Origin of the sequence: Pontixanthobacter rizhaonensis (assembly GCF_012972675.1) — a bacterium.
Lineage (GTDB): Bacteria > Pseudomonadota > Alphaproteobacteria > Sphingomonadales > Sphingomonadaceae > Pontixanthobacter > Pontixanthobacter rizhaonensis.
The window spans coordinates 516,753-978,125 of the sequence record NZ_JABCRE010000002.1; the positions used below are offsets into that span (position 1 = coordinate 516,753).

The following is a 461,373-nucleotide window of genomic DNA, read 5'->3' on the forward strand; positions in this document are numbered from 1 at the left end:
GATGTGCTGAAAGAGAAGGGCGTTGAGGTCAAATACGCTATCCATCCAGTGGCAGGCCGGATGCCGGGGCATATGAATGTGCTGCTGGCCGAGGCGAACGTCCCCTATGATGAAGTGTTTGAGCTGGAAGACATCAATAGCGAATTTGCTCAGGCCGATGTTGCCTTCATCATCGGCGCAAACGATGTGGTGAACCCGGCGGCCAAGACAGACAAGACCAGCCCGATTTACGGGATGCCCGTGTTTGACGTCGACAAGGCCAAGCAGGTATTCTTCATCAAACGCAGCATGGGCGGCGCCGGATATGCCGGTGTCGACAATGAAGTGTTCTATATGGATCAAACCATGATGCTGCTGTCTGATGCGAAGAAGATGGTCGAAGAGATCGTCAAAAACCTCGATTAGAAAGAGCGCGACGTGCGGAAAATCCTGTTTGGTATTGTCATACTCGCCTTGTTGGTGCTGATCGCGGTACAAACAGGTGCCGCGAAACCAGTGATCAAGTGGCGGGTAGAGAGCGCCCTTCTGGAAGCTGGCCTTTCTGAAAACCGGGCGGAGTGTATGTCGGCCCGGATGGTTGGCCGCCTGTCAGTGTGGCAGCTGTATAAATTGCAGCAAGGCATGGCCCCTCAAGAAGGGGAGCCGGAAAAAGTTGGCGGCATTGGTGAATTGGTCAAACGCGCCCGGCGGGTAGACGATGCTGAGGCGGTGGCTGTCACCGCCAGCAGCGCCGGTCTGTGCGCGATCGGGATTGGTTAAACGCAGCTAGGCTTTAGTGAAAGTCGCCGTGCGGCAGAATACCACAACGCAGCCTTTAACCTTCAGCTTGTTACCTTCACGCCAAACCTGCGCGTTGAAATTACGGCCATCTTCAGGGCTGTAACCATTGCCTTTGAACTTTGTACCGCTGGCTTTCAAATTCCAGAAAATCCGCAAGCCAAGCAATCGCTGATTGCGCTTTGCCTTATTGGGATTTTCAGTATCCCGGGCACCGCCCGCTGGCTCTGGTACCAGAAACTTGGAAATCTTGCCGCACATTGATGTGCCGCATTTGTAAAACTGGATGATCGATTTCCCGTCGTCAGTTTTCCAATTGCCCGTGATGGATGCCGGCGCAGCCTGTGCGGGCGCTGCGAATAATAATGGAGCAGCAGCACAAAGCGCCAGTCTTACAAAAGTCATTTATCGTTTCCTCTAGGATATCCCCATGCGGTTATTCGTAGGAAAGGGGCACTTGGTTTCATTGTAATTTTAGGACAGAGTGTTTTTCGAGAGGGAGAAATATGATGTCCAAGCTGAATATGGCGTGTCTGGTAAGTTCTATCGCCTTACTGGCAGCGCAGCCCGCCTATGCCGAAGTCATTACTGTCGAGGCAGGTGAAGGCGAGCAGGAGCGGCTGCAAGAAGCGTTGATTTTGGCTGAGCCGGGCGATGAGGTGGTATTGGGCGAGGGCGTATTTACCCTGACCGATGGCCTGTCGCTGGATGTCGATGGCGTGACTGTGCGCGGTGCAGGTATGGATAAGACCATACTGGATTTTTCAGAACAGCAGGATGCCGGTGAAGGTCTGCTGGTCACTTCCGATAATGTCACTTTGCGCGATTTCGGTGTCGAAAATACGCGTGGTGACGGGATAAAGTCCAAAGGTGCGGACGATATCGTCTATTACAATTTGCGGGTCGAATGGACTGGCGGGCCGCTGGAAACCAATGGTGCCTACGCCGTATATCCCGTTGAAAGCAGTAATGTCCTGATCGACAGCGTAGTGGTTCGCGGTGCTTCTGATGCAGGTATTTACGTCGGGCAGAGCAAAAACATCATCGTGCGCAATTCGGTGGCGGAATATAACGTTGCCGGGATCGAGATAGAAAATAGCCGCGAAGCCCGTGTTACCGGCAATTATGTGTCCCATAATACCGGCGGTATTTTGGTGTTTGATCTGCCGAACCTGCCCGTGATGGGCGGCGGAGACGTGCTGGTTGATCACAATATCGTCATCAATAATGACGTCCCCAATTTTGCGCCAGCGGGCAATATCGTGGCCGGTGTGCCAATGGGGTCCGGCATAATGGTGATGGCTAACGAGAATGTCAGTCTCGAACATAATGTGGTGGACGGAAATGCCACGGCCGCAGTCATCGTGGTGGCATATACGCAGAGCTATGAAGATGATCGGTACAATCCGTTTCCGCGCAATGTCTTTGTTTCCAACAGCAACCAGTTTGGTCATAATGGTTATGCGCCGGATTTGCCGGGCGGCGGGATGCTGGCCGTAGCCGTTGGTGGCGCGATCCCGACAATTATGTGGGATGGTCTGGGCGAGAATGCCGTAGTGACCAATGGCGGCGTTGCGGCGTTATCGCTTGGTTATACCAAGCAAGGGCAGGGACCTGAAAGCGCCGCACCCGATATCGTAACAGATACGCTTCCGGTCGCCGCAGCGGCAACCGGCGCGACAATTCCCATGCAGCACAGCGCCGAAATGGAAGCACGCGCGCGTCCATGATTGCCACGAAAATAATCGGTAGGGGCGTTTTGGCAGCGGCTGTACTGGCGCTATCGAGCGCCACGCTCGTTCCCAGTCCTGCCCCTCAAGCAGCTCAGACAATTGCCGTAAATGACACGGCCGTTCTGGAACAAAGGCTGCCGCGTAAACTGTCGGATTTTGGCTTTTTCCAGAACGGGGTGCAGCAAGTGCCGGCAGCCAATGTTGTTCCTTATCGGCTTAATATCCCGCTATATTCCGACGGTGCAGAGAAATTACGGTTTATGTATTTACCCGCAGGATTGCAGGCGATTGGGGGCGGTGAAGGTTTGCTGGAACTGCCGGTCGGTGCCGCGTTGATCAAAACCTTCGCTTTTGGTGAGGGTGATGACCGGCAATTGATTGAAACACGGGTTTTGCTCCGCCGTGCGGATGGTTGGTTGGCACTGCCATATAAATGGAACGACGAACAAACCGATGCACGGCTGGCGATTGCTGGCGCCCGCGTTGATCTGACCACTCCAGCAGGTGAAGATATCAGCTACCGCGTGCCGAATAAGAACCAGTGCAAGGAATGCCACGGCGTGGATGGCGAGGTAGTTCCGATTGGGCCCAAAGCTCGCAACCTGTCCGCTGACTGGTTGGAAGATTTAGCTGGCGCTGGAAAGCTGAACGCAGTGCCCGATGGGCATGATCAATTGCCTTTATGGGAAAACCGCGAAACCGCTGATGTAACGGCCACCGCGCGCGGATATCTGGATGTGAATTGCGCCCATTGTCACCGGCCCGGCGCGACGGCGTCAAATTCTGGTTTGGATTTGCGGTGGGAGCAAGACGATCCCCACGCGTTGGGTGTCAATAAACGGCCAGTGGCTGCGGGCCGCGGATCGGGTGGCCATTTGTTTGATATTGTACCCGGCGATGCGGACAGTTCTATCATGACATTCCGGATGCGCAGCGACGAGGCCGGTGTCGCGATGCCGGAACTGGGCAAGACAACCATTGATCAGGACGGTGCGGACATTGTGACGCGCTGGATTGAGGAGATGCAATAAGTGAAAACTCTCGGCAAATTTCTGCTCGGCCTTTTGGTGCTGGTGGGCGCGATATTTCTGTTCTTCCGGACACCGGACACTGACCCGGTAGAGATGCGGGCCAAATATGCGGGGGAGCCGTCCCAATTTGTTGAGCTTCCCAACGGGCTGAACGTCCATTTGCGCGACGAGGGCCCGCGAGATGCCCAGCCGATCATATTACTTCATGGTTCCAATGCTGATTTGCTGACGTGGAACCCGTGGGTTGAGCGGCTGGCCGATCAATACCGGATCATCCGGTACGATTCAGCCGGGCACGGGCTGACCGGTGCGACGCCTGACGGGACGTATGACTTGCCCACTTATGTGGAGACAGTGGATCAGGTCGCCGACGCCCTTGGGCTCGAACAGTTTATTCTGGGCGGGAATTCGATGGGTGGCGGGCATTCGCTAGCCTATGCTCTGGCGCATCCTGAGCGGGTGCAGGGCTTAATTCTGGTGGATGCTGGCGGGCCACCACGTCTGAAGAAACCAGAGGACGATGAAGGCGGGAATATTGGCTTCACCATTGCGCAAACGCCCGGCATTCGCGAACTGATGAAGCATATCACACCTCGTAGTCTGGTGGAGAAAAGCTTTCGGCAAAGCGTCTCGAACGAGGCGATTGTGACGGAAGAAGCCATTGATCGTTATTGGGAGATGCTGCGCCATCCCGGTAACCGGGCCGCGACCATCGCCCGGTTCGGCCAAACGCGGGAGCCCTTCACAGAGGAGCAGATGGCGGGCCTGACCATGCCGTCACTGATTATATGGGGAGATCAGGATGCGCTGATCCCCTTGGCTGCTGGCGAATGGCTCGATACATACTTGCCCAACAGTCAGTTAGTAGTGTTTGAAAATATTGGACATTTGCCGATGGAAGAGGCTCCGGATGACAGTGTCAATGCCGTCACTACCTGGATGAATGAAGCCGGTTTGGGCGAAGCATCGGTAGACGAAGCCACATCTGCCGAATAAGGGCTGAACCGAGTTTAGAAGGAACGTCTGTTGCGCAAACTGGGTATTATTGGCGGTATGAGCTGGGCCTCTACTGCGATCTATTATGAGCGGATAAACAAGCGCATACAAAAGCGCATGACGGCGATGACAAGCGCGCCGTTACTGATCGAAAGCCTCGATTTTTGCGAGCTTTACGGTCTGACTACATCTGAAGACTGGGACCGCGCAGCGGAGGTGATTTCCGCATCTGCCAAGCGGTTAGAAGCCGCCGGTGCGACAGCAATTGTGATCGCTGCCAATTCTATGCACAAAGTCTATGATCAGGTCTCCGCACAAGTGGATATACCGATCATCCACATTGCCGAAGCATTGGGTGCAAAGATGCAGGCTGACGGCGCAACCCACGCTGCATTGTTGGGCACCAAAAATGTCATGACCGAGAGTTTCTTTCGGCAGCGGCTGGTATCCCACGGGGTTGATCTGACCGCGCCCGATATGACCAATGTCGAAATTCTCGATGCGATAATCTATGACGAATTGATGGTTGGCAAAGCTACCCGTGATGCACAGCGCGCCTTAAAAACAATTATCACCCGCAAGGAACAAGACGGTGTGAAAGCGATCATCTTGGCCTGTACGGAGCTGAATATGATTGTTGATGTTGATGCCAATGTGCTGCCCATTTACGATTCCACCCGGATCCATTGCGAGGCTGCAGTGGATTGGATCATGGAAGAGGGCTGAACAGGCCGATAAGCACGCTTTGCTGACCGTGTTGCCAGATTGTTCCCGTTGTCGGGTGTAAACTGGTCGCTTAAGCAGCAGTGCTATGACACGCGCCCCTTATGCTGCTGATCCTGCTACGTCCCGCGGGCGCGAGTTTCCGGAAAACCGTGAGGGGACGCGCGGCCCGCGCAGTGAATTTCAGCGGGATCGTGACCGGATCATCCACTCTATTGCGTTCCGCCGCCTGCGCAGCAAAACGCAGGTGTTCGTGGCGCCAGATGGTGATCATTACCGGACCCGGCTGACCCACAGTCTGGAAGTTGCCCAGATCGGCAGAGTGATCGCCCGTACTCTTGGTTTGGATGAAGACCTTACCGAAGCCCTATGTCTCGCGCATGATATCGGACATCCGCCATTTGGCCATGCGGGGGAGAAAGCCCTGTCCGCTGCGATGGAGGCGCATGGCGGGTTTGATCACAATGCCCAATCGCTGCGCACGTTGATGCGGCTGGAAAGCCCCTATTGCGAACATGACGGCCTCAATCTGACATGGGAATTGCTGGAAGGTTTGGCCAAGCATAATGGGCCGGTTGCCAATCCGGGCTGGGCGCTTTCGGAACTTGATAGCGACTATCCGTTAGACCTTGGCCGCTATGCCTCGCTCGAAGCGCAAGTCGCTGCGGTTGCCGATGATATCGCGTATGATAATCACGATATTGATGACGGCTTGCGTGCGGGCTTTCTGGATCTGGACGAGCTGCTGGCACTCGATTTTGTAGCGGATGGTTGGCGCAAGGTGGAAAAACGCTTTCCCAACACCCCGCGCGACCGCCAATTGCGCGAATTGATCCGCAGCCAGATTGGCGTGATGGTGAATGATGTTCTGGATCATACACGGCGGAATATTGCGGGGCTGGAAACGGTCGAGCAAGTCCGGTCAGCGGGCCGGACGTTGGCTGGTTTTTCACCGGCGATGGCCGCAGAAGAACGGCGGTTGAAGAATTTCATGTATGAAAAGCTCTATTACCATCCAGAGCAGTTGGCGACGGCAGAGAAAGCAAGCGATGTGGTCGCCCGGCTGTATCAAGCTTATGACAGCGATCCGGGGCAATTATCCGATGGGTGGCGCGATACGTTGCCGGGCTCCCAGCCGCAGCGCAGCCGCCATATTGCCGATTATATTGCGGGTATGACGGATAAGTTTGCAATGGATCAAGTAACCCGGATTTATGGCAATCGGCCAGAGGGGCTGAGCAATGTCTAGCCCGCTGCGGATTGCCATTGTGGGTGCGACTGGCCTGATCGGGCGCACTCTGATCGAACGCAGCGTTGGCCGTGAGGATATCCGGATTCTGGCAATAGCCCGGCGGGAAATGAAATTACCGGTCGGCGCGAAAATGGAGATGATCCTTGCCGATCCTGCGGCATGGGAAGCGGTTCTGGCGCAAGCCAAGCCGGACGTGTTGGTCAGCGCGCTGGGCACTACTTGGGCCAAGGCCGGTAAAGACGAGGCGGCCTTTCGCGCAGTTGATCAAGAATTGGTCATGAACACAGCGCGGGCAGCGCGGGAGCATGGCGTGAATCGGATGATCGCAGTGAGTTCGGTAGGCGCCGATACCGCGTCAAAAAACTTCTATCTGAGAGTGAAGGGCGAGGTAGAGCGTGATTTGCTGAAAGTTGGTTTTGACCGGCTGGATATATTGCGACCCGGCTTGCTGCGAGGGGCCCGCGAGAATGATCGCCGGGTTGGCGAACGATTAGGGATTGCGCTTAGCCCTCTGCTCGATCTGGCCTTGCATGGGAAATACCGAAAGTACCGTTCGGTTTCCGCGACATTGATGGCCGATTGCATATTGGCGTTGGCGCAACGCAAACCGGCGGGCAAGTTCGTTCATGATGGAGACGGAATTGCGAGAGCGGCGCACGGGCTGCCGCAAATCATGCGAGACAAGGAATAGACCACATGTGGGATTTCATTTTCAATGCATCAAACGGTTTGGCGATTCTGGCATGGATTGTCCTCATCCTGTTGCCGCGAAAGCCGTTGGCTCTAAGCGCGATCATGTATTGCGGTGTGGGCCTGCTCTGCTGTGTTTATACTGCATCTATGATATCTACCATGGCCGGATGGGCGGACCCGGTTGGCCCCAGTGGCGGCGTTGATTTTACAACGATCGAAGGGGTACGCGCGGTTTTTGGTTCCGATGGCGGCGTAACGATCGGCTGGGTGCATTATTTAGCGTTTGATCTGTTTGTTGGTTTGTGGATCGCCCGCGATGCCGATGCCAAACAGTTCTCGCGTATTTTGCAGGCTCCGATATTGCTGGCGACGTTCCTTGCCGGTCCGATTGGCCTGCTAGTTTGGCTTGCGGTGCGCGAGCGTGCTGCTCGTAAACTTGGCCGGATGAAATAGATGAAACGTCATGCACCAGCAACGGCGCGCAACAGCGCCGCGATAGCTAAGGTGCTGCATGAAGAACTCCCGAATACGGGCGCCGTGCTGGAGGTCGCCAGCGGCTCAGGCGAGCACGCGATCTATCTGGCGCGCGAGTTTCCCGCGCTGACCTGGCAGCCGACCGATGTGGAGCCAGAGGCCTTAGGATCGATTGCAGCATGGGCGCAGGATGCCGGCCTTCCCAATATCGCGCCTCCGCTACAGCTGGATGCCGCAGCACATCCGTGGCCGGTGGGATCAGTAGATGCCATCTTCTGTTGCAACATGATCCATATCAGCCCGTGGGCAGCAACGCAGGGGTTGTTCCGCGGGGCAGCCGATGCGCTGACAGATGGGCCGCTAATATTGTATGGCCCGTTTAAGGAAACAGACGTCGAGACTGCGCCATCCAATTTGGCATTCCACCAAAGTTTGCAGTCACGCAATCCTCAGTGGGGGCTTCGCTTAAGCGCCGATTTGGACGTATTGGCCGCAAATGTCGGGTTACAGCGAACCGCTCGTTACGCGATGCCCGCCAATAATCTGATTTTGGTATATCGGCGGGCAGGTTAGTCTAGCTGGTTGTGACCGGTGGTTTTTTGGACAAAACCCGTTCCCGCCATGCCACGAGCAGACCTGAAGCGATGATCAGCGGGGCACCGATAGCCAGTGTCGTCGGGGGAAGACGATCAAACAGATAATATCCAAAGGCGGTAGCCCAGATTAGCGATGTGTAATCCATGATAATGATGGTTGCAGCAGACCCGTAGCGTAGGCTGGAGGTAAGCAACATTTGCGCGGTTGCCCCGCTGAGGGCCATCGCAAATATCAATTGCCACGTTACCGCATCATGCGTGGTCCAAACAAAGGGCAGGGCGAGCGCGGCCACCGGCCACGTCATTGCCGTAAACCAGAAGACAATGCTCCACGGGCTTTCGGTCTTGTTCAGATCTTGAATTTGGATGGAGATCACGGCGACCAGAAATGCTGCGACCAAACCAACACATACACCGAACAGGCTGACGGCGCCGCTATTTCCCGGCTGGACCACAATGAGCACTCCGGTGAAGCCCAAAGCGATTGCAGCGGCCCGATATTTGCCAATCTTCTCTCTGAATAACAGCATAGAAAGCAACACTGCGAACATCGGGGTGGTGAAGCTGATCGCGGTCGCTTCAGCCAGCGGCAACAGCACGACAGCGCCGTACACAAAGACCATTCCCGTGATGCCATAGACGGACCGATAGACGTGCGACTTGATCCGTTTGGTCTTCACACTCGCCAGCTTCCCAACCAGCAATAAAAACCCGCCAATGAGCAGGAAGGTCAATGCTTGACGCCAAAATATCAATTCCAGCAAATGGGCGCCGCGCTGTTCAGCCAGTTTCAGTAACGCGCCCATAGTCGCAAGCGACAGCGCCGTAATCAGGCGCAGGCCCAACGCCAACATCGGGCGCGGCCGGGCAATGCTTCCATCCATGCTGCGCGCCATACGGGGTTGGTGACAGCGCGCAAGTGTAGCGCTGTAGATTGCCTAGGTTGAATGCACGCCCGGTTGCACCCATATGCTCGCCGCGATGGATATCGAACGCTTTATTACTTTCGCCAGCGAAGCGGAGCTGGTCGGCCTGTGGGGGCTTGGCTTTATTGCCCTAGCGATTGTTGCGTTGCTCGCAGAAAAGCGCCGGAACAAGCATGCGCGCCTGGACCGGATTGGCTGGGTTCCGTGGACGGCGATATTTATGGTCTGCGCAATGATTGGCGGCGGGCTTATCGCGCTCGCCGCCAAAGGCATTGCCGCGGGTTAGGCTGCTGCCCGGATTACAGGCAGGCTTCCAGATAGGCTTGGTCGAAACCGAACATACGCGCTTTTTCAAGCGTGTATGGACGCAGACCAGAGGCGCGATATTCGCCAACGATCTTGCCGTCTTCGCTTTCGTCGAGATATTCAAACTTGAACAGCTCTTGCGTCACAATCACATCACCTTCCATCCCGATAACTTCGGTGATGTTGGTGGTACGGCGTGAACCGTCGCGCAGACGTTTAACCTGAACGATAAGGTCAACAGATTCTGCAATCTGACGTGAAATCGCTTCCTTCGGAATCTTGATGTCGCCCATCAAAATCATGTTTTCCATCCGGCCCAGACATTCGCGCGGGCTGTTGGCGTGAAGTGTACACATAGAGCCATCGTGGCCGGTGTTCATCGCGGCGAGAAGATCGAAACATTCCGCGCCACGAATCTCACCCAGGATGATCCGGTCAGGACGCATACGCAGGGCGTTTTTCACAAGGTCACCGATGGTAATCGCGCCTTGCCCTTCAAGGTTCGGCGGGCGGGTTTCCAGTGGCAGCCAGTGCGGTTGTTGCAAGCGAAGTTCCGCAGCATCCTCAATCGTCAGCACGCGCTCACCCGGATCGATCATTTTCGACAGTGCGTTGAGCATGGTTGTTTTACCAGAACCCGTACCGCCTGAAATAACGACATTGAAACGGCACGCACCTGCAATTTTAAGGGCAGTTGCCATTTGATCGCTCATCGAACCGAAGCCTTTGAGCATATCGATGGTAATCGGTTTTTCGGAGAACTTACGAATGGAAATCGCAGTTCCTTTGAGGGACAGCGGCGGAACGATGACGTTCACACGCGAGCCGTCTTTCAAACGAGCATCAGCAAGCGGGGTTGTTTGGTCAACGCGGCGGCCAACCTGGTTCACGATACGCTGGGCGATCTGGAACAAATGCTGTTCGTCACGGAAGCGGATTGGCGCAATGACCAACTTACCGCCTTTTTCAATATAGGTCTGATCAGGACCGTTGACCATGATGTCCGAGATTTCGGGATCGTTCAGTAGCTCTTCGAGCGGTCCGAACCCGAGCAATTCGTCGATCAGAACTTTCTCAAGCGCAAATTGTTCACGGCGGTTCAGCGTAACTTTAAGTTCCGCCAATACTTCCATGATAATCGGGCGAAATTCTTCCGACAGTTCTTCTTTGCTAAGCGTTGAAGCGGCTTCGGGATCGACCCGTTCCAGCAAGCGCGGCAGAACTTGTTCTTTAATCTTATGGACGCTGGCTTCAAAGCCGCCAATTTCAGCAGTCCCTTCCATGACCGCATTTGCGCGGTCAGTCAGGCGGGTCATTGCATCATCTTTGTTGGGCTTTGACTGCGCAGGAGCAGCGGCTGCATCTTCGCCTGGAAGCGGAGGGAATTGTTCACCACCCGGCGGTGGAACGTCCTTGGCCGGTTTGCCGTCGCCGCCTTTCATAGGGCGAGCCACGCCGAACGATGGCCGCGCACCCGGCGCCATGCCGCTTGGTCCGTTTTTCCGTCCGAATGCACTCATCTGTGATCCCCTTCGCGGCGCGTGCCACGTTATTCCAATGTGGTACTGGGCGTGTCTGCCCAATCAGTTCTCAATAGAAATGGTGAATAAGTCGGAAACCTTATTTTTTCCTAAATGCCGGGATGTAAGTTTTACACGGCAGGCAAGTGCCATCGCGTAGCTGCGGAACCGGCTATGCCCAAAAGTGCGGATGGAGCCATGCCGCTTGCTTGACGCAGCGGCGGAACACTGTTTCGGTCTGCTCTCAATAATATTTGGCTCTAAGGGGCGGTGAGACAACTCTCATGGATACTGGATTGGGTGAAAGAGAATTGACTCAGGGACTGCTTCACGGCGGAGGCGCGCGCGCCGTTTGGCCGCTTCCATCGATCGGCGCTTATGTCGCGCTTGCCATTGGCCTCTTGGTTAGTCTCCAGCTGTTTTACAGTACTATCTATTCGGTCCATACCGATTTGGCCGGGGCAGCATTGTCGGGCCGTTTGGCTGTCACATTGGGTGACAGTTTCAGCAATTACAGCCTCTATTTCCCGCCCGCAGAACGCGCCTGGTTCAGCCTGTCTGTCTGGTTGAGCGACCTCACCGGAATGCAGCTTGATCTGACCGTCATAATGATGGCTGGCGTAGCGGTGATATTCTCTGTCGGGTTGGCTTTTCATATCCGCCAACAGACTGTTGGAGCATCGCCGCTTTTCATCGTGGTATCGTTGGCGTTGTTGGTGATTATACCGGTGCTGTACAAGAACGTGTTCGGGTTGCGCGAACATATGGTGGTTCTTGGTCTCTGGCCGTATATTGTCCTGCGGATATCAGACCCGGATAACAGCGTGATCGGGCCGAAAACCCGCGTGTTGTTGGGTGTGTGGCTGGGTGTCACCTTGCTGTTTAAATATCTCTACAGCCTGGTGGTGCTGTTGGTTGAGATCGCGGATGCTGCGGTAAGGCGGCGGCCCAGCGCGCTCTTCCGGATAGAGAACCTGATTTCTGGCGGTATAGTTGCGCTCTATCTGTTCCTATGGCTCGTCATTGACCCCGCCCAGCGCGAAGCGATTGGAGCAGTGGTGAGCGCAATCGACGCCAATTTGACCAGCTGGCAGACCAACCTTTACCAATCCGCTTTGCATCTGGCGCTGTCATTTTTCTTCATCGCGCTGACTGTGATTTATAAGTTGTCTGTCAGGGAGGCCGCCATCGCGTTGGCGATGGTGGTGGCTGCCATCGCTGCGTCGTGGATTCAATCGCGGTGGTATAGTCATCACCTGTTCCCGATTTTCATGGCGTACCTTGCATGGCTGTGGATCGTTCACCGGCACATCAAACTGTTATGGATCGTCGCCGTCGCAGTTGTGATGGCGCGTCCGGTCGTGGGTGAGTTTCGCAACTCGGCTATCTATCAAGTGACCTTTGACGAGGTTGAGGCCGCGATGGACCGGCCCGATCTTTCGATAGCGGGCAAGCGGGTTGGGGTGCTCACCATGCATCCTTCGCCATTCAATCAATACCTTGCGACGCAGGGCGCGATCCGGTGGAATGCAAGCATGAACAATTCTTACGTCGCCGCGGAATTGAAGCCGCTCGACCGGCCTGAAAATGCGGATATGGTTCTACCGCCAGTCACTCTCGACGACCCCGGCCGGCAAATGTTGCATGATGATATGCTGCGCCTGTGGGAGGATATGCCGCCGGAAATATTGATCCTGGATCAAAGCACCAGTTGGCCACTGGAATTCATCAGCGTCGAGTGGAAGACAGCCTTCGCCAATGATGACCGGTTCCAAGCGATTTTGGCGCAATATAAGCCTGTGTTTGAGCACAAAGGCGAACGGCTTGAGTTTACCTATTACGTTCGCATTGATGCAGAACAGTAGCCGCCTTTAGCGCAGCGAAGCCCAAGCCAAGGGATCGCCGCGCTTAAGATCAGTGGCGGCTTTCCGGCCCAACACTTCGGGCAGATGTTTGGGCGCCAGACCATGGCCGGGGCGGATTGAGCGGACATTTTCGCGGGTGAGTTCTTCGCCTGCTGCAACATCTTTCACGATATAGAGCGACCGGCGGAACTGGATTGATCCGCTTTCGCATCCCTGCAGATCGTAAGTTGCCTTGCCCATTGAACGCCAGGCGCGCTTGCAATCCTCAACCAGCCCGGTGAATTCTTCTGGTTCCAAGCTGAACGCGGAGTCCGGTCCGCCATCAGCGCGGCGGAAGGTGAAGTGTTTTTCCACCACGCAGCCGCCAAGAGCGATAGATGCGACCGCAACCGCCGATCCGAAAGTGTGATCGGACAGGCCTGAAACAGTACCGAAACGTTCGCCCAAATCGGGCACGGTGCGGACATTGGATTGCTCATCCAAGGCCGGGTATGAACTGACGCAGTGGAGCAGCACGATCTCGTCGCACCCATTGTCCCGGGCGGTCTGCACAACGTCTTCAATTTCTTGCAGGTTCGCCATCCCGGTGGAAATGATCAGCGGTTTTCCCTTCGACGCGGCGTAGGCGACCAGCGGCAAATCAACCGCTTCAAACGAAGCAATCTTATAGGCCGGGGTGCCAAGCTCCTCCAGCAAGTCTACGGCAGTTTCATCAAACGGGGAGGAAAACAGCGTTACGCCCAATTCGCGTGCCCGCCGAAACAGTGGCTCATGCCATTCAAAGGGGGTCTGCGCTTCGCCGTAAAGATCATATAATGTCCGGCCATCCCACAATCCGCCTTCCACCCGGAATTCGGGGCCGTCATGATCAATCGTGATGGTGTCAGCAGTGTAGCTTTGGATCTTGATAGCGTCAGCGCCAGTGGCCGCTGCGGCTTCGAGCAACTGGATCGCCCGTTCAAGGCTACCATTGTGGTTTCCGGACAGTTCGCAGATCACATAGGGTTCGTGATCCGGCCCAATGCGCCTGCCAGCAATACTGATTTCGGGGCTGTTTTTCGCAGCTTTTGTCATGCCAGTTGTTCCTTCAGCTGGGCACTGGTGAGCATGGGCCTACGCCCTGATCGGATGATGTCCAAGGCCTGCGCATAACCGCAATTCATCAGCAGATCGACAATGCTCATATGGCTAATGAATCCATCATTCAGTTGCGGATATTCTGGGTGCGCGAAATTGTGATACAGCAGCTCTACCCCCGAACCAGCAAAGGCGCCGCTTTCCTGATCGCGTTCAATATAGGCTGCGCTGCCTTGCGCGGCGAGATAGCGGTCTGCGCCCATTGCTTTGCAGATAGCGAGCAGCCGGTCATCCTTGCGGCCATCAACGCCTTTCAAAGCGGACGTTTTGTGCAGAGGGGTGGTGATGCCCATGAGGGCAGCAGTCGTGCTGATAAAGTCGATATTGAAGGCGCCGATGGTGGTATGACCCGCAGACATCAGCGTTTCCAATTGCGGGAACACCTCTGCGAAATACGGCGCCTTACCATAAGCATGCCTGATGGTAGTCAGATGGGTTTTGCGCCATTTATCGCCGCTATCAATCGCGGTGCCAACGAAGGTGGATGTGCTCGATTGACTGTGGCCGGACAGAGGCACTGTCAGGAACGTCTCACCGTTTTGGCTGACAATTCGGTTACGCACGCCCCAGCTGCGTTTCAAGACTTGTGCGTCATCCAGAAAGGCAAACTCGTCCACCAGATCGATGAGGTCGAAATAGCCTATCCACGGCAGATAGGTCGGCTGCATAATCGCGGTGATCATGATGCCTTCGCCAGTTCCGGCATTTGAAACGCCTTATTCAAATCGGCTTCCACTTCTGCAAACTTCTCACCCTTGGCGTATGCTTCCCACGCGCCCGTCACGAAACTATCACCTCTGCGGGCTTTCAGCGCGGTGCGTAATTCGCCCAATCTGTCTATCGTATCGACGGAATGGTACAACCAGCGCGGCTTGATGGTGCGGAACACTACATCACCCAAGGCAAGCTTGCCTTCAAAACCCTCTAGCATCTGGTGAATGTCACGCGTTAGGTCTGATTGGCTTGTCTCTGCAACGCACTCTGCCGTCAGCAAGACTGTGCCTTGGCTTTCATAAATATAGACCCGAAAACAGCTGCCTTCCGCAGTGAAATTCTGGACATAGAATGGCACTGGTCCGGCCCATTCAGCTGCGAACGTATAGGTTGCGAATTTTTTCGCCGGGGCTGCCGGGGTGTCCACACCAACGGCTTTGAATAATGGCATTGGGCTGGCGGCCCATATGATGATGTCACCCGAAGTTTCCGCGCTTAGCATCCGTTTGGGGGTCGCTAGACTGCGCTCATGAATCCGCACACCGATGGTTTCCAACGCGGTGCGGCATTGCTGGAACAAGGCTGCAAATCCGCCAACAGGAAGACTGGCCTGAACGTTGGAAGAATAGTTCCATAGGGACCGCGGAATACCGAATAATTCGTTGGCAAGCGGGTCTGTCTTCTTTTGTTCGGCCAGCGCATCGATGGAAACGCCGGTGGGGAAAATACGGTTGATAGCCAGCGGTACTGCCGCATTGGCGTGCAGTTCCGCTGGATCGCATCCGACGTGCCATTTGACATATCGGGCGAGGGGCGCTGCCAATGACGCGCTGTAGCATGATAGGCGGTCGGCAAGGCTGTCGCCAGAGGGCTGGGTTAAGTCGGTCGTGCCTGCCGCCAATGCCGGGCCGCCAAAATCATCAATATTGACCGGGCCGCTTGGGCTCGGACCTACCGATCCGAAGCGATTGTCGAATTCCTCAAACCGGGCGCCATGCGTTTCGAGCAGGCTGCGGATCGGATCGCCTTTCGGACCGAAATAGATGCACCCTTCGCGCATCTCTTTCCCATCGTGCAATTCTGGCAGTGCGACGCCGCCAAGCCGGTCTAAACGCTCATAAAGATCAATCTGCCGCGCCCCCAAGCGGTGCGCTTGAAAAGCTGCGAGAATACCCGTGAGGCCGCCCCCGACAATTCGGACGCGCTTCATGATCTGATCTCGCCAGAACATCCGAAGATGATCGGATCAGGGACGCTAGGAATGGCTGTGTCGGCACGCATGGCGAACGGGTTAAGGCGAAGGTGTAGACAATTCGTTAACTATGTTTGCCCGCCGAAAACCTGTCGTATCTAGCCGGGGATATTGAGCGGGCGCGGCTCTGTATCGGCGCGGTGGACATAGAGCGTAAATTCAAACGGTATAGCGCCTGGCCGGACCGAATAATCGTGGCGCAAAGTCACAAGCGGCGACAAGTTTTCCTTGCAAAACCGGAAGGCGTGCAGCGGATCTTCATAATAGAGACCTTCATCGAAATAATCGACAAACCGGCTCAGCATATTGAATGCATATCCAGTTTTCGCCTGTGCCATCAACCGGCGGGAGACCGCTTCAAAAAAGCCGCGATTATCTGCCATCAAATTGTTGAAGACACCGCTTAGCAGGACGTAATCGAAGGTTTCTTCACTGGGGTTATCCAGAATGTCACGCACTTCAAACCGACCCTCTGGATGGGCAGTGCGGGCAAATTCAATGGCTTCTGGTGAAATGTCATAGCCGACATATTCGCCGTCAAAACCGATAGTGCGTTGCAACAGGCTGAGCATCTGGCCCGTACCGCATCCGAAATCGAGTATTTTGCTATCTTTGGTAACACCGATTTCGCACAGCACTTCCATCCGCCGCTCCTGCGTTTCGCGGTCGGCATATTGCGCGCTCTCAGCGGCATCCCCGTGTTGTTTGACAAGTTCACCATAGTGCTTCGCCAAAGCGTCGATATCATCTTTAAAATTATTGCTCATTTCAGCGCCTCAAGGCCTCCAGAATTGCATTGGCCGCGTGTGCGGTCGGGTCTGCCACGAAAGTTTCGCGCATACGCGATCCCATCGCGTGGCGCAGGTCAAAACCTGCGATAAAAATATCCAACGCGCTCGCCAATTCTTCATCGGTCACACCATCCGCAGGCCCCAGATCGAACACCAGACCAGCCTTTGACAAGACCTTGGTTTCGCTATCTTGGCCCTCATTTTGCGCGATGGTGGCGGCAGGCACGCCCATGAAGGCGCTTTCGTATTTAATCAGGCCGCCGCCGGTAATAATAGCATCTGCCCATAGCAATTGCTGCGATAAATCAGGTTGCCGCGGTACGATGGCGCTGCCCGGGGCAAAGTTGCCCAACATATCCGCAAGCGGCGCATCGGGCTGCGCAATGGCGTGGATGCACAGGTGCGAATGATGCTTCTGTAATATTTGCACAAGGCGCGTAGCAATATTCTTGGGGTCAGCCCCGCCAATAGCGATCAGCAGATTACCAATTGGTCCCCCGCGATCTCGCTCAATACTGCGAGCGCGCATATCCACCAGTCGGCGGCGGGCAGGGAGGTAGGCCGGACCGAGCAGCTTTGTGGGCCCTTCTGGATAGGCGAACGAACTGGCTTCCCAAGTGAAGTTTAGGACAACATCGCAGGGGTATTCTTCCAACGCGCAGAAATCATCAATCACGACCGTGGCTTGGCCCAGTGACTTGAGACTGGCGAGGTAATGATGGTCGGCGCGGTAGCTGTCGATCACCACAAAGTCTGCCGATTGACTGCCGGTGATGGCGGGATGTTCTTGATCTGCCGTGTCGGTATTTACCGGTTGGCCGAGATTGGCGAACTCAAAACCGGCGGCAGTGATGTGTTCCTGTGCAGCTTCGTTGAACTGCCCTGCAAAAATGCTGATGACGCCGGATAGGCGCAGTGCCTCCGCCAAGGCGATACAGCGGCTTAAGTGCCCGAAGCCGATCGTGTCCGCCGCATCGCAGCGGAACAACGCGTTCACTGATCGCCTTTCAAATTGGCAGCGAATATTCGTTCTGCCATTGTCCAGTCTTCGGGCCGGTCGATATCCAGCGCGCGCCATTCCGGCAGCTCGATAAAGCGCGTGCGCGGACCGAAGAAGGGGCGTTGTTCCAGCCACGCCTCGCGTGTTCCCCAATAAAATTGTCCGGAATCGTGAAAGACTGGCGGCAAGTCCTGCGTGCGGGTCGTTTCATGTTCCGGCTGAAGGAATTCGGGACTACCGTCAGGCGCGCTGACAAAACCGCGCTGCGGGGGATGCCCATAGCGCACCGCCGGAAAGGCAAAGTCGCAATCCTCAGAAAGCAACCCGGCAGATTCTGATATATCCCCTGCCGACACAAATGCTGCGGTGGCATAGATGCAGCACGCGGCCTCAACCGGCCAACCCGCATCGATCGCCCATGACAGGGCGTGGGTTACCACGTCCGTGGTTCCGGCATAGTCATCAGCGAGCTTTGCGGGCCGCATAAAGGGTGTCTCGGCGCCGGCCTGCCGTGCGACTTCAGCGATTTCATCATCGTCGGTGGATACTATGACGTGATCAAACACGCCGGATGCTGATGCAGCGGCAATAGGCCACGCAATCATTGGCTTGCCGCAAAACTCCCGCACGTTTTTGCGCGGGATGCGTTTGCTGCCGCCCCGTGCCGGAATGATTGCAATCCTCATTCGGCAGCTCTGCCTATTGACGCTCCGCAAACTGCTTTATGCACCTCCTCAATGACTTTATGCTGCTGCTCAGCAGTCATTGTGGGGTACATTGGCAGGCTGATGGCTTCCGAATAATACGCTTCCGCATTGGGGCACAGCCCGGGTTTGAAGCCCAGATCCCGATAATATGGCTGAAGATAAACTGGGATATAATGCAGGTTCACACCAATCCCTGCACCGCGCAATTGGTCAAACACAGCCCGATGATTTTGGGCAGCATTCTGCTGGTCAATCCGGATAACATAAAGATGCCAGGCCGACGCGCTGTCTGTATGCTGATGAGGCGTCGTCACCGGTAAATCGGCAAAGGCGCGGTCATAGATCGCAGCAATCTCCCGGCGGCGATCAATAAATTCGGGCAGCCTGTCCAACTGGCTGAGGCCAAGCGCTGCATTGATGTCGGTCATGCGGTAATTGAAGCCGAGGCGGTGCTGTTCATAATACCACGGCCCGGCGTTTTCCTGCTCCAGCATATCAGCGTCACGGGTCACCCCATGACTTCTGTCGAGCCGCATTAACCGGGCGAGTTCCGGATCGTTAGTCATCGCCATACCGCCTTCACCAGTGGTCACGATTTTAACCGGATGAAAGCTGAAAACGGTAATATCGCTATACTTGCAATTACCGACCGGCTGGGAGCGATAGGATCCGCCAATCGCATGTGATGCGTCCTCTATGATGCGCACACCATGCTTGCTGGCATGCGCATGGATCGCGCCCATGTCGCAGGATTGGCCGGTCAGATGGACCGGGATGATCACTTTTGGCAATGTGCCAGCGGCGGCAGCGCGGTCCAGTTTTTCCCCCAGGCGGACTGGGCACATATTGTAGGTGCGTTCGTCAATCTCGACAAAGTCCACATCTGCACCGCAGTATAAGGCAGCATTCGAACTGGCAACAAAGGTCAATGGACTGGTCCAGACGCTATCCCCGGGTCCCACACCAAGCGCCATGCAGGCGATGTGTAAAGCGCTGGTGGCACTGTTGGCGGCTATTCCGTATTGGGCGCCGCAACGTGCCGCCACTGCTTCCTCAAAAGCTGGAACAACCGGGCCCTGTGTCAGAAAATCAGACTTCAGCACATCGACAACGGCTGCAATATCAGCCTCAGTTACCGACTGGCGTCCATAGGGTATGAAGTCTGTCATTACACCGTGTGCGTCGGATCGACATGGTCGCGGATAGACTGGCGGATTTGCTCAACCGTCAGGAAGTCAGGATTGGTCCCGCTATTGTAAGAGAAACCCGGTTCCACCCGTGTCCCGCCGCGCTTTGCCAAAAGATCATCAGCCATATTTTCTGCTGTGGTCGGCAGGATCGCGTAATAGGGGCCAAGATCAATGGTGTTGAGGCTGTCACTGGTGGTAATCATTTCCTCATGGATTTTCTCACCGGGACGGATACCGACAATTTCCTGTTTGCATTCAGGCGCAATGGCTTCTGCAAGGTCAGTGATCAAATAGCTGGCGATCTTTGGGACAAAGATTTCACCGCCTTGTGCATTCTCCAATGCCCAAAGCACCATATCTACGCCTTCTTGAAGCGAGATATTGAACCGGGTCATGGTGGGGTCGGTAATTGGGATTACGCCGCTTTCGCGCTGGCCCAGGAAGAATGGAACAACCGATCCTCTACTGCCAATGACGTTGCCGTAACGGACTACCGACAGGCGCAGGTCCCGGCTACCCTTGATGTTGTTTGCAGCGGTGAACAGCTTGTCTGAGCATAGCTTGGTCGCGCCGTACAAATTGATCGGTGCGGCCGCTTTATCGGTTGATAGAGCCACAACATCGGTCACGTTGCTGTCAAAACAGGCTTCGATAACATTCTGTGCGCCCAGCACATTGGTCTTGATGCATTCAAACGGATTATATTCCGCAGCCGGCACTTGTTTGAGAGCAGCGGCATGAACAACAATATCAATCCCTTCCATCGCGCGGCGCAATCTGTCCTGATCACGGATATCGCCGATAAAATACCGCAATGCGGGATATTCTTGCGGCGAGAATTCCTGGCTCATTTCATATTGTTTCAGCTCGTCACGCGAATAGATTACCAGACGGCGGACACCCGGATATTTTGCGAGGACTGTCCGGACGAATGACCGTCCGAATGAACCGGTACCACCGGTCACAAGAATGCTCTTATTATCCAACAACGGATTTTGCTCCCTTTCGCAAATTTACATATTGGGTGACGATAAGCGCCCCGCTTATAAGGAATGCCGCCCCGAATGAAACCACTGTGGCCAGCATGATACCCCGAATTCCCATGACCGGCGCCCATAGGATACTGAGCCAGATATTAAGGCCGACAGTCAGGGCGCTGCACAGCGACATCAGCTCGATCCGTTTGCTGAAGTGGAGGAATTTCATATTGTGCATGAAATAGCCCTGCAAAACGATCGCGATCATCACATATTGCAATAGCGGGATCGCGCTGTGAAACGCCTCACCCAGCAGTATCGGTGCGAACAGAACCGCAAAGAAGTAAAAGCTCACCGCAGCAATTGCGGCCAGTATGAAGTATAGGGCCGAGACAGAAATGACTTCTTGCAAACCGTCTTCGGCGGCAACTTTCAATTTGCGGAACAGCCACGGCGTCCACGCCATCACGAAGCTGTAATTGACCATCCAGAACGCGGAAGCGAACAAGGCCGCTACGCCGTACATCGCGCTCGCTTCAACGCCCAGATAGTGGGCGGCGATCACCTTGTCTGCGGTTGCCATGGCCATCACGACCGCCCCAGCTGGCCAATAGACCACACCAAACGAGGCGATGTTACGATAAAAAGATCGTTCGGGAATTTGCAACAGAGAGGAGAAGGTAAAGCCGAGCGAGTGGAGCGAAAACAATGTCGCAATTCCCATGCTCATCATCCGGCCAAGAACAACGCCGCGCCAGTCCCAGCCAGCCATCAGGAAGCCGACGATAAAGGTCATGCTGAGAACGGCTTGGATTACTTGAGTGGCGAGAAATGCACGCCGCCTGTTATGGAATTGTTGAAGCGTCAGAACAGTGTAGAATACTTCGTACAGAAACGCGGCCACAACCACGGCGACGAGCCAAGCTTGCGGGAATTTTGTGGCAGAAGCCAGTAATTCGCCAAACACCAATGTCACCGCAGACACAAATGCTGCCATCGCCAACATCACGAATAATGCCGTGTGGGTGAACTGGTCCAATTGCTTCTGGCTGAAATCGTAGAACCGCATCCGGATGGCATCTTGGGTAGTCAGACCGACAACCGGGCGCAGGAAGGTCGCGTAGGTAATGAACAACACCCAGATGCCATAGCCTGTCGGGTCCAGCATCCGTGTGAGGATCGGTGCCAGCAGAAACGGCACCAGTGCCTCGATGCTGTTGGCAAAAGCATAGAACAGGGATTGAACCGCCAGAAACTTCTTGGCGTTTAACGTGAATGCTTTCCGGATCATCAAACTATCATATGCCTTTGCGCTCAAAAACACCTGCCGCAGCCAGTGCTTGATAGTTTGTAAACCTAAATTGTTAACGATTACCTGAGATAACGCTGCTCAATCCTGATCGGTGACACCGGGCAGGCTTGCGATGATTGGTTGTCTTGAGGAAAATCGGCGTGATTCACAAAGCGGTTAATGTCCAACCTGTGTTCGATGAGGAATTAGGCGGACGGGCACCGGTAACTGAGAGTGTAGCCAAGCAGGATCGTTACGACCTTGCGACTGCACTAGCTATTGTGCGCGAGATGGAAACATCTGCGGGGCGCAGCGCCGTGTTTGAGGAAATCAAGAACAAGAACACGATCTATCGTTTGGTCGATGCGCTTTACACAGCGTCCGGCAGACGCTTTTTTCAGCCGCTGGTGCTGTTTGCTTATATGATCAAATGCGTCATTTCTCTCGATCCTTTCGGGGGCGTAAACGCACAGGCTGTCTCGATTTCCCACTTCGACAATGAACATAAGACGGTGGACCGGGTGGCCGCATTGGCGCCCGAAGTGCCGCTTCTTAGGTTGTCGGTGGAACGCAAAAACTTGATCGGGCGCGGGCAATTGGCGGCAACCCTTAGGATGCTGGGTTCAGCCAAACGAGTTTGGTCTTTCTTGCGGCTGCTGGTTCGCACCCACAGCTTCATGCCATCCGCCCGGATCGCCAGCACTTTGGCGTTTTATATGCGGTTTTCGCAATTGTTTGCGGAACGCCCCGCGCTCAAGGCGGCAATCATTGCCAGTAATTACAGCCCCGAAGCGGTCGGTATGGCTGCTGCTGCGCACCACCATGGCAAGCGGGTAATCTATGCCAATCATGCCCCCGTACCCGCTAATGGGCCGGTTGTGCCGCCGGTGTTGGCGGATTGCGGAATGTTTTATGGTGATATGACAACCAAGACTTACCAGCAGCGTAGCTGCTGCACAGCAGAGATCGGCTTGATCGGCCAGCCCGGCAGGGCGCGCCCGATGGAGTGGCGTGATGAAGTAAAGAGCATCGGTATTTTCCTGACATCAGGCACAAAGGTTGACGTTCTAAAGAGCTTGATAGCGACAATTCGGGTCGATTTACCCGCGGCGCATATTATTATCCGGCAGCATCCCGTTACGCTGCTGAAGACTGATTTTTCCGATCTTGCTTTGGATGATGCCAATATCGAATTGACCATTGGCAATCCGCTTGATGACGAAATCGCGGCTTGCGACTTGGTGATCTGCGGCAATAGCGGGGTCGCCATGAACGTGTTGAGCGGAGGACGGCCGGTAGCCTACTTGTCGAGCCTGGACGGGATACTGTTTGACTCCAATGGATTTGTGGCCAGCCGGCTGGTGTATTCTATGCCATGGTGGAGCGACGATATTTACGACCGGTTGAAGGGGTTTTATCAAGCGCCCGGCTGGGAAGGTGTGATGCGCAGCTATGATGCGTCTTACGGCGTGGATCTTGCAGTGATGCGGCAGAATGCAACTGAAGTCCTGATGCGATACCTCAATCCTCAACCACGAAAAACTCAACCTGAATGGGTGAGGGGCACGCCTGAAATGGCCGCCTGAGCTCGGTTGTCGGTTTGGTGCCCTAACAACACTAAGCTGGTAATTGGTAACCGCACATCATAGGGGCCTCCTTCACTGAAGAGAGGCTGATGGCAGAACACAATAACCGCGCTGGATTGCTGCTCGCATTATGCGGGTTTGCCATACTGTCTGTCGGTGATGCAGTTGTAAAAACGATGGCAGATGATTGGTCGCCCATCGCTGTTGCCGCATTGCGCTTCACCATCGGGGCAACAGTCCTGGCGGGTTTTCTACGCAGCAAAGAAGGGGCTGAGGCATTTCGTCCCGCGAAACTTTGGCTGCAAGCGGCACGCGGCTTCTGCTTGGCCGGGGCCACACTATGTTTCTTTTCGGCCATTTTCGTTATGCCCCTGGCTGATGCGACGGCGATCGGTTTCGTCGCGCCGTTTTTAGTCGCGATACTCAGTGGCCCGTTGCTGAAAGAGAAAGTGGCACCGGTCACGTGGTTTGCCGCGTCGTTGGCTTTTGTGGGCGTGCTGATGATACTTCGGCCCAACGTGGCTGAGCTCGGCGTGGCGGCGTTACTGCCGCTGGGCGGGGCAACTTTCTTCAGTCTGATGGTGATTGGTAATCGTGCGGCCGCAGGTACTGGATCGGTTTTGTCGATGCAGTTTTTCATCGCTGCCTTCGCTGCTCCGGTGTTAGTCGGGTCCGCAATCATCGGCAAATATAGCGGGATACCGCTTCTATCGGTCGGTATGCCCGACTGGACTGTAGTCGCGAGGTGCGCGCTTGTCGCACTGACAGCTACGACCGCCCATTGGCTGGTATATCTCGGCACGACCAAGGCAGGTGCGGCAACCATCGCGCCGATGACGTATGTTCAGCTATTGGTTGCGGTTATTTTGGGTTGGGTGTGGTTTGACCATGTACCAGATGTCACTGCGATGGCCGGTGCCTGCATCATCATCGCTTCGGGGCTGATATTGTGGTCGGCTGGTAAGCCCAAAGTCCGGTAGCTTTCCTCATAAGTTTTCGCTGAAAAATTTACAGGATTGGCAACTCTTTTACGCTAAGGCGCAAATTTAGAATCAGCATCTTATACATAAAGGCATCCCCTATGTGCGGCATCATCGGCATTGTTGGAAAAGAGCAAGTGGCAGACCGGTTGGTCGATGGCCTGCGCCGGATGGAATATCGCGGCTATGATAGTGCCGGTGTATGTACAATTGACCAAGGGGCACTGGTACGCCGTAGAGCGCAGGGTAAGCTCAAAAATCTGGTCACTGAACTCGCGCAGAATTCTGCCCCCGGTTTGATCGGTATCGCTCACACTCGCTGGGCCACTCACGGTGCACCGACAACACACAACGCACACCCTCATGCGACTGATGATGTGGCATTGGTCCACAACGGCATTATCGAAAACTACAAGCCCTTCCGTGACGGCCTGATTGCCGATGGACGAAGCCTTGAAAGCGACACTGACAGCGAAGTTGTGGCGCATTTGATTTCGCAACAGGTTGAAAATGGTGCGTCGCCGGAAGATGCGATCAAGGCAGTGCTGCCGCAATTGCGCGGCGCTTTCGCGCTGGCGATCGCCTTCAAAGAATTTCCCGATATGCTGATTGGCGCGCGGCTCGGTTCGCCGTTGGTTGTCGGCTATGGTGAAGGGGAGATGTTCCTTGGGTCCGATGCCCTTGCCTTGGCTCCTTTGACGCAGAAAATCACCTATTTGGAAGAGGGCGATTGGGTCGTACTTACGCGGGACAGTGCGATCATCTACGACTCGGAAAACCAGCGAGTAGAGCGCGACATTACGACCTCTGGCGCATCCGCCGCCGCTGTAGAGAAGGGCAATTATCGCCACTTCATGCAGAAAGAGATATTCGAACAACCTACCGTAGTGGCGCAAACACTGGCCAGCTATGTCCACCGCGCTGATGAGGTTGTGGCATTGCCGCAGATTGATTTTGATCTTTCTGCGATAAAGCGGATCACAATCGTCGCGTGCGGAACATCCTATTATGCAGGTTTGGTCGCAAAATACTGGTTTGAACAGTTTGCGCGCGTTCCGGTCGACATCGATGTGGCTAGCGAATTCCGGTACCGCGAGCCTGTACTGGAAGATGGCGGTCTAGCACTTTTCATCTCACAATCTGGAGAGACGGCGGATACTCTGGCTGCGCTAAGGCATTGTAAAGAAGCAGGGCAGACCATTGGCGTGGTGGTCAATGTTCCGACCAGCTCTATGGCACGTGAAGCCGATTTGTTGCTGCCGACACATGCCGGCCCTGAAATAGGCGTTGCTTCAACCAAAGCATTCACTTGCCAGCTGGCGGTCTTGGCTGCCTTGGCGGCACATCTGGCGGTCAAGAAAGGCCGGATGGACCGGGCCGAAGAACAGGAAGTAGTAAAGCATCTGCTTGAGGCACCGGCGTGTTTGAACGCTGCTTTGGCGCATGATGATGACATCGCCGCGATGGCCCATTTGATCGCACCCGCGCGCGACGTGTTATATTTGGGCCGTGGATCAGACTTCCCGCTCGCGATGGAGGGGGCATTAAAGCTCAAAGAAATCAGTTATATACACGCAGAAGGTTACGCCTCGGGTGAAATGAAACATGGGCCGATTGCATTGATCGATGATAAAGTCCCAGTGATCGTGTTGGCGCCTTCTGGTTCACTGTTCGAGAAAACAGTTTCGAACATGCAAGAAGTCAGCGCGCGTGGTGGCCAGATCGTCCTGATTTCCGATAAGGAAGGGATTGAGGCAGCGGGTGAGGGCTGTATCGCGACCATCGAAATGCCGAAGGTTCACCCGCTTATCGCGCCGCTTGTATATGCGGTTCCAGTGCAGCTTCTGGCTTACCATGTTGCATGCGCCAAGGGCACAGATGTTGATCAGCCCCGCAATCTCGCCAAATCAGTGACTGTTGAATAAACCCGGCGAGGGCGTACAACGCTGAAAAATTTGGAGTATTGATGTTCGGCGGTTGACGTGCAGAAACAAAACGCCGCGATAAATTTTTGCGGCAATTTCAGGGTGTTTTCATCGTATACTTTACCCGGCGCTAACCTTTTTTCTCTAACGGGAGATTGTGAGCGAGAACCCAACCAATCTTCCTGCATTGCCGGAACGTTTGCCAGCGATGGCGGTACTGGGCCTGACCAATCCCGGTCAGGACGATTGGGCGCGGTTGCGCGGGTTGCAATATGCCACGCTCGCAGACAATTCGCTGAAACGGGCTGCGTTGCATGTTCTGTCTGCGATGCTTACCGCTTGGTTGTATTTTGGGTTGGTGAACATTTGGCTGTTGGCTGGCTGGGCGATCACTCTGGCAGCGGCGCTTTTCTTTGCGTCACGATCAGATCAGAGCCTCTCCGATTCTGACACACGCAGCATTTCAAACGAAGAGTTCCGCAAACAAAACCTATCTGTTTTGATGTTGGCGCTGATCTGGTGCGTACCGTTCGTGCTATTTAGCAGCTACGGAACCATAGTTGAATTGTTGATTTTATGGACCGTGGCATTGTCCATGATTGTTTCAACGTCGCTGATGCGGGCATCGGCTCCACTTGGGTCAGTTATTTTTAGCACCGTCACCAGTGTCGGAGCGATTATCGGCGCATTGCTGCTTGGTAACTATACGGCGGCAGGGTGCATTGTTTTTGTGTTACTGGCGGCGATCCTTGGGACGATTGAATGCAGTAAAACGTATCTTATCGCACGGATCGCAGAAGCGGGTATGGAAGAGAAAAGCGAAGTGGTGTCTATGCTGCTTCGCGAATTTGAAGAAAATCAAGCAGACTGGCTTTGGCAGGTCGATACCGGACGGCGCATTCGTAGCGCGTCACCGCGCTTCTCTTTTGCTTTGGGCCAAACACCGGCCGATGTTGAGGGTAAGCCATTTCTGCAGATGATTGCGGGGGATTCATGGGAATCGGGGCAGTTTGCTCCCAGCCTGCATGAGCTCGCCGAAAAGCTGAAAAGCCGTGAGAACTTTTCCAACCTGATCGTGCGGGTCAGCATTGATGGCCAGAGCCGTTGGTGGGAAATCTCGGGCACTCCCATTCTGGACGAGCAACAGAACTTCATGGGCTTCCGCGGAGTTGGTTCCGACGTGACGGAGCAGCGCGAGTCGAGCGAAAAAATCGCCTATCTCGCACGCTATGACACGCTGACCGGTATGCCCAACCGCTTGATGCTGAACGAGGCGCTGCGCGACGCAATTGCTTACGCGAAAAAGTGGCGCACGCGCTGTGCGTTTCTGATGCTGGACTTAGATCGTTTCAAGGCCATCAACGATTCATTGGGGCATATGGTCGGCGATGAACTGCTCGCAGAAGTCAGCGGCCGCCTCAAAGAACTTATGGATGACAACACAATGTGTGGCCGCTTGGGCGGGGACGAATTTGCCATTGTGATCCGTGATGCTTCCGAAAAAGGTACTGTCGATCGGCTGGCAAGGCGCATTATCCGCTCATTGTCGCGCCCCTATAACATCAGCAATAACACGCTGTATGTCGGGGCCAGCGTCGGGTCTGCGATTGGTCCGCGTGACGGCAAAACGGTAGAAGAAATCATGCGTAATGCTGACCTTGCGCTGTACCGCGCAAAAGATGAAGGTGGCGGGGAACACCGGCCATATGAGTCGACCTTGCATGCCAATGCAGAAGAGCGCCGCCAGCTAGAAGGCTCTTTGCGTAAAGCGCTCGAAAACAACGAACTTCTGTTGAACTATCAACCGGTGGTCGATGCGAATAGAGAAAACGTAGTGAGCTTCGAAGCGTTGCTGCGATGGAATAGTAAAGAGCATGGGTTTGTGCGCCCAGACAAGTTTATCGCACTGGCAGAAGACACCCGCCTGATTGTACCGATTGGTGCATGGGTGCTGCAAGAGGCATGCCGCGAAGCGCTTAACTGGCCGCGTAATATCCGTGTTGCGGTCAACGTATCAGGCGAGCAATTGATCGAACCGGATTTTGCGACGACCGTGGTCCATGCATTGTCCAATAGCGGGCTGGAACCTCAACGGCTTGAGATCGAGGTCACAGAGAGCATCTTCTTACGTGATCCGAATATTGCCCGGGCTGCGCTGGAACAAGTGATTGCGCTGGGCTGTACCGTTGCGCTGGATGACTTTGGCACCGGATATTCATCGCTTGGTTATCTGCGCAAACTGAGCTTCTCAACCATCAAGATTGATCGCAGTTTTGTGCAAGGCGCAGCGCAAGGTAGCGCTGAAAGCATCGCCATCATTCGTGCTGTTGTGGCGATGGCTGACAGTTTGGAAATGGCCACGACCGCGGAAGGTGTCGAGAATCCCGAAGAGGCTGAAATGATCCGCAATATGGGATGTACCAAGATCCAAGGGTACTATTTCGGTCGGCCGATGGGTGCTGCGGATGCACGGCATCTATTTGCGCGGCAGGGGCAAATCCGCGCTTAACCCGTCTGTTTCTAGCGAACTAGGCGCGCACCAGCCCATTGATGGCGCTTTCAAACAGCGCGCGCCCATCGCTTCCGCCATGCGCATCTTCAATGGCGCGTTCGGGATGCGGCATCATGCCCAGAACGTTACCCGCGGCGTTAAGGATACCGGCAATATCCCTGCGTGACCCGTTGCAGGGCTCCGCATATCGGAATGCTACCTGGCCGTCGCCTTCAAGCGTATCGAGAGTGTGCTCATCAGCGAAGTAATTACCGTCATGATGGGCGACCGGGATATGAATGGTTTCATCACCCGTATATCCGTTAGTAAATAGCGACCGGGTGTTCTCGACCTTGAGCGGTACGGTGCGGCAGACAAAGGTCTGCGCGGCGTTGCGCATCAGCGCGCCGGGCAATAATCCACTTTCTGTAAGAACCTGGAAACCGTTACAGACACCCAATACCGGGACGCCGCGTTCTGCCGCAGCTACCACTGCTTTCATAATCGGGCTGCGTGCAGCCATCGCGCCGGAACGGAGATAGTCACCATAGGAAAACCCGCCTGGCAAAGCGATAAAGTCCAGATCGCCGGGCAGATCGGCGTCGCCGTGCCAAATGCGGCTCGGCGTGGTACCGGATATCTGTTCCAAAGCGACGGCCATATCGCGGTCGCAATTGGACCCCGGAAATGTGATGACTGCAGAACGGAACGCCATCAGGCTGCCTCCTGCTCCAACTTCTCAATCCGGTAATTCTCGATCACCATGTTGGCCAAGAGTTTCCGGCACATTTGGTCCAAATCCTCGTCAGAGGTGTCATCTGAAACGTCGAGTTCGATCAGCTTACCAGCCCGCACATCATTCACGCCGCCGAAGCCCAGTGCCTCTAACTCGTGATGGATCGCGCGGCCTTGCGGATCAAGAACACCAGCTTTGAGCGAAACGTGGATTTGCACTTTCATCGGAGTAATTCCTGTGAAGAAGACTCGGTTTTGAACCGGTTTGAACGCGTTCTAGCCTATGGCTTGATGCCTATCGTAGGGCAAGGTTTGTGAGAACAGAAACTGTCGGAAACCATCCGATATCCGCTGCTTATCTTTCAGATGTGGCCATCTGTTCAGCTAGGGCACGCGGGACCACACGAAATTCTACTGCCTCCTCCAGTGCAAGATATTGCCGGGCCAGAGCCAATATTTCCGCACCCGTCACCGCCGTGTAGCGCTCGCGAGCGGTTCGAAAACGTTCGACATCTTCCGTCTCGCTTTGCGCGCGATCAACCAAGCTCATCCAGCTGCGATTGCTTTTCAACCGGTTGTCGATGGCTTCCAGCAGTGGCTGCCGCGCGCGTTGCATCAAATCTTCGTCGGGCGCTTCACTTCGCAGCTCGGTGAGCACATCCATTAACGCGGCTTTTGTTGCATCCAGCTGGGTCACATCCACGGCAGCCCCCATTGCGAACGTTCCATAATCCCGGAAAACCCGTGACTGGTTGTCGCTGACGGATGGCGAGTAGGTTTGCCCCAGCTCCTCGCGCAGTTTTTCGGTCAACATCAGGCGGGTTATTCGGGCAAGAACCGTAAATGCGGTGGCCTGTTTAACGTCCTCGGCATCATCGGTCGGCCACACCATCCGCAGCAATGCCTGATCGGCTTCGCCATCATGCGGAATGATTTTTAGACCGCGATTATCTGTGAAGCTACGATCACGGCGCTCATCGTCATAAGGTCTAAACTCAGCTTCGCGCTGCGGAAGCGCACCGATTGTTTCGGCCAGCACCGCAATCACCGCGTCTTCTTCAAAATCGCCAACGATGGAAACTTCAATCGCGCCGTTCTGCAGCCGGTCGCTGATCGTGGTTCTGAGCCGTTCATAGTTCAGCGCACGGTATTGCTCTATTGCGGGCCGGGTAAAGCGGGGATCACCGTCGGATAATATCCGGTTGGACGCTTCGCTATATGCCGATCCAGGCGTTTTGCCCAACCGGCCAAAGAAATCATCGAGCCCATTATACCAAGATCCCAACCCTTCCGGCCGGTATCCCGGATCAGCGAGGAAGGCGGTGAGCAGCTGCATTTGCAGTCTGAAATCTTTAGGGGTTGTGGTTGCTGAACTGAGGAAAGTTTCGGCACTATCGCCAAAATTTCCGCGCACGGACTTACCGGCCAAAATGGACTGTAGTTCATCTGTACTGTGCTTCCCCAAGCCGCCACGCGTCAACAAGCTGGCGATGGTGACCGCTTGTGGGTCCTCCGCTGTTCTGAGCATTCTGCCGCCGTCAACATGCATCCGGATGGATACCACATTATCTTGCAGATCGGTGGGCTTCAGGTTGACTCGAACCCCATTGGCGAAGCGCAATGTACGAATGCCGAAGTCTTGAATCTTGCCGTCTTCGACCACGGTGCCTGGTGTCCCGAAATCAGTATAGGCAAATTCAGCAATGCCGTTGTCTTCCGGCGGCGTAACATCACGGGCAAAGGCGGCCTCTACAGCAGCACGCAGAGCGTCTGATCCGCCCTCTGGTGCCGACTTTCCGGTAAACCTGATTAATGGTTTTTCCAGATCGACCACGTTTTCACGCAGGGCCGACAGCACTGCTTGGGGTGAAGCTATTTCAGCGACGGCGTTAAACCGGGCCAGCCCAGCCTCGGGGCTGTCTGGTACCAGATCACCGTTTGCGATGGTGAACGCGCGGGACGTGAAAGTGGCGTTACTGCGGGTGCCTTTATTGGCAATTGCGTTTTCTAGTGAGGTCCGGCCATTACTGATCTGCTCGGCGATTTCCGCTTCGGTGAAACCGTAAATCAGAGCGCGGCGATATTCATCAATCGCTGCATCGAGTCCGCGTTGCCATTGGCCTTCGACCGTGCTCACCGAAACCTGGGTGGATCGGGCTTCCTCGAAGAAGTTTGAAGTCGATACGTTTACTCCGCGAAACGGAGGGTCTTCGCTGCGCTGCAGCCGTTGCAGGCGGCGATTGATGATGCTTTGCCCGATACGCCGTAATGTACCCTGCCGGCGCTCGGCAACGGTGTCTGGGCGGTCAATATACGCACCATGCCGGATAAGAGTAATCGATTCAGTCAGGGCAGGGTCCAGATAGATATCAGTCTGGCCTTTTTGGGTAAGATCAACCGGTCCATGATCTGGTTGATCCACCGATACTTTGCTTCGCCAATCCGCAAAGCGAGCCTGAATTTTCTGTTCTACCAAAGCGGGCTGAAAGTCACCTACAACGATCAGAACGGTGTCTTGCGGCACATATTCGCGTTCCCAGAAGCCGCGCAGCCCCTCTGCTGTTGCGCCTTCCAGTGTTTCCAATATTCCGATCGGTAGGCGTTTGGAAATGCGCGCATCCGGATATGCGAATTTCAGGCCATCGATAGTGTTTTTGAATGCGTAGCCGTTGCGGACCCGCCGTTCCGACAAAATAACACCGCGTTCGCGTGCGACGGCTTCTGGCGTGATCGTCAGCTCGCTCACTGTTTCACGCATCAACATCAACGCAGTGTCCAACAAGGCTTCATCATTGCGGGGCAAATCGAGCTTATACTGAGTTTCATCAAACCCGGTTGAAGCGTTGGTGTCAGCGCCAAAGGCAAGGCCTTCGCGTTCCAACAACTTGATCATCTCGCCTTCAGGTATGTTGGTGGAACCGTTAAACGCCATGTGTTCAACGTAATGGGCGAAGCCCTGTTCATCATCTTGTTCATCAATGGATCCAGCGCCAATCACCATTCTGACCAAGGCGGTGCCTTCTGGACGATTGTTCGGGCGGATGATGTACCGCACACCATTATCAAGCTTGCCGAAATACCAGCCCGCTTCCGGAGTGAACTCGCTATCTTCCAAGTCCCAGTCCGCAGGGTTCCAATTAACCGGTCCCGCTACGTCGTCAGCAGAAACCTTGGGGCCCGGTTCGGGCGTTTCTTGCGCCAGAGCAGGTGGGGTAAAGGCGGTTGTTAAAGCGAGTGATAGCGCAGCATGCGCAGCAGTCCGTAATGTCATCCAACCTTCATGCAGAAGGCAAGATGAACCCGCAACAACTCTATGGAACCATTCTATTTTTTAGGTGGTGCGCCGCGCAGTTTGCCGCGATGGGCATTGAGGTCGAATACTTCACCCGGGCTGTTATCCTCATTACCAAGGATACCCAGCCTGCGTGCGACTTCTTGATAGGCTTCCTCTTCGCCGCCCAAATCACGGCGGAAACGGTCCTTATCAAGCTTCTCGTTGGTTTCCATATCCCACAACCGGCAGCCGTCAGGGCTGATTTCATCCGCCAGAATAACCCGGCTGAAATCGCCCTCATACATCCGGCCGAATTCCAATTTGAAATCCACCAAACGGATATTGATTGCGGCAAACATCCCGCACAGAAAGTCGTTAACGCGGATCGCCATAGAGGAAATGTCCTGCATTTCGTCTTGGCTGGCCCAGTTGAAACAGGCGATATGTTCTTCAGCGACGAGCGGGTCGCCCAGGGCATCATCCTTGTAACAATACTCGATCAAAGTGTGTGGCAGCGGCTCACCTTCTTCAAGGCCGAGGCGTTTGCAGATTGATCCGGCAGCGACATTGCGCACAATCACTTCGATCGGCACAATCTCTACCTGCCGAACAAGTTGTTCGCGCATATTCAAGCGGCGGATAAAGTGAGTCGGGATTCCGATATGGCTGAGCCGGGTAAAGACATATTCGCTAATGCGATTATTGATCACGCCTTTACCGTTGATCGTGCCCTTTTTTTCCGCGTTGAACGCGGTCGCATCGTCTTTAAAATACTGAATGATCGTACCCGGCTCTGGACCTTCATAGAGGATCTTGGCCTTGCCTTCGTAAATTTGGCGACGACGGGTCATGCACGGTTCCTTGAAATAACAGCGCCCCGGCTGGCGAGACAACAGCGTCTGCGCGTCCGGGGCGTGGGGCCTATTTACCGTGCTGGGCAGAAAAGTGCAATCGGCGGATGTGCAAGGCTGTGGTCATCCGTAGATCGTGCATCGCGATTGCCAATCCTAGGCATTGGTCAACGTATGGGCCCAAGGCGGTGGCCCTAGGTATGGGCCCAAGCTGTTGATGGGGAACTGCCTTGCCTTTGGGGGATTGGTCCAGCAGGGATAGCCGACAATAGATCGGTAAAGGGAGAAATCTGGCAATGCGTGACGGTGTAATCGAAGTGGCTCCGGGCCGGTACCGTGAAACTTTTGGCCGCTATTACGAGGATTTTTCGGTTGGTGATGTCTATGAACATCGCCCCGGCAGAACCATTTCCGAGCAAGATAATACGTGGTTCACTCTGCTGACCATGAACACTCATCCACTGCATTTTGACCATGAATTCGCGGCCAAAACGGAATTTGGCAAGCCGCTTATCTGCTCGCCGCTAACCGTTGCCATTATGACCGGCCAAAGCGTGTCTGATGTTAGCCAGAAGGCTGTCGCCAATTTGGGTTGGGACAATATCAAATTGCCCAAGCCGCTATTTGCTGGTGACACCCTATATTCTGAAAGCGAAGTTCTGGAGAAGCGGGAATCGGAAAAACGCCCCACACAGGGAATCGTGAAAATTCACACGCTTGGCCGTAACCAGCACGGCGATGTGGTCTGTAGTTTTGACCGTAAGATGTTGGTGTGGAAACGGGGCCACGGTCCGGCGGATGGCTGACCGCAATTGAGTATTCGATATAAGAGGGATGGGCAGACCGGCTATTTGCTGATTGATCGGCCAGATCGGCGCAATGCCCTGTCGCTTGAGATGTGGCAGGCAATCCCCGATCTGCTTGATCAGGCGATGCAAGAGAATGGGCTGCGGGTGCTGGTGGTTAAGGCTGCCGCAGGGGGAAGCTTTTGCGCTGGCGCTGATATCCGCGAGATGGTGGACCATAAAGATGATCCGGAATGGCTGAAGGCCAATCAAGACGCCATCTTTGCGGCGCAACACAGGCTGACACGATTTCCCGTGCCAACACTCGCGTTTGTTGAAGGCGATTGTATTGGCGGCGGGTGCGGATTGGCTCTCGCCTGCGATATCCGTGTCGCCGCACCAACGGCCCGTTTCGGAATAACGCCTGCAAAGCTGGGGTTAGTCTACCCGTTTCATGACATAAAACTGTTGGTCGATTTGGTTGGCCCCGGACAGGCTAAGCGCTTGCTATATACCGGCGATCTCATTGATGCTGCAGAAGCTCACCGGATCGGTTTGACGGAATTGCTGGCTGACGATGTCGAGAGTTTACGCTCCGCCATTGCAGCAGCGTCGGCCTCTTCCAACAAGGAAATGAAGCAGTTTGTGCGGCAGGTTCTGGATGGCCAGACCGATGATGACGCTGCCACCAAGACGGTTTTCGCCGCCGCATTTGCAGGCGCTGATTTTGCGGAAGGCACATCGGCCTTTGTCGAAAAGCGCAGGCCTGAATTCAAAGACTAACGCGCGCAACGCGCAGAGAGGCTCCCTATGGATATTGCAAAACTGATGTACCGCGACGGATTAATGGACGGAGCTCGGATTCTGGTAACAGGTGGGGGCACCGGCCTTGGCCGTGAAATGTCAGAGGCATTTTTGAAACTTGGCGCGACGGTGCATATTTGTGGTCGCCGGCAGAATAGACTGGATGAAACAGCGGGGGAATTGATGGCTGCGCATGGCGGCACAGTGGTTGGCCATGCCTGTGATATCCGCGATGCTGATGCGATCAAAGCTATGGTCGACGCCATTTGGGAAGAAGGCGGTGCGCTGACCGGCGTGGTGAATAACGCAGCGGGCAATTTCATCAGCCGGACAGAGGACCTGTCGACCAACGGTTTCAATGCTATCTCTGACATCGTCTTTCGCGGGACGTTCTATGTCACGCATGAAATCGGCAAACGGCTGATTGATGAAGGCAAATCCGCCAGCTTCCTGTCGATCCTTACAACATGGGTTTGGAATGGCGGGCCGTTTGTGGTGCCGTCTGCGATGTCGAAATCGGCAATCAACACGATGACTCAAAGTCTGGCGGTGGAATGGGGCCGATATGGGTTGCGCTTCAATGCGATTGCGCCGGGGCTTTTCCCGACCGACGGGATGAGCGCGCGCCTGTCGCCCGGTGGACGGGGCGATAATTCCAATGACCGGATGAACCCGATGGGCCGCCACGGGGAAATGCATGAGCTCGCCAATCTGGCGGTGTTCCTGATGGGGCCGGGCGCGGAATGGGTGAACGGCCAGACTATCGCCATTGACGGTGCAGGATATCAGGCAACCGGCGGCAATTTCTACCAAATGCTCAGCCCGCTAGGGGATGAGGAATGGGATCAAATGCGCGCTATGATCAAAGGCACGAATGCCAAGGATAAGGAGGACCGTGCAAGCTAGCCAATCGCAGCATCAGCCAAGGCTTGTGCTGCTTTATAATCAGGCTTGCCATTGTTGAGGCGGAGCGATTGCTCGGTAAACACGTATAGGCGGGGTATTTTATATCCCGCCAATGCAGCGCGAACGGTTGCATCCAGCTCAGCTTCAACCGCGTCTGCGCCCTGTATGACAGCTGTGATTTTGCGGCCAAAGCGCGGGTCGGGAATACCGACAACACGGACATCTTGAACGCCCTCGCATCCCTGCAGCACGGCTTCGACTTCTTCGGGGAAGACTTTTTCACCGCCCGTATTGATGCACATATTGTCCCGGCCTTGAAACTCGATGCTGCCATCTGCGCGGTATCGGGCTGTGTCGCCTGTCATCAGCCAGCGTCTTCCGCCAATTTCAGGGAAGGTTTGCGCGTTCTTTTCGTCTTCACCCAGATAGCCAAGGGGCAGGGGGCCTGATCTTGCCAATATGCCAAAATCGTCTGATCCGGGTTGTACTTCTTGATGATTGCCCGATACATCTACAGCGAAGATTTTCGTATCCCGCCCGGGCATCGGGGCAAAGTTGCCGCCGCCGCTGGTGCCCGCCGCGCTGGTAATTGTGACAGCCGTTCCCGCACTTTCGCTCGACCCCAAAGCGTCGATGATGACCATTTCTGGGTTGGCCGCGATAAGCCGGTCTTTGACGGATTGGCTGAAGACAGCGCCCGATGATGTCACCAGACGCAGGCTTTTTATTGCATCCTTTCCATCGGTGCGATTTTCCAGGGCGTCCGCCAAAGGCATTGCGAAAGCATCACCCACAAAGGCCAGTGAACGTGCCTTACGCTGCTTCACGGCATCGATAGCTTGATTTGCATCTAAGCGTGATGCCGGCACAGTAGCCAATGTGCCGCCGCGCATCAGATGGATCATCGCAGCAAATTGCCCGGCGCCATGCATTAGCGGGCTAAGCAGCAGCAGCGGGGCAGGGCTATCAGGCCCATCAGGGGCGATTTTGGCGGCAATTGCGCAGTGCTCGGCCAATGATGCTGCAATATGAGGCGGCTGGCCAAGGCCCGTCGGCCATTGCGAAATCTGAAATGCGTCCCATGCTTCCTCAAATGGCCACATGACCGCTTTCGGCATACCCGTCGTCCCGCCAGTGGCAGTAAAGAACAGTGCCTGCGCGTCTTGGTGCGGTACAAAGTCTTCCGAACCATCGGCTTGAAGCATATCTCGCCAATTGGCATTAGCGGGATCGGCAATGATGATGTGATCTAAGCCCGGAGTATCTGTTGCCTCGGCCGCGGCGGCGAATTCCTGCTCCACAAACAGAGCCTTCAAACCAAAGCGCGTAAAGATATCGCGCAGCTCACCCTGTTTATAGTGATAGTTCACATTGACCGGCGTGATACCGGCTTTGACGCATCCGAAATAGGCCAGGATGTAGTCCGGTGAATTGCGCAGCATTTGTCCGGCGACATCACCCGGTTTCAAGCCCTGTCTGATAAGTGATGCCGCGATCGCATCAGTTTGGCGGTCCAGCTCCTGCCACGTGACCATCCTATCGCCATGCAGCAAAGCGGGCCGGCCGTGTTCAACAGTGTTCGCAATGGCTTTAACAGCCACACCAAAATTCTCGCCTCTCCAAATCATATCAGAAGGCTAGCAGTCAAATGACGCGCTGACGAGGACAGGTTTTGTTGGGGGGCTCCCCAATTCGGGAAATGGTGCCCAGAGGCAGATTCGAACTGCCGACACCACGATTTTCAATCGTGTGCTCTACCAACTGAGCTATCCGGGCACTCGGCGCTGAATCAAACGTGTTCAACGCGGGTTGGAAGCGGCGCTATGGCGAAGCTACGCGCGCTTGGCAAGCGCTAATCAGTGTTGCCAGAGCGCTTTCTTGCATGCGCGATCAATCTTGTTTGTCCCATTCTTGTGTTGCCAGTTCTTCTGGAGCTGCTGGACGACCGGGAACGGCATATCCATCAGTGAACCATTGGTTCAAATCACGGTCACGGCAACCTCTGGAACAGAATGGATGAAATTCCTGATTGCGGGGCTTTTTGCAGATTGGGCAGGGCTTCGATGCGGTAGTCATAATGGCACCGATTGGGCGAAACTGCCTTCTGGCGCAAGGGATGGGCGAGTCTCTATCCTCACCTGACGCCCGCTCCGGCGAGCCAGTTCTTCCACCCATGTGGTTTTCAATTGCGCGGAAATTGCAGGGTGAGCGGTCAACATAATCGCGCCGGGCTGTGTGATGTGTTCTGCCTGTCTCAGCAAATTCCGAACCACCACCCCGCTGCGTGATATTGCTGCCCGGTGAAACAAAGACGGGCGTTCCAATCGGGAAACCAACTGCACAAAGCCAAAACCGTTCATAGCCGTCCGTTCGTGCGGCCAATCATCCAGCGCCCGTTCCAGCGCCATGTCGACCAGGCGCCGGTCCGCTTTGGAAGGCAGGGTCGGGAAATCAATCCCGACCATCCCCCCAATATCCATTTGCCGTAGCGTGGCTGCAATCGCAGGAACCGCAGCAAGCGCTAGCTCGCGGGGCGGCAGCGTTCCATCAATATCGACCACCAGCATTGCAGCTGTCGGGGCGATCAATAATGATCCGCCATTGAAGTCGATTGATTGCGACAAGCTATCACTCACCAGATCGGACCAACCCGGAACGGAGAAGCGCCGAACTTCGCGAATGGGGCAGGGTGTTTGCGCCAAACTATCCGTCAGGGATAAAGTCCTGACTGCATCGGTGCTGGGCCGTGCATGGGCTAATTTCATGCGACCTTTCTCACTAATCGCTGAACGCATGATCGTAAGGTTCAGCATGGCGCCTTCTCGCGCATCTTTATCTAGCCGATCAACGAGAAGGTCTGTCCCATCGTCAAGCCGGGCTGTACCGCGCGCGGCCCCGCTGGGCTTTGAAATCAGCTTTGCCTCAACCACCGAACCTGCAATCAGTTCACCATCCCAGTGATGTCGAGTGCGCATTATCTGGTCGTTATTGACCAGAATGGCGCGAGTTTCCCCGATGCCGCGTTCGACCTGCCACTCAGCCAATGGCAAACCCCGCCGATTTCAGTAGGGCGCGTGTTTCAAACAGGGGTAAGCCGACAACACCTGAATGGCTCCCCTGTATCCATGCGATCAGCCCTTCGGCGCTGCCTTGGATGGCGTAGCCACCGGCTTTGCCGTCCCATTCACCACCAGCGATGTAGGCATCAATTTCGGCTTGGCTCAGCCGTTTGAAGCGAACGATGGTTTCGCTCAGCTTTTCGCGCAGGGTACCGTCAGGATATTTTAGAGCGATTGCCGATAATACACGGTGCCGCCGCCCGGACAGAAGCTGTAAACATTGGCGCGCGGATTGTTCGTCCTCAGTCTTAGGCAGAATACGCCGCCCGGCAGCGACAACCGTATCGCCCGATAGAATGAAATAGCCATCGCTGGGTACTGCAAGCGCTTTTTCCCGGGCCATGCGCCGGGCATAGTCTCGCGGAATTTCAGCGCTATGCGGTGTTTCGTCAATATCGGCCGGAGATATGCCTACGGGCTCAATACCCAGCCTCGCGATCAGCTCACGCCGGCGCGGGCTGGCAGAGGCCAGAATCAACGAAGGATGGGAAACGGATGCGGTCATGCCCGCAACATATTATTGAGGGCCAGGGCCTTGTCCCGGGCCGCCACGGCCGGGCATAAAGCGGTATGTGATACGCGCCTTGGTCAAGTCATAGGGCGTCAGTTCACATAGAACTTCGTCACCCACCAGCACACGAATGCGGTTTTTGCGCATCTTGCCAGCAGTGTGGCCCAGTACTTCATGACCATTTTCAAGCTCTACTCGGAACATCGCATTGGGTAGCAATTCTACCACCTTGCCGCGCATTTCGAGGAGTTCTTCTTTCGCCATAAGTTCTGTCTATCCGTGTCGTTTGTCGATTGGTGTGGCGCGCACATAGCGCCGAGCGGGATAAAAGGGAAGCCTCGCGCGTATGAGTAGGGAATCAGCAGCCATTTCATGGGTCTGCGACAATTCGATACCTTAAAGCGGGTTGCCCCTTTGCCCGCTCATCTCAACAAGGCGAAACGTATGATCGCTCGCACACTTCTTGGTTCCTGCGCTGTTTTGGCGCTCACGGTGCCGTTTTCTGTATCTGCGCAGGGTGCAGAAGGGGATCCGCCCACAGCAGACACATCGTCCAACGGAGAAATTGTCGTGCGGGCCGATCGTTTGCGCGGACAAGTCAACACGGCGCAAGCTCCAGTTTTGGAATTGAACGAGGAAGACATTGCAGCCTACGGCGCATCGTCGGTTGCCGATCTTGTGGCAGCTATTGAGCCGCAGACTGGTTCAACCCGGGGAAGGGGCGGCGGCAGGCCCGTATTTCTGGTCAATGGCATCCGGGTCGCCAGTTTTCGTGAGTTCCGATCCTACCCCTCGGAAGCTATCCGCAAAGTAGAGGTTCTGCCCGAAGAAACCGCGCAATTGTTCGGCTTCCCACCGGACCGGCGTGTGTTGAACTTCATCCTGAAAGACAATTTTTCCGCAGTCACCGCGGAAGTGGAATATGAGCAACCTGATCGCGGTGGCTATTCAGTCAATGAGCAAGAACTGACCCTGCTGCGTATATCCAAGGCGGGGCGGCTCAACCTCAATGCGGAAGTGCGCGATGTCACCTTGCTAACAGAAGAAGAGCGCGAGATCATCCAGACGCCTGATAGTCTGCCTGATGTTGCAACCGATCCAAACCCCGCGGCATTTCGCAGTTTGGTATCCGACAGTGCCCAAAAGGAAGTTACTGCCAACTGGGCCAAGGCATTTCTCGATACCGGTTCGTCCATCAGTCTTAACGCCACCTATGAGCGCAGTGATTCGCGCAGCCTGTCGGGTCTCGACAGTGTCCTGCTGACTGATGGCGCTGGTAATCAAGCGCTGCGAACTTTCGGGGCTGATAATCCGCTGGAAAGACGAATTGCGTCAGACACATTCTCTAGCGCTTTTTCCTTCTCAAAACCGCTCGGATCGTTTCAGTTCACCGCCACGGCTGATGCCAATTACTCGGCCAGTCGGACTGAAATAGACAGACGAGCCGATGTAACCGCTCTGATCGCTGATGCCGCAGCCGGCACTTTGGCGATTGATGGCGCTTTACCCGCTTTAGAGGACGCCGGTTTCGATGTGGCTGATGTGGGTACTTATTCGGCTGACACCAAACTGACAGTACGGGGCAGCCCGTTTTTCGTACCCGCAGGTGATGTCCAAACGACGGTCGATCTTGGCTATGGATGGAACCGGATCGATAGCGAGGATTCTCGCGCTGGATCCGATGTACAACTGACGCGGGGTGCTATCTCCGGCGGTTTCAATATTGCGGTTCCTATAACCAGCACGCGCGATGATTTCCTTGCCGCGATCGGTTCTATTACTTTGAACGGGCAGGTAGGTTTCACCGATCTGTCGGATTTCGGAACCCTGTATACTTGGAATGCAGGATTGAATTGGGAACCGGTTGACGGGCTTAATTTGCAAGCGACCTATGTGTTTCGGGAAGCCGCGCCGTCTTTGGCCCAATTGGGTAACCCGCAGATCACGACGCTGAACGTTCCGTTTTTTGATCTGGCGACGGGCGATACTGCGCTGGTTGAATTAACCACGGGCGGCAATCCCAATCTACAAACAGAGACGCAGTCTGATTGGAATTTTTCTGCCAATTGGGACGTGCCGTTTGTGGATGGTGCGCGGCTGAGGATCGATTACGTCAAAAACCGTTCGGACGATGTGTCATCTTCTTTCCCATTCCTGTCACCAGAGCTTGAGGCAGCATTCCCCGCGCGGGTGACCCGCGATGCGGCTGGGTCGTTGCTGGCGGTTGACCAACGGCCGATAGACTTCTTTGAAAGCCGAACAGAGCGTTTGTCCTTTGGCTTAACGATGCGCGGCCGGATTGGTGGCGGAGATGCACGCGGCGGCGGCCGAGGAGGGCCGCCTGCTGGTGTTACTGGTGGCCGCCGGCCCAATGCCCGACCCGATACCCCGGCTACCGATCAACGTGCTGGCGGGGGTGCCAGAGAGGGAGCCAGAGACGGAGGCGAAGAAAGAGGCGGGCCCAACCGGTCCAGACGCGGTCCCCCTCTGGCGAATATGAGCGAGGAACAGCGCGAACAATTTCAGGCGTTCCGGCAGCGGTTATGTGCGGATGATGGCGAGGCGTTTATAACAGGCTTGGCGCAGACCCTTGCGAGAGGAGAAACACCTGAGGGCATGGAGGGTTTCGATAGTGAGCGAACCCAACGTATGCTCGCGCGGTTTTCCAATGAAGACGGCACTCTCAACACAGAGCGCCTAAGCCGCTTCCGCGAACGTATGTGTGCAGGTAGTGGGCCTGATGGTCCCGCGAGCGCTGGTGCGCAGTCCGGTAGACCCAATGCGGCGACTGGTGGGCAGCCGCGAGGCGCAGGCGGAATCCCTGGTTTTGGCGGCGAGAATAGCATCCGTTACTTCTTGAATTTGACGCATACTGTGGAGCTGGACCGGCAGATTTTGATCGCTCAAAACGGGCCATTGCTTGACCTGCTGGACGGTGATGCGCTGACGGCCTTTGGTACACCGACAAACACCTCACGGCTTGAAGCGGGCATATTCGGGCAGGGGCTGGGTATGCGGCTGTCAGGCCGATATACTGGCAGCGCACGGGTCAATGGAAGCGGGGCGCCAGGCAGCACGGATCTGTTCGTTGATGACCTGCTGACAATGGATGTGCGCTTATTTGCTGATCTGGGTCGGTTGCTGAAAAAAGACAGCGGCATACTGAAAGGGATGAGAGCGTCGTTCAGGTTCGACAACGTGTTTGATGGGCGCCGTATTGTGCGGGATAACAATGGCGATATCCCGATCGGCTTTCAGCCTCTGTTGGTGGACCCCACAGGCCGGTATTTGGGTATGGAACTCCGCAAGCTATTTTGATGCCTGCGGAGTTTTCCGACATCCTATCAATGCAGGCTGGATTGCGGGAATAGCAGCCCGGTTAATCCGCGCGGTTCGAATGGTTGCCATTCGCCTTCATTCTGCGCCAACCGGTCGGCAATAGCGAACATGACCGTCGGGTTGACACCAAGGCCGATATGGCTGGCCATGACCTCAATATTTTCCGTCTGCCCCTTTGTATCGGGATGCGGGTGCTGCACTGAGCCGCGCCAATGGACGACACCGTCACCTTTGGTCAGGATAGAGGTCGTCGGTACGGGCGGTGCCTGGTCCAAGCCAGTGAAGTGGCCAGCCTCCATCGGTTCAGGGTTTTTGCCATTGAGCCATTCAAATAATTTGGCCGCATTGGTGTGATCGCGGTCATCGCTGATCGGGCTGCCAAGTGAAATTACCATGCGGACCTTGTCCGGCATCATCTTGGCCAGCTCCCGTGCGAACACACCGCCAAGGCTCCAACCGACAATTGAAATCTTGCCGCCTGTTTCCTTATACAGATCGTCAACCCTCTGCTTCATCGCATCTACGCGGGCATTGTCGATCCGGACATTGCGGCCAAGTTCCCACCCTACGGTATGGTAGCCCAAACTATCCAGCAAGGAGCGCATCGGGCGGGTCGAGCGGTCGCTGGCCATGAAGCCGGGTAATACGAGCACACCGTGGCCATCACCCTTGGGCAGGTGCCGCATCGCAGGGCGTAGAGCAACGAAACTGGCAAATTCAGCCATCGCGCGGCCCGGCTCCGTCAATGTGTAAAAACGGCTTGGGGGACGAGCGCTGGTGGCTTCTGCCGATTGGGTTGCTGTCATGTTTTTGGCTTCCTCTTGCTTGCACCTTTTGCCGGAATCTTACGCCCCGTTTTTGCTGGTGCTTTTTTCGTACTGCTTGTCCGGCTTTTCGCCGCCGCAGTGGGTTTGGTTGCAGCCCGCTTTTTGGTGGGCGCTTTTTTTGCTGGTGTTTTTTGAGCGGCGGCCTTTTTTGCAGAAGCATTCTTGGTGGGTGCTGCATTTAGTTTGGCAGCTAAATCACGATATTCTTCAAAACTGTCTTGTATGCACTGTGCGTAGAAGTCCGGATCGGGCATCAATTTGCGGCAGGCGGTGAAGGAAATTGTTGCTTCGCTACAGTACGATTGCACGACATGACCAAGGCCGAGGCCATCGGTCAGGCAAAGCAGCCCCATCATACTTTCAAGCTGCGCGCCCGATGAGTAAATCGGCACCGGCGGACCCGGCACATTGGTGACCACCGTTGAGAATGGAGGGCCCATACGATTGGCCAGGCCAAGGCGTGTGTAGAGCTGCGCGCCCAATGCCATGAACAGGGCCGGGCTGACTTTGCTCATTTCGGTCATATTGCGCGCACCAACCGCGTCGCTCATGGCCTTGGAATTGGTGGTGCGGGAATATACGAAATCCAACCGCTCTGTCAGATCTTCCAAATGTGTGCCCAAAGGCGCGATCATCGCAGCCACTTGGTTGCCCATATCGCCCTTCTCCTCGCCGGAGCGGACGGAAATAGGCGCCATCGCCGTGAGTGTTTTTGCGGGCAGGTCGCTCTTGTCCAGCAAATAACGCCGCATGGCGCCGCCGATAATGGCGAGGAACACATCGTTGACTTTGCAACCGGGTGACAGCGCCCGAATGGATTTGATATCGGCCAAAGGCACGCTGCGCCCTTCGACAACGCGCGCGGTCGAAATCACCTTGTTAAAGCGGCAGCGCGGTGCGACCATTTCGGTGCTGACTTTGAAGTCTTTCACCGCCAAGCCTTTGATGGCGTTGGCAAGACCGGGCGCTGCCTTTGCGGCAACTTCCAACTGCTTCAACGGGTTGGTGAGCGCGCTGATATAGGATTTGCCGAGTAGCTCTATTGGATTGGGAACTTTCTCCGGCTTCCAATTATCGGGTTTGTCTGGCGCTGGCGCATCCGGAACCAGCGTATGCAGCGCTTCCATCAAATCCACGCCGCTCATACCATCGATGGCTGCATGATGGACCTTTGTGATCATTGCATAGCCGCCGGGCGCGACCCCGGGAATGTTATCCAGCCCCTCTACAACTGTGAATTCCCAAGGGGGGCGGCTCAAATCCAGCGGACGGGCGAAAATCCGCGCTGCCTGAATGCACAGCTGACGCCAATCACCCGGTTTGGGCAATGCAACATGGCGCACATGATATTCCAGATCGAAATCCGGGTCTTCAATCCAATAGGGATAATCGAGATCAAAAGGGACTTTGACCAAGCGCTGTCGCATCGTTTTCGACAGTTGCATCCTGCTTTCAAAAAAAGACAGGATGTCTTTGAAGCGGACAAAACCGCCGGGCGCAGTCGCAGGATTGTAGATCAACAAAGACCCGATATGCATCGGTGAGTTGCGCGTTTCCAGCGCGACGAATGACGCATCCATGCCTTGTAACTGTCGCAAATCCGCTCCTGCTCAATCGCCGGCCTGCGCCGGATAGATGCCAGAGGGGTAACACAGCAGGAGGCGGCGTCAACGTCCTTGCGCAATATGACAACTATCGATGCAGATTATGCAATAAAGCTGTCGCGGTCGGTTAGACTGTTTCGCGGGATTTGATTGCCGAACCGACATGACGTTGTAGCGTCTGACGGTACCGCTTCATCGAAGGTGCGGGCATCCGCTGTTTGCGGGGGACTGCATTGGCGGTTGGCGATGCTGGTGTTTTTAGGTCCAATTCGCCAACAAACTTGATGATCTCATCCGAATTGCGGACGGTCATATTCGTCATTCCCGGTAGATCGCCACAATCTGCGTGGGTCAGCCCGAACATGAACAATTCGCGATAGGCAACCCGTTCCGTCAAGCCGGATAGAAGCCTTACCCCAAGGTGGGCTGGCAATTGGTCCAATGCACTGTCAAAACGTTTTAGTTGCAGCTTCTCAGCCCATCTGACGCGGTTCTTCACCAGCATCCAATCAGTGCCCGGCAGCCCGCGCTCACAGCGTTCAGCCCGCAGCTCCGCCACAGTTTCTGCGAACCGGCCCAGACGTGCAAAGCGCATGGTGGCAGCGTTGAAATGGGCAACCGAGTCCAAATCAATAAAGGTCGGGTTGACTGGTGTAATCAGCTTATCTGCCATCGCGATCGCGCGGCGCGCAATCGGCGAATCGTGTCCCGCCACATCAATAACGATATGCGTAGCACCAGCACCGACACGGGCGATTTCTTGCGCCAGCATCGCGCCAGTTTGATGTTCCAGCACAATCGGCTGCGGGCTGGGTAGGTCGATCCCCAAGCTACGAGAGGTCGCTTCGCGGTTCTCTAACGCACGGGAAAACGATTGCTGTCTGCGATCGAGGTCAATAGCGAGTACTTTGCTACCTGAACGCGCCAAAGCGATGCTGGTGTGGAATGCCAGCGTTGATTTGCCGACGCCGCCTTTTTCATTGGCGAAAACGATGATCTGGGCTTTGATCTCGGGGCGACGACAAATATCGGCCAAAACGACCGAAGGATGCTCTCCGTTAGAGTGCTCAAAATCCATCAAAACCCCCAAAGTTTAGATCCAGTCGATTCGCGAATCGGCCAGCTGCGAGAGTGTCTAGGTTTTAGGAGTTATCCACAAGTAAAAAGTCGAATAATGTCGTGCTATCGGCCGATTGAAGTTCGGTTCGTACTCGCCTGAAGCCAAACGAAAACTTCCAATCTGGGCGGGCGAGTCTATTGGTGGGGGATGTCTCGAACAGGTTCGCCCACCTCGGCCGGAGCGCCGCATGATCCGCGCGGTGCGGAACGCTTCAACGAGGAGAAGGCGACCTATACTGTCGCGTCCGCGCAACCCAACCTTCAGGCCGGGTTGGAAGCGATCAAAGAAACCGTCAAAACGCTGAAACCTATTCCCGGGGTTTACCGAATGCTCGATACGCGCGGAGACGTTTTGTATGTTGGCAAGGCGAGAGCGCTCAAAAACCGGGTTGCCAATTATACGCAGCAAAACAACCTGACCCAGCGCTTGCTCAGAATGGTGAGCCAAACCCGCCGGATGGAGATTGTCACTACCAATAGTGAAGCGGAAGCGCTGCTGTTGGAAGCGCAGTTCATCAAGCGTTTCAGGCCGCCATTTAACGTGTTGCTGCGCGACGACAAAAGCTTCCCTTTTATCTTGCTTCGGTCCGATCACGGTTATCCGCGGATCATGAAGCATCGCGGCGCGCGCCGGGCGAAGGGCAATTATTACGGGCCTTTTGCCAGCGCGGGAAGTGTCAACACGACCATCAATGCCTTGCAAAAGCTGTTTCTTTTGCGGTCCTGTACGGACAGTTTCTTTAGCCGCCGTGACCGGCCGTGTTTGTTGTATCAGATCAAACGATGCAGCGCCCCTTGCGTTGGCCGGATTGACGAGGCCGGTTATGCCGAACTGGTCAAGCAGGCGCAGGATTTTTTGGGCGGCAAAAGTTCCGCTGTGCAGTCGGGCCTTGAAAAACAAATGGCCAAAGCGGCTCAGGATTTGGATTTTGAGACCGCAGCGATTTTGCGGGACCGGCTGCGTGCGGCGACTTTTATTCAAGGCAGTCAGGCGATCAATGCCAGCGGTGTAGGCGATGCAGACGTGTTCGCTTTATCCAGCAAAGGCGGGCAAATTGCTGTGCAGGCCTTTTTCATTCGCGGCGGTCAAAATTGGGGGCACCGCGCCTTTTTCCCGCGCCACACGAAGGATGTGGAGGAAGGCCAAGTGCTAGCCAATGTGCTGGCGCAGTTTTATGAGGAAGTGCCCCCGCCAAAAACTATTTTGGTGGACCGTGAATTGCCCGAACAAAAGCTGATTGAAGAAGCGTTTGGCGCAAGTGCGGGAAGTAAGGTTGATATCTCTGTTCCGCAGCGCGGTGACCGGCGCAAACTGATGCAACAGGCGCAGCGTAACGCTGTTGAGGCTCTCGAACGGCGTCTTGCGGAAAGCGGCACCAAAGCCAAAACCTTGCGCGAGATGACGGAGTTTCTTGAACTGGCGGACATTCCCCAGCGGATCGAAGTGTATGACAACAGTCATATTCAAGGCGCGAAAGCCGTTGGCGGTATGATCGTTGCGGGGCCTGAGGGCTTTCTGAAGAACCAGTACCGTAAATTTAATATCAAGACTGCGCAGACCAACGATGACTTCGGCATGATGCGTGAAGTGATGCATCGCCGTTTCAGCCGTGCGATGAAAGATGATCCCGACCGTGAAACCAGCGGTGAGAAGGCAGTGTGGCCCGATCTGGTCCTGATCGATGGCGGTAAAGGCCAGATGAGCGCTGTAAGGGATACGTTGGAAGAGCTAGGGATCGAAGATGTCCCGCTTATCGCGATCGCCAAGGGCCCGGATCATGGCAGGGAAGGGCGCGAAGTGTTCCACTTCCCAGACGGGCGCGAGAAGACCCTGCCAACCAATTCCCCCGTGCTGTTCTATTTGCAGACCCTGCGCGATGAAGTGCACCGCTATGCCATCGGCGCGCACCGGGCCAAGCGCAGCCGTGCGATCACTGCATCACCGCTGGACGAAATACCGGGCATTGGTCCGGCGAGAAAGCGGGCGCTGCTGCTGCATTTCGGCACCGCCGGCAAAGTGCGTGCAGCATCGTTGGAGGATCTGCAGCGGGCACCAGGCGTCAGTGAAACGGTGGCTCAGACGATTTATGATTTTTATCATGCAGGTGGTTAGAAGTTAGCACTTTATCCCGCCGCACCTTATCCCGCCGCACCTTATCCCGCCCCAAGGCGCAGCCGTCGGGCCCGTTTTTACTCAGCTTTTGCACGGCGCTTGCGGATCATGCCCTCTTGCGCCACGCTGGCTACCAATGTCCCGTCCCGGCTAAAAATACGGCCCCGGTTAAACCCCCGTCCGCTACCGCTCCACGGGCTGTCAGTGACATATAGCAGCCACTCATCCGCGCGAGCAGGGCGATGAAACCAGATCGCGTGATCAAGACTGGCCCCGGTTAGCTCATTGCGCATCCAGCTGAGCCCGTGCGGCAAAACGCTGGTCCCGAGCAAGGTGAAATCGCTGGCATAGGCGATGACTGCCCGGTGGATCTCTGGATCATCAGGCAAAGTCGCAGCCGCGCGAAACCAAGTGTGAGCGAGGGGGGCTTTCGGCTCGCTATTCATCCAATGCAGCCTGTCAATCGTGCGCATCTCGATCGGGCGCGGACGCAGCATAAGGCGGCGCTGTGTGTCACTTATTTCCGGTAAGGCATCAATGAAGTGCTTACGCTGCTCCATGTCTGATTTGAGGTCTTCTGGCGGGGCGACATCAGGCATCACGCAATCCTGATGTTCCAACCCGTCTTCCGATATCTGGAAGGATGCAGTCAGGTTGAGGATCGGTTTTTCTGTGCCATCATCATTTTGACTGGCCACGACCCGGCGGTTGGCGAAACTGCGCCCGTCGAAATCACGGGCAATCGTGTAGTTAATCGGTGGGCCTTCTTTCCCGCCGCGCAGGAAATACGCATGGATTGAATGCGCCACTTTCTCGTCTGGCACGGAGCGCTGTGCTGCCATCAATGCCTGGGCGATAACTTGGCCGCCGAAAACTCTGCCAACGCCCCCTTTTTGCGGATTGCCGGTGAAGTGATCTTCTGAGTTCTTAGTGACAGACAAAAGGCTGACAAGGTCATTGACGAGATCTTGGGGTGTTTTGGAAGTGCTCATAATGCGGCTTTGCGAAGCCTGCTTCCGTTCGTCAATGAAGTTATCTCAAACTCCTGTCAGACGCAGCTTTCGCAGCACCCGGTAGGCATAGGCTTTGGAGGCATTGGAACCGGGCCAGCGTGCGGGCGCGGCCGGTGTGATCCCTGCCTTCCGGATGATCCTGTTAAATCCGCGCGCATCTGCTTCTTCAAAGCTCCAATCGCTCCGCCAAGTAATCGACAGGGAAATCGAGCTTTCGGGGCCATTGCGGACAAAATGGGGCGCCATCACCGGGACGAATAAGGCTTCACCGGCGGCAATGGCAATTGCGGTTCCTTGGTCTGCGAATTTCTCTTGCCATGTCAGCTCGCGCGCGCCGCCAGAGTGGTAGCTTTCATGCACGGTGTCCGCAGCGAAAACAGGATCGCCAGCGGGGAATTGCGTCATCACTTTTGACCCCTTCAATTGCAGCAGGATATTGTGCTCAGGGTCAAAGTGATACGGCGTAACCGCGTGAGGAGAAGAGATAAAAATGAAACCTTGCGGCCGCAACATAGCGCCCGTCTTGGCTTCGATCTCAGGCTGAATCTCGGACAGCAGAGATGCCAACAACGCTTGGTAGGCTGGAACTTGCTCGATATTTTTGAGAACCGCCCAGCTATTGCTGGTGGCGATGTGGCGAATAGTATCCTGGATAGACATACCCGTCGCACCCGGCTTCCCGTCGACGCCGATTGGCAGATCGCCGCGGTTATATTCGATGGAGCTTTCCTGCATGATCCCGGCGAGATCTGCCAAAGCATCCAGTGTCAGCAAATGGTGCGTGTGGAGCTGGTGCGGCAGGCTATGCGGTGTTTCTGGGTAATTCGCAGCGAATGCGGCGCGCGCAGCGTCATTGAAGACTGTGCCGTCTTCCTCCAACACACTGTCTGCAGTGTCCGTTCCGCGAAAATCTTGGATGTTATCCATCATGCTGCTCCGATTGCTCCGGCACTATTTCCTTGCGCAGTATTTGACGAAACAGTGCTTTTCTAAATGCGCCGCCAAGGCCGATATTCACGCCCACCATGCTGCGTTTTTGCCGCCAGATTCGTTCGATCATCGGGTGGTCAGCTGCGGCACAGCTATCAGCCCATTCAATGTGGGGATTGGCGAGCAGATCGAGGTTTTCTTTTTGCAACAAGACACCCGGAGAAAATCGCGCATAGTTCTCATCGAAGGTGGTCTTGAAGGAAAAAGCCCCGGGCGGGGTAAGGAAATTGGCCAGCATCGCAATAGGGCGGCTGTCTAATGACAGTGACAAGCGCTCCAGCTTTCCGGCGTTGCCGGCTCCGGTCAATGTGGCGCGAAAGAACCGCTCATTGGGCACATTGTCAGAAAGGGCGGTTTTCTCCCGGCCCTTCCAACCAGCGGCTTCGAGTGTAAGAAAATCGTCGATCCATGTGGCCAGTCCGGCATCTGATGTGGTTCGATCAAACCGGATGTCACCATGTTCACTCAGGCGGTTAAGCTGCCTGCGTAATTCTTTGCGTTTCTTGCCAGACATGGCGGCGGCGAAGTATTCTTCGGGCGATTGATCGGATTGCAGCATCGCCCGCGCTTCCCGGTGGACAATGCCCGCCTCAATATGGTTGTTGGATGCGAAATGCCTGAGCGCCGCGTGAAATGGTCCATGCTCCGGCAGGTGGTTAAAGTGGAGAAATAACCCGGTGTTTGTACGCGCATCCGCCCAGTGATGGACAGCCTCCGCAAAGCCATACTCGCTGCCAGCGAGAGTAAGCGGAGCACCGCAAAAGGCATTGTCATGCGACCATGCCGATAGATGGGGTATGGGATATCCATAATAGGATATTGCACGCTTGACCGGCATGACACCGGTCAGTTGCTTCGCCTCGTAATAGGCGAGCAGGGTTACTGTTTCGGGTTCAGCAAACTCGTTTAGTGCCGGAAGCAGTGCCCACGGTTCAAAAAACGGGTTTGGATCAGAAGAGCTGTCGGCCAGTGCTTGCCAGTCTTTCAAAAACTGATTGTCTGGGTCGGTCCAGTTTTGAACGATGATCTGCGAGGCGCGCGCGGGTTCGACTGCGGAATTATCACGCAGGTCACCGGCTCGTTTTTCTACTGGCACACTCGCCACGTATTAACCTTTGCATCACGCGGCTTTGGCAGCCGTGACGGGGCCGTAACAGGCGAAGACTGACAAGGTTTTAACGACGATCAGATTTTACAGTGTGGCAGGGGCGCAGGGCAGGGGCCAAGCCGCAAATGTGCGGTGAACAGGCCCAAATGAAAACCCCGCCGGAATTGCTTCCGGCGGGGCTCATATAGCCAACGCTATTGGATCAGATCAGTGTGCCAGTGCTGCAAGCAGCAAAAGCGCAACGATATTAGTGATCTTGATCATCGGGTTCACAGCAGGGCCAGCGGTATCTTTGTACGGGTCACCCACAGTATCGCCAGTTACAGCAGCTTTGTGAGCTTCTGAACCTTTGCCGCCGTGGTTACCGTCTTCGATATATTTCTTGGCGTTATCCCACGCACCGCCGCCAGCGGTCATGGAAAGCGCCACGAAGACACCCGAAACGATCACACCCAGCAACAGAGCACCAAGAGCAGCAAAGCCGTTTGCCTGGCCAGCCACCATAGTGATCGCGAAGTAGACGGCGATCGGTGCGAGCAACGGCAGCAGCGAAGGAACAATCATTTCCTTAATCGCAGCTTTCGTCACCAGATCGACGGTACGAGCATAGTTTGGACGGCTGGTGCCATCCATAATGCCCGGGTCCGCAGCGAACTGCGCACGGACATCCACCACAACGTCACCAGCAGCACGGCCAACAGCGGTCATGCCCATCGCACCAAACAGGTACGGGAGCAGCGCGCCAAGCAGCAGACCGACGATGACATACGGGTTTTCAAGGCTGAAGCTGACTTCGAGATCTGGGAAGAACTCTTTGAGGTCAGCGGTGTAGGCCGAAAACAGCACCAGAGCGGCAAGACCGGCAGAGCCGATTGCGTACCCCTTAGTGACAGCTTTCGTAGTGTTGCCAACGGCGTCCAGCGCATCGGTTTTTTCCCGGACGCTTTCTTCCATTTCAGCCATTTCAGCGATGCCGCCAGCGTTATCAGTCACAGGACCATACGCATCCAGCGCCACAACCATACCAGCCAGCGCCAGCATAGATGTCGCAGCGAAGGCAATGCCCATCAAACCAGCAAGCTGATAGGTGACGATAATACCAACCACGATGACCAGCGTTGGCAATGCAGTCGATTCAAGGCTGATAGCCAGACCTTGAATAACGTTGGTGCCGTGACCGGTTTCAGATGATTTCGCGATAGAGCGGACCGGACGATATTCGGTGCCAGTGTAATATTCGGTGATCCAGATGATCAGGCCAGTAACCGCCAGACCAACCATCATCGACCAGAACAGTGACATACCGGTGAAGGTTTGATCACCTAGCGTGAACGATGTGTCCATGCCTACCGCATAGTCAGTCGCCCACCAGATCGCTGGGATCGACAGAACAGTGGTTGTGATGAAGCCTTTATACAAAGCGCCCATAATGTTATTCGAGCTGCCGAGACGAACCATGTATGTCCCGATGATCGAAGTCACGATGCACACACCGCCAATAAGAAGCGGCAGGCTCATCAAGGCGAACAGGTCAGCAGCTGCGAGACCGGCGAACAACAAAGCCGTCAGAACCATCGTCGCACCAACGGTAACGACATATGTCTCGAACAGATCGGCAGCCATACCAGCGCAGTCACCTACGTTGTCACCAACGTTATCAGCGATGGTGGCAGGGTTGCGTGGATCGTCTTCCGGGATACCCGCTTCCACTTTACCGACGAGATCAGCACCGACGTCAGCAGCTTTGGTAAAGATACCGCCGCCCAGACGGGCGAAGATGGAAATGAGCGATGCACCGAACGCAAGGCCAACGAGAGCGTCGATAATCTCACGCTTATCGGCCAGAACCGTCAGGTCTTTGCCCAACGGGCCGACCAGCACGTAGAAGAAGCCTGCAATCGCCAGAAGCGCAAGGCCAGCAACCAGCATACCGGTTACCGCGCCTGCGCGGAATGCAACGGTGAGGCCTTCTTGAAGACCTGTTTCAGCAGCAGCAGCCGTTCGCACGTTGGCACGGACGGATATGTTCATGCCGATAAAGCCGGCCACACCCGATAGCACAGCGCCGATAACGAACCCGATGGCAGAAATCCCGCCAAGGAATACGAAGACCAAAATGGCCACGATCACACCGACGATACTGATCGCGGTATATTGACGTTTCAGATAGGCTTGAGCGCCTTCCTGAACTGCGCCAGCGATTTCTTGCATTCTTTCATTGCCGGCGGCAGCGCCGAGCACTTGGCGGCTGGTAATCAGGCCGTATAGAACGGCCAGCAATCCCAGTCCGATTGCTATATAAACTAGTTGCACGTTTATCCCCTCATGCGAATTGCATTGAATTTGGCCCGCTTATACGGGTCCAAAAGATCATTAAGGTATAAGGGGGCGGGAATGGCGCGCAAGCCCAAACCGTTAGAAATGCACGGTTCACCGCATTCTTCGCGGCGTTAGTGCTGGTACCCGAGGCCGATCGAGCTATCCAAAACTGCGTCATCAAGCTGCAACAGCCCGTGCTGAGCCTCGATCACTGTACCGATCCTGGTCGCGGGAACTGGCAAACTGGCAGTCGGCGCGCAGGTGAACAGCAGCTCGTAATCCTCTCCCCATCTGATGCATTCGTCCAAGCGGTTCGGGTCTGCCACGGGAATGGTTGCGCGGTCGAGTTGGAAGGTCAGGTCATTATGTGCTTGTGCCATGCGCCAACAATCGAGCAACAACCCATCAGATATATCCATCATAGTGTGGGTAAAGGGGGCCAATGCGCGCCCTTCGGCAAGGCGAGGGTGAGGGCGATTGAACGCGGCCAGATAATCCGGCTGCCCTTCAAATCCGAGCATCGCCCGACCAAGCGGACCTGTGACGTAAATGGCATCGCCGACCACGGCACCTGCCCGGTGCGGAACGGGGGTATATGTCGCCCGGCCAATGGCGGTCATTCCAAATGTGGGCGGGCCATCAGCGGCGATTGTATCGCCCCCCAATATCGGCACGGCAAATTTGGTGAGAGCTTCGTCTAATCCCTTAAGAAAACGCGCATCATCCGTGCCCAGTGTGTAGCTGAGCAAAACGCCCACCGGTTCGGCGCCCTTGGCGGCCAAGTCAGACAGGTTACTGGCGACCAATTTCCAAGCCACGTCTGCCATATCGGCATTGGCGCGAAAATGTGTTCCTGCGGCCATGCTATCATGGGTCAGGATCAGCGTTTCGCCGCCAACTTCCAATTGCGCTACATCGTCATGCAGTCCGCGCGCCCCTGCGTGCAGAGGCAATGTGCGCAAGGCTGCGATGAATGCGGCTTCGTCTATGGTCTGAAATCTTTTGCTGCGGCGTCCAAAACACCGTTCACGAATTTTGCTTCGCGATCATCGAAAAACGCTTTTGCCACATCGACATATTCGTTGATGATAACAGCCTTGGTGATATCGGCCCGCGCCATCAGTTCGTACGATCCAGCGCGCAAGATTTGCAGCATGGTCTTGTCCAGACGGGCAACAGTCCAGCCATCTGCCAGTTTTTCGGTCAGTTTTTCATCAATTTCATCACGGCGGGCATCAACGCCGCTGACGATATCATCAAAGAAATCTACATCGGCATCCGCATATTGATCATCTTCGATCTCGCGGCCCAGACGGTGCTGGTGGAATTCATCAAGCAGCTTGGCGAGCTTTGTTTGCTCCATCTGTTTTTGATAGAGAGCTTGCACAGCGGCAAGGCGGGCCGCTGATCTGGCAAGGCCGCGAGAGGATGATTTGGAACTGCTCATTTCAGGCGGCTTTCGATGGATATGGCGTGGGCCGGTAGGCCTTCTGCATGGGCGAGCGTGGCTGCGGCGGGGCCAATAGCCTTCAGCGCGGCTTCGTCTAATTCGATGAAGCTGGAACGCTTCATAAAGTCCAGCACGGATAAACCGCTGGCAAAACGGGCGCGGCGGCCAGTAGGCAATACGTGGTTCGGCCCGGCAACATAATCGCCAACCGCTTCGGGTGCATAACGGCCAATGAAAATGCTGCCAGCATGACGGATACCGTCAAACAAGGGCTGCGGATTATCGACTGCCAGTTCCACATGCTCTGCCGCCAGATCATTGGCCAGATCGATCGATTGGGCGATGTCATCTACTTGAATGATGACGCCGTGATCCTGCCAGCTTTTCTGCGCGACATTCTTGGTTGCGAGCATGGCAGACTGCACATCAACCTGATCTTCAACCTGCCGGGCAAAGCCCGCATCGTCAGTGATTAAAATCGATTGGGCATTGGGGTCATGTTCCGCCTGACTCAACAGATCAGCAGCGATCCATTCCGGATTATTCTGCCCATCGGCGATCACCAGAATTTCGCTCGGTCCCGCCACCATATCAATGCCGACAACCCCGTATAATTGGCGTTTTGCCTCTGCCACCCAAGCATTGCCGGGGCCTGTAATCACGTCGACGCGCTTGATACGCTCCGTCCCATAGGCCAGCGCGCCCACAGCTTGCGCGCCGCCAACCCGCCATATTTCAGATATGCCGGCCAAATGTGCAGCAGCCAAGACCAGGGGGTTGACCACGCCTTTGGGTGTCGGTGTCACAACGGCTAAGCGTTTAACACCGGCAACTTTCGCCGGGATGGCATTCATCAGCAGTGATGAGGGATAGGCTGCGCGTCCACCGGGAACGTACAGACCTGCTGCATCCACCGGATGCCACCGAGCGCCCAAGCGCACACCGTCTGCATCGGTGTAATCACGATCTTCCGGCAATTGCGCTTCGTGATATGTGCGAATGCGTGTGGCGGCGAGGGTGAGCGCATCGCGCAAATCCGCATCCAGCCCGTCAAACGCTGCTTTGCATTCCTCGGCCGAAATCGCCCAATCCGTGTCGGATGACAGGGTGTGATTGTCAAACCGGGCGGTCAGTTCAGACAATGCCGCATCACCGCGAGCGCGTACATCGCTGAGTATCGTGTCGACTTGGCGAGTGACGTTGGCATCACCATCGCGGCGATCATTCACGATTTTCCGGAAAGCGCCTTCAAAGCCCGCATCATTGATATTGAGCCACTGCATCAGGCTGCAACCCGTTCGGCATTGGCGCGGAATGTTTCAACCAATTGCGCCACGCGCGGATCGGTTTTCAGCGCAGCGCGATTAACAATCAACCGGGCAGAGATGTCGATGATCTTGTCGGTTTCCACCAGACCGTTCTGTTTCAACGTCGCACCGGTGGAGACCAGATCGACAATCCGCCCAGCAAGGCCAAGGGTCGGCGCGAGTTCCATCGCGCCGTTGAGCTTGACGCATTCGGCCTGAATGCCGTGCGCTTCAAAGTGGCGTCGGGTGATATTGGGGTATTTTGTCGCAACCCGCAGGTGGCTTGCACCGTCAGTCTCGCCCGCCCCATCTTTGGGCTCTGCGACCGAAAGGTGGCAGCGCCCGATTTCCAGATCTACCGGGGCATAAAGGTCTGAATAATCAAACTCTTCAATCACGTCTGAACCAACGATTCCCATTTGTGCCGCACCATGTGCTACAAAGGTAGCGACATCGAATGCGCGGACGCGGATAAGCCGCATATCTTCGCGGGTTGTGGCAAAGCTAAGTGACCGGTCTTTCTTGTCGTGAAAGGCATCGGCTGGAACAATTCCGGCGCGCTCCATCACGGGCAAAGCCTCGTCAAGGATGCGGCCTTTGGGAATGGCAAAGGTTAGCGGAGCAGAGTTCACAGCAGTCATAGCGTGGCGGCAAATAGAGATCCCGCACGCAAAGGGCAATGAATAGGACAGGAAAAGGCGAATTTATGGCTGCAAATGGGATTATGAACATTGTCGACGTTCCGGAAGCCATCGCTTGGCAAGCGACTCATTGTGATGAAGCGGGGGCAACCAACACAGCCCGGGTTGTTCGCGCATTGCTGGCTGTTCTTGGAACAGATACGGCGGTTGGGCGGCGTATGGCCAATTGGCAGGGGCTCAGTTTGCAGGATGCGATGCCGCTACGGATCAATGGCGGATTGCACAATTTGCTGCTGACCGGAGCTGATCCGCGGCTGGGACCGGTCTATGCTGGCCTGACAACCGACCAATCCACGATTGACGCGATTGTGGCCGATTTGGTCCAAACTTTCGATGCGCAATTGCTACCATGGCTTGATGGGCCGCCGCAAACCAATGAAGCCGGGCGGTCATGGGGATTTATGAGCGCGCTTATGTGGCTGTCCAAGCGGGTCGGCCCCAAGTTTGAAATTAACGAGCTGGGCGCAAGCGCCGGGGTCAACACAATGATGGACCGGTATCATTTTGATCTGGGCGGGGTGACAGTTGGGCCGCCGAAATCTCCTATGCAGATCAAACCCGAATGGCGGGGGCCACCGCCGCCTGATGCACCGGTAGAGATCGCGGAAATTCGCGGGTGCGATCAAGCCCCGGTTGATCTATCCGATCCAGCGGCTGCGCTGCGGCTGAAAAGCTATGTCTGGCCAGAAGCGACAGCACGTATGGGCCGGATCGAAGCCGCCATCGCGCTTGCGAGTGAGCAAACCCCGGATTTGATCAAGCAAGATGCGGGTGATTTTGTCGCGGCTATGATGGATCGGCCCCAAGAATCCGGCGTTACGCGGGTGCTTAGTCATTCAATCGTCTGGCAGTACATTCCCGAAGCAACCCGTGCATCTATCGAGGCGGCGATGGCAGCAGCAGCGGAGCGGGCGAGCGCTGAAAAGCCGCTCGCGTGGGTGGCGCTGGAAACCAATCGCGAAACCTTCCGGCACGAACTCCATGTCCGATATTGGCCGGCCGGAGGTGAAGAAACTCTGCTGGGATGCGGCCATCCGCATGGGGCGTGGGCAGAATGGTTTGATACGCCATAAGGTGACCTAGGCGAGAAAACTTTCCAGCGCGGCATTGAACGCGGCGGGCGCTTCCCATGTCACAAAGTGCCCGCAATCAGGGACTTGGACCAGTGTGAGATCATCAACCAGATCGTCCAAGCCTTCCAGATTGGCATCGGGCAGGGCGAGATCATTCATCCCCCACACGATCAATGTCGGCACCGCGACATTGGGCAAAGGCGGCGTCGCATAATCGGCAGGTAGCTCAAACGGGGCGTCCATTGGCGGTACATCTGACAGGCCTGCACGATACCAATTGATCATCGCGACCGCTGTATCGGGGTTAGACCACTCTTTCAGCAAGCGATCCCTCTCCGCAGGCTCCATATTGGCGGATCCTTGAAAATCGAGAGCTTTGACAAGTAGGGGCAACAGCCCTTTTTGACGGAGCAGAGCGTCATTTTCCCGATCCCGAAACATACGCACATATTGGCTCGCCGCCCGCTGATCTGGATTGATGTGTAACAGCTTGGAGAAGACGAAGGGGTGGGGCGCGTTGGCAATCACCAGCCGCTCAATCCGGTCTTTCATTACACCGGTAAGGGCAATGGCCCATGCAACCACGCCGCCCAGATCATGGCCCACCAGCGTGAATTTACCGACATCCAAAGCATCCGCCAGCTGAGCAATATCGCCCATCAGTTTCTCGATAGTGTATTCACTGGCATCTTGCGGGTTGGATGATCCCGCATAGCCGCGCTGATCGGGCGCAATGCAGCGATAGCGGTCAGAGAACGCCGCGATCTGATGCCGCCATGTACGGTGCGATTCGGGAAAGCCGTGTAAAAAGATCAGCGTTTCCCCATCTCTGGGGCCCATTTTTGGGGGTCCGGTATCAAGCACATCCAGCTCAATCCCGCTTGGCAGTTTTACGCGGATCATATCGTCATTCATGATCAGCCTTCAGCTTCCATTTTTTCAATATAACCCGCCGCAACCATCGCTGCCACTTGATCAAATAGCTGATCGGGTGTGCGCCGCATTTCGCCCATCGCTTCTTCCATACCTTGGGCAACGATGATCTCTCGCTGACCCTCTCCAATGGCATCAACGATGGTTTTCGCAGCATCTGCGGCTGGGATACCATTGTCGATCACCCCATCGCTCTTGCCCCGCTTGGTGCCGTCAGATGTCAATGCGTTCCGCGAAACATTCGTTGCGACTGATCCGGGCGCAATTACGTGCACATCAACCCCGCGATTGGACATTTCAGCACGCAGCGCGTCAGCATAGCCGATCAGGCCAAACTTCGCCGCGCAATAGGCGGTACGCATCGGCACACCGACCTTTCCGGCGATGGAGGATATAAATACCAGCTTGCCTGACCCGCGCTCTGCCATGTGCGGGAGCAGGGCTTGTGAGGCAGCAATCTGCGCGGTCAGGTCGATATCGATAATGTCACGGTAGACCTGCATCTGAGTTTTGAGCGCCTGACTACGCTGTGAAACACCGGCATTGGCCACGAACACATCGACATTACCCGTCCACGCGATGGCTTTCTCAGTCGCGGCCAGCATCGCTGCCTCATCGCGCACGTCGAAAGGCAGCGTTAGCGTCTGCGTGTCCAGCGCTTCTGCCACTGCGCTCAATCGCGCCTCGTCACGCCCGGACAGAATGAGATTTGCGCCCTGTTTGGCCCATTCGGCCGCAAGCGCTGCACCGATGCCCGATGATCCACCGGTGATCCAAACGGTCTGGGTCATGCATTGTCTCCTGCTGCGGTCGCTTTAATAGCCAATGCATGGACCCGGTCGCCGGGAATATTGCCCAGAGCTTTATTGACCATCCGCTGGCGCTGAAGCCTTGAGACACCATCAAAGGCGGCACTTTCTATCACAATGGTGAAATGCGACTCGCCGCTGCCATCATCACCGGAATGTCCGGAATGGCTTGCGCTATCGTTGATGATATCGAGAACCGTCGGGGCCAGAGCCTCCGTCAAAAGCGCTCTCATTTCGTCAGCGACACCCATCAGCATATTCTCCTATTTGCAATTCGCTCATCACACCCCATCCTTAGAGATGATGCGTAAAGACAAGTTCCATGGGCGGTTTGAGGATGTAGGGCAAGAATGCCAAGCGCCGGATTGCCAACAGCCGGGCGAATTTCGCGCACCGGGCATTCGCGGCAACAGCTTTGACGGGCCAGGGATGTGGCGCTGGTTCTGCCTTGAACACATACGGGAATTCAATGCCGGTTATGATTGGTTTGAAGGCATGAATGCGGATGAAATTCTCGCGGCCCAATCTCCGGCGGCGGGGTGGGCGAGTGAAACGCGCGCCTTCAAGCCTGATGCCGGTGTTGATGGTACCCCGCGCTGGGCAGATTTTGCCGACCCACTTGATGCGATTGGCGGGCGCGCGGCGGACATCAAAGCGCGGGCTTCAGGCAACGCAGCCGTCTATTCCAAGTTCACTCCGCGCGAGCAGCAGGCGCTTACCGAGATGGGTCTTGATGTCGATACAGACCGGCCCGCATTGCGGCGGCGCTATTCTGATTTGGTCCGGCGGTATCACCCTGATCGCAATGGTGGTGATCGCAGTCATGAGGCGCGCCTCGGCCGAGTGGTGGAAGCCTATCAGCTGCTCAAACAGAGTGCCGCGTTTAGTTAATCGCGATGCAACGCGCGGTTCGCCAATTCAGGCTCTGCGACACCTATTGTTTGAACGCCCAGCGCAGGGTTTTTCCAACCACTCCGGCGGCAGCCTTGGCGGGGATGATGGCCAATCCCGGATCTTCCAGTTCAAGCATTGTCCGCGCATATCGGGGCAGCAGGTCGACCGCCGCAGTGCCCAGCATTTTCTGTACCGCAATCGGCGCGCCCTTGGGCCGCTGGGTAAGCACCAGCCGGGCAATTTCTTTGGCTTCTTTAGTAGCTCTTAACTCAGGCTGGAATTCCCGCATCAATGCGTCTGCTTCGCGTTTGGTTTTTGGAATCGGGTCTGCGCCCAGCATCTGCGCAACCTGCGCGAACTGTCGGAAATATTCATCTTGATCTGCCAGCGGCATGGCTGGCTTCACATAGTGAATATACGCTTCCAGAAAACTGACAGCCTCTGCCACGTGCACCCATGCCAAGGTACGGGGGTCTGTGGCTGAATAAGGCGTGCCATCGGGCAAAGTACCGTTCACTTGGGTATGAATATGATTGACGCGGTCACAGATTTTAGCGGCCTCGTCACGGTGGCCGAAAGTCGTGATGGCAATGAAACGAGCGGTTCGGCGCAGCCGCCCATGCATATCTTCGCGGAAGTTGGAATGGTCCAGCACCCCTTGCAAAGGGTGCGGATGCAGCATTTGCAGCAAAAGGCTGCGAATTCCGCCGATCATCATCGACACAGCATCGGCATGAACCATCCGTATAGGGGTGTCTTTGGCGAATAAGGCATCATCTGATGGCGGGACCGGCTGTTGGCCGTTTTCCACGTCATTAAACACCGCGCGAACGCGACCGATGACTTGCTGGCGAACAAACTCTGATGGGCGGCTGGGGGTCATTTAGTGAACATGGCGGTTTATTCTCGCAGGACCAAGCCCATATATCGGGCAGACAGAAAAACTGGCCAGGAAGCATCATGGAAATTCATGCCGATTTCGAACAAAGGGTCGTCGTACATAGCGAGCAAGTCGATTGGGTTCCGTCGCCGATGAAAGGCGTCGACCGAAGGATGCTTGACCGGATCGGTGCGGAAGTCGCGCGGGCAACTTCGATTGTCCGCTATGCCGAAGGCAGCAGTTTTCCTGAGCACACCCACGGCGGCGGTGAAGAATTTATCGTATTGGAAGGTGTGTTTCAGGATGAACATGGGGATTATCCTGCCGGTACGTATGTTCGCAATCCGCCCACCACACATCATGTTCCGCGATCCGATGATGGATGCACCATCTTTGTAAAGCTGTGGCAATTTGATGCCGAGGATCGCAACCAGTTCTCGCTCGACATCAATGCCGCCCAGTATTGCGCAGGGGATGTCGACGCCATCTCCGCCGCAATTCTGCACGAAGATCAGTACGAAACGGTGACCGTAGAGCGATGGAATGCGGGTGCTGGCCGCGAATTGGTGGTGAGTGGCGGATTGGAGCTGTTGGTGCTTGAGGGGGCGCTGACGGCTGGTTCCGAACAGCTAACGCGTCATAATTGGCTACGTATGCCAGATGGCGACAGGTTGCGTGCCGAGGCCGGTGCAGATGGCGCGCAAATCTGGATTAAGACAGGACATCTCAGCCACATCTCGGCACCCCGCGAAGGGTAAAACGGCAATTCTACTTCGCTGATGGTATTGCAGGGACCCAATCGCGCCGCTAGGCGTTGCGCCCATATGACAGACAAGACTTTTGACCCGACATCCAAAACATCGCTAGCCGCGCCTGACACAACTGTCAGCGTGCGTGACACTTTCGGCATTGATATGGACTGGCAAGTGCCCGCTTTCAGTGAAGCGGATGAGCGCGTGCCGGACCTCGATCCGACCTATGTGTTCGATGCGGATACAACCTTGGCGATTTTGGCCGGTTTCGCGCATAACCGCCGGGTCATGGTGCAGGGGTATCACGGCACTGGTAAGTCAACTCATATTGAGCAAGTCGCCGCGCGTCTCAACTGGCCGTGTATCCGGATCAATCTGGATGCGCATATCAGCCGGATCGATCTTGTTGGCCGTGATGCCATTGTGCTGCGTGACGGGCTGCAAGTGACGGAATTCCGCGAAGGTCTGCTGCCATGGGCGTTGCAGCATCCGGTGGCTTTGGTCTTTGATGAATATGATGCGGGCCGTCCGGACGTGATGTTCGTTATCCAGCGCGTGTTGGAAGCAGAAGGTAAACTGACGCTGCTGGACCAAAACCGCGTGATCCGGCCCGATGCGGGCTTCCGCTTGTTTGCCACGGCCAACACAGTTGGTTTGGGCGACACCAGCGGCCTGTATCACGGAACACAAGCGATCAACCAAGGTCAAATGGACCGCTGGAACATCGTAACCGCGCTCAATTATCTGCCCGCTGATGTCGAACAAACCATCGTGACGGCGAAAAACCCTGAATCCGATCCCAAACAAATCGCGGATATGATCAAGGTTGCTGATCTCACTCGTCAAGGGTTCATGAATGGCGATATTTCGACTGTGATGAGTCCGCGCACGGTCATCACTTGGGCGCAAAACGCCGCAATTTTCAAAGATGTCGGCTTTGCTTTCCGTCTGAGCTTCCTCAACAAATGTGACGAGGCAGAACGGATGATGGTGGCTGAATATTACCAGCGTGTGTTTGGTGTCGAGCTTCCTGAAAGTGTTGTGAAGGCATAATTCACTCTCGCCAAGGCTGTGTTGTTAATGTAATACAGCCCTATGTTTCGCCGGTTGTTTCAAAAATTGCGTGCCAATCGGCCGCCTGATGAATCCTCGGCCGGCGGCAATTATTACGCGTTGCAAGAGCCATATGGGCAGAGCTGGGACGATGATGATGATGACGATGTCGTCTATCAATCCGGTACCCGGGCCCCGGATTTTGACCGGTGGGATTCGCAGCTTGGATCGATCGATCAAGGCGTTGATAAAACCCTTGAGGCGGAAAAGCGCCGCCGACAGCGTTGGTGGCAGCCGACTTTCTGGCGGGGGCGCCGCAAATTATGGTGGGCCGCCCGCATAACGTCCTTCGGGCTTGCGCTGTTCATTCTGATCATTGCGTGGCTCGCGATTACGACCCCGCTTTCCAAATCCTTAGAACCTATTGCCGATCCACAGATTACGCTGCTGGCGGCAGATGGCACCCCGATTGCGCGGAACGGGGCAATAACGGACGAGCCGGTCGACGTATCGGCCTTGCCAGATCACGTGGTGGAGGCTTTCCTCGCGATTGAGGACCGGCGGTTTTATTCGCATTGGGGCGTTGATCCGCGCGGGTTGGCGCGGGCTGCGTGGTCCAATGTCACCACAGGCCGGACCCAAGGTGGCAGCACGATCACGCAACAGCTGGCCAAGTTCACATTCCTTACGCCAGAGCAAACCTATACCCGCAAGGCGCGCGAAATGCTGATCGCATTTTGGCTCGAATCCTGGCTGACGAAGGAAGAAATCCTCGAACGGTACCTGTCCAACGCGTATTTCGGTGACAATGTGTATGGGCTGCGCGCCGCATCGCTGCACTTCTTTTTCCGTAAGCCGGAAAATTTGAAGCCGGAACAAGCTGCGATGCTGGCGGGCTTGGTGCAAGCGCCATCACGTTTCAATCCAGCCAGGCATTTCGACCGGGCTGAGAAGCGCCGCCTGATGGTGGTCGATGCCATGGTGGCCGCAGAATTTCTGACGCAAGCAGAGGCTGACGCGATGCCGGTTCCCCAGATCGACATGCGTGCGAAAAACGATCTGCCGACCGGAACATATTTTGCCGACTGGGCTTTGCCTGCCGCGCGGGAATTGACCGAAACAGGATATGCCCAGCAAACTCTCACGACGACACTTGATTCGCGCTTGCAAGGTATCGCCCGCCGCGTGATCGGCCGTGCGCCCTTGGGTGATGCACAAGTCGCGCTGGTGGCAATGCGCCCTGACGGGGAAGTTGTCGCGATGATCGGGGGAAAGGACTACCGCGAATCCCCCTTTAACCGTGCGACTCAGGCAAAACGGCAACCGGGTTCCACGTTTAAATTGTTCGTATGGTTGGCTGCTTTGGACGCGGGGATGGCCCCCGATGATCTGATCGATAACAGCGCCATCGAAGCGGGCAGCTACCGCCCGAAGAATGCAGGTGAGCGCTATTCCGAAACGATTACATTGGGCGATGCGTTTGCCCAATCCAGCAATGTTGCGGCTGTGCGCCTGTTCAATCAGTTGGGGGATGAGGCGATTGTTAAGAAGGCACTGGATTACGGGATCACATCGCCGCTGCCCTATGGCGATCCCAGCCTTGCGCTTGGCACATCATCCGTCACCCTGCTGGAACTGACCGCTGCCTATGCCGGTGTCGCCGCCAATGAGCATCCGATTGTCCCCCATGCTTTCCCCCAAGAGGAGGAGGGGTGGTTTGATTGGTTGTGGAACGGTGAAGACAGCATGTCCGGCGCTGACCACGAAGATATGGAACAAATGCTGCGCGATACGGTGAATAAAGGAACCGGACGGGCAGCGATGCTCTCCATCCCGAATTTCGGTAAAACCGGCACCAGTCAGGGCAACAGAGATGCTCTGTTCATTGGCTATGCCGGGGATGGAGAGAGCGATCTGGTTGTGGGTGTATGGGTTGGCAATGACGATAACACCCCGCTCGACGGCGTATCGGGCGGCGGATTGCCCGCCCGGATCTGGCGTGATTTTATGCGTCAGGCGAGCGGCAAAACGGCGGCAAAACCAGCGCCGAAGGCAGATCCAGAAGGTCCCGTTCAACCGCTTGATGTGCCGGAACCGGAAGATATTCCGATTGGCGACAGCGGTTCTGTCCTGCGCGTGCGGGAGGGGGAGGGGCTAACCCTCTCAACCGAAATAGAAGGGTTTCCGGTAGACGTGACGCTGGATGAAAACGGCATCAATGTTGAGCCGGGTGCGCCGGAAGAAAACTAGTCTTCTGGCTCGGCCATCATGATATTCATGATCGCTGTGGCAATTGGCCGGTCGCGGTCATCCTGCCACGCTTCGACCGAGATATTGGCATTGCGCCGGCCCAGCTTGGTAATCCTGCCTTTGGCGTATGTTGTCCGCTGCTTTCCTGCGGACAAGAACTGCACCGTTATGTTGATCGGTTTTAGCCGGTGGGTGCGGTCCAATCTGCTGAGTTCGCGGCGTAGCAATGCATAGCCCGCTGTTTCGAGCAGGCCGCTTGTCGCGCCGCCATGCAAATGCTGCGGGCGGCCCTCAACATCGCCGGTAAATTCAAACGCCAGAACGGGGGCGCCGTCCTCGTCCCCTTCATGGCGAATGCCAATCGTCCGCGCATAGGGTGTCAGCGTGTCACTGTCCGACATTGCGATTGGCCCCCTCGATTGACATGAACACGCCGGACATGGTGGCGACTGTATCGCTGGGATCACCATCATGGGCAATGCCGCGGACAAAGGCAGCGGATTTTGTCAGCTTGTAGCACTCCACATGGGCGATAACGGCGCTGCGCGGCCGGGCGGGGCGTTGATAATCGACCCGCAGATCCAATGTCGCGATGGCCACGAAGGAGCCGTGGCTGGTCCAGATAGAAAGGCCAGAGGCCATATCGAGCAAGCTTATGATGGGTCCAGACGCCAGTATTTCACGGTCGATCTCGCCGACCAAATCCTCCCGCCAGGGAAGCTCCAGATCCACCCAGTTTTTGCCGTGATCGCGGTAAGTGAGACCCAATTTGGCAGTATGCCCATGCCTGAGTAAGAACTTGGCGGCCTTACTGGGGTCAAATGGATCTTGTTGCGTCGACATACTGATGCTGTGGAAGCCTCACCGCGTCATTTCAACGTCTAAATCCAGACTATTTACAGAATACCGCCAGCAAGCCGGTCAATCGCGCCTTGCAAAATCACCGCTGCTGCATGGCTGTCGATCTTCTCTGCGCGCTTTTTACGGCTCATATCCTGCCCGATCATCGCGCGTTCTGCGCTGGTGGTGGACCAACGCTCGTCCCACAGCAAAATTGGCAATGCAAAAGCAGCAGCTAAATTTCTGGCATAGGCCCGGCTGGCCTGCGCGCGCGGCCCTTCGCTGCCATCCATATTGCGGGGCAGCCCGATAACGATGGCTTTGATGCTGCGTTGGCGGATAATTTCGGAGAGCCGGTCACGGTCACGGCCAAACTTGCCGCGTTCCAGCGTCGATCCCGCTGTGGCAAATTGCCACCCGGCATCGCAAGTCGCGATACCTATTGTCTTGGTCCCCAGATCAAGCGCCATCAGCGCGCCGCCATCAGGCAGTACATCGCCAAGCTCGTTCGCGCTATCGGTGATCAAGGCTGTGTCCTTGCTCAGGGCCGGGCACTCAAGCTATTCACACGCGTCACGACATCGTTTTGCAAATTCTTCCAGAACAGCGGGATATCATAGACGTGATAATTGTTGCCGGGCAGAACATAGCTGCCCATTTCGGGCGGATCACCGATCAGCAGCAAACCGCGTTCATCGCAGCGCGCTGGCACTTCATTTGGCACCAATTCGCCGCTGGTAAAGCCTTCTTCTGGCACGAGTGTACCCCGGTTCAGCGCCTTTTCCGCAGCGCCGCCAATGCCGCCTGTCAGCGGGTTGGTGCATAATATCCGGCTGTTGCCGCGGGGCTTGCCATCAAACGCGATGGACGTTTGGTACGCTTCCAACACTTGGGAGGGATCGGCGGGTTCTGCAAAGCTGGACCAACTGATCAAACAGCCCGATTGCTTCGCTGTGGCGCAGGCCGGAATACCCAAAGCGGGCAAATCCTGCGCGACAGAGATAGGCCACCCAATCGCATAGACCGCCACCAGCCGGTCGGTGACGGGTGATCCATTCACATGGTCTTTCAGCAGCCTGAGCAAGTGTACGCTGCCTTGGCTATGGCCGGCCAAAACCACAGGTGTATTGTCATCAATCGATGAGAGGAAAAAGTCGTAAGCCTGCTTCACATCATGATAGGCGGCATTGAGGGCGTTTTGTGAATCCTCGCTATCGGTGAGGAAAGCGCCGAATGTCGCCTGCCGGTAACGGGGTGCCCAAATTTCACTTGATTGGTTGAACGGGCTCGCCATGCCGCGGACATAAATCCGGGCGATCCGTTGCGATTCCGCATCATCCAGCGGCGCATTCCAATTGCTGCGATCAAGATAGCTGGTCGGGTGGACAAAGAAGACTGCGAAATCCTGCGCAGCTTGGCTGGGGTCGGCAGGGGCCGGGAGCAGGCTGCGTTCTTCGCGCATGGCGGGCTGCCACCGTGCCGGATCGCTTGTGCCGATACCAGGGCGGGAGAACCACATCGCCGGGTCTTGATAGGCATTCTCTTCGAGCGGTTGTTGCTCAACAAATTCCCCGCCGGGGACCATTGCCAGCTCGGTCAGTTCCTTGGACCATATGGCCAGCACCAACGCGCCGACAAAGACCAGCACGATGATGGCAGCGATGAAATATAGAAATTTACGAGCCACTTTCGGCCTCCAACAATTTGTCATCTGCTGCCTGATGGCGCGCTGCACGGCGTTCCAAAGCAACCTTCAGCATTGCAAGCATAGGATCGGCCAGGAACAGCCCGATCACGCCAAATAGAATGCCCATGATCAATTGCCCCGTCAGCACTACTGCCGGGGCCAGATCCACGGTTTTCTTGGCAATAAGCGGGATGAGCACATAGCCGTCAAATGTTTGCACCAGGAAGTATACGAAGATTGTATAGAGTCCCATCTCCGTGCCGCCTGAAAAGCCGACCAAAACCATCAGTGATCCAGCGATCAACGCGCCAAGGTTGGGCACGAAAGCCAGCAAGCCTGTTAATATCCCCAACAGTGCAGCCATCGGCACACCGTACCAAGCGAGGAGCACCCAGGTGAACAGCCCTTCAAACACCATGCCGATCAACCGGCCCGCCATAAGGCGCCGCATCGTGTAAGCCATCTGGGATGCTGTCGAGTAGAACTCCGCCCGCCGATGGCGAGGGAACAGCCAAGCGACGCCGCGCTCATACAATTGCGGTTCCATAGCCAGATATATGCCGATGATGGTGATCAATAGCAGCGTTGTCAGCCCGCCAAAAATCCCGCCCAATGCCCGGGTAAGAGTACCAACGCCGCTGAGTAAATTGCCGGCAATGTTCTGGATATCATTGATATCAACCGCAAAGCCTTGCGCTTGCAGCCATGCAAATGTGATTCCAATCTGGCGTTCTACGATACTGGGGAGCTGGGCGGCTTCGCGCGATATTTGCGACCCGGCGAACAGCACCAGCCAATAGAAAAATGCACCTGCAAGTGCGAGCACCGCGACGACCCGCCAGGTGCGTCCGATAGGCAGAACACGGCCCAAAAGCCGCGCACCACCATCTATCATTGCAGCAAATACCATCGCGCCAAAAATGACGAGCAGCGATTGGGATATATAAATGGCCAGTCCGATGGCACCGATAACGAAAGCCCAAACAAACGCGCGTTGTGCTTCAAATCTGAGTTCCGGGCTGGAGATCCGCGAAGGGCTGCTGCCGAGCGCACTGCCGCCAGATTTGTCGCTGCTGCTGTTTTTGCGTTTCGCCTTGCTCATTCAGCCGGTGCTTCTTCGGCTAGAGGAGGGCGGAGCGTCGACCATGCACGCTCGCCCCGCAGGGAAGAAAGCCACGTTGCCGGGTTCCAGCCAGTGGTCCCATCAAGCGAGAAGGTGATAAATTCTGCGCGGCCGCCAACATTGGCGATCGGCACTGGGCCGCCAAGCCCTTGGGCTGCTGCGGGCGCCCGGCTGTCTGCCGAATGGTCGCGATTGTCGCCCATCATGAAAATATGGCCAGCCGGAATGGTAATTTCAGCAAAATTATCGAGCGGATCATCATCTTCGTGATCAATCACCAAATAGCTCGCGCCATTGGGTAGAGTTTCCCGATAGGCGGGGACTTCATACACTTGCTGACCGTTCTCGAGCGTAATGAGATACGGGCTGAAATCACGCAAACAGGTCAGCCCGCCGCACAATTGGTCCGGGTCATAGGGAAGCCTGATCGGTGGTTCGATGGTGCGGGGAACTTGCTGTCCGTTCAGAATGATCCTGCCATTCTTCACTTCCAGCGTATCACCGGGCAAGCCAACGACGCGTTTGATATAATCCTCGTCGCGCACGGGCGGCACTGCGATAACAATGTCGCCATATTCCGGGTCAGAGCCCCATATGCGGGTCTCGCTCCGCGGTAACACGTGAAAGGACGCCGATACCCACGACCAGCCATACGGGTATTTGGTCACGACCAACCGGTCACCCACCATCAGATTGGGCAGCATTGACGTGCTGGGGATATAGAATGGTTTGGCCACGATGCTGTGGAACGCCAGCACGGCCAACAGCATCAGGAACAGCCCGCGAAATTCCGCGAACCAGTTTATGGTATCCGAAGTCGGGCCAGTGGGAGTGGTCACAGTGTCGATGTCAAAACTCTTTGCGTATTAGTTGCGAAGGGGAATCGCCTCGATAATCACGAAGGCTTGCGCCCATGGATGATCATCGGTGAGGGTAAGATGAATGACGGCCTCATGGCCCGCCGGGGTCAATTCGGCAAGCCGCGCGGCCGCGCCATTGGTCAGCGCCAGCGTGGGCGCGCCGGACTTCGCGTTCACAACGCCAATGTCTTTCATATAGACGCCGCGATAAAACCCTGTGCCCACCGCTTTGGAAAACGCTTCCTTTGCGGCAAACCGCTTCGCGTAGGTTCCGGCGCGGGTGTATGGCCGTTTCGCTGCTTTGGCGCGCTCAATTTCGGTGAAGCTGCGTTGTTCAAACCGCTCCCCGTGGCGGTCGAGCACACCTTGGATCCGTTCGATATTGCACAAATCTGATCCGAGGCCGATGATCATAACGCTTTCACCAAGATCGAACCGAGCAGCGCCAATACCAGATAGTTGAGCATAATTTGCGATATAACGAGAGGGTGCGTGATTGCCCCCTTCGCCATTTTCAAAGTCATCGTATACCCAAACAGCTGAAGCACCGGCCAACCAATTGCAAATGGCAGGAAGCTTTGCTGTTTGACGGCGAGACCAAGCAATAAAATGCTGAGCAGAAATGGAATGGTGCCCGCCAAAAGACACAGCTTTTCACGGCCGGTGAAATCATGTTTTTGGGCGGGATCGTTACTCACCGTGCTTGATCCATCAGTTCGCGCATTTTGCGGACAGCATTTTCCAACCCGCCAAAGACGGCTTCACCGATCAGATAGTGGCCAATATTGAGTTCCGCCAATTGCGGGATCGCGGCGATTGGCTGCACATTCTCATAAGTAAGGCCATGGCCAGCGTGAGGCTCAATCCCGTTTTTGACTGCCAGAGCGGACATATCAGCGATGCGTTTGAGTTCCGTTGCCCGCGCTTCTCCCGTCGCGTGAGCGTATTCGCCAGTGTGAAATTCGACGATATCTGCGCCGAGCCGCATTGCTGCTTCCAATTGGCGTGCATCTGCTTCGATAAACAGGCTCACCTTTATATCGGCGTCTTTCAGACGGGACACGATCGGGGCGAGCCGGTTGTGCTGCCCGGCAGCGTCAAGGCCGCCTTCCGTGGTACGTTCTTCGCGGTTTTCTGGAACGATACACGCAGCATTTGGCAAATGCCGTAATGCGATGGCCAGCATTTCATCGGTCGCCGCCATCTCCAGATTGAGCGGCAAGTCAGTCGCATCCTGAATACGTTTCAGATCATCATCGCGAATATGGCGGCGGTCTTCCCGCAGATGGGCAGTAATGCCGTCGCCGCCAACTGCGGCAACGATCTGCGCGGCGCGCACCGGATCAGGATGCTCACCACCGCGCGCATTGCGGATGGTGGCCACATGATCAATATTCACCCCAAGACGGAGGGCGTGAGGGGTATGGGCGTTCGTCAATTTACTTCCGGCTCCCCGGTTTTGTTACTGGCACCGCTGCGAGCTCAGCGGGTATCGCGTCTTCTGCATAGGTCGGGAAGTTGATTTCCACCAAAGCGAAATACGGCACGTCAAACGTTACGTCTCCGCCTGTTCTGTTCACAACAGAAACCAGGGCAAGCACCTCGCCGCCGGCTGCCTCAACCGCTTTCATCGCCTCGCGAGAGGAAAGGCCGGTTGTGACCACATCTTCCACCAAAATTACTTTGGCGCCTTGCGTAATCCCAAACCCGCGGCGGAACTCAAAGGTTCCCTCCGGTCGTTCAAGGAACATCGCTTCTTTGCCAATCGCGCGGCCCATTTCGTGACCGATAATGATGCCGCCCATCGCGGGCGATACGACTGTGTCGATTTGGCTACGCAGCTCGCGCGGCATTTTGGCTGCCAGCCCGGCGGCAAGGCGGCTGGCGCGCATCGGATCCATCAGCACACGGGCGCATTGTAGATAGTGCCCGCTATGGCGGCCGGAAGACAACTTAAAGTGCCCTTCAAGCAGTGCCTCACTTGCGCGAAATTCGGTCAGTACGTCTTCTTCTGTCATAGTGATCTGCTGATAAATCCGTTGAAACTTGTCCATAAGACAACATGCGTTGCGGATTTTTCTCCTAGAACTGCTTGAGGGAGCGGGCAAGCGTGCGTATAGGCCGACCCAGAAGAATCCCGGCAACGGGGCAATAGGGGTGCGCTACAGGTTGCACCGCAATGAATGGAAAGTGTCTTAATAATGGCTCTTGGTAACTGGTCCAAAGCGACTGTACGATTTGCAACACTGCTGTGGGCTGCTGCCCTTATGACACTGGCTCCTGCCGCTGCGCAGGCTCAGGATGCTGTGCCGGTTGCTGGTTTGGAAACGGTGGAAGCGGAAGCTCCGGAGTCCGACTCGACGTATGAGCCGCTGGGTCCGGAATGGATCAAGGGTCAGCCGACTTCTTTTGAAGATGATGCGGTCGCATCCATGACGTTCCAAGAACAGTTTTCTTCCAATGGTGATTACGCGCTGTGGATGCACGATGCGATCCTGCTGCCTGTGATTACAATCATCAGCCTGTTTGTGTTGGGATTATTGCTGTGGGTTGTTGCCCGCTATCGCAAGGCAGCCAATCCAAACCCTTCCAAGACAACGCACAACACTTTCATCGAAGTCGTGTGGACGTTGGTACCCGTATTGGTACTGGTCGGTATTGCTATCCCATCCATCACTCTTCTCGCGCGCCAGTATGAAACACCGCCAGCGGACGCGGTCACGATTAAGGCGACCGGTTATCAGTGGTATTGGGGTTACAACTACCCGGACAATGGCGATTTCGAAGTTATTTCCAACATGCTGTCGAATGATGATGCGATTGCAAACGGGGAACCGGCATTGCTGGCGGTGGATAACCGGATGGTTGTTCCAGCGAATACGCCGCTGCGTATCCAGACAACCGCTGCGGATGTCATTCACGCTTTCTCTATTCCATCACTCTGGTTCAAGATTGACGCAGTACCTGGCCGCTTGAACGAGCGGATGCTGACAATTGACGAGCCTGGCATTTATTACGGTCAGTGCTCGGAGCTGTGCGGTGTGAAGCATGGCTTCATGCCAATCGCGGTTGAGGCCTTGCCACGCGATAAGTGGGAAGCATGGGTCCGGTCGCAAGGCGGCACGGTCGCTGGTGATGAACCAGAAACTGAAGAAGCACCAGCTGAAGAGGCTGCTACTGAAGAAGCTCCGGCAGAAGAAGCGGAAGTCGCTGCTGCTGCTGGCGCTGCTCCGGCAGCTTGATAGAAATTACGAAACTACGCTCGAACGCAAGTAAGGTTTGAAAGATCATGGCAACAACAGCCGAAACATTCCCAGCTCATAGCGACGATCACGCGCATGATGCTGATCATAAGCCGGGCTTCTTCGCCCGCTGGTTTATGTCCACGAACCACAAAGATATCGGTACGCTGTACCTGATCTTTGCGATTCTCGCGGGTATCATTGGCGGCGCGATTTCTGGCGTTATGCGGATGGAGCTTGCTGAACCTGGTATCCAGCATTTGGGCGCTGTTGTTTCGATGATGGGCGGCGAAGCCTCGATCGATCAAAACTACCATATGTGGAATGTTCTGATCACAGCACACGGCCTGATCATGGTGTTCTTCATGGTTATGCCAGCCATGATTGGCGGCTTTGGTAACTGGTTCGTTCCGCTGATGATCGGTGCGCCTGATATGGCATTCCCACGGATGAACAATGTGTCGTTCTGGCTAACCGTTGCCGGTTTTGCCAGCTTGATGTTCTCTATGTTCGTGCCGGGCGGTGTTGGTAACGGTGCCGGTGTTGGGTGGACGGTATATGCGCCGCTCTCAACCTCTGGATCCACTGGACCGGCGGTTGATTTCGCGATCTTCTCGCTTCACTTGGCGGGTGCCGGTTCGATCTTGGGTGCGACTAACTTTATTACCACCATCTTCAATATGCGTGCGCCGGGCATGACCCTGCACAAAATGCCGCTGTTCGTATGGTCGGTTTTGGTCACAGCATTCCTGCTGCTTCTGGCTCTGCCGGTTCTCGCAGCGGCTATTACCATGCTGCTGACAGACCGTAACTTCGGTACAACTTTCTTTGATCCTGCTGGCGGCGGTGATCCGGTACTGTACCAGCACTTGTTCTGGTTCTTCGGTCACCCTGAAGTGTACATCATGATCCTGCCGGGCTTTGGTATGGTCAGCCAGATCATCGCAACCTTTAGCCGTAAGCCGATCTTCGGTTACCTCGGCATGGCCTATGCGATGGTGGCGATTGGCGTGGTCGGCTTCATCGTTTGGGCGCACCACATGTACACCGTGGGTCTCGACGTGAATACGAAGATGTACTTCACTGCGGCGACAATGGTCATCGCGGTGCCGACCGGTGTGAAAATCTTCAGCTGGATCGCCACAATGTGGGGCGGCTCGCTTGAATTCAAATCACCTATGGTTTGGTCGCTCGGCTTCATCTTCCTGTTCACCGTTGGCGGTGTGACGGGTGTGGTGCTGGCCAATGGCGGCATCGATGATAACCTTCACGACACATATTACGTTGTGGCACACTTCCACTACGTTCTGTCGATGGGTGCGGTGTTCTCTCTCTTCGCGGGCTTCTATTACTGGTTCCCGAAAATGAGCGGGCGGATGCACAGCGAATTCCTCGCGCATCTGCACTTCTGGGTGTTCTTCATCGGCGTGAACATCATCTTCTTCCCGCAGCACTTCCTGGGCATGAACGGAATGCCGCGCCGTATTCCGGACTACAACGAAGCGTTCGCTTATTGGAATGAGATCTCATCTTACGGCTATGTCGTAATGGCTGCGTCGGTTGTGATCTTCTTCGCGAACCTTGTGTACGCCTTCACTGCCGGCAAGAAAGCTGCCGACAACCCATGGGGCGAAGGTGCAACCACGCTGGAGTGGACATTGTCTTCACCTCCGCCGTTCCACCAGTTTGAAACTCTTCCGGTGATCACCGATAAGAACGATTATCACGATCACCGTCCGGCAACCGCGTAAGCAACTGCCGGAGCTTCCCGAAACGGAAGCACAGAACATGGACTAGGGGAGGGGCGCATCGGAAACGGTGCGCCCCCCTTTTTAAAGATCTTAGGCTGAAAGGGCGCGACCGCCTCAAATGACTGTTACAACCACCTCCTCCGGGCATACATTGCCGGCTGATTGGCGCGACTATTACGCGCTGACCAAGCCGCGCGTGATGAGCCTCGTGATCTTCACCGGCATTTGCGGGTTGCTGGCTGCACCGGGGTCGATCAACCCAGTGCTCGGGTTCACGGCCATATTATGCATTGCGCTGGGTGCAGGGGGCGCTGCGGCGCTCAACCAATGGTGGGAAGCGGATATAGATGCGGGGATGAAGCGGACATCGCAGCGCCCGCTTCCGGCAGGCCGGATGGACCCTGTAAATGCGCGGGATTTCGGGATCGGTATTTCTGCCGGTTCGGTCGGGCTGATGGGGCTGGCGATTGGTTGGTTGGCCGCTGGTATTTTGGCTTTTTCGATTTTCTATTACGCGGTGATTTATACGATTTGGCTCAAGCCGCGTACCCCGCAGAACATTGTGATCGGCGGCGGTGCTGGCGCATTTCCGCCAATGATTGGCTGGGTCGCTGTGACCGGTGACATCACGCTGATGCCGGTATTGCTATTCGCCATCATCTTTATGTGGACGCCGCCACATTTTTGGGCGCTGGCTCTGTTTGTGCAGAGTGACTACGCAAAAGTGGGCATTCCCATGATGCCGGTTGTGAAGGGCGAGGCTTCCACCCGTAAGCAAATTTTCGCCTACAGCATTTTGCTTGTTCCGCTCGCTGCCACCCCGTGGTTCATCGGCGGGACCGGGGCACTCTACGGAATAACGGCTCTGGTATTGTCGCTGGCATTTCTGGCGTTGTCCGTGCCTGTGTCGTTTCGCCGGTCGGTACCGGACGACACCATGAAGCCGGAAAAGCGCCTGTTTGCATTCAGTATAATCTACCTGTTCGCCCTGTTCGGGGCGATCGTTTTGGACCGCGTGGCTGACTATCAAAATTGGCCCATTCCAGGAGTAACCGCATGACCCCCGAAGAAGATGCCGAATATCGTCGCCGTCAGAAAAGCCGCAACGTCGTGGTTGGCGGCGTGTTGTTGTTCTTCGTTGTTTTGTTTTATTTCATTACCATTGCGCGGATCGGAGATTGAGCTGTGACGACAGCAACGCTTGAAGAGAAGAATACCAGAACCGGCGCTTTTGCTTTTATTGGTGCGTTGGCCATGTTGGGCATGGGTTACGCCGCTGTGCCGCTCTATGACCTGTTTTGCCGTGTTACAGGATTTGGCGGAACAACTCAGAAGGCGACCGAATCTGACGCTGACATCGCAGCGCGTTTGGCGCAGAGCGGCGCTACACGGACCATGTCGATCCGGTTTGACGCATCGACCGCGCGTGATGTGCCGTGGTCGTTTAGTCCGGAACAAGTAACCGACACGGTCCAGATCGGACAACGCGATCTGGCGTTCTACACAGCCCGTAATGATAGCGGGGTGCCGATCACCGGTACTGCAACATTCAATGTAGAGCCCGAACAGACCGGTAAGTATTTCAACAAGATCCAGTGCTTCTGCTTCACCGAACAGACGCTGCAACCGGGCGAATCCATTCGGATGCCAGTACTGTATTATGTAGACCCGGCCATCTTGGATGACGAGAATGCCAAGGATGTTGAGCAAATTACGCTCAGTTACACCTTCCATAAAGCAACAAATGTTGCGGAAAATCCTACGCCGTAAGGCTAGACCAATCGCGCTTGGCCCAGTATGGAGCCGGGCAGGGCGAACATTTGATAATGTTCTGACAGGACGAGAGAATTCATGGCTGGTACGAAAAACCACGATTATCACATTCTAGCACCGGATATTTGGCCATTTATCGGCTCTGTATCGGCGCTGACTTTCACCACTGGAATGGTGCTGTTCATGCACGAAATGGCCAGTGCTAACCTGGTGCTCGGTCTGGGTATTGCCGGTCTGATCGCAACCTTCTTTAGCTGGTTTGCGAACATTGTACGCGAAGCGGAAGGCGGCGATCATACGCCGGTTGTCCAGCTTCACATGCGCTACGGCATGATCCTGTTTATCGCATCAGAAGTGATGTTCTTTGTGGGTTGGTTCTGGGCTTGGTTCGACTTTGCTCTGTTCCCTGCGCCACTGGAATTTGTCGACGGCGTGACCAACAGCTTGTTCCAGCAAGAAGGTGAAGCCGCTGCACGGACATTCCCGCCTGCGGGCTTGGAAGTTCTCGATCCGTTTGAGCTTCCACTGCTTAACACGCTGATTTTGCTGTGTTCTGGTACAACTGTAACCTGGGCACACCACTCGCTGATCCACGGTGACCGTGAAGGCCTTAAGCAAGGTCTCTGGGCAACGATTGCACTTGGCGTATTGTTCAGCGGCATCCAAGCCTACGAATATGGTCATGCGCTGAATGCTTATGGCTTTGGTGGAAACACCTACAGCTCCGGTTTCTACATGGCGACCGGCTTCCACGGCTTCCACGTTTTGATCGGCACGATCTTCCTCGCTGTATGTCTGTTCCGGACATATAAGGGCCACTTCACACCGCGTCAGCATTTCGGTTTTGAAGCTGCTGCGTGGTACTGGCACTTTGTCGACGTGGTATGGTTGTTCCTGTTCATTGCTGTCTATGTTTGGGGCGGTTGGGGTGCGACCATCCATTAAGGACGCACTGACTAATGTCGTCAGACACACCTGAAACGAAAGGGCAGCCCGGTTTCGCCGAGGCTGCCCTTTTCGGTCTGTGCCCGGAATGCGGTGCCAGAACGCTGTTTGACGGGGTCGCGCAATTCGCCCCAAAATGCAGTTCCTGCGGATTGGATTATTCCAAGTTCAATGTTGGTGATGGACCGGCAGGGTTCCTCACACTGATCATTGGCGGATTGATCGTGGGTTTGGCCCTGTGGTTGGAAGTAAGCCTGGCTCCGCCATTTTGGGTCCATGCGATGTTATGGATACCGCTGACGGCGGCGGCTGTATTGATCGGCTTGCGCGCCGCGAAAGCTGCATTGCTGTTCGCGGAATATAGCCGCAACGCCCGCGAAACCGGCAGTCAGGATCTATAATGCGCAATATACCGATTATCCCGACTGCCTTTGTATTGTTGTGCATGGCGATCATGATCGCGCTGGGTTTTTGGCAACTGGGCCGCGCAGATGAAAAAGATGCAATGTTGGCGTTGTACCAATCAATTGATGGGGACGCAGCGACCGTAGCCTATCCCGTGGACGAAACCGATTTGGAGCAAAAACTCTATCGGCAAACTGCGATTGAATGCCTCTCCGTCTCGGATATGCGCAGCACGGCGGGAACAAACGCTGTTGGCGTGAAGGGCTGGGCCCATGTCGCGCAGTGCGCCATTGAGAATGATCTCACGGCGGAAGTCGCGCTGGGCTGGTCGCGGGATCCAACTGCGCCAGCATGGTCCGGCGGTGTTGTGACAGGCGTGCTTGCCCCCGGGGGTAAGATCATTGCTGACCCCGCTTTGGCTGATCTTGGCCCGCTGGCGAAACCTGATCCGGCTGATTTACCGAACAACCATTTGGCCTATGCCGGTCAGTGGTTCCTGTTCGCGCTGACGGCGTTCATCATTTATATTATTGCGCTGCGTCGCCGCTCCAAATCGGGGTAGATATCCGGTCACTGTCAGCGGAACTTTGTGGCTGTAAAGCGCGGGTGGCTTGCCCCGCATCGCGCGCGGCGCTAACCGCGATGCATCATGCAATATATCTCTACGCGCGGCAAAGCGCCTATTCTGAATTTTGAAGGTGCCACATTGGCCGGGCTCGCCAGTGATGGCGGGCTGTATCTGCCGCAAGAATGGCCACGTTTTAGTGAGGCAGAAATCGCCGATATGGCGGGCCTTAGCTACGCCAAACTGGCGGCGCGGATCATGGCACCCTTCGTCGGTGACAGCCTGAGCCAAGACGAGCTGCAGTCGCTTTGTGATCGGGCATATGGCCGCTTTTCGCATGCTGCCGTGACGCCTCTCAAACAGTTTGACGAGCAGCAATGGTTGCTGGAACTGTTCCATGGCCCAACGCTGGCTTTCAAAGACGTCGCGCTGCAAATGCTGGGGCTTCTGTTTGAAACGTTTCTGGCGCGCAGCGGCGGTCATTTGACGATTGTTGGCGCCACGAGCGGCGACACAGGCTCTGCCGCGATCGATGCCGTGGCCGGCCGGGACGGTATCGACATCTTTATGCTGCATCCAAAGGGGCGGGTCAGCGACGTCCAACGCCGCCAAATGACCACTGTGCTGGCCCCCAATGTCTATAATCTGGCCATCGAAGGCAGCTTTGATGATGCGCAGGCAGCGGTCAAACGGATGTTTACCGATGACGCGATGAATGGCCGGTTCCGGATAAGCGCGGTCAATTCTATCAATTGGGCCCGGTTGATGGCGCAAGTCGTCTATTATTTTACCGCTGCTCTGCAATTGGGTGCGCCCAAGCGGAAGGCTGCATTCTCTGTCCCGACAGGCAATTTCGGTGATGTGTTTGCCGGCTATGTTGCGGCGCAGATGGGCTTGCCGATTGAACGGTTGATTGTGGCAACCAATGTGAACGACATCCTCCACCGGGCTTTGGCTGACGGTGATTATTCTGCCGGAACAGTTACCCCGACTGCTTCACCATCGATGGACATTCAGATCAGTTCCAACTTTGAACGCCTGCTGTTCGATGCAGGCGGGCGTGACGGGGCCGCAATGGCTGCTCAGATGCATGCATTCGAACAAAGCAAGGCAATGCAGCTGACCAATATGCAGCGCGAAGGCGCAGCGCAGCTATTTACTAGCGCGCGGGCGGATGCAGACGATATGGCCGACGCGATGCGCTGGGCCAATGATGCGTGCGGCGAAGTGATCGATCCGCACACTGCCATCGGATTGCACGCGGCACGGGCTGCTGGTCTGCCTGCCGATGTTCCAGTGGTGACGTTGGCAACTGCACATCCGGCTAAGTTCCCCGATGCGGTGGAGCGGGTAACCGGTATGCGGCCATCCTTGCCAGCGCGAGTGGGGGATTTGTTCAGCCGGGAAGAACGTTTTGACGAGGTCGAGGGCGATTACGCTGCATTAACCGACTACGTCTCCCAGCGTGCGACCGAGTCCCGCTGATGGCGCAGCTGCGCGAAGAACAGCAATTGCTCACCGGCACAGCATGGGACGATTACGGTCTTGTCGATAGCGGGGATGGGCGCAAGCTGGAACGTTATGGCAATTACCGGTTTATCCGGCCGGAACCGCAAGCGATGTGGCAACCGCGGCTTGGCAATTGGGACGCGCATGGCGAATTTGTGCCGGGATCTGACGATGATGGTGGCGGGCGCTGGCAGTATAACAAGCCTGTCCCGCAAGAGGGCTGGCCGCTGACATGGCGTGAAGTGGATTTTACCGCACAATGTACGCCCTTCCGTCACCTCGGCTTCTTCCCGGATATGGCACCTGTGTGGGATTGGATGCGTGGGCAGCTGGATGGCAAGACCGATGCCGAAACGCTTAATCTGTTTGGCTATACCGGCGTCGGCAGCTTGGCTCTGTCTGGCTGCGGCCGGGTGACCCATGTTGATGCCTCCAAAAAATCGGTCGCCCAAGCGCGCGAGAATGCTGAACTGGCGGGGATGGGAAATCGTCCGATCCGCTGGCTGGTCGATGATGCGGCGAAGTTCACGGCGCGCGAAGTCCGGCGGGGTCGCCGCTATGACGGGATTATCCTTGATCCGCCAAAATTTGGCCGGGGGCCGAAGGCAGAGACTTGGCGCTTGGAGCAAGGGTTGCCGGATCTGGTTTCCGATTGCCGCCAATTGCTTGATGCGGACAGCAAGTTTCTGTTTCTGACTGTGTACGCGGTGCGCATGTCCAGCTTGGCATTGGCCGGTTTGCTGGACGAGATGTTTGCCGATCTGCCAGGGGTGATTGAGCATGGCGATCTGTCCGTCCGCGAAGAAGCCGTGACCGATGGCGGCACGGGCCGTCTGCTTCCCACTGCAATTTTCGCGCGGTGGAGCAATCCATGAATAGGGCAGTGCGGGCCATGATCGCGCTGGTCGCTGCGGCATTTTCGCCGGTTGCCGGAAATGCCCAACAAGCAGACCAAGCACCTCAAGCCAATGGGGCGGCTGAATCCGCCAAGAAAGGCGTCTTCGTCGGTTCTTTGCAGCTCTGTGCGGATACGGTTGAGACAGCATCGGCGCGGCCTGAAGAATATACAGGGCAGATGGTTGTGTCGATCATCTTGCGGCCCGCTAGTACTCAGACATTTAGCGAAATGACCAATGAGTTTGTCGGCAAGCCACTGCCGATAACACTGGATGGGGAAGTCGTTATTTCTCCTACGGTGTACGAACCGATATTTGGCGGTGCCATCGCTATCAGCGGAGTGACTGTGGCGCAGCAAAGCAGGTTGGTTGCCGCTTTCACACAGCCCTGCTGATTGTCATGCAGCTCGCTTCACGGCATGAGTCGCATTCAAGATAGAACATTGATTGGAACTATGGCCGATTCGCTCATCCTAGAAGTTGCTGACCTTGAGCATGATGTCCTGACCGGCATCTATTCTGAGGAGACAGGCAAACCGCAGCCGCTGCGTATCACCATTCAAGCGAAAATCGCGATTGCTGACCGCTACGAGCCCGATACGCCGTTAGAGGCGAGCAAGAATTATATGGATCTGAAGGCTGCGGCGACAGACGCCTTGCCGCAGGGTGTGCATTTCAAGCTGATTGAAGCGCTGGCCGATCACATTTGCACCACCGTTATGGCTGATGATGACCGGATCGAAGCCGTCACAGTGAAGATTGTTAAGCTGGCAATTGCTGAAGCAAACGAGCAAATCGGCATCACGATGGTGCGGGAACGCCGCTGATCCTGATGCAGCATATTGTCTATATCGATGCTCTGCCAAAAAACGCGCTTGATGCTGCCAGCAAATTTTCTGCGAACTGGCTTCCTTCCATTCGCGAACAGATAAATGCAGGTGATAGCTATGTGTTGGTGCTGCCCGATGCAGCTTACGACCATGCGGATTGGCGGCGGGCTGCCATTCGTGACTTGGCCAGAACCTATGCACCCACGCGGCTGAACATGATCAGCGGCGGAGATGACGCTGCGATCACATCGACGCAGAACTATCTGAGCGATGCAGGCGGTGTCACTGGCCAATATTTGCCGCTTTCGCGGCGAGGTGACTCGTGAACGAGGTGGCAGCTCCCGCGCCGTTGGTGGATCAGTTTAACCGCCGGATCAGCTATCTGCGGCTTTCGGTTACGGATCGGTGCGATTTGCGCTGCACCTATTGTATGCCCGAGAAAATGCAGTTTTTGCCGCGCGCAGAAGTGCTGACTTTGGAAGAGCTCTACGATTTGTCCCGGGGTTTTATGGAGCGGGGGATTACCAAAATCCGTCTCACAGGCGGGGAACCTTTGGTCCGGCGCGACATGATGCAACTTGTCCGGGCAATTGGCCGGCATATTGGCGGTGAGCTGGAAGAGCTGACGTTGACGACCAACGGCACGCAGCTTGGCAAATATGCAGGCGAATTGGCGCAGGCCGGTGTTCGCCGCGTCAACATATCGCTTGATACTCTCGACCCGGCGGTGTTTGCCCGGCTCACCCGGCGGGACAGTTTGGCAGATGTTCTGGACGGGATCGAAGCGGCCCAGGCTGCCGGTCTTCACGTCAAAATCAACACAGTGGCGCTGCGAAACACGAACCAGGCAGATTTGCCGGCGGTCATAGAGTGGGCGCATGGGAAGGGCTGTGATGTCACGTTGATAGAGGCTATGCCGCTGGGCACCGTGGATGAGGATCGGATCGATCATTATTTGCCGCTGACCGAGGTGCAGGATGATCTTGAACAGCAATGGACCCTCCGCCCATCCAGCCACACAACTGGCGGGCCAGCGCGCTATTTCGACGTTGCCGAGACAGGCGGGCGGCTAGGGCTCATCACGCCGCTCACCAACAATTTCTGTGCCGGATGCAACCGCATCAGAGTAACAGCAACGGGGCAGCTATATCCGTGCCTCGGCGGCGGCGAACGGGTGGATTTGCGCGCAGCCTTGAGGTCGGATGATCCGGCAGGCAATCTCTCAATCGGGCTAGATCAAGCGATGCGGATTAAACCCGAAAAACATGACTTCCATATTGATCATGCAGGCCAAGAACCGGCTTTGCCGCGCCATATGTCGATGACCGGGGGATGATGTGACTGTCCGTGTTCTATTCCTTGGGCCGCTGTCTGATATCGCACCTGCTGCGGAAATGAATGTGGACGGGCCATTGGATTGGGCAGGGCTGTTAGACCTTGTCAGTCCAGAATGTGCCGACCAGATCAGAAGTGAGCGGGTGAAAATTGCCTGTGCGGGTAAGGTACTGCTCGACAAGGCAGACCTCCACGCGAAGGGCGGTGATGAAGTGGCAGTGCTGCCACCGGTAAGCGGCGGATAGACTGCCCATGATGCGCGATGTCCGATTGCTGACAGAACCGTTTGTTGCGGATCAATTGGTTGGTCCGTTCTCCGCTGCAAATCCGGGGCTGGGCGGTATCTGTACATTTATCGGTGAAGTGCGCGGCGGTGGCGGGGTGAAAGCGCTGGAACTGACGCATTACGAACCACTTACGCTTACCGGTATGCACGAAATTGCAGACGGTGCTCAATCGCGCTTTGATTTACTGGGATTGCTGATCGCGCACCGTGTGGGGAAATTTCGACCCGGCGAACCGATCGTATGTGTGTCCGCCGCCGCACATCACCGCCGCGCCGCAATCGACGCAGTTGATTACTGCATGGACCATTTGAAAAGCGCTGCATGGTTCTGGAAACGTGAACTGCGCAGCGATGGCTGGCACTGGATTGAACCGCGCTCAGACGATTACGCCAATCTTGAGCGTTGGCGCTAGATCAGCGCCGCTGACCGCCGCGAAGCTCCGCCAGAATAGCATCCTCGGCGCGCAGCATGGCTGTCACTTCGGCACGTACAGCATCGACATTCTCGGCTGAATTGAGCGCAATCGCTTGCTCGGCATAAAGCAGGTCCAAATCGCCCAGGGTAATGGCCGTTATGCTGCGTTTGGCGTCCAAATCTGACAGCGCGATCTGCGCGTCCCCCCAAGCATTGCTGGTGACGGCGGCTCTGGCACCGTTGGCAACTTTCCGCCGGGCGGCCGGTACGGCAGCCATAAAGGCTGCGTGTGCTGCTTTTGCCTGCGTTTCCAGCGCCGCCAAATCGCTTAAAGGGACCGCCGGAATAACTTGTGTCTCTGGGGTGCCGGAATCTGGTGTGCCAAGCGTGCCGGATTCCCGTTCAAAATCGCGGATTTCCAAGCTAGGGTAGGTTTGCGAGGAGCCGGCACAGGCCGCGGTCCCAATAATGAATGGCAACGCCAAGAATAGACGAATGGTGGAATGCATGGGCGGTGCCATACCATAATCATCCGCTTCTGCCAGCCAGACCGAGAACTTCTGTTGGCAGCCGTCAAAAAACCGGTCTGCAATACGTTGACTTGGACACACCTTTCGCTTATCGGCACGTTCTTTCCGGAAGGCTGCCTCTGAGGCGGCTAATCGGGTACGCCGTTTTTTGTAATGAAGATGGCACAGCTATTAGATTGAAAGTGATACAACCATGTTCGCAGTAGTGCGCACTGGCGGCAAACAATACCGCGTTGCAGCCGGAGATAAAATCGCAGTTGAAAAACTGGCTGGTGAAGCCGGTGATACTGTAACGTTGGGCGATGTTCTGCTCGCTGGCGAAGGTGATTCGATTGCTGATGCGTCGAAAGTTTCGGTTTCGGCTGAAATCATTGCACAGGCCAAGAGCGAAAAGGTTGTCGTTTTCAAGAAGCGTCGCCGTCACAACTATCGCCGTAAAGCCGGTCACCGTCAGCAAATGACGCTGCTGCGCATTACAGACGTTGGTGCTGGTGCGAAAAAAGCTCCTGCGAAGAAGGCTGCTGCTCCTAAAAAAGAAGTGGCACCTGCAACTGAAGAGAAGAAGGCTCCTGCGAAGAAGGCGGCTCCTAAAGCTGCTGCAGAAAAGAAGCCTGCTGCAAAGAAACCCGCTGCCAAGAAGGCACCCGCTAAAAAAGCGGACTAAGACAGTTTCGAAAGAGTAAGAGACAATGGCACATAAAAAAGCAGGTGGTTCATCCAATAACGGTCGCGACTCAGCAGGTCGCCGCCTTGGTGTGAAAAAATTCGGCAGCCAAGAAGTGGTTCCGGGCAACATTATCGTGCGTCAGCGCGGCACCAAATTCTATCCAGGTACCAATGTCGGTATTGGCAAGGATCACACCCTATTCGCCCTATCCGGCGGCCGAGTGCGATTCCACGGTGGAAAACAGGGCCGCAAATACGTGTCCGTGGACATGATGGCGGAAGCCGCCGAATAATCGGATGATTCATTGACAGGATCATCCCGCAGGATGGTCCAGCCGGATAAAACCGGCTCTCAAGAGGGAGACAGGGCCAACCTGCCTCCCTCTTGTCGTTTCTCCCTCACAGATCACCGGAAAACGGGTTTCTGGTGCAATGGAATTGTCACGCGGCACTCCTAAAGGCCCAATCATTGGATTGCCTGAGGGAACAGCGCGACTTGAGGAGAAAGTACATGTTCCACCGCAGCGAACGGTTGTTTTTGCGGCCCGCATGGCCCGAAGACTGGGAAGCCATTTATTCTGGAATCGCGGATGAGAGTATTGTGCGTAATTTGGCGCGGGCCCCGTGGCCCTACACGCCGCAAGATGCGCAACATTTTGCCAATCTGCCGCATGATCCGTCAAACCCGCGCTTTATGATCACCGCATTGCATGGCGGTGTGGTCACATTGATCGGCTGCATTGGCCTCGATGAGTGCAATGGCCAGTTAGACATGGGCTATTGGATTGGCCGGAAATTTTGGGGACATGGCTATGCAACAGAGGCGGGCAAGGCCGCTGTAGAGATGGCCCGGATGCTTGGTCACGAACGCCTGTCTGCCAGCCACTTCGTCGATAACCCGGCATCCGGCCGGGTCTTGCGTAAAATCGGGTTCCGGCCAACGGGTATGACCCGCAAACATGGCTGCCTGGCGCGGGGTGAAGCGGTAGATGCGGTTACCTACGAAATTGACTTGGCAGCGGCGCATTATCCCCCGCAGCAAGCCGCCTAGAATCAGAAAGGCCCCGCACATCTCTGTTGCGGGGCCTTAAAATTGCCGGAAGCGGGTTATTCTGCGGGCAATAATGCGTCGCTGAATTCACCTTCATACTTACCGATCAATTCTCGATCATCATGGTCCCACGGGTGGAAGCTAGGCTTGAAGTATGACAGCCAAGCGGGGAATATCCGGCGGACAACCCCGGGCGACACGGTTAGATATTTGAACAGTCCCCAACGCGCTTTCCAGCCGGTGATGCCATCTTGCGCGAGGAGGTTCAGTGCGTCCGTCCAGCGGTTTTTGAAGAAACGGCCGGTCACGATCAGCATCATGATGGAACGCAGTTTCCATTTGCGCCAAGCGGTCCAGTCTTGGGTTGCGTGAAGCCAGGTGTCGAATGCGACACCCTTATGTTCGACTTCTTCGACCGCGTGCCAGCGCCACATATCGCGCACTTCCGGATCGGCATTTTCAAAATGTTTCGGATTGGCGAGGAACTCGTGTGCCATCATCGCCGTGTAGTGCTCCAGCGCCATCGTTACAGCAAGGTTGAGGATCGGCGGGCGGCCTTTGGTCAATGCCAGCATTTCTTCCACACGCTTGTCGATGGCGGCAATGTCATAGCCGGCATCAGCCGCAAGGCGGTTAAACGCGATATGTTCCCGCGTGTGATTGATTTCCTGCTTTACAAAAGCGCGGATTTCTTCGGCCAGTTTCGGATTGGCGCCTTCACGGTGCGCTTTCACAGCTTCGATGAAGAAGGCTTCGCCGCGCGGGAACGTCGCGGACAGCGCATTATGCCATGCTGTCCCGAAGGCATCGCCAGCCCACCAACGGCTTGGTGACGTACCGCGATTAAACCGTTCGTCGCGCACAACAATTTCAAGATCGGTAGGCGTCGGGTCAGCTGAATTCTGGTCGACGGAAATGGTAGTAGGGGCGTTCACGAGCAGCTCCGATAGCTATTAACATAGATGTCAATAGCATTACTGACACTAATGTCAATAGCAGTGCTGGGCAAAGAGCGCGAAGCCCTTATTCAGCGGGCAACACTGCATCCGCATAGGGGCTGTCGGGCTTGTTGATCAGTGCCCGATCATCCAAATTCCACGGGTGGTACCCCGGCATCAGGATTTTGGACCATTCCCAAAACATCCGGCGCATCATTCCCGGTTTCCACCAGAGGAATGCGTAGAGTTTCCGCTTAGCTTGGCCGCGCGTAAAGCCGTCTTGTTCAAGCAGCCCGATCGCATCACGAATCCGGTTGCCGAAATATTTCTTGGTAATCAGCATCGCGATCAGCGTTTTAACGCGGTAGCGTTTGAACCGGCTCCAATCCTTTGTCGCGTGGAGCCATACATCATATGTGATGCCTTTATGTTCAATCTCTTCCGTCGCGTGCCAACGCCAGATATCTGCTGCAACCGGATCTGCCCCTTCAAGATAGCGGGGGTCGGCCAACAGGTGATGGCTGATCATCGCGGCGAAATGTTCCAGCGCGATTGTGATTGCCAAGTTGAATTCTTTCGGGCGACCTTCGGTCAGGGCGAGCATGGATTGGATGCCCTGATCAATGCTCTCCACATTGTAACCATGGTCGGAAACCAGACGGTTAAACGCCACATGCTCCCGCGTGTGGTTGATTTCTTGCGTGGTGAAAGCCTTCATTTCTGCGGCAATCTTTGGCGGAACCTGGTCCCGGAACTGGCGCATTGTATCGATGAAGAATGCTTCACCGCGGGGTAAGCTGGCGGAAACAGAGTTGTACCATGCCGTGGCGACCGGGTCGCCTGAATGCCACCAGCGGGGGGTCTTGTGGTTCCGGTCAAACCGCTGATCACGAACAATCAATTCATGTTCTGCCGGCGTCGCTGTACTAATGGCGGTGATGGCCTCCGCATCCGGGTTGCCCAGAGCTTCTGCCCGTTCTACGTCGATGGAGGTCTGTTTATTCATGGTTCACAACCTATTGAGCGATTTGGTTAATGGCAACACGTAAAAGATTAACTCCTGAAGAGTCCCGTAGTTCCGCATTAGAAGCCGCGCGGGCGTTACTTATTGAAACCGGCCCACAATCAGTAACACTAAAAGCAGTGTCTGCGCGAGTAGGCAGAACCCATGCAAATCTACTGCACCATTTTGGGTCAGCTTCTGGATTGCAGAAAGCGCTGGCGCAGCATCTTGCTGAAACCGTGTGTGAAACCATCAAAGTGGCTATCCGTGCGACCCGCGCTGGTGAAGGTAGCCCGCGCGAAGTCGTCGATCTGGCCTTCGACGCTTTCGATAAAGAAGGGGCTGGCGGCTTAGCCAGCTGGATGCTGCTGACCGGGAACGAGGATGCTCTCGATCCGATTATCGAAACCATCCACGAACTGGTTGATGAACTGGCACCCGAAGAGGCTGACGGCCATTCCGGCGTGATGGCAATGCATGAGAATACGCTTACGCTGGTGCTGTTGGCACTGGGTGATGCGCTTATCGGTAAGGCATTGGCCCGGTCACTGTCTTTGCCGGATAGCGCGGCGCGCGACCGTGCAGAGCGTATCCTGATTGAGGCGCTGGATCTTGAGAACACCCAGGAGTGCTGCGATTAAGCGTCGTCCGTACCGCTGAGCGACATCCAGCTTGGTGCAAGCTCAGGCGTGATATCGGCAACCCGCAAATGGTCGACCGCAAAGCCGAGATCGGGATAGGCGATTTTCCGGCGTTTTTCGTCAGAGCCGCTCAGCGGAACAACAACCAGCCGCCGATTGACCTTTTGCCGCCAATTCATGCGGGCGGTGTTTTCTTGTCCGATATAGCAGCCTTTTTCGAAACTGACGCCGTTTAGATCGACCGCGTTGGTTTCCAGCCACAATATGTCGTTGAGCTCTGCCGCGCCTTCGGGCACGCCCAAGCCAAGCCGGTGTGCGTGCCACGCGGTATCGGCCGCTTCATCGGTGTCACAACTTCGCATGATCCAGCGATAGCCTAGCGCGATCAAGCGAGGGTCGGCACTTGCGCGGGCATCCTCCGCCACCTGCCAGTAGACGCCCAATTCATCGTCCCGCACAATCTCGATTTTCCGACGGAGCCGGTAGAGCGACAATCGTTTGACCAGTGCATCCGCGGCGCTCGCTTCACAATCGATCAGCAAACTGCCCGCATCACCGGACCAGACCAGAAAATCGAACATCGCCTTACCCTGGGCGCTCAGCAGCGCGGCCCATACGGGGAGGGCGGCGGTAACATCATTGGTCACCAGACCTTGAAGGAAGTCAGCCACATCTTCGCTGTCATCCAGCGGTGACAGGCGAATGATGGCGCGATCGAAAAGACGGGACTGGGACATAACCTTAAAGTGGCGTGTCTGAGGGACAAATCAAGATGCTTCGCTTGGCGCAACTGGTACTGTCCTAAGGCGCTGAAATATGCCAATGGTGCGCTGCACGCGGGCTAACGGATCGCAGATAGTTTTCTGCCACAACACTGTCCCATGTGTGTCATTGATACAGGAAAGCATCGCATACTATGAACGAACTCACCATTCGCCGCCCTGATGATTGGCATGTCCATTTGCGCGATGGCGATGTGATGCGCGGTGTCGTGCCGCATACAGCGCGGCAATTCGCGCGGGCAATTGTGATGCCTAACCTTTCCCCTCCGGTCACTGACGTCGCCTCTGCGGAGGCCTATCGCGAGCGGATAGTTGCGGCGATCCCTGCGGGGATGAGCTTCACCCCTTTGATGACCTGTTATCTGACGGATCAAACCGATCCTGACGAGATTGAGCGCGGCTTTGCATCGGGCGTGTTTACCGCAGCCAAATTATATCCAGCGAATGCTACGACCAATTCTGCGCATGGTGTCAGCGATATTGCGGCATTGGATGATGTGCTTGCGCGGATGCAGTCAATCGGAATGCCGCTGCTGATTCATGGCGAAGTGACCGACCATGACATTGACATTTTCGACCGGGAGAAAGTGTTTATCGAACGCAGTTTGAAGCGGGTGGTGGGCAAGTTCCCGGATTTGAAAGTTGTGTTTGAACACATCACCACTGAAGATGCCGTGCATTTTGTGGAGCAGGCGGGCCCCAGTGTCGCGGCGACGGTTACTCCGCAGCATTTGCATATTAACCGCAACGCCATGCTGGTGGGCGGGATGCGTCCGCACGCCTATTGCTTACCCGTTGCCAAGCGGGAAAAACACCGTCTGGCGCTGCGCAAGGCAGTCACATCGGGATCGGCCAAGTTCTTTTTGGGAACTGACAGCGCCCCCCATGCCAAAGGCGATAAGGAAAGCGCGTGCGGCTGCGCGGGTATTTACAACGCTCCGTTCGCTCTCGAAAGCTATCTCGCTGTGTTTGAGGAAGAGGGAGCAATCGAGCATTTTGAGGCGTTTGCGTCGCTCAATGGGCCGCGATTCTATGATCTGCCGGTGAATGAGGACACGGTTACCCTTCGCCGTCGTGGTGCCGACATTCCCGCATCGCTTGATATTAACGGGACGGAGATCGTACCGTTTCACGCTGGTGACCGTTTGGAATGGCAATTCGCCTGAGGGATTAGGCGATGTCGGGTTTCTTCCGGCGAGACCATAAATCCCAGACGAAAATCGACAGCGCCGTCCAGATCAGCAGGAAGCAAATGAGCTGGGCTGTCTGTAATTCTTCTTTGAAGACGAACAGTCCGAGCAAGAAGACGATTGTCGGCGCGAGGAACTGGATAAAGCCCAACGTCGAATAATCCATCCGCCTGGCTGCGACTGCGAATAGAAGCAACGGTACAGCGGTAAATACGCCGCCGAGCATAATATAGAAGCTGAGCTGGATATCGCCGCCAAACGCGCTGCCTTGCGGCAGCCCCGCATAATACAAGGCAATGAGGCTGGCCGGAATCAGCAATATTGCTGATTCGATGGTCAAACCGGGCAGTGAACCCACCGCCACTTGTTTGCGCAGCAGCCCGTATGTGCCGAAACTGAAAGCAAGTGTCAGACTGATCCACAAGGTCGTCAGTGCGCCCGATGCCAAGATCGCGACACCGGTTGCGGCCAAAGCCACCGCCAACCATTGTTTGCGGTTCAGTCTTTCGCCCAAGACAATCGTGCCTAATACCACATTGAGAAGCGGATTTATGTAATAACCCAAACTGGCGGCATAGACATTGCCGTTCTGGATCGCCCAAACATAGACCAGCCAGTTAATCCCGATCAATGTGGCACTCGCGGTCAGGATCAGCAGGCTGCGCTTGTCTTTCAGCGCGGCGATCAGGTCTTGTCCCTGTTTTCTAAGAAAGACGATCAGCAGGCAAAAGGGCAGCGTCCAGATGATCCGCCAGCCGACAAATTCAAACGGGGGCACAGATTGCACTAAAATCAGATAAAGCGGCAGAAACCCCCACATCACATAGGCTGCGAGAGCGGGAGGCAGCCCAGATTTGGGTGTTTCTAAATTGGAATCGGCTTGAGGCACCCGCTGCCCTTAGGCCGGGCATTATAGACCGGCAAGCGGCAGCTAGTTGGCTGGTTGATCAAAAACTTTCCTACCGGATGCGATCCTGACGCTCCTGTTGCAGTCTATTCATAAAAAGCACTCTATATATGAACATCAAATAGCGCTGGGAATTACAGTGAGGCGCATATCTTCGGCTGTTCCCACCGACAGCCAAGGCGCGGCCCCTATGGGTTGTGGAAGGGGCTTGGTTGTCAATGTTTGGCAATCAGCCCCTTTAACGCACCCTTACAGCGCGGGGCTTTTCCAAAATTACCAAGTTAAGTTTTGGCTTGTTTCCTTCCCTAATCGGGACATCCAAAATCTTAACTCTACCGTGCAATATGTCGTTAACTCTGCAGAGTGATGCAGGGATATCAATTACCGGAGTTCCCCATGATCAAGCGTTCATCACTCTTCTTAGCGATCAGTCCAATTACCCTTTTGGCAGCGTGCAGCAGCGGCGCTGAGGAAGAGGTTGTGGGCGAAATGGATCCGGCGGCGGAGCAGGCGCTGAATGACCAGATTATGGTTGATCCAGATCTGGCCAACCAGAACGAGGCCAACGCGGTTCTCACCGGCGGGACGGATCAATCTATCCCGGCGGAGAATATGACGCCGGAGGCGATCAATGCTGCACGCGAAGCTGCCTTTGCGTTGGTTGGCGGAAGCGACGGGTTCAAGGAACTGCCTGCGGCCAAGGAGCTAGGTCAGACAATTCCTGAAGAATCAACATTGACTGCAGCAGCGCGGGCGGCAGCCACACCGGGCGGTGCAAACTGCGCCGAGCAGGCAGAGTATTCCGCAGCGTGGGCCGCGAAGTTACCAGCCGATTTTCCTGTGTATCCGCGCGGAACCACCAAAGAAGCTGCAGGAACCGATGCGGGTGACTGTTCGCTCCGCGTGGTCAATTACTTGACGCCGGTACCGCTTGATGATGTGCTGACTTTCTATCACAGCCGGGCGCTGTCTGCGGGCTATTCTTCCGAACATGTCTCATATGATGGTGACCGCATTGTCAGCGGCACCAAAGGGCGCGGTAGCTATGTTGTATATGGCCGCCAGTTGCCTTCTGGTGTGACCGAGATCGATCTGATCACCAGCGGCAATTAAGCGCAGGAATTAAGACTGTTTCATGCCAACGCCGATAGTGGCACGTGGCTGGTCCATTTCCGTGCTTGCCACCGGATAAGCGCAATAATCCGCTGCATAAAACGCGGCCGGACGGTGATTGCCTGATAATCCAATTCCGCCAAATGGTGCGTTGGAGGACGCGCCGTTGGTGGGCCGGTTCCAATTGATGATACCGGCACGAATATTAGCCCAGAACCGGTTATAATCTTGCGGACTGCCGCCAATCAGCGATGCTGACAAACCAAACCGTGTGCGATTGGCTTCGATGATGGCTTGATCAAAATCGTCTACTTTGATGACCTGCAACAGCGGCCCGAACAATTCCACATCCGGACGGTCTGGCATTGCTGTGGTGTCGATAATGCCCGGTGATATGAAGGGTAAATTATCGTTGGGGCGCTGCATATGACGGATGGCTTTGCCGCCATTTGACAACAGATACAGGAAGCTTTCGACCAGTTGGTCTGCAGAGGCGTTGTCAATCACCGGCCCCATAAACGGCGCGGGATCAGCAAAGGGCTCACCCACGATCAACCTGCCGACTGTGGCCTTCAGTTCTTCAATCACTGGATCGTACATGTCGGCTGTAATGATCAACCGCCGTGCGGCTGTGCAGCGCTGGCCGGCACTGGTGAAAGCTGATTGGACGATCAGTGTAACAGCGTCGCTGATCTTGGGCGTATCGATGACCACGATAGGGTTGTTGCCGCCCATTTCCAAAGCCACAATTTTGCCAGGATTGGTCGCCAGCTTTTTATTGATCGCAATGCCCGCCTGCGCAGACCCTGTGAATAGTACGCCATCAACACCGCGATGGGCGACTAGCGCTTTGCCTTCTTCCGGCCCGCCGACAAAGAATTGGGCGACAGCAGCGGAGATGCCCGCCTTGCTTAGGCATTCCATCAGCAATTGTCCCACCGCCGGAGTTTTCTCGCTCGGCTTGAAGATCACGACATTGCCAGCAATCAAGGCAGGAATAATATGGCCGTTGGGTAGATGCGCGGGGAAGTTATACGGGCCCAGAACAACCATTACGCCGTGCGGCTTGTGGCGGACCGCGGCAGTCCCTTGCAGGGCACTGTTCAGTTTTTTCTGGCCAGTCCGCTCCGCAAAAGCTGTCACGGAAATATCGACCTTATTGATGACCGATTCAACTTCTGTCCGGGCTTCCCAAAGCGGCTTTCCGGTTTCTTTGGCGATTAATTCTGCAAGATTATCGGATTCCTTGCGCACTTCGTTGGCGAAGCGGCGGCACAGTTCAATCCGCGTCGCAAGCGGCTTGGCTGCCCATTCCGGCCAAGCACGGCGAGCACGATCAACTGCTGCGTCAACATCGCCCACTTTGCCACGCCACAGCTCTTCACCGGTCGCGGGTTCGAAAGAGATGATTTCTGTCTGCGCCACGGTGATATTCTCTCTCAGTGTCATGGGGGCCTGGATCATCTAGGTCCTAGACCCGGATCATACGACCAAAAATCATTGTTTCAAAGGCTTCTAGTGTCCCTTCCGCCAAGGTCAATTGCTGCGATCATCACCTGTGATATGGCCGCGCGGGGTTGGGGGAGTGCCATGCGCTTCGCCCATACGGCGCAGGGCTGCAATCTTGTCATTTAGCGGCCCCCAATCATCGCGTTCCGCAATAGCATCCCACAGGGTTTCAACTTCGTCGATCAACATCGTTTCTGGTGCGTTGTCAGTCCAATAGGGATGCGGATCATCCACAGCTTTGTAATTCCGGAACGCCTCTGCCAGCGCCCCCCGGGCATTTTGACCGCCCCGATGAGTGTAAAAGAAGCTGTCCGGCTGCTCTCCGCTGCTGCGCATGGCCTGTTCACAGACTGCAACCAGCTGCGCGTCTGTTTCAGCATCTTGTGAATGTACGCCCATCCGCCAACACCAGCGGCGCGCGATTGCCTCCATATAGAGGGGGCCAAAGCGCTCTAACGCAGCAATCAGTGGAGGGGCGTCTGCCAGCAATCTCAGCGCGACCGCAAATTGCCCGCAATTCCAATGGATAGCCTCCGGCTGGCGGCCAAATGCGTATAGGCCGGAGCTATCAAAATATGCGGCGGTGAAGCTTTGATCCCACTTTGGCAGCCAGCGCCACGGGCCATAATCGAAACTTTCGCCGGTAATATTCATATTATCGGTATTGAGAACACCGTGGACAAAGCCGGCGACCATATAGCTGGCGGCCAAATCTGCCATTCGTTCAACCAATTGGTGCATCAGCTGGACGGCGGGCTCATCACGGCCCGGCGCATCTTCAGGCGGCGGCGGCCCGGGGAAGTTTGCCAGGCAATAATCGACCAGCGCGGCCATATGATCTGGCTCTTCCAGCGCTAATAGCCGTTGAAAAGTCCCGATGCGAATATGACCATGACTGAGACGTACCATGACTGCGGAACGCGCAGGAGACGGTTCGTCGCCGCGGGTCAATTCTTCGCCGGTTTCGATAATAGACAGCGTTTTAGAGGTGTTTACGCCCAGCGTTTCCAACATTTCGGTGGCCAGAATTTCGCGGACGCCGCCTTTGAGCGTTAACCTGCCATCACCCGACCGGCTATGCGGTGTCCGGCCAGACCCCTTGGTACCCAGATCAAGCAAGCGGCCCTGTGCATCACGTAGTTGGGCGAACAAGAACCCGCGCCCGTCGCCGATCTCCGGATTATAGACCCGAAATTGATGGCCATGATATCGGAGCGCAAGAGGCTGCGGTAGATTCTGCGACAACGGCGCGAATCGCCCGAAATGTTCTTCCCACGCAGCAGCAGACAGATCCCCGAGGCCAACGCTGGCATCATGCAGATCATGACGAAAGCGCGTCTTGGTCATCGGAAAGTCTGCAGAAAGGACAGGATCACCCAACCAATCAGCCAATTCCAACAGTTTTGGGTCAGGCCTGTAGGCGGCGGCTTGCGGTTCGGCCTTCATGCAGCGATAATGGGGATAAGGATCGTTAGGCGCAAGGCAGCCAGCTAAGAGAAATAGGGACATCTCCGCCGCATGGACACATTATACACCAGCCGTTTTTGGGAAAGCCCGGACGGTCTCAAGCTACATTATCGCCATTATGAGGCACGCAGCGGCACCGGTGACACGTCACCGCCAATCATCTGTATGCACGGATTGACCCGCAATTCCCGGGATTTCGCGGTGCTGGCGCGGCACTTGTCAGAAAATCATACGGTGCTGGTTCCCGAAATGCGGGGCCGCGGGCAAAGTGAATACGCCAAGGATTTCGCGACCTATAATCCGCTCACTTATGTCAGTGATGTGGAGGCCTTGCTGGCCAAAGAGGGTATTGAACGTTTCATCGCGGTGGGCACGTCTTTGGGCGGTTTGATGACGATGTTGATGGCATTTGCCGATGCCAACCGGTTTGCCGGTGTTGTTCTGAACGATATTGGTCCGGAAATTGACCCCAAGGGGATTGAGCGCATCCGTGAATATGTCGGGCAGGGGCGCAGCTATCCTTCATGGATGCACGCAGCGCGCGCGTTGGAAGAGGAGCACGCATCCTCTTTTCCGGCATTTACCCTTGATGATTGGCTGGAAATGGCAAAGCGCGGCATGGTTGTTCAGCAAAACGGGCGCATCGCGTTCGATTATGACATGAATATCGCTGAACCGTTTCAGGATGATGATGGCGCCGCGCCGCCAAACCTATGGCCCGCGCTAGAGGCTTTGGCCGATACCCCGACATTGATTGTCCGCGGCGCATTTTCGGACCTGCTGACAGAAAAAACTATGGCCGAGATGTTGGCTCGCTTACCCAAAGCCACATCTGTGACAGTGCCTGATATTGGCCATGCACCATTGCTGGAAGAAGGCATCGCAATCGCTGCTATTGATGATCTGGTGGCCCAAGCAGTATGACTAAGATCCCGGCGGCCAAACCGCGTATTCTGCATCTCCATTCGACATTTTCGGCGGGCGGTAAAGAGGTCCGTTGCGCGCAATTGATCAATGCGTTTGGTGGTGCATTTAGCCATGCGATTGTGTCAGCAATGCCTGAACGAATGGCAGCTGCTCAGCTTATTTCTTCCGGCCTTTCAGTTACCTATCCGCAAAACTTCCCATCGCTTAGCGGCCGGCCAACACCCGGTAGGCTGCACAAATTGGCGAGCGCGATGCGGGGATATGATCTGGTTCTGACATATAATTGGGGGGCAATGGATGCCGTTATGGCGCATACATTGTTCAGCACCATGTTAGAGTTGCCGCCGCTTATCCATCATGAAGACGGGTTCAACGAGGACGAGCAGAAAAAGCTTAAAGCCTCGCGAAACCTTTATCGCAGGATCGCGCTGGGTAAATCATCAGGTTTGGTGGTCCCCTCCGAAGTGCTGGAAGAAGTGGCGTTGGACGTTTGGGATCAGCCGATGGGCCGTGTGAAACGTATTCCCAACGGCATTGATACCAAGAAATTTGCCAAGAAGCCCAAGCCTGACGCACTGCGCGGCATAGTGAAGCGGCCGGATGAATTCTGGGTGGGAACTCTGGCAGGGCTCCGGCCGGTTAAGAACTTGCGCAAATTGGTAAGATCCTTCGCTGGTCTACCAGCGGAATGGCAATTGGTCATCGTGGGCGAGGGCCCTGAAGAAGATGCGATCCGTGCGGAAGCTGACCGGCTTGAAATTGGTCACCGCGTCCACTTGCCCGGCTTTGCAGCCGATCCGGCACGGTTCATCGGTCTGTTCGATATTTTTGCGCTATCTTCAGATACGGAACAATTTCCACTATCCGTCCTGGAAGCGATGGCAGCGGCAATACCCGTCGTGTCGACCGACGTAGGCGATGTATCCGATATGGTGAGCGAACCTAACCGTCCGTTTGTGGTCAAAGAAAATGACGCTTCCAATCTGGCCAGCGCTTTGGAAGCCTTGGTGGCGGATAAAGCGCTCAGAAAATCTCTTGGTGAAGCCAACCGCGTCAAAGCGCTCGCGGAATTTGATGAAGCCCGAATGATAGATACCTATCGGCGGCTATACTCATCAGCAATGGGCGTCAGCGTTCGAAAATAGGGCGGCGTTTAGTTGGCTGCTTCACGTGATGTTCACGCTGCGGGGGACAGCAACGCAAACATGAATTGCATCGCTTGGCTCATAGTCTAAAGACGGTGCTCCGACATTAGCAGATAAATGGGGTGAGCCACCCGTGGCCCTAACACCGACGACACCAAATTCACCGAGCAATTCCCGCCAAGAGAAAAAAGCGGCGGAGGAAGACGTTTTGATGCGGGAGGTGGACGAAGCCGTTCGCCAGGATCAAATGTCAGAATTTGCCGAGAAATATGGCAAGCCGCTGATCGCCGCCATTATTTTGGGTTTGGCTGTATTTGGTGGTTATCTGTATTGGGATGGTCTGCAGCAAACCAAAATGGAAGAAAATTCCGAAGTGCTGACCAGTGCGCTGGATCAGCTGGAGGCTGGTAATCTGGAAACTGCGACTACAACGCTGGAGCCATTGATTGGCGAAAGCAACGGCGGTGCCAAAGCAGCGGCGCAATTGCTGCAAGGCGGCATTGCGCAAGAACAAGGCAAAGCTGAAGAGGCCGCACGGGTATTCGCCGCAGTCGCCGGCGATTCAGACGCCCCCGAAGTTCTGCGTGATTTGGCAACTATTCGTGAAATTTCCGCCACCTATGACACACGCGATCCGGCAGAAGTGATTGAGCGGCTGAAGCCGATGGCAGTTCCTGGTAACGCTTGGTTCGGCAGCGCGGGTGAAATGGTCGCGATGGCTTATTTGGAGCAGGGCAAGCGGGCAGAAGCTGGTACGTTGCTGGCTGAAATCGCCAAGAATGAAGATGTGCCTGAAAGCCTCCGTTCGCGCACTCGCCAGCTGGCTGGGTTGCTGGGCGTAGATGCAATCGAAGACGTCGATGAAGTTCTTGAAGAAATTGGCGCGAATGAAGCGGCAGCTCCGGCTGCACCAGCGCAATAAATTGCGCGGCATGGATAGGATGTTTCTTACACAATGATTGGTATTCATTTTGCTAGTTTTGGCCGCGCAGCTGCCGGCCTCGCGCTGATCGGCAGCTTGGCCGCGTGTAGTGGCGGTTTGTTCGGCGGTGGCGGAGACGAAAAAACCACACCGACTGTCGGTAATCGGGTTCCTGTCTTGTCGAGAATCGTCAATGGCGCTGCGGCTGACCCCGCACTTGCCGGTCTGTCGGTGGTGTTGCCGCCACCTACCGTAAATAGCGAATGGGCACAGGCAGGAGGCAATGCCGGGAAATCCAATGGCCATGTGGCGTTGGCAGAAAACCCCAAAATTGCCTGGACGGCCAATATTGCCGGCTCAACCAACCGCCGCCGGTTGGCGTCATCACCCGTAGTGGGTGGTGGTAAACTGTTCGCGGTTGATACCGGTGGTGTGGTCCATGCGTTTGACGCGCAAAGCGGCGCAAAAAGTTGGACGTACCGCATGACCGTGGGGGATGGTTTGGAATCATCCGCATTTGGCGGCGGGGCCAGCTATAATGGCGGGCGCATTTATGCGACCAATGGTGTCGGCGAAGTCGTCGCGCTGGACGCGTCTACCGGCACTGAAATTTGGAAAGCCAAACCGGCGGGTCCGTTGCGCGGTGCGCCAACTGTGGCATTCAATGCTGCATTCGTGATGACGCAGGACAATCAGATTGTTGCCCTCAGCACAACGGATGGAAGCAATCTTTGGTCTGAATCGGGATCAAGCACGCAAGCCGGCGTATTTGGTGTCGCAGCACCGTCCGCAGGGCAAGGTACCATCATTGCAGGGTATAGCTCGGGCGAACTCGCCGCATACCGTTACGAAAACGGCCGGACATTGTGGTCAGACGCTTTGGCGCGGACATCAATCTCCACCGAAGTGGGTGCGCTGACGGATATTGATGCTGATCCTATTATTGATCAGGGCCGTGTTTATGCTCTGGGTCAGGGCGGCCGCATGGCTGCTTATGAACTGGTTACCGGACAGCGGATTTGGGAAATTACTGTTGCTGGTATTTCCACACCGGCAATCGCGGGTGAATGGATTTTCGCTTTAACCGATGATGCGCGGATGCTTGCGATTGCGCGCGCTACCGGGAAGATCCGCTGGATCACTCAGATGGAGCGGTTCAAGGATGCGAAAGACAAAGAAGGTCCAATTTTTTGGACTGGACCCGTCTTGGCTGGCAATTCTCTTTGGGCAGCGAGTACAGAGGGTGAGCTCCACCGGATCAGCATTGGCGAAGGGTCGAGCAGCTTGTTTATGGATATGAAAGAGCCGATTTCATTGGCTCCAATCGCTGCAAACCAAACGCTGTATATTCTTGATGATAGCGGGCGCATTACTGCACTGCGGTAGATTGCCCGCATATCTGCACCCGTTACCGATGAATTAACCGTTTTTCGGTATGCGATGGGGCATGAGCCAGACTGAACCTGAAACACAAGCGGTCGCCGTTCCCCGGCCACCCCAGAGCGATGTGTCCGCAGCTGTCGGATTTGTTGGTCTATTCGGACTGATTGCGTGGATCATATTCTGCCGCAATTACGCACCGATTGCCGAGGCAATGAACCTGCCCGGACCGCGTGAGCCGCTGTCTGGTCCCTATGCCGCACTGGCAGCGCTGTTGTTCTCGGCTGGCCCCATGATTTTGTGGTCATTGCTGGTGGACAAGGTGCACCGGAACCCTTCCACCGGGATCGACTGGGATAACCCGCGTCCAGCGTCTGCAATCAAAAATATCACAACGACCAAAATCGCCGGCCTATGGGCAACATGGGCGATTATCGGCTTTTTGTACTGCGTCGGGCGGTGGTATTGGGACGGCCAATATCTGTTTGCGATGGAGGTGATCGGCGCTGCCGCTATCCCGCTATTCGTGCTGTCTGTTCCTTACGTCCTGTGGATCGACCGTGTGATGGTCAATCCGCGTGATCACTTGTGGCACTTCGGTGCGATGCTGCTCGCTCGTGAAGCATACGACATTGAGGAAGTGAAAAAGCACTGGCGCGCGTGGATTATCAAGGGCTTCTTCAGCGCTTTCATGATCTCCATTTTGCCGGGTGGTTTCGCTTATGCGGTAACTGTCGATATGACCGGGGTGATGAGTGATCCGGTGCGGTTTGGCGGGATGATGATTGCATTCCTGTTCCTGATCGACGTGCAGATCGGTACGGTTGGATATCTGGTCACGGTCAGGCCGCTGGATGCACACATCCGCAGCGGGAACCCGTTTTTGGCGGGCTGGGTTGCAGCGTTGCTGTGCTATCCGCCGATGGTGTTTGCCTTCATGGGCAATATTAACGGCCAGCTGGGCATGATTGCCTATGAGGTGAATACGCCGGGTTGGACCCATTGGTTCGCTGGCAATGGTGTGATGCTGTATGGCTGGGCTTTCTGGTTGATTTTCCTGACGGCAGCCTATGCTTGGGCGACCATCGCTTTCGGCCTTCGCTTTTCCAATCTGACCTATCGCGGGGTGCTGACCAACGGGCCATACCGTTTCACACGCCATCCCGCCTATTTGTCAAAAAACACATTCTGGTGGTGCGCAACCATGCCGTTCCTGGTGAACAGCCATTCCATGGTCGATGTCGTTCGTAACACCTTCTTCTTGGCGGTTGTCAGCGGGATTTATTACTGGCGCGCGAAAACAGAGGAAGCGCATCTGTTGCAGGAAGATCCGAAATACCGGGAATATCACGCATGGATGGAGGAGCACGGCGTTATCACCAGCCGCCTCGCCAAGTTGAAACGCGTGTTTCGCCCGCGTGGCCCGGTTATCCAGCAGCATCAACCGGCTGAGTAAATCCGGCGGGGCTCGTTAGAAGCTGTATTTATACACCCGCTCAATATCGCCAGCCCATTCGCCATTATACCGGTCCAGCAGACGCTGTGCGGGGGCCTTGCCGCTAGCGACAATTTCATCCAGCGTTTCCAGGAAACCTGTTTCATTGTCACCACTGCTATTCAGCCGGGCGCGTGCAGATAGGCCAGATCGGGCGATCTTGAGCACTTCCACACCCAGGTCACGCAGCGTGCCGCCGCCGGGCACGGGAGTGGCGAGGCCATGTTTGGGAACATCGTTCCGCAATGCCTCACGTTCTTCCATCGACCAGTCTTTGACCAGATCCCACGCGGCATCGAGCGCGCCCTGATCATACAGCAAGCCAACCCAGAATGCTGGCAGGGCGCAAATGCGGCTCCACGGGCCGCCATCCGCACCGCGCATTTCAAGAAAGCTTTTCAAGCGTACTTCGGGAAATGCGGTTGAAAGATGATCCCACCAATCGCCTTCACGCGGTTTTTCACCGGGCAGGGCGGGCAATTCACCCTTCAAGAAATCACGGAAGCTCTGGCCCGCAGCATCCACGTATTTTCCGTCGCGGAAAACAAAATACATCGGCACGTCGAGCATATAATCGACATAGCGTTCATAGCCGAAATCATCATCGAAAACGAAGGGTAGCATCCCGGTCCGGTGCGGGTCGGTGTCCGACCAAATATGGCTGCGATAGGAGAGGTAACCGTTCGGCTTGCCTTCGGTGAAGGGCGAATTGGCAAACAGCGCTGTCGCCAAGGGTTGCAGGGCCAAACCAACCCGGAATTTCTTCGCCATGTCGGCTTCGGATGAATAGTCCAAATTGACCTGAATGGTGCAAGTCCGCAGCATCATATCGAGGCCAAGATTACCAACCGTAGGCATATGCCGCAGCATAATACCATACCGCCCTTTGGGCATGATCGGCAATTCTTCACGGGTCTTGTCGGGCCACATACCAAGGCCGAGAAATCCGACGCCGCATTTCTCGCCAATGGCTTTCACCTGATCGAGATGACGGCCTGTTTCAGCGCAGGTTTCATGCAAATTATCAAGCGGTGCTCCAGACAGTTCCAGCTGGCCAGCGGGTTCGAGGCTCACCGTTCCATCGGGGCCGCGCATGGCAATAACTTCGCCATTTTCTTCGATGGGTTCCCAGCCAAACTGTTGCAGCGCGAGCAGCAGATCACGGATGCCGCATGGTTCACCATGAGACGGAGCGCGGAAGTCTGTTTTCTTATAAACCAGCTTCTCGTGCTCGGTACCGATCCGCCAATCACTGACCGGCTTTTCGCCCGCCTGCATGGGTGCAACCAATTGGTCGCGGCTTTCGATAATGGGGTCAGTTGTCCCGGACTCGTCGCGCGTGCTCATGCCAGTTGCGATAGGCAACGGAGGCCGCACTGGCCAGAGTTTTTCAATTGCCGGTGAATTTTTTGCAACCTGCTGGATGTCTTACCAATCACCGGCAACGCCCATCCATAACGAAATCGCAGCCAGTGTGGCGGTTTCACCGCGCAGGATCCGTGGGCCCAGCGTGATAGGTTTGACGCGGGGATGGGCAAGCAACATCTCTCTTTCAGCATCATCAAAGCCCCCTTCCGGCCCTGTGATAAGGGCTGCTGGACCGCTGATTGCACCAAATGTCTTGGCAGCAGGTGCGCCGCCATTTTCATCGGCGAAGAACAGCGTTCGATTGGTCGGCCAGTCTGCCAACAGGCTGGATAGTTTTGCGACCGGAGACATTTCCGGCAGCGCAGTGCGCGCGCATTGTTCGGCAGCTTCGGTGACAAGCGTTTTGGCACGGTCTGCGTTGAGCTTATCCGCTACGCATCGCCGCGTCACCACCGGTCGAATGTGGCTAACCCCTAACTCAGTTGCCTTTTCCAGCACGAGGTCAAAGCGGTCCTTCTTCAGCAGCGCAGGGCACAGCCAGAAATCGGGCACTGGCTCACGCCCGCGCAGATGCTGCGTCGCTGTCAAGGTTGCGTCGCGTTTGCCGACGGCGCTGGCGGTGGCAGCCCATTCGCCTGTTTGATTGTCGCACAGGATCACGATGTCGCCTTCGCGCACTCGCATCACTTTGATCAAATAGTGCGCTTGACCTGCGGCAAGGGTAATATGCGCGTCAGCAGATAGGGGCTGCTCAACAAACAGGCGGGGTGCGCTCTTGGGCGGCCAGGCGGGGGTAGCGGGCATGGATGAAGTGTTAGACGCAACCACGCCAAATCGCTAGATGAAGCCTATGACAGTGCGGGCAATACAATATCTGATTGGTTCGGTGTTCCTGATTTTGGGGGGATGGTGCCTGCTATTGCCGCAATCGGTGATTGATCTGACCATACAGCCGGAATTTCACAGCCAAGATTACATCGTAACATTCATGGTGGCGTGTTTTGGGGCTCAAGCGGTGTTGTTTGGCATTATCGCATTTACGGCGACCTTTACCCGGCGCACGTTTCTGGCTCTGGGTTTGGCGTTAATCCCGTTCTTGGTCTTCAACTATTACTTCTACATCGTGGTGCCGGTATTATCGTTTGTCGGCCTGATTGATTTGGTCGGAAATCTTACAATGCTGGGATTGTGTTATCTTGGCTACCGCAAGGCGCCAGCGTGACTGACAGTTCTGAAACCATTGTACCCGACACCCAGCATCGCGGGATTATCGCGCGATTGCCGCAATTGCCGCGTGATCTTGCGCAGTTGGCCCGGTTTGACCGGCCCATTGGTTGGTGGCTGTTATTCTGGCCGTGTGCGTGGGGATTGTGGCTGACGGGCACGGGTGTGCAATGGCAATTGCTGTTGCTATTTTTGCTTGGCAGCATCGCCATGCGCGGGGCGGGCTGCGTCTATAATGACATTATTGATGCGGAACTTGACCGCAAGGTTGCCAGAACCGCCGCTAGGCCGGTGGCCAGTGGGCGGGTGAGCAAAACGACCGCTTGGTTGTGGCTTGTCGCGCTGTGTTTGATCGGCTTGGCAGTATTGCTGCAATTGCGGTGGGAGGCTCAGCTGATTGCCTTGGCCAGCCTTGCGCTGGTTGCCGGGTACCCGTTCATGAAACGCATCACTTGGTGGCCGCAAGCGTGGCTGGGAATGGTCTTTACATGGGGCGCCTTGGTCGGCTGGTTTTCCATGCGTAGCGACCATTTGGATGCCTTGGCTGCGCTATACGCTGGTGCTGCGCTGTGGGTTATCGGGTTCGACACAATCTATGCATTGCAAGACCGGGAAGATGACGCCTTGGTCGGTATCCGTTCCAGCGCATTGCGATTGGGCGGTAAGGTTCGCAGCGGTGTGGCGGTGTTCTATCTTGGCGCGATCAGCCTGTGGATTTTGGCGTTTTGGCTGCTGCGACCAGATCCGGTTGCGCTGCTGGCATTGTTGCCGGTGTCTCTGCATTTGCTGTGGCAGGTTGCCACTCTCGATACAGAAGACGCTTCCAACCCGCTCGACCGGTTCCGCTCCAACCGGTTCGCCGGGGGATTGATGGCAGCGGCGTGCTTCGTGGTCGGCAATGCAGGCGCTTAGCGGGGCCTCGCTGCGCGGGTCAGCTCCGCGTCACGCTTTAGGTTAGTTGCCGTCAGGCCCCAATTCCGGATCAAGATCGCGGGGGCGTTTGAAATGTATCAAGCTGCCGCAATTGGACTTCAGGTCTGCCCAATCATCTATATCCAGCTCAAACACCGCCAACGTCGCAGTGGGATATTTTGTTGCCGCCGCGTCGAACAAGGCGTTTTCTTTAGCGGGCGGCACCAGCAGGAATAGCATTTCCTGCAAGCCGGGATTGTGGCCCGCGATCAGGACAGTGTCAGCATTCCCGGCATTTTCCTGGATCAGTTCAACAATGGTGTCCGTGCTGGCAAGGTATAGGCGCTTGTCGAAGGTCGGCTGTGCATCAGGCATCGCTGCCTCTAGCGTTCTCTGCACCCGTTCTGCCGAGCTCGCGAGGATTACATCCCATTTAGTGCCATATTCGCGGATATGCCGGCCGATCAGCTTTGCGCCTTTACGCCCACGATCATTGAGCCCGCGATCGAAATCGCGCGTTCCAATATCGTCCCAGTCAGATTTGGCGTGTCGTAGAAGTGCAAGCGTTTTCAAAACGGAATAGAATCCTCGTCAATGTCGATGGCGCCATAGGGCTGGGCGGTTTCCACAATATCCGAAACACCTTCTGCCACGCGTTGTAAAGCCTCCTCCAGCGTCAAACGTATAACGGGTGTCCCTTTTGGAAAGGCTGACAGCAGCCTACTGGGAAATGCGGAGGACAACACGACGAAATGCCCGCGGTCCTCTTTGGTGCGGATTAACCGGCCAAATGCCTGAGCAAGCCGCGCCCTGATCATGCGATCATCATAGGCGCTTCCACCGCCCGCGGCGCGGCGTGCGCGGTGCAGGATGCTGGGTTTGGGCCAGGGGACAGCTTCCATCACCACGCAGCGCAAAGATTCGCCCGGCACATCAACGCCGTCACGCAATGCATCGGTACCCAATAAAGACGCGCGCGCATCATCGCGAAAAATATCAACCAATGTGCCTGTATCAATCGGATCAACATGCTGCGCGAACAGGGGCAGGCCCGCGCGGGCCAGCCGGTCGGCGATCCGCCCGTGAACAACCCGCAACCGCCGGATGGCCGTGAACAAGCCCAGCACGCCGCCGCCCGCTGCCTCTATCAACCGGGCATAGGCACCGGCCAAACCGGCCAGATCGCCGCGCTTGATGTCAGTCACGATCAGCACTTCGGCGCGGTTGGCATAGTCGAACGGGCTTTCAGCCGCTGACAATTTGGGTTCGACATCCAGATGCGGCGTTCCGCTGCTGGCAATGGCGCTGTCCCACTGATCCCCGTCACGCAAGGTGGCAGAGGTCAGCATCACCCCGTGCGAGGGTTCCAACACCACTTTGGCAAAAGGTTTCATCGGGTCGAGCCAGCGGCGATGAATGCCGATGTCAAATTCTCTTGCATCGCCGCGATCAACCGCAAGCCAATCGATAAATTCAGGGTCGGCGGGGCCGCCCATCCGGCTCAGCAGCGATTCCCACGCAAGCAGCAAATCCACGCGCCAGCTCAGCGAATGCCGCGCCCCTTCAATTCGCGCCCGGCCTTGCTGGTCGAGCCAATCGGGCGCGTCTTCAATCACCGCTTCCAGCCGCAAGCCCAGCTTGACCAAGGGGTGACGGATGGCACCCAGGGCGGCTTGCGCCTTGCCAGCGACTTCAATGAATTCGCCCGGCAATTGTGCGACTTCTGTTTCGATGCCGTAACCCGCTTCCTGCCCGCCGCTTTCATCGCGCGCATAGGTCAGCGTGCGGACAGCCGCCAGCAGATGCTCTAACGGACCGGAGGCTTCGTTATCGTGGAGCCGCTGCAACCAACCATCAGAGGGCAGGGCTTGCGCCGCTTCGATGGCGGCCTCGATCGCTTCACCGCCATCGCCATCATAGCTGGCCACATCTGCCAACCGCGCGGCAAGGCCCCGCCGCCGGCCCTTCGATTTGCGTTCCGGCCCGATGATCCAGCGGCGCAGCTCGATTGCTTCCTGCCCGGTCAGAGTTGCTGCAAAAGTGGAATCAGCAGCCTGAAAAACATGATGGCCTTCGTCAAAAATGATCCGGGAAGGGCGCTGTGCATGGTCGCGGCCTCTTGCTGCGTTGACCATGACCAAGGCGTGATTGGCAATAACCAGATCTGCCTGAGCAGAGGCCCGGGCAGAGCGTTCGATAAAGCACTTCCGGTAATGCGGGCACCCGGCATAGACACATTCGCCGCGTTGATCGGTCAGGGCCGCAATTCCGCGTTTGCGAAACAAAGTGCCGAGCCAGCCGGGCAGATCACCACCGATCATATCCCCATCGCGGGAGAAACTGGCCCAGCGCGCCACCAGCTGTGCTAAAATCGCTGCCCGCCCGCCAAATCCGCCTTGCAGTGCATCTTCCAGATTGAGCAGACACAAATAGTTTTCCCGGCCCTTACGGATGACAACCGGACGCGTGCCATCAGAACGCTGTTCAGGCCATGCTTTCTGGCTTTCGGATTTCAATTGGCGCTGCAAGTTCTTGGTGAACGTACTAACCCACACAGTTCCGCGTGCAGTGGCCGCCCATAATGATGCAGGCGCCAGATAGCCCAGCGTCTTGCCGATACCCGTGCCCGCTTGGGCGAGGAGAATATGGGGCCGGTTTTGTCCGTCGCGCGGGGCAAAGACTTGCCCCACTGCCTTGGCATAATGGTGCTGTCCGTCGCGCCTTTCTGCGCCGACACCGGTTAGATGGTCCAGTTGGTTCGCCACCGCAGAATCATCGATTTGCACTTGGGCAGGTTGGGGGCGTTCGGGTGCTTCTTCCCACTCAGGCAGTTTGGTAAACAGCCATCGTTCTGCCTTTTCCGGCCGCGATATGTGCGATGCCAAAACAGCAGCCCATGGCCAGCGCATTTTGGTAAGCGATTGCAGTGATGACCACGCGCCATCGCGCTGCGCCCATGTGTCACTTTCGCAATGGGTCAGCATCGCCGCCGCTGCTGTCTGTAACAATGCCGGAATGGCATCATCGCTTTGCGGCTCTTCCAAATCCAATGCGGCAGCCAAGCCCTTGGGGGTGGGCACGCAAAACCGTGCAGGATAGATGAATGCAAACAATTCCAGCAAATCAAGGCCGGACAGATCGGGATAACCCAGCCGTGTGGCAACCAGCGGGGCATTCAATAGCAAGATCGGCGTGTCAGCCGCCGCCATGATTGCTTCCCCTTTGGATAGGCCGCGTGTGTTCCCAGACGCGTCACGCAGCCAGGTTCCAGCATGACTGGCGTGAAGGGCCGGCAGAGAGGGGAGCATGCTTGCCATCCAGCAGCTATGGAAACAGGGCGCTGTAAAGTAAACATGGAGAGCACCAGTGCTGCACAGCCGGTGCCTTGCCCGTCCGCCAACGGACCCAAACTGTCCTACTTCATGGCTGGCGGATATAGGCCGGTCCGATGATTGTACCCCCGAACCTGTTAGATGATGCGCCTTTCGGTATTTATGGTGTCGCAGCACCTCACCAAAGGTCACACATTTACCGCTGTAAAGGTCACAGTTTCGCTGTAAGATTGGCTGGCAATTGTCTGAAATATCGTCAAAAATACCCAAAGGTCACACATTCAAAAAATGCCGAATGTGTACCGGCCACGCTTCGTATGATTTTGCTGTTCGCGCTTGCAACATGACGCGAAGCGCGCAAAAGGCGTTGTCATGACTGACAGCACATTGATCGATACCGCAAAAGCATCCAAGGCATGGCCATTTCAGGAGGCTCAGCGCCTGTTGAAACGGTTTCCCAATGGAAAACCTGATGGGTCGCCTATGCTGTTTGAAACAGGTTATGGCCCCTCGGGTTTGCCGCATATCGGTACTTTTCAAGAGGTTCTGCGTACTACCTTCGTGCGCCGCGCATATGAAGCTTTGACCGGCGGTGCGCCGACCCGTCTCGTCGCATTTAGTGATGATATGGACGGTTTGCGCAAGGTGCCGGATAACCTACCCAATCAAGCCATGCTTACCGAAAATCTGGGTAAGCCGCTGAGCCGTATTCCTGACCCGTTTGAGAAGTATGAAAGCTTTGCCGCGCATAATAATGCGATGCTGCGGGCATTTCTTGACCGGTTCGGGTTTGAGTATGAATTTGTGGCCGGATCAGACCGGTATAATTCCGGCGCATTTGATGACGCGCTGAAGAATGTATTGCGCAATAATCAAGCCATCTTGGACATTATGTTGCCGACATTGCGTGCGGAACGCGCAGCGACCTATTCACCGATTATGCCGATCAGCCCGACCACCGGGGTGGTCTTGCAAGTGCCGGTAGAGGTTGTTGATGCTGATGCAGGCATGATCCAGTTTACCGATGAGGATGGATCGGTGATCGAGCAATCGGTATTGGGCGGCCAAGCTAAGCTGCAATGGAAAGTCGACTTTGCGATGCGCTGGGTGGCGCAGGGTGTCGATTATGAAATGTACGGCAAAGATCTGACCGATACGGGTATCCAGTCGGGCAAAATTGCCAAGGTACTGGGCGGCCGTAAGCCCGATGGGTTGATCTACGAATTATTCTTGGACGAGAATGGCGAGAAAATTTCAAAGTCGAAAGGCAACGGCCTGACGATTGATGAATGGTTGACCTATGGCAGCGAGGAATCGCTGGGCTTCTACATCTTCCCCAACCCGAAAAGCGCAAAGCAATTGCATGTCGGCGTCGTCCCGCGCGCGGTCGACGAATATTGGCAATTCCGGGAACGGCTCAAAGATCAACCGCTGGATAAGCAGCTGGGCAATCCAGCGTGGCATTTGCTGCGTGCGAATTCCAAGATTGACGGACCCGATGCGCCAGGTGCTGGCGACAAGTTGCCTGTCACATATGGCCTGTTGCTCAATCTGGTTGGTGTTTTGGGTGCAGAAGCCAGCCGCGACCAAGTTTGGTCGTATCTTGCCAATTATATCGAGGATGCTGACCCCGCCAAACACCCATCCGTCGATGTACTGGTGGAAAGCGCGCTAGCATATAACCGTGATTTCGTCGCACCTACGCTTAAGAAACGGCCACCTGTCGCCCATGAAGCAGCTGCTCTGCGGGCGCTTGATTCGGCTCTGTCTGAAGCTTCAGCGGATGCGGCGCCTGAAGATTTGCAAACCATGATCTATGAGATCGGCAAAGACGAAGAATTTGGTTTTGAAAATCTGCGAGATTGGTTCCGCGCGTTGTATGAAACACTTCTTGGTTCTGAACAGGGACCTAGAATGGGTAGCTTTATCGCGCTGTATGGAATTGAGAATTCGCGGCGATTGATTGCAGAGGCGCTGGCCTCACAATAGGCTCAGCCCCATTTACGCGTGCGGTACCATTTGGTGATGATGTATTTGGTGCCTTCCTCGACCGGAGTGCCAGCATGCAGTGTCTTTTCATTGGGCACACCCGATGGGTCGGCATTGTTCCACGCCAGCAATACACCAGGTTGGGGGGCGATGTTCATTTGCAGAGTGGTGAAATGGGTGGAGCCACCTTTTTCGACCGCGTTAAGAAAAATCATCGCGGTCCAACTGCGTTGGCCACCATTCTTCCGTTCCATTTTCCAATATTCTTGGTCGGTGTAAAACCAGTCATTATGCGCCTTGAACTCTTGTCCGGGCAGATAGCGTTGCCCTTGGATCGCTTCGCCGCATTCCGCCTTGATGCCAAGGAAGTCATCAATTCGGCGGCTGATACCGGCCACAAAGGGATCGTGCGGATCAAGGTTGCCGGAAAACGAGGTGCGAAAGCCGGTTGAATACGCCTGATCATAGAGTTCGCTGGGCTTGGCCACCACGTCGATCATCGTGACCAGTCGGGTGCATTCTGGTGCTGTCAGAAAACCGCCGATTGCATAAATCTCTGCCTCTTCCGTTGGTATTTTATAGGCCTTCGGATCGTCCTCTAATCGAGCTCTTACAGCGGCTCCTACACGTTTGAGGGCGTCACGGTCGGGAATTGTTGCTGTCTTGGCCATGGCGGGTTTTTAGCAGGACTGATTGCTGCATCAAGCGTGGGATTTGCAGCCACTAACGCAAAACGCCCCCGCCAATTAAGGCAAGGGCGTTTCATTTTTAGGAGTGACGAACTCAGTAGAAGAAGTCGTGAACCACATCCAGCACTTCGCCAGTGTAGATATTCACCAACACTACGTCGTCATAGTAGCGCACCCAGCGATAGGGGCCGTACACTTCTGGCAGGCGGTAGGTCCAAGGATCATTGACCCAATACCGGTTTCCGAAAAACACCGAGTCGAGGAAAAATCCAATATTCACTCGGCTATAACGGTGGCCGCGGAACGGTGCATAATAGCGACCAAGGCGGAATGTGTTGCGGTTATACCGGCGGTGGTTGTACCAGTTATACCGGCTGCTTTTACGCCATTGGTTACGGTTCCACCGGCGGTAATCGCGCCGTGTTTGGCTGCGATCCCTGCGGTAGTCGCGCCTGGCGTCTCTTCTATAGGTACCGCGAGCGTCTCTGCGTACATCCCGCCGAGTATCCCGTCTGGCATCGCGACGAGTGTTTCTGCGATCATTCCTCGCCGATTGTTCGCGCACACGGTTGATATTTGCGTTATTTGCACGGCGGTTTGTTTGTCGCTGCGCCCGCCGATCTTGACGATTGTCGACGCGGTTCTGCCGTCCATCCACCCTCCGCTCAACGCGGCGGTCACGGCGTTCAGTCGTCCGCTGTCTAACATTCTGGCGTTGAGCGTTGCGTTGGCCCGAATCTACACGGTTTTGGCGGCGCTCGGCCCGTTGGCGGCGCTCCGTAGGCACGACGGCATTGCCGCGCATGTTGCGTTGACCATCACGGGCAGCTTGACGGCCTTGTCGAATTCCTTGTCTTTGGCTGCGATTTTGTTGTCTAGCCTGCTGCCTCTGACTGCGATTCTGTTGTCTGGCTTGCTGGCGCTGGCCGCGATTGGCTTGGCGCGATTGCTGGCGATCACGATCGCCGCGTTCCGCGCGTTGGGTCTCAGCCGCAGCGGCATTCGCTGGGGCAGGGGCTGCGATCATTGCCATCGCCAGAGCGAGAGCTGAAGCGCTTCCTGCGGTAAGTAGTTCTTTAATAGTCATGCGGCTCTCCGGTTCGTTGCCGCGCCCACCTTGCGGCCCTGTTGATGACTGTCTTCTAGTTCATCTAAACTGACCTGAAACTGAACAAAGTGTAAATGCTTATGTTAATTTTGAGGGCAATTATTCTGAATGATTCGATTGCTCAGCGGCATCATTGACTCTTCGGTGTTTGCTCTATCAATGCAGAATTATGAACATGTCATTTGATACCGTTGTCCAAGATATACAGGACCGCTTGGGCGTTGCTGTGCGAAGCCGCAAGTCACCTATGCACACCCCCGTGATTGGAACGTCCGATGGTGATTTGAGGGTAATGGTGCTGCGCGAGTTTAATGCTGCCACCTATCAACTGCGCCTCCATACTGACGCACGAAGCCCAAAAATCGGTCGTATCGCAAACGATCCGGCGATGGCGGTTTTGGCATATGATGCAGAAGCGAAGGTCCAAATCCGGGTGCGCGGTGTTGGCGCTGTCAAAACGACAGGGGCGGATATTGATGCTATCTGGGACGAGGCGACAAATTTTGCGAAGCGGTGCTATCTCGCCGAACAAGGGCCGAGCAGCGTAAGCGCGCGGCAAACCTCTGGATTGCCCGGTTGGGCGGAAGGCATCAATCCAACGGCTGACCAAATCGCGCCAGCACGGCAGAACTTTGCCGTTCTTTATATAACCGTCACTGAATTTGATTGGCTGTACTTAGCCAATACCGGGCATCGTCGTGCCAGGATCACCATCTTGCCAGATCGGGCTGGATGGAAGGGGGAGTGGCTGGTCCCTTAAACCGATCGCTTTCGGAAGCTATGCGATTCAGGCAGCGCCGATATTCTCAAGCTTTGCCATCAAGCTGGCTTGATCGAACGGTTTGGTCACATATTCATCTGCGCCGACATTGATGCCCTTGTGAATTTCCATCGCGCCCGATTTCGTGGTGCAGAACACAACTTTGGGTTGCGAAGGCACATCCAAAGCGCGCAAGGCCGCAAGAAATTCAATGCCGGTCATCACGGGCATGTCCCAATCCAGAATGATCAGATCCGGCATCGCCATTTGGCACTTATGCAAGGCTTCTTGGCCATTTTCCGCTTCAGCAACTTGATACCCGCGCGCTTCGACGATCTGGCGTGCGACCTTGCGGATCATCCGCGAATCGTCGACCAGTAAGCAGTGGCGTTCAGGCCCTGCATAGGCAGCTGGACCAGCTGGCCGTGACGGTGAAGTCCGCCTGCCATAGTGCAGGGGCGGCTGCGGCGTTCCGGTGGATTGAGTGGCATTGTGCGTAGTATGGTTCGAGGCGCGGTTCTGCTCTGCTGCCGCCGGTGCCTTTAACGGCACTGCAACGGCTGGTGCTGCGTCCGGCTGCTGGGCGTCATTATCCGGTTGATCCGGCAGGCCATTACGTTTGATCAGATTGTGAATGGGACGACCTCCCCATGTTCTTTCACAGCGAGCGGCGAACCCGACAGTTCTTCCTCACCCTCTGTCTTGCGAACGTGCAGGAACGGTACCCAAACATCACCGTAATCAGCCTTCTGATACCACAGATCAAGCACATCATAAGACGCCCAGAAACCGTTTGGCCCTTGCAGGCGAACACCTTCCCCGATCCGGGGCACCACAGCGAACTTAAACCGCTCGTTGGTTTGGTGGGTTTCGTTCTGAATTTCGATGTCGATCACGACCGTCGTCCCTTTTTCTAATGATGGTAGAGATAGGGTAAAATGCTTGCCGAAAAGCAAACAAAGTCTTGCGCCGCCATTAACCTTAAATTGAGTATTTGGGTTGGTATGGCCCGGAATATCGGCCATTCATTCGGATGCCAGAACTGCTTGAGTTCCGGCGATGATATGGGCATTGGGGCGGCGTGAACCGGTTCCCCGCCTTGTTGGCCTGCTTGGCTATGATTGTGACCACTTTGGTCCCGTCTGGCTTTATGGCAGCACAAGCAGCGGATGGCACGATCACCATCCGCGTGTGTAACGCAGGGGCTGCAAACAGTCCGAAGATTACACCTGATAACCCGCTCTATGAAACGTATCTGATGCTTCAGCAATCTGAGCATGGCAGCAGTGATACCGATCCTGATGAAGAGCCATGCGATATGGGCACCGCCCCGATTGCAGACATGGCGGGTTTCGTACTGACGCTGAAACAACCGGATCACCACACACCGCAAAGCGCGCCTACGAATATTTTGACGGGGATTTTCCCGTCCGGTCTGCCGCCATCCACCGGGCCGCCTGCTTCCTGACACTTCGCATAATTCGGGCAGTTTGCCCGCCATTACGAATTTCAGGATTTTACCATGACACACAGTACCCGTTTTGCGAGCGCGCTTGCGCTTGCCACCACGCTTATTCCCTTCACCGCCGCACAGGCGCATGATGTCTACGCAGATGACCATGCCCCGATCGGCGTTATGGCCGACCATGCGCATAAGAAGGGCGAATTTATGCTGTCTTTCCGCGCGATGCATATGGAAATGGAAGGCAACCAGATCGGCACCAATGATGTTGATGCCGATACCATCGCCACCACCATTCCCAACCGGTTCTTCGGCGCGCCAGGCCAGCCGCCAACCTTGCGGATCGTGCCCACCGAAATGCGGACCGATATGTATATGCTCGGCGCGATGTATGCTCCGTCCGATGCGGTAACGCTGATGGTGATGGGCAATTATATCGAGAAGGAAATGGACCATATCACTTATCAAGGCGGTATGGGCACCACGCAGCTGGGCACCTTTACCACCAATCCCAAGGGCTTTGGTGATACGAAAGTCGCGGCGCTGTTTCCGCTGCTCGGCCATCCTGATGCCAAAGATGACACGCGCGACGAGCTGACCCTGAAAGCCGGTGTCAGCCTGCCGACCGGATCGATTGAAGAAACCGCACAGATACTGACTCCGATGGGGGCAACGCCCACTGTGCGTGTGCCCTATATGATGCAGCTTGGCACTGGCACTTGGGATGTGGAACCTGCGCTGACATATAAAGGCCGCCGCGGCAAAATGGGCTTTGGCGTGCAGGGCAGTGCATCGATCAAGCTGGGTACCAATGATGTAGGCTATAGCTTTGGTGATATTTACGAAGGCACCGCATGGGTCAGCTACCGGCCTGCACAATGGGTCAGCCTGTCTGGCCGGGTAAAGGCGCGCACGATGGGGCAAGTGGAGGGCATCGACCCCAGCATTGTGGGGCCTGTGCAAACCGCCAACCCCGATTTCCAAGGCGGCGAGCGGGTTGATCTGATTGCCGGTGTCAACTTCGTTGGCACACATGGCGGGTTGGCTGGCCACCGGCTGGGTGTGGAATTGGGCAAGGCTGTTTATCAAGACCTCAACGGCCCCCAAATGGCGGGCGATTGGATGCTGACTGTCGGCTGGCAGAAGGCGTTCTAATTCATGGTAAGGGCGGGGCGTTGCGTTAACCAATGTCCTGCCCGACACGTTAAGTGCTGTAGGGAAGGGACACATGGGACACAGTCTAAGGGATATTTATTCTTGTAACCTTAGAACGGGATAAAACGGCAACGTATCGATAAGAAAGAGCGATTTTGAGAGTAGCAACGGCGTTGATTGTAGGAAAATCACAGCGTTCTAGTGTCTAACAGCACAGCCATTGGCGCCAGCTTGCAAAAACGTGTTAGCGCTATCATACAGATCGTGATGTGTCGCTGACACTTCGATACGGGGAAGGGGATAGTTCGCGATGAGCCAAATTTTATTGCTGTCGGACAATGTCAGTAAAGATTATGTGGAACGTATTGTCACAGGGGCAGCTGGTCCGCTGGACCGTTCTCGATATTCGTTGGTCGCCCGCAATGTGTACGGTTCAGACGTTCAAGTTTCGGACTTGATTGACGATCAGCACGTATCTGGGGTTATTTTAACACCACCACTATCTGATTTGCGACCGCTGCTCAGTTTGCTGGAATCTCGAAAACTTCCATTTGTGCGTATTGCGCCTTTGCTGGATCTGGATCGTGGCTCATCAGTGACAATGGATGAATTCACTGCTGCAAACGCCATCGGGAAACATCTGATTGAGAATGGACATCGCAAAATTGGCTTTATCAGGGGGCCAAAAGAACATTTGGTCAGCATTCGTCGGTATAATGGCTTTGCAGGAGCCTTGGGCGGTGCCGGATTAAAACTGGATGAGAATTTAATGAAGGTCGGAGATTTTTCGCGGCAATCCGGCCGTGAATTGGCAAGTAGCTTTTTTCAATCCGACGCAACCGCTCTTTTTGCCAGTAATGACGATATGGCACTTGGTGTTATGGATGCCGCACAGGCGTCAGGGGTATCCATTCCACTGGATATGTCGATTGTCGGCTTCGACGATAATCGTGAAGCCGCACGGGCAAACCCCGGTTTGACGACAGTCCGTCAGCCATTAGGAGCGATGGGCGTACGCGCAGCAGAATTGATTATCGAACGATGCCAAGGCACCAATCTGTCAAATGTGGTTGAAGAAATTCCGTTTGAACTCGTCAAACGTGGATCTGTTGGCCAGGTCGAGAATTAAATCCAACGCCTGGCCCCACCTTTACCTACTCAACTTCTTATACGCCAACCGTGTAGGCCGATCCGCTGCGTCACCCAGACGGCGCCGCTTGTCTTCTTCATATTCGGCGAAGTTACCCTCGAACCATTCGACATGGCTGTCGCCTTCAAACGCCAGAATATGCGTCGCCAGACGGTCGAGGAAGAAGCGGTCGTGCGAGATAACCACGGCGCAGCCGGCGAAGTTTTCGACCGCGTCTTCCAATGCCCGCAATGTTTCCACATCCAGATCGTTGGTCGGCTCATCGAGCAGTAGCACGTTGCCGCCTTCTTTGAGCATCTTCGCCATATGCACGCGATTGCGTTCACCGCCCGATAGCTTGCCGACGACTTTTTGTTGGTCTGCGCCTTTGAAGTTAAACGCGCCGACATAGGCACGTGTGCTCATGTCGTGGCCGTTCACTTTCATATAGTCGAGCTCGTCGCTGACTTCCTGCCACACGTTGTTTTTCGGGTTCAGATCATCGCGGCTCTGGTCAACAAAACCCAGATGCACAGTCTCACCGATTTCGATGGTGCCGCTATCGGGTTGTTCCTGGCCGGTGATCATTTTGAACAGGGTCGATTTACCCGCGCCGTTGGGGCCGATCACGCCGACAATGCCGCCCGGTGGCAGCATGAAGGACAGGTCTTCAAACAGCAGCTTATCGCCGAATGCTTTGGAAATGCCCTTGGCTTCGATCACTTTGCTGCCGAGGCGTTCGGGCACTTGAATAACGATCTGTGCTTTGCCCGGTTTGCGGTCCTGCTGCGCTTCCTGCAATTGTTCAAATTTGCGGATACGCGCTTTCGATTTGGTCTGGCGGCCTTTGGTACCCTGACGGATCCATTCGAGTTCTTCTGACAAGGCTTTCTGGCGGCCGGAATCCTCGCGATCTTCCTGCGCCATCCGCTTGGATTTCTTGTCGAGATAGGTCGAGTAATTGCCCTCATACGGGTAATAGGAACCGCGATCGAGTTCCAAAATCCATTCCACCACATTGTCGAGGAAGTACCGATCGTGCGTGATCATCAGCACGGCACCGGCATATTCTTTCAAGTGGTTTTCCAGCCATTCAACGCTTTCCGCATCCAAGTGGTTGGTCGGTTCGTCAAGCAACAGGATGCTCGGTTTCTGGATCAACAAGCGGGTGAGGGCGACCCGGCGGCGTTCACCGCCCGACAGGTTCTCGACCGAGGAATCGGAAGGCGGGCAGCGCAGCGCCTCCATCGCGATCTCAAGCTGGTTGTCGAGCGTCCACCCGTCAACCGCGTCGATCTGCGTCTGTAATTCATTCATCTCATCGCCGAGCGCTTCGAAATCGGCATCAGGTTCCGCCATTTGCGCGGAAACAGCATTGAAACGATCAACCAGATCGGCAGTAGCCCGCGCGCCGTCTTTCACGTTTTCGAGAACGGTTTTGCTGTTATCCAGCTCCGGCTCCTGCGCCAGATAGCCGACAGTAATGTTCTCGCCTGCCCATGCTTCACCGGTAATATCGGTATCCAGGCCGGCCATGATCTTGATCAGCGTGGATTTACCCGCGCCGTTAGGGCCCACGATGCCGATTTTCGCGCCTTGATAGAATTGCAGATTGATGTTCGACAGAACCGGCTTTTTCGCACCGGGGAAAGTCTTGGTCATGTTCTTCATGACATATGCGTATTGCGCGGCCATCGTGTCGGTCCTTCGGGGTAGCAACTAATCTGTTTGAATATGCTGGCCAGATAGGGATTAAGCGCGCTGCGGGCAAGCACGACGTGTGGGCTAAGCCACAAGCAGGGCTTGGCTTTGCAGCGGGGCGGCATTAGCACCTGCCGCTATGACAAAAACACTCCTCGCGCTGAGCGCTGCCGCCCTTTGTTTCACCATGCCAGTTTTGGCCGCTGCGCAAGTTCCGGGGGGAGTGTATAAATACCCGGCGCAAGCCGAAGCAGATGCGGCGCTGGAATTTGATAGAGCGGCATGGGACTTTGTCGAAGGCGTCACGACCGAGGTCGGACCGCGTCAGGCCGGAACAGAGGCAGAGGCGCGCGGCCGCGACTGGGCGGTGAAATGGCTCAAGGCGCGGGGCTTCCAGAATGTTGCGGACGAGCCGTTCATGATGGACACGTGGGTACCCGGCGACACGCATAAGGCCGAAATCACCAGCCCGTTCCCGCAGCCTTTCGTAATCCAGCCACTGGGCGGTAGCGCTTCGACCGGACCTGACGGTATCGAAGCCGAAGTGGTGATGTTCAAAACGGTGGCTGATTTAAACGCGGCGCCTGCGGGAAGCCTAGAGGGCAAGATCGCCTATATCAGCCATTCAATGACACCAACGCAGGATGGCTCCCAATATGGCTTCGCCGGGCCGGCGCGCTGGGTCGGGGCGGGGATCGCCAAGAATAAGGGCGCGATTGCCACTGTGATCAAATCGGTCGGCACCGATTATCACCGCAACCCGCATACTGGCGGCACAACTTTCCGCAATGCTGATGGATCGACAGATGTCGGCCGTGTCGTCCCGACACCGGCGGGCGCTTTATCGCTGCCGGATGCCGCGAATCTTGAACGGATGTTTGAGCGTGCCGGTGATCGTCCCATCACGATGAAACTGGTGCTGACGCCGGAGCGGCTGGGCATGACGCAAAGCGGCAATGTCGTGGGTGAGATTGTTGGTACCAACCCTGATCTCCCACCGGTTCTGCTCGCCTGCCATCTTGATAGCTGGTGGAATTCGCCTGGTGCTTTTGACGATGGTGCCGGGTGCGGGATCGCTGCCGCTGCGGCGTTGAATGTCCAAAAGCACGGCCAGCCCTTACGCACGATTCGCGTGCTGTTTGCCGGGGCGGAGGAAGTCGGATTATTCGGCAGCACCGCTTATTCAGAAGCGCATATCGATGAGCCCATTGGTGTCGCCTATGAAAGTGATTTCGGGGCGGACCGGATCTGGCGTTTTGAAAGCAACTTCCGCGACACCAACCCTGACCTTCATGCAGAGCTTGCCGCCTCGGTAGCGCGCTTTGGCGTTGCGGATTCGACTATCGTCGCGCGGGGCGGGGCGGATATCAACATTGCCCGCGACCAGAAAACAGCGATCATCGATTTGCAGCAGGACGGCACCCGCTATTTCGACCTGCACCACACGCCGGATGATACTCTGGACAAGATTGATCCGGTGCAATTGCGCCAGAATGTAGCGGTATGGACCCAGATCACCGGTATCCTCGCCAATTATGAAGGGTCAATTCAGGGTGACTGACGCTGTTGAACACCTGCTTTAATTTGCGGGCAAATCCACCGGATAACAAAAGGCCAGCTTCTGTCTGAGAAGCTGGCCTTTTTCTGTGCTTAGTGAGAGGAACTCACTCGGCGATTATGGTGATACCGGCACGTCGTCATCATCATTTCCGCTAAGGGCAAATACGCCGCCTGCAATGGCAGCCAGACCGACGAGTATGGGCAACAGGTCAATTCCGCTACCGGCTTCTTCAACCACTGCTGGGGCGGCCTCTGCAACGGCGGGTGCTGTAGGCTGGGTAACAGGTGCAGTTGGTTGAACTGCCGGAGCGGGCGCTTTTAGAGGAAGCACGCATCCTTGCGCGCCAGAAACACAGGGGTTGCCCATCATCGTGCTTATTTGCAGAAGCGACGGTGATGTAGCTGCGAATGAATAGGCCGGAGCGGAACTTGTTACGGTGTTCGCTTGTGCAGCAACTGAACCAACAATCAAAAACGATGCCAATGCAGCGCTCGTTGCTTTCTTAAAAAACATAATAAAACCCTCAAAACACTTCAATAAAAATATCGACAGGTAATATGAACACTTGTTCATTTCAAATTTATCATCAAAATCGAGATGTGGCGTATCTTATAGAGTGATTCGTTGGGCTCAGTCCATATGCAGAAGTGTAAACAATTGTTTTAGCATTCGTGTAAGATGATGTATATTATCGCAAATAATTGAAAAATTACTTCTCTACAATTTGACAGACATCGTGCGCAGGAACATTCCAGTAAAACGTGTGGCACGTATTCGTAAGTCAGTTTCAGTGCCCTGCGCACGAATTTACGGCCCTCGGCCGGTTCATTATTAAGGAGCAAAATATGCGAAGTTTGATTGTTTTAACGGGATTGGTGGGCGCGAGTATCTCGCTTGCTGCACCAGCTGCAGCCCAAACAAACCTGTCTGGCGAGGAGCTGCGCGGGCAGACTGTTGACGTTCTGTTTTCCGACGGCACGCGCAATGCAGTCTTTTTTGGCGGAGACGGTAATGCTGTTATCGCGGCGCCGTCAGGCTTGCGCTCAAACGGTACATGGAGCGCATCTGGCGGTAAAATCTGTTTGAACGCAAGCGGCGCCAGCGAATGTTGGGGTTATGTCCGCCGGTTTACAGCCGGACAGGCTGTGACATTGAATAGCAGCTGCAACGAAACATCGCAGTGGACCGCACGGTCGGTCAATGCGCCGGTCCAGCAAGTCGCTCCTGCGATTACTCGCGGAGAGCGGGGCTAAGCATTGGTGAATACCCGTCTTGATACGCGTATGTGTACGCTATTGGCCTGCGGGTTGATGGCTTTGCAGGCGCCTGCGGTTTTGGCATCTGATGGAGCATCCCCTTCTCCGTCGGGTGCCATTGCCGCCAACATTTCCGCGACTGGAACGGGCAATGATACGGCCCCTCAGCAAGTGGAATGGCCAGAGGTCAAGTGGGTCGCGGAAACCGAGAATTTTCTGCAAGTTCGCTTCCGCAATGCTGCCGAAAACTTCACGGCGGAATGGGGCAACCTGCCGCAAGAGCGCGTATCGCAGGGTGCGGTGCTGCGCGAAGGCAGTGCCGGACCCAGAGTGGTGGCGGTCCGCCGCAGGCTGGGGCTGCCCGAAGCCGGTATTTTCGACGCCAATTTGGGGGACAGAATATCGACCTATCGCGCGGCCCATGATTTACCGGCGGGGCGGCATATTGATAATACGCTGATCCGCTCGTTCAATCTTGGCTTCGCGCATTACGCGCGGCTGATTGACCGCAATTTGCAGCGGCTGCGCCGATTGCCAGGGCGGTTGGGGAACCGCTTCGTATTGGTCGATAGCGCGGTACAGCAATTATCGATGTTTGACGGCCAGCAGATTGCCGGATCAATGAAAGTCGTGGTGGGTAAAGCCAGCGACCAAACACCATCATTGGTCGGGGAAATCGACCGTGTGGTGCTCAACCCTTATTGGAACGTCCCGCCCGACCTTACACAAAGCCGGTATGCGGCACGCGTGCTGGATGGCGGTAAGCGGTATTTGGATACACGCGGGTTCGAGGCGCTATCGGATTGGTCCGATACGGCCCGTGTTCTGGGGTATGACGAAGTGAACTGGCGATTTGTCGCGTCGGGTGAGCGAGAATTGCGTCTGCGGCAGCGCCCGGGCCCTGGTAACGGCATGGGTACGATCAAATTCATGTTCGCAAATGAGTATGGGGTCTATCTGCATGATACCCCAAGCAAAGCGTTGTTTGATAGGTCCAACCGCCTGTTTAGTGCTGGCTGTGTCCGGCTGGAAAAACCATGGCAATTGGCAGAATGGTTGTTCGGGTTTACCCCCACAACGCCAAGCTCAGATCCAGAGCAATCGGTCAATCTTCCCGAAACGGTGCCGATTTATATGGTCTATTTAACTGCCACACCCAGCGCCGACGGATTCGATTTCCGCAGCGATGTTTATGGGCGTGACATTCTATAATTCTGGCGGAATTGGGTCAGATATAAACTCCTCACCGCTTCTGCAGTGCGCCGGGGAAACAGGGTGCGCCCGGTTTACAGCCGTTCAGCCCCAAAAGATCTGCTGTTGCCCCTGCCAATACCGGTTCCAGAGAAACCGGTTCCGGAGAAGTCGCCGGCATGAGGTCGTGCCCCTTGATACGGCCCACGTGCGATAGGTCCGGCTAAGCCGCGATAGATATCATTGTGTTGTGAGGCCTAACGGCCAGAATGAAATGATGGTCGGGGAGACAAGATTCGAACTTGCGACCCCCTGTACCCAAAACAGGTGCGCTACCAGGCTGCGCCACTCCCCGACTCTATCATTTCATCAATTCCAATGAAGGAATTGAACCAGTTGGCATCTGGTGGGCCCGGAGGGATTCGAACCCCCGACCTAGCCGTTATGAGCGGCCAGCTCTAACCAACTGAGCTACAGGCCCATAAGATGCCGTACAGCGTGGCAGCGCCTAGCGGGGGTATTCGAGCTGCGCAAGCCCGGAAATGCATCGATCCGAACAAAGCTTACTTTTCTACGGAATTCAGGACCTCTTTTACGGTTGTCGGCCGCACTCCGCGCATATCGAGATAGGAATAGATACGCGTCCACCAATCATACAGCGAATCCAGATCGTCTGCATTGTGGACGTAAGGCGTGTTGCCCGGCACGATTGAGGGACTGTGGAAAGACAGCACCAGCAGCGGCAAGCCGTCATCAATCGCAATATCAATACCGCGCAATGCCTCATCTGCAGTAACCCCCTCAGGTGTGAGAGAGATTCGTTCCAGCAAGCCGAGCTTGGATGCCAGACCCGTGAGCTGAGGCACCTTGGACAATAAGGGGTACAGGGTGCGCCCTTGCTTGCGCAATATGCCGAAATACACCGTTGTCAGCGGCAGCTCGAGCAGCTGCTTGGCATCATCAACCCAATAGGGTTCAAGCGGAAAGCCGCTATAATCCCTACCGCCCGCGGCCCGATAATCGAAATTGGCGCGCACGGAGCTGTCGACGGCAACACCGGCTTCTTTGAGCATTTCCCCGGTTGATGGGCCAAGGCCATACCGCCCGGCGCGGTAGATTTGCGGCTCGACATTGAAATTCGCGCATATGGTATCGCGCAGGTTCAGGAATTTCTTCCGCTCAAGCTCGTGCGGCAGATTGCCAGCATAGCTATTATGCGCAGTCACTTCTTCGTCAAAAGGCGGGTTGACCCAAGGATGCAATTGTATGCCAACCTCCGCCTTGCCAGCAGCCAGTGGGCCAGCCAGTACGGCTTGCGCTTCTGTGGATGTCGCAATCGGCCAGTCGATGAGATATACTGGACAGACGCCAAGCCCTTCGCAAAATTCCTGAAAACGGGCGAGCTTGGCCACATGGCCAAGGCCGTGACCTTCCTTTTGAAAGGGCTTTTCCCAGTCAAATTCTTCTTCGGTATCAACCGTTAGCAGGGACCGTATGCCGAAATCCTGAGAGAATTTTGCTGCCGATCCAAGTTTGGGAGGTGTGGTTATCGGCCGGTCCAACTGCTTGTGATCCCCTAAGTATACGTATTGTTCGGCGTCATCCCACAGCGCCGTTGAGTTGCTTCGGGCTAGGAGCCGATCCGGAAACGGTCAATAGGGGAAGGGATAGCAACAGCCAATCATCCACACGCACCAGATCGCCGCCAGCGCTGCGTGCCTCTGCGCGGGCCAGACGAAGGGCGAACCCCGCGCCAAACATACCCGCGCTCAACGCACCGCTAGCGGGCTTCATTGTGGTAGCGAAAATATCCGGCTTGCCGCTGAGGGAGGCAGGCAGTTCGCAGCACAGCCGGAGCGCGCCTGCATTTTCTGCAAGTTCAACGTGGATATGTTCACCGGCACCAACATAGCTGGCCAGAGTGGCGAGCAGCCGCCATGCCAGCGCCTCTGCTTCGGATTGTGCCAAAGTGACGTCTGACGTGTCGATGATCCGCAGCGCGAATTCGGCGGTCTTGGGTTTCAGAACATTTTGCAGTTGTTCTATTTGTCCTGAAATAATCGCTGCAAAGTCGCAGCGGCCGACTTCTACATCGAGAGCGCCCGTTTCCAGCCGGGCAAGGCGGTCGAGTTCATCAAACCCGGCGAGCATCCGCGCACTGTCACCAGCGATACCAGCGGCCAGCGCGCGATATTCATGCGGGGTGGGGCCGAATAATTGTTGCTGGATGACTTCTGAAAAACCCTGGATCGCGTTGACCGGGGTGCGCAGCTCATGCAGCAATTGGCGCAGCCTGTCGGCCTCGCTTGAAACTTCATCTATGTCCGAAAGGTCGGCGGTTTCAGCGGCGCGGTAAAACCTTCCGGCATATCCGCGAAAATGCCCTTCTGGCTGTGCGAAGCGGGGCAAGGCATCCACGATCCAAGCACCAGTGATTGCCGGGGCGCCAACAAAATGCATCGGTTCTTTGCGGATCGGTTGGCGGAACCGTATCGCCATCTGCATGGGACCAGTGTTCAGGCGCGTACCGATAATCGACGGGGCAATGTTGGTATCGGCCCAATCAACGCGGCCCGCCGGATCGCAGGTGAACGAAAAGCCGGTAATCGCTGGCTTGCCGTCATCATTGGCGATTTCGCCTAGCGGTAGGCGCGGATCGGTTGTTTCCAGCGGTTGGTTGCTACGCGCCTTGCGAAATTGCTCAATCCGTTCGACAATTGCCCCGATCGTATCGTTGTCTCTGGCGGCAATCGGTGGTTCAATTGGCGGGTTGTCATTCTCTGGAAGCTCGACCGCTGGCAGCCCTGGCTCCGGGTCTGCGGTTTGGTCCGGTGCTCCGGCGGGGGCTGCTGTGACGGGCGTGTCAGGTTCCTGAGTCTCAAGCTCCTGAACTTCGGGTTCCTGTGTTTCAGGTTGAGGCAATCCGCGATCCAGAATGCCGAGCTTCGCCAAAATTGCGTTCGTGCTTGGCTCTAAATCTTTGCGCAGCCTTAGAAATCCGCGGGCGCGCACAGGCAAGCGCGGGATCAGGGCTTCCCAATCATCTTCGGTAAGATTGGCCCGGGCAAGGGCGGCTGCGGCAACTTCCGGTTCGTCTTCCGCCAAATGCGCGGCCAGTTCAGGGTTGCGGAATCGCAGGCCCGGATCGTTGATCATAGCGGCGCGATCAGCCGCTGGAATAGTCTCGCTTAGGGCTGCCAGCCGGAGCCACGCTGCGGCCAGCAGGCTCTGGTCGCGGCCACCCCTTTGACTGCCCAACAGGTCGAGCAATTGCCGGAACTGCGTACGAGCCGCACGTTCGCCCGCTGCGCGGTGGCGCAACACAGTGGCAAGGCGGTCATCGAAGTGCATATCGGTAAATGTGGCTCCATTGGGGCGGGCAGGAATATGGACCGGAGAACACCTCCGGTCGATGCGGGCGTATCAGTTTAATGTGGGTAAGGAACGCGCTCAGCCGGAAGCGTTGCAAAGCGGGACAATTGCTGGCAACAATAATAATATTATGCAGCGGAGCGCGATCAGGCAGCTTTCATTGCCCGTGATGCTGCGATTATGCGCTGAGAAGCGACAATAAATATACGGCGTTAGATACACAGGGACAATGACAGTGGCCAACCTAGACGAAATCGATCGTAGCTTGCTGGCAGAGCTGCAAGCCGAGGGCCGTGTTACCAATGTCGAGCTGGCGCAGCGTGTTGGCCTAACCGCGCCGCCATGCTTGCGCCGTGTGCGGGCGCTCGAAGATGAGGGCGTGATCAAAGGTTATCACGCTGATCTGGACGCGTCGCAGCTGGGCTTTGCAATTACCGTTTTCGCGATGGTCAGCCTGAAAAGCCAAGCCGAGAGTGCCTTGCGCGAATTTGAAGAGGCAATGCATGATCTGGCCGAAGTGCGCGAAGTGCATATGCTCAATGGAGAGATAGACTTTATCTTAAAAGTCGTCAGCCGCGATTTGCAGAGCTTTCAGGAATTTCTGACCAGCAAACTGACGCCAGCACCAAATGTGGAAAGTGTGAAAACGTCACTGACGATCCGGACCAGCAAACACGCCCCTGGTGTGCCGCTGGGTTGATCGGGTTTAGCAGGCTGGCCGAAGGTTTAGAGTAAGCTGCCGACATGGACTCGCCGTGCAACACAATATGCAAGATTGATGACCGCACTGGTTGGTGCATCGGTTGCGCACGGCATCTAGACGAGATCGCGGAATGGTCTTCCGCATCACACGCGCGCAAACAGCAAATTCTCGATAGCCTTCCGGCGCGGCTCGCTGTCCTTAACGGGCCAGAATCGTCCGACTAACCCTCGCGCTTGTCCAAATATTCTTCCAGCCATTTGATGGTGTAGTCACCGTTCAAAATGTCATCCTGTCTGATCAATTCCTGATGCAGCGGAATGGATGTTTTGACGCCCTCGACAACCATTTCTTCCAGCGCGCGGCGCAGGCGCATGATGCAGCCTTCGCGGTTGCGGCCATAGACGATCAGCTTGGCGATCATGGAATCGTAATAGGGCGGAATTTTATAGCCTGCATACAGCCCGCTATCGACGCGCACATGCATGCCGCCCGCTGCGTGGTAGGATGTGACTTGACCGGGTGAAGGCGCGAAGGTGAACGGATCTTCTGCGTTAATCCGGCACTCAATCGCATGGCCGTTAAATTCGATCTCTTCTTGCTTCACAGACAAGGGTTTGCCGTCAGCAATGCGGATTTGTTCGCGCACCAGGTCAACGCCGGTGATCATTTCTGTAACCGGGTGTTCAACCTGCAAACGGGTGTTCATTTCGATGAAATAGAACTCGCCATCTTCCCACAGAAATTCGATCGTACCTGCGCCGCGATAGCCCATATCAGCCATCGCATCAGCGCAGATTTTACCCATGCGGTTGCGTTCTTCGGTGGACAATACGGGCGAGGGGGCTTCTTCAAAAACCTTCTGGTGGCGGCGTTGCAAGGAACAATCGCGCTCACCCAAATGGATTGCGGCACCGTTGCCATCGCCAAATACTTGGAATTCAATATGGCGTGGATTGCCAAGATATTTTTCCAGATAGACGGTCGCATCGCCAAACGCTGCGGCTGCTTCTGTTCCCGCCGCCTGCATAAGCGGTCCCAATTGGTCTTCGCTTTCGCATACTTTCATGCCGCGACCACCGCCGCCTGATGCCGCCTTGATGATCACCGGATAGCCGATTTCTTTGGCTATCTTGGCGGCTTCTGCAGGGTCGCTGATCGCGCCGGCAGAACCTGGGACCAATGGCAGGCCGAGGTCACCAGCGGTCTTCTTAGCCATCACCTTATCGCCCATCGTCCGGATATGCTCCGGCTTGGGACCGATCCAGCGTATGTCATGCGCTTCCACGATTTCGGCAAATTTCTCGTTCTCGGACAAGAAACCGTAGCCGGGGTGGATCGCATCGCATTGGGCAATCTCTGCAGCAGAGATAATCGCAGCCGTGTTGAGATAGCTTTCCGTTGCAGCTGGCGGGCCAATACAAACGGCATGATCGGCCAGGCGGACATGCATCGCATCAGCATCAGCGGTGGAATGAACGGCAACCGTTTCGATGCCCATTTCATGGGCCGCACGGTGGATCCGCAGAGCAATCTCGCCGCGATTGGCAATCAGAATTCGGGAAATACCCATTAGCCGATCACTACCAATGGTTGGTCAAATTCAACCGGCTGGGCGTTCTCGACCAAGATGGCTTTGATGGTACCGGTTTTGTCAGCGGTAATCGGGTTCATCACCTTCATCGCTTCGACGATGACCAAAGTGTCACCTTCTTTGACGCTGGCACCGACACTGATGAAGTCTGGCGCGTTTGGCTCCGGGGCGAGATACACTGTACCGACCATCGGTGATTTCAGCGCATCGGCATGGTTTTCCGCCGCTGGCGCAGCTTCTGGTGCGGGTGCCTGCATGGCGGGCGCCGGTGCTGCGGCGGCTAGCGGGGCAGGCGCGGCCACGGCGGCAACACCGCCGGCGCGGGACACGCGCACTTTGCGGTCACCATCTTCCACTTCGATTTCGGTAAGGCCGGTTTCACCCAGCATATCAGCCAGTTCGCGAACCAGCTTTGTATCAACATTCATGCCGGACTTGCGTCCGCTTCCGCCTTTGGATTCGGCCATCTGCGCCTCATTATTGTTGTTGCCCCATGGTCAGGGCGATATCGTCAAATCACCATTGCCTATGCAAGGCATCGCAGTGAAGGGCAAGAGAAAGCGGCCTGTGAAGTTGTGATTATCTGCCGGAATTACAGCTTTGCCGCAGCGTCAAGCGCGACACTGTAAGACTGCGCGCCAAAACCCTGAACAGTCTCAATCGCAGCCATTCCAACATAGGACAGATGCCGAAATTCTTCGCGTGTACTCGGATCAGATAGATGCACTTCGATCACCGGTGTGCGGATCGCCCGGATCGCGTCGAGTAGTGCAATCGACGTATGGGTATAGGCACCGGCGTTAAGCAGAACCGCCTTCGCGCCCTCTGCCTGCGCCTCGTGCAGCCAATCAACCAAATGCCCTTCATGGTTGGATTGGCGTAGGTCGATATCCAACCCTAACTCGCGCCCGCGATCTTCCAGCATCCCGGCAATATCATCCAGCGTTTCGGACCCGTAAATATCCGGCTCTCTCATGCCTAGCAGGTTGAGATTGGGTCCATTGAGGACATAGACGGTATTGGTGATCGGTACGCTCATGATGCTGGCTTAGCGGTTCGGATGGGGGACGGGAAGACTACGCTTCCTGAAAAACCCTAAGCAGGAAACTGTGAACTGGGGTGCGCAGCTCACATTTTCGAAAAGACCGGTGCGGCTTGGATGATCACAGGCTTGTAAACCCAGCCGGTCATGCCCACTTTGGAGGTATCGAGGGGTCATCTACGTGCTCATCCTCGACTGAGAGACCACATCGCGCTCCCGCATTAGGGAGGAAGCACATTGGATCTCAATAAACTCTTTTATGATCATCAAGCGGCATTGATAAGAATTGCCTTTGGCAGAAATGCAATGGGCGCGGGCACGGGTGCGATGTATGCAGAGGCGCTCATCTGGAGGGCTCGGCAAAAGTTAGGTGTCGCACAGTACCCTCCAGCCCATTTGCGGGGCCCCGAAGCTCGAATTCCTGTTCAAGCGTTTGAAAGGGTTTTGTTATGACCGCAACTGTGGAGCGCCGCGCTACGCCTGATCGAGGTGAAGGTATTTTTGCCCTCCAGCCATTCAAACGCGGCGAAATTCTTTATGCAGGTGTGCTTGATGGCGCTCCGGTCGACAATCATTCTCACGCGTCGCAAATAAGCAAAACGAAGTTTGGTTTTCACACAGGGCTTGGATCGATACTCAATCATTCCTGCAACCCGAATTGCGGTATTATCATCAACGAATCTGGCGCACATAATATTGTCGCCATGGAAGGTCTCGCAGCAGGAGACGAAGCAACCTATGATTACGCCATGCGCAACTACCGTATCGACCACTTTCCTAGTCCGTGCTGTTGCGGGAACACGAATTGTCGCGGCACAATAACGGGTTGGATCGACTTACCCCAGCAACGCAAGGATGCCTATGCTGGTTTCGTGGCTCCTTATTTGCTCGAAATAGATCTAGAACAAGGGGTTGCTAGTCGCAAAGGGGTGGTTTCAAATCGTGTGCTGGCGGGTTTCAAAACCGCTATAGGACAATTGTAAGAGACATTCCCCTAGCCACCTATCATTCTCTTGACCCAGAACTGCTCAGGGAAGCTGCCTATTCAGAGCCAAGGATACCAGCGTCGCAATTAGGATAAGAGTGATAATGAGAGGTGGGTTGTTTAGGATTTTCTTCATGGGAAACGCTTTCGTGGACTGTGAAGTTACGGGTGTTAGGATTTGAAGGGGCACGGCTTTTCACCGTTATTTGCCCGGCCGGTTTGGTCTTGATTTGAGGTAGCAGAAAATCCCGACCCCTAGGCCGATGAGCATGGCTGCCAGCAGCGCTGTCAGGCCGTAAACAATAACATCTCTAATTTGCATCTTGGCTCTTCCCATCATTCGCCTCGGCAGCAAATTCACGCGCAATCTCGGCATCTTCTTCGCTCAAGGGGGCTGGCACCTTGGCTTCACGCTCTTCTGCGTGGTCCGCTTCCTTTCCCCAGGCTTCTGCTGCTGCGGCGGCAATATTGCGGCGGTTTGGCAGCGGCTCCGTCAGCGATAATTCTAATTGCCGCGCTTGTTCTGCGCGGCATATTGCTGCCGTCGGGCGGGACTGAGCGGTTACTTGCCGCGTCCGGTTTTCATGTGTTCCAGCCCCGGTATTACCCCAGCTTTCTGCGAAGGGTTCGAGGCATTGGTTTTGGCTGCTTTTTCCGCTTTTGGTTTGCGAATTTCACGCTTGGATTTTCTTTGTGATTTGGCCATCCGGGCATTCCTTAGGTGTTGCTTTCAGGAAGCCCAATTGAGCGGCGCCTGAGGGATCGCCCAGTTCGGTCTGTCGAACATCCGAACATGGCGATTGCTAATCCTGTCTCAGGAAAGCCAATCAGAAAAATTCTGATCGTGAAGAGACACCGTCAGACAGTGTTGCGGCTAACATGCCGTAACGACGTGGTAGTGATATGGGGACGCTTGGTAGTGATTGTAAGGCTGATTTCCTATTAGCGGCATTGCGGCAAACTTTTGGTCCGCAACGGCGGCACAAGCAGACATTTCTCTCTGCTGGCGGTGAGGCGCCCGCATTCTACCGATCTACACCCTTTACCTTGCCCCATTGGCGCGCCGCCGTGTAACCGAGATAGCCAGTGCCGAACAACGCATAGAGCGGCTCTGGCAAACCGCCGAGATAGGCGTTCATGCCCGATGCGATATCGGTTGCTGTGGTCGGGCTGAATGCTGCCAGAATGCCCATGGGTAGGGCGGTCAGCAGCAGCACATACATCACATAAAGGAAGCTGGGGCGGGCGCGGCTGGTCCACGGGTCTTTGGAATTGGCCTCTGCCACAATGGCGGAAAGGCGCGCTTCGATGGATTGCAGCTCATGCGTGCCTTCCAGTTTCAGCAATTCCAGCTTGGCTTTGGCGCGGGCATCTTTGTCAGGGATGATCTTGTCGATCAGCGATGCGATGGGGCCAATAAGGGATTCCAGTAATGCCATAGGGCGCGCTCCAGCGATATGATTCGCAGCGGTGCTAACCAAATGGGTTGGTGTAGGAAAATTATTTCACCAGTTAGGCGCTGGCAAGTAAGGCTTTCGCAAGATCGAGGTGAGGGCGGTCCAGCATTGCGCCATTTAGCCCGACTGTTCCGGCGCCGGAATCGGCATCAAATGCGGCAATGATGGCGCGCGCATGGGCGAGTTCTTCTTCGCTCGGCGTGAAGGCGTCGTTGATGACAGGCACTTGGGCAGGGTGGATGGCGAGCATTCCCCGATACCCTTGGCTGCGGACCATCAATGCGCGTTCTTTCAGCCCATCCAGATCGCGGAAGTCGGACTGGATCGTCTCGATCGGCGCGGCTCCGGCGGCGACGGCACCAACAAGGCACAGGCTGCGCGCCAATTCAAAGGTCGGCATATATTGGCCGCTTGCTTGAAACTGTACCCGCGCACCAAGGGCAGAGGACAAATCTTCCGCGCCCCAGCTCATCGCGACCAATCGCGGCGATCCGGCATATTCGCCGGTGGTAAACATCGCCTTGGGTGTTTCTGTGACCAAGGCAGCCACCTTGGTGCTGCCCGCTGCAATTCCGTGCTTGGCTTCAAGCTCGCTCAGCATCTGGTCGAGTGCTTCGACGTCTGCCTTACCTTCGGCCTTGGGTAGGAATATTCCGCCTGGCGCGGCCGGCATGATGGCTTCCAGATCGATCCGGGCATCCTCGCCCGATAGCGGGTTTATGCGGACCCATAGCCGGTGGCGATCGGCGCGCGATGCCAGAAAGGCATGAACCGTGACCCGCGCCGCAGACTTGCTTTCTGGCATCACCGAATCTTCTAGATCAAGCAGGACAATATCCGCTTCGCCATCTGCGGCTTTGCCCATCTTCTTTGCGCTATCGCCAGGGGCGAACAGCCACGATCGCGCTTTGATTAAAGAAGTTTCGGTCACATCAATCCTCTCAAACGGGCAGGATAGGATGGGTTGATGCAGCCCGCAACCATGTAGAGTGCTATGCGATGCAAGGCATCAGCCATCATTGCTGTGCATAAAGCTGTGTATTTTGCATGTTCTTACACGGGGGTAAGATGACGTTACATTTGATCCGGCGGAATTGATGTAATGGTCATTGTATTGGGGCGCTTGGTCCCCCGTTAGATGAGGTCTGCGAAATGGTAGATGTGCTGATGATGTTTGGCTTCACCGTGATTGGATTTTACTCAATTGCGGTCTTGAACCATTCAATCAAGCTTGGATGGCTACGGTACCGCGCTTTGCAGCGGATCGTGTTTGTCTCCGCAGACAATGCACCAAAGCAGTCAAATTCAGACCGCTTCGTCCAACAACCGCGTATTGATCATGTAAACGCGCCAGCAGTCATGCAACTACCAATTGTCAGAGATTCCGGATTGCGGCCGTCCGGCTATGGCATCGGTTCATCCCGATTGAGGCTACTGATTGCTAGATGAATTCCACTGGTCGGGACGATAGGATTCGAACCTACGGCCCCTACACCCCCAGTGTAGTGCGCTACCAGACTGCGCCACGTCCCGATCCGGTGGAGCGCGGCCTATAAGTCCGACATAGGATTAGCGCAACAATAATGGCGACAATTATTGCAAAGAAAGCCGATGCGGTGACTGCCCAAAAACAAGGGTGGGCCCAAAAACAGGGGTGGGCATGGATACACTTGGCGCGTTGCCCCCCTCTTGCATTGCTGCTAGGCGGCACCACTTAATTTCAGCGATGCACGCTGTGGGGCCGAAGAACCGGTCTGCACACAGCGTAAACAGAACTAATTAGGATACAGGCCAACCGATGCTTAATCTTCTTACAGCCGCAGCAGGTGCTGAAGCGCCTCCGGGATGGATCCAGTTTTTGCCGCTCGTCGGTATGGGGCTTATTTTCTGGTTCCTGATTATCCGGCCGCAAATGAAGCGGCAGAAAGAGCATCAGGAAAAAGTATCTTCGATGAAAAAAGGCGACAAGGTCGTCACCGCCGGTGGCCTTATCGGCAAGGTAATCAAAGTCGATGATGACTATGCCGACATCGAAATTGCACAGGGCGTTAAAGTGAAAGCCGTCAAAAACACCATTGGCGATATTATTCCGCCAGCGGGTAAAGCCGCAAACGACTGATTGACGCGGCAGGGCCAGGGACGGGATTGCGTAAAGATGCTTGAATTTCCAACGTGGAAAAAGGTTTGGCTTTGGGGGCTGACGCTGGCGATGATCGCAGCGGCGCTTCCTTCTATATTCAGCGCAGCGAATATTCGCTGGCCGGAAGCTTTACCCAATCCGACCGTCAATCTCGGTCTCGATCTCGCCGGCGGAAGCCACATTCTGTTGGAAGCCGACCCGACCCAAGTTGCGGCGCAACGGTTGGAAAATATGGAAGAGGGTGTTCGGGCTGTACTGCGTCAGGCAGAGCCGCGTATCCGCTTTGGTGATGTGTCAACGCGCGATGGGCAGTTGAGCCTGTTGTTGGACAATGCAGCCGATGTTGATCGTGCGCGCGAAGAGATTATGCCGCTCATGAATGGCACCGGGCTGATCCAGGAATGGACGCTGGAAGTCGTTGATGAAAGCCGCCTCGTACTGACCCAGACTGAAGATGGTGCCGATAATGCCGTCACTCAGGCGATGGACAGCGCGACCGAAGTCGTCCGGAAGCGGATTGACGCATTGGGTACGCGTGAGCCGACAATTATCCGCCAAGGCGATACGCGGATCGTGGTCCAGGTACCGGGTCTGCAAGATCCGGATGAGCTGAAGAAATTGCTCGGTCAGACGGCCAAGCTTGAATTCAAACTGGTTGATCAAACGGCCCTTCCAACTGATGTTGCCGCCGGCATTGCCCCTCCCGGAAGCCAGATTTTCCCGTTCGCTGAAGGCACGCCTGGCGAAGGTGCTTCTCTGGCGGTTCGCCGTTTGGGCGGCATTAAGGGCGACAATCTCACCAATGCGCAGCAATCGGTTGATCCGCAGAACAATGAAGCGGTTGTGTCGATCCAATTTGACCAGCAAGGCGGCGCAAAGTTCGCGCAGTTGACCGAACAGAACGTCAATAAGCCATTCGCCATTATTCTGGACGGGAAAGTGCTTTCCGCCCCGAATATCAACGAACCTATTCGCGGCGGTAGCGCCCAGATTTCCGGCAGTTTCACGACGGAATCGGCCAACCAATTGGCAATTTCTCTGCGCTCTGGCGCTTTGCCGGTCGATTTGACGGTGGTTGAAGAACGCACGGTCGGCCCGGATCTTGGTGCCGATTCGATCAAGCGCGGTATGATCGCGATGATGATCGGTTCGATTGCGGTTATTGCGCTGATGATTGCGAGCTATGGCCGGTTCGGCGTCTATGCGACGATTGCCCTGTTCTTCAACGTTTTGATGTTGCTTGGCATCATGGCGGTCGGCAACACCACGCTGACGCTGCCCGGGATCGCCGGCTTTGTCCTGACGATCGGCGCCGCAGTCGATGCGAACGTGTTGATCAACGAACGAATACGAGAAGAGCGTAAACGCGGAAGGCGTGTGATCGCTGCGGTGGAAACCGGCTATAAAGAAGCAAGTCGGGCGATTTACGACGCGAACATCACCAACTTTATTGCTGGTGTGCTGCTGTTCCTGTTCGGCTCTGGCCCGATCCGCGGGTTCGCGATCGTGCTGATCGTTGGGCTGTTCACCAGCGTATTCACCGCAGTGTTCCTGACCCGGATGTGGGTTGCCGGATGGCTTCGTAAAGCCCGTCCGCAAGATTTGAACGTTTAAGGGGAGAATGACAATGAAACTGCTCAAGCTCGTCCCTGAAGACACCAACATTAGATTTCTCAAACTGCGGGTTCCTTTCTACGTTGTCAGCGTTTTGCTGATGATCGGCAGCTGGGCACTCGTGGCGACACAGGGTCTGAATTACGGCGTAGACTTTGCTGGTGGACAGGAAATTCGCGCGACCTTCGTTGGCGAAGAAACCGCTCCCATTCCGGAATTGCGTGAAACGGTTGGCGCATTGGAAGAAGTGGAAGACCCGGTTATCCAGCGTTTTGGCGCGGAAAATCAGGTGTCTATCCGGGTGAAACTCCCTGCCGAAGCGGAAGGCGATGCCGGTTTTGCCAATGCCATGACGGAGCGTATCACGCTGGCAATGAAAGAAGGCCATCCGGACGTCCGCATTGACGGCGTGGATTCGGTATCAGGCAAAGTTTCCGGTGAATTCCGCAACGACGCGGCGTGGGCATTGCTTGCCGCGATGATGATGGTGGCGCTGTATATTTGGATCCGGTTTGAGTGGCAATTTGGCGTCGGCGCGTTGTTCGCGCTGGTCCATGACGTGTCACTGACGCTTGGCTTCTTTGCTTTGTTGCAGCTCGAATTCAGCTTGCAGATTATCGCCGCGATTTTGGCGATTATCGGCTATTCTCTCAATGACACGATCGTGGTCTATGACCGTATCCGCGAGAACCTGAAAAAGTACCGCAAGATGCCGCTGCCCGAATTGCTGGACTTGTCGGTCAATGAAACTCTGGCGCGTACGGTGATGACATCGTTGACCTTGCTGGTCGCGCTGGTGCCGCTGTTGATTTACGGCCCGACCAGCCTGTTTGGTCTGGTTGCGGCGATCACGCTCGGTCTGTTTATCGGTACGTATAGCTCGGTATATATGGCGGCGCCGATCCTGATTTGGCTCGGGGTGAACTCTGATAGCTTCGTTCCCGAAGAAACGGTGGCTGACAAACAGGAACGGCTGGCGCGCGGCGAAGCGTAAGGCGTATTAGCGGATGAGGCTGGAGTAATATTCAGCCAGTTTTTCGGCATGGCTGGACCAACTGAATTGGTCAGCCATTGCCGCCACCGCCGCGCGTTCTGGCGGATTGGCCAGAATCTCTTTCAGGCCAGCTGTCAAAGCGTCCAGATTACGGTCTACAATCAGCCCGGCATCGGGTGATGTTACCAGTTCGCGTGCGCCGCCCGCATCGTTGATAACGATAGGCGTGCCGCACGCCAGAGCTTCCACCCATGCGTTGGCCAGCCCTTCATTCGCAGAAGGCAGCACCATCGCATCCGCCGCAGACAGGACGACTGGCAGCAGATCGTGATCAAGCACGCCGAGGAAATGGACACGGTCGTCCACTCTCAGGTCGATGGCCAGATTGCGCAAATGTTTCTCATCAGGCCCTTTGCCGACCAATAACAGCTTCGCATCGGGAATGCTGGGCAGGGCACCAATCGCCAGTTCCTGGCCCTTGCGTTCAATCAAAGCACCGACTGAAACAAACAGCGGCTTTTTCTCCGGAATCGAGATGTTCAAAGTGTTGCCCAGCATGGTGCGCAACCCTTCATGTTCCAGCGGCCGAAAGCGGTCGCGGTCCAGCCCGGTATAATGGACGGAAATCTTATTCAGCGGCATTCCAGCCCGGTCCATGTCGCGCGCCAAAGCCTTGGAAACCGCCAGCAAGCTCGTCGCCCGCTCGGCCGCCTCCAGCATTTGGTCCAGCGCAAAATGCTTGTGACCCCACAAGGTGATATCAGATCCGCGCGCTTTGATCGAACAGGGCAGACCGAGCTTTTCCGCTATCCAAGCCGCAGCGGGTCCGTCGGGATAGAAGAACTGGGCGTCGATCAGGTCGAATGGCTCAGTGGCGTGTAATCTTTGCACCAGCGGCAATATCTTGCGGCCAATCACGCCGGGATTAATCCGGGCGCCGATATTGGGTATCAGTGTAAAGCGGGGGCGATGGACCTCGACGCCGTTTTCCATACCATCCACCGCTGCTGCAACCAGCGGTTTGTACCGGCCTAGGGCCAAGGGCGGAATGCCGATCGGGTTGATCAGCGTCACATCCCAGTCATCGCGGGCGGCCAATCCCTCCAGCGATCGGGCAACAAAAGTCCCAAATCGAGGGGTATGGCTGTTGGGATACAGCGTGGAGATCGACAGTAAGCGCTTCCGCCGGGTGAGTGAGCCGATCATAGCGGGCGCACCAGCATTTCGGCCACCGCAATCCACGGCGGATCATCCACCACTTGTTGTTTCTGGCCAATTCCCGGGGGAAGAAGACCGACTAAGCGACCCTGTCGGTCAATCAGCCGCCCAAACGCAAACCTGCCACCTTTTCGCGGGACCAGTACATCGCGATTGATTGCGGTATTGGCCTGTTCGGCGGGGAGTTGACGCATCCAGAGTTGATCACCTGATCTATACTCACCCGCGCTTGCATGGATCGTCAGAACCATCATTTTTGCGTCGCTGGTCAATTCGGCCGGAGCCAACGCGTCGCGCGGGGTCTTGAGCGCCTCTGGCCCGGTTTCGGTCAATTGCGCCACTATTTGTGCAGGTTCGCTATCTTCAGCGCGCACCAATGTTTGCGGATCGATCGCCAGCGCCGCTGCAATCCGGTCCATCCATTTTGTGGACAGGTTGCGCATCCCGGTTTCAAGGCGGCCGATCGTCTGCGCGGTGGTCGGTGGGTCGCAGGCCTCTGCCACGTCGGCCAAAGTCATGCCCTTGGCTTTGCGAATGTCACGAATGCGGTTGATCATTAGGCTCTCTTGCAAATAACCATATTGGTTTTTTCTTTCCTACAGCCATTCCGATTTGGCAAGTGCTGATTCGTTGTGTTGTGGGAGTTTCTTTATGCGCCGTGAGTTGATTGAACGTGAATTGACCAGTGAAGGACCCAAGCGAGAGGGTGGTCGCCGGTCCGGGCGGCGCAGCGTCTCGGTAAATTTGGCGGAATCGCCGCTATCCTGGTTGCACGCGCGCGGCCATATTGATGACCGGTTGTTCGATGCAGGTGAACGGCTGCGGGCGGATTACGAGCGGGCGCAACTTGGTGCCAGTGTCACCATGCGCTGGGACGTGGTCCGTATCAGGGGGCAGGGCAGCGATAGCGGATTATCGCCAACGGAACGGCAAATTGCTGCAAAGTCCCGTTTCGATGCTGCGCTGGCAGAAGCCGGATCGGGCTTGTCCGACATTCTCTGGCGGGTCGTTTGTGCGGGCGAGGGTTTGCCTGATGCTGAAAAGGCGCTGGCTTGGCCGGCGCGCAGTGGCAAGCTGGTTCTAAAGCTGGCGCTAGACCGCGTCGCTGGTTTTTACCGGATCAACTGAGTTTGGTTTGAGTTTTGCCGTAATCTCGGCCCTCAGCCGCGGCAGAACTATTTCCCCGAACCAAGGGTTCTTCTTGGCCCAAATGGCGCTCCGCCATGCGGGATGGGGAAGAGGCAACATATCAGGCAAAAAGCTGTCAAACTGCCGCACACGGTTGGTCAACGACATCGACCGTGTCGCGGGGAGATAATAAGCCTGAGCATAGCTGCCGACCAGCAAAGTGATGCGATCTGGCGGAAGCGTGGCCAATATTCGTTCGTGCCACTGCGGCGCGCATTCTTTGCGAGGCGGCTTGTCGCCGCCTGATGCCTTGCCGGGGTAGCAGAACCCCATTGGCATGATGGCGACTTTCGCAGGATCGTAAAGCTGCTCTCTGCTCAGGCCAGTCCATTCCCTTAGCCGGTTGCCGCTATCATCATCCCACGGGATACCGCTGGCATGGACTTTGGAACCGGGGGCTTGGCCGATAATCAGAACCCGCGCTGTGGCTGAGAATTGAACGACGGGGCGAACGCCGTGTGTAAGATGCGGCGCGCAAATCGTGCAGTCGCGGATTTCAGAGTGCAAGTCAGACAGCGGAGACGTCACCCTTCGACCATCTCTGCCAGTTCCAGCCAGCGCTCCTCAGCACTATCTTTCTCGGCTCGGGCGTTTTCCACGCCTTTGCTGATGGTTGCGAATTTTTGCGGGTCGCTGGTGTACAAATCAGGATCGGCGAGAATGGTTTCGCCCTTTTGAATTGCCGCTTCCAGCTCCTCAATACGGGCGGGCAGCAGCTCGTAATCGCGTTTGTCCTTGTAGCTCAGCTTGGTGCTTTTTGGGGCCGCCTGAGATGGCGTAGGGGCCTTTGTCTCTGGTTTTGCGGTACGGGCTTTTGTCGCGGAGGAACGATGCTGGCGCTTGCTCTCCCAGTCTTCATAACCGCCAGCCACAATATCGACGAAGCCGCTGCCGTCGAGGCCGAGCGTGAGTGTAACCGTGCGGTCCAGAAAATCGCGATCGTGGCTGACGATCAGAACCGTGCCATCATAATCGGCGATCACTTCTTGCAGCAGATCGAGCGTTTCCAGATCAAGATCGTTTGTCGGCTCGTCCAGCACCAGCAGGTTTGATTTCCGTGAAAATTCACGGGCGAGTAGCAAACGGGATCGTTCGCCGCCTGACATGGTGGAAACTTTGGTATCCACCAATCCTGGGTCAAACAGGAATTCCTTGAGATAACCCTGGACGTGTTTGCGCACGCCGCGAACGTCAATCCAGTCGCCGCCTTCGGCCAAGACATCGCGCACGGATTTGTCCGGCGTCAGCAGCGCGCGCTGCTGGTCGATCATCACGCCGGTCAGAGTTTTTGCGATGGTGACGGTGCCTGTATCCGGTTCAATTTCACCGGTGAGCAGTTTCAGCAACGTCGTTTTGCCGGCCCCGTTTGCGCCGACAACACCAATCCGGTCACCGCGCTGGATGCGCAGCGAGAAGTCACGAATGATGGTGCGGTCGCCATAGGATTTCGACACTTTGTCCGCGACCATGACCGCCTTGGATTTATTGCTGGAATCGCTTTCCAACCCCAATTTGGCAGGTCCGGTCGGGTTGATCATGGCCGCGCGCTGGGCGCGCATCTGCCAAAGTTTTTCAAGCCGCCCCTGGTTGCGTTTCCGGCGGGCTGTGACCCCGCGTTCCAGCCAATGCGCTTCCAGTTTGAGTTTCGCGTCCAACCGGTGGGCAGCGCGTGCCTCTTCTGCATAGACTTGTTCTTCCCAAGCCTCGTATCCGCCAAACCCGACATCTTTGCGCCGCAGCATTCCGCGTTCCAGCCAGATAGTCGCATTGGTCAAACGCTTGAGGAAAGTCCGGTCGTGACTGATGACTACAAACGCGCCCTTATATCTCTCCAACCAGCCTTCCAGCCAGTCAATCGCCGCAAGGTCGAGGTGGTTGGTCGGCTCGTCCATCAGCAACAGATCAGGGTCTTGGGCGAGGGCGCGGGCAATCGCTGCCCGCCGTTTCTCGCCGCCGCTGGCACCCTGTGCAGGGGTGGACATATCGATACCCAATTGGCCGGCAATGGCTTCGACTTCATATTCTTCCGGCGGAAATTCACCCGCCAGTGCGAAGTCCATCAGCGTGTCAAACGCTGCGACATCGGGTTCCTGTTCCAGAACAACAATTCGGGTGCCAGGTTTGACTTTACGTTCGCCCCGATCCGGCTCCAGCTGATCAAAGATCAGGCGGAACAAGGTGGTCTTACCCGCTCCATTGCGGCCAATCAGGGCCAAACGATCGCGCGGACCGATATGCAGATTCAGATCTTCAAACAGCCACCGGCCGCCTATTTGCAGACCGATATTTTCAAGACTGAGTACGGGGGGCTGGGCCATGCAGGCGCGCTTAGCGGCACGGCGCGGCACGGACAAGCGACTTGCCCTTTAAATACGGTCAGATAGGGTTGTACTTTAACGCAAGGTAGATGCCGTATTCACGGGATGTTCAACGGAATGACTTTAGGCAGGAACTTGATGATCCGCTTTTCGCTCCTTTTTGGCCTGTCCGTGATGCTGGCTGTTGGTACGCCAACTGACGTTGCCCACGCGCAAGAACGTGATGATCAAACCGAAGCGCGCAAAGAAATGCAGGCCGGTAACATCATGCGATCGCGCCAAATAGAGGCGCGCGTGCTGCCGATGATGCGGGATGCAGAATATCTCGGCTTCGCCTACGATTCGACCGCGATGGCTTACCGGCTGAAATTTATCCGGAGCGGGCGCGTCATTTTTGTCGATGTTGATGCACGCACCGGGCGGATATTGGGTCGCAGCCGTTGACGAATGGCTGTTTGAAGTACTCGATCAGTTGACGCATTTGGGACAAAAGACCACGTAACAAAGTGAAATTGATGTAAAGCGGCCTTTGGGGCAGCTTTCAGGGGACCTTAGAAATATGCGTATTCTAATTGTCGAGGATGAACCGACACTCGGCCAACAGTTGAAATCCACGCTGGAACAAAACGGTTATGCCGTTGACCTGTCGACCGACGGGGAAGACGGGCACTTCCTTGGTTCGACCGAAGATTATGACGCGGTTATTCTCGACCTCGGCTTGCCTGAAATTGACGGTCTGACCGTGCTGGGTATGTGGCGCAAAGAAGGCCGGACCTTCCCGGTACTGGTTCTTACGGCGCGTGACAGTTGGTCTGATAAGGTTGCCGGTCTGGATGCGGGCGCCGATGATTATTTGGCCAAGCCATTCCAAACTGAAGAGCTGATTGCACGCTTGCGGGCGCTTATTCGCCGCGCGTCTGGCAATACCTCGTCGGAATTGACCGCGGGTAATGTGCGTCTGGATACGCGCTCTGGCCGGGTAACTTTATCGGGCGAACCGGTGAAGCTAACGGCGCAAGAATATAAGCTGCTCAGCTATCTCATGCATCATAAAGGCAAAGTGGTCAGCCGTACGGAACTGATCGAGCATATTTACGATCAGGATTTTGACCGCGATTCCAACACTATTGAAGTGTTTGTTACGCGTATCCGTAAGAAGTTGGGTGCGGATGTGATCACGACCATACGCGGTCTGGGATATAGTCTTGACGATCCAGACGAAAAGCCACGAGCATCGTAAATGAACGCGCCTGAGACCAAACTGGTCCCGGAAGGGCGCGTTTCATCCCCTTTGAATGAAGGGTTCGCATCGCCAGATACTGGCAGCCTTTCGCGGCGGATGATGATCATTGCCGCCGGGTGGATTCTTGTTTTATTGCTCGCCGGCGGGTTTGCTCTAGACCGGGCGCTGACCAATCTGGTCGAACGCAACTTCGATGAGCAGCTCGAATATATGCTGACCGGCATGATCGCCTCGGCAGAGGTCGGGCCGGATGGCGAAGTGCTGTTTTATCGTACCTTGGGCGATCAAAAATTCCTGGAACCCAATAGCGGGCTTTATTGGCAAATTAGCGGTGTAGGGCATGAAGATTGGCCATCGCGCAGCCTATGGGATCGGTCGCTCAATCTGCAGAAAGATACTTTTGATGCAGAACCGCATTTCTATGATAGCGATCAGTTTCCCCGGGAACCGCTGCGGATTGTAGAGCGCAGCATTATATTGCCGGGCAGTGAAACCAATTGGACCTTCGCGGTTGCTTCTGCCCGGGAGGATATCGATTCCCAGATACAGCAGTTTCGGTCTATTTTGATTTGGTCGTTTGCTGTGTTGGGCCTTGGTCTGTTCGTTATGGCGGCCTTGCAAAGCTATTACGGATTACGCCCGTTGCGGCGTATCCGGATGGCGATCCAACGGATCCGAACGACAGGCACCAACCGCGTAACCGACCCTTTGCCGCATGAGGTTCAGCCGCTGGTCGAAGAACTGAACATGCTGCTGGAACATTCTGAAAAGCAAGCGGAAGAGGCCAGAACACACGCAGGCAATTTGGCGCATGCGCTGAAAACACCGCTAACGGTTGTGAACAATGCGGCCACTGCACGGGCGGCGGATTTGCCTGACACTGTTATTCGCGAAGCCACCACGATGCGGCGTCATGTGGATCACCATTTGGCGCGGGCGAGGGCAGTGGGCCGCCGCGCTGTTGGCCTGGCCAGAACGCCTGTCTGTGACAGTGCGGAGGCAGTGCGCCGCGCAATTGAACGATTATATCCGCAAGTGCGATTTGACATCGATGGCAAGCGCGATGCGGAAGTGTCTATCGAGCGGCAAGACCTTGACGAAATCCTCGGTAATCTGATCGAAAATGCAGCCAAATATGGCGGCGGAAGTGTCTTTGTTACTGTTGATGCAGAGGACACCGCCGATCAATGCGTCATTTGGGTAGAGGATGACGGGATGGGCATCCCCGAGGATAAACGCGTCGAGATATTTGATCGCGGCGCGCGGCTGGATACCGGAAAACCGGGGACCGGGCTTGGTCTGGCGATTGTCCGCGATGTGGCCGAAATTTACGGCGGCGGCGTAGAGCTTGATGAAAGCGAAGACTTGGGTGGCCTGCTGGTTAAGCTCAGCTTGCCGCGCCCGGTCTAATCCGTAACGCCCCGCGTCCGTCCGGTCGCCACACGTCTCGCCGGTCGTTTATGCGCGGTCGGCTGCCTGTTGATGGTGCCGGATGACTTCATCGATAATGAAGCGCAGGAATTTCTCGCTAAATTCGGGATCAAGATGTGCTTCTTCCGCCAATCCGCGCAAGCGTTCGATTTGGCGGGCTTCCCGATCCGGATCTGCGGGAGGCAGCGTGACACGCGCCTTATACTCGCCCACAGCTTGGGTAATGCGAAAGCGTTCGGCCAGCATATGAATTAAGGCTGCATCGATATTGTCGATGCTGCGGCGGAACGATGCGAGTTGATCATCGCTGGCGGAATTGTTGTTATCTGTGTTGTTCATCGCGCTGGGTTATATCACGCTATTTGCAACGTTTCTACGCTGCTAAACTCTTGCCAATAGGTATCTACACGGTCATGTGCTGCACTATCATGAGCGCAGACATTATTCCCTTGCCCAAAGCACGGCCCACGCTGGATCCGATGCTTGCATTAACCGCCCAGGATATGAATTCGGTCAATGCCGTGATTCTGGACCGGATGCAGAGCGAGATACCCTTGATCCCGGCTTTGGCAGGGCATCTGATTTCCGGCGGCGGCAAACGGCTTCGTCCGATGCTGACTTTGGCCGGAGCGGAATTGGTCGGGTACCACGGTAGCCGCCATCACAAGCTGGCTGCTTCCGTAGAATTTATTCACACGGCGACTCTGCTGCACGATGATGTGGTGGACGGGTCTGATTTGCGGCGCGGGAAAGCGGCCGCCAACATCATTTTCGGAAACCCCGCAACGGTTCTGGTTGGCGACTTTCTGTTCAGCAGAGCCTTTGAATTGATGGTTGAGGATGGCAGCTTGAAAGTGCTCAAAATCCTATCCGGTGCCAGTGCGATTATCGCTGAGGGTGAAGTCGATCAGCTTACCGCACAGCGCCAGATCGAAACCAGCGAAGAACGCTATCTGAACATTATCAGTGCAAAAACGGCTGCATTGTTCGCTGCGGCCAGCCGTATTTCTGCTGTTGTCGCAGAATGTGACGATGCGCAGGAACGCGCATTGGATGATTATGGGCGCAATCTGGGGGTAGCCTTCCAGCTGGTTGATGACGCGATTGATTACGATTCCGATGCGGCGGAAATGGGCAAGGATCAGGGCGACGATTTCCGCGAAGGCAAGATGACATTGCCCGTTATTCTGGCCTATTCGCGCGGCAATGCTGCGGACCGTAAGTTCTGGGAAGCAGCAATCGCCGGGCATCGGTCGTCTGACGATGATTTGGCCGAGGCAATCCACTTGATCGCAAAATATGACGCGGTTGAAGATACGCGCCAGCGTGCGCGCCATTATGCCCACCGCGCGATTGATGCGATTTCGATTTTCCCTGACAGTAAAGCCCGCCAAGCCATGGCGGAGGCAGCGCAATTCGCGGTGGCCCGCGGATACTGAGGGTCTGCCTACTTTGTTTGCGTTCTGTGCCGCGCTAGAGGGATAGCGTGGCTGATCTACCTATCAATGCTGTGTTGCCCGATCTGTTGGCCGCATTGGATGCGGGCGGAACCGCTACGCTCATCGCGCCCCCGGGGGCAGGCAAAACAACGGCTGTTGCGCCGGCTCTGCTTGGCCAAGAGTGGTGCAGCGGGCAGGTTATCCTTCTGAGCCCCCGGCGCGTCGCAGCGCGGGCTGCTGCGGAACGTATGGCAGAGCTGCAAGGCGAGAAGGTGGGCCAGACGATTGGGTATGTTACCCGGTTGGACAGTAAACAGTCTGCGGGCACCCGCGTGCTGGTGATGACCGAAGCGATTTTTGTAAGGCGCATTGTCGATGATCCCGAATTGCACGGGGTCAGTGCAGTCCTGTTTGATGAAGCGCATGAGCGCCATCTGGACAGCGATTTGGGGCTGGCACTTGCGCTCGAAAGCCGGGCGATCCTGCGCGATGATCTGCGCGTTTGCGTCATGTCCGCAACGATTGATGGTGAGCGGTTCGGGACGCTGTTGGGCGAACAATCAGCGATCATTGAAAGCGAAGGCAAAGCCTATCCGCTGCGGATTGAGTGGGTCGGCGCGCGTCCAGAAATTCCGGTTGAACAGCAGGTTTTTGAAGCCACGATTACCGCGTGGCGCGACAATGAAGGGGATGTGTTGGTCTTCCTTCCCGGTGTGCGGGAAATCGAGCGGCTGCGGGAACGATTGGAACAACGCTTTCCGGATACGCCGATACACGCCTTGCACGGGCAAGCAGACCCCGCCAGCCAGCGCGCAGCGTTGAAGCGAAACCCGGAAGGCCTGCGCCGGATCATACTGGCGACCGCGATAGCAGAAACTTCGCTTACCTTGGACGGGGTATCGGTCGTGGTCGATAGCGGCTTGTCCCGGCGGGCAGAATTTGACCGTGCAGCAGGGACGACCCATCTTGTCACTGTCCGGTCGAGCCAAGCGGCATCGGCGCAGCGTGCAGGGCGGGCCGCGCGCCAGGCGCCGGGCGTTGCCTATCGGTTGTGGACACAGGGCGGTCATGCTGGGCGCCCTCCCTATGACCCGCCTGAAATCGAAACCGCCGATTTGGCTCCGCTGGTTTTGTCGCTTGCGGAATGGGGAACGCAGGATGCCGGCTCTTTGGCATGGCTTGATGTTCCGCCCGATGCATCGATTACATCTGCGCAGGGCCGGTTAAAACAGCTCGGCGCAGTGACGGAAACGGGCGCGATCACCGATTGGGGCCGAAACATAGCCTCTTTGCCAATGGCTCCGGCACAGGCTGCAGCGGTTCTGCACGGTGCAGCGCAAGGGGATGCGGTTCAGGTGGCGCGGTTGGTCCTGTTGCTACAGGAACGCAATTTGGGCGGCCGGGGTGAAGACTTGCTGGGCCGGTTGTCACGGTGGAATGGGGACCGGTCCGCGCGTGCGGAGGCATCCAGAAAACTGGCAGATAATTGGACCAGAAAAGCGGAAAAACTGATTGATCGGGTATCGTCTGACGGGTGCGATCCGGCACTCAGCCTTGCTCATGCCATGCCGGACAATATCGCCAGGCCGCGCGACCCATCAGGTGAGAATTGGGTGTCGACCGGCGGGCGCGGTTATTGGCTAGACCCGGCATCACCCTTGTCCCGTGCGCAGTGGCTGGTCATCGGCGATGCGCAAGGTCATGCGAAGGGCGCGCGAATCACAGCCGCGGCGGAGCTGAGCGAAGCGGCGGTCGAGAGCCATCTCGGCCATTTGATGGAAACGCGTTCCGTGCTGAGCTGGAATGCGGCAGAGAGCCGGGCGGAGGCGAGGCTGGAACGGCGCATGGGCGCGATTACCTTGAAAAGCGGCCCTGACCCTGACCCTGACAGCGCCGCGATGACCGAATTGTTGGCGGTAAAGTTCTTCGAACAATTTGACCGGCTTATGCCGACCGGCTTGATGGCTAGAGCGCGTTTTGCGGGCATTGATGCGCTGTCCCGCGCGGCGCTTAAAGACACTGCCGCGCTGTGGTTGGAACCCTTGCTGGACGGTAAGCGAAAGCTTGACGTCAGCCCCGGCCAGATCGCGACAGCGCTTGTCAATATGCTGGGCTGGGATGACCGGCAACGGCTGGATACATTGGCACCGAAAGAGCTGGTTAGCCCGGCAGGCACGCATCATGTGATTGACTATGAAGGCGATAACGCCCCTTCAGTCGACATTCGTGTGCAAGCCTTGTTTGGTTTGGAGGCGCATCCGATGATCGGAAATGAGCCGCTTCTGCTGAACCTGACCAGCCCGGCAGGACGGCCAATACAAGCCACCCGCGACTTGCCTGCTTTCTGGAAGGGGAGTTGGGATGACGTTCGCAAAGATATGAAGGGGCGATACCCCAAGCATCGCTGGCCGGATGAACCGTGGCGTGAAGAACCCAGCCTGAAAACCAAGAATGCCTTTGCACGCAAGGATTCCTGACTTAAAGGACCAGCATTATGGCAGCACGCATTTACCAGATTCCGAAAAACGCTATGCAATCCGGCAAGGCCAAGGTTGATACTTGGATGCTGGAATTTGAACAGAGCGAGGCGCGTAAGCCGGACCCGCTAATGGGCTGGACCGGCAGCGGTGACACGCAGGCGCAAGTTCAGATCAAATTTCCTGATAAGGATGCCGCAAAAGCCTATGCGGAAAAACACGGGATAACCGCCCGCGTTTATGCCACACCGCCTAAATCGCTGAAGCTGCAAGCTTACGCTGATAATTTTCGGTAAGCACATCGTCTTTTGAAATAACGCCAAGATAACTTGATTATCGGCACTTGCTTCGCCATATGCGCGGCGGGAGTCGGGTGGACGTTTGCGTTCGCCAACCTGGTCAGGTCCGGAAGGAAGCAGCCACAACGATTTGCGGCGGGTCGCTCGGCTCCTATTTCATCCAGAATTATTCGGCGGCTTTCGCGTCGCTTGGTGCCAGTGTTTGGCGCGTGCGGGTACGATTAAGTGCTGCAATCACTTCATCGTAATCTCTCTTTTTGAGATCAGCGCGAACACAATAGAGTGATACGCTTTCCAAACCGCCATCTGTAAATAGCAACAGCCGTGTCGGCCCATCGCTGCTTTCCACATCTTTGCTCCATCTGCCGTGGTAACCAGCGGGCAAATCACTGCTTTGGGTGGACAATTGGTTCCAACCAGCGGCCTTGGCCATTGGCGCAAGCTGTTCAGCCAATGATGCAGCATTCAGAGTGTCGCTGGCGGGGGCCTCGTAACGCAGTGTATGAACGACCCGGCTTTGCTGTGTGAACCAAGTTTCGCTGTGAAGAAATGGTCCGATGGCGGGTGATAACGGGATGGATTTGTTCTCGTAACTGAGTGCAGCCTGAGCCGCGGTCTCGGCGGTGCCGAATATACCGGCATAGCCTCCTTCCGGGGTACAAAACTGTTCAAACACATGGTGATCCAGCGTTAGTCTGCCAGTTGCTTCCGCCTGAGCAGGTGCTGACAGTATGAAGGCCCCAGCCAACATTGAGAAAGCTGAGATCACCACAGATTGCGCGGCGTTTTGTCCAAGGTTGATTAAACGGCGCATAGCGATCTGTTCCCTTCGACAAGCACGGTAACTGCCCCTACATTAGCGGGCAATGACTGATTCTGAACATAATGGCGACAATCAGGAAGAGGTCGCATCTGCGGCTGAGCTCGAAGCAGCGGGGCAGGACTCGATGTTTGGCGGCGCGCCACCAGAGCAAGCTGCGGCGTCTGTCGTGCCGGCAGTGGGTGACGGGGGAAGTTCTGACGTTTCACCTGCGGAACCAAGCCAACCGTACCGTGTATTGGCACGTAAATACCGACCGCAAACTTTCAGCGAGCTGATCGGCCAAGAACCAATGGTGCAAACGCTCGCCAATGCGATTGAGCGTGACCGGTTGGCTCATGCCTTCTTGATGACCGGGGTTCGCGGAGTAGGTAAAACCTCGACTGCGCGCCTTATTGCCAAGGCGCTCAATTGTGTCGGTCCAGACGGGCAGGGCGGACCGACCATTGACCCGTGCGGCCAATGTGAGGCGTGTGTTGCGATTGCAGAAGGCCGCCATATCGATGTGATCGAGATGGACGCCGCCTCCCATACAGGGGTGGATGATGTCCGCGAGATTATTGAGGCAGTGCGCTATGCTGCTGTCAGTGCGCGATATAAAATCTACATTATCGATGAAGTTCATATGCTGTCGCGCAATGCTTTCAATGCGTTGTTGAAGACACTTGAAGAACCGCCAGCCCATGTGAAGTTCCTGTTTGCCACGACCGAGGTGGATAAGCTGCCGGTGACAGTGCTCAGCCGGACCCAGCGGTTTGATTTGCGGCGGATCACGACTGAATTGCTGCATCAGCATTTTGCCAAGATTTGCGGGCTTGAAGGCGTCGAGGCAGAAGCAGAGGCGCTGCATATGGTTGCTGGCGCGGCAGAGGGTTCTGTACGCGATGGCCTGTCGATTCTCGATCAAGCCATTGCCCATGCGGATTTGGGCGGCGAAGGCAAAGTTACTGCTGCGCGTGTTCAGGATATGCTCGGTCTGGCCGATAAAGGTGCGCAAAGACGGTTGCTGGCTCATCTATTTGAGGGCGATGCCAAGGCGCTGCTGTCATCCATGGATGATCAATATGCGCTGGGAGTAGAATCGCTGGCGCTGATGCGCGGCCTGATGGATTTGGTCCACCGGATCACTGTTAGTCAGGTAAGTGGCGGGGAGCCTGATGCCCCAACAGCTGAAGAGCGCGACGCGTTGAAAGACTGGGCAGGGCGCCTGTCTGCGTCTCAGCTCCATAGGTTGTGGCAATTATTGCTGAAGGGGCACGAGGAAGTCCGTCAATCTCCTGATCCGTTAGTCTCTGCCCAAATGGCATTGCTGCGGGCGTTGCACGCTTCGGATATGCCGGATCCGGGCAAGCTCGCGAAGAAAATCGAACATCTGGCCGCAAATGGCGTTGCTGCGCCGCAATCTGCGGGTGGGGGAACATCCGGTGGAACGACGGGGGCCACTGACTGGAAACAGTTGGTTGCTCAGGTCGAGAATAACGGAAATCACCTCGCTGCGAGCATTATGAGATTGCAAGTCAGGCCGGTGTTGGTTGAACCCGGTACGCTCAAATTTTCCCGTGCCGCCCAGTTTAAAGATGACATCGTTCCGCAGCTGCGTGACGCGTTGATGGGTGCTACAGGCGAGCGATGGACGGTCGAGCAACTGGCTGATGGCGGAGAGCCATCCTTGGTTGAAGAGGAGGAGGCGCAAAGAGTTTCCGATTTGGAGAAACTTCGTGCCCATCCATTGGTTCAGGCAACAATGAAAACCTTTCCCGAAGCGGAAATGGTGGAAGAAGACATCAATGGCGCGGGGCAGAGTTCCCGGGGCCAAAACAATTGGAGTAAACGCGCATGAAATCCATGGAAGAGATGATCCAAGCGGCGCAGAAAGCTGCTGAAACAATCCAGACGCAAATGAACGATGTTCAGGCGAAGCTGGATGCGATTGAAGTGACCGGTGAAGCTGGCGGCGGATTGGTGAAGGTGAAATGTTCGGCCAAGGGCCGCGTGCTCGGGGTGAATATCGATGACAGCCTGATGAAGCTTGAAGAGAAGCAAATGGTCGAGGATCTGGTGACCGCCGCATTCAACGATGCCCGGGGCAAAGCAGACCGCGTTTCTGAAGAAGAAATGAAGAACATTAAAAACGGTATGGGGCTGCCGCCAGGCTTCAACCTGCCCGGAATGGGATGAATGATGGTTACCACCGGGTTATCGGTGAGTTAATCCGAAGATAAGGCTTTCTGTTTAAATATCCCAGCTGATCAAAAACTGGGAAAATAGTGGGCGCACGTTTCATTCTTGGCATACTCGGCTGTTTAGCCGGGTTAGGCATTTCGGTGCCGGCTTCTGCCGATAGCGTTGATGCGTCTATGCCAGTGAGCGGCAGCGTGGTGAACCGTTGCGGGGTGCGCGCCACACCCATGACATTCGGCACTATCAATCCGCAAGGTGCAGGCCCGATTGACGCGACTGCCACTGTCACTTTGCGCTGCACCGTTTTTGAATTTGTCCGGATCACAATGGATAATGGCCAGAATGCCATTGGTAGCCAGCGCCGGATGGTCAATCAGAACGGTGAGTTTCTGGAATATCAGATATACGCCAATGCCGGCCGTACCCAGCGTTGGGGCCCCGGCGCCGGCGGTTTTCTGCTGCAAGGTTTTACATTGGGTGTGAACGATATTGATCTCACGGCATATGGCCGGATCCCCAATATCTCACCGACGCTAACCGGTACCTTCAGCGACGTAATTACCGTCACCGTCGAATTTTAAGCAAGACCGCAGTCTAAGCCGCCGGGTCTTGGCGATACCCGCCGTCCACAGCTCTGTCAGAATTTCCCATTGCAGGGCAGGGGCAGGGTACCCATATCAAACCTCCACCAGCGCACTATCGGGTTGCGCGGTATCAATACGGACTGGTTATGATCACTTATCCTCTTCTTCCCCTTCGCGATATTGTCGTTTTCCCCGGCATGGTAGTTCCGCTGTTTGTGGGACGAGACAAATCGGTGGCTGCTCTCGAAGTGGCTATGGAAGGCAGCAAGGACATCTTCTTGCTGGCACAGCTTGACCCGTCTTGCGACGATCCCGAACGTGACGATTTGTTCGATGTAGGTGTGGTTGCGCAGGTGCTGCAACTTCTCAAACTGCCGGACGGCACTGTCCGTGTATTGGTGGAAGGAACCAGCCGCGCAACGCTGAACAGCCTTAGCGATGTTGACGGCCATACCGTTGCTGATGTGACCGTGGTTGAACCTGTCACTGCTTCGGGGAGCGAAGTGACTGCCACCATGCGCTCTGTTGCGGAACAGTTCGGCGAATATGCAAAGCTGAATAAGAAACTTGGCGATGATGCCAGCGAAGAGTTGGGCGAAATTGATGATGCCGGCGCGCTTGCGGATGCGGTTGCTGCGGCAATCAACGCGAAAGTGTCGGACAAGCAAGGACTGCTGACGGAAACCGATCCTTTGAAGCGTCTTGAAATGGTTATGGCCTTCATGGAAGGCGAGCTGTCCGTCCTTCAAGTCGAACGCAAAATTCGCGGACGCGTAAAGCGCCAAATGGAAAAAACCCAGCGCGAATATTACCTTAACGAGCAGATGAAGGCTATTCAGAGCGAGCTTGGCGGCGAAGCCGAAGAAGCCAATGAAATGGCCGAACTGACCGAGAAAATCGAGAAGTTGAAGCTTTCCAAAGAAGCGAAAGCCAAAGCCAAGAGCGAAATGAAAAAGCTCAAAGGCATGCAGCCGATGAGCGCGGAAGCCACGGTCATCCGCAACTATCTGGACGTGTTGCTGGGGCTGCCTTGGGGTAAGAAGAGCAAGGTCAAGAAAGACATCGGCAAGGCGCAGGAAATCCTCGATGCAGACCATTACGCGCTGGAGAAAGTCAAAGACCGCATCATTGAGTATTTGGCGGTGCAGGCGCGGACCAACAAGTTGAAGGGACCGATCCTGTGTCTGGTGGGCCCGCCCGGCGTTGGCAAAACCAGCCTGGGTAAATCCATCGCGCGGGCAACCGGTCGCGAATTTGTGCGGCAATCATTGGGCGGTGTGCGTGATGAAGCAGAAATCCGCGGTCACCGGCGGACCTATATTGGTTCGTTGCCCGGCAAGATCGTGACAAATCTGAAGAAGGCGGGATCAAGCAACCCGCTGTTTCTTCTCGATGAGATTGACAAACTGGGCCAGGATTTCCGGGGCGATCCGGCATCAGCATTGCTTGAGGTTCTTGATCCGGAACAGAACTCAAAATTCCAGGATCATTATCTGGAACTCGATTTAGACCTGTCGGACATCATGTTTGTCACGACTGCCAACAGCCTCAATCTGCCGCAGCCTCTGCTCGACCGGATGGAGATCATCCGGCTGGAAGGGTATACGGAAGATGAGAAAGTCCAGATTGCGCAGCGGCACTTGATCGCGAAACAAATTGACGCGCACGGCCTGAAAGATGGCGAGTTTGAGCTGACCGAGGATGGCCTGCGTGACTTGATCCGTTTCTACACCCGCGAAGCGGGCGTTCGGACATTGGAGCGGGAAATTGCCCGTTTGGCCCGCAAAAGCTTGCGCAAGATTCTTGAGAAAGAAACTACCGGCGTTGTCATCACTCCGGACAATCTGGGTGAGTTCGCTGGTGTCCGTAAGTTCAAACACGGCATGTCCGATGACGAAGCGCAGATCGGCGCGGTTACGGGACTCGCTTGGACTGAAGTGGGCGGTGAACTGCTGACAATTGAAAGCGTAACCACACCCGGCAAAGGCGAGATCAAGACAACGGGTAAGCTGGGCGATGTGATGAACGAATCTGTCGCCGCGGCGTTCAGCTTCGTGAAGTCACGCGCGCCAGCCTATGGTATCAAACCGTCGATTTTCCAGCGCAAGAATATTCACATTCACTTGCCTGAAGGCGCCGTTCCAAAAGATGGCCCAAGCGCGGGTGTGGGCATGGTGACGTCAATCGTGTCTACGCTGGCTGGTGTGGCGGTTCGCCCTGATGTTGCCATGACGGGCGAAGTTACGCTTCGAGGCCGCGTGCTGGCGATCGGCGGATTGAAGGAAAAATTGCTCGCTGCTTTGCGGGGCGGCATCAAGACCGTGTGCATTCCGGAAGACAATGTGAAGGATCTGGCTGAGATTCCTGACAATGTGAAAGATGGTTTGGAAATTGTTCCAGTTGGCCATGTCGATCAGGTGCTGGAGGTTGCTTTGACCGCTATGCCGGCACCCATTGAATGGACCGAGGCAGACGATCTGGCATCGCAGCCCGGATCTGCGACGGGTGGCTTGCCTGCTCCAACTGCGCATTAAACAGCATTGGGGCGATTCGCGGCGCTTGCTGTCACGTAAAACGTCACAAACTGGTTCAGACTTGCCGTAAGGGAAAGTAAAAATACTGCAATTGAGCGTTTTTGTGACGCATTAGGGCGCTAAACCCATAATTGCCTTTGACAGAACGCAGGAAATTCCCTTCTAATCGCGCCTTTCGCAGCGCTGATTCACGGCTGCCGCGACCAACTTTTCCAAACGGGGGTTCCGGAATGAACAAAAATGATCTGATTGGTGCAGTCGCAGAAACAAGCGGCCTTTCAAAAAGCGATTCAGCAGCAGCAGTGGAAGGCGTGTTTGATTCTATCACCAAAGCGCTGTCGGGCGGCGACGAAGTTCGTCTGGTCGGTTTCGGCACGTTCTCTGTCGCAAAGCGTAAAGCGTCCACAGGCCGTAACCCGCGCACTGGTGAGCCGATGACGATCAAAGCGTCTAACCAACCAAAATTCAAAGCCGGTAAAGGCCTGAAAGACGCCGTTAATTAAACCGCTGATTATCCGGCTGTTGGCCCGGATACGAAAAGCCCCGCCTGGCAATCTGCCAAGCGGGGCTTTTGCTTTTCGGGGTGTACCGCTCAGCGACCCAGTTGGATCAACGCGGTTGGCGCGGCTTTGGTTCGGCTATCGATGTCCCAGCGCAATGCTTGCCCACCAGCGGCGGCTGCCGGACCTTCATCAGTGTTATTCGCCAATATCTGGCCATCAGTGACGATTGTGAATGTACCATCCATTTTCGGAAAGCCGGGATCAAAGGCTTCTCCGCCTTCTTCGGCAGCAGCAAGGGCAGCCATTCCTGTCATGCCGCCCATCATTCCCGTCATTCCCCCAGCATTGTCCTGTGCAGCGAAGCCGGGCGCTTCCACGCGGATTTGGTTGCCGTCGCGCAAGATCAGTTGAACAAATTGGGTGGGCAATGGGAAGCCTTCCATCATCGGGAACACGAAATCGTGGCTCAATTGGCCTCTGGTCGAAAACTCGACATTGAACACTCCATTGCCGACGTGCTCAACGGAATGCCAACCGCGCTGGCGTTCCAGCTTGGCAGCCATTTCGGCGCCGGCTTCTGGATCGCTCAGGTCGAGCCCACCCATTAGCGCCCCCATTTGCTCAATTTCTTTAGCCGATGAAGCTGCGCGGGCATCCGCATTGGCATCCCACTCCGCCTTTTGTTCGGCAGTTTCTTCGGCCGTGCAATCACGATCCTCGAACGTTTCCTCATCAAAGCAGTAGCCGCCTTCAAACTCGTCTGCATCGGATGCAGCGCCCATCTGGGCAAGCTGGCTTAGTCCTAAGAAGAATATCTCGCCGGTATAGGAAAACTCGAAGCTGTTATCCTGCTTAAGGGTCAATTCGGATGTGAATTTACCCGGAGTGAAAAAACACCCGCTGAGCAGCAATGAAAATGCTGCCAGCAATGCGGCACTGGAAAAGCGTTTAGTGTTCATGGTCATTCCCCTGCGGTATTACCGTGTTGCGATGGCGTATAATGCGATGGCCGCCGCATTTGAGACGTTCAAGCTTTCAATTGCGTTACTGATCGGCAGCTTGGCGAGCGCATCACAGTGCCCGGCAATGTTCTGCCGCATACCGTCCCCTTCAGCGCCCATGACCAAGGCAACCGGTCCTGCCGGCAATGCCTCGGCAAATGTTGTATCGGCTTCGCCAGCCATGCCGATCCGCCAATATCCTGCTTCAGCTACTTCATCCAGCGCACGTGCCAGATTGACAACGCGTATCCATGGCACAGTTTCAAGCGCGCCGGATGCAGATTTGGCTACAACGCCAGATTCCGGCGGCGCGTGCCGGTCTTGCGTAATGATTGCGCTGGCCCCGAATGCGGATGCAGAGCGCAATATTGCCCCGACATTATGCGGATCAGTAACTTGGTCCAAGATGACCAATGGACCCTCGGGACCCGCTGCCAAAACATCACCCAGATGCAAATCCTCCAGCGGAGCGCATTCCAATACCAGTCCCTGATGCGGTGCATCCCGGCTGACTAGCCGGGCTAGATCGGCGACTTCAGCATATTCGATAGGGAAATTTTCTGGCAGTTCACCGTCCAGTGTTTCGATGCCGTCGCGGGTAGCCCACAGTTTATGATGTTTGCGCTCCGGATTCTTCAATGCGGCTTCAACCGCGTGACGTCCCCACAGGCGGACTTGGCCTGTGCTGGCTCGGCCAGACCCGCGGCCGCCCTGCATGCGCCCGGCGCGCCCTCTGAGTGCGCGTTTGCGATCGCCCTTTGCCATGAAAACTCCTGTAGAAAATCAGCGAAAATCGGGATTGATTTAGCGGCTATCCCGCAACTTTCCGCTCCCATGCCAGTACCCCCATTGACAGGCAAGCGCGGCTTCGCCATTGGGGCGCCTCTCGGCAGGACGGTTTCAGTTTTTGAGATCACCAGCGCAGCGGGCTTAAACCCGCACCAAGCAAGCCAGTGGACAGGTGGCCGAGTGGTTAAAGGCAGCAGACTGTAAATCTGCCCGCGCAAGCGTACATAGGTTCGAATCCTATCCTGTCCACCACTTGCCTCCTCAGCCAGATATCCGCAGATTTTCAAAAAACGGATGTTACAATCCGGCAATTTTGTGCATACACCGTAACCATAACTGGTGCATTTTAGACACTAGGTCGTATTGTTGCGTAACAAAAGCGCTGCACATCATTGTATGTCGCTGCATAGCTATGCAATAATCCAAAATTACAGCTTCGGACCATCAAAAGACGGCTGAAGCAAAACCAAGTGCCACCAATAGGCACACGATATAAAGGGAAGAGGATGAAGAGAGCACTTCTGAGTTCAACAGCCGTACTGTTGGCATTTGGCTTGGCTGGTACAGCACAGGCGCAAGAATCAACTGATGCCGATGGTGCATCAAATCTGAATGACGAGGATATCATCATTGTTACGGCGACACGCCGGGCTGCTGATGTTCAGGATATTCCTATCGCGGTGACGGCGGTTACACCCGAACAGCTGGATAAGCAGGGCGTCGTGAACGTCCAAAACATATCTCAAGTATCGCCCAGTTTCTCTACATCCAACGCGCAAGTTGCATCGGGCACGGTCGTGTTGCGTATTCGCGGTGTTGGCACAACTTCCAACAATATCGGGTTCGAGTCAGCGGTCGGTATCTTTGTCGACGGTGCATATCAGTCCCGCCCAGGTATAGCTCTGTCCGAATTTGTTGACATTGAACGGGTCGAAGTTCTTCGTGGACCGCAAGGTACGTTGTTCGGCCGGAACACTTCGGCTGGTGCTCTCAATATCACTACTCGGAGCCCTGATCTTAGCGAGTTTGGCGGGTTTGTTAACGCGACCTACGGCAATTATGACCTCGTCAATGTTCAGGGCGCAGTTAATGTGCCAATTGTTCAGGACACTCTGGCCCTGCGGCTGACGGGTGCGTATCGCAACCAAGACGGTTTTGTTGACGTGATCGACGGGACGGGAGCTCAGATTGGCGAGTCGAACTCGATTGATCAGTTCTTGGTTCGTGGCCAGTTGGGATTTGAAAGTGATGGCGGTGCTAAAGCACGCTTGATTTTCGATTACACCGAAAGTGAAAACCAATGCTGTGCTGCGATTGAAGTTCGGGCAAACACGGCGTTTGAGAACACTGTAGAAAACCTTGGCGGTCCCAGCCGAGGCGGCATGGCGACGGTTCTTCCGGCGACCGATGCATTTGATGTTACCGCCGCGCAGAGGGCAATCGACAATCTCACAGCAACTGCAAGCCGTGTGCCGCTCGCTAACACTGATCAATGGGGTGTGACTGGCGAGTTTGAATTGCCAATCGGCGACAATGCTGACTTGATCTTCATTGGTTCTTACAGGGACTTCTCATCCAGCGAAAATTATGACTCGAGCTTCTCGGGTCTTGATGTGTTCGATGTGGATCGGTTGGATACCAATATTGAGACGTTCACCGCAGAACTGCGTTTGCAAGGAGACGCATTTGACGGTTCGTTAGACTGGATGATTGGTGGCTATTACTCAGACGAGCAAATTTCCTCCGAAACTGACTTTTCGCTTGGCGCTGATTATGACCTTCAAGTGGGCGCTCTATTTGGTGGACTGTTGGGTCCTGCGCCGCTGACGTTGCTCACGGATCTGATCAACGATCCACTAACACCGGGCAATGGCGTGAGCCCTAACGGGACGACTGCGACCAACGCGTATTCGCAAAGCAGTAAAAGCTGGTCGATCTTCACTCACAACACTCTTAGCATTACGGACAACCTTAGCCTGACGTTGGGCCTTCGGTATTCGGATGAGAGCAAAACTGGCGGATTCAATCAGTTGGCTTCCAACAATCCGACATGTTTGACGCTTCTGTCTGACACAGCGACGATTGCAAACACTGTTGGTGCTAACTTGGTCGGAAACGTCCTTGGAACAGGGTGTTTCGCTTTCACTGCACCGGCAATAGGGACGGATGCTATTCCATTCCCGCTACCGCGTGAATTCAATGTTCCATTCAAAGATGATGAGCTGATTTACACAGGTAAGTTAACTTACGAGTTCGATGCTCCGATTACAGCCTATGCTAGCTTTACGCATGGTTATAAATCGGGCGGTATCAATCTTGATATCACCGCTAATGCAGCTGGCGCTGACCCTACTTTCCGGTCGGAATTGGTCGACGCGTATGAAGTTGGTGTGAAGGCAAAGTTCCTTGATAATGCCGTGACGCTAAATATGGCTGCTTTCCACGAGGAGTTTTCTGACTTCCAAGTACTTGAATTCACGGGTGCGCAGTTCACGACCTTCAATGTGAATTCGGCCAAATCAACCGGGGTCGAGCTGGAATCAGTAATTCGTCCTGATGACAATCTGACTTTCAATCTTGGTCTGACATATACAAATGCGCGTTATCCCGGTGATTGTGATGGTGGCACGCCAAACGCCAACGTGACCACGCTTTGTGGTAATTCACTGACGAACGCTCCAGAGATTGTTGCGATTGCCGGCTTCAATTACGATAAAGACTTCGGCAATTATCTTCGGGGATTCTTCACCGGCCAAGCACGGATGGAAAGCGATCGGCGGACTTCAACGCAAGCACGCACAGTGCCGAGCGCCGCTCAGATCACAGCAGCGGGTAGCATCCAGGCAGCCGTTGATATGGCACCTTTGGTGGCGTTCGATGTTCAGGATGGCACCACCAAAATCAACTTGCGAGCCGGTATTGGCGCGCAGGATGAGAGCTGGACGCTGGAAGTTTGGGGCGTAAATGTCACCGATCAAGTGACTCGCGGTGTTACTTTCAACACAGTGCTTCGCGGTAACTCACGCTCTGCATTCGCACAGCAACCTGCGACTTACGGTGTGACAGTGCGGACCAAATTCTAAGCACTTAACACGATAACTAAGGGAAGGGCGCTCGCTGATTGCGGGCGCCCTTTTCTTTTGCCGGTGTCATGGGAGTGTATTGGCCTTGTAGTCGACAGCGACAAATCTTGCAGCAATGCTCACAGGGTATTAGTGGGGTGCTATGCAACACACATATTCCCCAGTGATCTCATCGACCGGCCTTTTCACCCCTGAAGAGAGTATTTCCAACGAAGAATTGGTCGAAAGTTTCAATACTTACGTCGCAAACTTCAACCAAGACCACGCTGAAGCGATTGCTGTGGGTGAAGTTGAGGCGCTCGCCCCCAGTTCGGTGGAGTTCATTGAAAAGGCCAGCGGTATCAAAGCGCGGCACGTTATGGCGAAGGCGCCTATCCTTGATACGGCGATTATGGAGCCGCGCTGGGAAGAGCGCAGCAATGATGAAATCTCGGTGCTTGCGGAAATCGGCGTGAAGGCAGCGGAACAAGCACTCTCGCGCGCTGGTCGTGATGTGAAAGATGTGGACGCAGTGCTATGCGCCGCGTCGAATATGCAGCGTCCGTACCCTGCGATGGCTATCGAAATTCAGCAAGCGCTGGGCATCGACGGTTTTGGTTTCGATATGAATGTTGCTTGCTCTTCTGCGACATTCGGTATCCAAACTGCTGCTGATTATGTGCGCGCTGGTAACGCCAAATCGGTGTTGGTCGTCAGCCCGGAAATTACCAGTGGGCATCTGAACTGGCGTGACCGGGACAGCCACTTTATTTTTGGCGATGTTGCGACAGCGGTTTTGGTCGAGGATGCGTCCATGGCTCCGGCTAAGCATTGGAACATTCTTGGTACCAAGCTGAAGACGGTTTTCTCCAACAACATCCGCAATAACTTCGGATATCTCAACAAAGCGACTCCGGAGACGGTCGACGCAGCGGACAAGCTGTTCATCCAAGAAGGTCGCAAGGTCTTTAAGGAAGTTGTCCCGATGGTCGCGCAAATGATCATCGATGAAGCTGAACGGCTGGAAATTGATCCCGCTGGCCTGCGCCGTTTGTGGTTGCATCAGGCGAATGCCGGTATGAACCGTTTGATCGCGCAGAAAGTGCTGGGTCATGAAGCCAATGCCGATGAAAGCCCGACCGTTCTCGATACGTATGGCAACACATCAAGCGCGGGCTCAATCATCGCGTTTCACTTGAATCACGATGATCTGGCGGCGGGTGACACCGGTCTGATTTGCAGCTTTGGCGCAGGTTATTCTGCCGGGACGGTGTTTGTACGGGCGGTCGGTTGAACTTTTGCTGACAGCACCTTGTCCCAAGCTGTGATGATCACCTGACTGAGTTTCCATAGGGCGGCCACGGCGATTACCGAGACCAGGCCATCTACGGCATAGTGATAGGCAAGGTGGACCGAGCTTATCCAAGTGATGGCAAAGAAAATACCGAATGCCATTCCCCACCTGCGGGAGTGCTGACGCACGGCGAGCCAGAACAGAAATGCGATTGCAACGTGCATGCTGGGCATCGCAGTAATCCCGCTGCCAAGGCCGTTTGCATCAGCAGAAAACCAATCAAGCAGCATCTCTTGAACCGTCAGGGTCATAATCGGGACCTGCTCGTTCGCCGCGTTCAAATACGCCATCTGCGCGTCAAACGTGGGTATGCCGAGAATGGGGGCAGCAAAACACGGCCCGACGGAGGCCAGCCAAGTGGCCATAGCACCACCAATGACAGTCCAGCTAAGTACATATGTTAAAAAGAACTGGCGGCGAAGCGTGGGGGCAATCCGGGCAAATGCGAAAAACAAACAGCCTGGATAGAGAAGCAGAAACCACACTTGATACAGAAAGGCCAAGGCGGCGGTGATGATGGGAAAGCCCAGTACAGGTTGTAGCACTTCCCACGCATCATACCCGCCGAACAGGGCGCGATCCCAAGCGATGAATGTTTCATCCCACGTATAGTTGTTGAACAATGGAATGGCCGCTTTCATCTTGGAAAAGAACGGCATGAGCAGGATCAAAATGGCAAGGCTGGGAATGCCGCCAAGCGCCAGCAGCTTGCTTTGCCTCGACACGTAGTGGGCTTTGAGAAAGGCCGCCGGGTCATCAGGACGCTGGCGGATCAGCACCGCGCCCATATCAATCGCGGCAATACCCAAGATACTCAGAAAATAGAGATGCGCATTGGCGGCAATTGGGGCAATGTCCGGATAAATTCCCCGGCTTGCCAACAGTCCGATGCACAGCGCAAACAGGCATAGCGCGACTGTATAGACGGGAACCTCACCCAGCCAGCGCGTTTTGAATGATCCGTTTGGCAGCATGATATATGCGGTAGGAAAATATGGTCAGCAAAAGGTTAATATGCCGGTTTTGTTGATATGGGGTTTTGCTGGATGGCTTGTTTGCGAACTGTCCAACGCCTAGGTGGGATATATGGCAGGCGACATAGTTGATAATCAGGGGCGCGGTGAAACAGATTGGCAATGGCCATCCATTCACCCGGAAGGACGGAAATACGGCGTTATTGCGGGCGGGTTGGCGCTGGTATTTCTGCTGCTGTTTGATCTGTCGTTCATCGGGTGGCCGCTGGTTGCTTTAACCGCCGGTATCTTGGCATTCTTTCGCGACCCGGAACGTATTATTCCGCAAGATGACCGTGCGATTGTGTCGCCAGCAGATGGCCATGTCTGCCAGATTGTGGAAGTCGAGCCGCCTGCGGAATTGGTCGGTGAAGATATTGCAGGGGTGGTGGGCTTACCCGCAGGACCGGTTACGCGCATTTCGATCTTCATGAGCGTGTTTGACGTTCATATTAACCGGTCACCGATCGGCGGAATGGTGCGGCGACTGGTCTATATGCCAGGCAAATTCATGAGCGCTGATCTGGATAAGGCCAGCGATGAAAATGAGCGCCAGCATATCCTGGTTGAACGGTCCGACGGGGTCTTAATCGGCTTTACGCAAATTGCAGGCTTGGTGGCCCGCCGGATTGTCCCATTTGTAAAGCCGGGTGATATGATTGCTGCGGGGCAGCGTGTCGGCCTTATCCGGTTCGGCAGCCGCGTCGATGTATATCTACCATCAGGTACGCAGTCCAAGGTCCTGCTTGGCCAAAAAATGGTCGCAGGCGAAACCGTATTGGCGGAATTGGGCGAGCAATTGCTGATCGAAGGGGTTAGCCAATGAGCGAGTTTGACGACCCGAGATTAGGCCCGAAGTCGGCGGAAGATGAAATCCCGGCGACAAAACGCAAAGGGAAGGGGCTTGCGCTTCGCGCAGTCGTTCCCAACGCCATCACAGCGGCTGCATTATGTTCTGGCCTGACAGGGATCAAATTCGCGATAGCAGGACAATGGTCCTTCGCTGTTCTCGCCATCGTGGTGGCTGGTGTGCTGGACGGAATTGATGGGCGTATCGCCCGGTTGCTGAATGCCCAATCCCGTTTCGGCGCCGAGCTGGATAGCTTGGCAGATTCGCTCTCCTTTGGGATGGCGCCTGCAATCATTTTCTATCTATGGACTTTGCAGGATTTGCCGCGGCTGGGCTGGATTGCGGCTTTGGCTTTTGCAATTTGCTGTGCGCTGCGTCTGGCGCGGTTCAATGCGCAAATTGACACTGACGATCAACCGCACAAATCGGCCGGATTTCTGACAGGTATCCCTGCGCCGGTTGCTGCCGGGCTTACCTTTCTGCCGTTCTATCTTTGGACAGCAACGGGAATCGAAGAATTCCGTCTGCCTTGGGTCAATGCCGGATGGATGATTATCATCGCATTCTGGATGATCTCGAATACAGCAACATTGAGCTGGGCTTCGCTTCGTCCGCGCCGCAATGTCCGGTTGGAATTTATCGCCGTCTTTGGATTGATTTTTGGCGGAGCGATCTGGATGGATCCGTGGTGGACACTCGCAGTGATCTCAATCGGCTACTTGGCTTTGATGCCATATGGCTGGATCCGATATGCGAAAATTAAGCGGCAGCGCCAAGCGGCGGCATAATTTCCAGGGCAGGGCTGCGGATCACTTTTGTAACAGCTGTCGGGCGTGAATACGCCTTGGGCCGCCGGCTGCCGTTGATCTGAACAGTAACAGTGCGTTGATGGCTATCCTGAGCGATAAGCTGTTGCAGTTCTATATAACGTGCTTTGCCGCGGATGAACCCGTCTATCAGAACGAGCGTCGCAGCAATTCCTGCAATGACAAATAGAGTAGTGGCAGCAAAACTAAGCATCGTACTATGTTCCTTCTTACCCCCTGATCCCCGTTGATAAGTCTGTTGACAAACTGTGAGTTCAGTGTGGATAACGTTTCATTCGGATCATTTGTTCCTGTGGTTACACTTGTTCCCTTTTTGTTCTCATCCGTCAAGCATTTTTGCGCCAAAAATCCCTTTTTTATCGATGAATTGAGTCTGGATTTCTGATCCGACTGCCGCTAAGGCGCGCCATCCGTTGATGATGCCGCCTATTCCGGGCTGCTGAATGAAGCGGAAAATCCACATGGAAAGCACACATACCGGTGCCGAAGAGAGCATTCTCAACGGTTCCAGCTTTTCAGAGGCATAACCGGAAGGAATTTACTTATGGCGGCACCTACCGTCTCAATGCAGCAATTGATCGAGGCCGGAGCGCATTTCGGCCACCAGACCCACCGCTGGAACCCGCGTATGAAGCCGTATATCTTCGGCGCACGCAATGGTGTTCACATTCTCGACCTGTCGCAAACCGTGCCATTGTTCGCACGTGCGCTTGATTTCGTGGAATCAACCGTGCGCGCGGGCGGCAAGGTTTTGTTCGTTGGCACCAAGCGTCAGGCGCAAGAGCCAATCGCCGAGGCAGCACGCCGCAGCGGCCAGCACTTTGTAAACCACCGCTGGCTTGGCGGGATGCTGACAAACTGGAAGACTATTTCCGGTTCGATCAAGCGCCTAAAAACTTTGGAAGAGCAGCTTTCGGGTGACAGCTCCGGCCTGACCAAGAAAGAAGTTCTTCAGCTGACGCGTGAGCGTGACAAGCTGGAACTGTCGCTTGGCGGTATTCGCGATATGGGCGGCATTCCGGACGTGATGTTCATTATCGATGCCAACAAGGAAGAACTCGCGATTAAGGAAGCCAACGTTCTGGGTATTCCAGTGATCGGCATCCTCGACACCAACGTCGATCCGTCGGGCATCGCTTTCCCTGTGCCAGCTAACGATGACGCAAGCCGTGCAGTGCGCATGTATTGCGACGCGATCGCTGATGCAGCTGCGGCAGGCAAGGGCGGCAAAGTCGCCGATTCTGGCGTTGATGTCGGCGCAATGGCTGAGCCACCGGTTGAAGCCTAATCACACTGTAACATTGCTGACATGCCAATCGGCAACAGCGATGTAATCTAGAGCGCCGGACTGACCCGACCCCATGATTTTCGGGGGCCGGCGCTGTATTTTTGAAAGGATAAAGCAATGGCTGCATTCTCAGTCGCTGACATAAAAGCCCTGCGTGAAAAAACTGGCGCGGGCATGATGGATGCCAAAAAGGCACTTACAGAAGCTGGCGGCGATATCGAAGCTGCGGTTGACGCGCTGCGCGCCAAAGGCCTCGCTACTGCACAGAAGAAGTCTAGCCGTACCGCGGCAGAGGGCCTTGTTGGTGTTGCTGTCGAGGGTACTCGCGGTGTTGCCGTCGAAGTAAACTCGGAAACAGACTTCGTAGCGAAGAACGACCAGTTCCAAGACTTCGTACGCCTGACAACAACTGCCGCGCTGGGCGTGGATGGTGATGATGTAGAAGCGCTGAAAGCGGCTGCATACCCAACCGGCGGAACGGTTGCTGACAAGCTGACCGACAACGTTGCGACCATCGGTGAAAACCAGCAGGTTCGCCGCCTCAAGACAGTTTCTGTGTCAAACGGCGTTGTCGTGCCTTACATGCACAATGCCGCGTCTGAAGGCCTCGGCAAAATCGGTGTTCTGGTTGCGCTGGAAAGCGAAGCCGGTGCGGATGTGCTGGAGCCTTTGGGCAAGCAACTGGCGATGCACATCGCCGCTGCATTCCCGCAAGCTTTGGATGCTGACAGTCTTGACGCTGATATGATCGCCCGTGAGCGCGCGATTGCATCTGAAAAAGCTGCTGAAAGCGGCAAGCCTGAAAACGTTCAGGAAAAGATGGTGGAAGGCGCAGTGAAGAAATTCGCCAAAGAAAACGCGCTTCTCAGCCAGCTATTCGTGATGGACAACAAAACGCCGATTGCTGACGTTGTTGCCAATGCTGGCAAAGAGGCCGGCAAAGAAATCGTTCTGAAGGACTATGTCCGCTTCCAACTCGGTGAAGGCATCGAGAAGAAAGAAGAAGATTTCGCGGCAGAAGTTGCTGCTGCTGTCGGCGGCTAAGCCTTCCGGCCATTGCGGTTGAAATCATTCGGCCGCCGGATCCATCTGGGTTCGGCGGCCGTTTTTATTAAGTTCTGCAATGGGCAGAGCATTCGGTAGGCTGAGAATCAGCCGTTCGTATCCGGTTCCTTCAAATACTTAGTGCGAAAGTGCTTCAATGAAGGTTTGGCGTCGGCTGTCATTGCCTCCCCGTAATTTAAGCGTGATCCGTGCCCCAGGGATCGTAATGCGGCCGGGCAAATCCAAAACCTAGATGAAGCGACCGCGCTGATGTCGTGTTGCAGATGTGAGGGTATCCTGCGGGCACGTATAGCAACTCGCCTTGCTTCAGTTCTTGGTCAAAAATGGGAACTGCTGCCGGGTCATTTCGGTCAGCATCGGCAGTCTCTCTTTCGTAGATCGTCCAGTGCTTCGATCCATCCATTTGCCAAATCAGATAACCGATCGGGTCCGAATGGATGCGAAGCGCCCCGCTTTGTCCCATGCTAGCGATCACACCGATTCGCATCGGTTGAGCCGTTTTATTCTGAAAATCGTGAACAACCTCTGCAAGGCGTTTGCTTCGTCCCTGAGCAGCCGGTTGTACGACACTGGCGCCGCGTGCGATCAAGCCGTCAATTTTTGCACGGTCTATTCTATCTTTAGTTCGGAAGAGTTCGCGCGGGATGCGATGACGGTTTATTGTAATCCGGTCTTGGCCTTCATCGAATTGATCGATCAAGCGCCAAAACTCTGGCCACCCAAAAAAATCTGTACAATCACGATCGCTCACGCCGTGTCTTACGCCCATTTCCGCGCGCAGCTCACCATCAAGAAATGGAGCAGGGTCCCACGGTTGCACTACTTCACTAATTGATGAGATCATCTTGGAGCCCTTTAGCGTTCGAGAATTTGCTACACTCCACTACCTTGTAAAGCCAAGTGGAAATGCCAGCTGACGGGCTCACTCGCCAAATGTCGGGCAGCAGAAGGTACTACTATCTATGCCTCAACTTCCACAGGCTTTCTCTTTGCGCGGGGCTAAGTGTCAGGCTAAGGATGCTGCCAGCTATCTCATTTACTGGATTCTTCTGACCTATGCCCGCAACGAACTATAAGCGCGTCTTGCTGAAACTCTCAGGCGAAGTGTTGATGGGGGAACAGGATTACGGGATTGATCCTGCTTATGTTGCGCGGCTTGCTGATGAAGTGAAAGCGGCCAAGGATACCGGACTTGAAATTTGCCTCGTCATTGGCGGCGGTAATATTTTCCGCGGTGTAGCCGGTGCTGCGCGCGGCCTGGACCGGACGACCGGCGACTATATGGGAATGCTCGCAACAGTGATGAACGCGCTCGCGATGCAAAATGCGCTGGAGCAAGCGGGCGTTCCCACCCGCGTTCAATCTGCCATTCCTATGTCTTCCGTCTGCGAGCCCTACATTCGCCGCCGTGCAGAACGCCATCTTGAAAAGGGGCGGATCGTGATTTTTGCTGCTGGTACCGGCAACCCGTTCTTCACCACAGACACTGGCGCCGCTTTGCGCGCTGCGGAGATGAACTGCGATGCCTTGCTGAAGGGGACAAGCGTTGACGGGGTGTATGATAGCGACCCGAAAACCAATCCCGATGCAACGCGCTTTGAGGAAATCACATACAGCCGTGTGCTGAATGACAATTTGAAAGTAATGGATGCCACCGCGATTGCGCTATGCCGCGAAAACAGCATTCCCATCGTGGTCTTCTCGATCCGCGAAAAGGGTAATGTCGCGCAGATCATCGATGGTACAGGCACCAAAACTATTGTGAGAGAGGACGCCTAAAATGGCCAAATTTGACAAAGCCGATATTGAACGCCGGATGGCGGGCGCTGTGGAATCGCTGAAAGGTGATCTGGGGGGGCTGCGGACTGGCCGTGCGAACGTGACACTGCTCGATCCCGTTGTTTGCGATGTCTATGGCGCGCATATGCCTCTTAATCAGGTGGCGACAGTGTCTGCGCCTGAACCGCGGATGTTGACCGTACAGGTATGGGATAAGGCAAATATGGCTGCGGTTGAGAAAGGCATTGCTTATGCCAATCTCGGCCTCAATCCGATGATCGATGGCCAGACCTTGCGCTTGCCGATGCCCGACCTCACCGAAGATCGCCGCAAAGAGCTGGCCAAGCTTGCTGGTAAATATGCAGAGAATGCGAAGATAGCGATCCGCAATGTTCGCCGCGACGGTATGGAAGCGCTGAAAGAAGACGAAAAGAAGAAGGAAATCGGTGAGGATGACCGGAAACGGTCAGAGGATGAAGTCCAGAAAATCACTGACAAGTTTGTCGCTGAATGTGACACCGCCGCAGAGGCCAAAGAAAAAGAAATCATGACTCAGTGACCGTGTGGGTTGGGGGTCTTTTTAATGGATAGCGAAAGCCCGCAGGCTAAGCATGTCGCCATTATCATGGACGGCAATGGCCGCTGGGCGAAACAGAAGATGCTGCCGCGTGTCATGGGGCACCGGCAAGGCGTCGAAGCAGTGCGCGAGCTGGTTCGCTCTATCGAACCGATGGGAATCGATTGCCTGACGCTGTACGCATTCTCTTCGGAGAATTGGAAGCGACCAGAGGATGAAGTTGGCGATCTGATGAATTTGCTGCGCAAGTTCATCAAATCTGATTTGCCAGAATTCATCGCGAACGATGTGCGCCTCAAAATCATTGGTGATTATAAGGGCCTAGCGCCGGACATTGTCGCTCAGCTTGAAGATGCGCTGGATAAAACCAGTAAAGGCTCCCGTATTCTCGCGGTGGCGCTCAACTATGGTTCCCAAGACGAAATCGTGCGTGCTGCAAACCTTGCTGCGAGCGGTGGAGAGATCACGGCGGAAACACTTGAGAAGCATTTAGACACCGCTGATATGCCACCCCTCGATCTTCTGATCCGGACCAGCGGTGAAGTGCGGCTGTCGAACTTCCTCCTGTGGCAATGCGCCTATGCAGAGATGGTGTTTGTCGATGTGCTATGGCCTGATTTCACGCCAGACCATTTGCAGCAGGCCTTGGATGACTTTTCCGATCGGGAGAGACGCTTTGGCGGACGGTGAGGCCATATCCTCCGCAGTCATGCTGAACTCGTTTCAGCATCCATTGTACCTTCAAGAACCGGCGGAGCGGGCTGACGAATGGACCCTGAAACAAGTTCAGGGTGACAAGTTAGGTGTGTCAGATGTCTGATACCAAACCCAAAAAGAACGCCGATCTGCCGGTCAGGTTGGCTTCTGCGATTGTGATGGTCGCAATTGCTGGAACGGCGCTGTGGCTGGGCGGTATCTGGTTTGATGGCTTTATTGCCTTGGTTGTGGGGGCTTGCCTGTTTGAATTTTGCCGTTTGATCCTGCGCGCCACACAGAATGCCGCGATCAGAGCAGTCGGCTGTATTCTGGCAATTCTCTATGTTGGAGCGGCGGGACTTTCGCTTGCGAATTTACCCGTTGCGGTTTTGCTTGGTGTGATCGCTGTCGTCATCGCAACGGATGTGGGTGCCTATTTTAGCGGCCGTGCCATTGGAGGGCCCAAGATTGCCCCGAAAATCAGCCCTTCAAAAACGTGGGCCGGATTGATCGGCGGTATGATTTTGGCTGGCTTGGTTTCGGGATCATTCTTCCTCTATAATGTGGGTGAAATCCGATTTTCACCAATGCTGTTTGTTGCAGTACTGATCGGTTCCGGTTTGGCGATACTCGCGCAATGCGGCGATTTCTTTGAAAGTTGGCTCAAACGCAAAGCAGGTTTGAAGGACTCTTCCAATCTAATACCGGGCCATGGCGGAGTGTTTGACCGGGTGGATGGTATGCTGCCCGTGGCTATCGCAGCATTACCCCTTTGGGCGCTACATCCGGCATGACCCGCTCCATAACGATTCTCGGCGCGACAGGTTCTGTTGGTGCTTCAACGCTCGATCTAATCCGGCGGGAGCGGGACAAGTGGCAAGTTGCCGCATTGACCGCACATCAGAGTGCAGCCGAACTCGCTAAGCTGGCGATTGAGTTTGATGCGCAAGTCGCTGTTGTCAGCGATGAAACTTGCCTGCCCGAACTGCGGGAGGCATTGTCCGGAACATCCATCGAAGCTGCTAGCGGGAAGCAAGCTTTGTGTGATGCCGCGTCCCGAAAAGTCGATATGACCGTTGCCGCCATTGTTGGCTGCGCCGGTTTGGCTCCTGTCATGGCAGCAATAGAGCAGGGCGGAACAATCGCGCTCGCCAATAAAGAGGCGCTCGTGTCCGCTGGTGACGTCATGACGGCTGCGGTCGCCAAGCACGGGGCAACTCTGCTGCCGGTAGATTCTGAGCATAATGCGATTTTCCAATGCCTGTCTGGCAATGATATTGACGAAGTCCGCTGGATCACATTGACTGCCAGTGGCGGCCCGTTCCGCGAATGGACACAGGCCCAGCTTGACGCTGCAACGCCCAAGCAAGCTGTGGCGCATCCCAATTGGGATATGGGCGCAAAGATCAGCGTCGATTCTGCGACGATGATGAATAAAGGCCTTGAATTTATTGAGGCACATCATTTGTTTCCCGTCGGTTTAGACCGGTTACGGATCGTGGTTCATCCGCAAAGCGTGATCCATTCGATGGTCGAATATCGCGATGGATCAACGCTGGCTCAGCTTGGGCCATCGGACATGAAAGTGCCCATTGCATCATGCCTGGCATGGCCAAAGCGCATGGAGACCGGTTGCGCGCCGCTCGACCTGCCAGCCATCGGTAATTTGAGCTTCTTCGCACCAAACGAAGCCCTGTTTCCGGCCACCAAGCTAGCGCGCGATGCTGTTCATGCTGGTGGTGCTGCACCCGCAACGCTCAATGCCGCTAACGAAGTGGCGGTTGCAGCGTTTTTGGCCGGTCAGATAGGGTTCACGCAAATTGCGGCAATAGTGGCGGAAACCCTAGAAAGCGGTATAGGGACCGCTCCGGCTTCGTTGGAAGAGGTACTCGCGGTAGATATCGCAGCTCGCCAGCGGGCAAAGACGATTTTGGAGACGCTGTAAAAGTGTTTGAAACTGTTCCTTTCTGGATGTGGCCCGTCGGCTTTTTGCTGGTGCTCGGGCCGTTGGTGACAGTTCACGAGCTTGGGCACTATCTGGTCGGCCGCTGGTTCGGTGTGAAGGCGGAAGCGTTTTCGGTTGGCTTCGGCAAGGAAATAGCCGGATTTACCGACAGGCACGGAACACGTTGGAAGCTGTCAGCTTTACCGCTCGGTGGATATGTCCAGTTTAAAGGTGATATGAACCCGGCGAGTATCCCCGATCCCGAGGCGCTCAAAAACCTTTCTGAAGAAGAACGGGATGGGAGCTTTCAGCAAGCGTCCTTGTGGAAGCGCGCTTTGATCGTTTTTGCCGGGCCTGCAACCAATATCATCGTCACCGTTGCGATCTTTGCCAGCTTTAACCTGATTTACGGCAAGCTGGAAACAAGCAACGCCATTGGCGCTTTTGCTGAAGTTTCCGCCGCGCGCGAAGCCGGCTTGAAAGTCGATGACAAAATCGTCGCCATCGATGGCGAGGCCATTAATGGTTTTGAAGATATCGCTGGCCGGGCGCTGATGTTTCCAGGTGAAACGCTTCAGATAGATGTTGAGCGCGGCGATGAACGCCTGAGCGTTCCGGTAACGTTGGCAGATGTCGTCGAAACAGATCAGTTCGGCAACGAGTCGCGCGTCGGCAGGCTTGGGATTGCCGCAAAACCGCCGGAACGTCTGTCTGTTGGCCCGGTGGAGGCTGTGACGCTGGCCGGGACGCAAAGCTGGAACTTGGTGACTATGATGGTCACCGGCATAAAACAGATATTGACCGGCGACCGTTCAGTTCGCGAATTGGGCGGGCCTATTAAGATCGCCAAATTTTCCGGTGAACAGCTCAGCTTGGGGTGGCCCACCTTCATTGCCTTCGCTGCAATGATCTCTCTTAATTTGGCATTCATCAACTTGCTGCCAATCCCGGCCCTCGATGGCGGTCACCTTGCCTTCTATGCTGCGGAAGCTATCCGGCGGAAACCGGTTGGCCCACAAGGCACAGAATGGGCATACCGGATCGGCGTGGGCATGGTGCTTGTGTTGATGGTGTTCGTGACAGTTAATGATGTTATTTCGCTCCCGTTTTTTGGTGGGTGAAGCGTACCGCAACGGCAACGTTGCAAAAGCCACTGGGGGCCAACGTTCTTACACTGCTTGATTGGGGGAACTGCTTCGGGCAAGGGCGTGTCACACGCTTGGGCTCAATCAGACGTCAGGCACTATGAAGAAATTGATTTTTGGACGGGATATCCGTGTCGATGAATGGACGTAAAATGCGCGGCGACAATATGACGACTACCGGCTCTGCAATTGCAGGCCGCCGTTTGGCGCTCGCTTTGATGGGCGGCACAATACTCGCGGGTATGCCTGCAGTTGCGGTGGCTCAGGATGCTGAAACCGCTACAGAAGCGCCAGCAGCCCCTGTTGTTGCCCAACCACAAATTATCCGATCCATCACGATTACTGGATCGCAGCGCTTGGAACCGAACACGATCCTGAGTTATATCCGCCTGCGGGCAGGGCAGGAATATTCGCAAGCCGCCGCCGATGCTGCGCTGAAGGACCTATACGCGACAGAGCTGTTTTCTAATGCGAGTGTTCGCAATGAAAATGGTAATGTGATCATCGAGGTGGATGAAAACCCTGTGATCAACCGGATCATTCTTGAGGGCAATAAGCGAATCAAGAACGATAAGATTCTGCCCGAGATCAAACTATCGCCGCGGCAGATCTTCACCCGATCCAAAGTTCGCGCAGATGTTGCCCGGATTATTGAGCTTTATAAACGTCAGGGGCGCTTTGCAGCGACGGTTGAACCTAAGATGGTTCAATTGAGCCAAAACCGTGTCGATATCGTTTTTGAGATCAGCGAAGGGCCCAAATCCAAAGTTCGCCAGATTAACATTATCGGCAACGAAGTGTTTTCCGACGGTAAATTGCGCGGCGAGATGGTGACAAAGCAAGCGCGCTTCACAACCTTCCTGAGCTCTAACACCAGCTACGATCCTGATCGTTTGGCATTTGACCAGCAAAAGCTACGTCAGTTCTATCTTACCGAAGGGTACGCCGATTTCCGTGTGGTATCCGCTGTTGCCGAACTGACGCCTGACAAAAAAGACTTTATCATCACCTATGTGGTTGAAGAGGGTGAGCGCTATAACTTCGGCAATGTAGAAGTCGACAGCCAGATCCGTGACTTTAACAGCGATGCGTTGGCGAGCAACTTGCCGATGGAATCCGGCGATCCCTACGATGCGAAACTGGTTGAAGACACGGTAGAACAGCTTTCCGAATTGGCGGGCTCTTTTGGTTACGCTTTTGCTGATGTTCAGCCACGTTTCGGGCGTAACAAAGAAGATCTGACGATGGACCTGACGTTCATCCTCAATGAAGCGCCGCGGGTTTATGTCGAACGGGTTGATGTGAACGGCAACACTCTGACCCAAGACAAAGTGCTACGCCGTGAGTTCCGTGTTTCGGAAGGCGATGCCTTCAGCACGATCGGTATTAACCGGACGACAAACCGCATCAAATCTCTCGGTTTCTTCCAAGAGAATTTTGAAGTCGAGCAGCGCGAGGGCAGCCAGCCCGATCGCATCATTCTCGAAGCGAATATTCAAGAACAACCAACGGGCGAGCTGCAGCTGTCGGCTGGCTTTTCGTCGATTGAGAGCTTTATTCTTTCGGCATCGATCCGTCAGCGGAATTTCCGCGGTAGAGGTCAAACAATTGGGGCCGGGATCAACTATTCCCGGTTCTCACGCTCTTTCAACGTAAGCTTTACCGAGCCGTATTTGTTCGACCGGAACATCTCTACCGGGATTGATATTTACCGCCGCGATTTCAACAATTTTGGCTTCAACAACAACAACCGGGTGAACAGTTACGAGCAGTCAACGACTGGCTTCTCTGTCCGCGTTGGTGTGCCATTATCAGAATTTATGTCGCTTGTCGGCAGTTATACGTTCAACATTGATGACGTTACCCTTGGGAACAGGTTTTTCCGGGACATTAATGGCGATGGGACACAAACGTGTGATCCAATTCAGGCAGGCCGGTTCCTGTGTGATGCTATTGGAAAACGGACTAGCTCCATCTTGGGTGCGACGTTGTCGTTTAACAATTTGAATAGCCGCTTCCGTCCAACACGCGGTGAAAGTGTTTCGCTGTCAGCAGAGGTTGCAGGGCTTGGCGGCTCGGTGAAATATGCTCGAATGCGGGCCAGTGCCGCCAAGTATTGGAATGTATTTGACAACTTCATCTTCTCTGTGACTGCTGAAGGTGGGTGGATCAAGGGGTATGGAGGGGACAACGTTCAGTTGACTGATCGGTTCTTCTTGGGTGAGCCGCAAATTCGCGGGTTTGATATCCGCGGAGTTGGTCCGCGTGTTTTCCGACAGCCAATTATATCGGATGGAAATGGCGGTTCAATCGCGTTGACAGACCGAGATCAGATTCAAGATGATGCGATTGGTGGTCGTTCGTTCTATCGCGGCCGGGCAGAGCTTGAAATTCCGCTGGGATCGGGAGCTCAAGAGCTGGGCCTGCGCCCATCAATATTTATGGATGTGGGGGCAGTCTTTAATGTTGAACGGCCTCAGTTGCTGTCGTCTCCGTTCCCGAATGGTACTTCCGTTCCCGTTCGCGACAATGACGGAAATGAGCTGTTCCGCCAGACTGTTACCAACGCAGATGGCTCGACTACTGTGACAAATGTAACCAGTCCGACTGCCCCAGATGGCAGTGCAAATACGGCTCTCACTCAAGTGATTGCCAGCCCGTTCCAAGAGGTGTTCCTCGGCGATTCGTCTAAGCCGCGTGTCACCATTGGTGTTGGTGTAAACTGGAATTCTCCTTTTGGTCCTTTCCGGATCGACTTCGCGCATGCGCTCTCCACCGTAGAGGGTGATGACACGAAGAAATTCTCCTTCAATGTAGGAACTCAATTCTAATGAAAACTCTCTTGAAACCGGTTTTTGCCGCCGGCCTGCTTCTCACTGCATCTGCAACTGCGATGATCGCCGCTCCGGCTGCCGCGCAACAGACTGCACCTGGCGTTGGCGTGGTTAGCCTGCCTGCAGTGATCGTAAACTCGGACGCGTACCGCGTTGCGGAACAACAGCGTCCAGTAACGTATAAGCCGCAAATTGATCAGGCCAATGCGCGCCGTCAGCAAATTGCGGCCCAATTGCAGCCGTTGTACACAAAGCTGCAGGCGGATCAGCAGGCGAATGTTGCGCAAGCTACATTGCAACAGCAAGCTATCGCGATCCAGCAGATCGAGCAGTCTGGCCAAGCTGAACTTCAGCAAATTACCGCGCCGATACAGCTCAGCCGCGCCTATGTGACTGAGCAGATCGAGGAAAAGCTGGACGAAGCTGTACAGGCAGCCGCTGCGAAGCGTGGTGTGTCGTTGATACTCGATGCGTCAACCGGTCAAGTGATCTATGCTGCGGCGTCATATAATATGACTCAAGACGTATTGAGTGAAATCAATACACTTCTGCCTACTGTGCAGCTTGTACCTCCGCAGGGCTGGCTGCCGCGTGAAATGCGTGAACGCCAGGCAGCATTGCAGGCAGCTCAAGCCGCTCAGCAAGGCGCTGCACCAGCAGCTGCACCGGCAACAACACCAGCGCAGCCAACTGGCCGCTAAGCAATCAACCAATCGGCAGAGTTCTTCGGGGCAGGGCAATGAGTACTGATAGTGGCGGCGATACCGCCTATGATATCCATAAGATACTGAAAGCCCTGCCGCATCGCTATCCGTTGCTGCTGGTCGATCGGGTAAAATCGATCGAGCTGGGGGAACGCATTCACGCTGTGAAGGCGGTGTCATTCAATGAAGAGTTCTTCCAAGGACACTTCCCGGGTGCTCCGATTATGCCGGGCGTTTTGCAAGTTGAGGCTATGGCGCAAGCTGCAGCCATTTTGGGCATTGAAACGCTCGAACTGGCGGGTACCGGTAAGCTGGTGTTTTTCATGGGTATCGAGAACGCCAAGTTTCGCGCCCCTGTAACGCCTGGTTGCTTGCTCGATATGGAAGTCGAATTCGTGCAAAAGCGCAGCCGGGTCTACAAATTCAAAGGCAAAGCCAGCGTTGAAGGCAAGGTGACCTGTCAGGCGGAATTCACCGCAATGATTGCAGACCCACCCGCCTAACGTATTGGCGAACGACTAAAGCTTGCCAAAACAACCAGCGCCGCCTATTGGCGCCGCTTCTCATTTCATTGCAGGGCCGGTCGGAACCGTTCCATATGCATAAAGGATATACGACATGAAGGCCGAAGGTCACCCAGACTACCACACCATCACAGTCAAAATGACCGATGGCACTGAGTTCCAAACCAAATCCACTTGGGGTAAAGAAGGCGATACGCTCGCACTCGAAATTGACCCGACAAGCCACCCGGCTTGGACTGGTGGTAAACAGCAGATCCAAGAAGGCGGCCGTGTCGCTCAGTTCAACAAGCGTTTCGGCGGGCTCAGCCTCAAGAAATAAGCTTTTTGAGCTTTACACAGTTAGAGAAGGGCGGTCCTGCGGGGCCGCCCTTTTTTGTTGTGACCAAGGGTGCATAAGTCGTGATCTATTATTGTGGGAGGGCAGGCGGGCGCTTTAACGTCGCAGATCAGGCAAGTACGTGTTCGATCAAGATACCTGCGCCCAGAGCGATCAGGACAATCCCGCCGATGATTTCAGCGACCTTACCCATATTGCCCGATGCCCGGGTCCCAAGCCAGTAGGCTGGAATGCACAACATGGCAGTCACCAAACCGATGATAAGACAGGCGATCCAGATAGAAGGACCCAGCAGCGGCAAAGTGATGCCAGCTGCGGCGGCGTCTATACTCGTGGCAACCGCTGCGATTATCAAACCTGTATAATGCGAGCGGGCCGTTCCCGGCGTGTCATCTTTCCCGTCCCGTGCTGCATCTACCAGCATCTTGGCCCCTAGAAAGCTGAGTAGGGCAAAGGCGATCCAATGGTCGATAGCTGCAATCGCATCAGAGATCACCACGCCGGCACCCCAACCAATAAGCGGCATAAATCCTTGCGCTGCGCCAAACACGGCACCTGTTTCAATTGCGCGAAAAACGCTGTGTTCACCCTTTGCGCCGCGCACCATGGCAACCGCAACGGCATCCATAGCGAGGCCGACAGAGAGAATGATCAAAGCAAACATGGCAGGCCGTATTAGTGTGACTGTCAAAACTAAGAAAGGCGCCAACTCAGCCTGAAGCCACCAAAAGGATTCGGTTGCGAGTAAGGAAACCGATGCCGGTTCCCGTCGCTCACTTTTTGACCACGTAACAATCTTGCGTAAATTTCGTTGTAACGCAGTTTTCGCTTTCAAAAACCGATAAGCTATGCAATTGGCGCAGCCCCGCATCGGAAGCGGCTTGACCCATGGCGAACGGGCCTTAACAGGCCCCGCTAGGCGGCATTTTCGATATGCGGGCCGGATGTGTGGCGACCGTAGCTCAGTTGGTTAGAGCGCCGGTTTGTGGTACCGGAGGTCGGGGATTCGAGCTCCCTCGGTCGCCCCATCATCCTTCCCTTCGATCATCGCCGCCTTATTGTGCGCGCTGCACCCGCCGCGCGAGAAAAAGGCTATGTGCGATGACTGCGTTCTGGACTGAACCCGATTTTGACGACCATGAGCAAGTACAGCTTGTGCGTGACCGTGCATCGGGCCTTACCGCAATTATTGCGCTGCATTCGACCCATCTTGGACCGGGTGCTGGCGGGACACGCTATTGGCATTACCCAGAGCCGAAGGATGCGATTCGCGACGCGTTGCGTCTAAGCCGCGGGATGAGCTATAAAAACGCGATGGCGGGCCTTCCGATGGGCGGCGGTAAAGCAGTTATTCTGGCCGACAAAAGTGGTGAGAAAACTCAGGCGTTGCTCGAAGCATTTGGCGATACTGTCAATGCATTGGGCGGCCGTTATGTGACGGCGGAAGATGTCGGTATCAGCGAAGCAGACATGGTCACTGTGTCTACACGTACCCGCTACGTATCCGGTTTGCCTGTATCGGGTGAGAATGCCGCAGGCGGCGATCCCGGCCCATTCACGGCGATGGGTATTTATCATGGTATTAAGGCAGCCGTGCAGCACAAGCTTGGCAAGAGCAGCATGGACGGCGTCCATATTGCCGTTCAAGGCACCGGCAGTGTCGGTAGCGGTTTAGCCCGCCTGTTGGCGCGTGATGGGGCCAAGCTTACTCTGGCTGACATTCACGCAGACCGCGCGGCAGGTCTAGCCCGCGAATTGGGTGGAGAGGCTGTCTCAACAGACACTATCATGGGCGTTCAATGCGACGTGTTCAGCCCCAATGCGCTGGGTGCTATCTTGGATGATGAGGGCATTGCGAGGTTGCAGGCACCGATTGTGGCGGGCGGGGCGAATAACCAGCTCGCGCGGCAAGGGCACGGCGCGAGAGTGGCTGAGCGCGGCATTCTTTACGCGCCAGATTATGTGATCAATGCAGGTGGGATCATCAGCGTTGCAATGGAATATCTGGCCAAGCGCCAAGGTGAGCCAAGCGACATCAATGAAGTACGCAAACGCATCGCCAAGATCCCGGAAAGACTGCAAGAAATCTGGCAACAAAGCGAGGAAACCGGGGTCTCATCAGACGCGGTTGCCGATGGAATGGCGCAAAAGCTGATCGGTCGCTGATTCTGACCCTTGATAGCGCTGGAAAGCCCTGCCAAGACTAGAACAGTTATTCGGGTGTTAGACCTTCCATGCACGGCTTTGCCAATCCCAAACGGTTTCTTTCCTTAGCGCGCTGGTTAACCCCGCTGCTGCTGGTCAGCGGGCTTGTGGTTACCGGGGCTGCATTGATTTGGGGCCTGTATTTTGTCCCGCCAGATCGGCTGATGGGCGAAACTGTCCGTATTTTATTCATCCATGTGCCTGCTGCTTGGCTGGGTATGGGCGGTTGGACAGCCATTGCGATCTCCAGTCTGGTGTTTCTGGTGTGGAAGCACCCGCTTGCCAGCTTGGCAGCGCGCGCTGCTGCTGTTCCCGGAATGGTCTTTACAGCGATCTGTCTGGTTACCGGTTCAATTTGGGGCCGCCCCACATGGGGCACATGGTGGGTGTGGGATGGCCGGCTCACTTCGATGCTCGTTCTGCTGTTCCTCTATTTTGGCTATATCGCGCTGTCACAAGCCGTCAGCCGTGAAGGCGGATCAAGTAAGATCCCAGCGATCTTTGGCCTTGTTGGAGCCATCAACATCCCGATTATCAATCGCTCTGTTGTATGGTGGAATTCGCTGCATCAGCCGCCCAGCATTACGATGGGCAAGAGCGCGATTGATGCAACATTTATGATCCCGCTCATGATCGCGGTGGTGGGGTTCTCGCTGATATTTGGCGGGATTGTCCTAGCGCGGATGCGCACGCTTCTGGCAGAGGTCCAGGCCGAGGCGCGGTTGCGCCGCAAGGCTTTGGGTTAGGGCTGGCTGGACGCAATGCGGGAAAATCTGGATCAGTGGGACTATGTCCTGGCATGTTATGTAATCGGTGTTCTTGCCACAGTGGCGACTATGGTATGGTCATGGGCAGCTATGCGGCGCGCAGAAAAACGCCGCGATGAGGTGAAACGAAAATGACAGGCAGCGGACAAACTGGTCTGAAAGCCAAACATCAAAGGTTGGTTCTGGTGGTGATTGCTTTGGTGGCGATCATCGGTGCAGGCCTTCTTGCGGCCTATGCGCTGCGCAATGAAGTGAACTATTTCTATTTGCCCAACCAGATGGCGGCAAATCCGCCTGAAGTGGGGCAAGCTGTTCGATTGGGCGGCATGGTGCAGGAAGGTTCACTAGAAACGCTGCAAGACGGCATTACCGTGGCCTTTGTCGTGACAGATCAAGAAAATGCGGTCGTCAATGTACGCTATTCGGGCATTTTGCCTGACCTGTTCGTTGAAGGTTCTGGCGTGGTTGCGGATGGACGCTTGGGCGCCGACGGGGTGTTCGTCGCGGATGAATTGCTCGCTAAACATGACGAGAATTATGTACCGCGCGAACTGCAAGAGCTGGAGCAGCACAAGGCCGCCGAAACTCTGGCAGCGACAGAGAGTTACTGATGGCGGCCGAGCTCGGCCTTGCCGCCTTATGGCTCGCTGCTGCTTTGTCGGTGTTGCAGCTGATTGGCGGCGCGCTGGCGCAGCGCGATACGAATAGTGATTTGGCGAAGCTGGTTCGCCCTGCCGCCGTTATGCAGGGATTGCTGGCCGGTTTTGCGTTTCTGGTGTTGCTCTATTTGTTTGCAGTTACCGACCTATCGGTAAAGCTGGTCGCAGCCAATTCGCATTCAGACAAGCCGATGATCTTCAAGCTGGCCGGGGCGTGGGGCAATCACGAAGGCTCAATGCTGCTGTGGATCACCGTTATGGCACTGGCAGGCGGTTTGATCGGCTTTGTTGAACGGCGTTTACCCGAACAGACGATGCAAGCGACATTGGCTGCACAGGCGTTTGTTGGGCTTGGTTTCTATGCCTTCTTGCTGCTGAGTTCCAACCCGTTTGAACGGCTGCCCGAACCGGCGATGGAAGGGATGGGGCTTAACCCCTTGTTGCAGGATATTGGTTTGGCGTTTCATCCGCCGACACTGTATTTTGGCTATGTCGGCCTGTCTGTGGCCTTTAGCTTTGCCGTGGGCGCGCTGCTTACCCGGCAAGTGAACCCGGATTTTGCCCGGGCGATGCGCCCTTGGGTACTGGGTGCGTGGATTTTCCTGACTCTGGGCATCACGGCGGGCAGCTATTGGGCCTATTACGAGCTCGGCTGGGGCGGCTGGTGGTTCTGGGACCCGGTTGAGAATGCTTCCCTCATGCCGTGGCTTGCAGCGACTGCATTGCTTCATTCGGTCAGCGTGCTTGCGGCCCGCGATGCTTTGCGGACATGGACTATCATGCTGGGCGTGGTGGCATTTTCGATGTCTATGCTGGGGACATTCCTGGTCCGGTCGGGCATTTTGACCAGCGTTCACGCTTTTGCTGCCGATCCGGAACGCGGGACTTTCATTCTTGGTCTGCTGATTTTGTATATTGGCGGTGCATTGCTGCTGTTCGGCCTTAGGGCCAGCAGCATTTCAGAAGGGGACCGGTTCTCCGTCACCAGCCGTGAGGGCGCGCTGGTATTTAATAATGTCATGTTGAGTGCGATTTTGGGCATTGTATTGCTGGGCACACTCTATCCGCTTTTAACCGAAGCGTTCGATGTGCGCGTTTCGGTTGGCCCACCATATTTTAATCCTGTTGGCGCGGTCTTTACGATCCCTATGCTGATGGTGATGGCGGTGGGGCCGTTGCTCCGCTGGCGGCAAGATTCGTTCACCCGCGTAAAATGGCCGATCATCATTTCGGCTGTGGTGATGGTGGCCGTGCTGGCGCTGGTCGTCATTCTGGGATCGTACAGCATTCTTGCGGATCTTGGTTTGGCAGTCGCTGTCGCTTTGGGAATAGGCAGCTTCATGCCGCTGCGGGGCCGTAATCTGCTGCGGGTCCCGATTGCGACCTGGGGCATGGTGGTCGCGCATTTCGGGATTGCTGTCGCGCTGTTCGGGATGGCCAGCGAGTCGGCATTTTCTGAAGAAAAACTGGCTGCGATTTCGGTTGGGGAAAGTACCCAGGTTGGCCCATGGCAAGTCACATTGGATGCAGTCGAGCCAGTGGCAGGCCCGAACTGGACAGCGATTCAAGCCAATTTGGGCGCCAGCTATGACGGCGGAACGTCAATTGAGCTAACGCCGCAATCGCGCAATTTTTGGGCTCCGCCGCAGGAAACAACTGAAAGCGTTTTGGCAACCCGTTGGAACGGGCAACTATACGCCGTGGTCGGCAACGAAGCGGGTGATGGCAGGTGGCAATTGCGGCTGTGGTGGAAGCCATTTGTGACGCTGATATGGTATGGCGGCATATTGGTCGCCTTGGGCGGCCTGCTGGCACTGATTGGCCGGGTTAAGACAGACTTGAAACGCCGGTATGTGGTGAAGAGAGCCGGTGACCGGCGCGCGGAGGCCGCATCGTGAACAAGCTCTGGATATGGGGGCCGCTTGGGCTGTTTTTGATGTTCAGCGGACTGGCGGCGTATCAATTGACGCAGCCCAAAGACGAATTTGTTCAAAGCACAATGATTGGCAAGCCGATCCCAGATTTTGACCTGCGACCCGCACATCAAGACCGGCCGGGATTGGCGATTGCAGACTTGAAAGATGGTAAGCCCAAATTGTTGAATATATGGGCCAGTTGGTGCGTGCCATGCATTGCGGAGGCACCGCACCTTGAAGCGCTTAATCGGGCGGGGGCAGAAATTGTCGGTGTCGCGATCCGGGATCGTCCGGCAGACGTCGCGCGATTTTTGGCGCAGCATGGCAACCCTTACACCCGGATCGGCGCTGATGATCTTTCCGAAGTGCAATTGAGCGTCGGCTCGTCAGGGGTACCCGAAACGTTCGTGGTGGATGGTAATGGGATCATTCTGCACCAGCATATCGGTGATGTCCGTGCGGAACATGTCCCAATGCTGCTGCAAAAGCTGGCGGAGGCAGGGGCATGATGAGGTTCATTCTCGCAATCTTATCGGCCGCGCTGATCGTTATGCCGGCATCTGCGCAACAAACTTTACCGCCAGCGCCGCTTGCTTACGAGCAATTGTCTGATCCAGCTCAAGAAGAAGCGGCCCAAGCGTTGATGGAAACACTGCGCTGTCTGAAGTGCCAGAGTCAATCGATTGCCGATAGCGATGCACCGATGGCAGGGGATATGCGCCATCAAGTGCGTTCGCGTATTGCTGCTGGTGAGGAACCCGAAGCCATCCGTGCTTGGTTGGTAGAGCGGTATGGAGACTATGTCAGTTACGCGCCGACCGTCAGCAATACGACATGGCCGTTATTCGCGATTCCATTACTGTTATTGATTGTCGCGGGTGTCATCATCCGGCGCCGCGTGGGGAAACGGTCATGAGCTTTATTCCCATTTTGGCCTTGGCGGCTGGGGTGTTCCTGTTCGCTACCTTTGCGCTGAAACTGCCGCGTGCTGGCTGGACGCTGTTTGGTGCAGCTTTGTTGTTTGGCCTTACCGGTTATGCTTTGCAGGGTTCGCCGGGATATGCGGGGGCGCCAAAAAGCGGTGCGCCCGCACTATCGGAAGACAATTTCGCCATGATTGATGCCCGCCGGGAGTTTTTCGATCCGACCACTGTTCCCAGCCGCTTTGTGACGGTTTCAGATGGTTTCTCCCGCAATGGCCAGTTCCAAGATGCCGCCAATATGCTGCGTAATGCGGTTGCTGAAAATCCGGGCGATACAGAAGCGTGGGTGGCGTTGGGTAATGCAATCATCGAGCACGCAGACGGGACGCTGACACCGGCGGCGCTCTATGCCTATTCGCGCGCAGACCGTATATCCCCTGGGCATCCCGCAGCTTCCTATTTCCTGGGGGTAGGTTTGTTGCGTTCCGGCCGGCCCGGGGAAGCCCGTGGAGTGTGGGCCGATATGCTGGAAAATGCCCCAGAAGACGCTGGTTGGAAACCGCAATTGGAAGATCGCCTTCAGCGGCTTGACCAATTGCTGACGCAAATTGGCCCGCAAGGCCCTGTTGCCGTTCCGGCACAGTGAATTTTCCCGCAGTTGCAGCATAGTTTGGTTGCTGCTAGGCGCGCTGCCTTTCCGGTCGCCATGGTGACGCCGGAGTAATGCAGTCGGGATAACCGATTTATGAGCGAAACCGCGAAGCACGTTGTTGCCGCCCCTCCGGGCGCACAAGCTGGCCATAGCGCGACCTCCACCAAGCTGGCGGTCGGCGCGATTGGTATTGTGTTTGGCGATATCGGCACGAGCCCGCTATATGCCTTTCGCGAGACCTTTGCGGGCACCGCCAATGTAGCGATCGACCGGATGCATGTGCTGGGTGTTGTGAGCCTGATCTTCTGGTCGATGCTGCTGGTTGTGGCGATCCAATATGTCACGATCCTGATGCGCGCGGATAATAAGGGGCAGGGCGGCAGCCTCGCACTCGTTGCGCTCCTGTCGCGGCATATGGGCAAGTCGAGCTATGGCTGGCTGGTCATCCTATTGGGCGTGTTTGCGACTTCGCTGTTCTACGGTGACAGCATGATCACACCCGCAATTTCTGTGCTTTCAGCGGTTGAAGGTCTTACAGTCGTGGACGCGGGATTGCAGCAATATGTGATTCCTATCGCGTTAGGGCTGCTGGTCTTCCTGTTCATGCTCCAAGCGAGGGGGACGGCTAAGGTCGGGGCCTTGTTCGCGCCAGTGATGATCGTGTGGTTTCTCGTTCTTGCGCTGCTGGGCGGATGGCAGATTATGCAGAACCCCGACATCCTGTGGGCGCTAAATCCGTATTATGCGGTGATGTTCTTCGTAACTGATGGCTTTGTTGCCTTCCTCGCACTTGGCGCTGTGGTGCTGGCTGTGACAGGTTCTGAGGCGCTTTATTCCGACATGGGCCACTTTGGGCGAGGGCCAATGCGTTTGAGCTGGTTCGGCTTTGTCATGCCGTGCCTCCTGCTCAACTATTTCGGCCAAGGCGCGATGATTGCAGGCCTACCGGCAGAGGAAGCCGCTGTCGTCGTCCAGAACCCGTTCTTCTTACTAGCGAGCGAAGAGTGGCGCCTGCCGCTCGTTTTCCTTGCCACCGTCGCGACTTTCATCGCGAGCCAAGCGGTGATCTCCGGTGCGTTCTCGATCACGCATCAGGCGGTGCAGATGGGCTTCATGCCGCGCCTCTCTATCCTGCATACGAGCGAGACCGAAGGCGGGCAGATATACATTCCGTTCGTGAACTGGGCGCTGATGGTCGCGGTCATCATCCTGGTGTTGACCTTCCAAAGCTCTTCTAACCTTGCGAGTGCTTACGGCATCGCGGTGACCGGAGCCGTCACGATCGACACGCTCTTAATGGCGGTCCTGTTGGTCGGCGTGTGGAAGTGGAAGTGGTGGTATGCTGCGCCCGTCGTGATCCTGTTCTTGATCGTGGACGGGGCGTATTTTGCCGCAAACCTGACCAAAGTGCCCGATGGTGGTTGGTTCCCGCTGCTGGTGGGCGCGATTACCTTTACCCTGCTGACGACTTGGGCGCGCGGTCGCAAATTGATGCGCGAGCGGATGGGCGAAGTGGCTCTGCCGATGGAGATATTTGCGAAATCAGCCAAAAACAGCGCCACGCGCGTTCCCGGCACTGCGATCTTTATGGCATCGGCCAAGGGCGGGGTGCCATCCGCGCTGCTGCATAATATCAAGCACAATAAGGTACTGCACGAGCGGGTGGTGATCCTGACGGTCGAGATTGCCGAGATACCCTATGTCGACCCGGAGAAGCGGTGCGAATATCATGATCTGGGTGACGGCTTCTTCCGCGGCGTTCTGCATTATGGCTTCATGGAAGAAACCAACGTTCCCGAAGGTCTGAAGAAAATGGACCGCTGCGGCGGCGAATTTGACATGATGCAGACCAGCTTCTTCCTGTCACGCCAAACATTGCTGCCATCGGACAAGCCGGGAATGCCGATCTGGCGCGAGAAGATTTTTGCATGGATGCTGCGCAACTCAGCAACCGCAATGGAGTTCTTCAGATTGCCGACCAACCGTGTGGTGGAGCTAGGTAGTCAGGTGCGGATTTAAGGGGCTGCTAATTGCGACCATCATTTAATGGGCATCCATCCTGGCTGGATTACCGTTCCATTGTCCGGCAAGAATTCTCGATTGATCTTCCAGAAGAGATCGCAGAGCACTGGTGTAGAATTCGCGGTCACGATATCCGCATAGATGAGTGGCTGCCTGATGGAGAGCCGCTTGGAACAATAGTCTGCGTGCACGGCGCCGGTGGCAATGGACGTATTCTGGCGCCATTTGCCAAAGCCTTTCAGCAAGCAGGTTGGCGCGTGATTGCGCCGGATTTGCCCGGATACGGCATGACGCAGACTGTGGCTGGTCATGAATGGTCATATGCAGATTGGCCGCTCGTTATTGCTGATTTGGCCAAAGTTCAATCGGGCAAAGTTGTCCTTGCCGGGGCCTCTATGGGAGGATTGACGGCAGTCTATGCAGCTCAGCATGTGCAAGATTTGGCAGGCGTTATCGTTACAACCCTAATCGATTTGGCGGAGGAAGAGACCTTCGTAAAAGCTGCCCGCTGGAAGCTTTTGGGCCGGTTGTCGATATTCGGCATGAAAGTTATGCCGTTCTTGCTTGATCGTTTGCCGCTGCCGTTGTCCGCCGTTGCGCCGCTTAAAGCGATGAGCGCGAACCGCGCGATGCAAAAATACTTCCAGACGGACCAGTTTTTGGGAAGGAATTGGCTTCCTGTTAAGTTCTGGCGGAGCGTCCATAATTACCGTATCTCCCCCATTCAGCTCGATTGCCGATTGCTATTGGTTCATCCGGGTAAGGATGATTGGACACCATATTCGGTCAGTCTTCAAATATACGATAGGATCGGCGCTGAAAAAACAGCTGTAAAGCTGAGCAATGGGAGCCATCTCCCGCTCGAACAGCCCGCATATGACGAGATGTGCTCGGAGCTTGGCTCGTTCCTGCAGGAGCTATCTGCTGCTGATCTGTGAACTCAATCTGCTTGGCCAGATGCATTTTCGCCAACATCCAGACCATTCTTCAGCAGCATCGGTATCTGGCTGAAAGTGAACAGGAATGTCAGCGGCATAAACACCCAGAATTTGGCCCAGAGCCATGTCTCAAAAGTGCCATTATCAACATTGTAGAAATAGCGCAGGGCCTCATTGAGCGCTGCGAGAGCAAGGAAGAATACACCCCAGTTGCGCGACAGTTTGAGCCAGCCATTGTCGCTTAACCCCTCGAATGCAGCTTCGAGCAGGATTTTCAGCATCGCCTTTTGCTTCATATATCCGACCAGCAAAATGACCCCGAAGGCCCCATAAATAATGGTCGGCTTGAGCTGTACAAAGGTCGGGTCACCGAAGAAAATTGTCAGCGCACCAAAGCCGACAATCAGCGCCGTCGAGAAAAGCAACATCGGGGAGACTTTGCCCAATTTCCATTTGGAAAAGGCCAGTGCGATTACGGCTGCAACCATGAAGGCGAGCGTACCTTTAATCACCGCAGCAATCTCTGCAACGGCCTCACTTTCTTCGGGCGAGTAGTATTTATAGACGCCGAGGAAGACCACGAGCGGTCCATAATCGACCGCTACATTCAGCCAGCCGGAACCCTTCTTGGCTTCTGCCGGTGTCTCAGTTTGTGCTTCTGTCATCAGGCCACTCCGGCAATAACGCGCGCGACCAGATCGGGGTCGAACGGGCGCAAATCATCTATTTTTTCGCCTACACCAATCGCGTGGATCGGCAGGCCGTATTGTTCCGCTGCGGCGACCAGCACCCCGCCGCGCGCTGTTCCATCCAGCTTGGTCATGATCAGCCCGGTGACGCCGGCAACCTCTTTGAAGGTTTCAATTTGGGCGAGGGCGTTTTGGCCATTCGTCGCATCCAGAACGAGCACGACATCATGGGGGGCTTCTGGGTTCAGGCGGCCCAGGACTTTGCGGATTTTGGCGAGCTCATCCATCAATTCGCGCTTGTTTTGAAGGCGGCCAGCAGTGTCGACGATAAGCGCATCAATGCCTTGATCCGTCGCTGCTTTTACACCGTCAAACACAATACTGGCCGGGTCACCGCCTTCTGCACCGCGAATGATTGGGACACCGATCCGCTCCGCCCATGTTGCCAATTGCCCGATCGCAGCAGCACGGAATGTGTCCCCGGCCGCCAGCATCACGCCGTAATCATCTTCCTGAAACAGGTGAGCCACTTTGGCGATAGTCGTGGTCTTGCCGCTGCCGTTAACACCGATCACCAGCAATACTTGCGGGCGAGGGAAAGCGACAACTTCCAACGGTTTGGCAACAGGACGCAATATTTCAGCGATTTCTTCCGCTACGGCTTCTTTCAGCTCTGTTTCGGTCATGCTGAGACCGAATTTCTTATCCGACAGTTTCTGCCGAATACGCGATGCCGCCGAGGGGCCCAAGTCCGACAGGATGAGAGCATCTTCAACATCGTCCAGCGTGCTATCGTCCAGCTTCGCAGTGCTGACCACGCTGGTGAGGTTTTCAGACAAGCGCTCCGACGTTTTGCGGAATCCGCCAAACAGGCGATCTTTCCAGCTAGTCTCACTCATTGCAGTAAACCTTTGTCGAAATGGGTCGGCGTTATGGTTGTTATTGTGCCCGCCGATACGCCTTCAGGCACAGCAACTCTTACGAAGTTGGGCGCATAGCCGGTGCCATCGCGTTCTGCGAGGACTGAAAGCGGTTTACCCACCTGATCGGCCAGCCAGCGATTGCGCTGCGTCGCCACATCTTGGCGCAATTCCGCGGCACGCCGCTTGATAGTCGGGCGTTCGAGCTGCGGCATTCTTGCAGCCGGGGTGTTCGGGCGCGGTGAATAGGGGAAGATATGACCGTGCACTATCTCCAGTTCATGAATGATGGAGCGGTTGGCGGCGTGCATCGTATCGTCTTCGGTGGGAAAACCGGCGATTAAATCAGCACCAATCGCGATATCCGGTCGCCGCGCCTTGATCCGGGACACGAGTTCTACCGCGTCGGCGCGCAAATGCCGCCGTTTCATGCGCTTCAGAATCATATCGTGGCCATGTTGGAGCGAGAGGTGCAAATGCGGCATCAGGCGCTGTTCGCTGCAAAACAATTCTTCCAACACGGGATCAACTTCAATTCCGTCAAGCGATGACATTCTCAGCCGTTGCAAGTCCGGAAATTCGTTCAGGATGGCTGCGATCAAACTTCCCAGGGGCGGGGTGCCAGTGAGGTCGTGCCCCCAAGAGGTTACGTCGACGCCGGTAAGAACAATTTCCGGCGCGCCTTGGTCAAGATGCCGTTCAACCTGCCGCAGCACGTCCAGAATGGTCATTGATCGGCTTTTGCCGCGCCCCTGCGGGATTACACAGAATGTGCAGGCATGGTCGCAGCCGTTTTGGACAGCGATAAATGCGCGGGTCCGGGCCGGAACGTGGGGCGGGGCGTCCAGTGGCACATTCCAGGCACGCGGATCAAGTTTACGCGTATTGGCGATCAGGCCGTCCACCTCTGGCATCGCGCTCAATTGTTCGCGTTCAATGTCAGCCGCGCAGCCGGTAACCAGCAAACGGGCATCAGGCTTCGCCTTACGCGCTTTGCGGATGGCTTGGCGGGTCTGACGGACCGCTTCGGAGGTGACAGCGCAGCTGTTGATCACCACCACATCGTCTTCACCAGCCAGCATCGCTTCGATCTGTTCGCTTTCCGAAATGTTCAAGCGGCAACCGAGTGAAACTACCTTGTCAGAGCGTGCGGCAGTCATGCGTAATCATCCCATTCGAATGATCCGCGATACGACTCTGTCGCCGGGCCTTCCATTATAATCGAAGATCCTGCTTCCCATTCTATCGTCAGCACCCCGCCGGGAAGCCGCACTGTCGCTGGTGATGCCACAAGACCTTGCCGGATGGCAGCCACAGCGGTGGCGCAGGCCCCCGTTCCGCAAGCCTTGGTTAGACCAACGCCGCGTTCCCACACCCTTAGATGGATTGTTCCGTCGCGAATATCGGCGACGTTCACATTGATACGTTCCGGAAATAACGGGTCGTGTTCGATAATTGGGCCAAGCCGGTCGAGGGGTACAGCTTCGCTATCCCTGACAAAGAAGATCACATGGGGGTTGCCAACGTTGACCGCCGCCGGAGTGTCGAGGTCGTCCCACGAAACCGGCATTGCAGAGGTATCCATCGGATAGTCTAACGGGATCGCATCCCAGTCGAAGCGTGGAGGCCCCATATCGACACGCGCGCCGCCCTTGGTTGGGGACAATTCAATAATCCCGCCGCTGGTCTCAACCCGTGCCTGCGCGCCGTGCAATAGAGCCACCGCGCGCGAGGCGTTGCCGCAGGCTTCGACTTCGCCGCCATCGGCATTGAATATCCGCATGGCAAAATCTGCTGTGTTTGATGGCTCCAGCACAATCAGCTGATCACAACCAATCCCGGTGTGCCGATTGGCCAATGCGGCGGCCACAGCTGATGTCAAATCGGGCAGCGAGTTGCTCCGCCCGTCCAGCATGATGAAATCATTGCCTAGGCCATGCATTTTGGTGAATGGAATGCGCATCACAGATGCATCTATGCATCACCTGCTGCGCCGTCCAGTCGCTAGGTGAAAATTGACCCGATCAGGGCGGATTACGCGCGTTGTCGCAATTCTGTGGGGGGCTGAGTATCTACTACAGTATTAGCCGGCACAATGTGGCTTTCGGTCTCAGCCGGTTTTGCCAGCAAGTCGTCCGCCGCCAGCCGTTCCCGCACTTTGGCGGCAGTCTCCGGACGGCCATAGAGGTAGCCTTGCCCTTTCATCTGCCCTTTGCCTTTTAGCGCTTCGAGAATGCGTTGATCTTCAATGCCTTCCGCAGTGATCGGCATATCCAGACCATCGCCGAGCGAGATGATCGCATTGACGATTTTCTCGCACGCATCTTCTGCGTTGAGCTCACCGACGAAGCTACGATCAATTTTCAACCGGTCAAATGGCAGCGTGCGCAATTGAGAGAGGCTGGAATAGCCGGTGCCAAAATCATCAAGGCTGATCTGGACGCCCTGGTTCTTCAGACTGGTGATCATCGACTTCACCACACCGATATTCTCATGCAGGCAGCTTTCGGTGATCTCGATTTCCAAACGCTGTGGCGGGAAATTGTGTCTTACCAGCAATTTGAGCAGCTTTTGAGAGAACCACGGATCCCTCAATTGGATGGGTGAAATGTTGACCGACAGCGTTATGGTGGCATCCCACTCTTTCGCATCCAGCAGCGCTTGTTCGATTAGCTGTTCAGACAGCGGGGCAATCACTCCCAATTCTTCGGCAACCGGAATGAAAATAGCGGGATTGACGAGGCCGAGCTCTGGCGAATTCCACCGTGCGAGCATCTCGAACCCAACGATCTTACCCGAGGTCAAATCAATCTGTTGTTCGTAATAGGGCTCAAATTCGTTTTCCAGAATACCGCGTTTAATCCCCGATTCCAGATCGTTACGGAAACGCAGTTCCTTTTCCATAGAGGTTTCAAACCAGAAATATCGGTCTTTGCCCTGCTTCTTGGCGTGATACATTGCGATGTCGGCACGGTGCATTATCGCTTCACCATCCAGCAATGTGGTATCATCTGCCGGTTGTACCAGATTGGTCGCAATCCCGACGGAAATCGTTACTTCCACCGGATAGCCATCGATTTTCATGGGCTTGGAAACAACTGAGTTGAGGCTGCTTGCGACCTGATCAACCACGTCGGGGGCGTTTTTGTCAAACGTAACCACACAAGCGAACTCGTCACCGCCCAAACGCGCCAGAATTCCATCTGTGGGCAGAACACTTTTTAGGCAGTTTGCAGTTTCTTTCAGCAATCTGTCGCCAACCTTGTGGCCGTTCAAATCATTGATTTGCTTGAAATTATCGAGGTCGATCATCAGAAACGCAACCGCCTTATTTTCCGCAGCAGCTTTTTCGATCAGCTTGTCAGTCTCCGGGGTAATACTGCGGCGGTTCAGGCAGCCGGTAAGAGGATCGGTCTCGGCAAGGAATTGCGCGCGTTCTTCGGCCTTCCGGCGCTCTTCGATCTCGGCAATCAACTCACGGTAGCGCCGCATTCCAAAAATGATCAATGCGACATTGAGCAGCAGAGCATTCATCAAAATCGCATCAGGAGCGGACGTGCCTGTTGACCAGCTGCGCAATACTTGCGGCAGAACGGCGCTGCCCGTTCCCAAGAACATAATGATCGCTGCGACTGCGATACCCAAGGCGACAACGTCGCGATTGGCACGTTTGCGCGTGTCCGTGGGTTTCTTCGTATTTTCCACTCTATTCCCCTTGCGGACAAATGCCCGCCAGCGACTTGGTTGGAGCCGCAGATTTTACCGCTAGATACATGCCCTGAATAAGTCGTTAATCTAGAATAGGCTGGACTGGAGATATGCCCGAGGAACGGCTACCTTTGGCCCTCTTGTAATCGCGCTAGGAAGCTGCTGTGCCTCGTTATTGGCTGATGAAGTCGGAGCCCAACGTCTATGGTTGGGATGATCTGTTAGAAGAACAAGAAGGTACTTGGGACGGTGTCCGTAACCACCGCGCCAAGAACAACATGATCGCGATGGATGTCGGCGACCAAGTGTTCTTCTATCATTCAAATATCGGTTTGGAGATTGTCGGTATTGCCGAAGTGAGCGTTACTGGCATCAAAGACCCGACCGATCCAGAAGGCAAGTGGGACTGCGTAAAGATCAAACCCGTACGTAAATTGGCAGCGCCGGTCACTTTGAAACAAGTGAAGGCAGAGCCGCGCCTGGCGGATATGGAATTGGTCAGGTTGATGCGGCTGTCCGTTAGCGAGGTAACGCCAGAAGAATGGGATATCGTATTGGCTATGTCCGAACAGAACGCAAACGGGCACCAGCAAGCGTAGCATCAACGAACAGCCTTAACGTCCCAAGCTGTGACAGCCGTGATTGAGCAGCAGCGCTATAGTTAGCATTCCGTTAACAGCGCCATCATGAGACGATCACTTGTACTGACAGACGAAACCGCGGGCCATCCATTTCTGGCATCGCTTCCGCCGCATATACGGACGGATGCGATACCGTTGAAGGCTCGACCCAAGCTCCGCCTGACACGGGCGGATATACGCGGCTTTGCTCTCGCCTATTTGGGGTGTTTTGTGGCGGTATCTGTTTTTATTGCATGACGCGCTAAAGCGCAGCGGCAGCTTGCACTTCGGCCTTAAATAAACGGCGCCCCAGCCAGGCCGAGATCAAACACATCACTGCACTCACCAGAATTTGCTCTGTGATGGGAATACCTGCTGCGGTGAGCGCCATGGATAACAGCGCGCCGCCAACCATTGCGCCGGAATTGACGATATTATTAGCGGCGATTGTCCGCGCTGCCTGTTCTGGCTTCGCTCTGGTGGTTAGAAACGCGTAAAGCGGAACCACGAACATTCCCCCGGCAACAGCAATACCTAGCAGTGTGAGCAGCAGGATGGTTGCCATCGGCCACGCCAAAAATTCGCTGACTGACAATAGCTGTTCTGGTTGATCCGCTTCCCAGATTTTGGTGACCAGATAAAACGCCACCACAAACAGTCCCATGACAATCACGGATATCGGTGAATACCGCGCGGATACTGTGCCCTTCAACAGGGTATTGATCGCGACCGAACCGGCCGCCACACCAACGGAAAAGACGACCAGGAACAGGCTGGCGACTTCTTTGCTGGCCATAATCGTATTTTTGGCGAGGGGCGGGAACTGGATGAACAGCACCGCGCCGATGGTCCAAAAGAAACTGATCGCCAAAATTGCGAAGAAGATTTCCCGGTTCAACATTGTTTCGCGAATGAGATTTGTTGACGCGCGCCATATGTTCCAGTCGATCTTCTCAAGCGCTCCTTGCCGCGGTGCATCGGGGATTTCGCGGCTGACGAAATACCCCGCAATCGCGGTTCCGATGATGCCGATGGCTGCCCATTCCACGGGAATCCACCCGGCAAGAATGGTCCCTGAAAGGATCGCAACATATGTGCCTGCTTCGACAAGGCCTGTGCCTGCTAGCACCTCCTCTTTACGCAAATGCTGGGGAAGGATGGCATACTTAATCGGGCCGAGGAATGTGGATTGAACGCCCGTTAAAAAGAGGGCGAACAACAGCAGGACAATCGGAAATGTGGTGTTGATGGTCGTAAAGCCCAGCGGGATCGTCACCGGCATCACATAGCCCTGCCACGCCAGCAGCAAGCCTGCGCTGCCGATAAGCATCAGGATGATTTCGCACGCCTTTACCTTACGAACGATTGCGGCCTTGTCGTACATATCTGCAAGTTGGCCAGCTAAGGCAGAAAGCACAAAGAACGGCAGAATAAACAGGCCCGACGCGACTGCGCTGAATAGGCCTTCTGCTTCCTCTGAATCGTAGATGCTGTACACTACGAACAGCACCATAGCGGTCTTGTAAAGATTGTCGTTGAACGCGTTAAACAGCTGGGTCACGAATAGCGGCAGGAAACGCCTGCGGCGCAAGAGATGCGTCGTTGTGGTCATAAAGCCCCAAATGTCTAATTTGCAGTCGGTGTAATGGTTTGGTCAAAATGGACAAGGGCAAACAGTCTGGCGCAAAGGGTGGGACAAGCTCGTTCTAGTGCTTTTACCCCACGGCCTAGTTCGCTAAGGACCGCGCATCATGCTGACGCTACCCAACATCCTGACGCTTTCGCGCATCGTGGCCGTGCCGTTGCTGGCCTTTCTTTTGTGGTGGCCAGATTGGCAGTTGGGCTATGCTCTGGCGGTCGTGCTGTACGGGTTAATGGCGATTACGGACTATTTTGACGGGTATCTGGCCCGATCAAGCGGCGCGGTGTCTAAGCTGGGTATCTTTTTGGATCCGATCGCGGACAAGATAATGGTGGCTGCGGTCATTCTGGTTCTGACCGCGCAAGGCTTCTTAAGGGGGCCATATGTCGGCGATTTGCATGTCGTTGCCGGGCTGATCATTCTGGTGAGAGAGATCGCTGTTTCTGGACTGCGAGAATTTCTAGCCGGGCTTAAAGTGTCCGTCCCCGTCACCAAATTGGCAAAGTGGAAAACGACTTTGCAGCTGGTCGCGCTCGGGGCGCTTATCGGGGGCGGTGCCTTACATGGGCCGCCGCCAATTTCCGTGGAAGACGCAGCCAAGCCATTTTCAGAACAATGGATGCATCTGGTCGGCCTTGTCAGCCTATGGGGCGCTGCCGCTTTAACCGTGATAACCGGCTGGGATTATTTGCGGGTTGGTCTCAAACATATGGACTGACCCGTGGTCGGTCAGCCAACGCCGATTTCGGGTAACAAATTATTGTTGGGCTCCGAACCGATAAGGGGGATACCGAAACGATCGCGCGGGTCGTGCTGGTCGAAGTCCTCTTGGCTGCTGGAGAAGCCGAAATACTCTACGACTCGTTGATGCAGAACCGTCTCAAATTTGACACCGGCGTTGCGGCCGACTTTCCAGACAATCTTCCCCGGTACGGCGCCCAAGTCCTTTAGAACGACGTCAATGCTGTCGCCTTCTGACGCTGCGATATTTCCGGTTTCGATCATGCAGCCGCCGCTTGATAAATTGTACAGCATGACAAAGTCACGAACGTCGTCGATGACGCATTCGATTTCTTGGTCGACAATAAAACGGTTGTAGGAACGCATGATCTGACCCTTCTTCACCCCGCCGATTTTTCGGCCTAGGTGTCGTTACATAACCTAACATTTACCAATAAACTGTGAATCGGGCGGTAGCGGTCGGCTGACTGCGCCTGACTCAGCCGATGCGAAGCTCTTCCGCCAGAAGCTTAAACTCTTCTGCTCGAGGAGATCTTTTTCGCCAGACAAGCGCGATTTCACGGCTGGCATTGGCTGCCCTTAGCGGGCGAGCGATGATATCCGTTCCCGTAAGTATGCCGGCATCAATCGCCATTTCAGGCAGCATTGTAACACCCAGCCCATTGTCGACCATTTGCACCAATGTGTGCAAGCTTGTGCCGATCATCGTCGCGCTTGCGCTCAATTCTGGCCGGTTACAGGCAGCTAAGGCGTGTTCTTTAAGGCAGTGACCATCCTCCAGCAGCAATAGCTGCCCTTCATCAAGCATAGACGGGGGGATGCTTTCAGGCGGATCGCGTGGTTCATCCTTTGGAAACGCGACAAATAACGCGTCACTAGAAATCGGCTCAAAATCGACTTCGCCTGTCGGGAACGGTAGAGCCAACAAGACACAATCGGCCCGGCCATGATGCAGGGACTCGATGGCATCGGTGCTGGTTTCTTCGCGGAGGAATAGCTTCAGGGAAGGGCGCTCCTGCCGCAATCGCGGCAAAATGCGTGGTAACAGAAATGGGGCAATTGTCGGGATTACACTCATCCGTAATTCACCCGATAATGGTTTGCCCGATGCTTGAACCAATTCGCTGAGCTCTTCTGCTTCACGTAAAAGCCGGTGGGCCTTGGCGACCACGGAATTGCCCAATGGCGTAAACCGCACAACCCTGCGGCTGCGTTCCACCAGCGTCACTCCCAGTAACGTCTCTAATTCTCTGATGCCGGCAGACAGCGTCGATTGGGATACAAAGCTTGCTTCAGCCGCCCGGCCAAAATGGCCGTGCTCATGCAAGGCAACCAAATATTGCAGTTGCTTTATTGTTGGCAGATAGGTGCTCACTCAGGCGCAGCTTCTTCTGATGGGGCCTCTTCAGTAGCGGCCTCGCCTGCTGCTACTGGGTCGGTTGCAGCCTCAGCGCCACCCTCCGGGGCTTCTGTTTCCGCTATAATATCAGCACGCATATCGTCTGCATTGCTCATTACCAGCTTGCCATTCTTTACCGCAAAGCCGGTTTTCCCTTCGACCAGTTCAAGCGCATCTTTGCCGAACACTTCGTAACGCCAGCCGTGCAATATCGGCAGATCGCGTATCCCCGCAGCGAGAGCTTCCAGCTCGTCAGATTTGGTCAGTAATCGGCTGGCAACGTCAATCTCGCGAGATCGGATTTTGAGCAATAGCTTCAACAAATCCGCAACCAATGCGCCTTCTTTACCAAGTGGCGCACCGCGTTTCGATTTGGTCGGCATTTCATCTTTTGGCAGAGGCTCTGCGCCTGCAAGCACATCCATCAACCGTTTACCGATATCATTTTCGCGCCATGCATTGGACAGGCCGCGAACTTTGGCAAGATCTGCCTGTTTTTTGGGTGGGTGGCTGGCCACGTCAGATAGGGTTTCATCGCGCATGATGCGCCCGCGGGGGATATCTTTGTGCTGGGCTTCGCCCTCCCGCCATCCGGCCAGTGCTTTCAGACGGCCTAAAACCTGCGGATTGCGTCCGGCTGACCGGATACGGCGCCATGCATTATGCGGATCATGCCGGTAATTGGCCGGGTCTGCCAGTTTTTCCATTTCTGCATTGAGCCAGGCCCCGCGGCCTGTCTTAATCAGCTTCTTCAGCATCATCGGGAATATCTTCGCGAGATGCGTCACGTCGCCGATCGCATATTCGATCTGACGGTCGGTCAATGGTCTGCGGCCCCAATCGGTAAAACGTGCGCCCTTATCAACAGTGATCCCCAGCCAGCTTTCGCACAAATTGGCATATCCAATCTGCTCGCTCTGGCTGATTGCCATCATTGCGATTTGCGTATCGAAGATAGGATGCGGCGTTTTGCCAGTTAGATTATAGATGATTTCCACATCTTGCCCGCCAGCGTGGAAAATTTTCAAAATGTCTTCATTCTCGCACATGAGATCAAGCAGGCTGGTCAGATCAATGCCGTCCGCCATTGGATCAATCGCCGCAGCTTCTTCCTCATTGCCGATTTGAACAAGGCATAATTCCGGCCAATATGTGTTTTCGCGCATGAATTCGGTGTCGATGCACACGAAGTCGGATTGTGCGAGGCGAGCGACCAATTCATCAAGAGCCTCGGTCGTCGTAATCAAATCATGTATTTTCATAGTACTTTTCTGTATGCGGGCGGAGTACCGCCACTCGGGAGTCGCATCAGCGTTCTGTCACCTTGACAAAACCCCGCAGTTCCCCTGTTAGCCCGCGCATAGCCCAAATGAGATTTATGCGGGTGCGCAGATATTGCGCTCCTAGCGCCATAGTCCGAAAATTGGAAAGATTTTAGATGCACGCCTATCGTACCCACAACTGCGCAGCTTTGACCGAGGCCAATGTTGGCGAAACTGTGCGCCTGTCCGGCTGGATTCACCGCAAGCGCGACCATGGCGGTGTGTTGTTCGTCGATTTGCGCGATCATTACGGTCTGACGCAGATTGTTGCTGACGAAGATTCTCCTGCGCTGCCAATTCTGGATGGCCTACGTGTTGAAAGCGTCGTCACGATCGATGGCGAAGTTAAGGCGCGGGCGGAGGGTACAACCAATGCCAACCTTCCGACCGGTGATATTGAAGTGTTTGCGCGGTCGGTTACGGTTCAGTCACAGGCGAATGAACTACCGCTGCCGGTTGCGGGGGAGCAGGAATATCCTGAAGAAATCCGCCTAAAGTACCGTTTTATCGATTTGCGCCGCGAGCGGGTGCACGCCAACATCATGCTGCGCAATCAGGTGATCACATCGCTGCGGGGCCGCATGACGGCGCAAGGCTTTACAGAGTTTCAGACCCCGATCTTGGGCGCTTCCAGCCCGGAAGGCGCGCGCGATTATCTGGTCCCGAGCCGTTTGCACCCCGGCAGCTTTTACGCTCTGCCGCAAGCGCCGCAAATGTTCAAACAGTTGCTGATGGTTGCCGGTTTCGACCGCTATTTCCAGATTGCCCCCTGTTTCCGCGATGAAGATTTGCGTTCGGATCGCAGCCCTGAATTTTACCAGCTCGATCTGGAAATGAGCTTTGTCACGCAGGAAGATGTGTTCCAGGCCTTGGAACCTGTACTTGCGGGTGTTTTTGAGGAATTTGCAGACGGCAAAACTGTAACCCCTGCCGGCGAATTCCCGCGCATTCCGTATAAGGAAGCGATGCTGAAATATGGCAGCGATAAGCCCGATTTGCGCAATCCGCTGTTGATTTCTGATGTCACCAGCCACTTCACCAAGTCGGGCTTTGGCCTGTTTGAGAAAATCGTTGGCGGGGGCGGGGTGGTCCGCGTGGTTCCTGCACCGAAAACCAACGAGAAAAGCCGCAAGTTCTTCGATGATATGAACAATTGGGCACGCGGCGAAGGTTTTGCCGGTCTTGGCTATGTCACGCGCAAGGGCGGCGAGTTTGGCGGACCTATCGCGAAGAACCACGGTCCAGAGCTGATGGCGAAGCTCTATGAGGAACTGGGCCTTGGCGATGATGACGGATTGTTCTTTGCCGCTGGTAAAGAAAAAGAGGCCGCCAAATTGGCAGGCGCAGCTCGTACTCGCTGCGCGGAGGAACTTGGCCTGATCGAAGAAGGTTGTTTCAAATTCTGCTGGATCGTCGATTTCCCGATGTTCGAATATGATGAAGAGAACAAGAAAGTCGATTTCAGCCACAACCCGTTCTCCATGCCGCAAGGCGAGATGGAAGCACTGGAAACGCAGGATCCGCTCGACATTCTGGCCTGGCAATATGACATTGTCTGCAATGGTTATGAGCTGTCCAGCGGGGCGATCCGGAATCACAAGCCGGAAATCATGTACAAGGCTTTTGAAGTCGCGGGTTACGACAATGCGACCGTCGATAAAGAATTTGGCGGTATGATCGAAGCGTTCAAGTTGGGCGCGCCGCCGCATGGTGGTTCTGCGCCAGGTATCGACCGGATCGTAATGTTGCTCGCGGATGAGCCGAACATTCGCGAAGTGATCGCGTTCCCGCTCAATCAGAAAGCGCAAGATTTGATGATGGGCGCGCCTAACGGGGTATCCAACCAGCAATTGCGCGACGTGCATATTCGTGTTGTTGAGCCGCCTAAGCCCGCATCTTAAGAACGCTCCACCTTAACGATAGGGCGCTTCATCCTTCATTGCAGGTTCAATTGATTGTTGGCTAAATTACCGCACAGCAATCAATTGTAGGGGGTGAATTATGAGTGGCCGTAGCGCATTGTGTACAGGGGTTGCACTGGCAGTCGCTCTGGTCCCCGTGGCCGGTTTGGCAGAGACTTTGCCGGTTTCAGGGATATATCCCGCGGCAAATGATGGCGCGGCCACATTGAACACTATCGCGGTCGAGAACTTCAGCGGTGAAAGCGGTACCGCTTTGTCTTTTGCAATCACTGATGTGTTGGACAATGCCATTGTGGGCGGCGAACCGTATTTTCAGGTCGTACCGGTAAGCGATGATTTGATTGATGCCGTTATGCGCGGTTCTGCCGGGTTTGATACCATCGAGACGGAGCTTGATGACCGCGAGGTGACCAAATGCGAAAAGCGCGACAAAGACAAGAAATGCATCAAAGAGAAAATCACCGTCTACGAGTGCAGTGAACTGGAAGTGACTTTCTATCCGCATATCCGGTTGATCGCCACTGACGGCACAGAGATTTACGCGAAGCGAGATTCGCTAACAGAATCGGATAGCTCATGTGAAAACGATTCGTCCGTACCATCTGCGCGTGAATTGCTGGATGGTTTGATTGGCAGTTTCGCATCACGTGTACGATATGATCTTGCCCCTGTGTTCAGGGATCAGCAGTTGCGTATTATGGAAAGCCGTAAGGGGCTGAACAAGGCTGATCGCCGATTATTTCGAGAGGCAGTGAAGCTCACCAAGTCGGATATTGGTAAGTCATGTCAGGGGTTTGCAGCTCTTGAAAGTGCCAATCCAGGCCATGTGTCTGTCTTGTTCAATATGGGGCTATGCGCAGAGGGACGGGGAGATCTGGTTGCAGCTGAGGCATATTACGAACGGGCCTTGCAGGTTGAACCGGGCAAAGATTACCCTATCTTAGGGTTGAAAAGGATCGCTGATCGCCGCCGTGCGGACGCTCAACTCAAACTTCATTGGGGTGAGTAACATTCTGTGAGCGTATCCCCCTTGCCACAGCGCCCGCCGTTCATTAGGGCGAAAGAATAATTTCTAACCCCCAAATTCTGAGAGGGAAAATATGTCCGATACCGCTGATCGCGTTTCCAAGATTGTTGTTGAGCACCTTGGTGTTGAAGCAGACAAAGTGAATCAAGAAGCAAGCTTCATTGATGATCTTGGTGCTGACAGCCTCGATATCGTTGAGCTGGTAATGGCGTTCGAAGAAGAATTCGGCGTTGAAATCCCTGACGATGCAGCCGAAAAAATCACCACTGTTGGTGATGCAACGAAATTCATCGAAGAGCACAATAAAGGCTAACGCCTACTCCCGCTGTGCTCGCCCGATAGCCATCTGATTGGGCGTCGGCGGGAAATTGACAGGCTCGGCCCCGATGGGTCGGGCCTGTTGAGTTTTTGGCCGAGATATCCGGCCGAAACAATTGATCTGATTGGTTTTGGAGAAAAGAATGCGCCGCGTTGTCGTTACTGGACTTGGTCTCGTTACTCCTTTGGGCGGTGATGTAGAGACTTCTTGGGCGAACATCCTTGCAAGCAAAAACGGTGCGGGGCCGATCACCCATTTTGATGCATCAGACCAAAAATGCACGATTGCGTGTGAAGTGAAGCCAAAAGACCATGAATACGGCTTCGATGCGGATAAGCGTGTTGATCACAAGGTTCAGCGCCAAGTTGATCCTTTCATTGTGTACGGCATAGATGCCGCCGGTCAGGCTTTGGAAGACGCCGGCCTGGAAGATATGAGTGATGACCTCAAAATCCGGACTGGCTGTTCAATTGGCGCCGGTATTGGCGGTCTTCCTGGTATTGAGCGTGAATCGATCGTGCTCAAGGAACGCGGCCCTGGCCGTGTAAGCCCGCATTTCGTGCATGGGCGGCTGATCAATCTCATTTCCGGCCAGGTATCGATCAAATACGGCTTGATGGGCCCCAACCATGCTGTGGTAACGGCCTGTTCCACCGGCGCGCACTCGATCGGTGATGCGGCGCGGATGATCCGCGACGATGATGCCGATATTATGCTGGCGGGCGGGGCGGAAAGCACCATAAACCCGCTGGGTGTTGCCGGTTTCGCTCAAGCGCGTGCTTTGAATATGAGCATGAATGATCGGCCGACTGAAGCCAGCCGCCCGTATGACAAGGACAGAGATGGCTTTGTTATGGGTGAGGGGGCCGGTGTGGTCGTGCTGGAAGAGTATGAGCACGCCAGAGCGCGCGGGGCGAAGATTTACGCTGAAGTGGTCGGGTATGGCCTCTCCGGCGATGCCTATCACGTCACGGCTCCGCATCCGGAAGGCAAGGGTGCAGAGCTTGCGATGAATATGGCGCTGCGCAAGGCCGGCATGGCGGCCGGTGATATCGACTATGTCAACGCACATGGCACTTCAACGATGGCCGATACCATTGAGCTGAGCGCGGTGAAGCGCGTGCTGGGTGACGATTTGAGCGGTGCTTCGATGAGCTCTACCAAGTCCGCGATTGGCCACCTGCTGGGCGGTGCCGGCGCGGTGGAGGCGATTTTCTGTATTCTCGCCATCCGCGACCAGATTGTCCCGCCGACACTCAATCTGCAAAACCCTGACGAAGGCACGGACAACGTTGATTTGGTTCCGCTGGTGGCCAAAAAACGCACCGTTAATGCCGTTTTGAATAACAGCTTCGGTTTTGGCGGAACAAATGCCAGCTTGGTCATGAAAAAGGTCGATTGAACCAATGAAACGGCTTGGTCTGACCTTAGGCGTAGTGGCGCTGATTGGCGCGCTGCTGATCGGGGTATTCTTTTCTAGCTGGTGGCGCTCGGCCAATTTGCCAGAAGAAACGGTTTTTGTGGTCAGCCAAGGGGATACTCTGACGGCTGTCGCTAACCGGCTGGAAGACCGCGGTATTGTGGGCAGCGCAGATGCATTCTTGCTTTCTGCGAAAATTTTCGGTGGATCTTCTGTTGTTCAGGCGGGCGAGTTTAACCTTCCGGCCGGGGCATCCCCGTCACAGATATTGGCAGCCATGCAGAACGGTGATGTCGTTCGCAGATTTGTGACTATTCCAGAGGGTATGCCCTCGATCATGGTGCATGAGCGGCTGATGGCAGAGCCTCTTCTAACGGGCGAAATTCCCGTCCCGGAAGAAGGCTCAATTCTTCCTGATACGTATGATTTTGAGCGCGGCGAAGATCGCACGAAAGTACTTGCCCGGATGCAAGTTGCGATGCGTACCTATCTCGCCGAAGCATGGCCCAAGCGTCAGCCTGACATCGCAGTGAAAACTCCAGAGGAAGCTGTTATTCTAGCCGCCATTGTAGAGAAAGAAACCGGAATTGCCGAGGAAAGACAGGCGGTTGCAGGTCTTTATTCAAATCGAGTGAAAGCAGGCATGTTGCTTCAGGCCGATCCGACGATTATCTATCCGATAACAAAGGGAAAACCTTTGGGGCGGCGGATCAGACAGTCTGAGATAGCCGCCGTAAACGATTATAATACCTACACAATGACTGGATTGCCTAAGGGGCCAATCACCAATCCGGGCAGAGAGGCGATTGCTGCTGTCCTGAACCCGGCCAAGACCAGTGCCTTGTACATGGTGGCTGACGGCAAGGGCGGTCATGTGTTTGGCGACACCTTGGAAGAGCACAACGCCAATGTGGAGCGCTGGTATGCACTCCGCCGCGAACGCGGCGAAATGTAAGCGAGCCAGTAGCGAAGTGAGAAACCCTTATCGCTGACGCGCCGTTCATTGTTACCGCGCAGCTCCCGCCCGATCTTGCCAGTTGGGCGACGAAGCTACGTACCGCGCATTTTCCGCCCGAACGGAACTTTCTGGACGCACACGTAACGCTGTTCCATTCTTTGCCGCCATCCAGCGAAAGGGAAGTCAAAACGGCGCTCGCTCGCCAAGCGGCGGCGCATCCGCCTGTTGAAGCCTATCTTGAAGGCATAATGCCCTTGGGAAAGGGGACCGCGCTCGATCTGCACAGTCCCGGTATGATTTCGATATGGGAAGACCTTGCCGATAGCTTTTTTGGTTTGCTGATACCTCAAGATGAACACGCTCCTCGGTTGCATGTGACGGTCCAGAACAAGGTCACAATCGAGGAGGCGAAGGCGCTCCAGCAGGAGCTGTTGCCGGTGGTTGAGCCGCGTCCGTTTCGGTTCATCGGCCTCTCCCTTTACATTTACCGGGGAGGGCCCTGGGAGTTCGTGAGAACATATCCATTTAGAGGCAGGTAAATTTGCACCGTTTGGTGTTGACGGGCGGGCAGGGCAGCCCTAAATGCCCCGCCTGCACCGGAGATATACCCGGCATTGCCCAATTGGGGCGGAGTAGCTCAGCTGGTTAGAGCAGCGGAATCATAATCCGCGTGTCGGGGGTTCGAGTCCCTCCTCCGCTACCAAATATTTCAGAGATATTAAGTCATGTAGGTGGCTGTAGCACTCTGAGTCTGCACACCCATTGTCAGCGTTTGTTATTTGATCTTGGAGGAGAATCCTCTTTCGGTTTCAGCTAGAGATGCGTACGGATAGTGACCGCCAAATAACACAAAGCAGTAGATGACAGATACCGGTCAAACATATCAGATAGCATCTGCGTCCATAAAAGATTACGTTCAACCACTGTGGCCTGGTGCGTTGGCTACTCCGTTTGAGACGCGTGACGAGGATGGCCGAAATATAAGTCTGGCAGATGACCATCTATCCGGACGTTCGATGATGTTGGTGTTCTTGAGTCAACCTGAAGATGAGCGGGTGCTTCCATTGCTGCGAAGTTTGGCTGATCTTGAACACAAATTTGAAGAGGCTAACGCTACAATCATCGTAGTTAGCGCGTCAAATGATGCAGCGCATAGTAGGAAGTTAAAGCGAGCTGCTGGTTTCCCGTGGCCAATGGTATGCGACTCGCCGGGAGGTATCTTTGCTTCTTATGGCTTGCACAAGGGGGCCGATATTACTGACCGGATTGTGTTGCTAACCCCGTATCGTCAGGTTCGGGCGTGGTTTGACTTGGATAAGGAGGTGGGCGCTTCGCTCAGCAAGGTTATGGAACTCGTCGAGAACACCAAGATCGCTTCGGAAGCGTGCTGGAGCCCGCCCCATGCACCTGTTCTGATTGTCCCTAACGTACTGTCCGGAGAGGAGTGCGCCAAGCTGGTCGAAGCAATGGAGACAAATACACCATTTCTCGTTCGACGTCCGCAACCGGGGGAGGTGGTCGGCAATTACAAGATTCCAGTTTATGAGCATCATCGACAGGATCGTGTCGACCTCGTGATTAAAGACCAAAACACACTGGCGTTTCTTGATGAGCGGCTGTTTAGCCGGGTAACGCCCATGGTCCAAAAGGCGTTTGCTTTCAATGTCACACGCCGTGAAGACCTTCACATCGCGCGCTATGCCGGAATGCGTCAAGGTGTAACAATGGGGCATCGCGACAATACAAGCCCGGCTGGCGCTCATAGACGATTTGCCTTGTCTATGTCTCTGAATGACAATTACGAAGGAGGCGGCGTGGTTTTTAGGGAATTCAGCGCCAGAGGTTATCGGCTGCCAGCAGGTTCAGCTATGGTGTTCTCTTCTTCACTTTTGCATGAAGTGGAAGAGACTACATCTGGCGTGCGCTATAATCTGATTTCACATTTCTTTAATTAAAGCAGGTCACGCACCGGGGCCAAACCGAGCTACAAGCGGTGTCGGCCATTTATGTAATCAATTCATGCACTTCAGTGGGTTTCATAATCCTCGTATCTGCGGAATTTCAGCGTTTCAAGATGTAGCATCTTGGGAGTAAAGTTCACAGTGGAATGCTCCTTTCGACGTCGGTTCGGTCGAGCTGCAGGGCTCGTACGACTGCACCGAACCAGCCGGCAAGCAGGTGCTTATCCCTCGTTCCCATTGATGCGGTGTGTCGCATAACAGCGGGCAGGGCACTTAGCTGTGATTGATTGCTTACTTGTCTTATCGTTGATGCGAGAAGGCGCATTTGGGCGCTACATTCCCAAGTTTTTGAAACATTAGCGAACCAGCTTCGATGGCTCGGCAAGGAGCGTTCACAGATGCTTTTCAAGTGTGGCGTCATGACAAGTTAGGAAAGAGTGAATATTACCGTTCGTAGGCTGTGATACCTCGTTGATCTACTCGACCTAGACAGCATTTAAGAGGAGCGGCATGAGTTACAGCGTTAGGGGAGCAGTTATAGCTCGGTTAGGATCCTAGGAATTTTTTATGTGCCGATGGCATGTCTGTCATAATCGGAAGAGCTATTTTGTTCCAAGATGGATGAAGGCAAATTTTTGCGGAAATAGCTTATATGTGGTCTAGCCTGTTCTTTTGTGTCGTTTCTACCGTACGGAGAAAACGCTTGGTCACCGTTCAACCGATATGAGATGAACGCTATTTGAGTTTAGTAATGTCCAAAAACCAATCGCCTGTTTTTGGGTGAGGTATTAATACACGGATTGTAGTTATGATATTGACAAGGTCTTTGAGTTTCGTCGCGCTTTTATGCTGCACGAGTACATTATCGGCTCAGCCTAACGATGTTAACCCTGTCCGTGTACAGGCGAGCCAGGAATTTGAACAGTTCCGGCCCAAAGCAGACCCTGTGAATACCAGGATCGATTACACTATTTGGGATGATGCATTGAGCGCGTTGGTTGTGCGAATGGGGCGGTCTATTCGAGAGGGCGCTCCTCGGCCATCTGCCGGGATAGGGACTCGAGCGGTTTACGGTCATGATTCCCGGCTCAGATTGGAAGGTAACCGAGTTGGCTTCTCATTCTTTACCGATGAAGTCACAGCATCGATAAGCGAATATCGTAAGGATCTTGAGCAGACAGGCAACGCGGTAGATATCTCGACGCTATCCAAGAATGAGCAACTCGCCTTCTGGATGAACTTGCACAATGTCGCGATTATTGAACAGATCGCATTGAATTACCCACTCAGCCAACCTTCTCGCATGAAAATCGGCAGTATGAAGTTGCCTCTTGATGAGGCCAAGCTTGTCACTGTGAGAAATGTGGAGATGAGCCCCAAAGATATCCGAACTAAAATTGTCTATCCTAATTGGCGTGATCCAAAGGTGATTTACGGTTTTTTTCGCGGGGAAATCGGAGGGCCGTCAATCCAGCGTAAAGCATTTAGTGCCGAAAATTTGAATGATCTGCTGGATAGCAGTGCCAAAGAGTTTATCAATTCCCTGCGGGGAACGGAAAAATCGGGCGAAAAGATGAAAGTCTCGAAGATTTATTCTGAAGCACAGCCATTCTTCTTTAATGATTGGCCATCAAATCTGAAAGAACATTACAAGAAATACGCCACGGATGAAGTTACTGAAATTATGAACAAGACTTCAACAGTTGAAGCGAGCTTGTATGAAAGTGATATCGCGGATCTGTCTAATGGTGAACGCGATCCAAATTATAACTATTCCGAAGGCCCGCAAGGAATTCGTATCCCCGCAGTTGTCGCCAGATTGATGGTAGAGCGTCAGCAAAAAATTGAGAAGATCATTCGGAGAGGTGAACTTCGCGGCGAGGTAACCTTTATAGACATCAGCTTGTCTGGTGAACCAAAAGAGCCCGTTGAGGTCGACTAACGCTTTCTCACTGCATCTGACTGGTCTGGAGCCTGGTTGTCTTTCCAATGGTAAGTTTCAGACGAACAGGCGTGGTTTTAGACAGTCCCGAAACCGAATAAAAACGGGGGCAGCATTATTCATGCTGCCCCCGTTCTTGTTGGAATGACCAATCGCCATCGCGATTGCCAAATATCAGTTTTTACAGCCCATTAGGTCCGCAATCGTTCTTCAAGAAATCGAGCATTTTCGTAAAGAATGTTTCCTGATGGTTATACATCAGAGTCGCGTAAAAGTGGTCAGCACCTTTAAGGGTAAGATACTGGGCGGGTTTACCCGCCGCGTCCATGGCCTTCTTATAATCCTTATAATGATAATAGAGCACCCGTGCATCCACATCACCATGCACCATTAATAACGGAATATTGGATTTTTCGACTTCATTGATTGGGTTAATACCAATTGTGCCACGTCGTTCTGCCCAGTCCTTCAGGGCTGTTGGCACACCGGCAAAGTTGTTTGATCGAAAGCTTTTCGCGGGATCGGCCACCGCAGCTCCGGCGATTGCGCACTGATAGATTTGCTCTTCGCGGGTTGTAGCAACCAGCGCCGCATAGCCGCCATATGACCAACCGAACATTGCTATACGGTCGGGGTCGACCAGACCTTTTTCTACAAGATACATGGCTCCGTCGTCTTTATCGTCCTGCATGGCGCCGCCATGCTCTCCGTAGCCACCATCGAAGTGTTCTTGGCCCCAGCCAACTGTCATACGATATTGCGGTTGAAGGACCATGTAGCCGGCATTGGCCAGCAACTGACCCCACTCGTCATAACCGATGATCTCATTCACGTGGGGACCGCCATGAGGCAGAACGATGAGAGGGAAGGGGCCTTCACCAGCAGGCTTGGTAACATACCCTGGAATAATCTTCCCATCACGGGCGGGATATTTGATAAATTCGACATCAGACAGCTTTGTCTGGTCAATAGTCGGGTTGCGGCTGCCAATTTTGGTCATCCGTTCATTCTTAATGAGCCAATATGACCCCGGATCACGTGGGCCGGAATTGTAAACAACCATAGTGTTGCCATCCACTGATCGGCTCGTAATGCGGATCGCGTGAGAGTAAGGGATTTCACGTTCAAGGTTCTCAAACAATTCCTTTTCTTCCATGTCGAACCAGTGACGTTCCATTTTAGCCCCCGGGTAACGCGCTGCTACAACAGAGTTGTCGCCTGCCCGCCACATCGAACTCCGTTGTAGACCCATGACGTCCGCATCAGGGGTGGAGAATAGTTTTTCTCCGATCTGACCGGTTTTGAAGTCAAAGGAATATAGAGCAGCTTTGTCGCCGTCTCTGTTGTCGATGAAGTAACCCTTGTCAGGATCCTCGGCGCTGACACCAGCGAAGCCTTGGAAACGCCCAAGACGGCGATACAAGTTTTTATGCTCATCGAGGTCGTACCGCTCCCCGAACTCTTTCCACGACTTGTCGCCTACAGCGCGATAGTAGAAAATTTGTTCGTTCGTGGTCTGATCTTGACCAGTCGTGAAGCGCGGATTGCCGTCATCATCAAACTCGGCTGTTGGGTATTTATCGTTACCCTTAAGGACAAGCGATCTGCCGCCTGTTTTTAAATTAAATTTGTAATATGAGCGCGGACGGAATGCCGCGAACGGATCTACGCCAACGCCTCCGTCATTTGGTCGCCCGCTGGCAATAAGGACATTGTCAGGGTCATTCGGCAGCGTATTAACAATACTGAAATTGCCTGAAACTTTCGAAAACTTCTTTGTTTCCAGATCAAATGAAAATGCAAGATAGTCCCGAACGTCCTCTTCTGGCCCTTTCACCGATTTCCGTTTGACCTGCCAAGCCCGGCCGAAGATAAAACGATCATCTACAAAACTTGCGCCGATAATCTCCATTGGATCGGCGTTCGTCGTGAACGGTTTTTTGGAAAAGTCTGTAGCGTCGTATATCTGCATTATATACTCGCCCTCTTTGCTCTCCACTTTCATAAGCAACAAGTTCTTGCCATTTGGCGAGATCTCAACGTTGGTCATAACATCGCGCAGAGCCCAAGCTTCGACAGGGATTGATAAATCACCGGTCTTTTGTTGCGCAATAGCGGGCGTTGTACTGATCAAGACTGCTCCGGCAGCAGCGAGAAGAGAGGTTCGAAGGAGATTCATAAAGCTACCCTATGGATTTTTTTGATTGAGGCACATTAACACAAAACGGCCCCGTGACAAATATCACGGGGCCGTTTCGTTTCAGATCATAACTGAAATAGAGCCTTAAAACTCTTTTCTGATCGACAGGAAGAATTCACGCCCGTCATAGTCATACCCGGCACCCAGAGCCGTGTTTGCGATGGCGGTAACTTCGTTACCATCAACCAACGGCGGTGCAGTGTTAAAGATATTGTCGACACCCGCGATGATTGTGAAGCCATCTGCGCGGTAACGCACCGACGCAGTGTGAAGGAATTGCTCTTTTGCAAAGCCTACATCGCGACAGAATACCCCGGTTCCGGCCACAACGCCGTCAGGTGTAAACTCACCTGTGACTGGGTCGTTAGTACCTGAGCCATTACCCAGACATGTATTTCCGGTGAAGCCGGTCAGTTGCCCGTCGGGACCACGGCCGAACGCGTCACTGAACTCATCAATACCATCTGCATCCTGCTCAACCGGGCCAACGTAACGAACTTGCCAAGTGAGACGGAACGCATCGACATCTGCCGTGAAGGTGGTCCGGCCAGTCCATTTCGGAAGGCTGAATTCACCAGCATCTTCGTCAAACGTCTGCGTGCCATCATCACCAATAAACAGGTTGCTACGCTCGATCAGGTGGTTTGCCGTTACGTTAACGCCCAGATCAACTCGCGTACCGAACAGTTGGACTTCTTTGCCAAATGTCGCGTTAAGATCGAGGCCACGGACATTCTCTTGGTTCAAGTTAATGAACCCGGCGAACACGTCAGAGACAAGCTGAGTGCCGGTGCTAGAGGCTGTGATGCGATCACAGAAAGAGCTGACCTGGCCATCATCACGTGTGTAGCAATCGTTCAGAATGAACTGTGCCGAAGGCGAGATGATCGAGTCTTTCAACTTAATGTCAAAGTAGTTCAGGCCGAGGCTCACGTCCCAGCCGTCGCCAAAGGTCTCTTCGAAAGCGAAACCAGCAGTCAACGACCGCGATGTTTCAGGATCAATCGTCAAGCTACCGCCACGGGCAATTTCAACACTGGCATTCTGGTTAGGAGCAAGTGACTGACCGGTTGTAGGATCGATCTGCAAACCAGCAGTTGTTGGGTCACGACCTTCCCGGCGACAGTTCGCAAGAATGAAGTCTTCCCGAGTTTCCTGTGCCGGATCATACGTACCAGTCGCAGTATCGAACGCGTCATCCGGAACCGCGCATGGGTCGAACAGGGTGTTGAAACCCGTCTGCGAACCAAGGAAGTTTTCACGCAGGTTTGGTGCACGGAAAGATGTGCCATAGCTGAATTTAAGCAGGAGCGGGTTAATTGGACGCCAGCCTGCTTTGACCGAGTATGTGAAGTTGGTTCCGTAGAATTCCTCGTCGGTCATACGACCGGAGAAGTTTACGTTCAGTTCTTCAACCCACGGCTTGCCTGCCTGAAGCGGGATATCAATTTCACCAAAGACTTCTTTGATTTCCTTGCTTCCTACGGCGCCGCTATCAGCGAAGAAACCGAAGAAGAGGCCGTTAGATGCGACATCGGAAGGAATCGAGTTGATTTTATCCTTCCGATATTCAGCACCAATCACCGCACCGACCGGGCCAGCCGGAAGATCAAACAGATTACCGGTTGCAAAAGCACTGAACGTTGTCTGTTCGTAGGTAGTATCGAATGAACGATCACCAAAGACGTAGTCCCGTTCAGCTTGCGTAGCGAAGTCGCCGATCGCAGCACCCAGCAAGCTAGGAGCAAACAGATTCACCGGCACACAACCAGCACCTAGGTCAGATAGTGCGGCATTTGGGTTTGCCAAAGCACTGGTATCGCACGGTGTGATTGAGCCAGGGTCGCCGAAGATAGTTTGCAGCAAGCCGTCGGAAATCCGCTGGCCAGAGATGTAATCGTCCGCAATGCCATCTCCGTTGTTATCGAAGATGCCGTCTCCGTCGAAGTCCATTGTTGGATCGATACCAAGAGCAAGAGCCAGTTTATCTTCGCGGACACCGCGAACATTGGATGAACCTTCAGCGCGCGAGTACACCAACGATGTTTCGAACGTCCAGCTCGGTGAGATGAATGGCAGATCGCCCCGAACACCGATTACACCGCGGTATTGCTCTTGAACGATGTCTTGGTTCGTACGATCGCCGCGGATCGCAAAGACCGGACGGGTACCGATCGCACCGATACCGCCAAGACCGGTTCCGAATGTGTTCGCTTCTGCAGTACGGCAATCAACGCCTCCGACAGCAGCCGGGTTACAAGGGTTGAATGCGTTGCTGTCTGGAACGTTAGGGAAGACCTGGAATGCGCCAGTATTGTCTGCAAAAATCTCGGCGCGAGTGTAATTGGCTTCAAAGAATGGCGTGATGTTAGCATCACCTGCGAAGGTGTATTCGCCATAGGCCATAACGTTGAACAATTTTTGTTCACTGAGGAAGACCCGTTCGGGGTTCGCATTGTTTGTATTCTGGTCATTCAAGAAGTCGACGTCACGAATGCCGTCACCGTCCGCGTCAATCGGGGAACCGTTGAAAAACGATTCGTTAAAGCCGGGAACGCCACTGTTGCCAGCACCACCGTTTGGATCAAGATAGACCGAACCGAGGTTAGTGAATGGAATGATGATCCGGCCAGAGAACCCGTTCTGTGTACATTCGCTTTCGGATGTACGGATTGTCCCACCGCTATCTGCCAAAGAGTTAGCGTTTTGATCAATGCCGAGACTGCGAATCTCGCCTGTAGAGGTCAGTTCACGGTGGCGGTCACAACCACCAAAGAAATCACGATCGCTCAGACGAATTTGAGCGCGCTTATCGTATTCAGCACCAAAGCCAATGAAACCTCGGTCAGTGTTCAAGCCATAAGCTGCACTGATCGTGTAGTCTTCGCCCGAGCCCTGCGGGTTAAGTTCGCCGCGAGCGAAGAGTTCGAGACCATCAAAATCCTTGCGTAGAACAACGTTACCAACACCGGCAACAGCATCTGAACCGTAAACAGATGAAGCACCGTCCAGAAGGAGGTCGTAACGCTCGATTAGCGAGCCTGGGAGCAGGTTAAGCGATGGGCTTGTTGGAGCACCTTCAACACCTGCTGGGCCAAGTCGACGACCGTTTACAAGAAGGAGTGTCCGGTCCGCACCAAGACCGCGAAGGTTCAGTGTTTGTGAACCTGGACCGTTATCCAAGACGAACCCGTTGAAAGTAGCATCGATTTGCGTACCCGATGCCGATTCGGACCGCTGTAGGATTTGCGATGGATCAAACAGACCAGCTTCTTGGGAAGCTTCTGTAGTCAAAACTTGCAGCGGTGAAATGCTAGAATAGGTGTCGCGCCGGATCCGCGAGCCAGTAACAACAATCGCACCTTCGTTTTCTGCAGCTGGTGCATCTTCAGTGATATCAATCTGTTCTTCTTCTTCCTCTACAGGAGCAGGCTGTGTGTCCTGCGCAGCGGCAGAAGCGGAAATCACCAGTGCCATTGCTGAGGCCGAACAAGCGAGCCCTTTCAGCGTGTTGTTTTGATACTTTTTCATGTTTACTCCGATTGCGACTTTAGTAAGCGATTTTGGAGAATTTCCGACATCATGTTGCTGGTTCTTGCGCCTCAAAAGGCTAGCAACATTAGTAGTCTTGAAGAGCCCCACACCCCTATGATGCGAGTTTGTTGCCTCAGGGTTTGGTGTTTGTCAAAGTTGTTAATGTTAGCTTCACAAATTTTATCCGCGTGTTGCGCCAATCACACAGAATTGGAATGTTTGCCTGCTGACCGCTAGCAGGATGCACTACCTCGCCTAGCCAACATCCCGTCTTTGCCTGCTTGAAGGCTGATATTCTATCTATCTGGTGATGTTAGGTGTCGAGCAGGCTGGTCGTTTGCCGTTAATGTTCAAGCCAAGCGGTCTCTCACCAATGACTGTGTTTGGTGAGAGCGTATAACGCCCGCCACTGGTGGCGCTATCTTAGCGTGAAAGTCCTATACTTTTCGATCAAAAGTTACCCGTTTTGATACGTATTTTGTCGGGAAGTTACTAAAGGTAAATGACGTCAAAAAATGTAAAATGCTGTTAAATCAGTAATTTAGCAAAATATTCCAGCGGATTAACTAAACCGTTTGATAACCCTTTTTGCTTATAAGTCTGCGCATGAAAAAAGCACATTTCCTATTGGCGGGGTCTCTTCTGTCGTCCTCGATGATCTTTGGATCGACCGCAGCGCATGCGGAAGGTGTGCCGGCTGGCACTCTGATCGAGAACACGGCCACCGCGTCTTATGATGCAGGCGGGGGCACCGAAACGGTCAATTCAAATACCGTCGTGCTGCTGGTTGACGAGCTGCTGGATGTCACGGTCGCCTCGCTTGATGCAGGTCCGATTGCGACCAACACTGGCAGCGCCGTTTTGACGTTCTCTGTTACGAACACCGGCAACGGGCCAGAAGCGTTTAATCTTACGGCCAACCCAGTTGTGACTGGCAATGATTTCGAAACGACCGTGGATTCGATTGCAATCGATACAAACGGCAATGGAATTTACGAGCCTGGCATCGACCAGATACTCACCTCGCCCGAACAGACAGCCATATTGGCCGCTGATGAAGCCGTTACTGTATTTGTCCTAGTGACTGTCCCGGGAACTGCTGCTGACACAGAGCAATCTCAAGTGGATCTGCTGGCTGAGGCGGTAACGGGTACCGGCGCTCCGGGTACTATCTTCGCTGGTGAAGGGGAAGGCGGCGGCGACGCGGTCGCAGGGCCGAATGGTGCGGATGATAATGATCAAGGCGCGCTGATTGTCGGCATCGCTACAGTCGATCTGGTGAAATCCGCGGTTGTGGTCGATCCCTTCGGGGGTGCCACCATCGTGCCTGGCGCGGTCATTACATATACAATTACGGCGGACGTCACAGGCAGTGGATCAATCGACAGCTTGTTGATCTCTGACCCGATCCCAACCGGCACGACATATTCCGCATCGTCGCTGACGCTTGATAGCACCAGCCTGACTGATGCTGCGGATACTGATGAAGGATCCGCTTCAGACGCAACTGGCGTCGCGGTCGACCTTGGCACGGTCGCTGGCGGCACCACGCACTCCATTACTTTTGATGTCACGATTGATTGACGAGGACTGAAACAATGAAAACACTAAGTCGCATTTTTGGATTGTTGGCCGTCGCAGCTGCGATGCTGGCAACACCTGCCGTCGCTCAATCCGAACGGGCTATTTCCCTTTCTGGAGACGTCAAAGTCGTGAAAAGCGTTACTGACGCCAGCGGCCAAGCCACCATTGAATATGGTGACACAAGCGTTGTCGTACCGGGTGACCGCCTGATTTTCCGTACAAATTACAAGAATACAAGCGCCGAGCTGGTGGAAAACTTTGTTGTTACCAACCCGCTGCCGTCGGCAGTTGTGTTGGCATCAGACTCGGCAGCCGATCTTCAGGTTTCTGTTGATGGCGGTGAGACATTTGGACTGCTGGCAGACCTAACTGTCGCAGAAGAGGATGGCTCTACTCGTGCTGCAAATGCATCCGATGCGACGCATTTGCGCTGGGTATTGGATGTCATCCAGCCAGGTGAAACTGGCCAAATCACTTTTTACGCAATCGTTCGCTGAGAAGCGAAAGGTAACCGCCTTGTCTCGTGGGCGGTCGGGGAACCGCGGGGCGCTGTAGAAGGACCAACATAATGAAACGTACCAAGCAGTTGCTTGGGGCAGTGAGCAGCGTAGCTCTCATCGCTTTAAGCACAAGTCCAGTATACGCTGCTGGCACTACGGCTGGTGATACCATCACCAACACCGTAACAGTCGACTACCAAGTCGGCGGATTTGATCAAACTGAAATTGATGCCACAGATACGATCACTGTCGACCGTAAAATCGACCTGACTGTTGCTGAAACTGGTTTCATCGGGCGCACTCAAGTGTCTCCGAACGAAACTCGGGCTGTAATCGAGTTTGATGTGACCAACTTGTCTAACGACACAGTTGACCTTGCCCTGACTGCTGTAAACGCGGCGGGTAACGACTTCACGCTCAGCAACATCGTTATCTTCGTCGATGGCGATGGTGATGGTGAATATGATGCTGGTGAAGAAGTAACCTTCCTCGACGAAGTCGTCGCGGACGGCGTAACAACTGTTTTGGTTGCAGCTGACGTTCCGATCACGGCAACAGAAGGCCAGACCGCTGATATCGTTCTGACTGCTCAAGCACACGCTGCGGGTGCAGCTGGTCTTGGCGCAATCTACAACGCTGGCAGCACATCAGGCGATGGTGATGCAAACACCGAAGACGGCACTGGTGCCGCAGCAAACATCGATACGGTGTTGGCTGATGCTGATGGTGATACTGATGGCGTCAATGATGGTGCATTCTCTGCGACTGACGGTTACGTTGTCGTCGCAGCCGATCTCACCGTTACCAAACAAAGCCGCATCATCGATGATGGTGTTGGCGGCACATTCCCGAATGCAAAAGCTATTCCGGGTGCTGTGGTCGAATACTGTATCATCGTATCCAACGGTGCGGGTGCAGCGACTGCAACTGGCGTGACTGTGTCTGACGTTCTTCCAGTTGATCTGGAAATCGACGACACGTTCGGTATCTTTATCAATGGTACAGTGGCCTCTGGTTACTGCGCTGCTGACGGCACTGATGATGCCAACAGCAACTTTACCGATAACGCTCTTGGCACCCCGGATGAAGTGGACGGTACTCTCAGCGATCTCGCTGCGAATGCTACCAGCACACTTTATTTCCGTGCCACGATTAACTGATCACTTGATTAGTTGAGTCTACGCTAGTGCGTTTCACCTCCTCTCTGCGCGATTTTGCAGCGGCACTCTTAGTAGTGCTGCTGCATTTCGTCGTGCTTGGAGGGGTGGCGCACGCGCAGACCATTACCAACACGGCGCGTGCTGACTGGGATGGCCCCAGTGGCCCAGGTTCATCACTATCAAATCTGGTCGAACTGGAAGTCGAGCGGAGTCCCGTCACGATTACCACTTTCACCCCGCGAACAGATGGTGGCGGGGGCTCGACAGTCACGTATTTGCCATCATTGTGCGGTGTTCAGTCTGTTGCATCCGCGGGTGGCTCAAACAGTGCTTCTATTAGTCAGAGTGTATCCCCCACCAGCGAAATTCGCGTTGGTCAGGACGTAATTTTTGAAGTTAATGTCCCTGCTGCCAACGTTGATCCGTCTGTTGCAGATACATTACGCACAGTTATTACCACTACGTCTGGCGACCGTGAAGAAGTCACTGTCTTCGAAACCGGTCCGGACACCGGCATATTTGTTGGCCGCATTCCGACCGTTGGCATTCCGCCAGAGCCGGTCACGGGCGATTGTCAACTCAGCTTGTCTGCAGATGATACCATTACGATTGCGGTTGTCGGTGGCGCCAGCGATTCTGTGGTTGTTTCGGCCAACGTAAACGTTCTGGTCGATCCATTTGGCATCGTTTTTGACAGCGATACAGGCGAAGCCGTTTCCGGCGCGCGGGTGACGTTGATTAATGTCGCTACCGGCCTTCCGGCAACGGTGTTTGCGGAAGACGGTGTTACACCTTGGCCTTCATCGGTTATTTCAGGGCAACCTATCACTGATGGTGCGGGCAATGTCACGATTATGCCGCCAGGAGAATATTGGTTCCCGTTGGCGCCGCTGGGTACGTATCGTTTGCAGGTAGAGCCGCCGGCACCATATACCGCGCCATCGACTGCAACGCCGGCATTTCTTGCGATGCTAGACCGGCCAGGTGGCGGATCATTTGTGATCGTCGATGCATCATTTGGCGCGTCATTCCCACTCGCTGATCCAACGCCTGTGGAAATCGATATTCCCGTCGACCGCCCGAGCCTGGAAGTCGGCTTGACGAAAACCGCCTCGCGCACTGCAGCCCAGCCAGGCGATGTAGTATTCTATACTGTCACCGCGCAGAACCAAGATCCAACGCGGGTGAAACGCAACGTTGTGTTGACGGATACACCGTCTGCGTGGCTCCGTCTGCGTCAAGATTCAATCCGGTTGAACGGACAAGAAGCGGCTGATGCCGTGACTGTTACCGACGATGGTCGCCAATTGAGCATTGCCCTTGGTGATCTGGCAGGGGGCGAACAGTCCCGTGTCACCTATGCCATGGTTGTTCGCGCAGACGCACCACCGGGCCAAGCGCTTAACCGCGCAGAAGCAATTGATGCACGCGGCAATAGCTCTGTTGCCAGCGCCGTGATTGATGTCGAGCGAGAAACTATCGCCAGCCGGATGACGATTATTGGCCGCATTACTGCGGGCCGGTGTGATGTGCGTGATCCGCGCCTCGGCATACCGGGTGTTCGCGTTATGCTTGAGGATGGCAGTTTTGCCATCACCGATGTTGACGGCCGGTATCACTTTGAAGGCGTTGTGCCGGGTACACACGTTGTCCAAGTGGCACCGATGACCCTGCCAGAAGGCGGCGAGTTCATCGATTGCACACGCTCAAGCCGCAGTGCAGGCAGCGCCACATCACGGTTCGTAATCGGGCAGGGTGGCTCGCTCGCCGTGGCAGACTTCCACGCAACTGTTCCCGAAGGCGTTTTGGGCGCAATTGGTGAGGCAGAGAAAGCCGCAGAAGAAGCGGAAGCGGAAAACGCGGCAGAAGAGATTGGCGATATTGATTTTCTCGCGCTGGGTGATGGGCCTGACGGCTGGTTGTTCCCGGAGGTCGATCACAACCCACGCGCGCCGTCGGTACGCGTCGCTATCCGGCATCGCAAAGGCCAGAAAGCCGACCTCTTCGTTGATGGTGAACCTGTTAGCTCGCTTGCATTTGCTGGCATCCAGAATGCTTCCGATGGTCATTATGCCGTCAGCGTATGGCGCGGGATCCCATTGCGCGGTGAAAAAACCGCTCTGGCTGCGAATATTCTGAATTCCTTTGGCGGAGTGTCCAAAGAGCTTGAGCGCGATGTATTCTTTACATCGGTACCAGCGCGTATTGAATTGCTTGAAGAACAATCGGTTTTGACTGCTGATGGGGTTACGCGCCCGGTTATCGCAATTCGTGTGCTCGATCGCCATAATCGTCCAGTTCGTGGCGGTATCGCGGGCGAGTTCACCCTGAACGCGCCGTATCAAAGCGCAGCGCAGATTGAACAATCGCAAATCCGCCAGCTTTCGGGCAGCGGTAGCGCGTCTGCGCGATGGACAGTTGAAGGGTCTGACGGGATCGCACTGATCGAACTTGCCCCTACTATGGTCAGCGGTTCGGTACGGCTTGATTTCAACCTGACTGACGGTGAAGTCACTCGCCAGCAAGAACTGGAAGCATGGATCGAACCAGGCGAGATCGAATGGACCGTCATTGGCCTTGCCGAAGGTTCTGTTGGCGCGAAGACGGTTGCTGACAATATGGAACGTGCGGGTCGCTTCGACAGCGATCTGGGCGATAATGCGCGCGTCGCATTGTATGCAAAGGGTCGTGTACTTGGGAAATACCTTGTCACGTTGGCCTATGACAGCGCCAAGCAGCGTGATGATCAGCGCGTCTTGGGCGCACTTGATCCGGACGCATATTACACTGTGTTTGCAGATTCTTCGAGCCGCCGGTTCGATGCTGCGTCGCGCGAAAAACTCTATGTTCGGATCGAAACAGCAACATTCTATGCGATGTATGGTGATTTCCAGACCGGGTTCGATCAAACCAGCTTAGCCCAGTACAACCGTACTGCAACAGGTGTGAAGGCAGAAGCGCGCTTCGGTCAGATCCAAGCACAAGGTTTTGCCGCTGAAGTGGCATCACGCTTCCGCCGGGATGAAATTCAAGGCGCAGGTTTGACCGGTCCATATGCGCTCAGTAGCCGTGCAATTATCGCCAATAGCGAGCGGGTGGCCATTGAGACGCGTGATCGCTTCCGTTCTGAAGTCATCGTTTCACGCCAAGAGCTTACACGCTTTATCGATTACGATATCGACCTTCTGTCAGGTACGATCACATTCAGTGAGCCGGTTTTGAGCCGTGATTTTGATCTCAACCCGCAATTCATCGTGATTGATTACGAGGTTGATGAGCTTGCTGGTGGTGAATTGAATGCAGGTGTGCGGGCCGCATGGACTTCACAATCAGGCAGTGTTCGCATTGGCGCGACTGGTATCACGGATAAGGGTGACGATGCACGGACCAATATCGGTGCGCTGGATATCCGCGCTAAAATGGGCGCGCAAACCGAGCTGCGCGGCGAAATCGCCATGAGCCGTAGCGCTGGAAAGACTGCCTCTGGTTGGATCGTCGAAGCCGAGCACCGCTCCGGCAACGTAGATTTCCTTGCTTACGTCCGCTCGCTCCAAGCAGACTTTGGTGTCGGCCAGCAAAATGGCGCTGAGCGCGGTCGCCGGAAAATCGGCTTTGACGCTCGGTATGCCTTCAATGATAAAGCTGCGATTGTGACAAGCGCATGGCGTGACGATAGCCTGATTGATAGCAGCCGCCGCAATGCAGTGCAGTTGCAAGGCCAATACCGCACCGAAAGCACGGACTTTCAGTTGGGTATCTCGCACTTTAATGACCGTCTTTCAGACGGAAGCCGTAACAAGTCGACTGTACTTGATGCCGGCGCCACGCAGCGTCTGTTCAACAACAAGCTGGAACTGAGTGTTGCCAGCAGCATCGCTTTGGACAGTGCTGAATCGGTTGATCTACCGGAAACGCACCGTGTCGGCGCTCGTTATGCCATTGCATCGGGTGTTCGCTTGGTCGGTCTGTATGAAATCGCAAAGGGTCAGAACATCGATGCACGGACTGCGCGTGCCGGTATCGAAGTGTCCCCTTGGCAGGGTGGTCAAATCACGACAACTTTGGGTCAGCAAGACATCAAAGAGGCAGGCAATCGCAGCTTTGCAGCATTTGGCTTGGCCCAAACTCTGCAAGTGAACTCCAAGCTGACATTGGATGCAACATTGGACGCTAACCGTACGCTGGGAAGCGATCCTGTGGGCGATGTTCTCAATACTGCTCAGCCTTCGGCAAGCGGTGGCCAAATCGGTCAGAACGGTCAATTATTTGAAGACTTTACTGCGGTAACGCTGGGCGCAGCCTATCGCCTGGACCGTTGGAGCGCGACGGCTCGTGCTGAATATCGTGACGGCGAAAGCGAAGATCGCAAGGGCTTTACCTTCGGTGCAATCCGCCAGTTGGGCGAGGGCAGTGTGGTCGGTTCTGGGTTCACATGGACCCAGGCAGAGGGCGTTGGCACTGCCAAGACCGAAGTGTTCGAAAGCGCCTTAGCCTTTGCCCATCGTCCCGACGCATCATCAATCGCGATGCTTGGTAAGATTGAATATCGCGCTGATACCGTGCGCGGCGCCGTGGCTGGTCAAACCGGCCCGACCGGCCAGTCAGCTCTGACCGTAACCGGTGACGCCCAATCCCGCCGCCTCATCGGTAGCCTGTCGACCAACTGGTCGCCTCGCGGTTACACTGAAGTCGATGGCCTGGAAGGATATGAAAACCAGACACGTCGCAGCGAGCTGGGTGTATTTGTGGGTGCGCGCTATAATTTCGATCAGTTTGAAGGCTTCGACGTAGCTGGCTTTACCGCTCTTGCCGGACTGGATGCGCGCATCGGTATCGGTGATCGTTTCGAAATCGGGGCGTCTGGTACAGTTCGGGCGAACTTAACCGATAACGTCACAAGCTTCTCTGTCGGGCCCAATATCGGTTTTGTCCCTGCTGATGGAACATTGCTGACCGTGGGTTATAACATCGAAGGGTTCCGCGATGATGATTTCTCCGCTGCACGCAACACCGATAGGGGATTGTACGCATCGGCCCGGATCAAGTTTGATGCCGATACATTCGGCTTCTTGGGCCTGGGTAAATAACGGTCTCCCGGCACATTTTGCCGGGTAACTAAACAGCCCGTTAACTATAGGTATTTATACGCATTTGCCATGAGGACGACGCTTTTGAAGCGCTTAGCCGCCCTATCATGGCGGGCGAGCTGCTTATTGCTTTTTGCTATCTTTTTGACGTTCACCTCAAGGGTGAGCGCGCAGACATATGTGAATAGCACGGATGGCGATATCAACGGCAGCACCACCTGTGCTGCGCCTTTGCAGCGCACCTTTAATGTCACAACTGCGTTTACTGTTTCCGATGTTGATTTAGGTGTTTTCGCCACGCACACTTGGCGCGGCGACATCCAAGTTACGCTCGTGTCACCGACTGGTACATCGGTTCAGCTGGTCAATGGCGAAGTCAACAACACCAATGGCGATAACTTCAACGTCCGTCTCAACGATAGCGGCACTCAAGTGGTCAATACGGACCCCCTAACAGCAGCGCACTCCACAGCTGCGCCGCCTCCATTCGCCAATAACTTTGTTCCAAATTCTCCGCTCTCAGCATTTAACGGGGAAGCGGCATTCGGGATATGGACGATGCAAATCTGTGATTTGTTTCCCAGCGCCGACAACGGCGTATTCAGGCATGCTGAGCTATATCTGACGGCCGCCCCGGCAAACTTTGCGGATCTGTCGTTGACCAAAACGGTCAGCAATCCGGCGCCGTTGGTTGGAAACGCGATATTCTACACTCTGACCGTTTCTAACGATGCCGCCTCTCCCAATACTGCAACCGGGATAGAAGTTGTCGATATTCTGCCGCCCGGCGTGAACTATGTCAGCCATTCCGGCCCCGGGATTTATGACCCGCTAACAGGGGTGTGGAACGTGGGGGCTTTGGCGCCGGGCAGTTCCGCAGCGCTCATAATAAACGCATCTGTTACAGCCACGGCCGGCGCAATAATTACCAACGAAGCAGAAGTGACTGCATCATCGGAGGTGGATAGCGACTCTACCCCGAACAATGGCAGCAATGGTGAGGATGACTACGACACTGCTAGTTTCACGGTCGGCGGAACACGGGTGGCAGGAACGCCGCCTGTGCTCGTTTGCCCCAACGGTTTTTCATCGTTTGATTGGGCAGGCAGAACATGGCCTCAGGGCACCTCGGCAAACAACTACACTCTTACGGGTGTGGGCGCGTTCAACTGGTCGATAAGCAGTCCGGAAGGTTTCATGGACATCCCGTCCTTGGGTGGCCAGCACCCGGTTTTGACGAACGCTGCGCAGGGCACCACTTCGCTTTCTAAGGCGATCGACTTTGCCAATGACACGCAATTTGCGACCACCACGATTTCATTGGGGACGGCAGTCGATGGGGCGCAATTTGTTGTCTTTGACGTTGATTATGCGGCCAATGATTTTGCGGATCGACTGCGTGTTTATGGCACGCATAACGGGGTAACGGTGATACCCGTCCTGACGAACGGTACTGCTAACTACGTCATTGGAAATGAAGCGTTTGGGGATGCTGCCTCTGACCCGGCAGATCCTGATGGCAACGTTACAATTACCTTTAACAATCCAGTGGATACAATTTTCATCGAGTATGGAAATCACAGTCTTGCCCCAGCCAACCCTGACGGACAGGCCATCCAGATGAGCGGCGGCGTAACCATTTGTTCTGCGGAGGCTTATCTTACGGTTCTGAAAAGCAGCGTTATTTTGGAGGATCCAGTGAACGGCACCACCAATCCTAAAGCCATGCCGGGCGCGAGATTGAGATACTGTATTTTGTTGTCCAACACGGGAACCTCAGCAGCCGAAAATATCAGCGCAAGCGACACGTTGCCCGGCGACATTACATTTTTGCCCGGCACTATTCGGTCTGGCCCCGGTTGTGCCTCATCATCCACCGTTGAAGATGATGATGCGACCGGTGCCGATGAAGCGGACCCGGCAGGGGCAAGCTTCTCTGCCGGAGTGTTGGATTATACCAACACTGCCGTAATTGGCGGAACCAGCGCGGCATTTACGTTCGAGGCGACAATTAACTAGCCAGCGGCAGGCATTCGCTGCGGACTTGTGATTGGTGTCTAAGGCTGGCACTGCGATGCAATGACAATTGATCGCGTTTTGCCTCTCAGCGGGGTTCATAATTTCCGGGACTATGGTGGATATACTGTACAAGGCGGAGGACAGGTAAAAACCGGCCTCCTGTTTCGTTCGGGCGAGCATGGTAAAGCAACGAATGCAGATCTTGCCGTGATTGACGCTCTGGACTTGCGTCATGTGATTGATCTGCGCGGCAATAGCGAAAGGCGCGCCAATCCTTGCCGGCGAAGCGATGCGTTCATGGCTGAAGTGCATTTCTTCGATGGCGAAACGGCTGGCTTGGCACCTCACGTTGAAGCGGCGAAGGATGCAATTGACGTAAATGCGGCGCATACGGCGATGGAGCGTTTATATTCCCAATTGCCCGGCCGCGAAAATCTGATTTGGATATTCAAACGCTATTTCGCGGCATTGGCAGAGGGCGACGGTGCCAGTGTGGTCCATTGTCTAGCGGGTAAGGACCGCACGGGAATGGCGGTCGATTTGCTCCACCATATTTTGGGTGTCCACCCCGACGACGCGATGGAAGACTATCTGCTGACGAATACGGCAGGCGATATGGATGCCCGGGTGGCGGCCGGCGCAAAGGCGATCCGGTCCAAATATGGCGATATTGACGAGGCCACAATCCGTGTTTTGATGGGCGTGGACGCGCGGTATCTTGAAGCATCCCGCGCTGCGGTGATAGCCGAACACGGTACAATCGATGCGTTTCTGGCTGACGTGCTGGATGTCGATCATGCACGTCAAGAAGCGCTGCGTCGTCATTTGCTGGTTTAGTTGTAGCCGAGTTTTGACGATTGATCGCGTGGCGGAAATGATTGGCTGACGAGAGCGGCAACGGTACTGTGTGACCGCTGGAACCATAAAAGTTACAGGCCATGGCATGGAGTTTACCTGCCCGGCCGAGTAGCGTTTCTTGTGATAGGGCGGCTTGTCTAACTGTCCCCAGAACCCATTTCAGTGTGGATAAGCGTTTGCGCGCTTTTGCCTTGCCGCTGTAGAGCGGTGGCTTACTTTTGACGGTTCTGGAAACACTATGGCTACTCATCATACAAAAATGCTCATTATCGGTTCGGGCCCTGCCGGCTATTCGGCGGCGATTTATGGTGCCCGCGCCATGCTGGAGCCAATCGTGGTTCAAGGGCTTCAGCCTGGCGGGCAATTGACCATTACGACCGATGTCGAGAATTACCCCGGCTACCGCGATGTGGTTCAAGGACCATGGTTGATGGAAGAAATGCAAGCGCAGGCAGAGCATGTCGGCACGCGCATGATGTGGGATACGATTGTCGAAGTCGATTTGGCGAACGGTTCCCCCTTCCGCGCGATCGGTGACAGCGGTGACGAATATATTGGCGACACGCTGGTGATCGCCACTGGCGCACAGGCGAAGTGGCTGGGCGTACCTGGTGAGCAAGAGCTTGGCGGTAAGGGCGTTTCGGCTTGTGCGACATGTGATGGGTTCTTCTATCGCGGTAAAAAAGTCGTTGTTATTGGCGGCGGTAATACAGCGGTTGAAGAAGCGTTGTATCTCACCAATCACTCCGACGATGTAACTCTGATCCACCGCCGCGATGAATTGCGGTCGGAGAAGATTCTGCAAGAACGGCTGTTTGCGTCTGACAAGATTACGCCGTTGTGGAACAAGACAGTGTCATCCTTTGTCGCGGGTGAAAATGGTGCGCTGGATCATTTGGAACTGACCGATACCGTCACCGGTGAAACGTCAACAATCCAAGCTGACGGGGCATTTGTGGCTATTGGCCATGCTCCGGCGACAGAGCTGTTTACGGATAAACTGCCGATGGACGATGGCGGGTATTTGCTGGTTGAAGCGGGCACCCCGAAAACGGAAATTCCCGGTGTGTTTGCATGCGGTGATGTGATGGATCACACCTATCGTCAGGCTGTAACGGCGGCGGGTACAGGGTGTATGGCGGCGCTGGATGCCGAGCGGTTCCTGGCCACGTTAGACTTTGCGAAGGCTGAAGCTGAAGCCGCTGAATAATAAGAAGAAACCGCCGCTCCAAAATTGTTCAGGAGCGGCGGCTTTTCGATTAGAAGTGAATGTCGAACACCGCAATGGACGCGTGGAAAATCAACGCGATCAGGACCAGGCTCGACAGGGCAAACAGTACGAAGCGCACCATAACTCTATTCGCTGTTGCCTGCACCAATGAGTGCGCAATGCGTAAGCCGACATAGATCCACGCCAGCAATGCGTTCATGCCATCACCTTGGCCGACAAGGGCCAAGATAATAGCCACTGCATAAAACAGGGTAGGGGCTTCATGCAGGTGGTTGTAATTATCGGCTTTCCAACTGACGTTTTCGGGTAGTTGGGCGCGCAAACTTGCGGGCGTGGAACCGACCAGTTTGGCCGGGTCTTCTATCCCTGGCGCTCTGTTCATCGCCGGAATGCGGGTGGCATACATCCATGCCCACATCACCATCGTCCATGCCATCAGAATGATGACAGGTTGGAAAATTGCAGCTTCAAGCATCAGAGAACTCCGGGATTATGGAAGACGGTTGCCATAATGGCGCGAATGGCGAGGGCGACTAGCGCAAGAGACGCCATTAGGAAAATCAGGAATCGGACATTCACCTTGTTCACTGTCGCCTGCCAAATGGAATGGACTATGCGCAGGGCAACGTAAATCCATGCGAGAGTGATGTCCCATGGTCCTGCGCCCATGATCGCGAGTATGATGACAGTCGGATAGAATATTGTCGGCTGTTCCATCAGATGCGTGTGGTTGTGCGACTTCCAATTGATCTTGTCGTCAATCACACCTTCCAAATCGGCACCGCGTCCGCCTGGCTTGTTGATTTTCAGCTTAGAGCCGCCTTTGGCGATGGCTGGCAAGCGTGTGCCCGCCATCCAAAACAACATGACTAGCGACCATAGGACCAGCACCGCAGCCGGTGCCAACATTTGAGCCTGCATTAGAATTCCCCCTTATCTTTATACGCCGATAGGTGCTTCCAAGGCGGTGAATTGTCAATTGAAACTGGCTGTACCATGTGTGCAAATATCAGCAGTTTGGGGCAATTGTTTGGGCAAAGCTCTGGGGATCGGCATTGCCGCCGGTGATCATGATAACGGTGCGCTCGTCCACGCTAACCTTGCCAGCCAAAGCCGCTGCAAGCGCAGCCGCGCCGCCGGGCTCCACCACCATTTGCAGATGTGAAAAGGCGAAGCGTTGAGCGATCCGCACTTCCTCATCCGTAACCGACACGCCCGGATTTGATCTGCCTTGCAACACGGCCAAATTGATCGGCGCGGTCGCCGTTGGCTGTAAAGCGTCGCAAATGGTTTCGGGGGCATCATCACCGGCTTGGACGATCTTACCCGCGGCCAAGGCCTGGCCAACCATATCCCATCCCACCGGTTCGACCGGAACAATCTCTGCCGCCGGACAGGCAAGTGACAATCCCGCTGCCAGTCCGCCGCCGCCGCAACAGGCAATTATGCGAGTGGGCTCTTGCCCCAACTGCTCGGTAATTTCGATGCCGGCGCTGCCTTGCCCTTCGATTACCCACGGATCAGCAAAAGCATGAACCAAGACGGCATCCGTCTCAGCAATGATTTTTGCAGCCACTACGTCGCGGTCCTCCCCGGGGCGGTTGTAAAGAACCACATTCGCACCCAGCGCCTTGGTGGCATCGAGCTTCACTTGCGGTGCATTGCGCGGCATCACTATGGTTGCGGCGATGCCCAGCCTGCGGGCTGCCCATGCCACGCCTTGGGCGTGGTTACCGCTGCTAACCGCGACAACACCGCGTTTGCGTTGTTCAACATCAAGGTCGCTTAACCGGTGCCAACCGCCCCTGATTTTGAAGGCGCCAATCTGCTGAAGGTTTTCAGCTTTGACCCGGCACGAAATACCATTGATGCGGACAGGCAATAGCGGTGTTGCCGGCAAGATTGCTGCGATCTTGTTTGCGGCTTTATGCACGCCTTCTTGTGTTGGTTCGCGTTCAGTTTGCATAGTTTTTTCCTGAACCAAAGGGACACATGGGACACTGTCCAAAGGCAAAATATGTGGACCTGGCAGCGGCGCTTTGGTCACATGCAGAGCGTTGAAGGTCGGGCGCTATCATACGGCCGTCATGCCTGTTTTTTGCCGGTTAGGAAATGATCAACCGATTTGGCAGGATCGTTTTACGCAAGTGAAGCATTGGATTACAGAGCGCGATTAAGAATCGAAGTTTTAAAGGGAATTGCTATGTCCACAGTACTCGTCATCGGCGCAGGCGGCGTCAGTTCCGTATGCGTCCATAAAATGGCATTTAACGCGGACATATTCTCCAGCATCCATTTGGCCAGCCGGACCAAGAGCAAATGCGATGCGATTGCCGCTTCGGTCAAACAGCGCAGCGGACAGGATGTTGCGACGTATGAGATCGATGCCGAAGAAGTTCCGGCAATGGTCAATTTGATCAACAAAATTCAGCCGAGCTTGGTGGTGAATCTGGCGCTTCCGTATCAGGATCTGCCGATTATGGATGCGTGCCTTGAGGCCGGTGTCCACTATCTCGATACTGCCAATTACGAACCCAAGGATGAAGCCAAGTTCGAATATCACTGGCAATGGGCCTATCATGACCGGTTTAAAGAGGCGGGCATTATGGCGCTGCTCGGGTCAGGATTTGATCCCGGCGTGACCAGTGTGTTCACAATGTGGCTGCGCAAGCACAAACTCAAAACCATCCGCACTCTGGATATTCTCGATTGCAATGGCGGCGATCACGGCCAAGCCTTTGCGACCAACTTCAATCCAGAGATCAACATTCGCGAAGTCACGGCACCCGCTAGGCATTGGGAAAACGGCGCGTTCGTAGAAACGCCTGCGCTCAGCAAGAAGGTAGAGTTTGATTTCGAGGCGGTTGGCCCCAAAAATATGTATATGATGTATCACGAGGAGCTGGAAAGCCTCTCCAAATTCATCCCCGAGCTGGAACGCGGGCGGTTCTGGATGACCTTTGGTGATGAATACATCAAGCATCTTACCGTGCTGCAAAATGTCGGCATGACCGGCATTGATCCGATCAAATATCAGGGCAAGGAGATCATCCCGCTGCAATTCCTGGCGGCAGTATTGCCCAAGCCAGAAACGCTGGGGGAGACAACCACCGGCAACACCAATATCGGCGTAATTGCGACGGGCGAAGCGATGGATGGATCAGGCGAGAAGACGTACTACATCAACAATATCTGCAGCCACGAGGCGGCTTACGAAGAAACCGGCAATCAAGGCGTCAGCTACACTACTGGTGTCCCCGCGATGATCGGCAGCGCGCTGATGCTCGGAGGTACTTGGGCCGGTGCCAATGGAGAAGGGGGCGTGTTCAACATGGAGCAAATGGACCCTGACCCGTTGATGGAAATGCTGAATGCGCATGGTTTGCCTTGGAATGTCGTTGAAATGGACGGGCCGGTTGGGTTTTGATCCGTCCGGCGACCGAGAGTGACCGCAGCGCGATCTGGTCGATCCTGGAACCGGTTTTTCGTGAAGGCGAAACCTACGCCATCGATCGTGACATCTCACGCAGCGATGCATTGACCTATTGGATGGATGGGCATCATTGCTTTGTCATTGAAGCTGGCGGCGTGGTTCAGGGGACATATTACCTCAAAGCCAATCACGCGGGCGGCGGCCGTCATGTCTGTAATTGCGGATATATGGTGGCAGCCGCCGGGCGCGGGCAGGGATTAGCCCGTCAGATGTGCGAGCATTCCTTGACTGAGGCCAAACGCCTTGGTTTTCAGGCAATGCAGTTCAATTTTGTTGTGTCGACCAACACCGGAGCGGTGCACCTTTGGGAAAGCCTTGGCTTTGCCGTTGTAGGGCGGCTACCGGAAGTATTTGAAAGCCCCAGTCAGGGTAACGTCGATGCTCTTGTGATGTTCAGAAAGCTCTAACAATGGAAACCAAAGCAGGCGATCCGGGCGCATTTGCCCAATTCGATTTGAACCGTGTGGATAGCCCTGCATTTGTTATCGACGCGTCCAAATTGCGGGCGAACTTGCAAATTCTGGCAGAGATCCGTGACGCGGCGGACATCAAGATGCTGGGCGCGCTTAAGGCATTTTCGATGTGGTCGGTCGCGCCGATCATGGGCGATTATCTGGATGGTGTGTGCTCCTCCGGCCTATGGGAATCGCGGCTTGCGGGAGAATTTTATGACGGTGAAATCTCCACCTATTGCGCCGCGTTCAAGCCGGATGAATTGCTGGAAGTGTGCCGGCTATCCGACCATGTGATCTTCAATACGCCTGGGCAGATGGAACGCGCCGCGCTGGTGATGGAACAAGCGCGCAGCACCGGCGGGGGATTTGATGTGGGCCTGCGGATTAATCCGATGCACGCAGTTGGCGAGGTTGAGAAATACGATCCGTCCGCCCCGTTTTCCCGCTTGGGCTTTCCCATCGATCAACTGGATGACGAACATATTGAGCCACTTGACGGGCTGCATTTTCACAATCTGTGCGAACAAGGACTGGAACCGCTGCTCGACACTTGGGAAGCGGTTAAGCAACATATCGAACCCTATTTCGGGCACTTTAAGTGGATCAATCTGGGCGGCGGCCATCACATCACCCGCGCCGATTATGACCGCGACGCGCTGGTCGAGTTTCTCATCGAGATAAAGGAAGAAACCGGCGCGGAAATCTATATGGAGCCGGGTGAAGCGATCGCCTTGGATGCGGGTATCCTGACCGGCACTATCCTCGACACGCATTGGAACGGGATGCCGCTTGCAATCACCGATATTTCGGCAACCTGCCATATGCCCGATGTGATTGAGGCTCCATATCGCCCCGCGATGCTCGGTGAAGACGAGGACGGCACTGGTGATCCGGTGCGTTTGGGCGGCCCGTCCTGCCTCGCGGGTGATGTCATTGGCGATTATCAGCTGCCGGTTCCGTGTGAAGCCGGTCAGAAAATCGCGTTTCTGGATCAGGCACATTACTCGATGGTCAAGACCAACACTTTTAACGGGGTTCAATTGCCGTCCATCTGGCTGTGGGAGAGCGCGAGCGATCAGTTGGAGCAGATCAAGAGCTTTGGATATGAGGACTTCCGCAACCGCTTAAGTTAAAGTGATCCAGTTTAGCGTGCCTGTTGTTGGAGGCTCTGCGCCAAATCGGCGAGCCGCGCGAATTGGTCAATTGTAAGCGCGACCTTGCGGTGATCATCGCTGGCGTCGATCGATCCGCTTTCAAACATATTCCCGCAATTCAGGGTAATGACCAGTTCACCGCCGTGGAACAGGCTGCAAATATCTTCGCCGCTGAAGATTTTTTCGATGGCGATCAGGTGCTCGATATAGAGCGGATGGACGATATAGCGCGCTTCCACCTGATCGGTTGAATAGACATCAAAAGTACCTTCAAAATCGGGATGGACCATATCCACCAGATCAAGCCGTGTTCCATCGAAACTGACGTGATCTTTCCGTCCGCCAAACCCAAGCATCTTGCGATGCGTTCCAGCGCGGGAGACGAGGGTGGTACCGTAAAATTTACGGGCAAAGCCGATCCGGATTATGGACCCCTGAAACACCGTGACCCACCGCTTGTTTTTGCCCGATCCGCGTTGTTCTTCCAGATGCGCTTCGTGCAGAGTGAACGCATGGCCTGAGTAATTCCCGCTCCAAGAATCTTCAAAACTGGCGCGGTCATAGCCGGGCAGCATGTCAAAGCGCTTGGCCAAGTCAAAGCCGGAACTGCCATCCACATCGTGTTTGTAGATCAAGCCCAAAGCATCGGCGATTGCCTCGTTAATGCCGGTTTTAACTTGTTTGATGGCGTCACGCTTCGGGCCCTGCGACCAATACCAACCGCCGGTTGCCGCAGCGAAGCCCAGAAAAGCGAGGAGTTCAAACTGGAATGGTGCCAAAATGAACACAAAGGCAAATAGCGGCAGGCCGATTATCGCGACAGTCCACGCCCGGCTGTTCGATTTTTCCCGCGCTGTATCGCGAATGGCAACTTGCGATTGGAGCCATTGCCCCAATGGCCCCGCCATGAGCCGTTCTGCGCTGGGATATTCCGACATTGCGTTACCGATGTTGGGCCTGATTGCTTAACCAATTTGATGTTATAGTATTAGCGAATATGGAAAAGGGGAGTAAACGATGATTGCGATTTTTATTGTTCTGGGGCTGGTGGTGCTTCTGGCAGTTGTCGTGGTCGGGATTTACAACCGGCTGGTGGCGATGCGGCAGAACGTCAATCAAGGTGTTGCGGATATTGATGCCCAATTGCGCCAGCGGCATGATTTGATCCCCAATCTGGTGGAAACCGTGAAGGGGTATGCCAGTCACGAGAAAGACACGCTGGATTCCGTCATCTCAGCCCGCAACGCAGCAGCGCAGGGCGGAGTGAGTTCTGGCGACGAGACCCAGCTTAAAATTGCGCTGGACCGGCTGCTGGCATTGGGAGAGGCCTATCCCGATCTGAAGGCAAGCGCCAATTTCCAGGAATTGCAACGCGAACTGTCTGATGTGGAAGATAAGCTGGCCGCTGCACGCCGTGCGCTGAACGCTGCCGTATCGCGTTACAACACATCGCGGGAAAGCTTCCCTGCGATCGTATTTGCCGGTGCGCTTGGTTTCCAGACTGCGGATTTTCACCGTCTGGACGAAAGCGAGAAGGGCACAGTCGATCAAGTTCCCAATATCGCATTCTAAGGCCGGTTTTCTGGTATAGAACGCCAGAAAAGGATTGGCCCGTTTCCGGAACAATTACTCTGCATAAGCATTGGAAAAGCAGCGCAGGTTTTTGCGCGCGGGCCAGCTGCATATTTTGCTTGCAGTTTGGTTCGTCAAATATATAGGCGATTTCCACTGCCGATCCGACCTCTTAGGGGACATTGATCAACCGCCAGGCAGCCTTGAACATTCACTACCGTCAGGGGGTCCCTTGAGTTGCACATCTATCCCGATGCTACTGCTGTAATCCGCGACCTGTCGCCGGACGAGCCAATCATCCTCAACCGCCCGCACGCAGCCGCGCGCGCAGCCCGCTTCTTTGTCGAGAAGTTTCCGGGCAAATCGCTCTATGCGGTAAAGGCAAATCCCTCGCCCGAATTGCTACAGATTCTGTGGGCGAACGGAATCACTCATTATGATGTGGCTTCGATTGCGGAAGTGCGCCTGACGCGCAATGCTCTGCCAGAGGCCACGCTGTGCTTTATGCATCCGGTGAAGACCAAGCGGGCGATCCGCGAGGCGTATCACGAGCACGGGGTCAAAACCTTCACACTGGATACGGTTGAGGAGCTGGAAAAGATCGTCGAGGCGTGCCGCGATGATACTGGCGCCGCAGCGCAGGATTTGCGCCTTCTGGTACGGCTGCGTGTGTCGAGCGAATACGCTGAACTGTCATTGGCCTCCAAATTCGGGATTGATCTGGCCGATGCGGGCGAGCTTTTGCGAACCACCCGCCAGCATTGCGATTGGCTGGGCGTGTGTTTCCACGTCGGTAGCCAAGCGATGACACCGTTTGCCTATGTGCAGGCGCTAGAACGTGTGCGTGCCGCGATTGCCGATGCCAGTGTGGTAATCGATATGGTTGACGTGGGCGGCGGCTTCCCCAGCATCTATCCGGATATGGAACCGCCTCCGCTGGAAGATTATTTCGACGTCATCCATCGTCATTTCTATGAATTGCCAATCGCGTATAATGCGGAACTGTGGTGCGAGCCGGGCAGGGCGCTGGCGGCGGAATATTCATCGCTGATCGTGCGCGTGGAAAAACGCCGCGGCGAAGAACTGTATATCAATGACGGGGCTTACGGCGCGCTCTATGATGCAGCCCATGTCGGCTGGCGTTTCCCGGTAGAGGCGCTGGAAGACGATCTGCGCGATCCGCCAGAGGAATTCAGTTTCTTCGGCCCGACCTGCGACGATGCCGACTTTATGAAAGGCCCGTTTTTGCTGCCCGGCGATATCAAGGCGGATGACTATATAGAGGTCGGAATGCTGGGCGCCTATGGCTCAGCGATGAAAACCGGCTTCAATGGCTTCGGCGATGCCGAACAAGTGAATGTCGCCAATGAACCGATGGCCAGCCTTTATCGGGGCGACCGGATCGACGCGCGCGAAAGCGACAATGTGGTGAGTTTGCGGTAGGCTAATATTCGTCTATGCTATTGACATCAAATACAATAATTCTCTGTGGAACTCCGGCGGGGCTTCTGACGAAATAGCAATCAACTTCAACTAAGTCTTTATTCATAGCGACAAGCACGGTCTGTTTCATGTCATCGATCATGTCACCCGGAATTTGAAATGAAGGGGTTCCTTTCCATTCTCTATTCTCAAATTTACCCCAGCCATTGTTTTTGTTGAATTGGACGATATTGATATCAATCGTTGAAATATGCCGATCAACAACGGCCAAGTCGACAGCATCGGCCATTTCTTTGCTCGCTCGAAGGATATCACGAGGGCGATCATTTTGAGTGGTACGCACTGTTACTGATCTCGCGCTTCGGCGCAGCGGAACGTTCATCTCTTTTAGAAGGGGAGCGGACATAGTAATCAAATCAGCATTCTGCCCTTCACCAATTTTCCGAAATTCAGGCCTAAACTCTTGTAATTGTTCGCGCCTATTTTGATCCGCGATCAGCCGTTCGTAGAGCGCAGCGATCTTATCGTTAAGTTGGTCGGCTTTCTCAATGCGATCCTGTAGTAAGTTTAATGTACGATCAATAGTGTCGTCTTTCCCAGCGATTGTCCGATCAAACACTTCCACTAGCTCGCGGTTGGTAGCTAATGCTTCGCGGATGGCCTCATCATCTCCAGGCCTAAAAATTCGGTCAATAACGTATGAAAATAATGCCCCGATTGGCACTTCGAGCAATAGGGGAGTTCCCATGGCTATCGCTGGCGCAATTATGTCGAGGCCAAAACTGCCCGGTCGAGCGGGAAGAATGCGAATCTCTGGTGCATTCTTGTAAGATATCTTCTTCGGGAATTCGCCGGTCTTCCGAAAATTCTCTAGCTTTACCAGAAGCCGAGATGCAGAATATTGAAACCTAGCAGCTTCATAAAAATCCATTTGATGTTCGGACGCTATTTTTCCATCGAAAACAAAACTTATCTTCTCGTCCATAAAAGCTAACCCACCAAACCGAATAAGTAATTGAAGATAGAATACTATATTCCAATTTTCTAGTCTCTTTGACTTCTTATTCAATCAAAACCCAACAAACCGTGCCGCTTCGTCCACCGTACGCCGCGTAATCTTCACAGGGTTTGCGGGGAAGTCTTCATCCGGCCAGCCCATCGCGACCGCTTTCATAATCACTTGATCGTCTGGAATCCCGGCGTGTTCGCGGACGACGGGGCTTTGCATGATGCCTTGGGAATTGATCACGCAGCCAAGCCCGCGGGACCATGCGGCGTTGACGAGAGCTGTGGTGACTGCGCCGCAATCGAAGGCGGTGTCATCGCTGCCCGATAGTTCCTTGTCATAGGTCACGATAACGCACACCGGCGCATCGAACTGGCGGAAGCCGCGCAGCACCCAGTCTTGCCGTTTTTCTTTGTCATCGCGTTCGATGCCCATCGCTTCAAACAGTTGGATCGCGCATCCGACCTGCCGTTCGCGGTGAACGCCGGCAAAGGGTTCACCCATGCGGAATTCGCGGCTGTCAGGCTTACCGGCCAGAATATTCTCGGTGTTGCCCTTGCGGATGCGGTCGAGTGGTTCGCCGGTGATCACATGGAAGTGGTAGGGCTGGGTATTCATGGATGACGGCGAGCGCATGGCCAGTTTCAGCACGTCTTCAATCAGGTCTTGCGGAACAGCTTTATCGAGATAGCCGCGGATAGAACGGCGGCCGAGGACGACTTCATCATAATTCATGTGTGTTGGTGTTCCTTAGGCTTGGAAATAGGGTTTCTGGCCAGCGATAGTAACGCGTTCCATAATTCGGCGAGCGGGGAAGTAATCGGACACGGCGAGATGCTGAGTCACCCGGTTATCCCAAAAGGCGATGCTGCCTTTGGCCCACCGGAACCGGCATTGGATTTCTGTATCCATCGCCGTTTTGTAAAGGTGGGCAAGCAACCAGCGGCTTTCCTCCGCGCTTAGTCCCTCGATATGGGAGGTGAATGCGGTGTTGACGTAAATTACCCGCTCGCCCGTTTCCGGGTGAGTGCGGATCACCGGATGTCTTTGCGGCGGAAATTTCTCGTGAAGATCAGCGGGGGCCTTATCCAACCGGCCAGCGAATACACGGGCGATATCATGGACTGCGGTCAGCCCTTCGCACATGCGCTTCATCTGTTCTGACAGCCGCTCATAGGCGAGGTGCATATTGGCAAAGCAGGTATCGCCGCCGCATTCGGGAACTTCATGGGCGAGCAGGATCGAACCGAGCGAGGGCTTTTCCCGCCATGTCACATCAGAATGCCAGTAATTTTCCTGACCCCGGCTTTTGGGCCCGTGCGCGATCCGCAATATTTGAGGGTGCGCCTGATCCTTGGGCGTGGCCGGATGGACTTCCAGCTCTCCGAAATTTTTGGCGAATTCGATATGTTGCTGCTGGCTAAGCGTTTGATCGCGAAAAAAGATGACGCCGTGTTTCAGCAAGGCCGCGCGTATTTCGGGCACGCGCTCTGCAATATTGGCGGCAGCCAGGTCGATATCGAGAATTTCGGCACCGACGGCAGGTGTTATCGGCCGGATATTGAGCGAGCCGGTATTCAGCGATGCGCGATCAAACGTAGTTGCCACGTGTTGTTCCTCCCAAAACTTATGGGGGAGGCTAGCGCATTGATGAGAGGCTGCAAAGGACGTTACGGCCAGCGGGTTGGATTACGCCGCTTCCGCCAATTCCAGATCGAGTCGGTCCCAAATTTCCACCAATGCGCCGACCAGATCGTTCATCATTTCTTCCGTGTGGGCGGGGCCGGGAGTGAAGCGCAGACGCTCTGTTCCGCGCGGCACCGTCGGGAAGTTGATCGGCTGCACATAAGCGCCATATTCGGCCAGCAAGATATCGCTGATCTTCTTCGCCCGCACAGGATCGCCAACCATCAGCGGCACGATGTGTGTCTCGCTCTGCATGACAGGCAGGCTGGCGTCGGCCATCTTCTGTTTTAGCGATGCAGCATTCGCTTGTTGGGCGTCGCGTTCCTCGCTGGAATTCTTCAAATGCTTCACCGCGGCCAATACGCCTGCAACCAGTGCAGGGCTGAGCGACGTGGTGAAAATAAAGCCAGGAGCGTAGGACCGGATGCAGTCGATGATCTTCTGATCAGCCGCGATATAGCCGCCCATTACGCCGAAAGCTTTGCCGAGTGTGCCTTCGATAATGTCGATCCGGCCTGCGGCTTCATCACGTTCCGATATGCCGCCGCCATGTTCGCCATACATCCCAACTGCGTGCACTTCGTCGATATAGGTGAGGGCGTTGTACTTCTCTGCCAGATCGCAAATCGCATGGATTGGCGCAACGTCCCCATCCATGGAATAGACGCTTTCAAACGCGATCAATTTCGGTGTTTCGGGATCCTCAGCCGCCAGCAGCTCTTCCAAATGGTCCAGATCATTGTGACGGAACACTTGTTTCGGGCAGCCTGAATTGCGAATACCCGCGATCATGCTGGCGTGGTTCAGCTCATCAGAGAAAATCACGCAGCCGGGGAGCAATTTCGCAATGGTCGATAGGGTTGCATCGTTGGAGACATAGCCGCTGGTAAACAGCAGCGCGCCTTCTTTGCCGTGCAGTTCCGCCAATTCATGCTCAAGCTCGACATGATAATGCGTGTTGCCGCCAATGTTACGAGTGCCGCCAGAACCAGCACCAACATCATGCAAAGCGTCTTCCATTGCGGAAATGACCTTTGGATGTTGGCCCATTGTCAGATAATCGTTGGAACACCAGACAGTGATCGGCTTGGGGCCATTATGGCCATGGAAGCAGCGTGCGTTGGGGAACTGGCCCTTATTGCGCAGAATATCGATGAAGACCCGGTATCGCCCCTCTGAATGGAGACGGTCGATTGCTTGGTCGAACACTTGATTGTAATTCATCGCTAACCTGCGTTTTTCGCCGTGTTTTTCCGGCTGTCCTTGCGTGCTGATCTAGGCCGAGAATCGTTCCAAAGCTACCCCGATCTTTGCGAACGGTTCGCGATTAAAACTGATCAATATGATCGATTCCATAGGACGAAAGCACGCTGGATACTTGGCGAAATTCGTCAATATCGCCGGTTGTTACAGCTCTTAAAGATCTGACTGAACCGGTAGAATTCCCATCCACCAGACTGCCGATCCTGCGAGCGATGCCGGCGGCACCATCAATGAACGTTACCTCTGGCCCGAATGCGTTTGATAGCTCATCGGTCAGCAGCGGGAAATGCGTGCACGCCAGAACAACCGTATCGATCGCATCGCCTCCGGCTTGGCTGAGAAGTCCGTCCACTGCGCTTTGGATCGCGGCTTGATCAACCGGCTTCCCGCGCATTTTGGCTTCTGCAGGGGCAACCAGTTCAGGGGCCGCGTGACGGAGCAATGTCTTGCCGCGCGCAAATTGCGCTTCCAAACGGTCCACATAAGACTGGCGGATGGTGGCTTGCGTGCCGAGAAGGCCAATGGTGCCGGTTTTGGTAAGAGCGGCTGCGGGCTTGATCGCGGGGACTGTTCCAACAATTGGCACTTCCAAAGCGTCACGAACCATATCTAGCGCGATGGTGGAAGCAGTGTTGCAAGCGATGCAGATCAGGCTTGGGTGATAGCGTTCGCTCATCCGGCCAAGCAGGCCTGCAACACGCGCAGCAATTTCGGCCTCCGTCTTGGTACCGTAAGGCAGCCCGGCCTGATCGGCAGCAAAGATTATGGAGGCATCAGGTAAGGCTTTGCGTGTTTCGGCCAGAACAGTCAGGCCGCCAACGCCGGAATCAAAAATCAGGATTGGCCCGTTTGTCGCGGTGTTATTGCCTTCAATTTCAACCACGCGCTTGCTTTCCCCCGTTCTCGAATATTCTCCTTATTTTTCCAGTGACGATTTGCAAGCGAATGCGTTAGGGTGTGCCAGTAATGGGCAGCAATTGAAGGCGTAACTCTTATGGATTCCACCATTATATTGTCTGCACTGCTTGGTTTTGTGTTGGGGTCGGTTCCGTTCGGATTGCTGCTGACGCGCGCGGCGGGGCTGGGTGATGTTCGCGATATTGGATCGGGTAGTATCGGTGCTACCAATGTTCTGCGAACCGGCAATAAAGGCTTGGCAGCGGCCACTGTACTGCTCGATGCCGCTAAAGGCGTGGTGCCGGTTCTGGTCGCAGCCCATTTCTGGCCTGGCACACAGGGAATCGCTGCTGTGGCTGCCGTGACGGGGCATTGTTTTACCCCTTGGCTCAAATTCAAAGGCGGCAAGGGGTTTGCCACTGCCGCTGGGATATTGCTGGCGCTGGCGTGGCCGGTGATGTTGGTCTGCGCGGCCATTTGGGCGGCGACCTTGGCGATCAGCCGTATTTCATCCGTGTCATCAATGACCACTGTTGTTGCCGCGCCAGTTGTGGGGTGGGTTATGGGGTACCCGGCAGTGGTGATACCGCTCATTGCAGTGGCAGCGATCGTACTTATTCAGCACAGAGCGAATATCGGCCGTCTGATGCGCGGTGAAGAGCCCAAGATCGGCAGCAAGGCATGAGCGCAAACCCTCTGCATTTGTCGCAAGAGGAAGCTTACGCGCGGATCAGATTGCTCCGTTCGCCCAATATCGGGCCCGTTACATACGCCCAGCTCATCAGCCGGTTTGGAACAGCCGCCGCAGCGTTAGAAGCGTTGCCAGATCTGGGGAAGCGCGGCGGGCGCACCTACACACCTGCAAAGACGGATCGGATTGACCGCGAGGTTGCCGCCACAAGGCAGGCGGGGGCGAAATATGTGTTCCACGATTCCGCTGACTATCCGCCTTTATTGAAGCAGATGGTCGGCGCGCCGCCGATTATGACATGGCGCGGTGACTTGGCGCTGGCCGCAAAGCCCTGCGTAGCGATCGTCGGCGCGCGCAATGCCTCAGCCGCTGCAGTAAAACTGTCACGCGAATTTGCGGCTGGGTTGGCCGATGCGGGGTTCACAGTCGTTTCGGGCTTGGCGCGCGGTATTGATGGCGCGGCGCATCAAGGATCATTGCCAAGCACGATTGGGGTGATCGCCAGCGGTATCGAAATCGCCTATCCCCCGCAGCACGCAGAATTGCAGGAACAAATCGCGCAGGAAGGCTTGCTGCTGGCAGAACAACCCCCCGGAACGGAACCGCGCGGTAGCCACTTCCCCAGCCGCAACCGCATTATTGCGGGGATCGCAGCGGGCACTCTGGTAGTGGAGGCCGCTCCAAAATCCGGGTCATTGATTACGGCTCGATTGGCAGGGGAGGCTGGCCGGGAAGTGATGGCGATACCTGGAAGCCCGCTGGATGCCCGATCACAGGGATGTAACACTCTCATCCGTGAAGGCGGCGTGTTGGTTCAGTCTGTGGACGACATTGTCGAGCTGCTGTCAGGTTTTGATGGCGTGCCGCTATCCTCATTCAAGGAACAGGCAGCGCCGGACTATTGCGCTGATGAGGAACTGGCCGATGCAGAGCCGGCGGACATCGCCAGTTTGCTGACGACTGCGCCAGTGGCGGTGGACGAATTGATCCGCCAGTCACAAAGCAGCGCCGCCGCTGTGCAATTGGCGCTGCTGGAAATGGAAATTGCAGGGCAGATCACACGCCATGCGGCTGGCAAGGTGAGTTTAGTAGGCTGAATGTCGCAGGAATTGCAGCCAGGCGCTGAGACAATCAAAAAGGGCAATCGAATGAAAAGAGACGCAGACTTTGCAGGTTTTATGGGCGAGACGGTGGCGCTGGTGTCTGACAATCTGCGTTTTGTCGCGATCTATGTTCTTCTTGTTGGCGGGTTGAATGCGGCGGGTCTCTTTCTTGGTCTGACCGCGCCCGCATCTACCGGTAGCGGTTTCCAGACTAGCCTTGGCGCAATGGCAAGCTTTGACGCCGGCCTGGCAGGTGGTTTGTTTTCGTTGGGTGTCGGGATAGTCTCGATCGTCGCAGCATATTTCTTGCTTTCCAAATTGCTGGAATCGCGTGGTCGATTGATCGACACTGACACCCGCATCTGGGCCTATGTTGGTATGATGATACTGTCGATCCTAGGGATGATGATCGGATTTCTGCTGTTGGTGATCCCCGGGCTGATCTTATTGGTACGATGGTCTGCATCGTCCGGCTTTCTGATCGGCGGAAAGCGCGGAGTTATAGAATCTTTGGGTGATAGCTGGGATGCGACCCGAGGCAAAAGCTGGCCGATCTTCTTTGTTGGGCTGGTGTTGTTTATTGGCTTTTCCGTGATCAGCGGCACGATGCTCGGTGTGATAGGCGCAACGGGCTTGAACCAAGGGGTTATGGCTACCTCCGCGCTGATCAACGCATTCAGCAGCGCGGTTTTTTATGCTCTTGGTGTCGCGGTCTACTACCTCGTGCAGAATGATGAGCGTGAAATCGGTGCGGTGTTTGAATAGGTGAGGCCATGACGTTGGATGACACTGTAGGGCAGCGAACGGCCCAAATTCTGGATGAAGCCAAGCGTATTTTAGTTGCTGGGTGGTGGGTTGTGCTCGCCTACTTTTTACTGATGACTGCACTCGGCACGGCAGTTGATGTCAATGCATCTGCCGAAGATATTGGCGGTGATTTTGGGCTGTCGGTTGTTGGGGTGGTGACAGGATATCTTCTGATCATAAAGCTGATCGACATGGCGAAGCTGGCGCCGTTGGGCCGCCAAGCTGGGTTCGGTACATATTTCGGCATGAGTATAGTTATCGGGCTTGCTACTATGCTCGGGGTATTGCTCTTGATTTTACCCGGCCTGTATCTCTCGATCCGCTGGTCTGCTGCCTATGGCTTTGCATTGATTAGCAATGAAAAAACTTCAGATGCGCTGGGCAATAGCTGGCGCGCGACGGAGGAGCACGTTTGGCCGATAGCATTGGCTTTGCTGCTGCCGACATTGGGCTTTGCGGCTGGGCTGGCGGTCTACTTTACCGATGAGGCTTTGATCCTGCCATTGACCGTCGCATTGCCTGCGAATGTGCTGATTTACGGTTCCACGGTAGCCTCGACCGCTATCGGCCTCGCAGTGTTTACATGCATCGTGAACCGTAACGCTGGTATTTCTGACGTGTTTGAGTAGAGGGCGCATAACACGCTTGACGGATGGCGACGGAACTCGTCACCCTCGCGCGTATACGCACACGTAAGGACTTTCAGACTTTTCATGCAGCTTGTCATTGTTGAATCGCCCGCCAAAGCGAAAACTATCGAAAACTATCTGGGCAAGGATTTCAAAGTCCTCGCATCATACGGTCACGTCCGCGATTTGCCGCCCAAGGATGGCAGCGTGCGGCCCGATGAAGATTTCGCGATGGATTGGGAATTGTACCGCGACAAGCAGAAGCGGTTCAAAGAAATCGCCGACGCGGCCAAGGGCGCAACCCGTCTGATCCTCGCGACTGACCCTGACAGGGAAGGCGAAGCGATCAGCTGGCACGTTCAGGAACTGCTGAAGAAACGTAAGGCGCTGCCGAAAGAGGTTGACCGCGTTACCTTCAACGCAATCACGAAAGCGGCTGTGACAGAGGCGATGGGCAAGCCCCGCGGCCTCGATACGGATCTGATCGACGCCTATCTTGCGCGCCGTGCGCTCGATTATCTGTTCGGCTTTACTCTCAGCCCGGTTTTGTGGCGCAAGCTGCCCGGCGCGAAAAGTGCAGGGCGGGTACAATCGGTTGCGCTGCGGATCATTGTTGACCGCGAGCGCGAGATTGAAGCGTTTAAGGCTGATGAATATTGGTCCATCGTCGCGAAGCTGGAGCATGACGGCACCGCGTTTGACGCGCGATTGGTCAAGTTTGACGGGGCCAAGCTGGAAAAACTCACTCTGGGTAATGAGGGCAGCGCCCTTGATGCCAAGAAGAAGATTGAGAATGCGCCGTTCACGATCGAAGGTGTAGAAACTAAACCGCAAAAACGGCACCCGTCGCCGCCATTCACCACCTCTACCTTGCAACAGGAAGCATCGCGTAAGCTGGGATATAATGCCAGCCACACCATGCGTCTGGCACAGAAGCTGTATGAGGCGGGTGACATCACCTATATGCGTACAGATGGCGTGCAGATGGATGGCAGCGCCATTTCCGCTTGCCGTAAAGCCATATCAGAACGGTATGACGGCCATTATCTGCCGGAAAAACCGCGCCATTACGCCACTAAAGCGAAAAACGCGCAAGAAGCGCACGAGGCGATCCGCCCGACCAGCTTCCTGAAATCGAAATCCGGCTCAGGCGATGAAGCCAAACTGTATGACCTGATCTTCAAGCGCGCGATGGCCAGCCAGATGCAATCTGCCAGCCTGGAGCGGACAACTGTAACTCTGCGTGATCCGGCTGGATTGCACGAGCTGCGCGCGACCGGCCAAGTGGTGAAATTTCCGGGCTTTCTTGCCGTCTATGAAGAAAGCTTCGACGACAAGAAGGACGAGGATTCCGGCCTTCTACCTGTGATGAACAAGGGCGATAGCCCGGCCAAGAAGGCAGTGGAGGCAAACCAGCACTTCACCCAGCCACCGCCGCGTTATTCCGAAGCATCATTGGTCAAACGGCTGGAGGAACTCGGCATTGGCCGCCCGTCCACCTATGCCTCCACCATTCAAACAATCCGTGACCGAAACTATGTCCGCGTGGAGAAAAACCGTTTCTTCGCAGAGGAAAGCGGGCGGTTGCTCACATCATTCCTTGAACGGTTCTTTGAACGCTATGTCGCCTATGAATTTACGGCCGGCATGGAGGATGAGCTGGATGTCGTTTCCGACGGTAAGTCCGAATATAAGGCGCTGCTCGAAAAATTCTGGAAGGATTTCAAACCCAAAACCGAACAGGTGATGGAGCAGAAGCCTTCGGAAGTGACCGAAGTGCTGGACGAGTATTTGTCCGACTATCTCTTCCCCGAACGCGAAGATGGCAAAGACCCGCGCTTCTGCCCGCTATGCGAGAAAGAAGGGCGCGCGGATGGCCGCCTGGCGTTGCGCGGGGGCCGGTACGGTGCATTTGTAGCCTGTCACAACTATCCCGAATGTAAGTTCACTCGCCGTTTTGCCCAACCGGGCGCGGATGGCGAAGACGCGGCAGAAGATGCGGTGCTGGGCACTCACCCCGACACCAATCTGCCGGTGGAGCGCAAGACAGGCCGCTTTGGCCCGTATGTGCAGATGGGTGAGGGCAAGGAAGCCAAACGCGCTTCGATCCCCAAAGATCTCGACGATTTTGGTTTGGAATGGGCAGTGAAACTGCTCGATCTGCCGCGCATTGTCGGTCAGCACCCTGAAACTGATAAGGATATTGAGGCCGCGATTGGCCGCTATGGCCCCTATCTGCGGCATGACGGCAAATATGCCAAACTCGCCAGCACGGCAGACGTGTTTGAAACCGGTATGAATGCCGCAGTGTCGCTATTGGCAGAGGCTGCCAATCGTAAAGGCGGCGGCCGTCAGAAGGCCGAACCGATCAAGACGTTCAAAGAACATCCTGAAAGCGGCGGCGAGATGAAAGTCCTGCCGGGCCGTTATGGCCCTTACGTCACCGATGGCACCAACAATGCGACTATCCCGCGCGATATGAAGCCCGAAGATGTGACCGAAGAGCAAGCGATCCAGCTGATTAACGACCGGATCGCGAAGGGGCCGCCGAAGAAGCGCGCCAAGAAGAAGGCCCCAGCAAAAAAAGCTGCTGCCAAGAAACCTGCGGCGAAGAAGAAAGCACCGGCCAAAAAAAAGGCTCCCGCTAAGAAGCCTGCTGCCAAGAAAGCTGAATAATGGGGAAAGAGATCTTCGTCCGCCACAAACAACCTTGGAATGCCGAGGAAGCAGCAAAGCTGCGCCTGCTCGCAGGAAAAGGGCAGGGCCTGAAGCAGATTGCAAAGGCCCTGACCCGCAGCGAGGAATCGACCAAAGACTTTGCGAAGAAGAACAAGATCGCGGTGGCTAAGAAGCGGTGAATTAGCACCCTTACTGACGAGGAGGGGCTAACTAATCCACGTTCCTACTTCATCGGATTTTGTCCATTTTCCGTCCGCGCCCAGCTTGTATGCAATCATGCTTCCACTACCGCAAAGAGGGCCACACACTCGCGAGATCTCGAAAGTCACTTTCTCGCCTTCTATGTCGATCAGCGGAACCTGAACAGCCAAGCTATCATAAAGATAAAACAGACCGTCAGGCGTTGTTTTAGGAATTGCATCCTGAGAGGAAGGCACGTGAGAACGCTCTTTTTTTATTCGGGCTAAATTTGGACACGTTTTTATCGGATCCAATTTCGAAAACTCGACCATCTTCTCCACTTGAGAACGAAGTTCTTGCTCACTAAGATCGTTTTGAGCGCCAAATTGTTCTTCTCGCTCTACCCATTCATTGATTGATACATTTTCATCAAGGCGTACCCAATCATTTGACAGATAAAGCGGCCTATCCGCAGCATTAAATTCGGCAGTTACAAAGTCAGTCAAAATACTACATGCAAGTTTGAGGTTTGCATTTGATTCAGTTGACTGGGATGATTCAGTTGACTGGGAGCAGCCAGTCAGTCCAACAGCAAGTACTGCGCTCCAGCCTAGCAATGCTCTCCAAGTCATCAAAAATCCAGCCCCATTTCTTCAAAAACTTCCTTATCCTCGGCCCAGTTTTCATCGACCTTCACGTGCAGGAACAAATGCACTTTCTGGCCTAGCACCTCCGACAATTCCTTGCGCGCGGCTTCTCCGATCGACTTGATCATTGATCCGCCTTTGCCCAGCACAATCGGTTTCTGGCTGTCGCGACCGACAACGATTTGCTGGCGCACTTCCACGCTGCCGTCTTTGCGCTGGGTGTAGCTTTCAGGGCGCACAGCGCTGTCATAGGGGAGTTCTTCGTGGAGCTGCTTATAGAGCTGCTCGCGGGTGATTTCGGTGGCCAGCAGGCGCTCGCTGGCGTCGGAGACTTGGTCTTCGGGATAGTGCCAGACCCCTTTGGGCATCAGGCTGGCGAGGTGATCTTTCAATTCATCGACCCCGTCACCGGTCAGGGCAGACACGAAGAACACTTCCTCAAACGCGACTTGATCGTTGAGTTCTTGCGCCAGCGCCAGCAGCGGTTCCTTCACGGCCTTGTCCACTTTATTGAGGACAAGGATCTTGCGTTCCGGGCGTTTGCCCAGAGCTTCCACCAAGGGCAGCATTTCATGGCGGCGCTGTTTGATCGGATCGACCATCAGCACGATCGCGTCTGCATCCTCAGCCCCTTCCCAAGCAGAGGTCACCATGGCGCGGTCAAGCTTGCGGCGCGGCGCGAAAATACCGGGCGTATCGACCAGAATAATCTGCGTTTCTTCCTGCAAGGCAATACCCATCAACCGCGCGCGGGTAGTCTGTGCCTTCGCGCTGGTGATCGCGACTTTCTGGCCGACCATCTGATTAACGAGGGTGGATTTACCAGCATTTGGCGCGCCGATAATGGCGACGACACCGCATTTGGGATTGGTGTGGGTGTCGGAAGGTGGTGTGGTTTCGGTCAACCGAAAGTCTCCATAAAATTCTTCGCAGCCGTTGTTTCGGCATCTTGTTTGTTGGATGCGGTGGCTTCTGCGCTACCGACATTGTTGACCGTGACACGCACGGTAAAGGTCGCTGCGTGATCGGGACCGGACCGGTCGATCAGCTCATATTGCGGGGGGCGGCGTCTGTTGCCCGCGGCCCATTCTTGCAGGGCGCTTTTCGGGTGTTTGCGCTTGCCCGCGCCGCCATCCATTGAATCGGCCCATAAGGTGTGGATCAGCGCGCGTGTCTTTTCAAACCCGCTTTCGAGGAAGGCTGCACCCAGCAGCGATTCCATCACATCGCCCAGCACATTTTCGCTATCCGCCGCGCCATCATCACGGGCCTGTTTGCCCAGCCTGATATGGCTGGAGATATCGATAGAGCGCGCAACGTTGGCGCAAGTCCGCTTGCTGACCAGGACATTCAACCGCTGCGCCAATGCACCTTCTGCGCCGCTGACTTCACCAAACAGCCAGTCCGCGATGGTAAGGCCCAATACGCGGTCACCCAGAAATTCCAGCCGTTGATAGTCGCGGTCTTCGCCGATGCTGCCATGCGTCAGGGCATCAACCCAGCGCGGGTGGTCGCTGGGTTCAAAGCCGTTGCTTTCCAACCATTGCCGGGCCTTCTGGTCGAGTGTGCTCACAAGCCATTACCCAGCCGCTCACCGCGCAAGGCCGTGAACCATGTCCATGGCAGCAACCATTCGGAGCTGCCATCGGTGGACCACATGATCACAGAGGCGCGGGCGAGCAACAAGTCTTGCGGAACCATGCCGACGCCGCCGCCGGGTTCGGCAGAAAAACGGCTGTCTTGTGAGTTGTCGCGGTTGTCACCCATCACGAACATTTCGCCCTCAGGCACAATGATCGGACCGAAATTATCCTGGAATTGCGGACCGAAATCGAGAACTTCATAGCTTTCACCAGAAGGCAGAGTTTCCTTAAAACGGGTATAGCTGCACACCGTCTCCCCATCTTCCTTGATCACTGTGCGCGACATTACGTGGCACTGTGTGTTGGGCGAAGGTGCAATCTCAAAATCCGCCATTTGCTCTTTCGGGATCGCTTCACCGTTCAGAATGACTTGCCCGCCGCGCATTTCAACGGTGTCACCGGGAATGCCGATTACCCGCTTGATGTAATCGGTGCCGTCAACCGGATGCTTGAAAATGGCGATATCGCCGCGTTCAGGCTCTCCGGCCCAGATACGTCCCGGTATCAGCGGGGCGCCAAACGGCAGGGAATCGCTGGTGAAACCATACGGCCATTTCGCCGCCAGCAAATAATCGCCATTGGCCAACGTCGGCAGCATGCTTTCGCTCGGAATATTGAATGGCGAAAAAATGAAGCTGCGGAAAATCACCACAATCAGAACGAGCTTGGTCAGGAAGACAAAGAAATTGTCTTCTTTCTTCTCAGGCTTGTTATCGGGCGTTTTGGCCGGTTTCTGGGCTGTTGCTGGATCGCTTGTCGTGCCCGGTGATGCGCTGTTGTCAGTCATAAATACTACGTGCTTTTCCTAGGTTCAGGTACGCTCTAGCAGGTCTGCGGGAGAAATTCGTACCCAGACCCGTCCAGTGGGTTCCCAATCATTGCGGCTGTCTCTAGTCGGTGTAGGCAAAGGTAGGAAGGTTTTTTGCATGAGTGACGCGATTGGATCGATCTGGGGCGCATTGAAGGCGCATAAGCCAAAGAGCTTGTTGGAGCTGTTTGAAGATCCAGACCGGGTGGCCAAACTGTCTGACAGAATCGAATGGGGCGAAGCAGAGGCCGTTGCTGGCATTCAATTCGATTGGTCAAAGACCCATCTGGACGAGACGCTGCTGAGTGCTTTTGAACAATTGGCAGGCGCCATGGATTTCGCGGGCAAACGTGCGGCGATGCTGGGCGGGGCCAAGATCAACAATACCGAAGGGCGTGCGGCAGAGCATACTGCCCAGCGCGGCGTTGGCGCAGAGGCATCTGTGGAAGAGGCTATGGCGCTTCATGCGCGGATGAAGATGCTGGTTGAGGCCATTCATGATGGCGCGCTGGGTGATGTAAAACATTTGATCCATGTGGGCATTGGCGGCAGCGCGCTAGGCCCGGCATTGGCGATTGACGCGCTGACCCGCGACTTGGCGAAGGTTGATGTCCATGTTGTGTCCAACATTGACGGCGTGGCTTTGGAACAGGCTTTTGAAGCGTGCGATCCAGCCACAACATTGGTCGCGGTGGCATCCAAGACATTCACCACCATAGAAACCATGACCAATGCCGCCAGCGCCCTAAAGTGGCTGGGCGAAGGCGGGGTCGATGATCCGTTTGGGCGGGTCGTGGCGCTAACCGCGAGCCCTGAAAAGGCGGTCGAATGGGGCGTGGATGAAACGCGGGTGCTGCCGTTTAACGAAACTGTCGGCGGGCGCTATTCGCTATGGTCGAGCATTGGCTTTCCGGTGGCGTTGGCGATTGGCTGGGAAGAATTTGAAGAATTCCTCGCCGGGGCGCAAGCGGTCGATATGCATTTTCGCGACACTGACGGGCGGGATAACTTGGCCTTGCGCGCGGCCTTTGCTGATCAATATTACACGCGGGTTCGCGGCTGCCAGACACGGGCTGTGTTCGCCTATGACGAGCGGCTCGGCCTGTTTCCCGATTACCTCCAGCAATTGGAGATGGAGAGCAACGGTAAGAGCGTGACCGCCGAGGGTGATCCCGTGGAAGGTTCAACTGCGCCGGTTACGTGGGGCGGGGTGGGCACAGATGCACAGCACGCCGTGTTCCAACTGCTGCACCAGGGCACGCATCTGATCCCGGTGGATTTCATCGCCAGCATTGCGCCGGGTGATATGCTGGACCCTGCGCACCACCGTATCTTGTTGACTAATTGCTTCGCACAGGGTGCAGCTTTGATGGCGGGTAAGGCGAGCGACGATGGCGCACGCAATTTTGAAGGCAATCGGCCGAGCGCAACGATGCTCTGCGATGATCTGGATGCGGCAACGCTGGGCGCGCTGATCGCGTTTCATGAGCACCGGACGTTTGCCAATGCTGTGTTGATGGGGATCAACCCGTTCGATCAATTCGGGGTGGAGCTGGGCAAGCAAATGGCCAATTCAATCGAAGCGGGCGGTAACCAATTCGATGCCAGTACCGAAACACTGTTAGAAGCTGCTGGCATTAGTCAGGGCTGACGGGGATACATTATGGCTGATTACGATTTCGACCTTTTCACTATCGGTGCCGGCTCTGGCGGGGTGCGGGCTTCCCGCGTGGCATCCGCGCACGGGGCGAAGGTTGCCGTGGCGGAAGAATACCGTGTCGGCGGCACCTGCGTCATTCGCGGCTGTGTACCGAAGAAAATGCTCGTTTACGGTGCGCATTTTGCAGAGGATTTGGTCGACGCAAAGCAATTCGGGTGGGATATTGGCGAGACATCATTCGACTGGAAGCGCTTGCGCGATACGGTATTGGGCGATGTGGACAGGCTCAACGGGCTTTACACTGAAACACTGGAAAACCACGACGTCACAATTTTTAATGAGCGTGCGGAAATCACGGGCGATCATGAAATCACTTTGGCGAGCGGCAAAGTCGTCACAGCAAAGTACATTCTGATTGCCACAGGGGCGGAGCCTGCTGTTCTCAATTTCCCCGGTAGTGAACACGCCATCACGTCTAATGAGGCATTCCACCTCGACGAGATGCCAAAGCGTGTCATGATCGCGGGCGGAGGCTATATTGCGAATGAGTTCGCAGGCATTTTTCATGAATTTGGCGCAAAAGTATGCATCGTCAATCGCGGCGATCAATTGCTGCGTAGCTATGAGCCGGCATTGAGCGATCGTCTGCTGAAAATCAGCATGACCAAAGGGATCAACTTCCACTTCAACACCACTTTCAAGAGCATCACCAAAAACGATGATGGAAGCTTGCATGTCGAACTGAACGGCGATGATGATCAGACCGTCGATTGCGTGATGTTCGCCACTGGCCGGAACCCCAATGTAAAGGGCCTGGGGCTGGAAACGGTGGGCGTTGAACAGGGTAAGATCGGCGAAATTCTGGTCGATGAATATTCGAAGACCAATGTAGACTACATCTATGCCGTGGGCGATGTGACCAATCGTGTGCAATTGACGCCCGTGGCTATTCGTGAAGGCCAAGCCTTTGCTGATACGGTATTCAACAATGACCCCAAAACGGTCAATTATGATCACATTCCGAGCGCGGTATTCAGCCACCCCCCAATCTCGGCAGTGGGCTTGACCGAAGGGGAGGCTCGGAACCAGTTGGGCAATATCAAAGTGTACCAGTCGGACTTCCGCCCGATGAAGAATGTTGTCGCGGGCCGGAACGAGCGCGGTCTGTACAAGATGATCGTAGATGCAGCGACGGACAAGGTCGTAGGCATTCATATGATCGGGCCGGAATCAGCGGAAATTATGCAAGGCTTTGCCGTGGCGGTGAAAGCCGGGCTGACCAAAGCTGATTTCGATGCAACCGTCGCGATCCATCCGACTATGGCGGAAGAGCTTGTCCTGCTGAAATAGCCCGCGCATAAGCTCCGTTCAATTTCAGGGGCAAATGCGATGGATGTTAGCGGCAAGACGATACTTTTGACTGGCGGCACATCGGGCATAGGCCGGCAGCTAGCGGGGCAATTGCGGGCCAAAGGTGCCACGGTTGTCACGACAGGGCGTTCCGCAGAGCGGCTTGCGGAAGTGCGCGGCGCCGGGTTTGAGGCGATCGAAGCGGATTTCACCACCGCTGCCGGTGTGCTGGCGGTTGTCGATGCGTGGGACGATCGGCCGCTGGATATCCTGATCAACAATGCAGGAATGGGCCGCACGCATGATTTTCGCGAGGGCAATGTCAGCCTGACCGATGTGGATGAGAGCATCTTTACCAATTTCAATGCGCCGATCCATCTGATCACGCATTTTATGGAGAAATTGCGCGCAAGTGCCTGTGCCCATGGCGGCGCGATGATTGTTAATGTCACATCGGGTCTAGCGATTGCGCCGAGCGTGGCGGGCGCGACCTATTGCGCCACTAAGGCCGCTTTGCGTAGCTATACCATGTCGCTGCGCGTGCAGATGAAAGAATTCGGAATCCACGTGTTGGAGGTCCTTCCGCCCATGGTAGATACTCCGATGACAGAGGAGTACGACGCCAAGAAAATGAGCGCAGAACAGTGCGCGGCGACGATCGTTTCAGCGATGCAGCGTGAGAAGAATGAAGCCAATGTTGGCCTTGTCAGCGCGCTGAGGATCATCAATTCGATAAGCCCAAAGGCAGCGGAAAAGCTGATGCTTAAGCTGTAAAGTGGAAGTTGGGTGGCAGATAGATACCGGCTTCCCTTGACCCGCCGCCTCAGGCATGGCTTAGCAACATATATAACTATGTGCGCTGAAGCTATAATGCAGGGGACTTCATGTCAGCCAATATTGCCGAAATGGAAAAACGCCGCGACGCAGCCCGGATGGGTGGCGGTCAAAAACGGATTGATGCGCAGCATGCCAAGGGCAAACTGACTGCACGCGAGCGGATCGATGTGCTGCTTGATGAGGGCAGCTTTGAAGAAGTCGATATGTATGTCGAACATGACTGCGTCGATTTTGACATGGCCGATACCAAGATCCCCGGTGACGGCGTGGTAACCGGCAGCGGCACCATCAATGGCCGACTGGTCTACGTTTATAGTCAAGACTTCACCGTTTTCGGCGGATCGCTGTCCAAACGTCATGCGGAGAAAATCTGCAAGCTGATGGAAACTGCCATGAAAAACGGCGCTCCGGTAATCGGCATGAATGACAGCGGGGGCGCGCGAATTCAGGAAGGCGTGGCGTCACTGGGCGGATATGCCGATGTGTTCCAGCGCAACGTGCTCGCCAGCGGCGTGGTCCCGCAGATCAGCCTGATTATGGGGCCATGCGCGGGCGGGGCGGTATATTCCCCCGCGATCACTGACTTCATCTTTATGGTAAAAGACAGCTCCTACATGTTCGTTACTGGCCCCGATGTGGTGAAAACAGTGACCAATGAAGTGGTGACGCAGGAAGAATTGGGCGGCGCGGTAACGCATACGACCAAGACCAGCGTGGCGGATCTGGCGTTCGAGAATGACATCGAAACGTTGCTGGCGACGCGTGATTTCTTTGATTTTCTGCCGCTATCCAACCGCGAAGACGTGCCTGAACGGCCCACCGATGATCCGTTTGACCGCGAGGAGATGAGCCTCGACACGCTGATCCCGGATAATGCCAACCAGCCATATGATATGCACGAAGTGCTGCGCAAGGTATTGGATGAAGGTGATTTTTTCGAAGTGCAGCCAGCCCATGCGGGCAACATCCTGTGCGGTTTTGGCCGGATAGAGGGGCGCAGCGTGGGCGTTGTCGCCAATCAGCCCATGGTGCTGGCGGGTGTGCTCGATATCAACGCCTCCAAAAAAGCCGCGCGGTTCGTCCGGTTCTGTGATGCGTTTGATATTCCAATTGTGACATTTGTTGACGTGCCCGGCTTCCTGCCCGGCACCGCGCAGGAGCATAACGGCATTATCAAACACGGAGCGAAATTGCTCTTCGCCTATGCCGAAGCAACCGTGCCCAAAATCACCATTATCACCCGCAAAGCCTATGGCGGCGCGTATGACGTCATGGCGTCCAAACATTTACGCGGCGATTTGAATCTGGCGTGGCCGACCGCGGAAATCGCCGTGATGGGCGCGAAAGGCGCGGTGGAGATTATCTTCCGCAAAGACATCGGCGATCCCGATAAAATCGCGGAGCGCACGAAGGAATATGAAGACGCGTTTGCCAACCCCTTTGTGGCAGCACAGCGCGGCTATATCGACAATGTCATCTACCCTCATTCCACACGGCGGCGGATTGCTCTGGGGTTACGCAAATTGCGCAATAAAGCCCTTGAGAATCCTTGGAAGAAGCATGACAATATTCCGTTGTGAGGATTGCTGAATGTGGTGGGGATTTTCAGGAAAATTGGACTTCGTTAATCTAGTTCCTGCTGGCAATCAGGACTTTGTTTTTACAGAAGTAGAGGGTTTGTTTGGTCGAGAAAACGATCAACCCGAAGAGCAAAGATACTCCGATTGCTCAAGCTTTGCGATTATGAGGTCGCAAAAGGCTCTCAACCTTGCAAAAGATTTGCTGGACAGAGGTAACTTCATGATGCCCCAACCAGAGAGTTTTGCATTTGTTTTTATTTCGAGTGAAACCTGCTCATTGGTTACTGGTTTGAACGATAAGGATTTTGATTTGCTCCTTGAAAACATTGATCAAGTTAGAGCTGCAAGGGTTGGATGTAGTGGAATTGGGCGCTTCGCTTCAGAATCGTCAGCAACTAATGCGAGCCCAACCGAGTCAGAATTCGAGGCAGGATGTGCTCTAATGTTAGAGCGATTTAGCCTCAGTCTCCATTTCCGAGAGGATACATGAAACTAGGTCGTCTCAACCCAACCTGTCACCCTGAACTCGTTTCAGGGTCTACTTCTCCTCATGCGGTGTCGGAGCAGGTTGAAGAATGGATGCTGGAAGCGAAGCTGGCTGCAAGTCAAACGAGTTCAGCATGACGGTAATTAAAAGAGGAAAAAGCCAGTGAAGCTGGGAAGATTAAATCACATCGGCGTCGCAACGCCGTCCATCGCAGACTCCATTGCGCATTACCGAGACGTGATGGGTGCGACCCACATCACCGAACCCTTTGATCTGCCAGAGCAAGGGGTGAAGGTGTGTTTTGTCGACACTCCCACAGAATCTGGAATGAACGGCACTCAGATCGAATTGATCGAGCCGTATGATGAGAACAGCCCGATCAACGGCTTTCTCGCGAAAAATCCAGCAGGCGGGCAGCATCATGTCTGTTTCGAAGTGGAGGATATTGCTGCTGCTCGTGAATGGTTTGAAGGGCAGGGCAAACGCATTCTGGGCCCCACGCGCATTGGTGCGCATGGTACGCCGATCTTCTTCCTGCATCCCAAAGATATGCAGGGCATACTGACTGAAATTATGGAAACGCCACAGGGTGAGGGACATTAAATGAGCTACGAAACCATCAAGGTAGAGCGTGACGGACCACTTTTGACCATCACGCTAAACCGGCCAGACCGGCTGAACGCCATGCCGCCGCAAATGGCGGATGAGATTGGCGAAGCTTTTTACAGTCTTGGTGATGCTCGTGCGGTTTTGATTACGGGTGAGGGCAAAGGCTTCTGTTCCGGCGCTGATTTGTCTGCACGCAGCGAAGGCGGCTCCAAAGGGGGCAGTCACAAGGCTCTGCAAAACCACTATAACCCCGCCATCAGCTCCATCTTGCGGGCCGAGGTGCCGGTGATTTGCGCGGTCAATGGACCGGCGGCCGGTGTCGGGTGTTCGCTCGCATTGGCGGCTGATTTCACCATTGCCAACAAGAAAGCGTATTTCCTGCAAGCCTTTGTCAATATTGGTCTGGTGCCCGATGGCGGGTCAACATGGCTGCTCGCCCGCGCGATTGGCCGTGCCCGCGCGACCCGCATGATGATGCTGGGTGAGAAAATCGGCGCCGATCAAGCCGAGGAATGGGGCCTGATTTACAAAGCGGTTGAAGCCGATGATTTGATGACAGAAGCCCGCGCGCTGGGTGAAAAACTCGCCAATGGCCCGACTCTGGCGATCAAGACCATGAAGGCGAACATTAATCTCGCGCTGGATGGTACTTTGCCCGAAGTGTTCGTGAACGAAGCCGAAGGTCAACGTCTTGCTGGTGCCAGCGAAGACGCGATGGAAGGCGGTATGGCCTTCCTGCAAAAACGCAAGGCGGAGTTTAAGGGTAAGTGACTGCTACCTCGTAGCCGTCATCGTGAACGTGTTTGACTTGCAGCCAGCTTCGCTTCCAGGATCCAGTTATCAATCGGCAATCGCGGCGCAATGTGGCACTATGGATGCTGAAACCAGTGCAGCATGACGAATTTTGGCAGAAACCTCTATGACTGATAAACCAACCGTTTCCGACTGGCAGGCCCTTGCTGACAAGGAATCCAAAGGGCGTGACCTGACCAAGGATATGCCTGAGGGTTTTCAGGTGAAACCGCTCTATACGGCAGAGGACAGCTCTGATCCGGGCCTACCGGGCTTCGCGCCGTTTACCCGCGGGGTGAAGGCCACCATGTATGCGGGCCGTCCGTGGACGATCCGGCAATATGCGGGTTTCTCTACCGCAGAAGAATCCAACGCCTTCTACCGCCGCAATCTGGAGGCGGGGCAAAAAGGCTTGTCGGTCGCATTCGATCTGGCGACCCACCGTGGTTACGACTCCGATCACCCGCGCGTGGTCGGTGATGTCGGCAAGGCAGGTGTGGCGATTGATACGGTTGAGGATATGCAAATCCTGTTCGACCAAATCCCGCTCGACACCATGTCTGTGTCGATGACCATGAACGGCGCGGTTATTCCCGTGCTGGCATTTTATATCGTTGCGGGCGAAGAGCAGGGCGTTTCTCCGGAGCAACTCAGCGGCACCATTCAGAATGACATTCTGAAAGAGTTTATGGTCCGCAACACCTATATCTACCCGCCAGCACCCAGCATGCGGATAATCTCCGACATTATCGGATATACCTCGGCCAATATGCCGAAGTTCAACAGTATTTCGATCAGCGGCTATCACATGCACGAAGCGGGCGCGACCGCGGTGCAGGAGCTGGCCTTCACCATCGCGGACGGCAAGGAATATGTGAAATCCGCCATGGAAACAGGGCTGGATATCGATGCGTTTGCCGGGCGTTTGAGCTTCTTCTTCGGCATCGGCATGAATTTCTTCATGGAAATCGCCAAGCTGCGCGCTGCACGGACGCTGTGGTACAAAGTTATGGACGATCTGGGCGCGAAGTCTGAACGTTCCAAAATGCTGCGGACCCATTGCCAGACCTCTGGCGTATCTCTGCAAGAGCAAGACCCGTATAATAATGTCATCCGCACCACGGTGGAGGCAATGGCCGCGACGCTGGGCGGCACACAATCGCTCCACACCAACGCGCTGGATGAAGCCATCGCGCTGCCAACCGATTTCAGCGCGCGGATTGCCCGCAATACGCAGCTGGTTTTGCAGGAAGAAACCGGCATTACCAATGTCGTCGATCCGCTGGGTGGCAGCTATTATATCGAAGCTCTGACCGCGAAACTCGTGGAAGAAGCCGAGGTGCTGATGGCGGAGGTTGATACGCTGGGCGGTATGACCATCGCGGTCGATAGCGGAATGCCGAAACAGCGTATTGAAGAAGCTGCCGCCGCCAAACAAACGCGGATTGATAAGGCGGAAGACGTTATCGTCGGTGTGAACAAATACCGCCTTGCCGAGGAAGAGCAGATCGAAACGCTGGAAGTGGACAATCATAAAGTCCGCACCGGCCAGATTGCGCGCCTGAAGAAGAACCGCGAAAGCCGTGACGAAGCGGCGTGCCAGGCGGCGCTTAAGGCGCTTACCGAAGGTGCAAAGAGCGATGGTAATATGTTGGCGCTGGCTGTGGATGCGGCGCGTCAGCGGGCAACTTTGGGTGAGATTTCTTCCGCAATGGAAGAGGTTTTCGGGCGGTATGATACCACCCCGAAACCGGTCACCGGCATTTACAAATCCGCCTATGAATTTGACAAGCGTTGGGCACAGGTTTTGGAAGGCGTCGATGCAGTTGAACGCCGTCTTGGCCGCAAGCCGAAAATCATGGTCGCGAAAATGGGCCAGGATGGTCACGATCGCGGCGCCAATGTGATTGCCTCAGCCTTCACCGATATGGGCTTTGAAGTCATTTCCGGCCCACTGTTCCAGACACCTGACGAAACGCTGAAAATGGCGCTGGAACATGAAGTCGATGCCATCGGTGCCAGTTCGCTTGCGGCAGGACACAAAACGCTGATCCCTGAGCTAATTGATTTGCTGAAAGGCGCAGGCCGCGCGGATATCAAAGTGGTTGCTGGCGGCGTTATTCCGCCACAGGATTATGATTTCCTACGCGAGGCAGGCGTGCAGGGCATTTATGGTCCGGGTAGCAATGTGGTCGAATGCGGCGCGGATATGCTGCGCTTGCTGGGTCACAATATGCCGCCTGCGGGTGATGAAACCAGCGACGCGGACTAATCGCACTAATTCTGAACTAATTTAGAAATGTTGGAGGATCATGATGAGCGAGCAAAAAATAGAAACCCCGAAGTTAGAAACCCAAGCTGTCCACGCCGGTTGCGAGCCCGATCCAACCACCAATGCGCGGATTACGCCTGTCTATCAGACTGCGTCCTATACTTTTGACGATGTCGATCACGCGTCGCGTCTGTTCAATCTTCAGGAATTCGGGAATATTTACACCCGTATTATGAACCCGACCAACGCGGCGCTGGAAGGCAAAATTGCTGCGATGCATGGCGGGGTTGGGGCATTGGCGGTGGCGTCTGGTCATGCCGCGCAAATGACGGTGTTTCACACACTGATGGAGCCAGGTTGCGAGATTGTTGCGGCTAAGAAGCTTTATGGCGGATCGCTCAACCAATTGGGCCACAGCTTCAAGAAAATGGGCTGGCACACCAATTTTGTCGATGCGGATGATGCAGCTAATATCGCCGCCGCGATTACCGACAAAACGCGGGCTGTCTTTATCGAAAGCCTCGCCAATCCCGGCGGTGTGGTTCAGGATATCGCAGCGATTGCAAAAGTCGCGCATGATGCAGGAATTCCGCTGATTGTCGATAATACGATGGCCAGCCCGGTACTTTGCCGCCCGATAGAACATGGCGCCGATATTGTCGTGGAATCGACCACCAAATTCCTCAACGGCCACGGCAACTCTGTAGGCGGGGTGATTGTGGATTCGGGCAAGTTCGATTGGACTGCTTCAGACAAATTCCCGACCATGAGCCAGCCGAACGATTCCTATCACGGCGCGGTGCTGAGTGATGCTGTGGGCGAAATTGCGTTCATCATTGCCTGCCGTGTTCTCGCTCTGCGTGATCTTGGCCCCGCTATGGCGCCGATGAATGCTTTTCTGACGCTGACAGGTATGGAAACGCTCAGCCTGCGGATGGACCGGCATTGCGACAATGCATTGGCGCTGGCGACATGGCTTAAGGACCACGAGAAAGTGGCATGGGTTGGCTATGCCGGATTGGCCGATAGCCCCTACAATGCGCTGGCCCAGCAATATCTTGGCGGACGGGGCGGCGCTGTATTCACCTTCGGTTTGAAAGGCGGATATGATGCCGGCGTCAAACTGGTTTCCGGTGTCGAACTGTTCAGCCATCTTGCGAATATTGGTGACACACGCTCGCTGATCATTCACCCGGCATCCACCACACACAGTCAGCTAAGCGAAGCCGAATTGCTAACCGCCGGCGCGGGGCCGGATGTTGTGCGGGTGTCGGTCGGTATTGAGCATATCGATGATATCATTGCGGACATGGCGCAGGCTTTGGACGCGATCTGATGGCAGCTGCTGTTCGCCAAGATTGGACTCGCGAAGAAATCGCGGCTCTGTTCGATCTGCCGTTTACCGACCTGCTTTTTCAAGCTGCATCGGTTCATCGCGAAAGCCATCCGCCCGACCAAGTTCAGCTTTGCACTCTGCTGTCGATCAAGACTGGGGGCTGCCCGGAAGACTGCGGCTATTGCAGCCAGTCGGTTCACGCAGATAGCGGCGTTGAAGCGACCAAGTTGATGGATGTGCAAGCGGTGCTGCAATCCGCAGCGCAAGCAAAAGATCATGGTAGTCAGCGCTTCTGCATGGGCGCAGCTTGGCGCAACCCGAAAGACCGTGACATGCCGGCGATTGTCGAGATCGTTAAGGGTGTGCGGGCGATGGGTATGGAGACCTGCATGACGCTGGGGATGTTATCGCCTCGGCAGGCCGATATGCTGGCCGATGCAGGCCTCGATTATTATAATCACAACATCGACAGTAGTCCCGAATACTACGAGCGAGTTATAAGCACGCGGAAATTTGATGAGCGGATTGAAACGCTTGATCATGTGCGGAATGCGGGCATCAATGTCTGTTCGGGTGGGATCGTGGGCATGGGCGAGATGAGGGAGGACCGGGTAGGCTTTGTGCATACTCTGGCGACCTTGCCGCAGCATCCCGAGAGTGTGCCGGTCAATGCCTTGGTGCCAGTAAAAGGTACGGTGCTGGGCGATATGCTGGCTGATACGCCAATGGCCAAGATCGACGATATTGAGTTTGTCCGGACTGTAGCAGTGGCACGGATCACAATGCCACTCAGTATGGTGCGTCTGAGCGCGGGTCGGGAAAGCATGAGCGATGCGGCGCAAGCGCTGTGCTTCCTTGCTGGAGCCAATTCGATTTTCACTGGCGACAAACTTCTTACTGCTCCCAATGCTGGTGACGACACCGATGCTGCGCTGTTCGACCGGCTAGGGCTGACCCCGTTGCACGGTGATGAGCCGATGCGGGCCAGCAAGGTCGCCGAGTCTGCCTGATGAGTCTTGGTTTTTCCGTAGATGATTTGCTTCCCCGTGCACGTGGTGGAGGGCAGTTGAAAATGGGACTGGTTAGCTTGCCCGAAGATCAGTGGCTGCACCCCGGGGCCGATGTTTCAGCGCGTCAGGCGGCCTTTGCCGCGCAACCGGACTCAATCCAGCTTTCACCTGCTGCAGCTGCCCCCGGGCAAGAACTGGCAAGGATCTGCGGAGTTGATGGAGGGTTACCCGAAGTGTCTGCCACTCATCACGAAGATATGTGTATTCTCACGCGTCAACCTGATGAGGATATTTACAGGCTGGTAGGTGCCGCAGTGGCGTACCCCACCGATTGGCACCCGGGCGAAAAAATGGGGTTGCCGCTTGCGGCAATGCACGCACCGATACAGGGATATCAGGAGCAGCTCGCCAGCGGTGTTGATCATTTTATGGCGAAGCTCAAACCCGGCAAGATATTCGGCCGGTGCAATTGGTTTATCGCGCCAACACCTTCGCTGCGTTGGATTGCCGATCCTGCGCCTGAGACTGCCTTTGGTCATGTCACATCTGAAAATGCTGGTGATACTCTATTTGTCCGTAGCGAACGGCAGGCCTTGCGGCGCTTGCCGGAAACGGGCGCAATAGTCTTCACAATTGGCGTATATCTGGCATCACTTGGTAGCCTGGCACGGGATAACGTGGCGATGCTCGCCGGCGCAATGCGGTCTTTGTTGAATGGGGAGGGCGACCGGCGCGGTTCCCCCTATTACGCGCAAGCCCTGATCGAATACGCGGCCACTCATAAGGAGATACCGGCATGATCATCATCGCTCCCTTACTGCTATTGGCGCAAACGCCGGAAATAGACTGTGAAGAACCGATGACGCAGATGGCCATGAACCATTGTGCATTTGAGGATTTCAAGAAAGCGGACCGTGCGCTGAATGCGCAGTGGACGCTCACTTCTGCCGCTATGAAAGAGCGGGATAAGGGCGATGCCCCCCTCGATTGGGATGACCGCCCCGGTCATTTCGATACCTTGCTTGAGGCACAGCGCGCTTGGTTGAAATACCGTGACACGCATTGCCGCAGCGAAGGATATATTGCGCGGGGCGGGTCTTTGGAGCCTTTGCTTGTGAGTTCTTGCAAGGCGCATCTCACCCGCTTGCGCACGGCGGACTTGGAAGAATTGGCGAGAACGTACTGATGCTGAAAAGTGGTTGGTTCTTGTTTGCAATCGCGATGACCGGGATGCCCGCGTCCGGGGTGCAGGCGTGTTCCATGTCCTCCTCGCCACAGGCGGCGCGTGACAATATCAAGGCCCGGCAGGATGTTCGTACCCTCAAGGGCAGGTTTACGGTAACGTCGGAACCGACTGAGCCCGCCGGATACGGCCAGCCATACACACTCAAAGGCAAGATTGAGACAAAGCGCGGGACCGAGTGGAGCGTCTGGCTACACTACAATGAAATATGGGTACAGTGCGGGGTTCAATTTGCGCCCCCTGCCGATGCCGAAGGTACCTTTTGGATATCGCGCCGAAAAGTTGACGGGCGCCACGAAATCTTGTTGTGGGAAGGGCTCTATCTTCCGCCCCACGCCCAATCTGAAGAGAGCGACAGCGAATAATGTTCAAGAAAATCCTGATTGCAAACCGCGGTGAAATTGCGTGCCGGGTCATTAAAACTGCCCACCGTATGGGTATTGCCACCGTCGCTGTGTATTCTGACGCAGATGCGCGCGCGCCGTTTGTAAAGATGGCCGACGAAGCGGTGCATATCGGCCCGGCTCCGGCGGCGGAAAGCTATTTGATTGCAGACAAGATTATTGCTGCCTGTAAACAAACCGGTGCCGAGGCTGTGCACCCCGGTTATGGTTTTCTGTCAGAACGCACCAGCTTTGCTGAGGCGCTGGCAAAAGAGGGCATAGAGTTTATCGGCCCCCCAGTTGGCGCGATTGCGGCGATGGGCGACAAGATTGAATCCAAGAAGCTGGCAATGGAAGCCGGCGTGAATGTTGTGCCGGGCTTTGTCGGTGAAATTGAAGACACAGAGCACGCTGTGCGTATCTCGGAAGAGATCGGCTACCCCGTGATGATGAAGGCCAGCGCTGGCGGCGGTGGTAAGGGTATGCGGCTCGCTTATAACGAGAAAGACGTTCGCGAAGGGTTTGAAGCGACAAAGCGTGAAGGGCTCAACAGCTTCGGCGACGACCGGGTGTTTATTGAGAAGTTCATTCTCAACCCGCGCCATATCGAAATCCAGATTCTGGGCGATAAGCACGGCAACATTATCTATCTGAACGAGCGGGAATGCAGCATTCAGCGCCGTCACCAGAAAGTGGTGGAAGAGGCCCCGTCACCGTTCGTCACACCCAAAATGCGCAAAGCCATGGGCGAGCAATGCGTCGCTCTGTCGGCGGCGGTGGATTATCACAGCGCCGGGACGGTAGAACTGATCGTCAGCGGTGCCGATCCGAGCGGGGAAAGCTTCTATTTTCTTGAAATGAATACCCGCCTTCAGGTCGAGCATCCCGTTACGGAAGCCATTACCGGCGTTGATTTGGTGGAACAGATGATCCGCGTTGCCGCGGGCGAGAAACTGTCCATGACGCAAGACGACGTTACCATTGATGGTTGGTCGATCGAGAACCGGGTCTACGCAGAGGACCCATATCGGGGCTTCTTGCCGAGCACGGGCCGTCTGGTGCAGTATCAGCCACCGGTCGAACCATGGGCGGATGACGAGGCCGCCAATGGCCGCCGCGGTGTTGGCGGCATCCGTGTAGATGACGGGGTGTTTGAAGGCGGCGAGGTCAGCATGTTCTATGACCCCATGATTGCCAAGCTTGTCACTTGGGGTGAAACCCGTGACGAAGCGGCAGATTTACAAGTGCAAGCGCTGGATGCCTTCCGCATTGAAGGGCTTGGCCACAATGTCGATTTTCTCAGCGCGATTATGCAGCATGACCGGTTCCGTTCCGGCGAATTGACAACCGGCTTCATCGCAGAAGAGTATCCTGATGGCTTTGAAGGCGCCCCGGCAAGCGACCATTTGCAGCGCGGTCTGGCAGCCGTTGCGGGCGTGATTGCAACGGCAAATGCGGATCGCGCGCGCCGTGTTGATCAGCAGTTGGATAGCCGCACCATGCCGCCCGGCGATTGGTCAGTTACACTGAATGGCCGGGAATATGCCGTGTCCTTGGAAGAGGACGGCATCACGGTTGATGGCGCTCTGATCGATCTGGAGTTGGAATATACGCCTGGTGACCGGATAGTGGATGTAGAGCTAGACGAAGATGTGTTGACGATCCAGCTTGCCCCAACACGCGGCGGGTTCGCCATTACGACGCGCGGTGCGAAGCACAATTTGCGGGTTCTACCAGCCCACATCGCACCTCTTGCCCAGCATATGATTGAAAAGATCCCGCCAGATCTCAGCAAGTTTTTGATCTGTCCAATGCCTGGCTTGCTGGTGAAACTGCACGTGGCTGAGGGTGAAGAAGTTCAACCCGGACAACCACTCGCGACAGTAGAAGCGATGAAGATGGAGAATATTCTCCGCGCCGAAAAGCAGGGTGTTATTTCCAAGGTGAATTCTGCTGAGGGCGAAAGTCTTGCCGTTGATGCTATTATTCTAGAGTTGGAATAGGCGAAAGTTGCCCGGTGCTGGAATGATATTCCAGCATTTGCAGAAAACTGATCATATCGTCGGATTCATCCTAGAAATGTGAACCACTTCGGTCATCTTGGGTGGAGGAGACGCTGATGGCACATCAAGGGATCGCATTTTTCGACGCAAAAGGGCATTATTTCAAAACTGCTGAAGAAGCCACGCAAAGCGATTTGGCGGCTTTGCTAGGCCGCATCGGTGATGGGGACAGTTTGGCCCCTGGTATCGCCGTGATGTTGTTGGAACGCAGGGCTGAAGTAGAACGGATTTTCAGCGAGCACGATAAAATGGTGCTGGAAAGCAAGGCTGCGCAAGAACATGGCCAACAGTTGGCTGGCAATGTCACGCCGCTCCCAATTGGCAGCCAAGAAGGTTAGAGTTGGCGTAACAGCCGAAGGCTAAAGCTCGTCGCTCAACGCTTTAAGAAGGGCACTTATGCATCTGAGCCATTCCCCCGATGCTCCAGAGGGTGATGAAATCACCTTTGACGCGTTTCTTAAGGTCGATATCCGGATCGGCACAGTTGTGAGCGCAGAGGAATTTCCAGAGGCGCGTAATCCATCTTACAAATTGCTGATTGATTTTGGCCCAGTGATTGGCCGTAAAAAAAGCTGCGCTCAGATTGTTGCGAATTACCCGATTGATGAACTGCCTGGCCGGCAAGTCGCCGCCGTAGTCAATTTTCCGCCACGCCAAATCGGCCCGGCAATGTCTGAAGTCCTGACATTGGGTTTCGCAGATGGCGAGGGCGAAGTGGTGATGTTCGCGCCTGATGTGAAAGTACCGGATGGGTCGCGTTTGTTTTAACCAACCATCGCCACTGCTCTGATCCAACCGGCGCTGGCGTTTTCGATTTTCACAGGGAAACAGCTAACTGTAAAACCATGATCGGGCAGGGCAGCAAGATTGGTCAGCTTTTCTATCTGGTAATAGGGGGTGATCCGTCCGGCCTTGTGACCTTCCCAAATGATCTTGGGGTCACGCGTTTCCGCCCATCGTTTGGCCGTGTGGCTAAAGGGTGCATCCCAGCTCCACGCATCTGTTCCGACAACCTCGATGCCGCGCTGTGTCAGGTAAAGTGTAGCCTCTTCGCCCAGGCCCACGCCTTGATCGGTGAAGTTCTCGGTCCCGCAAATCGCGCCTGACTGTACCAGCACAATATCAAGCGGCTTGAGAGTATAGCCTATCCGGTCCAACTCTGCCTCCACTTCACCGCCTGTCACCACATGACCATGCGGCAAGTGAGAAAAGTTGAGTTTGACACCGGGCCTCAGAAACCGATCAAGCGGGGCTTCGTCTATACTCGGTGCTTTGCGCGCGCCGGAATCGGTGGTGGAATGATAATGCCACGGGGCATCCATATGGGTGCCATTATGCGTGGACAATTGCAGCATCTCTACCGCCCATCCTTCGCCATCGGGCAAATCCTCTTTCTCCAATCCGGGAAAGAACATTGCGATCTGTTCCCAGCTGCTCTCATGCGTCACATATTCGATCTGCGGGCGCATGACAGGCGGATCGGAAATCACGTCATTTGTGATCGGAATGGACAGGTCGATATACTGGGTCATGCTGGGCAGCATTCACTGCGAATTTGGTTTCGTCAATTGCCGTGCAATTGCTCATCCAAAAACACCGCGACGTCATCTAGCGATACATCATGATGCAAAAATGCTGCACCAATGCTGCGCAGCAAAATGAAGGGCAGAGTGCCTGCATCCATCTTTTTATCGTGGCGCATATGGTCAACCAAGGCGGCACCATCGCAGGCCAGGCCGAGTGATGATATTTCGCAAGGCAGACCAGACTTCTCGATAGCGCGCGTTACGCGCTCAGCATCTTCAGCTGAGATTAAATCGAGCCGCGCCGAATATCGTGCAGCGAGGATCATACCAAGCGCGACACCTTCACCGTGCAGTAAGCGGTCAGAATATCCCGTCTCCGCCTCCAATGCGTGACCGAATGTATGCCCCAAATTCAGGAGCGCGCGCGTGCCGGTTGTTTCGCGCTCATCTTCTGCAACGATACGGGCTTTTGCCGCTACGCTGCGCGAAACGGCGGTTTCTAAGGCAGCTTTGTCGCCGGCAACCACTTCTGAACCGTGCTGTTCACACCAGTCGAAGAAGCCTAGGTCACCCAGAATACCGTATTTGATTACCTCCGCATATCCAGCCCGCATTTCTCTGTCTGGTAAAGTCAGCAGGGTCGCCGTGTCCGCCAAGACGAGGGCGGGCTGATGAAAGGCGCCGATCAGGTTTTTACCTGCCGCTGTATTGATAGCGGTTTTCCCGCCAACCGATGAGTCCACTTGGGACAACAGAGTAGTTGGCAGCTGGATAAAGCCGCAACCCCGCTTCAGGATTGAGCACGCAAATCCGGTGAGGTCGCCAACAACCCCGCCACCAAGCGCCAAAACGTGATCGCCACGTTCGATGTTGTTGGCGAGCAGCCAATCAGTAAGCTTTTGCAGCTCTGTCCAACTTTTGGATTGTTCGCCAGATGCGATATCATACCAGACGATTTCGTGACCAGCTGCCTTCAGCGAGGCAGCAATGCGTTCCCCGTGATGGAGCCGGGCATTTTTGTCCGCTACGACGGCAACGGTCGTTTTGCGCAGGAACGCGGCCGCATGATCAGCTATATCATCTAGCAGTCCTTGTTGGACGAAGACCTCATAGGAGCGCCCAGCGAGAGAGACAGGGATTACAGCCATCGGTCAATTGCCTCGATTATCGCCATTGCGGTTTCGTGATGTGGCCCATTTTTGCTGTTCACGCGAATGGGCGCTTGGGAATAGAAAGGTTCGCGCTCTTTGTGGAGCTTCGTCAAAATTTCTTTCGGATCGCCATCGCGAAGCAACGGGCGGGTATTTTTACGGGCAGTGCGCTCTACCAAAATGTCGATTTCGCAATCAATCCAGACTGCAATGCCTTGGTCCAGTATCAGCGCCCGCGTTTCTTCGTTTATGAATGCTCCGCCGCCCGTCGCGATGACGCCGCTGCGTTCATCCATCAATCTGGCAATGACGCGGCGTTCCCCATCACGAAAATAGGGTTCGCCATATTGAGCGAACATTTCAGCGATAGACAATTGGGCTGCATCTTCAATCGCCTCATCAGCGTCGACAAAGTCCTTGTCGATCATGGCGGCCAACTTCCGGCCCACGGTCGATTTTCCCGTTCCCATCAAGCCGACCAATACTATCGGGCGATTGATCCGTCGCGCGATTGCGGGGATATCATTGTCGGTCAATTGCTGCATGTTCCGGGAGGCGCTATTATCATCCATTGCCGCACCGCCTATAGATGGGCTAGGCGGCGTGCAACTGCCCAGCGCAGTGAATATGATGTTTTGAACCCTTAGGTCGTTTGTATATGTCCGGAAAGCGGATGATTTTGATAGCAAGTATTGGTGTTATGCTGATTTTGGCAATTGCCTGGTTTGACGGCGGTGAAGAACCGTTGCGACCAATCACGCAGCCTGTTGCGCAACCCGGGTCTTCAACTCCTCCAATGCCGGAGCCTGCACAATGAAACGGATTTTGCTGATAGGCACAGCAGCATTGGCTTTAGGGTCGACATTGGTTGTGGCGCAGGATGCGCCAGAATCGCTCTTACCGCCCGGCTTCGATGATCCGGCACCAACGCCAACCCCGACACGCGCTCCGCCGCCACCCCCGGCACAGACGCAAGCACCCGGGCCAAGCATCTCCAGCCCAACCGTCAGGCCGCCGGCACCCAGCACCAGCGTTCCAGTGATACAGCCAATCCCGGCGGCGCCTGAAGGGGGGGCACCACCACCGTCGGCGACTGTTCGCGGCCTTCCTTCCGTTGCGGAATTGGAACAGCTTAATCCTGATGAGCTGGATGAGCTTCTTGGGCTAAAGCCCAAGTTTGACATGCCCGCTGCCGCCCGCAGATCAATGGAGCGGGTGGGCATATTGGATTCTACCGAAGGCGGCTTGCCTGCCGGGGCGCTGGTCAATCAACCGGGTTCTTTAGTGAGAGCTGCCTTAAACGGTATCAAAGGCCCAATGGTCTCGCGGTGGGGGCATATTATGCTGCGCCGTGCGCTGGCCAGTCGTTTAACAGCTCCGTCAACGATGGACCCGGCAGAATTTGCCGCTTTGCGAGCCAAAGCACTCAACGCGATGAGCGAATATAGCGCGACCCGCGCTCTGGTTCAGGATGTTGATACTGGCAATTGGAATGACGGCCTGACCGATGCTGCATTGGAAGCCTACTTGGCAACGTCTGACATCGTCGGTGCGTGTCCCGTTGTGCAGATCAAAGGCGGGGAGCGTGAAGATCCGCAATGGACCATGCTTCAATCCATTTGCTACGCATATTTGGGGCAAGGTTCGCGGTCTCAGGCGAATTTGAACCGCGCCTTCCGCAATAAAATCGCGCCGGAAATCGATGTGCTTCTGGCGCAGCGTTATGCCGGAGCGGCCGGGCGCGGACGGCGCGCGATCAATCTGGAATGGGAAGGGGTTGAAGAATTGAACCCGTGGCGGTTTGCGTTGGCAACTGCCGTGGGTGCGGATATTCCCAACGGGCTACTCACTGAAGCGAGCGCTTATTATCAGAAATCTGCTGCCCTCAATCCTGCATTGCCGCTTAGCCAGCGGGCGGCGGGCGTAGACCTTGCAATAGAGCAAGGGGTGTTCTCTTCATCCGCAGCGGTGGGTTTTTACAGCGAAGTTTTAGCGCGCGGCGGAACACTGGCTGAAATTGCGACAACGGCTACTCGGCTGCGTCAAGCCTATGTGGGTGTAGAACCTGCCGCACGAATGGCTGCCATGCGCGAGCTTTGGGGGGTGGAAACCACTGATTATTCCAGGCAGGTTTTGACCGCTTATGCCGCGGCCCGGATGCCGCCAAGCGAGGCTTTCACCGAAGATGCTCCAGACTTGATCGCGTCAATGCTGACCGCCGGGTTGGATGCTGATGCCCTGACCTGGGCGCCTTTTGCTCCGCAAGGCGGGGAAGGTTGGGCGTTGCTGGTTCTGGCTCAGCCAAGCCGGAACAACCCTGTCTCATCTGCCCAGTTCGATAGCTTCTACAGCGCGGATGAGAGCGAGGAGTATCGCAAGTCGCAAATGTTCTTGGCCGGTCTGGCAGGGCTTGACCGGATCGAGCGTAGCGATGCGTTGGAATTTGCAGACACACTCTCGATCAAGCTCAACACGCAAAGCCGCTGGAGCGACCTTATTTCCCAAGCAGCAAATGCCAACAACGCCCCGTTGGTGGCATTTTTGGCAGGGGTTGGAATGCAAGGTGATAGTTGGGACAGAATGACACCCCGTCATCTGTATTTTATTGTCGCTGCGCTGAACCAAGTCGGCCTATCTGCTGAAGCGCGGATGATTGCAGCGGAAGCGGTGGCGCGGGCGTGAGGCAACACGGCATTTCGTTATGAGGCCGTAATGTCCGCCCAGATTGAAGAGTTTTTGGCGATGTTAGCCGCCGAAAGGGGCGCTGCTTCCAACACGATTTCTGCATATCGCCGGGATTTGGAGGGTGCGGACGAGTATTTGGGCGATCTCGCCGCAGCTACTACCGACCAGTTGGCGTCTTTGGGATCGGCGTGGGCGGGGCTGGCATCTTCCAGCGCTGCTAGGAAGGCATCCGCGCTGCGCCAGTTTTTTGGGTTTTTGATTGACGAAGGTATTCGGCAGGATGATCCCTCTCCGGCGATTCCGCGGCCGGTAACACGGCGGCCTCTGCCAAAAATCCTATCGCATGATCAAGTCGCTGCTTTGTTCGGTTGTGCCGAGCGGGAAGCGGAGTCCGGACTGCCGGGGCCCGTCAGGATGCTTGCCCTTTTGGAGCTATTATACGGGTCGGGTTTACGGGCGACCGAATTGGTCTCGCTTCCGCTGTCCGCCGTGCCTCGCGATGCGCCGTTTCTTACTGTGACCGGTAAGGGCGGGGTGGCTCGCATGGTGCCTGTTAGCGGGCGTGCCCAGCAAGCGCTTGCCCGTTGGCTAGCCGTCCGGCCAGCCGGGCCGAAATTTCTGTTCCCGTCACGCGGCAAGCACATCTCCCGGATTCGGCTGTATCAGATGCTCAAAGAGCTGGCTGTTCGGGCGGAGATTCCACCGGAACGAATCAGCCCGCACGTTTTACGACACGCGTTTGCGACGCATTTGTTGGAGGGCGGAGCAGATCTTCGCGCGCTTCAGACGATGCTGGGTCATGCAGATATTGCGACCACACAGATATACACCCATGTCGACAGCGCCCGCTTGGTAGAACTGGTGAATCAAAAGCATCCTCTTGCCCAGAAGCAGAGTTAGGACTAGCGCACTCCCATGATTTCATTCCTCGAATTTGAGAAACCCATTGCCCAATTGGAAGCGCGTATCGCGGAGCTGCGATCTGCGGCTGAGGGTGATGATGTCGATATCTCAGCTGAACTCAAACGGCTTGAAGACAAAAGCGCCGATTTGGTGGCGAGCACCTATGCGTCTCTGACGCCTTGGCAGAAGACACAAGTTGCCCGCCATCCTGCCCGGCCACATTTCCGTGATTTTGTGACGCATATTTTTGACGATTTCATGCCGCTGGGTGGTGATCGTAATTACGGCGATGATGATGCGATTCTCGGCGGATTTGCGAAACTTGATGGCCGCAAGATTGTTCTGATCGGCCACGAAAAAGGCAACGACACCGAAAGCCGTCTGAAGCACAATTTCGGGATGGGTAAGCCCGAAGGCTACCGTAAAGCTATCCGCTTGATGGAATTGGCCGACCGTTTCGGATTACCTGTGGTTACTTTGGTCGACACATCCGGCGCTTTTCCTGGCGTAGAAGCAGAAGAGCGCGGTCAAGCAGAAGCGATCGCGCGGTCTACCGAAGCGTGTTTGGCATTGGGCGTGCCGATGGTCTCAACGATTGTGGGCGAGGGTGGTTCTGGCGGAGCCGTGGCATTGGCCAGCGCTGAACGCGTTTTGATGTTTGAACACGCGATATATTCGGTGATCTCACCTGAAGGTTGCGCCTCCATTCTTTGGCGAACGGCAGAAAAAGCACCTGACGCAGCAGAAGCGATGAAAGTCACCGCGCAACATCTCAAAAAGTTGGGCGTGATCGACCGCATTGTGAAGGAACCGGTCGGCGGCGCCCATCGTGATCCTGCAAAAGCTGCCAAGAATTTGGCCAGAGCGATTGGTGAGGAGCTGGATGCTCTTGAAAAGCTGTCGGTAAAAGAACTGCGCCAGATGCGGGATGAAAGATTCTTGCAAATCGGGTCAAACTGACGCCGGTGTGAGGCCAACTCTACGATACTTTACAGGCGACCAGTTGGCTTGCTCACCAAAAATGCTACGATCCGGTTAAATTCCGGCTGTTCAAGGCTGGGGTAAATTTAATCCGGAGTATCCCATGCGTCGCAAGTCTCTCGCCCTTATATCCGCTGCTGTGCTGCCAATCGCTTTGTCAGGTTGCATGGGCGGTGATATCCCCAGCGCCTCTACCCCGATTACACAAAGCGAGGCCGCGCAAGGGGCTGAGTTCCATCCGCAGCTGCTGCAGGAATTTGGCGGAACCTATACCGGGCCGCAGTCAGCCTATGTTGAATCTGTCGGTAAAAACATTGCTGTTCAGTCCGGCTTGGGAAATGCGCGCAGTTCGTTCACCGTCTCGTTGCTTAATAGCTCTGTAAATAACGCTTTCGCGGTTCCCGGCGGATACATTTACTCGACGCGCCAATTGGTTGCATTGATGAATAATGAGGCCGAGCTTGCCGGTGTTCTTGGACATGAAGTTGGCCACGTTGCCGCCCGCCATTCTCAGCGGCGGCAGTCGCGCTCTCAACGAAACAGTATTTTGGGTGCTGCAGGGGCGATTCTGTCGGGTGTATTGCTGGGCGACAGCCAGATTGGCAAATCGCTGTCAGATGGTTTTTTGCAAGGTTCTCAACTTCTTACACTTCGGTTCTCACGCAGTCAGGAGATTCAGGCGGATGAACTTGGGATCGAATATCTGACGAAAGCCGGATATGATCCAAACGCCATGAGCACTGTGTTGGCGAGCCTCGCCTCGCAAAATGCGCTAGACGCCAGATTGCAAGGTAGGAACAATGCATCGGTGCCTGAATGGGCTTCTACCCACCCGGATCCGGCATCGCGTGTTCGGACGGCGGCAGCGAAGGCAGCCGGAGGTGTCGGAACGCTTAATCGCGATACATTCCTGACCCGGATCGACGGTCTGATTTACGGGGACGACCCGAAACAGGGTGTTATCGAGGGGAATCAGTTCTTGCATCCGGAATTGCGCCTGGCATTTACCGCCCCGCAGGGCTTTTACATGGTCAATGGGACGCGTGCCGTTTCCATTAACGGCCAGAGCGGAAAGGCTCAGATGAGCACCGGGCCGTATAGCGGCAATCTGGATAGCTATGTGCGTAGTGTGTTCACCGCTCTGGGCGGTGACAAGCAACAGCTTGCACCATCGAGCGTGCGCCGGACCACGGTCAACGGATTGCCAACAGCGGTTGGAACGGCGCGTGTAAACAATGGTAACAGTTCGGTTGATGTCGTTGTTTACGCGTACGAGTTTTCCAACAGCAAAGCGTTTCACTTCATGACAATCAGCCAGGCTGGTCAATCTGGCACCTTTACACCGATGTTCAATTCGATGCGGCGTATTTCCCAACAGGAAGCGGCTGCGGTTGTTCCACGCCGGATTGATGTTGTGACAGTGAAACGTGGTGACACAATTCAATCACTGGCGAATCGCATGGCGTACACCTCAGCGAAGGTGGAGCGGTTTCGCGTGCTGAACGCTTTGACCTCAACCGATCAGTTGCAAGCTGGCCAGAAAGTGAAAGTGGTCGTCCGCGCCCGCTAGATCGCTTCTGGTTGAGTATCCAGACACAAAAAAGGCGGTGAGATTGCTCTCACCGCCTTCTTTATTGGTCAAACGACTATCGATTAATCGACAGTGTTAGATTCACCCATCTTCGTCGACACAGTCGAGAATGTGGTTGTCAGTTCGTTGCCGAGGCCCTGCATTGCAGTGATAGCTGCAACAGCGATAAGAGCAGCGATAAGGCCGTACTCAATTGCAGTTGCGCCTTGCTCGTCGCTCATCAAAGTTTTGAAGAATTTCATTTGTAGTCTCCTGGTTCAGTCTTTTTTACCCGTCTCTTCCCGGGACGAACCGAGAGGAGTGATATTCGGAATAGTGGTAACTCATTGACAATTTCCTAAAGGCCGAGGCCCAAAGGACTGGTCGTTAGTTCAAATTGCTACCCACCTTATTTGAAACCACAGCCCATATTCCGGTATTTTCATTGGCTACGGCGTCAAACGCGCCAATCGACGCGATGACAATCAAAGAGGCGATCAGCCCGTATTCGATAGCTGTGGCTCCCGAATCATCGAACAGAAGCTTTTTTAGAAACTGTGACAATTCGATTCCCCACATCTGTCTAATCGTGACTGACGAGTTGGCTTTTCGCTGCTAACCCTTAAGAATTGATTGAGAAGGGCTCGCAGTTTGGAAAAAATCCCGACACGGATCGAAGTTGTGGCAGCTGCAATTGCGGGAAAAACCGGACTTTGGTTGATGCATCGGCGCCCAAAAAACAAACATCATGGCGGGCTGTGGGAGTTCCCCGGCGGCAAGGTAGAAACCGGCGAAACCCGCGAAAATGCGTTGGTTAGAGAGGTTATGGAGGAGCTGGGGGTCACCATTGACGCCGGCGGTCTAACAGCAGTCGCCCAAGCACAAAGCGAAGGGGGCGGTGATCACCCTCCGCTTGTTATATTTCTTTACATCTCTGATTCTTGGACCGGTACAATTCAATCGCTGGAAGGTGGGGCGATTGGCTGGTTTTCTCCAAATGAGATCGCGGCACTGCCGAAGCCGCCCCTTGATGTGGTGCTTGCAGAACAGTTGTTTGCACAAACTAACGGATAAGGGATTGCCAAGCTTCGCACTCCCCCTTATGTGCCGCGCTTCAAGCGCACCCGTAGCTCAGCTGGATAGAGTACCTGACTACGAATCAGGGGGCCGGAGGTTCGAATCCTTCCGGGTGCGCCATTAAAAAGCCATCTCTCATGAGGTGGCTTTTTGTTTTGCTGCCGACTGTTGAGACCGCTCTGAGCGCTTTCGTTGATTGAGCGGCGGGGCTGGATTGCCGCCTTTTCGGAACCTTTGGCCAGGTGTTACATTGGTTAGACATCAAGCAACACAAAAGGAGAAGGCCCACCAATGGCTGAAGCCGAAGCAATTTTTAACCGACTGAAACAAGACCACGATCAACATCGCGACCTGCTGACAAAGATCGAAGATACCTCCGGTGATACGGAAGAACGCCGTACACTGTTTGAGAAGTTCACCAAAGATGTGAAAAGCCACGCGGCGGCGGAGGAACAGGCAGTGTACTCAACCATGCTGCGCAAGCCAGATACGACTGACGCAACGCGGCACTCGGTTGCCGAGCACCAAGAATTGGACGAGGCGTTAAATGATCTCGCCGCGACAGATATGTCGTCAAGCGCTTGGCTGCAAAAGTTCAAACAGGTGAAGCATGATTATCTGCACCATATCGAGGAAGAGGAAGATGACCACTTCCCCGAATTTGAGGAGAAGCTGACGGCAGAGGACGAGCGGCAAATGGCAGAAATCTTCGAGAAACGAAAAAACGCCGAGCTGGAAAATGCCGAAGTGACCCCTGAAGCTGCTTCCGACGCCAAGGAATGACAAGCCTTCATCCGTTTTGGCTTTGGAACTAAATTGCATGAATGCCATTTATAACAAACCGCGCCTGAGCTAGACGCTTTGGCGCGTTTTGTTTCGCATACTGAAATTGGAATTACTGATGAGCAGCTTGATTACCCCTGAAGAAGAAGAAGCACGGGGCAAGCTGCCCGTTCCGGACAAGGTCCAAGATGCAATCCGCACATTGTTAGAATGGACCGGCGATGACCCGACGCGTGAAGGGCTGCTCGATACACCCAAGCGTGTCGCGCGCGCTTGGGCTGAATATTGTGAAGGCTATGCGGAAGATCCAGCCATTCACCTATCGCGCGTATTTGAAGAGGTGGGTGGATATGAAGAATTGGTCTTGCTGAAAGACATTCCGTTCCATTCGCATTGCGAGCACCACATGGCACCGATCATCGGTAAGGCCTGTATTGCGTACATGCCGACCAATCGGGTGGTTGGAATATCAAAACTTGCGCGGGTGCTGCATGGCTATGCCCGCCGGTTGCAAGTCCAAGAGCGCCTGACGGCGGAAGTGGCGGATTGCATCTGGGAGAATCTTGAACCCCGGGGCGTTGCAGTCGTGATAGAGGCGCAGCATTCCTGCATGACAGCCCGCGGCGTTCGCACACCTGGCGTCGGCATGGTGACCAGCCGGATGATGGGCACATTCTTGGAAGACCAGCGTAGCCGTAAGGAAGTGCTTAGCCTGATGGGCTATTAACGGCACATCATTATGTACAAAAAGGGCGTCGCCACAGCATATGTGGCGACGCCCTTTTTGTTAGTAGAATGCCTGCGCGTTATAGCTGGCCAAGCATATGTTCAGCGCTGCTGACGGAAAAATCGCCGGGCGCTTCCACGTTCAGTTGTTCAACAACGCCGTTGTTGACTACCATAGAAAAACGCTGACCGCGCTGACCCAGACCAAAGCCCGAGCCGTCCATTGTCAGGCCAACTGCTTCAGCAAAATCACCATTGCCATCAGCCAGCATCGTGACGTCCGCAGCATTGTTGGCTCCTTGCCAAGCGCCAAGGACAAATGCGTCATTCACTGCAGTACAGGCGATTTCGTCTACGCCTTTAGCTTTCAGTTCTTCAGCTTTTTCGACATATCCCGGCAAATGACGGGCGGAGCATGTCGGCGTGTACGCACCCGGGACGGAGAAGAGTGCAACTTTCTTACCAGCGAAATACTCGCTTGATTGCACTTGCTCTGGCCCTTCGGCGGTTGCTTTGACCATTTTTACGTCGGGTAGTGTGTCACCTACAGATATTGTCATGGGGTAATGTCCTTAGTTTGAAAACTGTTTGTCTGACATAAGGCGGTGTCGCCGGGGTGCAACCATCAACCGCTGGAAACGTGTTCAATTTGGTCAACTTTAATAACCAGCCAAGCGGTACAGCGTTCTCGGGAACTAGCAGTAGATGAAATCCTCCACCGGTAGGTCGCAGCGCAACAATACTCTGTTCAGGGCCACAGTATCGCAACTTATTATAGGGCTCAATCGGATCTGAATACGTATCATATAAAGATATCTTTATATTTGCATCGGCGGGGTCTCGCCGCTACATGGCGGACAACATCAGATCATCCTTTTTGGGTGCTGCATTTTCGTGTTCAGGAGACCTAACGTGGCTGCCGACTTTAAAGACTACATCATTCAAGACATTTCGCTCGCAGATTATGGCCGGGCTGAGATCAATATTGCCGAAACAGAAATGCCGGGCCTGATGGCGCTGCGTGAAGAATTTGGCGACAGCAAACCTTTGAAGGGCGCGCGGATCACCGGTTCGCTTCACATGACCATCCAAACCGCGGTTCTGATGGAAACGTTGATCGATCTGGGCGCTGAAATTCGCTGGGCGACTTGCAACATCTTCTCAACCCAAGATCACGCTGCCGCAGCAATGGCTGCCGCTGGGATCCCGATCTTCGCGATTAAGGGCGAAAGCCTGGCGGATTATTGGGATTATGTAGGCCACATTTTCTCTTGGGGCACAGACGCCGATCCAGACCTTACTGCCAACATCATTCTGGATGACGGCGGCGACGCAACATCATTCGCACTGTGGGGCGCTCGTCTGGAAGCTGGCGAAACTATGCCAGAACCAAGCAACCCAGAAGAAATTGAAATGCAGCGCGCGGTGAAAGCATTCGTTGCCAAAAACCCTGGTTATTTGACCAAGACTGTCAAGAACTTGAAAGGTGTGTCAGAAGAAACCACCACCGGTGTTCATCGCCTCTATCACCTTGCCAAGAACGGCAAGCTGCCTTTCCCGGCGATCAACGTGAATGACAGCGTTACCAAGTCGAAATTCGACAACCTCTATGGTTGTAAAGAATCGCTGGTTGATGCGATCCGCCGTGCAACCGATGTGATGCTGGCCGGTAAAGTTGCTTGTGTTGCTGGTTTTGGTGACGTGGGTAAAGGTTCTGCTGACAGTCTTCGCAATGGCGGTGCGCGCGTTATGGTTACGGAAATTGACCCGATCTGCGCGCTTCAGGCAGCGATGGAAGGCTATGAAGTTGTCACGATGGAAGAAGCAACCAAGCGTTGCGATATCTTCGTTACAACCACCGGTAACGAAGATGTTATTACAGCCGAGCACATGAAGGCGATGAAGCCAATGAGCATCGTGTGTAACATCGGCCACTTTGACAGTGAAATTCAGATCGGTGCGCTCGACAACTATGACTGGGCTGAAATCAAGCCGGGTACAGACCTTGTCACTTTCCCGGATGGTAAGCAGATCATGATTTTGGCCAAAGGCCGTTTGGTGAACCTCGGCTGTGCAACCGGCCACCCAAGCTTCGTAATGAGCTGTTCTTTCACCAACCAGGTTTTGGCGCAGATCGAACTCTACACCAAAGGTGATGAGTACAATAACGAAGTGTACGTCTTGCCTAAACACTTGGATGAAAAAGTGGCGCAGCTTCACTTGGAAAAGCTGGGTGTTCAGCTGACCAAGATGAGCCAGAAACAAGCGGACTATATCGGCGTTCCAGTCGAAGGCCCGTTCAAGCCCGAGCATTATCGTTACTAATTATCGGCCGTTTTAAGGCTGAAATTGATCGACAGACGCCGTTCTCCGCGCAGGGGAGCGGCGTTTGTTCGTTTTAACTGCGGAACATACCCACTATTGCATTGCAACGGCGCGTCTCGGCGCATAGCTGCAATGATATGGAACTTTCGCCTTTCGCCTTGATTGCCATTGGCTTGCTTCTGTCTGTTTGGACGGTTGCGGCCGCATGGATGATGATCGCGGCGAGCTCTAAAAGCCAGAAGGCCGAAGGTAGCCGTAAAGCAGCGCGGCGAATGGCCCGTATGATCGACGAGGCACCTGCGATCCCGTTGATTGTACGCACTGACGGCAGGATAGAGGGCTCTGACCGTTTGGCAGGTTGGCTGGGTCTGGAAAGTCTGCCCGAATATCTGACTGAACTGGATGCTGGCGAGGGCAAGGGTCTGTCAGCGGATCAACTCGCAGAACTGAATGAAAACGTCAGGCGCGCCCAGAAAACGGCCGCACCGTTCCGCATGGCTTTGACGCCGCCGGGCTCTCAGCGCAGTTTGGCGCTGCGCGGGGTCTTGGCGGATCCGCAAGTGTCGCCTGGTGGGGCTGCGCTGGTCTGGATATTTGATTTCAGCGAAAGCGAAAGCGAGCTCAGCCGATTGCGTGAAGAGGCCGCCCGGGCGAAAGGTGATTTTGGCGCTTTGGTCGGGATTATCGAAGCTGCCCCCATGCCCATGTGGTTCCGCGGGCAAGATGCCAAGCTGCGTCTGGTCAATCAGGCGTATGTTCGGGCGATCGGGGCCGACAGCGCCGATACGGTGATTGGTGATCAGATCGAGCTGATCGAGTCTGTAGACGGGTTAACCGCAGCACAAATCGCATCGCAGGCCGCCGCTCAGAAGATGCCAATCGAACGAAATGTCACGGCCACAATCGAAGGGCAACGGCGTAGCGTAAAAGTTAGCGATCTCCCGCTCGCGGGCGAAGGGGTGGCCGGATATGCGGTAGATATTGAAGAGATGGAGGAGCAGTCCCGGCAGAACCGCGCGTTCCGCGATGCCCAGCGCTCTATGCTTGATCAATTATCGATTGGGGTCGGGCAATTTGATGAAGACCGTAAACTGGTCTTTGCCAACCAACCGTTCCGCCGGTCTTTCGCGCTGCATTCTGGGGCTGTGGCACAAGGCGTGGCATTTGACAGGCTGCTGAGTGATGCGCGGGAAAACGGAAAAACGCCGGAAGTGCGCGATTTTCCTGCCTGGCGAGCGGAGCATATCGAGTGGTTTTCTGCCGGTACAACGCAGGAGGAAGCATGGCCTCTATCCGATGGAACACATTTGCGAATCATCGCCCAACCGATGCCGGATGGCGGATTGGTCCTGATTGCAGAGGACCGTACCGAGCAATTGGCTCTGTCAGCGACGCGTGACACATTGCTCAGAACCCGAACCGCGACCTTCGATAGCCTGTTTGAGGCATTGGCCGTGTTTGCACCCGATGGGCATTTGCAATTGTGGAACCGCAGCTTCGCGGGGACATGGGGGCTGGATCAGGACAAACTGGATACGCACCCATCAGCCGAGGAATTGCTGCAGGCGATCGCGCCCAATCTCGCCAAACCAAAGCAGGCCAAAGCGATTGGCGAAGTGATCCGCGCAGCAACGCTTGACCGCAAAGAACAAGGCGGCCGGTTGGCATTGGCCGATGGCCGAACGCTGGAATTTGCAGGCGTGCCTTTGCCAGATGGGAACGGCCTGTTGACCGTACTGGATATAACAGCGTCACAAAATGCAGAGACGGCACTGAAAGAGCGCAATCAGGCGTTGGAAGCGGCAGACGATGTCAAAACGCGCTTCCTCGCCAATATGTCGTACGAATTCAGAACGCCGCTGACGTCGATCGGCGGTTTCGCTGAATTGTTGGAAGCAGGTGTGGCCGGTGATCTGAGTGATCAGGGCAAGGAATATGTGACCGCAATTCTGGAATCTGTATCGCGGCTTACCGATCAGGTGGAAAATGTGCTCGACCTTTCCCAAAGTGAAGCCGGGCTGCTGCCGCTCAATAAAAAGCGGCTCGATATGTTGCCGTTCGTCACGGATGTCGTGCGTGAACGGGAAGGCGCGATAGCGGAATCGGGCATTTCACTTGATCTCAGGGGCAGTAAAGTGAGCGGCAAGATCGAAGCCGATCCGCGCCAGCTGGGCCGTGCGATTGGTCAGCTGATTGACAATGCCATTGCAGCAACACCCAAGGGCGGAAAGATTTTGGTCGATCTGTCTAAAGCCAAAGGCGTGGCGCAGATTGTGATTTCGGACAGCGGAGAGGGCATGACCCGTCAGGAGCTTGAACGCGCAATGGGATATGCGGCAGAGGCGGGAACATCGATTGCCAAGCAAGGGCTGGGTATTCCGCTCGCGCAGCAATTGATCGAGGCGCATGGCGGAACGCTGTCTATCCTGTCCCGCAAGGGCGAGGGCACGACTGCAACCATTCAAATTCCATGACCATCCAGCTTAGCAATCTGGCCGCAATGGAACAGTTCGGGGCTGATATCGCCCGCCGTTTGAAAGTCGGCGATGTGGTCGCATTGACCGGCGGATTGGGCGCTGGAAAAACCACTCTGGCCAGAGCGATCATTCGCGGCCTTGGCTATCAGGGCGAAGTGCCATCACCGACATTCACAATCATTGAGACGTATGATCCGCCTACGGTCATGATACCGCTGGTCCATGCGGATTTTTACCGCCTTGAAGACCCGTTAGAGGCGGACGAGATCGGCCTTGATGATTACCGGCATGGTGCAGTGCTGCTGGCCGAATGGCCCGATCATGCGGGGGGTTTTGGCCATGAGGCTGCCTGCCTTTCGATCACGCTGGAAACTGCGGATGAAGGCCGGATAGCGATTGTCGAATATGGTACTGATTGGGTAGACCGGACATTATGAGTGACTTGCCCAATGGTATCGATTCTTTCTTGAAGGCAGCTGGATGGGGCGGGGCAGCGATTGACCCGATCCCCGGTGATGCATCGTTCAGGCGCTATTTTCGGATTGCGGACCAAAACCGCAAGGCGATGTTGATGTTTGCACCGCCGCCTGAAGAAGATCCAAAACCGTTTTTGGATGTCGCCAAATGGCTATCCGACAACAATCACCGCGCGCCAGCTATTTTCGGAGAAGACGCTGCGTCTGGCTGGGTGTTGATCGAGGATTTCGGTAATGACCGGATGCGCGATTGGCTGGATGCAAACCCTGACGGAGAGCAAGCGTCCTACCGGGCAGCGATTGATGCACTGGTAACGCTGCACAAATCCCCCGCAGGACCGTTTCCGCCATATGATATGGCAACCTATCAGCGCGAAGCCGCTTTGCTGACTGAATGGTATTGCCCCGCAATGCGGCTTGATGTCGATGTGGAAGGCTATTCTGCTGCGTGGGACGAGGCGTTGGTCCCGATGATCGCGCGCCAGACGTCTAAGGTTACCGTTCTCAGGGATTATCATGCAGAGAATATCATGCTGCTGTCTCCGTCAGCTGATGGTTCTGGCGAGCAGGGCTTGATTGATTTTCAGGACGCTTTGGCTGGCCACCCGGCTTACGATCTGGTGTCATTGCTGCAAGATGCGCGGCGTGATGTTAGCGAGGCTTTGGAACGCCAGATGCTGGACTATTACATCGCGCAGGCTGCCCCAAATGAAGATTTTGCAGCGGATTATGCGCGACTCGGTGCACAGCGAAACGCCAAGATTGTGGGTATTTTTACGCGACTGAACAAGCGGGATGGGAAGCCGCATTATCTCGATTTTATACCCCGCGTATGGACCGCGATGGAGCGTGATCTACAGCATCCAGCGCTGGCGCCTGTGGCTGAATGGTTTGACAAGAACATTCCCCAATCCATTCGTGATGCGAAAGGTGGGCGCCCCGCATGACCAAACTGGCCAGCGATACTGCGATGATTATGGCAGCCGGTATGGGAAAGCGAATGCGGCCGCTGACAGCGTCGCAGCCCAAACCTTTGGTCAGGGTGGCTGGCAAGCCATTGATCGATCACGCGCTAGATCGTTTGGAAACTGCCGGGGTAACCAACGCAGTGGTCAACGTACATTATCTGGCCGATGCGCTAGAGGCCCACGTGACAAGCCGCAAAATGCCGGCAGTGGTCATTTCTGATGAACGGTCCCAGCTGCTTGAAACAGGCGGCGGAATGGTCAAGGCGCAGTCTAAACTGCCGGACCCGTTCTTCTGTCTTAACGCCGACAATATTTGGCTGGATGGACCACAGGATGCTTTCCACGATCTGTCATTACGTTGGGATCCGGAACGGATGGACGCATTGTTACTGCTGGTTCCCCACGCCAGTGCATTGAATTTTCGCGGCAAAGGTGACTTTCATATGGATGCGGTCGGAACGGTAACACGCCGCCGATCGGGCAGAATTGCTCCGTTTATTTATACCGGCATCCAATTGGTTTCCCACCGGTTGTTGCGCGATGCCCCCGAAGGCAAGTTCTCTACCAATATTTTGTGGAACAGGGCCATTGAAGAGGGGCGCCTGTTCGGTGCCGCTTTCACCGGACGGTGGTTTGAAGTGGGCACACCGCAAGCGATAGCGCCGACCGAAGAAGCGCTCCGGCGTGGCTGAGGCTGGTTCGCTCAATATCTATTCGATAGCCGCACATCGCGGTTTTGCTGATGCCCTCGTGGCGGGTTTGGTCCCGCGTTATTCTGACGGTGATTTGGGCCTGGCGCGTCTCACGCTGTTGCTGCCCAGTAGCCGCGCGATGCGGACAGTGCGGGAGGCATTTATCCGCCTGTATGGGGCGAGCGGCAGTGCCGGTATGTTGATGCCGCGTATGGCCGTCGTCGGCGACCTTGATCTGGATGAGGCCTTGGGATCATTGCTTGATCCGCTGGGCGCCACCAAAATTCCGCGCGCAATTGACCCGACAGAACGGTGGCTGCGGCTTGCACAGCTGTTGGAGCAGGAGCTGGGGGCAGAGGCACCGGGTTCCGCAGTTTTGCTTCGGCAGGCAAAAGACATTGCCGCCACGATGGACCGGCTTTTGGTCGAGGATATCAGCCCTGAACACTTGCTGGGCGAAGAGGTGAAAGGCCTGCGGCCCGAGCTAGCAGGCCATTGGCAGGATAGCTTGCATCTGTTCGCTCGGATCCAAACCCGTTGGCAGTTCGAACTGTCGGAAGCTGGTGCGTTGGATGCCGCGGCACGGCGTAACCGGCTGTTCGATCATGCTTCCAATAGATGGAGCGAGCAGGCCCCTATAACCCCCATTGTTGCAGCCGGTGTCACCAGCGCATCACCAGCTTTGGCGCGAATGCTGAAAATTATCGCGGGGCTTCCCAACGGGGCGGTGATCTTACCGGACTTTGATTTGAGCCTGGATGATGCGGTGTGGGAGGAGCTTGGCGCGGCGGGTGCCACCGATCTGCCAGACGAAGCACCCTTCGCGCGCGGTGATGCGCTTACTCACCCGCAATATCACTTGAAGTTGTTGCTCAACCGGATGGGGGTTGCGCGCGGTGAGGTTCAGCAATGGCACCGTAAGGGTATGACAGCAGCGCCGCCAGAGCGGACCCATGCAATTTCCAACGTATTTCTTCCACCGGAAGCCAGCAAAAGCTGGGTCGATCTACCCGCAGAAAAACGGCGGTTTAGCGGTGTCCGGATTATTGAGAGCGCCAATCCAGAGGTTGAGGCACAAGCGATTGCGCTGCTGGTACGCGAAGCATTGGAAATCCCCGAACGGCGGGTCAACGTAATCACACCGGATCGCGGCCTGGCGCGGCGGGTGGTTCACCACTTGCGGCGCTGGCATATCGAGGCTGACGATTCTGCCGGGCGCGCCTTGTCCGATACACCAGCGGGCAGGGTATTTCTGCTGATGACCGAAGTAATGGAAATGCGGGCTGCACCCGTCCCGCTGATGGCCTTGCTCGCCCATCCGTTGGTGAAATCTGGCGACACTAGGGGGGCGTGGCTATGTGCGGTTCGCGCCTTTGAGTTGGAACTTCGTGGTCCGCGTAAAGAACCCGGTCTGTCGCCTCTGGCGGCGGTGGCTGAAGATGCGCAGGTTTCAGAGTGGTGGGACGGTGTGTCCGCCACGCTCTCACCACTGCTAGAGACAGCCAATTCGCTGCCTTTGGCAGATATGCTGGATAATCTTGCGCAGGTTGGTGAGGCGCTGTGCGGTGAAGCCTTATGGGCCCGTGAAGACGGGCGTGCACTGTCGGCTTTGATCGAGGATCTGCGTTTGCACGCAACCAAAGTAGGTACGGCCATTGCCCCCGCCGATCTGCGCCAGATATTGCGCGACGTGATGGAGAATAATGCCGTGCGTCCCCCTTATGGCGGGCATCCACGTGTGGCTATCTACGGCTTGCTTGAGGCGCGCATGAGCAGGGCAGATCTGGTGATTTGTGCCGGGTTAAACGAAGGCAGTTGGCCAGCGACACCATCGACGGATCCGCTATTGGCGCCGCCCATCTTACGGGCATTGGGCGTTCCGGGGGCCGATTTTCGGATCGGTTTATCCGCGCATGATTTGGCCGGAGCGCTGGGCGCTCCTGAAGTGGTCTTGAGCCGTGCCGAGAGGGATGTCTCTGGACCCGCCATCCCCTCGCGGTTTTTCCTTCGTATCAAGGCGCTATTGGGTCAGGATCAGGTTGAGCGCGTTCGCGATGATCAAACCCTTTCCTATGCTGCCGCAATCGATGATGCGCAGGAGAGCCAGCAATATCAGCGACCAAAGCCTGTTCCATCCGCCCAGCAGCGCAAACAACGCATCAGCGTGACGGCGCTCGATCGGTTGCGATCTGATCCCTATCAATTCTACGCAGGCAGCATTTTGCGCTTGCCAGAATTGGAGGCGTTGGATGCGGAACCGTCACCTGCTTGGCAGGGCAGTGCTGCGCACGAAATTCTGGAACAATGGCACAAATCAGGCCGTCCGATGGAAGATGTGGCGGCAGAAGTGTTGCAGCAGATGAATGCCCATCCGCTGATGCGGGCATTGTGGCAACCGCGCCTGATGCGGGCTCTGGCTTGGGTGGAACATAGCATCGCTGCAATGGATGGCCGGAAACCTGCTTTGTTTGAAGAATGGGGCGCGATGGATGTGCGCGGTGTGGAAATCTTCGGCAAAGTCGACCGGATTGATCAATTGGCGGATGGTACGGTTGCAGTGGTTGATTACAAAACCGGCAAACCGCCTTCGGGCAAAGAAGTGGCGGCCGGCTATGCGCTGCAACTCGGTACGATTGGTTTGATGGCGGAACGCGGCGGATTTGAGAAGCTACAAGGGGAAGCCTCCGGGTTTGAATATTGGTCGCTCGGCAAGAATGAAAAAAGTGACACCGGTTTTGGCTATGTCACAAGCCCGGTAAAAATGGGCCGCAATCAGAGCAAGATTGAAAGTGAGGACTTTCTGCCGATGGCAGAAGACTATCTCCACGATGCGTTGGACAAGTGGATATTGGGGACTGAGCCATTCACCGCACGCGAAAACCCCGATGCCAAGGTCTATACAACCTATGACCAATTGATGCGTTTGGATGAATGGCTGGGGCGCGAAGAATGAGCGTTTCCAAATCGCCAAGCGCATCTGGCCGTGTATTTGGCCGTGTTTTTGGATTGCGAGACAATCAGGCCCGCGCCGTCGATCCGCAAGAAAGCGTGTGGCTGTCAGCCTCCGCCGGTACTGGAAAGACGCAAGTGCTGTCAGCGCGTGTTTTGCGGCTGCTGCTGACGCGCGGGGTCGATCCTTCTCAAATCCTGTGTCTGACATTCACTAAGGCCGGTGCTGCGGAAATGGCAACGCGCGTTAATGACGTGTTGGCCAATTGGGTCCGGATGAGTCCAGAGGCGCTGTTTGCTGATCTGTCCGCGATTGGTGCGCCAACTGACGAGGCGACCCAGAACCGCGCAAGAAGCCTGTTTGCCAGCGTGCTGGATTGTCCGGGCGGGGGCCTGAGGATTGATACAATCCACGCTTTTGCCCAATGGCTGTTGGCGGCCTTTCCGGAGGAAGCCAATCTGGCTCCGGGCACCAAAGCGATGGAAGATCGCGACCGTGAACTGCTCGGTCATCAGGTCTTGGCCGATATGCTGCTGGCTTGGCAAAGCGCAGGTCAAGACGATCTGCTGGACGCCTTAGCCATGTTGAGTGTTCGCATGGGTGCGGACGGCGCACGTGCGTGGCTGATGCGCTGCGCAGAGGCGCGCGATGTTTGGTTCGGCAACGCTGCTTGGCAAGATGATCTGGAGCCGCGCGTCCGGCAGCTGATCGGGCTGGCAGAAGATGCCGGGCCTAATGATTTGGCCGCGCTTTGCAGCGATGCGCAATTCAATATGTCTGCGCTGAGCCAATGTGCCGCGGTCAATGCGGAGTGGGGCACAAAAACGGGTCTATCCAGCGCAGACACTCTGGCTGTTTGGAGCGCCGCATCACCGGATAGTCGGCTTGCACAGCTGGATGATTTGCAAAAGGCGCTGTTCACCCAAAAGAACGAACCGCGTTCGCTCAAATCTTTAGAAAAAATTGATCCCGCCTATGCGGAAACCGCTGGTGAGGTGCTGGCGTCGATCCTGCGGGTACGCGAAGTACAAGCGCTACTCGATCTGGCCGAATGGCTGACCCCGGCCTTGCGGATCGGTAGACGTTTTGCCTTGCGGTGGGACGAAGCGAAAAAGCGCGAAGGGCTAATTGATTTTGACGACCAAATCAGCCGCGCGGCGGCATTGCTTGGCCGGTCTGACATGGCCGACTGGATCCGGTACAAGCTTGACCGGCAATTTGATCATATTCTTATTGATGAAGCGCAAGACACCAATGAAGCGCAATGGTCGATTATACGCGCGCTGACCGGGGATTTCTTCGCCGGTAAGGGGCAGCGTGATGATCGCTTGCGGACGATTTTTGTCGTTGGCGATTACAAGCAGGCTATTTTCCGTTTCCAAGGCACTAGCCCCGAGAATTTTGAAACGGCACGGCAGTTTTTCGACAAAGAAATGGCAGAGGCTGCCGCAAACGCGGCGCAGTTGCGTGAACGTATTTCTGCGCGTAAGTTGAAAAGTTTGGGGCTGGGGCGGTCATTCAGAACAGCCCAGCCTGTGCTGGATTGCGTGGATGCGGCGATTGCTTCCATTGGCTTTGACCAATTTGGCCTGAGTACACCGCCGGATAAGCACACTGGAGAAGATAGGCCCGGTGAAGTGGTGTTATGGTCGCCAATTGTGGCGTCATCCGATGACCCGGAAGATGATGATGCCGGAGCAGCGTGGGTGTCCGAACCCGAGCGGCGAATGGCGGACCGTATCGCGCGCCAAGTCTCTGATTGGCTGAAGGATGGATACCCTCTCGCCAAGGGGAAAGCGCGCAATGCATGGCCGGGCGATATTATGGTTCTGGTGCGGAAACGCCGCGAACTGGCTGGCCTGATTGTGGCGCGTTTGCACGCTAACGGTGTTCCCGTCGCCGGGGTGGACCGGCTACGGCTTGGTGCACCATTGGCTGTGCAGGATTTGATGGCTGCGCTGCGGTTCGCCGCGCAACCGCTCGATGATTTAAGCTTGGCCAATATGCTGGTTTCACCGCTGATCGGTTGGTCGCAAGATGATCTGTTGGCTTATGGGTACCGCGACAAAGGTGTTCACCTTTGGGATCATCTGCGGAAATCGGATGAACCAGCGGTGCAAGAGACTGCCAACCGATTACGGGATCTGTTGCGGTTAGCCGACTTTGAACCTCCGCAAGCGCTCCTCCACTGGATACTTGCCGGACCGTGGGGCGGGAGGCAAAAACTCATCGCCAGATTGGGTAAAGAGGCAAATGACCCGGTTGACGAACTGCTCAATGCCGCACTGAATTTTGCTTCGGCGCATACGGCCAGCTTGCAAGGTTTCATCCATTGGTTTGATGCCGGTGATGGTGAATTGAAGCGGGAAGCTGGGGCCAGCGAGGGGTTGGTGCGGGTTATGACCGTTCACGGGTCAAAGGGCTTGCAAGCGCCGATTGTCATTCTGGCGGATGCAACTGGCGATCCCGACAGCTCCGGCGTGCGCGGCCTTACGCTGGCGGAAGAAGACCCTTCTGGAGAAACTGTCCGCTCCGTCCCGGTACCAACGCTGCGCACAGCGGAAAAGGTTCAGCGGATCATAGAAGCGGAAGAGATTGCCAAGGCTGAGGAACGCCAAGAACACTGGCGCTTGCTATATGTCGCAATGACCCGGGCTGAGGAGGCGCTGTTTGTTGGCGGGGCGCTGGGTAAAAGAGAAGAAGAGCCCGCACCGGATAGCTGGTACGCCAAGCTTGAGCAGATATTTGATGGCGAACCGCTGGAAGATCCGGTGTTTGGCGCACGCCGCGTTTGGGGGCAGCGGCCTGAATCAATACCGCTGGAAGCCGCTGCTGCTATTGTTCCTGCTATGCCCCAGCTGCCAGATTGGGCGCTGAAGCCGATTGGGCCTGAACCTAAACCACCACGCCCATTGGCCCCATCATCCGCGGGTGACGAACAGGCGTCTGATCCGCCGCAATTGCCTGATGCCGCCCGTGATGCGGCCGAACGCGGTGTGTTGATCCATAGTTTGCTGGAGCGTTTGCCGGACATTCCGGTAGAAGACCGTCCTGAAAAGGCAGAGGCTTGGCTCAAACGACAAGCGCCGGGGCTAAGCGCGGCTGCATTGTCCGATATCATCACATCTGCAGTGCGGGTTCTCGACACGCCCGAATTCGCGGAGATATTCCAACCCGGCTCGCTCGCTGAAGTCCCGCTCGCCGCAACGATTGACGGCCAAGTTATATCAGGGATGGCTGACCGTTTATTGGTTACGCCAGAAACGGTCACAGTGGTTGATTATAAAACCGCGCGAAGGCCGCCGACTTCGCTTGATAGCGTTCCGGTAGCAACTCTGCGCCAGATGGCGGCTTATTCAGCGGCGCTGGCAGTGATATATCCGGACCGGGCAATACGCGCGGCGATATTGTATACCCAAACGCCGCAGCTGATTGCGATCCCGGAAGATGTCCTGGCGGCGCATCACCCTTCGGTTGCTCCACACACGTCACCCAATTTCCAGTTTTCAACCGAGCAGCAAACCTATCCGGCTGATGGTGTTGAGTGAAACCCAATCAGCCCTACATAGAATACAACACAGATTAGGAGATTCCCCATGGCGACAATCAATGTCACCGATGACAGCTTCAAAGCCGACGTACTTGATTCCGATAAACCCGTTCTGGTCGATTTCTGGGCAGAATGGTGCGGGCCGTGCAAAATGATTGGCCCATCACTCGAGGAAATCAGTGATGAATTGTCCGACCAAGTGACCATTGCGAAGATGGACATCATGGAAAACACCGGCATCCCGGGCGAGATCGGAGTGCAATCTATTCCGCTGATGGTGCTGTTCAAGAATGGTGAGGCTGTGGCCAAGAAGTTGGGCGCTGCACCAAAGGGTCAGCTCAAAAGCTGGCTCGAAGGCGAACTCTAAAAACCGTTGTCCATTGCCGCCATTCGGGCGGCCAACTCATCAAAGAGTTCAGGCGTGGCCGCACCGATCAAACCGGTGCGGCCATGTTCGTCTACGCGGTATGCGGTGCCGTCAATACGCGCCGCTTTTCCGCCAGCTTCATTGAGCCACAATACGCCCGCGGCATGGTCCCAAGCCAAGGTCCGTTCAAATATAGAAACATCATTGATGCCAAGCCCTAAGCGCGGATATTGTTCAGCCGCACAGCGAGGAATATCGACCAGCGAATAATGCGGCGCGATATGCTGTTTGGTGGCTTCGCGCTGTGCGTCATCCATAAAGACCAGGGAGATAGCCGCCACAGGTGGTGAGTGCCCGGAACTGCGCGCGGTGACCCGTTCCCCATCGATAAAGGCCCCTTTGCCCTGATGGGCGGTGCATAAGCGGCCGGAAACAGGATCATATATCCAGCCTGTTTGCGTCACACCATTATCGGCCATAGCGATTAGAATGCCGAATGGTTCTTTACCGGATGCGAAATTGTTCGTTCCATCAATCGGGTCGATGATCCAGCAGGATGATGTGAGCCGGTCGAGCACCGCAGGGTCCGCATGAGCGGCTTCCTCGCCCACTATAGGCAGTCCGGGAATGATTTTACCCAACCCTTCCGCCAGCATATCTTCCGCTTCTGTATCCGCGATTGTCACCACATCATCGGCGGCTTTGTTTTCGATCTGGTCAGGCGCCAATGAGCGAAAGCGCGGTAGAACTATCTTTTCGGATACATCGCGGAGCAGTTCAGCCACTGCCGTATCAAGACTGCTAATATCCTGCTCTGTGTCATTCATGAGCGGTAATCGGCATTGATGGCAATGTATCCATTGGTCAGATCGCAGGTCCACACCGTCGCCCGGCCTGTGCTCAGCCCGATATCGACTTCAATGGTGATTTCCTGCCCCTTCAGATGCCGGGCAAGCGGAGCTTCATCAAAATCATCGACGGGTTGGCCATTGCGTGCCGCCCAATGGCCGCCAAAACCGATCGACAGGGTGTCACGGTCAGCCGGCTCTCCTGCTTTGCCAACAGCCATAACGACGCGCCCCCAATTCGCATCCTCGCCAGCGACAGCCGTCTTCACGAGAGGCGAGTTGGCGATGGATAGCCCAATCTTACGGGCGCTTTCATCGCTGTCGGCGCCCGTGACGGTAATGGCGATCAGCTTTTGCGCGCCTTCGCCATCGCGCACGACCAATTGAGCTAGCTGGCGGCACACGTCATGGAAAGCAGCGGCAAAGGCATCCGCCCCCTCGCTGTCAAAAGATACCAGCGGTGCGTTGCCTGCCTTTCCTGTTGCAAAGGCCAACACGGTGTCGCTGGTCGATGTATCGCTATCCACCGTAATGCAGGAAAAAGTCTTGCCATTGCTGTCGTTCAGCAGTTGTTGAAGGAATGCCGGATCGACGGCGGCATCGGTAAATATATACCCCAGCATCGTCGCCATATCGGGTGCGATCATGCCGCTGCCTTTGATAATCGCGCTGATGGATATGGTCTTACCTTGAACAATGGCGGTAGCCGTCGCGCCTTTTGCGAATGTATCTGTGGTTGAGATGGCCTTTGCGGCATCCTCCCATGAACATGGCGGTGCAGTGAGGGCAGCTGTTACTCCGGCCTTTGCGGCATCTTTGGGCAGCGGAACGCCGATCACACCGGTGGATGAAACAAATACGGTCTCCGGTGCACAGCCAATGCCCTCTGCAATTTGGGCCATGATCTGTTCAACCGCCTCGCGGCCGCGATAGCCGGTGAAGGCGTTGGCATTGCCCGCATTCACAACCAACGCACGCGCAGCGCCTTGTTTGATGTGTTGGCGGCCCAGCTCGACTTCGGATGAGGGGCACGCGCTTTGTGTGAATACCCCCGCAGCAGTGGTGCCATCGCACAGCTCCACAAAGGTTAAGTCGGCACGTTCCCAATCTTTATAACCTGCATTCACTGTACGCAAAGTGACACCATCAATGTCGGGCATATCAGGGAAGTGCAGTGCGAGCGGTGATCTCTTTAAGTCCATGTGCGCTCTATTAAGGTTGTATCGGGCAGGGGGCAATCGACAACAGAGTACTTTTATTGATCGGCAAAGCGGCTATGCTGGGCCCATGAAAAACACTTTTTATACGCTCGCCCTACCTTTCGCTGTTTTCGCGGCACCGCTGAATGCACACCCGGTTGAGGAGGCCGCTGAAGTCGCGATTGAGGAGGCCGAAGCCGCGATTGAGGCGGCAGATGCCGCCGCCGAAGGTGTGTCGGATGGAACCAGACCACCCTTTTTGAATAATTCGGAAGGGGCCAGATCACCCTTTTTGAATAATTATGCGTTCATCAAGCAAGCGGATTATCCCGTTGCAGCTTGGCAGGCAGAAGAGACGGGCAGAGTGAGTTATTCGGTTGAGGTGTCCGCCGAAGGAAAGCCGCTGAGTTGCAAAATTACAGACGGGGTAGACTTGACTATTTTGGCGGCTGCAACCTGTCCGCTTGTGATGGAACGCGCGGAATTCCGCCCGGCAACCGACGAGGATGGCGAAAACGTTGCGGCGACTTATGAGGGATCTTATAATTGGCGTAAGCGCGAAGCTGAAATGCCGCAAATGTCGGTGACATTCCAATATCTGCATGATGAACTTGGCGTGTCAAAAGACTGCAAATTTTTGAAAATGGAAAATATTCCAGAAAAAATGCGCAGAGATATTGAACGCGATAAAGCGCGCGGGAAGCTCTGCCCTGGGCCAGCCGGCAAGCAGGGTGTTCCCTATCGCGATGAAAATGGTGTGCCGATTGCAAAATTGGTGACGGTTGATTTCAATGTGACATTGGCGGATCCTGAGGCCGCTTCGCCGGAGTAAATTTAACCACGCTAGACGCCGGGCAGAAGGCTGCCTATATGGCCAATATGCGTCGCTTTTTCGCCCTGCTTGCAATTGTCACCGGCCTAGCCGCTGTGGGTGCGCCTGCGAACGCAGCCGTGGTGAACGATGTTTGCCAGCAAGTGAGCAGCGGTGAGAGCAGTTCAGCTGTCCAAACGGAACGTTGTGCCTGCGAAGCCCAGCGCGCCCGCGATAAGCGGACTACTACCGGGATCAAAGGTTCTAAACGCCCGACATCAGTCGTCGTTTATATTCCAACCGTTCAATTCGCGGCTGACCGCGCTTACGAGTAGCTTCCGCGCTCTCGCCATATTTTTGCTGACACCTCCGCAGCGCAACGCGCCGGAACATAGTCAGTAACTTCCTCTATTTGTCTTTCGAAAGACCATCCATGATCAATGCACTTGTGAAATCCATTTTCGGCTCGTCCAACGACCGTTACGTCAAATCGCTCGGAAAAATCGTAAACCAAATCAATGATTTGGAGCCGCAGATCCAGGCTTTGAGCGATGAGGAATTAAAAGCGCAAACGGATAAATTCCGTAAGCAATTGGAAGACGGCAAGACGCTGGATGATATTCTGCCAGAGGCTTTTGCGACAGTGCGGGAAGCCTCCGTTCGTGTTTTGGGCATGCGGCACTTCGATACCCAGCTGATTGGCGGCATCGTGCTGCATCGCGGCGAGATTTCCGAAATGCGCACGGGTGAAGGTAAGACGCTCGTTGCGACACTTGCGACCTATCTCAACGCGGTTGAGGGTAAGGGCGTTCACGTTGTTACCGTGAACGACTATCTCGCAAGCCGTGACGCGGAATGGATGGGGCAGCTGTATCGTTGGCTTGGCCTGACAGTGGGTGTGATCGTTCCAAATTTGGGCGAATTTGAACGCCGTGAAGCCTATGCGTCTGACATTACATACGGCACGAACAACGAATTCGGCTTTGATTATCTGCGCGACAATATGAAGCATGATCGCGGCGGCATGGTGCAACGGCCATTTAACTTCGCAATTGTTGACGAGGTCGACTCCATTCTGATCGATGAAGCGCGGACGCCGCTGATTATCTCTGGCCCGACGGAAGATAAGACAGATCTGTATGTCTCTATCGATGCAGTCGTTAAAGAGCTGGATGAGAGCTTCTACGATGCAGACGAAAAGACCAAGAATATCACCTGGACGGAAGACGGCACCGAACGTGTGGAGCAACTGCTGATTGAAGCGGGACTGCTTCAAACAGACAATCTCTATGATGTCGAGAATACGCAGGTCGTTCACCACCTCGACCAAGCGCTCAAAGCGAACAAGATGTTCAAGCGTGACACCGACTATATCGTTAAAGACGATAAGGTTGTGATCATCGACGAGTTTACCGGCCGGATGATGGATGGTCGCCGTTGGTCCAACGGATTGCACCAGGCCTGTGAAGCCAAGGAAGGTGTAAAAATCGAGCCGGAAAACCAGACAATGGCCTCGATTACATTCCAAAACTACTTCCGGATGTACCCCAAATTGTCCGGCATGACCGGAACCGCCGCGACCGAGGCAAGCGAGTTTTGGGATATTTACAAGATGAGCGTGGTCGAGATTCCGACCAACAAGCCGGTCCAGCGGATCGACGAAGATGACGAGTTCTACAAGAACACAGTCGATAAATTTAAGGCCATCGCCAAAGCCATAGCGGAAAAGTCCGAAATCGGTCAGCCAACCTTGGTTGGTACGGTATCGATCGAAAAGTCGGAAATGCTATCGAAATTCCTCGATGAGGAAGGTGTGAAGCACGAAGTTTTGAACGCACGCCAACATGAACGTGAGGCGCTGATTGTTGCGCAGGCGGGCCGTTTGGGTGCCGTCACCATCGCCACCAATATGGCAGGCCGCGGTACGGATATTCAGCTTGGTGGTAACATCGAATTCCGCATCGAAACAGAACTTGCCGACATGGAGGAGGGCGCCGAACGTGAAGCCGCCATCGCCAAAATCACCGAAGAAGTGTTGGCAGAACGCGAAAAAGTGAAAGAAGCGGGCGGATTGTTCGTTCTGGGTACAGAGCGCCATGAAAGCCGCCGGATCGATAATCAGCTTCGCGGCCGTTCGGGCCGTCAAGGCGATCCGGGTCTCAGCCGTTTCTATCTCTGTCTCGAAGATGATCTGCTGCGTATTTTCGGGCCCGACACGCTGTTCAGCCGGATGATGAATTCCAACCTCGAAGATGGCGAGGCGATCGGTTCCAAATGGTTGTCTAAAGCGATTGAGACAGCACAGAAGAAGGTTGAAGCCCGCAATTACGATGTGCGGAAACAAGTCGTCGAATATGATGATGTGATGAATGACCAGCGTAAGGTCATTTACGAACAGCGTTCTGAAATCATGGACAGCGAAGCAGTTGGCGATGTGGTGATTGATATGCGCCACGACACCGTCAACGCTATGGTTGGTGAGGCTTGCCCACCCGGATCATATCCAGAGCAATGGGATATTGAAGGCCTGAAAGAGCGTCTGTCCGATGGTTTCGGGATTGAGCCGCCGCTTGATGAATGGCTGAAAGAGGACAGTGTCGAACCGGAATTGATCGAAGATCGTATTCGGGCTCAAGTCGACGAGATTATGGAGGCAAAGATTGCCAATGCTGACCCGGCGATTTGGACCCGGGTCGAGAAAAGCATCCTGCTCGAACGCCTTGACCACCACTGGAAAGAACATTTGGCCACGCTCGATGCGCTGCGCCAGGTCGTTTTCCTTCGGGCTTATGCGCAGAAGCAGCCGATCAACGAATATAAGCAAGAGGCATTCGGGCTGTTTGAAAAGATGCTCGATACCTTGCGTGAAGACATAAGTGGTATTCTGATAAAGAGCGAGTTGCGGATGCAGCCTCCGGTTCAAGAATCGCTGCCAGATTTGCCTGATTTCCTGACTGGACACATTGATCCGCTGACAGGTTTGGATAATTCCAACGATGGCGACGGCTCATCGGAACGCCCGGCAATGTTTGGTTCCCTTGCCGGCAGTCCGCGTGCTGCGTCGGGACCGGGCGGATCTAACAAAGACAATCCATACGCAGAAATGGACATTAGCCGAAACGCACCATGTCCTTGCGGTTCGGGTAACAAGTACAAGCATTGCCACGGAGCGGCTGCATAAAGACAAAATAAACCAGGGTTTGTCTCTAAACATTTACGCCGGTTTACTATAGGCTTTCACCATGGTGAGCGATAGACAAGCAGAACGGTTTGATATTAGCGTTCAGGGCCGGTACCGGACCGGCTCTGGGCTGCCGCGTGATGTTCCGATTCTCGAAATATCTGAAACGGGTTGCCGCTTCTTCGATAAGTTTGGCCGGCTGAAAGCCGGTGACGAGCTGACCTTGCGGATCGGTACGATCGGTCCTGTGGTGGCAACAGTCCGGTGGAGCCGCGACCAAATCACCGGCGTTGAGTTTGCCAAGCCGCTTTACGGACCGATATTCGAACATATCCGGGACAAGCTCGACTGCACATAAGGGGCTCTTCGCGCCTCAGGTGTAAGCTCACAGATTTCTGAAAGTTTGAGTGGCTCCCCGAGTTGGATTCGAACCAACGACCAAGTGATTAACAGTCACCTACTCTACCGCTGAGCTATCGGGGAACAGCTCTCAAACACAGCGACTGATCGCCGTAGGAGTGCGCCTATATGGGTGCTTGAAATGTTTGGCAACCCTCTGCGCGCACTCAAACCATGAATTGTTCTGCAACAATGCGTTCGTCCAGCGAATGTCCGGGGTCAAATAGCAGTGTTAGCTCAAGATCGCGGGCTATTTCCAAACGAACATCTGCGATGTCACGGACCTCTTTCTGATCCGCCACGGCAGCAACTGGCCGTTTGTCGGGTTCATTCACCCGGAAACGGATAGTTGACCGGTCAGGCAGAATCGCACCGCGCCAGCGGCGAGGGCGAAACGGGCTGATCGGGGTCAAAGCGAGTAGCTCGGAATCGAGCGGCAAGATCGGGCCGTTGGCTGAAAGGTTATAGGCGGTCGATCCGGCGGGTGTCGCAACCAACACACCGTCACCCACCAATTCCTTGATTCTCACGCGCTCATCAACGGAAACTTCCATTTTGGCCGTCTGGCGTGTTTCCCGCAGGAGCGACACTTCGTTGATGGCATATTCAACTTGGCATTGCCCATCCTGAGTGGTGGCTTCCATGCGCAAGGGCGATATTCCGATAGATCGTGACCGGTTCACTTTTTCCAGCAGTTTTACGCCTTGACGGTAGCGGTTCATAAGAAACCCGACAGTACCGCGATTGATGCCGTAGGTGGGCAGATTTTGCCCTGTATCAAGCATAGTATGCAGGGTTTGGAGCATAAATCCATCGCCGCCCAAAACCACCAGAGCGTCCGCCTCTTCCAGTGCCACCCAGTCATGGCTGTCCTGCAGTTCCTGCGCTGTCTCGGCAGCGCGCGAAGTCGGGGAAATGGCCAAAGCCAGCTTCTTAAAGCCGTGATTACTGCTCACCGAAATCTCCCCAACGCAGCACCGCGTCTAGCGCCATCTCTATGGCCGGTTGTCCCATTTGGCAACGCATTGAAAACTCCAACGGAAAGCGGCACGAATTCGCCTATGTTGGCTGCATGGCAATAACCGCACTTCCAACCAGGTCTGACGCCGCCGCCAGTGGTGATGTCAGAGACAATCTGACCGGCCTGGCAACGGCTGAAACCGCGCAGAGTGTGCTGGCATTATGGCAGATGCGCGCAGGGGCAGAAGGGCGCACGGCACCGGTTCATGCAATGCTGATTGCGCTCGGCCGCTTTGACACGGTCAATCTTGCTTACGGAGCAGCAGCAGGAGACGGCGCACTGGTTGCGGTGGCACAGCGCATTGCCCATTTCGCAGATGATGAATTTGATGATGGCGATTGGCTCGTGGCGCGCCTTGGCGGTGGCAAGTTCTTGCTGGCTGCGCATGAGGCGTGCAGCCGTGAGCGTTGGCAGTGGCTGGCGGAGGCCTTGGCAGATAGCATTTCGCATCCGATTGCCGACTTGGACTGTGTTGGCTCTTTGCGCCTGTGGCCGCGGCTTGCCTTGATGCGCCCAGCGCCGGGTGAGGGACCTAATCTGATTTTTGATCGGTTGGCGCAGACTTTGGAAGAAGCGCGCACCAGAAAAGGGCAGCGAATCTGTTGGGCCGATCGCGGTATTACTTTGCCGGGCCGGAGCAGTGCAGATGTCGAGGCGGACCTACTTTCCGCAATTGATCGAGACGAAATAGAGGTGGTCTATCAGCCGCAATTTTCGCTCGAGACCGGGGAAGTTATCGGTGCAGAGGCACTGGCGCGGTGGCAGCATCCGAAATTGGGAAAAATCGGCGCGGCGCAGCTATTCGCCATTGCTGAACGTATTGACCATGTCGCACATTTGTCTCGCCATGTGGCCAAGCGTGCTTTCTGCGATGCGGCGAAATGGCCAGCGAAGCAAAGCCTGTCGATCAACATCACTCCTGCGGATTTGGCCTCTCAGAACTTCGTGCCGGGTTTGATCGCTTTGATTGATGAATGCCAGTTTGATCCAGCACGGGTAACGGTTGAGATAACCGAACACGTGCTGATCGGAAATCTGGAGCAATGCGCGGCTAATCTCGCTGGTCTGCGCAAGGTCGGTATTCAGGTTGCTCTGGATGATTTTGGCTCAGGCTTTTGTAATTTCCGCTACCTGAAGATCCTTCCGATTGATTCGATCAAACTGGACCGGACCATGATTGAAGGAATAGCAACTGACGAGCGGGACTTGGCTGTGCTGCGCGGGATCGTGGCGATGGCTGGGGCCCTGGCGATTGATGTTATCGCTGAAGGGGTGGAAACCGAACAGCAACGGCAGATTGTCCAGTCAGAAGGCTGCAAAATCTATCAAGGGTTCTTAGGCTGTAAGCCGCTTCCAAATTCCGCGTTCATAACACTGGCGTCAGGCTGAAGCTTTCGCTGCTTTCCGAGCAATATTGCTGAGCCCCTTGGTAAGCTGGAACAAGCCGTTCAAACGCGACTTTGGATCACCCCAAGCGCGGTTGATCACCAGCTTCATATCGGGCCGCAATTTGGCAGTGTCTTTCAAGCGATCAACATAGGCGATCAAGCCTGGGCCATCCGGGAAATCGTCATTGTGGAACGTCACCAGCGTACCGCGTGCGCCGACATCAATCTTGGCGATATTGGCAGTGATCGCCTGATGCTTAATCTCGATCAATCTAATCAGATTGGCCGTCGCATCAGGTAACGCGCCGAACCGATCGATCATTTCAGCTGCCATTGCTTCAATCTCGGCAGAATCTTTCGCGTCATTCAAGCGGCGATAGAGCGCCATCCGAACCGCGAGGTCGGGAACGTAGTCCTCCGGGATCATGATAGGTGCATCAACGGTAATCTGGGGGCTGATGGTTTCACGTTCGGGCGCAAGGCCCATTTGCCCGGCTTTCGCCGCCAGAATCGCATCTTCCAACATGGATTGATACAGTTCAAATCCAACTTCACGAATGTGGCCGGATTGCTCGTCACCCAAAAGGTTGCCGGCGCCGCGAATGTCGAGATCATGGCTGGCGAGCTGGAACCCTGCGCCGAGGCTATCAAGATCACCCAGAACTTTCAGGCGCTTCTCAGCGATTTCCGACAGCTGCTGGTCCTTGGGATGGGTCAGGTAGGCATATGCCCGCAATTTGGACCGGCCAACGCGTCCGCGCAATTGATAGAGCTGGGCTAAGCCGAAGCGATCGGCCCGATGAATGATAATCGTATTGGCGCTCGGAATATCGAGGCCGCTTTCAACGATGGTTGTGGAAAGCAGCACTTCATACTTCCCTTCGTAGAAAGCGCTCATCCGTTCTTCGACTTCTGTCGGGGACATCTGGCCGTGTGCAGTGATCACTTTCACTTCTGGCACGGCGTCTTTCAGCCATTCCTCAATCCCGGCCATATCCGCGATTCGCGGCACCACGATAAAGCTCTGCCCGCCGCGATGATGTTCGCGTAGCAGCGCCTCTCGCATAACCATTTCGTCCCACTCCATCACATAGGTGCGGACGGCCAAACGGTCGACTGGCGGTGTTTGAATGGTGGACAGTTCGCGCAAGCCCGACATCGCCATTTGTAATGTGCGCGGGATTGGCGTGGCGGTCAGCGTGAGCATATGCACATTGGCGCGCAGTTGCTTGAGCTTTTCCTTATGGGTCACGCCAAAGCGTTGCTCTTCGTCAACAATCACCAATCCAAGATTGTCGAACTCGGTCGATTTTGACAGCAGCGCGTGGGTGCCGATAACGATATCCATCGTTCCATCGGTGAGGCCGTCGCGCGTTTCCTTGGCCTCTTTAGCAGGAACCAGTCGCGAAAGCCGCCCGATTTTGAGCGGGAAGCCTGCAAAACGTTCCGAGAAGTTGGAAAAGTGCTGCCTAGCGAGCAGGGTGGTCGGCGCGACAACGGCAACTTGCTGGCCATTCATCGCCGCAACAAAGGCGGCGCGCAAGGCAACTTCTGTTTTGCCAAAACCGACATCACCGCACACCAGGCGGTCCATCGGTTTGCCGCTTTCAAGATCGCGCAGCACGTCAGCGATGGCGCGGTCTTGGTCGTCGGTTTCCTCCCACGGAAAACGGTCCACAAACTGGTTATAGGTCGCTTCTTCAGCCGCAAACACAGGGGCTTTTTTTAGTGCCCGCTCGGCAGCAACTTTCATCAGCTCGCCTGCTATGGCCTGAATGCGTTCTTTGAGGCGAGAGCGGCGCTTTTGCCATGCTTCACCGCCCAAACGATCAAGCGGAACGCTTTCTTCGGAAGAGCCATAGCGGGTGAGAACATCGATATTCTCGACCGGGATGTAGAGCTTATCACCGCCGTGATATTCCAGCATGACGCAATCGTGCTGACTTTTGCCGACGCTGATCGGTTCTAGGCCCAGATACTTGCCGATGCCGTGTTCGGTATGAACGACCAGATCACCGCGGGCGAGAGCGGAGAGTTCAGCAAGAAATGCGTCAGCATCCTTCTTGCGTTTTTTGCGCCTGACCAAGCGATCACCGAGCACATCCTGTTCGGTAATCAGCTCCAGCTCTTCATTGGCAAAGCCGCTGTCGAGCGGCAGCACCATAGCGACAGGTTTGCCCTTGGCGGCCAATCCCAATGCTTCTTGCCAGCTATCCGCCAGCGCCGTTTCTGCCCCGGCTTCGCTTAGGATCGAGGCGATGCGTGACCGGCTACCTTCCGAATAGGCAGCCAGCAGTGGTTTCTTACCGTTCTTGCCCACGGTGAGCAGGTGGTTGGCAGCCGCTTCATACACATTATCGCCGCGGGCCCTTTCCGGAGAAAAATCACGGGCCGAGCTAAATCCGAAATCAACCGATTTGCTGCTTTCCGGTTCTGCAAAAATGACAGAGCGGTGCATCGGCCATCCCGCAAGCTGGGCTTCAAACTCAGCCTGGCTTACATAGAGATCATCCTTGGCGAGCGGGCGGTAGCTACCCGCAGCTTGCCCAGCGGCCTTGGTTCTGGATTGATGATAGTCGGCAATATCGCCGAGCCGTTCGTCAGCTGCTTGCACAGCACCGCTATCAATCACGATGTGATCATCGGATGACAGGTGATCAAACACAGTGGTCAACTTCTCTTCAAACAGAGGAAGCCAATGTTCCATCCCGGCAAGGCGGCGGCCTTCGCTAACCGCTTGATATAACGGATCACCGGTGGCAGTTGCGCCGAATTGTTCGCGGTACCGGCCGCGGAAACGCTTAATGCTGGCTTCGTCTAACAAAGCCTCGCTCGCGGGCAGCAGCAGGTGAGACTTGAGAATACCGGTGCTGGTCTGGGTTGATGGATCGAATAGGCGCAAGCTTTCCAGCTCATCTCCAAAAAAGTCGAGCCGCAAACCGCCCTCTAGGCCAGACGGGTAAATATCCACAATTGAGCCGCGCACGGCATATTCGCCTGCATCCACTACTGTATCCGCGCGCGAATACCCCTGGCGTTGGAGCAGCGCGCTGAGGCTTTCACGGCCGATTTCAGTACCGGCTTTGAATTCTCGTACTGATTCCCGGATGCGGAATGGTGACAGAACGCGCTGCAATGCGGCGTTGACTGTGGTGACCAGCAATTGCGACCCGCTTTTCCCAGCCTGCAGCCGGTGCAAAGCGGCAAGTCTTTTCGCACTGACTGACAAAGCAGGGCTGGCCCGGTCATAGGGCAGGCAATCCCAAGCGGGGAACTCGATAACTTCCAATTCCGGCGCGAAGAACTGGGCTGCATCTACCAAAGCGCGCATCGCGGCATCATCCGCCGCGATAAATACTGCCCGGCCTTTTGATGCTCTCGCCAGATCAGCCAGCACCAATGGCTGCGCGCCGCGCGCGACGGAAGAGAGTGTGAGCGGCGCGTTGGCCGTGAGAATACGGGTCAGGTCAGGCATCGGTGCAGTACGTTTTAAGGGGAACGATTGTTCCGTAACAAATCGGGATCAACGCGGAATATCGACATAGTCGAGCCTTTGCATCAGCTCCATATGAGGGCCGTCATGGTGCGGCGGGGTTTCCTGCGTCTTGAGCGCCCATGCCATCACATCGACATCATCTTCGTCCAGCAGAGTCTCGAACCAGACCAAGTCTGCTTCTGACCAGCCAGCGGAATAGCGATCAAAGAAGCCGCCAATCATATAATCAGCTTCCCTGGTGCCGCGGTGCCAGGAACGGAATTTGGCGCGGGCGAAACGGGCGGAAAGATCGGTGGGCTGTGACATAATGGCGCGGGTAGGGCACTCGCCATTCGTGTGCAAGAAGCTATATAAGGGCAGCGATGCGACCCGACATTCTCAATCCTCTGTTTATTGAAGCGGCCACCCTGGATGGTGTCGGCCCAAAAATGCAGAAGCCGCTTGATAAACTCGGCCTGAGCCGGGTGCGCGACATCGCCTATCATTTGCCCGAAAGGTTCGTGACCCGCAGGGCGGTGCATAATCTTGATGAGGCAAGTGTTGGGGAACAGGTTGTCGTCGCACTGACGCCGACCCAGCATAAAGCGTCGAGCGGGCGCGGCCCGTACCGGGTGTTGGCGCAGGATGAGATCGGGAATATTTGTTCGATCACCTATTTCGGCCGTGCATCCTACACCGCCAAAAAACTGCTGCCAGTGGGAGAGAAACGCTGGATTGCCGGCCGGATCGACCAATATGGCCAGATGCTCCAGATTACCCATCCTGATCACGTGGTGGCAGACAGCGCAGATACGCTAACACGGCTGTGTGAGCCGGTTTATGCATTGTCGGAAGGGCTAACTCAGCCGCGCATATCCGGACTGGTGGCTCAGGCGCTCGAACGATTGCCAGAATTGCCTGAGTGGATTGAAAAGGGGCAGTTCAACGCCGAGCAATGGCCCGATTGGCGCGATGCCCTCAAGCTCGCCCATCTCGGTGAACATGAAAGTGCCCGCGAACGCCTGGCCTATGATGAGCTTCTGGCCAACAGCTTAGCTTTGTTGCTGGTTCGCGCAGATAACCGTCAGCGCAAGGGGCAACCTTTGATCGGTGACGGGCATCTCCGCGCGAAGCTGGAATTGCCTTACACACTCACAGGCGCTCAATCGCGATCAGTGGACGAGATTGAAGGCGATTTGGCGCAAGATACGCCAATGCTGCGCTTGCTACAGGGAGATGTCGGCGCCGGTAAAACGGTGGTCGCTTTGAAAGCGATGCTGATTGCGGCGGAGGCTGGCAAGCAGGCTGCACTCCTCGCGCCTACCGAGATTTTGGCGCGGCAACATTTTGAAACTCTGAGAGCAATGGCGCGGCCCACTGGTGTAGAAGTCGCTTTGTTAACCGGACGGGATAAGGGCAAAGCGCGCGAGTCTATCCTGATGGGATTGCTGGACGGCAGTATTGATATTGTCGTGGGAACCCACGCGATTTTCCAAGACAGCGTGGCCTATCGTGATCTGGGTTTAGTGGTAATTGACGAGCAGCACCGGTTTGGCGTGGCGCAGCGGATTATGCTCACCAATAAAGGCAAAAGTACTCCGCATACTCTGGCGATGACAGCGACCCCGATCCCGCGCACATTAACATTGGCGCAATATGGTGAAATGGATGTTTCCCGCCTTGATGAAATGCCGCCGGGTCGCCAGCCAATCGATACCCGGGTCGTCGCCCAAGAGCGGTTGGATGACGTGGTATCTGCGGTCGAGCGGCATATTGCCAGCGGGCAACAAGCCTATTGGGTTTGCCCGATGGTGCGGGAGAACGAAACCGAAGATATCGCGGCGGCAGAGGCGCGCTATGCCGGGCTGAAAGAGCGTTTCGGCGATGACGTGGTTTTGGTTCACGGACAATTGAAACCGGAATTGAAAGATGCGGCGATGGAACGGTTCGCCGGTGGGTACGCCAAAGTCTTGGTCGCGACCACAGTGATCGAGGTGGGCGTGGATGTTCCATCTGCCACACTGATGATTATCGAACAGGCCGAACGGTTTGGGCTTGCACAGCTGCATCAATTGCGAGGCAGGGTAGGGCGCGGATCAGAAAAATCGGTCTGTCTGCTTGTACGCGGCGGGGCTCTTTCCGAAACGGGCCGTGAGCGTTTGGCATTGATGCGCGAAACGCAAGATGGGTTCCGTTTGGCGGAGGAAGATCTGCGTCTGCGCGGGGGCGGTGAATTGCTGGGGACACGGCAATCTGGCGACGCCCCTTTTCGGATCGCGACGCTGGAACAGATAACACGGCTTCTTCCCAAAGCGCATGATGACGCCAAAATTTTGCTGGAACGCGATGGCGGATTGGCGGGCAGCCGCGGGGAAGCGGCCCGAATACTCCTATATCTGTTTGAACGCGACTGGGGCGTCCAAATGCTTCGTGGCGGTTGATACCCATCAGCCATGTAGACCTAGCCCGACAAGTTTCATAAGGTCGATGCGAAAGCGAGGTTTGTGATGAAATCTGTTTTGGCTGCTTTGGGACTGGCGCTTGCTGCGCCGATATGTGTGGCTTCGCCGGCGATGGCGAACCCGACCGAAGAATACACGCAGCTTCGCGAAGATGTCTGGCAATGGACGCTGGATTACAGCCCCGGTCTGGCAACAAGCATCGGTGATCGCCGCGGTGATGGGCAATTGGGCGATCTTTCGATCGAAGCGTATGACCGGCAAATTGCAGAGACCAAAGCGTATTTGGCGCAGTTGAATGCAATTGACGAAGCCGCACTATCAGCGGATTTGCAGGTTGATTATGCGATTATAAAAAGCAGCTTGGAAGACAGCATCGCCGCGTCCAAGTTTGATCATACGCGCTACATTCTTTTCACCAACCGAGGTGGGTGGTTCTCCGGTTTCGCCTCGACACCCTATCGCTCGCCGTTTTTTAACAAAGCCGACTATTCGTCATATTTGTCGCGCCTTGCAGGCTTTGCGGCCCTTAATGATCAAGGCATCGCCCGTTCACGTCAGGCTGTATCGCTTGGTTTGACGCAGGCGTGTGAGCCGATGGAAGGGCTTGCCGGCCGGATAGAGCAACAGATTTATGAAACAGCAGAAGAATCACCCTTCTGGCAGCCATTTCTGGAACGGCCAGCAGCCATTTCGGAATCCGATTGGGCAGCCATTATTGCACAGGCTAAGTCGACAATAGAGGGGTCAGTTTTTCCCGCATATCAGGATTTTCTGACCTTCTATCAGTCGGAATATGAACCCGAATGTCGAACGGGCACACCGGGGGTCATGGCGACCCCTAATGGTGAGGCATATTACGCTTACCGTGTGAAGAGTTTTACGACGACTGACATGACCCCTGACGAGGTCCATAATCTGGGGCTATCGGAGGTTGCACGCATTCGGTCGGAAATGGTCGAAGTGGCAAAGGAAGCCGGTTTTGAAACGCGCGAAGCGTTTATCGAACATCTCCGCACAGACCCGCGATATTATGCAAAAACACCAGAGGAATTGGTCGCTGCTGCCAGTGCCTTAGCCAAGCATATTGACGGAATGATGCCGCAATTGTTCGGTAACCTGCCGCGTCAGCCATATACCGTATCGCCCATTCCTGCAGCGCAAGCGCCGGGCAACACAACCGCCTATTACGAGCCAGGCTCGCTGGAAACGGGGCAGGCCGGGATTTACCGGGTCAATACCACTGAGTTAGATCAACGTCCGTTGTGGGAATTGCCGGCATTGGGTGTTCATGAAGCGGTGCCAGGGCATCATCACCAGATCGCGTTGCAGCAAGAGCTGGATCTTCATCCGCTGCGCAGGAACGGGACATTCTTCACCGCTTTCGTAGAGGGCTGGGGTTTGTATTCAGAGCGTTTGGGGATTGAAATGGGGCTCTATGATACGCCAGCCAAACAGATGGGCCGGCTGAGCTATGAAATGTGGCGGGCAACCCGGTTGGTCGTCGATACCGGGCTTCATTCCAAAGGGTGGTCAAAACAGCGTGCGGTCGACTTTATGCTCGACAATACCGCGCTGACAGAGGGTAATATCGATGCCGAGGTGAACCGCTACATCACTTGGCCGGGACAGGCGCTGGCGTATAAAGTGGGTGAATTGAAGATCCGCGAATTGCGCCAGCGAGCGAACGACGCGTTGGGTACAGATTTTGATCTACGCGCGTTTCATGATGCAGTTCTGGAGAATGGCGCGGTGCCGCTCAGCGTGTTGGAAGCCCATATTGATCGCTGGATCGAAAAGCAGAAAGCGAGTTAGGGAAAGGGGCTCAGCTTTTTAGAGCTTGTTCCAATATCCCGCGAACCGGAACCTTGGCTTTAAGCCGGGCGCTGAGCATTGCGGTGCCGCTGACTTTTCTCTGAACGAATAGTGTTTCGGCGGGCGGGACATGCCACGCCTCCCGGTCGGCTGCGATCCGCATGCCTTCATCCCGAAGTACAGAAACGAAGGCACGATCGCCAAAATCAAACGGCCCGTCATTATCGAACTCATTGAGGATGATGTCGGTCATATGCTCCATCACATCACGGTGTCGTTCCAGAGCCGCAGGATTGACGAAACCCGCCTCAACCGACGCTGCCATGACCCCGTCCCGGTCGTCGTTAAGTGCTGCAATCAGCAGCGTTCGATAGGAATTTTGGATGGCATCAGACACGTCCCGCGTTGCCCCGAAATCCAGCAACACAATGCTGTCCGTCTCAGGCTGATAGCGGAAGTTAGCAAAATTCGGATCGGTTTGCATAACGCCGAATTCAAACAGCTCACGCATGACCAAGCGAATGACGCGCTCGGCAACATCATTGCGCTTATCCTGATCTGCGGTTTCCAAACTCTCAATTGGCACACCGGGCTCGAAACTCATCGCGATGACCCGGTCGCCTGTGAACTCTATATCCAGAGTAGGCACAATGAAGCCTTTTTCGTCTTCTAACAGCTGTGCGTAACGCTGCATTTGGGCACCTTCGCGCTGATAGTCCGCTTCTTCATGCAATTGGGCTTTTGCGGCTTCCAACAAAGGAAACAAATCGAGTTGGTCCGGGATCATGTTCGACATGCGCAGCAGCGTGGCAACGTTGTCTACATCAGCGTCAATACTCTCGCGTATTCCAGGATACTGCACTTTAATCGCCAGCGTACGGCCATCGTGAGTAACCGCTTTGTGGACTTGACCGATGGAGGCTGCTGCAATCGGGCGGGCTTGAAATTCTGCAAACTTCTTGCGCCAATCATTACCCCATTCGGCTTTCAACATTTGTTGCAATTGGCGAGGGGGCATAAAATTGGCTTTGTCTCGCAAACTTGCCAGAATATTCGCGAGTTCCGGCGGCAGCAGATCGCCTGCATCCATAGAGATCATCTGCCCCAGCTTCATCGCTGCCCCGCGCAAATGAGATAGCCTGTCAGCCAGCCGCATGGCATTGCCAGGGGTGAGGATCATATCCTCCAGCTTCGGTAACTCGCCGCTGGCCAAACGCCGCGCCCCTTCCGCCATCATTCCCCCCGCAAGACCAGTGGCTAACCGGCCAAAGCCAGTAAGCCGTGAAACGCGCGAGCTGGGAACCGCGCGGTGCCGACCGGGTTTTGAAGTATCTGACATAAGACGTTTAGCAGCCTGTATTGTGCGGGCATGAAAGCAGTGCCTAGGATGAATAACACCAATAGACCAGCAGCGTTCCGGCGGGCCCAACTTCTTGGTTATGCAGGATTGCTGCCGCAGGCTATCGCCTTGGCTTTAGTACTGAGCGGCGGGGAGTGGAGCTGGATCGCTCTGGCCAGCAGTTTCGCCTATGCAGCTTTGATATTCAGCTTTCTTGGCGGAGTGTGGTGGGGCCAAGCATTGACAGCTACCAATCCGCCTGTTTGGAGCTTCGCTGTCGCGGTTCTACCCAGTCTCATCGGACTTGCGCTGTTTTTGCCGTGGACATTGGGCTGGCCTTGGCCGGGGCCATCATTGTTCTGGCTGGGGCTGCTAATTTGCGCGTCGCCGCTGGTGGACCGGTCATTAGCCTTAGGAGACGCACTTTGGATGCGCCTCCGTTGGCATCTGTCGCTCGGTCTTGGCGGCTTAACCTTAGCCATCGCCTTAGCTGAATTTGCCCGGCGTGCCTGACATCACCGCCTTACTAGGCAGTGATCAGCCAAGCATGGTGTAATCAATAATCGTAACCGGGGTTTGCCCGCTGGAGCTTGCGCATCAATCCGGGCCAGACCAAATTGTCCCCCAGTCCTTTGGCAAAAGCAGGGGCTGTTTGCTGGAATACGCGGGCACCCATTTCAGGGGGCTCTTCGTTCAAATGTTCTGCGCCGCCGACGGCTTGCGCAAGAATTTGTGTTTTGCAGGCGTTTTCTAGGAAATACATCCTGAGGAATGCGATTGCGCAGTTTTCGCCCATGGTCAGGGTGCCGTGATTGCGCAGGATCAGCAGGTTCTTTTCGCCAATATCAGCAACGAGCCGTTCGCGCTCGTCCAAATCCAACGCGATGCCTTCGTAACCGTGATACGCAATGTCATCATACACTTGCATGGAGAATTGCGAGTACCGGCGAAGTCCTTCCTTCTGGATCGACACCGCGATGCCATAGGGGGTGTGAACGTGGATCACGCATCCCGCGTCATGCCGTGCAGAGTGGACTGCGCTGTGAATGGTGAAACCCGCTGGATTGATGAAATACGGTGTGTCTTGTTTGATATTACCGTCAAGGTCGATCTTCACCAATGACGACGCGGTCATTTCATCAAACATGACGCCGTAAGGATTGATCAGGAACCGTTCTTCGCCGTCTTCATCGGGAAGGCGTGCGGAAATATGCGTGAAGACCAGATCGGTCCAAGCGTGCAGCGCGCAAAGGCGGTACGTTGCCGCTAGCTCTTTTCGAACTGCCCATTCCGCGTCAGAGACTTTACCTTCCAAGCGCTCAATCGAAGATGGATCCGGGATGTCAAAACCAGGTGTCATGTTCACGGCGGCATTATCGGTTGGGGTGACGGCGTCCATTGTCTCTCTCCTGCGGGAAACCAATTTTTATCACTGATAGCTCATGGCGTATCGGTCCGCAATTGAAACCAAGTTGGCAACTTGCTGGAAATGTAACACCGATCTATGTCCGCACCCGTCTGCAAGCTGTGCAGGATGTAGTGATGTGGGGGTGTCATGAAGCGTTTCGGGTTGTTGTTGGCTGTTCTCGGCGTGGGTGCCGGATTGTATTTTGGGCTTTTCCACTATGCCCCTGACACCGATCAATCGGGCGGTTCTGGTATAGTAATCAGCCACAAAACGGCAGGTTTGGAACATCCTGAAAACAGCGAAGCTGGCTTGCGGGCATCATTGGAGATGAACGTGGAAGCAATCGAGCTGGACGTGCACGTCATCCGTGATGGTGAGGTTGTATTGCATCACGATCCTGTGCTCTCTGACTATAATTGCTTCGCAGAAAACGACCCAACGAGGCTGATTGTTGCCCAACAGACGGTCGGAGATTTGAAGGGGCTGAACTGCCATAATCATAAAGTCGACAAACCTTATAAGATTTTGACCTTGGCTGATTTCCTGCAAATCTACAGTGAAAGCGACAAGACCAAAAAATTGCTGCTCGAAATTAAGGTGTGGGACGAGCTGATTAAGCACAATCCCTTGCATGTTGGTCTGGACAGTTCCGCAATGCATTATCCCGACAAAGACGTGGCTGCGGCCGTATATGATGTGCTGCGGCAGTTCCCTGCGGTTACGAATATCCAGTTCAATACATTCAGCCGATCCTTGTTGCTTGAACTAAGACAACAGAAACAGGCGGAGGAGGGGTTCGAGTTCGGATTGCTTTATAAAGGATATTACAATCCGATAGCGATGGCCGGACCGGCACTCATCAAACGCAAGAAGTGTTATGATTTCTGTTGGACGCCAGATTACGCTGAAGTCCGTCAGTGGCTTGATGATAATGATATTCGGACATTCATCCCAAATTATGATCAAGCCAGCAGCCTACCTTTTCGTAGGAGTTTTGCTGAACATATCATGGAAGATAAAGGGAATTTGGCGGTTATTCCGTGGACTCTCAACACGGAAGAACAATGGGCGACGCACGAAAAAGAAGGCTTTGATGGGATCCTTACTGACAAGCCAGCGGCCTACTTGGCATGGCGGGCTGGGCGGTAGTCTTAATGGTGTTGGTGAAGGTCACGGCGGGGTGGCAACGGCATAGGCACTTCGCTAATGTTGACTGATGGTAGCTAAGGCAACTTCCCTCGATTCTCACGGCGAACGCCATTCAGAATGGCAATATCTCGATCTGATGCGTGAGATTTGGGAAACCGGCAGCGAGCGGGTTGATCGCACCGGGGTAGGCACCCGTTCCGTTTTTGGGACCATGCTGCGGTTTGATCTGGCTGATGGGCGGATGCCATTGCTTACAACCAAAAGGGTGTATTGGAAGACAGCCACGCGAGAGATGCTGTGGTTTCTGACGGGCGATACCAATATTCGCGAACTGTGCCGTCAGAACGTTCAAATCTGGACGGATTGGCCGCTCGACACGTATCGGCGCGAAACCGGCGAGGATATCAGCCGAGAGGATTTTGCAGCCCGTATCGTCGAAGATAGCGCCTTTGCTGCACGTTGGGGGGAACTTGGCCCGGTCTACGGCAAGCAATGGGTAGATTGGCCCACATATGAAGCCGACGGCAATGGCGGGTTTCGCAAGGGCGAGGGGATCAACCAAGTGGCTGAGGTGATTGAGTCCTTGCGCCATAATCCGGGCAGTAGGCGCCACATTATCGAGGGCTGGAATGTTGCGGAGCTCAATCAGATGGCGCTGCCGCCGTGCCACAAAACATATCAGTTCCATGTTGCTGACGGACGCTTGAATTGCGCGTTGTATCAGCGCAGCTGTGACGTCGCACTCGGCCTGCCATTCAACTTGTGGTCGGGCGCATTGTTGCAGCGGATGATTGCACAGCAGACCGATCTGGAGCCGGGTGAATTTGTCTGGATGGGCGGCGACACACATCTCTACCTCAACCATGACGAGCTGATTTCCGAGCAATTGCAGCGTCAGCCGGAGGGGAGCCCCAGGCTTGAAATTACGCGCAGGCCAGAATCGATATTTGATTATCGGATAGAGGATTTCGTGGTGACGGATTACACCCCGCAAGGCGCGTTAAAGGCCCCGATTGCAGTTTAGACCACACCGCTTGACCCGAAAGCCGTTGTGAAATAAAATAACCCAATTGAGAAAGATTGCGTCGCGCAATTGTGGTGACTACGCCACCCTTTGGGAGAGCATGATTATGGCCAAACGGCCCATCGAAGCTGGCGATCAAGCTGCGGATAATCGCGCCAACCAGCCGTCTTTGACGCTTCACGTGCCCGAGCCGACATACCGGCCGGGTGATCCTGTTGATTTTGCCCATTTAGAAATTCCGGATGCTGGCAACCAGGCGCGGCCTGATGAGCAATGCGAAGCAAAAGAGACGCTGCCGCTTTGCTATGATTTGGTTCGGGTACTTGGTGATGACAACAAAGCCTACGGCCCATGGGATCCGAAGCTGGACCCGGAAATCCTGCGCACAATGCTTGGTCATTTTGCAATGGTCCGTGCATTCGATGAACGGATGTTCCGCGGCCAGCGGCAGGGCAAAACCAGCTTCTACATGAAATGTACCGGGGAAGAGGCAACTTCGATTTCGGCGGCAATGGCACTCGCCAGCGATGACATGATTTTCCCTTCCTATAGGCAACAAGGGATATTGATCCAGCGCGGCTATCCGCTCGTCGATATGATCAACCAGATATATTCCAACAAAGGCGACAAGCTCAAAGGCCGTCAGCTGCCAATCATGTATTCGAGCCGCAAGCATTCCTTCTTCTCGATCAGCGGGAATCTCGCGACGCAAACTCCGCAAGCGGTGGGCTGGGCGATGGCGAGTGCAATCAAAGGAGACACTCGGATCGCGGCCACTTGGGTGGGTGAGGGGTCAACTGCCGAAGGCGACTTCCACTCGGCTTGCACTTTTGCTGCCGTTTACAATGCGCCGGTTATTCTCAATGTGGTCAACAATCAGTGGGCCATCTCAAGCTTCTCAGGCTTTGCGGGTGCAGAGCGCACCACTTTCGCTGCGCGCGCGTTGGGTTATGGCATCGCTGGTATCAGAGTGGACGGGAATGATCCGCTGGCGGTTTATGCAGCGGAACAATGGGCTGCTAATCGGGCGCGGGCCAATGGCGGGCCAACGCTTATCGAACACTTTACCTATCGCGCAGAAGGCCATTCCACATCTGATGATCCCAGTGGTTACCGTTCTGCGCAGGAGCGGGACGAATGGCCATTGGGTGATCCTGTAACCCGGCTGAAAAACCACCTGATCGCGCTGGGCGAGTGGGATGAAGACCGTCAGGCAGCAATGGATTTGGCCTGCGCAGAGGAAGTCAAAGTGGCGACCAAGCAAGCCGAACAGAACGGCATTCTCGGGCACGGTTTGCACCATCCATTCCGCACGATGTTTGAAGACGTCTTTGAAGAGCTACCTTGGCATCTGAAAGAGCAGAGCGAACAAGCGATCCGTGAACGAGAGACCAAGTTTCCCGAAGGGAGGCCCGGCACATGACCGCTGATGTAGAAAACAAGCCAAGTGTCCCGGCAGAGGGCGGCGAGCGCCGGCTCAATATGATTGAGGCCATTAACGAAGCGCTTGATATCAAGATGACCGAGGATCCGGACATCGTCGTGATGGGCGAAGATGTCGGATATTTCGGCGGCGTTTTTCGCGCGACAGCCGGCCTGCAAGAAAAGCACGGCAAAAACCGCGTGTTTGATACGCCAATCTCTGAATGCGGGATTATTGGTGCCGCAGTGGGGATGGGGGCGTATGGCCTGCGTCCTGTTCCGGAAATTCAGTTCGCGGACTATATCTATCCCGGTCTTGACCAACTTATTTCAGAGGCGGCCCGGCTGCGGTATCGGTCCGCTGCGGACTATATTGCTCCCCTGACTGTTCGCTCTCCATTCGGCGGCGGTATTTTTGGCGGCCAAACCCATAGTCAAAGTCCGGAAGCTCTATTTGCCCACGTTGCCGGGTTGAAAACAGTCATTCCCGCCACGCCGTATGACGCGAAGGGACTGTTGATTTCTGCCATTGAAGACAATGACCCCGTCATCTTTTTTGAACCCAAACGGATCTATAACGCGCCGTTTACCGGCTATTATGACAAACCTGTCGAACCGTGGAAGACACACCGCGATAGCGTTGTTCCAGAAGGGCGCTACACCGTACCTCTGGGCAAAGCGCGGACTGTTCAAGAAGGCGAGGCTTTGACCGTATTGGCATATGGAACAATGGTTCATGTGGCGGAGGCCGTTTGCCGCGAAAAGGGCATTGATGCCGAGATACTGGACCTCAGAACGATTGTTCCGCTTGATATCGAAGCGATTGAAAAGTCGGTCGAGAAGACTGGCAAATGTCTGATAGTTCACGAGGCAACGCGGACTTCCGGTTTCGGTGCTGAATTGTCTGCTTTGGTGACAGAACGATGTTTCTACCACCTCGAAGCGCCGGTTGAGCGAGTGACCGGTTTCGATACACCCTATCCGCACAGCCTTGAGTGGGCATATTTCCCGGGCCCCGTCCGTATTGGCGAAGCCCTCGACAAATTGATGAGCGAGTAACGCTATGAGCCGTTTCACATTCAATATGCCCGATATCGGTGAAGGTATTGCAGAGGCCGAAATCGTCGAATGGAATGTCGGCGTCGGTGATCATGTCGAAGAAGATCAAGAGATCGTTGCGATGATGACCGACAAAGCCACTGTCGCGATGGAAAGTCCTGTTACCGGGACAATTGTGGAAGTTGCCGGGGAAGTGGGCGACATGGTGGCGATTGGCTCTATGTTGGTCGTCGTTGAGATAGAAGGCGGGGGTGCTGAAGACGCTGTCGAGGCCGCTGAGCCGTCAGTCACCGTTGAGCAGACGCTGGCTCCAGTGCCAGAAACACCAGAGCCTGCGCCAACAGCTGTCGTAGAACCAAAACCGGAACCCGCGCCTGCGCGGGTTTCCACCACTGCGAAAGTGCTGGCCAGCCCTGCAGTCCGCCAGCGCGCGAAAGACATCGGCATTGATCTTGCCGAGGTAAAACCGGCTGATGGAAACCGCGTGCGGCACGCCGATCTTGATGCGTTTCTTTCATACAATGCAGGCAGCGGTTTCTCGGCAGCTTCCGTGAAGCGCGATGATGAAGAACTGAAAGTTATTGGCCTGCGTAAGCGCATCGCCCAGAACATGGCCGCGTCAAAGCGGAATATCCCGCATTTCTCCTATGTAGAGGAAGTGGACGTAACCGATATGGAAGTGATGCGTGCAGACCTCAACGCTCACCGTGGCAGCAAACCAAAGCTAACGATGATGCCGCTGCTGATAACAGCGATCTGCAAACTCATACCGCAATTCCCGATGATCAATGCGCGGTTTGATGATGAAGCGAACATTGTCACGCGGCATGGCGCGGTGCATTTGGGAATGGCGACTCAAACCGATGGCGGTTTAATGGTCCCGGTAATTCGAGATGCGCAGGCGTTGAATATCTGGCAGTTGGCACGAGAGATCGGGCGGCTAGCAGAAGCAGCACGCGACGGTTCCGCGACTTCGCAAGAGCTTTCCGGTTCTACCTTGACCTTGACCTCGCTTGGGCCGTTGGGCGGGGTGGCCACAACGCCGGTTATTAACCGCCCGGAAGTGGCGATTATCGGGCCGAACCGGATTATCGAACGGCCGATGTTTGTATCTGATGGCAATGGCGGTGAACGGATTGAGAAGCGCAAGCTGATGAATATCTCGATCAGCTGTGATCACCGGGTCGTGGACGGCTATGACGCGGCAAGCTTTATCCAGGAGTTCAAGAAGCTGGTCGAAACACCCGTCTTGCTGCTGGCTGACTGACGGTTAAGTTTTAGCGGACAATCGCGCTATATGTGATTTTGCCGGAACCGTTAGCGGATTGGTGGGACGGTATGGTCCATCGCAAATGGGTTACGTCCTCGACCGATGCGCGGCGCGATCCGAAGCGGTCATTGACCCGCAATGTTCCGATTCGCCCCCAGCTGCGGCCATTATCAATCGACACAATTTGCCCGTCATGGCTGCTGCTTTTGAATTTGAGATGTTTAGGGATTGGGCTGGACACGACGAAACTTTTACGAGCTCCGTCGGAACGCCAATCGACAACCAGAACGACCGTGTCACCCCGGGTCAGAGAAGTGGCCGGCTCTATTGAGCGTGTCTTGCCATTGTCGGACATTCTTTCGACATAGGCAGCACGGGATAGCTCAATCTGTGCCTGAACGGCGGTCGTACCGAAAAACGCGCTTGCGCACATGGTCAGAATAATCGCGCTACGCATAGTTCCCTCCATCCCTTGCTTGAGATTGGAAGTGCACTGCCGATGAGAGGCGAAAATATGGTTAATGGGGCGAAAAAACGCGCAAGAATCCACTAAGTCACAATCTTGGCACATTTTGATGTTTTTGAGCGTTGACAGCCAAAAGAAGCTGCCCTAACTGCGCCTCTCCCAAGCGGTGCTTGCCCAAATATACGCGGGTGTAGCTCAGTTGGTTAGAGCGCCGGCCTGTCACGCCGGAGGTCGCGAGTTCAAGTCTCGTCACTCGCGCCACTTGGGAATTTTAAAAAAATAAACGTTGCGATACCGGCGGTTGCTGGAATCGCGTGCTGTCAATCTGCAATCTCGATGGCTCTACCTGGACGGGGCGCAGCCGATGCGGTCGCGGTTCTTATTCAGAACCCAGCTTGCGGCATTGTTCAAAAAACGGCCATAGTTTGGGGTGTCATAGGGCTGATAGCTATGCCCGGCGGCTGAATACACAGCGCGTGCGTCTCCCATACATCTGGCCCAAGCAATGGGGTGGTCTGCCGGCTTGTCTCCCATTCGTAAATCTTCGCGGTCGCCATACACCAAATTTTCTGGAGAATAGCTCGCCTCGTCCAAGCCGATGAGAGGCACACTGCCCGCCAGATATTCCATGTCTTCGAAGCTGTACCACTCATCTGTTTGGATCCAGTGGGACGGCAATCCGCGCATTATGGGGTGCTGTTCGGCCAGCGACACTAGTTTTGCCGATTGAAATTGGGGGTCTGCGGGGTGCCCGATAAATTCTGGACCAATCACTTCGCGATCGAACCATTTCCACGATGAATGGGACGCGTCACCAGCGCTGTGTAGCGCCACCAATGCGTTGCCTTTTGCGAACCAAGTTTCAAACGCCTCCTGTTGTTCTTTGGATAGCGCATCACCGGACATATTGTTGAAAATGACTAGGTCAAAACGGGCCAATTGCTCGTCATTAAATATTGCGGCGTTGGAGGTAGTGAAAAACCCCATATTCAAATCGTCTGCCAGTTCTGCGAAATAGCGATCCGCACCGGCAATGCCCTTATCGTGGCGATAACTCCGCGTCTTTGAGAATACCAATATCGCGGGCTCGGCCATATATTGGTTGAGCGCAGGCCTTACAGTGTCGTGCGGTGGATGAGGGGCGGTCTCGCTCGCCAATGATGCCGGGTTCAAGCTGAAGAGAACAAGCAGAGTCAATAGATGTCGAAAGCGCATAAGCGGGATAGTAACACCTCGCTATTTTTTGGCTAGAAGCTGATTTCAGCCTACCCCCACTTGCCTGTTTCCATCCAGATCAGGAACCGTTTGAGTGGAAGAAGCCAGATCAGGCCGAAAAATAGATACACCACAGTTTGCGCCAGTGCGTGCCAATCACCCACAATTTCAGGGACGTAACGCGCTATGATTATCCCATAGACCATCAAGGCTATCAGTAGCCCGAGGATACCAAGAGGAATTCTACCAGTGGGTTCTTCGCGCATCAGAAGGGTCCGTATAAGCGTGTTGGCGTGACAATGGCGTGCATCGGCTGATCGTGAGGCTCTGTCGGCAATGCATCGACCAATTGACTATCCCAACCCATGCCGATGGCAACGGTTCCGGGGTGATCGGCCAGCCAGCGGTCATAATGGCCACCGCCTTGACCCAACCTGTGGCCTGCATCTGTGTATGCGATGAGCGGGACGAACAGCACTTCTGGCTGTTCTTTTGCAGCGTCCCCGGTTGGTTGCCGGATGCCAAAAGCACCCGTTTCTAAATCGCTACCTTCAAATGGATCGGTATGTTCGGCAAATTCCATGGGAGACGAAGCGTCCGTAAATCTCGGCAGGACCACTTTGTGACCAGATTCGAGGAAGTGTTTGATGTAGCCATTGGTTGGGGCTTCATCATCGGTGGCATGATACAAACCGATATTGGCGCCTTCGGGTATCAGATTGCTTAACCCAGCGGGAGGTTGGTTGAACAGCAGCGCCCGCACCATATCAGGAATAGCGGCGACATGATCGCGCCGCGCCGCGCGCATCGTCTTCCTAAGAGCCGATTTCTCTTTCATGGGTAGCATTGCTTTCTGATGGAGGTGAAGTGGCGGGACCACAATGGTCGGTTTCCGGGAAATCCGCCGACGCCTAAACGTCAGGTGGGCGCCGTATGCATCAAGGCCCCGTGCGAAACGTTACCTTGGACAGGGACAGCTCCCTAGGATTGCTTATAGCCTCAGGGATGTTCTGCAGCTCGTGCCGAGCAGCCCCGCCGGGTACTACTTAGGAACTCGCAGCCTGCGCCTCAAGCTTATCCGCACAAGTTTCTAGCAGTTCGGCAAATCTTTCCAGTGCCGGTGCCAGTTCGGGATCGATTGGCATCGAAACCCCCTTAGTATCCGCAGCATCCTGACTGGCGACGAGTTTAGCATTGGTTTCGTCGATCATCCGATTGGCATTTTCCAACAAAGTATCTTTGCTGGTGATCTGCTTCACCAAATTATCCCGCTCTCGCTCCAACTCTGCCGCTTTGGCCTCAGCCGCTTGCTGGGCGTTTTGAAGGTCTTCCGCCTCGGTACGCCGTTCTTCGAGCTCTTTTCGCATATTGTCGACATCGGCCGAGTGTTTTTGATGGGCGGATTGCAGCCCTTCCAATTCACTTTCCAGATCTGTTATTTTCGACGCCATGACGTCACGCTGGCCGATAGCAACCTTAGCTGCGCGCAATTCATTTTCAGCACTCGCTTTTTCAGCGATGAAAGTTTCTCGCTCGGCTGCTGACGTCTTTTTAAGCTCGTGGAGCTCATCAGCAAGAAACAGCGCGCCGAACAGAATCTTCTGTACCTCGCTTGTGTTTACTCCATCGCCTAAAGATTGGACCTTGGCATCAATTGCTTGGCCAAGCTTGGCAACGTGGCTTTCTTCCCCGGGGGCGCATGCCACGGTGTATTCTTTGCCAGATATCCGCAGGCTGACTTCGCTCATTGATCCATCTCGTCAATCAATGTGTCCAGTTCCGCCAGTGTCGAATTGGCGACCTCACGCAGGGCCTCATGCTTTATCACAAGTGCCGAGACCGATGGGGCCGTTGCTGGCGGATTGTCCGCCACTTCGGCGATACGGGCCAATGCAGTCTCAATTCTATTGACCGCAGATTCAATACGAGTGTCGCTCATGACGCTGTTTTAGAGAAAATGCTGTTGCAGCGCAAAGGCTTGGTGCAACCTGTTGATAATTGTCCGAATAGAAATGGTAGTGGAACTGTTAGCTTGCTGTCCTTGACCATCCGCGGTGCATCCGCGATGGCTCCGCTCGCGCCCGAATCGTTCTGGCGAATACACTATGACAGCACCGTAAGGAGCGCCCCGAATGAGCCTTGACCCGTCCCGTCTGGCACCAATGGCAAATGCCATTCGTGCACTTTCTATGGATGCGGTCCAAGCCGCCAATTCAGGACATCCCGGCATGCCAATGGGTATGGCCGATGTGGCGACAGTGCTGTGGTCCAAATATTTGAAGTTTGATCCATCCGCGCCTGATTGGGCTGACCGTGATCGTTTCGTGCTTTCTGCCGGGCATGGCTCGATGTTGATCTACTCGTTATTGCACCTGTCGGGCTATGCTTCGCCAACGATTGATGACATTCGCAATTTTCGTCAAATCGGCAGCCCCTGCGCTGGCCACCCGGAAAACTTTCTGATCGATGGTGTGGAATGCACCACCGGCCCCTTGGGGCAGGGCGTCGCGATGGCGGTCGGTATGGCGGTGGCGGAACGCCAGTTGAATGCGAATTTCGGTAACGATATTGTCAATCACCGGACTTGGGCGATCGCTGGCGATGGCTGCCTGATGGAAGGCATCAACCACGAAGCCATCGGCTTGGCCGGGCACTTGAAGCTCGGCGGTCTGATTGTCCTTTGGGATGATAACAACATTACCATTGATGGGACTGCTGATCTTTCAACCAGCGAAAACGTGGAAGCGCGGCATCAGGCTGCGGGTTGGCACACAGTGCGCTGCGATGGTCATGATCAGGCGGATATCAGCCGTGCCATCGAAGAAGCGATGGCGGATCCGCGCCCATCGCTGGTTGCTTGTAAAACGATCATCGGCAAAGGCGCGCCCAATAAACAGGGTACATCTGCCACGCATGGTGCGCCGCTGGGTGCAGAGGAGATTTCTGCCGCGCGTGACGTGCTTGGTTGGGAGCACGCCCCGTTTGTTGTCCCCGCTGACATCACCGCAGACTGGCATGCCACTGGTGAGCGCGGCAAGGCCGAGCACGCCGCCTGGAAAACTCGCTTGGATGCGTCTGCTCACAAAGCAGAATTCGCCGACCGGATGGCGGGTGTTTCTGCCGGTGCCGGTGCAGCTATTGAAGATCATATTCGCGGCCTGGCAGCTGAACCGAAGACGGTTGCAACCCGTAAGGCGTCTGAAATGGCGCTTGGCCCGCTGACTGAAAAACTGCCCCATCTGATCGGCGGTTCCGCTGATTTGACCGGCTCCAACAACACGAAAACGCCCAGCACATCGCCATTCTGCGCTGATGATTACTCGGGCCGCTACATGTATTACGGCATCCGTGAATTCGGCATGGCGGCAGCGATGAATGGTATGATGCTGCATGGCGGTGTTGTTCCGTATGGCGGTACATTCCTGATTTTCAGCGATTATTGCCGCAATGCTATCCGTCTTTCTGCATTGCAGGAAACGGGGGTTGTGTATGTGATGACCCATGACAGCATCGGCCTTGGTGAAGACGGGCCGACCCACCAGCCGGTGGAACAGGTCATGAGCCTGCGCTTGATCCCGAATCTGAATGTTTATCGTCCATGCGATACGATTGAGACGGCAGAATGCTGGGCCTTGGCACTGCAAACTTCCAGCACACCGTCCATCTTGGCTCTGTCGCGCCAAAATCTGCCGCAGCTGCGCGGTGAGGGTGACGAGGCTTGGACATCAGATGTTAACCGTTCTGCTAAGGGTGCTTACCGTATTTCGGCGGCTAAGGCTGCCCGTAAGGCGGTGCTGATAGCAACTGGTTCTGAAGTGGCGTTGGCCGCGGAAGTGGCTGCGCAGCTTGAAGAAAAAGGAATTGGTGCTGATGTGGTGTCGATGCCCTGTGCCGAACTATTTGACGCGCAAGACGCTACGTATCGTTCCGACGTTCTTGGTGGGGCGGATGTTATGAAAGTGTCGATAGAAGCGGGCACTACGCTGGGCTGGGAACGCTATACAGGAACTGAGGGTTTGAATATCGGCCTTAACCGTTTCGGCGCATCTGCACCGGCCGGTGATCTTTTCGCCAAATTTGGTTTCACAGCGGATGCAATCGTTCCGCAAATTGTTTCAAAATTAGAAGGTTAAACAGGAGCTCTATCATGGCTACCAAAGTTTCGATTAATGGATTTGGACGTATCGGACGGCTTGTGGCGCGCGCTATTCTAGAGCGCAGCGATCATGATCTTGAACTGGTTGCGATTAACGATCTGGCCGATGCCAAAGCGAACGCATTGCTGTTCCAATTCGATTCGACACATGGCCGTTTCCCCGGTGAAGTATCTGCGAGCGATGACAGCATTACCGTCAATGGTAAGAAGATCGCCGTTACGTCAGAACGTGACCCGGGCAATCTCCCTCACGCCGAGATGGGTGTGGATATTGTTTTGGAATGCACCGGCTTTTTCCAATCGCACGAAGCGGCTGAACCGCATCTCAAAGCAGGTGCAAAGCGTGTATTGATTTCGGCACCGGCCAAAAATGTCACAGCGACAGTCGTGTACGGCGTAAACCACGATATCCTGACTGCCGCTGATGTGATTGTATCCAACGCCAGTTGTACCACTAACTGCCTGTCACCTGTTGCTAAGGTTTTGAACGATCTGGTGGGCATCGAGCGCGGTTTCATGACCACAATCCACAGCTACACCAATGATCAGCGTATGCTCGATCAAATGCATGGCGATATGCGCCGTGCGCGGGGCGGGGCACAGAATATGATCCCGACAACAACCGGCGCTGCACGGGCTGTTGGTCTTGTACTGCCGGAACTGGCGGGCAAGTTGGATGGTAGCTCGGTCCGTGTCCCGACACCCAATGTCTCGCTGGTTGATCTGGTGTTCACTCCAGGCCGCGATACAACTGCAGAAGAACTCAATGCAGCGTTGAAGGCGGCTGCCGATGGCCCAATGAAAGGCGTGCTGGATTACACCGATCAACCGCTCGTCAGCAGTGATTTTAACCACTATCCGGCAAGCTCCACAATCGACAGCCTTGAGACATCGGTCATGGAAGGCAAGTTGTGCCGTGTCGTCAGCTGGTATGACAATGAATGGGGCTTTTCTAACCGCATGATCGATACCGCCGGCGTTATGGCAGGTATGCTGTAAGGAACCGAAACATGAGCAGCTTTCGCACTCTCGACGATTTGGGCGATGTCACCGGCAAGGTGGCACTGGTTCGGGTCGACTTAAATCTGCCTATGGATGGCGGATCTGTCACTGACACCACCCGCGTTGAGGCTGCAAAGCCCACCATCATGGAATTGGTGGACGCGGGTGCGAAAGTGCTTTTGCTGGCACATTTTGGCCGTCCCAAAGGTGCGCGTAATTCGACGATGTCGGTGAGCATGACCTTGGATGCTGTCGAAGATGTGCTCGGCAAAGAAGTTATGTTTATTCCCGAAGTTCAAGGGCCGGTGGTTGCGCAATCGATCGGCATCCTGCGCAACGGGGATATCGGCCTTCTCGAGAACACCCGGTTTTGGCCAGGTGAAGAAGCGAACGATGCAGAGTTTGCGGCAGGGATTGCGGCCAATGCAGACTTCTTCGTGAATGATGCATTCTCCGCAGCGCACCGTGCCCATGCAACTACAGAGGGGTTGGCCCGCATCCTTCCAGCCTTCGCAGGGCGCGCGATGGAAAAAGAACTGACTGCATTAGAGGCTGCTCTGGAAAAACCGGAACAGCCGGTTGCCGCAGTAGTTGGCGGAGCGAAAGTATCGTCAAAGCTGGCAGTGCTCGAAAATTTGGTCGGTAAGGTTCAGCACCTCATCATTGGCGGCGGCATGGCCAATACGTTTCTCGCCGCGCGCGGTGTGGATGTCGGTAAATCGCTGTGTGAGCACGATCTCACGGATACAGCTAACGCCATCATGGACGCGGCGGATCATGCCGGTTGTACTGTGCATTTGCCCTATGATGTTGTTGTTTCAAAAGAGTTTTCAGCCAACCCGGCTAGCCTTCGGGTCTGTAATGTTCATGAGGTAGCCGAAGACGAAATGATTTTGGATGTCGGCCCTCAGGCAGTTGAGGCCTTGGGGGATGTCCTTAAAACATGCAAAACGCTCGTATGGAACGGACCTATGGGCGCCTTTGAGACAGAACCGTTTGATGACGCGACCGTCGCTTTGGCTAAAACAGCCGCGGCACTCACCATCGGCGAATCGCTTGTATCCGTCGCCGGAGGCGGTGACACAGTGGCCGCTCTCAACCATGCCGGTGTTGCTCAAGATTTCAGTTATATTTCAACTGCAGGTGGCGCGTTCCTCGAATGGATGGAGGGCAAAGAGCTGCCCGGTGTCACCGCTCTGAAAAAATAAGAAGGCAAGAAATAATGGCCGAGAACCGGCAGCTGTTTGCGACTCCTTTTGTGATTGATGAACTCGCCAGCGTTGAAGGGATAGCGGCGTTGCGACAGGCAATCGCTGGCGAACAGGCGAAGGACACACTGGGAGTTCAGATCTCAAACATAAACGGTTGGCACTCCAACACAAAGATGATTGAATGGGGTGGGGAAGTCGCGCGTGCTTTGGCCTTCAAGGCGATGCAGATGGCGGATAGCCAGACACTTGATATTAAGTCGCCTAGCAACAGCCGCTTCGGTTGGATTCCGGAGATGTGGGCCAATGTCAGCAGGGCGGGTAGTGCAAATCAATACCATACCCATCCGGGCTCTTACTGGTCAGCGGTCGCCTATGTTGATGACGGTTACGAGGGTAGCGATGATCCCTCATTGGGTGGCGAGCTCCAACTCCTAGACCCGAGGATGCCGATGATCCGCATGACTGCCCCAGATCTCAGGCTAACTGGGCCAGATGGCAGTGCACAGGCAGATGAGGTCTCGATCAGGCCAAAAACAGGGATGGTTGTGTTGTTCCCAAGTTGGCTGCAGCACGCTGTTCGTCCGTTTAGAGGGGCAGGAAGCCGTGTATCTGTGGCGATAAATTTGGTTCCTGCGCTGAGGAACGATGGGTGATACTACTTATTTAGAAGTTACCTTTAGTAGCGACTAGACGCTGTATAATATCGGCTAGCCGGTCGCCTTGCGGATACCGCTTACGCCAGTTAAAGGGCTTTCAAGCGCCGTGCATTCCTATGCATAAAATGTCTAAATTTTAGGATCCCATCATGAATCATCAGGAAATGACCTCTCAGATCGCTAACGGCCAAGGCTTCATTGCAGCGTTGGATCAAAGCGGCGGGTCCACCCCTAAAGCTTTGCGTGCTTATGGCGTTGCTGATGATGAATGGGATGGTGATGACGCCATGTTTGCTAAGATCCACGAGATGCGCAGCCGGGTGATCACAGCACCTAGCTTTGGCAGCGGCAAGGTCATTGGCGCGATCCTGTTTGAAAAAACAATGGATGGCGATGTTGAAGGCAAACCGACGCCGGAGGCGTTGAAGGCCCGCGGCGTTGTTCCGTTTTTGAAAGTCGATAAGGGTCTTGAGGACGAGGTTGACGGCGTTCAAATGATGAAGCCGAATCCTAATCTTGGCCAGTTGCTTGAAAAGGGCAAGAGCAAGGGCATGTTCGGTACCAAGATGCGGTCTGTCATTAACAGTGCGAATGCAACTGGTATCGCAGCCAATGTCGCCCAGCAATTTGAAGTAGGTCAGCAAATTCTGGACCACGGCTTGATGCCAATTCTTGAGCCGGAAGTCTCCATCGGTGCCCCAGATCGGGCCGAAGCTGAAGAAATTGTTCTGGCAGAAATTCTGAAAGGATTGGATGCTCTGCCTGAAGGTTCGCAGGTGATGCTTAAGCTAACAATTCCAGTCAAACCAAACCTTTATAAGGCACTTGTCGATCATCCGAAGACACTCAGTGTAGTGGCTTTGTCTGGGGGTTTCACCCGTGAAGATGCGTGCGAGCATCTGGCTGAAAACAGCGGAATGATCGCCAGCTTTAGTCGCGCATTATTGGAAGAATTGCGCGCTCAAATGACTGACGAACAATTCGATGCAGCTTTGAGCGAAGCCATCAATCATATTCATAGAGCATCAATCGCTGGTTGAGAGCTGCCGGGGCTTGGCTGTGCTGAGCTGTGCAGGTAAGCGCGGGGTATGACAAACCGTATTCCAGCCTGCCAACTATATCTAATCTCTCCGCTTGACGTTGGCGGCGACTTTCCTGAACGTTTGAAAAACGCTCTGGCCGCCGGTTCAGTGGCTGCGTTCCAATTCCGTGTAAAGGGGTTGGAGCAGCACCAGGCTGCGCAATTGGCGGCGCCGCTGCAAGAGATATGCGCCAATCATGATGTCGCATTTATTGTAAATGACGATGTCGCATTGGCAGTCCGTTTGGCGGCGGATGGCGTCCATTTGGGCCAGTCAGATGGCTCCCCGAAAGAGGCGCGCGCGGAGGTTGGTAACGACATGCAGATAGGCGTCACTTGTCATGATAGTCGCCATCTGGCGATGGAGGCAGGAGAGCAGGGGGCTGACTATGTCGCCTTTGGGGCGTTCTTTCCTAGCACGACCAAGGATGCCGAACACACGGCCGACATTGAATTAATCGAATTTTGGAGCGATCTGTTCGAGATACCATCGGTCGCTATCGGGGGAATTACCCCAAATAATTGCGGGCCTTTGATTGAAGCCGGTGCCGACTTTCTAGCGGTATCAGGTGCCGTTTGGAATGGCGACGAAGCTGCTGCTGTTGCGGCCTTTTCGGACGCATTGCAAAAGCATAAGCGGGTACGCGCAGACGATTAATTTCGCCTCAGATGCTGCCTGCGCGCCGGGTGCATCGGACACGGCTAAGCTCGCCTTTTTCATCCAACCAGCGCAGGGTTTGGCTGCCGGTCCGTTCAAATTGCATGCCGTTCATCGGGCCGCGTGTGAACGTGACGCGGTTGCCGGTGAAAAGATACGTACCTGCGCCATCCGCCGTGTGATAGCTGGATGCGTTATCAATGATAAACTGCTTCCCCGGTAAATCGACCCATGCTGCCCCCGCGGCATCGCCGGGCAGGGAGCACTGATAAATGCCATGTGGTAATGTGCTGAGCTTTCCAGCAGATTGCGCCATAGCACTAACTGGGATGATTGCGGCAATGAGCAGGACAGACTTCCAAAGCATGAGGCGATATTAGAGCAGGTTGAACCTATTTACCAGCCACCTTGCCCGGCGCCACGCGCTCGGCTAAAGGCGCGGCCTGACATATGCGGCGATCGTCCGCTCATCTCAATAAAGGCTCTTTCGACATGAAGATCAGCGGCGTGGACATTCGTCCCGGCAATATTATCGAATATGAAGGCGGTATCTGGAAAGTTGCCAAAATTCAGCACACCCAACCGGGCAAAGGCGGGGCCTATATGCAGGTTGAAATGAAGAACCTGCAAGATGGCCGCAAAACCAATGTCCGTTTCCGAAGTGCTGATACGGTCGAGAAAGTTCGTTTGGATACCAAGGAATTTCAGTATCTATATGAAGATGGTGAGCTGTTGGTGTTCATGGACGGTGACACATATGAACAGATCAATCTTGAATCTGATTTGCTCGGGGAAGCCAAGGAATTCTTGCAAGACGGCATGCAAGTGAAGCTTGAGCTGTGGGAAGAAAAACCCATCAGCGTCGCTTTGCCTGATCAGATTGAGGCAGAGATCGTAGACGCCGACGCAGTGGTGAAAGGGCAGACAGCCTCTTCCAGCTACAAGCCTGCTGTGCTTGATAATGGTGTTCGGATCATGGTTCCGCCGCATATCGGTTCCGGTACCCGCATTATCGTTGACGTGTATGAGCGTACCTATGTTGGTAAGGCTGGCTGATTAATCATGGCGGCAGTATCGGGAATTATTCGCGTGATGGAACGCGCCGCGCGTAAGGCGGGGCATCGTTTACGGCGCGATTTCGGCGAAGTTGAACATTTGCAAGTAAGCCGCAAAGGGCCTGCTGATTTTGTATCCAAGGCGGATATGCGATCGGAACGCACTTTGTATGATGAACTGCTTGCTGCCCGCCCTGACTGGGGCTTTGTGCTGGAAGAGGCAGGTGTAATCGAGGGCGCGCCGGATATGCCGCGTTGGATCATTGATCCGCTTGATGGGACCAGCAACTTTCTGCACGGCATCCCGCACTTTGCGATCTCTATTGCAGCGCAAGAGCCAAAGCTCGGCGGACAGGGTTGGGGCGATGTCTTCGCTGCGGTTATCTATAATCCGGTAACGGATGAGACATATTGGGCGGAAAAAAGCCGCGGTGCGTGGCTTCACGATGGCCGTTTGCGCGTCTCTGCCCGCCGCAACTTGTCCGACGCGTTGATTTCGACAGGTATTCCATTCCAGGGCCATGGTGATTTTGCACAATGGACCAAGATTTTTGGTGCCATCGGACCGCAAGTGGCAGGTATCCGCAGGAACGGTGCAGCGTCGCTCGATCTCGCATGGCTGGCAGCAGGCCGCTATGATGGTTTCTGGGAAAGCGGGCTGAATGATTGGGATACAGCAGCCGGATGTTTGCTGATCCGTGAGGCTGGCGGTTTTGTCAGCGATTATCGCGGCCGGTCCGAACCGATCCATTCAAAGCAGATATTGGCGGCGAATGATGCGCTGCATTCAAAGATGCACAAGCTTTTGGCGGGTGCAATTAAGGTATAAGTGGAAATGGTGCTTGAAGCGGGCGTGATCGCTCGCTAAGCGCTCTTTCCGCAACACGGGATGCCCCTGTGGTGGAATTGGTAGACGCGCCGCACTCAAAATTGAGTTCTACCTTAAAATATTAGCCAAAAACCCTTTAATACCAACGGTTTGAGCAAGGACGAGACTTCCAAAAAGACTTACACATGTCTTACACATTTTGGAGTTTCGTTATGACAGCTGAAAGCTACGCTCTGATGGATGGCGCGCTTCACGTTTATCGGCGTGAGAATAGTCGCTTCTGGCAATGCTCAACCTATTTGGGCAGCCGCAATCATCGGCAGACAACCAAAGAGATGAACCTTGCTGCCGCTAAGGATTTTGCGCGCGACTGGTATATGGAAAAATGCGTCGAGGATCGTCAGCGCCGACGTGGCGGACTGGCCATACTGGCGAATCCTCTCCAGCAGCAAGTCACCGAACCTGTCCCCGGACTTGGCCAAGCGATCGATGGCCGCCTGCGCCGAACCCCAACTGGTCCCAGTTTCGAGGATGCCGCCAAAGCATTTCTCGATGAGTTCGAAGTTATCACGCAGGGCGAACGCAATGAGGGATATGTGGAATCGAAGTCCATTCACGTCCGCGTCCACCTCCTGCCGTTCTTTGGAGATACCGCGCTCAAAGACATCAATGCGGGCAAAGTGCAAGATTATCGCGTTCACCGTCAGACGTCCCGTGTTGACGCGAAGACCGGCAAGCCGAAGAAGCCAGCCCGCGCGACTTTGCATGGCGAAATCGTCACGCTCCGTCAGGTATTGAAAACGGCCAATCGCAAGGGCTGGATTTCTGCAATTCCGGATATGTCAGCGCCATACAAGACATCAGGCAAGCTGGAGCATCGCGCCTGGTTTTCTCCCGAAGAGTATAAACTGCTTTACGAGGCCACGCGGGAGCGAGCAAAAAACCCGCCCAAGCCGCGTTGGCGCGAAGTCTGCGAGACTTTTCATGACTATGTTCTGTTCATGGGAAACACCGGGCTTCGCCCCGATGAGTCCGCACGTATTCAGCTTCGCGACGTCAAGATCGTGGATGATGAATCGACGGGCGAGCGCATATTGGAGATAGAGGTGCGTGGGAAGCGGGGTGTCGGTTTCTGCAAATCGATGCCCGGTGCAATCTTGCCCTTCGAGCGCGTCCGTGATCGCAAAGAGCTTAAGCCGACCGACCCGATATTCGGGAAGACGCCGCGCGAATTGATGAACACCGTCCTTGACGAACTCAATCTGAAATTCGACCGTGATGGGCATGTCCGCACCTGTTACAGTTTGCGGCACACCTATATCTGCCTTCGATTGCTAGAAGGCGCGGACATTTATCAGGTCGCCAAGAACTGCCGCACCAGCGTCGAGATGATTGAAAAGTATTACGGACGGCATTTGAAAAACAACATTGACGCTTCGGCAGTCAACGTCCGTCGAGCGCGGCCTAAACCCTTAACGGCCTCAAAGAAGTCTATGAAGCCAAAGGCATAATTTGCATTCTTGATATTTTCCGTTGCGTCTCATGACGGCGGCGTTATATGCCTCTCACAACGCGGGCGTGGTGGAATTGGTAGACGCGCGGGATTCAAAATCCCGTTCCGAGAGGAGTGCGGGTTCGATTCCCGCCGCCCGCACCATCTAATTTAGCAGGCTCCGATAAGCCCACCGCACGGTGGGTAGGAGCCTGCATTAGCGGATCGCTTGGGGACGAACGTCCCGCACTCCGCTTTCGCGAAATGACAATCGAACGGCATTGTCATGTTGGCCTCAAAAATCGCGGACGGGATTTAGCCATCGCCGATGATTTACGCCGCGAAGCGTCATTAGCTTCAATCCGAATTGACCTGACTTGAAGAAAGTTCACACTCGCGAGTAGCGATATGTACCCTTCACGTGTTGGTTCAGATACTGTCCAACCGAGCTTGCGCCTAATAAGCCGTCAAAAATTGCCTGCGGCACATCAAAATATTGATAAGTGCCACCATTATTAAACTCCACTTGCAGAGTTTGTGAATCTTCCTCGTAGCCAACCGCTGCGACGTTCGATGAATCAACATTATGCATTTCCATGGCTCAACTCTATTCCTTTACTCTTGAAATTTTTGGATCTTGAGCGCGCCATGCTTCGACCAGCTCATCAAAGCGCGGTTCAACCTCTTTAGGTATACCCCAGCCGCCAGGATACTCCGTCTCATCTAAAGGCACTTCATCGTAAACGATGGGATCTTGGCTGTCTGGTCGCTTGTCCTTTGGAGGCGCCTCAACGGTAGTTCGCATTGGCAATTTTACGGCTTCACCCAATATGATCGCTTCGCCGGTTCGCAGTATCGGCAACATACCGGTCAGGCCGTCCAAATTGTCAGACATAGCAGAAGAGATATGTGACCGATCTGAGGAATTGGCCAAGCGTAGTGCAAAAAAGGTACCACATTGCGATAAGATCGTAGCATCAATTTCTGAGGGCCGCTGGCTCACAATCATTGCGCCCATGCCGTATTTCCGACCTTCTTTTACGATTCTCTTGACGATCGACGAGGCCATGTTGTCGGCTCCATCATTCAGGTAAATGTGTGCTTCTTCCATGACGATCAACAGCGGTCTATGGCGCCCACCTTGAGATAAATCGCGACCCCAGAAGATCGCATCATAGAGTAAGCGTAGAAGTACCCCAATCGTGGTCTGCAATATGTCTGCAGGGACGCCGGAGAGGTCCAAAATTGAAATCGGATGCTGGCTTCCAATCCAATCTTTTAGCAGCTCGTCAATGTCATTTGCGATCTTTCCATCCGCCTCTGGCAAAAATTGTTCTGGGCGAAAAATAAAATTGTAGCGGGGAATACGCAGCTTGGTGCCGAGCAAAAGCACTTGCTTTCCGAGTCCTAAAGCGCCGGGCAAGTAGTTTATTTTGTCTGCACCAGCGTCGGTGAGAACAGTTTTGAAGGTCGGAGGTATTCCGAGATATGGATCGCCCTTTAGTTCCTTACCTTTTGAGTCGGTCTCGTAAGCCAGATTATCTCTGGGGTCTCCGACTCTCCCTTTTGGGTTGTGATAAGTTCCGAATGTGTCGATGAATAACTCGTGCCACAGTTCATGCAAACTGAAGGGTATAGGAGAATCTACGCTCAGAGTATCTTTGGTAACGCCATTTCTTGGATGTTTGTTCAGAGAGTCCAGCTTGTATTTGTAGACCCGTTCCATCACGATATTTTTGTCTTTTTCGTTACCGAATTCACCAAATGCTACCTGACACAGCTCTTCAAAATTAAGCGCCCAAAATGGTATGAGGAGTTTTTGTTGTGATTGTGAGCTCAGCGATGCTGTCGCAATCTTGAAGATGCTGGCTTTGTCTTTGAGAGCCTGTTCATATTCTCCATGAAGGTCCAACATGACGATCCGTGCAGAGGGGTAATCGCTGCCGTTGGATACAGCATTCATGAGACTTGCAACGGTTGTAGATTTTCCCGAACCGGTTGTTCCTACTACGGCAGAATGTCGCGTAATTAACTTATTGATGTCTACTAGTGCAGGAATAGATTCAGCATTCGAGATATGTCCTAAGCGGACAAAATAGGGCTTGTTCGGTTGGCCATATATGTCTTTCAGCTCTCTTTCTGAAACTAAATGAACCTTATCGCCGATTGTAGGATATTGGGACAATCCGCGCTGGAATGTCCCGTTGCGCGGTCCTTCACCAATCAACTGAACGGTCATCCATCGTGACCCATCTAAGATATCCTTGCGGACTTCAGGCACTGCGCTAGCACCGACCTGAGCGATGATCCCGAAGAGATTGTCAAAGCCAATCGGGATTCTAACAAAACTTCCTATTTGGCCCGCTCGGTATCCTTGGCCATCGATGTATACAAAGCCTGACAGCGACTTTGCAGACATTTCTATTCTGACAGTGGTGCCGCTGACGTCTTTGACGTCTCCTAGATAGCTTTCGTCATTTATCAACGGGATCACCTGCGTCTAAACCGATGAACTTCTTGAGAAAATTTGTGAACTCTGCAAAGTCGCCTAGCTTGACGTTGGGTACTATCTGACCTGCGTCATTTTTCGCGTCCCCTGAATGCACAAAATTCAATAAGTCCTTATCATCATCCTGTCCTGACGGTGTCTTTAACCAGTCGCCAATATTGGTTCCGATTATCGCTTTATCATCGGTCCAGACGTTCAGATTATGCTGCCTCTTTGCGAGGCGATATGCGTTTGGATATCTTTCTCCTCCTCCTTCGTCGGCAGTTTTTTCGAAACTACCAAATTGTAGTGCCAAAACCATCCCGGTCGGGTTGGATTTCAATGCGTTGATTATGGCATCGTTTAGATGACCATCATTGAAGGAGTAGCCATTGAGAATGAGAAATGATGATTTCCTTCGTATAAACCGGTTCAATTGATCGATCAGAGCCAAGTATGGCATCTTGCGACTTTCCTCATATTTGAGATGGGACGGATAAATAAGATGTGAAACCCCAGCATCAGGGGAAGACGACCGGCATACCGCTCGTTCCCCAGCCTTTGTTTCTTGATGCCAGTTTATTGACCCGTGTATTTTCCATAGCCTCGACCAGTGGATTGGGATCAAATTATCCTCAACGGCTCGCAAATCGAAAAAGGATTTTCGAGATCCTACAAAACCGTCGAAATAGGGCACTTCCAAATCTTCGAGGGCCTGTTCGAGAAGCAAATCATAATTGGTTGTAAAAAATTCGATTGCCGTCTTGCGGTCAATAGACCGCACCCAATTACATAGACGATGATAAGGCGTTTCATCATCGGGCAGCGTTACATTCAACTTTTTTACAATTTCGCCGCAGATGTCTTTTTCGAGCTGGTTCAGATCGTCCTCCGTTAAACCCCGGACTTCGCCACCAACCGAAACGGCCAATAAGCTGCGCAGAAAACTAAGAACATCCTCGATATTCTCGGTGTTTTTACCGGCTTTCTTCAGCTCAGAGAGCAGCATTGTGTATTTTGCATTCGCTCCCAAAACCGCATTGATTGCGAGCGTTAGATTCTTCACATCAGGAATTAGTGGCCACTCATCATCCGGCATCGGTACAGATAGAGGACATCCTGCTGAGATAAAAAAGCCGATGGATTCGTTGTCCTGCGAGAGAGACTGACGTAAATATCTCAAATGCCGAATGGGATCATGTGAAGTAGTCACTTATCGTAATTCCTTATTCTGACGACTTTTCGTCATATTCTATCATTGGTAGTTCCAGGCCTTCGATTTCTTGGAGAGCTTGCCCCGCAATTCCCTGAAAATCGCCATACATACCGACCGTACTTTCTATTACGCTCTGTATCTGTATCTCTCGCTTCGCCCATAACCGAGTCATCGCTTTTTTCTCGCGGTCGAGATCCGCCTTCATGTCGGAAAACTTTTCGACAATCGCTTCGACACGGTGTCTAAAACGAGGCCCGGTCAAATAGTCGTAAATTAACTCCATTTTTGTATCTTGGCCTTGGCGTGCACTCTTCGTCATTGCCACTTCGATAAGCGTCTGGCGGAGCGCTGCCACCAATCCAAGACCAAATGCAGGTGCAGAAACCCAGACCCCATCTACTTGACCAAAATTCTCGATATCTTTTGGCAATGCGGTGGACATGATGATTGAAATTTCGGCGTTCGCCGTTCTTTGATCATTGCGGAGCTTTGCCAGCCATCCGTCACTCCAGTTTCTGGTTCTCTTCGATTCCCATAGGATAGTTCCAACAAATGCTCCTGACGGGGAGCGAACCTTCTGAATCACGTCGCCACCAAATTCGCCCTTGGGTACTGGCTCAATATCATCAACCGGAAACCTTGCGGTAAGAGCCTCTTCAAGCTCTAACTCTAACACTTCTCCTTGTAATTGCTGTGAACCTTGTTCTGATTTACGCCTCAACTCTTCAATCTGTCGCTGCATTGACAGGATTTGCTCTTCTTTCTCGGAAACTTTGAGCTTTAGCTCACCTTCAACTTCTGCCTTCGCGGCGGTTCGGACGGCGACAATGCTTTCCTGAACTCTTTTTTCAATAGTAAGGTCTAATTCTCGCTTGGCGTCATCGAGCAATCGCTCTTTTTTTAGCAGCTCTGCTTGAACAGCTTGAGCCTCTGCCAATTTTTCCGTGCGCTGCTTTATCAGCTCCTTTAGTTCAACAACTTCTTTCGATTTTTCCTCAATCTCAGCGTTTGCAATTAGCTGCGCTTTTCTTTTCTCTTCGTCGGTTATTTTTGCACGCTCCGCCTTAACGAGCTCTTTGACATTCTCATCGAGGGCAGTCTCTGCTTCCGCTAGCTCGACTTCTTTTGATTTAATGGCCAACTCTCTAGCTTCGAACTTTTGCTTTTGAGCATCGAGTTTGGCCTCAAATTCTGAGCGTGTAGCTGCAACAAGTGGTCCGGCCAAAGACTCGGTAAGCTTTATATTTGTCCCGCAATTGGGGCATTCAATAATCGGTTCTTCCATCATGTAGTCCATATGAAAATAATATGTAATTGGTCAGGTTTTGTAATCGAAACCTATACTTCAAAGTGTGATAGTTTAGCGATTATTGCAATTACTATCTTGGCGGCGAGCTACTACGAACCCTTTTGAGCTCAATATCTTACGATCAAACTGCGATAACGTTAGCATCGCGTTCATAGCTTGGCTGCCAATCCGGCATGGGGCATGATAAATGAGGCGATGCTCTCAACCACGTGCGACAGGCTTCCAGGGTCAAGTGCGACTCCGCCAATAAAGCTCTGCCATTGCTTCTTCTTCTGATCGTTTGCTGCGAATTCAGGTGTGAGCCCGTCTGGCAAGTCCACAGGAATGGGCGTGCCGCGTCGGTCGAATGTGGCGGCTATGGCCTGCGGCAATCTGCCATCTTCAAATGTGAACGACTGGCTCAAAATCCAAATGTCGTAATAGTCCTTCAATCGGGTGTTGGCGTGACCGAGCGAAACCATCGCCTGAAACTTTTCTGCAATCACGGTTTCACGCGCATAGCCTTGCAGTTTTGGCGGAGACATTTCCAGCATGACGGGGAAGTCCAGATTTTCGGCACCAGGTTCCGTCGCATCGCCAAAGCCGATATCGACAGAGACCGGTACTTTTGCGCCGCCGATCTCGGCAATCGTGCGAATGCGCACGCCGCCATATTCTACTTCTTCACGAATACGGTCGATGCGCGCGGCGGTAGCGTCGAAATGTACCCCGTCTTGATCGTCGATAGCGAGGATTTCGCGGAAAAGGTCCAGCACCGCATCTGGGTCAGGGTCGCCATAACCGAGTAGATCAAGGTCTTGTGTGCCTCGGAATGGTTCGTCGAACCATGTCATCAAAAGCGTTGCTCCCTTCAGAACGAAGCGATCTACATGTTTTGACTGGCTGAGCCGGTACAGCAGCCGCTCAATCGCATAACGATTGAGAACGAAATTGAAGGTTTGATTTTGGTCACGCGCAATGTTCAAAAGCCGCGCGCGCACCGAAGCGCCGATGTTTTTCATTTCCTTAGCCATTGGCCGTTAGCGCCTCAAGATAAGGCCGGATCACAGTGGCCACGCCGCCGCGCTCAGCATGATGCGCGATTTCAGACGCTGTTGCTTTGCGCTGCCGGATTGCCTCTTGCAACCCTTCTAGCGCTACCGATTGCCCAACGGTACGGCGATGGCGGAAACAATCTGCGATGGTTTTCGCAACGCCGAAAACCTTCACCGGGACGCCCTCGATTGAAACGTCCATGACATCATCTTTGAGCAGGGCCTCGGTGAAACGCACGGTTTTGAGTGGCGGATTGCCATCCTTTGGCGTCCAATCATTGGCGCCGATTGCCATCCACACAGATCGGGGCAGCTGATCGGTCAGTTCATGATAGGCGAGGGCGGACACAAGGCAAATGACTCCCTTCGGAACACGTTTTGCCGCTTCCGCTAGGCTATGATTAGCATCAAGCGGTGCGTCCGGCAGCTGGTACATGCCCCTTGAGAGGCGAACGACCTCGCCATCGTCCAGCATACGGCCAATGGTCGCTGCTGTGATTCCTGCTGCCTTAAACTCGGACAGACGGACGATCCCCTGCTTACCAAGGACTGTTTTTGCTAGATCGCGCTGTGTACCGGTTGTCGGCATTGATATAAAACCACCAATCTCTGGGCCTGGACTGTGAGGTTTTGTATCACTAAGGTATGCGCAGGTAAAGTGCGCGTTTTTAGAAGGCATTTAGATTATAGATGGGAAATCATTGATCCTGTTTCCTCGAATTGGCAAAAACCTGTTTCATTCCTCCAGACTGGAATATTATGAGCAACGATTGGCATCCGACACAAGCGATTGGACCTGATGGTCATCGAGCAGACGTCCAGGATGTAGCAAATGGTCTAAAATGTCGCTGTGTTTGCTTCGAATGCGAACAGCATGTCATTGCCAAGCAAGGGCTGAAGGTAAAATGGCATTTTGCGCATCATGCACCAACCAATTGTCGTCCAAGCCCTGAGTCGGAACTTCATTTTTATGCAAAATCTCTATTAGCCGAACGCCTTTGGTGTTGGATTCCCGAAGTTGACGCAAACGCAGCGGAAGTGACCAAGCGCATTTCAGCGCGAAGAAAATTCCAATTTGCCGAAGTCAAAGTCGAAAAGGCGGACGGAAACGTCCGCCCCGATCTGCTCTTGATCGCCAAAGGCGGGAAAATCTTGCATGTCGAAATATATGTCCGGCACAAGGTTGATACCATCAAGCTCGAAAAGCTCAGGACGCGCGGCATCTCGTCCATCGAGATCGATCTTTCAAAGCTCGATTGGGATGACCGAGCAGAATGGGAACTAGCGATCCTTGAAACTGCACCTCGGGAATGGTTGCACAATGTGAAGGCATCAGAGGCCGAGCGCGAAATGGCCGTAACAGCTACGCGGCAAGCTGAAAAACGAGCCGCCGAAATTGACGCCGAGTTCACCAGAATTTCAAAAGTCTGGAAAGCAATCCCCAAATCTTACAGCGCCCCAAGCGCGCAACTGCTTGCTGAACAGGCTCTTGCGAGGAAGCGCGGATTTCACTCCATGATAGCCCATATGCCGAAAGGCGCGGGATGCTTTCTTGTTGCACCGGAATTTTGGCAATCCCGGATTGTGAATGGATTCTTGTGGGATGGTGTCGCCGGTTCAACACGCGCATTCGAGACAAAAGAAGCCCTCGCTTGTGTCAAGGATCTTGTGCGTCCCGGTTTGAACAGAATATCGACCGAGGTCGCCGGTCGCATGAAAGAGGAATTTCCTGAATTCCAGCCTGCTTGGCATACCGTCCACAATTATCTGAAATGGCTCAAAGCTCACCATTGGATGTTCGACAAGCGTGTGGTTGGCAAGAACTGGCTGCCGTCAGGAAGCGCAATCCATCACCGGAAAGAGCAAGAAACTGCATGGGATCGTGAGCGTGAACGCAAGGCCGACATGGCCGAATGGGTCGATTACATATTGTCAAATATCCCGAATAACGAGCATCGCGAATTTGATCGCGGCAGTTGGGTTGATATGTTCGTTACCCGATATGACGAGGATGAAGCTCCGGCCCTGCTTGAAGAGATTCACGAAATGGTGGTCGGTGGTCAAGTTCTTGCTGATGATCTCCTCGAATTGCCATTGCTGGCCGAATATGAGCGACAGGAGCAGTCACAAGCCAAGCGGCGGATCGAAAAGGAACAAAGGCGCCTGGCTGAATTGGAGCGGTCCCAACGCGAAAGCAGAATTCTATCGTTGCGCCAGAAGGCTGAACTGGTTTTTGGAACCGAAGCCCAGCTCTGGCTTGAAACCGGATGTAAACATTTTCAAGATCAGACACCGCTCGTGGTAGTAGAGGCTTCAGATGATGGACTTGAGCAAGCCCTTGAAGAATTACAGCGCTTGCATCGGCAACGAAAAGACGCCGCCGACCGCAATGCCGCGGAAGCACGGCAAAAAACGATGCTGGAAAAGAATTGCGCGGAACTGGCGGAATTAGCTAGCAAGCGAACTAGCGATCCAGCCAGGGCAAACCTGTGGTGCAGATCATCCCATCCTAAACTGGGTGGTCAACGACCATTTGATTTTTGCGTGGATGAACGGACTTTGCGAATATGCAAAGATATCATGCCATCTAAACTGTAATAGCTACAGGCGCTTGAACGCCCATAAATGCTCATAAAGTTCTGAAAGGCAAACCGCTTTCTCTGCCGAAAAGCCAGCTTTGCGCAGAGCAGCTCTGAGCTCGCCTTGAGGAATCTCCTGCCGACCTTCCCGCACCAGCGCGTAGAATCTTCTCCAATCCAATGGGTGCAATGATGATGTGTTCGCCAAGACCATAAAACTATCAAGGAGCGAGGCTGTGCGCTTCGTCATGGTAAATCGGTGATGGTCGTTTGAAACTATGCGCAGGCGCAGCCGAGCGCCGTAAGTCTTGTTGTAAACTTTGAGCAATTCGCTTGTTAGGTGCTTGGCAGCCTCGCAATACACGTTGCGCGTAGGCGGGTCAGGAGACCAATCGCTGGCTCTGACTTCGACAGCTATGCGATTTGAATTGTCTCGGTGCGCTATCAGCTGGAAACCAAGTCTGTCATGAGGATTTTCTTCCTTGAATCGGAAATTGATAATCTCAAGGTCCGGGCTACCCGCACTTTCTCGCATATCCTCTACATCAAAATGATCTGATTTCCTTCCTATTTCGGCCATCCTTCCGAGGAAATCAGAAGGCTCAATAGCTACAGCTATATCAATCGCGGGCAATAGTTCAGGCATGACAATTCTTAGCATGACCTACATGTCGATCAAAAGTTGATTTTGAAGGATCAGTCGATCCGGTTTTTGAATTTGTGCTTTCGTCCAAAACAGTAGTTTTTGAACACGCATAGATATTAGATTTTGTTAGATTTGAGCATATATAGGTGTTCGGTAGTGAGCGTGAATTGCCATTTCATGCTGGCTACGGGCGCTGCCTGGCGGCGACCCGCTCTATTCGCTGCGCGAACCAAGCCTATAGTCTTGGCCCATACGGGTGACGATCGGGAGCGTGGAAAATGAGCGGGATTTTTTAAGGACGCACTCTTTCCCGCTGCGCTCCTTGAGGGTGCGGCTTTTTTTTCTGACCCGCAGGCACTCTTGCCTCTCTCCTTGCCCGGTGGGCGCTGGCGCACATTTGCGCGCGCACACCACCGCACGGCGTCGCGCCGTGCAAGGGTGCCGTCTTTATCAGGCCGCTTCGCGGATAGGATAATCGCGATTGTTTGCGATTGATATGGACGGCGCGGACGCGCCGGCGTTGTTTTCCGGCTCCGACGAGTCGGGGTGGGCGGCGCTCCCGGCTAGGCCCGCCGCGCTCAGGCGCAACCCGGCCTTTCAGGACCGGGTATTCCTCTTTGTTCCATCCCTTCGGGTGCGCCTGACCGCTTGATGCGGGCCTTTCTGGTCGCTCTTGCCGCCCACCCCGCCTCTCCGGGGCCGGTTGCGGCAGTTTTGGGGCGATGGAGGCGGTTATGTTGCATGAAAATTCTAGGATTTCGGATAGCGGCACGGGCAGGAATGCGAAGGCTAAGCGCGCTTCGCGCACGGCGCGCAAGACCCGCCGTGGCGGTAGGGCAGAGCCGAAAGTGTCACTTTATGATGAAGTGACCGCGCAGATTATCGCGCAGCTTGAGGAAGGCATTTTTCCTTGGGTGAAGCCTTGGAACAGCGGCAACGCCGTGACCGGATTGCCGCGCAACGCGATTTCGGGGCGGCATTATTCGGGCATCAATATTCTTATTCTGTGGGGCGCTGTCATTGATGGCGGCTATCCCTCGCAGGACTGGCTGACATTCCGGCAAGCCTTGGCCGCTGGCGGATGCGTCCGCAAGGGCGAGAAGGGCCGGACGATCTTTTACGCCGACCGCTTCACGCCAGATGATGACAGAAAACAGGAAGGCGAGGGCGGCGTTGGTGACAGCGATGCACCGCGCTCGATTCCGTTTCTCAAACGCTTTACGGTATTTAATGCCGCGCAGTGCGATGGCTTGCCGGAGCGGTTGACCGCCGAACCCGCGCCTTTGCCGGAACGCGAATTGCACGATCAGGCCGAGGCTCTGATTGACGCGACAAAAGCGGATTTTAGGACGGGCGGGACGAAAGCCTTTTACAATGTTGGTGCCGATTTTGTGCAGGTTCCCCCGCAGCCAGCTTTTACTAATCAAATCGACTATTACCGCACGGCCTTGCACGAACTTGGTCATTGGACGGGTCACAAGACCCGCCTTGGCCGCGACCAGTCGGGTAGTTTCGGGACCGCGCTCTATGCGCGGGAGGAACTGTGCGCCGAACTGGCCTCCGCCTTTCTCTGCGCGGCGCTCGGCATCGTGCCGACCGTTCGCCATGCCGATTATCTCGGCTCATGGCTGGCGGTATTACGGCAGGACAATCGCGCCATTTTCAAAGCCGCCAGTCAGGCCAGCAAGGCGGCGGATTATCTGCTGGCGTTTACCGACCAAGTGCCTTTCCGTTCGGAGTGCGCGGCATGAGCAGGGTAGCGCCAGATGATGCCGCCGCGCCGCTGGAAGCGGAGCAGACGCCAATCGGTGTCCAGACTTTGGTGTCCGGCGTTGCGCCGATCACGCCAGCCGAGAGGCTGGCGATGCGCGCCAACGCGCCGATGGAACCCAAAAAGGCCCAGCGGCCCGCCGATCACGGCCTGTTCGACACCAATAGCCGCAACCAGATCGAGATGTTCTGAAAGGAGTTTTGCCATGATGCTACTCACCCAAGATCACAGAAAACGCCTGGTCGCCAACGGCCAGAATCGCGGCGATCATGTGCCCGTTGTCAAATTCTTCAATCCGGTTGGCGCAGCCACTTGGCTGCTTTCGGAACTGGATAGCGATGGCGATACCTTGTTCGGTCTGGCCGATCTGGGGTTCGGCTGCGCTGAACTCGGATCAGTCAGCCTGTCCGAGATTGCATCTCTGACCTTACCATTTGGCTTGTCCATCGAGCGCGATCTGCATTTTGAAGCGCGCTTTCCGCTCACCGTTTACGCCGATGCGGCCCGACTGGTCGGGCGCATCACCGAGGATGAAGCGCGGCTTGAAGCCGCCGCTTTGGCCCAAGCCCATGAATAACACCCCCTTCCGCCGCCTTGCCCACCCCTCCGGTCAAGGCGCGGCAGACCCCGCATGGCAATCCCGCCATGCGGACCACCGGCCCCGCTTCCACCGCCACCCCCGTATGCAACGGGAGCGGGGCCAACCACTAGAAACTCACGAAGGAGAATATCAATGCAACTCGAAAATATAGACCTCGCCAAACTCTCGGTGTCACCGGCCAATATGCGAAACGCCAAAAAGCCGCCCGACATTAGCGATATATTGCCCTCGGTGCGGGTGCGCGGCGTTCTTGTGCCGCTCTTGGTTCGTCCCAACGGCAGCGCCGATAGTTTTGAGATTGTTGCGGGACGGCGGCGCTATCATGCTGCAACCACCGTGGCCGAAGAAGGCGGCAGCGATGGACCGCTCCCCTGCGCGATACTCGAAGAAGGCGACGATGCCGCCGCTTTGGAAGCGTCACTCATTGAAAACCTTGTTCGCGAAAATCCCGACGAGGTTACGCAGTGGGAGCAGTTTACGCAATTGGTTAAGAAGGGCCGAAAGGCCAGCGAGATTGCCGATACATTCGGGATGGATGAAAAGACCGTGGGGCGCATTCTTGCTCTTGGCAATCTGTTGCCGCCCATTCGTAACGCCTATCGCCGTGAAGAAATTGATGCCGCCACCGTGCGCCACCTGACCTTGGCCAGCAAGGCGCAGCAAAAGGCATGGCTGGCTTTGTTCAAAGATGAAGAAGCCTATGCGCCGCGCGGGAGCCAGCTCAAGGCATGGCTGTTTGGCGGCGCGTCGATTTCCACGTCCGCTGCGATCTTTGATATGGCGGAGTTCAAGGGGCAGGTTGTGTCTGACCTGTTTGCCGAAGATGGCTATTTTGCCGATGCCGACCAGTTTTGGGAAGCGCAGACAGCCGCCATCGAGACGAAGAAAGCGGCATATCTGGAGGATGGCTGGAGCGATGTGCAGGTCATCCCGCAAGACAGCTATTTCCAGACGTGGGACCATGAAAAGACCACCAAGCGCAAAGGAGGCCGCGTCTATATTGATGTCAGCGCCAAGGGCGAGGTGACGTTCCACGAAGGCTATCTGACCGCCAAGGAAGCGCGGGTGCGGGAAACCGGACAGACGGACAGCAAAGCGGATAAACCAGCGCGTCCCGAAATTACCGGACCAATGGCGGAATATGTCGATCTGCACCGCCACGCTGCTGTCCGCTGTGAACTCGCCGCCAGCCCTTACGTCGCGCTGCGCGTCATGGTGGCCCATGCGATTTGCGGTTCGCCATTGTGGAATGTGAAAGCGCAGGAGCAGCGCAGCCGCAAGGAAGCTATCACCGAAAGCATCGAAACCAGTGTGGCGGAAGCGCGTTTTGACGAGCGCCGCCGTGCGGTGCTGGCGGTGCTTGGCTTTGACGCCGACGAACCCACCGTTACGCTCGGCCACGAGACGCGCAACGGTATGAGCGGCTTGTTGCTTCGCCTGCTCGATGTGCCCGATGCTGTCGTGATGGAGATATTGGGTGTGGTCATGGCCGAAACGTTGGCCGCTGGCAGCGAACTGGTCGAAACCTTGGGCGTCCATCTTGATGTCGAGATGGTGGATTACTGGACAGCCGATGAAGCGTTCTTTGATTTTGTCCGTGACCGTGAAGTCTTGACCGCGCTTTTGGGCGAAGTTGGCGGGGCCAGCATTGCTGCTGCGAACGCCAGCGAAAAGACCAAGACAGTGAAGGGGATTATCAGTGACCATCTGACCGGCGAGAATGGCCGCGCAAAACAGGAAGCGTGGGTTCCGCGCTGGATGGCGTTTCCGCCATCGGCCTACACCGAGCGCGGCGGTGTCGGAACGGTGGCCGCTGCTGAAAGAGCCAAGTGGCTGATGGAAGAGGACGAGCCATCCGAGCCGGAACCGCAGGATGCCGACGAAACTGCGTCCACAACAGGCGAGGCCGAACGCATTGCGGCTTGAAGCATAGGCGGGCGGCTTTGCAGTCGCCCGCTCCAAAATCACCGTAAAGCCCCGACCGGCAGAGCCGGTTGGGGCAGCGTTATGGGTGCAGTCGTCGTTGGGCGGGGCTGCGCTTTATCTGTTGGTGGAAGCGCCATCGCCTCCAACGAACAGGCTGGCAGTATTGGCGCGCTATGAGCGTCCCGATGGCCGAAATGGTCGCGGCTTTGCTGTGGTCATTGGCAGTTAGCCCGATTGGCCATTTCCATCGTAGCCTAGCGCATCCGTGTGCTTTCATGTGTTCGGTTTGTGTCAGCATGGGGGAAACGCTCCGTTCCGCAAACAGACCACGCCACATCGACCGGAGTCTATGAGCCAGACATTGAACGCAGTCAGATATTGGCCAAATCTCCTTGGCATTATTGGCCAGCCGCACTCATTTACGTCCTCGTCAATGGCTTTGATTGGCAGGGGACGGCTGCGCCTCTTGCCCCTAGCTGCAACGGTGCAGCCCAAAGTTTCTTCCCCTGCGCTACGCGCATTCCTCGCGGGAACAAGAAACCCCGGTCTGCACCGTCCTCCACTTCGTTTCGGCCCACCACCCATTCGGCAAGCCGAATGGGACCCTGAGTGCGTGCATCGGTTCAAGCCCCTGCCTGAAATCAGCCATCGAGGCCGCGAATGAGCGCGGGTTCGACCAAACCAAGGAGAAGTATCATGGCAAATATCGGAACATTCAAAAAGTCAGGCAACGACTATCGCGGCGAAATCGTCACCGTGATGTTGCAGAAGAAGAACGTCACCATCGTCGCCGAAGAACCAAGCGAGAATGAAAACGCACCGACCCACCGGGTGTTCGTGGCAAAGGCAGAAATCGGAGCAGCCTGGGCAAAGACCAGCAAGGAAGATCGCGACTATCTTTCGATCAAACTCGACGATCCCAGCTTCAACGCTCCAATCTTCGCCAGCCTGTTTGCCGATGAAGATGGCAAGACACACAACCTCATCTGGTCACGCGCCCGCACATCGAACGGCAACTGATCTAAACGCTTACGCCCCGACCGGCTCTGCCGGTTGGGGCTTTGTGACGTTAGCGCAGACTTTAGAAATTCTGCTATTACGTCTCCAATAGGTTCATCACAAAGCGCCGTTAATCGCTCAGGGATTCGGTAGTTCACCGGTTCGGGTCATTGCGATCGTGCGCGCTGCGAAGTGACTTTGAACTCCAGTTAAGTTGCGCACCTTTTCAATGTAACGTGAATATGCTTGGTTTGTCTGCTTGATACGCCCAACATGCCGAAAATTGGGCACCGAACCTGTCCAGACAATTTCGCTTTCTTTGCAGGTCGCTTTTACTTGAATTTGAACCGCATAGGCAATGGCCCAACTTCCTAATTTGAAGCGGTCGATGTATAGCATCTCATGCACATCACCATCTGAAGGTCCATCCATCGGTTCAGTCGTGAACGTCAAAGCGCTCAATGATGCTGGATCGCCGATCATGGCGTCAAGAACTTCAAGTGGTTGACACGCCTGAGCTATGTCATCGTTACGTAGCTTAAAATTTGGCGAAGCTGTTTTTCGTAATATGGTCTCTGCGATAGAGCTTAAGCGGGCGGGATACTGCCAACGCTGCGCAAAGCCTTCCTGATGTAGCGAAATGCTCCCCGAAAGGAATTGAGGCATTTTCTTTGGTTGGATTTCTATTTTAAGCGTTCGTTCGCCGAGCGCCGCCATGAACCCGTAAAAAGAGGACCATTCCGACGCGCTCGCCTTAACTTTAGAAATCTTCTTAGTATCTGTCTTAAACGTTAGAGTTACTAATGGACGCCCGGATCCAGAAAAATCAGCATAGAGTACCAGATCGAAAAGATCTGCGCGAACGAGCAGTTTCAAGTGATTCTCAGGTAAAAGTGAATCTGGAACTCCAAATATTTTCGCTCTAAATAGGAGCGGAGCTTCAAAACCGTCATCTTCGACTAGTATGTTGCAAGTGTCCCTTGGCGAAGGTGAGATATGCATGGTGCCTAAATCGGGAGTAAAATCGGTATCTGGCAGTTCGATGTCGAACCTTTTCTCAGTTGCGCTGATGTTAGTTACTTCAATTGGACGAAGTCCTAAAAAGGCGTCAATCAAATGTTCGGCGTTCTCACCTTTGAAGGTTGTGTGCAAAAATTTACCTCCAGTTTCGTAACCTAGATTACTCAACTGCTTCTGTTTGAGGTCCGCGCATTCAACCGTTGACGGCCCGACGCTCGTTTCAATCCAGGATCGCAGGCTCGCGCCATCGGCACTGAGCGGAATAAACCACTTTTTCAATGAAACTGTAATAAAGACTTCGTTGGGCTTTTTTCCGTCGGCGCGAGCTTGGCGGAGCTTTTTCAGCACCATAGCTAAGAAGTCGCCGTCCAGATGGACTATCAAAGCATCCCTAAACGTGAGGTCATCATTAGCGCGCAAAACATAAATAAACGCAGGCTCGTTTTTCTTCGCAATATGCTCGACTGATGAGAGCCGCAGTTTAATCGAAGATGAAGACGTCCAGACCGTCTTGAGTTGAACAAGGCAAGAAAGTGGGGCTGGACGATTGTCAAAAGCTTTTGAGTTTTTTGGATGCGGCCAATCGAGAATAAAGTCCCACCCTTTTCGGTCCCATGTAGCGGCGTTGGGTGTCAAATCAGCATCAATGCAAAGCTCGGGAAACCGGCTTTCGCCCTTTTTACCCAACTGGTCTGAATTTAGTTTTCTATTCTTCATTCTCCCTATTTACGAACTGCTCTTCAATTTTGAAACCAATAACTAGTTCGAAGAGCGGCTGTTAACGCCAACACCTTCAGCGGCTGCGGTCGCACCGTCGCCGAGATCGCCAAATGAAAGCGCGCGACCGCCAGCCGCCAGCACGAAATCGTGCGGCGATCCTCTGCCCGTATGAGAAGCCCCGCTTCACAGGAGCACTCAAAAACCTAACCCCCGAGCGCATCAAAAGCGGCCTTCATCTTTGATAAAGATTGCCGCTTTTGATGCGCTTTTCTTAGGGGGTTTTAGGGTATTTGTCTTAATTGCAGGATATGCCTAGCGGCGCGTATTGTATTACAATGCCCGTGTTTCACGAGGCAATTTCATGGCGACAAATACCGATCCGAAACCTGCGATGCTGAGCATTAGGCTAGATGCTGGAGCGCTATCTGCGCTCGACAGCTTTGCAGTGGGGCGGGGCGGTCGAAGCGCGATCTTGCGGCAAATGATTGAACAGGTGTTGGAGGAGAATAGTGGCCGCCCTCTGTTAGAACGCCGCGAAGGAATAGCGCATAATCGTGTCTCGCTACGCTTCACCGATGCCGAGATTTCGGTAATCGAATACCGTGCATCACAGCGCTCGACCAATCGGTCAGGCTGGATCAAGGCACTGGTGCGCCGTCACCTTGCTTTGAAATCTCGCGTCGATGATGGCCTGCTTAACGAGCTTGCTCCGATCAGAATGCAATTGCTCCGCATTGGCCGCAATCTCAATCAGGCAATGAAGGCTGCCAATCTGAGAATGATGGATGACGGCGACAAGAAAATCGAAAACGACCTTCGACGGATTGCCGACATGCGGATGGATATTGCCGAACAGATCGCAGCCGTCGGTGATGCCATGCATGGCGATGTAAGCTACTGGAAGGTTGCTGACTAATGGGTCTGGAATCGGCTTTATGGGAAGCGACGCGGCCCGCATACCGGGTGCGCTATATTCATGATCCGAACGGCTCACTTCATATCCCACTTTATGGAAGTTACGGTGCTGCCACTGGCAAGACAGCCAGGGCGAAGCTCGCGCGGATTGTACGGGGTGCGCCAGAAGTGTTGGTCAAGGTTACTGGCCGCCAGCGCGGTGGTAGCCATGTAAAAGCCCATCTCGACTATATCGGGCGCAAAGGGATCGTCGACATTGAAAGCCGCGATGGAGAGATCCTGACCTCAAAGGATGATGTTGCCGAGCGTGCAGCAGAGTGGAGCGACACGCTGCAATGGCGGTCGCGGCCAACCGTATCATCGGTGTCATTGGTATTTTCGATGCCAGCAGGAACCGACCCCGAAAAGGTGTTGGGAGCTGTCCGTGCGCTTGCCCACAGTGAGCTGAGCGACAATCATGATTATGTCCTAGCATTGCACACAGATACCCCGCGTCCGCATGTCCATCTGACTGTGCAGGCCGAGGGCCTGGATCGCATTAGATTTAATCCGCGTCCTGCTCAGCTTAGCCGATTTCGTGAGCGATTTGCCCATGAACTGCGAGCGCGCGGTGTTGCCGCCGAAGCAACGCCAAGACGGGCGCGGGGTCGCGGAATTGCCGGGTCGAGTATAGCGCTCGTCAAATTGCGCGCCCGATTGGCAAGCGGGGCGAGCCCGGCAATGACAGATGCAGACCGGCGCACTAACGAACAGGCGGTTGCTGTTGCACGCGGCCAATCAGATCTTCCACCGTTTATCGCCAAAGGGAAAACGCGCTGGCAGAAGATACGCGATGCTTATGGGCAAGCTGCTGCTGCGCTCGGAGCAACCGGAAAATCCGAGGACCAGACGCTAGCAGAGGATGTTCGCAAATTCCTTGATAAGCATCCCGATATGAATGCCACGCCGGAAATTTTTGCCGCGCATCATGCTCGAAATCTGGGCATTGAGCGTAAGAAACCAGAACAGTCGCGTGAGCCTTCACCCAAACGATTTTAACGCGTTCTGCCGTCTTTTTTCATTGTCTGATCTTGGGTGATTTCACGCACGCGCTGTGCTTGTTGAGCTCGCACTTGAATGGCTGCGATACTATCTCCGCTGGCGATGCGCCGCGCAATATCCTGACGTTTCGCTTCAACTTCCTTTGATGCTTTTGCCGGATCATCAGGATATTTTGCTCGTGTGATCGAGATGGTTTGGGCGACAAGGCTCTGGGCGCGTCTTAGCTCTGGGTCACGCGCGTTTTCCTCATGAGACTGTTTTAAGAAGCGATCAGAAAGGGTTTTGAATGTTATTGTTTCATTCGCGGCTTCTGATGATTTGCTATTCGGCTTTTTGCCTTCACGCCGCTTCTCGCGCTCCGCAATACGTGCTTGTAATCGCTCAGCTTCGGCACGAACAATTTTGGACGGTTTGTAATTTTCGACCGTCAGCCCTTGCGCTGCAGCGGCAAGGAATGCGGCTTTCTTAAATTTGTCCCCGCCGTTGATCCTTACAGAAGTCCATCCATTAGCTTTGGCAATCCGCAATATGTCAGGCAGGGCATCAATGTTACTGGTTTTGAGGCGGTCAGGTTCCAATCGAACCAGCGGCCTTTTATCATCCGAAGTTCTGTAAATCTTATTGCCGACCCGCAGGAATCTTCCTGACAGATCATCGGTGATCGTGGGTTTTTCTGCCTTTCGCTTTGGCTTCTTCGGCGTGGATTTATCGAGCGTTGATTTGGATTGGCCGGTTTTCGATCTAGCAGCATGGCCGCTTTCTGACGAGGAGTTACCTTCGAGTTTATCAGCCATTTTCGTCTCCCTCCTCAATAATTCCTCTTACTTCGCCATCGCGAATGAGCGTCATCGTATCAGCCAAGAAACTGGGATTATCCCTCGTCATAATATCTTCCTGTTTCATTGGACGTGTCTCGTGCCCGGCTGCTTCCGCTTCGGTCATCTCACGGAACGGTGCCGTGACCTCGGTCCTTCGCACCTGTTTGGGCGTGAGAGGGACTATCGGCGGAGGAAAGGCGCGGCGTTTGAAGAAGCGGCTACTGAAATAGGCGATCTTCGAGCCGATGATTGGCGGGATGCCGCCGCGCAGCAAAATCAGCTTATCGGCTGAAAATTGCATCAGCTCTTGCGGTAGCATCAAGGCGCGGCGTTGCTCTGAAATAGATTTTGACCGATTGGCAAGTAATCCGTTGATGGTGAGCGACTTGGTAACGCTGTCCTGTCCCACATAGCCAATGCGCTCCGATAGATCGTTGGCGACGCGCAGTTCCTTTGGCGTAAACGCCACTTCGACGCCGCAATTGGCGACGATTTCATCGGCGACATGCTCGCCGTAAACACCACGCAGTTGCGAACGCGATTGTATGACCGGAAGGAGCCTGATCCCGTAACCTGCGACATAGGAAAAGGCGCTCGCAATCACCGATGCGCGGCCAAGCCGCGCAAATTCATCTAGGATGACCAGCACTGGTATCGGTGTGGCCTCACCCGGTAGTTCTCGCACGTTGAGGTCAATAAGCTGCTGGAACAGAAGGTTGTAGAGCGGAGCTATGCGGTCCAGTTCATCGGGCGACACGCCGAGATATATTGAAATAGGTTTTTTCCGAAGCTGGCGAAGATCAAAGTCGCTTGCGGCGGTTGCGGCATCAACCAAGGGATTGAGCCACAGGCCGAGGACGTTTGTGATCGTTTTCTTGACGTCAGCAAAGCTATTGTCGGAACCACCAGCAAAATCGGCCAGCGCCGTGCGGCATCCGACGGATAGCTTCAGACTGGGATTGTTCAGTTCCTTTTGGAAAAAGCCCCGCGCATCGCCTTGGTTCAAGTGGCGATAGATTGCGCCCATCGTTAGAGGCTCGTCGCTGGTTTCGGCGATCCATGCACCGACCCCCGCAAATCCGGTCCGTGCGCCGTTAGCCCAGAAGGCTTCGCCGTGGTCAGGCGCTACAAACAGCATTGTCGCGATCTTTTGCAATTCGATAATTACATCATCGGGATCATCGCGGTTGATGTAGGCCAGCGGGTTGTAGCGGGCAGTGCGGCCTTCGCGGTCGGACGGGTTGAACAGATAAACGTCCTGACCATAATGGGCGCGAAACCCAGCGCTGGCGTCGTAATTTTCGCGTTTCACATCGAGGACGACAACTGAGCCTTGCCATGTCAGCAGGTTGGGAATGACAATACCGGTGCCTTTACCCGAGCGGGTTGGAGCTTCGACGATGACATGCTCGCTCCCTCCGAAGGTCAGGAAGCGACCACCTTTACGGCCGAGGACGATTCCCGCACTGCTGCGAAAGCCGTGGCGCTTGACCTCGCTTTCACGGGCGAAGCGCGCAGCTCCATGCAGCGGCGCACCTCGCGCCCAAAGGGCATAGATTAGGCCAATCAGGAGCAAGCCCCCGCCGATCAAACCACCCGCCATCGCCCGCACAACTTGCGGATCGCCGCGATAATACCAGATGAATTGCGGTACTTTGAGCGGATCATAGGCTTTGACGGGCAGACCTAGAATAAGCCACCCAATCATGCTCGCAATGGCGAGTGCAATGAGCAGCCCGAACGGGATTCCGATTAGTAATCTTAACGCCCCGCCGTCAGGCGGCGTGCCTGCCTTCTGGGTCATAATAGATCTCCGTTACCCGAAATTTGCCGTCAGTCTTTTTGATTTGCACGACGCAATCCACGAGCATTTTTAGCAATGCCCGAATATCATCGCGCGCAAGATCGGAGCCTCCTTCGCTTTCCTTGACCAGCAAAGTCAGCTGCTCGAAGGCCAGTTCGGCGGAATCGGCATGGATGGTGGTGATCGATCCTGGATGCCCTGAATTGACGTTGCGCAGGTAAAAGAACGCCGTCCCATCCCGCAGTTCCTGAAGCAAGATGCGATCAGGGCGCATCCTGAGCGCGCTTTCCAGCAAATGCTTGGCAGTAACATTGGCGGTGCCTTGCCCGTCCTTCGCATAGAGCATGTGCACGACATTCTTTTGGGGAACGATCAATTCGCGCGTGTCTTCGATGGTTAGGAGCCGTTCTTCAGAAGGGATTAGTTGGATCAATCCTTTGGAAAATGTGGTTTTGCCAGAGCCGGTTGCGCCCGAGATGAGAATGTTCAGCTTTGCTTTGACCGCAGCATCGAAGAATTCGACATGATGACCTGCGCGCAGCAGTGTGAGTAAGTCTAACTCATGCTGGCTGACCTTTTTTTCAGCAATCCGAGTGTCCTTGAACAAGCCCGCTGCCTCGAAATCATCCAGTGTCATGGACACGCTTGATGGTTTGCGAATGGTGATTGAGACCGTTTCATCGGGGACAACCGGCGGGACAATGATTTGCACCCGCTCACCGCTTGGAAAGATGGTTGAAACTATCGGATTTTCGCGAGTAATATCCTGCGCTGTATAAGCCGCTGCAGCAGTTGCCAGCGCCATCAGCGTCTTGAAATCGAGCGATGGCTCATTTTCCCATGTCCAGCGTCCGCCCCGCTCAATGCCGACCTCACCGGGAAGATTGATAACCAGTTCGGTGACGCTCGGATCATCCAGATATTTAGCTAATGGCTGGGTCACGCTATCCAGAACAGCGGTGTTTTTACCCGGCGCGGCCATTATTTAAGCGCAAGGCCGTAAACGGTCGAGAAATCGAAGTCCTGTGCGACGGTTATTCCAACATCCTCACCCTGATTTTTGCGCAGGACCGGCTTGATGTCGCCATTCTGCTGCAAGACGGTGGAGGCTGCGTCAGATGGAACACGGGTTGTGTTCGAACCATTGTTGCCGACCGCTTCTGCTCCAACGGTCGCTGCATCCTCGACGAGACTGAAAAGCAAAGCGGTGCCAAATCGTTTCCAGAAAAAATTCTCGACTTTACCATCTACACCGCCGCGACCAAGTGCGTCGGTTGCCGGCGAACCAACATCAATCGCGATACCGCGCGGTGTCACTGCGCGCGTCCAGAGGACAAACAAGCGGTATTGACCCCGATTGAGGCCGCCTTGATATTCGCCAAATATTTTCGTGCCTTTTTCCAAAAGAACGACCCGGCCATTGTCGGAATATACATTGCGCGGAACAATACAGCTCACATAGCCGGGCTGACTGGAATCCATCGCGGTCTGCAACACGCAAGGGATAAAACTTCCCGCTGTAATTAGGAAATTCCGGTCGGGAAGCGGGCGTGCCTGAGCTTGCCCGATCACCGACGCGCGCCGGAGCGTATCAAGGTTGGTGGATTGCCGTGGCGAAGCTTCTCCGGGGCTTGCTCCATTTCCCGCCGCGCCATAGTTGGCTGCACTGCCTCCACCGGCGCGTTCGCCGCCATAGGCAATCAGCGTGGATCGGCGTGCAGCTTCGCGCAGCGCCTCAGCTGGGGATTGCTGACGCTGTTGCACTGTAGCTGGTGCTTGGCCTTGCGAATATTGTGGTTGCTGACCAATGGCAGGAACAACCGGTTCCCCCAATGGAATAGGCGCATTGGGGTCGGTTTCTGCTTCTGCGAGCGTTGGTGCAATGACCATTGCTGGATCATAGTCTGCGGCTTCGAGAGCCGGTTTTGGTTTTACGGGCGGCAATTCTGAATTGCCGGTCAGTCCGGTTCCAAGTGCCAGCACCGTAAACATAAGCGCCCCAGCGGCGGCGGCAAAGCCGATCATCTTTTTCGGGTCCATCGTTGTGCCGGGGATAGAGGGCATTTTGCTGCCGCGTTCGCCCGCTGGGCTGCGGTCAATTTCGTCTGGGTCAGGGGTTTGATCGACTTTAGCGCGTTCAGCGGCTCCGACGTCATTGGCTGTATCGGCCATCACCGTGTCTCCCCGTCATCTGTGCGATCGACAATGCTTGACGCCGTGCCAGTCTTGGGATCGCGCCCATAAAAATTCGGGGCTTCATTGAAAATGCACAGCACCTTCTTGCCGCGCCTCAAACGAAGCTGCGCGAACACACCGTGGACAACCACAAATTCATCGCGAACATCAAACGGAACGATACTTTCGCTACCGTCGGGATTAATTGCGAATATAGCTGGAAGTTCGCGCTGGTTCGGAAAACGCAGAGCGGTAAATTGCCCATTGTCAGTAATTTCGGAAGGTTGGATTTCCGATGATCCTTGCACGCTATATTTTAGATTGCGAGTGCCTTCGAGAACACCAAGATCAAGCGCCGAACGGATTGCTCCGGATTGGAGCGCTACCGCCTGAGTATATGCTGCCTGCGTTGCAGCAGCTTGCGCCGCTGCTGCCTCTTCGCGCGGATAGCGGAAGGCTACCTTAAAGAAGGTATCCGGTGTTCGTTCTCGAATGGCTCCCCTGCGTGCGCTCAGCTCGAAAGTATAGGTGCGGCTACCTGCATTTGAGCGGGTTATGACAATAAGGTTAGTCGGCCCTGCACGCTCGCGAGGTTTGATGAACAGCGAGTTTTCAGCCGGGGCAACTTCCCAGGATATCGTGTCGCCGAGCGCAACATGCTCGACCCGTTCGCCCAGAGAAAATACGATCTGCGTTGCCGACCGAAAAACTCCAACAATACGGAAGACCTGATTTTCGTCATAGATGACTTCGCGGATTCGGTTGTCTTGCGCCGTTGGCTGAGGGGTTTCACCAGCCATTATTGGCGATCCGCTAAACAGCAGCGCCAATAGGGTGAAGTTTCTTAGATTTTTCATGGTGTGACCTCCAGATCAGCGCGGTAGGTTTGCACTTCCAGCCCCAGCGGATTTTTGAACCGTTGCTGTTCGGTAGTTGGCGTGTCCGTGGTGTCGTAGGTCACGGTTGCGATGGCCTGCGTGTCAGTGACGCGCGACCCTTGCTGGAGCGATTTGGTGAAGCGTATTTGCGCTACGTTCTTGGACACGAATGTGACCGATTTAACCGCGATGAATACCGTATCGAGATCGGTAAAGACGTTCTGCGGTGAGCTTGCATTGTCTTTGCTATAGAAGGCGGTCCAGCGTGCCTGTTCCTCGCGTGACGACATTGCCAGCACGCCCTCAAAAAACTCTTTACGTGCTTGCGGTATCCAGCCCTCGCGGTTGCGGACGTAATCGGCGAGAAAATATTTGGCGACCGCCTCATTATAGGTGATCTGTTTATCGCCAGTCATTTGCGAGGTAATTTCGCTCGCGCCGGTCGCCTTATCGACGGTGATGACATAGGGCGCGACGGTCTTAAGCGGCGTCAGCATTGCAACAGCGGCAACGCCGGTAATCGCAAGCCCGCTTGCAATTGCTGCTACCATCCAGGCGAACCGCTTTGAACGACTTGCTGCAACAAAGCGGTCGCGGTCCCAGCTTGCGCTTTCCGCAAAATAGGCTTTGAGATCATCTCTATCGGTGACGCCGCCAGCCATCGCTCAGCAACTTTGATGCGCGCGCTTTGACTGCGCGCTGCTGATAGGTGGGACTATGGGTTGGGTTTTGGTGCCGGGCCTTGTTGCGGGTTTTGGGAGCATGGATGATTTGCTCGGGAATACTTCAACACCTTCACGTTTCGGTTCTTCGCCCGGTTCACTACCAGACGGCTGCCCTGCAGGCGTTGACGTGCCAGTCTCGGGATCGACGGTCGGCAATATCGAGCCGTATGGGTTGGCTGGCCTGCGCTTCTTACCGTCGCACTTGGAAAGCTTGGGCGACTTTGGTGCAGCTACAATAGGGCTGGCAGGTATCGAGATTGCCAGGGCGGCAATCAGAGCCATGATTTGTTTACGCATAATTTGCTCCTCAATTTGTTCCGCGACTGACCGAACCTGATGTCCGCATTCTTGCGATGCCGCGCGCGAAACCGCGTTCGATGGCGCGGCTTGTTGCCTGCGCACCGGTTGCTCCGCGTCCGACAACGAATCCGCCTGCTGCTGCGATTGCCGAGGCAAACTGGTTCGCGAGGGCGGGACCGCCGCCGCCTAGGGATGCTGCCAGCATCGGAATTTGCAGGAAAAAGAAAAAACCGAGCGCGTAGAAGGCCAAAGCCTTGATTGCGGCCATGCCTATTTCGTCATTTTCAGAAATTGTGGCGATTATCGCTTCGCCGGTCTGGGTCAGAAAGAGCGTCAGCACGAGCGCGAAGACGATTAGCATCAAATAATTGATGCACGCGCCGAGCCATGCGAAGAAATAGCCGCGCGTGGACTCGAACAGCAAAGCTGCAACAAAGAGCGGCCCGACTACTGCAAGCAACGCCAGAGCAAACAGGCCAAAAGCGCTGATAACAAAGCCGATGGCGGCACAAAGCAGGGTAGCTACGATCACCATAACTATCAGAAACCCTGAAAAGACAGCGTAGCCGATATCAGGAAGCGTGCCTTGGGTTTCCTGATAATTGGCTCCGATCTTGCGCATAGTGTTGGCAGTTTCAAAGCCAGTGCCTGCCAGCTTGTCATAAAAGCCGCCAAGGCCGCCCACATCTGCACCGCCAAGAGCCGTTGCGAATTGGCTCGGCAGGCCGCCAAGCGCAAACATGCCTATTTGTGTTCCGTAAAGCGATGTGACGGCAAAATAGAGAAACGCGAGCTGGCAGCCGCGATAGGCATATTCACGGAATGGATATTGCACAGCGCCGCGCATGATCGCGTAACCCAGCAGCGAAATATAAATCACGATGCCGATGCGCAGCGCAGGCGATACAATGCCGATTATAGCAGCATATTTGCCAACGATCGCGCCCAAGGCGGTATTAAGCGCCTCAAACATCGTGGTAAAAACATGATCGCTGAAATCCATATCGGCACTGAGTCCTTTTGGTTTGTTACTATCTGGTCAGCTGGAGCTGTGATTTGGCGAATGCCGCTGCGCGGCAGTTGGTCGTGACCACCGCAGGCTGTGCGCTCGCCGGGGCATTCGAACCTGCCCACCGGCGGCAAATTTCTTGCATCGGACCAATCTCGGCAGGGTGGGCAGTGTAATATTTCCAACTTCTGGCTGGCATATCGCTGTCCGTCCCGTCCGAAGTCTCAGACACGCCGCACCCCGCGAGCAATAGCAGGATCGTCAGGGGTGCAGCCCGCATGGTCATTGTCCCCGGTAGTAGCGGCTTGCTTCATCAAGCTTTTGTGCCAAGGCAGCTTGGCCCTCGGCAGCGCGAGCGCGTTCCTGTGCTTGTTGCTGCAAAGCGATGGCCTGCAAGCGCAGCTGGTCATTTTGCATGGCGGCAGATTCCAGTTGCAACCGCGCGGTCAGATCAGCAACTTCCTTGGCTGTGGATGCGGTCGCCAAACGTGTGCGCAGTTGGTCGAGCCCTTGAGCCCGCGAAGTAACGGCGGAGCCGACATTTTCTGCGAGGCCAGCATTGATGCCAATGTTGCGCGCATTGAGATCAAAGGCCGCGCGCGACTGCTCCGAGCCTGCAAGGCCAAGTCGGTCCAGAAGTCCGCGATAGACTTCATCGGCCTTCGCGCGTCCTGCGCCAACAACATTAAGATCGCCATTTCCGAACCCTTCGAGCGAAGCGTTTGATGTATCAAGCTCGCGCAGTGCATCGGTTTTGAGCTGCTGGGCTAATGCCGGAATATCGGTGAGCTTGTTCAAATCCTCATAGAGCCTTTGCGCTTCGGCAATCTGCTCTTTGCCTTGCTTCACCATTTCCAAGGTTTGCCGAACGGTGTTGATCTGTTGGATCAGGCCGGCGCTGTCATGGACGGGCATACCTTGGGCAAATGCGGGCAAGGGGGCTGCGAAAAGCAGCGTGGCACTTAGTATCTGTGTCAATTTCTTCATCGTCTTACCTTTCTTCATGGTTCAGCGTCGTTGTTGGATTCAGCTGGGACGCCTCCGGCTATGGAAGAGGGGAAGCCAAGCGGCAGGGTCGCTTCCTACCTCGGCTATGATTTCATCGACTTGGGCTGTGGTTTCGGCGCGGCCCGACAGGACCGCCAGCGCGTCATCGAGACCGCTCAAATCAAGCTCGACCACCACGCTGTCATGGCCCTGCTTGACCAGAAACTTATGACTTTCAGGCGAGAGGTCTTCGCGCACGAGCTTGAATTCGGCCTCTGACAGGGCGAATCCATCCACATAATCACGCCGCGCACCAAACGGATTGGGCAGCATGATCTTGGTGGCGACCTGTTCGAGAATCGAATGGCTTATGTCGCTTTTAAGCGCGTCTGCTGGTGACTGTGTGGCGAACACCATAAGGGCGTTACGCTTCCGATAAGTTTTTAGGCCGTCCTGGGCGAAGCGCCGGAAGGCTTCATCGCCCAGCGCCTTCCAGAATTCGTCAATGCAGATAATCATCCGCTCGCCGTTCAGAAGCTGGTCGATCCGGTGGAAGAGATACAGCATGACGGGTGTGCGGATATCGGCGTTGTCGAGGAAGTCGGTCATATCGAAACCGATGAACCGCGCATCTAGTGTCATGCTGTCATCGGGATTGTCGAACACCCAGCCTAGCGAGCCTTCCGACGTCCATTTTTCCAGTCGTGCGCCAACGCCGCTTGCATCCTTCATGCCGAGCATTGAGCGCAGCGCGCTTAGCGAACGGTCTGCTACGGGCAGCTTCATGACCGCATTTATGCCGTCCTCAATACGTCGTTCTTCCTGTACCGAGATAGGCTTGCCGTCAGCGCGGACCAATTGGCGAATGAATAGCGAGAGAAAGCTCTTATCCGGGGCGCAGTCAGTCAGTGCTTTCAGCGGGGAGAAGCCGGTGGCGATGCCATTATGCAATGCGAGATAAGTTCCGCCGCTTGCCTGCACGAAGATTTGCGCGCCGCGATCCTTATCGATGAATATCTGCCGTGCGCCGGTCTTTTCCGCTTGTGCCATCAGAAAGTTAAGCAGCACAGTCTTGCCGCCGCCAGAGGGGCCAATGATCAGCGTATGACCCAAATCGCCTTTATGGAAATTGAAGAAATAGGGGCTGCGCGCGCTGGTCTTGAGAAGCGCAATGGCTTCTTCCCAATGATTTCCGCTCGCTTGTCCGGCAGGGAAAGTATGAAAGGGCGAGAAGGCGGCGAAATTTAGCGATGTGATAGGCGCGGGCCGGGCGCGCCACGCGAAATTGCCGACAAGCTGCGACCAATAGGCTGCTTCAAGCGCAGCGCCCTCGCGCGCCGCCACCATGCCTGTATCGGCAAGCGCCGCTCGCGCCACAGACATATGATCGCGCAAGGCGCGCATACTTGTCCCATAAACGGCAAGCGTGAAATGGTGATCGCCCAAAACAAAGCGATTTGACATCAGATCGTCGCTTGCATCAATTAACGCATCGGCCTGGCTGACCGCCCGGTCGCCTGAATTTTCCATTTGTGTCATACGCAGCCGGAATTTCTCGGTTGCTGCCGCCCGCCCAAGGAAGGTGAAACTCTGCGTCAGTACGAACCCGAAATCGACTGACAGTAAAGCTTCGAACTGGCGCGGGGTGGTTTGCGCGGGGTATTCGCGGATTCCGAAAATGCCGCCAAAGGCAGATGTGTCAGCACCGCGAACCTCGATGGTTTCCGCGCCAAAAATCGTGCGCGCGCGATACAGTGCGCCGCCCAGATGGCCGCGCACGACGGGAACGCGGACGTGCCGTCCGGTCATCACCATGTCGGCGACTTCCATAGTTTCGGAAAACATCAAGTCGCGATGTGCATATATCCCGCAGCGGCGCGGCTGACAGCGTGCCATGAGCTTTTCAAAGTCGCGAGCCTTGTCGTCGAGCAATTCGACCAATGCCTCGTCAATCAGCGGACCTTTTTCAGCTTGCGTGGAAACCTTGCGTTTGAAGATCTGGATGATCTTGTCGCTTCCAGTCGCAGCAGGGCGAATGACAAGGCTGACGAAGAAGCGGTTGATGAACATCCGTTCCCGGTTGATGCGGCTAAAATAGGCGCGGTCGAGATCAGCAGCAAAGCCCGATTTGAAAGCGCCGCCTGGATATTGATCCACGCGCATCCTGATAAGATGGGTCCACACCGACAACCGCTCATCATGCAGGTTTCTAAGCAATCCATTTAACTTCGTATGCCAGTCGTTGAGATCACGTACATCGGACGTCTCGAAGGCGCGTCCCTGTAATTCAAAGGTCAACATGATATCGCCGGAATCGAGCGCCACCATTTCTTCGTTTATATGGCGCGCATAGGGTAAGAATTTTTCAGGCGTTGCTTCGCGCTGCGCTATTTTTAATGCCACAGAAGTATTGGAGGCGAGCAATCTACCCATGACGACCAAAGCCTTTGCGGCGTAAGCCTATAAGCGGCAGCGGTGAGTAGCTGCTGCCGCCCCAAAACGCTCGGTTTCGGTTGCCCGCTTTCGTCCGGCCCCAAAGGAACAGTAGGCGAAACGCATTGACATCATGCCGCACGATCAGCCGCGAAATTGAATAACCAAAAGCCGCGATCAATGCGGCATAGACTGGGCTGTTGCTTTGAATCAGTACCGATGCGCTGGCGATTAACAGTAACACCGCCGCTTCAATTGGAATCCCCGCCCAGAGCGCCGGGCGCGTAACCGCCAGGAACAGCGTGTTTTTTGTCAGACTTTCGGTTTGCTCGTTCATCGCCGTCAGCCTGCAATGAGACCGACGATGGAATCCGCCGAGAAGACTATGGCGATACCAATAATGACCGTCACCAGAACTGCGGTCGAGGCGCGGCCTGTAAACCAGAGTAGGCCGGTTACAATTACGGCGATGACTGCCAGTGTTCGAAGGAGGGTCGATGATAAAAGCCCGCGCACGTTGCTAGCAAAACTCTCTAGGTTTTGTGCATAGGCTGGATCGGGGAGCGCGAGCGAAATGAACATCGCAGACAAGAGGGCTATGCTCCAGAACACCTTACGTTGGCGCTTGTTTTGAAGCTGGTTAGATTTCGCTGCACGGGATGAGCGCCACAGGTTAGCGCGGCGTGCCAGATTTAGGATGATGCTCATATGCTGCCCCTTTCATTATTTGCGAGAGCTTTGGTTTCGCGTTCGTAAGCCGCACGCTCAAAGAGGTTCCAACGCGGGGGCGGTGCAGGGCGAGGCGGCGCCTGCTGCGCCGCATTTTCTGCGACAATGATTGTCCGCAGATCGCCGCTTGTTTCAGTGATTGGCTGAGATGGCTTGGCGGTATTGGCTACGTATCTATCGGCGGTTCCGGCATTGCCGACGACTTTGGCAACGTAACCGTTACGAAATCCACGCGATTGGCTTCCTGTATTATACATTGAGAGGGCAATACGAAGGGCGCTTTGTGGGTCGCGCCCCGCTTTTACCGAATTATAATTCTGGGTAAGAACGCGGCCTAATGCTGCAATGTTGGTGCAGGGGTCGAACACCGTTTCCCATGTGAGACCAAGCCAGCGCATATTGCGGGAATTGATCTGGCCAAGGCCCAGATCGACTGAATAACCTGCTGCAACATAGCGTTTAGCTGTGGCAGCAGCTGCTGCAGCGCTGGCCTGGCGGCGCGGTTGCCGTCCTCCGTTGACGTTGAGGGCGAAGACATGGCCGCGGCTCTCAGTATGAACAATCGCGACAACCGTTTCCGGCGCTACCGACGGAGCACATTGAAGTGCCAGTGATACAATAGTTGCAGTAGAGTATGCCATTATTCGGCGCACTCCAGGTTTCTGCCTATTACATCAAATCTTGTGGTGCTTTGCATTGCGCCTCACTCCCGATTTACATTTCTCCTCCAAATTATAGATGCTGATTTATTTGTTCAGCCATAGATTCAGGAAGGCGTTACAGCCGTTTCGACTTGCCAATCGAAACCCATAACGGGCTTTGACCTTCAATTTTGACCTTGCGGACTAGCTGCTTGTCGCTGGGTGTGTTCGCTCTAAGCCCGATTTCTAGCTCAAACTTAGGATAAAAAAGGCAAAATCGAACATTTGCCTTCGTAATCTCAAGGCCTCGCCGGTGTCATCCAGCTAGAGGTGAAATATGAATCGAAGCCGCTATGTAACCCGGCCAATTGATGCAACTGATCGAGCTATAATTGCCGCATTGGTCGGCAATGGCCGAATGACAGTTCGGGAGCTCGCAGAGCAAATTGGAATGTCCAGTCCAAGTGTTACCGAGCGCATTCACAAGCTTGAAGATGCAGGCGCGATCAGCAGCTATACTATCAATGTAGATCCCACCGTATTTGGACTGGGTGTCACTGCACATGTGCGATTGTGCGCTTTGCCGGGAGAGGCAAAGAGAGTGGCGCAGATGCTGATCGACACTCCGGAAATAGTTGAAGCGGATCATGTTACTGGCGAAGACTGCTTTGTGGCAAAAGCCGTGGTTCATGATGTGCAGGAATTGGAAACCGTTATGGACCGCTTCTTGACATTCTCCTCGGTCGATACCGCAATCATTCAATCATCGACAGTGACTAAGCGCCTTCCAAAATTATAAAATTGCTTGTTTTTAGATGTGTGAGTGAGCTCCACGCTCAATCGCTCAGGACAATGGTCGAGGTGCCAATGTTTCGATTATCTTGCAATCTCCCACTGTGCCATGTTGGCAAGCGCTGATTACGCGGTCTAACTCTGAGCGAAGCGTGGTCAGGTCGTCGATTTTCTGGTCAATTTTGGCAAGATGCCGGCTCGCAATATCATCAACGGCTTCACAGGATTGCTCTTTATCGTCCGACAGGGTGAGCAATTCCGACAGAGCTTTTAATGTGAACCCGAGATCACGGGCGCGGCGAATAAATGATAGTCTCGCCAGATGGTCGCTTCCATAGTCGCGATAGTTGGCGGTGGTCCTCGCCGCTCGCGGCAAGAGGCCAATTTTCTCGTAATAGCGGACGGTTTCCACCTTCGTTCCCGTGGCTTTTGCCAATGCTCCAATTTTCATCGCTTGACCCTATAGTTACTACAGGGTGCATAACTAACTGCGAATCGAAATAAGTCTAGGAAAAACAATGTCTGACAATTGCTGTGCCGACGCCACCGGGGCTGGAGATGCGCTTAACGATAAGCGTTGGCGGCGTATCCTTTGGATTGCCCTCATCCTCAATGCCGCGATGTTTTTCATCGAAATGGGTGCTGGCGTTCAAGCGGACTCGCGCGCGCTCCAAGCTGATGCGCTCGATTTTTTCGGTGACGCTGCCAATTATGCGATCAGTCTTGGCGTGGCCGGTATGGCGCTGGCTTGGCGATCTCGGGCGGCCATGTTCAAGGGAATAACAATATTGCTGTTCGGTCTATTTGTAATGGGATCTGCATTATGGGCCTTTGCAAATGGCACGGCCCCGGTAGCAGAAACGATGGGCATCGTCGGAACCTTGGCGCTGCTAGTCAATGTGGGTGTGGCGTTTATGCTCTATCGCTACCGGACAGGTGACGCGAATATGCGCTCCGTTTGGTTATGTTCGCGCAACGACGCCATCAGCAACGTCGCCGTCATTGCTGCTGCTTTGGGCGTGGCTGGCACAGACAGTGCGTGGCCCGATCTCGGTGTGGCTGCAATCATGGCAGGTTTGGCAATTACCAGCGGGATTCAGATAATTTGGCAGGCGCGCGATGAATTGAAATCAGGCGCGGAACCAAGCGTTTCGGTGGGAGAAGCCTGATGGTTGACGCTATCCCGCTTATTGCATTGGTCGTGATCTTCATTGCATCCTTGTGGCGCGGTCGTTCTGTATCGCGGTCAAGCGGAGACAATGCTTGGGCATTCGGATCAGCCAAAGGCAGGCAGAGATTAGCGGGTGCTGCCTTTGCAATCAGCATCGTCATTCTGGCTTTTGCTGCTGCCGAAGCGGCGCTAAGGTCAGAAAGCGCCTACGCACTGATTGGCGCGCTAATCTCCATTGCGGGCGGAGCGATTGTCATTGTCGCGCAAATCCAGATGGGCCGTGCATGGCGGGTTGGTGTTCGTGAGGGCGATGCTCCGCTTTTCGTCCAGCATGGGCTTTTCCGCTTCAGCCGCAATCCAATATTTGTAGGAATGATGCTGATTGGGCTTGGTATCGCCGTGACTGCAAATAGCTGGTGGGCCTGGGCGGCGTTGCTAGCATTTGTTCTTACTTGCCGCGAGCAAGTAAGGATTGAAGAGGCGCATCTAAACGATAGCTTTGGAGTAGCATATATCAGTTTCAAGAATGATGTTCCGCGCTGGATTGGAATTCCAAAATGACCGCGGAATTTTGGTCAACACTCCTCTTTTCTGTATCGCTGGTCTCAGTAAGCATCATTCTGATCTTGTCGCTCTTTGCCACAATGCGAGAAGGTTTTCAGTTTTGGCCGCCACCGGAACGGAAAAGCTGGCAGCATCGCAGTTTCCTGATTTTGTTTAGGTGTTTCGTTTATCCGCTTATCGTTTTGTCTGCGTTGGAGTTTGATATTGGCCACTCAGCGATGCGCTATGCCGCCATTGTGATCGGTATTGTTTTACTTTTTGCCGGTTTTGGTCTGGCAATTCGGATTACACTGCAAATGGGTTGGCGTAATGCCTTTGGGGAAAAGCGCGGACTGGTAACAGACGGGTATTTCTCCAGAAGCCGCAACCCGGTTTATGTCGCTACTTGGCTCGGGCTTATCGGTTGGTCGGTGGTCGCAAATTCTGTTCTGGTTTCGATACTTCTTGGGTTTTGGGCCGCACTCTACCTGTTTGCGCCGCTTTTCGAGGAACCCTGGCTTGAAAAAATGTATGGCGATGAATTCCGCGAATACACACTTCGCGTGCGCAGGTTTCTGTGAAAATGGCACATGCAATCCGCCTGTTTTTGCCGCCGTCCACTAAACACGAAAGGGGCCAGGCGGCTTTCGTGTTGCCGTTCCAAAATTCGACTGCTATCTGCTTTAATATGCTCAGTAGATTTGCATCTTTGCTTGTTATATTTGCACTGTTGTTTGGAACAGTCATTTTACCGTCGGTAGCGCATGCTGCTGCGCCGGAGCATAGTGAAGAATCGTTTGAACGGCACGAGCATGACGCAGGTGCTAATTCCGACAAGCAAGACGATGAAGGCGATCAGCCATGTCATACTGTCACGCATCATCATTGCAGTTTTGCTTTAAGGGTAGAGTCCAATGCTGTAAATTCGCAGCTGTCGGCCAAGGGAAGCAAAACCCGTCCTGTGTCCTCCGTCGCCAAGCCTTCTTGGTCGCAGGCTCCGCCAACCCAACCTCCTTCAGCCTGAACCCTCGATTTTGCAGGGCGCTATAGCTGCGCCTCGCCAATTTGACTTTGGTTCAGGAGTTTTCTTATCATGTATATGTCATTGCGCGCAGCCTTTCTGGCAGGCGCATTTGCGGTCGTCGGAACGGCATGTCTGGCCGAACCTATATCGCTTGATCAGGCGGTCGATAAAGCAATAGAAGCCGCGCCAATTCTCAAGGCAAACGAAGCTGCCATTGCGGCCGCTGAGGCCGGTAAACGGCAAGCTGATGTGCGCCCAAATCCGGTTGTATCTGCTGAAACTGAGAACTTTATCGGTACTGGGCCGGTTGATATATTTCGCCAGGCTGAGGTGACGTTTACTTATAGTCAACAGATCGAGCGCGGCGGAAAACGCGCAGCCCGCATCGGCTTGGGCGAAAGTGAAGTAGAACTGGCAAAAGCTCGGGCTCGTGCGGCACGTCTTGATATAGCGGCTAATGTTCAGCGCGCGTATATCGACGCACAGATCGCCGCAACGGTTGTTCGGATCGCATCTGAACGGCTAGGCATTGAGCGTGAACTTCAGCGGGAGGCCTTGCGCCGTGTTCGCGGGTATAAAGACCCGCTGTTCGTCGAAACCCGGTCAGCCGCGCGTGTTGCCGAGGCTGAACTTGGGCTTCGCGAAGCGGAATTCCGTCTGCGAAACGCACAAAATGCTCTTGCAGCCTATTGGGGCGGGGAAGGGCAAACTGTTGAAGTCGCGCCCGATTTAAATCAACAGGGTTTGGCTACTACAGGTCTAGCGGATGCAGACACTGCTGTGGCCGAGGCCGCAATAGATCGCTCCCGCTCTGCCGTCGTCGTCGAACAAACACGGGCAACGCAGGATTACACGATCACCGGCGGATTGCGCTATTTGCGGGATACCGACGATGTTGCGGCGGTAGCAGGAATTTCAATTCCTATTGGCCGGTTTGACAAAAACCAAGGGAATATTGAGCGCGCACAAGCCGAACGGCGGCAGACGGAATTTTTGGCTGAGGCTGACCGTCTTGCGCGACTGCGACGTTTGGCTTCGCTTCGCGCCGATTCAGATGCTGCGCTCACACGGGCAAACGGTATCATTACGGATGTTTATCCAAAGACCGTGAGGACGCTGGAGCAAGTACGCGAGGGATATAATCGCGGCGGCTTCCGGTTTTCAGATATCGAAGACGCCTCGAACGCTATCATTGCAGCTCAGGAAAGCTGGCTCGATGCAATGAACCGCTACCGCGACCTGCAACCCGAAATTGACCGCTTGACCGGACGCTTTGACGTTGCCGCAGCGGAGGAGTCTACCCAATGAAGAAACTGATCATCACCGCCGTTATGGCACTCGCGCTCCCATTAAGTCTTTCTGCCTGCGGCAGTGGCGATGGCAACGAGCACTCCGAAGAAGGGCACGACGAAAACGAAGAAGCTGCCAAGGGTCCGAACGGCGGAAGGTTGCTGACGGACGGAGATTTTGCCGTTGAAGTCACCATATTTGAGGAGGGGCAAAACCCGCAATTCCGGGTCTATGCAAGCCGTGATGGCAAGCCGGTTGATCCCAAAACTGTAAAACTCTCCATCATTCTAAAGCGCTTAGGCGGCGCAATTGATACATTTGCTTTCAAACCCGAGGGCAAATATCTGTTGGGACTAGGCGTCGTTACAGAACCGCACAGCTTCGATGTAGAGGTGGTTGCTTCCGAAAATGGCAAGCGGCATGTCTGGAAATATTCCAGTCCCGAAGGACGCACCAGAATAACGCCTGATGCAGCAAAAGCAGGCGGTATCGAAGTTATGACTGCTGGCCCTGCCACCATCGGCGATACGCGCGAGCTCTATGGCACGGTGGAACTTGCCGTTACCGGACGTTCAGAGATTAGGGGCCAGTTTCCAGGGAGGATCGTCTCAGTAACGAAAAATGTGGGCGATGCTGTAAAACGCGGTCAATTGATTGCCCGGATCGAATCTAGCGAAAGTCTGCAAACCTACCCTGTTTACGCAACGGCCAGCGGTGTCATTGCCGAGCGTAACGGCAATGCCGGGGATGTTACGGGCGACCGCGCGCTTTATGTCATCACCGATCCAGCGCAGACGACAGTGGTGTTCAACATTTTCCCGAAAGACTTGGGAGCTATCCGTCCCGGCATGAGGATCATGGTTGAAACACAAGATGGAAAGCCCATCGCGCAGACGACGCTTGGTGATTACCTTCCGGAAGGAAACCAGCAGGCAGGAACTGCCCTCATGCGAGCGAATATCCCCAATCGCACAGGAGCGCTACGCCCAGGCATGGCGCTGCGGGGACGGGTGGTTATCAATGCGGTTAATGTCCCGCTTGCGGTGAAAACCGAAGCCATTCAGCCGTTTCGTGACTTCAAGGTCGTCTTTGCAAATTACGGGCAGGATTATGAGGTGCGAATGCTCCAGATAGGCCGATCATCATCAGAATGGACGGAAATATTGGGCGGGCTGGAAATCGGCACGCCCTATGTCGCCAAAGGTTCTTTTCTCGTTCGCGCCGACATCGAAAAGTCCGGCGCGAGCCACGACCATTGATCGGGAGGAACTGACATGCTTGCCCGTATCATCGGTTTTTCCATTCGCCAGCGCTGGTTCGTTTTTGCCACCGTCCTACTTCTTTGCGCGCTTGGCGTGTGGAGTGCACTCCGGCTCCCTATTGATGCCGTGCCCGACATCACCAATGTCCAAGTACAGATTAATACTGAGGCCGAAGGCTATTCGCCGCTTGAATCAGAGCAGCGCATTACCTTTCCTATTGAAACTGCAATCGCTGGTGTTCCTAACCTTTCTTATACCCGCTCGATCTCGCGCTACGGCTTGAGTCAGGTAACAGTAGTATTCGAGGACGGCACCGACATATATTTTGCCCGCCAGCAAGTGGCCGAACGCATCCAGTCGGTGAAGTCGCAGTTACCGCCTGCTATCGAGCCGCAAATGGGTCCAATTGCGACGGGTCTTGGCGAAATCTTTATGTTCGCCATCGAACCAAAGCCCGGAGCGACAAAGCCAGATGGCAGTGCTTATACGGCGGAAGATCTACGCACGCTCTCTGATTGGGTTGTCCGTCCGCAGATGCGCACGATTCCTGGCGTCGCGGAGGTAAACACGATTGGCGGCTATGAACGTCAATATCATATAACTCCGAACCCAAGTTATCTCGCATCCCTCGAACTTTCGCTCAATGATGTTGTGGAGGCACTTGAAAAGAACAACACAAATCGCGGTGCAGGTTATGTCGAACGGGGCGGCGAACAAATATTGATCCGCGTTCCGGGGCAGGCATCGGGCGAGCAGGACTTGTCACAGATCATCTTGGCAACACGCGGCGGTGTACCGATCCGCATTGGTGATGTGGCGGATGTGAGTATCGGCTCTGAGCTACGAACGGGCGCAGCGACCGAAAATGGCAAAGAGATTGTGCTTGGCACGATCTTTATGCGTACCGGCGAAAATCCGCGCATTGTCGCGCAGGCGGCGGCGGAGAAACTAGAGCAAGCAACCAAATCGCTACCGGCAGGCGTGATTGCACATCCGCTATACGACCGGACCGAACTGGTAGACCGGACAATCGCTACGGTTGAAAAGAACCTCGCGGAAGGCGCACTGCTTGTCATTGTCGTCCTGTTTTTGTTGCTCGGTAATTTCCGTGCCGCTTTGATCACAGCTGCGGTCATTCCTGTTGCCATGCTGATGACGCTTACAGGAATGCTCCAGACCCGGACTTCTGCCAATTTGATGAGCCTGGGTGCGCTCGATTTTGGCCTGATCGTTGATGGTGCAGTAATCATCGTCGAGAATTGCCTGCGGCGACTTGGCGAAGCCCAACACCGTTTAGGCAGACTGTTGGAACGCGACGAACGATTTGGCCTTGTGGCCTCGGCAAGCGCAGAGGTCATCAAGCCTAGTATATTCGGGATCGTGATTATCACTGCCGTTTACCTGCCGATCTTCGCACTCGATGGGATTGAAGGCAAAACCTTTCATCCGATGGCAATTACGGTTGTGCTGGCCTTGACCGCTGCGCTTATCTTGTCGCTCACGCTTGTTCCAGCAGCGGTAGCCCAATTTGTTACCGGCAAGGTCGAAGAGAAAGAAAATTGGCTGATGCGCAACCTAGGCAACGGCTATCGTCCGTTACTTGAACGCGCGCTTGCTTGGCCAAAGGAGGCTGTCGCTGGAGCAATATTGCTAGTTCTTGTCTCGGGTTTTGGCGCGACCCGATTGGGGAGCGAATTTATTCCCAACCTGGATGAGGGTGACATTGCCATGCACGCTTTGCGGATTCCCGGAACAGGTCTTGGACAGGCCGTCGAGATGCAAGAAGCACTCGAAGCACGCATTCGAAAGTTCCCAGAGGTTGAGCGCGTGTTTGCCAAGATAGGCACAGCTGACATTGCATCAGATCCGATGCCTCCGTCCGTCGCGGATAATTTCATCATGCTCAAGGATCGAAGCGAGTGGCCTGACCCGCGCAAAACACGCGACGAATTGGTCGCTGAGCTAAATGCAGCAGTGAGCCTAATTCCCGGCAACAATTACGAATTCACCCAGCCGGTGCAGATGCGCATGAACGAATTGATTGCAGGCGTCCGCGCCGATGTTGCGATTAAACTCTATGGCGATGATCTTGACCAGTTGCTCAAGAGCGGGGAGCAGATCAATGATGTCGCCGCTTCTATCGCGGGGGCAGAAGATGTGAAGCTGGAACAGATAACCGGCCTTCCTATGCTTTCCGTTTTGCCAAAGCGCGACATGCTCGCCCGATATGGTGTAAACATGACCGATGTCCAAGACGCAGTTTCGACTGCAACCGGCGGCACTCAAGCAGGGGAATTGTTTGAAGGTGATCGGCGCTTTCCTGTAGTCGTTCGGCTACCAGAAGAGCTGCGCACTGACCTTGCTGCAATTGGAAATCTTCCAATCGCGCTTGCAAATGGCGGATCGGTTCCACTGGCGGAAATAGCAGATATATCGCTTGCTCCTGGTCCTAATCAGGTCAGCCGTGAAAATGGCAAGCGGCGAGCGGTCATTACCGCTAATGTGCGCGAACGCGATCTTGGTTCGTTCGTTGCCGAACTTCGTGAAACAGTTGCCTCAGAAGTTGAACTTCCAACGGGTTATTATGTCGAATATGGCGGCACGTTCGAACAGCTCCAGTCAGCAGCAACCCGGCTGCAAATTGTTGTCCCTCTGGTGCTACTCCTGATTTTCGGATTGCTCTTTACGTTGTTTCGCAGCGTCAAAGATGCAGCAATCGTTTTTTCGGGCGTGCCATTGGCATTAACCGGCGGCGTAGCAGCTTTGGCATTGCGCGAAATTCCTATGTCAATTTCAGCTGGCGTCGGTTTCATCGCATTATCTGGCGTTGCCGTCCTTAACGGCGTTGTGATGCTTTCCTTTATCAAGGATTTGCGTGAACGCGGGAGCGACCTGATGGACGCGATACGCGAAGGCGCACTGACAAGGTTGCGCCCGGTTATGATGACTGCGCTTGTTGCATCGCTGGGTTTTGTTCCGATGGCATTTAATGTCGGGGCTGGATCAGAAGTTCAGCGGCCATTGGCGACAGTGGTAATCGGCGGGATCATTTCCTCAACTATTTTGACACTGCTTATACTCCCGGCGCTTTATGCGCTTGTGCATCGGCGCGAAGAGGAAGCAGAGACAGAAGTTCTGGTTGATGACAGCACGAGTCCTCCAGCCTTTGCCTGATGATATTGAGTGGGTGGCGTACTGCCATCCACTCAACTTCGCTCACTCGGATATTTGATCATCTAACTTACCACATGCCTAATCGCTCCCTATATGCTGCGTTCCGGCGATATGTCGGAGACTTCAACTCATCGGCGACATCATTCCTGCTATTGCCACAAGTCCGAGGACCGCGATTGCCAGAGTGATTTCGATTGTTAAGCTGACGCGCAAAGCCGCCAAACTTGTGGCTGGGTCTGCGTCCAAGCTGGCTTGTGCTGCTGCCCGGCGTCTGCCGATTAGCGCGTTGCGGCCACCGCACAGCAGCATAAGCGCGACGAGCGCCACCTTTATAGCCAGCAACTGGCCATAGCCGGTCATAAGCACCGTGCCGCTGTTAAAGAGCCCGAATATCATGTGTGCATTGATAAGCCCGGTGACAACAACCACTGATACCAAAGTAATCCCAAGGGGCGCAAAGCGGTGCATCGCGATTAAGAGTGACTGGGATTGCACGGCGTCGATGTATCGGTGCGCTCTAATCGTCAAATGCACAAACCATCCGATCGCTCCAAGCCAAAGTCCCGCAGCAAGCAAATGAAGTGCATCATTAATTCTGTGGAAGAGACCAGCACTGCCCTCAAGCGCCGCAGCATGTCCGCTCCATGCTAGGGTTGCTATTGCAAACCCATAACAGACCGCGGCGACAATTAGGGCGAGGCGTGAACGATGTCTGAGCAGTAACGCTATCAAGGCTGCCGATAACAGCGCTATACGCGCGGCAAATGCCCAGCCGATGCTGGTTGTAGTGACCATCAATTCTACAGTTGCCCAATCGGTCAACCAAACCGGCTGCCCCATCATTGCCGCGATGCTTAGTAACATCAAAGCGGATGAAACAAGCGGTGCGAATATGGCCAAGCCCAACAGAGCTCCATTAAACCACGGATATTGATTTTCGGAAGAAAGCCAACGCAGACCGATAAGCCGGTAGGCTGTAAGCCCAAACAACCCAAGTAAGGCGGCATAGTGCAGGAATCGAAGCAGGATTTGCGGCCAATCATCCATTTGACTGACCTAGCGCACCGTAAAGTTCACAGTGCCTTTCATCCGGTGGCCATCAGCTCCTGCGGCTTGCCAGCGCACTTCATACGTGCCCGTTTGCAGAGGCTTCCGAAGTGACAAGGTGATTGTTTTGTTGTTGTTAGACCAAGCCGAGGTAAAATTCCGGATCACCATCGGTTGGTGATTTTTCATGCCAGGCATGGCGGTCATAACGATGCTGGCTGCAACTGTCGGGGGCAACAATGCTTCACTGAAAATCAGGGTCACGCTGCGAGGGCGGGCAACTGCTGAGCCATCTGCTGGTGTTGAGGCTGTGACCCGAGTGTGGGCCTGCGAAGCTACCGGAATTGACGCAGCCGATATCGCAATCGCAAAAGCTCCGATCTGTAAAATATTTCGAAAGTTCATAAATTTATCCTTCTAAAAATTAAGCGCGCTCAAAACCAGAAACGGATGCCAACGACATAATTGGTAACGCTGTTGTCTTCGCCGCGCGCGGAAGCATAATCTGCACTACCGCCTACTCGCCAGCTTTGCTCGACGCCGATATAGGGCGCGAATTCACGCTTTAGTTCGTAGCGCAGTCGGAGCCCAAGTTCGACGTTATCAATCCCTGCGCCGATCCCGAGTTCGGGAATATCCTGAGCGGACAGGTTAATTTCTGTTCGTGGTTGCAGGATTAGCCGCTGCGTAATTTTTTGGTCGAGTTCAGCCTCGAACCGGGCTGTGAGGTCGCCGCGATGCGAAAGAAATATCGCTCCATCAATCTCAAACATATAGGGCGCAACGCCCTGAATGCCGATTACCGCATGGGTTGTATCGGGGCCGGCAATATCTTGGCGTACGCCTGCTTGCAGATCGAAAAAGGGGGCAATCGCGCGTGAGTATAGGGCCTGAATTTCGGCATCCTCTACCGGCTCGCCAAAGCTGCCTTCGCCTTCGCTCTTGAACCAGAACTTGCTAGTGGTTCCGCCATAATAACCTTGAATATCCCATAGATACCCTTCCGAACCTTGCCGAAACTGCACTTCAGCGCGGTCGGCTTGGAACCAAAAAAGCGGATAATCGCCGTGGGATTTCTGCAAATCCTCACGCGATGCACGCATGGCATCCGCGCCCCAGATTGCATCCGCAGCGCGCGGAGGGCTGGTAGGCGCATCCGCTGGCGGCGGCGTTTCCATTTCTGGACCGGGCGAAGCTGCACCTTTCATCTGATCATGATCCATAGCGTCATGATCCATTGTAGAATGGTCCGCCTTGTCCTGCTCCGATGCGTCATGGTTCATCGAGCTATGATCCTTCGAGCCGTGATCCATGGCCGAATGATCCATATCTTCCATTCCGGACGGTTGGTCTGGTTCAGCCGGAGCTGGCATGACGTGGCCAGCGTGCGGGTCGATGGGTTTTGCCTGCGGGGCAGATGACGGGGCGGGCTCGGGTGAAGTCGCTGGGGTCGCGTGGCCCTGATGCGCATCATGATCCTTCGCTTGCGCCGATACAGGTAGCATCGCCGCTGCCAAAGCGGGCAAAATGATGACTGAACTTCGGCTCATGAGGCCGCTCCAGGTCCAGCGACCGTCACTGTCTGCATCATCCCGCCATGCATATGGTAAAGGAGATGGCAGTGGAACGCCCAATCGCCCGCCTCGTTTGCTGTCAAATCAAACTGCGCGCTGGCTCCAGGCTGCACGATCATGGTGTTTTTGCGGGGTTGCAATGCAGGTGACTGCCCGTTCACCATTTCAAAGAACATTCCGTGCAAATGGATCGGGTGCGCCATCATCGTGTTGTTGATAAGCTTGACACGGACCCGCTCGTTCCAAGCGAAGCCGATGGGCACGTCACTGACTGCGCTATACATGCGTCCGTCGAACGACCACATATAGCGTTCCATGTTTCCGGTCAGATGCAACTCAAGCAAGCGTGAGGGCTCACGGGTGTCCGTGTTAGCATCGCGGGCAACCAGCATCCGGTAATTTAGAACGCGGTGATCGACATCGCGCAAGCCAAGCCCCGGATCACCCATTTTGTCTACGGGTGCCATTGATACCATATCGACACCCGGACCAATTGCGACATCGGGCGGCAGGAGAGACGTATCCCGCATATTCATGCCATCCATACTCATACCTGCCATACTCATACCTGCCATACCGTCGATCTCGGCTGACGCGGCAGGTTTTTTCTTGCCGTGATCCATTTTGCCATGATCCATAGTTTCTTTGGTCTTTGGTTCATGATTCATGCCGTCCATTTTATCGCCGCTGCCATGATCCATTTCACCATGATTCATGCCCATATCGGCCATCGTCAGCAGAGGTGGGTCGCGCAATGCCGGAACTGCGGCGCGGGCGCCGGGGCGGCTTGCCAGAGTAGCGAGTGCCATTCCGGAGCGGTCCATAGATTCAGCAACGATGCTGTAAGCTTCTGCGCCGCTTGGTTCGACAATCACGTCATAGGTCTCGGCAGTGCCGATCTGAAACTCATCAACCTCAACCGGGCGCACGGCCTGACCATCAGTGGCGACAACGCTCATGGAGAGACCCGGAATGCGGACATTGAAGAAAGACTGAGCCGAACCGTTGATTACGCGTAGTCGCACCCGTTCACCCGCGCGGAATAGATATTCCAATCCTTCGGATGGTCCGCGACCATTGGCTAGGAAGGTGTAAGTGGGCGCGCCAATATCGGCAATGTCGGTTGGCATCATCCGCATTTTCGCCCACATACGCCGCTCCTCTGCGGTCATCGGGTAATCATCGGTCATCGTATTTTGCTGGCGGTTGAAATAGCCTTCGCCAGTACGAAGCCGGTTCATAACAAAATGAGGATCGAGCGTCGTAAAATCGCTCAGTAGCAATATATAATCACGATCGGCTTTAATCGGGTCGCCGCCGCGCGGCTCAATGATCATCGGCCCGTAATGGCCAGACTGTTCCTGCAGTCCCGAATGGCTATGATACCAGTAAGTGCCCGATTGCCGGATCGGAAATTCATAAACGAAGGTTTCTTTCGGCTTTATGCCTGGAAAGCTAATGCCGGGAACGCCATCAAACTGAAATGGCAACAATAGGCCGTGCCAGTGGATGGAGCTGTCGACACCAAGATTATTGGTGACATTGAGACGGACATTCTGTCCCTCTTTCAGCCGAATAAGTGGTCCGGGAACACTACCATTGACAGCAATCCCAGGGCCTCGTCGCCCTTCGACAATCCGGTGACCGCTCCCAATCGAAAGATCAATAATTTCGCCGTTAACCTCGTCAAAACCGGCCGGGATAAGAGTGTCACCGCCGCCATGCACGCTGTGCCCTTGCGCCCATGCCGGAATAGCGGCTGCCATGTAGCCAAAGCCCGCTGCGCCAGCGCCTACGGTCAAAAAATTTCTTCGATTAAGTTTAGTCATTTCTATCTTTCGGATAAGGGCTATTATATCTGTTACGTGAGCAGCAGCCTTTGCCCTCAAAATAAAATCGGGTTTTTGCCGACAATTCAGATAGCTTGGGCCATCAATAAAAGCATGATTAGCCTTCGAACTTTTCCAATTTTTCTCGAAGCCGATTTCTCGCACGGTAAATTCGCGTCTCTATCGCTTTTTCTGTGGTGCCCAGAATTGTCGCGGCTTCTGCGTGGCTTTGGCCATCGAAAGTGACGAGTAGCAAGGCTTCCCGGAGCCGAGCGGGTAGGTTGGAGATCTCTTTTTGTACAAATTGCAGGGACTGAACTGCCTCTGCGCTTTCGTGCTGATCCGGGCTATCCAAAGCGACTTGTTCGACCTCATTGCCCTGCCCGAAATCAAAAAGCTTCATGACTTTTCGTTTGCGAAGCTGATCCCTGCATTTGTTTAAAACAATGCGCGTTATCCACGGACCAAAGGGAAGCGATTGATCAAACTGGCCAAGTTTAAACCAGGCCGCCGCCATTGCTTCTTGAACCGCATCTTCAGCGTCGGAATTGTTACCCATTGTTCTGCGGGCAAGATTGGTCATTCTTGGCTCATGTCGGCGCATCAGCACATCAAATGCCTGCCGCTTCCCCGAATGTGCCAGCGCTATCAGCGCGCCATCTGGTTGTTGCGCGTCATCATGCGCTGATAGCGTCATTCCTGATTGGCGGTCAGCGCATTGCCGACACGGGCATCAAATGCTTTTTGTTGCTCATCAGTAAGCAGACGGCGCATGTTGAAAATATGCTCGACAGTTGCTTTTTGCAGAGCGCCCATTTTCTCATGCACCGCTTCAATAGCCAAGCTGACTTTGGGACCATATTCATGCTCAGCTTCCATCGCAGCCGCAAGGTCAGCATTCGCCGCCCGGAGCGATAATTCCAGCGATTTCTGTTTTACCGCAAAATTCGCTTCAAGCGCCTCAAGCTGTTTCAGCTGACTATCGGTCAGATCAAGTTCGTCATGTACGAAACTGTGAATGCCTTGCGTTTCGACATCCCGCTGCGACCAGTAATTGGCGCAATAAGAACCTAGCCAACCCGCCGCAAGCGCGAGGGCCAGCAAAATTATGATACGAACTGGCCCGATTTTCATTGCGATATACTCAACAAGCCAGCGGGTGAGTAATCTGGTCCATCAGTGAGGGAGCTAAAGCCTGTCTGCGCCATAACTGGTTGTTCAGCGGTGCCAAAGCCTGCTCCGATTGCGACCAGAAACATGACTCCAGCAAGAGCGTTGCTTTTATAAGCGCTACGTCGTTCTTGGATTTCGCCGATGCGGGACCAAACTGAGCTACTAAAATCCGCTGGCAACGGCTCAATGCCATCTGCCTTCAGTGTGTTCAAAATATTGTCCAGATTGCTGGTCATATCGGCCTCATGAGAAAAATTTCTTACCGCTAATACGCGGCGGAAGTCATCTACCCCTCGAAAATAATTTCAAATTACGTTGAGGGGTCAATGCAATTAGCCCGTAACAATAGCAATGGAAGAAAATACTCGGGAGTATTGCTAGCTCTCATCGCGATCATAACCCCGCTGGAGGTCAGTGGAACGGGCGCATTACCATCGAGAAAAATCAACGTGAATATGAAGGATAACACCATGCTGACTAAAATGAGGAAAGTAATTACGCATCGAACAGCGGGCACGGCTTTGCTTCTCTCGCTTGCAGCCTGCACGACTGCGGCGCAGGCTGCTCCGCTTGTCATGTTCCGTGATCCGGGCTGCGGTTGCTGCGAGAAATGGGCCGAGCATATTGAAACGAATATGAAGCAGGACGTCGAAACACGGAACAGCAATGATATGGCCGCTGTTAAAGACGCAAATGGTGTGCCGGGGGCGCTCCGATCCTGTCATACCATGATTGTCGAGGGATATGTTATTGAGGGGCACGTGCCCGCTGAAGCTATTGCCAAATTGCTGCGGGAAAAGCCTGCCGGAGTGAAAGGCCTTGCCGTTGCAGGAATGCCAGTCGGTTCACCCGGTATGGAGTACCAGAATCAAACACAGCCTTATCAAGTGATCGCTTTTGGCGAGAGCGGCCAGCGCGTTTTCGCCAGTTACAATTAATCACTCCAGCCCCCGAAAGGAAATACGATGACTAAATTTGCAATTTTAATGAGTAGCTTTGCATTGATCACAGCGGGACCACTGTTGGCCCATGAACATGGAGCCGATAAGTCTGGCGAGCATAAATGTGAAATGATGAAAGACGGCAAGAAAATGTCCGGCATGATGATGAAGGATACCGAGGGCAAAATGTCATGCAAGATGATGGATCACTCGAAGATGGACCACAGCAAGATGGATCACTCTAAAATGCCAGCGCCTGAAGCGAATGACCAAGCGCAACCACCCATAGATCATTCAACGATGGACCATTCGAAGATGGATCATAGCAAGATGGAACCCAAGAAAGACACACCCGAATAAGCAGATAATCGGCTCGGGGCTTCACTTTGCGAGGCTCCGACCCGCCTATTTTCCCATCTTGCCGAACAAGTTCACCAACTCGGCAATTTTCTCTTTCTGGTCAGCCTTGCTACCGGAAGTCAGAGCTTCCTCGACGCAATGATTGGTGTGGATCTCCAGAATTTTCATTTTGGTAGAGCGCAGGGCGGCTTCCATTGCGGAAAATTGCTGGAGGATATCGATACAATAGCGATCATCTTCCATCATTTTAGCTATTCCGCGCGCCTGACCTTCGATCTTTCGCATCCGCACGATTTCTTTGGTGAATTTGTCTGTCATGTTGTCCTTATGCCAAATTTTTGAGCGTGATCAATCGAAAGAGATGGCCGCATCAACCTTGACACTAAACCATCATGCTACTATACCCCCCTATAGTATATATCGCTGATGATCAAGAGGAGCTAGAAATGGCGCATGTTTCAAACCGCACTCAAATCCTTGTCTGGGGCTGGACGCTGAGCCTGTTTTTGCTTCTCAGCTACCTCATCTGCATTGGCTTCGGTCTTTTGGCACCGCAATCTATGCACATGCATGAAGCTTGGGCACCTTGGTTGCCGGGTTTCGAATGGCTGACTTTGCAGGGATTTCTTGCAGGGGCGGTTGGTAGCTTTCTCTATGGTTGGTATATTGCATTGTTGGTTATCCCGCTGCGCTCGTGGATAAGCCGCAAGGTTGCAGGTGCTGATCATGTCGAAGCATGATGCCGGGACTGACAAATCGTGCTGTTGTAAAGATAAAGAGGCTTCTGCCGGGATCGTAAAAGATCCCGTGTGCGGCATGGATGTCGATCCGAGCAAGAGCGAGCATCATGCACAGCATGACGGGCATGATTATCATTTCTGTTCAGCCGGATGCAAAACCAAATTTGTCGCCGACCCCGAACATTATCTCACCGGAAAGCGTCAAGACGTAGCAGATAATCTGCCAGCTGGCACGATCTACACCTGTCCAATGCATCCGGAAATCCGTCAAGAAGGGCCGGGTTCCTGTCCGATCTGTGGGATGGCACTCGAACCCGAGACGTTTAGTCTCGATACCGGCCCCGATCCCGAATATCTGGATATGCTCAAGCGTTTCTGGGTCAGCGCGGTGTTCTCCATCCCACTGTTTATTTATGCAATGGGCGACCTTATTCCGGGCAAGCCGTTTGAAGATTTATTTGAGCCGGGAGTATCGCAATGGTTGCAGCTCTTGCTGGCATCACCGGTAGTTCTGTGGGGCGCATGGCCGTTTTTTGTGCGCGGCGTGAACTCGCTCAAAACCATGAACCTCAATATGTTCACGCTCATTGGGCTTGGCGTGGCGGTTGCCTATGGCTTCAGTCTGGTCGCAACACTCTTTCCAAGCATTTTTCCGGAAGCATTTCGCGGCCATGATGGCGGTGTGGCTGTCTATTACGAAGCAGCGGCTGTCATTACGACCCTGGTATTATTGGGCCAAGTGCTGGAACTGAAAGCACGCGGACAGACATCAAGTGCGTTGCGCGCACTGCTCGAACTAGCACCGCCAGTCGCATTGCGCGTCGGTGCGGATGGATCGGAAGAGGAAATATCGCTCGATCAAGTGCAGAGCGGTGACCGCCTGCGTGTTCGTCCAGGCGACAAGGTTCCTGTTGATGGCACTATCGCCAAGGGCTCCAGTACGATTGATCAAGCAATGATCACGGGCGAACCAATACCGGTTGCTAAAGCCGAAGGTCATGGTGTCACTGGCGGAACGGTCAACCAGACTGGCAGCTTTATCATGACCGCCGAACGCGTGGGTAAAGACACGCTTCTCGCCAAAATCGTCCAGATGGTCGCCGAAGCGCAGCGCAGCCGTGCGCCTATCCAGAAACTTGCTGATACGGTTGCGGGCCTTTTTGTGCCTGCTGTGGTTCTGATCGCTATTGCGACATTCATTATATGGTCGATTTGGGGTCCAGAACCGGCGCTGGCCTATGGTTTGGTCAACGCAGTCGCAGTCCTCATCATCGCCTGTCCTTGTGCGCTTGGCCTTGCCACTCCGATGTCTATCATGGTTGGCACCGGCAAGGGCGCGCAAAACGGTATCTTGATCAAGAACGCCGAGGCGCTCGAAACTCTGGAAAAGATCGATACCATCGTCGTCGACAAAACCGGGACATTGACAGAGGGCAAGCCCAAGCTGGTTTCGGTCGAACCTGAAAATGGTTTTGATGGCGACGAAATGCTGGCGCTGGTTGCCGCTATTGAAATGGCGAGCGAACATCCGCTGGCAGCCGCAATTGTGACCGGCGCAAAGGACAAGGGACTTTCATTCGAAGCAGCAACAGACTTCCAGTCGGTCACCGGCGAAGGGGTTGAAGCCAGCGCAGGCGGTAAGCGCGTCGCCATCGGCAATGAAAAAATGATGGACCGGCTTGGTGCCACCAGTGCGGAGCTGATTGCCAAGGCGCAGGATGGCCGATCGCAGGGACAAACGGTGATGTTTGTGGCTGTCGATGGTAAACCTGCTGGTCTGATTGGTGTCGCCGATCCGATCAAACCGACCACAAAAGAAGCGATCAAGGCGCTGCACAAAGCCAATATCCGAGTAGTTATGCTTACTGGCGATGCAGAAGCTACCGCGCAAGCTGTTGGCAAGATGATTGGCATTGATGAAATCCACGCCAATGTGTCACCCGAAGACAAGCACCGGGTCATCAGCGAGCTACAAGCGGCGGGTAAGATGGTTGCAATGGCAGGAGATGGCATCAATGACGCTCCCGCTCTCGCCAAAGCCGATGTTGGAATTGCGATGGGCACTGGCACCGACGTGGCAATGGAAAGCGCAGGGATCACGCTGGTAAAAGGTGATCTTGGCGGCATCGCCAAAGCCCGCCACCTCAGTCAACTAACAATGGGTAATATCCGGCAGAACCTGTTCTTTGCGTTCATCTATAACGGGCTTGGCGTGCCGGTTGCGGCAGGCATTCTCTATCCGTGGTTCGGCATCTTGCTCAGCCCGATGATAGCAGCGGCAGCAATGAGCCTGTCGTCTGTCTCTGTAATCGCCAACGCCTTGCGCTTGCGCCGCAAAGCGCTGTGATCTGCGCGAACGAAATGAAGCGATCCAACAACTAATGAAAACAGGAGCATGGCATGGCGAAAAATGATGACTCAAAGCGATCGAATAATCTGCCGTTGGCGCTTTCTCGTTGGGATAATGAGGGAGGGCACCAACCAAAAATAGACAAACGCGGCTCCAATGATCCCGAAATGACCAACACTGAACTCGTCCAGCTTCGTGTCCGTGTCATTGCGCTGGAAAATATTGTCCTTGCCTTGCTCGCGGATCAACCAGCCGAGACCTATGACAAGGTCCGTGAAATGGCAGAGATCATTTCGCCCAGAGAGGACGCGACACAGCATCCTTTGACGATTGAAGCAGCATTGCACATGAACCAGTTTGCAGACCGAGCGGCGCGATTTGGTCCGATTGACGATAAGTGAAAATTGATAAAGCACCCGAAGTCCATATCGCTACGTTTGGCTTCTTTACGTCCTTCATCTGGGAAATGCTCCAAATGCCTTTCTTCGATGTCGGGGCGGCAACTTCCTGGGAAAGCACGCTAGGCTGCACGCGAGCAACATTTGGAGATGCCGGGATATTGGTGCTGGCATACACGGTGGTCTCGATATTGAATCGAGACAGGCATTGGATGCATCGCCCAAATTTTGGAAAGATCGGCACCTATCTGCTGACCGGTCTTGGAATTACGGTAATCATCGAAAAGATTGCCACCAACGTACCATCTGAATCGGGTTGGGGCTGGCGATACAGCGAGCTCATGCCCTTACTCCCGGGCACAAATATTGGACTCGTTCCCATCCTAATGTGGATCGTCGTCCCGCTGATAACCCTCTGGTTTGCAAGGCGCCAGCCACAATCCTGACCCTCGAAATGCCAAAGGCAAAGCAGATGCAAAGCAGCTCATATAACAAGAACACTCTCACGCTAGCGGGAACCGTAGCGATGGGGACCGGTGTGATGATCGGTGCGGGCATATTTGCGTTAACGGGTCAGATCGCCGAATTATCAGGACCGCTATTTCCTCTAGCGTTCCTTATCGGGGCCGTGATCAGCGGGTTCAGCGCCTACACTTATATCAAGGTTTCCAATAAATATCCGTCAGCTGGCGGCATCGCTATGATCCTCAAAAAATCATATGGGCCGTCTACTATTACCGGCGCAGCCGCCTTGATGATGGCCTTTTCGATGATCATCAACGAAAGCTTGGTTGCGAGAACTTTCGGAACCTACACGCTTCAATTGTTCGATATAGGCCGCGATTCCGTGCTGGTTCCGATATTGGCGATTGGTTTGATCGTCTTCGCGTTTATCGTGAACATAGCGGGCAACAAGATTATCGGCGCGATATCCTCAATCACCGCAATCCTGAAAATCGGTGGGATACTGATTTTTTCCCTCACAATTCTCTGGGCATCCGGGTTCACGTTCGAGTTTACGCAAACCGCCCCAAGCGAAACAGCTTCTCCGACTGGCTTTGTTGCCGGGATTGCGCTTGCCATACTAGCATTCAAGGGATTTACCACGATCACCAATAGCGGCGGTGAAGTTGTTGAGCCTGAGAAAAATGTCGGGCGCGCAATCATGATATCTCTGGGGATATGCTTGATCGTCTATATGACAGTGGCGCTTGCCGTCGGATCAACGCTGAGCATCAATGAAATCGCCGCTGCCAAAGATTATGCGCTGGCAGAGGCGGCCCGTCCTGCCTTCGGTGAATATGGCGTATGGTTCACGGTTGGCGTCGCCATTGTCGCAACCGCGTCGGGGCTTCTTGCCAGTGTTTTTGCAGTATCGCGCATGCTGGCGATGCTTACGGACATGAACCTCATTCCGCACCGCCATTTTGGAATGCCTGGGGGCATTCAAAAGCACACGCTGGTTTTCACCGTAATTGCCGCAGGCCTTTTGGCTGCGTTCTTTGACTTGAGCCGGATAGCATCATTGGGGGCGATATTTTATCTGGTGATGGACATGATCATCCATTGGGGCGTTTATCGTCATCTTAAAGACGATGTCGGAGCTAAAAGCTGGATTTTGCTAAGCGCGATCATTCTGGATTTGATTGTTCTTGGAGCATTCCTGACCATGAAGGCAGCGAGCGATCCAATGATCATAGCAATCTCCTTTGCCGGGATTGCCGGATTTTTTGCGTTCGAGAAATACTATCTGTCGCATCGGCGAAGTGACGAGCACTCTAAGCCATCGCAGTCAGATCACGCGCATTGATAGGGTAGGGCGGTGATGCCTTTGTCTGACAGGTGAATTCTCGTTGGTCAGGGCGAATCGAATTCAATGCTGCATCGGTTCGATCTGACTGGATCAACATACAGCCAAACGCCATTCAGTTTAGACAATTCAACGGAAGCTTCAGAACAGCAGGATGCGGACCAGTGAGAGATGGGGGTATAGCATTAGTCGCGCCCCACTTTTTGTGGGATTCCCTTACACATGTCTTACACACTTACACAAAACCTTACACAAAAATGGCTTGACCGAAAAATTATAACTTGTTATCAGAAGCTTACGGTTGTCTCGTCCCACTCAAAAGGTTGAGTATATAAGGAGAAACGAGACTAAAGTAATTCCGGATTGCATTTAAAAACAACAACTTCGTAAATCATGCAGGGCGTTTTGACATAGGCGCGCCCAACAATGTGTAAACCGAAGTCGGGCGCGTCTAAGACGGTCGCGTCGAGATGCGCGGGCCTGGTGGAATTGGTAGACGCGCGGGATTCAAAATCCCGTTCCGAGAGGAGTGCGGGTTCGATTCCCGCCGCCGCACCATCAAATAGCGATGACTTTTTTGGTCGATTGTGAACAGCCTGTTCTTGGTGTGTTAGGTGCTCAATACTGCCCTTTCAGCAGCCGACCCATAGTGGCGCTTCGTTAACGCTTCGAGTTGCTGGAACATGCCGGTAGCCGAAACAGGACGAAGTGATAAAAGCACATTACGAGCTACCTAAGTTTTGGGCGATCTTGGTCATCGCTGCTCGGGTAGTCGAAATGTCTTTGTCGGATAGACCATTGAGCATCTCCCCATAAACCGCGTCGGCTTTGGCACGAAGTTCAGGGATGATCTTGCGCGCTGCTGGCTTTAGAAAAATCCGCCAAGATCGTCGATCTCCTTCTACGCTGCGGCGTTCAACGAAATCTAGCTTCTCAAGAGAATCGATAGTTTTCCCAACACTTGCTCGTTCTAGTTCAAGGCAGGCTGCTAACTCGGTTTGCGTCTGACCCTCTGCTTTCGTCAAATATGCCAAGGCTCGCCATTGTGTGCGTGACAACCCAAATTCTGCGATTGATGCCTCGAATTCCCGGCGCAACAAACGGGGTACTTCCTCTAGAAGAAACGCAAATTCATCCGATTCACTGATAAAATTTTCCGCAGGCGCGATGCTTTCGGATTTGGTGCTGTTCGTCATGGCAGGCGGGGTAACTCAGAGAGTAGATTAATTAAAGGACTTTACTGTAAGGTGCATTACAATATACTGACTCACAATGCTCCCGAAAACGATCACATACAAGGGCTATAACGGCCTTCAAATCAGCGCCACTGCACAGGGCCCAGCGGACGGTTTTCCTGTCCTACTCGCACATGGTGGGGGGCAGACACGTCATGCTTGGGCAAAAACGCTTGATGAACTTGCGGATGCCGGATTTAGGGCAACTGCCATCGACATGCGCGGCCACGGTGAGAGCGAATGGGCGTCTGAAGGCGGCTATGACATGAGCGATTTTGCGGGCGACCTAGCATCTGTCGCAGGTAAGCTGTCACGTCCGCCGGCCTTAATCGGTGCATCGCTTGGAGGGCTAGCCGGCTTGATCGCTGCTGGTGAACTGGCCCCACAAAAGTTCGCTTCTCTAACGCTCGTTGATATCGCTCCAAAAATGGAAGTGGCCGGAGTGTCGCGGGTTGTGGAGTTCATGCAAGCCTACGCGGATGATGGGTTTTCTTCGCATGAAGAGGCATCCCAAGTCATATCAAAATATATGCCTGACCGTAAGAAGAAGGACGCGCCGCGCAATCTGGCTAGGTATCTTCGCGCAAGAGACAATGGGAGGTTCTATTGGCACTGGGACCCGCAGTTTATTCGGCAGGTTTCGGAGGCTCGCGAGCGTTCTGAACAGAGCTACGAGGAGGCTTCTGAAAAGTTTTCCGTAGCAGCAGAGAAACTGACATTGCCCGTTCATTTGGTTCGAGGCGGCACGAGTGATATGGTGTCGCAGGACGCAGTTCGGCATTTCCAAACACTGGTTCCCAAAGCAGCCTTCACCGATATCGCTGACGCCGGTCACATGGTCGTCGGTGACCGCAATGATGTCTTTTGCGAGGCGATCATCGGATTTCTAAATCTCACCCACAAACGTCATTTCAATCCATGACACACACGCGGTGTCCCCAGCAAAAGGCAGCTTTGGTTGCATGACAGATCAGACTGATGACACCTCGCAGGAGTCTCCGCCTGCCAAATCAACTCGGCCAAGGCTACGAATTGCGCTGCTCATCGCAGTCTGCCTTGGCCTGATTGCGGCAGTATATTGGGGCTACGGCTACATTACTGTGGGCCGGTTTCAGGAAGAGACCAACAACGCTTACGTCCAAGCCGATTCTGTCCCAGTCGCGCCGAAGGTCACAGGTTATGTCCGCGAAGTCCTAGTAAGCGACAACGAGTTCGTTGAAATTGGGCAGCCACTCGCCAGAATTGATGCGAGTGATTATCAATCAACTGTTGACGCCTTTCGCGCTCAATTAGCGGCAGCCAATGCACAAATTGTGGCAGCTCGCGCAGCCGTTGACGAACAATCTAGTTCGGTCGCACAAGCACGTGCCCAAGTCCAAGCGGCAACTGTCGGGGTTGAATATGCCAAAGGAAGCGCGAGACGTTACGCTGTACTTTCGGAAGCCGGTGCCGAAACAGTCGAGCGATATGATAATTCCCGCTACGATGTAGATCGCGCCAAAGCTGAGAGAAATGTCCGCCAAAAAGCGTTGGCATCGGCACAGGGGCGTTTTCCAGCGCTACGCGGGCAGATTGGCGTAGCCCTTGCCCAGCGTGATGTCATCGCGGCACAATTGGCTCAGGCGGTGGAAACGCAAGAAGACACAATTATTCGCGCAACAGTCGCTGGCACAGTCGGCAGCAAGACGGTTCGTGTCGGTCAATTCGTCCAGCCGGGACAAAGGTTGATGACCATCGTGCCCTCGCGTGAGCTCTATATCATCGCAAATTTCAAGGAGACGCAGCTCGCACGAATCCGTGTCGGGCAGCCTGTCAGTATAGAGATCGATTCACTGAGCGGAGCCACATTAAGCGGTGAAGTGGAGAGCCTTGCCCCGGCCACTGGAGCCGAATTTTCCCTCATAAAACCCGAAAATGCCACGGGGAATTTCACCAAGATCGTCCAGCGTATTCCAGTCAGAATCCGTATCTTCGCTGGTCCCACCGCTGAAAAGTTCTTGAGGGCGGGACTGTCGGCGACTGTATCCGTAAACACCAAAGGAACGGATGAAGACTTAGAAAATCTCGAAGATGAATCACGCAAGATGGCGACCAGCTCAAGGCGATGACCGCCGCAGCCATTCCTGACCAACCGACCGAAGAGCGCCGTGCAAGCCTGCAGGATTGGCTTGCGGTGTTTGCAGGAACAATCGGGGCAATGATGGCCACGCTCGACATTTCGATCGTGAATGCATCTCTGCCAACAATTCAGGGGGAAGTCGGGGCCAGCAGTGCCGAGGCGACATGGGTCGCAACATCCTTTCTGGTTGCCGAAGTTATCATCATTCCTTTGAGCGCGTGGCTGACACGGCTGGTTGGCTTGCGCAATTTGCTTCTGACTGCAGCATCTTTCTTCACTCTATTTTCTGTGATTTGCGGTCTTTCAGCCGATCTTACAACTTTGATCATCGGCAGAACGGGCCAAGGTTTGGCAGGAGGGCTACTGATACCGACGGCCTTCACCATCATAGCCACACGCTTACCGCCGTCACAGCAAGCGATTGGGACCGCTGCCTTCGGTGCGACTGCAATCCTAGGTCCGATCATGGGACCAATTCTGGGTGGGTGGCTGACCGAAACTTGGAGCTGGCATTACGCTTTCTATATCAATGTTCCGATTTGCGCCCTGCTTCTGACACTAATTGCTACGGCCTTTCCCAGTGACAAAAAGGGGGATGCTCAATTGGCGGATGCCGACTGGTTCGGGATCGCAGGGCTGGTGATAGGTTTGGGCTGCATGACCGTAGTTCTTGAAGAGGGGCACCGTGAGTTATGGTTTGAATCGAAATTCATCGTTGGATTGACCATACTTTCTGTGGTTGGATTTGTTTCGCTGGCAATCGGTCAACGCTATGCGAACCAACCGGTGCTCAAACTGTCTCTCATCAGGGACAGAGCGTTTGGTAGTGTGTTTTTGATCTCGTTGGTTTTTGGCGTGGTGCTCTACAGCGTCATCTATCTGATCCCGCAATTTTTGGCGCTGATCACCGGATACAATGCCCTTCAAGCTGGCCAGGTCCTTGTCCTCTCTGGCATCCCGATGCTCTTGCTAATGCCTTTTATTCCGTGGCTGTTTCGGACCGTAGACGTGCGGATCGCAGTAGTTGTCGGACTTTCGATGCTTTGTTTAAGCGCGCTGTTGGACACTGAATTGACGGCGGACACTGTCGGCGGAGCTTTTACAGCTTCGCAAATCCTACGTGGCCTCGCTCAGGCATTGTTGTTTCTTTATCTGAACCAAGCCGCAATCTCGGCAGTAAGCGAACTAGACGCCCCCGATGCTGCGAGCCTGTTCAATGTGTCCAGAAACCTAGGCGGATCGATTGGCCTTGCAGCGATGGCCACGCTCCAAGAACAGCGCATAGGATTTCATCAGCTTCGCATAAGTGAAGCCATTTCCGCGAACAATCCGGTCACACAAGAGTGGTTGGCGAGAATGTCCAAGCAATTCGATCTGGGAACGGGAGAAGGGCTTGAGAGAGCCTATGCTGTGCTCCACGCACAGATTTCCGAACAAGCCTTCGTCATGGCCTATAACGACCTATTCCTTGCGCTCGGATTCGTTGTGGCACTTACCATTCCGTTGGCGCTGATCTTACGTCCACTGCGGCAAGGTTCTGGGATGATGCATTGAGAGACAGTATGAACCGAAATAGATTTTGCTCGCATTTATTGCTGGCCATCGCCGCCCCGCTGACAGCGTCCTGCGCTTCGACGGCAAGCGATGCAGTCCCGCGAAGTGCCGGAATCGCTGATGAATATAGCCCATCGTTTCAAAGGTCATTTGCGACTGTTGTTCCAGCGCCTCCTGTCAACCGTTGGTGGGCCACGTTGGACGACCCAACCCTGACGAGTTTGATCGATGCAGGTCTCGCGAACAGTCCGGAGGTGTCGATAGCATTGGCACGAGTGGACCGTTCGCTTGCATTCGCGGCTGAGCAGCGGGCAAACCGTATGCCAACGGTTTCTGGCTCTGCGATAGCAATCGAGTCTCCGATTTCCAGAGACCGCCCCTTTGCAGGCAATCAGCAAGGCGTCGAAACAACCGGTTCGGACAACGATTATTATAATCTTGGCATCAACACATCATGGGAAGTGGATTTATTCGGAGCCCGAGCAAACAATGCCCGCGCTGCGCTTGCCGAAACCGAGGTAGCGCGAGCGGAGCTGGCGGATGTCCACGTGTCACTCGCGGCCCAAATAGCGACGGCATATGTTGCATATCGGCGCGTGCAGAATGAAACCGCAACGCTTCAACTGGTATTGGATCTACAACAAGAAAAACTCTCTTTGCAGCGCACTCGGGTCCAATACGGCACCGCGTCTGACGCTATCCTGCACCAGATGAATGGTGAAATAGCACAGGTCAAAGCGACCCTCAGTGCCGCCGAAGCTGAAAAGATAGCCACTGCCGACCAAATCGCCTTGTTGACTGGCAATGTTCCCGGTTCGCTAGATGTCGACCTGATGCCTGTCCGATCAATCCCTCTGCCGCCCATTGAAGTCTCGGTCGGCAACCCCGCATCGCTCCTTCAGCGTCGCCCAGACATTCGCAGCGCTGAAAGCGCGTTGCAGGCAGCCAATGCCCGGATCGGGGTTGCGAATGCACAGCGTTTCCCATCGGTCAGCTTCTTTGGAGTTCTAGGGCTTGGTGGGTCGGAAATCGGCGATACTCTTGATACCGGAAACCTCTCGGCCTTGCTTCTCCCACGCATCAATTGGAGCTTTCTCGACTTTGGCCGTGTCAACGCACGGATCGCTCAAGCTGATTCCGGAGCTGTTGAAGCGGCGGCCAATTACGACCGGGCCGTTTTGAACGCATTGTCCGAAGCGGAACAGTCACTGACACGATTTGGAGGGCAACGGCAGAGAGTTTTAGAACTGGCAGTTTCCAGCAAAGCCGCAAGGGATGCCGAGGAACTTGTTGCTGTGCGGTTACGCGGAGGCACAGCAACACGCATTTCAGTAATCGATTCAACCTTGCAAAGATTAGAAGCGCAGACGGCACAGCTTACTGCGACCGCTGATATGGTGACCTCATTTGTCTCCGTTCAAAAGAGCTTAGGCTTAGGGTGGTCTGAGCCGGATGAGGGCGGTTGAGTAGAATGGATTGTACTCGCAATGTGCGACCTTGATTACGAGACATTCTTACATAAATTTCTTGCCAATGCTAAGGGCATCTCTCGGTTAAGCACTTGCTTGTGTCCCTGCAGAAGCCCCAAACGACGCACGCCAAGACGACAGACCTCCGGGGGCTGAGCCTGAAGGCGCCGGTGGTCCGCTCTGATGCCACCGACCAATTTTCATATACCCTCTGTCAGCGCTCTTTTGGGCGAAAGACTTACACAAAACCTTACACACTTTTGGCTTGCGCAAATAATTATTATTTACTATCAATAATATACGTTAGTCTTGTCCCACTCAAAATGCGGTTCTTAACGGAGTGCCCGTTCGAGTCGGGCCAGGGGCACCATCTTCTTTTTTCCAGCTACCCGATTGCTTGCATCGATGCGTACATCGCGCCGGCGAGGCCGAAGCCACGCGGATCTCCTAATAGGCCAGACTCCATCCGGTTCATGACGTAGGAAAAGCAAAGCCCCGCGTCCTGATCTACAATAACGGACGAGCCACCATAGCCGCCCCAGAAACACGCTTTCGCATTGGGGCTCATGGGGGTTGCTTCGCTATTTAGCCCGTAACCAAGCCCAAACTTCACCGGAATTCCCAGAACAAGATCTGTTCCATCTGTTTGTTGTTCAAAAATGCGCTTCGTACCTGCTTCTGACAGAATGGTTTTTCCAAACGCGCGGCCGCCATTGGCCATTGCAGTTTGAGCCCGGACAATGCTGCGCGCATTGCCTTGACCGTTTGCTGCTGGAATTTCGGCAGCGCGCCATCCCCGCTCGCGCGGCAGGGTAGCGTCAACTTTAGGATTGGTGAAAGTTCGTGCGGCGATGGAATCGCTGTCTGCGATCATCGGCGGTGCAGTAGGAGGAATAAGGTTGCCGATTCGGGTATCCAATTCGGGACCCGCGCCGATATGGAAATCTGCACCCGTAGGTTCCGCGATCTCTTGCCGGAAGAAAGTACCGATCGACTGGCCTGTTATCCGCCTCACAATCTCGCCAATCAGATGGCCCTGTGTCAGCGCGTGATAGCCAGATTGCGTGCCCGGTTCCCACCATGGAGCTTGCTTGGCGAGAGACTGGACCATCCAATCCCAGTCATACAGCGCGTCGCCTTCAACCGTCTCATCCATACCGGCAAGGCCGGCTGAGTGACTGAGAAAATGCCGCACCTTCACCGCATCTTTGCCGTTCTGGGAAAATTCGGGCCAATAGCGTGAGGCGGGCGCGTCCAGATCTACCTCGTTTCGGTCGGCAAGCACCAATAGAGCCATCGCAGCCATAGTTTTGGTGCTGGACCATACATTGACCAAAGTATCTTCTTGCCAAGGCTGAGAGCGTTCCTCGTCAAGATGGCCGCCCCACAGGTCGACCACGAATTCACCGTTGAGCGTTATCGCCACGGACGCACCAACATCACCGTGCTCTGCGAAATTTGTTTCAAACGCGCGTTTCACCAGCGCGAAGCGGGGGTCGCAATGTCCGTGAATAGGGTGGGTCATGGAAATCCTGTTGTTTGATGTTCTGACGCTGTTTGGATCTTAATCCACTTCAATTGTAATCTTGATCACCCCGTCATCCCGGCTGTCGAACAACCGATAAGCCTCTGCGCCTTCCGAAAGTTTGAACGTATGGGAGAACATATCCGGCGCTTTTATCCGTCCCTGCTGGACCAGCGGCACCAAATGCGGCCAAGTTTCCTGCACTTGGCAGATACCGCCGCGGATTGTGATATTCTTGAACATAATGAGCGGCATGGAGAGCGTATCGTGGGGCTGTGGTATGCCGATGAAGGACACGGTCCCGTTTCTTGCCGCCAGTGGTAAGCACGCAGCAATCGCCATTGATGCACCCGATGCCTCAAACACCGATTGGACGCCTGCGCCTTTGGTGTGTTCCATCACCTTGGCTACAGCATCATCGGCAGGATCAAGCGCGATCGCGCCAAGCTTTGCCGCCATGTCGCGCCGTGAAGCTACCGGATCAATGGCAAACACCCGCGACGCCCCAAGGATGAAAGCCAATTCCACACCGATCAATCCGATTGGCCCCAAGCCGACAACTGCAACCGTTCCGCCGGGCTGTACGTCTGATCGAGTGATCCCGAAATACGCGGTGGTCATTGCATCGGTCAGCAACAATGCGTGCTCGTCACTCATCGAGTCTTCAGTCGCGAGTAAAGTGGTGTCGGCATTGGGGATGCAAACATATTCTGCCTGCCCGCCGTTCAATTCCGGGCTCAGGCCAAAGGCGGTCGATTTCCTGCATTGGAGCGGTTTCCCGACCAAACATTGGGGGCAATCCCCGCAACCCGTGCCGCCTGCAGAAAGCACTTTCTGGCCCACCTTGAAATTATGGACATCTTTGCCGGTTTCGACCACTTCGCCGATAAATTCATGGCCGACACAAAAGTGGGGTGTTTCCGAAGTGTAAGCCGCGTTTCCGATATTGTCGCCGTGGTACATATGCAGATCCGATCCGCAGATTGAACACTTGCTGACTTTAAGAATGGCGCTGTTCGCGGTTCGCAGCTCCGGATCGGCGAAACTTTCGTACCGGATATCACGCGGCCCATTGAATACGAGTGCTTTCATACCGCGATTTCCCCAATCCTTGTAAAATTATGCCCCTGCATCGCTGGCAACTGTGTCAATCGCAATGATAATCTACGAAAAGACTTGTGTTTCTGTCACAGCTTTGAGACTTCCGGCTATGATGATCCCAGACGCTCCTTCATATCACGCCTTGGCCGCTATAGCCGTTACGATTGCGATGTTCGTTGCGTTTGCGCGGGGCCGTTTGTCGATTGAAATTGTCTCCCTGATGACCATCGCGGTCATCGCGGTAGGTCTGTATTTCTTTCCTTTGGAAGGTACCAAACCCACCGATGGGCTTTCCATCGCGTTTTCCGGCTTTGGCCATTACGCGCTTATCACTATTTGTGCCTTGATGATTATGGGGCGGGGACTTGTCGTTACCGGCGCATTGGACCCTGCCGCGCGATTGTTGGAAGGGGTGTTCAAGATCAACTTGCAGCTGGGCCTGCTGGTGTCGCTGCTCATTGCCTTTTTCTTGTCGATGGCGGTGAATGATACGCCGGTCTTGGTACTGCTGTTGCCGATCTTTGTGGCGCTGGCGAACCGGGGGGCTCTGCCTGCATCCAAGACGTTGATACCGCTTAATGCGGCAGTTTTGATCGGCGGCATGGCCACCACTATCGGCACCTCTACTAACATTCTGGTGGTCTCTATTGCGGTTGATCTCGGCATGCCGACGATGAGCGTATTCCATTACACCCCGATTGTGTTGATCGCAGCGCTGGTGGCGCTGCCTTATCTGTGGCTGGTGATGCCGCGCCTGCTGGGTGACAATCGTGTCGAATCCGAAGATACCGTCCGCCGGTTTGAAGCACGGCTGAGAATAGGCGCAGACAGCGTATTAGCGGGACAGGAAATTGCCACTATTCTCCCCAAGCTTCCTGCCAATTTGAAGTTCATTGATAATCCCCAAGGCGCTATTCACGAAGATCAACGCCTTCGCATATCCGGCACGCATGAGGCGCTTGAAGACGCGATGCGAACTTTGAAGGGAGAAGTTGCCCCGACTTGGGTGCTGGATCGGATCAAACGTAAATCGACTGACAAGCGCCAAGATATTACGGTGGTGGAAATGACCGTCACCGCGGATTCCCGGCTTGTTTCGCGCACATTGTCGACTTCGGGAATTGCAGACCTTTACGGTGTCGCGGTGCTGGGCATTCATCGCCCGGAACGCATTATCGGTCAACGCGACCAATTTGATGATGGCGGCGATTTGCGGATCGCAGAAGGCGATGTCTTGCTGGTCATGGGGTTGATAGATGATCTCCATGACTTTGCCCGCAATGATAGCTTGCTCATTCTGGACGGCGCACGCGAGTTACCGCGGCGTTCAAAGGCATTACTCGCTGCGGCCATTATGTTCGGGTCGGTGTTTACAGCGTCTATCGGACTGTTCCCGATTGCGATTTCCGCCTTGGGTGGTTCGATCCTGATGTTTGTGACCGGTTGCGTGAAATTTGACCGGGTAGGGCGCGCTCTATCTGGCAAAGTGATCGTCCTGGTGGCGGCGAGCATCGCGATTGGCCGGATTGTGCTGGAAAGCGGGGCAGCAGCATGGCTTGGTGAATGGATGTCGCTCGGTTTGCAGCATTTGCCGGCAGCCGCAGTTCTTGCGGTTATTATGCTGTTTGTGACTGTGCTCACCAATTTTGCATCCAACGCAACTGCCGCCACTGTGGGAACGCCCATTGCTTTCAACATCGCGTCGCAGCTTGGATTGCCGCCAGAGCCGCTAATTCTAGCCGTCTTGTTCGGCTGTAACCTGTGTTATGCAACGCCGATCGCCTATCAGACCAACATGCTGATTATGTCGGAAGGCAGTTATGAGTTTAAAGATTACATCAGGACCGGTGTTCCGCTGGTTATATTGATGGTCACAACCTTGTCGATCCTGTTGGTGATGACATACGGTATGTGACACTCACAGACCGACATAGATGAATACTGAGGGGATGGGCATGTTGAGGACGATTTTGGCAGCAGGTTGCGCGGTAGCGGCGTTGGCAACACCAGTTCAGGCGAATGAACTGCGTGATGCGCTTGCAGAGGACATGCCCGGCTTGATGGAGCTCTACCGTGATCTCCATGCCAACCCAGAGCTAAGCTTTCAGGAAGTAGAAACCGCTGCCAAACTCGCCGAACGTGCCAGAGCGTTGGGTTTTGAGGTTACCGAGAAGGTGGGCAAGACGGGCGTGGTCGCAGTTATGCGCAATGGCGCTGGTCCAACCGTAATGTTGCGGGCGGATATGGATGGCCTTCCTTTGGAAGAGAAGACAGGTTTACCCTACGCGTCGAAACGTACTGCTGTCCCCGCATCAGGCGTGGAAACAGGTGTCATGCACGCCTGCGGCCATGATACGCACATGGCTGCGTGGGTTGGCGCGGCACAGCTGCTTTCCGAACGCAAGCAGGAATGGTCGGGCACGCTGGTCATGATCTTGCAACCGGCAGAAGAGCTTGGCGAAGGCGCGCTCGCTATGTTGGAAGACGGGCTCTACACTCGCTTCCCGAAGCCTGACTATGTCCTGGGCTTTCATGATGCGGCACAATTTCCCGCCGGCATGATAGGGTATTCCCCGGGCTATGCGCTCGCCAATGTGGATAGCGTAGATATTACGGTGCCTGGCGTTGGTGGGCATGGTGCTTACCCGCACACCACGAAAGATCCAGTCGTGCTCGCCAGCGCGATCGTGATGAAGCTTCAAACCCTTGTCAGCCGCGAAAGCAGCCCGTTGGATCCAGCAGTGGTGACTGTGGGCAGTTTTCACGCCGGCCATAAGCATAACATCATTTCTGATGAGGCAAGGCTGCAGCTTACCGTGCGGTCTTACAGCGACGAGTCGCGGGCTTTGTTGCTGGACGGGATTGCGCGCGTGGCCAAGGGGGAGGCAATTGCCGCCGGTATGCCAGAAGATCGAATGCCAACTGTAACGGTGCAGGATCCCTACACCCCGTCCACTTTCAACACGCCCGAATTCACCGAAACCGTGATGGCAGGATATCGCAGTCGTTTTGGTGAAGGCCGTGTGATGCAGGTCCCGTCTGTCATGGGCGGAGAGGATTTCGGGCAGTTCTTACGCGCCAGCCCGGATGATATTCAGTCACTTATCTTTTGGGTCGGCGGTGTGCCTGCTGATGAGTTTGCAAAAGCACAAGCGGGTGAGGCCGATCTGCCTTCGCTTCACAGCCCTTATTGGGCTCCGGATGCGGAGAAAGTGATTGGCACTGCAGCAGAAGCAATGAGCAGTACCGTGCTCGACTTGCTGAAGCCTGCCGGGTCCTGATTTTCTAGAAGTCTGCGCTGCCACCTTGACGGCCAGAACGTTGCAGAGACCGGTTGCTGACTTGTTCCACGCGTTCAAGGCTTGTGACTGGGCTTTTGCCGCCATTCAGGCGCGCCAGCAGGGCTTCTTGGTCTTTGCTCGCCATCGCCATGAACTTCTCGCGTGAGATGCCTAACCGCGCCAAGTCCGCATCTGTTACTGCTGCAACAAGGTTGCGGAGAAGCCGCGGATTGCCACCTTGGCTGCTGTCAAACCCTCCATCGGGCGTCAGGATACCCGGTGCGCCACCGCTGTAAAATCCGCCTAGATTGTTCGAATTGGTAACAGAGCTATTTTTGATAACCAGAGTTGGCTTGTTGTTCTTCGGCCTTTCAGCATAGGCTTGGACTTCGGCAGCCTGTTCCGCAATTGCATCGCGCTTCTCACCATCAGCCATCAGCGCAATGAACAATGTCAATGCAACCGTCACGATCGCAAAGTGCTTATACATTTTTGCATTAATAACGATGAGGGACTGTTTTGCGGCCATGCGAGGGCCATAGCGTCACGGTGTTAAGCATGATCTCGCTTTTATGGTTAACCGGGTCCTAAAATGCGGAATTCGGATAAAATTACGGCCGCCGAGGTTAGGGAACCCCGACGGCCGTGTCTCCTCCCCAGGAGATCAGAAAGTCTTAGCTGTATGTGCCCAGGCGGTGATGCAACGCATTGATTTTCGCAAGTTCTTCGCGATCATCAGTCGTCTTCGCATGGCTCGCCAGAGCGGTACGCAGCAACTTAAAATCTGCTGTCGAAAGCAGGGCGCGTGCGCGGCCTGGTTCACTTGGCTTTTTTTCTGGATCAGTCATTGTTCATCCTTTTCCCGGCCGGTGGCAAATGCCAGCGGCCGTATGTTCAAGTTGGTTAGGCTGCTGCAAACTGGTTCATGGTGTTATTGGCACCCCCCGCTTTCAGCGCGGCTTCACCAGCAAATGCTTCCTTGTGATCATCACCAATGTCACTGCCGGACATATTTTGGTGCTTAACACAGGCGATGCCTTCACGAATTTCCTTCCGTTGGACGCCCTTCACGTAACCAAGCATACCTTCGTCACCGAAGTATTCTTTAGCGAGGTTATCCGTGCTCAGCGCAGCGGTGTGATAGGTTGGCAGGGTGATCAGGTGGTGGAAAATACCGGCTTGAGCGGCTGCGTCGCGTTGGAAGGTACGGATCTTCTCATCTGCTTCGGCAGCCAAGTCGGTCGCGTCATAATCCACGCTCATCAAGCCTTCGCGGTTATATGCCGAAACGTCTTTGCCAGCCTCAGACCATGCATCATAGACTTGCTGACGGAAGTTCAGAGTCCAGTTGAAGCTCGGTGAATTGTTGTACACCAGTTTTGCATTGGGGATCACTTCGCGGATACGGTCAACCATTCCGCCGATCTGGCCGATATGCGGCTTTTCGGTTTCGATCCACAGCAGGTCAGCACCGTTTTGCAGTGATGTGATACTATCCAAAACACAGCGGTCTTCACCGGTGCCAGCGCGGAACTGGAACAGGTTAGACGGCAGGCGCTTCGGGCGCAGAAGCTTACCTTCACGGCTCAGAAATACATCACCGTTCTGGATCGCAGCTGGGTCAATTTCTTCGCAATCAAGGAAGCTGTTATACTGGTCGCCCAGATCGCCTTCTTCTTTGGTGACTGCAATTTGCTTTGTGAGGCCAGCGCCAAGCGAATCGGTGCGGGCGACGATGATGCCATCTTCCACGCCGAGCTCAAGGAAGGCGTAACGGATCGCACGGATCTTCTGAAGGAAGTCTTCGTGCGGTACGGTAACTTTACCGTCTTGGTGGCCACACTGCTTTTCATCAGAGACCTGATTTTCGATTTGCAGAGCGCACGCTCCAGCTTCGATCATCTTCTTTGCCAGAAGGTAAGTTGCTTCCGCGTTACCGAAGCCGGCATCGATGTCTGCAATGATCGGAACTACGTGTGTCTCATAATTATCGATCGCGTGTTCAAGGCGCTTGGCTTCTACTTCATCACCAGCGTCCCGGGCAGCATCCAGTTCACGGAACATACCGCCCAATTCGCGTGCATCCGCCTGTTTCAAAAAGGTGTAAAGCTCTTCGATAACGTCAGAAACGCTGGTCTTCTCGTGCATGGATTGGTCAGGCAAAGGGCCAAATTCGCTTCGCAGCGCGGCAACCATCCAGCCTGACAAATAGAGGTAACGCTGCTTCGTTCCACCGAAGTGCTTCTTGATAGAAATCATCTTCTGTTGGGCAATAAAACCGTGCCAGCAGCCCAGTGATTGGGTGTAGTTGGCCGGATCAGCATCATACGCATTCATATCATCGCGCATAATCTTCGCGGTGTATTTTGCGATATCGATGCCGGTGTTAAAACGGTTTTGCAGTTTCATCCGAGCAGCGGTTTCCGCGTCAATCGCGTTCCAAGGTGAGCCTTGACCGTTGATCGTTTCGCTTAGCGCGCTGATTGTGTCTTGATACGTCATTGAATGTCTCCAAAGGGGGTATGGCATCTCTGCCTTGCCCCACCTTTATGGACGGGCAACTGCTAGTTAGATATAAAAACTTACATACTTTGTTGTCTTTTTGCGCTATATTCGCCTATTCACCGTGTAATATTGTAAAGAAAGTGACAAATGTCTGACCAAGCCATCTTTGCCGGTGCTGCCATCCGCAGACTGCGCAAGCGAGAAGGGCTTACCCAAGCGGCTATGGCGTCGCGCCTGTCGATATCCGCAAGCTATCTCAACCTTATTGAGCGCAACCAGCGGCCCTTATCCGCCCGGGTGATTGTGCAAATTGTGGACGCATTTGACTTTGATCCCCGGAGCCTGCGTGAGGATGAATCAATTGGCGGGGTAGACGGGCTGGCTCGCCGGTTTGCAGATGAACGGTTTGCAGAATTCGATATTGACCGGGATGAAATCGCAGAATTCTTAGGGGCTGCACCGCAAGCTGCGGCAGCATTCGCTTATCTTTATGACAATGCAGGTTTGGGTGTTCGGCCGAGTGACGATCCCTTGGTCCAGTCGCGCTTGGAAATCGAGAAATGGCGCAATCACTTTCCCGATTTGGACACGGCGGCGGAGACACTTGCGGATGAACTGCGCTTGTCGCGGAGCGATTTGGGTGTCGCTTTGGCTGAGCGATTGCAGAAGAAGCATCAGCTCGCGATCCGAATTCTGCCCAGAGATGTTATGCCAACGGCGCTGCGCCGGCTTGATCTGCATGCCCGCCAATTGCAATTGTCTGAAATGCTGACGCCAGCTTCTCGCAATTTCCAGATCGCGGTCCAGATCGCCCAATTGGAACAACGTGATGCTATCGTGGAATTGGCCTCCGGCTCCAAATTTGCCGATGAGGCTTCGCGAACCTTGTTTGAACGTCACCTCTACGGCTATTTCGGGGCGGCATTGTTAATGCCTTACAGCCGGTTCCTGCGCGCATGTGAGAGTACGAATTTTGATCTGCAGGTTCTTCAAATGCGTTTTGGTGTTAGTTTGGAGCAATTGGCCCACAGATTGACGACGCTACAACGGGTTGGGCAGCGCGGATTGCCGTTCTTCATGGCAAGGATCGACCGGGCAGGGCAGTTCTCCAAACGATTTGCAGGGGGGAGCGGTGCCACGATGCTGGAAAGCGAGAACAGCTGTCCGTTGTGGATAGCTCACAAGGCGTTTGAGCGTCCGGGGCAGTTATGCACCCAGTCCGTAGTAGTGGACGGGGTAGATGCGGGTCCCGATAGCTGGTTCACAATGGCGCAGACCGTTGATGGTAGCGGCGCCGTGGGGGAAGCTCAATTTGTAGTCGTCCTTGGGGTGGAAGCACGGTTCGCCTTACATTTGGCGCCAGCCAAAACGGCCGAAACGATGATGATGCCTGCCCAACGGATTGGCTTGGGTTGCGAACGCTGCCATTTGCAGGAGTGCCGCCAAAGGTCCCTTCCGCCAGCTAGGGCCACGCTCCAGTTTGACACAATCACGAAAGGGGTAACACCGTTCAGCTTCGGTGATGGCTGATCCCGTATATTAGCCATCCATTAAGTGCCTTTACGCCCAGAAACGCGCCGGTTCGACTTTTTGTGTAAAGTTTACCGACATTTCACTTCTCTGCCGTATCCGCTGCCAATCACCTTGGATTTCTGGACCGGCAGCACATGATCCGTTTGTTTAAACACTATATTCCTAACGCAGTGGTCTTGTTGGCCCTGTTCGACATCGCCTTGCTGCTTCTCGCGGGCGAACTGGGCTGGCATTTGCGCGCCTCGCAAATTGCCATGAACCCGGGGCCCTTGGCTGAACGTGCATGGCCCCTGGTCGGTTTTGTGGGCACAGTTTGGATCGCGATGGTATCGGTCGGCCTCTATGGCGGTGATGCTCTCCGCTCGCTGAGGTTTGCCTGCGCACGTTTATTGGTCGCGGTAAGCTTAGGGATCATCGCCGTATCGGTGATCGATTTCGTATTGCCCGGGTCGACCTTGTGGCGCTCCACCTTACTCTACGCGATGGCATTTGCCGTTGCGTGCCTGATCCTGAACCGGCTGATCATAGGTAAGTTTCTGGGCGCGTCCGCTTTCCGGCGCCGGGTGATGGTGTTGGGTGCTGGCAACCGCGCGATGCGCCTTAAGAGGCTTGCTGAAAAAGAAGGCTCCGGCTTCTCTATCGTATCGTTTGTCGGGATGAACGAGGGTGAGCAGGTGGTCAAAGAAGCGATTGCCCGTTCTGCCGTCCATGATCTCGGCCAATTTGCTGATAATCTCGGGGCAAGCGAAGTCGTGCTGGCGTTGGAAGAGCGGCGTAATTCGCTGCCGCTTAAAGACTTATTGCGGATGAAGACCACTGGCATTCACATCAACGACTTTAGTAGTTTTGTTGAACGGGAAACCGGGCGGGTAGATTTGGACTCGGTCAATCCCAGTTGGTTGATCTTTTCCGATGGGTTTTCGTCAGGCCGGCTGTTTTCAAGCGCCGCAAAGCGCATGTTTGACATTGTGGCAAGCAGCATACTTTTGATTTTATCGCTGCCGATCATCGTTCTGTTCGCCATTCTGGTGAAGATCGATAGCAAAGGGCCTGCATTCTTCCGGCAGCCGCGTATCGGCTTGTTCGGGCAGACCTTCGATGTGATCAAGCTACGCTCCATGCGTACCGACGCTGAGAAAGACGGGGTCAAATGGGCGGAAAAGAACGATCCCCGCATCACGCGTTTGGGAAGTTTTATCCGGAAGGTTCGGATTGATGAACTGCCGCAAACGTGGAGCGTTCTCAAAGGCGAAATGAGCTTTGTCGGCCCGCGTCCGGAAGTTCCAAAGTTCGTAACTGATCTGGAAGAGCAACTGCCATATTACGCTGAACGTCATATGGTGAAGCCCGGCATTACCGGGTGGGCGCAAATTAACTACCCCTATGGTGCCTCCATCGAAGATGCTCGCCACAAGCTGGAATATGATCTGTATTACGCCAAGAACTATACTCCGTTCTTGGACTTGCTGATATTGCTACAGACGTTGCGGGTCGTGCTGTGGCCTGAAGGTGCACGCTAGTGGAAAGTTGGGTAGAAGCATGGATTATCGCGGGCTTCGCGATGTATCTTGGTGGCGCCGCCACCTGTGCCGTTGGTGCAGGGTGGATCTGGCGCAAGGGCGATAAAGACCGCCCTGACCGGACTGCCATTTTAGCAGCATTGGTAATAACCGCGGGCTGGTGCGTGATGGTTGCCGCCTTTGGTGCCAATTCACCTTTGGCGTCGCTTGCAGAAGTGGCGCGAAACCTGGCTTGGCTGTTGGTATTGTACCGGCTGTTTGCCAATGATGGACGGCACGAAACGCTGCGGCCGATCCGGCCTGTCCTGATCGCCCTGGCATTCGTAGAATGCTTGCAACTTGTGCTGATTGTGGTGGAAGCGCGGTTCGCGATCACGCCGGAACTAAAACTGCTGACATTCCAAATGTGTGCAATGTTCCACCTGATGGTATCCGTCGGTGCGCTGGTCTTGCTCCACAATCTTTACGTCGGAGCAACGCAGAGCGTCCGTTCCGTGCTGCGATGGACCGCCGCTGCTTTGGCGGCGATGTGGTCGTTTGATCTGAATTTCTACACTGTTGCCTATCTGGGTGGAAGCTTGCCGCTTGAACTGGCGGCAATCCGCGGTCTGGTTGTTGCATCGATGACGATACCGCTGGCTATTGGCTCAACCCGTAGCGCCGCCACCATCCGTCTTAGACCTTCGCGCAAAGTGGCGTTCCAAACACTTTCGTTGCTAGTGATCGGCGCGTATCTGATGGTGATGGTTGGCATTGCCCAGTCGCTGGCGATGCTGGGCGGTGACCTTGGGCGATTGACGCAGGTCGGCTTCACCTTTGCTGCAACCGTTGTCGCCTTGTTGTGGCTCCCTTCGCACAGATTGCGGGGATGGGTACGGGTGACGGCGATCAAGCATTTGTTTCAGCACCGGTATGATTATCGGGCCGAATGGCTGCGGTTCACCCAGACTATCGGCAAAAGCGATGGATCCAGCCAATCACTGCAAGAGCGGATCGTCAAAAGCATGGCGGATATTACCGATAGCCCCTCCGGGCTGTTGTTGCTGACTGGCGAGAGCGGAAGCCTAGAGCTAGCGTCCCGTTGGAACTGGAAGGACATTTCCGTACCAGCCGCAGATCCCGTACCGGCGGACTTGGCAAACCTGTTTGAAAGCAGGGGGTTTATCCTCGACCTTGACGATATCCGGGCGGGTAAAGACTGGCACGGGGAAGCAGTGTTTTTGCCTGACTGGCTACGCGAGGAACAGCAGGCGTGGGCACTGGTTCCGCTGCAACATTTTGACCGTTTGATTGGTGTCATTATCCTATCCCGCCCGGCAGAACCGCGCCGTCTGGACTGGGAAGATTTCGACCTGCTGCGCGTAGTCGGGCAGCAATTGGCAAGCTACCTGGCGGAACAAGCGGGGCAGGCGGCTCTGATGGAATCCGCCCGGTTTGACGAGTTTAACCGCCGGATCGCGTTTGTGATGCATGACATCAAGAATCTGGCAAGCCAATTGGCCTTGCTGTCGCGCAATGCAGAGCGCCATGCGGATAATCCAGAATTTCGCGCGGATATGTTGGTCACTCTGAAGAACAGCGCGGAAAAGCTAAACGGCTTGCTGGCCCGGCTCAACCGGTACGGAGCTAGCGGTTCTGAAAAGCGTGAGCCAGTCGAACTCTTGCGCGTCGTGCGCCAAGTGACTGATCAGTACGAGGCGGTTCATCCCATTTCCATCTTGCGGACCGAAAATAGCAAAGTGCTCGCAGATGCTGAGGGGCTGGAACAGGCTTTGGTCCATTTGGTACAGAACGCGGTTGATGCCAGCGACGCTGCAAGCCCGGTCTCTTTCGACATTACATGTGACGGGGTACGCGGTGCGGTCGAGATTGCTGACGTCGGTCATGGCATGACGGCGGAATTTATCCGGGATGGTTTGTTCAAACCGTTTGTATCATCCAAAAATTCTGGTTTCGGCATTGGAGCTTTTGAGGCTCGAGAAATGATCCGCGCGATGGGGGGAAGGCTTGATGTCGACTCCCGAGAGGGTCTCGGGACGCGGTTCACCGTCTCTTTCCCGCTCGCTGCTGCTGCCGAACACCTTAGTTCACATACATCGCCCCAACATAGTGAGGCTGCATAATGGCTAACCCAAAACAAGGCGCGTTGCCGAAATTGCTGATTGTGGAGGATGACGCCGGTCTGCAAGCTCAGCTGAAATGGGCGTATGAAGATTTTGACGTCACCATTGTTGGCGACCGCGAAAGTGCGCTTGCCGCTCTGCGGGCGGAAGAACCGCCTGTCGTGACATTGGATCTCGGCTTGCCGCCAGACCCTGATGGCACAACCGAAGGGTTCGCCATTCTTGATGCTATCATGGCGTTGAAACCGGATACCAAAGTGATTGTTGCATCCGGCCACGGCGCGCGTGAAAGCGCATTGCGTGCGATCGAACACGGCGCCTATGATTTCTACCAAAAGCCCGTGGATATTGAAGCGCTAGGCCTGATTGTCCGGCGCGCGCTTAAATTGCACCAGATTGAGGAAGAGAACCGTCGCCTCGCCGAACAGGTTGGTGACGAGAAGACGGTGCTTGGCGGGCTGATCACTGCAGCGCCTGAAATGGTCAAGGTTGCGCGTACAATTGAGCGTGTAGCCAATGCCAATGTTTCAGTGATGCTGTTGGGCGCAAGCGGCACAGGTAAAGAGCTGCTTGCCAAGGGCGTGCACGATTCCAGCGACCGCAAGAGCGGCGCCTTTGTCGCTATCAACTGCGCAGCTATTCCGGAGAACCTGCTGGAAAGCGAACTGTTCGGGCATGAGAAGGGTGCGTTCACCGGTGCGGTTAAGACGACCGAAGGCAAGATTGAGCAAGCGCATGGCGGGACCCTGTTTTTGGACGAGGTCGGCGATATTCCGTTACCTTTACAAGTAAAGCTTCTGCGCTTTTTGCAAGAACGAACGATCGAGCGGATTGGTGGCCGAAAACAAATCGCCGTGGATACACGGATCGTCTGTGCAACCCATCAGAATCTGGAAAGCATGATAAGTGGCGGCCAGTTCCGGGAAGATCTGTTTTACCGGCTTGCAGAGATCGTGGTCAAAATTCCGGCTCTGGCAGAACGACCCGGTGATGCGCCGCTGCTGGCAAAAGCTTTCCTCAATCGCTTTGCTGCGGAGATGAATCCGCAAGTGAAAGGCTTTGCCGCAGATGCTTTGGCGGCGATTGATGGATGGTCTTGGCCGGGCAATGTTCGCGAACTTGAAAACCGGGTTAAACGCGCTGTGATTATGGCCGATGGTAAACTGGTTGGCGCGGCCGATTTGGACTTGGATGCCGACGGGGAAGAAGCCGCAGACGCGCTTAGTCTCAAAAGCGCACGCGAACAGTCCGATCGCAAGGTGATCCGTCATGCACTGTCGAGAACAGAGGGTAATATTTCCAACACTGCAAAATTGCTCGGTGTCAGCCGTCCCACACTTTATGACTTGCTAAAGCAGTATGATCTGCAGGCCTAAACATCTTGCTCTAAAGCCGGCTTTTCTGGCGCTGTTGATCACTGTTGCTGGCTGTAGCGACAGTGGGCCTGTTCTGACGCCTCTAGAGCAGGCTCAGGCATCTCTAGCGGCAGGCCAAGGGCTGGCGGCCGAAGTGACCTTGAAAGACATCTTGGCGTCAGGAACCGATGCCACCGAAGTCGCTGCGTACATTGGTGAGGCCGAGTTGCAGCAAGGTGAAGTGGCTGAGGCCCGGCAATGGCTTGGCGAAGGGGCGTTTTCAGAAGAAACGCGCGGGCATGGTTTTCATATGCTTGCACGATTGGAAATGCAGGTCGGGAATCTGCCTGCGGCGGGCGCTGCATTTGACCAGGCCTTGAAATTCAAGCCGGATAGCGCGGAACTGTGGGTCGATATCGGGCGCCTGCGATATCGCGGCGGTGAGCAGTCTCAGGCTGTCGATGCCAGCGTCTATGCCGTCGAACTCGATCCGGAAAATCCGGAGGCTTTGCGGTTTCGTGCCCAGTTGGTGCGCGATGCAGAAGGTATGCGGGAAGCCATTCCGTGGTTCGAACGTGCCTTAGAGCGTAATCCTGACAATGCTGATTTGCTACTCGACTACGCAGCGACGCTTGGCGAGCTTGGGCGCGCACGGGATATGCTGAGTGTCATTCGCGAGGTGGCCAAAATCGCCCCTGAAAACAAGCGAATATACTTCTTGCAATCGGTACTGGCTGCGCGGGCGGGCAATTATGATCTGGCAGGATTGTTGCTATTGAGGAGCAGCAGGGAAGATCAGGAAAAGCCTGCAGCATTGTTGCTATCGGGTATTATCGATCTGGAGAATGGCAATTATGCCAGTGCCGCGCAAACTCTGGAACGGCTCGCTGCAAGGCAGCCGGACAATCGACGCGTACGGCAGCTATTGGCGCGTGCTTTATCACTTGGCCAGAATGATCGTGAGCTAATCTACCGCTATGGTGAAAAGGCAGCATCGCCCAGCGCATCGCCTTATTTAAGGCATCTTGTGGCGCGATCTCATGAGGCGCTTGAGGACCGGGAAGAAGCAGGGCGTTTGTTTGACCTCGCGGCCCGTCCGCGCGGAGATCGGCTTGTCGCTGTGCCAAGTAGCGCAGAATTGGGCGTTGCGGAGGCGCGCGGCGCGGTTGATGGCGCCGCTGCACTCGCGTTGATACGGGCCCGTATGACCGCAGGGCAGGCGGGCGGTGCTAGAGCCGTCGCAGAACAGTTGCTATCGCGCTTCTCTGGTTCTGCAGACACGCTGGCGCTGGCGGGTGATGCCAATTTGGCTGCAGGAAATTACGGACGCGCTGCACGGTTGTATTTTGATGCCGGTGCTATCCGGAAACCTTGGCTAGTCACTCGAAAGCAGATCAAAGCACTTGAGGCTGCCGGGCAAAGTGATGCTGCACTGGCAATATTGGCCCGGTATTTCGTGGGCGATCCCGGCAATACGGAAGCGGCTGTGATGTTAGCGCGGGAAGCCTACCGGGGTAACGATTTTGGGAGCGCTGCGATTTTCGCCGATCATGCACTGATCAATGGGGGATCGCGTGATCCTGTATTGCATGCCATGCGCGCCGAGATTGCAATGCAGTTGGGCGATGATGAGCTTGGGTTGGCGATGGCCCGGCGTGGTTATGATTTACAGCCAATGAGCAATGTCACCACGACGGTATTGGCAAACGTTCTGCGCGAAGCAGGCGGCTTTGAACCGCAGGTTCAAGTTATAGAGCGTAAGATAAGTCGCTTACCACGATAGCTGATAAATCTATCGACATTGGCTGTGTCAAAGGGCAGTGCGCCGCGATGTTTGCATGGCTCTCGCGTATTGATGTTATGATCCGGATGTTGATTGCCGCGATCCTGTTGGCAAGCTTCCTCCCGGTTAAGGGGGTCGCTCTCGAAGTGGCCTATGGGGTTTCCAACTTTGCCGTATTCGTGCTGTTCTTCCTAAACGGCATACGGTTGTCACGCAATGATGTGGCGCGCGGGATACGGAATGTGACGCTTTTGGTTCCGCTGGCCCTATGGTGTTTTGGCGCGATGGCGGCAGCGGGCTTCACTCTGTCTATTGCCGCAGCCGGATTGGTTCCGCCGCTGATCGCTTTGGGATTGCTGTATCTGGGGGCTTTGCCGTCGACAGTCCAATCGGCCACCGCATATACATCGATGGCTGGTGGAAATGTTGCGAGCTCAGTCGTGTCAGCGGCCTTGCTCAACATTCTTGGAGTGTTTGTATCGGCTCCAATCTTCGCATGGCTCAGCGGCGGAGCCTATGTCGATATGGGCTTGGACGGACTGGTTAAGCTGTTTCTGATTTTGCTTCTGCCATTTGGATTGGGGCAGCTGTTCCAGTCGCGGTTCTCACCTTGGCTCAAATCGCATCCTGCGCTGGTGGGATGGATGGATCGCACGGCCATTTCAATTGCGGTCTATGTCGCATTTTCAGGTGCGGTGGAGCAGGGGATATGGAGCAGGTTAGACCTGACGAGTTGGAGCTGGCTGATTGCCCTTTTGGGCGTGTTATTGATCTTTGCTTATGGCGGCGCTTGGGTGCTTTCCGGAGCATTGTCTTTAGCCCGTGGCGACCGAATATCTTTTATGTACGCAGGGGCGCATAAAAGCATCGCGATGGGCGCGCCGCTCGCACTGGTTATGTTTCCGCCTGCAACAGCAGGGCTGATTCTGGTTCCGCTATTGGTGTATCATTTGCTGCAATTGGTCGTTTCAGCGCCAATCGCGAGCCGCCTTAATCGGTAGCGTCGGGGTTGTTCCGATTATACCGGACCGACCACCACAGCGACAGGCCGATCAACACCGCCCCGATAAGCCCGGTAATGGTCTCCGGGATATGTACGATCGCTGATAGCAGCATGATCACACCCAGAATGATAATCGCCCAAAAGGCCCCATGTTCCAAGAAACGATACTGAGCGAGAGTGCCTTGGCGGACAAGATGGATTGTCATCGAGCGGACAAACATGGCCCCCACTGACAGGCCCAATGCGATCACGACCATATTATTGGAAAGGGCAAATGCGCCTATCACACCGTCAAAGCTGAACGAGCTGTCGAGGACTTCGAGATAGAGAAAGCCGCCCAAGCCAGAGCGGACCACTTCGCCGGCAGCTTTCTTCCGCGCCTCGCGTTGTTCAATCAATGCGCCCAGAGCATTGACCCCGATAAAGGTGACGAGGCCCAGAATACCGGAGGTAAGGAAGGTCAATGCGTCGTCCTGCGGCAAGGCGGTCGATACACCGTAGACAAGCAACAGAACGAGCCCGATTTCCACTGCGGGTATGCTGGAAAAGCGGTTAATTGCACGCTCCAGTGAAGCGATCCAATGAACGTCTTTCTCCCCGTCAAAGAAGAATGTCAGGCCAACCATCGCAAGGAAAGCTCCGCCAAAGCCGGCGATGCCAAGATGTGCGTCTGAGACAATTCGCTCATATTCTGCGGGTTCATTGAGCGAGAGCGTTACCGCTTCGACAGGGCCAATATTGGCGGCAATGGCAACGATAGCTATCGGGAAAATAATCCGCATTCCGAACACGGCGATGAGAATACCCCAAGTGAGGAACCGTCTTTGCCAAACTTCGTCCATTTCCCTCAGGACGGTCGCGTTCACAACCGCATTGTCAAAGCTGAGTGACACTTCAAGGATCGACAGGACAATCACAATCCACAGAATGGATAGAGTGCCGGTGATTGATCCCGTGCTGGCCCAGCCATACCACCCAGCGAGAGCCAGACAGACGGCAGTAAAGCCAAGCGAAAACGTATAATAGCGTAGCAGCGTTGCCATCGTAGAACCCAATGCCTCATCCTCGCGCAATTGCGCGTCTGTTTGGGCGTGCGGCTACCTACCAGTCAACGCCAGCGCAATGGCAACGTTATTTTTTTGGTTGGTATGTCTGTTCAGGGCCGGGGAATGACCGGTCGCGTACCTCTTCGGCATAGGTCTGGACAGTCTTTTCAATCATACCGGCTATGTCGTCATATTTCTTTACGAAGCGCGGTACGCGGTCGAACATCCCAAGCATATCGTCCGTAACAAGGACTTGTCCGTCGCATTTGGCCGATGCGCCGATGCCAATCGTCGGGCAAGAGATGGCTTCGGTCACAGCTATGGCAATTGGCTCGACCACGCCTTCTACGACCACGGCGAAGGCTCCGGCTTCGTCCAAGGCTTTCGCGTCAGAGACAATTTTGTCTGCTTCGCTATCGCTGCGACCGCGGGCCATGTAACCGCCCAAGACGTTGACCGCCTGCGGTGTCAATCCGATATGCCCCATCACCGGAATGCCGCGTTGGTTCAGGAATGCAACGGTTTCAGCCATCGCTTCACCGCCTTCCAATTTGACAGCTGCCGCCCCTGTTTCTTTGAGCAAATGGGCAGCACTTTCAAAAGCCAATTGCGGTGAGCTTTCATATGATCCGAATGGCATATCGACCACAACCACTGAGTGGTAGCTGCCGCGAACAACCGCCGCGCCGTGATTGGCCATCATGTCCAAAGTGACGGGTATGGTAGACGGCAGTCCGTAAATTACTTGGCCCAGGGAATCCCCCACCAGCAGCAAATCGCAATGGGCATCCAGCAATTGGGCCTGACGCGCGGTATAGGCGGTTAGCATCACCAACGGTTCTTCCGTCACGCCGTCAACCTTACGCGACCGTATGCGGGGCACGGTCAGGCGCTTCATCGGTGCCGGGGTGGGGGTGGCGCGGCTAGTCGCGGTATCGAGCTGAAAAGTAGTAGACATGACGCGCTTTTAGCCGAGCGGGGGATTTGCGCAAATGCTACCTCGACTAGGCGCGCGATTCATTGCAGAAGCGTGTTCGGAGAAGCGCGAGGGGTCGCGCCTATTGAGGATTTTGGACTTATGGCGGCAATAGGAAGCAGCGGAGCGAAGGCGCGGGATGGTTGGTCATCGCGCTCTGCATTTATTCTGGCGGCGGTGGGGTCGGCAGTCGGGCTTGGCAATATGTGGCGCTTCCCGGCGGAAGCGGGTGCCAATGGCGGCGGCGCATTCGTATTGTTTTATATCCTCTGTGTGGCGTTGATCGGTCTTCCAATCTTGCTTTCGGAAACACTGATTGGCCGGCATGGGCAATCCTCTGCTCCAGAGAGCGTCCGCCGGATTGCAAAGGAATCGGGTAAGTCCTCCCACTGGGATACGTTGGCATCATTCGGTGTCTTGGGTGCGTTTTTGGTGCTGAGTTTCTACTGCGTCGTCGGTGGATGGGTGCTGTATTACATTGGTGTTTTCGCGCAGGATCTGTTCTCGACCGGAGTGACTGGCGGTGCCTTTGAAGGGCGCCCCGCCGGTGATATTGAGGCGCTACTACCAAGCTTGTTCGGAAATGGCGGCTTGATGGTGGGGCTGCACATCGCGTTTATCGCAATCACTTTCTATTTCGTTTCGCGCGGTGTCTCTAGCGGCATTGAATGGGTTGCGACCTGGCTGATGCCAGCGTTTTTTGTGCTGTTCTTGCTGATTACAATCTACGGCGCTTTTACCGGGGCATTTTCAGAAGCGCTGTCCTATTTGTTCACTTTTGATGCGTCCAAACTGACCGGTGCCGTCATGCTCGCTGCTGTTGGCCAAGCTTTCTTCTCCCTGTCCTTGGGCGTTGCGGGCATGATGACATATGGTGCGTATGTCGGTCGTGACGTCAATTTGGCTGGAACATCCGGGATCATTGCTGGGGCGGATACAGCCGTCGCTTTGCTCGCAGGTCTTTGTATTTTCCCGATTGTGTTCGCCGCGGGATTAGAACCGAATGGCGGGCCAGGCCTGATGTTCCAGTCATTGCCAATCGGTTTCCAATCGATGCCCTTTGGATCGGTGGTTGGCTTGCTGTTTTTCGTGATGGTATTTTTCGCTGCACTCACCAGCTCGGTATCCTTAATGGAAGCGCCGACTGCTTGGCTGAAAGACAAGGCAAAGGTGACGCGGCCGATGGCAACATTGATTGTTACTGTTGCCGCGCTTCTTCTGGGCATATTGGCAGCTTTGTCGTTCAACGATTTGTCTGATTTCCAACCGTTCGGTTTTATCCCGCTATTTGAGGGGCAGGGAATGTTCGACGTGCTGGATACGGTAACCAGCAAAGTGTTGATGCCTATCGGTGCGATTATGACAGCACTATTTGTCGGTTGGGTGGCAGAGCGTCGGTTAATCGATTCAGAAAATGGTCTTAGCGGCGGGCTGGAAAAGGTCTGGCTTTTCCTGGTGCGCTGGCTTTGTCCTTTGGCGCTTATAACCATTCTGATCGTTGGGATTTTCCCTTCGATATTGGGTGAGTAGTTTCTGCCTGTAATTTATGAAATGGCCGTTCCTGGCTGGAGCGGCCATTTCTTTTGGCCAAAACCAGAATGTTGCTTCACATTCCGGATTGAGAACGTATAGTGAACAAATGGGTTCTCTTTCGACAATCGAGAAGTTAGGCATTCTTGCCGATGCTGCGAAGTATGACGCTTCGTGTGCCTCGTCCGGTACTGCTAAGAAGAACTCAATCGGCGGCAAGGGGGTGGGCTCTACCGAAGGGATGGGCATTTGCCATGCTTATACGCCGGATGGCCGCTGTATCTCTCTATTGAAAATACTGCTGACCAATCACTGCATCTTCGACTGTCATTATTGCATCAACCGGAAAAGCAGCAATGTCCGCCGTGCACGCTTCACGCCGCAAGAAATCGCAGATCTGACGATCAGCTTTTACAAACGCAATTATATCGAGGGCCTGTTCCTCTCGTCGGGGATTATCAAAAGCTCTAATTTCACCATGGAACAAATGGTGGAAACGGCCCGTATCTTACGGGAAGAAATGGATTTTCGTGGGTATATCCACCTTAAGACTATTCCAGAAGCGGATCCAGAACTGGTCCATCAGGCTGGCTTATTGGCCGATCGGGTGTCCATCAATGTGGAGTTGCCGACTGATAGCGGCCTCACGCGGCTCGCTCCGGATAAAAACGCCCGGCAAATCGAAGGAGCGATGGGGAAGGTAAAGTCCGATATCGTCGAAACCAAAGACGCGAGAAAACGGTTTAAGCACGCGCCGCGCTTTGCTCCTGCGGGACAATCGACGCAGATGATCGTGGGGGCAGACGCCGCCAATGATTCCGATATTATGGGTAAGGCAAGTCGGCTGTATAAAGGCTTCCGGTTGCGGCGGGTGTATTACTCAGCATTCAGCCCCATTCCCGATGCCAGCGCAGTGCTGCCGTTGAAGCGCCCGCCGTTGATCCGGGAGCACCGTTTATATCAATCCGACTGGTTGATGCGGTTCTATGGCTATCAGGCCAGTGAGGTGATGCAAGCAACGGATGGAGACGGCAATCTTCCATTGGATATTGATCCCAAGTTAGCTTGGGCTCTCAAATTCCGGGAACAGTTCCCGCTTGATGTCAATCGGGCACCTAAAGAGCTGCTGTTGAGAGTACCAGGACTGGGCGTTACGGCGGTGCAGCGGATTGTGGCCGCGCGGCGTCATCGAACGCTTAGGCTTGATGATGTGGGCAAACTGACGGTCTCTATTGCCAAGGTCCGACCCTTTATTTGCGCCTTGGACTGGCGCCCGACAGCGTTGACGGATCGTGCGGATTTGCGCGCATTGCTGGCTCCGAAACAGGAGCAGTTGGAACTGTTTGCGTCATGACGTCGCAGCAAACCGTTGATCAAAAATCCTATTTTTCCATTGTTATGCCACGCGCGGATGATTTTGTTTTTTGGCGAAGCCAGGCGCGGCGGTTGATCCAAAACCGAGTGCCTCCGGATCAAGTCACGTGGATGCTGCCCGGCGTGCCGGGTGATTTATTCTCAACGGCCCAATCCGGCACCGGCCATGCGGCCTTACCGGACAGTAACCCGGAAGCACCTGTTCGTGCCAGCAAACGCTTTCTTGCGCTCGCCCGCAATGCAGCCCTACACAGTGACCCGGAACGCTTTGCGTTGTTATATTGTGTGCTGTGGCGGCTTCAGCAGAACATTCGGCTGATGGAAGACAAAGCCGATAGTGATGTGCGCCGGTTGGAAGAGCTGGATAAAAGTGTCCGGCGTGACAGCCATAAAATGCACGCATTTGTCCGGTTTCGGGAAATCACAGGTGATGGGGCGCAAGTGCCTGATCGATATGTTGCCTGGTTTGAGCCCGATCATCATATTGTGAGGGCAAATGCTGGGTTTTTCAAACGGCGCTTTGCTAATATGCATTGGTCAATCCTGACCCCAAAAGGCTGTATTCATTGGGATGGTTTCGAAATTACGGAAACCCCGCCGGCGAAACGGTCTGATGCCCCGGCTGATGACGCCACAGAGGCACTGTGGCAGCGCTATTTCACGTCCACCTTCAATCCGGCCCGGCTGAAGGTGAGCGCTATGATGAGCGAAATGCCCAAGAAATATTGGAAGAACATGCCCGAGGCCGCTCTGATTCCAGAGATGATTGCCAATGCGCAATCCCGGGAATCACGGATGGTGGATGCGGGGGCTGTGACAGCGAGAAAGCCCTGTGCCAATTTGGCCGAGGTTGCAGACAGCATAACTGCGTGCCGGGATTGCCCAATAGGTTGTATGGAAAATCAAGCTGTTATGGGCGAGGGGCGGCATGACGTCAGTCTGATGATAGTGGGTGAACAACCCGGTGATCAGGAAGATCAGGCGGGCCAGCCATTTGTGGGTCCAGCAGGTCAGTTGTTGGATATCCATCTGGCTAAAGCAGGGATAGATCGGCGAAACGCTTACCTCACAAATGCCGTGAAGCACTTCAAATTTGTCAAGCGGGGCAAGCGCCGGATCCATCAAACGCCGACGGCGAAGGAAATCGATACGTGTCGCTGGTGGCTGGAAGCAGAACGGAGGATTATTAAGCCCAAGATTATCTTGGCATTGGGTGCCAGCGCTGCACGTAGTATATTAGGACGGACAGTCAGCGTTTCTGCGGTCTGCGGGGCTGGTCAGCAGCTTGATGATGACAGCGAATTATGGATTACCAACCATCCATCATACCTGCTGAGACTGGATGGAGAGGCAAAAGCTGAGCAAGAAGCCTTGTTCCACAAGGATTTGCTAAAGGTTGCGTCACGCGTACATTGCATTGAAAGCGATGTGTCAGCCTGAAGGTAGACATCTGGTCCATCATGACGTCACGACGTCTATTATGTTAATCAGAAATGCGCCGTATCTCTCTGATCTAATTCGGTTACGTAGATTCTATCGAATATCCTGCCGATCGCACGGTACGGATTGGATCCTTAGCGTCATCCACAGTGATCGCCTTGCGAAGACGCCTTATATGGACATCAACCGTCCGTAATTCGATATCACTCTCTGTACCCCACACACCGTCAAGCAGCTGCCCGCGGGAAAAAACTCTGCCCGGGCTTTCCATAAAGAACTTTAGCAAGCGATATTCGGTAGGGCCCAATTGGAGGGTGCGGCCGCGCCGTTCAACACGGTGGGCGACAGGATCAAGTTTGATATCGCCGAGCTCAATGGTTTCACCTGCGAGTGCAGGCCGCACACGCCGCATGACGGCGGAAACGCGGGCCAACAATTCGCGCGGAGAAAATGGCTTGGTGAGATAGTCATCTGCGCCAGTATCTAGCCCGCGAATGCGGTCATCTTCGGCCTCACGGGCAGTGAGCATGATGATGGGAACATGCGCCGTGTCTTTCGCTCTGCGCAATTGTCGGCAGACTTCGATACCGCTAGTTCCTTCTATCATCCAATCCAGGATAATCAGATCGGGCACGTCCTCTGCTGCCAGCATCAGTGCTTCGTCACCATCACTGGTGGCCCGGACATCGTAGCCTTCGTTTTTGAACCGGAATTCTAGCAATTCCGAAAGCGACGGATCATCTTCAACGAGAAGTAATTTGGCGGCTGACATGAAGAATCATCCCAATGAGTGTATGCCTTGAAAGCAGTTAGCTCCTATTCGCGCCCGGGATGTTACAGTTTCACGACAATCGTCAGTTAACTGTCGTCCTCATCCGGCGGGTATGTGCCAACTGCCGCAAAATGAACCATTTCCGCAACATTGGTGGCATGGTCACCAATCCGCTCCAGGTTGCGGGCAATGAACAGGATTTGTGCGGCGGTAGAAATAGTCGCAGGATTTTCCACCATGTAGCTGACAACATTGCGGAAGATGCTGTTGTAAAAGGCATCTACCTTGGCGTCAGTGGCGATAACCTCAATCGCCAAAACAGGGTCTCTAGAGGCATAGGCAGAGAGGACATCATGCACCATATCGCTGGCAATTTCACCCATTGCCGGCAGCAGAGTCAGGGGCTCAAACCGATTGCGCCCCTCAATATCCTTGATCCGTTTGGCGATGTTTTTGGAATAGTCTCCGATGCGTTCAACAACGCCTGCAATCTTCAAAGCGGCAATCACCTCACGCAGATCATCAGCCATCGGGGCGCGCAATGCGATGATGCGCACTGCAAGCTTGTCGACTTCAGTTTCCAGCGCATCAATCTTTTTGTCGCGCTTGACTACGCCGGCTGCCAGCTTTTCGTCACCGGAAATCAGCGCATCAAGAGCTTCCTGAATAGATAATTCTGCGAGGCCGCCCATCTCGGCGATCAAGCCGCGGAGCCGCGTAATATCTTCGTCAAAAGACTTTACTGTATGGTCGTTCATTAGCCGTACCGTCCTGTAATATAGTCCTGTGTACGCTGTTCGACCGGGTTAGTGAAGATATCCGACGTCCGGCCATATTCCACCATCTTGCCAAGGTGGAAGAACGCGGTGCGTTCCGAAACACGCGCGGCTTGCTGCATTGAGTGGGTGACGATGACAATCGCGTAGCGGCCGCTCAATTCAGCAATCAGTTCTTCAATTTTGGCTGTGGCGATCGGGTCCAGCGCGGAACAGGGTTCATCCATAAGAATGACCTCTGGGTCGACCGCGATGGCCCGTGCGATACATAGGCGTTGTTGCTGCCCACCAGAAAGCGCAGTGCCGCTATCGGTAAGGCGATCTTTGACTTCTTCCCACAATCCAGCCCGTTTCAGGGAGACTTCTACGATATTGTCGAGCTCTTCCTTGCCCTGCGCAATCCCGTGAATTTTTGGCCCATAGGCGATGTTGTCATAAATGGATTTCGGGAAAGGGTTGGGTTTTTGAAAAACCATCCCCACGCGTGCCCGCAATTGAACAACGTCCATCTTGGACCGGTAAATATCGTCACCATCCAGAGTGATAGTGCCCTCGACCCTGGCGGTTGGAATCGTGTCGTTCATGCGGTTCAATGTCCGCAGGAATGTCGATTTCCCGCAGCCAGAAGGGCCGATGAAAGCCGTGACGTATTTGGTAGGAATTTCGATCGACACATTATCGATCGCCATCTTGTCTCCATAAAAAACAGAGACATCCGACGCATTCATTTTGGCGTCGGTCTGGTCCAAATTGGGATGAATTACTGTCACCACTTTTTCTCGAATTTGTTGCGCAGATAAATGGCTAGGCCGTTCATCAGCAAGAGGAAGATCAATAGCACGATAATCGCAGCGGATGTCCGTTCAACAAAACCGCGGTCTATTTCATCGGACCATAGGAAGATTTGAACAGGCAGGACGGTTGCCGGTGAAGTTAATCCATCGGGCGGCGTCGCAACGAATGCCCGCATTCCGATCATGAGCAAGGGGGCCGTTTCACCCAAGGCGCGCGCCATCCCGATAATCGTACCGGTCAGAATGCCAGGTAGTGCCAGTGGCAGGACGTGGTGGAACACCACTTGCACTGGGGAGGCGCCCACGGCCAATGCGCCGTCTCTAATCGATGGAGGGACAGCCTTAATCGCATTGCGCCCCGAAATGACAATTACCGGCATCGTCATCAAAGCCAGAGTCATGCCGCCAATAAGCGGTGCTGAGCGGAAATTCGGGAAGATGGTCAAAAACACCGCGAGGCCCAACAGACCGAAGATGATTGAAGGGACAGCGGCGAGGTTGTTGATCGAGACTTCAATTATGTCAGTCCAACGATTTTTTGGAGCATATTCCTCTAGATAGAGTGCCGCCATGACGCCGATGGGGAAGGCCATCAGCAGAGTAACCAGCATGGTCAGCATGGACCCCTTAAGTGCGCCCCAGATACCGACGGCTTGCGGGTCTGTGGCATCAGACCGCGTCAGAAAACCGATATCAAACCGTTTGTCGATCTTGCCCTGTTCCGCAAGGTCGGTTGCCAATGCCTGTAATTCGGCGGAGCCTTCGCCTTCATACCCGGCTGCCAAATCAGCGGATGAAGGAAGCCAGAATGTCTGTTTGGTTCGCAGAATAGCAGGGTCTGCGATAATCGCCGTTGCCACTTCGCGCCAAGCATTGCCGTTGAGTTCAGCACTGGCGTTGGCACCAAGGGATTCCTCCGCGTAGAATTCCACGACAGAAGCGAGCCCTTGAGCTTCCAGTAATTGCGTTGCGTCGGGCCCAGACAGTGTGGCCGGATCACCGGTCAATCCGGCTTCGGTAAAGTCGATCGGTACCGCCAGTTCAGTCCGCTGGAACCCGCCAACGCCGTTAATGGTCATAGTGACCAGCAAAAATGCCAGAACCAGAACGGAGAATAGCACCGCGACCAAGCCAGTTAGCTTGAACCGACGCTCGGCGGCATAACGCTTCTTCAACCGCGCTTCAAAGGCGGCAGAACGGCTCGGCATACCATCTGAAGGTGCCTGTTGGGGTGCAACGTCACTCATACGCTTCACGGAACCTTTTAACGACGCGCAAGGCGATGAAATTCAAGCCCAATGTCACGAGGAACAAAACAAACCCGATGGCAAAGGCGCTGAGCGTAGCTGGATGATCAAAACTGCCTTCGCCGGTCAGCAATTTTACGATCTGTACTGTGGCTGTGGTCATCGCTTCCAATGGATTGGCTGATAAGTTGGCCGCCGTTGATGCTGCCATCACTACGATCATCGTTTCGCCAATTGCGCGGCTAATCGCCAACATGATCCCGGCCACAATCCCTGGCAGGGCGGCAGGCACCAAAACACGCTTGATCGTTTCTGATGTGGTTGCGCCCATTGCAAGACTGCCGTCGCGCATCGATTGGGGCACAGCTGCAATGGAATCGTCAGCCATTGATGAAACGAACGGGATGATCATCACGCCCATTACAAGACCAGCGGCGAGGGCGCTTTCGCTGGATGCGTTGCTAATGCCCATAGACAGCGCGAGGTCGCGGACAAATGGTGCCACCGTCAATGCGGCAAAATACCCATAAACGACTGTTGGTACACCCGCGAGGATCTCCAAGGCCGGCTTCAGCCAACTGCGAACCTTCGGGTCGGCGTATTGGGTGAGGTAGATAGCACTCATCAAACCTAACGGGATCGCCACGATCATTGCAATGATCGCGCCAATATAAATAGTCCCCCAGAATAAGGGGATTGCGCCATAGCGTGTGGGGTCGGGATTATCCGGATTGGCCATCGGATCCGGTGCCCAATGCGCGCCGAACAAGAAATCGATCGGGTTGACCATGCCGAAGAAACGGATCGTTTCAAAAATCAAACTTGCCACGATGCCGAAGGTCGTCAGGATTGCGACCAGCGAAGCAATCAGCAGGAGCGACATCACGATTTTTTCGACCCGGGTGCGGGCCGAGAAATCGGGACGTAACCGGAGAAATGCCCAAGCCCCGCCAGCGAAGCCAATCACTAAAGTCGCGAGCAGACCGATCAAATTATATCGGGCCAAAGCATCACGAAATGGTTCGACAAACGCTTCGGATTGCGGGTTGAATACCGCGCTTGCAGAACCGCTTGCTACCGACTGCGCTTCACGCAGGATCGATTCGCGTTGGATACCAAAAGCCGGCAATTCCGCAGCAGCTGGCGTGGCCAGTACTGACTGGGTAACAAGATAAGGTGAGGCAAATGACCACAGGGTGATGAATGCTGCCAGTGGCAGCACAACCCACAGCGCAACATACCATGCGTGATATGTAGGCAAGGACGCCAACCGGCCATCGCTGGATTCGCGCCGGAACGCCCAGGCGCGGGCACGGGCGGCAAGCCATCCGGCAAGGCCGAGCCCTACGGCTAGTAAAAGGAGTATTGCTGGCGACATTATGTGTTGCAGTTCCTAACTAACCGGAGCCCAACGGCCGTTATTGGCAAGGGCGGAAAACTTCAAATTTTTGCAGATTCGAACCAATGTTGGGCCTACACCGCTTTGCGCGGATCCTATCGGCGGCATGTTGAGCTTATGTGACAGCCGCCCGTTGTTACAAAAATATGACATTTCCATGACATGACCTAGTTTTTGCTGCTCGGGACCGGGAGCCGAACTGTTACCGTCGTGCCAGAGCCGATTTCGCTGACAATGTCGAGGCGACCACGGTGACGCTCCACAATATGTTTGACGATGGCCAGGCCGAGACCGGTTCCGCCTGAAGCGCGGCTGCGGCCGGGGTCAGTGCGATAAAATCGCCGGGTGAGATGGGGGATGTGTTCTTCTGGAATGCCATCGCCTTCATCTTTGACTTCCAGCATGGCCTCACCATTCACGGTTTCGGAAAGGGTCACCTTCACGGGGCCATCGGCCGCTCCGTATTTTAGGCCATTATCGACCAGGTTGCGGACAACCTGCTCTAACTGCCGTTCATCACCCTGGATGGTAAAATCTTGCCGGATATCAAATTCCAGACGGTCCAGCCGTTTCGGGCCGGCACCATCGCGTCCGGCAGTTCTAACCAGCGCTTCCAACTGGAGCATATCATCAGGCTGCTCATGCTTTTCTGCGACGACGCGGGACAGTGACATGAGATCACTCACCAAACTTTGCATCCGCTGCGCCTCGCCGTGGATGGTGTCCAAGAACTTTGCCCGTGTGGCTGCTGGAACATCTGGGTCTTCCTGCAGTGTCTCGACATAGCCGATCACGGAGGCGAGGGGGGTGCGTAATTCGTGGCTGGCATTGGCGACAAAGTCGGTGTGCGCGCGCGTGATATCTGCCTCGTTTGTTTGATTGATTAACTCAATCACGGACAAATCATTTTTCAATACCTGCCGGTTGAGGCGCCAAATATCCTTACGGCGTACCAGCCCTACAATGCTGGCGATGCCGCTCTTTTTCGAATCCAGCAGTTTGATCGCTTTAGGCTGACGAAAAACCATCCGGATATCCTGGCCCACGATATGGCTGCCGAGCAGTTTTCTGGCGCTGCGGTTGGCGACAGATATCTTGCCTTTTTCGGTCATGACGACCGGCGTGCCTGAATATTCGAGCAGCGGCTTCATATTAGTGCTGCTGAAAGCTTCTTCCTGAGGCAGATCTCGTGGTGGAGGCGGGCGAGAACTGGCAAGAATCAGGGTGCCGACCCACAATATGAGAATCGCTACTGCAAGAAAGATATCGGTGCCAAGGACCAACAGGCCGATGAACGAAAGCAAGGCCAGCAGAATGCCGGGCCAAGGCAGATTGGAGTCGCTTCCGTCCATAGATTGGCCATAGCGACGCAGACTCATCGCTACCAGCCTGAACTTGCTTCAGGGCACAATCCGGATGGTTTAGAAGAAGTGGTGACCCCTACGGGAATCGAACCCGTGTTTCAGCCGTGAAAGGGCCGCGTCCTAACCGCTAGACGAAGGGGCCAAATCGGGTCCTGGAAAGAACCTGAATTGAAAATGCCATCGTTGGTGACCCCTACGGGAATCGAACCCGTGTTTCAGCCGTGAAAGGGCCGCGTCCTAACCGCTAGACGAAGGGGCCAAAACGATGGCGTGGCGGGCCAATTAGGGCCGCCTTGGTTCTGCGTCAAGCCTAGGCTGGCCAAACCGTCACTTTTGACGATTATTCTTGGTCAATTGTCATCCCTTTATGGCTCAATCTGCCCAAGCGGCGTCTTCCAAATGCAGTTCTGCCGCAGGCCGGCTGCCCCAATCATCGATTTTAGCCCGTCCTGCGAGCCATAATTTACGGCCCTTTGCGGCGTGCAGGATGGCCTGCCCCATGTCGGTTTCCGCGGCGCGAAAGGCGATAGCTTTTAACGAACCGCCATCTTGCCCGCCAACAATCACGCGCAAATGGTCCGTGCCAACAATGTCGGCTTTGATCAGGTGAACCGGACCAACGGCAACTTTCGGGCCAGGCCAACCGATGCCATAGGGACCACCTTCCTCCAGAGTTTCCACGAGACTGGGGTGCAAGCCGCGCGGAGCCACCGCAAGGTCCAGCTTGAGTGTCTGGGAGGCCTGAGCACGCGATACGGCAATCGATAGTCTGTCATCGAGCTTGTCGGCGAAAGCATCGAGCATATCCGCTTTGATAGTAAGGCCGGCCGCCATCGCGTGCCCGCCACCAGCGACCAGCAAGCCTTCTTCACGCGCTGCAATGATGGCAGCGCCAAGGTCTACTCCTGATATGGACCGACCCGATCCTTTGCCTTCGCCGGTTTCTCTATCCAATGCGATTACAATGCTTGGCTTGCCGGTTTTTTCTTTGATACGGCCGGCTACGATCCCGATAACTCCGGGGTGCCAACCTTCGCCGGAAACGACCACGACTGCGCGATTGTGCTGACTTGCGATTTGCGCTTCCGCCGCCTCTTGGACTTCTGCCTCAATAGCGCGGCGCTCTTCATTGAGCTGCGAAAGTTGTGCCGCGATCATATGGGCCTCGTCGGGATCTTCGGTTGTGAGCAAGCGGACCCCAAGCGTCGACTCACCAACCCTGCCACCTGCGTTGATTCGGGGGCCAAGTGCAAAGCCCAGATCACTGCAAACCGGTGCGCGTTTTAGCCTGCTGGCATCAATGAGTGCAGCCATGCCAGTATTCCGGCGTTGGCTCATAACTTTCAGTCCTTGCGCAACGAACGCACGGTTGAGGCCGTGTAACGCAGCCACGTCAGCCACTGTGCCCAGCGCGACAAGGTCAAGCAGCGACATCAGGTCGGGTTCTTTGCGATCTGCAAAATGGCCAGAGTTTCTAAGCGTACGGGTAATCGCGATCGCCAATAGAAAGGCGACGCCAACCGCAGCCAGGTGGCCAAACGAAGCGGCTTCGTTGGTTTCATCCAAGCGGTTGGGATTGACCATCGCGGCCGTTTTGGGAAGCTCTGTCGCGCATTTGTGATGATCGACCACAATCACATCAACACCAGCTTCCCGGGCCATCCTCAGCGCCTCATAGGCCATGGCCCCGCAATCGACCGTTACAATTAGGCTAGAGCCGGTTTGGGCGAGTTTAACCAAAGCTTCTCCGCTGGGGCCATACCCTTCCAGCAGCCGGTCAGGGATATAATAGTCCGCGTCGCAGCCAATCATTCGCAGCAGCCGGATCAGCAGCGCAGCGCTGGTTGCCCCATCGACGTCATAGTCACCATAGACTGTGATTTTTTCGCCGGCCAAAACGGCCTGAACAATCCGTTCTGCTGCATTGTCCATATCGTTGAATATAGACGGATCAGGCAGGAAACCACGCAGCGTAGGGGTTTTATGCCGTTCGACATCATCGGGGGAAACGCCGCGAGAGAGAATTAGCTGGGTCAAAATGTCATTGCTAAGACTACCAACCTCTGCCGCGGACTGCCCAAGTTCCATATTGCCGCCGCGCCAGCTCCACTCCTTCCCAGAAAGAGATTGCGTCACGCCGAAAACGGGGGGCAGCGAAGTATCGGAAGCAGATGCCATGGCTCTATGCCTACAGCAGCAGCGCGTAACCGGCAAAGAGGTTATGTTTGACAATCGACAGTTACGCCGCATGGTCAACGGATGGCTGTTACTCCGTCACTACTGATTATTTGGCACAGCCGCACCGGTGCGAGCGAGCAGATGGCGTTGGCGGCGAGCAAGGGTGCTGGCGGGCAAGCCATTATAAAAAATGCATCTGACGTAACTGCCGACGACATATTGACCGCTGGTGCCTATCTATTTGTGTGTCCAGAAAACTTGGGGTCGCTCAGCGGGCTGATGAAGGATATGTTCGATAGGACATATTACCCAGCCTTGGGCCGCATCGAGGGAAGGGCGTATGCTACCCTGATTGCCGCTGGATCGGACGGGCACGGTGCAACACGGCAAATAGATCGGATTGTCACGGGTTGGCGTCTGAAGCGATGTGCTGACCCGGTGATTATCAATTGTGATGCTCAGGATCCCGCAGCCATCCTTGCTTCCAAATCAGTAGGCACTAAGCAGCTAGAAATATGTCGGAATCTAGGGCTTGGGATGCAAGAGGGATTGGCGTTGGGTATTTATTGAGTAAAACATCCAGATCGGACCATTCGCAGGGCCTAGGACTCGACGAATGTAACAATTGACGGCATTGTTTTAGCTTATTGTGATAAGGGGTTAGTGTCATCTGCAACGCTGGTTCGGCTGAAATACGATTACTATTTCCTGCGGGGCAAGTTCCGTCAGTAAGTGACGTGCTGGATGCAGTTGCCAGAGCGGCAATACTCTCAGGGGTAGCCCCTCAGGGCGCGAACACTATTTCGGATGTTCTGGTTGAGTTGAACTGCAACGGGGCAACGTTCGACCTAAGAAATGCCGGTATGCTTTTGCATCCCTGGCCCGTCCGTAATCCCGCATCGATGGTCAATGAAAGGTGCGACAGCGACCCATCTCCCGCAGAAACGCTTTCAATCGTGCCTAGCGGCCATATCAAAAGTGCTCAGACGAGCCTTCCGATTGTTAAAACGTGGTGGCTCGCCGCCGCACAGCTGGCGGCACAGCTTGGTAATTGTGCGGGTGTGATTTGGGGGCCTAGTGCCGAGCGAATCTCGGTCAAAGATTTTGAGGAGCAGTCAGATAAATGGAATAATAAAGGGACCTTTCCGTCGTCGGGATTGGTTCGATTTATTGATGATTTGGATGAAGGGCTGAGGACAAACGGGCTGAGTTTCTTCACCAAGCAAGAGCTGCGGATCGAACCGGAGCTTGTGGATGATCGGGACTTTGCCGAGCGACTGGGATTCCGCTTGGTACAAACGCTTATCCACCGCGAGACGCTCAATGCCGTAGAAGAATTTATCGGGCCTGATGGCAGCAAGCTGAAGCTTGTGCCTTCGCAAAATGGCAAATTTGTAAGGGTATGGCGGGGTTAACCGCCACACCTGAAAATCACCCTAGTTTTTCGAGCAAATCGTTCTTTGCTGCGATATATTCCGCCTCAATACGATCGACACGATCTGCAACGCTTTCGACAGCCGTCACAGTCCCGACACCTTGGCCAGAGCCCCAAATATCTTTCCAGGCCTTGGCTTTGCTGTTGCCGCCTGATCCAAAGTTCATCTTGCTGGGGTCGCTGGTCGGTAGGTTCTCTGGGTCAAGCCCGGCCTTTTCGATTGACCCGCGCAGATAATTGCCGTGCACGCCTGTAAACAGGTTGGTGTAAACGATGTCACCGGCGCTGCTATCTACGATTTCTTGCTTATACGCTTCATCCGCATTCGCTTCTTTGGTGGCGATCCAAGCGGAGCCGATATAGCCGAAATCTGCGCCCATTGCCTGAGCGGCTAGTACGGAGCGGCCATGTGCAATAGAACCAGAAAGCGCGACAAGACCGTCAAACCATGTGCGGATTTCTTGCATCAGCGCAAACGGTGATTGTGTGCCCGCGTGCCCGCCGGCGCCAGCAGCGACAGGAATTAATCCGTCTGCGCCTTTCTCAATGGCTTTACGGGCGAAGCGATCGTTGATCACGTCATGCAGCGAGATACCGCCCCACTTGGTCACGGCAGAGAACACTTCTTCGCGGGCACCAAGAGATGTGATCACCATTGGCACCTGCCACTTTGCGCATACCTCCATATCCTCATCCAAACGGTCATTGCTACGATGAACGATCTGGTTGACTGCATAGGGGGCAGCGGGGCGATCAGGATTGTCCCGGTTATGAGCGGCGAGTTCTTCAGTAATTTGATGGAGCCACTCGTCCAGAACGCCAGAGGGGCGAGCGTTCAAGGCTGGGAATGACCCGATAATACCGGCCTTACACTGGGCGATCACCAATTCAGGGCCTGACACAATAAACAGAGGTGAACCGATTATTGGCAATCTCAGGCGGTCGAAAGGTGCGGGAAGGGCCATAGAGTTTTTCCGTTCTTACTGTTCAGCTGTACGAGCGACATGGGTGTAACGCTCGATTATTGAGGTTCTAAGTGATGGGAAGGGAAAGAGTTCCCGGCGGCGCAGGTTTCAGCCCAACAAATGCTCGATGTCGTATGACCGAGCGGCATTGCCAGAATATAGCGCAGTCTTTTCATCATCGGAGTAATCCGCCGTGATCCGTTTAAAAGCATTCCACAATACCGGATATGTCGCACCCCAACGATCGACGGGATAGTTGCTTTCAAACATTGCGCGTTTCGTGCCAAATGCTGAAATACAATGATCAATATATGGCTGCCACATTGTCGCTAGCTCGCTCGAATTTGCACCCTTTGCCGGGCCATCTTCCGGCATACCGCAGAACGCCATCGCCAATCCGCCCAGCTTGACGGACACATTCTCACACTCCGCCAAGGTGGTGATTGAGCCTCTCCACCGGTCAAAATTCTCCGGCAGAGTGCCCTGATACGAAGCGATGTTGAGCGGCGTACCGCAATGATCGAGAATGATCTTCTGATCGGGATAGGCTTTAGCCAGAGCAAGGACATCGGCCAATTGCGGTTCCAGAACCCAAGCATCGAAACTCAGCCCACGCTTTGCAAATTCAGCAAACCCATCACGGAATGCGTCGCTGTTATATAACCCTTCCGGCGCGTGAAATGGCGGGCCCAAGACAGTCAGATCAGCATCCCAAGCGCCTTGGTGGCGAATGCCTTTGAACCTACCATTTCCGGCGGCTGACAAGGCATCTAGAACTGCTCCAACCTGGCTGCCGAGGGTCAGGTCTGCATGCCCGATGATGGCGGCACATGCTTGCAATGGCCCATAAAGCCCACTGGCACTTTGCGCGGCGACACCGTTTACAAATTCTACTTCGCCAACGGGCTTCATCGCTTCGCTGGCCGCAGCATTGTAGAACGCGCCGCATTCCATAAAGACGGTGCCAATTACATTGTGCCCGCTTGATATGTCGGCATGCAATTGATCGAAGGTGTAGTGAGCCGCCCCGGCGATTGCAGCAATGAAATCATGCTGCGGTTCAGGGAACATCGGTACCATTGCCCGCAAATCCCACAAATGGTGATGCGGGTCGATGATCGGCAGGTCAGGCTCAAGTATCGTTTCGGTTGTGCTGGCGGTCATTTTGGTCATCTCTCCCTGAGCAAGCCGCTGTTACGGTCTTGATGGCCCTATGTCTGACACATTTCACCCAAAGTCCAAGCCGCAATTAAGGCGCAGCCGAAAAATCACCGGATGTTCGCCGCAACCAAGTGGCCAATATACGCGCTTATCCTATCGCCGAATTCGCGGCGCTTAGCACGGCCCGTATACTGGCTGTCGCAACATCTTCATCTATGCCGCAACCCCAGATGGTCTGACCATCTTTGCCGCGGCACTCAAGATAGGCAGCGGCCCGTGCATCACGCCCTGAACCCAGCGCATGTTCAGTGTAGTCTTTTATTTCCAAGTGGAGGCCGAAGGTTTGTTCGATTGTCGCAAGGACGGAAGAAATCAAACCGTTGCCGCGCCCGCTTACGCTTTGTTCCACCCCCTGAACGGCAATGGTGCCGGCAAAAATACGCGTGCCATCGGTTCCGCGGCTTTCCTCATAATCGATAAGCTGGAAGTGTTTATCCGGTGTTTGAACGTGATAGGCTGACTGGAACGCGCTCCAAATGTCGGCAGCATCCAGTTCGCGGCCCAGATCATCTGCCAAATGCTGTACGTGCTTGGAGAAATTCGCCTGCATCGCCTTAGGTAGTTTAAGCCCTTGATGCTGTTCAAGTACCCAAGCAAAACCACCTTTACCGCTTTGCGAGTTGACGCGAATAACGGCTTCATAATCACGCCCGAGATCGGCGGGATCAATCGGCAAATACGGGACCCGCCACTTTTCATCGTTCTGCGTATCGTGCGCCGCAAAACCTTTCTTAATCGCATCCTGATGGCTGCCGGAGAACGCTGTGAAGACCAGCTCTCCGCCATATGGATGCCGCTCATGCACCGGAATCTGGTTGCAGAATTCAACAGTTTCAATGACCCGGTCAATATCCGAAAAGTCGAGGCCAGGATCAACACCCTGAGTGTACATATTGAGCGCTACCGTAACGAGGCAGCAATTGCCGGTGCGCTCGCCATTACCAAACAAGCAGCCTTCGACACGGTCGGCGCCTGCCATCAACCCCAGTTCGGCTGCGGCCACTCCGGTGCCCCTATCATTATGGGTATGCAGGCTGATGATCGCAGCATCGCGGTTCGGCAGGTTACGGCAAAAATACTCGATTTGATCAGCGTAGATATTGGGCGTTGCCGCTTCGACGGTCGCTGGCAGATTGAGAATAATAGGCTTTTCTGGCGTTGGTTGGAGGATCTCCATTACAGCTTCGCAAACCGCGATGCTGAAATCGAGTTCTGCGGTTGAGAAGGTTTCAGGGCTGTATTGGAAGTGCCAATCTGTTTCCGGCCGTTTGGCGGCTTCTTCCCGCATGATACGTGCACCATCGCGCGCAATCTGTAGCACTTCTTCCTTGCTCATCCGGAATACAATGTCGCGCCACGCCGGGCTAACCGCGTTGTACAAGTGCACTGTTGCCGACTTTGCACCATCAAGACTTTCAAACGATGTGCGGATCAGGTCTTCGCGCGATTGTGTGAGGACTTGCAGAGTAACGTCATCTGGCACCCTGCCGGAACGCACCAAACCCTGGATAAAGTCAAACTCGGTTGCGCCCGCGCTGGGAAACCCAACCTCGATTTCCTTCACCCCGATTTCCACCAGTAGATCGAAAAATCGGTTTTTCTTTACCGCATCCATGGGATCGATAATTGATTGATTGCCGTCGCGCAGATCAGTTGAAAGCCATCGGGGCGCGGTTTTTATCGTCTGACTGGGCCATTGCCGGTTGGGCAAATCTACTTGTGGGAAGGCAGTATATTTTTGCGAAGGTTTATTGAGCATGGTGATCAAACTCGAACTACGATTTTAAGAAATTGGCGGTTTATCCCCTGGACGCTCAGCGCACCGGATGAGGCGCGCAGTTCGTTACGCCCAAGGGCGCGTAAGTCGTAGTAGTAGGTGCTTCGCCATAATCATTGGCTGACCTATGCGGTGTGGTTGCGGCCTTGTAAAGGCAAAGTAAGGTGAGCACCCGAAGAAATATAATGTCGCGCGAGAAGGAAACCAAATGGCTGAAGAAACGCACACGATTGAGGCGCTATATCAAACAATGGGTCTCGTCCGGATTGTCGAGATGGATCAAAGCGGGAAAGCCGTTTTGGAATATCAAGCAAAACCCGAGCAGTGTCATTCTGGCGGTGTAGTCCAAGGCGGCTTTGTGACCGGTTGGATAGATGCTGCGATGGCCCATGCTGCCATCGCACTTAAGGGTACTGATGTGGTCCCGATGTCGCTCGAATTGAAAATCAGCTTTTTCGCGCCCGCCCGACCGGGCTTGGTCATCGTCGAAGGATGGGTGGAAAAAGATGGTCGCCGGACCGGTTTCTTTGAAGGTCGTTTGAAAGATAGTGAAGGGACCGTGCTGGCCAAAGGGACAAGCACGATCCTGTTTGCCAACCGGGCAAAGATCGAAAATGCCTCAAAGGCTGCAGGAAAATAGGAAACGGCGTAGGCACCCTATGCAGTGCTCTATCGTGTAAGCCGGACTCATTAATTTTGATGGCCATGTAACGTATCGTCTGATTGGCGCGAATAACTGATCGTGAGGAGCAATGAAAATGCTCCAAGTTAAATCGATTAGGAAGTTCACCATGAAGACATCGCATATTATTTTGGCTGCATTTGCAGTAATTACTCCGATGACATTGTCATTGGCTCCAGTAGAAGCAGTGGCCAAGCCAGTATATGTTGGTATCGAAGGCGAGAATATCGCAGTTGGCGGATATGACACTGTCAGCTATTTTCGCGGTAACGGTGTCCCTGAAGTAGGTTCATCGGAATTTCAGGCCGAGCATGATGGTGCGGTATATCACTTCGCCAACGCCGAAAATTTGGCCGCATTCCAAGACAATCCAGCCATGTTTTTACCCCAATATGGCGGCCATTGCGCTTGGGCAATGTCCCGCGGATCGCTCGCGCCTGGCGATCCGACGGTCTACAAAATCGTCGATGGGAAGCTCTATCTGAACTTCAACAAGCAAGTTCAAAAGACATGGCTAACAGACATCGCGGGCTTCATCACAAAAGCCGATGCGCAATGGTTGACGATCCCTGATGACGCCAAATTCGGCAACTGATCCACCAGAATTACCCCACTACACTTACCTTTTCTCCAACCCAAGACCCAAGGAATTACTTATGAAAAAGACAAATATCGCAGCTATGCTTATGGTCGCTGGCGGACTCTCCGTGGTCGCTACCCCCGCTGTAGCCGACGTCCCATGTGGCCCCTCAAACTTCGGCGGTTCGTCAAGTTACGAAAACCGTGAGTCTAGCGAAGAACGCGCTGCCAAACGGGAAGCGCGTAAGCAAGCGAAAGCGGAACGCAAAGCGGCAAAAGCTGCGGCAAAAGCTAGGGCTGCTAACCCCTGTGCAGCTAACCCCTGTGCAGCGAACCCCTGTGCTGCGAACCCTTGCGCGGCCAACCCCTGTGCAGCTAACCCCTGTGCAGCAAACCCATGTGCAGCAAACCCATGTGCAGCAAGCCCATGTGCAGCAAGCCCATGTGCAGCAAACCCTTGTGCGGCCAATCCTTGCGCTGCAACGCCCCAATAAAGGCTTAATCCTATACGACCGGTGCATTTCTTGAACCTCCCCAACAAGAGCCGCACCGGTCGTTCAGTGGACTGATTATCGATGGAACGAACAACCGCCAGATCTCTCTTCATAGAAAGTACGCAACAAATGTTCGCTGATGCGCGTCCACTTATGCAGCGGGTCATAGGCGATCAGGCCGGTGAGGCGGAAAGCTGGATTCATTATCCAGTATCAGATGTGGTCAACGGCAAGCTTTCTGCGCGATGGTTTTACCACTGCCATGCACCAGAGGAACGCGGCCCCGGCGAACATGGCCATTTTCATCTATTTGTCGGAAAGTCGGCTTTGCCGGATATTGTCGACGCTTTGATGGAGCCACCGCCCAGCGACGCCAAGCGAGCAGACGTGGTGCATGTCGCGGCGTTATCTATTGATTATCAGGGGCTCCCAACGGGATGGTTTAGCACCAACCGGTGGGTGACAGACGAATTTCTCTATCCGGCGGAAGATGTGATTGCTCTGCTTCCAGACCTGGATTTCAGAGGGCCACAAGGTGATCCGTTGGTCAATGATTGGCTGACCGCGATAGTTGCCCTGCAGGTGGATGATATTTCAAAAATACTGCGCGAACGCGACCGGCACATCACCGCAAATGGCGTTGAACCAGAAGATAGGGGCGCAGAGATACTATCCTCTACGCCCCTAAATCTGGAAACCTTGCTCGATTGAACAGTTGGCTTAGTTCTTGTCTTTATCGACCAGTTTATTGGCGGAAATCCACGGCATCATCGCACGCAGTTCTGCACCTGTTTTTTCAATCGGGTGCGCTTCAGCAGCTTTACGCGAAGCTTTCAGTTCCGGCTGACCCGCGCGGTTATCCAGAACGAAGTCTTTTACGAAGCGACCCGCTTGGATATCTTCAAGTACGCGCTTCATTTCGGCCTTGGTTTCCGAAGTGATGATGCGCGGACCGGTTTTAATATCGCCGTATTCAGCCGTGTTGCTGATCGAATAGCGCATATTGGCAATGCCGCCTTCATAAAGCAGATCAACGATCAGCTTGGTTTCATGCAGACATTCGAAATAGGCCATTTCAGGCGCGTATCCGGCTTCTACCAGTGTTTCAAAACCCGCTTGGATCAAATGTGTGATCCCGCCGCACAGAACGGCTTGCTCACCGAACAGATCGGTTTCGCATTCTTCTTTGAAATTGGTCTCGATGATGCCTGACCGGCCGCCGCCCATCGCGCTGGCATAGGACAAGGCAAGAGACTTAGCATAACCATTACCGCCGCTGCTGGTGCCTTCCTGATGCACTGCGATCAAGCAAGGGACACCGCCGCCGCGCTGATATTCGCTGCGGACCGTATGGCCCGGACCTTTTGGTGCAATCATGATCACGTCGATGTCTGCAGGTGGTTCGATCAATCCGAAATGCACGTTCAGCCCGTGGGCAAAGGCGAGGGCAGCGCCCGGCTTCATTTTACCAGCCATATCGTCAGCCCAAATCGCAGCCTGATGCTCGTCCGGTGCCAAAACCATTACCAGATCAGCCCATTCTGCTGCTTCGGTATTGCTCATGACTTTGAAGCCAGCGGCCTCGGCTTTTTGACGGGTTGCGGACCCTTCACGCAATGCCACGGCCACTTCAGCCACGCCGCTATCGCGCAAATTCTGCGCGTGGGCATGACCTTGGCTACCATAACCAAGGATCGCCACTTTCTTGCTCTTGATCAGATCAAGGTCGGCATCGGAATCGTAATAGACTTTCATTATTTCCCTTTCTTATGAAGCCAGGCCTTAAGTGCTCTGTGCCCCACGCATCAATCCTACGATCCCCGTCCGGCCAACTTCGACCAATCCCAGCTCGCGCATGAGAATGATGAAGTTGTCGATTTTATCCGGAGATCCTGTGAGTTCAAAAATAAAGCTCGATTTGGTCGAATCGACCACTTGAGCGCGAAAAATCTCGGCTGTTCGCAGTGCTTCCACACGCGAGTCGCCAACACCGGCAACTTTGATCAGGGCCAGCTCTCGTTCGACATGCGCGCCTGCCTCTGTCAGATCGACGACTCTGTGAACCGGAACCAACCGTTCCAATTGCGCCTGGATTTGATCAATCACCGCTGGCGGACCGTTGGTTACAATCGTGATCCGGCTGATCGCATGATCTTCCGCGATGTCTGCCACGGTAAGGCTGTCAATATTGTAACCGCGCGCGGTAAACAGCCCCGCGATTTTGGCGAGAATCCCGGCTTCATTATCTACCGTTACTGCCAAAACGTGGCGTTCAGATGTGGCTTTCGTGATTTGCATGATCGCGTCCCTTACACCAAGGCCTTTGCTTCATCGTCCATCGTGCCAGCAACTTGATCACCATATAACAGCATATCAGTATGCGCCGCACCGCTTGGGATCATCGGATAGCAATTGGCATCTTTCGACACTTGGCAATCGACGATTACCGGCCCGTCATGTGCCATCATCGCCTCGATACCTGCATCAAGCTCGCTTTCGTTGTGAATACGAATGCCCTTCCAGCCATAAGCCTCGGCCAGGGCAACAAAGTCCGGCAGGCTATCTGAATAGCTGTTGGAATACCGGCTTTCATAAGTCAGTTCCTGCCATTGGCGAACCATGCCCATATATTCGTTGTTCAAAATGAACACTTTCACCGGCAAGCGGTACTGACTGGCGGTGCCCAGTTCCTGAATGTTCATTTGGATCGATGCTTCACCAGCAATGTCGATCACCAGATCATCCGGATTGCCAAGCTGTGCGCCAATGGCTGCAGGCAGCCCGTAGCCCATCGTGCCCAAGCCGCCGCTGGTCAGCCACTTGTTCGGATCGAAGAAATGGAAATATTGCGCGGCCCACATCTGATGTTGGCCGACCTCTGTCGTGATGATCGGATTGCGCTTTCGCGTTAACTCAAACAATCGCTCGACCGCTTTTTGCGGCATGATCTCGCTGTCGCTGTCAGGGTAGGCGAGGCTTTTACGCGCACGCCAGCCATCAATCCGTGCTTTCCATTCGGTTAGATCATTGGCCGGCTTACTGCCCCAGGCATCAATCAGCTGGCGCAGCACAGTACCGCAATCACCGATGATCGGCAGGTCAACCGGTACAGTTTTGTTGATAGAGGCCCGGTCAATATCGATGTGAATTTTCTTGGAATCTGGTGAGAACGCGTCAAGGCGGCCAGTGACCCGATCATCGAAACGTGCACCTACACAGATCATCAGATCACAGCGGTTCATCGCCATGTTGGCTTCGTACGTCCCGTGCATCCCCAGCATACCCAGCCAGTCATCATGCTGGGCAGGGAAGGCGCCAAGCCCCATCAAAGTTGATGTAACAGGAGCGCCGGTTAAGCTTTGCAATTCCCGCAGCAGGGCTGTCGCTTCCGGACCGGAATTAATCACACCGCCGCCCGTGTACAATATTGGCCGCTCTGCCTTTTCAAGCAGCGCGATCGCTTGCTGGATAGCGTCAGCTTTACCTTCCGTGCGCGGGCGGTACCGCTTGGTCGAGGGGAGTTCTTCGGGGGAATTATCCCATTCAGCCAACGCAATTTGCACGTCTTTGGGAATGTCGATCAGGACAGGGCCGGGCCGACCAGTTGTGGCAATCCGAAACGCCTCAGCGATGGTGGCTTGCAGCTCTGACGGGTCTTTGACAAGGTAGTTGTGCTTCGTACAATGCCGTGTGATCCCGATCGTGTCGGCTTCTTGGAATGCGTCGGTACCGATGAGCGCCGTCGGAACTTGGCCCGTGATGACAACCAACGGAATGGAATCCAGATAAGCGTCTGCAATGCCGGTAACAGCATTGGTTGCACCGGGCCCAGATGTGACAAGCACTACGCCCGGCTTGCCAGTCGAGCGGGCATAACCTTCTGCGGCGTGGGCGGCACCCGCCTCGTGCCGAACAAGAATGTGGCGAATGCGCGGATTGTCGAACAGTTCGTCATAAATTGGCAGAACGGCACCGCCAGGATAGCCGAAGATAAATTCGACCTCCTGTTGAACCAAACTATCAACCAAAATGGATGCGCCGCTGCGCTCCTGCTGTGTCACTGTCGTTTCCTATTATCTGCCAATGAACCGGCTCTGCAAATCCGCATGGCGGAGTCTGCATAATGCCGGGTCGCTTTACGTAACAATTAACTCTCGTCAAGCATTAGTTTTGAAATATTAATTCAAAATGAGCATTCAAATCAAAATTTTCAGGTTGTGCGCGATGCCACCAATCAGGTGGTTGATTGCGAAACCATGTGTATTGCCGCTTTGCATATTGCCTCGTCGACATCTGTCCACGTGCAATCATTTCATCGCGCGATACTTCACCTTTCAACCAGCCTATGATCTCACGCACCCCGATCGCTCTCATGACAGGTAATTCAGGGTTGAGATTGCGGGCTGCAAGTGCCTCGGCTTCCTCCACAGCACCATTATCCAGCATCCACTCAAAACGTGCGTCACATCGATTATAAAGTGCCTCACGCTCTGGGACCAGCACAAGCGGATGGAGCTGGATCTTGTCTCCAATCCCTCCCTCGTGCTTTCCATGCCATTGCCACATTGGTTTTCCGGTGGATCGCATGACTTCCAGCGCGCGAGCTGTGCGGGTGGTATCTGCTGGCGCCAACCGGCCAGCGGCTTCCGGATCTTCGGTTTCCAAGGCTTGCCGGGCAGCGCTTTGTTCCATTGCGCGGATTTCTGCTCGGATATCTGGATCAATTGCGGGGATGGGGGAGATACCATCCAGCAATGTCCGCATATACAGGCCGGTGCCGCCAACAAGAATGGGCATGGTTCCAATCCGGTGCATATCGGCGATTGTTTGCTTCGCTGCATTTGCCCAATCGGCGGTTGAGCATGCGGCAGCGCCATCCCATTCACCGAACAGATGATGCGGAATACTCTTCATTTCGGCCGGTGTGGGGCGTGCGCTTAGCGTTGAGAGATCACTATAAACCTGGGCGCTGTCGCAATTGATGATTGCCGCATTGCGCCCTCGCTTTGCGAACGCCAAAGCCAACCGCACCGCAATATCGGTCTTGCCGCTGGCCGTTGGCCCTGCAATGAGCGCGAGCGGCGGCTTGCCATTGGAATCAGGAGAACTGTTTGTGCTCATCGCTCGGCTAATAGCAGACGTTGACGAAGTGAAAACGCGTTATCGTGCAGTATCGGAAGAGCTTGCTCTCGCCGGGATCAAGGCTGGGCGCTTAGGGTTCCTGGAGCTGGGCGAGAAGGTCGCGCAAATTTCGGCTGAAGGCGCCGACCGGGTTGCTTTTCGTGAGATCTTGGAGCGCCATTTTGCAGCGCCTGTCGGAATGATCGCGGATCATGAAATCGATCTGCCCAACCTGTTCATATCCGACATGGATTCCACCATGATTGAACAAGAATGTATCGACGAATTGGCCGATTTTGCTGGGTTGAAGGAGAAAGTCTCCGCCATCACCGAGCGCGCGATGCAAGGGGAACTGGACTTTGAAGATGCGCTGAAGGAGCGAGTCTCACTGCTCAAAGGATTGCCGGAAACGGCCATCAGTGAGTGTTTAGAACAGCGCATAAGCCCTATGCCAGGAGCCAGAATGTTGGTGCAGACTCTGAAGAGTAAAGGGTGCCAGACCGTGCTCGTTACAGGCGGCTTCCACCATTTTGCCGATCCCGTGGCTGAGCAGCTGGGCTTCGAACACGTGGTCGGTAATCGCTTGGCAGTGGCTGGCGGTAAATTGACGGGTGAAGTTGAAGGGCCGATTGTGGACAGCTCGACCAAATTGGCGGTTCTGCGCGAGGAGCAGGCGAAAATTTCCGATTGCACCGTTCTGGCCAGCGGAGATGGAGCCAATGACATTCCGATGCTTGAAGCAGCTAATTATGGCATAGCGTACAAAGCCAAACCCAAAGCGAGAGCGGCTGCATCAGGCTGGATAGACGAGGGCAGCCTGACATCAGTTCTGGAGCTTTTGGGCATCCCGGAAAGCGATTGGGTCCAGTAATTAGCCCAGTAATTAGCCAAGTAATCAGAGCCAGCTAGATATTTGCGTAAGCGGTTTCTTTCGCAGGGCATGGGTCGGAACCGTCGCATCCTTCGCTGGATGACCAACCACGATGATCATCACCGGCTTTTCCTCTGGTGGGCGGCCACAAATATCGCGAAGAAAACCCATCGGGGAAGGGGTGTGTGTTAAAGTCGCCAACCCAGCTTCATGCAGCGTGGTGATCAGCATTCCGCACGCCAACCCAACGCTTTCATTGACATAATAATTTTGGGTTTTGCCGTCTTCTTCAATCCCGCCCTTACGTTGGGCGAACACCACGATCAGCCATGGTGCGGTTTCCAAGAATGGTTTTTGCTCGTCAGTTCCAAGAGGATCGAGAGCGCCAAGCCATTCGTCGCTGGCTTTGGCTTTGCCCGTGTCTGCTCCGTAGAATTCGCGCTCCTCGTCCTCAGCGGCAGTTCTGATGGATTTCTTGATGTCCGGCGAGGAGACCACAGCAAAGTGCCATGGCTGATGATTGGCACCGTTCGGCGCGCTGCCGCCTGCCAAAATAGCCGCTTCAATGATTTCCTTGGGGACAGCTGCGTCGGAGAAGTACCGACATGACCGTCTGGAAGACAAGCTCTCCCGAAATGCCTGTGCGCGGCGAATTCGCTCTGCGTCATCGATTGTGGGAAGGCTGTACGGGACGGAGTCGTGCTGTTTCATGTTTGGGATATCGGGTATTTCACCGTGCGATGGAAGGCCCTTTACCAAACCTTATTGACATCAATGTAAGTAGTGTGCAGAAAGAGGTTCAAGGAGCAATGATAATGTCTGCGATTGACCTGCCACTGAAACACCCAAAACGGGAACTTACTGGTTTCCAGCCGATCAAGGCGATCCAGCATTTCCGTCAATTGGTGGCCGATAAAGAAGACACCGAGCAGGTTTTTCACATTATCGAGGCGTTTAAGGGTCGTAAAAGCGCCAAACAGGCGGCGGATTTTGTACAATCGTCGGAAGGCCGTGCATTGCTGGTGGCTGATCGTGATTTGCCATCCATGCTCGACAATCATGACAATTGGGCAGGGGCCGCTGATGACAGTCTGGCTCAGCACTATGTTCGGTTCATGCGGCGCGAGGGGCTAACGGCAGCGGGTCTGGTCGAAGAGTCCTATAAATGGCAATCCAAGGAAGAGCGCCTAAACGACCTGTATGAATGGTATTTTGATCGGCTGCGCGACACGCATGATCTGTTCCATGTCCTTTCAGGATATGGCCGGGATGCGCTTGGCGAATTGTGCCTGTTAGGGTTCAGTTACGCCCAAAACCATAATCGCGGGGTCCAATTCATCGCTTATGCCGGTGCCCGTCAACTTAAGAAGGATTCGCGAACTTCCGCACCAGTGTTTGCCGCTGTCCGCGAAGGCCAACGTCTTGGTGCTGCTGCCGCGAAATTGGCGCATCAGGATGTTGAAAAACTCATGCAATTACCGCTGGAGGAGGCACGCGAGATGCTGGGCATTGGCAAGCCCGAGCTATATCGGGAATGCTTGCGCACTTTCGAAGCGGAAGGGCTATCAGTGCAAGACCCCGGTAACATTCCACTGGAACAGCCGGAATGTTGCGCTGCCTGACGTAGCTCCGTCCTGATCATCAATCTCGCGCTGAGCCGCTCTGCCTACAAGCGGCGACGACTTATTAGTCTTCCATCCAATCTTTGAAGAAGCTTTCATTGGCTTTGCTCAGTTCCTGCACGGGAATATCCAGTACGACGGCATCTTCATCGTCTTTCCACGTGAACCTGTCGCCGCCAGTGAAGCCTATCCAGTCAGCACTGATTCCTGCTTCGCTGCATTCCGCCTGGAATGCTTCCCATTCGTCACGCTCTGTAATCGGCAGGCAGATGATGTAGCGGCTTTGATCTTCGCCGAACATATCCAGAATACTATCGCCAAGCGTGTGGACATTGGCACCAATCCCGCCCGCCATCGCCATTTCGGCAATCGCAACTGCGGCTCCGCCATCGGATATGTCATGCACAGTATTGCACCGATAAGATGTTATGAGATCGCGCACGAACTCACCAACTTTGCGTTCCGTCGCAAGATCAACCGGTGGAGGCGCGCCATCTTCAAGCCCGCGTATTTCCCGAAGCCAAGTTGACTGGCCGAGATGCGATCCGATTGCCCCGATGCTACCTTCCGCGCGCATTGCTGCGAGATCCGGCTCTCCGGCCTTGGCATTCCAGAGCGCGTCGCCATTATCGGTAAAGCCACCAAGGACGATGATAGCTTGCCCTTCGTCTTTAAAGGCGATGGTTGCCATCACATCGTGATCATCCATCAAGCCAACCCCGCCAATTGCAGGGGTGGGAAAGATTGCGCTGCCACCGCCAGTGGCCTTGCTCTCATTATATAGAGACACGTTGCCGCTCACGATTGGGAAATCGAGCGAACGACAGGCCTCACCCATGCCATCAAGGCAGCCAACAAATTGGGCCATAATTTCCGGCCGCTGGGGATTGCCAAAGTTCAGGCAGTTTGTGACCGATAGAGGCGTTGCACCAACCGCGCAGAGATTGCGGTATGCCTCAGCAACAGCGTGCTTGCCGCCTTCATAAGGGTCAGCGTAACAATAGCGCGGATTGCAATCGGTGCTTATCGCCAGCGCTTTTTCAGTACCATGAACCCGCACAACAGAGGCATCACCGCCTGATTTTTGGAGCGTGTCTGCGCCAACTTGGCTGTCATACTGTTCCCAGATCCAACGGCGAGAAGCGAGGGCTGGTGTGCCCAGCAAATGCAGCAATTCGGCCCCCAAATCTTGGCTCGCCTCAACTTTGTCGACAGATGATATGCCAGCCCACGCCTTATATTCGTCTTTGGAAATATAGGGGCGTTCATATTCAGGGGCATCTGACGCAAGCGGACCAAGCGGGATGTCGCAAACCACGTCGCCATCAAATTCCAGCACCATGTGACGGGTATCGGTGACTTCACCAATGACGGCGAAATCCAATTCCCACTTCTTGAAAATCTCTGCGGCCATTGCCTCCTTACCAGGCTTCAAGACCATCAGCATCCGCTCTTGGCTTTCGCTCAGCATCATTTCGTAAGGGGTCATACCCTCTTCACGGCAGGGGACTTTGTTCATGTCGAGCCGGATGCCGGTTTTGCCATTCGTAGCCATTTCGACACTTGAGGATGTCAGGCCAGCTGCACCCATGTCTTGGATGGCAACAATCGCATCGGTCGCCATCAGCTCCAGGCAGGCCTCGATCAGCAGTTTTTCAACGAAGGGATCGCCGACTTGAACTGTTGGGCGTTTTTCCTCGATATCATCACCGAAATCAGCGCTGGCCATGGTTGCGCCATGGATACCGTCACGCCCGGTTTTCGAACCGACATAGACGATAGGGTTGCCGATGCCAGTTGCCGCACTGTAGAAAATCTTATCCTGTTCAGCGACACCAACGGTCATCGCATTCACGAGGATATTGCCATCATAGGCTGGGTGGAAATTGGTTTCGCCGCCGACTGTGGGGACGCCTACGCAGTTTCCATATCCGCCAATGCCCGCAACGACCCCTTTGACGAGATGCTTCATCTTGGGGTGTTCTGGTGAGCCGAACCGTAGCGCGTTCATATTGGCTACCGGGCGCGCACCCATGGTGAACACATCGCGCAGAATTCCGCCAACCCCTGTCGCAGCACCTTGATAAGGCTCGATATAGGACGGATGGTTGTGACTCTCCATTTTGAAAATGGCAGCTTGGCCATCACCAATATCGATAACACCGGCATTCTCGCCCGGGCCGCAAATTACCCAAGGTGCCTCGGTCGGCAGCTTCTTGAGATGAAAGCGAGAAGATTTGTAGGAGCAATGCTCTGACCACATGACAGAGAAGATACCCAGCTCGACCATGTTTGGTTCGCGGCCAAGCGATTTGAGCACCTGCTCATATTCTTCAGGGCTGAAGCCGTGGGATTCGACGACTTCGGGAGTGATTTGCTCAGATGATTCAGCCATGGAGAGCGTTTAGCGCCGAGGTCCGCCGCCTGCTAGCCCCCGATCATCTATGTGACGCCTACTTGTCCCCACCCAAGATGCAATCCACGCCGCAATTCCGAACGAAGCGAGTGCTGTGAGGTATAGGGCAAGGCCAGCTTCGGTTGGTTCCGGGCCAAACCAGTTGATAGCTTGAACCAGCAGCAGGAAGCCCAACAGGATCCAAGGCGGCAATAGTGGCCCCTTGGATTTGCTCACATACCACAGGAAAGCGGCCAAGGTTATCCCCAATTCTAAGCTAATGGCGATCGCTGGATGGTTCCAAAGTCCCATTCCATAACGGGTTTCACCGCCAGCCATCGTCAAATCTGGGCGGTGAACCAGCAAATCTACAAACCAATGGGACAGAACGACGGCCCCGCCGATCAGCGCGGTGACCAGTTCACGTTTCAGGAGCAGCAACACGGCAACAAACCCCAACGCCCAAACAGCGCTGCCCAGCAGACTGTGGGTATAAGGCATATGATATAGATCGAGGGGGTTCATGGCAGTTGCTCCGGGCTCGATCCGCATACGCTCCAGGCCTACTGTAGCGAATAGAAAGAATCCCCAATCGACCAATTGTGCAGCGATGAACAATGTCCCCAATTTTGGTGACCGCTTAGAAACCGCAGCCGCGGCGAAAGCCGGTGCCCAATGGCCGATGAACATTCGATATACCCCTGCTTTTTTGCCCCTGTGGCCGAGTATCCTTGACCCAGCCATCCGTGAGCGTCATTGCATCATCATTATGGCAGACGCAAACCCCAACATCGCTGAAATGACGTTTGAAGACGCTCTGCGCGCCTTGGAGGATGTTGTTCGGCGGCTCGAAAGCGGCGAGGTGCCGCTCGATGATTCGATCAATCTGTACGAGCAAGGCGAAAAGCTTCGCCAGCATTGTCAGGCCCGATTGGATGCCGCCCAAGCCAAGATAGAAAAGATCGTGCAAGCCCCGGACGGACGCGCAGTAGGCACTGCGCCATTCGATACGGATGCCTGATATGAGCGTGGTTGCGAGTACTGATAGCCGCTTGGCTAGTGGACTTGCCGCAATCCAGTCAGAGGTGGATGCGGCATTTGATGCGTTGCTTCCTGTACCGGACGACACAAGAGGCAGACTTGTTGAAGCCATGCGTTACGCCGCAATTGGCGGGGGAAAGCGGGTTCGGCCATTATTGCTGTCTGCCACAGCTGATCTTTTCGGCGTAGATCGGACCGCTGCTGTTCAGGCCGGATGCGCAATCGAGGCGATACATGTCTATTCGCTGATCCATGATGATTTGCCGTGCATGGACGATGATGATTTGCGCCATGGCAAGCCAACTTTGCACAAGCATTTTGACGAGGCGACTGCTGTGTTGGCAGGCGACTCGCTTCATGCGCTGGCGTTTGAGATTCTGTCTGACGAAGCGATTTACGGCGATCCATTTGTTCGCGCGGAACTGGTTGCGACGCTTGCCAATGCGAGCGGAATGAACGGTATGGCTGGCGGCCAGATGATGGATATGGAGGCAGACCATGCAGCGTATGATCTGCACGCTATCACCCGGCTTCAACAGCTCAAGACCGGCGCGTTATTGGCTGCATCTGTAGAGATGGGCGCAATTTTGGGTAAGGTTCCGATAGAGGGCCGGGCCAATCTGCGTGCCTATGCCCGGGATATCGGCCTGGCATTTCAAATTGCTGATGACTTGCTGGATCATGAAGGTGACGAGACCAAGGCGGGTAAAGCTTTGCGAAAAGATGATGAGCAAGGCAAACAGACTTTTGTGACTTTGATGGGACCAGACGGGGCCAGAGACCAAGCAAAAGCGTTGGTCGAACAAGCGACCGCCCGCTTGTCTTCATTTGGGGATGATGCCGCGCTGTTATGTGATCTTGCGCGCTATATTGTGGAGAGGGATAGATGAACGAGCGTATTGGTGTGTATCCGGGCACATTCGATCCCATCACTCTAGGCCACGCGGATATCATCCGCCGCGGATCCAAACTGGTTGATCGGTTGATCATCGGGGTCACGACCAACCCGTCCAAGAACCCGATGTTTTCAACCGAAGAACGCCTGGCGATGGTTAAACGCGAGGTCGCCAACTTAGGGTTGGATAACGTTGAGATTGTCGGCTTTAATGCCTTGCTGATGAAGTTCGCCAAGGCACAAGGGGCCAGCGTTATTGTGCGTGGTTTGCGAGCGGTTGCTGATTTTGAATATGAATACCAAATGGCCGGTATGAACCAGCAGATCGATGCGAACATTGAGACCGTATTTTTGATGGCCGATGTCTCATTGCAGCCGATAGCTTCGAAGCTGGTCAAAGAAATCGCGCTGTTTGGCGGTGATGTTACGCCGTTTGTGAGCGCGGATGTGCGCGATGATGTGGTGGCCCGCGTCGAGAAAGTCGGCCGGATGGGTGATTACTAACCCACGCCGTCTGGATCATTCATTGAAGTGACAGCAGCGGGCGGCTAAGCCATTCGTCACAATTTCCATATACGTTTGTTTGACAGGATCTTTATGTTTGGACGCCTTATCGCCGCTGGTGCGATGTTTACGATGGCTCTCTCGCCAATGGGAGCGGCTGCACAGGATGCTGCCGAGGCTGCGCCAGAAACCAGCGAACCACGCCGGTATATGCCGATCAACTATAATGTCGCCGAAGATCGTGAGAATATTCTGGTGCTCGATTTGTCCAATGGCAAACGGGTGCAAATCCGCTTGATGCCCAGCTGGGCACCCAATCACGTGGAGCGGATCAAAACCTTGTCACGGCAGGGGTTTTATGACGGGGTTATTTTTCACCGGGTAATCGAAGGGTTTATGGCGCAGACTGGTGACCCCACCGGCACCGGGCGCGGCAGCTCGGAGCTTCCCGATCTTAAACAAGAGTTTAATCCATTTCCGCATCTGCGCGGGACGGTGGCAATGGCACGGGGTGCAAATTCGGAAGACAGCGCAAACAGCCAGTTCTTTATCGTCTTTTACCCGCGTTTCAGTCTGGATGAAGAATACACAAATTTTGGCCGGGTGATTTCCGGCATGGATGCGGTTGATGCGATCAATCGGGGTGAGCCGCCTGCGAACCCGACACGGATTCTTCAGGCTTCCATTGGTTCTGATAACAAACCAGTTCCAGTAGCGGCTCCGCCTGCCGTCTCGGCTGAGCCCGTGATCAGTGCAGACGCTCTCAACGCGCCGATTGGCCAGTAATTCAATCCAGCATTTAGCAGGAGCATCGACAGATGCGTGTTGATCTGTTCGATTTTGACCTGCCGCAGGAATTGATTGCGCTTCGGCCCGCAGCGCCGCGGGATAGCGCGCGGATGCTGCTGGCAAAGGCGGGGGAACCGCTAGCCGACAAGACAGTGCTCGATCTGCCGCAATTGCTGAATCCGGGCGATGTGCTCGTTTTTAACGATACACGCGTTATCCCGGCACAGTTGGAAGGAACGCGCGGCAATGCGCGTATCGGCGCCACATTGCACAAACGGGTCGATTTGCGCCGTTGGCAGGCATTTATCCGCAACGCCAAACGGCTTAAGCCGAACGACACGATCACATTCGCAAACGGCGTGACCGCGTTGGCAGAAACACGTCATGAAGATGGCAGCTTCACCCTGTACTTCGATGGTGATGAACCCGTTGAGGTATTATTGGAACGGGCAGGCAGGATACCGCTGCCGCCCTATATTGCGGGCAAACGATCTGCGGATGATCAAGACAAGGCGGATTACCAAACCATCTTTGCCAAAGAAGACGGAGCCGTCGCTGCGCCCACAGCGGCTTTGCACTTTACTGACCGTCTATTAGAAGCACTCGATCAGCGCGGCATTCTCCGTGAAACCCTGACACTGCATGTCGGGGCCGGTACGTTTCTGCCAGTTAAGGCCGATGACACCGAAGATCATCAAATGCATTCGGAATGGGGCAGGATTGATGCTGCGACCGCTGATCGCTTGAATGCCATTCGGCAGGCAGGGGGACGGATCATTGCCGTGGGCACGACCAGCCTCAGATTGTTGGAAAGCGCGAGCTCTGCGGATGGGCAAGTCAGACCCTTTGACGGGGATACCGACATTTTCATCACGCCAGGGTACCAGTTTAACGCGGTGGACGGGTTGATGACCAATTTTCACTTGCCGAAATCCACATTGATGATGTTGGTCAGTGCCTTGATCGGCATTGACCGGATGAAGGAAGTCTACGACCACGCTGTTTTGCAGGAATACCGTTTCTACAGCTATGGCGATTCCTCACTTCTTTTACCCTGAGTAAGAATTGCTTGGCAGTGGCACCTTTCTGAGCGCATAGCCTGCCAATGGAACCAATCTTAGAAATCGACGGGCTGACCAAAATTTACGCTGGCGGCCTCAAGGCTTTGGACGATGTACAACTGACTATCAAAAGAGGGGAAATTTTCGCCCTCTTGGGCCCTAATGGCGCGGGCAAGACTACGCTGATCGGGGCGGTTTGCGGTTTGGTGAGAACCAATGGCGGGACGATTAAGGCGTTTGGTCAGGACTTGACCAAAAACTGGCGTAGCGCGCGGGCAAAGATCGGTCTTGTTCCCCAAGAACTGGCAACTGATATGTTTGAGGAAGTCGGGCGCTTCGTCGCATACTCCCGCGGTCTGTTTGGCTTGCCGTCTGATCCAGCCCGGATTGAAGAAATACTGCGTTCGCTGAGTCTGTGGGACAAGCGGAAAGAGCAAATCCGGGCATTGTCTGGCGGGATGAAGCGCAGGGTTCTGATTGCCAAGGCGCTGGCCCATGAGCCGGATTTGCTATTTCTTGATGAGCCGACTGCGGGCGTCGATGTCGAATTGCGGCGCGATATGTGGAAATTGATCGGCGCAATGAGAGAGCGCGGGGTCACGATTATTCTGACTACGCATTATATCGAAGAAGCAGAAGAGATGGCCGATCGGGTAGGGGTCATTCGGCAAGGCAAGATCCTGATGGTTGATGACAAAGCGGCGATGATGGCGCGTCTCGGCCGGACAGAAGCGGTGATTTCGCTGGTAAGGCCTATTGCAGAATTACCCAGCAGTTTCGCCGATTATCCGATTACCTTGTCTGATGATGGAACCGAGTTGTGCTATCGAGGGGGTGACGGAAGCGGGAAGGGTAAAGCTGACGTTGCGGCGATCACCAAAGCGCTGACATTGGCCGGGATCGATTATGACGGGATTGATGTCCACGAATCCAGCCTTGAGGATATTTTTGTTGATCTGGTCGAACACAGCGAAGGGGAAACCGCATGATCGGGTTCAATGTCCGAAGCACGTGGGCGATCTATACACGTGAGCTAATGCGGGCATTGCGCACCGCCTTTCAGTCGATTCTTGCACCTGTGCTTACGACATCGCTTTATTTTATCGTGTTTGGGGCAGCCATCGGTGAACGTATGCCGGATCTCGGCGGAGTAGGCTATGGAGCGTTCATCGTACCGGGTTTGCTGTTGCTTACCTTGCTTAGCGAAAGCACATCCAACGCCAGTTTCGGGATCTATATGCCGCGCTTCACAGGTACAATTTACGAGCTCCTTTCCGCCCCCGTTGGCGTGGCGGAAACACTGGTTGGTTTTGTCGGAGCCGCCGCAACGAAATCGCTGATACTCGCGTCGATAATTTTGCTGACGGCCACATTATTTGTCGATTATTCCATTGCTCATCCAGTTCTGGCCATCGGATATATCATGCTGGTTGCAGCCAGTTTCTCCCTGTTCGGTTTCATTCTGGGGGTATGGGCGGACAGTTTCGAGAAATTAGGAATCATCCCGCAGCTGTTCTTGCTGCCGCTGACCTTTTTGGGCGGCACGTTCTACTCGATAGATATGCTACCAAAACCGTGGGACACAATCGCTCTGTTCAACCCAATCGTATATTTGGTGAGCGGTTTGCGTTGGACCTTCTATGGCACTTCAGACGTCAATATCTGGGTGTCATTTGGAATGACCATCGGCTTCCTAATACTGTGCGTGGGTATTATCGCCTATATCTTCAAAACAGGTTGGCGGCTGCGGGATTAGGCAAGCATATCCCAGACGATTTTGGCCGTCAGACCAAGAGACGCGACAATCATAAGTGGCCGGATAATTTTGGCCCCGTGACGCATGGCGAAATGTGACCCTATATACCCGCCCAGCATCGCCCCTGCGGCCATTGTAAAACCCAAGATCCAAACCACTTTTCCGCCAACGGCGAAGATCAAAACCGCTGCCCAGTTGGTTGTCGCATTAAGTAATTTGGCGTTGCCTGTCGCACGGGTTAGGCCATGACCACGCAGGCCAACAAGGCTGGTGGTGAAAAATTGGCCTGTCCCCGGCCCAAAGAACCCGTCGTAAAATGCAATAGAACCTGCGACTGGCGCGTAGCCTTTGCGAGAAAGCCGCTCCTGCGCGTCCTCATCCGTCATTCGCGGCGACAGGATGACATAGGCGGCCATGCCAATGAGAAATACCGGAACGATATAGCGCAGAACACCGGCATCGACTTGCTGAACCAAAACCGCGCCCAAGACAGAACCGCAAAAGACCAGCGCGACTAGCGGCAGATTACCGCGCACATCAACCAAACCGCCTTTCCAATAATTCCAGCACGACATGCTGGTCCCGAACAAAGACTGTAGCTTGTTTGTCCCTATTGCGAGATGGGGCGGCAAACCTGCCGCCAGCAGCGCAGGCATCATGACCAATCCGCCACCGCCTGCGATGGAGTCAATAAAACCGGCCAAAACCGCGACGCCAAACATGGCCACGAGCAGCCATATTTCGGGTGTCAAACTCTCTAACATGACATTCGCTGTGGTTGTGACATTTGCCCGTCATGGCGGGTCTCGTTAAAGGCCGCAACCACATGACTGATCCTACACCTCCGAGATTCTCTTTCACCGTCGCTGCGACAGATGGAAAAGCCCGTACAGGGACAATCCAGATGCGGCGGGGTGACATTCGCACACCTGCGTTCATGCCCGTCGGCACCGCAGCAACGGTAAAGGCGATGAAGCCTGAAACGGTCCGGACAACGGGCGCTGATATCATTTTGGGCAATACGTATCATCTGATGCTGCGGCCTGGTGCGGAACGCGTCGCTCGCCTTGGCGGCCTCCACAAGTTTATGAATTGGGATCGCCCAATCCTGACGGATAGCGGCGGCTATCAAGTGATGAGCTTGTCTGATCTGCGCAAGTTAACAGAAGAAGGTGTAGAGTTCCGCAGCCACTTAGATGGTTCCAAACATATGCTGACACCAGAGCGGTCAATGGAAATTCAGCGCCTGCTGGGTTCCGACATCGTGATGGCGTTCGATGAATGCCCCCGCGCTGATCAACCGCGCGATGCAATCGCCAGTTCAATGGAAATGTCCATGCGCTGGGCCAAGCGCAGCCGTGATGGGTTTGATAGCGGGCAAGAGCACGCAGCACGCTCTGCATTGTTTGGTATTCAGCAAGGCGCACTGGATGAAGAGCTACGCAAACGCAGCGCAGACGCGCTGATTGATATCGGATTCGATGGTTATGCGATTGGCGGGCTAGCTGTTGGCGAGGGGCAGGAGGCCATGTTCAATACTCTGGAGTTTGCACCGCAACAGTTGCCGGATGATCGTCCACGTTATCTGATGGGAGTCGGCAAGCCAGATGATCTTGTCGGAGCGGTGGAGCGCGGCGTCGATATGTTCGATTGTGTTCTTCCAAGCCGATCAGGTCGGAACGGGCAGGCATTTACTTGGAACGGCCCCATCAATTTGCGCAACGCTCGCTTTGCAGAAGATACTGATCCTCTGGATGATCGGTGTAACTGCGACACATGCGCCAAATACACCCGTGCCTATCTGCATCACCTGATAAAGTCGCAAGAAATACTGGGTGCAATGCTGCTGACCGAACACAACATCGCGTTTTATCAGCAACTGATGCAAGCCATGCGTGACGCAATTGGCGAGGGGCGCTTTGCTGCCTTTGCTTCGGAATTCCGGCGGAATTATCTGAAGAAATAGATGCGCGGGTATAGGGAAACAAAAAAGGGCGGCCCGTGAAGGCCGCCCTTTTTTATGTAGCGTTGGTATAAACCTTAGCGTGAATAGAATTCGACGACGAGGTTCGGTTCCATCGTGACCGGATAAGGCACTTCGTCCAGCTTCGGTACGCGGGTATATGTGACTTTGTCATTGCCGTCTGGCGAAACATAGTCAGGAATTTCGCGCTCAGGCAGGCTTTGTGCTTCGATAACCAAAGCCATTTCCTTGGCCTTGTCACCCAAGCTGATTTCGTCACCCACATTAATGCGGCGGCTTGCAATGTTGCACTTCACGCCGTTCACTTTGATGTGACCGTGGGAGACAATCTGACGCGCTGCGAAGATCGTTGGTGCGAATTTGGCGCGGTAAACGATCATATCGAGGCGGCGTTCGAGCAAACCGATCAAGTTCTGGCTTGTATCACCCTTGATGCTGGATGCTTCTTTATATGTGCTGCGGAACTGCTTTTCCGTCACGTCGCCGTAATAGCCCTTAAGCTTTTGTTTGGCGCGCAGCTGCAGCCCGTAATCGCTTACTTTGCTCTTGCGACGCTGACCATGTTGGCCAGGACCGTAAGACCGCTTGTTTACTGGGCTGTTTGGACGGCCCCAGATGTTTTCACCCATCCGGCGATCAAGTTTATGCTTCGATGCTTTACGCTTCGACATAGTCGTACTCCATTCTGCTATCGCCGCTCCTCCAACTGCTGGAGTGCTAGCGCTTTCACCCGGTATCGCTCCGTCAGAGTGGCCAATTTCTGGCCAGTGTCTCACGCGGTTGCCGCTTCACCGGGATGCGGAACCAAATTGCGAAGCGCGCGAATAGCAGGAATAGTGCCCGCGTCAACTAAATCCGCACTCGACAAATCGGCCAGCGGAGGCCAGAGCGCGCGGTGATGACTAACTCACCCAAATCTCCTGAAGACTGTGTTTCCATGACCGACGTCCGCGTCGGAGTTGATGCGTTGGACCAACAATTGGTTGCGCTGCTTGAAACACGTTTCGGTTATATGCGTGCAGCGGCGCGGATCAAAGAAACCCGCAACGCCGTTCGGGATGAAGACCGTAAAGCTGCTGTAATCCGTGCCGCATCAGAAACCGCCGCGGCTGCGGGACTACCTAAGGAAGCAATCGCCGATATTTGGGACCGGTTGGTAGAGGCATCCATTGCTTACGAGATGGCCGAATGGGATCGCATTCGCGAGATGAAATGAGGCCAGTTCGCCATTCGATTGAAGGACGATCAATTGCCGTTATTGAATTCTTGCCACTGCTCGCGTGTCAGACATAAGCGTTTTGAGCTACGGCTGCCGGTGTCTTGAACCCTTCTACATACCTTTTTAGGTTTGGATTTTTCGACCTTTTGGGTTGTTTGCAGGTCCTTAGTTGTCTGCTCGCTCGGCTTCTCGCTGTCCTCAGGTTCACCAGCCAAAGCAGAAGTGGGTACAGTCAAAGTCGAAAGCAAAAGCGTGGCAGCAAAAGCGCGCATGATATCATCTCTATGCAGCTAATAAGGGGTCACTAGACGTTATGTCGCGTTGGGCAACTTGTCGAGCCTCAAGAATCATCAATTGCGATCTTGCCGACCAAGCGATGATAGCACCCCGCGCAATGTACGGATCTCCAGATGATTCCAGCGCGGTTTGGTCAGCACATTTCGTAATGTTCTTTTGGTGGCATCAGCCCGAGAATCCGGCAGGAAATAGCCTTTAGGTTCAAGCAACTGACCAAAGTGATGAATCAAACCGTCCAGATCGGCCTGCGGTGCCGGTGGCAATTGTTCCTCCAGCGTGGGTTGGGCCAGAGCTTGGGTTTTCGACCATTCATATGCGCACAAAATAATCGCCTGCGCGAGGTTGAGTGATCCGAAGTCGGGATTGATTGGAACGGTGAGGATGGCCCGTGCCATTGCGACGTCCTGAATGTCGAGGCCCGAAGCTTCTCGCCCAAACAAGAATGCGCTGCGGCCGGGATGTACTATAATCTCTGCGGCCGCTTCCTCCGGCGACACCACAGGTTTTGCGTCGCCGCGCTTCCTCACAGTGGTGGCATAAATATTGGTGCAGTCAGCCACGGCTTCGGCTGTTGTTTTGAAAACCTTTGCTTGATCAAGCACGATATCTGCACCTGCGGCTGATGGCCCAGCGCTTGGGTTGGGCCACCCGTCACGTGGAGCGACAAGCCGCATCTCAGTAAGACCAAAATTCAGCATCGCGCGGGCAGCTTTGCCGATGTTTTCACCAAGCTGTGGCCGGACCAGTACGAATACCGGTGGCTTGGCCAGATCAGTCATCGTGTTTTCCGGCCTCTGCGACCTCGGCCACTGAACTGGCAAATTCTTCAAAGTCGCGTGCTTCACTGAAGTCACGATAGACGCTGGCAAAACGGATATACGCAACACTATCGAGCTGACGCAGCCCATCCATCACCATCTCGCCCAGTTTTGAGGAAGGCACTTCGCTGTCGCCGGTTGTTTCCACCTGTCGCTGGATACCCGAAATTAGTCTGTCGATCCGCTCTTGCGAGATGTCCCGTTTCCGGCAGGCTAGAGCGATCGACTGTTCCAGCTTCCGACGTTCAAACGTCTCTCTGCGATCACCGGATTTCACAATCGTCACTTCGCGTAACTGGATACGCTCAAACGTCGTAAATCTAGCACCGCAGCTCGAACACTGCCGTCGCCGCCGGATAGAGGTATTATCCTCTGTCGGGCGGCTATCTTTTACTTGCGTGTCATCGAAGGCGCAGAAAGGGCACCGCATGGTGAATTAACGTCCCGGGTAGACTGGGAAAGCGGCGCATAATTCAGCGACTTTCCCGCGTACGGCTTCTTCAACCTGTGCATCACCTTCGGGGCCGTTCTTGGAAAGACCTGAAACCACTTGGGCAATCAAAGCGCCCACTTGGCGGAATTCTGCCGGGCCAAAGCCGCGTGTCGTACCTGCTGGTGTGCCCAAACGAATTCCGCTCGTCACAAACGGACTGCGGGTGTCATATGGAATACCGTTTTTGTTGCAGGTCAGCCATGCCCGGTCGAGGCCTTTTTCTGCCGCTTTACCGGTTACATCCATAGCTGTGAGGTCAACCAACATAGAGTGGTTGTCTGTCCCGCCAGACACAATGCGTAAGCCATTTTCTTCCAAACTGGCAGCCAAAGCGCGGGCGTTTTCTACGATCGCAGCAGCATATGTTTTGAAATCCGGGCGAAGTGCTTCGCGGAAGGCTGTCGCCTTGGCAGCAACAACATGCATCAAGGGGCCGCCTTGCATACCCGGGAACACCGCCATGTTGATTGGTTTGGTGAGTTCCTCGTCATTCCAGAGGATAATTCCAGAGCGTGGTCCGCGCAGGCTCTTATGCGTTGTGCTGGTCACAATATGAGCGTGCGGGAAGGGGGAAGGGTGCGCTCCGCCGGCTACCAATCCGGAGATATGGCTCATATCGCACAGCAAATACGCGCCAACTTCATCGGCGATCTCGCGGAAACGTTTGAAGTCCCAAGTGCGTGAATAGGCAGTGCCGCCGCAGATGATCAATTTCGGCTTATACTCGCGCGCTGTTGCAGCGACTGCGTCCATATCAATCAGTTCGTCTGCTTGGCGAACGCCGTAAGCGACAGGGTTGAACCATTTGCCAGACATGTTGACGGGTGAACCATGCGTCAGGTGGCCGCCGGAATTCAGATCGAGGCCCATAAAGGTGTCCCCCGGCTGTAGCAAAGCCAAGAACACGGCCTGGTTCATTTGGCTGCCGCTATTGGGCTGAACGTTCGCGAAGTTGCACCCGAAGAGTTCCTTCGCACGGTCAATAGCCAGCGTCTCAACGACATCAGCGTAGTCGCAGCCGCCATAATAGCGTTTGCCTGGATAACCCTCGGCATATTTGTTGGTGAACACAGATCCAGTGGCTTCGAGCACTGCCTTGCTGGCAATATTCTCACTGGCGATCAGTTCGATCTTGTCCTGCTGGCGGGACAATTCACTGCCGATAGCCGCTGCAATCTCTGGATCTGCTTCAGCTAGGCTGTCGTGCCAGAAACGGTGCATGATATCGGTTGTTTGGTTTGGTGCTGTGCTCATGACGGGTTCTCGGTAGCTTGGATGATGAATTATTTCGGGTCTGACAATTTATCGACCCGGCGTTGATGGCGGCCAGTGCCACCAGGCTGCGAGTCGGCAAATTCGGTTTGTATAAAAGCTGTAACGCACGCTTTGGCCATTTCGATCCCAGTCAAGCGAGCACCGATGGCAATGCAGTTCGCATCATTATGCTCCCGCGCCAATGCCGCGGATAGTGGTTCTGATACCAATGCGCACCGACAGGCCGCATTACGATTGACCGATATTGATATTCCAATGCCTGACCCGCAAAGCGCGATACCACGCTCTGCCGTGCCATCAGCGACAACGGCGGCTAGTTTGTAACCGTAATCAGGATAATCGACACTTTCGCCCGGTCCCGGGCCAAGATCAGCGACCTCGTGCCCTTCTTCGATCAGCCAATCGCGCAGCTGGGTTTTAAGGTCTGTGGCTGCGTGGTCAGAGGCAATCGCGATGCGCATAAGCGGCGTCCTGCATTGAAGGAATCAGTTGCGCACCCTTTAGAAGTATCGCGGCATCCAGACTACCTCCAACACCAGATCATCCCCATCGCGTTACCGAATTGACACAACCACAGGCTCGGCGCATCACACTCGCGAGAGAGAGGGACGGGATGGAACGATGGAAAACCGCTTGTATTGCCTTGATTTTGGGCGTTGGTTTGGCGGTTTTGGGGACCACCCCGCAGCCAGCCGCCCCAATTGATAGCGACCCAGCCGGTTTTTCTGCGGCGCGGGCAATGGACCATGTTCGTATTATTGCTGCAGAGCCGCATCCGACCGGCTCGCAAGCCAATGCAGACGTCCGTGCATATATCATCGCGGAAATGCGGGAGATGGGGCTTGAGGTCTCCACCACCACAGGCGATGTGCCGGATCGCAGCCTTGACCGTTTCGGGCATTGGAGCGGCACCCGGCCTGATGCCCTGACTCTCACGAACATTATCGGCGTGTTGCCAGGGAATAACCGTGCGGCACCCGCCGTCGCCTTGATGGCGCATCATGACACCGTCTGGGCGTCGCCCGGTGCGCCCGACGATACAGCCGGTGTCGCAAGCATATTGGAAACCGTCCGCGGCGTGAAAGCATCTGGTATTCTAGAACGCGACGTAATCGTTGTTCTTACAGATGGCGAGGAGTTGGGTCTGCTTGGTGCGCGCCAGTTTTTCGATAGCAATCCATTGAGTGACCGTATTGGAGCGATCATTAATCTGGAGGCTAGGGGTGGTGGTGGCCGAACCACTTTGTTCCAAACGTCATCCCAGAACGGCGAGGCGGTGGACGTCTACCGGCAGGCTGTCAGTCGCCCGGGTGGATCTTCACTGGCGACATTCGTTTATGAGGCGCTGCCGAATGACACCGATCTAACCCCAGCACTGGAAAGGGATTACACCGCGTATAATTTGAGTTTTATTGGCCGTTCGGGGCTGTATCACTCACCGAAAGCGACACCCGAAAACCTTGACCAAGGATCGCTTCAAGACATGGGCGAGCAAACGCTCTCATTGACACGCGCTTTGGGCAATGCCGATGAATTACCACAGCCAAGCCCGAATACGACGTTCTTCGATGCTTTCGGGATTATTCTTGTTTCCTATGGCACAGCCATTGGCTGGGTACTGTTCGGTGTTATGGCGGCGCTGCACATATATTGTCTGCGCGGCAATGGCGGCGGCATGGCCGGAACATTGCGCGGGTTGGGAGCAAGCGCCGTTGTCATAGTGGGCGGCGGCGCGGTGCTATATGGTTTGAACATAATTTCCGGCGCAGCCAGCGGAGAAGCGGATTATTACGATCGCCTGGCCGCCATTCCGATGTTGACCGGCCAGGCGCTGCTGATTTGTGTGGCCGCTTTGGCCGCATCCGCGCCGTTATGGGCTGGCCGAAACGGCAGCGCTGCCGGCGTGCTCATCGCGCTGGTTCTACAAATTTATGCCCCGATCACGTCCTACATCGTGGTATGGCCATTCTTACTCAGCGGTATCGCAGGGGCGGTAGCGACACGGTTTAGCGGGCGCTGGGTTGAAGGCGTAAAAGCAGTCTGCGGCGCGTTGCTGCTCGGTTTTGTGCTGCAATATGGTTTTCAGCTGATGCAAGGCGTGGGGCCGGATCTCCCGGCTGTAACGGCCGTGTTGGCGGCACTGATGATACCGATGCTGGGTACATTGATACCGGCCGTGAACCGGCGATCCGCCTTTGCAGTGACTGCGCTCTGCCTCGTTTTGGCCAGCACAATTGCCCTCTGGGTTCGGTTTGATCCGGTGGCCGATACGGTCGCGGCGTATGAATCATTGAAGGGCTGAGCCAAGGCTGCTGAGCACGCTTTACCAATTTAGGGGGTTCAAACCTGCCCCGGCAGCACACAGCTTATAGCTATAACCCTTATTCAGCTTGTACCAATTCGCCTTCTTCTGCCGAATATATATAGCCGGCAAGGCGTTCAGATAGTTCATCAACCGACGGGCTATCAGATTGCGCGATTTTAACCGCAAAATCTGCGATTGCGGCTTTTACTGCCGGGTTTGAGCGGACCTCAGCGTGACTGCGCACATATTTTTTGCCGGTGGGTGTCGAGACAAACGCCAGTATCTCACGCAATTCATCAGTCGTGTAGGTATCAACAAAAAATTCTTCCTGGGCCAAACGGATTGCAGGATAGTGCGCACGGAAAATAGCGCGCGCATTCGACATCCGTTCGTCGATCCAATCGTCAAGTATCTTCGACAGTGGCGGGTTTGCCTCTATCGTCGGGTTAGTCATGGCCGCGCGGCGCTGCACCATTTCCTGCGCAATTGACGAAAATACCAGGTCCTCGAATTCAACAGCCGACACAGATTCGGCTACGATCTGCTGTGCTAATGCAGTTTCGACTTCGAATTCGCTGGCGGTATCATCCGATTGTGCCGCAGCGGGGGCCGTGAGCAATATGGCGGAAGTCAGCCATACTACATAGCCACCAAGTCGCATCACTGATCCAGGAAGCTTCGCATTTTACGTGAACGGCTTGGGTGTTTCAGCTTGCGCAGTGCTTTCGCTTCAATCTGGCGAATACGCTCACGCGTAACGGAGAATTGCTGCCCCACTTCTTCAAGCGTGTGGTCGGTATTCATCCCGATGCCAAAGCGCATCCGCAGAACACGCTCTTCACGCGGGGTTAGTGAGGCCAGGACGCGTGTCACCGTTTCCTTCAAGTTCGCCTGAATGGCGGCGTCCACTGGAATGATCGCGTTCTTGTCTTCGATAAAGTCGCCAAGGTGCGAATCTTCCTCGTCACCAATAGGTGTTTCGAGAGAGATAGGCTCTTTCGCGATTTTCATAACCTTGCGCACTTTTTCAAGCGGCATGGACAGGCGCTCTGCCATTTCTTCCGGCGTCGGCTCGCGGCCTTGCTCGTGCAAGAATTGCCGGCTCGTACGGACCAGCTTGTTGATCGTTTCGATCATGTGGACAGGAATACGGATCGTTCGCGCCTGATCGGCAATAGAACGGGTGATCGCCTGACGGATCCACCATGTAGCGTAGGTGCTGAATTTATAACCGCGGCGATATTCAAACTTGTCCACCGCCTTCATCAGGCCGATGTTACCTTCTTGAATAAGATCAAGGAATTGCAGGCCGCGATTGGTGTATTTCTTGGCAATCGAAATAACCAAACGAAGGTTGGCTTCGACCATTTCCTTCTTCGCGATACGTGCCTCGCGCTCGCCCTTTTGCACCATGTTCACGATGCGGCGGAATTCCGGCAAGCTCATGCCGGTTTGGCTGGCAATATCTGCAATTTCAGTGCGGATACGGTCAACTGCATCGGCTTCTTTCTCGATGAAAGCCGCCCACTTTTTGTCTTTCTTAACCCGCTCTGTCAGCCAGTTATCATCAAGCTCATGCCCGATATACGCATCGAGGAAATCGATACGTTTCACTTTATGACGTTCTGCCAGGCGCAGCATCTGGCCGCCAAGCGCTGTCAAACGGCGGTTGAACGCATACAGATTGTCGACCAAGAATTCGATCTTGGTCGCGTGGAACTGCACGCTTTCGACTTGTGCGGTCAGATCTTCGCGCAAGCTTTCATATTTCTTTTCTTTAGCAGCCGGGAATTCACCGCCTGCACCCATAATATCGACACGCTCAGCCTGAAGTTTCTCGAACTTCTTGAACATGGTGGTGATACGGGCAAAAGTTTCCAGCGCTTCCGGTTTAAGAGTTGCCTCCATCTGGGCGAGGGAAAGGGTGTTGTCTTCCTCTTCTTCGTCTTCACGCTTGGATGAACCTTCTTCGCCATCCTCACCTTCTTCATCCGAAGATTCGTCGTCAGAATCGTCATCTTCACGGATATCGACACCAGCGGTTTCTTCCGAAATCTCGCCGTCATCATCTTCGTTTTCTTCTTCCATCTTATCGACGGGAGGTTCTTTGGAGAGCATCGCGTCAAGATCGAGGATCTCGCGCAGCTGCATTTCTTCATTATTCAGGGCTTCTGACCAGTGAATAATGGCATGGAATGTAATCGGGCTTTCGCACAGGCCAATGATCATCGTGTCACGGCCAGCTTCGATCCGCTTGGCAATCGCGATCTCGCCTTCACGGCTGAGCAATTCCACCGCGCCCATTTCGCGCAAATACATCCGGACCGGGTCGTCCGTCCGTTCACCGGCGGCTAGTTTTTTCGGAGCAGCAGCAGGCTTCTTGGCATCTTTGGCGCCAACGCTGATCTCTTCGACTTCGGCTTCTTGCTCTTGCTCGGCTTCGGCTTCCTCGTCATTTTCAACGATATTGACGCCCATTTCAGAAATTGCAGACATTACGTCTTCAATCTGATCGGTGTTCATCTGATCCTGAGGCAAAGCCGCGTTAAGCTCATCATAGGTGATGTAGCCCTTACGCTTGGCCTTCGCGAGAAGCTTCTTCACTGATGCCTCATTGAGGTCGATCAGTGGTGCGTCTTCTTTCTCATTCTTCACTTTGGAAGCCATAAAACTGTATCAGTCCGTTTCTATCTCGCTCTGGTCCGCCGTGGCGGCAGAACGATTTGAATCATCGTGTGAATCACTTGGGGCCGCTCTCGCAGCCCGTTCACTGCCCATTTGCCTGAGTTGCTGCTCGAATTCCAGCTTTCGTTTGAGCAAGCGTTGTTGCTCGGCGAAAGCGCCCTCCGGATCAGTCTCAAACCGCTCTGTTGCCGCAGCCAATGCGGATTCCAAAGCCGGTCTTTCAACCAACAGCGACACAGCCTCGGCTAGATCACTCAGAGCAGCTTGCGGATCGATACCTTCGCGAAGGAAGGAGAAACGGGTTTCATCCGGCGCTTGAGAAAAGCCTTCTGGCATCAATATGGGAGACATATCGCCAGGATCAAGCGTCTCGGCAGTATCTATCAACGAATCAATGATCGGGCCGAGTTTTGCATCAGTTCTTGCCAGCCGTTCCAGAGTATCGACATTAGACAGAATGGCAGCAGGCCATTTGGCAAGGCCCGCGACAACCGCTGTTCCCAAACGATCCCTGTTTCCGCCGCTGTTCATGTGTTTCAGGCGTTTGGCAGCATCCGGAGACAGCGTTGGATTAGCTGCTTTGAAGTTTCCTGCCTTCCAGTCCCGTTTAACCCAGGGTTTCTTCTCGCGGGGCGGGAATGCGAAAGCAGAGAATTTTTCCAACAACTCGCGCCGGTACAGGGCCTTGATGTCCTGATCTTCGATTGTGTCGATATGCGCGTTGAGGCGGGCTTTCAGTCCAGCCTTGTCTTCCGGCGATTTCAGCGGCTGCGCGTCCCGTTCAAAAGCCCATAGCGTTTCCAGCAAGCTGGGCGCGTCATCCAGCAACGCATCCATCGCCCCGCGGCCTTTTTGTTTGAGCAGATCATCGGGATCAAGTCCGGTCGGAAGGCGCACAATACGAAGCGAGTGGGCAGGGCGCAGCATCGGCAATGCTCGCGATATTGCCCGCATCGCCGCTCTCTGTCCCGCTGCGTCACCGTCAAAACACAGCACCGGCGTATCCACCATGCGCCACAGCAATTCGATCTGGGTTTCGGTGAGGGCCGTACCCATCGGGGCCACGGCATCCTCAATTCCCGCATTGGCGAGGGCAATCACATCCATATAGCCTTCCACCACAACCACCCGGTTTGTCTGGCGGGAGGCAGGGCTGGCGCGGTGAAGATTATAAAGGTTGCGTCCCTTGTCGAACAAAGGCGTATCGGGGGAGTTGAGATATTTCGCCGCTTTGGCGTCTTTATCCAGAATACGCCCGCCAAAAGCGATCACTCGCCCCCGTGCATCCTGAATCGGCAGCATCAGGCGCGCACGGAACCGGTCATATTGCGCGCCATCATCAACCGAAATCCGCATTCCGGATTCGACCAGCATGGCATCTTCGAAATTCGACAATGCGCGTTTTAGTGCGTTGCGATCATCTGGTGCGAACCCGAATCCGAACTCGCGCATTACTTCGGGTTTGAATCCGCGATTTTTAAGATAGGCCAAGGCATCAGCACCATCGGCTGATCGCAAATTTTCCATGAACCAGACTTGCGCTGCCTCCATGACGTCATTCAGCCCGGCACGCTGTTCGGCGCGTTGTGCGGCGACAGGATCGGGCGCGGGTACTTCCATCCCGGCCTCTGCAGCCAGTTCCTTCACCGCATCCATAAAGCCAAGACCGCGCTGGTCGGTCATCCACCGGATCACGTCACCATGCGCGCCGCAGCCGAAGCAGTGATAGAAGCCCTTTTGGTCGCTTACCGTAAAGCTGGGGGATTTTTCGTCATGGAAGGGACAGCACGCTTTCCACTCATGCCCGGCTTTCTGGAGCTTGGTCGTGCGCATGATGACACTGGAAAGCGTCACGCGAGCACGCAGCTCATCAAGCCATTGAGGGGAAAGCGCCATATCGCTCTATTGCCCAACCTCTCCGTTCGTGTCGAGCGCAGTCGAGACACGGTCTGTTGGCGGCTTGGCAAGCCATGAAAGTCGGTCCCAATCTTGGGCGGCCAGCGCTTCTTTCTTTGCGCGAGACCACTTCTTTACCACCAGTTCGCTCTCCAGCGCTTCATAGCGCGTCGCAAATTCCTGCGTCCAGAAAAGTTCAACCGGAAGGCGCTTAGAGGTAAAGCCGCCATATTGGCCAGATTGGTGCTGAGCCAACCTCCGCTCAAGATTGTCCGTGTGGCCGGTGTAATACTTTCCGTCCGAGCATTTGAGGATATAACACCAGAAGGCCATTTAGCGAGATGAACCTATATCTCGACTACGGCCCTTGGCCTCCGCTCGATACGAACGGAGGTGATGTGGAAGCCAATGCGCGGTTGGTATCGAGCGGAGGCCACGCACTTCAACTCAACGCGGCTTTCACCAGACCGCTGGCCTTGCTCATATCGAGTTCTGCACCGTGACGGGATTTGAGCTCTGCCATCACTTTGCCCATATCTTTCATGCCGTCAGCACCGATATCTGCCTTAACCGCTTCAATCGCCGCAGCCGTGGCCGCTTCGTCTAGCTGACTTGGCAGATATTCTTCGATTACCGCCAGCTCACCCTTTTCCTTGGCAGCCAGTTCGGTGCGGCCGCCATCTTCAAACATGGTGATCGATTCGCGGCGCTGCTTGGCCATCTTTTGCAGAACATCGATCACCAACGCTTCGTCATCCACATCTTTGGACGAGGTGCGCAGTTCAATGTCGCGGTCCTTGATTTTCGCGCCAATCAGACGGAGCGTGGCCGTGCGTTCTTTGTCGCCTGCCTTCATAGAGCTGATTGTGGCGGCTTTAATGTCATCGCGAAGCATGATTCGGTCCTGTCAGAGTAATAATTCAGAAAGATGGCCCGAGGGCCGGCTCCTCGTCGAGCCCTTAATTGAGCCCTAAGTTGGGGATGCATTCGTAATAACGCAATATTTGCGCCTTGGACAGCTTGACGAAGGGCAGGGCACGCTTTAGCCGCCGCCTCTTAGCAACATCGCCGTAATTCATGATCTCGGAGCGCCAATATGGCCCACGCCGCCACCACTCCTGCGCAACCTAAAGAAGCGACCGGAGTCCTCGTTCTGGCGGATGGCACGGTCATTTGGGGAATGGGCTTTGGCGCGGCGGGTGATGCGGTGGGTGAAGTATGCTTCAACACCAGCATGACCGGCTATCAAGAAGTGATGACGGACCCGAGCTATGCAGCGCAGATCGTCACCTTTACTTTCCCGCATATCGGAAATGTCGGCGCCAATGGCGAAGATATCGAAGGCAATGTTGAAAGCGCCGTGGGCTGCGTGGTTCGTGAAGATGTCACCAAGCCAGCCAATTTCCGGAGCGAGCAGAACTTCACTGACTGGATGGCGGCGAATAACAAAATCGGCATTTCCGGGATCGACACCCGCGCCCTAACGCGCCGTATCCGTATGTCAGGCGCGCCCAACGCAGTGATCGCCCATTCGCCAGAGGGGCAGTTTGATATCCCCGCCTTGCTCAAACGCGCGCAGGAATGGGCCGGGCTAGAGGGCATGGACCTCGCCCAGCGTGTGACGAGGGAAGGGCAGGAAAGCTGGGAGGGCGGCTATTGGACGCTCGGCGCGGGATATGGTCGGGCACCTTGGAAGAAACCTCCGTTCGCCTCGAGCGAAGTCGAGAGGCAGGGTAGCGAAGCGTCTGAAGATGTCTCGACTTCGCTCGACACGAACGGGGGTGAAGAGCTCCCCCACGTCGTCGCGATAGATTACGGCGCGAAGGACAATATCTTCCGCAATCTGGTGAAGGCCGGTGCGCGGGTGACAGTGGTTCCCGCAAAGACATCGCTGGAAGATATAGAGGCGCTGAAGCCTGACGGTGTTTTCCTGTCCAACGGACCGGGCGATCCGGCGGCGACAGGGGCCTACGCCGTGCCAGTGATTAAGGCGTTGCTTGATAAAGATGTGCCTTTGTTCGGCATCTGCCTCGGCCACCAGATGCTCGCGATTGCGGCGGGCGCAAAGACCACCAAAATGCACCAAGGCCACCGCGGCGCAAACCATCCGGTTCAGCGCGTGGGCGAGGGTTGGGGCGACACCTCGGGCCTTGTCGAGATTACCAGCATGAACCACGGCTTCGCAGTCGATGGCGACACTCTGCCCGAAGGCGTAGAGCAAACCCATGTCAGCCTATTCGACGGCAGCAATTGCGGCATCGCCGTGACGGGCAAAAAAGCGTTTGGTGTGCAATATCACCCAGAGGCGAGTCCCGGCCCGCAGGACAGTTTTTATCTGTTCGAGAAGTTTGTGGGGATGTTGGGGGAAAGCGCTCAATGACGATGATCGCTCTACTCTCCGCACCGCTGTTTTCTATTGCAAGCCTATCGGCTGCGCACACCGTTGCGGAGGTGCAAGAGGTGCCTGCGTCGCTCAGCGAAAGAGCGCAAAAATGTGTGGCCGATCACCGCGAACTGATCGACACAAACGAATTTAGCGCTGAGAACAAAATCAAACTTGCTTACGTGTTTACGGTTTTGGGCAACGACGCATCGAAGGTTGAGAACGGTATTGATGGCATCCGCCCGACAACCATTCAGCATGGCGCACCCTTCGCTTTTGCCGACGTGCGCCGCAATATTGGCAGCACAAAACCGGGTAGCGGCACTCTAATGCTCGCTGAGGGGCAACTCGCTTACATCTACGTGCCCGAGGAATTGGAAAGCAAAGAAACCGCATTGGATGGCCTCAAATCAATGTGCACACTGTTCGACGATGGCATCCAGTTAGTGCTGGTTGATGCGAGTGTGCGGATCCTGTGATCGTGTTCAGCGTGCAATATCACCCAGAGGTCAGCCCCGGCTCGCAGGATAGCTTTTATCTGTTCGAGAAGATTGTGGGAGGCTTGGGGTGAGTAAACTCGCTCCCAATCATTGGCGTTACAGATATGCCGCAAGGATGACGGACTTTTGGCCATTCCTAGCCATCCTTATGTTTGGCGGGATAATTGGTGCAATAGTACTTGAACAACCATGGGTCGGGGTTGCTACGATTGTGCTCGCTTGGCCGTTTGTTCTCCCTGCCGCCAATCTTGGCTGCCATGACTGTGCCTACAATTTGTTTTTACCTTACAGAGGCGCAAATTTTCCTGAGCATGGGGACAGTTGGACCAAATTCCATCTTCATGGATGGTTCAAGCCAATGACCATCCCGGAAACTTGCCCCAAATGCGGAGCGGAAATTTTGACAAAGCAATTTGAGAAAAAGGCCTAGGATGCCCAAACGTACTGACATTTCCTCCATCCTCGTCATTGGCGCTGGTCCGATTATTATCGGGCAGGCGTGCGAGTTTGATTATTCTGGCACGCAGGCGATTAAGGCGCTGAAGGAGGAGGGCTACCGCGTCATCCTCGTCAATTCCAATCCGGCCACGATTATGACCGATCCGGAATTTGCCGACGCGACCTATATCGAGCCGATTACGCCCGAGATTGTCGCCAAGATTATCGAGAAAGAGCGCCCTGACGCGGTGCTGCCGACGATGGGCGGACAAACCGCGCTGAACTGCGCCTTGTCGCTCGAATCGATGGGTGTGCTGGAGAAATTCGGCGTTCAGATGATCGGCGCGGATGCGGAGGCTATCGACAAAGCCGAAGACCGCCAGAAATTCCGCGATGCGATGGACAAGATTGGGCTTGAAAGCGCGCGCAGCGGCGTCGCGCATTCGGTCGAAGAAGCACACGAAATCCTCAAGCGTACAGGCCTGCCCAGCATAATTCGGCCCAGCTTTACGCTCGGCGGAACGGGCGGGGGCATCGCTTATAACAAGGCCGAGTTTGAGAAGATCGTCCGCGACGGTCTCGACGCAAGCCCGACCACAGAGGTTCTGATCGAGGAATCGCTGCTCGGTTGGAAAGAGTACGAGATGGAAGTCGTGCGAGACCGCGCTGACAATTGCATCATCATTTGCTCGATCGAAAATGTCGATCCGATGGGCGTGCATACGGGTGACAGTATCACCGTCGCGCCTGCGTTGACGCTGACTGACAAAGAATATCAGATCATGCGCAATGCCAGCATCGCTGTTCTGCGCGAGATTGGCGTCGAAACTGGCGGTTCCAACGTGCAGTTTGCGGTCAATCCCGCCGATGGCCGCTTGATCGTGATCGAGATGAACCCGCGTGTTTCGCGGTCGTCTGCCTTGGCGTCAAAAGCCACCGGCTTCCCCATCGCGCGCGTCGCGGCGAAGCTGGCGGTGGGCTATACGCTGGACGAGATCACCAACGAGATCACCGGCGCAACACCGGCCAGCTTTGAACCGACAATTGACTATGTCGTCACCAAAATCCCGCGCTTTGCATTCGAAAAATTCAAAGGCGCGAAGGATGAGCTCGCCACGGCGATGAAATCCGTCGGTGAAGTGATGGCGATTGGCCGGAACTTCCAGGAATCGATGCAAAAGGCCCTGCGCGGGCTCGAAACCGATTTGGATGGCTTCAACCGTGTCGTGGAACTCGAAGGGGTCAATCGTGATGTGCTGACCGGATCGCTTTCCAAACGCACGCCCGACCGTATTTTGAAAGTCGCACAAGCATTCCGCGAGGGGATGAGTGTCGAAGAGATCAACCAGATCACCGGCTATGATACGTGGTTCTTGCGGCAGATCGAACAGATTATCGCGACCGAAAAGCAGATCGCGGCTGACGGATTGCCCGGCGATGCCGCTGGTTTGCGCCGCCTGAAGTCAATGGGCTTCTCCGACAAGCGGCTTGCGACATTGGCCGTCCGTTCTGTCGGTGTGGCTGGCGGTATGGGTGAAACTCAGGCCCGCCGGTCCGGATTGCTGCATGACGCGCTGCAAGCGATGGCCGGCGCGACATCAGAAACCGAAGTGCGCGATTTGCGTGAGAAGCTGGGCGTACTGCCCGTATTCAAGCGGATTGATAGCTGCGCCGCCGAGTTTGAGGCGATTACGCCCTATATGTACTCGACTTATGAAGCCCCGACCTTTGGCGAGCCTGAGAATGAGGCGATGCCGAGCGACCGGCGCAAAATCGTCATTCTGGGCGGCGGTCCCAACCGGATCGGCCAAGGGATCGAGTTCGATTATTGCTGCGTTCATGCCTGTTTCAGTCTGGCAGAAGCCGGTTTTGAAACCATCATGGTCAATTGCAATCCGGAAACGGTTTCAACCGATTATGATACATCGGACCGATTGTATTTTGAGCCTTTGACTACCGAAGATGTGCTGGAAATCCTGCGGGTGGAGCAGCAGTCGGGCGAACTGGTCGGCGTGATTGTCCAGTTTGGCGGAATGACGCCGCTCAAACTGGCGCAAGCGCTGGAGGATGCGGGCATTCCTATCCTCGGCACCAGCCCTGACGCGATTGATTTGGCGGAGGACCGTGAACGCTTCGCCAAGCTGGTCAATTCTTTGAAACTGAAACAGCCTGACAATGGCATTGCCTATAGCCGCGATGAAGCCGCCGCAGTGGCTGCCAATATCGGCTATCCTGTCTTGCTGCGCCCATCCTATGTTCTGGGCGGCCGCGCGATGGAGATCGTCGATAGCGAGGCGCAGCTGGATGATTACATCAAAACCGCTGTGAACGTGTCAGGTGAGAGCCCGGTACTGGTCGATCAATATCTGC

The 461,373-nt window shown here is 54.8% G+C and carries 443 protein-coding genes, 14 tRNA genes, 1 other RNA gene and 2 pseudogenes (2 of these 460 running past the window's edge); 256 read left to right on the forward strand and 204 right to left on the reverse strand.

From position 1 onward, the window contains the following. Both HKD42_RS02350 and HKD42_RS02355 read left to right on the forward strand, forming a co-directional pair. Positions 1–405, forward strand: the 3' end of a protein-coding gene (locus HKD42_RS02350) for an NAD(P)(+) transhydrogenase (Re/Si-specific) subunit beta (RefSeq protein ID WP_170009947.1). It extends 1,044 nt beyond the left edge of the window; only the last 405 of its 1,449 coding nucleotides appear in the window; the start codon falls outside the window, past its left edge; the stop codon is at positions 403–405. A gap of 12 nt (positions 406–417) precedes the next feature. After that, positions 418–759: a hypothetical protein gene (locus HKD42_RS02355; protein ID WP_170009949.1), complete on the forward strand. Its 342-nt coding sequence runs from the start codon at positions 418–420 to the stop codon at positions 757–759. A gap of 6 nt (positions 760–765) precedes the next feature. Here the strand turns inward: HKD42_RS02355 and HKD42_RS02360 are convergent, their stop codons facing one another. Beyond that, positions 766–1,182: a DUF2147 domain-containing protein gene (locus HKD42_RS02360; RefSeq protein WP_170009951.1), complete on the reverse strand. Its 417-nt coding sequence runs from the start codon at positions 1,180–1,182 to the stop codon at positions 766–768. 101 nt (positions 1,183–1,283) lie between these two features. Between HKD42_RS02360 and HKD42_RS02365 the strand changes: the two genes are divergently transcribed. From HKD42_RS02365 to HKD42_RS02400, 8 genes are all read left to right on the forward strand, one after another. After that, positions 1,284–2,507, forward strand: coding sequence for a parallel beta-helix domain-containing protein (locus tag HKD42_RS02365; protein WP_246236674.1), 1,224 nt, complete (start codon positions 1,284–1,286; stop codon positions 2,505–2,507). Beyond that, positions 2,504–3,541 (forward strand): SO2930 family diheme c-type cytochrome, encoded by a 1,038-nt coding sequence (locus HKD42_RS02370; RefSeq protein WP_170009953.1) that lies wholly within the window; start codon positions 2,504–2,506, stop codon positions 3,539–3,541. Before HKD42_RS02365 ends, HKD42_RS02370 begins: the two co-directional genes overlap by 4 nt. Next, positions 3,542–4,537: an alpha/beta fold hydrolase gene (locus tag HKD42_RS02375; protein WP_170009955.1), complete on the forward strand. Its 996-nt coding sequence runs from the start codon at positions 3,542–3,544 to the stop codon at positions 4,535–4,537. Positions 4,538–4,567: 30 nt separating this feature from the next. Further along, on the forward strand, positions 4,568–5,263 hold the full coding sequence (locus HKD42_RS02380) for an aspartate/glutamate racemase family protein (protein ID WP_170009957.1): 696 nt from the start codon (positions 4,568–4,570) through the stop codon (positions 5,261–5,263). Between the two features lie 85 nt (positions 5,264–5,348). Further along, a complete protein-coding gene (locus HKD42_RS02385; protein ID WP_170009959.1) occupies positions 5,349–6,509 on the forward strand; it encodes a deoxyguanosinetriphosphate triphosphohydrolase in 1,161 nt (386 codons plus the stop codon). Next, positions 6,502–7,203, forward strand: a complete 702-nt coding sequence (locus HKD42_RS02390; RefSeq protein ID WP_170009961.1) for an NAD(P)H-binding protein — start codon at positions 6,502–6,504, stop codon at positions 7,201–7,203. The genes HKD42_RS02385 and HKD42_RS02390 overlap by 8 nt, the downstream gene beginning before the upstream one ends. A gap of 5 nt (positions 7,204–7,208) precedes the next feature. Continuing rightward, positions 7,209–7,658: an ABA4-like family protein gene (locus HKD42_RS02395; protein ID WP_170009963.1), complete on the forward strand. Its 450-nt coding sequence runs from the start codon at positions 7,209–7,211 to the stop codon at positions 7,656–7,658. Further along, positions 7,659–8,252: a DUF938 domain-containing protein gene (locus tag HKD42_RS02400; RefSeq protein WP_170009965.1), complete on the forward strand. Its 594-nt coding sequence runs from the start codon at positions 7,659–7,661 to the stop codon at positions 8,250–8,252. A gap of 1 nt (position 8,253) precedes the next feature. Here the strand turns inward: HKD42_RS02400 and HKD42_RS02405 are convergent, their stop codons facing one another. Next, positions 8,254–9,159: a DMT family transporter gene (locus HKD42_RS02405; protein WP_170009967.1), complete on the reverse strand. Its 906-nt coding sequence runs from the start codon at positions 9,157–9,159 to the stop codon at positions 8,254–8,256. Between the two features lie 85 nt (positions 9,160–9,244). Here HKD42_RS02405 and HKD42_RS02410 point away from each other — a divergent pair, with 85 nt between their 5' ends. After that, positions 9,245–9,487 carry a hypothetical protein gene (locus HKD42_RS02410; protein WP_170009969.1) on the forward strand — a complete coding sequence of 81 codons (243 nt, stop codon included), beginning with the start codon at positions 9,245–9,247 and terminating at the stop codon, positions 9,485–9,487. Positions 9,488–9,500: 13 nt separating this feature from the next. Here HKD42_RS02410 and HKD42_RS02415 read toward each other — a convergent pair whose 3' ends face one another. Beyond that, positions 9,501–11,027: a TadA family conjugal transfer-associated ATPase gene (locus tag HKD42_RS02415; RefSeq protein WP_170009971.1), complete on the reverse strand. Its 1,527-nt coding sequence runs from the start codon at positions 11,025–11,027 to the stop codon at positions 9,501–9,503. Positions 11,028–11,311: 284 nt separating this feature from the next. On the opposite strand from HKD42_RS02415, the gene HKD42_RS02420 reads away from it, so the two are divergent. Continuing rightward, positions 11,312–12,892, forward strand: a complete 1,581-nt coding sequence (locus HKD42_RS02420; RefSeq protein ID WP_170009973.1) for a hypothetical protein — start codon at positions 11,312–11,314, stop codon at positions 12,890–12,892. A 6-nt stretch (positions 12,893–12,898) separates the two neighbouring features. On the opposite strand, the gene pseI is transcribed toward HKD42_RS02420, so the two are convergent. The 9 genes from pseI to HKD42_RS02465 form a co-directional block, all read right to left on the reverse strand. Beyond that, positions 12,899–13,966 (reverse strand): pseudaminic acid synthase, encoded by a 1,068-nt coding sequence (gene pseI, locus HKD42_RS02425; RefSeq protein WP_170009975.1) that lies wholly within the window; start codon positions 13,964–13,966, stop codon positions 12,899–12,901. After that, a complete protein-coding gene (locus tag HKD42_RS02430; RefSeq protein WP_170009977.1) occupies positions 13,963–14,712 on the reverse strand; it encodes a WbqC family protein in 750 nt (249 codons plus the stop codon). Before HKD42_RS02430 ends, pseI begins: the two co-directional genes overlap by 4 nt. Further along, positions 14,709–15,953, reverse strand: coding sequence for an NAD(P)-binding protein (locus tag HKD42_RS02435; protein ID WP_170009979.1), 1,245 nt, complete (start codon positions 15,951–15,953; stop codon positions 14,709–14,711). Before HKD42_RS02435 ends, HKD42_RS02430 begins: the two co-directional genes overlap by 4 nt. Before the next feature lie 140 nt (positions 15,954–16,093). Next, positions 16,094–16,762, reverse strand: a complete 669-nt coding sequence (locus HKD42_RS02440; protein ID WP_170009981.1) for a class I SAM-dependent methyltransferase — start codon at positions 16,760–16,762, stop codon at positions 16,094–16,096. 1 nt (position 16,763) lies between these two features. Further along, on the reverse strand, positions 16,764–17,783 hold the full coding sequence (locus HKD42_RS02445) for a PseG/SpsG family protein (protein WP_170009983.1): 1,020 nt from the start codon (positions 17,781–17,783) through the stop codon (positions 16,764–16,766). Further along, positions 17,780–18,472 (reverse strand): pseudaminic acid cytidylyltransferase, encoded by a 693-nt coding sequence (pseF, locus tag HKD42_RS02450; protein WP_170009985.1) that lies wholly within the window; start codon positions 18,470–18,472, stop codon positions 17,780–17,782. The genes HKD42_RS02445 and pseF overlap by 4 nt, the downstream gene beginning before the upstream one ends. After that, positions 18,469–19,662 carry a UDP-4-amino-4,6-dideoxy-N-acetyl-beta-L-altrosamine transaminase gene (gene pseC, locus HKD42_RS02455; protein WP_170009987.1) on the reverse strand — a complete coding sequence of 398 codons (1,194 nt, stop codon included), beginning with the start codon at positions 19,660–19,662 and terminating at the stop codon, positions 18,469–18,471. The genes pseF and pseC overlap by 4 nt, the downstream gene beginning before the upstream one ends. Next, a complete protein-coding gene (gene pseB / locus HKD42_RS02460) occupies positions 19,662–20,669 on the reverse strand; it encodes a UDP-N-acetylglucosamine 4,6-dehydratase (inverting) (protein ID WP_246236680.1) in 1,008 nt (335 codons plus the stop codon). The genes pseC and pseB overlap by 1 nt, the downstream gene beginning before the upstream one ends. Next, positions 20,662–21,951, reverse strand: coding sequence for a lipopolysaccharide biosynthesis protein (locus HKD42_RS02465; RefSeq protein ID WP_170009991.1), 1,290 nt, complete (start codon positions 21,949–21,951; stop codon positions 20,662–20,664). Before HKD42_RS02465 ends, pseB begins: the two co-directional genes overlap by 8 nt. Before the next feature lie 161 nt (positions 21,952–22,112). On the opposite strand from HKD42_RS02465, the gene HKD42_RS02470 reads away from it, so the two are divergent. From HKD42_RS02470 to HKD42_RS02485, 4 genes are all read left to right on the forward strand, one after another. Then, positions 22,113–23,537 carry a hypothetical protein gene (locus HKD42_RS02470; protein ID WP_170009993.1) on the forward strand — a complete coding sequence of 475 codons (1,425 nt, stop codon included), beginning with the start codon at positions 22,113–22,115 and terminating at the stop codon, positions 23,535–23,537. A gap of 89 nt (positions 23,538–23,626) precedes the next feature. Next, the gene (locus HKD42_RS02475) at positions 23,627–24,517 is read left to right on the forward strand and encodes a DMT family transporter (RefSeq protein WP_170009995.1); all 891 of its coding nucleotides are present in this window, start codon (positions 23,627–23,629) and stop codon (positions 24,515–24,517) included. Between the two features lie 101 nt (positions 24,518–24,618). Continuing rightward, entirely contained in the window at positions 24,619–26,442 is a 1,824-nt protein-coding gene (gene glmS / locus HKD42_RS02480; RefSeq protein WP_170009997.1) for a glutamine--fructose-6-phosphate transaminase (isomerizing), read from the forward strand. Positions 26,443–26,650: 208 nt separating this feature from the next. Next, positions 26,651–28,951, forward strand: a complete 2,301-nt coding sequence (locus HKD42_RS02485) for a putative bifunctional diguanylate cyclase/phosphodiesterase (RefSeq protein ID WP_170012033.1) — start codon at positions 26,651–26,653, stop codon at positions 28,949–28,951. 19 nt (positions 28,952–28,970) lie between these two features. Here the strand turns inward: HKD42_RS02485 and purQ are convergent, their stop codons facing one another. The 4 genes from purQ to purC form a co-directional block, all read right to left on the reverse strand. Beyond that, positions 28,971–29,648 (reverse strand): phosphoribosylformylglycinamidine synthase subunit PurQ, encoded by a 678-nt coding sequence (purQ, locus tag HKD42_RS02490; protein ID WP_170009999.1) that lies wholly within the window; start codon positions 29,646–29,648, stop codon positions 28,971–28,973. Further along, complete coding sequence (purS, locus tag HKD42_RS02495) at positions 29,648–29,893, reverse strand: phosphoribosylformylglycinamidine synthase subunit PurS (protein WP_170010001.1); 246 nt, start codon at positions 29,891–29,893, stop codon at positions 29,648–29,650. Before purS ends, purQ begins: the two co-directional genes overlap by 1 nt. Positions 29,894–30,023: 130 nt before the next feature. Further along, entirely contained in the window at positions 30,024–32,939 is a 2,916-nt protein-coding gene (locus tag HKD42_RS02500) for a M16 family metallopeptidase (RefSeq protein WP_170010003.1), read from the reverse strand. A 53-nt stretch (positions 32,940–32,992) separates the two neighbouring features. Further along, on the reverse strand, positions 32,993–33,793 hold the full coding sequence (purC, locus tag HKD42_RS02505; protein WP_170010005.1) for a phosphoribosylaminoimidazolesuccinocarboxamide synthase: 801 nt from the start codon (positions 33,791–33,793) through the stop codon (positions 32,993–32,995). 296 nt (positions 33,794–34,089) lie between these two features. On the opposite strand from purC, the gene HKD42_RS02510 reads away from it, so the two are divergent. The 3 genes from HKD42_RS02510 to HKD42_RS02520 are packed head-to-tail and all read left to right on the forward strand — an operon-like array spanning position 34,090 to position 36,288. Further along, entirely contained in the window at positions 34,090–34,599 is a 510-nt protein-coding gene (locus tag HKD42_RS02510) for a MaoC family dehydratase (protein ID WP_170010007.1), read from the forward strand. A gap of 6 nt (positions 34,600–34,605) precedes the next feature. Beyond that, a complete protein-coding gene (locus HKD42_RS02515; RefSeq protein WP_170010009.1) occupies positions 34,606–35,361 on the forward strand; it encodes an enoyl-CoA hydratase/isomerase family protein in 756 nt (251 codons plus the stop codon). Positions 35,362–35,388: 27 nt separating this feature from the next. After that, positions 35,389–36,288, forward strand: coding sequence for an SDR family oxidoreductase (locus HKD42_RS02520; protein ID WP_170010011.1), 900 nt, complete (start codon positions 35,389–35,391; stop codon positions 36,286–36,288). Here the strand turns inward: HKD42_RS02520 and HKD42_RS02525 are convergent. The 6 genes from HKD42_RS02525 to infA form a co-directional block, all read right to left on the reverse strand. Beyond that, positions 36,285–37,916, reverse strand: coding sequence for an AMP-binding protein (locus tag HKD42_RS02525; RefSeq protein ID WP_170010013.1), 1,632 nt, complete (start codon positions 37,914–37,916; stop codon positions 36,285–36,287). The two genes, HKD42_RS02520 and HKD42_RS02525, sit on opposite strands and share 4 nt — an antisense overlap. Positions 37,917–37,988: 72 nt before the next feature. Further along, positions 37,989–38,064: transfer RNA gene (locus HKD42_RS02530), tRNA-Phe, on the reverse strand. Between the two features lie 114 nt (positions 38,065–38,178). Then, the gene (locus HKD42_RS02535) at positions 38,179–38,364 is read right to left on the reverse strand and encodes a DNA gyrase inhibitor YacG (protein WP_170010015.1); all 186 of its coding nucleotides are present in this window, start codon (positions 38,362–38,364) and stop codon (positions 38,179–38,181) included. Then, complete coding sequence (locus HKD42_RS02540; protein WP_170010017.1) at positions 38,361–39,332, reverse strand: ribonuclease E/G; 972 nt, start codon at positions 39,330–39,332, stop codon at positions 38,361–38,363. Before HKD42_RS02540 ends, HKD42_RS02535 begins: the two co-directional genes overlap by 4 nt. After that, positions 39,325–39,912: a Maf family protein gene (locus HKD42_RS02545; RefSeq protein WP_170010019.1), complete on the reverse strand. Its 588-nt coding sequence runs from the start codon at positions 39,910–39,912 to the stop codon at positions 39,325–39,327. The genes HKD42_RS02540 and HKD42_RS02545 overlap by 8 nt, the downstream gene beginning before the upstream one ends. A gap of 12 nt (positions 39,913–39,924) precedes the next feature. Further along, positions 39,925–40,182 carry a translation initiation factor IF-1 gene (gene infA / locus HKD42_RS02550; protein WP_011413465.1) on the reverse strand — a complete coding sequence of 86 codons (258 nt, stop codon included), beginning with the start codon at positions 40,180–40,182 and terminating at the stop codon, positions 39,925–39,927. A 180-nt stretch (positions 40,183–40,362) separates the two neighbouring features. On the opposite strand from infA, the gene HKD42_RS02555 reads away from it, so the two are divergent. Beyond that, a complete protein-coding gene (locus HKD42_RS02555) occupies positions 40,363–43,236 on the forward strand; it encodes a TonB-dependent receptor (protein ID WP_170010021.1) in 2,874 nt (957 codons plus the stop codon). Between the two features lie 26 nt (positions 43,237–43,262). On the opposite strand, the gene HKD42_RS02560 is transcribed toward HKD42_RS02555, so the two are convergent. The 3 genes from HKD42_RS02560 to HKD42_RS02570 form a co-directional block, all read right to left on the reverse strand. Continuing rightward, positions 43,263–44,063 carry an esterase/lipase family protein gene (locus tag HKD42_RS02560; protein ID WP_170010023.1) on the reverse strand — a complete coding sequence of 267 codons (801 nt, stop codon included), beginning with the start codon at positions 44,061–44,063 and terminating at the stop codon, positions 43,263–43,265. Then, the gene (locus HKD42_RS02565; RefSeq protein WP_246236681.1) at positions 44,060–45,682 is read right to left on the reverse strand and encodes a WS/DGAT/MGAT family O-acyltransferase; all 1,623 of its coding nucleotides are present in this window, start codon (positions 45,680–45,682) and stop codon (positions 44,060–44,062) included. Before HKD42_RS02565 ends, HKD42_RS02560 begins: the two co-directional genes overlap by 4 nt. 133 nt (positions 45,683–45,815) lie before the next feature. Further along, entirely contained in the window at positions 45,816–46,766 is a 951-nt protein-coding gene (locus HKD42_RS02570) for a division plane positioning ATPase MipZ (protein ID WP_170010025.1), read from the reverse strand. Positions 46,767–46,955: 189 nt separating this feature from the next. Between HKD42_RS02570 and uvrC the strand changes: the two genes are divergently transcribed. Next, complete coding sequence (gene uvrC / locus HKD42_RS02575; RefSeq protein ID WP_170010027.1) at positions 46,956–48,920, forward strand: excinuclease ABC subunit UvrC; 1,965 nt, start codon at positions 46,956–46,958, stop codon at positions 48,918–48,920. A 77-nt stretch (positions 48,921–48,997) separates the two neighbouring features. Here uvrC and HKD42_RS02580 read toward each other — a convergent pair whose 3' ends face one another. From HKD42_RS02580 to hisG, 8 genes are all read right to left on the reverse strand, one after another. Next, the gene (locus tag HKD42_RS02580) at positions 48,998–49,912 is read right to left on the reverse strand and encodes an acyl-CoA thioesterase (protein ID WP_170010029.1); all 915 of its coding nucleotides are present in this window, start codon (positions 49,910–49,912) and stop codon (positions 48,998–49,000) included. A gap of 45 nt (positions 49,913–49,957) precedes the next feature. Next, positions 49,958–50,860 (reverse strand): cupin-like domain-containing protein, encoded by a 903-nt coding sequence (locus HKD42_RS02585; protein ID WP_170012037.1) that lies wholly within the window; start codon positions 50,858–50,860, stop codon positions 49,958–49,960. Beyond that, positions 50,853–52,028, reverse strand: a complete 1,176-nt coding sequence (locus HKD42_RS02590; RefSeq protein ID WP_343042140.1) for a GNAT family N-acetyltransferase — start codon at positions 52,026–52,028, stop codon at positions 50,853–50,855. The genes HKD42_RS02585 and HKD42_RS02590 overlap by 8 nt, the downstream gene beginning before the upstream one ends. Before the next feature lie 210 nt (positions 52,029–52,238). Further along, complete coding sequence (locus HKD42_RS02595) at positions 52,239–54,344, reverse strand: sodium-translocating pyrophosphatase (RefSeq protein ID WP_170010031.1); 2,106 nt, start codon at positions 54,342–54,344, stop codon at positions 52,239–52,241. A 137-nt stretch (positions 54,345–54,481) separates the two neighbouring features. Next, on the reverse strand, positions 54,482–55,312 hold the full coding sequence (thiL, locus tag HKD42_RS02600; protein ID WP_211483478.1) for a thiamine-phosphate kinase: 831 nt from the start codon (positions 55,310–55,312) through the stop codon (positions 54,482–54,484). A 23-nt stretch (positions 55,313–55,335) separates the two neighbouring features. Then, positions 55,336–55,797, reverse strand: a complete 462-nt coding sequence (gene nusB, locus HKD42_RS02605; RefSeq protein WP_170010033.1) for a transcription antitermination factor NusB — start codon at positions 55,795–55,797, stop codon at positions 55,336–55,338. Continuing rightward, entirely contained in the window at positions 55,794–57,083 is a 1,290-nt protein-coding gene (hisD, locus tag HKD42_RS02610; protein WP_170010035.1) for a histidinol dehydrogenase, read from the reverse strand. The genes nusB and hisD overlap by 4 nt, the downstream gene beginning before the upstream one ends. Then, positions 57,083–57,748 carry an ATP phosphoribosyltransferase gene (gene hisG, locus HKD42_RS02615; RefSeq protein ID WP_170010037.1) on the reverse strand — a complete coding sequence of 222 codons (666 nt, stop codon included), beginning with the start codon at positions 57,746–57,748 and terminating at the stop codon, positions 57,083–57,085. The genes hisD and hisG overlap by 1 nt, the downstream gene beginning before the upstream one ends. Before the next feature lie 38 nt (positions 57,749–57,786). Between hisG and HKD42_RS02620 the strand changes: the two genes are divergently transcribed. Further along, positions 57,787–58,881 (forward strand): DUF2332 domain-containing protein, encoded by a 1,095-nt coding sequence (locus tag HKD42_RS02620; RefSeq protein WP_246236683.1) that lies wholly within the window; start codon positions 57,787–57,789, stop codon positions 58,879–58,881. A 6-nt stretch (positions 58,882–58,887) separates the two neighbouring features. Here HKD42_RS02620 and HKD42_RS02625 read toward each other — a convergent pair whose 3' ends face one another. Genes HKD42_RS02625 through HKD42_RS02635 form a run of 3 tightly spaced genes read right to left on the reverse strand, consistent with a single transcriptional unit; the run spans position 58,888 to position 60,874 of the window. After that, positions 58,888–59,796, reverse strand: coding sequence for an alpha/beta fold hydrolase (locus HKD42_RS02625; protein ID WP_170010039.1), 909 nt, complete (start codon positions 59,794–59,796; stop codon positions 58,888–58,890). Positions 59,797–59,798: 2 nt separating this feature from the next. After that, positions 59,799–60,605, reverse strand: coding sequence for an SDR family NAD(P)-dependent oxidoreductase (locus HKD42_RS02630; protein WP_170010041.1), 807 nt, complete (start codon positions 60,603–60,605; stop codon positions 59,799–59,801). After that, the gene (locus HKD42_RS02635) at positions 60,602–60,874 is read right to left on the reverse strand and encodes a BolA family protein (protein ID WP_425500358.1); all 273 of its coding nucleotides are present in this window, start codon (positions 60,872–60,874) and stop codon (positions 60,602–60,604) included. The genes HKD42_RS02630 and HKD42_RS02635 overlap by 4 nt, the downstream gene beginning before the upstream one ends. Before the next feature lie 52 nt (positions 60,875–60,926). On the opposite strand from HKD42_RS02635, the gene HKD42_RS02640 reads away from it, so the two are divergent. Then, positions 60,927–61,514: a J domain-containing protein gene (locus tag HKD42_RS02640; RefSeq protein WP_170012045.1), complete on the forward strand. Its 588-nt coding sequence runs from the start codon at positions 60,927–60,929 to the stop codon at positions 61,512–61,514. Between the two features lie 43 nt (positions 61,515–61,557). On the opposite strand, the gene HKD42_RS02645 is transcribed toward HKD42_RS02640, so the two are convergent. Then, positions 61,558–62,400, reverse strand: coding sequence for an oxygenase MpaB family protein (locus tag HKD42_RS02645; RefSeq protein ID WP_170010045.1), 843 nt, complete (start codon positions 62,398–62,400; stop codon positions 61,558–61,560). A gap of 77 nt (positions 62,401–62,477) precedes the next feature. On the opposite strand from HKD42_RS02645, the gene HKD42_RS02650 reads away from it, so the two are divergent. The 3 genes from HKD42_RS02650 (at position 62,478) to HKD42_RS02660 (ending at position 66,452) form a co-directional block, all read left to right on the forward strand. Then, a complete protein-coding gene (locus HKD42_RS02650; RefSeq protein WP_170010047.1) occupies positions 62,478–63,155 on the forward strand; it encodes a cupin domain-containing protein in 678 nt (225 codons plus the stop codon). 66 nt (positions 63,156–63,221) lie between these two features. After that, complete coding sequence (gene cobS / locus HKD42_RS02655) at positions 63,222–64,202, forward strand: cobaltochelatase subunit CobS (RefSeq protein ID WP_170010049.1); 981 nt, start codon at positions 63,222–63,224, stop codon at positions 64,200–64,202. 42 nt (positions 64,203–64,244) lie between these two features. After that, positions 64,245–66,452, forward strand: a complete 2,208-nt coding sequence (locus HKD42_RS02660; protein ID WP_170010051.1) for a transglycosylase domain-containing protein — start codon at positions 64,245–64,247, stop codon at positions 66,450–66,452. Here the strand turns inward: HKD42_RS02660 and HKD42_RS02665 are convergent. From HKD42_RS02665 to pyrE, 10 genes are all read right to left on the reverse strand, one after another. Further along, a complete protein-coding gene (locus HKD42_RS02665) occupies positions 66,449–66,853 on the reverse strand; it encodes a PaaI family thioesterase (RefSeq protein ID WP_170010053.1) in 405 nt (134 codons plus the stop codon). The two genes, HKD42_RS02660 and HKD42_RS02665, sit on opposite strands and share 4 nt — an antisense overlap. After that, positions 66,840–67,295 carry a PaaI family thioesterase gene (locus HKD42_RS02670; protein WP_170010055.1) on the reverse strand — a complete coding sequence of 152 codons (456 nt, stop codon included), beginning with the start codon at positions 67,293–67,295 and terminating at the stop codon, positions 66,840–66,842. Before HKD42_RS02670 ends, HKD42_RS02665 begins: the two co-directional genes overlap by 14 nt. Before the next feature lie 53 nt (positions 67,296–67,348). Next, positions 67,349–67,762: a Holliday junction resolvase RuvX gene (ruvX, locus tag HKD42_RS02675; RefSeq protein ID WP_246236822.1), complete on the reverse strand. Its 414-nt coding sequence runs from the start codon at positions 67,760–67,762 to the stop codon at positions 67,349–67,351. Positions 67,763–67,833: 71 nt separating this feature from the next. Further along, positions 67,834–68,979: a DUF3089 domain-containing protein gene (locus HKD42_RS02680; RefSeq protein ID WP_170010059.1), complete on the reverse strand. Its 1,146-nt coding sequence runs from the start codon at positions 68,977–68,979 to the stop codon at positions 67,834–67,836. Beyond that, the gene (locus tag HKD42_RS02685) at positions 68,969–70,081 is read right to left on the reverse strand and encodes an AI-2E family transporter (protein ID WP_170010061.1); all 1,113 of its coding nucleotides are present in this window, start codon (positions 70,079–70,081) and stop codon (positions 68,969–68,971) included. The genes HKD42_RS02680 and HKD42_RS02685 overlap by 11 nt, the downstream gene beginning before the upstream one ends. Beyond that, positions 70,078–70,941, reverse strand: a complete 864-nt coding sequence (gene lepB / locus HKD42_RS02690) for a signal peptidase I (RefSeq protein WP_343042144.1) — start codon at positions 70,939–70,941, stop codon at positions 70,078–70,080. The genes HKD42_RS02685 and lepB (HKD42_RS02690) overlap by 4 nt, the downstream gene beginning before the upstream one ends. A 27-nt stretch (positions 70,942–70,968) precedes the next feature. Continuing rightward, positions 70,969–71,376 (reverse strand): holo-ACP synthase, encoded by a 408-nt coding sequence (gene acpS, locus HKD42_RS02695; RefSeq protein WP_170010063.1) that lies wholly within the window; start codon positions 71,374–71,376, stop codon positions 70,969–70,971. Then, positions 71,373–71,660 (reverse strand): hypothetical protein, encoded by a 288-nt coding sequence (locus tag HKD42_RS02700; RefSeq protein ID WP_170010064.1) that lies wholly within the window; start codon positions 71,658–71,660, stop codon positions 71,373–71,375. Before HKD42_RS02700 ends, acpS begins: the two co-directional genes overlap by 4 nt. Further along, positions 71,657–72,400, reverse strand: coding sequence for a pyridoxine 5'-phosphate synthase (locus HKD42_RS02705; protein WP_170010066.1), 744 nt, complete (start codon positions 72,398–72,400; stop codon positions 71,657–71,659). The genes HKD42_RS02700 and HKD42_RS02705 overlap by 4 nt, the downstream gene beginning before the upstream one ends. Position 72,401: 1 nt before the next feature. Continuing rightward, positions 72,402–72,980, reverse strand: coding sequence for an orotate phosphoribosyltransferase (pyrE, locus tag HKD42_RS02710; RefSeq protein WP_170010068.1), 579 nt, complete (start codon positions 72,978–72,980; stop codon positions 72,402–72,404). A 183-nt stretch (positions 72,981–73,163) separates the two neighbouring features. Between pyrE and coxB the strand changes: the two genes are divergently transcribed. From coxB to HKD42_RS02785, 16 genes are all read left to right on the forward strand, one after another. Next, positions 73,164–74,204 (forward strand): cytochrome c oxidase subunit II, encoded by a 1,041-nt coding sequence (coxB, locus tag HKD42_RS02715; protein WP_170010070.1) that lies wholly within the window; start codon positions 73,164–73,166, stop codon positions 74,202–74,204. Positions 74,205–74,251: 47 nt separating this feature from the next. Further along, positions 74,252–75,955, forward strand: a complete 1,704-nt coding sequence (gene ctaD / locus HKD42_RS02720; RefSeq protein WP_170010072.1) for a cytochrome c oxidase subunit I — start codon at positions 74,252–74,254, stop codon at positions 75,953–75,955. Positions 75,956–76,073: 118 nt separating this feature from the next. Continuing rightward, entirely contained in the window at positions 76,074–77,015 is a 942-nt protein-coding gene (locus tag HKD42_RS02725; protein WP_170010074.1) for a heme o synthase, read from the forward strand. Then, positions 77,012–77,137 carry a hypothetical protein gene (locus HKD42_RS13380; RefSeq protein WP_281356473.1) on the forward strand — a complete coding sequence of 42 codons (126 nt, stop codon included), beginning with the start codon at positions 77,012–77,014 and terminating at the stop codon, positions 77,135–77,137. Before HKD42_RS02725 ends, HKD42_RS13380 begins: the two co-directional genes overlap by 4 nt. 3 nt (positions 77,138–77,140) lie before the next feature. Then, a complete protein-coding gene (locus HKD42_RS02730; protein ID WP_170010076.1) occupies positions 77,141–77,725 on the forward strand; it encodes a cytochrome c oxidase assembly protein in 585 nt (194 codons plus the stop codon). 81 nt (positions 77,726–77,806) lie between these two features. Then, on the forward strand, positions 77,807–78,673 hold the full coding sequence (locus HKD42_RS02735) for a cytochrome c oxidase subunit 3 (RefSeq protein WP_170010078.1): 867 nt from the start codon (positions 77,807–77,809) through the stop codon (positions 78,671–78,673). Between the two features lie 14 nt (positions 78,674–78,687). After that, a complete protein-coding gene (locus tag HKD42_RS02740; protein WP_170010080.1) occupies positions 78,688–79,074 on the forward strand; it encodes a DUF983 domain-containing protein in 387 nt (128 codons plus the stop codon). Further along, positions 79,074–79,640: an SURF1 family cytochrome oxidase biogenesis protein gene (locus HKD42_RS02745; RefSeq protein WP_170010082.1), complete on the forward strand. Its 567-nt coding sequence runs from the start codon at positions 79,074–79,076 to the stop codon at positions 79,638–79,640. The genes HKD42_RS02740 and HKD42_RS02745 overlap by 1 nt, the downstream gene beginning before the upstream one ends. 87 nt (positions 79,641–79,727) lie before the next feature. Further along, positions 79,728–81,128: a threonine synthase gene (thrC, locus tag HKD42_RS02750; protein WP_170010084.1), complete on the forward strand. Its 1,401-nt coding sequence runs from the start codon at positions 79,728–79,730 to the stop codon at positions 81,126–81,128. Beyond that, positions 81,128–82,027: a class I SAM-dependent methyltransferase gene (locus tag HKD42_RS02755; protein WP_170010086.1), complete on the forward strand. Its 900-nt coding sequence runs from the start codon at positions 81,128–81,130 to the stop codon at positions 82,025–82,027. Before thrC ends, HKD42_RS02755 begins: the two co-directional genes overlap by 1 nt. Further along, positions 82,024–82,443, forward strand: coding sequence for a SecDF P1 head subdomain-containing protein (locus HKD42_RS02760; RefSeq protein WP_170010088.1), 420 nt, complete (start codon positions 82,024–82,026; stop codon positions 82,441–82,443). Before HKD42_RS02755 ends, HKD42_RS02760 begins: the two co-directional genes overlap by 4 nt. Positions 82,444–82,503: 60 nt before the next feature. Further along, complete coding sequence (locus HKD42_RS02765) at positions 82,504–82,875, forward strand: dihydroneopterin aldolase (protein ID WP_170010090.1); 372 nt, start codon at positions 82,504–82,506, stop codon at positions 82,873–82,875. A gap of 5 nt (positions 82,876–82,880) precedes the next feature. Then, entirely contained in the window at positions 82,881–83,204 is a 324-nt protein-coding gene (locus HKD42_RS02770; RefSeq protein WP_170010092.1) for a Rossmann fold domain-containing protein, read from the forward strand. 5 nt (positions 83,205–83,209) lie between these two features. Then, entirely contained in the window at positions 83,210–84,214 is a 1,005-nt protein-coding gene (moaA, locus tag HKD42_RS02775; RefSeq protein WP_170010094.1) for a GTP 3',8-cyclase MoaA, read from the forward strand. 1 nt (position 84,215) lies between these two features. Next, complete coding sequence (locus HKD42_RS02780; protein WP_170010096.1) at positions 84,216–84,458, forward strand: MoaD/ThiS family protein; 243 nt, start codon at positions 84,216–84,218, stop codon at positions 84,456–84,458. A 7-nt stretch (positions 84,459–84,465) separates the two neighbouring features. Next, complete coding sequence (locus tag HKD42_RS02785) at positions 84,466–84,912, forward strand: molybdenum cofactor biosynthesis protein MoaE (RefSeq protein ID WP_343042146.1); 447 nt, start codon at positions 84,466–84,468, stop codon at positions 84,910–84,912. Between the two features lies 1 nt (position 84,913). Here the strand turns inward: HKD42_RS02785 and HKD42_RS02790 are convergent, their stop codons facing one another. After that, complete coding sequence (locus HKD42_RS02790; RefSeq protein WP_170010098.1) at positions 84,914–85,525, reverse strand: hypothetical protein; 612 nt, start codon at positions 85,523–85,525, stop codon at positions 84,914–84,916. A gap of 112 nt (positions 85,526–85,637) precedes the next feature. Between HKD42_RS02790 and rplU the strand changes: the two genes are divergently transcribed. The 3 genes from rplU (at position 85,638) to HKD42_RS02805 (ending at position 87,161) form a co-directional block, all read left to right on the forward strand. After that, positions 85,638–86,108 carry a 50S ribosomal protein L21 gene (gene rplU / locus HKD42_RS02795; protein WP_170010100.1) on the forward strand — a complete coding sequence of 157 codons (471 nt, stop codon included), beginning with the start codon at positions 85,638–85,640 and terminating at the stop codon, positions 86,106–86,108. 25 nt (positions 86,109–86,133) lie between these two features. Beyond that, positions 86,134–86,403 carry a 50S ribosomal protein L27 gene (rpmA, locus tag HKD42_RS02800; RefSeq protein WP_170010102.1) on the forward strand — a complete coding sequence of 90 codons (270 nt, stop codon included), beginning with the start codon at positions 86,134–86,136 and terminating at the stop codon, positions 86,401–86,403. 218 nt (positions 86,404–86,621) lie between these two features. Continuing rightward, positions 86,622–87,161 (forward strand): GNAT family N-acetyltransferase, encoded by a 540-nt coding sequence (locus HKD42_RS02805; protein WP_170010104.1) that lies wholly within the window; start codon positions 86,622–86,624, stop codon positions 87,159–87,161. A gap of 56 nt (positions 87,162–87,217) precedes the next feature. Here HKD42_RS02805 and HKD42_RS02810 read toward each other — a convergent pair whose 3' ends face one another. Both HKD42_RS02810 and HKD42_RS02815 read right to left on the reverse strand, forming a co-directional pair. Further along, on the reverse strand, positions 87,218–88,096 hold the full coding sequence (locus HKD42_RS02810; RefSeq protein WP_170010106.1) for a metal-dependent hydrolase: 879 nt from the start codon (positions 88,094–88,096) through the stop codon (positions 87,218–87,220). Between the two features lie 88 nt (positions 88,097–88,184). Further along, positions 88,185–89,105: a metal-dependent hydrolase gene (locus HKD42_RS02815; RefSeq protein WP_170010108.1), complete on the reverse strand. Its 921-nt coding sequence runs from the start codon at positions 89,103–89,105 to the stop codon at positions 88,185–88,187. Positions 89,106–89,134: 29 nt separating this feature from the next. Here HKD42_RS02815 and HKD42_RS02820 point away from each other — a divergent pair, with 29 nt between their 5' ends. Then, positions 89,135–89,743, forward strand: a complete 609-nt coding sequence (locus tag HKD42_RS02820) for a TetR/AcrR family transcriptional regulator (RefSeq protein ID WP_170010110.1) — start codon at positions 89,135–89,137, stop codon at positions 89,741–89,743. Here the strand turns inward: HKD42_RS02820 and ygfZ are convergent. After that, complete coding sequence (gene ygfZ / locus HKD42_RS02825) at positions 89,740–90,480, reverse strand: CAF17-like 4Fe-4S cluster assembly/insertion protein YgfZ (protein ID WP_170010112.1); 741 nt, start codon at positions 90,478–90,480, stop codon at positions 89,740–89,742. The two genes, HKD42_RS02820 and ygfZ, sit on opposite strands and share 4 nt — an antisense overlap. Before the next feature lie 179 nt (positions 90,481–90,659). Between ygfZ and pyrC the strand changes: the two genes are divergently transcribed. Then, a complete protein-coding gene (gene pyrC / locus HKD42_RS02830) occupies positions 90,660–91,691 on the forward strand; it encodes a dihydroorotase (RefSeq protein ID WP_170010114.1) in 1,032 nt (343 codons plus the stop codon). A gap of 4 nt (positions 91,692–91,695) precedes the next feature. On the opposite strand, the gene rarD is transcribed toward pyrC, so the two are convergent. Further along, complete coding sequence (gene rarD, locus HKD42_RS02835) at positions 91,696–92,604, reverse strand: EamA family transporter RarD (protein WP_343042147.1); 909 nt, start codon at positions 92,602–92,604, stop codon at positions 91,696–91,698. 414 nt (positions 92,605–93,018) lie between these two features. Between rarD and HKD42_RS02840 the strand changes: the two genes are divergently transcribed. Beyond that, entirely contained in the window at positions 93,019–93,735 is a 717-nt protein-coding gene (locus HKD42_RS02840; RefSeq protein ID WP_170010116.1) for a hypothetical protein, read from the forward strand. Positions 93,736–93,744: 9 nt separating this feature from the next. On the opposite strand, the gene astD is transcribed toward HKD42_RS02840, so the two are convergent. Both astD and HKD42_RS02850 read right to left on the reverse strand, forming a co-directional pair. Further along, the gene (gene astD, locus HKD42_RS02845; RefSeq protein ID WP_246236687.1) at positions 93,745–95,199 is read right to left on the reverse strand and encodes a succinylglutamate-semialdehyde dehydrogenase; all 1,455 of its coding nucleotides are present in this window, start codon (positions 95,197–95,199) and stop codon (positions 93,745–93,747) included. A gap of 72 nt (positions 95,200–95,271) precedes the next feature. Beyond that, positions 95,272–96,690 (reverse strand): protein adenylyltransferase SelO family protein, encoded by a 1,419-nt coding sequence (locus HKD42_RS02850; RefSeq protein WP_170010118.1) that lies wholly within the window; start codon positions 96,688–96,690, stop codon positions 95,272–95,274. A 72-nt stretch (positions 96,691–96,762) separates the two neighbouring features. On the opposite strand from HKD42_RS02850, the gene HKD42_RS02855 reads away from it, so the two are divergent. The 5 genes from HKD42_RS02855 (at position 96,763) to HKD42_RS02875 (ending at position 102,541) form a co-directional block, all read left to right on the forward strand. Further along, a complete protein-coding gene (locus HKD42_RS02855; protein ID WP_170010120.1) occupies positions 96,763–97,635 on the forward strand; it encodes an alpha/beta fold hydrolase in 873 nt (290 codons plus the stop codon). Next, a complete protein-coding gene (locus HKD42_RS02860; RefSeq protein WP_170010122.1) occupies positions 97,632–98,783 on the forward strand; it encodes a glycosyltransferase in 1,152 nt (383 codons plus the stop codon). The genes HKD42_RS02855 and HKD42_RS02860 overlap by 4 nt, the downstream gene beginning before the upstream one ends. Positions 98,784–98,916: 133 nt before the next feature. Continuing rightward, positions 98,917–99,705 (forward strand): tetratricopeptide repeat protein, encoded by a 789-nt coding sequence (locus HKD42_RS02865; protein WP_170010124.1) that lies wholly within the window; start codon positions 98,917–98,919, stop codon positions 99,703–99,705. 33 nt (positions 99,706–99,738) lie between these two features. After that, entirely contained in the window at positions 99,739–101,091 is a 1,353-nt protein-coding gene (locus tag HKD42_RS02870; RefSeq protein WP_170010126.1) for a PQQ-binding-like beta-propeller repeat protein, read from the forward strand. Between the two features lie 61 nt (positions 101,092–101,152). Next, a complete protein-coding gene (locus HKD42_RS02875; RefSeq protein ID WP_170010128.1) occupies positions 101,153–102,541 on the forward strand; it encodes a methyltransferase family protein in 1,389 nt (462 codons plus the stop codon). 15 nt (positions 102,542–102,556) lie between these two features. On the opposite strand, the gene HKD42_RS02880 is transcribed toward HKD42_RS02875, so the two are convergent. Then, positions 102,557–103,927, reverse strand: coding sequence for a glutamate--cysteine ligase (locus HKD42_RS02880; RefSeq protein WP_170010130.1), 1,371 nt, complete (start codon positions 103,925–103,927; stop codon positions 102,557–102,559). 81 nt (positions 103,928–104,008) lie between these two features. Then, positions 104,009–104,752 carry a 16S rRNA (uracil(1498)-N(3))-methyltransferase gene (locus HKD42_RS02885; protein WP_170010132.1) on the reverse strand — a complete coding sequence of 248 codons (744 nt, stop codon included), beginning with the start codon at positions 104,750–104,752 and terminating at the stop codon, positions 104,009–104,011. 46 nt (positions 104,753–104,798) lie between these two features. Between HKD42_RS02885 and HKD42_RS02890 the strand changes: the two genes are divergently transcribed. Next, positions 104,799–105,170, forward strand: coding sequence for a hypothetical protein (locus tag HKD42_RS02890; protein WP_211483480.1), 372 nt, complete (start codon positions 104,799–104,801; stop codon positions 105,168–105,170). Further along, a complete protein-coding gene (gene ubiA / locus HKD42_RS02895; RefSeq protein ID WP_170010136.1) occupies positions 105,167–106,084 on the forward strand; it encodes a 4-hydroxybenzoate octaprenyltransferase in 918 nt (305 codons plus the stop codon). The genes HKD42_RS02890 and ubiA overlap by 4 nt, the downstream gene beginning before the upstream one ends. A gap of 42 nt (positions 106,085–106,126) precedes the next feature. On the opposite strand, the gene HKD42_RS02900 is transcribed toward ubiA, so the two are convergent. Next, positions 106,127–106,657, reverse strand: coding sequence for a SixA phosphatase family protein (locus HKD42_RS02900; RefSeq protein WP_170010138.1), 531 nt, complete (start codon positions 106,655–106,657; stop codon positions 106,127–106,129). After that, positions 106,654–109,401 carry an ATP-dependent DNA helicase gene (locus HKD42_RS02905; RefSeq protein ID WP_170010140.1) on the reverse strand — a complete coding sequence of 916 codons (2,748 nt, stop codon included), beginning with the start codon at positions 109,399–109,401 and terminating at the stop codon, positions 106,654–106,656. Before HKD42_RS02905 ends, HKD42_RS02900 begins: the two co-directional genes overlap by 4 nt. A gap of 387 nt (positions 109,402–109,788) precedes the next feature. On the opposite strand from HKD42_RS02905, the gene HKD42_RS02910 reads away from it, so the two are divergent. Next, on the forward strand, positions 109,789–111,405 hold the full coding sequence (locus HKD42_RS02910; RefSeq protein ID WP_170010142.1) for a lysine--tRNA ligase: 1,617 nt from the start codon (positions 109,789–109,791) through the stop codon (positions 111,403–111,405). 2 nt (positions 111,406–111,407) lie between these two features. On the opposite strand, the gene HKD42_RS02915 is transcribed toward HKD42_RS02910, so the two are convergent. The 3 genes from HKD42_RS02915 to HKD42_RS13270 all read right to left on the reverse strand — a co-directional run bounded on the left by HKD42_RS02915 (position 111,408) and on the right by HKD42_RS13270 (position 112,637). Then, positions 111,408–112,076 (reverse strand): prolyl hydroxylase family protein, encoded by a 669-nt coding sequence (locus HKD42_RS02915; RefSeq protein ID WP_170010144.1) that lies wholly within the window; start codon positions 112,074–112,076, stop codon positions 111,408–111,410. A gap of 112 nt (positions 112,077–112,188) precedes the next feature. Then, positions 112,189–112,374, reverse strand: a complete 186-nt coding sequence (locus HKD42_RS13265; RefSeq protein WP_343042149.1) for an RcnB family protein — start codon at positions 112,372–112,374, stop codon at positions 112,189–112,191. After that, positions 112,371–112,637, reverse strand: coding sequence for a hypothetical protein (locus HKD42_RS13270; protein ID WP_246236689.1), 267 nt, complete (start codon positions 112,635–112,637; stop codon positions 112,371–112,373). Before HKD42_RS13270 ends, HKD42_RS13265 begins: the two co-directional genes overlap by 4 nt. Before the next feature lie 79 nt (positions 112,638–112,716). Between HKD42_RS13270 and HKD42_RS13275 the strand changes: the two genes are divergently transcribed. Next, on the forward strand, positions 112,717–113,145 hold the full coding sequence (locus tag HKD42_RS13275) for a hypothetical protein (RefSeq protein ID WP_246236691.1): 429 nt from the start codon (positions 112,717–112,719) through the stop codon (positions 113,143–113,145). Between the two features lie 226 nt (positions 113,146–113,371). Then, on the forward strand, positions 113,372–113,962 hold the full coding sequence (locus HKD42_RS02925) for a PNPOx family protein (protein WP_246236693.1): 591 nt from the start codon (positions 113,372–113,374) through the stop codon (positions 113,960–113,962). A 27-nt stretch (positions 113,963–113,989) separates the two neighbouring features. Here the strand turns inward: HKD42_RS02925 and HKD42_RS02930 are convergent, their stop codons facing one another. Both HKD42_RS02930 and HKD42_RS13210 read right to left on the reverse strand, forming a co-directional pair. Continuing rightward, the gene (locus tag HKD42_RS02930) at positions 113,990–114,340 is read right to left on the reverse strand and encodes a response regulator (RefSeq protein ID WP_281356498.1); all 351 of its coding nucleotides are present in this window, start codon (positions 114,338–114,340) and stop codon (positions 113,990–113,992) included. A gap of 245 nt (positions 114,341–114,585) precedes the next feature. After that, on the reverse strand, positions 114,586–114,987 hold the full coding sequence (locus tag HKD42_RS13210) for a hypothetical protein (RefSeq protein ID WP_211483481.1): 402 nt from the start codon (positions 114,985–114,987) through the stop codon (positions 114,586–114,588). Between the two features lie 56 nt (positions 114,988–115,043). On the opposite strand from HKD42_RS13210, the gene HKD42_RS02940 reads away from it, so the two are divergent. From HKD42_RS02940 to HKD42_RS02950, 3 genes are all read left to right on the forward strand, one after another. Then, positions 115,044–115,430, forward strand: a complete 387-nt coding sequence (locus tag HKD42_RS02940) for a hypothetical protein (protein WP_170010148.1) — start codon at positions 115,044–115,046, stop codon at positions 115,428–115,430. A 54-nt stretch (positions 115,431–115,484) separates the two neighbouring features. Beyond that, positions 115,485–116,579, forward strand: coding sequence for a transporter family protein (locus HKD42_RS02945; protein WP_170010150.1), 1,095 nt, complete (start codon positions 115,485–115,487; stop codon positions 116,577–116,579). A 310-nt stretch (positions 116,580–116,889) separates the two neighbouring features. Next, a complete protein-coding gene (locus HKD42_RS02950) occupies positions 116,890–117,708 on the forward strand; it encodes a substrate-binding domain-containing protein (protein WP_170010152.1) in 819 nt (272 codons plus the stop codon). 21 nt (positions 117,709–117,729) lie between these two features. Here HKD42_RS02950 and ettA read toward each other — a convergent pair whose 3' ends face one another. Further along, positions 117,730–119,403, reverse strand: coding sequence for an energy-dependent translational throttle protein EttA (gene ettA / locus HKD42_RS02955; RefSeq protein ID WP_170010154.1), 1,674 nt, complete (start codon positions 119,401–119,403; stop codon positions 117,730–117,732). Positions 119,404–119,548: 145 nt separating this feature from the next. Between ettA and HKD42_RS02960 the strand changes: the two genes are divergently transcribed. Then, positions 119,549–120,970: a M28 family peptidase gene (locus HKD42_RS02960; protein WP_170010156.1), complete on the forward strand. Its 1,422-nt coding sequence runs from the start codon at positions 119,549–119,551 to the stop codon at positions 120,968–120,970. A gap of 114 nt (positions 120,971–121,084) precedes the next feature. Here the strand turns inward: HKD42_RS02960 and HKD42_RS02965 are convergent, their stop codons facing one another. After that, positions 121,085–121,483 carry a hypothetical protein gene (locus HKD42_RS02965; protein ID WP_170010158.1) on the reverse strand — a complete coding sequence of 133 codons (399 nt, stop codon included), beginning with the start codon at positions 121,481–121,483 and terminating at the stop codon, positions 121,085–121,087. Between the two features lie 332 nt (positions 121,484–121,815). On the opposite strand from HKD42_RS02965, the gene HKD42_RS02970 reads away from it, so the two are divergent. Both HKD42_RS02970 and HKD42_RS13385 read left to right on the forward strand, forming a co-directional pair. Then, positions 121,816–122,223 (forward strand): hypothetical protein, encoded by a 408-nt coding sequence (locus HKD42_RS02970; RefSeq protein ID WP_170010160.1) that lies wholly within the window; start codon positions 121,816–121,818, stop codon positions 122,221–122,223. 6 nt (positions 122,224–122,229) lie between these two features. After that, positions 122,230–123,438: a L,D-transpeptidase family protein gene (locus tag HKD42_RS13385; protein ID WP_170010162.1), complete on the forward strand. Its 1,209-nt coding sequence runs from the start codon at positions 122,230–122,232 to the stop codon at positions 123,436–123,438. A 257-nt stretch (positions 123,439–123,695) separates the two neighbouring features. Here HKD42_RS13385 and HKD42_RS02980 read toward each other — a convergent pair. From HKD42_RS02980 to HKD42_RS02995, 4 genes are all read right to left on the reverse strand, one after another. Continuing rightward, a tRNA-Pro gene (locus HKD42_RS02980) sits at positions 123,696–123,772 on the reverse strand. A gap of 49 nt (positions 123,773–123,821) precedes the next feature. Then, positions 123,822–123,898 (reverse strand) — tRNA-Ile (locus tag HKD42_RS02985). Positions 123,899–123,980: 82 nt separating this feature from the next. Then, positions 123,981–124,979 carry a polysaccharide deacetylase family protein gene (locus HKD42_RS02990; protein ID WP_211483482.1) on the reverse strand — a complete coding sequence of 333 codons (999 nt, stop codon included), beginning with the start codon at positions 124,977–124,979 and terminating at the stop codon, positions 123,981–123,983. A 37-nt stretch (positions 124,980–125,016) separates the two neighbouring features. After that, on the reverse strand, positions 125,017–126,768 hold the full coding sequence (locus tag HKD42_RS02995) for a sensor histidine kinase (protein ID WP_170010164.1): 1,752 nt from the start codon (positions 126,766–126,768) through the stop codon (positions 125,017–125,019). 256 nt (positions 126,769–127,024) lie between these two features. On the opposite strand from HKD42_RS02995, the gene HKD42_RS03000 reads away from it, so the two are divergent. Together HKD42_RS03000 and HKD42_RS03005 are read left to right on the forward strand one after the other, a co-directional pair. Then, positions 127,025–127,489: an Lrp/AsnC ligand binding domain-containing protein gene (locus HKD42_RS03000; protein WP_170010166.1), complete on the forward strand. Its 465-nt coding sequence runs from the start codon at positions 127,025–127,027 to the stop codon at positions 127,487–127,489. A 44-nt stretch (positions 127,490–127,533) separates the two neighbouring features. Beyond that, positions 127,534–127,716, forward strand: a complete 183-nt coding sequence (locus HKD42_RS03005) for a DUF1289 domain-containing protein (protein ID WP_170010168.1) — start codon at positions 127,534–127,536, stop codon at positions 127,714–127,716. On the opposite strand, the gene accC is transcribed toward HKD42_RS03005, so the two are convergent. The 3 genes from accC to HKD42_RS03020 all read right to left on the reverse strand — a co-directional run bounded on the left by accC (position 127,713) and on the right by HKD42_RS03020 (position 130,122). Continuing rightward, positions 127,713–129,062, reverse strand: a complete 1,350-nt coding sequence (gene accC / locus HKD42_RS03010) for an acetyl-CoA carboxylase biotin carboxylase subunit (protein WP_170010170.1) — start codon at positions 129,060–129,062, stop codon at positions 127,713–127,715. The genes HKD42_RS03005 and accC overlap by 4 nt on opposite strands. After that, entirely contained in the window at positions 129,062–129,550 is a 489-nt protein-coding gene (gene accB / locus HKD42_RS03015) for an acetyl-CoA carboxylase biotin carboxyl carrier protein (protein ID WP_246236695.1), read from the reverse strand. Before accB ends, accC begins: the two co-directional genes overlap by 1 nt. 125 nt (positions 129,551–129,675) lie before the next feature. Next, the gene (locus tag HKD42_RS03020; RefSeq protein ID WP_211483484.1) at positions 129,676–130,122 is read right to left on the reverse strand and encodes a type II 3-dehydroquinate dehydratase; all 447 of its coding nucleotides are present in this window, start codon (positions 130,120–130,122) and stop codon (positions 129,676–129,678) included. Positions 130,123–130,574: 452 nt separating this feature from the next. On the opposite strand from HKD42_RS03020, the gene HKD42_RS03025 reads away from it, so the two are divergent. Continuing rightward, positions 130,575–131,108: an SET domain-containing protein-lysine N-methyltransferase gene (locus HKD42_RS03025; protein ID WP_170010172.1), complete on the forward strand. Its 534-nt coding sequence runs from the start codon at positions 130,575–130,577 to the stop codon at positions 131,106–131,108. Positions 131,109–131,672: 564 nt separating this feature from the next. Here the strand turns inward: HKD42_RS03025 and HKD42_RS03030 are convergent. The 4 genes from HKD42_RS03030 to HKD42_RS03045 form a co-directional block, all read right to left on the reverse strand. Continuing rightward, positions 131,673–131,816, reverse strand: a complete 144-nt coding sequence (locus HKD42_RS03030; protein WP_170010174.1) for a hypothetical protein — start codon at positions 131,814–131,816, stop codon at positions 131,673–131,675. A gap of 319 nt (positions 131,817–132,135) precedes the next feature. Then, positions 132,136–132,549: a holin family protein gene (locus tag HKD42_RS03035; protein ID WP_170010176.1), complete on the reverse strand. Its 414-nt coding sequence runs from the start codon at positions 132,547–132,549 to the stop codon at positions 132,136–132,138. Between the two features lie 73 nt (positions 132,550–132,622). Further along, on the reverse strand, positions 132,623–133,498 hold the full coding sequence (locus tag HKD42_RS03040) for an aldolase/citrate lyase family protein (RefSeq protein ID WP_170010178.1): 876 nt from the start codon (positions 133,496–133,498) through the stop codon (positions 132,623–132,625). Positions 133,499–134,023: 525 nt separating this feature from the next. Then, a tRNA-Pro gene (locus tag HKD42_RS03045) sits at positions 134,024–134,100 on the reverse strand. Between the two features lie 265 nt (positions 134,101–134,365). On the opposite strand from HKD42_RS03045, the gene yajC reads away from it, so the two are divergent. From yajC to secF, 3 genes are read left to right on the forward strand one after another with little or no spacing between them, the layout of a single operon-like run. Further along, positions 134,366–134,686 (forward strand): preprotein translocase subunit YajC, encoded by a 321-nt coding sequence (yajC, locus tag HKD42_RS03050; RefSeq protein ID WP_170010180.1) that lies wholly within the window; start codon positions 134,366–134,368, stop codon positions 134,684–134,686. Positions 134,687–134,722: 36 nt separating this feature from the next. Further along, complete coding sequence (secD, locus tag HKD42_RS03055; protein ID WP_170010182.1) at positions 134,723–136,321, forward strand: protein translocase subunit SecD; 1,599 nt, start codon at positions 134,723–134,725, stop codon at positions 136,319–136,321. Positions 136,322–136,334: 13 nt separating this feature from the next. Continuing rightward, on the forward strand, positions 136,335–137,315 hold the full coding sequence (gene secF / locus HKD42_RS03060; protein ID WP_170010184.1) for a protein translocase subunit SecF: 981 nt from the start codon (positions 136,335–136,337) through the stop codon (positions 137,313–137,315). 6 nt (positions 137,316–137,321) lie between these two features. Here the strand turns inward: secF and HKD42_RS03065 are convergent, their stop codons facing one another. Then, entirely contained in the window at positions 137,322–138,521 is a 1,200-nt protein-coding gene (locus tag HKD42_RS03065; protein WP_170010186.1) for a glycosyltransferase, read from the reverse strand. Continuing rightward, positions 138,518–139,090: a helix-turn-helix domain-containing protein gene (locus HKD42_RS03070; protein ID WP_170010188.1), complete on the reverse strand. Its 573-nt coding sequence runs from the start codon at positions 139,088–139,090 to the stop codon at positions 138,518–138,520. Before HKD42_RS03070 ends, HKD42_RS03065 begins: the two co-directional genes overlap by 4 nt. Before the next feature lie 94 nt (positions 139,091–139,184). On the opposite strand from HKD42_RS03070, the gene HKD42_RS03075 reads away from it, so the two are divergent. Further along, complete coding sequence (locus tag HKD42_RS03075; protein ID WP_170010190.1) at positions 139,185–139,661, forward strand: DUF6456 domain-containing protein; 477 nt, start codon at positions 139,185–139,187, stop codon at positions 139,659–139,661. Here the strand turns inward: HKD42_RS03075 and HKD42_RS03080 are convergent. Next, a complete protein-coding gene (locus tag HKD42_RS03080; protein WP_170010192.1) occupies positions 139,626–140,249 on the reverse strand; it encodes a uracil-DNA glycosylase family protein in 624 nt (207 codons plus the stop codon). The two genes, HKD42_RS03075 and HKD42_RS03080, sit on opposite strands and share 36 nt — an antisense overlap. Then, positions 140,246–142,039, reverse strand: a complete 1,794-nt coding sequence (locus HKD42_RS03085; RefSeq protein ID WP_170010193.1) for an ABC-F family ATP-binding cassette domain-containing protein — start codon at positions 142,037–142,039, stop codon at positions 140,246–140,248. Before HKD42_RS03085 ends, HKD42_RS03080 begins: the two co-directional genes overlap by 4 nt. A gap of 174 nt (positions 142,040–142,213) precedes the next feature. Between HKD42_RS03085 and HKD42_RS03090 the strand changes: the two genes are divergently transcribed. The 3 genes from HKD42_RS03090 to HKD42_RS03100 all read left to right on the forward strand — a co-directional run bounded on the left by HKD42_RS03090 (position 142,214) and on the right by HKD42_RS03100 (position 144,692). After that, positions 142,214–142,483, forward strand: a complete 270-nt coding sequence (locus HKD42_RS03090) for a PepSY domain-containing protein (protein ID WP_170012065.1) — start codon at positions 142,214–142,216, stop codon at positions 142,481–142,483. 115 nt (positions 142,484–142,598) lie between these two features. After that, positions 142,599–143,279 (forward strand): response regulator transcription factor, encoded by a 681-nt coding sequence (locus HKD42_RS03095; protein ID WP_170010195.1) that lies wholly within the window; start codon positions 142,599–142,601, stop codon positions 143,277–143,279. 99 nt (positions 143,280–143,378) lie between these two features. After that, entirely contained in the window at positions 143,379–144,692 is a 1,314-nt protein-coding gene (locus HKD42_RS03100) for a sensor histidine kinase (protein WP_246236837.1), read from the forward strand. 48 nt (positions 144,693–144,740) lie between these two features. On the opposite strand, the gene HKD42_RS03105 is transcribed toward HKD42_RS03100, so the two are convergent. After that, complete coding sequence (locus tag HKD42_RS03105) at positions 144,741–145,052, reverse strand: chorismate mutase (RefSeq protein WP_170010199.1); 312 nt, start codon at positions 145,050–145,052, stop codon at positions 144,741–144,743. 89 nt (positions 145,053–145,141) lie between these two features. Here HKD42_RS03105 and HKD42_RS03110 point away from each other — a divergent pair, with 89 nt between their 5' ends. The 4 genes from HKD42_RS03110 (at position 145,142) to ffs (ending at position 149,086) form a co-directional block, all read left to right on the forward strand. Beyond that, the gene (locus tag HKD42_RS03110) at positions 145,142–146,152 is read left to right on the forward strand and encodes a polyprenyl synthetase family protein (protein WP_170010201.1); all 1,011 of its coding nucleotides are present in this window, start codon (positions 145,142–145,144) and stop codon (positions 146,150–146,152) included. Between the two features lie 47 nt (positions 146,153–146,199). Beyond that, entirely contained in the window at positions 146,200–148,629 is a 2,430-nt protein-coding gene (gene hrpB, locus HKD42_RS03115; RefSeq protein ID WP_170010203.1) for an ATP-dependent helicase HrpB, read from the forward strand. 17 nt (positions 148,630–148,646) lie between these two features. Next, positions 148,647–148,925: an ETC complex I subunit gene (locus HKD42_RS03120; protein ID WP_170010205.1), complete on the forward strand. Its 279-nt coding sequence runs from the start codon at positions 148,647–148,649 to the stop codon at positions 148,923–148,925. A 66-nt stretch (positions 148,926–148,991) separates the two neighbouring features. Beyond that, an RNA gene (gene ffs / locus HKD42_RS03125) (signal recognition particle sRNA small type) lies at positions 148,992–149,086 on the forward strand. A gap of 8 nt (positions 149,087–149,094) precedes the next feature. Here ffs and HKD42_RS03130 read toward each other — a convergent pair. Next, on the reverse strand, positions 149,095–149,742 hold the full coding sequence (locus HKD42_RS03130; protein WP_170010207.1) for a hypothetical protein: 648 nt from the start codon (positions 149,740–149,742) through the stop codon (positions 149,095–149,097). A gap of 52 nt (positions 149,743–149,794) precedes the next feature. Here HKD42_RS03130 and HKD42_RS03135 point away from each other — a divergent pair, with 52 nt between their 5' ends. The 5 genes from HKD42_RS03135 to HKD42_RS03155 all read left to right on the forward strand — a co-directional run bounded on the left by HKD42_RS03135 (position 149,795) and on the right by HKD42_RS03155 (position 155,550). Further along, positions 149,795–151,588: a DNA polymerase III subunit gamma/tau gene (locus HKD42_RS03135; RefSeq protein ID WP_170010209.1), complete on the forward strand. Its 1,794-nt coding sequence runs from the start codon at positions 149,795–149,797 to the stop codon at positions 151,586–151,588. Beyond that, positions 151,585–151,926 carry a YbaB/EbfC family nucleoid-associated protein gene (locus HKD42_RS03140; protein WP_170010211.1) on the forward strand — a complete coding sequence of 114 codons (342 nt, stop codon included), beginning with the start codon at positions 151,585–151,587 and terminating at the stop codon, positions 151,924–151,926. Before HKD42_RS03135 ends, HKD42_RS03140 begins: the two co-directional genes overlap by 4 nt. 89 nt (positions 151,927–152,015) lie before the next feature. Continuing rightward, entirely contained in the window at positions 152,016–152,510 is a 495-nt protein-coding gene (locus HKD42_RS03145) for a spore coat protein U domain-containing protein (protein WP_170010213.1), read from the forward strand. A 149-nt stretch (positions 152,511–152,659) separates the two neighbouring features. Continuing rightward, the gene (gene lon / locus HKD42_RS03150; protein WP_170010215.1) at positions 152,660–155,047 is read left to right on the forward strand and encodes an endopeptidase La; all 2,388 of its coding nucleotides are present in this window, start codon (positions 152,660–152,662) and stop codon (positions 155,045–155,047) included. Positions 155,048–155,277: 230 nt separating this feature from the next. Then, a complete protein-coding gene (locus HKD42_RS03155; RefSeq protein ID WP_170010217.1) occupies positions 155,278–155,550 on the forward strand; it encodes an HU family DNA-binding protein in 273 nt (90 codons plus the stop codon). An 89-nt stretch (positions 155,551–155,639) separates the two neighbouring features. On the opposite strand, the gene HKD42_RS03160 is transcribed toward HKD42_RS03155, so the two are convergent. Both HKD42_RS03160 and rlmB read right to left on the reverse strand, forming a co-directional pair. Further along, entirely contained in the window at positions 155,640–156,509 is an 870-nt protein-coding gene (locus HKD42_RS03160; protein WP_246236697.1) for a hypothetical protein, read from the reverse strand. Positions 156,510–156,527: 18 nt separating this feature from the next. After that, positions 156,528–157,316, reverse strand: coding sequence for a 23S rRNA (guanosine(2251)-2'-O)-methyltransferase RlmB (rlmB, locus tag HKD42_RS03165; protein WP_170010221.1), 789 nt, complete (start codon positions 157,314–157,316; stop codon positions 156,528–156,530). 190 nt (positions 157,317–157,506) lie between these two features. On the opposite strand from rlmB, the gene HKD42_RS03170 reads away from it, so the two are divergent. The 3 genes from HKD42_RS03170 to HKD42_RS03180 all read left to right on the forward strand — a co-directional run bounded on the left by HKD42_RS03170 (position 157,507) and on the right by HKD42_RS03180 (position 161,696). Beyond that, positions 157,507–157,592: transfer RNA gene (locus HKD42_RS03170), tRNA-Tyr, on the forward strand. Between the two features lie 254 nt (positions 157,593–157,846). Further along, complete coding sequence (locus HKD42_RS03175) at positions 157,847–160,423, forward strand: TonB-dependent receptor (protein WP_170010223.1); 2,577 nt, start codon at positions 157,847–157,849, stop codon at positions 160,421–160,423. A 142-nt stretch (positions 160,424–160,565) separates the two neighbouring features. Further along, the gene (locus HKD42_RS03180) at positions 160,566–161,696 is read left to right on the forward strand and encodes a beta-ketoacyl-ACP synthase III (protein ID WP_170010225.1); all 1,131 of its coding nucleotides are present in this window, start codon (positions 160,566–160,568) and stop codon (positions 161,694–161,696) included. On the opposite strand, the gene HKD42_RS03185 is transcribed toward HKD42_RS03180, so the two are convergent. Continuing rightward, the gene (locus HKD42_RS03185; RefSeq protein ID WP_170010227.1) at positions 161,657–162,730 is read right to left on the reverse strand and encodes a phosphatase PAP2 family protein; all 1,074 of its coding nucleotides are present in this window, start codon (positions 162,728–162,730) and stop codon (positions 161,657–161,659) included. The two genes, HKD42_RS03180 and HKD42_RS03185, sit on opposite strands and share 40 nt — an antisense overlap. A 112-nt stretch (positions 162,731–162,842) precedes the next feature. Here HKD42_RS03185 and HKD42_RS03190 point away from each other — a divergent pair, with 112 nt between their 5' ends. Then, positions 162,843–163,595 carry a phosphatidylserine decarboxylase gene (locus tag HKD42_RS03190; RefSeq protein ID WP_170010229.1) on the forward strand — a complete coding sequence of 251 codons (753 nt, stop codon included), beginning with the start codon at positions 162,843–162,845 and terminating at the stop codon, positions 163,593–163,595. After that, complete coding sequence (locus HKD42_RS03195; protein WP_170010231.1) at positions 163,592–164,407, forward strand: CDP-alcohol phosphatidyltransferase family protein; 816 nt, start codon at positions 163,592–163,594, stop codon at positions 164,405–164,407. The genes HKD42_RS03190 and HKD42_RS03195 overlap by 4 nt, the downstream gene beginning before the upstream one ends. Here the strand turns inward: HKD42_RS03195 and HKD42_RS03200 are convergent. Together HKD42_RS03200 and HKD42_RS03205 are read right to left on the reverse strand one after the other, a co-directional pair. Beyond that, positions 164,379–164,639, reverse strand: a complete 261-nt coding sequence (locus tag HKD42_RS03200) for a hypothetical protein (RefSeq protein WP_170010233.1) — start codon at positions 164,637–164,639, stop codon at positions 164,379–164,381. The two genes, HKD42_RS03195 and HKD42_RS03200, sit on opposite strands and share 29 nt — an antisense overlap. A gap of 126 nt (positions 164,640–164,765) precedes the next feature. Continuing rightward, the gene (locus tag HKD42_RS03205; protein WP_170010235.1) at positions 164,766–164,909 is read right to left on the reverse strand and encodes a hypothetical protein; all 144 of its coding nucleotides are present in this window, start codon (positions 164,907–164,909) and stop codon (positions 164,766–164,768) included. Between the two features lie 81 nt (positions 164,910–164,990). Between HKD42_RS03205 and rpsB the strand changes: the two genes are divergently transcribed. Together rpsB and tsf are read left to right on the forward strand one after the other, a co-directional pair. After that, on the forward strand, positions 164,991–165,734 hold the full coding sequence (gene rpsB, locus HKD42_RS03210) for a 30S ribosomal protein S2 (RefSeq protein ID WP_170010237.1): 744 nt from the start codon (positions 164,991–164,993) through the stop codon (positions 165,732–165,734). A gap of 117 nt (positions 165,735–165,851) precedes the next feature. Continuing rightward, positions 165,852–166,778: a translation elongation factor Ts gene (gene tsf, locus HKD42_RS03215; RefSeq protein ID WP_170010239.1), complete on the forward strand. Its 927-nt coding sequence runs from the start codon at positions 165,852–165,854 to the stop codon at positions 166,776–166,778. A 196-nt stretch (positions 166,779–166,974) separates the two neighbouring features. Here tsf and HKD42_RS03220 read toward each other — a convergent pair whose 3' ends face one another. Next, the gene (locus tag HKD42_RS03220) at positions 166,975–167,643 is read right to left on the reverse strand and encodes a JmjC domain-containing protein (RefSeq protein ID WP_170010241.1); all 669 of its coding nucleotides are present in this window, start codon (positions 167,641–167,643) and stop codon (positions 166,975–166,977) included. Positions 167,644–167,855: 212 nt separating this feature from the next. On the opposite strand from HKD42_RS03220, the gene pyrH reads away from it, so the two are divergent. The 10 genes from pyrH to rpmE all read left to right on the forward strand — a co-directional run bounded on the left by pyrH (position 167,856) and on the right by rpmE (position 177,322). Next, a complete protein-coding gene (gene pyrH / locus HKD42_RS03225; RefSeq protein WP_170010243.1) occupies positions 167,856–168,578 on the forward strand; it encodes a UMP kinase in 723 nt (240 codons plus the stop codon). A gap of 1 nt (position 168,579) precedes the next feature. After that, a complete protein-coding gene (gene frr / locus HKD42_RS03230; protein ID WP_170010245.1) occupies positions 168,580–169,137 on the forward strand; it encodes a ribosome recycling factor in 558 nt (185 codons plus the stop codon). A gap of 24 nt (positions 169,138–169,161) precedes the next feature. Beyond that, the gene (gene uppS, locus HKD42_RS03235) at positions 169,162–169,845 is read left to right on the forward strand and encodes a polyprenyl diphosphate synthase (protein ID WP_170010247.1); all 684 of its coding nucleotides are present in this window, start codon (positions 169,162–169,164) and stop codon (positions 169,843–169,845) included. A gap of 122 nt (positions 169,846–169,967) precedes the next feature. Then, on the forward strand, positions 169,968–170,645 hold the full coding sequence (locus tag HKD42_RS03240) for a phosphatidate cytidylyltransferase (protein ID WP_170010249.1): 678 nt from the start codon (positions 169,968–169,970) through the stop codon (positions 170,643–170,645). Continuing rightward, positions 170,642–171,796: a 1-deoxy-D-xylulose-5-phosphate reductoisomerase gene (gene dxr / locus HKD42_RS03245; RefSeq protein ID WP_170010251.1), complete on the forward strand. Its 1,155-nt coding sequence runs from the start codon at positions 170,642–170,644 to the stop codon at positions 171,794–171,796. Before HKD42_RS03240 ends, dxr begins: the two co-directional genes overlap by 4 nt. 26 nt (positions 171,797–171,822) lie before the next feature. After that, positions 171,823–172,917, forward strand: coding sequence for an RIP metalloprotease RseP (rseP, locus tag HKD42_RS03250; protein WP_170012067.1), 1,095 nt, complete (start codon positions 171,823–171,825; stop codon positions 172,915–172,917). Positions 172,918–173,078: 161 nt separating this feature from the next. Then, a complete protein-coding gene (gene bamA, locus HKD42_RS03255; protein ID WP_425500359.1) occupies positions 173,079–175,772 on the forward strand; it encodes an outer membrane protein assembly factor BamA in 2,694 nt (897 codons plus the stop codon). Further along, positions 175,772–176,476 (forward strand): OmpH family outer membrane protein, encoded by a 705-nt coding sequence (locus HKD42_RS03260; protein ID WP_170010253.1) that lies wholly within the window; start codon positions 175,772–175,774, stop codon positions 176,474–176,476. The genes bamA and HKD42_RS03260 overlap by 1 nt, the downstream gene beginning before the upstream one ends. A gap of 38 nt (positions 176,477–176,514) precedes the next feature. Continuing rightward, positions 176,515–176,982 carry a 3-hydroxyacyl-ACP dehydratase FabZ gene (gene fabZ, locus HKD42_RS03265; protein ID WP_170010255.1) on the forward strand — a complete coding sequence of 156 codons (468 nt, stop codon included), beginning with the start codon at positions 176,515–176,517 and terminating at the stop codon, positions 176,980–176,982. A 115-nt stretch (positions 176,983–177,097) separates the two neighbouring features. After that, complete coding sequence (rpmE, locus tag HKD42_RS03270) at positions 177,098–177,322, forward strand: 50S ribosomal protein L31 (RefSeq protein ID WP_170010257.1); 225 nt, start codon at positions 177,098–177,100, stop codon at positions 177,320–177,322. Positions 177,323–177,449: 127 nt separating this feature from the next. Here the strand turns inward: rpmE and HKD42_RS03275 are convergent, their stop codons facing one another. Beyond that, positions 177,450–177,995 carry a manganese efflux pump MntP gene (locus tag HKD42_RS03275; protein ID WP_170010260.1) on the reverse strand — a complete coding sequence of 182 codons (546 nt, stop codon included), beginning with the start codon at positions 177,993–177,995 and terminating at the stop codon, positions 177,450–177,452. Between the two features lie 296 nt (positions 177,996–178,291). On the opposite strand from HKD42_RS03275, the gene HKD42_RS03280 reads away from it, so the two are divergent. The 10 genes from HKD42_RS03280 to HKD42_RS03325 all read left to right on the forward strand — a co-directional run bounded on the left by HKD42_RS03280 (position 178,292) and on the right by HKD42_RS03325 (position 187,422). Then, positions 178,292–178,368, forward strand: a tRNA-His gene (locus tag HKD42_RS03280). 73 nt (positions 178,369–178,441) lie between these two features. Beyond that, positions 178,442–179,506: a Leu/Phe/Val dehydrogenase gene (locus HKD42_RS03285; RefSeq protein WP_170010262.1), complete on the forward strand. Its 1,065-nt coding sequence runs from the start codon at positions 178,442–178,444 to the stop codon at positions 179,504–179,506. 68 nt (positions 179,507–179,574) lie between these two features. Continuing rightward, the gene (gene ccmC / locus HKD42_RS03290) at positions 179,575–180,291 is read left to right on the forward strand and encodes a heme ABC transporter permease CcmC (protein WP_170010264.1); all 717 of its coding nucleotides are present in this window, start codon (positions 179,575–179,577) and stop codon (positions 180,289–180,291) included. Positions 180,292–180,443: 152 nt separating this feature from the next. After that, a complete protein-coding gene (gene ccmE, locus HKD42_RS03295) occupies positions 180,444–180,923 on the forward strand; it encodes a cytochrome c maturation protein CcmE (protein WP_170010266.1) in 480 nt (159 codons plus the stop codon). Next, positions 180,923–182,869, forward strand: a complete 1,947-nt coding sequence (locus HKD42_RS03300) for a heme lyase CcmF/NrfE family subunit (RefSeq protein ID WP_170010268.1) — start codon at positions 180,923–180,925, stop codon at positions 182,867–182,869. Before ccmE ends, HKD42_RS03300 begins: the two co-directional genes overlap by 1 nt. After that, positions 182,866–183,396: a DsbE family thiol:disulfide interchange protein gene (locus tag HKD42_RS03305; RefSeq protein ID WP_170010270.1), complete on the forward strand. Its 531-nt coding sequence runs from the start codon at positions 182,866–182,868 to the stop codon at positions 183,394–183,396. The genes HKD42_RS03300 and HKD42_RS03305 overlap by 4 nt, the downstream gene beginning before the upstream one ends. Next, on the forward strand, positions 183,393–183,803 hold the full coding sequence (locus HKD42_RS03310) for a cytochrome c-type biogenesis protein (RefSeq protein ID WP_170010272.1): 411 nt from the start codon (positions 183,393–183,395) through the stop codon (positions 183,801–183,803). Before HKD42_RS03305 ends, HKD42_RS03310 begins: the two co-directional genes overlap by 4 nt. Continuing rightward, positions 183,800–184,456, forward strand: coding sequence for a tetratricopeptide repeat protein (locus HKD42_RS03315; RefSeq protein WP_170010274.1), 657 nt, complete (start codon positions 183,800–183,802; stop codon positions 184,454–184,456). Before HKD42_RS03310 ends, HKD42_RS03315 begins: the two co-directional genes overlap by 4 nt. A gap of 99 nt (positions 184,457–184,555) precedes the next feature. Beyond that, on the forward strand, positions 184,556–186,481 hold the full coding sequence (locus HKD42_RS03320; protein ID WP_246236699.1) for a potassium transporter Kup: 1,926 nt from the start codon (positions 184,556–184,558) through the stop codon (positions 186,479–186,481). An 11-nt stretch (positions 186,482–186,492) separates the two neighbouring features. Further along, positions 186,493–187,422, forward strand: coding sequence for an alpha/beta hydrolase (locus HKD42_RS03325; protein ID WP_170010276.1), 930 nt, complete (start codon positions 186,493–186,495; stop codon positions 187,420–187,422). A 2-nt stretch (positions 187,423–187,424) separates the two neighbouring features. Here HKD42_RS03325 and HKD42_RS03330 read toward each other — a convergent pair whose 3' ends face one another. From HKD42_RS03330 to HKD42_RS03350, 5 genes are all read right to left on the reverse strand, one after another. After that, entirely contained in the window at positions 187,425–188,087 is a 663-nt protein-coding gene (locus tag HKD42_RS03330; protein WP_170010278.1) for an inner membrane-spanning protein YciB, read from the reverse strand. After that, on the reverse strand, positions 188,087–189,010 hold the full coding sequence (gene ftsY, locus HKD42_RS03335; RefSeq protein ID WP_170010280.1) for a signal recognition particle-docking protein FtsY: 924 nt from the start codon (positions 189,008–189,010) through the stop codon (positions 188,087–188,089). Before ftsY ends, HKD42_RS03330 begins: the two co-directional genes overlap by 1 nt. Further along, positions 189,007–190,191, reverse strand: a complete 1,185-nt coding sequence (locus tag HKD42_RS03340; RefSeq protein WP_170010282.1) for a MiaB/RimO family radical SAM methylthiotransferase — start codon at positions 190,189–190,191, stop codon at positions 189,007–189,009. Before HKD42_RS03340 ends, ftsY begins: the two co-directional genes overlap by 4 nt. Next, positions 190,188–190,994 carry a diaminopimelate epimerase gene (dapF, locus tag HKD42_RS03345; RefSeq protein ID WP_170010284.1) on the reverse strand — a complete coding sequence of 269 codons (807 nt, stop codon included), beginning with the start codon at positions 190,992–190,994 and terminating at the stop codon, positions 190,188–190,190. Before dapF ends, HKD42_RS03340 begins: the two co-directional genes overlap by 4 nt. Before the next feature lie 71 nt (positions 190,995–191,065). Beyond that, positions 191,066–192,736 carry a putative bifunctional diguanylate cyclase/phosphodiesterase gene (locus HKD42_RS03350; RefSeq protein ID WP_343042151.1) on the reverse strand — a complete coding sequence of 557 codons (1,671 nt, stop codon included), beginning with the start codon at positions 192,734–192,736 and terminating at the stop codon, positions 191,066–191,068. Between the two features lie 167 nt (positions 192,737–192,903). On the opposite strand from HKD42_RS03350, the gene HKD42_RS03355 reads away from it, so the two are divergent. Then, a complete protein-coding gene (locus tag HKD42_RS03355; protein WP_343042152.1) occupies positions 192,904–193,338 on the forward strand; it encodes an EVE domain-containing protein in 435 nt (144 codons plus the stop codon). A gap of 283 nt (positions 193,339–193,621) precedes the next feature. Here the strand turns inward: HKD42_RS03355 and HKD42_RS03360 are convergent, their stop codons facing one another. Further along, positions 193,622–194,971: an MFS transporter gene (locus HKD42_RS03360; protein WP_170010286.1), complete on the reverse strand. Its 1,350-nt coding sequence runs from the start codon at positions 194,969–194,971 to the stop codon at positions 193,622–193,624. Between the two features lie 139 nt (positions 194,972–195,110). Here HKD42_RS03360 and pgsA point away from each other — a divergent pair, with 139 nt between their 5' ends. Further along, complete coding sequence (gene pgsA / locus HKD42_RS03365; RefSeq protein ID WP_170010288.1) at positions 195,111–195,719, forward strand: CDP-diacylglycerol--glycerol-3-phosphate 3-phosphatidyltransferase; 609 nt, start codon at positions 195,111–195,113, stop codon at positions 195,717–195,719. 11 nt (positions 195,720–195,730) lie between these two features. Here pgsA and HKD42_RS03370 read toward each other — a convergent pair whose 3' ends face one another. The 3 genes from HKD42_RS03370 to rnd form a co-directional block, all read right to left on the reverse strand. Continuing rightward, a complete protein-coding gene (locus tag HKD42_RS03370) occupies positions 195,731–196,108 on the reverse strand; it encodes a PilZ domain-containing protein (RefSeq protein WP_170010290.1) in 378 nt (125 codons plus the stop codon). Between the two features lie 112 nt (positions 196,109–196,220). Continuing rightward, on the reverse strand, positions 196,221–197,117 hold the full coding sequence (locus HKD42_RS03375; RefSeq protein ID WP_170010292.1) for a LysR substrate-binding domain-containing protein: 897 nt from the start codon (positions 197,115–197,117) through the stop codon (positions 196,221–196,223). Further along, on the reverse strand, positions 197,114–198,403 hold the full coding sequence (gene rnd, locus HKD42_RS03380) for a ribonuclease D (RefSeq protein WP_170010294.1): 1,290 nt from the start codon (positions 198,401–198,403) through the stop codon (positions 197,114–197,116). The genes HKD42_RS03375 and rnd overlap by 4 nt, the downstream gene beginning before the upstream one ends. Before the next feature lie 176 nt (positions 198,404–198,579). Here rnd and aspS point away from each other — a divergent pair, with 176 nt between their 5' ends. The 9 genes from aspS (at position 198,580) to HKD42_RS03425 (ending at position 208,012) form a co-directional block, all read left to right on the forward strand. Next, entirely contained in the window at positions 198,580–200,364 is a 1,785-nt protein-coding gene (gene aspS, locus HKD42_RS03385; protein WP_170010296.1) for an aspartate--tRNA ligase, read from the forward strand. A 100-nt stretch (positions 200,365–200,464) separates the two neighbouring features. Further along, positions 200,465–201,394 carry a tetratricopeptide repeat protein gene (locus tag HKD42_RS03390; protein WP_170010298.1) on the forward strand — a complete coding sequence of 310 codons (930 nt, stop codon included), beginning with the start codon at positions 200,465–200,467 and terminating at the stop codon, positions 201,392–201,394. Positions 201,395–201,485: 91 nt separating this feature from the next. After that, positions 201,486–201,725, forward strand: a complete 240-nt coding sequence (locus tag HKD42_RS03395) for an acyl carrier protein (RefSeq protein ID WP_170010300.1) — start codon at positions 201,486–201,488, stop codon at positions 201,723–201,725. 148 nt (positions 201,726–201,873) lie between these two features. Next, positions 201,874–203,133, forward strand: coding sequence for a beta-ketoacyl-ACP synthase II (fabF, locus tag HKD42_RS03400; RefSeq protein ID WP_170010302.1), 1,260 nt, complete (start codon positions 201,874–201,876; stop codon positions 203,131–203,133). Positions 203,134–203,137: 4 nt separating this feature from the next. Next, complete coding sequence (mltG, locus tag HKD42_RS03405; protein WP_170010304.1) at positions 203,138–204,106, forward strand: endolytic transglycosylase MltG; 969 nt, start codon at positions 203,138–203,140, stop codon at positions 204,104–204,106. Between the two features lie 47 nt (positions 204,107–204,153). Then, positions 204,154–204,648: a 2'-5' RNA ligase family protein gene (locus HKD42_RS03410; protein ID WP_343042252.1), complete on the forward strand. Its 495-nt coding sequence runs from the start codon at positions 204,154–204,156 to the stop codon at positions 204,646–204,648. 87 nt (positions 204,649–204,735) lie between these two features. Continuing rightward, positions 204,736–204,812: transfer RNA gene (locus HKD42_RS03415), tRNA-Met, on the forward strand. 157 nt (positions 204,813–204,969) lie between these two features. Beyond that, complete coding sequence (locus HKD42_RS03420) at positions 204,970–206,064, forward strand: redoxin domain-containing protein (protein WP_170010306.1); 1,095 nt, start codon at positions 204,970–204,972, stop codon at positions 206,062–206,064. Between the two features lie 952 nt (positions 206,065–207,016). Next, the gene (locus tag HKD42_RS03425; protein WP_170010307.1) at positions 207,017–208,012 is read left to right on the forward strand and encodes a DUF547 domain-containing protein; all 996 of its coding nucleotides are present in this window, start codon (positions 207,017–207,019) and stop codon (positions 208,010–208,012) included. A 181-nt stretch (positions 208,013–208,193) separates the two neighbouring features. Here the strand turns inward: HKD42_RS03425 and HKD42_RS03430 are convergent, their stop codons facing one another. Both HKD42_RS03430 and HKD42_RS03435 read right to left on the reverse strand, forming a co-directional pair. Next, positions 208,194–210,191 (reverse strand): alpha/beta hydrolase family protein, encoded by a 1,998-nt coding sequence (locus tag HKD42_RS03430; protein ID WP_170010309.1) that lies wholly within the window; start codon positions 210,189–210,191, stop codon positions 208,194–208,196. Positions 210,192–210,296: 105 nt separating this feature from the next. Next, positions 210,297–213,743 carry a TonB-dependent receptor domain-containing protein gene (locus HKD42_RS03435; protein ID WP_170010311.1) on the reverse strand — a complete coding sequence of 1,149 codons (3,447 nt, stop codon included), beginning with the start codon at positions 213,741–213,743 and terminating at the stop codon, positions 210,297–210,299. A 609-nt stretch (positions 213,744–214,352) separates the two neighbouring features. On the opposite strand from HKD42_RS03435, the gene HKD42_RS03440 reads away from it, so the two are divergent. The 7 genes from HKD42_RS03440 (at position 214,353) to trxB (ending at position 226,164) form a co-directional block, all read left to right on the forward strand. Continuing rightward, the gene (locus HKD42_RS03440; protein ID WP_170010313.1) at positions 214,353–215,330 is read left to right on the forward strand and encodes a DUF11 domain-containing protein; all 978 of its coding nucleotides are present in this window, start codon (positions 214,353–214,355) and stop codon (positions 215,328–215,330) included. Between the two features lie 14 nt (positions 215,331–215,344). Continuing rightward, on the forward strand, positions 215,345–215,827 hold the full coding sequence (locus HKD42_RS03445) for a hypothetical protein (RefSeq protein WP_170010315.1): 483 nt from the start codon (positions 215,345–215,347) through the stop codon (positions 215,825–215,827). A gap of 71 nt (positions 215,828–215,898) precedes the next feature. Next, a complete protein-coding gene (locus HKD42_RS03450) occupies positions 215,899–216,990 on the forward strand; it encodes a hypothetical protein (RefSeq protein ID WP_170010317.1) in 1,092 nt (363 codons plus the stop codon). A gap of 74 nt (positions 216,991–217,064) precedes the next feature. Beyond that, the gene (locus tag HKD42_RS03455) at positions 217,065–222,077 is read left to right on the forward strand and encodes a DUF11 domain-containing protein (RefSeq protein ID WP_170010318.1); all 5,013 of its coding nucleotides are present in this window, start codon (positions 217,065–217,067) and stop codon (positions 222,075–222,077) included. Between the two features lie 180 nt (positions 222,078–222,257). Then, entirely contained in the window at positions 222,258–224,096 is a 1,839-nt protein-coding gene (locus HKD42_RS03460) for a proprotein convertase P-domain-containing protein (protein WP_170010320.1), read from the forward strand. Positions 224,097–224,156: 60 nt separating this feature from the next. Beyond that, the gene (locus tag HKD42_RS03465; protein ID WP_170010322.1) at positions 224,157–224,933 is read left to right on the forward strand and encodes a tyrosine-protein phosphatase; all 777 of its coding nucleotides are present in this window, start codon (positions 224,157–224,159) and stop codon (positions 224,931–224,933) included. A gap of 259 nt (positions 224,934–225,192) precedes the next feature. Then, positions 225,193–226,164 (forward strand): thioredoxin-disulfide reductase, encoded by a 972-nt coding sequence (gene trxB, locus HKD42_RS03470; RefSeq protein WP_170010324.1) that lies wholly within the window; start codon positions 225,193–225,195, stop codon positions 226,162–226,164. A 49-nt stretch (positions 226,165–226,213) separates the two neighbouring features. Here trxB and HKD42_RS03475 read toward each other — a convergent pair whose 3' ends face one another. From HKD42_RS03475 to HKD42_RS03485, 3 genes are all read right to left on the reverse strand, one after another. Continuing rightward, the gene (locus HKD42_RS03475) at positions 226,214–226,660 is read right to left on the reverse strand and encodes an MAPEG family protein (protein ID WP_170010325.1); all 447 of its coding nucleotides are present in this window, start codon (positions 226,658–226,660) and stop codon (positions 226,214–226,216) included. Further along, entirely contained in the window at positions 226,660–227,106 is a 447-nt protein-coding gene (locus tag HKD42_RS03480; RefSeq protein WP_170010327.1) for an MAPEG family protein, read from the reverse strand. Before HKD42_RS03480 ends, HKD42_RS03475 begins: the two co-directional genes overlap by 1 nt. Before the next feature lie 88 nt (positions 227,107–227,194). Further along, entirely contained in the window at positions 227,195–228,151 is a 957-nt protein-coding gene (locus tag HKD42_RS03485; protein WP_170010329.1) for a threonine ammonia-lyase, read from the reverse strand. A 237-nt stretch (positions 228,152–228,388) separates the two neighbouring features. Between HKD42_RS03485 and HKD42_RS03490 the strand changes: the two genes are divergently transcribed. Genes HKD42_RS03490 through HKD42_RS03500 form a run of 3 tightly spaced genes read left to right on the forward strand, consistent with a single transcriptional unit; the run spans position 228,389 to position 231,266 of the window. After that, positions 228,389–229,612, forward strand: coding sequence for a saccharopine dehydrogenase family protein (locus tag HKD42_RS03490; protein ID WP_170010331.1), 1,224 nt, complete (start codon positions 228,389–228,391; stop codon positions 229,610–229,612). Then, positions 229,609–230,085, forward strand: coding sequence for a GNAT family N-acetyltransferase (locus tag HKD42_RS03495; protein WP_170010333.1), 477 nt, complete (start codon positions 229,609–229,611; stop codon positions 230,083–230,085). The genes HKD42_RS03490 and HKD42_RS03495 overlap by 4 nt, the downstream gene beginning before the upstream one ends. A gap of 2 nt (positions 230,086–230,087) precedes the next feature. Continuing rightward, positions 230,088–231,266, forward strand: a complete 1,179-nt coding sequence (locus tag HKD42_RS03500; protein ID WP_170010335.1) for a carboxynorspermidine decarboxylase — start codon at positions 230,088–230,090, stop codon at positions 231,264–231,266. A gap of 11 nt (positions 231,267–231,277) precedes the next feature. Here HKD42_RS03500 and HKD42_RS03505 read toward each other — a convergent pair whose 3' ends face one another. Beyond that, positions 231,278–232,225 carry a DUF3137 domain-containing protein gene (locus HKD42_RS03505; protein ID WP_170010337.1) on the reverse strand — a complete coding sequence of 316 codons (948 nt, stop codon included), beginning with the start codon at positions 232,223–232,225 and terminating at the stop codon, positions 231,278–231,280. 79 nt (positions 232,226–232,304) lie between these two features. Here HKD42_RS03505 and HKD42_RS03510 point away from each other — a divergent pair, with 79 nt between their 5' ends. Together HKD42_RS03510 and HKD42_RS03515 are read left to right on the forward strand one after the other, a co-directional pair. Further along, positions 232,305–232,859: a LemA family protein gene (locus HKD42_RS03510; RefSeq protein WP_170010339.1), complete on the forward strand. Its 555-nt coding sequence runs from the start codon at positions 232,305–232,307 to the stop codon at positions 232,857–232,859. Between the two features lie 237 nt (positions 232,860–233,096). Continuing rightward, positions 233,097–234,302: a type III PLP-dependent enzyme gene (locus HKD42_RS03515; protein WP_170010340.1), complete on the forward strand. Its 1,206-nt coding sequence runs from the start codon at positions 233,097–233,099 to the stop codon at positions 234,300–234,302. A gap of 1 nt (position 234,303) precedes the next feature. Here the strand turns inward: HKD42_RS03515 and HKD42_RS03520 are convergent, their stop codons facing one another. The 5 genes from HKD42_RS03520 to murI all read right to left on the reverse strand — a co-directional run bounded on the left by HKD42_RS03520 (position 234,304) and on the right by murI (position 239,140). Further along, positions 234,304–235,287 (reverse strand): hypothetical protein, encoded by a 984-nt coding sequence (locus HKD42_RS03520; RefSeq protein WP_170010342.1) that lies wholly within the window; start codon positions 235,285–235,287, stop codon positions 234,304–234,306. 84 nt (positions 235,288–235,371) lie between these two features. Beyond that, positions 235,372–236,043, reverse strand: a complete 672-nt coding sequence (locus HKD42_RS03525; protein ID WP_170010344.1) for a nitroreductase — start codon at positions 236,041–236,043, stop codon at positions 235,372–235,374. 15 nt (positions 236,044–236,058) lie between these two features. Next, on the reverse strand, positions 236,059–236,916 hold the full coding sequence (locus HKD42_RS03530; protein WP_170010346.1) for a TauD/TfdA family dioxygenase: 858 nt from the start codon (positions 236,914–236,916) through the stop codon (positions 236,059–236,061). A gap of 81 nt (positions 236,917–236,997) precedes the next feature. Then, a complete protein-coding gene (gene hemA / locus HKD42_RS03535; protein WP_170010348.1) occupies positions 236,998–238,218 on the reverse strand; it encodes a 5-aminolevulinate synthase in 1,221 nt (406 codons plus the stop codon). 103 nt (positions 238,219–238,321) lie between these two features. Continuing rightward, positions 238,322–239,140, reverse strand: coding sequence for a glutamate racemase (murI, locus tag HKD42_RS03540; RefSeq protein ID WP_170010350.1), 819 nt, complete (start codon positions 239,138–239,140; stop codon positions 238,322–238,324). Between the two features lie 111 nt (positions 239,141–239,251). On the opposite strand from murI, the gene plsY reads away from it, so the two are divergent. From plsY to HKD42_RS03570, 6 genes are all read left to right on the forward strand, one after another. Further along, a complete protein-coding gene (gene plsY / locus HKD42_RS03545) occupies positions 239,252–239,839 on the forward strand; it encodes a glycerol-3-phosphate 1-O-acyltransferase PlsY (protein WP_170010352.1) in 588 nt (195 codons plus the stop codon). Further along, complete coding sequence (gene dprA / locus HKD42_RS03550; RefSeq protein WP_170010354.1) at positions 239,836–240,942, forward strand: DNA-processing protein DprA; 1,107 nt, start codon at positions 239,836–239,838, stop codon at positions 240,940–240,942. Before plsY ends, dprA begins: the two co-directional genes overlap by 4 nt. A 51-nt stretch (positions 240,943–240,993) precedes the next feature. Then, positions 240,994–241,713 (forward strand): hypothetical protein, encoded by a 720-nt coding sequence (locus HKD42_RS03555; protein ID WP_170010356.1) that lies wholly within the window; start codon positions 240,994–240,996, stop codon positions 241,711–241,713. Between the two features lie 8 nt (positions 241,714–241,721). Further along, positions 241,722–242,384, forward strand: coding sequence for a hypothetical protein (locus HKD42_RS03560; RefSeq protein WP_170010357.1), 663 nt, complete (start codon positions 241,722–241,724; stop codon positions 242,382–242,384). A gap of 84 nt (positions 242,385–242,468) precedes the next feature. Beyond that, positions 242,469–245,060: a type I DNA topoisomerase gene (gene topA, locus HKD42_RS03565; protein ID WP_170010359.1), complete on the forward strand. Its 2,592-nt coding sequence runs from the start codon at positions 242,469–242,471 to the stop codon at positions 245,058–245,060. Next, complete coding sequence (locus tag HKD42_RS03570; RefSeq protein WP_170010361.1) at positions 245,060–245,242, forward strand: hypothetical protein; 183 nt, start codon at positions 245,060–245,062, stop codon at positions 245,240–245,242. The genes topA and HKD42_RS03570 overlap by 1 nt, the downstream gene beginning before the upstream one ends. A 27-nt stretch (positions 245,243–245,269) precedes the next feature. Here HKD42_RS03570 and HKD42_RS03575 read toward each other — a convergent pair whose 3' ends face one another. The 4 genes from HKD42_RS03575 to lepB (HKD42_RS03590) are packed head-to-tail and all read right to left on the reverse strand — an operon-like array spanning position 245,270 to position 248,320. Further along, the gene (locus HKD42_RS03575; RefSeq protein WP_170010363.1) at positions 245,270–245,875 is read right to left on the reverse strand and encodes a hypothetical protein; all 606 of its coding nucleotides are present in this window, start codon (positions 245,873–245,875) and stop codon (positions 245,270–245,272) included. After that, positions 245,875–246,795 (reverse strand): GTPase Era, encoded by a 921-nt coding sequence (gene era / locus HKD42_RS03580; RefSeq protein WP_170010365.1) that lies wholly within the window; start codon positions 246,793–246,795, stop codon positions 245,875–245,877. The genes HKD42_RS03575 and era overlap by 1 nt, the downstream gene beginning before the upstream one ends. Beyond that, positions 246,792–247,463 (reverse strand): ribonuclease III, encoded by a 672-nt coding sequence (rnc, locus tag HKD42_RS03585; protein ID WP_170010367.1) that lies wholly within the window; start codon positions 247,461–247,463, stop codon positions 246,792–246,794. Before rnc ends, era begins: the two co-directional genes overlap by 4 nt. Then, positions 247,460–248,320, reverse strand: coding sequence for a signal peptidase I (gene lepB / locus HKD42_RS03590; RefSeq protein ID WP_170010369.1), 861 nt, complete (start codon positions 248,318–248,320; stop codon positions 247,460–247,462). Before lepB (HKD42_RS03590) ends, rnc begins: the two co-directional genes overlap by 4 nt. A gap of 139 nt (positions 248,321–248,459) precedes the next feature. Between lepB (HKD42_RS03590) and pgi the strand changes: the two genes are divergently transcribed. The 16 genes from pgi to HKD42_RS03670 all read left to right on the forward strand — a co-directional run bounded on the left by pgi (position 248,460) and on the right by HKD42_RS03670 (position 264,731). Then, positions 248,460–249,992 (forward strand): glucose-6-phosphate isomerase, encoded by a 1,533-nt coding sequence (gene pgi / locus HKD42_RS03595; protein WP_170010371.1) that lies wholly within the window; start codon positions 248,460–248,462, stop codon positions 249,990–249,992. Positions 249,993–250,004: 12 nt separating this feature from the next. Then, a complete protein-coding gene (gorA, locus tag HKD42_RS03600) occupies positions 250,005–251,351 on the forward strand; it encodes a glutathione-disulfide reductase (protein WP_170010373.1) in 1,347 nt (448 codons plus the stop codon). A 39-nt stretch (positions 251,352–251,390) separates the two neighbouring features. Further along, complete coding sequence (locus HKD42_RS03605) at positions 251,391–252,125, forward strand: SDR family oxidoreductase (protein WP_170010375.1); 735 nt, start codon at positions 251,391–251,393, stop codon at positions 252,123–252,125. 110 nt (positions 252,126–252,235) lie between these two features. Further along, on the forward strand, positions 252,236–253,768 hold the full coding sequence (locus tag HKD42_RS03610) for an acyl-CoA carboxylase subunit beta (RefSeq protein ID WP_170010377.1): 1,533 nt from the start codon (positions 252,236–252,238) through the stop codon (positions 253,766–253,768). A gap of 10 nt (positions 253,769–253,778) precedes the next feature. Next, complete coding sequence (locus tag HKD42_RS03615) at positions 253,779–254,258, forward strand: hypothetical protein (protein ID WP_170010379.1); 480 nt, start codon at positions 253,779–253,781, stop codon at positions 254,256–254,258. Positions 254,259–254,417: 159 nt separating this feature from the next. Further along, the gene (mce, locus tag HKD42_RS03620) at positions 254,418–254,858 is read left to right on the forward strand and encodes a methylmalonyl-CoA epimerase (RefSeq protein WP_170010381.1); all 441 of its coding nucleotides are present in this window, start codon (positions 254,418–254,420) and stop codon (positions 254,856–254,858) included. Beyond that, entirely contained in the window at positions 254,859–255,635 is a 777-nt protein-coding gene (locus HKD42_RS03625; protein WP_170010383.1) for an enoyl-CoA hydratase-related protein, read from the forward strand. A 148-nt stretch (positions 255,636–255,783) separates the two neighbouring features. Next, a complete protein-coding gene (gene scpA / locus HKD42_RS03630; RefSeq protein ID WP_170010385.1) occupies positions 255,784–257,928 on the forward strand; it encodes a methylmalonyl-CoA mutase in 2,145 nt (714 codons plus the stop codon). 40 nt (positions 257,929–257,968) lie between these two features. Further along, positions 257,969–259,264: an O-acetylhomoserine aminocarboxypropyltransferase gene (locus tag HKD42_RS03635; RefSeq protein WP_425500360.1), complete on the forward strand. Its 1,296-nt coding sequence runs from the start codon at positions 257,969–257,971 to the stop codon at positions 259,262–259,264. Further along, entirely contained in the window at positions 259,264–260,274 is a 1,011-nt protein-coding gene (gene bioB / locus HKD42_RS03640) for a biotin synthase BioB (RefSeq protein WP_170010389.1), read from the forward strand. Before HKD42_RS03635 ends, bioB begins: the two co-directional genes overlap by 1 nt. A 62-nt stretch (positions 260,275–260,336) precedes the next feature. Further along, positions 260,337–261,074, forward strand: coding sequence for a heme-dependent oxidative N-demethylase family protein (locus HKD42_RS03645; RefSeq protein ID WP_343042163.1), 738 nt, complete (start codon positions 260,337–260,339; stop codon positions 261,072–261,074). Next, the gene (locus HKD42_RS03650; RefSeq protein ID WP_170010393.1) at positions 261,071–261,460 is read left to right on the forward strand and encodes a lysozyme inhibitor LprI family protein; all 390 of its coding nucleotides are present in this window, start codon (positions 261,071–261,073) and stop codon (positions 261,458–261,460) included. Before HKD42_RS03645 ends, HKD42_RS03650 begins: the two co-directional genes overlap by 4 nt. Next, entirely contained in the window at positions 261,460–261,882 is a 423-nt protein-coding gene (locus HKD42_RS03655) for a hypothetical protein (RefSeq protein WP_170010395.1), read from the forward strand. The genes HKD42_RS03650 and HKD42_RS03655 overlap by 1 nt, the downstream gene beginning before the upstream one ends. Beyond that, positions 261,882–263,903 (forward strand): acetyl-CoA carboxylase biotin carboxylase subunit, encoded by a 2,022-nt coding sequence (locus HKD42_RS03660; RefSeq protein ID WP_170010397.1) that lies wholly within the window; start codon positions 261,882–261,884, stop codon positions 263,901–263,903. The genes HKD42_RS03655 and HKD42_RS03660 overlap by 1 nt, the downstream gene beginning before the upstream one ends. 116 nt (positions 263,904–264,019) lie before the next feature. Beyond that, the gene (locus tag HKD42_RS03665; RefSeq protein WP_170010399.1) at positions 264,020–264,301 is read left to right on the forward strand and encodes a hypothetical protein; all 282 of its coding nucleotides are present in this window, start codon (positions 264,020–264,022) and stop codon (positions 264,299–264,301) included. 58 nt (positions 264,302–264,359) lie between these two features. Further along, complete coding sequence (locus HKD42_RS03670; protein ID WP_170010401.1) at positions 264,360–264,731, forward strand: tRNA-binding protein; 372 nt, start codon at positions 264,360–264,362, stop codon at positions 264,729–264,731. On the opposite strand, the gene HKD42_RS03675 is transcribed toward HKD42_RS03670, so the two are convergent. Genes HKD42_RS03675 through HKD42_RS03685 form a run of 3 tightly spaced genes read right to left on the reverse strand, consistent with a single transcriptional unit; the run spans position 264,728 to position 267,212 of the window. Further along, positions 264,728–265,495 carry a cyclase family protein gene (locus tag HKD42_RS03675; RefSeq protein ID WP_170010403.1) on the reverse strand — a complete coding sequence of 256 codons (768 nt, stop codon included), beginning with the start codon at positions 265,493–265,495 and terminating at the stop codon, positions 264,728–264,730. The two genes, HKD42_RS03670 and HKD42_RS03675, sit on opposite strands and share 4 nt — an antisense overlap. A gap of 32 nt (positions 265,496–265,527) precedes the next feature. Then, the gene (gene aroB, locus HKD42_RS03680) at positions 265,528–266,637 is read right to left on the reverse strand and encodes a 3-dehydroquinate synthase (RefSeq protein ID WP_170010405.1); all 1,110 of its coding nucleotides are present in this window, start codon (positions 266,635–266,637) and stop codon (positions 265,528–265,530) included. Continuing rightward, on the reverse strand, positions 266,628–267,212 hold the full coding sequence (locus tag HKD42_RS03685) for a shikimate kinase (protein WP_246236703.1): 585 nt from the start codon (positions 267,210–267,212) through the stop codon (positions 266,628–266,630). The genes aroB and HKD42_RS03685 overlap by 10 nt, the downstream gene beginning before the upstream one ends. A 241-nt stretch (positions 267,213–267,453) precedes the next feature. Here HKD42_RS03685 and HKD42_RS03690 point away from each other — a divergent pair, with 241 nt between their 5' ends. The 4 genes from HKD42_RS03690 to HKD42_RS03705 all read left to right on the forward strand — a co-directional run bounded on the left by HKD42_RS03690 (position 267,454) and on the right by HKD42_RS03705 (position 272,779). Next, positions 267,454–269,322, forward strand: a complete 1,869-nt coding sequence (locus tag HKD42_RS03690) for a hypothetical protein (RefSeq protein ID WP_170010407.1) — start codon at positions 267,454–267,456, stop codon at positions 269,320–269,322. 30 nt (positions 269,323–269,352) lie between these two features. Then, positions 269,353–270,225 (forward strand): tyrosine recombinase, encoded by an 873-nt coding sequence (locus HKD42_RS03695; protein WP_170010409.1) that lies wholly within the window; start codon positions 269,353–269,355, stop codon positions 270,223–270,225. Between the two features lie 15 nt (positions 270,226–270,240). Continuing rightward, a complete protein-coding gene (locus HKD42_RS03700) occupies positions 270,241–271,188 on the forward strand; it encodes an acetyl-CoA carboxylase carboxyltransferase subunit alpha (RefSeq protein WP_170010411.1) in 948 nt (315 codons plus the stop codon). A gap of 124 nt (positions 271,189–271,312) precedes the next feature. Continuing rightward, positions 271,313–272,779, forward strand: a complete 1,467-nt coding sequence (locus HKD42_RS03705) for a M48 family metalloprotease (protein WP_170010413.1) — start codon at positions 271,313–271,315, stop codon at positions 272,777–272,779. Between the two features lie 83 nt (positions 272,780–272,862). Here the strand turns inward: HKD42_RS03705 and HKD42_RS03710 are convergent, their stop codons facing one another. Beyond that, positions 272,863–273,042, reverse strand: coding sequence for a Flp family type IVb pilin (locus tag HKD42_RS03710; protein ID WP_170010415.1), 180 nt, complete (start codon positions 273,040–273,042; stop codon positions 272,863–272,865). Positions 273,043–273,166: 124 nt separating this feature from the next. Next, the gene (locus HKD42_RS13495; protein ID WP_246236705.1) at positions 273,167–273,358 is read right to left on the reverse strand and encodes a Flp family type IVb pilin; all 192 of its coding nucleotides are present in this window, start codon (positions 273,356–273,358) and stop codon (positions 273,167–273,169) included. Positions 273,359–273,430: 72 nt separating this feature from the next. Between HKD42_RS13495 and HKD42_RS03715 the strand changes: the two genes are divergently transcribed. The 4 genes from HKD42_RS03715 (at position 273,431) to folE (ending at position 275,366) form a co-directional block, all read left to right on the forward strand. Then, positions 273,431–273,853, forward strand: a complete 423-nt coding sequence (locus HKD42_RS03715; RefSeq protein ID WP_211483485.1) for a (deoxy)nucleoside triphosphate pyrophosphohydrolase — start codon at positions 273,431–273,433, stop codon at positions 273,851–273,853. Between the two features lie 46 nt (positions 273,854–273,899). Further along, positions 273,900–273,976: transfer RNA gene (locus HKD42_RS03720), tRNA-Arg, on the forward strand. Positions 273,977–274,147: 171 nt separating this feature from the next. After that, positions 274,148–274,639 carry a hemerythrin domain-containing protein gene (locus HKD42_RS03725; RefSeq protein ID WP_170010417.1) on the forward strand — a complete coding sequence of 164 codons (492 nt, stop codon included), beginning with the start codon at positions 274,148–274,150 and terminating at the stop codon, positions 274,637–274,639. Between the two features lie 118 nt (positions 274,640–274,757). Further along, positions 274,758–275,366, forward strand: coding sequence for a GTP cyclohydrolase I FolE (folE, locus tag HKD42_RS03730; protein WP_170010419.1), 609 nt, complete (start codon positions 274,758–274,760; stop codon positions 275,364–275,366). A 79-nt stretch (positions 275,367–275,445) separates the two neighbouring features. On the opposite strand, the gene HKD42_RS03735 is transcribed toward folE, so the two are convergent. Continuing rightward, a complete protein-coding gene (locus HKD42_RS03735; RefSeq protein ID WP_170010421.1) occupies positions 275,446–275,925 on the reverse strand; it encodes a peroxiredoxin in 480 nt (159 codons plus the stop codon). 352 nt (positions 275,926–276,277) lie between these two features. On the opposite strand from HKD42_RS03735, the gene ahcY reads away from it, so the two are divergent. The 8 genes from ahcY (at position 276,278) to trxA (ending at position 289,170) form a co-directional block, all read left to right on the forward strand. Beyond that, a complete protein-coding gene (gene ahcY, locus HKD42_RS03740) occupies positions 276,278–277,690 on the forward strand; it encodes an adenosylhomocysteinase (RefSeq protein WP_170010423.1) in 1,413 nt (470 codons plus the stop codon). 137 nt (positions 277,691–277,827) lie between these two features. Then, entirely contained in the window at positions 277,828–280,164 is a 2,337-nt protein-coding gene (locus HKD42_RS03745; protein ID WP_170010425.1) for a PAS domain-containing sensor histidine kinase, read from the forward strand. Further along, positions 280,161–280,604 carry a tRNA (adenosine(37)-N6)-threonylcarbamoyltransferase complex ATPase subunit type 1 TsaE gene (gene tsaE, locus HKD42_RS03750; RefSeq protein ID WP_170010427.1) on the forward strand — a complete coding sequence of 148 codons (444 nt, stop codon included), beginning with the start codon at positions 280,161–280,163 and terminating at the stop codon, positions 280,602–280,604. Before HKD42_RS03745 ends, tsaE begins: the two co-directional genes overlap by 4 nt. Continuing rightward, positions 280,601–281,590, forward strand: coding sequence for an aminoglycoside phosphotransferase family protein (locus HKD42_RS03755; protein ID WP_170010428.1), 990 nt, complete (start codon positions 280,601–280,603; stop codon positions 281,588–281,590). The genes tsaE and HKD42_RS03755 overlap by 4 nt, the downstream gene beginning before the upstream one ends. After that, a complete protein-coding gene (locus HKD42_RS03760) occupies positions 281,587–282,303 on the forward strand; it encodes a nucleotidyltransferase family protein (RefSeq protein ID WP_170010430.1) in 717 nt (238 codons plus the stop codon). Before HKD42_RS03755 ends, HKD42_RS03760 begins: the two co-directional genes overlap by 4 nt. Beyond that, a complete protein-coding gene (locus HKD42_RS03765; RefSeq protein WP_343042168.1) occupies positions 282,296–285,256 on the forward strand; it encodes a PD-(D/E)XK nuclease family protein in 2,961 nt (986 codons plus the stop codon). The genes HKD42_RS03760 and HKD42_RS03765 overlap by 8 nt, the downstream gene beginning before the upstream one ends. Next, positions 285,253–288,801, forward strand: coding sequence for a double-strand break repair helicase AddA (addA, locus tag HKD42_RS03770; protein ID WP_170010432.1), 3,549 nt, complete (start codon positions 285,253–285,255; stop codon positions 288,799–288,801). Before HKD42_RS03765 ends, addA begins: the two co-directional genes overlap by 4 nt. Positions 288,802–288,849: 48 nt before the next feature. Next, positions 288,850–289,170 (forward strand): thioredoxin, encoded by a 321-nt coding sequence (gene trxA / locus HKD42_RS03775; protein WP_170010434.1) that lies wholly within the window; start codon positions 288,850–288,852, stop codon positions 289,168–289,170. Here trxA and HKD42_RS03780 read toward each other — a convergent pair. Both HKD42_RS03780 and argJ read right to left on the reverse strand, forming a co-directional pair. Then, positions 289,167–289,997 carry an inositol monophosphatase family protein gene (locus HKD42_RS03780; RefSeq protein ID WP_170010436.1) on the reverse strand — a complete coding sequence of 277 codons (831 nt, stop codon included), beginning with the start codon at positions 289,995–289,997 and terminating at the stop codon, positions 289,167–289,169. The genes trxA and HKD42_RS03780 overlap by 4 nt on opposite strands. Further along, a complete protein-coding gene (gene argJ / locus HKD42_RS03785; RefSeq protein WP_170010438.1) occupies positions 289,994–291,220 on the reverse strand; it encodes a bifunctional glutamate N-acetyltransferase/amino-acid acetyltransferase ArgJ in 1,227 nt (408 codons plus the stop codon). The genes HKD42_RS03780 and argJ overlap by 4 nt, the downstream gene beginning before the upstream one ends. A gap of 85 nt (positions 291,221–291,305) precedes the next feature. Between argJ and HKD42_RS03790 the strand changes: the two genes are divergently transcribed. From HKD42_RS03790 to HKD42_RS03805, 4 genes are all read left to right on the forward strand, one after another. Beyond that, complete coding sequence (locus HKD42_RS03790) at positions 291,306–292,049, forward strand: energy transducer TonB (protein ID WP_170010440.1); 744 nt, start codon at positions 291,306–291,308, stop codon at positions 292,047–292,049. Positions 292,050–292,087: 38 nt separating this feature from the next. Then, complete coding sequence (locus tag HKD42_RS03795) at positions 292,088–292,363, forward strand: hypothetical protein (protein WP_170010442.1); 276 nt, start codon at positions 292,088–292,090, stop codon at positions 292,361–292,363. A 98-nt stretch (positions 292,364–292,461) separates the two neighbouring features. Then, on the forward strand, positions 292,462–295,209 hold the full coding sequence (gene secA / locus HKD42_RS03800; RefSeq protein ID WP_170010444.1) for a preprotein translocase subunit SecA: 2,748 nt from the start codon (positions 292,462–292,464) through the stop codon (positions 295,207–295,209). A gap of 61 nt (positions 295,210–295,270) precedes the next feature. Then, positions 295,271–295,567: a PilZ domain-containing protein gene (locus HKD42_RS03805; RefSeq protein ID WP_170010446.1), complete on the forward strand. Its 297-nt coding sequence runs from the start codon at positions 295,271–295,273 to the stop codon at positions 295,565–295,567. Positions 295,568–295,617: 50 nt separating this feature from the next. On the opposite strand, the gene HKD42_RS03810 is transcribed toward HKD42_RS03805, so the two are convergent. Both HKD42_RS03810 and HKD42_RS03815 read right to left on the reverse strand, forming a co-directional pair. Then, a tRNA-Asn gene (locus HKD42_RS03810) sits at positions 295,618–295,692 on the reverse strand. A gap of 83 nt (positions 295,693–295,775) precedes the next feature. Beyond that, on the reverse strand, positions 295,776–296,564 hold the full coding sequence (locus HKD42_RS03815) for an NAD kinase (RefSeq protein ID WP_170010448.1): 789 nt from the start codon (positions 296,562–296,564) through the stop codon (positions 295,776–295,778). Between the two features lie 41 nt (positions 296,565–296,605). Between HKD42_RS03815 and HKD42_RS03820 the strand changes: the two genes are divergently transcribed. Next, on the forward strand, positions 296,606–298,018 hold the full coding sequence (locus HKD42_RS03820; protein ID WP_246236707.1) for an EAL domain-containing protein: 1,413 nt from the start codon (positions 296,606–296,608) through the stop codon (positions 298,016–298,018). Here HKD42_RS03820 and mfd read toward each other — a convergent pair. Both mfd and HKD42_RS03830 read right to left on the reverse strand, forming a co-directional pair. After that, positions 298,010–301,492 (reverse strand): transcription-repair coupling factor, encoded by a 3,483-nt coding sequence (gene mfd, locus HKD42_RS03825; RefSeq protein WP_170010450.1) that lies wholly within the window; start codon positions 301,490–301,492, stop codon positions 298,010–298,012. The genes HKD42_RS03820 and mfd overlap by 9 nt on opposite strands. Before the next feature lie 48 nt (positions 301,493–301,540). Further along, a complete protein-coding gene (locus HKD42_RS03830) occupies positions 301,541–301,819 on the reverse strand; it encodes a succinate dehydrogenase assembly factor 2 (protein WP_170010452.1) in 279 nt (92 codons plus the stop codon). A 56-nt stretch (positions 301,820–301,875) separates the two neighbouring features. Between HKD42_RS03830 and recG the strand changes: the two genes are divergently transcribed. Both recG and HKD42_RS03840 read left to right on the forward strand, forming a co-directional pair. Next, positions 301,876–303,933, forward strand: a complete 2,058-nt coding sequence (gene recG, locus HKD42_RS03835) for an ATP-dependent DNA helicase RecG (protein WP_170010454.1) — start codon at positions 301,876–301,878, stop codon at positions 303,931–303,933. A gap of 66 nt (positions 303,934–303,999) precedes the next feature. Next, positions 304,000–305,766 carry a DUF885 domain-containing protein gene (locus HKD42_RS03840; protein WP_170012087.1) on the forward strand — a complete coding sequence of 589 codons (1,767 nt, stop codon included), beginning with the start codon at positions 304,000–304,002 and terminating at the stop codon, positions 305,764–305,766. Positions 305,767–305,776: 10 nt separating this feature from the next. On the opposite strand, the gene HKD42_RS03845 is transcribed toward HKD42_RS03840, so the two are convergent. Further along, a complete protein-coding gene (locus tag HKD42_RS03845; RefSeq protein ID WP_170010456.1) occupies positions 305,777–307,105 on the reverse strand; it encodes an ABC1 kinase family protein in 1,329 nt (442 codons plus the stop codon). Positions 307,106–307,153: 48 nt separating this feature from the next. On the opposite strand from HKD42_RS03845, the gene HKD42_RS03850 reads away from it, so the two are divergent. Then, positions 307,154–307,618 carry a DUF3429 domain-containing protein gene (locus tag HKD42_RS03850; RefSeq protein ID WP_170010458.1) on the forward strand — a complete coding sequence of 155 codons (465 nt, stop codon included), beginning with the start codon at positions 307,154–307,156 and terminating at the stop codon, positions 307,616–307,618. Positions 307,619–307,661: 43 nt separating this feature from the next. Here HKD42_RS03850 and HKD42_RS03855 read toward each other — a convergent pair whose 3' ends face one another. After that, positions 307,662–308,504 (reverse strand): class II aldolase/adducin family protein, encoded by an 843-nt coding sequence (locus HKD42_RS03855; protein ID WP_170010460.1) that lies wholly within the window; start codon positions 308,502–308,504, stop codon positions 307,662–307,664. A 156-nt stretch (positions 308,505–308,660) separates the two neighbouring features. On the opposite strand from HKD42_RS03855, the gene HKD42_RS03860 reads away from it, so the two are divergent. The 5 genes from HKD42_RS03860 (at position 308,661) to HKD42_RS03880 (ending at position 314,434) form a co-directional block, all read left to right on the forward strand. After that, the gene (locus HKD42_RS03860) at positions 308,661–309,662 is read left to right on the forward strand and encodes a glycerophosphodiester phosphodiesterase (protein WP_170010461.1); all 1,002 of its coding nucleotides are present in this window, start codon (positions 308,661–308,663) and stop codon (positions 309,660–309,662) included. 67 nt (positions 309,663–309,729) lie between these two features. After that, complete coding sequence (gene thyA / locus HKD42_RS03865) at positions 309,730–310,686, forward strand: thymidylate synthase (protein WP_170010463.1); 957 nt, start codon at positions 309,730–309,732, stop codon at positions 310,684–310,686. 106 nt (positions 310,687–310,792) lie between these two features. Continuing rightward, positions 310,793–312,109, forward strand: coding sequence for a 3-methyl-2-oxobutanoate dehydrogenase (2-methylpropanoyl-transferring) subunit alpha (locus HKD42_RS03870; protein WP_170010465.1), 1,317 nt, complete (start codon positions 310,793–310,795; stop codon positions 312,107–312,109). Beyond that, positions 312,106–313,167, forward strand: coding sequence for an alpha-ketoacid dehydrogenase subunit beta (locus tag HKD42_RS03875; RefSeq protein ID WP_170010467.1), 1,062 nt, complete (start codon positions 312,106–312,108; stop codon positions 313,165–313,167). Before HKD42_RS03870 ends, HKD42_RS03875 begins: the two co-directional genes overlap by 4 nt. Before the next feature lie 4 nt (positions 313,168–313,171). After that, the gene (locus HKD42_RS03880) at positions 313,172–314,434 is read left to right on the forward strand and encodes a dihydrolipoamide acetyltransferase family protein (RefSeq protein WP_170010469.1); all 1,263 of its coding nucleotides are present in this window, start codon (positions 313,172–313,174) and stop codon (positions 314,432–314,434) included. A 10-nt stretch (positions 314,435–314,444) separates the two neighbouring features. Here HKD42_RS03880 and HKD42_RS03885 read toward each other — a convergent pair whose 3' ends face one another. Further along, the gene (locus HKD42_RS03885; RefSeq protein WP_170010471.1) at positions 314,445–314,894 is read right to left on the reverse strand and encodes a hypothetical protein; all 450 of its coding nucleotides are present in this window, start codon (positions 314,892–314,894) and stop codon (positions 314,445–314,447) included. A 193-nt stretch (positions 314,895–315,087) separates the two neighbouring features. Here HKD42_RS03885 and HKD42_RS03890 point away from each other — a divergent pair. Continuing rightward, positions 315,088–315,164, forward strand: a tRNA-Asp gene (locus tag HKD42_RS03890). Between the two features lie 81 nt (positions 315,165–315,245). On the opposite strand, the gene HKD42_RS03895 is transcribed toward HKD42_RS03890, so the two are convergent. The 5 genes from HKD42_RS03895 to HKD42_RS03915 all read right to left on the reverse strand — a co-directional run bounded on the left by HKD42_RS03895 (position 315,246) and on the right by HKD42_RS03915 (position 318,057). Beyond that, positions 315,246–316,076, reverse strand: coding sequence for a ThuA domain-containing protein (locus HKD42_RS03895; protein ID WP_170010473.1), 831 nt, complete (start codon positions 316,074–316,076; stop codon positions 315,246–315,248). 92 nt (positions 316,077–316,168) lie between these two features. Next, on the reverse strand, positions 316,169–316,384 hold the full coding sequence (locus tag HKD42_RS03900; protein ID WP_170010475.1) for a DUF2842 domain-containing protein: 216 nt from the start codon (positions 316,382–316,384) through the stop codon (positions 316,169–316,171). Further along, positions 316,384–316,956, reverse strand: a complete 573-nt coding sequence (locus HKD42_RS03905) for a 5-formyltetrahydrofolate cyclo-ligase (protein ID WP_170010477.1) — start codon at positions 316,954–316,956, stop codon at positions 316,384–316,386. Before HKD42_RS03905 ends, HKD42_RS03900 begins: the two co-directional genes overlap by 1 nt. A 208-nt stretch (positions 316,957–317,164) precedes the next feature. Continuing rightward, positions 317,165–317,866, reverse strand: coding sequence for a cell division protein ZapA (locus tag HKD42_RS03910; RefSeq protein WP_170010479.1), 702 nt, complete (start codon positions 317,864–317,866; stop codon positions 317,165–317,167). Next, positions 317,863–318,057 carry a hypothetical protein gene (locus HKD42_RS03915; protein ID WP_170010481.1) on the reverse strand — a complete coding sequence of 65 codons (195 nt, stop codon included), beginning with the start codon at positions 318,055–318,057 and terminating at the stop codon, positions 317,863–317,865. Before HKD42_RS03915 ends, HKD42_RS03910 begins: the two co-directional genes overlap by 4 nt. Before the next feature lie 193 nt (positions 318,058–318,250). Here HKD42_RS03915 and tkt point away from each other — a divergent pair, with 193 nt between their 5' ends. The 6 genes from tkt to thiE all read left to right on the forward strand — a co-directional run bounded on the left by tkt (position 318,251) and on the right by thiE (position 324,882). Further along, on the forward strand, positions 318,251–320,251 hold the full coding sequence (gene tkt / locus HKD42_RS03920) for a transketolase (protein ID WP_170010483.1): 2,001 nt from the start codon (positions 318,251–318,253) through the stop codon (positions 320,249–320,251). A 14-nt stretch (positions 320,252–320,265) separates the two neighbouring features. Then, a complete protein-coding gene (gap, locus tag HKD42_RS03925; protein WP_170010485.1) occupies positions 320,266–321,273 on the forward strand; it encodes a type I glyceraldehyde-3-phosphate dehydrogenase in 1,008 nt (335 codons plus the stop codon). Positions 321,274–321,284: 11 nt separating this feature from the next. Beyond that, entirely contained in the window at positions 321,285–322,484 is a 1,200-nt protein-coding gene (locus HKD42_RS03930) for a phosphoglycerate kinase (protein WP_170010487.1), read from the forward strand. A 14-nt stretch (positions 322,485–322,498) separates the two neighbouring features. Next, positions 322,499–323,140, forward strand: a complete 642-nt coding sequence (locus tag HKD42_RS03935; RefSeq protein ID WP_170010489.1) for a 2OG-Fe(II) oxygenase family protein — start codon at positions 322,499–322,501, stop codon at positions 323,138–323,140. Positions 323,141–323,292: 152 nt separating this feature from the next. Then, positions 323,293–324,183, forward strand: coding sequence for a fructose bisphosphate aldolase (locus tag HKD42_RS03940; RefSeq protein WP_170010491.1), 891 nt, complete (start codon positions 323,293–323,295; stop codon positions 324,181–324,183). A gap of 48 nt (positions 324,184–324,231) precedes the next feature. Next, a complete protein-coding gene (thiE, locus tag HKD42_RS03945) occupies positions 324,232–324,882 on the forward strand; it encodes a thiamine phosphate synthase (RefSeq protein ID WP_170010493.1) in 651 nt (216 codons plus the stop codon). Positions 324,883–324,889: 7 nt separating this feature from the next. On the opposite strand, the gene HKD42_RS03950 is transcribed toward thiE, so the two are convergent. Next, positions 324,890–325,198, reverse strand: a complete 309-nt coding sequence (locus HKD42_RS03950; RefSeq protein WP_170010495.1) for a hypothetical protein — start codon at positions 325,196–325,198, stop codon at positions 324,890–324,892. 176 nt (positions 325,199–325,374) lie between these two features. Between HKD42_RS03950 and efp the strand changes: the two genes are divergently transcribed. The 4 genes from efp to HKD42_RS03970 all read left to right on the forward strand — a co-directional run bounded on the left by efp (position 325,375) and on the right by HKD42_RS03970 (position 328,423). After that, positions 325,375–325,938, forward strand: a complete 564-nt coding sequence (efp, locus tag HKD42_RS03955) for an elongation factor P (protein WP_170010497.1) — start codon at positions 325,375–325,377, stop codon at positions 325,936–325,938. A 6-nt stretch (positions 325,939–325,944) separates the two neighbouring features. Then, on the forward strand, positions 325,945–326,766 hold the full coding sequence (locus tag HKD42_RS03960; RefSeq protein ID WP_170010499.1) for an inositol monophosphatase family protein: 822 nt from the start codon (positions 325,945–325,947) through the stop codon (positions 326,764–326,766). A 236-nt stretch (positions 326,767–327,002) separates the two neighbouring features. Continuing rightward, a complete protein-coding gene (locus HKD42_RS03965; protein WP_246236709.1) occupies positions 327,003–328,277 on the forward strand; it encodes a site-specific integrase in 1,275 nt (424 codons plus the stop codon). A 61-nt stretch (positions 328,278–328,338) separates the two neighbouring features. Then, positions 328,339–328,423, forward strand: a tRNA-Leu gene (locus HKD42_RS03970). Between the two features lie 223 nt (positions 328,424–328,646). On the opposite strand, the gene HKD42_RS03975 is transcribed toward HKD42_RS03970, so the two are convergent. The 6 genes from HKD42_RS03975 to HKD42_RS04000 form a co-directional block, all read right to left on the reverse strand. Next, entirely contained in the window at positions 328,647–328,850 is a 204-nt protein-coding gene (locus tag HKD42_RS03975; RefSeq protein WP_246236711.1) for a KTSC domain-containing protein, read from the reverse strand. Positions 328,851–328,865: 15 nt separating this feature from the next. After that, the gene (locus HKD42_RS03980; protein ID WP_170010503.1) at positions 328,866–330,743 is read right to left on the reverse strand and encodes an ATP-binding protein; all 1,878 of its coding nucleotides are present in this window, start codon (positions 330,741–330,743) and stop codon (positions 328,866–328,868) included. Further along, positions 330,733–331,959, reverse strand: coding sequence for an SIR2 family protein (locus tag HKD42_RS03985; protein ID WP_170010505.1), 1,227 nt, complete (start codon positions 331,957–331,959; stop codon positions 330,733–330,735). Before HKD42_RS03985 ends, HKD42_RS03980 begins: the two co-directional genes overlap by 11 nt. A 13-nt stretch (positions 331,960–331,972) precedes the next feature. After that, the gene (locus tag HKD42_RS03990; RefSeq protein ID WP_246236712.1) at positions 331,973–333,250 is read right to left on the reverse strand and encodes a DUF2130 domain-containing protein; all 1,278 of its coding nucleotides are present in this window, start codon (positions 333,248–333,250) and stop codon (positions 331,973–331,975) included. 170 nt (positions 333,251–333,420) lie between these two features. Beyond that, positions 333,421–334,272: a nucleotidyl transferase AbiEii/AbiGii toxin family protein gene (locus HKD42_RS03995; protein WP_246236718.1), complete on the reverse strand. Its 852-nt coding sequence runs from the start codon at positions 334,270–334,272 to the stop codon at positions 333,421–333,423. A 4-nt stretch (positions 334,273–334,276) separates the two neighbouring features. Continuing rightward, entirely contained in the window at positions 334,277–334,894 is a 618-nt protein-coding gene (locus tag HKD42_RS04000) for a type IV toxin-antitoxin system AbiEi family antitoxin domain-containing protein (RefSeq protein ID WP_170010509.1), read from the reverse strand. Between the two features lie 170 nt (positions 334,895–335,064). Between HKD42_RS04000 and HKD42_RS13465 the strand changes: the two are divergent. Both HKD42_RS13465 and HKD42_RS04005 read left to right on the forward strand, forming a co-directional pair. Continuing rightward, positions 335,065–335,235, forward strand: a pseudogene (locus tag HKD42_RS13465) (competence protein CoiA family protein); the annotation flags it as partial. 108 nt (positions 335,236–335,343) lie between these two features. After that, the gene (locus HKD42_RS04005) at positions 335,344–336,903 is read left to right on the forward strand and encodes a hypothetical protein (protein WP_246236720.1); all 1,560 of its coding nucleotides are present in this window, start codon (positions 335,344–335,346) and stop codon (positions 336,901–336,903) included. A gap of 3 nt (positions 336,904–336,906) precedes the next feature. Here HKD42_RS04005 and HKD42_RS04010 read toward each other — a convergent pair whose 3' ends face one another. Beyond that, a complete protein-coding gene (locus HKD42_RS04010) occupies positions 336,907–337,530 on the reverse strand; it encodes a hypothetical protein (RefSeq protein WP_170010513.1) in 624 nt (207 codons plus the stop codon). Between the two features lie 734 nt (positions 337,531–338,264). On the opposite strand from HKD42_RS04010, the gene HKD42_RS04015 reads away from it, so the two are divergent. From HKD42_RS04015 to HKD42_RS04035, 5 genes are all read left to right on the forward strand, one after another. Further along, positions 338,265–339,281: an ArdC family protein gene (locus HKD42_RS04015; protein WP_170010515.1), complete on the forward strand. Its 1,017-nt coding sequence runs from the start codon at positions 338,265–338,267 to the stop codon at positions 339,279–339,281. Continuing rightward, complete coding sequence (locus HKD42_RS04020; RefSeq protein WP_170010517.1) at positions 339,278–339,493, forward strand: hypothetical protein; 216 nt, start codon at positions 339,278–339,280, stop codon at positions 339,491–339,493. The genes HKD42_RS04015 and HKD42_RS04020 overlap by 4 nt, the downstream gene beginning before the upstream one ends. Positions 339,494–339,506: 13 nt before the next feature. Beyond that, complete coding sequence (locus tag HKD42_RS04025) at positions 339,507–339,878, forward strand: DUF2958 domain-containing protein (protein ID WP_170010519.1); 372 nt, start codon at positions 339,507–339,509, stop codon at positions 339,876–339,878. Positions 339,879–340,034: 156 nt separating this feature from the next. Continuing rightward, complete coding sequence (locus tag HKD42_RS04030; RefSeq protein ID WP_170010521.1) at positions 340,035–341,828, forward strand: ParB/RepB/Spo0J family partition protein; 1,794 nt, start codon at positions 340,035–340,037, stop codon at positions 341,826–341,828. A gap of 696 nt (positions 341,829–342,524) precedes the next feature. Beyond that, entirely contained in the window at positions 342,525–342,848 is a 324-nt protein-coding gene (locus tag HKD42_RS04035; protein ID WP_170010523.1) for a DUF736 domain-containing protein, read from the forward strand. A gap of 117 nt (positions 342,849–342,965) precedes the next feature. Here HKD42_RS04035 and HKD42_RS04040 read toward each other — a convergent pair whose 3' ends face one another. Continuing rightward, positions 342,966–344,564, reverse strand: coding sequence for a hypothetical protein (locus tag HKD42_RS04040; RefSeq protein ID WP_170010525.1), 1,599 nt, complete (start codon positions 344,562–344,564; stop codon positions 342,966–342,968). A gap of 364 nt (positions 344,565–344,928) precedes the next feature. On the opposite strand from HKD42_RS04040, the gene HKD42_RS04045 reads away from it, so the two are divergent. Together HKD42_RS04045 and HKD42_RS04050 are read left to right on the forward strand one after the other, a co-directional pair. After that, on the forward strand, positions 344,929–345,483 hold the full coding sequence (locus HKD42_RS04045) for a hypothetical protein (protein ID WP_246236722.1): 555 nt from the start codon (positions 344,929–344,931) through the stop codon (positions 345,481–345,483). Next, on the forward strand, positions 345,483–346,520 hold the full coding sequence (locus HKD42_RS04050; RefSeq protein ID WP_170010528.1) for a relaxase/mobilization nuclease domain-containing protein: 1,038 nt from the start codon (positions 345,483–345,485) through the stop codon (positions 346,518–346,520). Before HKD42_RS04045 ends, HKD42_RS04050 begins: the two co-directional genes overlap by 1 nt. Here HKD42_RS04050 and HKD42_RS04055 read toward each other — a convergent pair. From HKD42_RS04055 to HKD42_RS04120, 14 genes are read right to left on the reverse strand one after another with little or no spacing between them, the layout of a single operon-like run. Continuing rightward, positions 346,517–347,317, reverse strand: a complete 801-nt coding sequence (locus HKD42_RS04055) for an LPD7 domain-containing protein (RefSeq protein ID WP_170010530.1) — start codon at positions 347,315–347,317, stop codon at positions 346,517–346,519. The genes HKD42_RS04050 and HKD42_RS04055 overlap by 4 nt on opposite strands. Further along, on the reverse strand, positions 347,310–349,145 hold the full coding sequence (locus HKD42_RS04060; RefSeq protein WP_170010532.1) for a type IV secretory system conjugative DNA transfer family protein: 1,836 nt from the start codon (positions 349,143–349,145) through the stop codon (positions 347,310–347,312). The genes HKD42_RS04055 and HKD42_RS04060 overlap by 8 nt, the downstream gene beginning before the upstream one ends. Next, on the reverse strand, positions 349,117–350,127 hold the full coding sequence (gene virB11 / locus HKD42_RS04065) for a P-type DNA transfer ATPase VirB11 (protein ID WP_170010534.1): 1,011 nt from the start codon (positions 350,125–350,127) through the stop codon (positions 349,117–349,119). Before virB11 ends, HKD42_RS04060 begins: the two co-directional genes overlap by 29 nt. Further along, positions 350,127–351,317, reverse strand: a complete 1,191-nt coding sequence (virB10, locus tag HKD42_RS04070; RefSeq protein WP_170010536.1) for a type IV secretion system protein VirB10 — start codon at positions 351,315–351,317, stop codon at positions 350,127–350,129. Before virB10 ends, virB11 begins: the two co-directional genes overlap by 1 nt. After that, positions 351,317–352,177, reverse strand: a complete 861-nt coding sequence (gene virB9 / locus HKD42_RS04075; protein WP_170010538.1) for a P-type conjugative transfer protein VirB9 — start codon at positions 352,175–352,177, stop codon at positions 351,317–351,319. The genes virB10 and virB9 overlap by 1 nt, the downstream gene beginning before the upstream one ends. Next, positions 352,174–352,860, reverse strand: a complete 687-nt coding sequence (locus HKD42_RS04080) for a VirB8 family type IV secretion system protein (protein ID WP_170010540.1) — start codon at positions 352,858–352,860, stop codon at positions 352,174–352,176. Before HKD42_RS04080 ends, virB9 begins: the two co-directional genes overlap by 4 nt. A 3-nt stretch (positions 352,861–352,863) precedes the next feature. Further along, on the reverse strand, positions 352,864–353,220 hold the full coding sequence (locus HKD42_RS04085) for a hypothetical protein (RefSeq protein WP_170010542.1): 357 nt from the start codon (positions 353,218–353,220) through the stop codon (positions 352,864–352,866). A 10-nt stretch (positions 353,221–353,230) separates the two neighbouring features. After that, a complete protein-coding gene (locus HKD42_RS04090) occupies positions 353,231–354,226 on the reverse strand; it encodes a TrbL/VirB6 family protein (protein WP_170010544.1) in 996 nt (331 codons plus the stop codon). Positions 354,227–354,254: 28 nt separating this feature from the next. Beyond that, the gene (locus tag HKD42_RS04095) at positions 354,255–354,512 is read right to left on the reverse strand and encodes a hypothetical protein (RefSeq protein ID WP_170010546.1); all 258 of its coding nucleotides are present in this window, start codon (positions 354,510–354,512) and stop codon (positions 354,255–354,257) included. 2 nt (positions 354,513–354,514) lie between these two features. Then, positions 354,515–355,219 carry a type IV secretion system protein gene (locus HKD42_RS04100; RefSeq protein ID WP_170010548.1) on the reverse strand — a complete coding sequence of 235 codons (705 nt, stop codon included), beginning with the start codon at positions 355,217–355,219 and terminating at the stop codon, positions 354,515–354,517. Positions 355,220–355,258: 39 nt separating this feature from the next. Next, on the reverse strand, positions 355,259–357,652 hold the full coding sequence (locus HKD42_RS04105; protein ID WP_170010550.1) for a VirB4 family type IV secretion/conjugal transfer ATPase: 2,394 nt from the start codon (positions 357,650–357,652) through the stop codon (positions 355,259–355,261). Further along, positions 357,645–357,989, reverse strand: a complete 345-nt coding sequence (locus HKD42_RS04110) for a VirB3 family type IV secretion system protein (RefSeq protein ID WP_170010552.1) — start codon at positions 357,987–357,989, stop codon at positions 357,645–357,647. Before HKD42_RS04110 ends, HKD42_RS04105 begins: the two co-directional genes overlap by 8 nt. A gap of 5 nt (positions 357,990–357,994) precedes the next feature. After that, the gene (locus HKD42_RS04115; RefSeq protein WP_170010554.1) at positions 357,995–358,360 is read right to left on the reverse strand and encodes a TrbC/VirB2 family protein; all 366 of its coding nucleotides are present in this window, start codon (positions 358,358–358,360) and stop codon (positions 357,995–357,997) included. Beyond that, the gene (locus HKD42_RS04120) at positions 358,357–359,022 is read right to left on the reverse strand and encodes a lytic transglycosylase domain-containing protein (protein ID WP_170010556.1); all 666 of its coding nucleotides are present in this window, start codon (positions 359,020–359,022) and stop codon (positions 358,357–358,359) included. The genes HKD42_RS04115 and HKD42_RS04120 overlap by 4 nt, the downstream gene beginning before the upstream one ends. A gap of 337 nt (positions 359,023–359,359) precedes the next feature. On the opposite strand from HKD42_RS04120, the gene HKD42_RS04125 reads away from it, so the two are divergent. Continuing rightward, complete coding sequence (locus HKD42_RS04125) at positions 359,360–359,821, forward strand: Lrp/AsnC family transcriptional regulator (RefSeq protein ID WP_170010558.1); 462 nt, start codon at positions 359,360–359,362, stop codon at positions 359,819–359,821. 45 nt (positions 359,822–359,866) lie between these two features. Here the strand turns inward: HKD42_RS04125 and HKD42_RS04130 are convergent, their stop codons facing one another. Next, positions 359,867–360,265 (reverse strand): MerR family transcriptional regulator, encoded by a 399-nt coding sequence (locus HKD42_RS04130; protein WP_170010560.1) that lies wholly within the window; start codon positions 360,263–360,265, stop codon positions 359,867–359,869. A 67-nt stretch (positions 360,266–360,332) separates the two neighbouring features. On the opposite strand from HKD42_RS04130, the gene HKD42_RS04135 reads away from it, so the two are divergent. The 7 genes from HKD42_RS04135 to HKD42_RS04165 all read left to right on the forward strand — a co-directional run bounded on the left by HKD42_RS04135 (position 360,333) and on the right by HKD42_RS04165 (position 368,278). Next, on the forward strand, positions 360,333–360,983 hold the full coding sequence (locus HKD42_RS04135) for a cation efflux transmembrane domain-containing protein (protein ID WP_170010562.1): 651 nt from the start codon (positions 360,333–360,335) through the stop codon (positions 360,981–360,983). Then, positions 360,983–361,546 carry a methyltransferase family protein gene (locus HKD42_RS04140; RefSeq protein WP_170010564.1) on the forward strand — a complete coding sequence of 188 codons (564 nt, stop codon included), beginning with the start codon at positions 360,983–360,985 and terminating at the stop codon, positions 361,544–361,546. The genes HKD42_RS04135 and HKD42_RS04140 overlap by 1 nt, the downstream gene beginning before the upstream one ends. Further along, on the forward strand, positions 361,543–362,109 hold the full coding sequence (locus HKD42_RS04145; RefSeq protein WP_170010566.1) for a methyltransferase family protein: 567 nt from the start codon (positions 361,543–361,545) through the stop codon (positions 362,107–362,109). The genes HKD42_RS04140 and HKD42_RS04145 overlap by 4 nt, the downstream gene beginning before the upstream one ends. Further along, entirely contained in the window at positions 362,106–362,552 is a 447-nt protein-coding gene (locus tag HKD42_RS04150) for a hypothetical protein (RefSeq protein WP_170010568.1), read from the forward strand. The genes HKD42_RS04145 and HKD42_RS04150 overlap by 4 nt, the downstream gene beginning before the upstream one ends. A 69-nt stretch (positions 362,553–362,621) precedes the next feature. Beyond that, complete coding sequence (locus HKD42_RS04155; RefSeq protein ID WP_170010570.1) at positions 362,622–363,860, forward strand: TolC family protein; 1,239 nt, start codon at positions 362,622–362,624, stop codon at positions 363,858–363,860. After that, entirely contained in the window at positions 363,857–365,101 is a 1,245-nt protein-coding gene (locus HKD42_RS04160) for an efflux RND transporter periplasmic adaptor subunit (protein ID WP_170010572.1), read from the forward strand. The genes HKD42_RS04155 and HKD42_RS04160 overlap by 4 nt, the downstream gene beginning before the upstream one ends. A gap of 15 nt (positions 365,102–365,116) precedes the next feature. After that, on the forward strand, positions 365,117–368,278 hold the full coding sequence (locus tag HKD42_RS04165; protein WP_170010574.1) for an efflux RND transporter permease subunit: 3,162 nt from the start codon (positions 365,117–365,119) through the stop codon (positions 368,276–368,278). A gap of 123 nt (positions 368,279–368,401) precedes the next feature. On the opposite strand, the gene copD is transcribed toward HKD42_RS04165, so the two are convergent. The 7 genes from copD to HKD42_RS04200 form a co-directional block, all read right to left on the reverse strand. Further along, positions 368,402–369,325 carry a copper homeostasis membrane protein CopD gene (gene copD / locus HKD42_RS04170; RefSeq protein ID WP_170010576.1) on the reverse strand — a complete coding sequence of 308 codons (924 nt, stop codon included), beginning with the start codon at positions 369,323–369,325 and terminating at the stop codon, positions 368,402–368,404. A 9-nt stretch (positions 369,326–369,334) separates the two neighbouring features. Next, the gene (locus HKD42_RS04175) at positions 369,335–369,730 is read right to left on the reverse strand and encodes a copper resistance protein CopC (RefSeq protein WP_170010578.1); all 396 of its coding nucleotides are present in this window, start codon (positions 369,728–369,730) and stop codon (positions 369,335–369,337) included. Between the two features lie 29 nt (positions 369,731–369,759). Continuing rightward, the gene (locus HKD42_RS04180; RefSeq protein ID WP_170010580.1) at positions 369,760–370,875 is read right to left on the reverse strand and encodes a copper resistance protein B; all 1,116 of its coding nucleotides are present in this window, start codon (positions 370,873–370,875) and stop codon (positions 369,760–369,762) included. Beyond that, complete coding sequence (locus HKD42_RS04185; RefSeq protein WP_170010582.1) at positions 370,872–372,728, reverse strand: copper resistance system multicopper oxidase; 1,857 nt, start codon at positions 372,726–372,728, stop codon at positions 370,872–370,874. The genes HKD42_RS04180 and HKD42_RS04185 overlap by 4 nt, the downstream gene beginning before the upstream one ends. 118 nt (positions 372,729–372,846) lie before the next feature. Then, positions 372,847–373,425, reverse strand: coding sequence for an RNA polymerase sigma factor (locus HKD42_RS04190; RefSeq protein WP_170010585.1), 579 nt, complete (start codon positions 373,423–373,425; stop codon positions 372,847–372,849). Beyond that, entirely contained in the window at positions 373,422–373,862 is a 441-nt protein-coding gene (locus HKD42_RS04195; protein WP_170010587.1) for a periplasmic heavy metal sensor, read from the reverse strand. The genes HKD42_RS04190 and HKD42_RS04195 overlap by 4 nt, the downstream gene beginning before the upstream one ends. Continuing rightward, positions 373,859–374,137: a hypothetical protein gene (locus HKD42_RS04200; protein ID WP_170010589.1), complete on the reverse strand. Its 279-nt coding sequence runs from the start codon at positions 374,135–374,137 to the stop codon at positions 373,859–373,861. The genes HKD42_RS04195 and HKD42_RS04200 overlap by 4 nt, the downstream gene beginning before the upstream one ends. 234 nt (positions 374,138–374,371) lie before the next feature. Between HKD42_RS04200 and HKD42_RS04205 the strand changes: the two genes are divergently transcribed. Further along, a complete protein-coding gene (locus HKD42_RS04205; RefSeq protein ID WP_246236726.1) occupies positions 374,372–374,839 on the forward strand; it encodes a DUF411 domain-containing protein in 468 nt (155 codons plus the stop codon). Between the two features lie 27 nt (positions 374,840–374,866). Beyond that, positions 374,867–375,202, forward strand: a complete 336-nt coding sequence (locus tag HKD42_RS13390) for a hypothetical protein (protein WP_211483487.1) — start codon at positions 374,867–374,869, stop codon at positions 375,200–375,202. A 45-nt stretch (positions 375,203–375,247) separates the two neighbouring features. Here the strand turns inward: HKD42_RS13390 and HKD42_RS04215 are convergent, their stop codons facing one another. Further along, positions 375,248–375,520, reverse strand: coding sequence for a metal-sensitive transcriptional regulator (locus HKD42_RS04215; RefSeq protein WP_170010591.1), 273 nt, complete (start codon positions 375,518–375,520; stop codon positions 375,248–375,250). A gap of 128 nt (positions 375,521–375,648) precedes the next feature. Here HKD42_RS04215 and HKD42_RS04220 point away from each other — a divergent pair, with 128 nt between their 5' ends. From HKD42_RS04220 to HKD42_RS04245, 6 genes are all read left to right on the forward strand, one after another. Then, positions 375,649–375,942, forward strand: a complete 294-nt coding sequence (locus HKD42_RS04220; protein WP_170010593.1) for a hypothetical protein — start codon at positions 375,649–375,651, stop codon at positions 375,940–375,942. After that, positions 375,929–378,289, forward strand: a complete 2,361-nt coding sequence (locus HKD42_RS04225; protein ID WP_211483488.1) for a heavy metal translocating P-type ATPase — start codon at positions 375,929–375,931, stop codon at positions 378,287–378,289. Before HKD42_RS04220 ends, HKD42_RS04225 begins: the two co-directional genes overlap by 14 nt. A gap of 170 nt (positions 378,290–378,459) precedes the next feature. Beyond that, positions 378,460–378,693, forward strand: a complete 234-nt coding sequence (locus HKD42_RS04230) for a hypothetical protein (protein WP_170010595.1) — start codon at positions 378,460–378,462, stop codon at positions 378,691–378,693. Continuing rightward, positions 378,690–379,136, forward strand: coding sequence for a hypothetical protein (locus HKD42_RS04235; protein WP_170010597.1), 447 nt, complete (start codon positions 378,690–378,692; stop codon positions 379,134–379,136). Before HKD42_RS04230 ends, HKD42_RS04235 begins: the two co-directional genes overlap by 4 nt. A gap of 26 nt (positions 379,137–379,162) precedes the next feature. After that, a complete protein-coding gene (locus HKD42_RS04240) occupies positions 379,163–380,500 on the forward strand; it encodes an APC family permease (protein WP_170010599.1) in 1,338 nt (445 codons plus the stop codon). 474 nt (positions 380,501–380,974) lie between these two features. Continuing rightward, a tRNA-Leu gene (locus tag HKD42_RS04245) sits at positions 380,975–381,058 on the forward strand. 164 nt (positions 381,059–381,222) lie between these two features. Here the strand turns inward: HKD42_RS04245 and HKD42_RS04250 are convergent. Further along, entirely contained in the window at positions 381,223–381,696 is a 474-nt protein-coding gene (locus HKD42_RS04250) for a MarR family winged helix-turn-helix transcriptional regulator (RefSeq protein ID WP_170010601.1), read from the reverse strand. A 76-nt stretch (positions 381,697–381,772) separates the two neighbouring features. On the opposite strand from HKD42_RS04250, the gene HKD42_RS04255 reads away from it, so the two are divergent. From HKD42_RS04255 to HKD42_RS04270, 4 genes are read left to right on the forward strand one after another with little or no spacing between them, the layout of a single operon-like run. Continuing rightward, the gene (locus tag HKD42_RS04255; protein WP_170010603.1) at positions 381,773–382,657 is read left to right on the forward strand and encodes an alpha/beta fold hydrolase; all 885 of its coding nucleotides are present in this window, start codon (positions 381,773–381,775) and stop codon (positions 382,655–382,657) included. Positions 382,658–382,697: 40 nt separating this feature from the next. Next, a complete protein-coding gene (locus HKD42_RS04260; protein ID WP_170010605.1) occupies positions 382,698–383,843 on the forward strand; it encodes an HlyD family secretion protein in 1,146 nt (381 codons plus the stop codon). Continuing rightward, positions 383,840–385,408, forward strand: coding sequence for a DHA2 family efflux MFS transporter permease subunit (locus HKD42_RS04265; protein ID WP_170010607.1), 1,569 nt, complete (start codon positions 383,840–383,842; stop codon positions 385,406–385,408). Before HKD42_RS04260 ends, HKD42_RS04265 begins: the two co-directional genes overlap by 4 nt. Positions 385,409–385,416: 8 nt before the next feature. Continuing rightward, positions 385,417–386,874 (forward strand): efflux transporter outer membrane subunit, encoded by a 1,458-nt coding sequence (locus HKD42_RS04270; protein WP_170010609.1) that lies wholly within the window; start codon positions 385,417–385,419, stop codon positions 386,872–386,874. Positions 386,875–387,262: 388 nt separating this feature from the next. Here HKD42_RS04270 and HKD42_RS04275 read toward each other — a convergent pair whose 3' ends face one another. Next, positions 387,263–388,402, reverse strand: a complete 1,140-nt coding sequence (locus tag HKD42_RS04275) for a serine hydrolase domain-containing protein (protein ID WP_170010612.1) — start codon at positions 388,400–388,402, stop codon at positions 387,263–387,265. A 39-nt stretch (positions 388,403–388,441) separates the two neighbouring features. Then, positions 388,442–389,494 (reverse strand): zinc-binding dehydrogenase, encoded by a 1,053-nt coding sequence (locus HKD42_RS04280; protein WP_170010614.1) that lies wholly within the window; start codon positions 389,492–389,494, stop codon positions 388,442–388,444. 118 nt (positions 389,495–389,612) lie between these two features. Between HKD42_RS04280 and HKD42_RS04285 the strand changes: the two genes are divergently transcribed. Continuing rightward, positions 389,613–391,418: an SLC13 family permease gene (locus HKD42_RS04285; RefSeq protein WP_170010616.1), complete on the forward strand. Its 1,806-nt coding sequence runs from the start codon at positions 389,613–389,615 to the stop codon at positions 391,416–391,418. A gap of 40 nt (positions 391,419–391,458) precedes the next feature. After that, positions 391,459–392,784 carry an amidohydrolase gene (locus HKD42_RS04290; RefSeq protein WP_246236728.1) on the forward strand — a complete coding sequence of 442 codons (1,326 nt, stop codon included), beginning with the start codon at positions 391,459–391,461 and terminating at the stop codon, positions 392,782–392,784. A gap of 4 nt (positions 392,785–392,788) precedes the next feature. On the opposite strand, the gene HKD42_RS04295 is transcribed toward HKD42_RS04290, so the two are convergent. The 3 genes from HKD42_RS04295 to HKD42_RS04305 all read right to left on the reverse strand — a co-directional run bounded on the left by HKD42_RS04295 (position 392,789) and on the right by HKD42_RS04305 (position 395,286). Then, the gene (locus HKD42_RS04295) at positions 392,789–393,274 is read right to left on the reverse strand and encodes a hypothetical protein (RefSeq protein WP_170010618.1); all 486 of its coding nucleotides are present in this window, start codon (positions 393,272–393,274) and stop codon (positions 392,789–392,791) included. Positions 393,275–393,458: 184 nt separating this feature from the next. After that, positions 393,459–393,632 (reverse strand): hypothetical protein, encoded by a 174-nt coding sequence (locus tag HKD42_RS04300; RefSeq protein WP_170010620.1) that lies wholly within the window; start codon positions 393,630–393,632, stop codon positions 393,459–393,461. 55 nt (positions 393,633–393,687) lie between these two features. Further along, a complete protein-coding gene (locus tag HKD42_RS04305) occupies positions 393,688–395,286 on the reverse strand; it encodes an isocitrate lyase (RefSeq protein ID WP_170010622.1) in 1,599 nt (532 codons plus the stop codon). A 150-nt stretch (positions 395,287–395,436) separates the two neighbouring features. Between HKD42_RS04305 and HKD42_RS04310 the strand changes: the two genes are divergently transcribed. The 6 genes from HKD42_RS04310 (at position 395,437) to HKD42_RS04335 (ending at position 404,604) form a co-directional block, all read left to right on the forward strand. After that, a complete protein-coding gene (locus tag HKD42_RS04310; protein ID WP_170010624.1) occupies positions 395,437–396,819 on the forward strand; it encodes a helix-turn-helix domain-containing protein in 1,383 nt (460 codons plus the stop codon). Positions 396,820–396,956: 137 nt separating this feature from the next. Then, positions 396,957–398,342 carry a TIGR03013 family XrtA/PEP-CTERM system glycosyltransferase gene (locus HKD42_RS04315; RefSeq protein ID WP_170010626.1) on the forward strand — a complete coding sequence of 462 codons (1,386 nt, stop codon included), beginning with the start codon at positions 396,957–396,959 and terminating at the stop codon, positions 398,340–398,342. After that, entirely contained in the window at positions 398,342–400,465 is a 2,124-nt protein-coding gene (gene prsK, locus HKD42_RS04320) for an XrtA/PEP-CTERM system histidine kinase PrsK (RefSeq protein WP_343042178.1), read from the forward strand. Before HKD42_RS04315 ends, prsK begins: the two co-directional genes overlap by 1 nt. Beyond that, on the forward strand, positions 400,465–401,841 hold the full coding sequence (prsR, locus tag HKD42_RS04325; protein WP_170010628.1) for a PEP-CTERM-box response regulator transcription factor: 1,377 nt from the start codon (positions 400,465–400,467) through the stop codon (positions 401,839–401,841). The genes prsK and prsR overlap by 1 nt, the downstream gene beginning before the upstream one ends. A gap of 34 nt (positions 401,842–401,875) precedes the next feature. Beyond that, the gene (locus tag HKD42_RS04330; protein WP_211483489.1) at positions 401,876–403,603 is read left to right on the forward strand and encodes a tetratricopeptide repeat protein; all 1,728 of its coding nucleotides are present in this window, start codon (positions 401,876–401,878) and stop codon (positions 403,601–403,603) included. 47 nt (positions 403,604–403,650) lie between these two features. Beyond that, the gene (locus tag HKD42_RS04335; protein ID WP_170010632.1) at positions 403,651–404,604 is read left to right on the forward strand and encodes a bile acid:sodium symporter family protein; all 954 of its coding nucleotides are present in this window, start codon (positions 403,651–403,653) and stop codon (positions 404,602–404,604) included. Here HKD42_RS04335 and HKD42_RS04340 read toward each other — a convergent pair. Further along, positions 404,594–405,649: a DUF475 domain-containing protein gene (locus HKD42_RS04340; protein ID WP_170010634.1), complete on the reverse strand. Its 1,056-nt coding sequence runs from the start codon at positions 405,647–405,649 to the stop codon at positions 404,594–404,596. The two genes, HKD42_RS04335 and HKD42_RS04340, sit on opposite strands and share 11 nt — an antisense overlap. Before the next feature lie 88 nt (positions 405,650–405,737). Beyond that, the gene (gene panB / locus HKD42_RS04345; protein WP_170010636.1) at positions 405,738–406,610 is read right to left on the reverse strand and encodes a 3-methyl-2-oxobutanoate hydroxymethyltransferase; all 873 of its coding nucleotides are present in this window, start codon (positions 406,608–406,610) and stop codon (positions 405,738–405,740) included. A gap of 120 nt (positions 406,611–406,730) precedes the next feature. Here panB and HKD42_RS04350 point away from each other — a divergent pair, with 120 nt between their 5' ends. From HKD42_RS04350 to HKD42_RS04360, 3 genes are all read left to right on the forward strand, one after another. Then, the gene (locus HKD42_RS04350) at positions 406,731–408,158 is read left to right on the forward strand and encodes a sodium-dependent transporter (RefSeq protein ID WP_170010638.1); all 1,428 of its coding nucleotides are present in this window, start codon (positions 406,731–406,733) and stop codon (positions 408,156–408,158) included. Between the two features lie 109 nt (positions 408,159–408,267). After that, a complete protein-coding gene (locus tag HKD42_RS04355; protein WP_170010640.1) occupies positions 408,268–409,512 on the forward strand; it encodes a putative DNA modification/repair radical SAM protein in 1,245 nt (414 codons plus the stop codon). After that, positions 409,509–410,972 carry a UdgX family uracil-DNA binding protein gene (locus HKD42_RS04360; RefSeq protein WP_170010642.1) on the forward strand — a complete coding sequence of 488 codons (1,464 nt, stop codon included), beginning with the start codon at positions 409,509–409,511 and terminating at the stop codon, positions 410,970–410,972. The genes HKD42_RS04355 and HKD42_RS04360 overlap by 4 nt, the downstream gene beginning before the upstream one ends. 82 nt (positions 410,973–411,054) lie before the next feature. Here HKD42_RS04360 and phoB read toward each other — a convergent pair whose 3' ends face one another. The 9 genes from phoB to recJ all read right to left on the reverse strand — a co-directional run bounded on the left by phoB (position 411,055) and on the right by recJ (position 419,502). Further along, the gene (phoB, locus tag HKD42_RS04365; protein ID WP_170010644.1) at positions 411,055–411,744 is read right to left on the reverse strand and encodes a phosphate regulon transcriptional regulator PhoB; all 690 of its coding nucleotides are present in this window, start codon (positions 411,742–411,744) and stop codon (positions 411,055–411,057) included. A gap of 86 nt (positions 411,745–411,830) precedes the next feature. Next, positions 411,831–412,502: a phosphate signaling complex protein PhoU gene (phoU, locus tag HKD42_RS04370; protein WP_170010646.1), complete on the reverse strand. Its 672-nt coding sequence runs from the start codon at positions 412,500–412,502 to the stop codon at positions 411,831–411,833. Further along, positions 412,502–413,248 (reverse strand): phosphate ABC transporter ATP-binding protein PstB, encoded by a 747-nt coding sequence (pstB, locus tag HKD42_RS04375; RefSeq protein ID WP_246236857.1) that lies wholly within the window; start codon positions 413,246–413,248, stop codon positions 412,502–412,504. The genes phoU and pstB overlap by 1 nt, the downstream gene beginning before the upstream one ends. A 38-nt stretch (positions 413,249–413,286) precedes the next feature. Continuing rightward, complete coding sequence (pstA, locus tag HKD42_RS04380) at positions 413,287–414,522, reverse strand: phosphate ABC transporter permease PstA (RefSeq protein WP_246236730.1); 1,236 nt, start codon at positions 414,520–414,522, stop codon at positions 413,287–413,289. A gap of 31 nt (positions 414,523–414,553) precedes the next feature. Then, positions 414,554–415,939, reverse strand: coding sequence for a phosphate ABC transporter permease subunit PstC (gene pstC / locus HKD42_RS04385; RefSeq protein ID WP_170010652.1), 1,386 nt, complete (start codon positions 415,937–415,939; stop codon positions 414,554–414,556). Positions 415,940–416,127: 188 nt separating this feature from the next. After that, entirely contained in the window at positions 416,128–417,339 is a 1,212-nt protein-coding gene (locus tag HKD42_RS04390; protein ID WP_246236732.1) for an ATP-binding protein, read from the reverse strand. Between the two features lie 52 nt (positions 417,340–417,391). Continuing rightward, positions 417,392–417,466, reverse strand: a tRNA-Glu gene (locus tag HKD42_RS04395). Between the two features lie 42 nt (positions 417,467–417,508). Further along, positions 417,509–417,583, reverse strand: a tRNA-Glu gene (locus HKD42_RS04400). Between the two features lie 113 nt (positions 417,584–417,696). Next, positions 417,697–419,502 carry a single-stranded-DNA-specific exonuclease RecJ gene (recJ, locus tag HKD42_RS04405; RefSeq protein WP_170010654.1) on the reverse strand — a complete coding sequence of 602 codons (1,806 nt, stop codon included), beginning with the start codon at positions 419,500–419,502 and terminating at the stop codon, positions 417,697–417,699. A gap of 81 nt (positions 419,503–419,583) precedes the next feature. Between recJ and HKD42_RS04410 the strand changes: the two genes are divergently transcribed. Together HKD42_RS04410 and HKD42_RS04415 are read left to right on the forward strand one after the other, a co-directional pair. Then, entirely contained in the window at positions 419,584–420,072 is a 489-nt protein-coding gene (locus tag HKD42_RS04410) for a flavodoxin family protein (RefSeq protein WP_170010655.1), read from the forward strand. 293 nt (positions 420,073–420,365) lie between these two features. Next, complete coding sequence (locus HKD42_RS04415; protein ID WP_170010657.1) at positions 420,366–420,917, forward strand: hypothetical protein; 552 nt, start codon at positions 420,366–420,368, stop codon at positions 420,915–420,917. Between the two features lie 16 nt (positions 420,918–420,933). Here HKD42_RS04415 and HKD42_RS04420 read toward each other — a convergent pair whose 3' ends face one another. The 3 genes from HKD42_RS04420 to leuA form a co-directional block, all read right to left on the reverse strand. Further along, positions 420,934–421,902: an NAD(P)H-dependent flavin oxidoreductase gene (locus HKD42_RS04420; RefSeq protein WP_170010659.1), complete on the reverse strand. Its 969-nt coding sequence runs from the start codon at positions 421,900–421,902 to the stop codon at positions 420,934–420,936. Positions 421,903–422,010: 108 nt separating this feature from the next. Next, complete coding sequence (locus HKD42_RS04425) at positions 422,011–423,066, reverse strand: amidohydrolase family protein (protein ID WP_170010661.1); 1,056 nt, start codon at positions 423,064–423,066, stop codon at positions 422,011–422,013. Positions 423,067–423,211: 145 nt separating this feature from the next. Further along, the gene (gene leuA, locus HKD42_RS04430) at positions 423,212–424,888 is read right to left on the reverse strand and encodes a 2-isopropylmalate synthase (protein ID WP_170012105.1); all 1,677 of its coding nucleotides are present in this window, start codon (positions 424,886–424,888) and stop codon (positions 423,212–423,214) included. A 220-nt stretch (positions 424,889–425,108) separates the two neighbouring features. Here leuA and HKD42_RS04435 point away from each other — a divergent pair, with 220 nt between their 5' ends. From HKD42_RS04435 to HKD42_RS04445, 3 genes are all read left to right on the forward strand, one after another. Beyond that, complete coding sequence (locus HKD42_RS04435) at positions 425,109–425,540, forward strand: PaaI family thioesterase (protein ID WP_170010663.1); 432 nt, start codon at positions 425,109–425,111, stop codon at positions 425,538–425,540. A gap of 118 nt (positions 425,541–425,658) precedes the next feature. Next, the gene (locus HKD42_RS04440) at positions 425,659–426,177 is read left to right on the forward strand and encodes a YHS domain-containing (seleno)protein (RefSeq protein WP_211483491.1); all 519 of its coding nucleotides are present in this window, start codon (positions 425,659–425,661) and stop codon (positions 426,175–426,177) included. Positions 426,178–426,736: 559 nt separating this feature from the next. Next, a complete protein-coding gene (locus HKD42_RS04445) occupies positions 426,737–427,366 on the forward strand; it encodes a DUF6969 family protein (protein ID WP_425500361.1) in 630 nt (209 codons plus the stop codon). 9 nt (positions 427,367–427,375) lie between these two features. Here HKD42_RS04445 and ilvC read toward each other — a convergent pair whose 3' ends face one another. The 4 genes from ilvC to miaA form a co-directional block, all read right to left on the reverse strand. After that, a complete protein-coding gene (ilvC, locus tag HKD42_RS04450; RefSeq protein WP_170010667.1) occupies positions 427,376–428,410 on the reverse strand; it encodes a ketol-acid reductoisomerase in 1,035 nt (344 codons plus the stop codon). A gap of 27 nt (positions 428,411–428,437) precedes the next feature. After that, positions 428,438–428,953 (reverse strand): acetolactate synthase small subunit, encoded by a 516-nt coding sequence (gene ilvN / locus HKD42_RS04455; RefSeq protein ID WP_170010669.1) that lies wholly within the window; start codon positions 428,951–428,953, stop codon positions 428,438–428,440. 11 nt (positions 428,954–428,964) lie between these two features. Next, entirely contained in the window at positions 428,965–430,716 is a 1,752-nt protein-coding gene (ilvB, locus tag HKD42_RS04460; protein WP_170010671.1) for a biosynthetic-type acetolactate synthase large subunit, read from the reverse strand. 103 nt (positions 430,717–430,819) lie between these two features. Then, positions 430,820–431,776 (reverse strand): tRNA (adenosine(37)-N6)-dimethylallyltransferase MiaA, encoded by a 957-nt coding sequence (miaA, locus tag HKD42_RS04465; protein WP_170010673.1) that lies wholly within the window; start codon positions 431,774–431,776, stop codon positions 430,820–430,822. Between miaA and serB the strand changes: the two genes are divergently transcribed. Beyond that, positions 431,769–432,647, forward strand: a complete 879-nt coding sequence (serB, locus tag HKD42_RS04470; RefSeq protein ID WP_343042179.1) for a phosphoserine phosphatase SerB — start codon at positions 431,769–431,771, stop codon at positions 432,645–432,647. The two genes, miaA and serB, sit on opposite strands and share 8 nt — an antisense overlap. A gap of 24 nt (positions 432,648–432,671) precedes the next feature. On the opposite strand, the gene HKD42_RS04475 is transcribed toward serB, so the two are convergent. After that, on the reverse strand, positions 432,672–433,358 hold the full coding sequence (locus HKD42_RS04475) for a nitroreductase family protein (RefSeq protein WP_170010677.1): 687 nt from the start codon (positions 433,356–433,358) through the stop codon (positions 432,672–432,674). 104 nt (positions 433,359–433,462) lie between these two features. Between HKD42_RS04475 and HKD42_RS04480 the strand changes: the two genes are divergently transcribed. Then, on the forward strand, positions 433,463–434,269 hold the full coding sequence (locus HKD42_RS04480) for a Coq4 family protein (protein ID WP_170010679.1): 807 nt from the start codon (positions 433,463–433,465) through the stop codon (positions 434,267–434,269). A gap of 64 nt (positions 434,270–434,333) precedes the next feature. Here HKD42_RS04480 and purL read toward each other — a convergent pair whose 3' ends face one another. Together purL and HKD42_RS04490 are read right to left on the reverse strand one after the other, a co-directional pair. After that, positions 434,334–436,664: a phosphoribosylformylglycinamidine synthase subunit PurL gene (gene purL, locus HKD42_RS04485; protein ID WP_170010681.1), complete on the reverse strand. Its 2,331-nt coding sequence runs from the start codon at positions 436,662–436,664 to the stop codon at positions 434,334–434,336. Between the two features lie 9 nt (positions 436,665–436,673). After that, complete coding sequence (locus HKD42_RS04490) at positions 436,674–437,354, reverse strand: hypothetical protein (protein WP_170010683.1); 681 nt, start codon at positions 437,352–437,354, stop codon at positions 436,674–436,676. Positions 437,355–437,433: 79 nt separating this feature from the next. On the opposite strand from HKD42_RS04490, the gene HKD42_RS04495 reads away from it, so the two are divergent. The 7 genes from HKD42_RS04495 to HKD42_RS04525 all read left to right on the forward strand — a co-directional run bounded on the left by HKD42_RS04495 (position 437,434) and on the right by HKD42_RS04525 (position 442,710). Further along, positions 437,434–437,685 (forward strand): exodeoxyribonuclease VII small subunit, encoded by a 252-nt coding sequence (locus HKD42_RS04495; protein WP_170010685.1) that lies wholly within the window; start codon positions 437,434–437,436, stop codon positions 437,683–437,685. Continuing rightward, positions 437,678–438,595 (forward strand): polyprenyl synthetase family protein, encoded by a 918-nt coding sequence (locus HKD42_RS04500; protein WP_425500362.1) that lies wholly within the window; start codon positions 437,678–437,680, stop codon positions 438,593–438,595. The genes HKD42_RS04495 and HKD42_RS04500 overlap by 8 nt, the downstream gene beginning before the upstream one ends. Further along, positions 438,592–439,104 (forward strand): pantetheine-phosphate adenylyltransferase, encoded by a 513-nt coding sequence (gene coaD / locus HKD42_RS04505; protein ID WP_170010689.1) that lies wholly within the window; start codon positions 438,592–438,594, stop codon positions 439,102–439,104. The genes HKD42_RS04500 and coaD overlap by 4 nt, the downstream gene beginning before the upstream one ends. 93 nt (positions 439,105–439,197) lie before the next feature. Next, positions 439,198–439,890, forward strand: a complete 693-nt coding sequence (locus tag HKD42_RS04510) for a peptidylprolyl isomerase (protein WP_170010691.1) — start codon at positions 439,198–439,200, stop codon at positions 439,888–439,890. 32 nt (positions 439,891–439,922) lie between these two features. Next, positions 439,923–440,951 (forward strand): tRNA preQ1(34) S-adenosylmethionine ribosyltransferase-isomerase QueA, encoded by a 1,029-nt coding sequence (gene queA / locus HKD42_RS04515; protein WP_170010693.1) that lies wholly within the window; start codon positions 439,923–439,925, stop codon positions 440,949–440,951. Positions 440,952–440,998: 47 nt separating this feature from the next. Beyond that, positions 440,999–441,943 (forward strand): ABC transporter ATP-binding protein, encoded by a 945-nt coding sequence (locus tag HKD42_RS04520; protein ID WP_170010695.1) that lies wholly within the window; start codon positions 440,999–441,001, stop codon positions 441,941–441,943. Next, positions 441,940–442,710: an ABC transporter permease gene (locus HKD42_RS04525; RefSeq protein WP_170010697.1), complete on the forward strand. Its 771-nt coding sequence runs from the start codon at positions 441,940–441,942 to the stop codon at positions 442,708–442,710. Before HKD42_RS04520 ends, HKD42_RS04525 begins: the two co-directional genes overlap by 4 nt. Here HKD42_RS04525 and HKD42_RS04530 read toward each other — a convergent pair. Beyond that, the gene (locus tag HKD42_RS04530) at positions 442,707–443,474 is read right to left on the reverse strand and encodes a TSUP family transporter (RefSeq protein ID WP_170010699.1); all 768 of its coding nucleotides are present in this window, start codon (positions 443,472–443,474) and stop codon (positions 442,707–442,709) included. The two genes, HKD42_RS04525 and HKD42_RS04530, sit on opposite strands and share 4 nt — an antisense overlap. A gap of 62 nt (positions 443,475–443,536) precedes the next feature. On the opposite strand from HKD42_RS04530, the gene tgt reads away from it, so the two are divergent. Beyond that, positions 443,537–444,676, forward strand: a complete 1,140-nt coding sequence (tgt, locus tag HKD42_RS04535) for a tRNA guanosine(34) transglycosylase Tgt (RefSeq protein WP_170010701.1) — start codon at positions 443,537–443,539, stop codon at positions 444,674–444,676. Positions 444,677–444,750: 74 nt separating this feature from the next. Here tgt and rpsD read toward each other — a convergent pair whose 3' ends face one another. Beyond that, a complete protein-coding gene (gene rpsD / locus HKD42_RS04540) occupies positions 444,751–445,365 on the reverse strand; it encodes a 30S ribosomal protein S4 (RefSeq protein ID WP_170010703.1) in 615 nt (204 codons plus the stop codon). 227 nt (positions 445,366–445,592) lie between these two features. Here rpsD and HKD42_RS04545 point away from each other — a divergent pair, with 227 nt between their 5' ends. Beyond that, positions 445,593–445,910, forward strand: coding sequence for a chorismate mutase (locus tag HKD42_RS04545; protein ID WP_170010705.1), 318 nt, complete (start codon positions 445,593–445,595; stop codon positions 445,908–445,910). Positions 445,911–445,939: 29 nt separating this feature from the next. On the opposite strand, the gene HKD42_RS04550 is transcribed toward HKD42_RS04545, so the two are convergent. From HKD42_RS04550 to HKD42_RS04570, 5 genes are all read right to left on the reverse strand, one after another. After that, on the reverse strand, positions 445,940–446,185 hold the full coding sequence (locus HKD42_RS04550; protein ID WP_170010707.1) for a hypothetical protein: 246 nt from the start codon (positions 446,183–446,185) through the stop codon (positions 445,940–445,942). A gap of 78 nt (positions 446,186–446,263) precedes the next feature. Beyond that, the gene (locus HKD42_RS04555; protein ID WP_170010709.1) at positions 446,264–446,989 is read right to left on the reverse strand and encodes an RNA methyltransferase; all 726 of its coding nucleotides are present in this window, start codon (positions 446,987–446,989) and stop codon (positions 446,264–446,266) included. Next, positions 446,982–447,458, reverse strand: a complete 477-nt coding sequence (gene nrdR / locus HKD42_RS04560) for a transcriptional regulator NrdR (RefSeq protein WP_170010711.1) — start codon at positions 447,456–447,458, stop codon at positions 446,982–446,984. Before nrdR ends, HKD42_RS04555 begins: the two co-directional genes overlap by 8 nt. A 6-nt stretch (positions 447,459–447,464) precedes the next feature. Beyond that, on the reverse strand, positions 447,465–448,775 hold the full coding sequence (glyA, locus tag HKD42_RS04565) for a serine hydroxymethyltransferase (RefSeq protein ID WP_281356480.1): 1,311 nt from the start codon (positions 448,773–448,775) through the stop codon (positions 447,465–447,467). A 29-nt stretch (positions 448,776–448,804) separates the two neighbouring features. After that, on the reverse strand, positions 448,805–449,257 hold the full coding sequence (locus tag HKD42_RS04570) for an RpiB/LacA/LacB family sugar-phosphate isomerase (RefSeq protein WP_170010713.1): 453 nt from the start codon (positions 449,255–449,257) through the stop codon (positions 448,805–448,807). Positions 449,258–449,409: 152 nt separating this feature from the next. On the opposite strand from HKD42_RS04570, the gene HKD42_RS04575 reads away from it, so the two are divergent. After that, a complete protein-coding gene (locus HKD42_RS04575; protein ID WP_170010715.1) occupies positions 449,410–451,098 on the forward strand; it encodes a M28 family peptidase in 1,689 nt (562 codons plus the stop codon). Positions 451,099–451,177: 79 nt separating this feature from the next. Here HKD42_RS04575 and HKD42_RS04580 read toward each other — a convergent pair whose 3' ends face one another. The 5 genes from HKD42_RS04580 to HKD42_RS04600 form a co-directional block, all read right to left on the reverse strand. Further along, positions 451,178–451,762, reverse strand: a complete 585-nt coding sequence (locus HKD42_RS04580; protein WP_170010717.1) for a DUF2059 domain-containing protein — start codon at positions 451,760–451,762, stop codon at positions 451,178–451,180. Continuing rightward, entirely contained in the window at positions 451,762–453,756 is a 1,995-nt protein-coding gene (rpoD, locus tag HKD42_RS04585) for an RNA polymerase sigma factor RpoD (RefSeq protein ID WP_425500363.1), read from the reverse strand. Before rpoD ends, HKD42_RS04580 begins: the two co-directional genes overlap by 1 nt. Before the next feature lie 21 nt (positions 453,757–453,777). After that, positions 453,778–455,682 carry a DNA primase gene (gene dnaG / locus HKD42_RS04590; protein WP_170010721.1) on the reverse strand — a complete coding sequence of 635 codons (1,905 nt, stop codon included), beginning with the start codon at positions 455,680–455,682 and terminating at the stop codon, positions 453,778–453,780. A 6-nt stretch (positions 455,683–455,688) separates the two neighbouring features. Then, positions 455,689–456,015: a GIY-YIG nuclease family protein gene (locus HKD42_RS04595; protein WP_170010723.1), complete on the reverse strand. Its 327-nt coding sequence runs from the start codon at positions 456,013–456,015 to the stop codon at positions 455,689–455,691. A gap of 109 nt (positions 456,016–456,124) precedes the next feature. Beyond that, complete coding sequence (locus HKD42_RS04600) at positions 456,125–456,577, reverse strand: GatB/YqeY domain-containing protein (RefSeq protein ID WP_170010725.1); 453 nt, start codon at positions 456,575–456,577, stop codon at positions 456,125–456,127. 201 nt (positions 456,578–456,778) lie between these two features. On the opposite strand from HKD42_RS04600, the gene carA reads away from it, so the two are divergent. The 4 genes and pseudogenes from carA to carB form a co-directional block, all read left to right on the forward strand. Then, positions 456,779–458,062 (forward strand): glutamine-hydrolyzing carbamoyl-phosphate synthase small subunit, encoded by a 1,284-nt coding sequence (gene carA, locus HKD42_RS04605; protein ID WP_170010727.1) that lies wholly within the window; start codon positions 456,779–456,781, stop codon positions 458,060–458,062. Then, on the forward strand, positions 458,059–458,544 hold the full coding sequence (locus HKD42_RS04610) for a hypothetical protein (protein WP_170010729.1): 486 nt from the start codon (positions 458,059–458,061) through the stop codon (positions 458,542–458,544). Before carA ends, HKD42_RS04610 begins: the two co-directional genes overlap by 4 nt. A gap of 5 nt (positions 458,545–458,549) precedes the next feature. Next, positions 458,550–458,636, forward strand: a pseudogene (locus HKD42_RS04615) (glutamine amidotransferase-related protein); the annotation flags it as partial. Positions 458,637–458,996: 360 nt separating this feature from the next. After that, positions 458,997–461,373, forward strand: partial view of a carbamoyl-phosphate synthase large subunit gene (gene carB, locus HKD42_RS04620; protein WP_170010731.1) — the 5' portion only. 950 nt of this gene lie beyond the right edge of the window; only the first 2,377 of its 3,327 coding nucleotides appear in the window; the start codon lies at positions 458,997–458,999; the stop codon falls past the right edge of the window.

Coding starts and splice junctions, on each gene's coding strand:
- HKD42_RS04160 (WP_170010572.1), top strand. CDS start 363,857: ATGAAGAAACTGATCATCACCGCCGTTATGGCACTCGCGCTCCCATTA.
- HKD42_RS03660 (WP_170010397.1), top strand. CDS start 261,882: ATGTTCAAGAAAATCCTGATTGCAAACCGCGGTGAAATTGCGTGCCGG.
- HKD42_RS04290 (WP_246236728.1), top strand. CDS start 391,459: ATGTTGAGGACGATTTTGGCAGCAGGTTGCGCGGTAGCGGCGTTGGCA.
- uvrC (WP_170010027.1), top strand. CDS start 46,956: ATGTCTCGAACAGGTTCGCCCACCTCGGCCGGAGCGCCGCATGATCCG.
- acpS (WP_170010063.1), bottom strand. CDS start 71,376: ATGATCATCGGCCTCGGATCAGATTTGTGCAATATCGAACGGATCCAA.
- glmS (WP_170009997.1), top strand. CDS start 24,619: ATGTGCGGCATCATCGGCATTGTTGGAAAAGAGCAAGTGGCAGACCGG.
- HKD42_RS03075 (WP_170010190.1), top strand. CDS start 139,185: ATGCGCCGTGAGTTGATTGAACGTGAATTGACCAGTGAAGGACCCAAG.
- HKD42_RS03935 (WP_170010489.1), top strand. CDS start 322,499: ATGGCCGAGAACCGGCAGCTGTTTGCGACTCCTTTTGTGATTGATGAA.
- HKD42_RS04315 (WP_170010626.1), top strand. CDS start 396,957: ATGATCCGTTTGTTTAAACACTATATTCCTAACGCAGTGGTCTTGTTG.
- HKD42_RS03035 (WP_170010176.1), bottom strand. CDS start 132,549: ATGGCATTACTGGAATCCCTTATTGGCCCCATCGCATCGCTGATCGAC.
- pyrH (WP_170010243.1), top strand. CDS start 167,856: ATGCCCGCAACGAACTATAAGCGCGTCTTGCTGAAACTCTCAGGCGAA.
- HKD42_RS03065 (WP_170010186.1), bottom strand. CDS start 138,521: ATGATCGGCTCACTCACCCGGCGGAAGCGCTTACTGTCGATCTCCACG.
- HKD42_RS03760 (WP_170010430.1), top strand. CDS start 281,587: ATGACCAAACTGGCCAGCGATACTGCGATGATTATGGCAGCCGGTATG.
- HKD42_RS13380 (WP_281356473.1), top strand. CDS start 77,012: ATGACCCCCGAAGAAGATGCCGAATATCGTCGCCGTCAGAAAAGCCGC.
- argJ (WP_170010438.1), bottom strand. CDS start 291,220: ATGGACTTAAAGAGATCACCGCTCGCACTGCACTTCCCTGATATGCCC.
- HKD42_RS02545 (WP_170010019.1), bottom strand. CDS start 39,912: ATGACCGCATCCGTTTCCCATCCTTCGTTGATTCTGGCCTCTGCCAGC.
- HKD42_RS02360 (WP_170009951.1), bottom strand. CDS start 1,182: ATGACTTTTGTAAGACTGGCGCTTTGTGCTGCTGCTCCATTATTATTC.
- HKD42_RS03850 (WP_170010458.1), top strand. CDS start 307,154: ATGAATAACACCAATAGACCAGCAGCGTTCCGGCGGGCCCAACTTCTT.
- HKD42_RS03175 (WP_170010223.1), top strand. CDS start 157,847: ATGAAGAGAGCACTTCTGAGTTCAACAGCCGTACTGTTGGCATTTGGC.
- HKD42_RS04120 (WP_170010556.1), bottom strand. CDS start 359,022: ATGGCATACTCTACTGCAACTATTGTATCACTGGCACTTCAATGTGCT.
- HKD42_RS04420 (WP_170010659.1), bottom strand. CDS start 421,902: ATGGCCCTTCCCGCACCTTTCGACCGCCTGAGATTGCCAATAATCGGT.
- coaD (WP_170010689.1), top strand. CDS start 438,592: ATGAACGAGCGTATTGGTGTGTATCCGGGCACATTCGATCCCATCACT.
- HKD42_RS03025 (WP_170010172.1), top strand. CDS start 130,575: ATGACCGCAACTGTGGAGCGCCGCGCTACGCCTGATCGAGGTGAAGGT.
- HKD42_RS02755 (WP_170010086.1), top strand. CDS start 81,128: ATGGCGCAGCTGCGCGAAGAACAGCAATTGCTCACCGGCACAGCATGG.
- HKD42_RS03605 (WP_170010375.1), top strand. CDS start 251,391: ATGGATGTTAGCGGCAAGACGATACTTTTGACTGGCGGCACATCGGGC.
- HKD42_RS02625 (WP_170010039.1), bottom strand. CDS start 59,796: ATGAATGACGATATGATCCGCGTAAAACTGCCAAGCGGGATTGAGCTG.
- scpA (WP_170010385.1), top strand. CDS start 255,784: ATGACTGATAAACCAACCGTTTCCGACTGGCAGGCCCTTGCTGACAAG.
- recG (WP_170010454.1), top strand. CDS start 301,876: ATGCGACCCGACATTCTCAATCCTCTGTTTATTGAAGCGGCCACCCTG.
- HKD42_RS02630 (WP_170010041.1), bottom strand. CDS start 60,605: ATGACCCAGACCGTTTGGATCACCGGTGGATCATCGGGCATCGGTGCA.
- rnd (WP_170010294.1), bottom strand. CDS start 198,403: ATGAAAATACATGATTTGATTACGACGACCGAGGCTCTTGATGAATTG.
- HKD42_RS02525 (WP_170010013.1), bottom strand. CDS start 37,916: ATGATTTGGAGAGGCGAGAATTTTGGTGTGGCTGTTAAAGCCATTGCG.
- HKD42_RS02815 (WP_170010108.1), bottom strand. CDS start 89,105: ATGAATAAACAGACCTCCATCGACGTAGAACGGGCAGAAGCTCTGGGC.
- HKD42_RS04180 (WP_170010580.1), bottom strand. CDS start 370,875: ATGAGCCGAAGTTCAGTCATCATTTTGCCCGCTTTGGCAGCGGCGATG.
- HKD42_RS02665 (WP_170010053.1), bottom strand. CDS start 66,853: ATGTCGGACAGTGACACGCTGACACCCTATGCGCGGACGATTGGCATT.
- HKD42_RS02760 (WP_170010088.1), top strand. CDS start 82,024: ATGAATAGGGCAGTGCGGGCCATGATCGCGCTGGTCGCTGCGGCATTT.
- HKD42_RS02805 (WP_170010104.1), top strand. CDS start 86,622: ATGTTCCACCGCAGCGAACGGTTGTTTTTGCGGCCCGCATGGCCCGAA.
- HKD42_RS04280 (WP_170010614.1), bottom strand. CDS start 389,494: ATGAAAGCACTCGTATTCAATGGGCCGCGTGATATCCGGTACGAAAGT.
- HKD42_RS03240 (WP_170010249.1), top strand. CDS start 169,968: ATGTCTGATACCAAACCCAAAAAGAACGCCGATCTGCCGGTCAGGTTG.
- HKD42_RS04045 (WP_246236722.1), top strand. CDS start 344,929: ATGGCGACAAATACCGATCCGAAACCTGCGATGCTGAGCATTAGGCTA.
- HKD42_RS03900 (WP_170010475.1), bottom strand. CDS start 316,384: ATGCGCGAAGAACCCACTGGTAGAATTCCTCTTGGTATCCTCGGGCTA.
- purC (WP_170010005.1), bottom strand. CDS start 33,793: ATGACCCGTCGTCGCCAAATTTACGAAGGCAAGGCCAAGATCCTCTAT.
- HKD42_RS03465 (WP_170010322.1), top strand. CDS start 224,157: ATGACAATTGATCGCGTTTTGCCTCTCAGCGGGGTTCATAATTTCCGG.
- HKD42_RS03575 (WP_170010363.1), bottom strand. CDS start 245,875: ATGACTTGGAGAGCATTGCTAGGCTGGAGCGCAGTACTTGCTGTTGGA.
- HKD42_RS03110 (WP_170010201.1), top strand. CDS start 145,142: ATGAGCGCAGACATTATTCCCTTGCCCAAAGCACGGCCCACGCTGGAT.
- HKD42_RS03745 (WP_170010425.1), top strand. CDS start 277,828: ATGGAACTTTCGCCTTTCGCCTTGATTGCCATTGGCTTGCTTCTGTCT.
- HKD42_RS03430 (WP_170010309.1), bottom strand. CDS start 210,191: ATGAATCTCCTTCGAACCTCTCTTCTCGCTGCTGCCGGAGCAGTCTTG.
- HKD42_RS02880 (WP_170010130.1), bottom strand. CDS start 103,927: ATGAGCACGCGCGACGAGTCCGGGACAACTGACCCCATTATCGAAAGC.
- HKD42_RS03855 (WP_170010460.1), bottom strand. CDS start 308,504: ATGGACGCCGTCACCCCAACCGATAATGCCGCCGTGAACATGACACCT.
- rplU (WP_170010100.1), top strand. CDS start 85,638: ATGTTCGCAGTAGTGCGCACTGGCGGCAAACAATACCGCGTTGCAGCC.
- HKD42_RS02385 (WP_170009959.1), top strand. CDS start 5,349: ATGACACGCGCCCCTTATGCTGCTGATCCTGCTACGTCCCGCGGGCGC.
- HKD42_RS04360 (WP_170010642.1), top strand. CDS start 409,509: ATGACGTCGCAGCAAACCGTTGATCAAAAATCCTATTTTTCCATTGTT.
- purL (WP_170010681.1), bottom strand. CDS start 436,664: ATGGCTGAATCATCTGAGCAAATCACTCCCGAAGTCGTCGAATCCCAC.
- virB9 (WP_170010538.1), bottom strand. CDS start 352,177: ATGAAAAATCTAAGAAACTTCACCCTATTGGCGCTGCTGTTTAGCGGA.
- HKD42_RS02555 (WP_170010021.1), top strand. CDS start 40,363: ATGATCGCTCGCACACTTCTTGGTTCCTGCGCTGTTTTGGCGCTCACG.
- HKD42_RS03735 (WP_170010421.1), bottom strand. CDS start 275,925: ATGACAATATCTGTAGGTGACACACTACCCGACGTAAAAATGGTCAAA.
- HKD42_RS02465 (WP_170009991.1), bottom strand. CDS start 21,951: ATGATCCGGAAAGCATTCACGTTAAACGCCAAGAAGTTTCTGGCGGTT.
- HKD42_RS03195 (WP_170010231.1), top strand. CDS start 163,592: ATGAGCGAGTTTGACGACCCGAGATTAGGCCCGAAGTCGGCGGAAGAT.
- secF (WP_170010184.1), top strand. CDS start 136,335: ATGAAACTGCTCAAGCTCGTCCCTGAAGACACCAACATTAGATTTCTC.
- pseF (WP_170009985.1), bottom strand. CDS start 18,472: ATGAGGATTGCAATCATTCCGGCACGGGGCGGCAGCAAACGCATCCCG.
- glyA (WP_281356480.1), bottom strand. CDS start 448,775: ATGAGCACAGCACCAAACCAAACAACCGATATCATGCACCGTTTCTGG.
- nusB (WP_170010033.1), bottom strand. CDS start 55,797: ATGAGCAGTTCCAAATCATCCTCTCGCGGCCTTGCCAGATCAGCGGCC.
- HKD42_RS04155 (WP_170010570.1), top strand. CDS start 362,622: ATGTATATGTCATTGCGCGCAGCCTTTCTGGCAGGCGCATTTGCGGTC.
- HKD42_RS02970 (WP_170010160.1), top strand. CDS start 121,816: ATGCGAAGTTTGATTGTTTTAACGGGATTGGTGGGCGCGAGTATCTCG.
- HKD42_RS04300 (WP_170010620.1), bottom strand. CDS start 393,632: ATGACTGATCCAGAAAAAAAGCCAAGTGAACCAGGCCGCGCACGCGCC.
- plsY (WP_170010352.1), top strand. CDS start 239,252: ATGGATTCCACCATTATATTGTCTGCACTGCTTGGTTTTGTGTTGGGG.
- HKD42_RS04530 (WP_170010699.1), bottom strand. CDS start 443,474: ATGTTAGAGAGTTTGACACCCGAAATATGGCTGCTCGTGGCCATGTTT.
- HKD42_RS03700 (WP_170010411.1), top strand. CDS start 270,241: ATGATTTCATTCCTCGAATTTGAGAAACCCATTGCCCAATTGGAAGCG.
- HKD42_RS04575 (WP_170010715.1), top strand. CDS start 449,410: ATGGAACGATGGAAAACCGCTTGTATTGCCTTGATTTTGGGCGTTGGT.
- HKD42_RS13270 (WP_246236689.1), bottom strand. CDS start 112,637: ATGATCGCAGAAACACTCGTCGCGATGCCAGACGGGATACTCGGCGGG.
- HKD42_RS02905 (WP_170010140.1), bottom strand. CDS start 109,401: ATGGCAAGCATGCTCCCCTCTCTGCCGGCCCTTCACGCCAGTCATGCT.
- HKD42_RS04390 (WP_246236732.1), bottom strand. CDS start 417,339: ATGAGTCTGCGTCGCTATGGCCAATCTATGGACGGAAGCGACTCCAAT.
- HKD42_RS04035 (WP_170010523.1), top strand. CDS start 342,525: ATGGCAAATATCGGAACATTCAAAAAGTCAGGCAACGACTATCGCGGC.
- uppS (WP_170010247.1), top strand. CDS start 169,162: ATGGATAGCGAAAGCCCGCAGGCTAAGCATGTCGCCATTATCATGGAC.
- ilvN (WP_170010669.1), bottom strand. CDS start 428,953: ATGCAAATCACGAAAGCCACATCTGAACGCCACGTTTTGGCAGTAACG.
- lepB (WP_170010369.1), bottom strand. CDS start 248,320: ATGACTGACAACAGCGCATCACCGGGCACGACAAGCGATCCAGCAACA.
- HKD42_RS03480 (WP_170010327.1), bottom strand. CDS start 227,106: ATGCAGGCTCAAATGTTGGCACCGGCTGCGGTGCTGGTCCTATGGTCG.
- HKD42_RS03790 (WP_170010440.1), top strand. CDS start 291,306: ATGAAAAACACTTTTTATACGCTCGCCCTACCTTTCGCTGTTTTCGCG.
- HKD42_RS02820 (WP_170010110.1), top strand. CDS start 89,135: ATGGCAACACGTAAAAGATTAACTCCTGAAGAGTCCCGTAGTTCCGCA.
- HKD42_RS03300 (WP_170010268.1), top strand. CDS start 180,923: ATGGCGGCCGAGCTCGGCCTTGCCGCCTTATGGCTCGCTGCTGCTTTG.
- dnaG (WP_170010721.1), bottom strand. CDS start 455,682: ATGGCGCTTTCCCCTCAATGGCTTGATGAGCTGCGTGCTCGCGTGACG.
- HKD42_RS04015 (WP_170010515.1), top strand. CDS start 338,265: ATGTTGCATGAAAATTCTAGGATTTCGGATAGCGGCACGGGCAGGAAT.
- HKD42_RS04610 (WP_170010729.1), top strand. CDS start 458,059: ATGACGATGATCGCTCTACTCTCCGCACCGCTGTTTTCTATTGCAAGC.
- HKD42_RS02765 (WP_170010090.1), top strand. CDS start 82,504: ATGGCCGATTCGCTCATCCTAGAAGTTGCTGACCTTGAGCATGATGTC.
- HKD42_RS03445 (WP_170010315.1), top strand. CDS start 215,345: ATGAAAACACTAAGTCGCATTTTTGGATTGTTGGCCGTCGCAGCTGCG.
- HKD42_RS04490 (WP_170010683.1), bottom strand. CDS start 437,354: ATGTTCATCGGCCATTGGGCACCGGCTTTCGCCGCGGCTGCGGTTTCT.
- HKD42_RS13495 (WP_246236705.1), bottom strand. CDS start 273,358: ATGTGGGGAATCGAATTGTCACAGTTTCTAAAAAAGCTTCTGTTCGAT.
- HKD42_RS03085 (WP_170010193.1), bottom strand. CDS start 142,039: ATGGCCCAGCCCCCCGTACTCAGTCTTGAAAATATCGGTCTGCAAATA.
- HKD42_RS04175 (WP_170010578.1), bottom strand. CDS start 369,730: ATGAACTTTCGAAATATTTTACAGATCGGAGCTTTTGCGATTGCGATA.
- HKD42_RS03105 (WP_170010199.1), bottom strand. CDS start 145,052: ATGAACAACACAGATAACAACAATTCCGCCAGCGATGATCAACTCGCA.
- HKD42_RS02435 (WP_170009979.1), bottom strand. CDS start 15,953: ATGAAGCGCGTCCGAATTGTCGGGGGCGGCCTCACGGGTATTCTCGCA.
- HKD42_RS02365 (WP_246236674.1), top strand. CDS start 1,284: ATGATGTCCAAGCTGAATATGGCGTGTCTGGTAAGTTCTATCGCCTTA.
- gorA (WP_170010373.1), top strand. CDS start 250,005: ATGGCTGATTACGATTTCGACCTTTTCACTATCGGTGCCGGCTCTGGC.
- HKD42_RS03320 (WP_246236699.1), top strand. CDS start 184,556: ATGAGCGAAACCGCGAAGCACGTTGTTGCCGCCCCTCCGGGCGCACAA.
- lon (WP_170010215.1), top strand. CDS start 152,660: ATGATCACTTATCCTCTTCTTCCCCTTCGCGATATTGTCGTTTTCCCC.
- HKD42_RS04025 (WP_170010519.1), top strand. CDS start 339,507: ATGATGCTACTCACCCAAGATCACAGAAAACGCCTGGTCGCCAACGGC.
- HKD42_RS03525 (WP_170010344.1), bottom strand. CDS start 236,043: ATGAATTATGATGAAGTCGTCCTCGGCCGCCGTTCTATCCGCGGCTAT.
- HKD42_RS04040 (WP_170010525.1), bottom strand. CDS start 344,564: ATGAAGAATAGAAAACTAAATTCAGACCAGTTGGGTAAAAAGGGCGAA.
- HKD42_RS03520 (WP_170010342.1), bottom strand. CDS start 235,287: ATGGACGAGAAGATAAGTTTTGTTTTCGATGGAAAAATAGCGTCCGAA.
- HKD42_RS02890 (WP_211483480.1), top strand. CDS start 104,799: ATGACAGTGCGGGCAATACAATATCTGATTGGTTCGGTGTTCCTGATT.
- HKD42_RS02875 (WP_170010128.1), top strand. CDS start 101,153: ATGAGCCAGACTGAACCTGAAACACAAGCGGTCGCCGTTCCCCGGCCA.
- HKD42_RS04500 (WP_425500362.1), top strand. CDS start 437,678: ATGCCTGATATGAGCGTGGTTGCGAGTACTGATAGCCGCTTGGCTAGT.
- hisD (WP_170010035.1), bottom strand. CDS start 57,083: ATGCAGTGGCTCAATATCAATGATGCGGGCTTTGAAGGCGCTTTCCGG.
- purQ (WP_170009999.1), bottom strand. CDS start 29,648: ATGGCGTTCCGTTCTGCAGTCATCACATTTCCGGGGTCCAATTGCGAC.
- HKD42_RS04060 (WP_170010532.1), bottom strand. CDS start 349,145: ATGACCCAGAAGGCAGGCACGCCGCCTGACGGCGGGGCGTTAAGATTA.
- HKD42_RS03610 (WP_170010377.1), top strand. CDS start 252,236: ATGTCAGCCAATATTGCCGAAATGGAAAAACGCCGCGACGCAGCCCGG.
- pgi (WP_170010371.1), top strand. CDS start 248,460: ATGAGTGACGCGATTGGATCGATCTGGGGCGCATTGAAGGCGCATAAG.
- ruvX (WP_246236822.1), bottom strand. CDS start 67,762: ATGGCGCTTGATCTGGGGACCAAGACAATAGGTATCGCGACTTGCGAT.
- HKD42_RS03840 (WP_170012087.1), top strand. CDS start 304,000: ATGAAATCTGTTTTGGCTGCTTTGGGACTGGCGCTTGCTGCGCCGATA.
- HKD42_RS04415 (WP_170010657.1), top strand. CDS start 420,366: ATGCTTTTGCATCCCTGGCCCGTCCGTAATCCCGCATCGATGGTCAAT.
- HKD42_RS03570 (WP_170010361.1), top strand. CDS start 245,060: ATGGGGAAAGAGATCTTCGTCCGCCACAAACAACCTTGGAATGCCGAG.
- HKD42_RS03875 (WP_170010467.1), top strand. CDS start 312,106: ATGACCGCTGATGTAGAAAACAAGCCAAGTGTCCCGGCAGAGGGCGGC.
- HKD42_RS03330 (WP_170010278.1), bottom strand. CDS start 188,087: ATGACAGAAGCACAAACTGAGACACCGGCAGAAGCCAAGAAGGGTTCC.
- HKD42_RS03140 (WP_170010211.1), top strand. CDS start 151,585: ATGAAATCCATGGAAGAGATGATCCAAGCGGCGCAGAAAGCTGCTGAA.
- purS (WP_170010001.1), bottom strand. CDS start 29,893: ATGAAAGTGCAAATCCACGTTTCGCTCAAAGCTGGTGTTCTTGATCCG.
- HKD42_RS03915 (WP_170010481.1), bottom strand. CDS start 318,057: ATGAGCGACACTCGTATTGAATCTGCGGTCAATAGAATTGAGACTGCA.
- tkt (WP_170010483.1), top strand. CDS start 318,251: ATGAGCCTTGACCCGTCCCGTCTGGCACCAATGGCAAATGCCATTCGT.
- trxA (WP_170010434.1), top strand. CDS start 288,850: ATGGCGACAATCAATGTCACCGATGACAGCTTCAAAGCCGACGTACTT.
- HKD42_RS03315 (WP_170010274.1), top strand. CDS start 183,800: ATGAGCTTTATTCCCATTTTGGCCTTGGCGGCTGGGGTGTTCCTGTTC.
- aroB (WP_170010405.1), bottom strand. CDS start 266,637: ATGGCTGTAATCCCTGTCTCTCTCGCTGGGCGCTCCTATGAGGTCTTC.
- HKD42_RS04425 (WP_170010661.1), bottom strand. CDS start 423,066: ATGACCGCCAGCACAACCGAAACGATACTTGAGCCTGACCTGCCGATC.
- HKD42_RS02740 (WP_170010080.1), top strand. CDS start 78,688: ATGTCGTCAGACACACCTGAAACGAAAGGGCAGCCCGGTTTCGCCGAG.
- HKD42_RS02850 (WP_170010118.1), bottom strand. CDS start 96,690: ATGAAGGCCGAACCGCAAGCCGCCGCCTACAGGCCTGACCCAAAACTG.
- ygfZ (WP_170010112.1), bottom strand. CDS start 90,480: ATGTCCCAGTCCCGTCTTTTCGATCGCGCCATCATTCGCCTGTCACCG.
- HKD42_RS02520 (WP_170010011.1), top strand. CDS start 35,389: ATGGATATTGCAAAACTGATGTACCGCGACGGATTAATGGACGGAGCT.
- pstA (WP_246236730.1), bottom strand. CDS start 414,522: ATGCCGAGCCGTTCTGCCGCCTTTGAAGCGCGGTTGAAGAAGCGTTAT.
- HKD42_RS02885 (WP_170010132.1), bottom strand. CDS start 104,752: ATGCCCGCTACCCCCGCCTGGCCGCCCAAGAGCGCACCCCGCCTGTTT.
- HKD42_RS03995 (WP_246236718.1), bottom strand. CDS start 334,272: ATGAAAAACATCGGCGCTTCGGTGCGCGCGCGGCTTTTGAACATTGCG.
- HKD42_RS04260 (WP_170010605.1), top strand. CDS start 382,698: ATGACAGATCAGACTGATGACACCTCGCAGGAGTCTCCGCCTGCCAAA.
- HKD42_RS04140 (WP_170010564.1), top strand. CDS start 360,983: ATGGTTGACGCTATCCCGCTTATTGCATTGGTCGTGATCTTCATTGCA.
- folE (WP_170010419.1), top strand. CDS start 274,758: ATGAGCAGCTTGATTACCCCTGAAGAAGAAGAAGCACGGGGCAAGCTG.
- pyrE (WP_170010068.1), bottom strand. CDS start 72,980: ATGACAGAAGAAGACGTACTGACCGAATTTCGCGCAAGTGAGGCACTG.
- dprA (WP_170010354.1), top strand. CDS start 239,836: ATGAGCGCAAACCCTCTGCATTTGTCGCAAGAGGAAGCTTACGCGCGG.
- HKD42_RS02770 (WP_170010092.1), top strand. CDS start 82,881: ATGCAGCATATTGTCTATATCGATGCTCTGCCAAAAAACGCGCTTGAT.
- HKD42_RS02945 (WP_170010150.1), top strand. CDS start 115,485: ATGACACACAGTACCCGTTTTGCGAGCGCGCTTGCGCTTGCCACCACG.
- HKD42_RS03645 (WP_343042163.1), top strand. CDS start 260,337: ATGGGACTGGTTAGCTTGCCCGAAGATCAGTGGCTGCACCCCGGGGCC.
- HKD42_RS03965 (WP_246236709.1), top strand. CDS start 327,003: ATGGATGGCGCGCTTCACGTTTATCGGCGTGAGAATAGTCGCTTCTGG.
- HKD42_RS04240 (WP_170010599.1), top strand. CDS start 379,163: ATGCAAAGCAGCTCATATAACAAGAACACTCTCACGCTAGCGGGAACC.
- virB10 (WP_170010536.1), bottom strand. CDS start 351,317: ATGGCCGATACAGCCAATGACGTCGGAGCCGCTGAACGCGCTAAAGTC.
- HKD42_RS03505 (WP_170010337.1), bottom strand. CDS start 232,225: ATGTCGGAATATCCCAGCGCAGAACGGCTCATGGCGGGGCCATTGGGG.
- HKD42_RS04115 (WP_170010554.1), bottom strand. CDS start 358,360: ATGAGCATCATCCTAAATCTGGCACGCCGCGCTAACCTGTGGCGCTCA.
- HKD42_RS02400 (WP_170009965.1), top strand. CDS start 7,659: ATGAAACGTCATGCACCAGCAACGGCGCGCAACAGCGCCGCGATAGCT.
- trxB (WP_170010324.1), top strand. CDS start 225,193: ATGGCTACTCATCATACAAAAATGCTCATTATCGGTTCGGGCCCTGCC.
- HKD42_RS03870 (WP_170010465.1), top strand. CDS start 310,793: ATGGCCAAACGGCCCATCGAAGCTGGCGATCAAGCTGCGGATAATCGC.
- cobS (WP_170010049.1), top strand. CDS start 63,222: ATGACAGACAAGACTTTTGACCCGACATCCAAAACATCGCTAGCCGCG.
- HKD42_RS02960 (WP_170010156.1), top strand. CDS start 119,549: ATGACAAAAACACTCCTCGCGCTGAGCGCTGCCGCCCTTTGTTTCACC.
- HKD42_RS02915 (WP_170010144.1), bottom strand. CDS start 112,076: ATGGCCAAGACAGCAACAATTCCCGACCGTGACGCCCTCAAACGTGTA.
- HKD42_RS03665 (WP_170010399.1), top strand. CDS start 264,020: ATGGCACATCAAGGGATCGCATTTTTCGACGCAAAAGGGCATTATTTC.
- pyrC (WP_170010114.1), top strand. CDS start 90,660: ATGAACGAACTCACCATTCGCCGCCCTGATGATTGGCATGTCCATTTG.
- HKD42_RS04225 (WP_211483488.1), top strand. CDS start 375,929: ATGTCGAAGCATGATGCCGGGACTGACAAATCGTGCTGTTGTAAAGAT.
- HKD42_RS03005 (WP_170010168.1), top strand. CDS start 127,534: ATGGACTCGCCGTGCAACACAATATGCAAGATTGATGACCGCACTGGT.
- mltG (WP_170010304.1), top strand. CDS start 203,138: ATGAAACGGCTTGGTCTGACCTTAGGCGTAGTGGCGCTGATTGGCGCG.
- HKD42_RS04520 (WP_170010695.1), top strand. CDS start 440,999: ATGGAACCAATCTTAGAAATCGACGGGCTGACCAAAATTTACGCTGGC.
- pstB (WP_246236857.1), bottom strand. CDS start 413,248: ATGAATGCGTCGGATGTCTCTGTTTTTTATGGAGACAAGATGGCGATC.
- hisG (WP_170010037.1), bottom strand. CDS start 57,748: ATGACTGCTGTGAACTCTGCTCCGCTAACCTTTGCCATTCCCAAAGGC.
- HKD42_RS13390 (WP_211483487.1), top strand. CDS start 374,867: ATGACTAAATTTGCAATTTTAATGAGTAGCTTTGCATTGATCACAGCG.
- thiE (WP_170010493.1), top strand. CDS start 324,232: ATGACAAACCGTATTCCAGCCTGCCAACTATATCTAATCTCTCCGCTT.
- HKD42_RS03190 (WP_170010229.1), top strand. CDS start 162,843: ATGGCAGGCGACATAGTTGATAATCAGGGGCGCGGTGAAACAGATTGG.
- nrdR (WP_170010711.1), bottom strand. CDS start 447,458: ATGCGGTGCCCTTTCTGCGCCTTCGATGACACGCAAGTAAAAGATAGC.
- ccmC (WP_170010264.1), top strand. CDS start 179,575: ATGCACGGCTTTGCCAATCCCAAACGGTTTCTTTCCTTAGCGCGCTGG.
- HKD42_RS03780 (WP_170010436.1), bottom strand. CDS start 289,997: ATGAATGACACAGAGCAGGATATTAGCAGTCTTGATACGGCAGTGGCT.
- HKD42_RS03805 (WP_170010446.1), top strand. CDS start 295,271: ATGGTGAGCGATAGACAAGCAGAACGGTTTGATATTAGCGTTCAGGGC.
- mfd (WP_170010450.1), bottom strand. CDS start 301,492: ATGCCTGACCTGACCCGTATTCTCACGGCCAACGCGCCGCTCACACTC.
- gap (WP_170010485.1), top strand. CDS start 320,266: ATGGCTACCAAAGTTTCGATTAATGGATTTGGACGTATCGGACGGCTT.
- HKD42_RS02645 (WP_170010045.1), bottom strand. CDS start 62,400: ATGACCCCCAGCCGCCCATCAGAGTTTGTTCGCCAGCAAGTCATCGGT.
- HKD42_RS02535 (WP_170010015.1), bottom strand. CDS start 38,364: ATGACTACCGCATCGAAGCCCTGCCCAATCTGCAAAAAGCCCCGCAAT.
- HKD42_RS03100 (WP_246236837.1), top strand. CDS start 143,379: ATGATGATCATTGCCGCCGGGTGGATTCTTGTTTTATTGCTCGCCGGC.
- HKD42_RS03070 (WP_170010188.1), bottom strand. CDS start 139,090: ATGATCAACCGCATTCGTGACATTCGCAAAGCCAAGGGCATGACTTTG.
- HKD42_RS04195 (WP_170010587.1), bottom strand. CDS start 373,862: ATGAAAATCGGGCCAGTTCGTATCATAATTTTGCTGGCCCTCGCGCTT.
- HKD42_RS02500 (WP_170010003.1), bottom strand. CDS start 32,939: ATGACATTACGGACTGCTGCGCATGCTGCGCTATCACTCGCTTTAACA.
- HKD42_RS03420 (WP_170010306.1), top strand. CDS start 204,970: ATGACAGATACCGGTCAAACATATCAGATAGCATCTGCGTCCATAAAA.
- HKD42_RS03395 (WP_170010300.1), top strand. CDS start 201,486: ATGTCCGATACCGCTGATCGCGTTTCCAAGATTGTTGTTGAGCACCTT.
- HKD42_RS02910 (WP_170010142.1), top strand. CDS start 109,789: ATGACTGACAGCACATTGATCGATACCGCAAAAGCATCCAAGGCATGG.
- HKD42_RS04085 (WP_170010542.1), bottom strand. CDS start 353,220: ATGCGTAAACAAATCATGGCTCTGATTGCCGCCCTGGCAATCTCGATA.
- pstC (WP_170010652.1), bottom strand. CDS start 415,939: ATGTCGCCAGCAATACTCCTTTTACTAGCCGTAGGGCTCGGCCTTGCC.
- HKD42_RS03885 (WP_170010471.1), bottom strand. CDS start 314,894: ATGCGTAGCGCGATTATTCTGACCATGTGCGCAAGCGCGTTTTTCGGT.
- HKD42_RS04285 (WP_170010616.1), top strand. CDS start 389,613: ATGATGATCCCAGACGCTCCTTCATATCACGCCTTGGCCGCTATAGCC.
- HKD42_RS03155 (WP_170010217.1), top strand. CDS start 155,278: ATGAACAAAAATGATCTGATTGGTGCAGTCGCAGAAACAAGCGGCCTT.
- HKD42_RS04185 (WP_170010582.1), bottom strand. CDS start 372,728: ATGACTAAACTTAATCGAAGAAATTTTTTGACCGTAGGCGCTGGCGCA.
- HKD42_RS02640 (WP_170012045.1), top strand. CDS start 60,927: ATGCGTAAAGACAAGTTCCATGGGCGGTTTGAGGATGTAGGGCAAGAA.
- HKD42_RS04580 (WP_170010717.1), bottom strand. CDS start 451,762: ATGCGACTTGGTGGCTATGTAGTATGGCTGACTTCCGCCATATTGCTC.
- HKD42_RS04145 (WP_170010566.1), top strand. CDS start 361,543: ATGACCGCGGAATTTTGGTCAACACTCCTCTTTTCTGTATCGCTGGTC.
- HKD42_RS03860 (WP_170010461.1), top strand. CDS start 308,661: ATGAAGCGTTTCGGGTTGTTGTTGGCTGTTCTCGGCGTGGGTGCCGGA.
- HKD42_RS02925 (WP_246236693.1), top strand. CDS start 113,372: ATGAACATGTCATTTGATACCGTTGTCCAAGATATACAGGACCGCTTG.
- infA (WP_011413465.1), bottom strand. CDS start 40,182: ATGGCGAAAGAAGAACTCCTCGAAATGCGCGGCAAGGTGGTAGAATTG.
- HKD42_RS03960 (WP_170010499.1), top strand. CDS start 325,945: ATGGCGGCAGTATCGGGAATTATTCGCGTGATGGAACGCGCCGCGCGT.
- virB11 (WP_170010534.1), bottom strand. CDS start 350,127: ATGGCCGCGCCGGGTAAAAACACCGCTGTTCTGGATAGCGTGACCCAG.
- HKD42_RS04475 (WP_170010677.1), bottom strand. CDS start 433,358: ATGAAACAGCACGACTCCGTCCCGTACAGCCTTCCCACAATCGATGAC.
- HKD42_RS02650 (WP_170010047.1), top strand. CDS start 62,478: ATGGAAATTCATGCCGATTTCGAACAAAGGGTCGTCGTACATAGCGAG.
- dxr (WP_170010251.1), top strand. CDS start 170,642: ATGACCCGCTCCATAACGATTCTCGGCGCGACAGGTTCTGTTGGTGCT.
- HKD42_RS04275 (WP_170010612.1), bottom strand. CDS start 388,402: ATGACCCACCCTATTCACGGACATTGCGACCCCCGCTTCGCGCTGGTG.
- HKD42_RS02485 (WP_170012033.1), top strand. CDS start 26,651: ATGGCGGTACTGGGCCTGACCAATCCCGGTCAGGACGATTGGGCGCGG.
- HKD42_RS03340 (WP_170010282.1), bottom strand. CDS start 190,191: ATGACTGCCGCACGCTCTGACAAGGTAGTTTCACTCGGTTGCCGCTTG.
- HKD42_RS03755 (WP_170010428.1), top strand. CDS start 280,601: ATGAGTGACTTGCCCAATGGTATCGATTCTTTCTTGAAGGCAGCTGGA.
- HKD42_RS03905 (WP_170010477.1), bottom strand. CDS start 316,956: ATGAAAGAGAAATCGGCTCTTAGGAAGACGATGCGCGCGGCGCGGCGC.
- HKD42_RS03310 (WP_170010272.1), top strand. CDS start 183,393: ATGATGAGGTTCATTCTCGCAATCTTATCGGCCGCGCTGATCGTTATG.
- tgt (WP_170010701.1), top strand. CDS start 443,537: ATGACTGATCCTACACCTCCGAGATTCTCTTTCACCGTCGCTGCGACA.
- HKD42_RS04550 (WP_170010707.1), bottom strand. CDS start 446,185: ATGCGCGCTTTTGCTGCCACGCTTTTGCTTTCGACTTTGACTGTACCC.
- HKD42_RS02745 (WP_170010082.1), top strand. CDS start 79,074: ATGCGCAATATACCGATTATCCCGACTGCCTTTGTATTGTTGTGCATG.
- accC (WP_170010170.1), bottom strand. CDS start 129,062: ATGGGTATTTCCCGAATTCTGATTGCCAATCGCGGCGAGATTGCTCTG.
- coxB (WP_170010070.1), top strand. CDS start 73,164: ATGGCTCTTGGTAACTGGTCCAAAGCGACTGTACGATTTGCAACACTG.
- HKD42_RS03370 (WP_170010290.1), bottom strand. CDS start 196,108: ATGCGTTCCTACAACCGTTTTATTGTCGACCAAGAAATCGAATGCGTC.
- HKD42_RS04545 (WP_170010705.1), top strand. CDS start 445,593: ATGACTAACTCACCCAAATCTCCTGAAGACTGTGTTTCCATGACCGAC.
- HKD42_RS03710 (WP_170010415.1), bottom strand. CDS start 273,042: ATGAAATTCTTCAAAACTTTGATGAGCGACGAGCAAGGCGCAACTGCA.
- rpsB (WP_170010237.1), top strand. CDS start 164,991: ATGGCGGCACCTACCGTCTCAATGCAGCAATTGATCGAGGCCGGAGCG.
- rpsD (WP_170010703.1), bottom strand. CDS start 445,365: ATGTCGAAGCGTAAAGCATCGAAGCATAAACTTGATCGCCGGATGGGT.
- HKD42_RS03180 (WP_170010225.1), top strand. CDS start 160,566: ATGCAACACACATATTCCCCAGTGATCTCATCGACCGGCCTTTTCACC.
- panB (WP_170010636.1), bottom strand. CDS start 406,610: ATGTCTACTACTTTTCAGCTCGATACCGCGACTAGCCGCGCCACCCCC.
- addA (WP_170010432.1), top strand. CDS start 285,253: ATGAGCGTTTCCAAATCGCCAAGCGCATCTGGCCGTGTATTTGGCCGT.
- ilvC (WP_170010667.1), bottom strand. CDS start 428,410: ATGAAAGTCTATTACGATTCCGATGCCGACCTTGATCTGATCAAGAGC.
- HKD42_RS03440 (WP_170010313.1), top strand. CDS start 214,353: ATGAAAAAAGCACATTTCCTATTGGCGGGGTCTCTTCTGTCGTCCTCG.
- HKD42_RS04435 (WP_170010663.1), top strand. CDS start 425,109: ATGGCTGAAGAAACGCACACGATTGAGGCGCTATATCAAACAATGGGT.
- HKD42_RS02430 (WP_170009977.1), bottom strand. CDS start 14,712: ATGATCACCGCGATTATGCAGCCGACCTATCTGCCGTGGATAGGCTAT.
- thyA (WP_170010463.1), top strand. CDS start 309,730: ATGGTAGCTAAGGCAACTTCCCTCGATTCTCACGGCGAACGCCATTCA.
- HKD42_RS03975 (WP_246236711.1), bottom strand. CDS start 328,850: ATGCATAATGTTGATTCATCGAACGTCGCAGCGGTTGGCTACGAGGAA.
- HKD42_RS03795 (WP_170010442.1), top strand. CDS start 292,088: ATGGCCAATATGCGTCGCTTTTTCGCCCTGCTTGCAATTGTCACCGGC.
- HKD42_RS04270 (WP_170010609.1), top strand. CDS start 385,417: ATGAACCGAAATAGATTTTGCTCGCATTTATTGCTGGCCATCGCCGCC.
- HKD42_RS02660 (WP_170010051.1), top strand. CDS start 64,245: ATGTTTCGCCGGTTGTTTCAAAAATTGCGTGCCAATCGGCCGCCTGAT.
- pseC (WP_170009987.1), bottom strand. CDS start 19,662: ATGACAGACTTCATACCCTATGGACGCCAGTCGGTAACTGAGGCTGAT.
- HKD42_RS02965 (WP_170010158.1), bottom strand. CDS start 121,483: ATGTTTTTTAAGAAAGCAACGAGCGCTGCATTGGCATCGTTTTTGATT.
- accB (WP_246236695.1), bottom strand. CDS start 129,550: ATGGCCGAATCCAAAGGCGGAAGCGGACGCAAGTCCGGCATGAATGTT.
- rlmB (WP_170010221.1), bottom strand. CDS start 157,316: ATGGCAAAGGGCGATCGCAAACGCGCACTCAGAGGGCGCGCCGGGCGC.
- HKD42_RS13210 (WP_211483481.1), bottom strand. CDS start 114,987: ATGGCCGATATTCCGGGCCATACCAACCCAAATACTCAATTTAAGGTT.
- HKD42_RS04090 (WP_170010544.1), bottom strand. CDS start 354,226: ATGGATTTCAGCGATCATGTTTTTACCACGATGTTTGAGGCGCTTAAT.
- secA (WP_170010444.1), top strand. CDS start 292,462: ATGATCAATGCACTTGTGAAATCCATTTTCGGCTCGTCCAACGACCGT.
- HKD42_RS04200 (WP_170010589.1), bottom strand. CDS start 374,137: ATGACCAGCAATCTGGACAATATTTTGAACACACTGAAGGCAGATGGC.
- phoU (WP_170010646.1), bottom strand. CDS start 412,502: ATGAACGACCATACAGTAAAGTCTTTTGACGAAGATATTACGCGGCTC.
- HKD42_RS03725 (WP_170010417.1), top strand. CDS start 274,148: ATGGCTGAAGCCGAAGCAATTTTTAACCGACTGAAACAAGACCACGAT.
- bamA (WP_425500359.1), top strand. CDS start 173,079: ATGAATGGACGTAAAATGCGCGGCGACAATATGACGACTACCGGCTCT.
- HKD42_RS02475 (WP_170009995.1), top strand. CDS start 23,627: ATGGCAGAACACAATAACCGCGCTGGATTGCTGCTCGCATTATGCGGG.
- HKD42_RS02870 (WP_170010126.1), top strand. CDS start 99,739: ATGATTGGTATTCATTTTGCTAGTTTTGGCCGCGCAGCTGCCGGCCTC.
- HKD42_RS04020 (WP_170010517.1), top strand. CDS start 339,278: ATGAGCAGGGTAGCGCCAGATGATGCCGCCGCGCCGCTGGAAGCGGAG.
- dapF (WP_170010284.1), bottom strand. CDS start 190,994: ATGCGCATTCCATTCACCAAAATGCATGGCCTAGGCAATGATTTCATC.
- HKD42_RS02670 (WP_170010055.1), bottom strand. CDS start 67,295: ATGTCGACGCAACAAGATCCATTTGACCCCAGTAAGGCCGCCAAGTTC.
- prsR (WP_170010628.1), top strand. CDS start 400,465: ATGGCTAACCCAAAACAAGGCGCGTTGCCGAAATTGCTGATTGTGGAG.
- HKD42_RS03450 (WP_170010317.1), top strand. CDS start 215,899: ATGAAACGTACCAAGCAGTTGCTTGGGGCAGTGAGCAGCGTAGCTCTC.
- HKD42_RS02570 (WP_170010025.1), bottom strand. CDS start 46,766: ATGGATTTTGAGCACTCTAACGGAGAGCATCCTTCGGTCGTTTTGGCC.
- HKD42_RS04050 (WP_170010528.1), top strand. CDS start 345,483: ATGGGTCTGGAATCGGCTTTATGGGAAGCGACGCGGCCCGCATACCGG.
- HKD42_RS03030 (WP_170010174.1), bottom strand. CDS start 131,816: ATGGCCAAATCACAAAGAAAATCCAAGCGTGAAATTCGCAAACCAAAA.
- HKD42_RS04335 (WP_170010632.1), top strand. CDS start 403,651: ATGTTTGCATGGCTCTCGCGTATTGATGTTATGATCCGGATGTTGATT.
- HKD42_RS03205 (WP_170010235.1), bottom strand. CDS start 164,909: ATGTGGATTTTCCGCTTCATTCAGCAGCCCGGAATAGGCGGCATCATC.
- HKD42_RS03690 (WP_170010407.1), top strand. CDS start 267,454: ATGAAACGGATTTTGCTGATAGGCACAGCAGCATTGGCTTTAGGGTCG.
- HKD42_RS03560 (WP_170010357.1), top strand. CDS start 241,722: ATGACGTTGGATGACACTGTAGGGCAGCGAACGGCCCAAATTCTGGAT.
- HKD42_RS04165 (WP_170010574.1), top strand. CDS start 365,117: ATGCTTGCCCGTATCATCGGTTTTTCCATTCGCCAGCGCTGGTTCGTT.
- HKD42_RS02840 (WP_170010116.1), top strand. CDS start 93,019: ATGATCAAGCGTTCATCACTCTTCTTAGCGATCAGTCCAATTACCCTT.
- HKD42_RS03820 (WP_246236707.1), top strand. CDS start 296,606: ATGGCCGGTTGTCCCATTTGGCAACGCATTGAAAACTCCAACGGAAAG.
- rpmE (WP_170010257.1), top strand. CDS start 177,098: ATGAAGGCCGAAGGTCACCCAGACTACCACACCATCACAGTCAAAATG.
- HKD42_RS04010 (WP_170010513.1), bottom strand. CDS start 337,530: ATGCCTGAACTATTGCCCGCGATTGATATAGCTGTAGCTATTGAGCCT.
- frr (WP_170010245.1), top strand. CDS start 168,580: ATGGCCAAATTTGACAAAGCCGATATTGAACGCCGGATGGCGGGCGCT.
- HKD42_RS04125 (WP_170010558.1), top strand. CDS start 359,360: ATGAATCGAAGCCGCTATGTAACCCGGCCAATTGATGCAACTGATCGA.
- carA (WP_170010727.1), top strand. CDS start 456,779: ATGGCCCACGCCGCCACCACTCCTGCGCAACCTAAAGAAGCGACCGGA.
- HKD42_RS04445 (WP_425500361.1), top strand. CDS start 426,737: ATGGAACGAACAACCGCCAGATCTCTCTTCATAGAAAGTACGCAACAA.
- HKD42_RS03135 (WP_170010209.1), top strand. CDS start 149,795: ATGACTGATTCTGAACATAATGGCGACAATCAGGAAGAGGTCGCATCT.
- HKD42_RS03655 (WP_170010395.1), top strand. CDS start 261,460: ATGCTGAAAAGTGGTTGGTTCTTGTTTGCAATCGCGATGACCGGGATG.
- HKD42_RS02735 (WP_170010078.1), top strand. CDS start 77,807: ATGGCTGGTACGAAAAACCACGATTATCACATTCTAGCACCGGATATT.
- HKD42_RS03615 (WP_170010379.1), top strand. CDS start 253,779: ATGTGGTGGGGATTTTCAGGAAAATTGGACTTCGTTAATCTAGTTCCT.
- HKD42_RS02855 (WP_170010120.1), top strand. CDS start 96,763: ATGGACACATTATACACCAGCCGTTTTTGGGAAAGCCCGGACGGTCTC.
- HKD42_RS02860 (WP_170010122.1), top strand. CDS start 97,632: ATGACTAAGATCCCGGCGGCCAAACCGCGTATTCTGCATCTCCATTCG.
- HKD42_RS03120 (WP_170010205.1), top strand. CDS start 148,647: ATGGCAGCACGCATTTACCAGATTCCGAAAAACGCTATGCAATCCGGC.
- HKD42_RS02580 (WP_170010029.1), bottom strand. CDS start 49,912: ATGAGCACTTCCAAAACACCCCAAGATCTCGTCAATGACCTTGTCAGC.
- HKD42_RS02395 (WP_170009963.1), top strand. CDS start 7,209: ATGTGGGATTTCATTTTCAATGCATCAAACGGTTTGGCGATTCTGGCA.
- HKD42_RS04055 (WP_170010530.1), bottom strand. CDS start 347,317: ATGGCTGATAAACTCGAAGGTAACTCCTCGTCAGAAAGCGGCCATGCT.
- HKD42_RS03650 (WP_170010393.1), top strand. CDS start 261,071: ATGATCATCATCGCTCCCTTACTGCTATTGGCGCAAACGCCGGAAATA.
- HKD42_RS03390 (WP_170010298.1), top strand. CDS start 200,465: ATGAGTGGCCGTAGCGCATTGTGTACAGGGGTTGCACTGGCAGTCGCT.
- HKD42_RS03880 (WP_170010469.1), top strand. CDS start 313,172: ATGAGCCGTTTCACATTCAATATGCCCGATATCGGTGAAGGTATTGCA.
- topA (WP_170010359.1), top strand. CDS start 242,469: ATGCAGCTTGTCATTGTTGAATCGCCCGCCAAAGCGAAAACTATCGAA.
- HKD42_RS04525 (WP_170010697.1), top strand. CDS start 441,940: ATGATCGGGTTCAATGTCCGAAGCACGTGGGCGATCTATACACGTGAG.
- rseP (WP_170012067.1), top strand. CDS start 171,823: ATGTGGCCCGTCGGCTTTTTGCTGGTGCTCGGGCCGTTGGTGACAGTT.
- yajC (WP_170010180.1), top strand. CDS start 134,366: ATGCTTAATCTTCTTACAGCCGCAGCAGGTGCTGAAGCGCCTCCGGGA.
- HKD42_RS03185 (WP_170010227.1), bottom strand. CDS start 162,730: ATGCTGCCAAACGGATCATTCAAAACGCGCTGGCTGGGTGAGGTTCCC.
- HKD42_RS04105 (WP_170010550.1), bottom strand. CDS start 357,652: ATGGGTAGATTGCTCGCCTCCAATACTTCTGTGGCATTAAAAATAGCG.
- thrC (WP_170010084.1), top strand. CDS start 79,728: ATGCAATATATCTCTACGCGCGGCAAAGCGCCTATTCTGAATTTTGAA.
- fabF (WP_170010302.1), top strand. CDS start 201,874: ATGCGCCGCGTTGTCGTTACTGGACTTGGTCTCGTTACTCCTTTGGGC.
- HKD42_RS03500 (WP_170010335.1), top strand. CDS start 230,088: ATGGAAACCAAAGCAGGCGATCCGGGCGCATTTGCCCAATTCGATTTG.
- HKD42_RS03685 (WP_246236703.1), bottom strand. CDS start 267,212: ATGGATGATAATAGCGCCTCCCGGAACATGCAGCAATTGACCGACAAT.
- HKD42_RS04265 (WP_170010607.1), top strand. CDS start 383,840: ATGACCGCCGCAGCCATTCCTGACCAACCGACCGAAGAGCGCCGTGCA.
- astD (WP_246236687.1), bottom strand. CDS start 95,199: ATGATCCAGGCCCCCATGACACTGAGAGAGAATATCACCGTGGCGCAG.
- HKD42_RS03130 (WP_170010207.1), bottom strand. CDS start 149,742: ATGCGCCGTTTAATCAACCTTGGACAAAACGCCGCGCAATCTGTGGTG.
- HKD42_RS02725 (WP_170010074.1), top strand. CDS start 76,074: ATGACTGTTACAACCACCTCCTCCGGGCATACATTGCCGGCTGATTGG.
- HKD42_RS02635 (WP_425500358.1), bottom strand. CDS start 60,874: ATGGGTGTCGCTGACGAAATGAGAGCGCTTTTGACGGAGGCTCTGGCC.
- HKD42_RS04080 (WP_170010540.1), bottom strand. CDS start 352,860: ATGGCTGGCGGCGTCACCGATAGAGATGATCTCAAAGCCTATTTTGCG.
- HKD42_RS02370 (WP_170009953.1), top strand. CDS start 2,504: ATGATTGCCACGAAAATAATCGGTAGGGGCGTTTTGGCAGCGGCTGTA.
- HKD42_RS04215 (WP_170010591.1), bottom strand. CDS start 375,520: ATGACAGACAAATTCACCAAAGAAATCGTGCGGATGCGAAAGATCGAA.
- HKD42_RS03705 (WP_170010413.1), top strand. CDS start 271,313: ATGCGTCGCAAGTCTCTCGCCCTTATATCCGCTGCTGTGCTGCCAATC.
- ettA (WP_170010154.1), bottom strand. CDS start 119,403: ATGGCCGCGCAATACGCATATGTCATGAAGAACATGACCAAGACTTTC.
- HKD42_RS04355 (WP_170010640.1), top strand. CDS start 408,268: ATGGGTTCTCTTTCGACAATCGAGAAGTTAGGCATTCTTGCCGATGCT.
- HKD42_RS02585 (WP_170012037.1), bottom strand. CDS start 50,860: ATGGATAACATCCAAGATTTTCGCGGAACGGACACTGCAGACAGTGTG.
- HKD42_RS04000 (WP_170010509.1), bottom strand. CDS start 334,894: ATGCCGACAACCGGTACACAGCGCGATCTAGCAAAAACAGTCCTTGGT.
- HKD42_RS03625 (WP_170010383.1), top strand. CDS start 254,859: ATGAGCTACGAAACCATCAAGGTAGAGCGTGACGGACCACTTTTGACC.
- HKD42_RS03695 (WP_170010409.1), top strand. CDS start 269,353: ATGTCCGCCCAGATTGAAGAGTTTTTGGCGATGTTAGCCGCCGAAAGG.
- HKD42_RS04255 (WP_170010603.1), top strand. CDS start 381,773: ATGCTCCCGAAAACGATCACATACAAGGGCTATAACGGCCTTCAAATC.
- HKD42_RS04030 (WP_170010521.1), top strand. CDS start 340,035: ATGCAACTCGAAAATATAGACCTCGCCAAACTCTCGGTGTCACCGGCC.
- HKD42_RS03260 (WP_170010253.1), top strand. CDS start 175,772: ATGAAAACTCTCTTGAAACCGGTTTTTGCCGCCGGCCTGCTTCTCACT.
- HKD42_RS03285 (WP_170010262.1), top strand. CDS start 178,442: ATGACTGCGTTCTGGACTGAACCCGATTTTGACGACCATGAGCAAGTA.
- rpmA (WP_170010102.1), top strand. CDS start 86,134: ATGGCACATAAAAAAGCAGGTGGTTCATCCAATAACGGTCGCGACTCA.
- HKD42_RS02620 (WP_246236683.1), top strand. CDS start 57,787: ATGAATAGGACAGGAAAAGGCGAATTTATGGCTGCAAATGGGATTATG.
- HKD42_RS02685 (WP_170010061.1), bottom strand. CDS start 70,081: ATGAGCAAGGCGAAACGCAAAAACAGCAGCAGCGACAAATCTGGCGGC.
- HKD42_RS03930 (WP_170010487.1), top strand. CDS start 321,285: ATGAGCAGCTTTCGCACTCTCGACGATTTGGGCGATGTCACCGGCAAG.
- fabZ (WP_170010255.1), top strand. CDS start 176,515: ATGAGTACTGATAGTGGCGGCGATACCGCCTATGATATCCATAAGATA.
- HKD42_RS03160 (WP_246236697.1), bottom strand. CDS start 156,509: ATGAACACTAAACGCTTTTCCAGTGCCGCATTGCTGGCAGCATTTTCA.
- HKD42_RS02420 (WP_170009973.1), top strand. CDS start 11,312: ATGGATACTGGATTGGGTGAAAGAGAATTGACTCAGGGACTGCTTCAC.
- copD (WP_170010576.1), bottom strand. CDS start 369,325: ATGGATGATTGGCCGCAAATCCTGCTTCGATTCCTGCACTATGCCGCC.
- HKD42_RS03670 (WP_170010401.1), top strand. CDS start 264,360: ATGCATCTGAGCCATTCCCCCGATGCTCCAGAGGGTGATGAAATCACC.
- HKD42_RS04350 (WP_170010638.1), top strand. CDS start 406,731: ATGGCGGCAATAGGAAGCAGCGGAGCGAAGGCGCGGGATGGTTGGTCA.
- HKD42_RS04100 (WP_170010548.1), bottom strand. CDS start 355,219: ATGAAGAAATTGACACAGATACTAAGTGCCACGCTGCTTTTCGCAGCC.
- HKD42_RS02560 (WP_170010023.1), bottom strand. CDS start 44,063: ATGACAGCAACCCAATCGGCAGAAGCCACCAGCGCTCGTCCCCCAAGC.
- HKD42_RS02410 (WP_170009969.1), top strand. CDS start 9,245: ATGCTCGCCGCGATGGATATCGAACGCTTTATTACTTTCGCCAGCGAA.
- HKD42_RS03220 (WP_170010241.1), bottom strand. CDS start 167,643: ATGATCTCATCAATTAGTGAAGTAGTGCAACCGTGGGACCCTGCTCCA.
- HKD42_RS03435 (WP_170010311.1), bottom strand. CDS start 213,743: ATGAAAAAGTATCAAAACAACACGCTGAAAGGGCTCGCTTGTTCGGCC.
- HKD42_RS02995 (WP_170010164.1), bottom strand. CDS start 126,768: ATGCACTTCGATGACCGCCTTGCCACTGTGTTGCGCCACCGCGCAGCG.
- ctaD (WP_170010072.1), top strand. CDS start 74,252: ATGGCAACAACAGCCGAAACATTCCCAGCTCATAGCGACGATCACGCG.
- ftsY (WP_170010280.1), bottom strand. CDS start 189,010: ATGAGTGAGACTAGCTGGAAAGATCGCCTGTTTGGCGGATTCCGCAAA.
- HKD42_RS03095 (WP_170010195.1), top strand. CDS start 142,599: ATGCGTATTCTAATTGTCGAGGATGAACCGACACTCGGCCAACAGTTG.
- HKD42_RS04600 (WP_170010725.1), bottom strand. CDS start 456,577: ATGCTTCGCGATGACATTAAAGCCGCCACAATCAGCTCTATGAAGGCA.
- HKD42_RS04295 (WP_170010618.1), bottom strand. CDS start 393,274: ATGTATAAGCACTTTGCGATCGTGACGGTTGCATTGACATTGTTCATT.
- HKD42_RS04190 (WP_170010585.1), bottom strand. CDS start 373,425: ATGACGCTATCAGCGCATGATGACGCGCAACAACCAGATGGCGCGCTG.
- HKD42_RS03510 (WP_170010339.1), top strand. CDS start 232,305: ATGATTGCGATTTTTATTGTTCTGGGGCTGGTGGTGCTTCTGGCAGTT.
- HKD42_RS03635 (WP_425500360.1), top strand. CDS start 257,969: ATGATGAGCGAGCAAAAAATAGAAACCCCGAAGTTAGAAACCCAAGCT.
- tsf (WP_170010239.1), top strand. CDS start 165,852: ATGGCTGCATTCTCAGTCGCTGACATAAAAGCCCTGCGTGAAAAAACT.
- pgsA (WP_170010288.1), top strand. CDS start 195,111: ATGCTGACGCTACCCAACATCCTGACGCTTTCGCGCATCGTGGCCGTG.
- HKD42_RS04495 (WP_170010685.1), top strand. CDS start 437,434: ATGGCAGACGCAAACCCCAACATCGCTGAAATGACGTTTGAAGACGCT.
- HKD42_RS02440 (WP_170009981.1), bottom strand. CDS start 16,762: ATGAGCAATAATTTTAAAGATGATATCGACGCTTTGGCGAAGCACTAT.
- HKD42_RS02950 (WP_170010152.1), top strand. CDS start 116,890: ATGAGCCAAATTTTATTGCTGTCGGACAATGTCAGTAAAGATTATGTG.
- HKD42_RS02510 (WP_170010007.1), top strand. CDS start 34,090: ATGCGTGACGGTGTAATCGAAGTGGCTCCGGGCCGGTACCGTGAAACT.
- HKD42_RS04130 (WP_170010560.1), bottom strand. CDS start 360,265: ATGAAAATTGGAGCATTGGCAAAAGCCACGGGAACGAAGGTGGAAACC.
- HKD42_RS03990 (WP_246236712.1), bottom strand. CDS start 333,250: ATGATGGAAGAACCGATTATTGAATGCCCCAATTGCGGGACAAATATA.
- efp (WP_170010497.1), top strand. CDS start 325,375: ATGAAGATCAGCGGCGTGGACATTCGTCCCGGCAATATTATCGAATAT.
- hemA (WP_170010348.1), bottom strand. CDS start 238,218: ATGAATTACAATCAAGTGTTCGACCAAGCAATCGACCGTCTCCATTCA.
- HKD42_RS03940 (WP_170010491.1), top strand. CDS start 323,293: ATGAATCATCAGGAAATGACCTCTCAGATCGCTAACGGCCAAGGCTTC.
- HKD42_RS04305 (WP_170010622.1), bottom strand. CDS start 395,286: ATGACGTATCAAGACACAATCAGCGCGCTAAGCGAAACGATCAACGGT.
- HKD42_RS02785 (WP_343042146.1), top strand. CDS start 84,466: ATGATGCGCGATGTCCGATTGCTGACAGAACCGTTTGTTGCGGATCAA.
- HKD42_RS04410 (WP_170010655.1), top strand. CDS start 419,584: ATGGCTGTTACTCCGTCACTACTGATTATTTGGCACAGCCGCACCGGT.
- HKD42_RS04340 (WP_170010634.1), bottom strand. CDS start 405,649: ATGGCAACGCTGCTACGCTATTATACGTTTTCGCTTGGCTTTACTGCC.
- HKD42_RS03555 (WP_170010356.1), top strand. CDS start 240,994: ATGAAAAGAGACGCAGACTTTGCAGGTTTTATGGGCGAGACGGTGGCG.
- HKD42_RS03360 (WP_170010286.1), bottom strand. CDS start 194,971: ATGACCACAACGACGCATCTCTTGCGCCGCAGGCGTTTCCTGCCGCTA.
- recJ (WP_170010654.1), bottom strand. CDS start 419,502: ATGGCATCTGCTTCCGATACTTCGCTGCCCCCCGTTTTCGGCGTGACG.
- HKD42_RS03200 (WP_170010233.1), bottom strand. CDS start 164,639: ATGCTTAGTTTTGCTGCCACTACTCTATTTGTCATTGCAGGAATTGCT.
- secD (WP_170010182.1), top strand. CDS start 134,723: ATGCTTGAATTTCCAACGTGGAAAAAGGTTTGGCTTTGGGGGCTGACG.
- HKD42_RS04135 (WP_170010562.1), top strand. CDS start 360,333: ATGTCTGACAATTGCTGTGCCGACGCCACCGGGGCTGGAGATGCGCTT.
- HKD42_RS04310 (WP_170010624.1), top strand. CDS start 395,437: ATGTCTGACCAAGCCATCTTTGCCGGTGCTGCCATCCGCAGACTGCGC.
- HKD42_RS03475 (WP_170010325.1), bottom strand. CDS start 226,660: ATGCTTGAAGCTGCAATTTTCCAACCTGTCATCATTCTGATGGCATGG.
- HKD42_RS04220 (WP_170010593.1), top strand. CDS start 375,649: ATGGCGCATGTTTCAAACCGCACTCAAATCCTTGTCTGGGGCTGGACG.
- HKD42_RS03830 (WP_170010452.1), bottom strand. CDS start 301,819: ATGTCACAGCCCACCGATCTTTCCGCCCGTTTCGCCCGCGCCAAATTC.
- HKD42_RS03090 (WP_170012065.1), top strand. CDS start 142,214: ATGCTGGCTGTTGGTACGCCAACTGACGTTGCCCACGCGCAAGAACGT.
- tsaE (WP_170010427.1), top strand. CDS start 280,161: ATGACCATCCAGCTTAGCAATCTGGCCGCAATGGAACAGTTCGGGGCT.
- aspS (WP_170010296.1), top strand. CDS start 198,580: ATGCACGCCTATCGTACCCACAACTGCGCAGCTTTGACCGAGGCCAAT.
- HKD42_RS03910 (WP_170010479.1), bottom strand. CDS start 317,866: ATGAGCGAAGTCAGCCTGCGGATATCTGGCAAAGAATACACCGTGGCA.
- HKD42_RS03490 (WP_170010331.1), top strand. CDS start 228,389: ATGTCCACAGTACTCGTCATCGGCGCAGGCGGCGTCAGTTCCGTATGC.
- HKD42_RS04205 (WP_246236726.1), top strand. CDS start 374,372: ATGCTGACTAAAATGAGGAAAGTAATTACGCATCGAACAGCGGGCACG.
- HKD42_RS04230 (WP_170010595.1), top strand. CDS start 378,460: ATGACCAACACTGAACTCGTCCAGCTTCGTGTCCGTGTCATTGCGCTG.
- HKD42_RS02415 (WP_170009971.1), bottom strand. CDS start 11,027: ATGAGTGCATTCGGACGGAAAAACGGACCAAGCGGCATGGCGCCGGGT.
- HKD42_RS03950 (WP_170010495.1), bottom strand. CDS start 325,198: ATGGCGCAATCTGCTGGAAAGCTCAGCACATTACCACATGGCATTTAT.
- phoB (WP_170010644.1), bottom strand. CDS start 411,744: ATGTCAGCCGCCAAATTACTTCTCGTTGAAGATGATCCGTCGCTTTCG.
- HKD42_RS03675 (WP_170010403.1), bottom strand. CDS start 265,495: ATGACCCAGTATATCGACCTGTCCATTCCGATCACAAATGACGTGATT.
- HKD42_RS04095 (WP_170010546.1), bottom strand. CDS start 354,512: ATGCGGGCTGCACCCCTGACGATCCTGCTATTGCTCGCGGGGTGCGGC.
- HKD42_RS03485 (WP_170010329.1), bottom strand. CDS start 228,151: ATGCAAACTGAACGCGAACCAACACAAGAAGGCGTGCATAAAGCCGCA.
- HKD42_RS04570 (WP_170010713.1), bottom strand. CDS start 449,257: ATGCGCATCGCGATTGCCTCTGACCACGCAGCCACAGACCTTAAAACC.
- HKD42_RS03845 (WP_170010456.1), bottom strand. CDS start 307,105: ATGTCAGATACTTCAAAACCCGGTCGGCACCGCGCGGTTCCCAGCTCG.
- miaA (WP_170010673.1), bottom strand. CDS start 431,776: ATGAGCACAAACAGTTCTCCTGATTCCAATGGCAAGCCGCCGCTCGCG.
- HKD42_RS04555 (WP_170010709.1), bottom strand. CDS start 446,989: ATGACTGATCTGGCCAAGCCACCGGTATTCGTACTGGTCCGGCCACAG.
- HKD42_RS02390 (WP_170009961.1), top strand. CDS start 6,502: ATGTCTAGCCCGCTGCGGATTGCCATTGTGGGTGCGACTGGCCTGATC.
- HKD42_RS04595 (WP_170010723.1), bottom strand. CDS start 456,015: ATGGCCTTCTGGTGTTATATCCTCAAATGCTCGGACGGAAAGTATTAC.
- HKD42_RS02405 (WP_170009967.1), bottom strand. CDS start 9,159: ATGGATGGAAGCATTGCCCGGCCGCGCCCGATGTTGGCGTTGGGCCTG.
- HKD42_RS04480 (WP_170010679.1), top strand. CDS start 433,463: ATGTCTGCGATTGACCTGCCACTGAAACACCCAAAACGGGAACTTACT.
- queA (WP_170010693.1), top strand. CDS start 439,923: ATGCGTGTTGATCTGTTCGATTTTGACCTGCCGCAGGAATTGATTGCG.
- ccmE (WP_170010266.1), top strand. CDS start 180,444: ATGACAGGCAGCGGACAAACTGGTCTGAAAGCCAAACATCAAAGGTTG.
- HKD42_RS04110 (WP_170010552.1), bottom strand. CDS start 357,989: ATGAACGAGCAAACCGAAAGTCTGACAAAAAACACGCTGTTCCTGGCG.
- bioB (WP_170010389.1), top strand. CDS start 259,264: ATGGCAGCTGCTGTTCGCCAAGATTGGACTCGCGAAGAAATCGCGGCT.
- HKD42_RS03020 (WP_211483484.1), bottom strand. CDS start 130,122: ATGAGCGTACCGATCACCAATACCGTCTATGTCCTCAATGGACCCAAT.
- HKD42_RS04440 (WP_211483491.1), top strand. CDS start 425,659: ATGCTCCAAGTTAAATCGATTAGGAAGTTCACCATGAAGACATCGCAT.
- pseI (WP_170009975.1), bottom strand. CDS start 13,966: ATGACAAAAGCTGCGAAAAACAGCCCCGAAATCAGTATTGCTGGCAGG.
- HKD42_RS04250 (WP_170010601.1), bottom strand. CDS start 381,696: ATGACGAACAGCACCAAATCCGAAAGCATCGCGCCTGCGGAAAATTTT.
- HKD42_RS04510 (WP_170010691.1), top strand. CDS start 439,198: ATGTTTGGACGCCTTATCGCCGCTGGTGCGATGTTTACGATGGCTCTC.